317 protein-coding genes (1 of these 317 cut by a window edge) are annotated in these 334,115 nt (G+C 75.3%); 144 read left to right on the forward strand and 173 right to left on the reverse strand.

The window, feature by feature from the left end; genetic code table 11:
* Positions 1-368, forward strand: the final stretch of a protein-coding gene (locus FN207_RS11845; protein ID WP_142458716.1) for a formylglycine-generating enzyme family protein. 577 nt of this gene lie to the left of the window's left edge; 368 of the gene's 945 nt are visible here — the last part of the coding sequence; its start codon lies beyond the left edge, outside the window; its stop codon occupies positions 366-368.
* Between the two features lie 45 nt (positions 369-413).
* Complete coding sequence (locus FN207_RS11850; RefSeq protein WP_185938307.1) at positions 414-1,706, forward strand: DUF2254 family protein; 1,293 nt, start codon at positions 414-416, stop codon at positions 1,704-1,706.
* A gap of 4 nt (positions 1,707-1,710) precedes the next feature.
* On the opposite strand, the gene FN207_RS11855 is transcribed toward FN207_RS11850, so the two are convergent.
* Positions 1,711-3,093, reverse strand: coding sequence for a diacylglycerol/lipid kinase family protein (locus FN207_RS11855; RefSeq protein WP_142458718.1), 1,383 nt, complete (start codon positions 3,091-3,093; stop codon positions 1,711-1,713).
* A gap of 277 nt (positions 3,094-3,370) precedes the next feature.
* Here FN207_RS11855 and FN207_RS11860 point away from each other — a divergent pair, with 277 nt between their 5' ends.
* The 3 genes from FN207_RS11860 (at position 3,371) to FN207_RS11870 (ending at position 4,618) form a co-directional block, all read left to right on the forward strand.
* Positions 3,371-3,934, forward strand: a complete 564-nt coding sequence (locus tag FN207_RS11860) for an HdeD family acid-resistance protein (protein WP_185938308.1) — start codon at positions 3,371-3,373, stop codon at positions 3,932-3,934.
* An 81-nt stretch (positions 3,935-4,015) separates the two neighbouring features.
* Complete coding sequence (locus FN207_RS11865) at positions 4,016-4,288, forward strand: amphi-Trp domain-containing protein (protein ID WP_142458720.1); 273 nt, start codon at positions 4,016-4,018, stop codon at positions 4,286-4,288.
* Positions 4,289-4,402: 114 nt separating this feature from the next.
* On the forward strand, positions 4,403-4,618 hold the full coding sequence (locus FN207_RS11870; RefSeq protein WP_142458721.1) for a hypothetical protein: 216 nt from the start codon (positions 4,403-4,405) through the stop codon (positions 4,616-4,618).
* A 265-nt stretch (positions 4,619-4,883) separates the two neighbouring features.
* Here FN207_RS11870 and FN207_RS11875 read toward each other — a convergent pair whose 3' ends face one another.
* The 8 genes from FN207_RS11875 to FN207_RS26925 form a co-directional block, all read right to left on the reverse strand.
* On the reverse strand, positions 4,884-5,426 hold the full coding sequence (locus FN207_RS11875; RefSeq protein ID WP_142458722.1) for a hypothetical protein: 543 nt from the start codon (positions 5,424-5,426) through the stop codon (positions 4,884-4,886).
* Between the two features lie 148 nt (positions 5,427-5,574).
* The gene (locus tag FN207_RS11880; RefSeq protein ID WP_246065997.1) at positions 5,575-6,516 is read right to left on the reverse strand and encodes an HAD family hydrolase; all 942 of its coding nucleotides are present in this window, start codon (positions 6,514-6,516) and stop codon (positions 5,575-5,577) included.
* 148 nt (positions 6,517-6,664) lie between these two features.
* Positions 6,665-6,856, reverse strand: a complete 192-nt coding sequence (locus FN207_RS11885; RefSeq protein ID WP_142458724.1) for a hypothetical protein — start codon at positions 6,854-6,856, stop codon at positions 6,665-6,667.
* A gap of 67 nt (positions 6,857-6,923) precedes the next feature.
* The gene (locus FN207_RS11890; RefSeq protein ID WP_142458725.1) at positions 6,924-7,166 is read right to left on the reverse strand and encodes a hypothetical protein; all 243 of its coding nucleotides are present in this window, start codon (positions 7,164-7,166) and stop codon (positions 6,924-6,926) included.
* A gap of 232 nt (positions 7,167-7,398) precedes the next feature.
* Entirely contained in the window at positions 7,399-9,567 is a 2,169-nt protein-coding gene (locus FN207_RS11895) for a helix-turn-helix transcriptional regulator (RefSeq protein WP_142458726.1), read from the reverse strand.
* A gap of 74 nt (positions 9,568-9,641) precedes the next feature.
* Positions 9,642-9,848, reverse strand: coding sequence for a hypothetical protein (locus FN207_RS11900; protein ID WP_142458727.1), 207 nt, complete (start codon positions 9,846-9,848; stop codon positions 9,642-9,644).
* 96 nt (positions 9,849-9,944) lie between these two features.
* Positions 9,945-12,593 carry a winged helix-turn-helix domain-containing protein gene (locus FN207_RS11905; RefSeq protein ID WP_142458728.1) on the reverse strand — a complete coding sequence of 883 codons (2,649 nt, stop codon included), beginning with the start codon at positions 12,591-12,593 and terminating at the stop codon, positions 9,945-9,947.
* 61 nt (positions 12,594-12,654) lie between these two features.
* Positions 12,655-15,240, reverse strand: a complete 2,586-nt coding sequence (locus tag FN207_RS26925; RefSeq protein ID WP_142458729.1) for a helix-turn-helix transcriptional regulator — start codon at positions 15,238-15,240, stop codon at positions 12,655-12,657.
* A 472-nt stretch (positions 15,241-15,712) separates the two neighbouring features.
* On the opposite strand from FN207_RS26925, the gene FN207_RS11915 reads away from it, so the two are divergent.
* Positions 15,713-16,210 (forward strand): NUDIX hydrolase, encoded by a 498-nt coding sequence (locus FN207_RS11915; protein WP_142458730.1) that lies wholly within the window; start codon positions 15,713-15,715, stop codon positions 16,208-16,210.
* 12 nt (positions 16,211-16,222) lie between these two features.
* Here FN207_RS11915 and FN207_RS11920 read toward each other — a convergent pair whose 3' ends face one another.
* Genes FN207_RS11920 through FN207_RS11930 form a run of 3 tightly spaced genes read right to left on the reverse strand, consistent with a single transcriptional unit; the run spans position 16,223 to position 18,303 of the window.
* A complete protein-coding gene (locus tag FN207_RS11920) occupies positions 16,223-17,023 on the reverse strand; it encodes a bestrophin-like domain (RefSeq protein WP_142458731.1) in 801 nt (266 codons plus the stop codon).
* Positions 17,024-17,072: 49 nt separating this feature from the next.
* Positions 17,073-17,618 (reverse strand): DUF6328 family protein, encoded by a 546-nt coding sequence (locus tag FN207_RS11925; RefSeq protein ID WP_246065999.1) that lies wholly within the window; start codon positions 17,616-17,618, stop codon positions 17,073-17,075.
* A 49-nt stretch (positions 17,619-17,667) separates the two neighbouring features.
* Complete coding sequence (locus tag FN207_RS11930; protein WP_142458732.1) at positions 17,668-18,303, reverse strand: hypothetical protein; 636 nt, start codon at positions 18,301-18,303, stop codon at positions 17,668-17,670.
* A gap of 327 nt (positions 18,304-18,630) precedes the next feature.
* Between FN207_RS11930 and FN207_RS11935 the strand changes: the two genes are divergently transcribed.
* Positions 18,631-19,770: an inorganic phosphate transporter gene (locus FN207_RS11935; RefSeq protein ID WP_142458733.1), complete on the forward strand. Its 1,140-nt coding sequence runs from the start codon at positions 18,631-18,633 to the stop codon at positions 19,768-19,770.
* A 31-nt stretch (positions 19,771-19,801) separates the two neighbouring features.
* Entirely contained in the window at positions 19,802-20,038 is a 237-nt protein-coding gene (locus tag FN207_RS11940; protein WP_142458734.1) for a hypothetical protein, read from the forward strand.
* 31 nt (positions 20,039-20,069) lie between these two features.
* On the opposite strand, the gene FN207_RS11945 is transcribed toward FN207_RS11940, so the two are convergent.
* On the reverse strand, positions 20,070-20,357 hold the full coding sequence (locus FN207_RS11945; protein ID WP_142458735.1) for a lipopolysaccharide assembly protein LapA domain-containing protein: 288 nt from the start codon (positions 20,355-20,357) through the stop codon (positions 20,070-20,072).
* Positions 20,358-20,486: 129 nt separating this feature from the next.
* Between FN207_RS11945 and FN207_RS11950 the strand changes: the two genes are divergently transcribed.
* The 7 genes from FN207_RS11950 to FN207_RS11985 all read left to right on the forward strand — a co-directional run bounded on the left by FN207_RS11950 (position 20,487) and on the right by FN207_RS11985 (position 27,268).
* The gene (locus tag FN207_RS11950) at positions 20,487-21,440 is read left to right on the forward strand and encodes an MIP/aquaporin family protein (RefSeq protein ID WP_142458736.1); all 954 of its coding nucleotides are present in this window, start codon (positions 20,487-20,489) and stop codon (positions 21,438-21,440) included.
* A gap of 132 nt (positions 21,441-21,572) precedes the next feature.
* A complete protein-coding gene (locus FN207_RS11955; RefSeq protein ID WP_246066000.1) occupies positions 21,573-22,712 on the forward strand; it encodes an AI-2E family transporter in 1,140 nt (379 codons plus the stop codon).
* Positions 22,713-22,737: 25 nt separating this feature from the next.
* The gene (locus FN207_RS11960) at positions 22,738-23,382 is read left to right on the forward strand and encodes a GAP family protein (protein ID WP_185938309.1); all 645 of its coding nucleotides are present in this window, start codon (positions 22,738-22,740) and stop codon (positions 23,380-23,382) included.
* Between the two features lie 138 nt (positions 23,383-23,520).
* The gene (locus FN207_RS11965) at positions 23,521-24,486 is read left to right on the forward strand and encodes an intradiol ring-cleavage dioxygenase (RefSeq protein WP_142458739.1); all 966 of its coding nucleotides are present in this window, start codon (positions 23,521-23,523) and stop codon (positions 24,484-24,486) included.
* Between the two features lie 392 nt (positions 24,487-24,878).
* A complete protein-coding gene (uidA, locus tag FN207_RS11975) occupies positions 24,879-26,669 on the forward strand; it encodes a beta-glucuronidase (protein WP_142458740.1) in 1,791 nt (596 codons plus the stop codon).
* Positions 26,666-27,004, forward strand: coding sequence for a glycoside hydrolase family 3 N-terminal domain-containing protein (locus tag FN207_RS11980; protein ID WP_246066001.1), 339 nt, complete (start codon positions 26,666-26,668; stop codon positions 27,002-27,004). Before uidA ends, FN207_RS11980 begins: the two co-directional genes overlap by 4 nt.
* A 54-nt stretch (positions 27,005-27,058) precedes the next feature.
* Positions 27,059-27,268, forward strand: coding sequence for a dodecin (locus FN207_RS11985; protein WP_142458742.1), 210 nt, complete (start codon positions 27,059-27,061; stop codon positions 27,266-27,268).
* 282 nt (positions 27,269-27,550) lie between these two features.
* Here the strand turns inward: FN207_RS11985 and FN207_RS11990 are convergent, their stop codons facing one another.
* The gene (locus tag FN207_RS11990) at positions 27,551-28,570 is read right to left on the reverse strand and encodes a helix-turn-helix transcriptional regulator (protein ID WP_142458743.1); all 1,020 of its coding nucleotides are present in this window, start codon (positions 28,568-28,570) and stop codon (positions 27,551-27,553) included.
* A gap of 210 nt (positions 28,571-28,780) precedes the next feature.
* On the opposite strand from FN207_RS11990, the gene FN207_RS11995 reads away from it, so the two are divergent.
* Positions 28,781-29,779, forward strand: coding sequence for a LysR family transcriptional regulator (locus FN207_RS11995; RefSeq protein WP_142458744.1), 999 nt, complete (start codon positions 28,781-28,783; stop codon positions 29,777-29,779).
* Here FN207_RS11995 and FN207_RS12000 read toward each other — a convergent pair.
* Entirely contained in the window at positions 29,722-30,897 is a 1,176-nt protein-coding gene (locus tag FN207_RS12000) for a zinc-dependent alcohol dehydrogenase (RefSeq protein WP_142458745.1), read from the reverse strand. The two genes, FN207_RS11995 and FN207_RS12000, sit on opposite strands and share 58 nt — an antisense overlap.
* A complete protein-coding gene (locus FN207_RS12005; RefSeq protein ID WP_142458746.1) occupies positions 30,894-31,448 on the reverse strand; it encodes an SRPBCC family protein in 555 nt (184 codons plus the stop codon). Before FN207_RS12005 ends, FN207_RS12000 begins: the two co-directional genes overlap by 4 nt.
* Positions 31,449-31,657: 209 nt before the next feature.
* Here FN207_RS12005 and FN207_RS12010 point away from each other — a divergent pair, with 209 nt between their 5' ends.
* Positions 31,658-33,817, forward strand: coding sequence for an amylo-alpha-1,6-glucosidase (locus FN207_RS12010; protein WP_142458747.1), 2,160 nt, complete (start codon positions 31,658-31,660; stop codon positions 33,815-33,817).
* Between the two features lie 30 nt (positions 33,818-33,847).
* On the opposite strand, the gene FN207_RS12015 is transcribed toward FN207_RS12010, so the two are convergent.
* Positions 33,848-34,915 (reverse strand): glycosyltransferase family 4 protein, encoded by a 1,068-nt coding sequence (locus FN207_RS12015; protein ID WP_142458748.1) that lies wholly within the window; start codon positions 34,913-34,915, stop codon positions 33,848-33,850.
* Between the two features lie 583 nt (positions 34,916-35,498).
* On the opposite strand from FN207_RS12015, the gene FN207_RS12020 reads away from it, so the two are divergent.
* The 5 genes from FN207_RS12020 (at position 35,499) to FN207_RS12040 (ending at position 39,644) form a co-directional block, all read left to right on the forward strand.
* On the forward strand, positions 35,499-36,653 hold the full coding sequence (locus FN207_RS12020; protein ID WP_142458749.1) for a glutathione-independent formaldehyde dehydrogenase: 1,155 nt from the start codon (positions 35,499-35,501) through the stop codon (positions 36,651-36,653).
* A gap of 1 nt (position 36,654) precedes the next feature.
* A complete protein-coding gene (locus FN207_RS12025; protein ID WP_142458750.1) occupies positions 36,655-37,230 on the forward strand; it encodes a type 1 glutamine amidotransferase domain-containing protein in 576 nt (191 codons plus the stop codon).
* Entirely contained in the window at positions 37,227-37,712 is a 486-nt protein-coding gene (locus FN207_RS12030; RefSeq protein ID WP_142458751.1) for an SRPBCC family protein, read from the forward strand. Before FN207_RS12025 ends, FN207_RS12030 begins: the two co-directional genes overlap by 4 nt.
* Complete coding sequence (locus FN207_RS12035; protein WP_142458752.1) at positions 37,709-38,884, forward strand: zinc-dependent alcohol dehydrogenase; 1,176 nt, start codon at positions 37,709-37,711, stop codon at positions 38,882-38,884. Before FN207_RS12030 ends, FN207_RS12035 begins: the two co-directional genes overlap by 4 nt.
* 112 nt (positions 38,885-38,996) lie before the next feature.
* Positions 38,997-39,644, forward strand: coding sequence for a DUF1345 domain-containing protein (locus FN207_RS12040; protein ID WP_246066002.1), 648 nt, complete (start codon positions 38,997-38,999; stop codon positions 39,642-39,644).
* Positions 39,645-39,692: 48 nt separating this feature from the next.
* Here FN207_RS12040 and FN207_RS12045 read toward each other — a convergent pair whose 3' ends face one another.
* Positions 39,693-40,736, reverse strand: a complete 1,044-nt coding sequence (locus FN207_RS12045; protein WP_142458754.1) for a helix-turn-helix transcriptional regulator — start codon at positions 40,734-40,736, stop codon at positions 39,693-39,695.
* 259 nt (positions 40,737-40,995) lie between these two features.
* Between FN207_RS12045 and FN207_RS12050 the strand changes: the two genes are divergently transcribed.
* Both FN207_RS12050 and FN207_RS12055 read left to right on the forward strand, forming a co-directional pair.
* Positions 40,996-41,892, forward strand: a complete 897-nt coding sequence (locus tag FN207_RS12050) for a LysR family transcriptional regulator (protein WP_142458755.1) — start codon at positions 40,996-40,998, stop codon at positions 41,890-41,892.
* A gap of 276 nt (positions 41,893-42,168) precedes the next feature.
* Complete coding sequence (locus FN207_RS12055) at positions 42,169-44,325, forward strand: putative bifunctional diguanylate cyclase/phosphodiesterase (RefSeq protein WP_142458756.1); 2,157 nt, start codon at positions 42,169-42,171, stop codon at positions 44,323-44,325.
* A gap of 30 nt (positions 44,326-44,355) precedes the next feature.
* Here FN207_RS12055 and FN207_RS12060 read toward each other — a convergent pair whose 3' ends face one another.
* Positions 44,356-45,705 (reverse strand): DUF2254 domain-containing protein, encoded by a 1,350-nt coding sequence (locus FN207_RS12060; RefSeq protein WP_142458757.1) that lies wholly within the window; start codon positions 45,703-45,705, stop codon positions 44,356-44,358.
* A gap of 489 nt (positions 45,706-46,194) precedes the next feature.
* Between FN207_RS12060 and FN207_RS12065 the strand changes: the two genes are divergently transcribed.
* Entirely contained in the window at positions 46,195-48,717 is a 2,523-nt protein-coding gene (locus FN207_RS12065; protein ID WP_142458758.1) for an ATP-dependent Clp protease ATP-binding subunit, read from the forward strand.
* A gap of 99 nt (positions 48,718-48,816) precedes the next feature.
* On the opposite strand, the gene FN207_RS12070 is transcribed toward FN207_RS12065, so the two are convergent.
* Together FN207_RS12070 and FN207_RS12075 are read right to left on the reverse strand one after the other, a co-directional pair.
* Positions 48,817-49,035: a hypothetical protein gene (locus tag FN207_RS12070; RefSeq protein WP_142458759.1), complete on the reverse strand. Its 219-nt coding sequence runs from the start codon at positions 49,033-49,035 to the stop codon at positions 48,817-48,819.
* Between the two features lie 186 nt (positions 49,036-49,221).
* A complete protein-coding gene (locus FN207_RS12075; protein WP_142458760.1) occupies positions 49,222-49,599 on the reverse strand; it encodes a DUF2267 domain-containing protein in 378 nt (125 codons plus the stop codon).
* Between the two features lie 198 nt (positions 49,600-49,797).
* Here FN207_RS12075 and FN207_RS12080 point away from each other — a divergent pair, with 198 nt between their 5' ends.
* Positions 49,798-50,037 (forward strand): hypothetical protein, encoded by a 240-nt coding sequence (locus FN207_RS12080; protein WP_142458761.1) that lies wholly within the window; start codon positions 49,798-49,800, stop codon positions 50,035-50,037.
* Between the two features lie 106 nt (positions 50,038-50,143).
* Here the strand turns inward: FN207_RS12080 and FN207_RS12085 are convergent, their stop codons facing one another.
* Complete coding sequence (locus tag FN207_RS12085) at positions 50,144-50,860, reverse strand: DUF2267 domain-containing protein (RefSeq protein ID WP_142458762.1); 717 nt, start codon at positions 50,858-50,860, stop codon at positions 50,144-50,146.
* Between the two features lie 272 nt (positions 50,861-51,132).
* On the opposite strand from FN207_RS12085, the gene FN207_RS12090 reads away from it, so the two are divergent.
* The 3 genes from FN207_RS12090 to FN207_RS12100 all read left to right on the forward strand — a co-directional run bounded on the left by FN207_RS12090 (position 51,133) and on the right by FN207_RS12100 (position 54,502).
* Positions 51,133-52,575, forward strand: a complete 1,443-nt coding sequence (locus FN207_RS12090; protein WP_142458763.1) for a cytochrome ubiquinol oxidase subunit I — start codon at positions 51,133-51,135, stop codon at positions 52,573-52,575.
* A complete protein-coding gene (locus FN207_RS12095; protein ID WP_142458764.1) occupies positions 52,572-53,570 on the forward strand; it encodes a cytochrome d ubiquinol oxidase subunit II in 999 nt (332 codons plus the stop codon). The genes FN207_RS12090 and FN207_RS12095 overlap by 4 nt, the downstream gene beginning before the upstream one ends.
* Positions 53,571-53,797: 227 nt before the next feature.
* Positions 53,798-54,502, forward strand: a complete 705-nt coding sequence (locus FN207_RS12100) for an HAD family hydrolase (RefSeq protein ID WP_221888161.1) — start codon at positions 53,798-53,800, stop codon at positions 54,500-54,502.
* A 4-nt stretch (positions 54,503-54,506) separates the two neighbouring features.
* Here FN207_RS12100 and FN207_RS12105 read toward each other — a convergent pair whose 3' ends face one another.
* Positions 54,507-55,679 carry an amidohydrolase family protein gene (locus FN207_RS12105; protein WP_142458765.1) on the reverse strand — a complete coding sequence of 391 codons (1,173 nt, stop codon included), beginning with the start codon at positions 55,677-55,679 and terminating at the stop codon, positions 54,507-54,509.
* 85 nt (positions 55,680-55,764) lie between these two features.
* Positions 55,765-56,454, reverse strand: a complete 690-nt coding sequence (locus FN207_RS12110; protein ID WP_142458766.1) for an ArsR/SmtB family transcription factor — start codon at positions 56,452-56,454, stop codon at positions 55,765-55,767.
* Between the two features lie 69 nt (positions 56,455-56,523).
* Here FN207_RS12110 and FN207_RS12115 point away from each other — a divergent pair, with 69 nt between their 5' ends.
* On the forward strand, positions 56,524-57,102 hold the full coding sequence (locus FN207_RS12115) for a hypothetical protein (protein WP_142458767.1): 579 nt from the start codon (positions 56,524-56,526) through the stop codon (positions 57,100-57,102).
* Positions 57,099-57,857 (forward strand): isocitrate lyase/PEP mutase family protein, encoded by a 759-nt coding sequence (locus FN207_RS12120; protein ID WP_142458768.1) that lies wholly within the window; start codon positions 57,099-57,101, stop codon positions 57,855-57,857. Before FN207_RS12115 ends, FN207_RS12120 begins: the two co-directional genes overlap by 4 nt.
* Before the next feature lie 13 nt (positions 57,858-57,870).
* Here FN207_RS12120 and FN207_RS12125 read toward each other — a convergent pair whose 3' ends face one another.
* Positions 57,871-58,806, reverse strand: coding sequence for a RecB family exonuclease (locus FN207_RS12125; protein ID WP_142458769.1), 936 nt, complete (start codon positions 58,804-58,806; stop codon positions 57,871-57,873).
* A gap of 86 nt (positions 58,807-58,892) precedes the next feature.
* Between FN207_RS12125 and FN207_RS12130 the strand changes: the two genes are divergently transcribed.
* The 7 genes from FN207_RS12130 to FN207_RS26930 all read left to right on the forward strand — a co-directional run bounded on the left by FN207_RS12130 (position 58,893) and on the right by FN207_RS26930 (position 66,196).
* Complete coding sequence (locus FN207_RS12130; protein ID WP_281282138.1) at positions 58,893-59,810, forward strand: tRNA (adenine-N1)-methyltransferase; 918 nt, start codon at positions 58,893-58,895, stop codon at positions 59,808-59,810.
* Positions 59,811-59,954: 144 nt separating this feature from the next.
* The gene (arc, locus tag FN207_RS12135; RefSeq protein ID WP_142458770.1) at positions 59,955-61,742 is read left to right on the forward strand and encodes a proteasome ATPase; all 1,788 of its coding nucleotides are present in this window, start codon (positions 59,955-59,957) and stop codon (positions 61,740-61,742) included.
* A gap of 77 nt (positions 61,743-61,819) precedes the next feature.
* On the forward strand, positions 61,820-62,719 hold the full coding sequence (locus tag FN207_RS12140) for a septum formation family protein (protein WP_142458771.1): 900 nt from the start codon (positions 61,820-61,822) through the stop codon (positions 62,717-62,719).
* Between the two features lie 53 nt (positions 62,720-62,772).
* On the forward strand, positions 62,773-64,278 hold the full coding sequence (dop, locus tag FN207_RS12145) for a depupylase/deamidase Dop (protein ID WP_142458772.1): 1,506 nt from the start codon (positions 62,773-62,775) through the stop codon (positions 64,276-64,278).
* Entirely contained in the window at positions 64,278-65,261 is a 984-nt protein-coding gene (locus FN207_RS12150) for an acyl-CoA dehydrogenase family protein (protein ID WP_142458773.1), read from the forward strand. The genes dop and FN207_RS12150 overlap by 1 nt, the downstream gene beginning before the upstream one ends.
* Before the next feature lie 72 nt (positions 65,262-65,333).
* Positions 65,334-65,543 (forward strand): ubiquitin-like protein Pup, encoded by a 210-nt coding sequence (locus FN207_RS12155; protein WP_110907074.1) that lies wholly within the window; start codon positions 65,334-65,336, stop codon positions 65,541-65,543.
* 251 nt (positions 65,544-65,794) lie between these two features.
* On the forward strand, positions 65,795-66,196 hold the full coding sequence (locus FN207_RS26930; RefSeq protein WP_246066003.1) for an endonuclease VII domain-containing protein: 402 nt from the start codon (positions 65,795-65,797) through the stop codon (positions 66,194-66,196).
* Positions 66,197-66,307: 111 nt separating this feature from the next.
* Here FN207_RS26930 and FN207_RS12165 read toward each other — a convergent pair whose 3' ends face one another.
* Positions 66,308-66,943: a hypothetical protein gene (locus tag FN207_RS12165; protein WP_142458775.1), complete on the reverse strand. Its 636-nt coding sequence runs from the start codon at positions 66,941-66,943 to the stop codon at positions 66,308-66,310.
* A gap of 179 nt (positions 66,944-67,122) precedes the next feature.
* Here FN207_RS12165 and prcB point away from each other — a divergent pair, with 179 nt between their 5' ends.
* The 3 genes from prcB to pafA are packed head-to-tail and all read left to right on the forward strand — an operon-like array spanning position 67,123 to position 70,321.
* Positions 67,123-67,998: a proteasome subunit beta gene (prcB, locus tag FN207_RS12170; protein ID WP_142458776.1), complete on the forward strand. Its 876-nt coding sequence runs from the start codon at positions 67,123-67,125 to the stop codon at positions 67,996-67,998.
* Complete coding sequence (gene prcA / locus FN207_RS12175) at positions 67,995-68,903, forward strand: proteasome subunit alpha (protein ID WP_142458777.1); 909 nt, start codon at positions 67,995-67,997, stop codon at positions 68,901-68,903. Before prcB ends, prcA begins: the two co-directional genes overlap by 4 nt.
* Positions 68,904-68,962: 59 nt before the next feature.
* Positions 68,963-70,321 (forward strand): Pup--protein ligase, encoded by a 1,359-nt coding sequence (gene pafA / locus FN207_RS12180; protein WP_142458778.1) that lies wholly within the window; start codon positions 68,963-68,965, stop codon positions 70,319-70,321.
* A 50-nt stretch (positions 70,322-70,371) separates the two neighbouring features.
* Here pafA and FN207_RS12185 read toward each other — a convergent pair whose 3' ends face one another.
* Positions 70,372-71,481 (reverse strand): DUF3866 family protein, encoded by a 1,110-nt coding sequence (locus FN207_RS12185; RefSeq protein WP_246066004.1) that lies wholly within the window; start codon positions 71,479-71,481, stop codon positions 70,372-70,374.
* A 134-nt stretch (positions 71,482-71,615) separates the two neighbouring features.
* On the opposite strand from FN207_RS12185, the gene FN207_RS12190 reads away from it, so the two are divergent.
* From FN207_RS12190 to tatC, 5 genes are all read left to right on the forward strand, one after another.
* The gene (locus FN207_RS12190) at positions 71,616-72,596 is read left to right on the forward strand and encodes a helix-turn-helix transcriptional regulator (RefSeq protein ID WP_142458779.1); all 981 of its coding nucleotides are present in this window, start codon (positions 71,616-71,618) and stop codon (positions 72,594-72,596) included.
* Positions 72,593-73,558 (forward strand): helix-turn-helix transcriptional regulator, encoded by a 966-nt coding sequence (locus tag FN207_RS12195; RefSeq protein ID WP_185938310.1) that lies wholly within the window; start codon positions 72,593-72,595, stop codon positions 73,556-73,558. The genes FN207_RS12190 and FN207_RS12195 overlap by 4 nt, the downstream gene beginning before the upstream one ends.
* Positions 73,559-73,567: 9 nt before the next feature.
* Positions 73,568-73,810 carry a hypothetical protein gene (locus tag FN207_RS12200; protein WP_425459848.1) on the forward strand — a complete coding sequence of 81 codons (243 nt, stop codon included), beginning with the start codon at positions 73,568-73,570 and terminating at the stop codon, positions 73,808-73,810.
* Positions 73,811-73,896: 86 nt separating this feature from the next.
* Positions 73,897-74,202: a Sec-independent protein translocase subunit TatA gene (gene tatA, locus FN207_RS12205; protein ID WP_142458780.1), complete on the forward strand. Its 306-nt coding sequence runs from the start codon at positions 73,897-73,899 to the stop codon at positions 74,200-74,202.
* A gap of 20 nt (positions 74,203-74,222) precedes the next feature.
* A complete protein-coding gene (gene tatC / locus FN207_RS12210) occupies positions 74,223-75,155 on the forward strand; it encodes a twin-arginine translocase subunit TatC (protein WP_246066005.1) in 933 nt (310 codons plus the stop codon).
* A 1-nt stretch (position 75,156) separates the two neighbouring features.
* Here the strand turns inward: tatC and FN207_RS12215 are convergent, their stop codons facing one another.
* A complete protein-coding gene (locus FN207_RS12215) occupies positions 75,157-76,542 on the reverse strand; it encodes an FAD-dependent oxidoreductase (protein ID WP_142458781.1) in 1,386 nt (461 codons plus the stop codon).
* 276 nt (positions 76,543-76,818) lie between these two features.
* Here FN207_RS12215 and FN207_RS12220 point away from each other — a divergent pair, with 276 nt between their 5' ends.
* The 3 genes from FN207_RS12220 to FN207_RS12230 all read left to right on the forward strand — a co-directional run bounded on the left by FN207_RS12220 (position 76,819) and on the right by FN207_RS12230 (position 81,593).
* Positions 76,819-77,715: a diacylglycerol/lipid kinase family protein gene (locus FN207_RS12220; protein ID WP_142458782.1), complete on the forward strand. Its 897-nt coding sequence runs from the start codon at positions 76,819-76,821 to the stop codon at positions 77,713-77,715.
* Positions 77,716-77,952: 237 nt separating this feature from the next.
* On the forward strand, positions 77,953-80,805 hold the full coding sequence (locus tag FN207_RS12225) for a DEAD/DEAH box helicase (RefSeq protein WP_142458783.1): 2,853 nt from the start codon (positions 77,953-77,955) through the stop codon (positions 80,803-80,805).
* 149 nt (positions 80,806-80,954) lie between these two features.
* Complete coding sequence (locus FN207_RS12230) at positions 80,955-81,593, forward strand: DUF4333 domain-containing protein (protein WP_142458784.1); 639 nt, start codon at positions 80,955-80,957, stop codon at positions 81,591-81,593.
* Positions 81,594-81,626: 33 nt separating this feature from the next.
* Here the strand turns inward: FN207_RS12230 and FN207_RS12235 are convergent, their stop codons facing one another.
* The gene (locus FN207_RS12235) at positions 81,627-82,544 is read right to left on the reverse strand and encodes a 5'-3' exonuclease (protein ID WP_142459006.1); all 918 of its coding nucleotides are present in this window, start codon (positions 82,542-82,544) and stop codon (positions 81,627-81,629) included.
* A 77-nt stretch (positions 82,545-82,621) separates the two neighbouring features.
* On the opposite strand from FN207_RS12235, the gene FN207_RS12240 reads away from it, so the two are divergent.
* The 5 genes from FN207_RS12240 (at position 82,622) to FN207_RS12260 (ending at position 87,424) form a co-directional block, all read left to right on the forward strand.
* A complete protein-coding gene (locus FN207_RS12240; protein ID WP_142458785.1) occupies positions 82,622-83,761 on the forward strand; it encodes a M24 family metallopeptidase in 1,140 nt (379 codons plus the stop codon).
* Positions 83,736-84,203 carry an Lrp/AsnC family transcriptional regulator gene (locus FN207_RS12245; protein ID WP_142458786.1) on the forward strand — a complete coding sequence of 156 codons (468 nt, stop codon included), beginning with the start codon at positions 83,736-83,738 and terminating at the stop codon, positions 84,201-84,203. The genes FN207_RS12240 and FN207_RS12245 overlap by 26 nt, the downstream gene beginning before the upstream one ends.
* A 28-nt stretch (positions 84,204-84,231) precedes the next feature.
* Complete coding sequence (locus FN207_RS12250) at positions 84,232-85,152, forward strand: DMT family transporter (RefSeq protein ID WP_142458787.1); 921 nt, start codon at positions 84,232-84,234, stop codon at positions 85,150-85,152.
* Between the two features lie 147 nt (positions 85,153-85,299).
* Positions 85,300-86,883, forward strand: a complete 1,584-nt coding sequence (locus FN207_RS12255; protein WP_142458788.1) for an Rv2578c family radical SAM protein — start codon at positions 85,300-85,302, stop codon at positions 86,881-86,883.
* Positions 86,884-87,127: 244 nt separating this feature from the next.
* Entirely contained in the window at positions 87,128-87,424 is a 297-nt protein-coding gene (locus FN207_RS12260; RefSeq protein ID WP_142458789.1) for a DUF1540 domain-containing protein, read from the forward strand.
* Positions 87,425-87,497: 73 nt separating this feature from the next.
* Here the strand turns inward: FN207_RS12260 and FN207_RS12265 are convergent, their stop codons facing one another.
* The 5 genes from FN207_RS12265 to FN207_RS12285 all read right to left on the reverse strand — a co-directional run bounded on the left by FN207_RS12265 (position 87,498) and on the right by FN207_RS12285 (position 92,345).
* Positions 87,498-88,352, reverse strand: a complete 855-nt coding sequence (locus FN207_RS12265) for a hypothetical protein (protein WP_142458790.1) — start codon at positions 88,350-88,352, stop codon at positions 87,498-87,500.
* Between the two features lie 95 nt (positions 88,353-88,447).
* Positions 88,448-88,771, reverse strand: coding sequence for a hypothetical protein (locus tag FN207_RS12270; protein WP_142458791.1), 324 nt, complete (start codon positions 88,769-88,771; stop codon positions 88,448-88,450).
* Positions 88,772-88,843: 72 nt separating this feature from the next.
* Positions 88,844-90,400, reverse strand: a complete 1,557-nt coding sequence (locus FN207_RS12275) for an AMP-binding protein (protein ID WP_142458792.1) — start codon at positions 90,398-90,400, stop codon at positions 88,844-88,846.
* Positions 90,397-91,515, reverse strand: coding sequence for a DUF5938 domain-containing protein (locus FN207_RS12280; protein WP_142458793.1), 1,119 nt, complete (start codon positions 91,513-91,515; stop codon positions 90,397-90,399). The genes FN207_RS12275 and FN207_RS12280 overlap by 4 nt, the downstream gene beginning before the upstream one ends.
* A 26-nt stretch (positions 91,516-91,541) precedes the next feature.
* A complete protein-coding gene (locus tag FN207_RS12285; RefSeq protein WP_142458794.1) occupies positions 91,542-92,345 on the reverse strand; it encodes an SDR family NAD(P)-dependent oxidoreductase in 804 nt (267 codons plus the stop codon).
* 187 nt (positions 92,346-92,532) lie between these two features.
* Here FN207_RS12285 and FN207_RS12290 point away from each other — a divergent pair, with 187 nt between their 5' ends.
* The 3 genes from FN207_RS12290 to FN207_RS12300 are packed head-to-tail and all read left to right on the forward strand — an operon-like array spanning position 92,533 to position 95,246.
* Positions 92,533-93,141 (forward strand): TetR/AcrR family transcriptional regulator, encoded by a 609-nt coding sequence (locus tag FN207_RS12290; protein WP_246066006.1) that lies wholly within the window; start codon positions 92,533-92,535, stop codon positions 93,139-93,141.
* Between the two features lie 42 nt (positions 93,142-93,183).
* Positions 93,184-94,338: a carboxylate-amine ligase gene (locus FN207_RS12295; protein WP_142458796.1), complete on the forward strand. Its 1,155-nt coding sequence runs from the start codon at positions 93,184-93,186 to the stop codon at positions 94,336-94,338.
* A gap of 41 nt (positions 94,339-94,379) precedes the next feature.
* Positions 94,380-95,246, forward strand: a complete 867-nt coding sequence (locus FN207_RS12300) for a lysophospholipid acyltransferase family protein (protein WP_142458797.1) — start codon at positions 94,380-94,382, stop codon at positions 95,244-95,246.
* Between the two features lie 7 nt (positions 95,247-95,253).
* Here FN207_RS12300 and FN207_RS12305 read toward each other — a convergent pair whose 3' ends face one another.
* A complete protein-coding gene (locus FN207_RS12305) occupies positions 95,254-95,796 on the reverse strand; it encodes a GNAT family N-acetyltransferase (protein ID WP_142458798.1) in 543 nt (180 codons plus the stop codon).
* Between the two features lie 95 nt (positions 95,797-95,891).
* Here FN207_RS12305 and FN207_RS12310 point away from each other — a divergent pair, with 95 nt between their 5' ends.
* The 4 genes from FN207_RS12310 to FN207_RS12325 all read left to right on the forward strand — a co-directional run bounded on the left by FN207_RS12310 (position 95,892) and on the right by FN207_RS12325 (position 100,509).
* Entirely contained in the window at positions 95,892-97,427 is a 1,536-nt protein-coding gene (locus FN207_RS12310; protein WP_246066007.1) for an amidohydrolase, read from the forward strand.
* Between the two features lie 163 nt (positions 97,428-97,590).
* Complete coding sequence (gene lnt, locus FN207_RS12315; RefSeq protein ID WP_246066008.1) at positions 97,591-99,201, forward strand: apolipoprotein N-acyltransferase; 1,611 nt, start codon at positions 97,591-97,593, stop codon at positions 99,199-99,201.
* Positions 99,198-99,989: a polyprenol monophosphomannose synthase gene (locus FN207_RS12320; protein WP_142458801.1), complete on the forward strand. Its 792-nt coding sequence runs from the start codon at positions 99,198-99,200 to the stop codon at positions 99,987-99,989. Before lnt ends, FN207_RS12320 begins: the two co-directional genes overlap by 4 nt.
* Before the next feature lie 40 nt (positions 99,990-100,029).
* A complete protein-coding gene (locus tag FN207_RS12325; protein WP_142458802.1) occupies positions 100,030-100,509 on the forward strand; it encodes an FxsA family protein in 480 nt (159 codons plus the stop codon).
* A 7-nt stretch (positions 100,510-100,516) separates the two neighbouring features.
* On the opposite strand, the gene FN207_RS12330 is transcribed toward FN207_RS12325, so the two are convergent.
* The 6 genes from FN207_RS12330 to FN207_RS12355 all read right to left on the reverse strand — a co-directional run bounded on the left by FN207_RS12330 (position 100,517) and on the right by FN207_RS12355 (position 105,559).
* Complete coding sequence (locus FN207_RS12330; protein WP_142458803.1) at positions 100,517-101,074, reverse strand: dihydrofolate reductase family protein; 558 nt, start codon at positions 101,072-101,074, stop codon at positions 100,517-100,519.
* 151 nt (positions 101,075-101,225) lie between these two features.
* On the reverse strand, positions 101,226-101,570 hold the full coding sequence (locus tag FN207_RS12335) for an RNA polymerase-binding protein RbpA (RefSeq protein WP_142458804.1): 345 nt from the start codon (positions 101,568-101,570) through the stop codon (positions 101,226-101,228).
* A 192-nt stretch (positions 101,571-101,762) separates the two neighbouring features.
* Positions 101,763-102,494 (reverse strand): thymidine kinase, encoded by a 732-nt coding sequence (locus tag FN207_RS12340; RefSeq protein WP_142458805.1) that lies wholly within the window; start codon positions 102,492-102,494, stop codon positions 101,763-101,765.
* Positions 102,491-103,840 (reverse strand): MFS transporter, encoded by a 1,350-nt coding sequence (locus FN207_RS12345; protein ID WP_142458806.1) that lies wholly within the window; start codon positions 103,838-103,840, stop codon positions 102,491-102,493. Before FN207_RS12345 ends, FN207_RS12340 begins: the two co-directional genes overlap by 4 nt.
* A gap of 46 nt (positions 103,841-103,886) precedes the next feature.
* Positions 103,887-104,786: a lysophospholipid acyltransferase family protein gene (locus tag FN207_RS12350; RefSeq protein ID WP_246066009.1), complete on the reverse strand. Its 900-nt coding sequence runs from the start codon at positions 104,784-104,786 to the stop codon at positions 103,887-103,889.
* Positions 104,783-105,559 (reverse strand): glycerophosphodiester phosphodiesterase family protein, encoded by a 777-nt coding sequence (locus tag FN207_RS12355; protein ID WP_142458807.1) that lies wholly within the window; start codon positions 105,557-105,559, stop codon positions 104,783-104,785. Before FN207_RS12355 ends, FN207_RS12350 begins: the two co-directional genes overlap by 4 nt.
* A 105-nt stretch (positions 105,560-105,664) precedes the next feature.
* Here FN207_RS12355 and FN207_RS12360 point away from each other — a divergent pair, with 105 nt between their 5' ends.
* Complete coding sequence (locus FN207_RS12360) at positions 105,665-106,096, forward strand: hypothetical protein (protein ID WP_246066010.1); 432 nt, start codon at positions 105,665-105,667, stop codon at positions 106,094-106,096.
* A gap of 33 nt (positions 106,097-106,129) precedes the next feature.
* Here the strand turns inward: FN207_RS12360 and FN207_RS12365 are convergent, their stop codons facing one another.
* Entirely contained in the window at positions 106,130-106,372 is a 243-nt protein-coding gene (locus tag FN207_RS12365; RefSeq protein ID WP_142458808.1) for a hypothetical protein, read from the reverse strand.
* A 606-nt stretch (positions 106,373-106,978) separates the two neighbouring features.
* A complete protein-coding gene (locus tag FN207_RS12370; RefSeq protein WP_142458809.1) occupies positions 106,979-108,256 on the reverse strand; it encodes a hypothetical protein in 1,278 nt (425 codons plus the stop codon).
* A 616-nt stretch (positions 108,257-108,872) separates the two neighbouring features.
* Between FN207_RS12370 and FN207_RS12375 the strand changes: the two genes are divergently transcribed.
* Entirely contained in the window at positions 108,873-109,235 is a 363-nt protein-coding gene (locus FN207_RS12375) for a VOC family protein (RefSeq protein ID WP_221888162.1), read from the forward strand.
* An 80-nt stretch (positions 109,236-109,315) separates the two neighbouring features.
* Here FN207_RS12375 and FN207_RS12380 read toward each other — a convergent pair whose 3' ends face one another.
* Entirely contained in the window at positions 109,316-110,092 is a 777-nt protein-coding gene (locus FN207_RS12380) for a TetR/AcrR family transcriptional regulator (RefSeq protein WP_142458810.1), read from the reverse strand.
* Between the two features lie 127 nt (positions 110,093-110,219).
* Between FN207_RS12380 and FN207_RS12385 the strand changes: the two genes are divergently transcribed.
* The 3 genes from FN207_RS12385 to FN207_RS12395 all read left to right on the forward strand — a co-directional run bounded on the left by FN207_RS12385 (position 110,220) and on the right by FN207_RS12395 (position 114,243).
* Positions 110,220-111,176 (forward strand): ATP-binding cassette domain-containing protein, encoded by a 957-nt coding sequence (locus FN207_RS12385; protein WP_142458811.1) that lies wholly within the window; start codon positions 110,220-110,222, stop codon positions 111,174-111,176.
* A gap of 18 nt (positions 111,177-111,194) precedes the next feature.
* The gene (locus tag FN207_RS12390) at positions 111,195-111,995 is read left to right on the forward strand and encodes an ABC transporter permease (protein WP_221888163.1); all 801 of its coding nucleotides are present in this window, start codon (positions 111,195-111,197) and stop codon (positions 111,993-111,995) included.
* 298 nt (positions 111,996-112,293) lie between these two features.
* The gene (locus FN207_RS12395) at positions 112,294-114,243 is read left to right on the forward strand and encodes an MFS transporter (protein WP_142458812.1); all 1,950 of its coding nucleotides are present in this window, start codon (positions 112,294-112,296) and stop codon (positions 114,241-114,243) included.
* A 70-nt stretch (positions 114,244-114,313) separates the two neighbouring features.
* Here the strand turns inward: FN207_RS12395 and FN207_RS12400 are convergent, their stop codons facing one another.
* Positions 114,314-114,916 carry an antibiotic biosynthesis monooxygenase gene (locus tag FN207_RS12400; RefSeq protein ID WP_221888164.1) on the reverse strand — a complete coding sequence of 201 codons (603 nt, stop codon included), beginning with the start codon at positions 114,914-114,916 and terminating at the stop codon, positions 114,314-114,316.
* 189 nt (positions 114,917-115,105) lie between these two features.
* Here FN207_RS12400 and FN207_RS12405 point away from each other — a divergent pair, with 189 nt between their 5' ends.
* Positions 115,106-115,810 (forward strand): M50 family metallopeptidase, encoded by a 705-nt coding sequence (locus FN207_RS12405; RefSeq protein WP_142458813.1) that lies wholly within the window; start codon positions 115,106-115,108, stop codon positions 115,808-115,810.
* A 27-nt stretch (positions 115,811-115,837) separates the two neighbouring features.
* On the opposite strand, the gene FN207_RS12410 is transcribed toward FN207_RS12405, so the two are convergent.
* Positions 115,838-118,213: a glycoside hydrolase family 65 protein gene (locus FN207_RS12410; protein WP_142458814.1), complete on the reverse strand. Its 2,376-nt coding sequence runs from the start codon at positions 118,211-118,213 to the stop codon at positions 115,838-115,840.
* Positions 118,210-118,941, reverse strand: coding sequence for a beta-phosphoglucomutase family hydrolase (locus FN207_RS12415; protein ID WP_142458815.1), 732 nt, complete (start codon positions 118,939-118,941; stop codon positions 118,210-118,212). Before FN207_RS12415 ends, FN207_RS12410 begins: the two co-directional genes overlap by 4 nt.
* A 160-nt stretch (positions 118,942-119,101) precedes the next feature.
* On the opposite strand from FN207_RS12415, the gene FN207_RS12420 reads away from it, so the two are divergent.
* Positions 119,102-119,647, forward strand: a complete 546-nt coding sequence (locus FN207_RS12420) for a YbhB/YbcL family Raf kinase inhibitor-like protein (RefSeq protein ID WP_142458816.1) — start codon at positions 119,102-119,104, stop codon at positions 119,645-119,647.
* 105 nt (positions 119,648-119,752) lie between these two features.
* Here the strand turns inward: FN207_RS12420 and FN207_RS12425 are convergent, their stop codons facing one another.
* Entirely contained in the window at positions 119,753-120,547 is a 795-nt protein-coding gene (locus FN207_RS12425) for a GNAT family N-acetyltransferase (RefSeq protein ID WP_142458817.1), read from the reverse strand.
* Positions 120,548-120,661: 114 nt separating this feature from the next.
* On the opposite strand from FN207_RS12425, the gene coaA reads away from it, so the two are divergent.
* The 4 genes from coaA (at position 120,662) to FN207_RS12445 (ending at position 124,991) form a co-directional block, all read left to right on the forward strand.
* The gene (coaA, locus tag FN207_RS12430; RefSeq protein ID WP_142458818.1) at positions 120,662-121,624 is read left to right on the forward strand and encodes a type I pantothenate kinase; all 963 of its coding nucleotides are present in this window, start codon (positions 120,662-120,664) and stop codon (positions 121,622-121,624) included.
* 98 nt (positions 121,625-121,722) lie between these two features.
* The gene (locus FN207_RS12435) at positions 121,723-123,723 is read left to right on the forward strand and encodes a CehA/McbA family metallohydrolase (RefSeq protein WP_142458819.1); all 2,001 of its coding nucleotides are present in this window, start codon (positions 121,723-121,725) and stop codon (positions 123,721-123,723) included.
* Between the two features lie 29 nt (positions 123,724-123,752).
* A complete protein-coding gene (locus tag FN207_RS12440) occupies positions 123,753-124,601 on the forward strand; it encodes a mycofactocin-coupled SDR family oxidoreductase (protein WP_142458820.1) in 849 nt (282 codons plus the stop codon).
* A 186-nt stretch (positions 124,602-124,787) separates the two neighbouring features.
* Positions 124,788-124,991, forward strand: coding sequence for a DUF5999 family protein (locus FN207_RS12445; protein WP_142458821.1), 204 nt, complete (start codon positions 124,788-124,790; stop codon positions 124,989-124,991).
* Positions 124,992-125,090: 99 nt separating this feature from the next.
* Here FN207_RS12445 and FN207_RS12450 read toward each other — a convergent pair whose 3' ends face one another.
* On the reverse strand, positions 125,091-125,975 hold the full coding sequence (locus tag FN207_RS12450; RefSeq protein ID WP_142458822.1) for a hypothetical protein: 885 nt from the start codon (positions 125,973-125,975) through the stop codon (positions 125,091-125,093).
* A 113-nt stretch (positions 125,976-126,088) separates the two neighbouring features.
* Here FN207_RS12450 and FN207_RS12455 point away from each other — a divergent pair, with 113 nt between their 5' ends.
* On the forward strand, positions 126,089-126,727 hold the full coding sequence (locus FN207_RS12455) for a DUF5701 family protein (RefSeq protein WP_246066011.1): 639 nt from the start codon (positions 126,089-126,091) through the stop codon (positions 126,725-126,727).
* A 69-nt stretch (positions 126,728-126,796) separates the two neighbouring features.
* On the opposite strand, the gene gcvP is transcribed toward FN207_RS12455, so the two are convergent.
* The 13 genes from gcvP to FN207_RS12520 form a co-directional block, all read right to left on the reverse strand.
* Entirely contained in the window at positions 126,797-129,784 is a 2,988-nt protein-coding gene (gene gcvP / locus FN207_RS12460) for an aminomethyl-transferring glycine dehydrogenase (protein ID WP_142458823.1), read from the reverse strand.
* A gap of 227 nt (positions 129,785-130,011) precedes the next feature.
* Entirely contained in the window at positions 130,012-130,587 is a 576-nt protein-coding gene (locus FN207_RS12465; RefSeq protein ID WP_142458824.1) for a MerR family transcriptional regulator, read from the reverse strand.
* A 246-nt stretch (positions 130,588-130,833) separates the two neighbouring features.
* Positions 130,834-131,319 carry a bifunctional nuclease family protein gene (locus FN207_RS12470; protein ID WP_142458825.1) on the reverse strand — a complete coding sequence of 162 codons (486 nt, stop codon included), beginning with the start codon at positions 131,317-131,319 and terminating at the stop codon, positions 130,834-130,836.
* An 89-nt stretch (positions 131,320-131,408) separates the two neighbouring features.
* The gene (gene ftsR / locus FN207_RS27305) at positions 131,409-132,173 is read right to left on the reverse strand and encodes a transcriptional regulator FtsR (RefSeq protein ID WP_142458826.1); all 765 of its coding nucleotides are present in this window, start codon (positions 132,171-132,173) and stop codon (positions 131,409-131,411) included.
* A gap of 17 nt (positions 132,174-132,190) precedes the next feature.
* Positions 132,191-132,709, reverse strand: a complete 519-nt coding sequence (gene odhI / locus FN207_RS12480; protein WP_185938311.1) for an oxoglutarate dehydrogenase inhibitor Odhl — start codon at positions 132,707-132,709, stop codon at positions 132,191-132,193.
* 276 nt (positions 132,710-132,985) lie between these two features.
* Entirely contained in the window at positions 132,986-133,390 is a 405-nt protein-coding gene (gene gcvH, locus FN207_RS12485) for a glycine cleavage system protein GcvH (RefSeq protein WP_142458828.1), read from the reverse strand.
* A 57-nt stretch (positions 133,391-133,447) separates the two neighbouring features.
* Positions 133,448-134,335, reverse strand: a complete 888-nt coding sequence (locus FN207_RS12490; RefSeq protein ID WP_142458829.1) for a DUF881 domain-containing protein — start codon at positions 134,333-134,335, stop codon at positions 133,448-133,450.
* Positions 134,332-134,664: a small basic family protein gene (locus FN207_RS12495; RefSeq protein WP_110006551.1), complete on the reverse strand. Its 333-nt coding sequence runs from the start codon at positions 134,662-134,664 to the stop codon at positions 134,332-134,334. Before FN207_RS12495 ends, FN207_RS12490 begins: the two co-directional genes overlap by 4 nt.
* 3 nt (positions 134,665-134,667) lie before the next feature.
* A complete protein-coding gene (locus FN207_RS12500; RefSeq protein WP_246066013.1) occupies positions 134,668-135,594 on the reverse strand; it encodes a DUF881 domain-containing protein in 927 nt (308 codons plus the stop codon).
* On the reverse strand, positions 135,591-136,292 hold the full coding sequence (gene clsA / locus FN207_RS12505; RefSeq protein ID WP_246066014.1) for a cardiolipin synthase ClsA: 702 nt from the start codon (positions 136,290-136,292) through the stop codon (positions 135,591-135,593). Before clsA ends, FN207_RS12500 begins: the two co-directional genes overlap by 4 nt.
* Positions 136,293-136,395: 103 nt before the next feature.
* On the reverse strand, positions 136,396-138,462 hold the full coding sequence (locus FN207_RS12510; protein ID WP_142458830.1) for an elongation factor G-like protein EF-G2: 2,067 nt from the start codon (positions 138,460-138,462) through the stop codon (positions 136,396-136,398).
* A 123-nt stretch (positions 138,463-138,585) separates the two neighbouring features.
* Positions 138,586-139,470, reverse strand: a complete 885-nt coding sequence (locus tag FN207_RS12515) for a PP2C family protein-serine/threonine phosphatase (RefSeq protein WP_185938312.1) — start codon at positions 139,468-139,470, stop codon at positions 138,586-138,588.
* 58 nt (positions 139,471-139,528) lie between these two features.
* Positions 139,529-140,416 (reverse strand): alpha/beta fold hydrolase, encoded by an 888-nt coding sequence (locus FN207_RS12520; RefSeq protein WP_221888165.1) that lies wholly within the window; start codon positions 140,414-140,416, stop codon positions 139,529-139,531.
* Positions 140,417-140,491: 75 nt separating this feature from the next.
* Between FN207_RS12520 and FN207_RS12525 the strand changes: the two genes are divergently transcribed.
* Positions 140,492-140,701: a hypothetical protein gene (locus FN207_RS12525; protein ID WP_142458832.1), complete on the forward strand. Its 210-nt coding sequence runs from the start codon at positions 140,492-140,494 to the stop codon at positions 140,699-140,701.
* 16 nt (positions 140,702-140,717) lie between these two features.
* Here the strand turns inward: FN207_RS12525 and FN207_RS12530 are convergent, their stop codons facing one another.
* Positions 140,718-142,361: a sensor histidine kinase gene (locus FN207_RS12530; RefSeq protein WP_142458833.1), complete on the reverse strand. Its 1,644-nt coding sequence runs from the start codon at positions 142,359-142,361 to the stop codon at positions 140,718-140,720.
* Between the two features lie 112 nt (positions 142,362-142,473).
* Between FN207_RS12530 and FN207_RS12535 the strand changes: the two genes are divergently transcribed.
* On the forward strand, positions 142,474-145,035 hold the full coding sequence (locus tag FN207_RS12535; protein WP_246066015.1) for an HAD-IC family P-type ATPase: 2,562 nt from the start codon (positions 142,474-142,476) through the stop codon (positions 145,033-145,035).
* Here FN207_RS12535 and FN207_RS12540 read toward each other — a convergent pair.
* Positions 144,983-145,567: an AAA family ATPase gene (locus FN207_RS12540; protein ID WP_142458834.1), complete on the reverse strand. Its 585-nt coding sequence runs from the start codon at positions 145,565-145,567 to the stop codon at positions 144,983-144,985. The two genes, FN207_RS12535 and FN207_RS12540, sit on opposite strands and share 53 nt — an antisense overlap.
* A gap of 136 nt (positions 145,568-145,703) precedes the next feature.
* The gene (locus FN207_RS12545) at positions 145,704-146,273 is read right to left on the reverse strand and encodes a hypothetical protein (protein ID WP_142458835.1); all 570 of its coding nucleotides are present in this window, start codon (positions 146,271-146,273) and stop codon (positions 145,704-145,706) included.
* Between the two features lie 158 nt (positions 146,274-146,431).
* Between FN207_RS12545 and FN207_RS12550 the strand changes: the two genes are divergently transcribed.
* The 3 genes from FN207_RS12550 (at position 146,432) to FN207_RS12560 (ending at position 148,783) form a co-directional block, all read left to right on the forward strand.
* On the forward strand, positions 146,432-147,430 hold the full coding sequence (locus FN207_RS12550; protein ID WP_142458836.1) for a serine hydrolase: 999 nt from the start codon (positions 146,432-146,434) through the stop codon (positions 147,428-147,430).
* 78 nt (positions 147,431-147,508) lie between these two features.
* Positions 147,509-147,979, forward strand: a complete 471-nt coding sequence (locus FN207_RS12555) for a hypothetical protein (RefSeq protein ID WP_142458837.1) — start codon at positions 147,509-147,511, stop codon at positions 147,977-147,979.
* Between the two features lie 42 nt (positions 147,980-148,021).
* Positions 148,022-148,783: a PadR family transcriptional regulator gene (locus FN207_RS12560; RefSeq protein WP_142458838.1), complete on the forward strand. Its 762-nt coding sequence runs from the start codon at positions 148,022-148,024 to the stop codon at positions 148,781-148,783.
* Positions 148,784-149,030: 247 nt separating this feature from the next.
* Here FN207_RS12560 and FN207_RS12565 read toward each other — a convergent pair whose 3' ends face one another.
* A complete protein-coding gene (locus FN207_RS12565; RefSeq protein ID WP_142458839.1) occupies positions 149,031-149,228 on the reverse strand; it encodes a DUF1918 domain-containing protein in 198 nt (65 codons plus the stop codon).
* Between the two features lie 75 nt (positions 149,229-149,303).
* A complete protein-coding gene (locus FN207_RS12570) occupies positions 149,304-150,182 on the reverse strand; it encodes an alpha/beta fold hydrolase (protein ID WP_142458840.1) in 879 nt (292 codons plus the stop codon).
* Positions 150,183-150,299: 117 nt separating this feature from the next.
* Here FN207_RS12570 and FN207_RS12575 point away from each other — a divergent pair, with 117 nt between their 5' ends.
* From FN207_RS12575 to FN207_RS12590, 4 genes are all read left to right on the forward strand, one after another.
* Positions 150,300-150,890: a sugar O-acetyltransferase gene (locus FN207_RS12575; protein WP_142458841.1), complete on the forward strand. Its 591-nt coding sequence runs from the start codon at positions 150,300-150,302 to the stop codon at positions 150,888-150,890.
* The gene (locus tag FN207_RS12580) at positions 150,887-151,447 is read left to right on the forward strand and encodes a TetR/AcrR family transcriptional regulator (RefSeq protein ID WP_142458842.1); all 561 of its coding nucleotides are present in this window, start codon (positions 150,887-150,889) and stop codon (positions 151,445-151,447) included. Before FN207_RS12575 ends, FN207_RS12580 begins: the two co-directional genes overlap by 4 nt.
* Positions 151,448-151,492: 45 nt before the next feature.
* A complete protein-coding gene (locus tag FN207_RS12585; protein ID WP_142458843.1) occupies positions 151,493-152,689 on the forward strand; it encodes an MFS transporter in 1,197 nt (398 codons plus the stop codon).
* 200 nt (positions 152,690-152,889) lie between these two features.
* The gene (locus FN207_RS12590; protein WP_142458844.1) at positions 152,890-153,273 is read left to right on the forward strand and encodes a hypothetical protein; all 384 of its coding nucleotides are present in this window, start codon (positions 152,890-152,892) and stop codon (positions 153,271-153,273) included.
* 28 nt (positions 153,274-153,301) lie between these two features.
* On the opposite strand, the gene FN207_RS12595 is transcribed toward FN207_RS12590, so the two are convergent.
* From FN207_RS12595 to FN207_RS12605, 3 genes are read right to left on the reverse strand one after another with little or no spacing between them, the layout of a single operon-like run.
* Positions 153,302-154,249, reverse strand: a complete 948-nt coding sequence (locus FN207_RS12595; protein WP_142458845.1) for an anti-sigma factor RsbA family regulatory protein — start codon at positions 154,247-154,249, stop codon at positions 153,302-153,304.
* Positions 154,246-155,097, reverse strand: a complete 852-nt coding sequence (locus FN207_RS12600) for an MEDS domain-containing protein (protein ID WP_142458846.1) — start codon at positions 155,095-155,097, stop codon at positions 154,246-154,248. The genes FN207_RS12595 and FN207_RS12600 overlap by 4 nt, the downstream gene beginning before the upstream one ends.
* A 51-nt stretch (positions 155,098-155,148) precedes the next feature.
* Complete coding sequence (locus FN207_RS12605) at positions 155,149-155,610, reverse strand: RidA family protein (protein WP_142458847.1); 462 nt, start codon at positions 155,608-155,610, stop codon at positions 155,149-155,151.
* Positions 155,611-155,736: 126 nt separating this feature from the next.
* Between FN207_RS12605 and FN207_RS12610 the strand changes: the two genes are divergently transcribed.
* A complete protein-coding gene (locus FN207_RS12610; protein WP_221888166.1) occupies positions 155,737-157,401 on the forward strand; it encodes a CocE/NonD family hydrolase in 1,665 nt (554 codons plus the stop codon).
* A 59-nt stretch (positions 157,402-157,460) separates the two neighbouring features.
* Here FN207_RS12610 and FN207_RS12615 read toward each other — a convergent pair whose 3' ends face one another.
* The 7 genes from FN207_RS12615 to FN207_RS12645 all read right to left on the reverse strand — a co-directional run bounded on the left by FN207_RS12615 (position 157,461) and on the right by FN207_RS12645 (position 164,062).
* Positions 157,461-158,705, reverse strand: a complete 1,245-nt coding sequence (locus tag FN207_RS12615) for an ABC transporter substrate-binding protein (RefSeq protein WP_142458848.1) — start codon at positions 158,703-158,705, stop codon at positions 157,461-157,463.
* A complete protein-coding gene (locus tag FN207_RS12620) occupies positions 158,702-159,976 on the reverse strand; it encodes a branched-chain amino acid ABC transporter permease (RefSeq protein ID WP_142458849.1) in 1,275 nt (424 codons plus the stop codon). The genes FN207_RS12615 and FN207_RS12620 overlap by 4 nt, the downstream gene beginning before the upstream one ends.
* Entirely contained in the window at positions 159,969-160,859 is an 891-nt protein-coding gene (locus FN207_RS12625; RefSeq protein ID WP_142458850.1) for a branched-chain amino acid ABC transporter permease, read from the reverse strand. The genes FN207_RS12620 and FN207_RS12625 overlap by 8 nt, the downstream gene beginning before the upstream one ends.
* Positions 160,856-161,734 carry an ABC transporter ATP-binding protein gene (locus FN207_RS12630; protein WP_246066016.1) on the reverse strand — a complete coding sequence of 293 codons (879 nt, stop codon included), beginning with the start codon at positions 161,732-161,734 and terminating at the stop codon, positions 160,856-160,858. The genes FN207_RS12625 and FN207_RS12630 overlap by 4 nt, the downstream gene beginning before the upstream one ends.
* A complete protein-coding gene (locus FN207_RS12635; RefSeq protein WP_246066017.1) occupies positions 161,722-162,543 on the reverse strand; it encodes an ABC transporter ATP-binding protein in 822 nt (273 codons plus the stop codon). Before FN207_RS12635 ends, FN207_RS12630 begins: the two co-directional genes overlap by 13 nt.
* Positions 162,544-162,778: 235 nt before the next feature.
* Positions 162,779-163,747: an NADPH:quinone oxidoreductase family protein gene (locus FN207_RS12640; RefSeq protein ID WP_142458851.1), complete on the reverse strand. Its 969-nt coding sequence runs from the start codon at positions 163,745-163,747 to the stop codon at positions 162,779-162,781.
* A 63-nt stretch (positions 163,748-163,810) separates the two neighbouring features.
* The gene (locus FN207_RS12645; protein WP_142458852.1) at positions 163,811-164,062 is read right to left on the reverse strand and encodes a hypothetical protein; all 252 of its coding nucleotides are present in this window, start codon (positions 164,060-164,062) and stop codon (positions 163,811-163,813) included.
* A 103-nt stretch (positions 164,063-164,165) separates the two neighbouring features.
* Here FN207_RS12645 and FN207_RS12650 point away from each other — a divergent pair, with 103 nt between their 5' ends.
* Together FN207_RS12650 and FN207_RS12655 are read left to right on the forward strand one after the other, a co-directional pair.
* The gene (locus FN207_RS12650) at positions 164,166-164,738 is read left to right on the forward strand and encodes a GNAT family N-acetyltransferase (RefSeq protein ID WP_185938313.1); all 573 of its coding nucleotides are present in this window, start codon (positions 164,166-164,168) and stop codon (positions 164,736-164,738) included.
* Between the two features lie 90 nt (positions 164,739-164,828).
* Positions 164,829-166,430 (forward strand): MFS transporter, encoded by a 1,602-nt coding sequence (locus FN207_RS12655; RefSeq protein WP_142458854.1) that lies wholly within the window; start codon positions 164,829-164,831, stop codon positions 166,428-166,430.
* A 37-nt stretch (positions 166,431-166,467) separates the two neighbouring features.
* On the opposite strand, the gene FN207_RS12660 is transcribed toward FN207_RS12655, so the two are convergent.
* Entirely contained in the window at positions 166,468-167,055 is a 588-nt protein-coding gene (locus tag FN207_RS12660) for an HdeD family acid-resistance protein (protein WP_185938314.1), read from the reverse strand.
* A gap of 114 nt (positions 167,056-167,169) precedes the next feature.
* Between FN207_RS12660 and FN207_RS12665 the strand changes: the two genes are divergently transcribed.
* Together FN207_RS12665 and FN207_RS12670 are read left to right on the forward strand one after the other, a co-directional pair.
* Positions 167,170-167,634: a hypothetical protein gene (locus FN207_RS12665; RefSeq protein WP_142458856.1), complete on the forward strand. Its 465-nt coding sequence runs from the start codon at positions 167,170-167,172 to the stop codon at positions 167,632-167,634.
* Between the two features lie 92 nt (positions 167,635-167,726).
* Positions 167,727-168,089 (forward strand): carboxymuconolactone decarboxylase family protein, encoded by a 363-nt coding sequence (locus tag FN207_RS12670; protein WP_142458857.1) that lies wholly within the window; start codon positions 167,727-167,729, stop codon positions 168,087-168,089.
* 107 nt (positions 168,090-168,196) lie between these two features.
* Here the strand turns inward: FN207_RS12670 and FN207_RS12675 are convergent, their stop codons facing one another.
* The 5 genes from FN207_RS12675 to FN207_RS12695 form a co-directional block, all read right to left on the reverse strand.
* Positions 168,197-168,571: a PLDc N-terminal domain-containing protein gene (locus FN207_RS12675; RefSeq protein WP_185938315.1), complete on the reverse strand. Its 375-nt coding sequence runs from the start codon at positions 168,569-168,571 to the stop codon at positions 168,197-168,199.
* 112 nt (positions 168,572-168,683) lie between these two features.
* Entirely contained in the window at positions 168,684-168,914 is a 231-nt protein-coding gene (locus FN207_RS12680; RefSeq protein ID WP_142458859.1) for a hypothetical protein, read from the reverse strand.
* A 186-nt stretch (positions 168,915-169,100) separates the two neighbouring features.
* Entirely contained in the window at positions 169,101-169,544 is a 444-nt protein-coding gene (locus tag FN207_RS12685) for a DUF7144 family membrane protein (protein WP_142458860.1), read from the reverse strand.
* Positions 169,545-169,709: 165 nt separating this feature from the next.
* Complete coding sequence (locus FN207_RS12690; RefSeq protein WP_142458861.1) at positions 169,710-170,087, reverse strand: hypothetical protein; 378 nt, start codon at positions 170,085-170,087, stop codon at positions 169,710-169,712.
* A 119-nt stretch (positions 170,088-170,206) separates the two neighbouring features.
* Positions 170,207-172,879 carry a winged helix-turn-helix domain-containing protein gene (locus tag FN207_RS12695; RefSeq protein WP_142458862.1) on the reverse strand — a complete coding sequence of 891 codons (2,673 nt, stop codon included), beginning with the start codon at positions 172,877-172,879 and terminating at the stop codon, positions 170,207-170,209.
* 382 nt (positions 172,880-173,261) lie between these two features.
* On the opposite strand from FN207_RS12695, the gene FN207_RS12700 reads away from it, so the two are divergent.
* Positions 173,262-173,798, forward strand: a complete 537-nt coding sequence (locus FN207_RS12700; RefSeq protein WP_142458863.1) for a hypothetical protein — start codon at positions 173,262-173,264, stop codon at positions 173,796-173,798.
* A gap of 25 nt (positions 173,799-173,823) precedes the next feature.
* Here the strand turns inward: FN207_RS12700 and FN207_RS26270 are convergent, their stop codons facing one another.
* From FN207_RS26270 to FN207_RS12715, 3 genes are all read right to left on the reverse strand, one after another.
* Entirely contained in the window at positions 173,824-174,174 is a 351-nt protein-coding gene (locus FN207_RS26270) for an STAS domain-containing protein (RefSeq protein WP_185938316.1), read from the reverse strand.
* Positions 174,175-174,474: 300 nt separating this feature from the next.
* Positions 174,475-176,247: a SulP family inorganic anion transporter gene (locus FN207_RS12710; protein ID WP_246066018.1), complete on the reverse strand. Its 1,773-nt coding sequence runs from the start codon at positions 176,245-176,247 to the stop codon at positions 174,475-174,477.
* A 203-nt stretch (positions 176,248-176,450) separates the two neighbouring features.
* The gene (locus FN207_RS12715; RefSeq protein WP_185938317.1) at positions 176,451-178,157 is read right to left on the reverse strand and encodes an alpha/beta hydrolase; all 1,707 of its coding nucleotides are present in this window, start codon (positions 178,155-178,157) and stop codon (positions 176,451-176,453) included.
* A gap of 104 nt (positions 178,158-178,261) precedes the next feature.
* Between FN207_RS12715 and FN207_RS12720 the strand changes: the two genes are divergently transcribed.
* The 3 genes from FN207_RS12720 (at position 178,262) to FN207_RS12730 (ending at position 181,400) form a co-directional block, all read left to right on the forward strand.
* A complete protein-coding gene (locus FN207_RS12720; protein ID WP_142458866.1) occupies positions 178,262-180,247 on the forward strand; it encodes an alpha/beta-hydrolase family protein in 1,986 nt (661 codons plus the stop codon).
* Positions 180,248-180,310: 63 nt separating this feature from the next.
* Entirely contained in the window at positions 180,311-180,802 is a 492-nt protein-coding gene (locus tag FN207_RS12725) for a hypothetical protein (RefSeq protein ID WP_142458867.1), read from the forward strand.
* Positions 180,803-180,935: 133 nt separating this feature from the next.
* Complete coding sequence (locus FN207_RS12730; protein WP_142458868.1) at positions 180,936-181,400, forward strand: SRPBCC domain-containing protein; 465 nt, start codon at positions 180,936-180,938, stop codon at positions 181,398-181,400.
* 34 nt (positions 181,401-181,434) lie between these two features.
* Here FN207_RS12730 and FN207_RS12735 read toward each other — a convergent pair whose 3' ends face one another.
* Complete coding sequence (locus tag FN207_RS12735; protein WP_142458869.1) at positions 181,435-182,964, reverse strand: APC family permease; 1,530 nt, start codon at positions 182,962-182,964, stop codon at positions 181,435-181,437.
* 429 nt (positions 182,965-183,393) lie between these two features.
* Between FN207_RS12735 and speB the strand changes: the two genes are divergently transcribed.
* From speB to FN207_RS12750, 3 genes are read left to right on the forward strand one after another with little or no spacing between them, the layout of a single operon-like run.
* Positions 183,394-184,464: an agmatinase gene (gene speB / locus FN207_RS12740; RefSeq protein ID WP_142458870.1), complete on the forward strand. Its 1,071-nt coding sequence runs from the start codon at positions 183,394-183,396 to the stop codon at positions 184,462-184,464.
* Positions 184,461-186,401: a primary-amine oxidase gene (locus FN207_RS12745; RefSeq protein WP_142458871.1), complete on the forward strand. Its 1,941-nt coding sequence runs from the start codon at positions 184,461-184,463 to the stop codon at positions 186,399-186,401. The genes speB and FN207_RS12745 overlap by 4 nt, the downstream gene beginning before the upstream one ends.
* A complete protein-coding gene (locus FN207_RS12750; RefSeq protein ID WP_142458872.1) occupies positions 186,392-186,907 on the forward strand; it encodes a hypothetical protein in 516 nt (171 codons plus the stop codon). The genes FN207_RS12745 and FN207_RS12750 overlap by 10 nt, the downstream gene beginning before the upstream one ends.
* On the opposite strand, the gene FN207_RS12755 is transcribed toward FN207_RS12750, so the two are convergent.
* Positions 186,850-187,347: an Lrp/AsnC family transcriptional regulator gene (locus FN207_RS12755; protein ID WP_142458873.1), complete on the reverse strand. Its 498-nt coding sequence runs from the start codon at positions 187,345-187,347 to the stop codon at positions 186,850-186,852. The two genes, FN207_RS12750 and FN207_RS12755, sit on opposite strands and share 58 nt — an antisense overlap.
* A 142-nt stretch (positions 187,348-187,489) precedes the next feature.
* On the opposite strand from FN207_RS12755, the gene FN207_RS12760 reads away from it, so the two are divergent.
* On the forward strand, positions 187,490-188,881 hold the full coding sequence (locus FN207_RS12760) for an aspartate aminotransferase family protein (protein WP_142458874.1): 1,392 nt from the start codon (positions 187,490-187,492) through the stop codon (positions 188,879-188,881).
* A 59-nt stretch (positions 188,882-188,940) separates the two neighbouring features.
* Here FN207_RS12760 and FN207_RS12765 read toward each other — a convergent pair whose 3' ends face one another.
* Complete coding sequence (locus tag FN207_RS12765) at positions 188,941-189,366, reverse strand: universal stress protein (protein ID WP_142458875.1); 426 nt, start codon at positions 189,364-189,366, stop codon at positions 188,941-188,943.
* Entirely contained in the window at positions 189,363-190,871 is a 1,509-nt protein-coding gene (locus FN207_RS12770; RefSeq protein ID WP_142458876.1) for an APC family permease, read from the reverse strand. Before FN207_RS12770 ends, FN207_RS12765 begins: the two co-directional genes overlap by 4 nt.
* Before the next feature lie 108 nt (positions 190,872-190,979).
* Between FN207_RS12770 and FN207_RS12775 the strand changes: the two genes are divergently transcribed.
* Positions 190,980-192,188 (forward strand): saccharopine dehydrogenase family protein, encoded by a 1,209-nt coding sequence (locus FN207_RS12775; protein ID WP_142458877.1) that lies wholly within the window; start codon positions 190,980-190,982, stop codon positions 192,186-192,188.
* 23 nt (positions 192,189-192,211) lie between these two features.
* Here the strand turns inward: FN207_RS12775 and gabT are convergent, their stop codons facing one another.
* On the reverse strand, positions 192,212-193,570 hold the full coding sequence (gabT, locus tag FN207_RS12780; RefSeq protein WP_142458878.1) for a 4-aminobutyrate--2-oxoglutarate transaminase: 1,359 nt from the start codon (positions 193,568-193,570) through the stop codon (positions 192,212-192,214).
* 138 nt (positions 193,571-193,708) lie between these two features.
* Between gabT and FN207_RS12785 the strand changes: the two genes are divergently transcribed.
* Positions 193,709-195,217 carry a helix-turn-helix domain-containing protein gene (locus FN207_RS12785; RefSeq protein ID WP_142458879.1) on the forward strand — a complete coding sequence of 503 codons (1,509 nt, stop codon included), beginning with the start codon at positions 193,709-193,711 and terminating at the stop codon, positions 195,215-195,217.
* Between the two features lie 75 nt (positions 195,218-195,292).
* On the opposite strand, the gene FN207_RS12790 is transcribed toward FN207_RS12785, so the two are convergent.
* The 4 genes from FN207_RS12790 to FN207_RS12805 all read right to left on the reverse strand — a co-directional run bounded on the left by FN207_RS12790 (position 195,293) and on the right by FN207_RS12805 (position 199,578).
* Positions 195,293-196,339, reverse strand: a complete 1,047-nt coding sequence (locus FN207_RS12790) for an LLM class flavin-dependent oxidoreductase (RefSeq protein ID WP_142458880.1) — start codon at positions 196,337-196,339, stop codon at positions 195,293-195,295.
* Positions 196,336-197,877, reverse strand: a complete 1,542-nt coding sequence (locus FN207_RS12795; RefSeq protein ID WP_221888167.1) for an APC family permease — start codon at positions 197,875-197,877, stop codon at positions 196,336-196,338. Before FN207_RS12795 ends, FN207_RS12790 begins: the two co-directional genes overlap by 4 nt.
* Positions 197,878-198,043: 166 nt before the next feature.
* Positions 198,044-198,799: a cache domain-containing protein gene (locus FN207_RS12800; RefSeq protein WP_142458881.1), complete on the reverse strand. Its 756-nt coding sequence runs from the start codon at positions 198,797-198,799 to the stop codon at positions 198,044-198,046.
* Positions 198,796-199,578 (reverse strand): FadR/GntR family transcriptional regulator, encoded by a 783-nt coding sequence (locus tag FN207_RS12805; protein WP_221888168.1) that lies wholly within the window; start codon positions 199,576-199,578, stop codon positions 198,796-198,798. Before FN207_RS12805 ends, FN207_RS12800 begins: the two co-directional genes overlap by 4 nt.
* 126 nt (positions 199,579-199,704) lie before the next feature.
* Between FN207_RS12805 and FN207_RS12810 the strand changes: the two genes are divergently transcribed.
* The 4 genes from FN207_RS12810 to FN207_RS12825 are packed head-to-tail and all read left to right on the forward strand — an operon-like array spanning position 199,705 to position 204,616.
* Positions 199,705-201,198 (forward strand): (Fe-S)-binding protein, encoded by a 1,494-nt coding sequence (locus FN207_RS12810; protein WP_142458882.1) that lies wholly within the window; start codon positions 199,705-199,707, stop codon positions 201,196-201,198.
* A gap of 2 nt (positions 201,199-201,200) precedes the next feature.
* Positions 201,201-202,778, forward strand: a complete 1,578-nt coding sequence (locus FN207_RS12815; RefSeq protein ID WP_142458883.1) for an FAD-binding oxidoreductase — start codon at positions 201,201-201,203, stop codon at positions 202,776-202,778.
* Complete coding sequence (locus tag FN207_RS12820; RefSeq protein ID WP_221888169.1) at positions 202,765-203,130, forward strand: hypothetical protein; 366 nt, start codon at positions 202,765-202,767, stop codon at positions 203,128-203,130. The genes FN207_RS12815 and FN207_RS12820 overlap by 14 nt, the downstream gene beginning before the upstream one ends.
* Before the next feature lie 40 nt (positions 203,131-203,170).
* Positions 203,171-204,616 carry a gamma-aminobutyraldehyde dehydrogenase gene (locus FN207_RS12825; RefSeq protein ID WP_142458884.1) on the forward strand — a complete coding sequence of 482 codons (1,446 nt, stop codon included), beginning with the start codon at positions 203,171-203,173 and terminating at the stop codon, positions 204,614-204,616.
* A gap of 75 nt (positions 204,617-204,691) precedes the next feature.
* Here FN207_RS12825 and FN207_RS12830 read toward each other — a convergent pair whose 3' ends face one another.
* On the reverse strand, positions 204,692-206,134 hold the full coding sequence (locus FN207_RS12830; RefSeq protein WP_142458885.1) for an aldehyde dehydrogenase family protein: 1,443 nt from the start codon (positions 206,132-206,134) through the stop codon (positions 204,692-204,694).
* A 195-nt stretch (positions 206,135-206,329) separates the two neighbouring features.
* Here FN207_RS12830 and FN207_RS12835 point away from each other — a divergent pair, with 195 nt between their 5' ends.
* Positions 206,330-206,932: an acyl-CoA-like ligand-binding transcription factor gene (locus FN207_RS12835; protein ID WP_246066019.1), complete on the forward strand. Its 603-nt coding sequence runs from the start codon at positions 206,330-206,332 to the stop codon at positions 206,930-206,932.
* Positions 206,933-206,954: 22 nt separating this feature from the next.
* Here FN207_RS12835 and FN207_RS12840 read toward each other — a convergent pair whose 3' ends face one another.
* The 14 genes from FN207_RS12840 to FN207_RS12910 form a co-directional block, all read right to left on the reverse strand.
* Positions 206,955-207,800: a vWA domain-containing protein gene (locus FN207_RS12840; protein ID WP_246066020.1), complete on the reverse strand. Its 846-nt coding sequence runs from the start codon at positions 207,798-207,800 to the stop codon at positions 206,955-206,957.
* A gap of 141 nt (positions 207,801-207,941) precedes the next feature.
* On the reverse strand, positions 207,942-208,832 hold the full coding sequence (locus FN207_RS12845; protein ID WP_246066021.1) for an AAA family ATPase: 891 nt from the start codon (positions 208,830-208,832) through the stop codon (positions 207,942-207,944).
* A gap of 269 nt (positions 208,833-209,101) precedes the next feature.
* Positions 209,102-210,889 carry an alpha/beta hydrolase fold domain-containing protein gene (locus tag FN207_RS26940; protein WP_246066022.1) on the reverse strand — a complete coding sequence of 596 codons (1,788 nt, stop codon included), beginning with the start codon at positions 210,887-210,889 and terminating at the stop codon, positions 209,102-209,104.
* Positions 210,886-211,770 carry a Gfo/Idh/MocA family protein gene (locus FN207_RS12860; RefSeq protein ID WP_221888170.1) on the reverse strand — a complete coding sequence of 295 codons (885 nt, stop codon included), beginning with the start codon at positions 211,768-211,770 and terminating at the stop codon, positions 210,886-210,888. The genes FN207_RS26940 and FN207_RS12860 overlap by 4 nt, the downstream gene beginning before the upstream one ends.
* Complete coding sequence (locus FN207_RS12865; RefSeq protein WP_142458890.1) at positions 211,767-213,269, reverse strand: glycoside hydrolase family 43 protein; 1,503 nt, start codon at positions 213,267-213,269, stop codon at positions 211,767-211,769. Before FN207_RS12865 ends, FN207_RS12860 begins: the two co-directional genes overlap by 4 nt.
* A complete protein-coding gene (locus FN207_RS12870; protein WP_142458891.1) occupies positions 213,266-214,918 on the reverse strand; it encodes a GH35 family beta-galactosidase in 1,653 nt (550 codons plus the stop codon). The genes FN207_RS12865 and FN207_RS12870 overlap by 4 nt, the downstream gene beginning before the upstream one ends.
* Positions 214,915-216,210: a C-glycoside deglycosidase beta subunit domain-containing protein gene (locus FN207_RS12875; RefSeq protein ID WP_246066023.1), complete on the reverse strand. Its 1,296-nt coding sequence runs from the start codon at positions 216,208-216,210 to the stop codon at positions 214,915-214,917. Before FN207_RS12875 ends, FN207_RS12870 begins: the two co-directional genes overlap by 4 nt.
* A gap of 2 nt (positions 216,211-216,212) precedes the next feature.
* A complete protein-coding gene (locus tag FN207_RS12880; RefSeq protein ID WP_142458892.1) occupies positions 216,213-217,760 on the reverse strand; it encodes a GMC oxidoreductase in 1,548 nt (515 codons plus the stop codon).
* 23 nt (positions 217,761-217,783) lie between these two features.
* Positions 217,784-218,863, reverse strand: a complete 1,080-nt coding sequence (locus FN207_RS12885) for a Gfo/Idh/MocA family protein (RefSeq protein ID WP_142458893.1) — start codon at positions 218,861-218,863, stop codon at positions 217,784-217,786.
* A 125-nt stretch (positions 218,864-218,988) separates the two neighbouring features.
* Positions 218,989-219,867, reverse strand: coding sequence for an ATP-binding cassette domain-containing protein (locus FN207_RS12890; RefSeq protein WP_221888171.1), 879 nt, complete (start codon positions 219,865-219,867; stop codon positions 218,989-218,991).
* Entirely contained in the window at positions 219,864-221,708 is a 1,845-nt protein-coding gene (locus tag FN207_RS12895; protein WP_142458894.1) for a dipeptide/oligopeptide/nickel ABC transporter permease/ATP-binding protein, read from the reverse strand. Before FN207_RS12895 ends, FN207_RS12890 begins: the two co-directional genes overlap by 4 nt.
* On the reverse strand, positions 221,705-222,646 hold the full coding sequence (locus tag FN207_RS12900; RefSeq protein ID WP_142458895.1) for an ABC transporter permease: 942 nt from the start codon (positions 222,644-222,646) through the stop codon (positions 221,705-221,707). Before FN207_RS12900 ends, FN207_RS12895 begins: the two co-directional genes overlap by 4 nt.
* A gap of 78 nt (positions 222,647-222,724) precedes the next feature.
* A complete protein-coding gene (locus tag FN207_RS12905) occupies positions 222,725-224,257 on the reverse strand; it encodes an ABC transporter substrate-binding protein (RefSeq protein ID WP_142458896.1) in 1,533 nt (510 codons plus the stop codon).
* 152 nt (positions 224,258-224,409) lie between these two features.
* Complete coding sequence (locus FN207_RS12910; protein WP_185938318.1) at positions 224,410-225,672, reverse strand: ROK family protein; 1,263 nt, start codon at positions 225,670-225,672, stop codon at positions 224,410-224,412.
* A 171-nt stretch (positions 225,673-225,843) separates the two neighbouring features.
* On the opposite strand from FN207_RS12910, the gene FN207_RS12915 reads away from it, so the two are divergent.
* Positions 225,844-228,699, forward strand: coding sequence for an alpha-L-rhamnosidase (locus tag FN207_RS12915; protein ID WP_221888172.1), 2,856 nt, complete (start codon positions 225,844-225,846; stop codon positions 228,697-228,699).
* Between the two features lie 18 nt (positions 228,700-228,717).
* On the opposite strand, the gene FN207_RS12920 is transcribed toward FN207_RS12915, so the two are convergent.
* The 22 genes from FN207_RS12920 to FN207_RS13025 all read right to left on the reverse strand — a co-directional run bounded on the left by FN207_RS12920 (position 228,718) and on the right by FN207_RS13025 (position 252,141).
* Complete coding sequence (locus tag FN207_RS12920) at positions 228,718-229,830, reverse strand: FAD-dependent monooxygenase (protein WP_142458899.1); 1,113 nt, start codon at positions 229,828-229,830, stop codon at positions 228,718-228,720.
* A gap of 46 nt (positions 229,831-229,876) precedes the next feature.
* A complete protein-coding gene (locus FN207_RS12925; RefSeq protein ID WP_142458900.1) occupies positions 229,877-230,794 on the reverse strand; it encodes a ThuA domain-containing protein in 918 nt (305 codons plus the stop codon).
* Positions 230,791-231,567 carry a TIM barrel protein gene (locus tag FN207_RS12930; RefSeq protein ID WP_142458901.1) on the reverse strand — a complete coding sequence of 259 codons (777 nt, stop codon included), beginning with the start codon at positions 231,565-231,567 and terminating at the stop codon, positions 230,791-230,793. Before FN207_RS12930 ends, FN207_RS12925 begins: the two co-directional genes overlap by 4 nt.
* Before the next feature lie 70 nt (positions 231,568-231,637).
* Positions 231,638-232,618 carry a sugar phosphate isomerase/epimerase family protein gene (locus FN207_RS12935; protein ID WP_142458902.1) on the reverse strand — a complete coding sequence of 327 codons (981 nt, stop codon included), beginning with the start codon at positions 232,616-232,618 and terminating at the stop codon, positions 231,638-231,640.
* Positions 232,615-233,529: a sugar phosphate isomerase/epimerase family protein gene (locus FN207_RS12940; protein WP_142458903.1), complete on the reverse strand. Its 915-nt coding sequence runs from the start codon at positions 233,527-233,529 to the stop codon at positions 232,615-232,617. Before FN207_RS12940 ends, FN207_RS12935 begins: the two co-directional genes overlap by 4 nt.
* Positions 233,530-233,561: 32 nt before the next feature.
* Positions 233,562-234,533 carry a sugar phosphate isomerase/epimerase family protein gene (locus FN207_RS12945; protein ID WP_142458904.1) on the reverse strand — a complete coding sequence of 324 codons (972 nt, stop codon included), beginning with the start codon at positions 234,531-234,533 and terminating at the stop codon, positions 233,562-233,564.
* Positions 234,530-235,498 (reverse strand): sugar phosphate isomerase/epimerase family protein, encoded by a 969-nt coding sequence (locus FN207_RS12950; protein ID WP_221888173.1) that lies wholly within the window; start codon positions 235,496-235,498, stop codon positions 234,530-234,532. Before FN207_RS12950 ends, FN207_RS12945 begins: the two co-directional genes overlap by 4 nt.
* Positions 235,499-235,575: 77 nt before the next feature.
* Positions 235,576-237,042 (reverse strand): MFS transporter, encoded by a 1,467-nt coding sequence (locus FN207_RS12955; protein ID WP_246066024.1) that lies wholly within the window; start codon positions 237,040-237,042, stop codon positions 235,576-235,578.
* The gene (locus FN207_RS12960) at positions 237,042-237,824 is read right to left on the reverse strand and encodes a nuclear transport factor 2 family protein (RefSeq protein WP_142458905.1); all 783 of its coding nucleotides are present in this window, start codon (positions 237,822-237,824) and stop codon (positions 237,042-237,044) included. The genes FN207_RS12955 and FN207_RS12960 overlap by 1 nt, the downstream gene beginning before the upstream one ends.
* Positions 237,825-237,864: 40 nt before the next feature.
* Positions 237,865-239,391 (reverse strand): GMC oxidoreductase, encoded by a 1,527-nt coding sequence (locus FN207_RS12965; RefSeq protein ID WP_142458906.1) that lies wholly within the window; start codon positions 239,389-239,391, stop codon positions 237,865-237,867.
* Positions 239,388-240,893 carry a GMC oxidoreductase gene (locus FN207_RS12970; protein WP_142458907.1) on the reverse strand — a complete coding sequence of 502 codons (1,506 nt, stop codon included), beginning with the start codon at positions 240,891-240,893 and terminating at the stop codon, positions 239,388-239,390. Before FN207_RS12970 ends, FN207_RS12965 begins: the two co-directional genes overlap by 4 nt.
* The gene (locus FN207_RS12975; protein ID WP_142458908.1) at positions 240,890-241,921 is read right to left on the reverse strand and encodes a sugar phosphate isomerase/epimerase family protein; all 1,032 of its coding nucleotides are present in this window, start codon (positions 241,919-241,921) and stop codon (positions 240,890-240,892) included. Before FN207_RS12975 ends, FN207_RS12970 begins: the two co-directional genes overlap by 4 nt.
* Positions 241,918-242,328: a C-glycoside deglycosidase beta subunit domain-containing protein gene (locus tag FN207_RS12980; RefSeq protein WP_142458909.1), complete on the reverse strand. Its 411-nt coding sequence runs from the start codon at positions 242,326-242,328 to the stop codon at positions 241,918-241,920. Before FN207_RS12980 ends, FN207_RS12975 begins: the two co-directional genes overlap by 4 nt.
* Before the next feature lie 11 nt (positions 242,329-242,339).
* Positions 242,340-242,726, reverse strand: coding sequence for a C-glycoside deglycosidase beta subunit domain-containing protein (locus FN207_RS12985; protein WP_142458910.1), 387 nt, complete (start codon positions 242,724-242,726; stop codon positions 242,340-242,342).
* Positions 242,726-243,748 carry a sugar phosphate isomerase/epimerase family protein gene (locus FN207_RS12990; RefSeq protein ID WP_142458911.1) on the reverse strand — a complete coding sequence of 341 codons (1,023 nt, stop codon included), beginning with the start codon at positions 243,746-243,748 and terminating at the stop codon, positions 242,726-242,728. The genes FN207_RS12985 and FN207_RS12990 overlap by 1 nt, the downstream gene beginning before the upstream one ends.
* 13 nt (positions 243,749-243,761) lie before the next feature.
* Positions 243,762-244,988 (reverse strand): ABC transporter ATP-binding protein, encoded by a 1,227-nt coding sequence (locus tag FN207_RS12995; protein ID WP_142458912.1) that lies wholly within the window; start codon positions 244,986-244,988, stop codon positions 243,762-243,764.
* A 27-nt stretch (positions 244,989-245,015) separates the two neighbouring features.
* Positions 245,016-245,939 (reverse strand): thioredoxin family protein, encoded by a 924-nt coding sequence (locus tag FN207_RS13000; protein ID WP_185938319.1) that lies wholly within the window; start codon positions 245,937-245,939, stop codon positions 245,016-245,018.
* Between the two features lie 164 nt (positions 245,940-246,103).
* The gene (locus FN207_RS13005; protein WP_142458914.1) at positions 246,104-246,937 is read right to left on the reverse strand and encodes a carbohydrate ABC transporter permease; all 834 of its coding nucleotides are present in this window, start codon (positions 246,935-246,937) and stop codon (positions 246,104-246,106) included.
* Between the two features lie 12 nt (positions 246,938-246,949).
* Positions 246,950-247,891, reverse strand: a complete 942-nt coding sequence (locus FN207_RS13010) for a carbohydrate ABC transporter permease (RefSeq protein WP_221888174.1) — start codon at positions 247,889-247,891, stop codon at positions 246,950-246,952.
* Positions 247,892-247,969: 78 nt separating this feature from the next.
* On the reverse strand, positions 247,970-249,271 hold the full coding sequence (locus tag FN207_RS13015; protein WP_142458916.1) for an ABC transporter substrate-binding protein: 1,302 nt from the start codon (positions 249,269-249,271) through the stop codon (positions 247,970-247,972).
* A 229-nt stretch (positions 249,272-249,500) separates the two neighbouring features.
* Positions 249,501-250,769, reverse strand: coding sequence for an ROK family transcriptional regulator (locus tag FN207_RS13020; RefSeq protein ID WP_142458917.1), 1,269 nt, complete (start codon positions 250,767-250,769; stop codon positions 249,501-249,503).
* 103 nt (positions 250,770-250,872) lie between these two features.
* Complete coding sequence (locus FN207_RS13025; RefSeq protein WP_142458918.1) at positions 250,873-252,141, reverse strand: ROK family transcriptional regulator; 1,269 nt, start codon at positions 252,139-252,141, stop codon at positions 250,873-250,875.
* 276 nt (positions 252,142-252,417) lie between these two features.
* On the opposite strand from FN207_RS13025, the gene FN207_RS13030 reads away from it, so the two are divergent.
* From FN207_RS13030 to FN207_RS13040, 3 genes are all read left to right on the forward strand, one after another.
* Positions 252,418-254,502, forward strand: coding sequence for a SpoIIE family protein phosphatase (locus FN207_RS13030; protein WP_185938320.1), 2,085 nt, complete (start codon positions 252,418-252,420; stop codon positions 254,500-254,502).
* A 142-nt stretch (positions 254,503-254,644) separates the two neighbouring features.
* Complete coding sequence (locus FN207_RS13035; protein ID WP_142458920.1) at positions 254,645-255,271, forward strand: antibiotic biosynthesis monooxygenase; 627 nt, start codon at positions 254,645-254,647, stop codon at positions 255,269-255,271.
* An 80-nt stretch (positions 255,272-255,351) separates the two neighbouring features.
* Positions 255,352-256,071 carry an alpha/beta fold hydrolase gene (locus tag FN207_RS13040; RefSeq protein WP_142458921.1) on the forward strand — a complete coding sequence of 240 codons (720 nt, stop codon included), beginning with the start codon at positions 255,352-255,354 and terminating at the stop codon, positions 256,069-256,071.
* On the opposite strand, the gene FN207_RS13045 is transcribed toward FN207_RS13040, so the two are convergent.
* Complete coding sequence (locus FN207_RS13045; RefSeq protein ID WP_246066026.1) at positions 256,044-256,700, reverse strand: TetR/AcrR family transcriptional regulator; 657 nt, start codon at positions 256,698-256,700, stop codon at positions 256,044-256,046. The two genes, FN207_RS13040 and FN207_RS13045, sit on opposite strands and share 28 nt — an antisense overlap.
* 125 nt (positions 256,701-256,825) lie before the next feature.
* Here FN207_RS13045 and FN207_RS13050 point away from each other — a divergent pair, with 125 nt between their 5' ends.
* Complete coding sequence (locus tag FN207_RS13050) at positions 256,826-258,034, forward strand: FAD-dependent oxidoreductase (protein ID WP_142458923.1); 1,209 nt, start codon at positions 256,826-256,828, stop codon at positions 258,032-258,034.
* Positions 258,035-258,043: 9 nt separating this feature from the next.
* Here the strand turns inward: FN207_RS13050 and FN207_RS13055 are convergent, their stop codons facing one another.
* The 3 genes from FN207_RS13055 to FN207_RS13065 all read right to left on the reverse strand — a co-directional run bounded on the left by FN207_RS13055 (position 258,044) and on the right by FN207_RS13065 (position 260,470).
* A complete protein-coding gene (locus FN207_RS13055) occupies positions 258,044-258,457 on the reverse strand; it encodes a nuclear transport factor 2 family protein (protein ID WP_142458924.1) in 414 nt (137 codons plus the stop codon).
* Positions 258,454-259,665, reverse strand: a complete 1,212-nt coding sequence (locus tag FN207_RS13060; RefSeq protein ID WP_185938321.1) for an MFS transporter — start codon at positions 259,663-259,665, stop codon at positions 258,454-258,456. The genes FN207_RS13055 and FN207_RS13060 overlap by 4 nt, the downstream gene beginning before the upstream one ends.
* 343 nt (positions 259,666-260,008) lie before the next feature.
* Positions 260,009-260,470 carry a MarR family winged helix-turn-helix transcriptional regulator gene (locus tag FN207_RS13065; RefSeq protein WP_185938322.1) on the reverse strand — a complete coding sequence of 154 codons (462 nt, stop codon included), beginning with the start codon at positions 260,468-260,470 and terminating at the stop codon, positions 260,009-260,011.
* Positions 260,471-260,514: 44 nt separating this feature from the next.
* Here FN207_RS13065 and FN207_RS13070 point away from each other — a divergent pair, with 44 nt between their 5' ends.
* Positions 260,515-261,093 (forward strand): hypothetical protein, encoded by a 579-nt coding sequence (locus FN207_RS13070; protein ID WP_142458927.1) that lies wholly within the window; start codon positions 260,515-260,517, stop codon positions 261,091-261,093.
* Positions 261,094-261,162: 69 nt separating this feature from the next.
* Here the strand turns inward: FN207_RS13070 and FN207_RS13075 are convergent, their stop codons facing one another.
* Positions 261,163-262,557, reverse strand: a complete 1,395-nt coding sequence (locus FN207_RS13075; RefSeq protein ID WP_185938323.1) for an MFS transporter — start codon at positions 262,555-262,557, stop codon at positions 261,163-261,165.
* Between the two features lie 345 nt (positions 262,558-262,902).
* Between FN207_RS13075 and ygiD the strand changes: the two genes are divergently transcribed.
* Together ygiD and FN207_RS13085 are read left to right on the forward strand one after the other, a co-directional pair.
* Entirely contained in the window at positions 262,903-263,781 is an 879-nt protein-coding gene (gene ygiD, locus FN207_RS13080) for a 4,5-DOPA-extradiol-dioxygenase (RefSeq protein ID WP_221888175.1), read from the forward strand.
* Positions 263,782-263,924: 143 nt separating this feature from the next.
* The gene (locus FN207_RS13085; RefSeq protein WP_142458929.1) at positions 263,925-264,290 is read left to right on the forward strand and encodes a hypothetical protein; all 366 of its coding nucleotides are present in this window, start codon (positions 263,925-263,927) and stop codon (positions 264,288-264,290) included.
* A gap of 82 nt (positions 264,291-264,372) precedes the next feature.
* Here the strand turns inward: FN207_RS13085 and FN207_RS13090 are convergent, their stop codons facing one another.
* From FN207_RS13090 to FN207_RS13105, 5 genes are all read right to left on the reverse strand, one after another.
* Positions 264,373-264,846 carry an STAS domain-containing protein gene (locus FN207_RS13090; RefSeq protein ID WP_142458930.1) on the reverse strand — a complete coding sequence of 158 codons (474 nt, stop codon included), beginning with the start codon at positions 264,844-264,846 and terminating at the stop codon, positions 264,373-264,375.
* A 53-nt stretch (positions 264,847-264,899) separates the two neighbouring features.
* Entirely contained in the window at positions 264,900-266,183 is a 1,284-nt protein-coding gene (locus FN207_RS13095; protein ID WP_142458931.1) for an NAD(P)/FAD-dependent oxidoreductase, read from the reverse strand.
* A 46-nt stretch (positions 266,184-266,229) separates the two neighbouring features.
* A complete protein-coding gene (locus FN207_RS13100; protein WP_142458932.1) occupies positions 266,230-266,565 on the reverse strand; it encodes a TraR/DksA family transcriptional regulator in 336 nt (111 codons plus the stop codon).
* Between the two features lie 298 nt (positions 266,566-266,863).
* Positions 266,864-266,989 carry an RGCVC family protein gene (locus FN207_RS26680; protein ID WP_221888176.1) on the reverse strand — a complete coding sequence of 42 codons (126 nt, stop codon included), beginning with the start codon at positions 266,987-266,989 and terminating at the stop codon, positions 266,864-266,866.
* A gap of 135 nt (positions 266,990-267,124) precedes the next feature.
* Positions 267,125-267,307, reverse strand: coding sequence for a hypothetical protein (locus FN207_RS13105; RefSeq protein WP_142458933.1), 183 nt, complete (start codon positions 267,305-267,307; stop codon positions 267,125-267,127).
* Positions 267,308-267,669: 362 nt separating this feature from the next.
* Here FN207_RS13105 and FN207_RS13110 point away from each other — a divergent pair, with 362 nt between their 5' ends.
* A complete protein-coding gene (locus FN207_RS13110; protein ID WP_185938324.1) occupies positions 267,670-268,086 on the forward strand; it encodes a CBS domain-containing protein in 417 nt (138 codons plus the stop codon).
* Between the two features lie 163 nt (positions 268,087-268,249).
* Here the strand turns inward: FN207_RS13110 and FN207_RS13115 are convergent, their stop codons facing one another.
* The 3 genes from FN207_RS13115 to FN207_RS13125 form a co-directional block, all read right to left on the reverse strand.
* A complete protein-coding gene (locus FN207_RS13115; protein ID WP_142458935.1) occupies positions 268,250-269,476 on the reverse strand; it encodes a PucR family transcriptional regulator in 1,227 nt (408 codons plus the stop codon).
* Between the two features lie 165 nt (positions 269,477-269,641).
* Entirely contained in the window at positions 269,642-270,067 is a 426-nt protein-coding gene (locus tag FN207_RS13120; RefSeq protein ID WP_142458936.1) for an SRPBCC family protein, read from the reverse strand.
* A 33-nt stretch (positions 270,068-270,100) separates the two neighbouring features.
* Positions 270,101-270,982, reverse strand: a complete 882-nt coding sequence (locus tag FN207_RS13125; protein WP_142458937.1) for a helix-turn-helix domain-containing protein — start codon at positions 270,980-270,982, stop codon at positions 270,101-270,103.
* Between the two features lie 132 nt (positions 270,983-271,114).
* Here FN207_RS13125 and FN207_RS13130 point away from each other — a divergent pair, with 132 nt between their 5' ends.
* From FN207_RS13130 to FN207_RS13140, 3 genes are all read left to right on the forward strand, one after another.
* Positions 271,115-271,948, forward strand: coding sequence for an SDR family oxidoreductase (locus FN207_RS13130; protein WP_142458938.1), 834 nt, complete (start codon positions 271,115-271,117; stop codon positions 271,946-271,948).
* Between the two features lie 58 nt (positions 271,949-272,006).
* Complete coding sequence (locus tag FN207_RS13135; RefSeq protein ID WP_221888177.1) at positions 272,007-272,864, forward strand: aldo/keto reductase; 858 nt, start codon at positions 272,007-272,009, stop codon at positions 272,862-272,864.
* 135 nt (positions 272,865-272,999) lie between these two features.
* On the forward strand, positions 273,000-273,431 hold the full coding sequence (locus FN207_RS13140; protein WP_142458939.1) for a hypothetical protein: 432 nt from the start codon (positions 273,000-273,002) through the stop codon (positions 273,429-273,431).
* Positions 273,432-273,510: 79 nt separating this feature from the next.
* Here FN207_RS13140 and FN207_RS13145 read toward each other — a convergent pair whose 3' ends face one another.
* Positions 273,511-274,968, reverse strand: a complete 1,458-nt coding sequence (locus tag FN207_RS13145; RefSeq protein ID WP_142458940.1) for a sugar porter family MFS transporter — start codon at positions 274,966-274,968, stop codon at positions 273,511-273,513.
* A gap of 380 nt (positions 274,969-275,348) precedes the next feature.
* On the opposite strand from FN207_RS13145, the gene FN207_RS13150 reads away from it, so the two are divergent.
* The gene (locus FN207_RS13150) at positions 275,349-276,527 is read left to right on the forward strand and encodes an FUSC family protein (RefSeq protein ID WP_142458941.1); all 1,179 of its coding nucleotides are present in this window, start codon (positions 275,349-275,351) and stop codon (positions 276,525-276,527) included.
* A gap of 94 nt (positions 276,528-276,621) precedes the next feature.
* Here the strand turns inward: FN207_RS13150 and FN207_RS13155 are convergent, their stop codons facing one another.
* Both FN207_RS13155 and FN207_RS13160 read right to left on the reverse strand, forming a co-directional pair.
* On the reverse strand, positions 276,622-277,014 hold the full coding sequence (locus FN207_RS13155; RefSeq protein WP_110907244.1) for a tautomerase family protein: 393 nt from the start codon (positions 277,012-277,014) through the stop codon (positions 276,622-276,624).
* 191 nt (positions 277,015-277,205) lie between these two features.
* Positions 277,206-277,994 (reverse strand): GntR family transcriptional regulator, encoded by a 789-nt coding sequence (locus FN207_RS13160; RefSeq protein ID WP_281282139.1) that lies wholly within the window; start codon positions 277,992-277,994, stop codon positions 277,206-277,208.
* Positions 277,995-278,159: 165 nt separating this feature from the next.
* On the opposite strand from FN207_RS13160, the gene iolC reads away from it, so the two are divergent.
* The 9 genes from iolC to FN207_RS13205 all read left to right on the forward strand — a co-directional run bounded on the left by iolC (position 278,160) and on the right by FN207_RS13205 (position 288,321).
* The gene (iolC, locus tag FN207_RS13165; RefSeq protein WP_221888178.1) at positions 278,160-279,134 is read left to right on the forward strand and encodes a 5-dehydro-2-deoxygluconokinase; all 975 of its coding nucleotides are present in this window, start codon (positions 278,160-278,162) and stop codon (positions 279,132-279,134) included.
* Complete coding sequence (locus tag FN207_RS13170) at positions 279,127-280,050, forward strand: class I fructose-bisphosphate aldolase (protein ID WP_221888179.1); 924 nt, start codon at positions 279,127-279,129, stop codon at positions 280,048-280,050. Before iolC ends, FN207_RS13170 begins: the two co-directional genes overlap by 8 nt.
* A gap of 25 nt (positions 280,051-280,075) precedes the next feature.
* Positions 280,076-280,987, forward strand: a complete 912-nt coding sequence (iolB, locus tag FN207_RS13175) for a 5-deoxy-glucuronate isomerase (protein WP_142458943.1) — start codon at positions 280,076-280,078, stop codon at positions 280,985-280,987.
* On the forward strand, positions 280,984-282,933 hold the full coding sequence (gene iolD / locus FN207_RS13180) for a 3D-(3,5/4)-trihydroxycyclohexane-1,2-dione acylhydrolase (decyclizing) (RefSeq protein WP_142458944.1): 1,950 nt from the start codon (positions 280,984-280,986) through the stop codon (positions 282,931-282,933). The genes iolB and iolD overlap by 4 nt, the downstream gene beginning before the upstream one ends.
* Positions 282,934-282,958: 25 nt before the next feature.
* Positions 282,959-283,936: a sugar phosphate isomerase/epimerase family protein gene (locus FN207_RS13185; RefSeq protein ID WP_142458945.1), complete on the forward strand. Its 978-nt coding sequence runs from the start codon at positions 282,959-282,961 to the stop codon at positions 283,934-283,936.
* Positions 283,933-285,000 carry a Gfo/Idh/MocA family protein gene (locus FN207_RS13190; RefSeq protein ID WP_142458946.1) on the forward strand — a complete coding sequence of 356 codons (1,068 nt, stop codon included), beginning with the start codon at positions 283,933-283,935 and terminating at the stop codon, positions 284,998-285,000. Before FN207_RS13185 ends, FN207_RS13190 begins: the two co-directional genes overlap by 4 nt.
* Positions 284,997-285,872, forward strand: coding sequence for a sugar phosphate isomerase/epimerase family protein (locus tag FN207_RS13195; RefSeq protein WP_142458947.1), 876 nt, complete (start codon positions 284,997-284,999; stop codon positions 285,870-285,872). The genes FN207_RS13190 and FN207_RS13195 overlap by 4 nt, the downstream gene beginning before the upstream one ends.
* 12 nt (positions 285,873-285,884) lie before the next feature.
* A complete protein-coding gene (locus FN207_RS13200; protein WP_142458948.1) occupies positions 285,885-287,378 on the forward strand; it encodes a CoA-acylating methylmalonate-semialdehyde dehydrogenase in 1,494 nt (497 codons plus the stop codon).
* Between the two features lie 88 nt (positions 287,379-287,466).
* Positions 287,467-288,321, forward strand: a complete 855-nt coding sequence (locus tag FN207_RS13205) for a mycofactocin-coupled SDR family oxidoreductase (protein ID WP_142458949.1) — start codon at positions 287,467-287,469, stop codon at positions 288,319-288,321.
* Between the two features lie 194 nt (positions 288,322-288,515).
* Here FN207_RS13205 and FN207_RS13210 read toward each other — a convergent pair whose 3' ends face one another.
* The 8 genes from FN207_RS13210 to FN207_RS13245 all read right to left on the reverse strand — a co-directional run bounded on the left by FN207_RS13210 (position 288,516) and on the right by FN207_RS13245 (position 295,516).
* Positions 288,516-288,695: a hypothetical protein gene (locus FN207_RS13210; RefSeq protein ID WP_142458950.1), complete on the reverse strand. Its 180-nt coding sequence runs from the start codon at positions 288,693-288,695 to the stop codon at positions 288,516-288,518.
* 689 nt (positions 288,696-289,384) lie between these two features.
* The gene (locus tag FN207_RS13215; protein ID WP_142458951.1) at positions 289,385-289,627 is read right to left on the reverse strand and encodes a hypothetical protein; all 243 of its coding nucleotides are present in this window, start codon (positions 289,625-289,627) and stop codon (positions 289,385-289,387) included.
* 535 nt (positions 289,628-290,162) lie between these two features.
* Positions 290,163-291,566: a DJ-1/PfpI family protein gene (locus tag FN207_RS13220; protein WP_142458952.1), complete on the reverse strand. Its 1,404-nt coding sequence runs from the start codon at positions 291,564-291,566 to the stop codon at positions 290,163-290,165.
* A gap of 26 nt (positions 291,567-291,592) precedes the next feature.
* Positions 291,593-292,720, reverse strand: coding sequence for a flavin-containing monooxygenase (locus FN207_RS13225; RefSeq protein WP_142458953.1), 1,128 nt, complete (start codon positions 292,718-292,720; stop codon positions 291,593-291,595).
* Positions 292,717-294,012, reverse strand: a complete 1,296-nt coding sequence (locus FN207_RS13230) for a heavy metal-binding domain-containing protein (protein ID WP_142458954.1) — start codon at positions 294,010-294,012, stop codon at positions 292,717-292,719. Before FN207_RS13230 ends, FN207_RS13225 begins: the two co-directional genes overlap by 4 nt.
* Positions 293,991-294,566 carry a multicopper oxidase domain-containing protein gene (locus FN207_RS13235; protein WP_142458955.1) on the reverse strand — a complete coding sequence of 192 codons (576 nt, stop codon included), beginning with the start codon at positions 294,564-294,566 and terminating at the stop codon, positions 293,991-293,993. The genes FN207_RS13230 and FN207_RS13235 overlap by 22 nt, the downstream gene beginning before the upstream one ends.
* 147 nt (positions 294,567-294,713) lie before the next feature.
* Positions 294,714-295,160, reverse strand: coding sequence for a hypothetical protein (locus FN207_RS13240; protein WP_142458956.1), 447 nt, complete (start codon positions 295,158-295,160; stop codon positions 294,714-294,716).
* Complete coding sequence (locus tag FN207_RS13245; RefSeq protein ID WP_142458957.1) at positions 295,160-295,516, reverse strand: heavy-metal-associated domain-containing protein; 357 nt, start codon at positions 295,514-295,516, stop codon at positions 295,160-295,162. Before FN207_RS13245 ends, FN207_RS13240 begins: the two co-directional genes overlap by 1 nt.
* Before the next feature lie 174 nt (positions 295,517-295,690).
* Between FN207_RS13245 and FN207_RS13250 the strand changes: the two genes are divergently transcribed.
* On the forward strand, positions 295,691-298,927 hold the full coding sequence (locus FN207_RS13250) for an AfsR/SARP family transcriptional regulator (protein ID WP_142458958.1): 3,237 nt from the start codon (positions 295,691-295,693) through the stop codon (positions 298,925-298,927).
* A 78-nt stretch (positions 298,928-299,005) separates the two neighbouring features.
* Here the strand turns inward: FN207_RS13250 and FN207_RS13255 are convergent, their stop codons facing one another.
* From FN207_RS13255 to FN207_RS13270, 4 genes are all read right to left on the reverse strand, one after another.
* On the reverse strand, positions 299,006-299,941 hold the full coding sequence (locus tag FN207_RS13255; RefSeq protein ID WP_142458959.1) for a CPBP family intramembrane glutamic endopeptidase: 936 nt from the start codon (positions 299,939-299,941) through the stop codon (positions 299,006-299,008).
* A gap of 201 nt (positions 299,942-300,142) precedes the next feature.
* Positions 300,143-301,522 (reverse strand): alpha/beta fold hydrolase, encoded by a 1,380-nt coding sequence (locus FN207_RS13260; protein WP_142458960.1) that lies wholly within the window; start codon positions 301,520-301,522, stop codon positions 300,143-300,145.
* Positions 301,523-301,682: 160 nt separating this feature from the next.
* Positions 301,683-302,504, reverse strand: coding sequence for an HD domain-containing protein (locus tag FN207_RS13265; protein WP_185938325.1), 822 nt, complete (start codon positions 302,502-302,504; stop codon positions 301,683-301,685).
* Positions 302,505-303,211: 707 nt separating this feature from the next.
* Positions 303,212-303,445 carry a heavy-metal-associated domain-containing protein gene (locus FN207_RS13270; RefSeq protein WP_142458962.1) on the reverse strand — a complete coding sequence of 78 codons (234 nt, stop codon included), beginning with the start codon at positions 303,443-303,445 and terminating at the stop codon, positions 303,212-303,214.
* A gap of 156 nt (positions 303,446-303,601) precedes the next feature.
* Between FN207_RS13270 and FN207_RS13275 the strand changes: the two genes are divergently transcribed.
* Complete coding sequence (locus tag FN207_RS13275) at positions 303,602-306,328, forward strand: helix-turn-helix transcriptional regulator (RefSeq protein ID WP_142458963.1); 2,727 nt, start codon at positions 303,602-303,604, stop codon at positions 306,326-306,328.
* 1,037 nt (positions 306,329-307,365) lie between these two features.
* On the opposite strand, the gene FN207_RS13280 is transcribed toward FN207_RS13275, so the two are convergent.
* The gene (locus tag FN207_RS13280; RefSeq protein WP_221888180.1) at positions 307,366-308,142 is read right to left on the reverse strand and encodes a hypothetical protein; all 777 of its coding nucleotides are present in this window, start codon (positions 308,140-308,142) and stop codon (positions 307,366-307,368) included.
* Positions 308,139-309,116, reverse strand: a complete 978-nt coding sequence (locus tag FN207_RS13285; protein WP_142458964.1) for a hypothetical protein — start codon at positions 309,114-309,116, stop codon at positions 308,139-308,141. Before FN207_RS13285 ends, FN207_RS13280 begins: the two co-directional genes overlap by 4 nt.
* A gap of 294 nt (positions 309,117-309,410) precedes the next feature.
* On the opposite strand from FN207_RS13285, the gene FN207_RS13290 reads away from it, so the two are divergent.
* The 3 genes from FN207_RS13290 (at position 309,411) to FN207_RS26275 (ending at position 312,354) form a co-directional block, all read left to right on the forward strand.
* Positions 309,411-310,721 carry a nitroreductase/quinone reductase family protein gene (locus tag FN207_RS13290; RefSeq protein WP_142458965.1) on the forward strand — a complete coding sequence of 437 codons (1,311 nt, stop codon included), beginning with the start codon at positions 309,411-309,413 and terminating at the stop codon, positions 310,719-310,721.
* Between the two features lie 233 nt (positions 310,722-310,954).
* Positions 310,955-311,491: a flavodoxin family protein gene (locus FN207_RS13295; RefSeq protein WP_221888181.1), complete on the forward strand. Its 537-nt coding sequence runs from the start codon at positions 310,955-310,957 to the stop codon at positions 311,489-311,491.
* Between the two features lie 158 nt (positions 311,492-311,649).
* On the forward strand, positions 311,650-312,354 hold the full coding sequence (locus FN207_RS26275) for a CPBP family glutamic-type intramembrane protease (RefSeq protein WP_185938326.1): 705 nt from the start codon (positions 311,650-311,652) through the stop codon (positions 312,352-312,354).
* 86 nt (positions 312,355-312,440) lie between these two features.
* Here FN207_RS26275 and FN207_RS13305 read toward each other — a convergent pair whose 3' ends face one another.
* Positions 312,441-313,175, reverse strand: coding sequence for a GAF and ANTAR domain-containing protein (locus tag FN207_RS13305; protein WP_142458967.1), 735 nt, complete (start codon positions 313,173-313,175; stop codon positions 312,441-312,443).
* Between the two features lie 457 nt (positions 313,176-313,632).
* Here FN207_RS13305 and FN207_RS13310 point away from each other — a divergent pair, with 457 nt between their 5' ends.
* Positions 313,633-313,917, forward strand: a complete 285-nt coding sequence (locus tag FN207_RS13310; RefSeq protein WP_142458968.1) for a hypothetical protein — start codon at positions 313,633-313,635, stop codon at positions 313,915-313,917.
* Between the two features lie 88 nt (positions 313,918-314,005).
* Here FN207_RS13310 and FN207_RS13315 read toward each other — a convergent pair whose 3' ends face one another.
* Positions 314,006-314,263 (reverse strand): hypothetical protein, encoded by a 258-nt coding sequence (locus FN207_RS13315; RefSeq protein WP_142458969.1) that lies wholly within the window; start codon positions 314,261-314,263, stop codon positions 314,006-314,008.
* Between the two features lie 30 nt (positions 314,264-314,293).
* On the opposite strand from FN207_RS13315, the gene FN207_RS13320 reads away from it, so the two are divergent.
* Both FN207_RS13320 and FN207_RS13325 read left to right on the forward strand, forming a co-directional pair.
* The gene (locus tag FN207_RS13320; RefSeq protein WP_135142113.1) at positions 314,294-314,494 is read left to right on the forward strand and encodes a hypothetical protein; all 201 of its coding nucleotides are present in this window, start codon (positions 314,294-314,296) and stop codon (positions 314,492-314,494) included.
* Positions 314,491-314,808 (forward strand): type II toxin-antitoxin system PemK/MazF family toxin, encoded by a 318-nt coding sequence (locus tag FN207_RS13325; RefSeq protein WP_142458970.1) that lies wholly within the window; start codon positions 314,491-314,493, stop codon positions 314,806-314,808. The genes FN207_RS13320 and FN207_RS13325 overlap by 4 nt, the downstream gene beginning before the upstream one ends.
* Positions 314,809-315,478: 670 nt before the next feature.
* On the opposite strand, the gene FN207_RS13330 is transcribed toward FN207_RS13325, so the two are convergent.
* Both FN207_RS13330 and FN207_RS13335 read right to left on the reverse strand, forming a co-directional pair.
* Positions 315,479-316,399 carry a nitroreductase/quinone reductase family protein gene (locus FN207_RS13330; RefSeq protein ID WP_142458971.1) on the reverse strand — a complete coding sequence of 307 codons (921 nt, stop codon included), beginning with the start codon at positions 316,397-316,399 and terminating at the stop codon, positions 315,479-315,481.
* Between the two features lie 64 nt (positions 316,400-316,463).
* Entirely contained in the window at positions 316,464-317,498 is a 1,035-nt protein-coding gene (locus FN207_RS13335) for an alcohol dehydrogenase catalytic domain-containing protein (RefSeq protein ID WP_142458972.1), read from the reverse strand.
* Positions 317,499-317,757: 259 nt separating this feature from the next.
* Between FN207_RS13335 and FN207_RS13340 the strand changes: the two genes are divergently transcribed.
* The 4 genes from FN207_RS13340 to FN207_RS13355 all read left to right on the forward strand — a co-directional run bounded on the left by FN207_RS13340 (position 317,758) and on the right by FN207_RS13355 (position 319,773).
* Complete coding sequence (locus FN207_RS13340; protein ID WP_142458973.1) at positions 317,758-318,132, forward strand: hypothetical protein; 375 nt, start codon at positions 317,758-317,760, stop codon at positions 318,130-318,132.
* Complete coding sequence (locus FN207_RS27520; RefSeq protein WP_142458974.1) at positions 318,132-318,389, forward strand: PLDc N-terminal domain-containing protein; 258 nt, start codon at positions 318,132-318,134, stop codon at positions 318,387-318,389. Before FN207_RS13340 ends, FN207_RS27520 begins: the two co-directional genes overlap by 1 nt.
* 118 nt (positions 318,390-318,507) lie before the next feature.
* A complete protein-coding gene (locus FN207_RS13350; RefSeq protein ID WP_142458975.1) occupies positions 318,508-319,044 on the forward strand; it encodes a flavodoxin in 537 nt (178 codons plus the stop codon).
* A 132-nt stretch (positions 319,045-319,176) separates the two neighbouring features.
* Complete coding sequence (locus FN207_RS13355) at positions 319,177-319,773, forward strand: hypothetical protein (RefSeq protein WP_142458976.1); 597 nt, start codon at positions 319,177-319,179, stop codon at positions 319,771-319,773.
* Positions 319,774-319,847: 74 nt separating this feature from the next.
* Here the strand turns inward: FN207_RS13355 and FN207_RS13360 are convergent, their stop codons facing one another.
* Positions 319,848-321,410, reverse strand: a complete 1,563-nt coding sequence (locus FN207_RS13360; protein ID WP_246066027.1) for a DUF4389 domain-containing protein — start codon at positions 321,408-321,410, stop codon at positions 319,848-319,850.
* A gap of 211 nt (positions 321,411-321,621) precedes the next feature.
* Between FN207_RS13360 and FN207_RS26280 the strand changes: the two genes are divergently transcribed.
* The 3 genes from FN207_RS26280 to FN207_RS13370 are packed head-to-tail and all read left to right on the forward strand — an operon-like array spanning position 321,622 to position 324,217.
* Positions 321,622-322,746 carry an Acg family FMN-binding oxidoreductase gene (locus tag FN207_RS26280; protein WP_185938327.1) on the forward strand — a complete coding sequence of 375 codons (1,125 nt, stop codon included), beginning with the start codon at positions 321,622-321,624 and terminating at the stop codon, positions 322,744-322,746.
* Positions 322,743-323,615 (forward strand): universal stress protein, encoded by an 873-nt coding sequence (locus FN207_RS13365; RefSeq protein ID WP_185938328.1) that lies wholly within the window; start codon positions 322,743-322,745, stop codon positions 323,613-323,615. Before FN207_RS26280 ends, FN207_RS13365 begins: the two co-directional genes overlap by 4 nt.
* Positions 323,616-323,617: 2 nt before the next feature.
* A complete protein-coding gene (locus FN207_RS13370) occupies positions 323,618-324,217 on the forward strand; it encodes an Rv1733c family protein (RefSeq protein ID WP_142458979.1) in 600 nt (199 codons plus the stop codon).
* 55 nt (positions 324,218-324,272) lie between these two features.
* On the opposite strand, the gene FN207_RS13375 is transcribed toward FN207_RS13370, so the two are convergent.
* The 6 genes from FN207_RS13375 to FN207_RS13400 all read right to left on the reverse strand — a co-directional run bounded on the left by FN207_RS13375 (position 324,273) and on the right by FN207_RS13400 (position 329,397).
* The gene (locus tag FN207_RS13375) at positions 324,273-324,566 is read right to left on the reverse strand and encodes a hypothetical protein (protein ID WP_142458980.1); all 294 of its coding nucleotides are present in this window, start codon (positions 324,564-324,566) and stop codon (positions 324,273-324,275) included.
* A gap of 105 nt (positions 324,567-324,671) precedes the next feature.
* Positions 324,672-325,670: a zinc-dependent alcohol dehydrogenase family protein gene (locus FN207_RS13380; protein ID WP_142458981.1), complete on the reverse strand. Its 999-nt coding sequence runs from the start codon at positions 325,668-325,670 to the stop codon at positions 324,672-324,674.
* Positions 325,671-325,680: 10 nt separating this feature from the next.
* Positions 325,681-326,604, reverse strand: a complete 924-nt coding sequence (locus FN207_RS13385; protein WP_142458982.1) for a universal stress protein — start codon at positions 326,602-326,604, stop codon at positions 325,681-325,683.
* 111 nt (positions 326,605-326,715) lie between these two features.
* The gene (locus FN207_RS13390) at positions 326,716-327,510 is read right to left on the reverse strand and encodes an ABC transporter permease subunit (protein WP_142458983.1); all 795 of its coding nucleotides are present in this window, start codon (positions 327,508-327,510) and stop codon (positions 326,716-326,718) included.
* The gene (locus FN207_RS13395) at positions 327,500-328,393 is read right to left on the reverse strand and encodes an ABC transporter ATP-binding protein (protein WP_221888183.1); all 894 of its coding nucleotides are present in this window, start codon (positions 328,391-328,393) and stop codon (positions 327,500-327,502) included. The genes FN207_RS13390 and FN207_RS13395 overlap by 11 nt, the downstream gene beginning before the upstream one ends.
* 32 nt (positions 328,394-328,425) lie before the next feature.
* Positions 328,426-329,397, reverse strand: coding sequence for a universal stress protein (locus FN207_RS13400; RefSeq protein WP_142458985.1), 972 nt, complete (start codon positions 329,395-329,397; stop codon positions 328,426-328,428).
* A 208-nt stretch (positions 329,398-329,605) separates the two neighbouring features.
* Here FN207_RS13400 and FN207_RS13405 point away from each other — a divergent pair, with 208 nt between their 5' ends.
* The 5 genes from FN207_RS13405 (at position 329,606) to FN207_RS13425 (ending at position 334,041) form a co-directional block, all read left to right on the forward strand.
* Positions 329,606-330,271 carry a CBS domain-containing protein gene (locus tag FN207_RS13405; protein WP_185938329.1) on the forward strand — a complete coding sequence of 222 codons (666 nt, stop codon included), beginning with the start codon at positions 329,606-329,608 and terminating at the stop codon, positions 330,269-330,271.
* On the forward strand, positions 330,268-331,185 hold the full coding sequence (locus tag FN207_RS13410) for a universal stress protein (protein ID WP_142458987.1): 918 nt from the start codon (positions 330,268-330,270) through the stop codon (positions 331,183-331,185). The genes FN207_RS13405 and FN207_RS13410 overlap by 4 nt, the downstream gene beginning before the upstream one ends.
* Positions 331,182-331,745, forward strand: coding sequence for a flavodoxin domain-containing protein (locus tag FN207_RS13415; protein ID WP_142458988.1), 564 nt, complete (start codon positions 331,182-331,184; stop codon positions 331,743-331,745). The genes FN207_RS13410 and FN207_RS13415 overlap by 4 nt, the downstream gene beginning before the upstream one ends.
* Before the next feature lie 44 nt (positions 331,746-331,789).
* Positions 331,790-332,224: a pyridoxamine 5'-phosphate oxidase family protein gene (locus tag FN207_RS26285; RefSeq protein WP_281282140.1), complete on the forward strand. Its 435-nt coding sequence runs from the start codon at positions 331,790-331,792 to the stop codon at positions 332,222-332,224.
* Positions 332,225-332,331: 107 nt separating this feature from the next.
* Positions 332,332-334,041, forward strand: a complete 1,710-nt coding sequence (locus FN207_RS13425; protein ID WP_142458990.1) for a GAF domain-containing sensor histidine kinase — start codon at positions 332,332-332,334, stop codon at positions 334,039-334,041.
* Positions 334,042-334,115 lie beyond the last annotated feature (74 nt).

The following is a 334,115-nucleotide window of genomic DNA, read 5'->3' on the forward strand; positions in this document are numbered from 1 at the left end:
CCTGGGAGGCCCTGCGCCCGCACGGCTTCGCGCGCACCTCAGCGGTCGGGCGGTTCCCGCCCAACGGGTACGGCCTCTCCGACGTCACCGGCAACGTGTGGGAGTGGACGGCGACCGCCTGGCCGGAGGGCGGCGACGCACCGGCTCCCGACGACCCGGCGGGGGCCGGCCACGGCTGCTGCGGCCCCACCGCGCCGGCGCTGACCGAGCACGCCCGCCGGGTGATCAAGGGCGGCTCGCACCTCTGCGCGCCGTCGTACTGCCTGCGCTACCGGCCGGCCGCCCGCCAGGGCCAGGAGGTGCGCAGCACCACGGGACACGTCGGCTTCCGCTGCGTCAGCGACGTCCCGCCTCCCGGGAGGCCGTGAACCCGCGGTCGATCCGAACCGATGGTCCCGGAGGAGGTGCCGCGCGTGTCCCCGCTCCTGCACCGGGCCGCGACGGCCGGCTCCCCCTCCGCGGCCGGGCGACCGCGGCCGCGGCGCCTGCTGCGCAGCCGGCGCCGGCTCCGCGCCGGACTCCTGCAGCTTCTGTGCGCGGCGGCCGGGCTGGGGCTCGGGCTGACCCTGCCTCGCCTCCGGAGGGGACCCACGGTCGACAGCGGCCGGCTCGCCGAGCTCCTGTTCACGCTGGGCATCGGGGTGACCGGCCTGGTGAGCGTCGTCTTCGCGCTGCTGTTCGGTGTGGTGCAGTGGTCGGCCACCAGTTTCAGCCCCCGGCTGGGCCTGTTCCGAGGCGATCCCCTGGTGTGGCGGACCTACGCGTTCTCCGTGGGACTGTTCGTCTTCTGCACGACCGCCGGACTGGTGAGCGGCAACGGGGACCGGGTCTCGCTGGCGGTGCCCGTCACCGCGGTCCTGGGGTTGCTCGCCGCGCTCGCGCTGATCCGCGCGCTGCAGAACCGCGCCTTCCTGTCCCTGCAGCTGGCCGAGGTGCTGGAGGTGGTGTCCGCCCGCGGTCGCGTGGTGATCGGTGACCTCTACCGGCCCGGGCCGGCAGCCGGGGAGGCGGTCCCCGTGGCACCGCCCGTCCCGCCGATCCGCCGTACCGTCCGCTGGGGCGGCGGGCCGGGAGTGGTCCAGCAGCTGGCGCTGCGGCACCTGGTGGAGGCAGCGAGCCGCACCGACGCCCTGGTGGTCTTCCGCATCGGGGTCGGCGACCGGTTGGACGAGGCCGTCGCACTGGCGGACGTCCACGGCGGCGACGTCCCCGACCGGGTCGTACAGGCGGCGGTGTTCCGTGGCAGGGAGCGGTCCTCCGACCAGGACCCGATGCTGGCGGTGAGGCTGCTGGCCGACATCGGACTGCGGGCGCTGTCCCCGGCTGTCAACGACCCTGCCACCGCCGTGGACGCCATCGACGCGGCCGAGGGCCTGCTCCGCGCGCTGGCCGGCCGGAGCCTGCAGGTCGCCGACGTCACCGACGCCGCCGGGGAGTCCCGGGTCCGCCTCGTCCTGCCGTCGTGGGAGGACTACCTGCGCACCGCGATCGAGGACCTGCTCCCTCCAGCGGCACCCGTCCCGATGGTCCTGCGGCGACTGGACCGACTCCTGGGCGATCTGCTGGAGGCGTCCCCGGCATCCCGTCACCCGCCGCTCCTCCTGCTCCGCGGGCGGGTGACGGCCCTGCTCGCCGCGGGAAGGCAGGCAGCGGCGCCGGACGGGCGGCCGGTGCCGCTCCCGGCGGCCGGCGGCCCGCGTCCGTGACGGCTCAGGGGCGGTCGCCGGACGGCGGGACGGACGCGCCGGCCGACAGCGGCGCCCGCTGTTCCGGACCGCCGCGGGCGGGCGTGGAGGCCGGCGGCCGGCCGAGCGCCAGCCGCCACAGCGACGCCCAGTCCAGCCGGCCCCGCGGCGGCCGGATCCCGGGCCGGTCCCGGGGCAGCCGCACCCGCAGCGCCAGGGGGCGGACGGTGCAGTGCACGGGGGTGGACAGGTGCACCGACTCGCCGTCGATGCCGACCGGGACGGCGGGCTCCGGAGAGCTCACGACCACCTCGCGCGCCTCGAGCCGGAGCAGTCCCCGCCGGTGGGCGCCCTGCAGCAGCCCCACGGCCTGCCGCGCCGAGCCCACCCGGACGGCGACCACGCCCAGCACCCCGCGGTCGAGCCGGGACCGGCGCCCCATCCCGGCGAGGTCGGAGGCCTCGTAGGGGTCGTTGCTGACCAGGAGGGCCTGCGGCCCGTCGACGACGACCCCGTCCGCGTCGGCGACCAGGTGCGCGCCCCGCCGGCCGCCCAGCAGGTCCGGCAGCGTGGCCAGCGTGGTGCCGCGCTTGTCGTCGCGGTAGGCCGGGTCGTCGACGATCTCGGCGTAGGCCCCGAACGAGGCGTTGTTGACGAACGGCCGCCCGTTGATCTCGCCGAGGTCGATCCGGGCCTCCACGCCGTCGCGCAGCGCGTCGAGACAGCGGGCCGGGTCCTCGCGGTCCAGGCCGAGGTCGAGGGCGAAGTGGTTCCGGGTGCCGGCGCTGATGACCAGGAACGGCACGTCGGCGTCGGCGGCCACCTGCGCCACCAGCGCCTGGGTGCCGTCCCCGCCGGCCACGCCGAGCAGGTCGGCGCCCCGGGCGAGAGCGTCGCGGGCCAGCTGCTGCACGTCGACGTGCGGACGGTCGAGCAGCGCCACCTCCGCACCCATCGCCTCCGCCTTCTCCTGCAGGCCGAACCGGGTCACCTTGCCGCCACCCGAGCGCGGGTTCATGACGACGAAGGGCCGCAGCGGCGCGGCCGCGTCCACGACCGGCAGCTCCCACGCGGAGCGGTCCGGACGCAGCGCGGTGCGCGCGGCCAGCACCGCGGCGGCCAGCAGCGCGGCGGCCAGCAATGCGACCCACAGCAGGCCCTCCACGACGAAGAGCACGAGCACGGCCACCGGGACGGCGACCACCAGGGCCAGCGCCAGCCAGCGCAGCACCCCCCGCTGCTGCAGGAACCAGAACCCGGCAGCCAGCACGACGACGACGGCCGTGGCGGTCAGCACCACCAGCCACCCGCCGCCCTCGCCGGCGAAGGACAGCAGCAGGGCCGCCGCCAGCACCGCCAGTGCCAGGGAGGCCCGCGCCTCCCAGATCCGCGCGCGCAACGCGTCCATCTCGCACCTCCCGGCGCCGACGCCCGGTGCCACGAGCGATCGTCGCGGCCCGGAACGGCCGCGACGTCACCCCGTCCGGACGGTTCCGGGGCCTCCGGGCGGGCCGGCGTCCCCGCTCCGGCCGGCCGGCCGACGGTGTCCGGGGGGCCGCCGGGGGACGGGTGAGCGGCGCGGTCACACGTCGCAGATGAGGTCCTCCGGCCGCGCGGGGACGAGGCTCGGCCCGTCCGGCGCCGAAGACCCCGGACGCGCCGTCGACGGTGGAGGAGGGACGACCATGAGCACCGACGTGACCGGTCCGCACCCGGGGGTCACCCCCGTCCGCTCCGGCCCGGTGCGGACGGGGATGGTCGTGCTCGGGATCGCCGCCGTCGTCGTCGGCGTCGTGCTGGTGGCCAACCCCTTCGCCGCGGCCCGGACGCTGGCCCTGATCGCCGGGCTCGGGCTCGTCGTCGCGGGGCTCCTCGAGATCGCCGTGGGCTGGGAGACCGGCCGCCGCGGCCCGGCGCTCCTGCTGGGGGCGGTCCTGGTCGTGGGCGGCGTGCTCGCCGCCGTCTGGCCCGACGTCACGCTGTGGACCATCGCGCTGGTCACCGGCCTCTCGCTGGTCCTCCACGGGATCGCCCGGACGGCGCTCGCGGTGGCCGCGCGGGCGCAGGTCCCGGGCTGGGGCTGGCTCGCGCTGGCCGGCGTCCTCAACGTCGTCGTCGGCGTCCTGGCGCTGGCCTGGCCCGAGGCGACGGTCGTGGTCCTGGCGGTGGTCCTGGGCGTCGAGGTCCTGCTGTTCGGCGTCCTCCTGCTGGTCGCCGCCGCCGTCGGGCCGTCCCGGTCCCGCGTCTGATCGGCCGGGGATCCGGCCGCCGTCACCGAGAACACGCCAACCGAGAGCACGAGAACCGAGAGCACGAGAACGGAGCCCGTCGTGTCCGACGTCAAGATCGAGCAGAAGGTCGTCAGGAGCCGCGCCGAGGTGGCGCAGTTGCTGGCCGAGTTGGCGAAGTCCATGGAGGGGGAGGGGAGCGTCTCCCTGCGCCTGGCCGACAGCACGGTGGAGCTCGAGGTCCCCGACCGCATCCGGTGCGAGGTCGAGGTGGAGGTCGACGGGGACGAGGTCGAGCTGGAGCTCGAGTTCACCTGGTCCACCGCCCGGACGGCGGCGAAGGGCGCCTCCGCCAAGGGCTCTGCCGGCACCTGACCGGACCGCGGCCGCGCCCTCCCCGGCGCGGGCCGTGCCGCCGGGGGACACCCGTCCGCCGGTACCGCAGACAGCCGGTGCCGGGCGGTCGGGACCGAGGAGAGGAGGCTCGCCATGAGGACGAACCTGTACGAGATCCGCGTGGACGGGCTGCTCACCGACCAGGCCCGCGAGGCCTTCTGCGACATGCGCATCGTGGAGACGCCCACCGGGGCCAGGCTCTACGGCGAGGTCATCGACGAGGCGCACCTGCTGGGCATCATGGCCCAGTGCCGGACGCTGGGCCTGGTGATCGTGTCCGCCAACCGGGTCTCCTCCGAGGCGTCCTGAACCCGGGGCCGCCCGGATCCGGCCTCCCGAGAGGGCCCCCCGACGCGCGGCGGCGGCCCGGACGTGCGCCGTCCCGCCGACCGGGCCCGGGGGCCGATCGGCGGGACGGGTCCTGCGGTCGGGATCAGTCCCTGCGGTCATGACGGTGGCTGACCCGCCGGGCGGTGCGCCGGGCGGTGCGCCGGGCGACCCTGCGTGAAGCGAACATCGTGTCCTCCTCTCCGGTGCCGGTGTGCAGCGGTCCGTGTCGGGCGACCCAGCCCGCTCAGGTGGGCACGGACGACGTCTCGACGCGGTGCAGGTCGGCCGCCTCCTCGGCGGTCAGCAGCCCGATCCCGATCAGGTCGAGCGGACTGATGAACCCGTCGCTCACCCGGAAGCCGCCGGCGCGGGCGATCGCGTCGCGCAGCCCGACCGCCCAGTGGTGCTCGAGCAGGATCAGTGCGGCGGCCGAGCCGTTCGGGATGTCCTCGAGCACGTCCCAGGCGTCCTCGTCGGAGAAGGCGGAGATCCCGTCGGCCGCCGCCTCGGCGCCGGCCTGTGCGCCCGGCTCCACGCCCGCCTCCCCGTCGAAGCCCAGGCCGACGAGGGCGCCGACCATGCTGCCGACCTCGATCGCCTCGTCGTCGGAGAGGTTGCTCAGGTGCATCGCCTCGAGCCCGCCGTCGGGGTCCTTGTAGACCGCCAGGGCGTCGATCACGCGCACGGTGTCGCTCTGCCGCAGGCGCTCGAGCTCGTCGATGATCTCGCCGTGGAAGTCGGGCTGCGGGAACCCGAGCACGATGAGCTGTACAGGTCCGATGGCCATTCTCGTCTCCACTTCCTCGGGGACCGGGCCCGCGCACCTCGCGCGCGGGGACCGGCACCCGGAGCGTCGTGTCTCCCGTGGGGGACCACCTCGCCCGCGGCGGGTGACCGCCGGTGCGGGACGGGGTCGCCGGTCAGGAGGTCGCCGGTCAGAAGACGGTGGCCCAGTCGTCCCGCATGCTCACGACGGTCCAGCCCCGGTCCCCGGCGCCGGCCAGCGCCTCCTCGGCGCCGCCGGTGTAGGCGAACTCGCGGTCGGCGTCGTCGTGGCGGAGGAGCAGGCGCAGGGAGGGCAGGCCGTCGTGCCGGGCGAAGTCCAGCATCGGGCCGTCGCCGTTGCTGTTGCCGGCGGCGAGCAGCGGCCGGCGGCCCACGCGGCTCCAGATCCGGACCGGCTTCTCGGGGCCGTCGTCGAGGTACTCGGGCACGGGCGTGTGCGTGACCGTGCCGCCGTCCGGGCCGCCGGTCCAGGCCAGGGCGGCGGTGCTGCCGATGACCCGCTCCCGCGGGATGCCGTAGAGCTCGTCGCTGACCGGGCGCACGAAGTCGCGGCCGCCGCCGGAGGCGATGTAGCTGGTGAACCCGTGGGCCGCGAGGTGGTCGAGCAGCTCGACCATCGGCCGGTAGGTGCACTCGAGGTAGCTCCGGTGCAGGACCGGGTTCGACGTCGTCCGCAGGAAGGTCCCGGCGAGCTGCTCGAAGTCCTCGACGTCGACGCCGTCGTGGGCCGCCAGGACCCCGGCCATGAGGACGTGCGCCTTGCGGTCGTCGCCGGCGTAGTGGTCGGTGATGACGCTCTCCAGCCACGCCGCGTCCCGCTCGACGGCGGCCTTCCACGGCTGCCGGCCGGCCAGGGAGGGATCGGCCTGCGCCATCTCGACCAGGCGCCGCAGGACGAAGTCGAGCTGGACCGGCATCGGCTTCTCGCACCACAGCGTGCCGTCGTTGTCGAACACGGCGACCCGCTGCTCCACCGGGACCGGTGCCGCGTCGCCGGCTCCCCGGACCCGGTCGACGAAGGCGAGGACCGCGTCGCGGGCGGGTCCGGGGCGCCAGCTCGGCAGCACCCCGTCGGAGGCCGTGAGACGCACGGCGTCCCGGGAGGAGGCTCCCGCGGGAGGCGCGGGCACCGCGCGCGGGGACGGCACGGCACGCTGGGGCACGGCACGGGGCGAGGGCATGGCGGCGAGCCTCCGTGCCGGACCGCGACGGCGGATCACCCGCGCCGGGCGAACCGGGTCAGTGCTGGGGGCCCCGCACGGCGGCGACCGCGGCGCCCAGCACGGCTCCGGTGCCGATGCACCCGGCGAGGAACCACGCGCCGTCGCGGTGCCATCGGGCGCTCGCGAGGTCGCCGTGGTGGGCGGCCGGCCGGCCGGTGCGGACTCCCGACCGGGGGACCGACGTCGTCTGCTCCGCTGCGTCGTCCATGGACGGCACCGTCCTCCGGGAGCGTCGTCGCGTCCCCACCCCGGAGGGGTGGGGACGCCGCGCCGGGTCAGTCGGCCTCGCCGTGGTCGTGCGTGGCCAGGAACCGGACGGCGGCGCGGACGTCGGCCAGAGCCTCACCTCCAGGCGCGAGGAGGCCCGCGCGCACGCAGATGGCGCAGGTGCCGGTGAACCGGGCGCCGGAGTACCCGGGTGGCGCGGGCGCGCGCCGGATCGTCACCTGCCCGTCGTCGGACACGTGGGTCCGGGAGAACGCGAGGCTGCGCTCGAGGCGCTCGTCGTCAGTGGGCACCGTTCCCCCCGGGAGGAGGTCCGCCCGGAGCGGAGGGACTCCGGGCGACCGGGTTCCCAGGACGTCCGTCGACAGGTCCTCCACGGCGATCGCCTCCGGCGCGTCCGGGGTGCCCCGTGGTGGCGTCGTACGCCTGCACTCCCGGAGGGCACCGCCGACCCAGCCTGGGGGACGCCCGCCGCCACCACATCGGACGATGTGGCCCATCCGCGGGCGGTGTCGGGCAGGTGGGTCAGGTCTCGAGGAGGCCGAGCTCCTGGGCCCGGGCGACGGCGTCGCCGCGGGTGTGGACGCCGAGCTTCCGGTAGGCCGACCAGACCTGGGCCTTCACGGTGTGCCGGGACAGGGAGAGCCGGTCGGCGATGCCCTCCAGCGTGAGGTGCGTCAGCAGGAGGGGGAGGACCCGCAGCTCCGCCGTCGTCAGGGTCGCCGTGCCCGCCTGCAGCGAGCCCAGCCGTCCGCGCACCTCGTCGGTCCGCTTGCCGAGCACCCCGAGGTCGGGGCGGCGCCGGAGCACGGCCTCGGCGTCGCGGACGAAGACCCGGGACCCGCCCGCATCGCCCAGGCCGAGGGCGACCTCGGCCATCTCGAGCAGCGCCTCGACCGCCACCCAGGGCAGCGCGTGCGACAGCAGCGGGCGCAGCCGCTGGGCCTCGCCGAGACAGGCGCGGGCCCCGGCGGGGTCCCCCCGGTGCCGCGCCACACGGGCGGCGAGGGTGAAGACCAGGACGCTGGTGACGTGCGACTCGGTGTGCGCGCGGCGGACGACCGACCGCGCCCGCTCGACCAGCGCCTCCGCGGCGCGCCAGTCGCCCTGCCGCAGCTGCAGCAGGGCCCGGTAGGAGAGGACCGCCGTGAGCAGGGGCGGCCGCTGGGTCCCGTCGACGATCTCGGCCGCGTCGTCGAACCACGCGGCCGCGCCGTCGTCGTCCCCGAGGAGCAGGGCGGCCACGCCGTGCAGGAAGAGGCGCATCGGGTAGTCCACGTCGGCGGCCGAACCGGCACCGGGGCGGCGGCCGGCCTCCTCGAGGTCGCGCCGCATCTGCTCGGGACCACCGCGGCACATGACCACCCGCGCCGCGGTGAGCCACATGGCGGTGCGCTCCGGGTCGTCGGCCGCCGGCCGCCGGTCCGCCCAGCGCTCGGCCAGGTCCGCCCAGCGGTCGGCCGCGGCCGGCCGGCCGGTGAGCGCGCACAGGTAGGCCGCCAGCGCCGCCATCGCCGGGTGCCGTTCCACCGCGCCCCGCTCGTCGACCCAGGTGAACCAGTCCAGGAGGGTGGCCGACCGGCCCGCCGCGTACATCGGCTGGCCGAGGGCGACGGCGATCCGCGCGACGCGGTCGACGTCCCCGGCCTCCTGGGCGTAGCGGAGGGCCGCCTCCGGCCGGCCGTCGGCCTCGCACCATGCGGCGGCCCGCCGCAGCAGGCCGCCGGCCGCGTCGCCTCCGGTGCGGTCCAGCCGCGCCCGCAGCAGGTCGCGGAGGATCGGGTGGTAGCGGTACCAGGTCCCCTGGCCGTCGAGCGGCACCAGGAAGAGGTTGTCCCCCTGCAGGCGCTCCAGCTCCGCGGCCGATCCCGACCGGTCGAGCACCGCGTCGCAGAGGGCGCCGCAGAGACGGTCGAGGACCGACGTGCGGGTCAGGAGGTCGAGGTCCTGCGGCGCGAGGCCGGTGAGCAGCTCCGCCTGCAGGTACTCGCCGGCCAGCCGCTCCCCACCGTCCGCGCCGGGCCGCCGGGAGGCCGTGCGCGCGCGTGCGGCGAGGTAGAGCCCGGCTGCCCATCCCTCGGTGCGGCGGGCCAGCGCGGCCACCTCGTCGTCGGGGAGGTCGGCTCCGGCGGCCCGCAGCAGGGAACGGGCCGCTCCGTCCGAGAAGGCCAGGTCGTGCGTCCCGACGTCGACCACACGGCCCTGGGCGCGGAGGCGGGCGAGCGGCACCGGCATCCCGCGCCCGGCGAGGGCGATCTGCGTCGTCCCGCGGGCGTGGCCGGCGAGCGTCACCAGCGCGTCGAGGGACGGCCCCTCCCGGAGGTGGTGCACGTCGTCGACGACCAGGACGAGCGGCCGGGGCGGGCGCGCGAGGGCCGCCCCGAGGCGGGGGACCACGGTGGCCTGGACGGAGGTCCCCGGCGACCGCAGCGCCTCGAACGTCCCGGCAGGCAGCGTGCTGACGCGGTCGAGGGCCACGGCGAGGTGGGTCAGCAGGACGACGGGGTCGTCGTCCTGGGGGTCCAGCGACACCCAGGCGACGGGGCGGTCGTCGGCCTCCGACCACTGGACCAGCAGCGTGGTCTTCCCGTACCCGGCGGGGGCGACCACGGCGACGACCGGCGTACCGCGGGCGCGCTGGAGACGGGCGAGCAGCCCCGGCCGGGGGACGACCCCGCGCCGGGTGGCCGGCACGAACAGCTTCGACTCGAGGACCTCGACCGGGAGGTCGCGCGGGGTGGGCCGCGCCCGGTACCCCGGCGGCCGGCTCAGGGCGCCACCTGCTGGACGGACACGACGTGCAGGCCCAGTGACTGGATCCTCGCGAGCAGCTGGTGCAGGTCCTCGTCCTGGTGCACCAGGCCGGAGATGACCGTCTCGGCCGTCACCTCGGCGACGTCCATGCCGGCGAAGGCGTCACGTGCGCGCCGGGACAGGCGTCCCGTCACCCGGACCTCGTACGTCCGATCCGGCATGTCGGGCCTCCGTCGCGTCGTCCCTGGGCGGACCCATGACTGCCCCACCGTCGCGCCGGTGGCCGGGAGGCGCCTCACCCGGCCCAGGTGAACGCCTCACGGCAGCAGCCCGCTGTCCTGGGCCCGCCGCACGGCCGCCCGCCGGGACGAGACGCCCAGCTTCGCGTAGATGGAGCGGATGTGGGTCTTCACCGTGTTCACCGAGACGGTGAACTCCTCGGCGATCTCCCGGGCGTTGAGCAGCGAGGGCAGCAGCGCGAGCACCGCGAGCTCGCGCTCGCTGAGCCGAACGGCCGGGCGGGAGACGAGCGCCGCGCGGGCGGCGGCCACCTCGGCGTCGAACCGCGCCCGTCCCCGGCGGGCCGGCCCGGCGTCGAGGAGCTCCTGCGTGAGCGGTCCCGCGAGGGCGAGGGGCCGCGCCACGCCGACGGACTCCGCCCGCACGAGCGCTGCCTCCAGCGACGCGCGCCCGGCCGGCAGGTCGCCGGCCTGCAGCGCGCACTCGGCGTCCACCAGGTGCGCCTCCACCGCGGTCTGCGGCAGGAGCAGCGGCGTCGCCGGGTCGTGCACCGGGGTCACGGATGCCTGCGCGGCTGCGAACCGCCCGGCGGCCATCTCCTCCCGGGCCCGCAGGAGCAGCGTCTCCCCGGTCCGGGAGACCCGTGCGGCCAGCCAGGCCGCCACCTCGGCCGCGGCGGAGGGGTTCCCGCTCAGCAGCGCCACCCCGTGCTCGAGGAGCGCCAGGGCCGCCGCCATCGACGGCGGTGCGGGGGTCGCCCCGAAGGCCTCGCGTGCCGCCTGCACCTCCGCGAGGCCGGCCGCCCGGTGCCCGCGGTCGGCGAGGGCGGCGCCGTGCACGGCGTGCAGGGTGTACGCGGCCTCCGGCGGGAGCTGGTCCCCGAGCCCGAGCACCTCCTGCGCGTGGGCGGACGCGGCCTCCGGGTCCCCGCGGAGGAGGCAGCCGTAGGCGAGCATCCCCACGGGTGCCGCCGACCACTCCGAGGGGTGCCGGCCCCGGGTCGCCGCCGCGGTCACGGCCCGCTGCGCCGTCTCCGTCATCTCCCGCAGGTCGCCGCGCATCGCGGCGAGCGTCGCCAGCATGGACAGCGACTGGACCTCGAGGTAGCCGAGGTCGAGCGCACGGGCCAGGTCGAGGGCCTGCTTGAGCTCGGCGCGGGCGTGGTCGACGTCGGTGCCTCCCGGGTTGCCGAACTCGGCGGCCCCGCGGCTGGCGTGCAGCAGCGCCGCCAGGTCGGACCGGTCCTGGTCCGCGGCGTCGGGGGACGGGCGGGACTGTCCGACGTCGAGGCCCAGGCCCGAGGCCAGCAGCTCGGCGCTGGCCCGCAGCGCCACCAGCCCGGCGTCCGGGGTGTCGGGCCACGCCCGCCGGGCGTTCTCCAGCTCCGCCGCCGCGGCGGCCGGCGCGCGGGCGTCGAGGTGGGTGATCGCCGCGGTGAGCGCCAGCCAGGGATCGGCCGTGCGCGCACCCGGACCCACGGCCGCGAGCGCACGACGCAGCGGTCCCAGGTCCCCGCCCAGCAGCAGGGGCACGCCCGCCCCCCGGACCAGGGAGCCGGTCAGGTCCCCGTCGCCGGACCGCTCGGCGTGCCGCAGGGCGTGCACGTGCTGCCCGTTCGCCGACCACCACCGCGCGGCGGTCGCCTGCGCCTGGCGGTGGGCCCGGGGCCGCTGCCGCGCCAGGTCGGCGACGAGGTAGGAGCGCAGGAGGGGCTGGATGCGGTAGCTGCCGCGCGGCGTCCGCTCCACGAGGGCCGTCTCCTGGCGGAGGTCGTCGAGCACCCGCTCGGCGTCGCCGCGCTGCGACAGAGCGACGGCGAGGGCGGCCGGCAGGGGCGAGCACACGCTGACCAGCCCGAGGAAGTCCTGGGTGTCCGGGTCGAGGCCGTCGAGGATCTCGCCGGTCAGGTACTCGGCGACCGAGCGCTCGTCGCCGGAGAAGCTCGTGAGGAAGCCCGCCGCGTCCTCGGTGCGGCGCAGCGCGAGCACGGCGAGCCGGAGTCCGGCGGCCCAGCCCTCGGTGCGCGCCTGCAGCGTGGCCACCTGCGGTGGGGTCAGCGCGAGCCCCGTCGTCTCCAGCAGTGCGGTGGTCTCGGGGAGGGTGAAGGCGAGGGCGTCGGCCCGCAGCTCGTGCACCCGGCCCTCCAGCCGGAGCCGGGGGATGGAGACGGGCGGGTCCGCCCGGCTGGCGAGCACGAGCCGCACGCCCGCGGGCCGCTGGCGGACCACCCGGGTGAGGTCGTGGAGCACCTCGCGCCCGGTCAGCTCGTGCACGTCGTCGAGGACGAGGCGGACCGGCGTGCCGAGGGTGTCCAGCACGTCGGCGAGCTCCTCGGCGACGTCCACCCCGTCGGACCGTGTCACCCCGGCCAGGCGCCGGAGGCGGTCGTCCCGGCCCGCCGAGGGGACGGCGAGCAGCGAGGCCACCACCGCCGACCACAGGCGGCGGGGGTCGTTGTCGTCGGAGTCCAGCCGCACCCACGCCGTCTCGAGCTGCTCCCGGTCGCGGACCCACTCGGCCAGCAGCAGGGTCTTGCCCGATCCGGCGGGAGCGCTGACCACCACCACCTGGTCGGGACCGGCCTCGTCCAGCCGCTCGAGGAGCCGGGGGCGGGGCACGAACCCGGCGGGCAGCGAGGGGACGACGCCCTTGCGTGCGGGGAACCGCAGTGGTGCGTCGCGGGGGAGGGCCATGGCGGGCTCCTCGTCGTCGTCGGCGGAGGTCACCGGGTGCGGATCCGGGTCCCGCTCCGACGCGGGACGGGACGGGCCCGGAGCGCTCCGGGGGTCATGTCAGCAGCCCCCGCTCGACCGCCGTGAGGACCGCGGTCCGCCGGTTGGTCACGCCCAGCTTGCCGTAGATGGCACGGACGTGGCTCTTGACCGTGTTGACCGACACGTCGAGGTCCTCGGCGATCTCCCCGAGGTTGCTCAGCGAGAGGAGCTCGACGAGGACGTCCTGCTCCCGCGCGCTCAGCCGCGGGTCCGACGGCCGGCGCACCCGCTGCCGGGCCGACAGGCAGCGGAAGGCGAACGCGGACGGGTCGCGGACCCCGCCGAGCTGGTCCACCAGCAGGACCCGCAGGCCCTGACCGGCGAGCGCGAAGGGGCGCAGCGCGTCGAGCGGCTCGGCCGTGTCGAGGGCCGCCTGCAGCCCCTGCCGCGCGCCCGGACGGTCGTCGAGGCGCAGGGCGGCCCAGACCTCGACGAGCCACGCCTCCACCAGGGTCGACGGCAGGAGCGGCGCCAGGTTGCCGTCGAGCAGCGGCACCACCGACGCCCGGGCCGCCCGGGGGGACCCCGCGGCCGCCTCGGACCAGGCCCGCAGCAGGGTCCGCTCGCCGTCGGCGCACCCGCCCCGGAGGAGTCGGCCGGCCGACGTGGCGGCGGCGGTCGACGAGCCCATCAGCAGGGCCGCGCGGTGCTCGAGCAGCACCGCCGAGGCCGCCAGCGCCGCGGGGACGGGCAGCCCGCCGAGCTGGGCGTGGGCCTCCTGGAGCTCGAGCAGGCCGCCGATCCGGTCGCCGACGTCGAACAGCGCGCCGCCCCGCGCGCTGCGCAGCGCGAACCGGACGGCCGGGTCCTGGTCGTCCGATGCAATCCGCAGTCCCTCGGCGGCGGCGTCGAGCGCTCCCTGCGGCGAGGCGCGCCCCAGGGAGGCGTGTGCCAGCACGGCGCAGGCAGCCGACGTCCACGCCGTCTCGTGCCACCCGTGGGCGGTCGCCGTCGCGACGGCCGCGCCGGCGGCAGCCGCGGCCCGCGCGTTCTCCCCGGACACCGCGGCGGCCCCCCCGATGAGGCAGAGGCACTGCAGCTCGAGGAGCTCCAGCCGCCGGTCCCGCGCGATCGCGAGGGCGGCCTCGAGGTCGTCGAGGAGGCCGGCCGCGGCGGCCGGTCCGTCGTCGGACCCGGAGAGGATGCCGGCGGCGGCCCGGCCGGCCAGCAGGAGGGCCGCCAGGGCCGGGTCGCCGGGCGTGGGCGCGGCCGTGCGGGGAGCCGGCAGGCCCGCCATGCCGGCGGTGGCGTCCCGGAACGCGGTGAGGTCCCCGTCGCCGGGGTGCGGAGTCCGGGCCGCGGCTGCCCGGACCCGGGTCCGCGCCGCCCGCAGGCCGCCCGTCCCGAGGTCGATCTGCGCCGCCACGAGGGGGAGCCAGGCGTCGGTCGCGTCGTCCCCGGCCGCTACCAGCGCACGGCCGAGCTCGGCCAGCTCCCCGCGCGCCACGAGCTCCGGCGCCCAGTGGTGCAGCAGCGCGGTCACCAGGGAGGCGTCGGCCGCCTCGGCCGCGTGCCGCAGGGCCTCCACGGGCCGGTCGGAGGCCGCCCACCACAGGGCCGCCTGCCGGTGCAGCTGCGCGGTCAGGGCGGGTCCGTGGCGGTGGAGGTCGGCGGCCAGGTACGACCGCATCAGCCCGTGGACGCGGAACTCGGTGCGGTGCGGACCGGAGGCGACGACCAGTCCCGTGGTGCGCGTCAGGGCGGTGAGCGCGTCGGCGGCGTCGGCGCGGCCGGTCAGCTCGACGGCGAGGGCGGCCGGCACGGGGTCGGCGATGCTGGTCCGCCGGAGCAGGTCGCGCTGCTCGTCCGGGATGTTCGCGAGCACCTCGCCGGCCAGGTAGTCGGCCACGGGGCGGTCGTCCCCGGAGAAGGCGGCGAGGAAGGCGTCGGGTTCGGGGTGCTCCCGCAGCCGGAGGGCGGCGAGCCGGATGCCGGCGACCCACCCGCCGGTCCGGGACCGGAGCGCGTCGGCCTGCCCGCGGGTGAGCTGCAGCCCGCAGCGCCGGGCCAGGGCCGCCGTCTCGGCGGGGGAGAAGGCGAGCTGGCCGGTCCGCAGTTCCCACAGCTGCTCCTCCAGGCGCAGCCGCGCCACCGGCAGCGCCGGGTCGGACCGGCTGGCGAGCACCACCTGGACGTTCCCGGGACAGTGGCGGAGCACGAGGTGCAGGCCGTGCAGCACCTCCCGGCTGCGCAGGAGGTGGGCGTCGTCGAGGACGAGCCGGATCGGCGTCGGCACGGCCGCGAGGGCCCACAGCAGGTCGGCGAGGAAGTCCGCGCCCACCGTCGTCCGGGGGACCACGAGCCGGTGCAGCCGGCTCGTCGCCGGCACCGCGGGACAGGTGACCAGGGCGGCGAGGACCGACGCCCAGAGCCGCGGCGGCGCGTCGTCGTCCTCGTCGAGGGCCACCCACGCGCAGGGGACGTCCCGGCTCCGGGCCCAGTCGGCCAGCAGGAGGGTCTTCCCGTACCCCGGGGGTGCGCAGACGAGGGTGAGCGTCCGGTCCGCGCCCTGGTCCAGAACGGTCACCAGGTCGGGACGGCGGACGAACTCCGGGGGGAGGTGGGGGACGGTCGTCTTGGACCGGGCCACGCGGCTCATGTCCCCTCCTCTCCTCGGAGCGGTGGCCCGTGGCCGGAGCCCGGGCGTGGCGGCGCCTGCCCACCGGCCGTCCGGACGTCGGACGGCGCTGCGTCGGTCCCCTTCCTCGCGGCCCCGTCCCTGCCTGGTGCCACCCGGACCCGTTCCGCGGTCACGGGCCGGTGCCGGACGGGTCGCTCGCCCGTCCGGTCCGCCTCGACCCGGGGGAGGAGGGGCGCGTCGTGACCCCGGGACGGGGCCCCGGGTGCAGGTCCACCCTCCCGCGCCCGGACGGGGCGGCCAGGGTCGGACGACCCGACCGCGCTGGGTCCTCCGACCCTGCCGCCCGCGTCCGGTGGCCGCGCGGGACCCGGCGGACCGGGCGACACGCGCAGTGGCGCGCACGGTTCACCCCGTCCGGACGATGGTCGCCAGGCCCGGGACGCGGGAGGCTCGGGCGAGGGACTCCCGGAGCACCCAGGGGGCTACGGCCATGACGACGATCGACCGCGCGGTCCTCACCCGGCAGGTGTACTTCCACGACCCCCTGGCGCCGCCCGCGAGCCTGGTCGCCCCCTCGGTCTTCGTCGCGGTGCGCTGGCACCACGGGACCCTGCTGCTCGTCCGCCGGTGCGACAGCGGCACCTGGGAGCTTCCGGGCGGCCGCGTCGACGTCGGCGAGACCGCCGTCGAGGCCGCCGTCCGGGAGACCGCCGAGGAGACGGGGGTGCGGATCGAGGTCACCGGGCTCGCCGGCCTGTTCACCGACCCCGGGCACGTGGTCCGCGCCGTCGACGGCGAGGTCCGCCAGCAGTTCGCGCTGCTCTTCCGGGCCCGCGCGCTGGGTGGCCTGCCGCACGGAGACCAGCACGAGACCAGCGAGGCCGCGTGGGTGCCCGAGGCCGAGATCGCGGGTCTGCCCATGTCGCCCCCGGTGCGGCTCTGGGTGGCCCAGGCCCTGGCGATCGGGGAACCGCCGCTGCTCACCTGACGCGGGCACCCGTCAGGGCGGTCCGGGTGCGGTCGCGGCGGGTGGCCCGGTCATCGAGGTGCCCACGTCGACGAGCGGTGTGGGCGGCACGCGGATCAGGCCGCGGGTGGAGCGGTCGAGGTCGAAGGTGACGACGAGCAGGACGGTGACCAGCGCGGACGCGATCAGCACCGTCGGGACCCCCTGGCCGAGGGTGGCCAGGTGCAGGGCCAGGACCGCCATGGCGACGGCGGCGCCGGCCACCTCCAGGACCAGGATGGCGGTCGGTACGCGGTTGGTGAGCCCGTACACCCGGTCGGCCTGCGCGTCGAACATCTCGTTGAGCGTCTCGACGTAGAGCCGCGGTGCGCTGTCGGCCGGAGCCGCCTCCAGGGCCTGCCCGGCCAGGGCCCACAGGCGGTCCTGGTACGCCGCGCTGGCGGCGACGGTGCGCTCGTGGGCCGGGGTGCCGGGGACCACGCCGGAGATCGCGACGCTGGTCCGCGTGTACTCCCGGAGCAGCGCCAGCGACTCGCTGCGCACCGGCTCGGCCAGCGTCTGCGCGCGCAGGTACGTCGTCCCGATGGCGTTGGCCTCGGCGACGACGTCGGCCCGGCGGGACTCGTAGCGCCCGACCGCGAGGCTCAGCCCGAAGGCCAGCACCAGGCCCATGAAGCCGACCAGTGCGGCCTGCAGGACCCCGACCGGCTCACGCAGGCGGTCGGAGCGGGCCGACAGCGAGCGGCCGACGAGCAGGCCGGCGACGGTCGCGCCCAGCACGATCCCGCCCAGGACGGCGACCAGGACCCAGGTGCTCAGTCCGAAGAAGGACACGCTGCGCTCCCTGGGCCGCGCCGGGTCAGGTCCCGGGCCACCGGGCGGCTCATGCGTCCTCCCGGGCGCCGTGGTGCCGGTGCGGGATGACGCCGTGGCCGGTGCGGCGCACGACCAGCGGGAGGACGTACCAGGTGAGGACCGCCACCACGACCGTGAGGGAGCTGCCCACGATCGCCTGCCAGCGGCCGAGCGCGATGTCGAGGATCAGCAGGACGGAGCTGCTGATCGCCGGGATGAGCAGGGCCAGGCCGACCATGAGCAGCCGGTCGGCGACGGCGACGAGGGCGGCCTTCTGGCGTCGGCGGAACACCAGCCGGTGGAAGGAGACCGGGGCGATGAGGACCAGGGTCGCCAGCGCGGCGGTCATCAGCGCCGTCGTGTAGGCGGCCAGGCCGACGCCGTCGACCTCCGTGAAGCGCTGGGTGAAGGCCAGGCCGAGCAGGAACGCGAAGAGGATCTGCACGCCGGTGAAGGCGACCCGGAGCTCCTGCAGCAGCTCGACGAGGTTGCGGTCGAGCACCTGGTCGACGGTCTCGCCCCGCGACTCGGCCGCGCGGACCGCCGGGGTGGCGTCCAGGAGGCCGCCCGCCACCGCCCCGCCGGGTCCGGGGGGCGGGACCTCCTGGACGGGCACCCGGTCCTCAGCCCCGGCGGGCGAGCGGCCCGGGGTCCCCACCCCCGGCGCCGGCATCGACACCGGGAGGCGCCTGCCGCTGCGGGACGAGCGGGGTGGCGGCGGCGACCGCCGCGGCCAGGGTGCCGCGCAGCGCGGCGTCCCGCCGCGGCCCGGGGAGCGCCGTCAGCGCGGTGACCGCGGTGTCCAGCCGGTGGCGGCCCGGTCCCTGCCGGTGCAGCGGCTCCAGCCACCGGGCGAGGCCGGCGAGGAAGCCGGTGCCGGTGACGCGGGTGCACCGCCGCTCGGCGCGCGCGAGGTGCCGGTCGAGGCCGGCGGGGTCGTCCAGTGCCGCGGCGGCCGTCCGCACCGTGGCGCGGACGACGGCCGCCGTCCGGGACGGGTCGCCGAGGGGGCCGGTGGCGACGAGGGCGGGGGCGAAGGCGGCCAGCAGCGGCCGGCCCTCGTCGGTGGAGGCGTCGTTCACGAGCCGGGCCAGCTCGGCCAGGGTGGGGTCGGTGCAGCGGGGGTGGTCGGAGAACGTCGTCCCGGCGAGGACGGAGACGTACTCCATCAGGCAGGCCCCCTGCTCCGGGTCCGGGTGGAACCCCGCCTGGAGCCGGGGGAGCCCGTCGGGGACGACGGGGCGGTCCGTCCTGTTCACGAGCCTGTCCTGTCCATGAGCGGGCTCCCGGGTCCGGTCGGCTGGAGGCGGCGGCCGGCGCCCGCCGTGCGGGGGTGCCGGCCCTCCGGAGCCTCGCCGGGTGCGCCGGGTTCCGGGTCCCCCGGGAGGGATGAGCCGCGCCGGCCGGCCCGGGCGCGGTCCGGATCCGGCCCGGGGACGGGGCTCCGGCGGCGCGGGCGCCGGGAGCGGCCCCTCGTCCTCGGGGGGTGATGCGGCCCCGGTCCGGCGGCCCGCACGCTGCCCCCTCGCCGCCGCAGCACCCTCCGGTGCGGCGCGGGCGGCGCGGCCGGGGGAGGGGCGCGGTCCATGGACGTGTCGCTGATCGTGGTCCTGGTCGTGGTGACCGCGCTGGCCTTCGACTTCACGAACGGCTTCCACGACACCGCCAACGCCATGGCCACCTCGATCGCCACCGGCGCGTTCACGCCCCGGACCGCCGTCACGATCGCCGCCTGCCTGAACGTGGCCGGGGCCTTCCTGTCGGTCGAGGTGGCGCGGACGGTCTCCGGCGGGCTGGTCGACGAGACGCTCATCGACCCGGTCGTGGTCTTCGCCGGGCTGACCGGGGCGATCCTGTGGAACCTGCTCACCTGGCTGCTCGGGCTGCCCTCCAGCTCCTCGCACGCGCTGTTCGGCGGCCTGATCGGCGCCACCTGGGTGGCGGGCGGGGTCGGCGCGATCGACTTCGAGGCGGTGCTGAACAAGATCGTGCTGCCCGCCCTGCTGGCGCCCGTGGTGGCCGCGCTGATCGCCGTCGTCGCGACCTACCTGGCCTACCGGACCACCGCGCGGGCCCGGCCGGAGGTCGTCGCGCGGGGCTTCACCGCCGGCCAGCGGGTCTCGGCGTCGATGGTCGCCCTGGCCCACGGCACCAACGACGCGCAGAAGACCATGGGCGTGATCACGCTGACCCTCATCACCGCGGGGCTGCTGGCACCGGGGTCGCCGCCGCCCTTCTGGGTCGTCCTCGCGGCCGGGCTGGCGATCGGGCTGGGCACCTACATGGGCGGCTGGCGGATCATCCGCACCCTCGGCCGGCGGGTGAGCGACATCGAGTCGGCCCAGGGCTTCACCGCCGAGACCACCAGCACCGCGGTCATCCTGTCCTCGACCCACCTCGGGCTGCCGCTGTCGACCACGCAGGTGTGCACGGGCTCGATCTTCGGAGCGGGAGCGGGCCGCCGGCTGGCGTCCGTGCACTGGGGGGTGGCCGGGCGGATCGTGCTCGCCTGGAGCTTCACCCTCCCGTCGGCGGCGCTGGTCGGCGCGGCGGCCTCGTGGCTCGCGGCGACCGGCACCGCCGGGGTGGTCGTCGTCGCGGTGGGCGCGGCCGCCCTGGCCGCGGGGATCTACGCCGTGTCCCGCCGCAACCCGGTGACGGCGGCCAACGTCAACGACGTCCCGCGGCCGGCCGCCGCCGACGTGCCCGTCGGCACGGCCGCCTGAGCCCGCGAGAGCCCCCGGGGAGGAACCTGCCGTGCACGTGGACTGGGCGACGCTCGCCGCCATCGCGGTCGTCGCGGCCGCCGCCTCCGTGACCGTCGTCCTGCTGGTCGCGTTCGCCGTCCTCGGGCTGTCCGGCTCCCCGGCACGGGGGTCCGGCGGCGACGGCGCCCCGGGCACGCGCTCGGCCGCGGGCACGGCGCTGGCCGCGCTCTGCCTGCTCGCCGCCGGGCTGCTCGTCTGCTACGGGCTGTACCTGATCGTCGCCTGAGCCGGGACGTCGCGGGTCGGTCGTCGCGGGGTCAGTCGTCGCGTGCGGCCCGCCGGGCGACCCGGCGCCGGTGCCGGCGCAGCACGCCCAGCCCGATCCACAGGACCGCCCCGAGGACCGCGACGACGACGGTGAACAGCCACAGCGGCCAGGTGAAGCTCCAGAAGAGGAACTGCAGCGTGACGTCCTGGGTGTTCTGGGCGATGAACGCGCCGAGCAGCCCACCGCCGGCGAGCGTGGCGACCAGCCCGCCGCTGAGACGTCCACCGGCGGGCGCCTCCGCCGGGCCGGTCGTGCTAGCGGAACCCTGCTGGACCATGACCGCCTCCTCCGCAGGCCCCGGACGCTAGGGACCGCCGGCGGGCGCGCGCCTCACCCGGGAGGGGTGGGGCGCGCCCGGCGCGGGCGCTGAAACGGTCGCCGCGGGAACCGATGCCCGGAGGTGGCGATGACCGACGACGGATCCGCGGCCGCGCGGGCCCGCGCGAGCAGGCAGCAGCTGCTGCGCTCGCAGGGCACGCCCAACTCGATGCTGCACGAGTTCGACTTCTGGGACCGCCGCTACGAGGGACGGCGGCTGTTCTCCGAGCTGCTCGGGACGTTCTTCCTGGTCCTCGTCGCCGTCGGCGGGGGGATGGTCAGCGCCCGCTTCGGCGGGTCGGCCGTGCCCTACGGGGCCCTGGTCGTCGCACCGGCCCTCATGGTCGCGGCGATCATCCTGTTCATGGGCGCCGTCTCCGGTGCCCACCTCAACCCGGCCGTGAGCATCGCGTTCGCGCTGCGGGGCGACTTCCCCTGGCGGCGGGTGCCCGCCTACGTCGTGGCGCAGCTCCTCGGTGCCGTCCTCGCGACCCTGCTGCTGTGGGCGCTCCTCGGTCAGCAGGGCAGCGCCGGGCTCACCCTGCCCGGCGCGGGGATCTCGACCACGACGGCGATGCTGTGGGAGGTCGTCCTGACGGCGGGGCTGGTCAGCACCATCCTCGGCGTGTCCTCCGGGGCGCAGCAGCTGGGACCGATCGCCGCGATCGGCGTCGGCAGCTACATCGCCCTGGCCGGGCTGTGGGGGTCGCCGGTGAGCGGCGCCTCCATGAACCCCGCCCGGTCGCTGGGCCCGGCGTTCGTCCTCGGGGACTGGACCGCGTGGTGGGCCTACCTGCTCGGTCCCGTCCTCGGCGCGATGGTCGCCGTGGGCTTCGCCTTCGTGCTGCGGGGTGCCGGTGGCGGTCACAGCGGCCGTGACGCCGCCCAGGGGACGCTGGGCGAGGACTGGCAGACCGGTCCCGTCGACGGCACCCCGACCGCGGCCCCCGCCCCGGCCGCGCCCGCCCGGGGCGAGGACGGGCAGACCGGTGCCGTCGTCCCACCTCAACGGGGTGAGCCCGGCGGCGTGTCGCGCTCCTAGCGTCGGCCCATGAGGACACCCGCGCCGGACGGTCCGCCCGCTGCGCCCGTCGACGGATCCGCGGCCGGGGCTCCGGCGGCGCCCCGGCCGCGGGACGGGATCACCCCGGACGGGCCGCCGCCCGGGGGACCCGTGCCCGCCGGGCACCCGGCGGAGCGGCCGGTCCTGCCGCGGTCGCTGGTCATGCTGCTGGGCGCCGGCTCGGCCGTCCTCGTGCTGGCCGGCGTCCACGCCGTGGCCTGGCTCGTCGGGCCCGTCTTCCTCGCGCTGATGATCGTCATCGCGATCAGCCCCGTGCAGGGAGCGCTGCTCCGGCACGGGTGGCCCGCGTGGCTGGCCACCCTCGTGCTGGTCCTGCTGGTCGTCGGGGTGCTGGCCGTCTTCGCCCTCGTCTTCGTGGTGTCGATCGCCCGGCTCGCCGCCCTCCTGCCGCAGTACGCCGACCAGGCGGACCAGACGCTGGCGTCCGTGGCGAGCAGCCTGCAGGGCCTCGGCGTGCAACCCGGTCAGCTGGACGATGCGGTCAAGGCCATCGACCCGGCGAAGCTGGTGGCGCTGATCGGCACCGTCCTCGCCGGGCTGTCGGGCCTGGCGTCGTTCCTGGTGTTCCTGCTCTGCCTCATGCTCTTCCTGAGCGTCGAGGCCGGCGGCATCGACCAGCGGCTCGCGGCCACCGCCGCCGACCGGCCCCAGCTGGAGACGGCGCTGCGCTCCTTCGCGGCGGGCACCCGCAACTACCTCGTGGTGACGGCGGTCTTCGGGTTGATCGTCGGCGTCCTGGACGGCGTCGCGCTGTGGATCATCGGCGTGCCGCTCCCGTTGCTGTGGGCGCTGCTGAGCTTCCTCACCAACTTCGTCCCCAACATCGGGTTCGTCATCGGCCTCGTCCCGCCGGCGCTGCTGGCCCTGCTCACCGGCGGGGTGCAGGAGATGCTCCTGGTCATCGGCGTGTACAGCGTCCTGAACTTCGTGATCCAGTCGCTGATCCAGCCCCGCTTCGTGGGGGACTCGGTCGGGCTGGCGATGACGACGACGTTCGTGGCGCTGGTCTTCTGGACGTGGCTGATCGGCCCGATCGGTGCCCTGCTGGCCATCCCCCTGACCCTGCTGGCCAAGGCCCTGCTCGTCGACGTCGACCCGACCGCGCGGTGGGCCATCGCCCTGGCCGGCAGCCTGGAACGACCGCCACGCCCGGCGCGCGACCGCCGGCGCCGGGGGCACGAGCCGTCCCCCGACGTCGCCGCGGCCGGTGCCGCGACCCCGGTGCCGTGACCCCTCCGCACGCGACGGCCCGGCGGTGAGCAGCGAGGCGCTGGTCCTCGCGGTGGTCAGCATCGTCCGGCCGACGGCCGCCGCCGTCGTCTGGGCGATGCTGGTGGGCACCCGGCCCCGGCGGCTGCTCGCCGTCTACCTCCTCGCGGGCCTGGCCGTCAGCCTCACGATCGGCGTCGCGGTGGTCCTCGCGGTGGGCGACACGCTGTCGGCGCGGACGGCCTTCGAGCTGCGCGCGCGGGTCCTCGTCCTCCTGGGGGTGGTCGCCCTGCTCGCGGCGGTCGCGGCCCGGCTCGGGTGGCTGCGCCGGTCCCGGCCGGACGCACCGGCCGCGAGCTCCCGCCCGCGCCGGCTGTCACCGGCCGGCGCGGCGGCCGCCGGCGTCCTCACCCACCTGCCCGGCGTCTTCTACCTCGCCGCGCTGAGCGCCATCAGCGCGAGCGCCGCCGCCAGGACCGGGGCCGTCGTGCAGGTGGTCGTCTACAACCTGGTGTGGTTCGCCCCGGCGATCGTCGCCCTCGCGATGGCGGTGTCCGGGTCGATCCCCTCCGGGGACCGGCCGGCCCGCGCCGTGGCCTGGGGGCGGGCGCACCAGGACACGATCCTCACGGTCTGCTTCGCCGGCGTCGGGGTGTGGCTGATCGCCAAGGGCCTCGCCGAGGCCCGCTGAGCACTCCCCGGCGGTCGGGACCGCCGCGCGCTCCTGACGGGTGGCGCGCCCCAGCCTCCTCACAGCCGAGCAACAGCGGTGGACCAACTCCGCGGCCGACGGTGGTCGAGCACGAGCCACCGAGTCCGAGGAGCACGCGTGTCCCAGCACCTCCCGTCCGGCCCGACCTTCGAGGGCCGCCGTCTGCCCCGGCCCGGGGAGGAGGTCGTCGACCAGGGGCTCGGCTTCGACCTCGACACACTGGTGAGCCGGCGGCGGTTGCTGGGCCTGTTCGGCCTGGGCGCCGCCGGCCTCGGCCTGGCGGCGTGCGGCGGCGGGTCGGGCACCTCCACGGTGGCCTCGAGCTCGTCGTCTGCGGCTCTCGCGGTGGCGGGGGAGATCCCCGATGAGACCGCCGGCCCCTATCCCGGGGACGGCTCCAACGGCCCCGACGTCCTCGAGCAGTCCGGGATCGTGCGCAGCGACATCCGCTCGAGCTTCGGGGACCTCAGCGGCACCGCCGAGGGCGTGCCGATGACGCTGCAGTTGACGATCAGCGACCTGGCGAACGGGGGCGCACCGTTCGAGGGGGTCGCGGTGTACGTGTGGCACTGCACCCGCGAGGGCGGCTACTCGCTGTACTCCGAGGGGATCACCGACCAGAACTACCTGCGCGGCGTCCAGGTGGCGGACGCCGCCGGCACGGTCACCTTCACCAGCGTCTTCCCGGCCTGCTACTCCGGGCGGTGGCCGCACGTCCATGTCGAGGTCCATCCCGACCAGGCGTCCATCACCGACTCGGCGAACGCGATCGCCACCTCCCAGGTCGCGCTGCCGCAGGAGGTCTGCGACACCGTGTACGCCACTCCCGGCTACGAGGCGTCGGTGTCCAACCTCGCCCGGGTGAGCCTCGACGGCGACAACGTCTTCGGCGACGACTCCGGCGCGAGCCAGCTGGCCACCGTCACCGGCGACGTCCGCGGCGGCTACATCGTCACCCTCGCCGTCGGCGTGGACACCACCACGACCCCGACCGGCGGCGGCACGGCCCCCGGCGGCGACGGCGCTCCCTCGGGTGCGCCCGGCGGAGGCCCCGGTGGCGCCCCGCCCGCCCCGCCGGCCTGACCCGTGACCTCCGCGGAGGGAGCCCCGTGAACCTGGGATCACGCCGTAGCGACCCGGCAACAAGAGGCAATCGGTTGCCGGACCGCTGCCGCTGGGATGGGATGAGGGGAGGCCGTCGTGTACCGGGGGCGCACCGTAGAGCAGGGCCCTGCCGCCCAGGTGACGCAGAACCCGACACCTCTACACGCCGCGGCTGCTGCTGGCCTCGCCCGTGCCCGACCCGGACCGCCAGGCCGCGCGGCGGGAGGCCCGCCAGGGGCTGCCCGACGACCCGTCCCCGGTGTCCTCCGCCGCCTGACCGCTCCCCGGACCGGCGGCGCCACCCGCCGTCCGCCCCCGGACCACCCGTCACCCACGCCGATCGACCGTGCCCGGTCGGAGGAGGAACCACTGTGCTGCGTCCCCAGGACGGTCCCACCCGCGAGCGGAGGCGCCTCGACGGACTGTGGCGCTTCCGCACCGACCCCACCGGGGAGGGGCGCGACGCCGGCTGGTGGCGGGCCCCGCTGGCGCAGTCGGTGGAGATGCCCGTACCGGCCAGCTACAACGACGTCCTCGTCGACGCGGCGGTCCGCGACCACGTCGGTGACGTCTGGTACCAGACCACCGTCCGGGTGCCCCGGGGCTGGGCCGGCCAGCGGGTGGTCCTGCGCTTCGACGCCGCCACCCACCGCGCGGTCGTGTGGGTCGGCGACGAGGAGGTCGTCCGGCACGAGGGCGGGTACACGCCGTTCGAGGCCGACGTCACCGCGCACGTCCGGCCCGGCGAGGAGGTCCGCGTCACGGCGGTCGTCGACAACCGGCTCACGTGGGAGTCGGTGCCCCCGGGCATCGTGAGCGACGGGCCGGGCGGGCCGAGGCAGGACTACTTCCACGACTTCTTCAACTACGCGGGACTGCACCGGCCGGTCTGGCTGTACAGCACCCCGGCGGCGCACGTCAGCGACGTCACCGTCGTCACCGGCCTGTCCGGGAGCACCGGCACCGTCGACTACCGCGTGGAGGCCGAGGGCGCGGACGGACTGGAGTGCCGCGTCGTGCTGAGCGACGCGACCGGGGAGGAGGTGGCGTCCGGCCGGGGTGCGACGGGGACCCTGGAGGTGCCCGACGTCCACCCGTGGCGTCCCGGTGAGGGCCACCTCCACGACCTGCGCGTGGAGCTGGTGGACGGGGCGGACGTCGTCGACGCCTACGTGCTCCCCGTCGGCATCCGCACCGTCGAGGTCCGCGGCACGGAGTTCCTGATCAACGGCGAGCCCTTCTACTTCACCGGGTTCGGCAAGCACGAGGACCTGCCGGTGCGCGGCAAGGGCCACGACGACGTCCACCTCGTCCACGACTTCGCGCTCCTGGACTGGATCGGCGCCAACTCGTTCCGCACCTCGCACTACCCGTACGCCGAGGAGGTCCTCGAGTACGCCGACCGGCACGGCATCGTGGTCATCGACGAGACGGCCGCGGTGGGGCAGAACCTCGGGATGATCGGCGGGATCACCGGCCGGTCCTACCCGCCGACCTTCTCGGCGGAGGCCATCGGCGACGCCGGCCGCGAGGTCCACGCCCAGGCGATCCGGGAGCTGGTGGCGCGCGACAAGAACCACCCCTGCGTCGTCCTGTGGAGCATCGCGAACGAGCCGGAGGCCCACACCGACTCCGCGCGGGCCTACTTCGAGCCGCTGTTCACCCTCACCCGCGACCTCGACCCCACCCGGCCGGTGGGGTACGTCAACCAGATCCTGGCCTCGGCCGACGGCGACCAGCTCAGCCAGTTCGCCGACGTGCTGATGGTCAACCGCTACTACGGCTGGTACACGCAGACCGGCGACCTCGCCGCCGCCGGCCCGGCGCTGCTCGCGGAGCTGCAGGCGTGGGCGCGGCACGGCAAGCCGATCATCGTCACCGAGTACGGCGCCGACACCGTCGCCGGTCTGCACTCCGCGCTGCCGCAGCCCTGGAGCGAGGAGTACCAGGTCGAGTTCCTCGACACGTACCACCGCGCCTTCGACCAGGTCGACGCCGTGATCGGGGAGCACGTCTGGAACTTCGCCGACTTCGCGACCAAGGCCGGGATCATCCGGGTCGACGGCAACAAGAAGGGCGTCTTCACCCGCGACCGCAGGCCGAAGGCGGCCGCGTCGGCCCTCCGCCGCCGCTGGCGCGGCCCCGGGCCGTGGCGCCGGTGACCTTGGAGCAGGAGGCCGCGCTGCCCATCGGCCGGGACTCCTGGTCCACCACCCCGGTGCCGGAGGCCGGTGTGCCGTCGCTGGTGCTCACCGACGGCCCGCACGGTGTGCGCCTGCAGGCCGGGGCGAGCGATCACCTGGGCCTCCACGACAGCGTGCCGGCGACCTGCTTCCCGCCGGCCGTGGCCGTGGGGGCGAGCTGGGACCCGACGGTGGCCGAGCGGGTCGGCGCCGCGGTCGGCCGGGAGGCCCGGGCGCTGGGCGTGCACGTCGTCCTCGGCCCCGGCGTGGACATCGAGCGGACGCCGCTGTGCGGGCGCAACCCACGTCGCTGACGTGCCAGGGTGGGTCGGGTCGCCACCGGGCGACGCCGACCCGGGAGGTCAGTCGTGAGCAACCACGTGTACCGGCTCAGCGAGATCGTCGGCAGCAGCCCGGACAGCGTCGACGACGCGATCCGCACGGCGATCGCCAAGGCCGCCCGGACGGTGCACAACATCGAGTGGTTCCAGACCGAGGAGATCCGTGGTCAGGTCGTCGACGGCGGCGTGGCCCACTTCCAGGTCCGCCTGAAGATCGGCTTCCGCGTCGACGACTGAGCCGCGCTGCGCCGACCGGTTCCGGTCGGAGCCGGTGCTCGCGTCGGAAGAGACCCCACAGACCCGACGTGACCGTCGCGCGCTTCACGTCCGGACCCTGAGGTGCCGTCCGGGGTCGGTCGTGGGGACCCCGTGGGCCGGACGCCGGGACTCTCACAACGCGTGGACACCGGTCGATCAACCGGGATCGCCCTCGGTGCCCTCTGCCACGACCCCACGCCGGTCGGCTTCCGCTCGCGACCCGCGAGAGGTCGATGCATCCTGCTGGCCGTGGGCTCCGGGTCACGCGCGGCCGCAGCCGCGGAGGGGCGGCACGTAGAGACCGTCCCGCTCGGCGCGGACCGCGGCGAGTGTCCTCGTCGGGGCGCCGAGCTTCGCGAGGACGTGCTCGAGGTGTGCGGCCACGGTCCGCGGCGCCACCACCAGCGCGCGGGCGATCTCGTGGTTGGAGCACCCCTCGACCAGGAAGCCCAGCACCTCCAGTTCCCTCGGGGTCAGTCCGCGCAGGTCGTTCGCCGCTGAGAGCAGGGCCACGGCGGTCAGCCCCGGCGGCGCGTCCTCGGGCGCCGCCAGGACGGTCACGCGCACGTGCCCGCCGGGGGCGTGCGAGCCGCCCACCGGCCAGAGGAAGGAGGAGTAGACCTGCCCGTCGCCGATCCGCTCCCGTGCGGCGGCCAGGACGGGTGAGCGGAGGACCAGCAGGGCATCCGCCGGCAGGCCCGGCAGCGCCTGGCAGCCGCCGTCGGCGCGGAGCACCACGCCGGCCGTGGCGCCCCGGACCAGGCGGGCGGCAGCGAGCAGGGAACGCATCGGGTCGATGCCGTGCGCGAGCACCGGCGCGAGCCGCCCGAGCCGACGGCGGATGGCCGGGGACGGTGGCTGCCGGCTGCCGGACAGCACCGCGAGATGGCCGACGTGCCGCCCCCCGGGGGCGAACAGGCCGACGCCCAGCCCCTCGTGGAGACCGGACGGGATCAGGCACTCGGCCCAGGTCGGGAGCTCCTCGGCCGGGTAGGGCAGGTCCGACGGGCCCACCGGCGGACGATCCCGGTCGGTGCCGGTCGCCTCGATGTCGCGCGCCACCTGCGGGCCGGAGAGGAACTCCACGGTCGCGCCGTCCAGGTCGAGGCTCACCAGGGAGTGGTAGCGGTGACCCAGCGGGTCGGCGAGAGCCAGGAACGCGCAGTCGAACGGGACGACCCGGCGGAGGACCTCGAGCATGGCGTGCGCGCGCTCGGACGTGGTGCCGGCCGCGGCGGCGGTCTCGGCCAGCAGCAGTTCACCGGCCTGGTGCGAGCGCATGTGTCCCCCTGGGAGCTCAGCTGGAGCGGGCCGATCCCAGCCACGACCGCACCGGCTGCTCGACCGGTCGGGGGGGGGGGGCACGGTTCAGGTACTCATACCGCGGTACGCGGCGGTCCACCGCGTGGACCGTGACGTAGAACCACAGGGGTAGAAGTCCTGACCTAACACCCGACCGCTCCGTCCCTGCCTCCGGCGGTAGCCTGACCTGTGGACCTGCGCCAGCTCAGGTACTTCCTGACCGTGGCCGAGGAGCGGCGCTTCTCCTCCGCCGCGCGCCGGTTGCACGTCGCCGCCCCGTCGCTCTCGCAGCAGATCCGTGCGCTGGAGCGGGACCTGCGCGTCACGCTCTTCGACCGCACGCCCCGCGGAGCCGAGCTGACGCCTGCCGGGCGCGTGCTCGCGGAGCGGGCGCGGGTGATCCTGGCCGAGGTCGACCGGGCACGCGAGGACGTGCGGTCCGCAGGGGTCTCGAGCCGGGAGCAGGTGACCCTGCGCGTCTGCACGATGGCCGACCGGGTCCTCGACGGCCCGCTGCGGACGGTGGGCCTCGCCATCCCCGGCCTCGAGGTCTTCGTGACGTCCAGCCCGGGGGACGACGCCGTCGAGGCGGTCCGGCAGGCGCGGGCCGATGCAGCGGTCGTCTGGAGCCGGCCGCAGGCGCACCGTGACCTCGACGGGATCGTCCTCGGCTCGGTGCTGTTCGGGATCGTCCTGCCGCTGGGGCACCCGCTCGCCGACCGGGCGGAGATCCCGGTCGCCGGTCTCGGTTCCGAGTCCACGGTGATGTTCCCGTTGTCCCCCTTCGCCGGCATCTGGCAGCGCACCGTGGACCACCTGCTGCCGGGGGGAGCGCGGCTGGGGCAGGTCGTCGTCGAGCCGGACCTCATCAACAGCCCCGAGGCGATGCTGCGGGCGGTCGCGGCGGGGTCCGGCGTCGCTCCGGGGATCCTCGGCGTCGTCGAGCACATGGGCGTGGGCGGGATCGTCGTGCTGCCGCTCGATCCCCCCTTGTCCCTCGACCTGGAGGTCGTCTGGCGCCGGCCGGCCCGCCCCGCCGTCCGCCGGCTCGTCGACTTCCTCGTCGCGGCGGTCGACGACCCGGAGGTCCTCGTCTCGGCTCCCCGTCGTCCCCCTTCGGGAGGGGGCGGTCAGGGCTTCAGGACGACCTTCTCGCAACCGTCCGCCTTGTTCTTGAAGATGTCGTAGCCGTGCGGGGCCTCGGCCAGGGGCAGCCGGTGGGTGATGACCCGGGTCGGGTCGAGCTCGCCGCGCTCGATGCGCTCGAGCAGCGGGCGCATGTACCGCTGCACGTGGCACTGGCCGGTGCGCAGGGTGAGTGACCGGTTCATCCAGGCGCCGGCCGGGAACTTGTCGACCAGCCCGCCGTAGACCCCGATCACCGAGACGATCCCGCCGCTGCGGCAGGACAGGATCGCCTGGCGCAGGGCGTGCGGCCGGTCGGTCTCCGATCGGACGGCCTGCTTGACCCGGTCGTAGAGGTGCACGTGCGCAGCCCCGTGAGTGGCCTCCATGCCGACGGCGTCGATGCACTTGTCCGGGCCGCGTCCACCGGTCTGCTCCAGCAGGGCGGAGCGGACGTCGGTGGCCGAGTGGTCGATCGTCTGGTAGCCCTGGGAGGCGGCCATCTCCAGCCGGTACGGGACGTCGTCGATGGCGATCACCTTCTCCGCGCCGAGCACGCGGGCGCTGTCCATCGCGAACTGCCCCACGGGGCCCGCACCCCAGACCGCGACGACGTCGCCGTCCTGGATGTCGCACATCTCCGCGCCCATGTAGCCGGTGGGCAGGATGTCGGAGAGGAAGAGCACCTGCTCGTCGGAGAGGTCGGACTCGATCCTCAGCGGGTTGACGTCGGCGAGCGCCACGCGGGCGTACTCGGCCTGGCCGCCGGCGAAGCCGCCGGTGAGGTGCGAGTAGCCGTAGATGCCGGCCACCGGGTGGCCGAACATCTTCTCGGCCACGCCGGCGTTGGGGTTGGTGTTCTCGCAGCAGGAGTACAGCTCGGCGCGGCAGGCCAGGCAGGCCCCGCAGGCGATCGGGAAGGGGACGACGACGCGGTCACCGACCCGCAGCCTCGACCCGTCGACGCCGGGACCGACCTCGACCACCTCACCCATGAACTCGTGGCCCAGCACGTCGCCCGACTCCATCGTCGGCACGTAGCCGTCGAGCAGGTGCAGGTCGGAGCCGCAGATCGCCGTCGACGTGATCCGCACGACGGCGTCACGGCTGTTGAGGATCGCCGGATCGGGGACGTCCTGCACCTCGACCCGGTTCGGGCCGGTCCAGCAGTTCGCCTTCACGCCAGCACCTCCCTGCGGCCCCGGAGCTCCTGCAGTTCCCCGTCGCTCAACGGCCGGGCCGGGCGCTGCGGGAACTCCCTGCGGGCCCGCTTGCCCCACGGGGCGCCCTCGGAGCGCACCACCTCACCGGTCTCCACCACCTGCTTGAAGCGCCGCAGGTCGTCGTCGAGCGCCTGGGACGGGTCGTCGCCGAAGTACCTGGCGGCCGCCCTGCCCAGCGCGCCGGCGGGCACGTCGTAGCGCAGCCGGACGCGTACCTCGGTGCCCCGCCCGCCCGGTGCCGGCACGAACAGGACCTCGCCGGAGGTGTCGACGTCGGCGCCCTCGACGGAGGCCCAGGCGATGCGTTCCGGGGCGTCGCCGGTGGTCACGGCGTCCCACTCGACGACGGTGTCGAACGGTGCGCTGGCCACCCAGTGGCTGGAGCTCGGTCCGGTCACCCGCACGTCGTCCAGGTGCGCCATGAACGTGGCCAGGTTCTCCAGTCGGTGCCAGAAGCCGTACACCTCCTGGGGAGGCGCGAGGACGGTCGTCGTCGAGGTCAGCTCCATCGGCGTGCTCCTGGGGGAAGGCGGTCGGGTCCCTCCAGCGAAGCCCGGCGGCGGGGCGACCTCCATCGGCAGGACGACCGATTGCGTCGCGGGCCGCGCGCCCAGGAGCGTGGGGCGGCCGCACGCCCGGGAGGCGGGTCCACGCGCACCGGCGGGCAGCAGGCCGGAGGCCCCCGGAGGCCGCAGCGACGACCAGGAGGACGGCGGACATGGGTGCCTGGACCCCGGAGGCCGAACCGGCCGGCGCCGGCGGCGGTGCGGTGACCCTGGTCGAGGGGTCGTCGTTCTGCATCTGCACGCCGGGCGGGGACCTCACCGGCGCCGGGCCGCACGGGGTGTTCTTCCGCGACACCCGCATCCTGTCGCGGTGGGACCTGCAGGTCGACGGCGAGACCCCCGAACCGCTCGCGGCCATGACGCCGGAGCCCTACCGCGGGACCTTCCTGGGCCGGTTGTCCCGCCGGTCCGGCCGGACCGACACGAACCTGCTGGTGCAGCGCGACCGGCGGGTGGGCAACGGCCTGCGGGAGGACGTCGTCATCCGCAACTCCGCCGGGGAGCCGGCGGCGGTCACGGTCACGGTCGCCGTCGAGGCCGACTTCGCCGACCTCTTCGAGGTGAAGGAGGGCCGGGTCCAGGTGCGCGGCGAGCGGCGCGTCCAGGGGCAGGGTGAGCGGCTGGTGTTCGACCAGCGCTGGCGCGACACCCGCCGGGGTGCCGTCGTCCTGGCCCCCGGCGCGTCCCTCGACGTCGTCCCGAGCGTCGCCCACAGCGCCGGCAGCATCCGGTACGAGGTCGTCGTCCCCGCCCGGGGCGAGTGGACGGCCTCGCTGCTGGTGCAGCCGGTGGTCGACGGCGAGGACGTCGAGCCGTCGTTCCCGCTGGACCGTCCGCTGCGCGAGTCGCTGCCCGCCCGGCGCCTGCAGCGGTGGCAGGAGACCACGCCGATCGCGACGACCGGGCACGAGGGGCTGCAACGTGTCCTGCGGCGCAGCCAGCAGGACCTGGGGGCACTGCGCGTCTTCGACCCCGTGGACCCCTCCCTCGCCGCGGTCGCCGCCGGCGCGCCGTGGTTCATGGCCCTGTTCGGCCGCGACTCGCTGCTCACCGCCTACATGGCGCTGCCCGTGGACCGCAGCCTGGCGCTGGGCACCCTGCGGACCCTGGCGCGGCACCAGGGCCGCACCACCGATCCGCTGACGGAGGAGGAGCCGGGCCGGATCCTGCACGAGGTCCGGCTCGGCGTGGAGTCGGGGCTGTCCCTGGGCGGTGGCAGCACCTACTACGGGACGGTCGACGCCACGCCGCTGTTCGTCGTGCTCCTCGGGGAGCTGGCCCGCTGGGGTGCCGAGCCGCAGCAGGTCGCGGAGCTCCTGCCGCACGCGGACCGGGCGCTGGAGTGGATCCGCAGGCACGGCGACCGCGACGGCGACGGGTTCGTGGAGTACCAGCGGGCCACCGACCGGGGGCTGGTGAACCAGGGGTGGAAGGACTCCTGGGACGGGATCACCTCCGCCGACGGCCGGCCGGCCGACGCGCCGATCGCGCTGTGCGAGGTCCAGGGTTACGTCTACGACGCCTACCGCACGCGTGCCGAACTCGCCCGGACGGTGGGGGAGGAGGACGTGGCGCGGGAGTGGGACGACCGCGCCGCGGCGCTCAAGGAGGCGTTCAACGAGCGGTTCTGGCTGCCCGACCGCGGCTGGTTCGCCCTCGCGCTGGACCGCGACGAGCGCCCGGTCGACGCCTGCGCGTCGAACATGGGGCACTGCCTGTGGAGCGGCATCGTCGACGAGGACAAGGCGCCGCTGGTCGCCGCGCACCTCCTGTCACCGGCGATGTTCAGCGGCTGGGGCGTGCGCACGCTCAGCAGCGCCATGGGCGCCTACGACCCGGTCAGCTACCACAACGGCTCGGTCTGGCCGCACGACAACGCCTTCGTCGTCGCGGGCCTCGTGCGCTACGGCTTCGTGCACGAGGCCCAGCGCGTCGCCGAGGCGCTGCTCGAGGCGGCCCAGCACTTCGGCGGCCGGCTGCCGGAGCTGTTCTGCGGCTTCGACCGGGACGAGTACCCCGAGCCGGTGCCGTACCCGACCTCGTGCTCGCCGCAGGCATGGGCGGCCGCCGCACCCGTCCACCTGATCCGCACGCTGCTGCGGTTCGATCCCCAGCTGCCCCGCGGTGAGCTGTTCGTCGACCCCGTGCTCCCTCCCGCCTTCACCCCGCTGCGCGTGGAGGGCGTCGCGCTCGGGGACGCCCGGATCGACCTCGCGGTCTCGGCGGACGGGGCGGTGGTGGAAGGCGCACCCTCCGGCGTGGACGTGCGGCACGAGCGGTACCGGGACCGCGGGGGCGCCACCCGGGCCTGACCGGGTGGCGCGCCCCCGGGTCGCCGGACGTCAGGAGGCGGGCACGGGCGGTCGGCTGAGCACCCGGCGGCGCGGCGTCGGATCGGCGAGGAGCTCCTCGTAGAGCCGGACGTGCTCGGCGACCATCCGCTCCGTGCTGAAGCGGCGCACGACGGCCGCCCGGCAGGCCCCGCGGTCGAGTCGTGCGGCGTCGAGGAGGGCCGCGGCGAGCGGGAGGCGGCCCGGGCGCAGGTGGCCGGTGACGCCGTCGTCCACGATCTCCGGGGCGGAACCGACCGGCGTGGCCACGACGGGGGTGCCGGTGGCCAGTGCCTCGATCATCACCAGACCGAACGGTTCCGCCCACTGGATGGGGTTGAGGAGGGCGAAGGAGCCCCCGACGAGCTCCAGCTTCTCCGCCCAGCCCAGCTCCCCGACGAACTCGACGTCCGAGCACAGCAGCGGCTCGACCTCCGCGCGGAAGTACTCGCGCTCGGCCGGCTCCCGGAGCTTGGCGGCCATGCGCAGCGGAACGCCCGCCGCCCGGGCCACGAGAGCGGCCTCGCGAGGTCCCTTCTCCGGACACATGCGTCCCAGGAAGCTCGCGTACCCGCCGTCCCCGCGTCCCACCGGGACCGACTCCACGTCCAGGCCGTGGTGGACCACACCGGCCAGCCGGACCCCGTCGGCGGTGGCCGCCTGGTGGTGGGAGATGGCGAGGACCGCGACCCCCCGCATCGCGCGGTAGACCGGGCCCAGCGTCGCGTCGAAGGGGCCGTGGGCGGTGGTCACCACGGGCGGACCGGACGGGGTGTGCCGGTACAGCGGACCGGTCAGCGTGTGGTCGTGGACGACGTCCACGTCGCTCATGGCGGCGTAGCTCGTGATGACGTGGCGCAGCTCGGTGGCCGAGTCGGCGCAGACGGACCCGGCCTCGGCGGCCTCGTCGGTGCCGGCCACCCGCGGCACCGGGCAGGCGCTGTTGGCCGCGGCGGCGAGCAGCACGTCGTGACCTGCGCGGACCAGCCCGCGGGCCAGCCGGTCGATGACCGACTCCGTGCCGCCGTAGGCGGGAGGGGGCACGGGAACGGCCGGAGGGGCGATGAGACCGATCTGCATGGGGACGTCCTCGGGAGGTGGGGCGGGCCGCGGCTCACGGCGGAACGGATGCGGCCCCCATGGCAGCCGCCCGGCGACCGTTCCGGCCATCGGCAGAGCGACCCATTCCCGCGCCCCGGCCGGCCGCTCCCCTCACCGCCCCGGGTGGTGGCTCCCTCCGTGTCCCGGCCCGAAGGCGGCGCGCAGCCCACCTGCCGGGACCGGGCACTCCCGGGGGCAGTCGAACTCCACGGGGTCGCCGTCCAGCCAGCCGACGGCGGCCGGCCTCCGGCACCCCGGGCAGGTCTCCCAGGTCACCCGTTCGCTCACGATCCGCACTCCTCCACCGCCGCCGGTCGGGCGGCCGGTCCGCCCGCGTGCTGCACGACCCGCGTGCGCCGGGGTCCCCGACCCGTCCCCGCCAGCCTCGGACGACCCGCCCCCGAGGTCCAGCACGCGTCGTCGAGGGGGGCCATCGACGGAGCCGATGACCCCGGGGCCGGTATCGGCATGTCTGCCGATACCGGTCAGTCCTCCCTCCCGCGTGCAATGGAGACCCCGCCCGGGCCCGGTGCGGTGGACGCACCGCGACGAGGGAGGCAGCGTGAAGGCAGTGGTCTACGAGGGGCCGCGGCAGGTCAGCGTCAAGGACGTACCGGACGCGCGGATCGAGCGGCCCACCGACGTCCTGGTGCGGATCACCTCGGCGAACATCTGCGGCTCGGACCTGCACATGTACGAGGGGCGGACCGACTTCGAGCCCGGCCGCTGGTTCGGGCACGAGAACCTGGGCCAGGTGGTCGAGGTCGGCGACGGGGTCGACAAGGTGCAGGTGGGGGAGTACGTCGTCCTGCCGTTCAACATCTCGTGCGGACACTGCAAGAACTGCGAGCGCCAGCTCACGAACTACTGCCTGACCGCGCAACCCAAGAAGGAGTGGGCCGGCGCCGCGTACGGCTTCGCCGACATGGGCCCCTACGGCGGGGGCCAGGCCGAGCTGCTGCGCGTGCCCTGGGGTGACTTCAACTGCCTGCGGCTCGGGGAGGACGCCGAGCAGCGGCAGACCGACTACGTGATGCTCGCCGACATCTTCCCGACCGGGTACCACGCCACGGAGATGGCCGGTGTGCAGCCCGGTGACCAGACGGTCATCTACGGCGCCGGACCGGTCGGGCTGATGGCCGCCCTCTCGGCCACCATCCGCGGGGCCAGCAAGGTGATGGTCGTCGACCGGCACCCCGACCGGCTCCGGCTGGCCGAGTCGATCGGCGCGATCGCCATCGACGACTCGAAGGTCGACCCGGTGCAGGCCGTCCTCGACGAGACGATGGGGCTCGGCGCGGACAACGGCTGCGAGTGCGTCGGCTACCAGGCGCACGAGCCCGACGGGCAGGAGCAGGCCAACCTGACGATGAACCGGCTGGTCGCCTCGGTGCGCTTCACCGGGAAGATCGGCAACGTCGGCGTCTTCGTGCCCCAGGACCCCGGGGCCAGCGACGAGCTGGCGAAGCAGGGCAAGCTCGCCTTCGACTACGGCATGTTCTGGTTCAAGGGCCAGCACATCGGCAGCGGCCAGGCGCCGGTCAAGAAGTACAACCGGCAGCTGCGCGACCTCATCGCCGCGGGCAAGGCCGAGCCGTCGTTCATCGTGAGCCACGAGCTGCCGCTGGACCGCGCACCAGAGGCCTACGAGCACTTCGACAAGCGCGACGAGGGCTGGACGAAGGTCGTCCTCCACCCGGCGATGGCAGGAGCGTGACATGGCAGGCGAACTGAACGGACGGCGAGTCGCGATCCTGGCGGCCGACGGGGTCGAACGCGTGGAGCTCGAGCGGCCCCGTCAGGCCCTGGAGGACTCAGGGGCGCGGACGGACCTGCTGTCGATCCACGACGGGGAGATCGCGGCACGCGACCACGACCTCGAGGACGCCGGCACCTTCGGCGTGGACAGGCTGGTCGGGGCGGCGTCGGTCGACGACTACGACGCGCTGCTGCTCCCGGGCGGCACGGTCAACCCCGACCAGCTGCGCATGAACCCGGCCGCCGTGGGCTTCGTGCGCGACTTCGTGGACTCCGGCAAACCGGTGGCCTCCATCTGCCACGGGCCGTGGAACCTCGTGGAGGCCGACCGCGCACGCGGCCGCCGGCTGACCTCCTGGCCCAGCGTGCGCACCGACCTGCGCAACGCCGGGGCCGAGGTGGTCGACGAGGAGGTCGTCACCGACGGCAACATCACGACGAGCCGGTCACCGGACGACCTACCGGCCTTCTGCGAACGCATCGTCCAGGAGTTCGCCCGGGCCCCACAGCCCGCCACCGCCGGAGGCCGGGCATGACCACCTCGATCGGGAACGTGGCGTCCGTCGCCGCCCGCGCCGGCGGGAGCGTCGTCCGCCAGGTGCGGTCGGCCATCGACCCGTCCGCCGCCCGGCCGGCCGGCGCGGGTCAGCCGGCGTCCGGGTGGCTCTCGGTGACCGTGTTCCGGGAGCCGTCCGACGTCGACACCGCGGCGCTGCCCGCCCCGCTGGCCGAGTTCGGCGACCGGATCGAGGTCCGCGTCCGCCCGGCCCCCGGCGGCAAGGGCACCGAGCTGGCGGTCCGGCTGCGCGACCGGCCGTCGGGCACCGCCGCGAGCCGGCTCACCGGCAGTGACCCGCAGGCCGACCTGCGGTCCGCGCTGCGCCGCGCCAAGCAGCTCATCGAGGTGGGCGAGGTCCTCGCGGTCGACCCCGCACCGCACGGCAGACGGACGGCGACCCCCGGCGGCGCGCTGCTGGAGGCCTGGACCAAGGTGGCTCCCAAGGCAGGTGTGCGATGAAGGCGGTGACCTGGCGGGGCGTCAACGAGGTCGGGGTGGAGGACGTCCCGGAGCCGAAGATCCTCAACGACCACGACATCATCCTCGAGGTCGGCCTGTCGGTGACCTGCGGCTCGGACCTGCACCTGCTGGGCGGCTACATCCCCGCGATGCGCGCGGGTGACGTGCTCGGCCACGAGTTCATGGGCACGGTGGCCGAGGTCGGCAGGAACGTCACGAAGCACAAGGTCGGCGACCGGGTCGTGGTGGTCTCCTTCACCAGCTGCGGGCAGTGCTGGTACTGCAAGCAGGAGCTGTGGTCCCTGTGCGACAACGGCAATCCCAACCCGGGGATCACCGAGGCGCTGTGGGGTCAGGGGATCGGCGGCTGCTACGGGTACTCCCACGCGCTGGGCGGCTACGCGGGCAGCCACGCCCGCTACATGCGGGTGCCCTACGCCGACCAGGGGGCCTTTCCGATCCCGGACGGCGTCTCCGACGAGCGTGCCCTGTTCGCCTCCGACGCGGCTCCGACCGGCTGGACCGGAGCGCACCAGGCGGAGGTGAAGCCCGGTGACGTCGTCGCGGTGTGGGGCGCCGGCGGCGTCGGGCAGATGGCCGCGCGCAAGGCGATGCTCATGGGCGCCGAGCGGGTCGTCGTCATCGACCGGTTCGACAACCGGCTCGCCCAGGTCCGTACCCACATCGGGGCGGAGACCCTGGACTACGAGGAGGTCGACGTCCCCGCCGAGCTGCGGGAGATGTCCGGCGGGCGCGGACCGGACGTGTGCATCGAGGCGGTGGGCATGGAGGCGCACGGCAACGGCCCGCAGTACCTCTACGACCAGGTCAAGCAGCAGTTGCGGCTGCAGTCGGACCGGCCGACCGCCCTCCGGGAGGCCATCTACGCCTGCCGCAAGGGCGGCACGGTCTTCGCCCTCGGCGTGTTCGGCGGCCTGGTGGACAAGTTCCCGATGGGGGCGGTGATGAACAAGGCGCTGACCCTGCGCGGCGCCCAGCAGCACGGGCACCGCTACATCCCGGAGATCCTCGACCTGATGGCCCGGGACGAGGTGAGGACCGAGCACCTCGCCACCCACGTGATGTCGCTCGACGACGGGCCGAGGGGCTACCGGATGTTCAAGAACAAGGAGGACGGGTGCGTCCGGGCCGTGTTCCGCCCGGGTGCATGAGGGGCCTGCGGGCCCACCGGTCCCGGCCCCGGCGCCGCCCCGGCGCCGGGGCCGGGCCCCGGCCGTTCCGGTGCCGGGCCGGCAGGTGACGGCGGCAGGCGACAGGACGGCGGTGGCGGCGGCGCCGCGGACGACGATCCTGTCGTGGCGCCGCCTGCTGGTCTGTCTCGGCGCAGGCCTCCTCGCGGCCGGGGTGGTCGTGTTCGCCGGCGTCCCCGAGCTGGCGGTCCTCGTCGGCTGGGCCGTCGCCGCCGCCAGCCTGCTGTTCTGGGTCTGGCGGATCAGCTGGCCGCGCGACCCGAGGGGGACCAAGCAGCTGGCCGAGGAGGAGGGCCGGACCCACGTCACCGACACGGTCGTCCTCGTCGCCGCGGTGGCCAGCCTGGCCGCCGTGGCGGAGGCGCTCGTCCGGTCCGGCACGCAGGACGCCGTCGGTGTCGCCACCGTGGTGCTCGGCGTCCTGGTGGTGATCCTGTCGTGGGCGCTGGTCAACACGGTCTTCGCCCTCAAGTACGCGCGCGGGTACTACTCCGGCGGGGACGGCGGCATCGACTTCGGGCAGCGGGAACCGCCTGCCTACAGCGACTTCGCCTACGTCGCGTTCACCGTGGGGATGAGCTTCGCGGTCCCGGACACGCAGATCGCGGACACGTCCATCCGCAAGGTCGCCCTCGGGCAGGCCCTGCTGTCCTACCTGTTCGGGACCGTCGTCATCGCCGTGGCGGTCAACCTCGTCACCAACCTGGGGCAGTCGGGATAGGTGCCGCGGCCGGCCCGCGCAGCCGGGGACCGGAGGCGCCCTGCGCGCTCACCGGAGCCCGGTCCCTGCCGGACGGCCCAACGCCGGCGGGATGCGCAGCCCGGTGCGCAGGGCGCGCGTGGCAGCGGCGGGGAGATCCGGGGCGTCCAGGGCGACCCGGGCCCGGCGGAGGGCCTCGACCGCGGTGCCCGGGTCGACGTGGAGAGCCGCGGCGAGCGCGGGGACCTGCGTCGTGCCGACCACCAGGTGTCCCAGGACCCGGAGGTCGAGGGGGGTCAGGCCGCGCAGGTCCCCGGGGGAGGACAGCAGCACCGCGGCCGACAGGTGGTCGAGGTCGGGGAGCGCGCACTCGAGGGCGGTGACCCGGGCCAGCCGTTCGCCGTCCGGGCCCGCCACCGGGGCGAGGAAGGCGGTGTGGGAGCCACCGGCGGACAGCTCGTCCGCGGCCGCGGTGAGGACCGGCGAGTGGCGGGCCAGCAGGCGGTCGTCGGGCAGCCCGGGCAGGGGCAGGACGTCCCCGCCGCGGGTGAGCACCACGCCGGCCGCGGCGGCCCGCACGATCCTGGCGGTCGCGGCGATCTCCTGCGCCCGGTCCAGGTCGTCCGCGATCACCTTGGTGACGCCGGCGAGGACCCGCCGGCCGGCCGGGCCGGGGCACGCCGGGTCCTCGGCGAGGAGGCTGAGGAAACCCACGTGCCGCCCGGTGGAGGCGAACAGCGCCCCGGCCACGCCGCCACGGAACCCGGCCGGGAGCAGGTACTCACCCCACGCGGAGATCTCGGGCAGGGGCGCGGGCAGCTCGCTGGCCAGCACCGGGTCCTGCAGGCGGTTGAGCCCGAGGTGCTCGAGCTCGGCGTCGGCCCCGGGGGACCGGAAGTAGCGGTGCAGGGGTTCGGCCGGGCCCGTGGTGGCCAGAGGGACGTGCCGACGGCGTTCGGGATCGCGGACGGCGAGCCAGCCGGCGTCGAAGGACAGGATCCGGCCCAGGGCCCCGAGGACCTCCTCGGCGCGCCGGGTCAGGCCCGCCGCCATCGTGCCGACGTCGGCCAGCTCCTCCTGCAGGCGCACCAGGGCCGGGTCGCAGTCGGTCACCGTTCCTCCCCCGGGGCGAGCGACGACGCGTCGATCCCCGCCACGTCCGGACGCGCGACCGCGTTCTCCGGCATGAGCGACCTCCGGCACGGCGACGTGCCCGCCCGGGCACCGGCTCCACCCGGGCGATGGGCCTCCCAGTCTGGCAGGCGCCGGCGTGCCGACCCATCGGCAACTCGGCCGATTTTCGCTCGCGGCCGGGTCGGGCACCCCCGGGGGGTGCTGGACGTTCCGAGCCGGTGGACGGAGGTGGTCGCGAGTGGAGCTCAGGCAGCTGGAGTACTTCCTGGCGGTGGTCGAGGAGGGCTCGTTCACCCGCGCCGCGGCGCGGTTGTTCATGGTCCAGTCGAGCCTGTCGGCGTCCCTGCTGGGACTGGAGAGGGAGCTCGGTACCGACCTGTTCATCCGCGGTCGCAAGGGGGCCGAGCTGACCGACGCGGGCCGGGCCCTCCTCGAACCCGCCCGCGCGGCGCTGCACGACGCCGAGCGGGCCCGTGACGCCGTCGCCGAGGTCGCCGGCCTGCTCCGCGGGTCCGTCCGCGTCGCGACGGTGGCCGTGCCCAGGGACGTCGACGTGTTCGAGACGATCGGGCCCTTCCACGAGCGGCATCCCGGGGTGGCGATCACCGTGCTCCACGACGGCGCGCGCGACCTCCTCGGCCTGGTCGCCGACGGCGACGCGGACTTCGCCATCACGCCGCTGACACACCGGACGACGCCCGCCCTGCGCTTCGACCCCCTGCTCAGCACGCCGCTGGTCCTGCTCTGTCCACCGACGCACCGGCTCGCGGGAGCCCGGGACGTGGACCTCGGTGACGTGGTCGACGAGAAGCTGATCGACCTGCCGCGCGGGTGGTGGGTCCGCGAGCTGTTCGACCGGATGTTCGCCGAGCGCGGCCTGCCCCGCCGCGTCCGGCTCGAGGTGGACGAGTGGTTCGGCGTCCTGACGCTGGTGCGCCGCGGGATGGGCATCGCCTGCGGCCCGCTGGCCTGTGTCGACGAGACCCTGTCCGGGGACGTCGCCGTCGCCACCCTCGGCGGTGCGCCGACGTGGCAGGTCGGCATCGCGACCAGGGAGGAGGCGCTCCGGGGGGCTGCCGGTCGCGCGTTCCTCAACGCCTACCGGGATCAGTGCCGGGTGCGCGTCGGGGACTGATCCGCCGCCCGGGCCCGCTGCCGGCCACCGGCGGCCATCGCCCGGGCCGATCGGCCCCATCGACGCCGCGTGCCGTCGTCGGGTGGGACACCCCCCTGCGGCGACCGATACTCGAGAGGTCGCCGCACGACGCGCCGGCCGCTCCCGTCCGGCCACCGCACGACGATCCTGGAGGCCGTGATCGCCGCTCCGAGCCACGGCGCTCCCGTCCACGGCCGCGTCACCCGGATTGCGGAACAGGGTCAACCGGAGAGGTCGATCCGCCGATACGCCGACGTGGTCCTCGGGTCGGCTCCCTCGTCGTTGCACAGCAGCGTCTACGACGCGCTGTTCGTCCACGGTCTGGACGGGGTGCTGATCACCTCGGCCTACGGGTGCGTCCTCGGCGCGAACGGGCGGGCCTGCGAGCTGCTCGGCCGGACGGAGGTCGAGCTGGTCGGGCTCGGCCCGGACGGGGTCGTCGACCGGCGCGATCCCCGGTGGAGGGAGGCGCTCGGGATCCGGGCCCGGGACGGGGCGTTCCGCGGTGTGCTCCGGCTGCGCCGCGGCGACGGGTCCACGTTCCCCGCCGAGGTCACCACCGCTCCCTTCGCCGACGGGGGCTCGCCACGGGCGTACGTGTCCTTCCGGGACGTGAGCACGGCGGAGGCCGAGGCCGCGCGGGCGGAGGCGACCACGCGGACGGCGGCCGAGGTGATCGACAGCCTCGAGGCCATCAGCGACATGTACATCGGCGTCGACGCCGACTGGCGGATGACCTACATCAACGCGCAGGCCGAGGCCCGGCTGGGCCTCGCCCGCGACGAGGTCGTGGGCGAGGACATCTGGGCCCGCTTCCCCGCACTGGTCGGCACTCCGTTCGAGCAGACCTACCGCCAGGTCGCGCGCACCGGACGGTCCGCCACCCTGGAGGCGCGCTACGACGAGGCGGACCTGTGGTGCGAGGCCCGCGTGTACCCGCTGCGCCGCGGCGGGATCGCCGTCTACTTCCGGGACATCTCCGAGCGGCGGGCCAGCGAGCAGGAGCGGGAACGCCTGTTGACCGCCGAGCGGGCGGCCCGCGCGGCAGCGGAACGGGCGCAGCGCGACCTGGCCCACCGGGCCACGCACGACGAGCTGACCGGTCTGCTCAGCCGCGCCGGGCTGCTGCAGGAGGTGGACCGGGTCCTCGCCGGACGTCCGGAGGCGCGGCTCACCGTCGCCTTCCTCGACCTGGACCGGTTCAAGCTGGTCAACGACAGCCTGGGGCACGGCGCGGGGGACCGGCTGCTGAGCGAGTTCGCGCGACGTCTCGCCGCTCTGGCCGGCCCCGCCGATCCGGTGGCCCGCTTCGGGGGCGACGAGTTCGTGGTCGTCCTGGTGGACCGCTCCGCCGAGGAGGCCGGCCGGTTCGCCCAGGAGGTCATCGAGGCGAGCCGGGAGCCGGTCGAGGTGGGTGCGCGCCTGCTCGTTCCCGTCAGCGTCGGCCTGGCCACGGCGCCCGGGCCGGCCGACCTCGACGTCCTGCTCCGGGAGGCCGACGCGGCGCTCTACCGCGCCAAGGACACCGGACGGGAGCGGGCCGTCTGGTTCGACGAGCAGATGCACGTGGACTCGGTGAACCGGGTCGCGATCGAGAACGACCTGCGCCATGCCCTCGACCGCGACGAGTTGCTGGTCGAGTACCAGCCTGCCTTCGACCTCCGGGTCGAGCGGATCTGCCACGTGGAGGCGCTGGTCCGCTGGCGGCACCCCGTCCGTGGACTCGTCGGCCCGCAGGAGTTCATCCCGGTCGCCGAGGAGACGGGGCTCATCCACCGGATCGGCGAGCTGGTCCTGGCCCGGGCCGTCGAGCAGGCCGGCCGGTGGGCCCACGTGCCGGACCTCCGGGTGTGGGTCAACGTGGCACCCCAGCAGCTGGTCGACCGTGAGTTCCCCGCCCGGCTCGCTGCCCGGCTGGACCGTGCCGGGCTGCCCGCGCACCGCCTCGGGATCGAGGTGACCGAGTCGGCGCTGGTCGCCTGTTCCCCGGCGGGCGAGGTGCTGGAGGGCATCCGCGCCCTGGGGGTGGCGATCGCCATCGACGACTTCGGGACCGGCTACAGCTCGCTGGCCCGCCTGGGGGAGTTCCCGGTCGACGTCATCAAGGTGGACAGGTCCTTCGTGCACGACCTCGGGACGCCTCGCGGCGAGGCGTTGGTGGCCGGCATCGTGACGCTGGCGCGGGCCATCGGCGCGCACGTCATCGCGGAGGGCGTCGAGACCCTGCCGCAGCTCACCGCGCTCAGCGCCCTCGGGGTGGACTCCGCCAGCGGGTACCTGCTCGCCCGGCCGTCCGCGCCCGGGCACCTGCCGCTGACGATCCCCACCGAGGCGTCCTTCCGCTGGCGGACCGGCCTGCACCCCGCCGTGGCGCGGGTCCCGGGCACGACCGCGTCGTCGACGAGGCGGTGAGCGCGCCGGCACGAGGTCGGGGTCGGTCCGCTACCCCCGGAGACGCGCGCCGGGCCGGACGCCGGCGTCCGACGTGATGCTGTCCAGTCGCACGGCGGTGGTGACGTCGGCTCCGGACCCGATGCCCTCCGCGTCGGGTGTGAGCGCGGCGGCGACGTCCTCCTCGTCCTCGTAGGCCCGGTGGACGGCGGCGGTCAGCAGCCGCAACTGGCGGTCGAGCGGGGCCTGCCGGTCCGGCGGGGCGACGCTCTTGAGGTCCTGCAGCGCCGCGCACAGCCGGCGGGTCACCTGCGGCGTGGACGCGCCGGCCAGCCGGATCTCGTCGAAGGCGAGCCGCACGTAGCCGTCCCAGGACAGCCTGCGCTCGACCAGCCGGACCACGCCGTCCTCGTCCCGGTGCTCGCCCGGGGGGAGCGGGCGCGCGGCGAGCTGGCGCAGCAGGTCGTGCAGCCGGTGCAGCGCCTGCAAGGTCGTCGTCGGGTCGTCGAACGGTTGGGCGATCGACCGCTCCGCGACGTCGACCAGCTTGCGCAGCCCGTAGGGAGGGTCCTCCGCGTGCACGCGCTCGGCGCCCACGAGGACCAGCCGCGCGACCTCCTCGGGCCGAACCCGCGCGGCCGGCCCGGCGCCGTCCCCCGCCCGCCCGGGACCGGGGTGCACCCGGAACAGCGGTGCCCCGCCCGGCACGAAGTCGCCGACGACGGGCACCAGTTCGAGGACGCAGTCGGCGCGGCGCGCGGCGGCGACCAGTCCGGCGCGGTCGACGCGGACGACGCTGCCCGGCTCCCGCGCGAGGACCACGGCGGGGTCGGCCGCCGCATGGGGTGCCGCCGGGAAGGACGACGCGATGAGGTCGCGGGTGCGGTCGCCGACCAGGTCGATCAGGCCGGTCGCCCGCATGGTCTGCCCGGAGTGGTGCACGAAGAGGACCAGCGTCACGAGGCTGGCGACCATCAGCAGGTGGGCCAGCACCACCGACAGCCCGGGCACGGTGCCGGTGTCCGAACCGCGGACCTCCCGGAGGGTGAGCACGGCGACGACGAACGTCGCCCCGAACAGGCCGATCGCCAGCTGGCTGGACCGGTCGGACAGCAGCGCGCCCACGATCCGCGGGGAGAACTGGCCCATCGCCAGCTGCACCACCACCAGCGTCACGGTGAGCACCAGGCTGGTCAGCGAGGCCGTCGCGGTGGCGAACACCGACAGGGTCGTCTGCGCGTCGCTGGGCGTTCCCGTCACGCTCTGCGGGACCAGGGTGTAGCCCGACCGGCGGTCGAGCCAGAGCGTGCCGAGGGCGATCAGCACGCCGGCCAGGACGCACAGCAGGGGAACGAGCCACAGGCTGGTCCGTACGGCGTACAGGAAGCGGGTGAGGCGCATCGGGCCCCCCGGGGGCGGCGACCGGCGGGCCGGCCGGTGTGGTCGCGCGGGCGTGTTCTCCGCCGTGGCCGGCCGCCCACGGGGGCCGGCGTCCCCTCCATCTCACCCTCCGCCCGGGACCGTGTCGAACCGGCGACGGGTGCGGGAGCCCGTGCCGCCTCCGAAATCGGTCGTCCTGCCGATACGGAGACGGATGCGGCGTGGGTACCCAGGCGGCGAGCCGGTGGGACGCCGCCCGGCGTTCTCCGGCGCCAGATCGCTCGTCGGGCCCCGGCGGTCCTGAGCCGCCGCGGACCGACGTCCAGTCCCCCGGTCGGGCCGGCCCGGCTCCGTGCCGCCGGCCCGGCCGGTGACCAGGGGCGCGTGCACCCGGTGCGTGCGTGCTCCGCCGGAGACCGGGAGGCCGCCTCGGCAGGATGACCGATGGAGATCCCGGCCGGGGACGAGTAGGGCAGTAGGGGACCAGGCCACTCCCGGGACGGACGAGCGATGACCAGCGGATACTTCCCAGGCCCCCAGGGCAGCCCCTTCGACGACTTCTTCGCCCGCTACACGGGCGGCGCCCGCCAGCCCCGCCAGCGCGTCGACATCACCCAGTTCCTCAGCGAGCAGGCCCGGGAACTGGTGAACGCGGCCGCGCGCCGGGCCGCCGAGGTGGGCAGCCCGGACCTCGACACCGACCACCTGCTCTGGGCGATGACCGAGGAGGAGTCCACCCGGCACCTGATCGGCCGTGCGGGCGCCGACCCGGCGCACCTGCGCGAGGAGCTCGACGGCCTCCCTCGTCGCGGCGAGCCGCGCGCGCAGACGCCGGCGCTGACCCCCGCGGCCAAGCGGGCGCTGCTCGACGCCCACCAGATCTCGCGCGCGCTGGGCTCGACCTACATCGGTCCCGAGCACCTGCTGTTCGCGCTGGCGATCAACCCCGACTCGCCCGGCGGGCGGCTCCTGCGCCAGCGGGGTGTCACGCCGGAGGCGCTGCAGCAGGCGGCGGCCGGCGGCGGCGCCGGCGGCGGGCAGGGCGGGGCCGGCCGGCCCGCGTCGAGCACCCCGACGCTGGACGAGTTCGGCCGCGACCTCACGGCGATGGCCCGCAACGGGGAGATCGACCCGGTGATCGGCCGGGAGTCCGAGATCGAGCAGACCGTGGAGGTGCTCTCCCGGCGCCGCAAGAACAACCCGGTGCTGATCGGTGAGGCCGGCGTCGGCAAGACCGCGATCGTGGAGGGCATCGCCGCGCAGATCGTGGAGGGCGACGTCCCGGAGACGCTGCGCGGGCGGCGCCTCATCGAGCTCGACCTCACCGGCCTGGTCGCCGGGACGCGCTACCGCGGCGACTTCGAGGAGCGGCTGAAGAAGGTCATCGACGAGATCCGCGAGCACAGCGATGAGGTGATCGTCTTCATCGACGAGCTGCACACCGTCGTCGGCGCGGGCGCCTCGGAGGGCTCCGGCGGGGCGGGCAACATGCTCAAGCCGGCGCTGGCCCGCGGCGAGCTGCACGTCATCGGCGCCACCACCCTGGAGGAGTACCGGCGCAACATCGAGAAGGACGCCGCGCTGGAGCGCCGGTTCCAGCCGATCCTGGTGGCCGAGCCCAGCGTGGAGGACACCGTGCAGATCCTGTGCGGGCTGCGTGACCGCTACGAGGCCCACCACCAGGTGCGCTTCACCGACGACGCCGTCCGGGCCGCCGTCGAGCTGTCGGATCGCTACATCACCGACCGGCACCTGCCGGACAAGGCGATCGACCTGATCGACCAGGCCGGGGCGCGGGTGCGCCGGCGGGTGAAGACCCCGCCCACGGACCTGCGCGGCCTGGAGCAGGAGGTCGAGCGGCTGCAGCGGGAGAAGGACCAGGCCGTCGCGGCCGAGCAGTACGAGCGGGCCTCGGAGCTGCGCGACCAGCTCACCGGCGCGCAGCAGCGGCTGGAGGAGGCCCGCGGCGGCGGTGCCCAGCCGGGCGTGCCGGAGGTGGGCGTGGAGGACATCGCCGAGGTGGTGTCCCGGGCCACCGGCATCCCGGTCAGCCAGCTCACCCAGGAGGAGATGGCTCGGCTGCTGCAGCTGGAGGAGCGGCTGCACGAGCGGGTGGTCGGGCAGGAGGAGGCGGTCGAGGTCGTCGCGGAGGCGGTGCGCCGCTCCCGCGTGGGCCTGGGTGACCCGGATCGGCCGATCGGCAGCTTCCTGTTCCTCGGTCCCACCGGGGTGGGCAAGACCGAGCTGGCCCGCGCGCTGGCCGAGGCGCTGTTCGGCGACTCCGACCGGATGATCCGGCTGGACATGAGCGAGTTCCAGGAGCGGCACACCGTCAGCCGGCTGGTCGGGTCTCCGCCCGGCTACGTCGGCTACGAGGACGCCGGGCAGCTGACCGAGGCGGTGCGCCGCCGGCCGTACTCGGTGGTGCTGCTCGACGAGATCGAGAAGGCCCACCCCGACGTGTTCAACACGCTGCTGCAGGTGCTCGACGACGGCCGGCTCACCGACTCCCAGGGCCGGACCGTGGACTTCCGCAACACCGTGATCATCATGACCAGCAACCTGGGGTCGGAGCTGATCGTCGGGCGGCGCGGCCCGCTCGGGTTCACCGCCGGGGACGGGTCCGGCGCCGATCTGCGCGACCAGGTGATGCGGCGGCTGCGGGAGTCGTTCCGGCCCGAGTTCCTCAACCGGATCGACGAGATCGTGGTGTTCCAGCAGCTCGACGACACCCAGCTGGAGCGGATCACCGACCTGCTCCTCGACGAGACCCGCCGGCGGCTCCGGGCCCAGGGCATCGAGGTCGAGTTCACCCCCGAGGCGGTGAGGTGGCTCGCCGAGCGCGGGTTCGAGCCCCAGTTCGGTGCCCGCCCGCTGCGCCGGGCGATCCAGCGGGAGGTCGACAACCGGCTCTCCCGGTTGATGCTCGACGGCCGGGTGCGCAGCGGCCACCGGGTGCGTGTCGTGGTCCGGGACGGCGACCTCGACCTCGAGGTGCAGGACGTGCGGGAGGCCGCGTCGGCGTCGGCGTGAGCGGTCGTCCCCGGCGTGCGCGGCGGCCTCGCCGGGGTGCTCCGTCCCCCGCTGGTCAGGGCGACGGCCCCGCAGCCGGTGGCTGCGGGGCCGTCGCGGTCAGACGAGCCCCTCGTTGTGGGGCTCGATGCTCGCCGTGGGATCCACCCCCTCGTCGGCATCCGGCCGGACGGGGCCCTCGCCCGGCTCGGAACCGGAGCCGGCGGCGGTGTTCCGGGACGACCGCTCCGGATCGGTCACGTCAGTGGTCGTCGGCGCCTGACCGATGCGCTTGGCGGCCTCTCCGGTCCCGGTCTCCTCGAGTCCTGACTCGCTCACGACTCCTCCATCCTGTTCGTTCGGTGCCGGTGGTCACGCAGTGGGCTGCAGGGCTCCGGAGGCTCGCGGGACGGCGGACCGACCGGTGACCGCCGGCGAGCCGGCACGGTCGGGGTCCGCGCGAAAGGGGTGCCGGCGGGCGACCAGGGGGCCACGACCACGGGGTGGCCGGTGCCACCGCCGGACCTAGCTCGTCCCGGACACGAGCCGGGCGAACTCCTCGCCCAGTTGGGACAGCACGTCGTCGAACTCGCCCGGCTCGACCGCGTCGCGGGTCGTGGCGAGCACGGCGACCATCCCCTCCCGGGCCTCCGCCTCGGGCAGGCGCGCCATCCGCGCGACCCGTCGGGCGAACTCGTCGGGCCCGAAGGGCTGTGCCTCCGGCTCCGGCGGGATGAGGTCGGCCTTCAGGTCCTCGGGCAGCTGGGCGCGCAGGTCGTTGGCCTCCCCGGCGGGAAGCCGCTCGGCCAGCACGCGCAACGTCGCGTGGACGAGCGTCTCGGTCTCGTCGCGGGGGCGCCCGCCGCGGGCCTGCACGGACGAGACGAAGTCCTCGTACTGCACTGCTCCTCCTCGCGGTCCCTCCGGAGACCGGACGCGTCGGACCGCGCCCGGTGTCCCCAACCTGGGGGATGCCGCCGGGGGAGGCCATCGGCAGACCTGCCGATGTGCGCCCGCCGTCCGGGTGGTGGACGCGGGAGCCGGGTACGGCTCCCGCGACGCCGGACGCGGTGTCGGGCTGCCGTCCTGGGGAGGGCCACCATGCGAGTCGAGGACCTGTCGGGGGAGGACGCCGCGGTCTACCGGGCCGTGGCCGAGGCGGAGACCGGTGCCGGGGCTCCGCACCTGCAGGACATCGCCCGCGGGGCGGGCCTGGACCTCGAGCGGGCGCGGGCCGCCGTCCACCGTCTGCTGCACAGCGAGCCCAAGATCCTGCACGAGGTGCCCGACTCCGGGCCCACCGACCTGGGGCCGACCTACGAACTGGCGCCGCGGACCTGAGCCCGCCGTTCCGGCGGGACCGCAGGACCCCGGCGGGGGCGTGCGCACCGGGCACGGGCCCGCCTCCCCGGCCGCGGCCGCCGGTGTCCGGCGCGCCGTGCGCGGGTCAGCCGTGGGACCCGACCGCGGCGACCGCCGCGTCGATCCGGCGGGCGAGCTCGACGTCCATGTCGGTCACGCGGTCGAGCGACCGCGTCCACACCTCGAAGGTGATCGCGTCCGGCCACCGCTCGACGCGCGCGTGGTGGGTCATGTCCTGCTCGGCGCGGGCGACGGCGTCCCGCAGGGGTCGCTGGCGCTCGGCCGGGAGCACGACGGTGCGCCGCAGCCGGCGTTCGTCGCCCTCCCAGCCCTGCAGGGCGGCCAGAGCACGGTCGATCTCCCGCCGCTCGAGCAGTCGCGGGGTCAGCCCGATCGGCACCCCGGAACCGCGCGGCGGCACGCCCTCGTCGATCGGTGCGAACAGTTCCTCTCCGTCCGGCAGCTGCTGGGCGAGGACCCTGGCCACGTCCGGTTCGGAGTCGGCCAGGGTCGACAGGACCGCCTGGGTGTAGAAGCGGGCCCGCTCGGCCGGGCAGTCGGCCCCGGCGCTCACCGCGGAGACCAGGGCGGCGCCGCTGTCGGGGTGCATCCCCTGGCCCCGGATCTCGGCGGCACCCCGGAGGGAGCCGGGCAGGACCGCGGCCAGCCGGTCGCGGTCGGACTCGTCCAGCGCCGCGGCCACGGCGGCGATGACCGCCTCCACCGCCCGCCGGGCCTCTTGGGTGTCGGCCGCGCCGGCCTGCGCTCCCGCGGCCTGGACGAACGTCGCGTACTGGATCACCGGACTCCTCCTGACTGGTGACGTCCCGTCACCCGTCCCGCCGTCCCCTCGGGCACGCCGGCCCGCTCCGCCGTCGTCCGCGTGTTCGGTGCGTGATCGGTGTCCGCTCCCGGAGACGCCGTCCGGCGCCGGTCGTGGGGATCCCCAGGTCCGCCCGCCGCCTCGGACGCTAGGGCCGGTCCCGGCGCGTGGGCATCGGTCGATCGACCGATCTCTGCCCCGGTCCCGGCCCCGGCATGGCCGCGGGCGTGAGGGGAGGGGGAAGCTGGGGCATGGCCGACCTGACCGGGGTCGCCGGCGTGCTGGCGGCCGATCCGGAGCAGCTCCTCCCGGCGCGGCAGATGATGGCGTTCACCCTCGGCTTCCACATCATCCTGGTGCCCTTCGGCGTGGCTTTCACCGCGATGATGCTGATCGCGAACTGGCGCGGTCTCCGGCGGGACGACGAGGCGGCCCTCGTGCTGGCGCGACGGTGGTCGCAGGTGGCCGGCGTGCTGTTCGCCGTGGGCGCGGTCTCCGGCACGGTGCTCTCCTTCGAGCTCGGGCTGCTCTGGCCGGGGCTCATGGGCCGGTTCGGGGCGGCCTTCGGGATCCCGTTCGCCGTCGAGGGCCTGTTCTTCTTCCTCGAGGCCGTCTTCGTGGCGATCTACATCTACGGGTGGCGGCGCATGCGGCCCTGGCCGCACTTCTGGACCGGCGTCCCCGTGGTCCTGTCCGGGATCGGCGGCACGTCGGCGGTGGTCGCCGCCAACGCGTGGATGAACCAGCCGGACGGGTTCACGCTGGACGACGAGGGGCAGGTGGTGGACGTCCGGCCGCTGGACGTCGTCTTCAACGACGCGTTCGGCTACGAGGCCGTCCACATGCTGCTCGCCGCCTACATGGTCGCCGGCTTCACCATCGCCGGGGTCTACGCGGTGGGCATGCTCCGCGGACGGCGCGACCGGCTGCACCGTCTGGGCCTGGTCATCCCGCTCACCGTCGCGGCGATCGCCACCCCGGTCCAGGTTCTGGTCGGGGACATCGCGGCCCGGGAGGTGTTCGAGAACGAGCCGGCCAAGTTCGCCATGATCGAGGCGCTGCCCGAGACCGGCACCCGGGTGCCCGAGGTGCTCGGCGGGGTGCTCGTCGACGGGGAGGTCCGCTACGGCATCGGGATCCCGCTCGGCGCGTCCCTGCTGGCCGGGCTGGATCCCGACACCGAGATCCAGGGACTGGACGCCATCCCCGAGGAGTACCGGCCGGCGGACCGGCTGGTGAACACCGTGCACATCGCCTTCCAGGTGATGGTCGGCATCGGGATGGTGCTGCTGGCCCTGTCGGCCTGGTACGCCTGGCTCTGGTGGCGCCGGCGCCGGCAACCGGACCGGGTGCCGGACAACCGCTGGTTCCTGCGCTGCGTGGCCCTGAGCGGCGTGCTGGCGATCATCGCCCTGGAGGCCGGCTGGGTCGTGACCGAGGTGGGCCGGCAGCCGTGGATCGTCGTCGGGTACCTGCGCACCGCCGAGGCCGTGACGACCACCGGCAACGTCTGGCTCTTCTGCGGGGCCACCGTCGCGCTGTACGCAGCCCTGGCGCTGGGCACCTTCTTCGTCCTCCGGCTCCTCCGGCACCGCTGGCGCGAGGCCGGCGAGCTCGCCGAGGACGACGATCCGGGTGGGGAGGGCGACGTGCCCTACGGGCCGTCCCGGGCACGGTCGGGCACCCCGGCGTGAGCACCGTCGCCGCCGTCGTCCTGTTCACCGGGGTGATCGCCTACGCCGTCCTGGGGGGAGCCGACTATGGCGCGGGCTTCTGGGACCTCACCGCCGGGGGAGCGCAGCGGGGCCGTCGTCCGCGCCACCTGGTCGACGAGTCGCTGGCGCCGGTGTGGGAGGCCAACCACGTCTGGCTCGTCTTCTGCCTCGTGATGCTGTGGACCGGCTTCCCCGCGGCCTTCGCCGCGATCATGACCACGCTCTACGTCCCGCTCGGGCTGGCGGCGCTGGGCATCGTCCTGCGCGGTGCGGGCTTCGCCTTCCGCAAGGTCATGGTGCGCACCGACCAGCAGCGGGTCACGGGCGCGGCCTTCGCGCTGTCCTCGGTGGTGGTCCCGTACTTCCTGGGGGCGGTCGCCGGGGGGATCGCGTCCGGGCGGGTCCCGCCCGGCGGGCAGGGCGACCCCCTCACCAGCTGGGTGAACCCGACCTCGGTGCTCGGCGGCGTGCTCGCCGTCCTCGTGTGCGCCTACACCGCGGCCGTGTTCCTCACGGCGGAGGCCCGGCGGCACGAAGACGCCGACCTCGAGGCCTGGTTCCGCCGGCGGTCGCTGGCCACGGCGGTCGTCACGGGGGCGGTCGCGCTGGCCGGCCTGTTCGTCCTGCGGGCCGACGCGCCCAGGCTGCTGGACGGGCTGCTGTCCCGTGCCCTGCCGCTGGTCGTGCTCTCCGGCGTCTGCGGCCTGACCGCGCTCCTGCTGCTGCGCCGGGCCGCCCCCCGGGTCGTCCAGATCCTGGCGGTGGGGGCCGTCGCGGCCGTGGTCGGTGGCTGGGGCGTCGCCCAGTACCCGGACCTGCTCGGCACGCACACCACCATCGCCGAGGCCGCCGCACCCGCGCCGACCCTCTGGGCGCTCACGATCGTCGCGGCGGCCGCCCTGGCCATCGTGGTGCCCGCCATGGCGCTGCTGTTCGTGCTGGCCCAGCGCGGCAGCCTGGACACCTCCCACTGAACCGGCCGCGCGGGCCGGCGGCACCCCCGGGAGGACGGCCTCGTGTCCCGGCGACGCCGTCTCCCGGGGGCTGGGACACTCGGGACCGGAGACCACCCATCGCGTGTACGCCGGCCCGGGCCCGACGACGAGCTCGCGGCGATGGCCGAGATCCTGTCCGAGATCAATCCCGGCGTGTGCCCGTGGGGCACCCGGGAGCCGAGTCCGTAGGGAAGACCGCAGCTCAGATGCCGAACCACCTCGCCGCAGTCCTCTTCGACATGGACGGCACCCTCGTCGAGTCCGAGCAGCACTGGGGCGAGGCGCTCTTCGGCCTGGCCCGCCGGCTGGGCGGCGAGCTCAGCGAGGCCGCGCGCGAGGCCACCGTCGGCACCAGCATGGCCACCTCCATGCGCATCCTGCAGGCCGACCTCGGCATCGCGCGCACGCCCGAGGAGACCGCAGCCGACATCGCCTGGGTGGAGGACGCGGTGGCCGGCCTGCTCGCCACCGAGCTGCACTGGCGGCCCGGCGCGCGGGAGCTGCTGGCCGGGGTCCGCGCCGCGGTGCTGCCCACGGCCCTGGTGACGACGACGCCGCGCCGGCTGGCCGAGCTGGTCATCGCGCAGGTCGAGGCGGCCTTCCCCGACGTGCCGCCGTTCGACCTCACCGTCTGCGGCGACGAGGTGCCCGCGCGCAAGCCCGACCCCGCGCCCTACCTGCAGGCCACCGCGGCGCTGGGCGTCGACCCGGCGGACTGCGTCGTGGTCGAGGACTCCGCGGCCGGGGTGGCGGCGGGGCTGGCCGCGGGCTGCGCCGTCCTGGGCGTGCCGTCGCTGCAGCCGCTCGCCCCGGCGCCGGGCCTGGTCCTGCGCGACACGCTCACCGGGATCGGCGTCGCCGACCTCGAGCGGCTGGTCCTCGACCGGCAGGCCGCCGCGCCGCGCGCCTGAGGGCTCAGGCCCCGACCTCCCGGCCGCGGGACACCACCAGCCGCACCCGCGGCAGCGCCGCGACGTCGGCCGTGGGGTCGCCGTCGACGAGCAGCAGGTCGGCGTCGCGGCCCGGTGCCAGCCGGCCGGTGCGGCCGGCGAGGCCGCACGCGTCCGCCGCGCCGCCGGTCGCCGTCCGCAGGGCGTCGACCACGGGCACCCCGCCGGCCACGAGCGACCGCACGGCCTCCGGCAGCAGCCCGTGCGGCTTGCCCGGGGCGATGCCGGCGTCGACGCCGCTGACCAGCCGCACGCCGGCGCGGTGCAGCCGGGCGGCCTCCTCGGCGCGCGCCTGCTCGGTCATGCCCAGCCGGTCGATGACCGCCCGGACCCGCGGTGGTGGCTCGATCCCCGGCGCCAGGCCCAGGGTCGGGCAGACGACGGTGCCCGCGCGGGCGAGCTGCCCGGCCAGCGCCGGCGGGACGCCCCAGCCGGTGGCGGTCATGCCGCTGCAGTGCTCGATGCCGTCCACCCCCGCCGTCAGCACCTGCCGGACGGCGCCGAGGGCGTGCGCGTGCGCGGTGACCGGCAGGCCGAGCCGGTGCGCCTCGTCGACCACGGCGCGCACCTCGGCCGAGGTGAACTGGCAGGCGGCCATGTCCGTGCCTGCCGTCATCGCCCCGCCGCTGGCCATCAGCTTGACCACCCCGGCGCCGCGCTCGGCGCGCTCGCGCACGGCGGCCCGCAGGGCGTCGGCGCCGGTGGCCGCCCCGCCCATCGCGGCGCAGTGGCCGCCGGGCGAGGTGATCGGCGGCCCGGAGGCGACCACGGTCGGGCCGGGGCCCGGCGCGCGCCGGACGACCGCCCAGCCGACGTCCCCGAGGTCCCGCACCGCCGTGACCCCGGCGGCCAGGTGCCGGGCGAGCGACGCGCTCACGACGGCGTCGACCTGCTCCCGGGACAGCTCGGCGAGCTGGTCGAGCGCCCGCGGCCCGGCGTCCCCGCACAGGTGCACGTGCGCGTCGACCAGCCCGGGGAGCAGCGTGGTGCCGCGCAGGTGCGTGACCGGCACGTCCGCGGGCGGCGCGGCCGAGGCCGGCTCCACCGCGAGGATGCGGCCGCCGTCGACGAGGACGAGCGCGCCGTCGCGCAGGACGCGGTCCCCGTCGAAGGCGCGGTCGGCCCGGTAGGCGCGCACGTCGGCCTCCTCGGTGCCGGGGGAGGAGCCCGATGCTGGGGCGCGGGCGCCGCCCGGTCGAGGGGACCCGGCGCGTACCGGTGGGTCAGCCGGCTCCGGTGAGCACCCGCGCGCCGGCCGCGGACACGGTGAGCGCGCGGGGGAGGGCCGCCACGCGCGCCACCCAGCCCTCGGCCAGGGCCGCCCGGAGCAGCGCCGCGCCCAGGGCCCCGCCGAGGTGGCTGCGCCGCTCGGTCCAGTCCAGGCAGGTCCTGACCAGGGGACGGCGGCCCGGGGGCTCCTCGCCGCCGCACACCTCGCCGCCGCACACCTCCGCGAACCAGCGCCGCCCGGCGGGGGTCACGATGAGCCCGTCGCGGGTGGCGAGCAGGCCGCGCCCGACCAGGCTGTCGAAGACGGTGACGCCGAGGCGCCCGGCCAGGTGGTCGTAGCAGGTGCGCGCCTCGGCCAGCCGGGCCTCGGCCCGCACCGAGCGCAGCGACGCCGGCCGCGCCCGCTCGCCGGCGAGCGCGCCGAGGTCCTCCAGCGCCGCGGCCACCTCCGGCCCGGCCAACTGCACGTACCGCGACCGGCCCTGCCGCCGCTCGGCCAGCACCCCGGCGGCCACCAGGGACGTCAGGTGCTCGCTCGCGGTGGACCGTGCGACGCCGGCGTGCCGGGCCAGCTCCGCCGCCGTCCACGCCCGGCCGTCGAGCAGCGCCAGGCACATCGACGCGCGGGTGCGGTCGGCCACCAGCCCGGCGACGCGGGCGATCGAGTCGGGGGACAGGGGCACCCGGGCATCCTGGCGCAGCCCGCCGACGGTTCGGTCCCCGCCGAACACCGCCCCGGCCAGGCTGGGCGCATGCCACCGCTGCCCTCCGCCGTCCTCGAGGACCCGCGATACCGGGTTCCCGCCGCGTCGCCCGCCGACACCGGCCTGGCCTGGCTGCGGTCGCAGGTGCCGCGCTTCTGCGACGGTCCGGAGCACACCCGGCGCCGCGGGGCGGTCGACGCGCTGCTCACCGCCGTGACCGTTATCCCCAACTTAGCCGCCGACCCGACGGTCGCCCTGCTGGAGGCCTGCGGCCTCCCGGCCGGTTGCCGGGACGACGTCGCGCTCGTGGCGGCGGCGTACCAGCCGCACGCGCCGCAGTCGCCGGACGCCGACGCCGCGCTCGAACGGCTGGTAGCCGCCTGCGGCGGGCGCGGGAGGACGACGGCGGCGCGGCTGTGCCTGCTGGTGCAGGCGCACGCGGCGATGGAGGCGCTGGTCGCGCAGCTGCGCACCGGCGCGGCCGGGCCGCCGGTGCCGGTGACGCGGCGGGTGGCGCCGGACGGGACGACGGTGGAGGTGGACCTCGCCGATGCGCCGTTCGGCCGCGGGCCGCACGCCTGCCCGGGCCGGGCGCTCGCCGAGGCGTGGGCGGAGGTGCTCGCGTGAGCTTCGCCGACCTGCACCGGGGCCCGCGGCCGCTGCTGCTGCCCAACGCCTGGGACGTCGCCTCGGCGCTGGCCCTGGTCGCCGACGGCCACCCCGCCGTCGGGACGACCAGCCTCGGCGTGGCGGCGGCCGCGGGGATCCCGGACACCTCCCGGGCGGGGCGGGCCGCCACCGTCGGCCTGGCCCGGGCGCTGGCGCGGCTGCCGGTGCCGGTCACGGTCGACCTCGCCGACGGCTTCTCCGACAATCCTGCCGAGGTCGCCGCGCTGGTGGCCGGGCTGCCGGCGGCCGGGGTGAACCTGGAGGACAGCACCGGCGGGCGCCTGGTCGACCCGGAGCGGCACGCGGCGAAGGTGGCCGCCGTCGCCGCGGCGGCGCCCGGCGTCTTCCTCAACGCGCGGGTGGACACGTACTGGCTGGAGGAGGAGGCCGACCTCGACACCACCCTCGACCGGGCACGCCGCTACGTGGCCGCCGGCGCCGACGGCGTCTTCGTGCCCGGCCCGCTGGGCGAGGCGGAGGTCGCCGCCCTGGTCGCCGAGCTGCCGGTCCCGCTCAACGTCCTGGCCGGGACCCTCCCGCTGCCGCGGCTGGCCGGGCTCGGCGTGCGCCGGGTGAGCACCGGCTCACTGCTGTTCCGGGCCGCCCTGGACGCCGCGGTCGCCGTCGCCGCCCGCCTGCGCGACGGCGAGCCCGCGCCGGCGGCCACGCCCTACGCGGAGGTGGACGCCCGCACCGCGACGCTCGGCGCGTGACCCGGCGGGATCGTCAGTCCCGCTCGACGATCGGCAGCGTCGCCCAGCCCGCCGCGGCCGCGGCCTCGGCCGGGAACGGCGGAGGAGTGCCGCCGAAGGAGGGGCACAGCGCCTGGTGGTCGCACCAGTCGCACAGCCGGGTGCGGTTGGGCCGGAAGTCGCCGGTGGCCACGGCCCGCTCGATCGCCGCCCAGATGGCCAGCAGCGTCCGCTCGAACCGGACCAGCTCGCCCTCCTCCGGGGCGTAGGTCAGCGCGTCGCCGTCGCCGAGGTAGATGAGCTTGAGCTGGCTGGCCACCACGCCGCGGGTGCGCCACAGCACCAGCGCGTAGAACTTCATCTGGAACAGCGCCTTGGACTCGAACGCCTCGCGCGGCATCGACCCGGTCTTGTAGTCGACCACCCGCAGCGCGCCGTTGCGGGCGACGTCGAGCCGGTCGACGTACCCGCGCAGCAGCAGCCCGTCGGGCAGGGTCACCTCGACGAGCTGCTCGCGGCCCTCCGGCTGGATGCGGGTCGGGTCCTCCAGGCGGAAGTAGGTCTCCACCAGCTTCCCGGCCGAGGCCAGCCACGACTCCAGCGACGGCGGCTCCTGCCCCTCCTCGGCCGCGGTGAACAGCGCCTCGACCTCCGGGTCGGCGCGCAGCTCGTCCCACGCCGGGGTCACCAGCTCGCGGGCCGCCTCGACCGTCCGCTCCGCCGGCGGCAGGTCGTAGAGCCGCTCCAGGACCGAGTGCACCAGCGTGCCCCGCACCGCCGCGGCGCTCTTCTTCTCCGGCAGCCGGTCGATGGTGCGGAAGCGGTAGAGCAGCGGGCAGGTCTTGAAGTCGGCCGCCCGGCTCGGGGACAGCGAGGGCCGGCGCGGCGCGTTCGGCGCGGGTGCGTCGACGGGGGAGGCCGGGGAAGCGGCAGCCGCGTGCACGGGCTGCCCGGTGGTCGCCGTCGTCATGCCCTCGAGGCTAGGTCGCGGTACCGACGGTTCCGAGTGCCCGCGCCGCGCGGGACCGCCCGGGCCCTCGCCTAGGGTGGCCGCCCGTGGACCCGCAGCCCGAGCCCAGCCAGACCGCCGACAGCGCCGCACCCGCGCCCGCCGTCGACCCGGTCCCCGCCGACGGCCCTCCCGCCGCCCCTGTGCCGGGCGCCTTCACCGTCGGCGACCGGGTGCAGCTCACCGACCCCAAGGGCCGGCTGCACACCGTCGTGCTCGAGCCCGGCAAGCAGTTCCACACCCACCGCGGCGCCATCGCCCACGACGACCTCATCGGCGCCCCCGAGGGCTCGGTCGTCCACTCCACCGCCAACACCGGATACCTGGCCTTCCGCCCGCTGCTGGCCGACTTCGTGCTCTCCATGCCCCGCGGCGCGCAGGTCATCTACCCCAAGGACGCCGCCCAGATCGTCGGCAGCGGCGACGTCGGGCCCGGCATGCGGGTGCTGGAGGCCGGCGCCGGCTCCGGCGCGCTCACCTGCTCGCTGCTGCGCGCCGTCGGGGAGTCCGGCAGCGTCACCAGCTACGAGCGGCGCGAGGACTTCGCCGACGTCGCCCGCGCCAACGTGGGCGCCTTCTTCGGCGGCGTGCCCGCCAACTGGGACCTGCGCCTCGGCGACCTCGCCGACCACCCCGCCGAGGAGGTGGTCGACCGCGTCGTCCTCGACATGCTCGAGCCGTGGGCGGTGCTCCCCACGGTGGCCGCGGCGCTGCGCCCGGGCGGCGTGCTCGTCGGGTACGTGGCGACCGTCACACAGCTGTCCACCTACGTCGAGGCGCTGCGGGCGCAGGGCGTGTGGACCGAGCCCTACGCCTGGGAGTCGCTGGTCCGGCCGTGGCACGCCGTGGGCCTGGCCGTGCGCCCCGAGCACCGGATGGTCGCCCACACCGCGTTCCTGGTGACGGCCCGGCGGCTGGCCGAGGGGACCGTCGCCCCCATGCGCCAGCGCCGTCCCCAGAAGTAGCGCAGCGGGCCCTCTACCGCACCGCGGACGGTCCCGCGAGGCGGCGGCAACGGGGGTGTCACGGTCCACGCGAGCCCCCGGCACGCTGTCGGTCGGCGTGTATAGATTTGCCTCCTGGCTCCCCCCGAAGTGCGGAGGTGCGCGATGGGCCCCGGTCCTGTCAGTGGTCCCGACGAGTTCCGAGCGCGGCGCGAGCGTGACGTCTCGGCCCTGCTCTCCCAGATCTCCTACCTCGAGGAGGAGATCGGTCTGCTGCGCCGCAAGGTGGCCGACAGCCCCCGGCACGTGCGCGCGCTGGAGGAGCGGATCGCCGAGGCGGAGGGCCGCGCGGCCTTCCTCTCCGAGCGCAACGACAAGCTGGCCGGCACGCTGCGCGACGCGCGCGAGCAGCTGGTCACGCTCAAGGAGGAGATCGACCGGCTCGGCCAGCCGCCGTCGGGCTACGGCGTCTTCCTCGGCCGCCACGACGACGGCACGGTCGACGTCTTCACCGGCGGGCGCAAGCTGCGCGTCTCGGTGTCCCCGGCGGTTGAGTCCGAGACCCTGCGCCCCGGCCAGGAGGTCATGCTCAACGAGGCCATGAACGTCGTCGAGGCGCTCGGCTTCGAGAAGCAGGGCGACGTCGTCATGCTCAAGGAGCTGCTCGAGCCGGTCGACGGCGTCACCCAGCGCGCGCTGGTCATCGGCCACACCGACGAGGAGCGGGTCGTCTACCTGGCCGACTCGCTGACCGACCAGCCGCTGCGGGTCGGCGACTCGCTGCTGCTGGAGTCGCGGTCGGGCTACGTCTACGAGCGGATCCCCAAGAGCGAGGTCGAGGAGCTCGTCCTCGAGGAGGTCCCCGACATCGACTACACCGACATCGGTGGGCTGGCCCGGCAGATCGAGCAGATCCGCGACGCCGTCGAGCTGCCGTTCCTGCACGCGGACCTCTTCCGCGAGTACGAGCTGCGCCCGCCCAAGGGGATCCTGCTCTACGGCCCGCCCGGGTGCGGGAAGACGCTGATCGCCAAGGCGGTCGCCAACTCGCTGGCCAAGAAGGTCGCCGCGGTCAAGGGCGAGGGCGTCAACCAGGCCAAGAGCTACTTCCTGAACATCAAGGGCCCGGAGCTGCTCAACAAGTACGTCGGCGAGACCGAGCGGCACATCCGGCTGGTGTTCCAGCGCGCCCGCGAGAAGGCCAGCGAGGGCACGCCGGTCATCGTGTTCTTCGACGAGATGGACTCGATCTTCCGCACCCGCGGGTCGGGGGTGTCCAGCGACGTCGAGTCCACGATCGTCCCGCAGCTGCTCAGCGAGATCGACGGCGTCGAGGGCCTCGAGAACGTCATCGTCATCGGCGCCTCCAACCGCGAGGACATGATCGACCCGGCGATCCTGCGGCCCGGCCGGCTCGACGTGAAGATCAAGATCGAGCGGCCCGACGCCGAGGCCGCCCGCGACATCTTCAGCAAGTACCTGCGGCCCTCGCTGCCGATCAGCGCCGACGACCTCGCCGAGAACGGCGGCAACCGCGAGGCCACCATCGCGGCGATGATCCAGCGCACCGTCGAGCGGATGTACACCGAGAGCGAGGAGAACCGCTTCCTCGAGGTGACCTACGCCAACGGTGACAAGGAGGTCCTGTACTTCAAGGACTTCAACTCCGGGGCGATGCTGCAGAACATCGTCGACCGGGCCAAGAAGATGGCGATCAAGGAGCGCCTGGAGACCGGCGTCAGCGGTCTGCGGGTCAGCCACCTCATGCAGGCCTGCGTCGACGAGTTCAAGGAGAACGAGGACCTGCCCAACACCACCAACCCCGACGACTGGGCGCGCATCTCGGGGAAGAAGGGCGAGCGGATCGTCTACATCCGCACGCTCATCAGCGGCAAGGGCAGCGAGTCCGGCCGCGCGATCGACACGGCCACCAACACCGGCCAGTACCTCTGACCCCCACCCCGGCCGCCCCGCACGCGCGGGGCGGCCGGGTGCCGGGGCGCGCGGCGCAGGTCCGGAGGAGCCACGGCATGCCGACAGCACGGGGACGCGGGCCCCGGCGTTCCCGGGCGCTCGCGGCCGTCTCCGTCGCCGTCGTCCTGTCCGGGTGCAGCACCACCGTCGGCGGCGAGGCCTACTACGCCGGTCTCGAGCAGGCCAAGCCCACCGTGCCGCCGGCCCCACTGGGCAGCACCGACCCGGCCGCCCCGCCGCTGACCGGCACCTGCTGGCTGCTCGCGGACGGTCAGGAGGAGACGCCGCTGCAGTCGCCGCAGCAGGTGGAGTGCTCCGGGGACCACGACGCCGAGACCGCCGTCGTGGGCGACAGCGGCCTGGCCGAGGGCGACCCGCGGCCCACCGAGGCCGACCTCGACGACCCCGACAGCCCGGTGAGCCGGGCGCTGGACGACCTGTGCGGCCTCGACGTCGTCCGCGAGTACCTCGGCGGCGACGACCTCGACGACCCCTACGCCTACGTCGCCGGCTACCTGCCCGACGAGGAGCAGTGGGCCGCCGGCGCCCGCTGGGCCCGGTGCGACGTCTACTACGGCTACGACGCCCCCGAGACCGCACCCCGCGTCCTGCAGGGCGCCCTCGGTGCCGGCGACGACGCGTTCCGCGCCTGCTTCGCCGGGACCGTCACCGACTACGCGGTGGTGCCGTGCTCGCAGCCGCACGAGGCCGAGCCGGTGGGCACCGAGGTCGCCCCGCTGCCCGAGGACCCGCCCTACCCCGACGAGCCGGCCCGCCGGTCCCTCGTCGACAGCTGCACCGCGCCGGCGCAGGACTACGGCGGCGGGGAGGTCCCCAACGGCTACGTCGTCGACGTGTGGGTCGACACCCCCGGCGAGTGGGCCGACGCCGCGTTCGCCCGCTGCGCGCTCGTCCCCGCCGGGGGCGGCCGGACGACGACGTCGGTGCGTCCCTGAGGCCCGGCCCGGCGCCCCGGGACCTCGGGCGCGGGACGCCTAGGCTCGGTCCCATGAGCGCGCGCCGGGTCATGGGGACCGAGGTCGAGTACGGCATATCGGTGCCCGGGCAGCCCACCGCCAACCCGACGACCCTGTCCAGCCAGGTGGTCAACGCCTGGGCGGTGGCCGACGCACCCACCCGCCGGCGGCCGCGCTGGGACTTCGAGGAGGAGTCGCCGCTGCGCGACGCCCGCGGCTTCGACCTCTCCCCGGCCAACGCCCTGGACCACACCGACCTCGACGAGGACTCGGGGATGGCCAACGTCATCCTCACCAACGGCGCGCGGCTCTACGTCGACCACGCGCACCCGGAGTACTCGACGCCGGAGGTCACCAACCCGCGCGACGTCGTCCTGTGGGACAAGGCCGGCGAGCGGGTGATGGCCGAGGCCGCCCGCCGGGCCGCCCGCATCCCCGGCACCCAGCCGATCCAGCTGTACAAGAACAACACCGACGGCAAGGGCGCCAGCTACGGCGCCCACGAGAACTACCTGATGGACCGGCGCACGCCGTTCATCGACATCATCCGCGGGCTGATCCCGTTCTTCGTCACCCGCCAGGTCTTCGCCGGCGCCGGGCGCGTGGGCATCGGCCCCGAGGGCCGCACCCAGGGCTTCCAGCTCTCCTCGCGCGCGGACTTCTTCGAGGTCGAGGTCGGCCTGGAGACGACGCTCAAGCGGCCGATCATCAACACCCGCGACGAGCCGCACGCCAATCCCGACGAGTACCGCCGGCTGCACGTGATCATCGGCGACGCCAACCTCGCCGAGCTGTCGACCTACCTCAAGGTCGGGACGACGTCGCTGGTGCTGGCGATGATCGAGGCGCGGGCGCTGACCCAGGACCTGGCGATCGAGGAGCCGGTGGCCACGCTGCAGGCGGTCAGCCACGACCCGTCGCTGACCACGCTGGTGCGGCTGCGCGACGGGCGGCGGATGACCGCGATCGACGTCCAGCGGGCCTACCTCGACCAGGCCGAGCGCTTCGTCGACCGCGGCGGCGAGGCCGACGAGCAGACCGCCGACGTGCTGCGCCGCTGGGCCGAGGTGCTCGACGACCTCGCCGCCGACCCGATGCGGCTGGCCGACCGGCTGGACTGGCCGGCCAAGCTGCGCCTGCTCGAGGGCTACCGCTCGCGCGACGGCCTGTCGTGGGGCGACTCGCGGCTGCAGCTGGTGGACCTGCAGTACTCCGACGTGCGGCCGGACAAGGGGCTCTACCACCGGCTGGTGGCGCGCGGCTCCATGCAGCGGCTGCTCACCGACGACGAGGTGACCCGCGCGATGGTCACCCCGCCGGCCGACACCCGGGCCTTCTTCCGCGGCGAGTGCCTGCGGCGCTTCCCGGCCCAGGTGGCCGCGGCGTCGTGGGACTCGGTGGTCTTCGACCTCGGCCGGGAGAACCTGGTGCGGATCCCGACGATGGAGCCGCTGCGCGGCACCCGCGACCACGTGGGGCTGCTGTTCGAGTCGACGTCGAGCGCGCAGGAGCTCGTCGACACCATCACCGGCGGCTGATGACCCCGCCGGCCGAGGTCGCCCGGGGGCTGGCCGCCTCCGTGCTCGCGCCCGCGGCCGCCGAGGTGGACCGCAGCGGGGTCCTCCCGCGGGGCCACCTCGACGCGCTGGCCGACGCCGGGCTCTACGGCGTCATAGGCCCGGCCGACGCCGGCGGCCTGGACGCCGACCTCGGCACCTTCGCCGCCGTCGTCGAGGAGCTGGCCGCCGGCGACCTCGCCACCGCGTTCGTCTGGCTGCAGCACCACGGCGTGGTCGGCCGCGCGGCGGCCACCGGCTCGGACCCCGGCCTGCTGGCCGGGCTCTGCCGCGGCCGGGTGCGGGCCGGGATCGCGCTGCAGGCGGCCACCCGTCCCGACGCCGCACCGGTGACCGTCCGGCAGGAGAGCGGGGACCTCGTGCTCGACGGCGCGGTGCCGTGGGTGACCGGCTGGGGACTGGTCGACGTGCTGCTGGTGGCCGCCCGCGACGGCGACGACGTCGTGTTCGTCCTGGTGGACGCCGTCGAGGGGCCGACGCTGGCGGTGGTCCCGCAGACGCTGGTGGCCGTGCAGGCCAGCGCCACGGTGGAGCTGCGGCTGACCGGCCACCGCGTGCCGGCCGCGCGACTGCTGGGGCGGACGCCGCTGGACGAGGTCCGCGCCGGGGACGCCGCCGGGCTGCGGCTCAACGGGTCGCTGGCGCTGGGCCTGGTCCTGCGCTGCACCCGGCTGCTCGGTCCCTCGCCCCTGGACGACGACCTGGGCGCGGCACGGGCCCGGCTCGACGCCGCAGGTCCCGGGGAGCTGCCGGACGCGCGGGCGGAGGCCGCGGCGCTCGCGCACCGGGCGGCCGGGGCGCTGGTGGTCGCCACCGGCAGCGCCGCCGTGCACGCGGGCAGCGTGGCGGAGCGGACGGCGCGCGAGGCGCTGTTCCTGCTGGTCTTCGGTTCCCGGCCGGCGATCCGGACGTCGCTCATGACGCGGCTCGGCGCGGTCGGCTGAGCCCGCCGGGTGTCGGTACCTGCGGGTAGTTTCGGCACCAGCACGCACTCGGCGCGCACCAGGGGAGGGCACATGGCCACCAGGGACACCGGCGGGCAGCAGCGGGCGACGCGGACCAAGGAGGAGACCGAGGAGGTCGAGGCCTCGGTCGACACCGAGGTCGCCGAGCGCCACAAGGAGATGTCCGAGGACGTCGACGCCATTCTGGATGAGATCGACGACGTGCTCGAGGAAAACGCCGAGGAATTTGTGCGCAGCTATGTGCAGAAGGGCGGCCAATAGACCATTCTCCCGACAGCACTTCTCGTGCATCAAACAATACCAAGTATTGTCGGGATTGTGGTGAGGAGCGACCGGTCGGGGAGTTCACCTCCGACCGGTCGCGACGGGACGGCCTGAGCTTCTACTGCCGTGTGCACGCCCGTCGCCGGCTCCTGCGCGCCAAGGACGCACGTCAAGGGCCGCCCAAGAGCAGGCACCGCCGCGAGGTTGTCGTCCCGGACGGTCACAAGTGGTGCCCGGACTGCGCCACCGTGAAGCCGATCGACGACTTCGTGCGCAACAGGAGCCAGCCGTCCGGGCGGCAGCCGTACTGCAAGCCGTGCCACAACGCCCGCGGCAAGGCGTCGAAGGACAAGATGGGTGGGTCGCGGACCTACCACCTCAAGCGGCGCTACGGGATCACGGCCGCGGAGGCCGACGCCATGCTCGCGGAGCAGGCTGGCCTCTGCGCGATCTGCGGCAAGGCGCCCGCGGAGCACGTGGATCACTGCCACACGACCGGCAGGGTCCGGGCGTTGCTGTGCTTCAACTGCAACGGCGGTCTCGGTCAGTTCAAGGACGATCCCGAGGTGCTGCGGGCGGCCGCCGAGTACGTGCTCCACCACCGTGGCCTGCAGCCCGCTGCGCCTGCCCCGTCGTCGACGGAGGACTGAGCTCTCGGATGCCACCTCAGGGCGGCGAGCATGGCCACCGCGCCGGCGAGCAGCCCTCCCGATCCTCGCCGTTGTCGTCCTCCGGCCGGCTCCGCATCCGAGCCCGCGGTGTCACACGAGCAGGACGCCGGCTGCTCCGGCCGCGACCGAGCCGACGACGGTCAGCGCGGTGATGGCGCGCGCCACCCCGTCGCGCGGCGGGCCCGCGGCGGGAGGGTCCTCGAGCGGCGCGGGGAGGTCCCAGGCCTCGCACAGGGCCCGCGGCAGCACCAGCGCACGCCGCCGGTGCCGCTCGGCGAGCAGCGCGCACACCTCCGGCAGGCCGCGCAGACCCGACCAGGGGACCACCAGGTGCCCGTCGTCGGTGACCAGCCGTACCGCCACGATCCGGCCGAGCTCCGGGTCGGAGCCGGCGGACACCGCCGTGACCCGGGCGAGGTCCACCCCGTGCTCCCCGAGCGGGGTCCGCCCGACGAGCACCGTCCCGTCCAGGCGCAGCCGCCGGGGCAGGTCGTGCCGGATGCCGGAGAACAGGCTCCATGCGGCCGGGAGCGCCACCGCGGGGCCCAGGGCCGCCGGCCACATGGCGGCGCTGTCCAGGGCCGCCCGGCCCCAGGCCGCGAACAGCCCGCACAGCACGGCCAGCAGCAGGCCCGCTCCGGCCAGGACCGCGTGGCGCCGGCCGGCCGGTACCCGTGGCACGAGCGGTGCCGTCCCCGTGCCGGTCGTGCGTCCCCCGTCGGCCATGCCAGCCCCCTCCGGTCGGTGTGCGACGGCGCACCGTAGGGCCGACGGGTCCGCCGGACCAGGCCTGCCCGCGTCCCGGGTGGGCCGACAGCCGCGCCGGTAGGGTCGACTGCGAGCGCCGCGGAGCACCCGCGGCACGTCGAGGAGCACCCCGGTGGGGCGCGGAGAGGGTGGACGGGTTGACCCAGTCGCACACCGGCCGGAGCGGCTTCCCGCCCGCCTACCTGGACCGGGTGGGCTCCTCGTTCACCGACTTCCTCGCGCAGGCGGCGCCGGACCTGCTGCCCAGCCGGCGGCCGGTGCCGAGCGTGCAGGCCGGCGACCTCACGCCGCACGGCACCACGATCGTGGCCGTCACCTACGCCGGCGGCGTCCTCATGGGTGGTGACCGGCGGGCCACCATGGGCAACCTCATCTCCAGCCGCGACATCGAGAAGGTCTACCCGGCCGACTCGTGGTCGGTGATCGGCATCGCCGGCGCCGCGGGCATCGCCATCGAGATGGTCCGGCTCTACCAGGTCGAGCTGGAGCACTACGAGAAGATCGAGGGCCTGACCCTCAGCCTCGACGGCAAGGCCAACCGCCTGGCCCAGATGATCCGCGGCAACCTCGGCGCCGCCCTGCAGGGCCTGGCGGTCGTCCCGATGTTCGCCGGCTTCGACCTCGACGCCGCCGAGGGCGCCACCCCGGGCCGGATCTTCAGCTACGACGTCACCGGTGGGAACTACGAGGAGCGCGGATACGCCGCCGTCGGCTCCGGCTCGCTGTTCGCCAAGAACTCGCTGAAGAAGACCTGGCGGTCGGGCCTGGACGCCGGCGCCGCCACGCGCACCGTCGTCGAGGCGCTCTACGACGCCGCCGACGACGACTCGGCCACCGGCGGCCCCGACCCGGTGCGGCGGCTGTACCCGATCGTGTACCGCGTCGACGCCGAGGGCGCGGTGCGCCTGACCGACGCCGAGGTGGCCGAGGTCGCCGACACGATCATCGGCGAGCGGGCCGCGGCCGAGCGCCAGGACCTCACGGAGGCCACGCAGCGGGGGAGCCGGTCATGACGATGCCGTACTACGCCTCGGCCGAGCAGGTCATGCGTGACCGCTCGGAGTACGCCCGCAAGGGCATCTCCCGCGGCCGCAGCGTCGCCGTCCTCACCTACGCCGACGGCGTGCTGTTCATCGCCGAGAACCCCAGCTCCACGCTGCACAAGGTCGGCGAGATCTACGACCGGATCGGCTTCGCCGCCGTGGGCCGCTACAGCGAGTTCGAGAGCCTGCGGGTGGCCGGCGTGCGCCTGGCCGACGTCCGCGGCTACTCCTACAACCGCCGCGACGTCACCGGCCGGGTCATCGCCAACGCCTACGCGCAGACCCTCGGCGCGATCTTCACCGAGCAGATGAAGCCCTATGAGGTCGAGCTGTGCGTGGCCGAGGTGGGGGAGACCCCGGAGCAGGACCAGCTGTACCGGCTGACCTTCGACGGGTCGGTCGTCGACGAGCCGGACTTCGTCGTCATGGGCGGGCAGGCCGACGCCGTCACCGGGCAGCTGCGGGAGAACTTCCGCACCGGCCTGTCGCTGTCGGACGCGCTGATGGTCGGCGTGCGCGCGCTGTCGGCGTCCAGCCCGGCGCTGTCGGGCAACGGCGACCGCGGCCTGCTGCCGGCCGGGCAGCTCGAGGTGGCCGTCCTGGACCGCCGGCGGCCCAAGCGGGCCTTCCGCCGGGTCGTGGGCGCGGCGCTGGGGACGCTGCTGGGCGACCGGTCGGCGGGCGGGCAGGCCCCGGAGGGGACCACGCACGCGCACACGCCGAGCGCGCCGCAGCCGGGCACCCCGGCGGGCCTGGGCGACCCGGCCGCGCCCGACACCGCCGGGGGCACCGGCGGGTCGGGGGAGGGCAGCGGCCCCCAGCCGGTCCCGGCGGACGGCGTGGGCGGCGGCACCGACGGGGGCACCGCGTCCTGATCAGCGGCGGGCCGCGGCGGGAACCGGCCTGAGTCGCATCCGGCGCCTAGGCTCGGTCCGTGGACCGACGGATCTTCGGGATCGAGACCGAGTACGGCGTCACGTGCACCTTCCGGGGGCAGCGGCGGCTGTCCCCGGACGAGGTGGCCCGCTACCTGTTCCGGCGGGTGGTCTCGTGGGGTCGCAGCTCCAACGTGTTCCTGCGCAACGGCTCCCGGCTCTACCTCGACGTCGGCAGCCACCCCGAGTACGCCACCGCCGAGTGCGACGACCTCACCGAACTCGTCGTCCACGACAAGGCCGGTGAGCGGATCCTCGAGGGCCTGCTGGTCGACGCCGAGCAGCGGCTGGCCGAGGAGGGTGTCACCGGCGACATCTACCTGTTCAAGAACAACACCGACTCGGCCGGCAACAGCTACGGCTGCCACGAGAACTACTGCGTCGGCCGGCACGGGGAGTTCAGCCGGCTGGCCGACGTCCTCATCCCGTTCCTGGTCAGCCGGCAGCTGGTCGTGGGCGCGGGCAAGGTGCTGCAGACCCCGCGCGGGGCGATCTACTGCGTCAGCCAGCGCGCCGAGCACATCTGGGAGGGCGTCTCCAGCGCCACCACCCGCTCGCGGCCGATCATCAACACCCGCGACGAGCCGCACGCCGACGCCGAGCGCTACCGGCGGCTGCACGTCATCGTCGGGGACTCGAACATGAACGAGACGACGACGCTGCTCAAGGTCGCGATCACCGACCTCGTGCTGCGGATGATCGAGGCCGGCGTCCCGATCAAGGACATGACGCTGGAGAACCCGATCCGGGCCATCCGCGAGATCAGCCACGACATCACCGGCCGCCGCAAGGTCCGCCTGGCCAACGGCCGGGAGATGAGCGCGCTGGAGATCCAGGCGGAGTACCACTCGCGCGCGGCGGAGTTCGTCGACCGCGAGGGCTTCGGCCCGGTGCACCGGCAGATGCTCGAGCTGTGGGGGCGGGTGCTCAAGGCCGTCGACAGCGGCGACCTCTCCCTGATCGACCGCGAGATCGACTGGGCCACCAAGCTCTCGCTCATCGAGCGCTACCGCGCCAAGCACGACCTGTCGCTGTCCTCGCCGCGGATCGCGCAGATGGACCTCGCCTACCACGACATCAGCCGCAAGCGCGGGCTGTACTACCTGCTCGAGCGCCGCGGCCAGGTGGAGCGGGTGGCGCACGAGCCGCAGGTCTTCGAGGCCAAGAACGTGCCCCCGCAGACCACCCGGGCCAAGCTGCGCGGCGAGTTCATCCGCAAGGCCCAGGAGAAGCGCCGCGACTTCACCGTCGACTGGGTGCACCTCAAGCTCAACGACCAGGCGCAGCGCACCGTGCTGTGCAAGGACCCGTTCAAGAGCGTCGACGAGCGCGTGGAGAAGCTCATCGCGTCCATGTAGTCCGTGCACCTCCGCGGATCTGCACGGTGCAGATCCGCGGAAGTGCCCGGTCAGGCCTCGTCGGGGAGGGGCACGCGGACGGCGGCGTAGCGGCCGGCGGCCGCGGCGGCGAGGAAGTAGGCGCGCTCCTCCGGCCAGCCGCGGCCCATCGTCGACAGGGTGACCGGCGAGAGCTGCAGCGCCTCGTCGAGGCCGTCGACGTCGACCCACACCACCCGGTTGCGCTCGGGCTGCCCGGCCAGGTCCTCCTCGACCTGCTGGCCGAGCTCCGAGCCCAGCCCGCGCGGGGCCACCAGCGTCACGCCGGCCATCGCCACCCGCCCGAACGCGGTGAGCGAGTGGTGGGAGACGCCGCGGTGCCGGGGGCGGGGGTCGGCGTCGGAGATCCGCAGCGCGCCGATCGGCTCGCCGCCGAGCACGCTGACGGCGTTGCACGCCTCGCCGGCGGCCACGCCGGAGAAGCCCCACGGCGTGCCGGTGCCCAGGTTGCCCGGTCCCTGGGTGACCACGGTGACGTCGGCGCCGAGCACGTGCCGGGCGGCCAGCAGGCCGGTGTGCAGGGTGACGGCCTCCAGGTCGCCGCCGAAGGCCTGCCCGACGGTGACGACGCCGGCCAGCGACGGCGCCAGCGTGTGCAGCGTGCGGGAGAACCCGGCGACCAGCGCGCCGCCGTCGGTCATGACGTAGGCGACCTTCAGGTCGGGGTCGGTGGCGAACAGGCCGATGAGCACGGCCGGCAGCGCCGAGTGCAGGTCGGCGACGACGACCGGCATCCCGCCGAGGTCCTCGGCCGCGGCGATGGTGTCGTGGTGCTCGGTGTCCTGCTCGTCGACGCCCTGCACGCTCACCTGCAGCGGCGTGTAGCGCGCCTTGACCAGGTGGCCGGGGCCGGTGGGGTCGGGGGGCAGCCGGTCGGGGACGGCGACGACGAGGGCGTACCCGCCGGTGCCCAGCCGCTGCGCCCACGCGGTGGTGTTGAGCAGCACCGCGTCGCCGACCTCGGGGACGCCCACCAGCGACGGGTGCGCCAGCGAGCGCACCTCGCCGTCGCCGGGCACCTCCACGGTCAGCTCCAGGGCGTCGCGCCAGCTCCTGCCGATCGCGGTCACCGTCCCGCGTCGCCAGCGGATCCGTCGCACGGTCGTTCCGTTCTCCCCCACGGGGGGAGAGTAAGGACCCCGGTGCCCCCCGCGCCTCGCCAGCTCGGTGCGGGCCCCTGCACCGGGGCCGCTCCGAGCGGCGGTCCGCGGCCCGGGACGGGTGCTCCGGCCCCGGGCTGACTAGCCTGGGGCGCGTGTCGGCGAAGCGGGCGGAGCGGCTGGTCAACCTGGTCATCGCCCTGCTCGGGACGCGCCAGTACGTGACGGCCGCCCGGATCCGCGCGATCGTCCCCGGGTACGAGCCCGACGACGGCTCCGCCCGCGCCGACGAGGCGTTCAAGCGGATGTTCGAGCGGGACAAGGCCGAGCTGCGGGAGATGGGCGTCCCGCTGGAGACCGGCCGCACCAGCGTCTTCGACACCGAGGACGGCTACCGGATCGCCCGCGCCGACTACGAGCTGCCCGAGATCACGCTGACCGGCGAGGAGGCCGCCGCCGTCGGCCTGGCGCTGCGGCTGTGGGAGTCCGCCCAGCTCGCCGGGGCCGCGCAGAGCGCGCTGGTGAAGCTGCGCGCCGCCGGGGTCGACGTCGACCCGGCCCGGGCGCCGATCTCGCCGCGGCTGGACTCCGACGAGCCGGCCTTCGAGCCCTGCTACGCCGCCGCGCGTGACCGGCGGGTGCTGCAGTTCGACTACCGCCGTCCCGACGAGGACGCCCCGGCCCGCCGCCGGGTGCAGCCCTGGGGCGTCGTCGCGTGGCACGGCCGCTGGTACCTGGTGGGCCTGGACCTCGACCGGCAGGCGCCGCGGGTGTTCCGGCTCTCCCGCGTCGTGGGCACGCCGCGGGCCAGCGGGCCCGAGCACGCCTTCGAGCCGCCGGCCGACGTCGACCTCGCCGGGCTGGTCGCCGGGGCCTTCGGCGGCCGGGGAGAGGAGCAGCTGGTGGTGGTGCGTGCCCGCCCGGGCGCCGCGGTGGGGCTGCGCCGGTGGGCGACGCCGCTGGGCGCCGGTCCCGACGGCGACGACCGGCTGCAGCTGCGCACCACCGAGCCCTGGCGGCTGGCCGACCAGCTGGCCGCCTACGGTCCCGACGTGCTCGTGGAGTCCCCGGCGTCCGTGCGCGACGCCGTCGTGGAGCGGCTCACCCGGCTCGCGGCGACGGGGGCGAACCCGTGACCAGCCCGGCCACCAACGAGCGGATGACGCGGCTGCTGTCCCTCGTCCCGTACCTCACTGCCCGGCCCGAGGGCGTGCCGCTGCCGGAGGTGGCGCGCGACTTCGGCGTCCCCGAGCGGCAGCTGCGCCGCGACCTCGAGCTGCTGTGGATGTGCGGGCTGCCCGGCTACGGCCCCGGCGACCTCATCGACCTGTCCTTCGAGGGCGACCGGGTGCGGGTCACCTTCACCGCCGGGATGGTCCGCCCGCTGCGGCTGACCACCGACGAGGCGGTCGCCCTGGTCGTCGCGCTGCGGACGCTGCTGGACCTGCCCGGCCTGGCCGAGCAGGAGGCGGTCAGCCGGGCGCTGGCCAAGGTCTCGGCCGCCGCCGGGCACGCCGCCGAGGGCGTCACCCCGGTGGCGCTGAGCGTCGACGCCCGCGAGCAGGCCCTCGCCGTCGTCCGGCAGGGGCTGGAGCGGGGACGGGCGCTGCACCTGCACTACTACGTCCCCACCCGCGACGAGCGCACCGAGCGCACCGTCGACCCGATGCGGCTGCACCTGGTCGACGGCCGCTGGTACCTGGAGGCGTGGTCCCGGGAGGTCGCCGGGGTGCGGCTGTTCCGCCTCGACCGCATCGACGACGTCCGGGTGCTCGACGAGCCGGCCGCCCCGCCGCCGCAGGCCGCCCCGCGCGACATCGAGGCCGGCGTCTACCAGCCCGCTCCGGACGCGCCCGTGGTGCGGCTGCGGCTGGCCCGCACCGCCCGCTGGGTGGCCGAGTACTACCCGGTCGAGGACGCCCGCGAGGTCGACGACCCGCCGGGCGGCCTCGCCGTGGCGCTGCGCACGCACGACCTGGCCTGGGCCCGCCGGCTGGTGGCCTCCCTGGGCGGCGCGGCGACCGTCGACGAGCCGGCGGAGCTGGCCGAGGCCGTGACCGCCGACGCGCGCGCCGCCCTCGCCCGGTACGGCGCCTAGGGTCTCCCCGTGCTGATGCTCGTCGTCTGGATCGCCGTCCCCGTCCTGTGCCTGGTCGTCCTGGGCGCCCTGGCGTACGGGCTGCTGGGGGCGTTCCAGCGGCTGGGCCGGGAGCTGGCGGCCGCCGAGCGGGACGTGCGGCCGGTCCTCGAGCAGGCGCAGGCGACCGCCGCCCGGGCGGCGGCTGTGCAGGCGGGGGCTGTGCAGGCGGGGGAGGGGCGGGCCGGCGAACGGCGGGCGGACGCGGGCTGAACGCCGCCCGCACGACCGCTCGAGGCCCCGGGGACGAACACTCCTCGGCGTAGCATCAGCCCCGCCCCCCGCGACCTGGAGGACGCATGAACCTCGGCCCGCTCGAGATCGGCCTGATCATCCTGGCCGTCCTGCTGCTGTTCGGCTACAAGAAGCTGCCCGACGCCTCGCGCTCGCTGGGCCGCTCGATGCGCATCTTCAAGGGCGAGATGAAGGGCATGAAGGACGACGACGCGCGCGCCGTGCCGCCGTCCCCGGCCTCGCCCGCCGCGCTGCAGGCCGCCGACGCCGACCGGCGCGCGCAGCTCGAGGCCGAGGCGGCCGCCGCCGAGGCGCGCGCCGCGGAGCTGCGGGCCCGCGCCGCGCAGCCCGGCGCCGCCGACGCACGCTGACACCGCCGCAGGAGCGCACCGTGAGCGGTCCGTCGCTGCGGCGCCGCCGGCGCCGGCCGCCGCGCGACCCCGAGGCGACGATGAGCCTCATCGCGCACCTCACCGAGCTGCGCAACCGGGTCGCCAAGGCCCTGCTGGCGCTGGCGCTGGGCACCGTCGCCGGCTTCCTCTGGTACGACCACGGGCTGCTGACCTTCCTGTCCGAGCCCTACTGCTCGGTGCCGCCGGAGCTGCGCTACCAGGGCGCCGAGGACTGCCAGCTCGTCGTCCTCGACGTCTTCGGCGGGGTGCTGCTGCGGCTGAAGATCGGCCTCATCGCCGGCGCGGTGCTGTCCTCGCCGTTCTGGCTGTGGCAGCTGTGGGCGTTCATCACCCCGGGGCTCAAGCGCAACGAGAAGCGCTACGCGGTCTCCTTCGTCGCCGTCTCCACGTCGCTGTTCGCCCTGGGCGCGGTCCTGGCCTACGTCACCCTCTACAAGGGCCTGGAGCTGCTGCTCTCCCTCGCCGGTGACGAGGTCGCCTTCCAGCTGACCGCGGCGGACTACCTCGGCTTCGTCGTCAGTCTGCTGGTGGCCTTCGGGCTGAGCTTCGAGCTGCCGCTGGTGGCCGTCGCGCTCAACCTCGTCGGCGTCCTGTCCCACGCGGCGCTGGCCCGCAGCCGGCGGTGGATCTTCTTCCTCACCATCGTCTTCGCCGCGTTCGTCACGCCCACCCAGGACCCGTTCACGATGCTCGCGATGGCGCTGCCGATGGTGGTGCTCTTCGAGCTGGCCATCCAGGTCGCCCGCGTCGTCGACAAGCGGCGGGCCCGCCGGGAGGCGATCGAGTCCTTCCACGACGTCCCCGACGGAGAGGCGTCCCCGCTCGACGCCCGGCCCTCCCCGCTGGACCGGGAGCCGACCGGCCCCGAGGACCTCGTGGCCGGCCCGCCGGCGGAGCGCTCCCGCCGCTGACTCAGGCCGCCGCCAGCGCCGCCAGCAGCACCTGCCGCGGCGGGGCCTGCGGCGGGCCGGCCGGCCGGCCCTCGCCGGCCTGGTCGGCGGGCGGGCGCCCGGGCCGCCACCCCTCGGCCAGCATCGCGGCCACCCGGGGGTGCACCGCGGTCAGCGCCGACGGCGGGTCGACCAGGTGCGCGTGGCGCAGCACGGCCCGGCCCACCACCGGGTCGGCGCCCGCGGCGGCCATCACCAGCCAGCCCGGCAGCGGCGTCCCGGGGCCGAACGCCGGGGGCCCGCCGCCCCACCCGGCGCCGTCGCGGGCCGCCCGCCAGGCCGCCGCGCGGGCGGCGTCGGTGCGGCAGCCGTCCTCGAACCAGTCGTGCAGCTCGCCGCGGACCCAGTCGTCGACCTGCGCGCGCCAGGACCGGGCGTCGCCGGGTGCGTCGGCCACCGCGCCGGCCAGCCGCAGCGCGTGCGCGACCGCCAGCGCCGAGCCGCGGCCGAAGTGCGGGTTGCTGGTGCTCACCGCGTCGGCGAGGGGGTGCAGGCCCAGCGGCGCGGCGTCGTCCAGTAGCCGGAAGGTGCTGCGCAGGCCGCCCATGACCATGACCGGCGAGATCGGCACGGCGCGCGCCGGATCGGTCCACAGGGCGGCCAGCGGCACCGCCCGGGTGGCCGCCTCGAAGCTGGACAGCTCCCGCAGGCAGGCGAGGTCCTCGTCGTCGGGAAGCCGGGTGAGGCAGACCGAGAACGTGCCGGCGTCGTGGGGGAAGACGAGCACCGCGTACCCGTCGCCCTCGGCCACCGAGACCACGCCGCGCTCCACGGGCCCGAACTCCGCCCCGGGCAGCAGCCGGTAGCGGCGGGAGACGTACACCTCGTCGGTGGGGACGTCGACGGTGTCGCCGGACCAGCGGCGCGACAGCCGGCCGCGCCGGCCGGTCGCGTCGACGACGAGGTCGGCGGGCAGCACCGCGCCGTCGACCAGCCGCACCCCGGCGACCGCGCCGCCGGCGGTCTCGACGTCGGCCACGGCGGCGTGCCGCAGCTCCACGCCGGGCTCGGCCTCCGCCGCGGCCTGCAGCACCCACTCCAGCGTGCTGCGCCGGCACCACAGCGCGCGCAGCCCGTCGGGGAGGTCGACCGGGGCGGCGCCGTGCGCGACCAGCGAGGCCAGCACGTCGGGCAGGCCGGCGTCGAGCTCGGCGTGCAGCCGGGCGAGGAAGGCGTGCGGCTGGTGGAACTGCGCCACGCCCCGGCGCTCCCAGGCCGCCGCCGCGTCCACCCCGGCGGGCCGTGCCGTGCCGTCGCGGTCCACGACCCGCACCCGGTGCCCCTGCCGGGCGAGGGCCAGGGCGGCGGTGAGGCCCGAGATCCCGGCACCAGCGACGACGACCTGCACGACGACCTCCCGAGGACCCGGACCTGACCAGCGCGGACGCCCGGTGGTTGCGCTGGGCACCGACTGGGTGAGCCGGCTCATGGACCCACCGGGCGACGGCGGGTGTCAACACCGTGACGGTGTGGCGACGAAGAGTGCGGCCTGAGGCGTGGCGGGCGGGCTCCGGGGCTCCGACCTGGGGCGATGGGCTCCCGCGTCGGAGGTAGGAGGCCCACCGGAGATCGTTGCCGAGCCGTAACGTGGGCCGGCCGCAGCCGCGCAGGGGAGGAGGACCGGATGGGCGTCGACGTCGCCGTCCTGGTCAGCGCCGCCGCCGGCCGCGGCCGGGCGCGCACCGTGTCGGCGACCGTCCTGGAGGCGCTGCGCCGCGGCGGGCTCACCCCCACCGTGCTGACCGCCACCACCCGCGCGGAGGCCGAGCAGGCGGCGGCCGCCGCCGTCGCCGCCGGCACCGCCGCCGTGGTCGCCGTCGGCGGGGACGGCACCGCGCACGCCGCGCTGCAGGCGGTCGCCGGGACCGGCACGCCGCTGGCCGTCGTCCCGGCCGGCACCGGCAACGACCTCGCGCTGGCCCTCCACGTGCCGCCCGAGCCGGTGGCCGCGGCGACGGCGGCGGCCACCGACCTGCGCGAGGGCGCCGTCCGCACCCTCGACGCCGGGCGCACCGGCGACCGCTGGTGGGCCACCGTGCTGTGCTGCGGCTTCGACTCCGCGGTCACCGACCGGGCCAACCGGCTGCGCTGGCCGCGCGGGCCGCGCCGCTACGACGTCGCGATCCTCGCCGAGCTGGCCCGGCTGCGGCCCCGGGAGGTCACGCTCACCCTCGACGGCGCGGCGCGGACCCTGCCGGTCACGCTGGTCGCCGTCGGCAACACCGCCTGGTACGGCGGCGGCATGCGGGTGTGCCCCGACGCCGACCCCGCCGACGGGCGCCTCGACGTCACCGTGGTCGGGCCGGTGACCCGCCGCGAGCTGGTGCGCACCCGGCCGCGGCTCACCGACGGCACGCACGTGGCGCACCCCGCCGTCACCGTGCACCGCGCCGCGCGGGTGGAGCTGGCCGGGGCGGGGCTGACCACCTACGCCGACGGCGAGCCGGTGGCCGCCCTGCCGGTGGTCGCCGAGGCGGTGCCCGGCGCGCTGCGGGTGGTGGGCTCGGCGCGTCCCGCGTGATCAGGTGACCTGATCGTGCCGCGTCCTGGCTCTACGTCGGCGGTGAGCCAGGACGCGCGGCGGTGAGCCAGGACGTGCCGAAGCGGACTCGTCACACCCCCGTGTGGACCGTTATCCCCAACTCAGGCGCCGAACGACGCGAGGGAAGGCCCGGCGACGACGAGGGGAGCGGCTCGCGCGATCGGCGGCGTCCCGCCCGCGCTGAGGACATCCCGGCGAGCGCCTAACGTGGAGCGCATGTCCAGCCCCGCCGAGCGGTACGCGGCTGCCCGGCGGCGCAGCGCGCACCCGACCCTGGCCGACTTCACGTCCGACCTCGGGTTCTCCCTCGACCCGTTCCAGGTGGAGGCCTGCGAGGCGCTCGACGAGGGCGCCGGGGTGCTGGTGTGCGCGCCCACCGGGGCCGGCAAGACCGTCGTCGGCGAGTTCGCGGTGCACAAGGCGCTGGCCGAGGGCCGCAAGGCGTTCTACACGACGCCGATCAAGGCGCTGTCCAACCAGAAGTACAACGACCTCGTCGACCGCTACGGCGCCGACCGGGTCGGCCTGCTGACCGGCGACAACGCCGTCAACGGCGACGCCCCGGTGGTGGTGATGACCACCGAGGTGCTGCGCAACATGCTCTACGCGGAGTCCCCGGCCATCGACGGTCTCGGTTACGTGGTCATGGACGAGGTGCACTACCTCGCCGACCGATTCCGCGGCGCCGTGTGGGAGGAGGTGATCATCCACCTGCCGGCGTCGGTGACCCTGGTGTCGCTGTCGGCCACGGTGAGCAACGCCGAGGAGTTCGCCGACTGGCTGGTCACCGTGCGCGGGCACACGCGGGTCGTCGTCAGCGAGGTGCGGCCGATCCCGCTGTGGCAGCACATGCTCGTCGGCAACCGGGTGTTCGACCTGTTCAGCCTGCGCCCCGCGGCGCACGCCGCCGAGCAGGGGGAGACGCCGCGGACGCTGTCCACCCGCGACCGCGGCGCCAGCGTCGTCGACCCCGAGCTGGTGCGGTTCGTGCGCGAGTACGAGCGCCGGCTGGACACCTGGGGCGGAGGCGGCGGCGGGTCGCGGCGTGACCGGGACCGCGACTGGCACAAGCCCCGCTACCGCCCGCCGGCCCGCCCGGAGGTGGTCGAGCGGCTCGACCGCGCCGGGTTGCTGCCGGCGATCACCTTCATCTTCAGCCGCAACGGCTGCGACGCCGCCGTCGCCCAGTGCCTGCAGTCGGGCCTGCGGCTGACCGACGAGTCCGAGCGCGCCGAGATCGCCCGGATCGTCGACGAGCGCACCGGCGGCCTGCCCGACGAGGACCTGCACGTCCTCGGCTTCTGGGAGTGGCGCGAGGGGCTGCTCGCCGGGATCGCCGCCCACCACGCCGGCCTGGTCCCGGCGTTCAAGGAGACCGTCGAGGAGTGCTTCGTCCGCGGCCTGGTCAAGGCCGTGTTCGCCACCGAGACCCTCGCGCTGGGCATCAACATGCCGGCGCGCACCGTGGTGCTCGAGCGGCTGGTCAAGTGGAACGGCGAGGCGCACGTCGACGTCACGCCGGGGGAGTACACGCAGCTCACCGGGCGCGCCGGGCGCCGCGGCATCGACGTCGAGGGGCACGCCGTCGTCGTCTGGGCGCCGGGCATGGACCCCTCCGTCGTCGCCGGGCTGGCCAGCACCCGCACCTATCCGCTGCGCTCGTCGTTCCGGCCCAGCTACAACATGGCCGTCAACCTGGTCGGCTCCTTCGGCCGCGCCCGCGCCCGGGAGCTGCTGGCCTCCTCCTTCGCCCAGTTCCAGGCCGACCGCTCGGTGGTGGGCCTGGCCCGGCAGGCGGCCCGCTCCGAGCGCGACGCGGAGAAGTTCGCCGCCGAGATGAGCAGCGAGGGCGGCGACGTGCTGGCCTACGCCCGGCTGCGGCGGGAGATCGCCGACCGGGAGAAGGAGCTGTCCCGCGACTCGCAGGCCAAGCGCCGCATCGAGGCCGCCGACGCGCTGGCCGCGCTGCGCCCCGGCGACGTCATCCGGGTGCCCTCGGGCCGCCGGCAGGGCCTGGCCGTCGTCCTCGACCCCGGCGTCACCGACCTGTCCGACCCGCGGCCGCTGGTGCTCACCGAGGACAAGTGGGCCGGGCGGCTGGGCAGCGTCGACTTCCCGACGCCGGTCACCGCGCTGGCCCGGGTCCGGGTGCCGAAGAACTTCAACCACCGCAGCCCGCACGCCCGCCGCGACCTCGCCTCCACGCTGCGCTCGGCACGGCTGGAGAACGACCTCGGCGCGCGGCGGGTGAAGAACCGCTCCGCGGCCGCCGACGACCCCGTGCTGCACGACCTGCGCCGCGCGGTGCGTCACCACCCGGTGCACGCGCTGCCCGACCGCGAGGAGCGGGTGCGCTTCGCCGAGCGGTACCTGCGCGCGGTCGCCGACGCCGAGGCCACCCACCGGAGGATGGCCGAGCGGACCGGTTCGCTGACCCGGCAGTTCGACCGCATCTGCGACGTCCTGGAGGAGCTGGGCTACCTGGTGCCCGAGGTGGTGCCGCTGGTCCCGGCCGACACCGAGGAGCCCACCCCCGTCGACGACATCCCGCGGGTGACCGAGGAGGGACGGCGCCTGGCGCGGATCTGGTCGGAGGCCGACCTCCTGGTCGCCGAGTGCTTGCGCGCCGGGACGTGGCGCGGGCTGGGCCCGGCGGAGCTGGCCGCGGCGGTGTCGACGCTGGTGTTCGAGGCCCGCCGGGAGATGCCCGGCCAGCCCGCGGTCCCGGCCGGGAAGGTGGCCGGCGCGATCGCCGAGATGCGTGGCATCCGGGCCCGGCTGCAGGACGTCGAGCTCGACCGCGGCCTGCCGGCCACCCGTGACCTCGACCTCGGCTTCGCCTGGGCGGCCTACCGGTGGGCCGACGGGCAGAGCCTCGACCGGGTGCTCGCCGGCGCCGAGCAGGCCGGCACCGAGCTCTCCGGCGGCGACTTCGTCCGCTGGGCGCGGCAGCTGGTCGACCTGCTCGACCAGCTGGCCAAGGTGGCCGACGAGACGGTGGCCGGGGTGGCCCGCGCCGCGGTCGGCCGGGTCCGGCGCGGCGTGGTCGCGGTCGCGGTCAGCGGCTGACCCGGCCGGGGGAACGGCTCCCGACGCGGAGGGCGACCACGGCGCGCACGGGCTGCCGGAGGCCTCCGGTGGTGCACAATCCCCCCGCTCCCGGGACGCGGTGTCCCGGGAGGACCCGTCCGGGTCGAACGGAACGAGCAGGAGCGACGATGACCAACCCACCGCAGGGTGGCCAGCCGGGGCAGTACGGGCAGCCGGGCCAGTTCGGCCAGCAGCCCGGCCAGTACGGGCAGCCGGGGCAGTACGGCCAGCCGGGTGGTGGGCAGTACGGGCAGCCGGGCCAGTTCGGCCAGCAGCCCGGCGGGTACGGCCAGCCGGGCCAGCAGCCGGGCCAGTACGGCCAGCCCGGCTACGGCCAGCAGCCGGGCCAGTTCGGGCAGCCGGGGCAGTACGGGCAGCAGCCCGGCCAGTACGGCCAGCCCGGGTACGGCCAGCAGCCGGGGCCCTACGGCCAGCCCTACGGCCAGCAGCCGCCCAAGAAGTCGCGCACGGGGCTGGTCATCGGCCTGGTGGCGCTGGCCGTCGTCGTGATCGCCGCGGCGATCATCCTGCCGATCGTGCTGGGCAAGGACGTCCTGGACCAGGCGCGGGCCGAGGACGACATCGCCACCCAGTTCGAGGAGACCTTCGGCGTGTCCGTCGACGTGACCTGCGACGACGAGATGGTCGTGGAGAACGGCGCCACCTACGAGTGCACCGGCACGACCGGCGACGGCGAGGACGTGACCCTGCAGGTCGCGATCACCGACGCCGACGCGGCGGCCTACACCTGGGAGGTCGCCTCCTAGCGGGGCGTCCCCGAGGACGGGGCCGGCCGGCGCTCACCCCAGCGCGTCGGCCGGCCACCCGAGGGCCGCGCCCAGCCGGCCCAGCGACGACCGCAGCCCGTGCGCGTCGGCCAGCGCGGCCAGCGCGTCGGCGTCGGCCGGGCGGCGGGGCAGCGCCCCCTCGACCGCCGGCATGTCGATGTCGCGCGCCACGGCGACGACCACGGGCGCGGCGTCGAGGTACTCCCCGCCGGCGTGCAGCCGCTTGAGCACCGCCGCGGTCAGCGGCGCCTTCGGCACCACGGTGCGGGCCGCGGCCGCGCGGATGCCGGCCAGGTCGCCGAACTCCGTGATCAGCGCCGCCGCCGTCTTCGCGCCGATGCCGGCGACGCCGGGCAGGCCGTCGCTGGGGTCGCCGCGCAGCACCGCGAAGTCGGCGTAGGACCGCCCGGGGATCCCGTACTTCGCCGCCACCGCCGCCTCGTCGACCACCTCGATGTCGGCGATGCCCCGGTTGGTGTAGAGCACCCGCACGCCGCGGGCGTCGTCGACGAGCTGGAAGAGGTCCCGGTCCCCGGTGACGACGTCGACCGGCCCGCGCGCCCGGGTGGCCAGCGTGCCGATGACGTCGTCGGCCTCGAAGCCCGGCGCCCCGACCCGCGTGATCCCGGCCGCGGCCAGCACGTCGACGAGCACCGGCACCTGCGGCCCCAGCTCGTCGGGCGTCTCCTCCCCGCCATCGGGGGAGAGCCGGTGCGCCTTGTACGACGGCAGCGCCTCGACGCGGAAGGCCGGGCGCCAGTCGTCGTCCCAGCAGGCCACCAGCCGGTCGGGGGAGTGGGCGGTGAGCAGCCGGGCGGTCATGTCGAGGAACCCGCGGACGGCGTTCACCGGCCGGCCGTCGGGCGAGGTCACGCTGGTCGGGACGCCGTAGAAGGCCCGGAAGTAGAGGCTCGCGGCGTCGAGCAGCATCGTCGTCACGGGCGGGGACGGTAACGGTCCGGGAAACCCCGGCGGGAGCGGTCGGTCCCCGGGGTTAGTGTCCCGGGGTGGCAAGCAGCACGGGGGCCCTCGTCAGCATCGACCGCGTGCACGCCGCGCGCAGCGTCGCCGCCGAGCTCGGCGTCGACGTCCTGGTCCTCACACCGGGTTCGGACCTGCGCTACCTGTGCGGCTACGACGCCCACGCGATGGAGCGGCTGACCGCACTCGTGGTGCCCCGGGCCGGGGAGCCGCTGCTCGTCGTCCCGCGGCTCGAGGCGCCGATGGTCGACGCGAGCCCGGCCGGCTCGCTCGGGCTGGAGTTGCTCGCCTGGGACGAGACCGACGACGCCTTCGCCGTCCTGGCGCGGGAGGTGACCGCCCGGCTGGGCGGCGCGCCGACGCGGGTCGCGGTGGGGGCGCGCACCTGGGCCGAGCACGCGCTCGGCGTGCACCGGGCGCTGCCGGGGTCGGCGCTGGAGCTGGCCACCCCGGTGCTCGACCGGCTGCGGATGGTCAAGACGCCGGCCGAGGTGGAGGAGCTCGCCCTCGCCGGTGCCGCCATCGACCGGGTGCACGCCCGGATGGGGGAGTGGCTGCGCGTGGGCCGCACCGAGGCGGAGGTGGGCGCCGACATCGCCGCGGCCATCCTCGCCGAGGGGCACGTGGGCGTGGACTTCACCATCGTCGGGTCCGGCCCCAACGGCGCCAGCCCGCACCACGAGCTCTCCGGCCGGGTGGTGGAGGCCGGCGACCTCGTCGTCGTCGACATCGGCGGGGAGACGGCCACCGGCTACCGCTCCGACTGCACCCGCACCTACGTCGTCGGCGGCGAGCCCGACGCCGAGGTGGCCGAGTGGTACGCGGTCCTGCAGGACGCGCAGGAGGCCGCCGTCGCCGCCGTCCGCCCCGGGGTGAGCGCCGAGGAGGTCGACGCCGTCGCCCGCGACCGGATCACCGCCGCCGGGTGGGGCGGGCACTTCATCCACCGCACCGGCCACGGCATCGGCCTCGACACCCACGAGGCGCCCTACATCGTCGCGGGCAACACCCTGCCCCTGGAGCCGGGCATGGCCTTCTCCGTGGAGCCGGGCATCTACCTCGCCGGGCGCTGCGGCGCGCGCATCGAGGACATCGTGGTCTGCACCGACGACGGCGTCCGCACGCTGAACGAGGGTCCCCGTGAGCTCGTCGTCCTCCCCGGCTGAGCACACCGCCGACGTCGACCGGGCGCTGCTGGCCGCCCTGGCGCGGGACGGGCGGGCCAGCTACACCGAGCTCGCCGAGCGGGTGGGCCTGTCGGTGTCGGCGGTGCACCAGCGGGTGCGCCGACTCGAGCAGCGCGGCCTGATCACCGGCTACCGGGCGACGATCGACGCCCGCCAGGTGGGCGCGGGGCTGACGGCGTTCGTGTCGATCACCCCGCTGGACCAGGCACAGGCCGACGACGCCCCCGCCAAGCTCACGCACCTCGACGCCATCGAGGCCTGCTACTCGGTGGCCGGGGTGGAGAGCTACCTGCTCAAGGTGCGGGTGGCCTCGCCGGAGGCGCTCGAGGCGCTGCTGCGCGAGATCCGCACCACCGCCAACGTGGCCACCCGCACCACCGTCGTCCTCTCGACCTTCTACGAGGACCGTCCACCCGTGTGAGCCGCGCCCGGCCCGGCAGAGTGGTGCGGTGACCGCCTGGGCCGCCGCAGCGTCCGCGTCCGCCCAGGACCTGCCCCGCGGGGCGGGCGAGCACCTGCCCGGCACGGTGCTGGCCCTGGTGGCGGCGCTGCTCTTCGGTCTCGGCTCGGTCCTCCAGCACGAGGCGGCCGCCCGCGCGGCCGCCGGCGGGCGGCTGCGGATGCGGACGCTGGTGCGCCAGCGCACCTGGCTGCTGGGGCAGGTGGCCACCACGACCGGCACCGGGGCGCAGGTGGCCGCGCTCGCGCTGGCGCCGGTGGCCCTCGTGCAGCCGCTGCTCGCCGGCGCGCTGGTCGCCGCGCTCGGGGTGCGCGCCGTCCGTGCGCGGCAGCTGCCGAGCCGAACGGAGTGGGCCGGGGCCGTGCTGACGGTGGGCGGGCTCGTCGTCTTCGTGGTGGCCGCCCGCCCGGGCCGGGGGATGCCCGACGGGCCGCCGTCCGGCTGGGCTCCCGTGGTCGCCGTCGCGCTGGTCGTGCTCGCGGTGGCGGCCACGGCGCGGCTCGGCACGGGCCCCGGTCCCGCCCTGGCCTGCGGCGTCACCGGGGGCCTGGCCGCCGGCGTGGCCGCGGTGCTGGTCTCGGCGGCACTCACCGGGCTGGAGACCGCGGGCGTGACCGGCACGCTGGTCCGTCCCGCGCTCTGGGGCGCGGTGGTGGCCTCCGTGGCGTCCCAGGTGGGCGCCCAGCAGGCCTACGGGCGCGGCTCGCTCAACTGGTCGCTGCCCGCGCTCGTGGTGTTCGACCCGCTCACCGCCGTGCCGGCAGCCCGGCTGCTGCTCGACGAGCACCTGGAGCCCGGGCGGGCGGGGGTGTGGGGCTGCGCCGCGCTCGTCGCCGTGGTCGGCGTCGTCCTGCTCACCCGCAGCGGCGGGCAGGCGCCGGAGCCGGCGGGGACCGCGGTCCGCGGCTGACCTGCGCCCGGTCCTCGTCCCGCGGACCACATGACCGTTATCCCCAACTACGCGCCGAACGCACTCGGTGGGCACGTCAGAAGTGGGGAAGAGCAGCAACGGCGGTGCGACTGGACACGGCGTCGAACACGTGTTCGCATCAGCAGCATGAGGTGGGACGCCCAGCGGCTCGACGCCGACGACGAGTCGCTGCTGCCGGGCATGCCGAGCCTGCGCGGGCTGCTGCGCAGCGTCGAGGTGCCCGAGTTCCCCGGTGTGACGATGCACGAGGTGCTGTGCCGGTCGGCGCTCAACCCGGTGCCCGAGGGCTCCCGGATGCCGTTCTCGCACACGATCAACCCCTATCGGGGTTGCCTCCACCAGTGCGTGTACTGCGTAGCCGGTGACACACGGATCCTCATGGCCGACGGCAGCCAGCGGCCGATCTCGGACCTCCGGGTGGGGGACCGCATCGTCGGCACGGAGCGCCGTGGCACCTACCGGCACTACGTGCCGACCGAGGTCCTGGCCCACTGGGGCACCGTCAAGCCCGCCCACCGCGTCACCCTGGCCGACGGCACGGAGCTCGTCGCCAGTGGCGACCACCGGTTCCTCGCCACGGGCGGATGGGCGTACGTCACGCCGTCCCCGGCCGGCCCCTCCCTGACGACCGGTGACCGATTGCTCGGATGCGGACAGTCGGGGGCGGTCCCGGTCGTGGGCGCCGCCGTCACGGGCGATGCGGCTCTCGAGGTCGCCGACCTGCAGGCGCTCGGTCTCGAGATGCCGATGTTCGACATCACCACCGGGACCGGTGACTTCGTGGCCAACGGGGTCATCAGCCACAACTGCTTCGCTCGCTCGACGCACGAGTGGCTCGACCTGGACGCCGGTCGGGACTTCGACACGCAGATCGTCGTGAAGACCAATCTCGTCGAGGTGCTGCGCCGCGAGCTGGCCAGGCCGTCGGCGAAGCGCCGGCACGTGGCGCTGGGCACGAACACCGATCCCTACCAGCGCGCCGAGGGGCGCTACCGGCTGATGCCCGGGGTCATCCGGGCGTTGGCCGACTCCGGGACGCCGTTCTCCATCCTCACCAAGGGCACGCTGGCCCGCCGCGACCTCCCGCTGCTCGCCGACGCCGCGCGGGACGTCCCGGTCGGCTTCGGCGTCTCCCTGGCCATCTGGGACGACGACCTGCACGCGAGCCTCGAGCCGGGCGTGCCCTCGCCTCGCGCCCGGCTGGACCTGGTGCGCGCGGTCACCGACGCCGGCCTGCCCTGCGGTGTCTTCCTCGCCCCGGTGCTGCCGGGCCTCACCGACCGGCAGTCCGACCTCGACGCGGCGCTCGGGGCGATCGCCGAGGCCGGCGCCACCGGCGTCACCGTGGTGCCGCTGCACCTGCGCCCCGGCGCCCGGGAGTGGTTCTCCGCCTGGCTGGCCCGCGAGCACCCCTCCCTCGTCGGGCGCTACCGGCAGCTCTACCGCGGGGGTGCCTACGTGCCGGCGGAGTACCGGGCGTGGCTCGCCGAGCGGGTCACGCCGCTGCTGCGCCGGCACGGGCTCGACGGCCGCTCCGGGGGAGCGGCACGGGGTGCCGAGGCGCCCTCGGGCGTCCCCGGCGACGACGAGGCGGCCTTCCCGGCCGGCAGCCTGCCGCCGGCCCGCGACGCCGCCACCGACCGCCCGCGGGGAGCCCGGTCGCGGAGGGCCCGGGCCGACGACGTCCCCGGCCAGCTCGCCCTCGTCTGAGGCCCCGGAAATGGTCAGGGAAGGCTGTCCTGACCATTGCGGACCGCAACCGAAATGGCCGCCCAGGCGAGGGTAGCCTTCCCTGAAACGAGACGCCATCGGGCCGCTGACCTGTTGTTGCGCAGGCAAGGCTACCCTCAGGAATGGCGGGGATTCGACACGCGGAATGGTCCTCGGCTCGTTCTCTGAGCCATTCTGCGGCACACTCTGGTCAGCCGATCCATCCGACTCCGGAGGACCAGAGATGACCACCGTCATGCCCCCCGTCAGTGAGTGCACCGTCAGCGGCTGCTCCTACAACGACCACGACCACGGCTGTCACGCTTTCGCGATCACCGTGAGCGGTCACGACGGCAGCGCGGACTGCGGCACCTTCATCCCCCTGACCGTCCGCGGCGGGCTGCCGCGGGCCGAGGCCCAGGTCGGTGCCTGCCAGCGCACCGACTGCCGGCACAACGACGCCCTCGAGTGCCGTGCCGACGGCATCCGGGTGGGCCTCGACCACGACACCGCCCACTGCCTGACCTTCTCTCCCGCCTGACGCTCCACCGCACCTCTACGCACGGCCCGGGCACCCGCCCGGGCCGTCGTGCTGTGCGGGGGAGGGGAGGGGCTCAGGCCGGCGGTGCGGCCGCGGCCCTGTTCGCCCGGGTCGCCCGCTCGGCGCGGACGGCGCCGCGGGCGGCCACCGGCTCGGCGCCGGCGGCGAGGGCCAGCCGGCGGTAGGAGTCGTAGGACAACGTCTCGTAGACGGCGGCCAGCGCCTCGGCCCGCGCGCGGCGTGCGCCCGCCGTCGTGGCCCGCAGGTACAGCGCCGTCCGCACCGCGTGCTTGGTGAACGTCACCTGCAGCGCCTGGCTGGACAGCCGCCCGCCCACGTGTGAGGTGTAGCCCGGACCGCGACGCAGCGCGGGCAGCACCCACGGGCTGTCGGCCAGGGCGGGGAAGCGGTTGCGCACCGCCTCCCAGGCGTGCCACGCGGTCAGCGCCCCGGGCACCGACCACTCGCCGTCGTCGGTGGTGACGACCAGGCGCCTGGCCGTGGCGTGCACCTGCTCGCGGCGCAGGTCCCGGAAGCTGCCCACGGGCGCCGGCCAGCGCAGCGCGATCGCGCACCAGACGACCGTGCGCAGGTGCTCGGGGTCCTCGCTGCGGACCTCGGTGAGCGGCCGCAGGTCCAGCGTCCGCGGGTCGGGCTCGGGCGTCGGGGGCGTGGGCAGGGGGACGCCGCCGTAGCGGGCGACCTTGCTGTAGAGGGTGACGGTGGCCGGCTTCCAGCCCCGGGCCGCGGCGACGTCGTCCATCCCGCCCTCGGCGAGCTCCTCGGGACCGAGGCCGAGCTCCAGGGCGGCGTCGACGAGCCGGCGCCACTGCACGGCGTAGCCCTCGGGTGCCGCGAGCCTGGCCCATGCGCGCGCCGCGGGCAGTGCCGGCATCGCCGGCAGCGGTCCCTGCCACCCCTTCGCCATGACGGTACCTTACCCGTTATCCCCAACTAACCGTCAATTTTTCACGACCAAGAACAACACCCGACAACGACGCCACGGGGGGCTCCCTCCGTGGGTCAGAGGAGGTCGAGGGCGTCGAGCAGCCCGGATCCGCCGTCCGCGGAGGCGCCGAGGTCGGGGAGCCCGGCCAGGGCCGTCCCGATGCCGGCCGCGGACGCGGCGGCGCCCGCAGCCGGCCGGCCGCCGGGGGAGACCGGCACCCGCGGCCGGCCGGTGACCGCCATGCCCGCCGTCACCAGCACCAGGAGGACGCCGATCCCCGCGACCACCCAGCCGCCCGCGGCCTGGTCGGGCCGCTGGTCGGCCAGGTACCAGCCCAGGAACACGGCGAGACCGCCGACGGGCAGGAGGGCGATGCCGAGGATGCGGCCGAGCGTCACGGGGTCCTCCTGGGGGTGCGGGCGCGGATGGGTACCACGCCCGCGGGCCCGCGGGGGAGGGGTCGCGGCCTGCTAGGTCCCGTCGGCGAGTACCAGGCGTGCGCGGATGTCGGGCTTGAGCACCTTGCCGACCTTCGAGCGGGGGAGGTCGGGCCAGACGAGCACCTCCTTGGGCGCCTTGACGCCGCCGACGCGCGCGCGGGCGAAGGCCCGGACGTCGGCGGGATCGAGCGCCGCGCCGACACGGGCCTGCACGACGGCGACCACCCGCTCGCCCCACTTCTCGTCGGGCAGCCCGACGACGGCGCAGTCCTGGACGCCGGGATGGGCCATCAGCGCCTGCTCGACCTCGGCGGAGTACACGTTGAAGCCGCCGCTGATGATCATGTCCTTCGCGCGGTCGACGAGGTACAGCCAGCCCTCCTCGTCGAGGTAGCCGACGTCGCCGGTGTGGTGCCAGCCGAAGCGGCTCGACTCGGCGGTGGCCGCGGGGGCGCGGTGGTAGCCGTCCATCACCAGCGACCCGCGGACGACGATCTCCCCGCGCTCGCCGGCCGGGAGCAGCCGCCCCTCGTCGTCCATGACGGCCACGGTGGTCAGCGGGGTCGGCCGGCCGGCGGAGGAGAACCGCTCGCGCGCCGGGGTGCCGTCGGGGTGCAGGTGCTCGGCCGGCGACATCGTCGAGATCATCATCGGCGCCTCCGACTGCCCGAACAGCTGCCCGAGCACGGGGCCGATGCGCCGGATGGCCTCCTCGAGGCGGTGCGGGGACATGGGCGCGGCGCCGTACCAGAGGCACTGCAGCGAGGACAGGTCCGTGCCCTCGAGGTCGGGGTGGTCCAGGAGCATGTAGACCAGCGTCGGCGGCAGGAAGGCGTGGGTGACCCGGTGGCGTTGCGTCAGCGCCAGGAACTCCCCGAGGTCGGGCGCGGGCATGACGACGATCTCGCCGCCGAGGGCCATCACCGGGAAGCACAGGACGCCGGCGGCGTGGGTGAGCGGGGCGAGCGCCAGGTAGGTGGGCCGCCCGTCGAACGGGTAGCTCATCAGCGTCAGCGCCGACATGGTCTCGACGTTGCGGTCGGTGAGCCGGACGCCCTTGGGCCGGCCGGTGGTGCCGCCGGTGCCGACCAGCATCACCAGGCCGCCGGGCGGTTCGGCGTCCGCGGCCCAGGTGTCGTCGCCGTCGGGGGCGCCCTCGAGCCAGTCGGCCAGGGACGGGTCGTCGCGGTCGCCCTCGCCGTCGAGGCAGACCAGCGTGGCCAGCCGCGGCAGGGAGTCGCGGATCGCGGCCACGAGCGGCGCGTAGGAGCGCTGGTAGAGCAGCGCGGTGCACCCGAACAGGTCGAGCAGCTCGCGGTTCTCCCCGGCCTCGTTGCGCGGGTTGACCGGGCACCACACCGCGCCGGCCCGGGCGATGCCGAACACGGAGGCGAAGGCGGTGGGGTCGTTGCCCGACAGCACCGCCACCGGGTCGCCCGGCAGGACGCCGGAGCGCGCGAGCGCCCCGGCGACCCGCCGGCTGTGCCGCTGTACCTCGGCGTAGGTCATCGTGCGGTCCCCGCAGGTCAGGCACGCGGCGTCCGGGCCGATCGAGGCCCCCTTGTCGAGGTACGCGGTGAGGCTCATCGGTGCTCGGTCACCACCGGGTCGAGCACGAGGCCGAACTGGCGCAGCACCCCGAGCAGTTGCCGGTGCCCGAAGGCCTGGCAGCCGGAGGCCAGCCCGGTGCGCAGCGGCGGCTGCTGCAGCAGCGACATGGCCGCCCACGCCTGCAGCAGCCCGGTCTGCTTGTAGTTCGAGTTGCCGTGGATGACGACGTGCTTGCGGCCCAGCGGGCCCGAGGCGTGCACCGAGTCCACCGAGGTGTTCAGTCGCGGGTTCTCCCGGGGCGGCATGCCCGAGGACCACGCCGCGGCGATCTCGGCCAGCTTGTCGTCCCACTGCTCGCGCGGCAGCGTCTTGATGTCGCTCTCCACCATCGCGGTGGTCGCCACGACGGCCTCCATCACCGGGCGGTTCATCACCCCGCCGGCCACCTTGACGCTGGACACCCGCGGATCGTCCTTGAACCACACCGGGTGCGCGGTGCCGCCCCACGGCACGGCCAGGCCGAGCTCGTGCTGCCCGGGGACGACGACGTCCCACTTCGCCAGGGGGTCGACCTTCACGTACTGGTTCTCGGCCAGGTGGAACCACTCCGCCTTGAGGATGGTGAAGATCGTCTCGGTGGAGGCGGCGGTCGGGAACCCCTTCCACAGGACCAGGACGTCGAGGGTGTCCAGGCCGGGGGTCTCCAGCGCGATGTTGGCCGCGATCTCCCCGGTCGTGTACATCTGCGCGATGCCGGGGGCCAGCAGCAGCCCCTTCTCGGCGAACGCCGTCCCGAAGCGCTGCTGGGCGTCGAGGACCCAGTCCTGCTCGCCGGTGGTGTCCAGGTAGTGGGCGCCGGTGGCCAGGCACGCCTCGGCCACCTCGGGCCCGTACTTGATGAAGGGCCCGACGGTGTTGCACACGACGCTCGCGCCGGTGAACAGGTCGGTGAGCGCCTCGACGGTGTGCTCGACCTCGACGACGTCGTGGTCGGCGGTCTCGATGCCGGGGATCCTCCCGACGACGTCCTGCACGCGGTCCTTGTCCCGGCCGGCGGCGACGAAGGGGACGTTGAGCTCGCGCAGGTACTCGCAGATCAGCCGGCCGGTGTAGCCGGAGGCGCCGTAGACGACGACGGGCTTGGTGCTCATGGCGGGTCTCCTCGTGGGGATGGGGGTCAGGAGCCCATGCCGCCGTCGACGGCGAGCCCGGTGCCGTTGACGAAGCGGGCGGCGTCGGAGGCGAGGAAGACGACGGCGTCGGCCATGTCGGCCACCTCGCCGAGCCGTCCGGAGGGGGTCTGGGCCACGACGGCCTCGACGGCGGCCTGGGGGTCGTCGAACAGGCCGATCTCGGCGCAGTCGACGGCGAGCTGCATGCCCATCGCGGTGGGCACCAGGCCGGGGTAGACGCAGTTGACGCGGACGCCGTAGCCGAGCTTCCCGGCCTCGGCGGCCGCGATGCGGGTCATCCGGTCGACGGCGGACTTGGTGGCGGAGTAGCCGGCGATCCCCGGGAAGGCGATGGTCGCCGCCACCGAGGAGACGTTGACGATCGAGCCGCCGGTGCCCGCCGCGCCGCCGGGGCGCATCGCGCGCAGCCCGTGCTTGAGGCCCAGGGCGGTGCCGACGACGTTGACGTCGAGCATGCGGCGCAGGTCGGCCGGGTCGATCTCGGTGACCAGGGCGGTGATCTCCACCCCGGCGTTGTTGACCAGGACGTCGAGCCCGCCGAGCTGCTCCACCGTGGCGGCGACCGCAGCCTCCCAGCCGGCCTCGTCGGTGACGTCGAGGTGCACCGCGCCGGCGGTCACGCCCTCCTTGGCGAGGACCCGGGCGGTCTCGGCGGCCTCCTCGTCGAGGACGTCGGCGACGACCACCGAGGCGCCGGCGCGGGCCAGGGCCTGGGCCATGCCCTGGCCGAGGCCGCGGGCACCTCCGGTGACCAGCGCCTTGCGGCCGTGCAGTGCGGGGACCGTCATGGGTCTCTCCTCGTCGTCGAGGCGTCCGGGGGCGCAGGGCTGGGCCGCCGGTGTGACGCGGGTCATGCTCGACCCGTCTCTGGACGACCGTCAAGACTTTCCTGGACACTCGTCAAGACAGCGGTCGCGCGGCTACGCTCCGTCCGGGCGCAGGACCGCTGCCCGCCCCCTGCACCGGAGGAGAGCCGTGGGTCCCGCAGTCGAGGGGCGCGCCGTGGACAAGGTGGCCCAGCGCCGCAGCGAGCTCGCCGCGGCCGCGCTGGAGACGCTCGCCGAGCTCGGCTACGCCCGCACCGGCCTGCGCGACATCGCCGCCCGCTCGGAGTTCTCCCACGGGGTCCTGCACTACTACTTCCGCGACAAGGTGGAGCTGATCACCCACTGCGTGCGCGAGTACAAGGCGCGCTGCGCGACCCGCTACGACGAGGCGGTGGCCACGGCGCGCACCGCCGAGGAGCTGGTCGCGGGATTCCTGCGGGAGCAGACCGCGACCCTCACCGGCGAGCCGCAGATGCACCGGCTCTGGTACGACCTGCGCAACCAGTCGATGTTCGAGCCCGCCTTCCGCGCCGACGTCGCCGAGATCGACCTGCTGCTCGAGCGGATGGTGTGGCGGGTGGTCAGCCGCTACGCCGAGCTGTCCGGCACCCGCCCGCGGGCGTCCTCGGCGGCCTTCTACGCCGTCCTCGACGGGCTCTTCCAGCAGGCCCTGCTGCGCCAGCTCGCCGGGGACCCGCAGGCGGCGCCGTCGCTGCGGGCGGCCGTGCAGGAGGTCCTGCCGCAGCTCGTGCACTGACCCGTCCTGCGGTCCCCGGGAACGGCGGTGAACGATGTGCCGGTGCGCACGGTCGGGGTCGAGGAGGAGCTGCTCGTCGTCGACCCGTCGGGGACGCCGGTGCCACGGGGCCCGGAGGCCCTGGCGGTAGCCGCCCGGCGCGGGGAGGGCGAGACCCCGGAGCAGCACGAGCGGGCCGGCGACGGGGGAGGGGAGTCCCCCGGGCACCTGGTGCCCGAGCTCAAGCAGGAGCAGCTCGAGCTCGGCACGCGGGTGTGCACCGACCTGGCCGAGGTGACCGGCGAGCTGCGGTACTGGCGCGGGCGGGCCGACGCCGCCGCCCGCGCCGTGGGGGCCCGGGTGGCGGCGCTGGCCACCTCGCCGGTCGCGGTGCAGCCGGAGACGACGCCCGGTGAGCGCTACGGCGACATGACCGACACCTTCGGGCTCATCGCCCGCGACCAGCTGACCTGCGGGTGTCACGTGCACGTCTCGGTGGCCGACGACGAGGAGGGCGTGGCCGTCCTCGACCGGATCCGCGTGTGGCTGCCGGTGCTCACCGCGCTGACCGCGAACTCGCCGTTCTGGCTGGGCGCGGACTCCGGGTACGCCAGCTTCCGGTCGCAGGCGTGGAACCGCTGGCCCTCCTCGGGCGCCACCGAGACCTTCGGCGACGCCGCCACCTACCACCGCGTGGTCGCCGACCTCGTCGCCACGGGCACGATCGTCGACGCCGGGATGGTCTACTTCGACGCCCGGCTCTCGCGGACCTGGCCGACGGTCGAAGTGCGCATCGCCGACGTCGCGCTGCGGGTGGAGGACGCCGTCACCCACGCCGGGCTGGCCCGCGGCCTGGTGGAGACCGCCGCCCGCGAGTGGCGCGAGGGCGTCCCGGCGCCGCAGGTGCGCAGCGAGCTGCTGCGGGTGGCCGCCTGGCGGGCCGGCCGCTCGGGGACCACCGGCGACCTGGTGCACCCGCGGACGGGCCGCCCCGCCCCGGCCGCCGACGTCGTCGCGGCGCTGCTGGAGCACGTGGGACCGGCCCTGGAGGCCACCGGCGACCGGCGGCGGGTTGCCGACGGCGTGGCGGCGGTCCTGGACCGCGGGACCGGCGCGGACCTGCAGCGGCGGGTGCACCGCGAGACCGGGGACCTGACCGCGGTGGTGCGCGCGGCCGTGCACCTCACGGCCGGGGATCTCACGACGATCGGGGAGTGACCACACAGGACGTCCCCAGGAGAGCCGGATATCGTCCCGTCATGTACACCGCCAGCTGGCACGACGTGGTGCGGCGCGACCTGTTCGGACGGCGGCCGGGCCGCGGGGACGGGCCCTACCGGCTGGTCATCCGGGTCGCGCTGGTGGTCTTCCGGCTGCTGCGCCTGCGGTTCGACGTCCGCGGCTCCGAGCACGTGCCGACCTCCGGCGGCGCGGTGATCTGCAGCAACCACGTCAGCTACCTGGACTTCACCTTCCTGGGCCTGGGCGCGCTGCCCCGGCACCGCCTGGTGCGGTTCATGGCCAAGGCCTCCGTGTTCGGCCACTGGTTCGCCGGGCCGTTCATGCGGGCCATGAAGCACATCCCGGTCGACCGCAAGGCCGGCGCGGCCGCCTTCGACGCCGCCGTCCGGGCCCTGAAGGACGGCGAGCTGGTCGGCGTCTTCCCCGAGGCGACGATCAGCCAGTCCTTCACCGTCAAGGACCTCAAGGCCGGCGCGGCCCGCATGGCCTTCAATGCCGGCGTGCCGATCATCCCGGCCGCGGTGTGGGGCGGGCACCGGGTGGCCACCAAGAAGCACCCCGTGGACCTCACCCGCGGCCGCGCGGTGACCGTGCTCCTCGGCGAGCCCATCACCCCCGCGCCCGGCGAGACGCCCGCGGAGCTGCTGGCCCGCACCCGTGAGGCCATGGTGGCGCTCCTCGACGAGGCCCAGCGCAGCTATCCGCAGCAGCCCGAGGGCCCCGACGACCTGTGGTGGGTCCCCCGGCACCTCGGCGGCACCGCACCCACGCTGGAGGAGGCCGCCCGGCGCGACCGCGACGACGCCAACGGCACCCGGGTCAAGCCGCGGACCTCCCGCCGCGCCCGCCTGCGCGCCCTGACCCGCCGCCGCGATGCCGCCTGACGCTCGGCTACTCCACCACAACCGGCGCCATCAGCCGGAAGACCTCCAGCTCGACGTCGTACCAGCGGCGCAGCCGCCCCAGCGACGCCATGCCCAGGCGCCGGCAGACCGCCAGGGACGCCTCGTTGCCGGGCCGCACGACGGCGTAGACCTCCGGCAGCCCGGCGCCGAAGGCGTGCGCGACCACCGCGCGCGCCGCCTCGGTGGCGTAGCCGCGGCCCCAGCAGTCCGGGTGCAGGTGCCAGCCCACCTCGACCTCCCCGACGCCGCCGGGCAGCGGCTTGAGCAGCACCGTGCCGGCGACCACCGGCGCGGACCCCGCGGGGCTCTCGTCGCGGACCTCGATCGCCCAGGTGCCGTGCAGGGGGTCGGCGCGGCGGATCTGCGCCCAGCGGCAGACCAGCTCGACCGGGCCCACCGAGGGGGTGCCGCCCAGCCAGCGGGTGACCTCCTCGCGGCAGTAGATGTCGGTCAGCCGGGCGAGGTCGTCGCGGCGGGTGGTCCACGGGCGCAGCCGCAGCCGGTCGGTGAGCAGTTCCCCGTCCGGCACCGCGGCTGCCTACCCGGCACGCCCCGCGCTATCCCCGGCACCCGTCCCCGGACCCGCCGCCGGAGCGGTCCGGGCGCGCCGTCATGCTCGGCGCCGTGACCCCGCCCCCCGACGCGCCGCCCGACCTGCTGCTCACCGACGTGACCGTCGGCGACCGTCCCGGCCGGGCCGTGCACGTCGCCGGCGGGCGGATCGCCTGGGTGGGCGCCGCCGCCGACGCGCCCCCGGCCGGGCAGGTGCTCGCGGGGGAGGGCGCGCTGCTCACGCCGGCGTTCGTGGACGCGCACGTGCACGCCACGGCGACCGGCCTGGCGCTCACCGGTCTCGACCTCCACTCGAGGTCGAGCCTCGGGGAGGCCGTGGCGGCGGTCGCGCAGGCGGTGCGCACCGCACCGCCGGGCATCGTGCTCGGCACCGGGTGGGACGAGACCGGCTGGCCCGAGGGCCGCGGGCTGACCCGCGCCGACCTCGACGCCGTCGTCGGGGACCGCCCGGCCTACCTCGCCCGGGTCGACGTCCACTCCGCCACCGTCTCCACGGCGCTGCTCGACCTCGTGCCCGGCATCCGCGACCTGCCCGGCTTCCTCCCCGACGGGCAGCTGCGCCTCGACGCCCACCACGCCGCCCGCCAGGCCGCCTACGGAGCCGTGACGGCCCAGCAGCGCGCCGCCGCGCAGGCCGCCACGCTCGCCGAGGCGGCCCGGCTGGGCATCGGCAGCCTGCACGAGATGGCCGGCCCCGAGGTGTCCAGCGCCGAGGACCTGCGCGCGCTGCTGGCCCTCGCCGGGGAGCGTCCCGGACCGCGGGTCACCGGCTACTGGGGGGAGCTGGCCGAGCGCGGCGGGCTGGACCTGGTGCGCGAGCTCGGCCTGGCCGGCGCCGGGGGCGACCTGTTCTGCGACGGCGCGTTCGGCTCGCACACCGCGGCGCTGAGCGCTCCCTACCGCGACCGCCCCGGGACCGCGGGCGCGCTGCGCTTCGCGACCGGGCAGCTGGTCGAGCACGTGCGCGCGTGCACCGTCGCCGGGGTGCAGGCCGGCTTCCACTGCATCGGCGACGCCGCCGTCGGCCAGGTCCTCGACGCCGTCGGCGCGGTGGTCGAGGAGCTGGGCCCGGCGGCGGTGCGCGCCTGCCGGCACCGGCTCGAGCACGTGGAGATGGCCGCGCCGGAGGCGGTGGAGCGCATGCGGGCGTGGGGGATGGTCGCCAGCGTGCAGCCGGCCTTCGACGCCGCATGGGGCGGACCGTCGGGGATGTACGCCGAGCGCCTGGGCGCCGACCGGGCCGCGGCGTGCAACCCCTTCGCCGACCTCGCCGACGCCGGCGTCGCCCTCGCGCTGGGCAGCGACGCCCCGGTGACGCCCATGGACCCCTGGGGCGGCGTGCACGCGGCGGTCGACCACCGCACCCCGGGCGCCGGCCTGCGCCCGTTCGACGCCTTCGACGCGGCCACCCACGGCGGCTGGCACGCCGTCCGCGCCGAGACCGCGGCCGGCCCGCTCGCGCCCGGCGCGCCCGCCGACCTGGCGCTGTGGGGCACCGACGCCACCCTCTCGGCCGTCCTCGACCACCGCCTGCGGCCCGCCTGCCGCCGGCTCGTCGTCGCCGGGGCCCCGCTGCAGCCGCTGTAACCACCCGGTCCGGTGACCGCACACCCGGGGGCACCGCGCAGGTCGCGCCGGAGGACGCGCACCGCGGGGTGGGATGCTGGTCGACGGGCCACGACCGTGGCCGTGCCGCGGGCGCCGCCCGCGGACAGTCCTCGCGGGGAGGTCGGGAGTGCCGCCAGCAGCCGTGACCGAGGCGGTCGCCACCGGCTCCGGCGGTTCCGCGCGCGGCGGACGCCGCCGCCTCCCGTGGCGCACCCTGCTGGCCGCCGCCGGTGGCCTCGCGCTGCTGCTCGCCTTCCCGGGGTACTCCCTCCCGCCGCTGGCCGTGCTGGGCCCCGCGGCGCTCGCGCTGGCCGTCCACGGCCGCCGCGCCCGCTCCGGGGCGTGGCTGGGCCTGGTCCTCGGCCTGGCGTTCTTCGTGCCGCTGCTGTCGTGGAGCGGCATCTACGTCGGCTCCTTCCCGTGGCTGGCGCTCGCGGTCTCCCAGGCGCTGTTCGTGGCGCTGCTGGGGGCGGCGACGGCGGCGGTCTCCCGCTCCCGGCTGTGGCCGCTGTGGACCGCGGCGCTGTGGGTGGCCCAGGAGGCCCTGCGCGGCCGCGTCCCCTTCGGCGGGTTCCCCTGGGGCCGGCTGGGGCTGAGCCAGACCGACGGGCCCTTCCTCTCCCTCGCCGCCTACGGCGGGGTGCCGCTGGTCTCCTTCGCCGTCGCGCTCACCGGCACCCTGCTGGCCGCCGCCGTCCTGGCGCTGGTCCGGGCCCGGCGCGCCGCCGGGCGGGCGACGGCGACCCGCGGGCCGGCGCTGCGGACGGCGGCCGCCGCGCTGGCCGCCGCCCTCGCCGTCCCCCTGCTCGGCGCGCTCGCCTGGCTGCCCCTGCCCGGTCCCTCCCTCACCGAGGGCGGCCCCACCCGGACCGTCGCGGTCGTCCAGGGCGACGTCCCCGAGCCCGGCCTGGACTTCAACGCCCGCCGCCGCGCTGTCCTGGACAACCACGTGCAGCAGACGCTCGACCTCGCCGCGGCCGTGCAGGCCGGTGACGAGGCGCAGCCCGACCTCGTGGTGTGGCCGGAGAACAGCTCCGACATCGACCCCTACCTCAACGCCGACGCCGCCCGGCAGATCAGCCGGGCCGCCGAGGCCGTCGGCGCGCCGATCCTGGTCGGCGCGGTCGTCGAGGGACCGGGCCGGTTCATCAGCAACACCGGCATCGTCTGGGACCCCGACACCGGGCCCGGCGACACCTACGTCAAGCGGCACCCGGTCCCGCTCGCCGAGTACGTGCCCGCGCGGGACTTCTTCCGCCTCTTCAGCGACAAGGTCGACCTGGTCCGCCGCGACTTCGTGCACGGCACCGAGGTCGGCGTCCTGGAGATGGGCGGCGCGCGGGTCGGGGACGTCATCTGCTTCGAGGTGGTCTACGACTCCCTGGTGGCCGACACCGTGGAGGCCGGCGCGGGCATGCTCGTCGTCCAGACCAACAACGCCACCTTCGGCTACACCGACGAGAGCGAGCAGCAGCTGGCGGCCAGCCGGCTGCGCGCGGTCGAGTTCGGCCGCACCGTCCTCGTCGCGGCCACCAGCGGCATCTCCGCCGTGGTCGCCCCCGACGGGTCGCTGGCCCGCCGCTCGGAGCTGTTCACCCCCGCGGTCTTCGTCGAGGACGTCGCCCAGCGCGACTCCACCACCGTCGCCGAGCGGCTGGGCGCCGCGCCGGAGTGGGTGCTGACGGCGCTGGGCGCGGGCGCCGTGCTCGCCGTCGCCGTCCCCGCCGCGCGCCGCCGCCGGGCCGCCGCGTGAGCGCGCCGCGGGTCCTCGTCGTCATCCCCACCTACGACGAGGTGGACAACCTCGAGCCGGTCCTCGGCCGGCTGCACGCCGCCGTCCCCGGCGCGCACGCCCTCGTCGTCGACGACGGCTCGCCCGACGGCACCGGGGAGCTGGCCGAGGAGCTCGCCGCGCGGGACGCGCGGGTGCACGTGCTGCGGCGCACCGAGAAGGCCGGACTGGGGCCGGCCTACGTCGCGGGCTTCCGGTGGGGCCGCGAGCGCGGCTACGACGTGCTGGTCGAGATGGACGCCGACGGCTCCCACCACCCCGAGCAGCTGCCGGCGCTGCTGGCCGCCCTCGACGACGCCGACCTGGCGCTGGGCTCGCGCTACGTCCCGGGCGGGAGCGTGGAGGACTGGCCGCGCCGGCGGCTACTGCTGTCGCGGCTGGGCAACGTCTACACCCGTCGCGTCCTGCGGCTGCCGCTGGCCGACGCCACCGGCGGCTTCCGCGCCGTCCGCGGCGAGCTGGTGGACCGGCTGCCCTTCGACCGGGTGGCCAGCCAGGGCTACTGCTTCCAGGTCGACTGGGCCTGGCGGGCCTGGCGGGAGGGCGCCCGCGTGGTGGAGGTGCCGATCACCTTCAGCGAACGGAAGTCCGGCAGGAGCAAGATGACGTCCTCGATCGTTGTAGAGGCGTTGGCACGGGTCACCGGATGGGGCCTGCAGGACCGGCTGGCCGATCGCCTGCCGGGCCGGGTCCCTCCGCCCGTGCCGGGACGGGTCCGCGACGGCGGGCGGTCCAGCGAGGTCCGGTAGGCGGACCCGGACCGCCCGCGTGGCCGGACCGAGGAGTGCCGTGGCATCCCGGGTACGCGTGCTGGCAGGGCTGTGGGCCCTCGCCGAGATCGTCGTCTTCGCGCTCGTCGCCGCCTGGATCGGCGTGGGCTGGACGCTGCTGGCCGCGCTGGCCACCACCGTCCTGGGCTGGACGCTCGTGGCCCGCCAGATGAGGGACGTCACCGCCCCCCTCCGCGCGCAGGCCCGCGGCGGGACCCTGCAGCGGAGCCGGGCGGCGACCGACGCCGGGCTGGTCGCCGCCGGCGGCGTGCTCATGGTGCTGCCGGGGTTCCTCGGCGACGTCGTCGGGCTGCTGTGCCTGCTGCCGCCCACCCGGCCCCTGGTGCGCGCCGCCGTCGGCCGCGGGCTGGCCGCCAAGCTGGGCGTCGCCGGGCCGGTGCGGGTGCGCAGCACCCGGGTGGAGACGTTCCCGCGCCCCGAGGGCCCGGTACGGGTCATCGAGGGAGAGGTGGCGGGAGAGAGCCACCTGATCCGCTAGAGCTCCTCTAAGCCTGTTCGCGGGGGAGGACCCGGAACCGCAGGCCGGTCCGCTGCCCGACGTCGTCGACGGCGAACTTCTCCAGCCGCGCCGGGCCGACCGCGTCGAACAGCGGCATCCCACCGCCCAGCAGCACCGGCACGACGTCGACCCGCAGCTCGTCGGCCAGGCCGGCGTCGATCAGCTGCCGGTTGAGCTGCGCTCCGCCGACGACGGTGACCGCCCGCTCGCCGGCCAGCTCGCGGGCGGTGGCCGCCGCCTCGCCGACGTCGCCGGCGAAGGTGACCCACAGCCGGTCGTTGCGCCGCGGCGCGACCTCCGGCGGGCGCGAGGTCAGGACGACGATCGGCACCTGGTACTCGTAGTCGACGGCGTAGCTGTCGGGGTCGGCCAGGTCGAAGGTGCGCCGGCCCATCAGCACCGCGCCGGTCTCGGCCTGCGACGCCGCCAGGTACCGCTCGCCGGCCGGGCTGCCGAGGTCGGCGTAGAGCATGCCGAACTCCCCGCGCTCGTCGGCGAGGTAGCCGTCCAGGGACATGGTCATGCCGGCGATCAGGTGCGCCACGGAGGTCCTCCTCGGTCCGGTTCCTGGGAGGAGGACCGGCGGGGGAGCGGGAACTCAGCGGTCCCCTCCACCGTGCCCTTCCACCGTGTTCCGGACGCGGAACGGCCCCGGTGGGGAGTCCCACCGGGGCCGTTCCTACGAAGAGCCGAGCTCAGCTGGCGCGGGTCCGCCGGCCGCGCAGCACCTCGAGCCGCTCGGCGAGGACCTCCTCGAGGTCCTCCACGGAGCGACGCTCGAGCAGCATGTCCCAGTGCGTCCGCGGCGGCTTGACCTTCTTGGGCGCCGGCTCGGAGCCGCCGACCAGCTTGGCCGATCCGCCGTCGAACTTGCACTCCCAGGTGTCGGGCACCTCGGCGTCGTCGGCGAGGGGAACCGTGAACTGGTGACCCGAGGGGCACTTGTACTCGACGTACTGCCGCTCGATCGGGGCGGTGTTCCGCTCGGTCTCGTAGCTCACGCTGCCCAGTCGGCTGCCCCGCAGGGAACGCTCGCCCATGGCACACCGTCCTCTCGTGCTGGTGGTGTCGGTCAGGACTCTCCGGCGCAGCAGGGGATACCCACTGCGGGAGGGTGTCATGGAGACCAACGGCGGATTTCGCGGAGAGATTCCGCTGAGTCGGTTCCCCATCATCGCATGGGGTGGTATTGGCGCCCACACCGCCCCTCGGACGGGGGAGGACGCCCCTCCTCACGGGAGGGCGAGCTGCCCCGGCCCGGCCGCGGTGGGGCCGAGCTGGCCGAGGACGTGGTGGCGCCGGCACAGCACCTGGTAGTGCACGTCGGTGCCGGTGGCCGGGTCGTCGGTCTCCTCCGGCGCCGGGGTGGGCGCGGTGTCGGCCACGACCACGGTGGCGCCGGAGCGCACCATCGCGCCGTCGACGACGCGGGCGTTGAGCAGCCCCGGCAGGCCGCACCAGCACAGCACCTCGACCTGGATGCGCTGCACGTCGTCGGCGACCTCGAGCAGCCGCTGCGTGCCGGGGAACAGCCGGGTGCGGAAGTCGGTGGTCAGCCCGAAGGCGTAGACGTCGACGTGCGAGGCGTCGACGAGCTCGGCGAGCTGGTCGACCTGCTCGGGGGTGAGGAACTGCGCCTCGTCGACGATCAGGTAGTCCACCCGCCGCCCGTCGGCCCAGTGGCTGCGCACCAGCAGCGTCAGGTCGGTGCCGGGGTCGACCTCGACGGCGTCGCGCGAGAGCCCCACCCGGGAGCTGATCCGCGGCTGCGCCGAGCGGTCGCCCTGGGTCACCAGCAGCCCCGAGCGGCCCTGCCGGCTCTGGTTGTGGTCGACCTGCAGGGCCAGGGTGGACTTGCCGCAGTCCATCGGCCCGTGGAAGAACCGCAGGTGCGCCGGGGCGAGGGCGCGCCGCCGGTCACCCGCGGCCGGGACCGCCGTGAGCGGCACGGACGGATCGCTCACAGCCGCTCCGGTGGAGTGTTGCCGGCGGCCAGCACGGCCCGGCGCATCGGCAGCCGCAGCAGCAGCAGGAACCCGGCGACGAAGAACACGACCAGGCTGATGATGGCGTACCGGTAGGAGCCGGTCAGCTGGTAGGTCAGGCCGAAGGCCAGCGGCCCCAGCCAGCTGGTCCCGCGGTCGCTGATCTCGTAGAAGCTGTAGTACTCCGCCTCCCGGCCGGCCGGGATCAGGTGGCTGAACAGCGACCGCGACAGCGCCTGGGTGCCGCCCTGCACCAGCCCGATGACGGCGGCCAGCGCGTAGAACTGCGCGACCGCGCCCTCCTGCAGCGTGTACGCGGCCACCAGCACCGCCGTCCAGGCCACCAGGCAGCCGAGCACCGTGCGCTTGGCGCCGTAGCGGGCGGCCACCCGGCCCAGGCCCAGCGCCCCGAACACCGCCACCACCTGGACCATGAGGATCGCGCCGGTGAGCACCGACTGCGACAGCCCCAGCTCCTCGCTGGCGTACGTGGCCGACAGCGAGATCACCGTCTGCACGCCGTCGTTGAACAGCAGGTAGGCGCCGAGGAACCACAGCGTCAGCGGGAACGCCCGCATGCCCTTCAGCGTCGCGGCCAGCTGCCGGAAGCCGTTGGTGGCCGCGCCGTGCGCGGCGGCCACGGGCGGCCGGTCGCGCAGCAGCGAGACGGTGACCAGCGTGAACAGGCCCCACCACAGTCCCGCCGTCGCCAGGCAGATCCGCACCGCCTCACCCTCGGTTAGCCCGAGGGAGTCCGCGCCGAGGAACAGCCCCAGGTGCACGGCGAGCAGCAGCGCGCCGCCGACGTAGCCGAACGCCCACCCGCGGCTGGACACCGCGTCGCGCTCGTCGGGGCCGGCCAGATCGGGCAGCCAGGAGTAGTAGACGACCGTCGCCGCGCCGAAGGCGACGTTGGCGACGACGAACAGCGCCGCGCCGAGCAGGTAGCGCCCGTCGGCGACGAAGAACAGGCAGGTCGCGGCCAGCGCACCCACCGCCGCCAGACCCCCGAGCAGCCGCCGCTTGCGCCCCGACCGGTCGGCGACGGCACCGGTGAGCGGCAGGACGAGCACCTGCAGCACCACGGAGAAGGACAGGACGTAGGAGAACCAGCTGCCGGGCGGGATGGACAGCCCGAGGAAGGGCAGCCGGCCGTCGGCGCCGACGGCGTCCTCGGCCACGGTGGTCAGGTACGGGCCCAGGAAGACCGTGGTGACGCTGGTGTTGAACACCGACATCGCCCAGTCGTAGGAGTACCAGCCGAAGCGTTCACGGCGCAGGGCGCGGTCGACGGGTTGCACGGCGTCGACGTCGGGGACGGTCACCGGCGCAGGGTGCCAGCCGCGTGGCGCCGATTCCAGCACCGCCCGGTCACGGGATGTCCTCGGGCACCACGCCACCGGGGAACGCCGCCGCGCCCGTCGTCGGCCGGGTGGGGTCGGGGTGCAACGGCCGGCCGGCCGCGCGCAGCGGCACGAGGCCGCGGGTGATCGCGGCGGCGATCCGCATCCGCGCGCGGTTGGCGTCGCCCACCCGGCCCACCTCGAGGTCCTCCATGAACACCGGCGGCCCGACGTGCACCCGCAGCACCGGCCGCTGCACCAGCGAGCGCGCCAGGGTGCGCAGCTTCCCCCAGTCGTTGCCGTACTGCAGGACCTCCTGGGCGCCCCACTGGCTGACCGGGATCACCGGCACGCGGACGCCGAGGGCCAGCCGCGCCATGCCGGTGCGGCCGCGCTCGGGCCACCCGTCCGGTGCCAGGCCGACCCGGCCCTCGGGATAGGCGACGACGTGCCCGCCGTGCACCAGCGCCACCTCGGTGACCCTGGCCGCGTGCCGGGCGTCCTCGGTGCCGCGCTGCACCCGGATGCCGCCGGCGCGTTCGAGCAGCGGCCCGGCGACCGGCGCGGAGATGATCCCGCCGGTGGCCATGATCCGCGGCACGACGCCCAGGCGGTGCAGCGCGACGGCGACGAGGAAGGGATCGAAGTCGCCGACGTGGTTGGCGGCCAGCAGCAGCGGCCCGCGGCGCAGCTCCTCGGGGATGGTGCCGGTGATCTCCACCCGGCCGAACAGGTCGACCAGCCAGGAGAAGTTGCGCAGCACGAACCGCCAGAACCACCACGGCGGCGCCGCGGCGATCGCCAGCTCGCGGACGAACCACTCGGGGTCGCCGTCGCGCAGGATGGCCTCGAGGTGGTCGGGCAGCGGCGGCGGCGTCGGCCGCCACTCCCGCAACCCCGTGCGCAGCCGCTCGGACAGGGCGCTCACCGGCCGCTCCACTGGCCGCGCTTCTCCAGCAGCTCCTTCAGCATGGCCGGGCGGTCGGTCATGATCCCGTCGACGCCGAGGTCGAGCATCGTCGTCGCCTCCTCCTCGGTGTCGACGGTCCACACGTGGACCTGCAGGCCGCGGGCGTGCGCGGCGGCGACGAACCGCTCGTCGACCAGCGCTCGGCCGCCGAGCTGCAGCGGCACCTGGGCGCAGCCGGCCTGCATCCGCACCAGCCCCGCCGCGCGGGGGGAGTAGGACGACAGCCGCAGCGCCGCCACGCCCCGCGGGCCCAGCGACGTGCACACCGTGGGCCCCAGCAGCCGGCGGGCGGCCGCGACGCGGGCGTCGGAGAACGACGCGAGGCACACGCGGTCGAGCACGTCCATCCGCCGCAGCACGCGGACCAGCGGCGCGAGCACGCCGGCGGCCTTGATGTCGAGGTTGAACCGGACGTCGGGCCAGGCGCCCAGCAGCTCCTCCAGCCGCAGGATCGGCTCCCGGCCGCCGATGCGCGCGCCGGCGACCTCGGCCCACGGCAGCTGCTCGATCCGGCCGGTGCGGTCGGTGACCCGGTCCAGGCTCGGGTCGTGGAAGACGACGACGACGCCGTCGGCGGTCACCCGGACGTCGGTCTCCAGGTACCGGTAGCCCAGGTCCACGCAGGCCTGGAAGGCCGGCATGGTGTTCTCCAGGTGCTCGATCGCGCCACCGCGGTGGGCCACGGCCAACGGGACCGGCCCGTCGAGGAAGGCGAACCGGGCGGGGGGCACGGCCGACACGCTAACCGGACGCTCCGACGCGCTCACCAGCCCCTTCTTCCGGGCCGTCGGGCGTGTCCGTCGGGACTGTCGGTGGGGCCGTCTAGCGTGCCCGCCGTGGGCAAGCAGCAGGTCGACCGGGTGATCGACGCAGCGGTCGGGACGACGGACGGGAAGGCGACGGGGACGACGGCACGGCAGGGGAGTGGCGCCGAACGGCGGTGCGGGTGGTGCCGGCGGGTGCTGCCCCAGGCCGGCTCGGTCGGCCGGCCACGGATGTACTGCGGCCAGGCCTGCCGGCAACGGGCGTACGAGCAGCGCACGGCGACGGCCAAGGCCGGCCTGTCCGAGGACGTCGTCCTCGTGCGGCGCGCCGAGCTCGACGGCCTGCAGGACCGGCTGTACCAGCTGCGCTGCGCCCTCGAGGACGTGCAGACGCTGCTCGGTGAGCGGCACACCAAGGCCGAGCTCGAGCGCATGCTCGCCGACCTGGTGCACTCGACCGGCCGGCTCGACAAGCTCTGGGTCTCCGAGCGCGCCGCCGGCTGAGTCCTGCGGCTGCGCCGGCCGGTCAGCGACCGGTCAGTCCGGGTCCTGCGTGTCGTCGTCCTGGTCCTCGGGCGCGCCCGGGTCCTCGTTGCTGTTGTCCGGCAGGTTGTCCTGCGAGTCCTCGGACGGGTCGTCGCCGCTGGTGTTCTCGCTGTCGTCGGTGGTCCCGTCGTTGCGGTCCAGCCCCGCCGGGTCGCCGCAGGCAGTGAGCGTGGCGCCGCCGCCGAAGAGCGCCAGCGCGGTCATCAGAGCAGCGATCGGACGTCGGAGTTGCATGTTCTCGACCCTACGTAGGCACCCGGCGGGCCGCCCGTCGAAGCCACGGACACCTCCGTCAATACGTCACTGTGACGTATCGACGGAGGTGTCCGTGCATGGGGGCGAGGGGGCACCGGCGTGGTCGAGGCGGCCGGACCGGGTGTCGGGACGGAGGTCACCGACGGGTTCGGAGGGCCATAGGACGGACCCGGAGAGCCGGGTGGCCGGAGAGCCAGGTGGCCGAGGGCTCGGGCGGAGCGGCGACGGGCGTCGGCCGGGGATCGGTCGGTCCGACGGAGATCCGCGGGCGCCACGGGCGCGGCGGCGACCGGCGCTGCGCGGCCACGCGATCCGCCGGCGACCTGGAGGCGCGTGCAGCCGGACGTCGACGGCACATCGTCGGGGACACGTCGTCGGGCGTCGGGACGGTCGGGTGCTCGAGGTGGACCCGGATGGCGTACCGGCGGCGCCCCGAGCCCCTTCCGGCGCCCGTCAGCGGTCCGCCGATAATGCGCATTATGTCAACTCGACTGGAGCGGATCGGCTCCCCACACCGGCCGCGGCGGCAGCTGCAGGACGTCGACCCGCTGGAACACCGCTCGACGAGCAACGGTCCACACGGGTTCATGCAGAGCCGCGGAGCACGACGCGAGTGGGTCCGCCCGGCAGGTTCTGGTTGATGAGGAGTTCGGTCTCGGCGCTCCCCTGCGGGCCGGCTCTTTCGTAGGTCACCTCGAAGGAGCACTCCGCTGCCGGTGCGCTCGTCGCTGCCGGTGCAAGCGTCTGATTCGCACAACGGTCATCGAACGAGAAGCGCTCTTCGCCGGGATCGGCGAACTCGATGGCATCCACTCTCAGCGCCTCGAAGCCCGTGCTGCGAATGGTCACCGACCCGCAACTGCCGAGACCGGCGCAGACGACCGGGTTGGGAGTGACCACGATGCCAGGCCCTGCAGGGACCTCGCCGCGGAGCGTGACGGAAGTGGGTCCGCCCGGCAGGTTCTGGTTGATGAGGAGTTCGGTCTCGGCGCTCCCCTGCGGGCCGGCTCTTTCGTAGGTCACCTCGAAGGAGCACTCCGCTGCCGGTGCGCTCGTCGCTGCCGGTGCAAGCGTCTGATTCGCACAACGGTCATCGAACGAGAAGCGCTCTTCGCCGGGATCGGCGAACTCGATGGCATCCACTCTCAGCGCCTCGAAGCCCGTGCTGCGAATGGTCACCGACCCGCAACTGCCGAGACCGGCGCAGACGACCGGGTTGGGAGTGACCACGATGCCAGGCCCTGCAGGGACCTCGCCGCGGAGCGTGACGGAAGTGGGTCCGCCCGGCAGGTTCTGGTTGATGAGGAGTTCGGCCACTCCGGCCCCCTCTGGGTCGGCGGCTGTGAGCATCACCTCGAAGGAGCACTCCGCTGCCGGTACCAACGTCTGATCCGCACAACGGTCATCGAACGAGAAACGCTCTTCGCCGGGATCGGCGAACTCGATGGCATCCACTCTCAGCGCCTCAGACCCCGTACTGCGAATGATCACCAACCCGCAACTGCCGACACCGGCGCAGACGACCGGATCGGGAGTGACCTCGATGCCCGGTGCCCCAGCATCCGGGGCCGACACGCCGGGCGGTATCGGAAACGTCGCTGCACTGCTTTCCGCGAAGTTCGCCGTGGTCACGGTCGTGTAAGTCACGAGCACTGCCACGACAACGACGACCACCACGATGAGAGGGCGCGATCTGCCCTTGGGCAGCACCTGCGGGAGCATCGCCGGAACGAGGGCACCGAGAATGGCGGCGAGCAGGTTGAGTTCCGGACTGCCGTAGACGGACTTCCCCACCCAGGTGCCGAGTAGCGAGCCTGCCACCGAGAGCAGTAGACCCACCACGACCTGCTCACGAGCCTCCATCTGTGGTCCCGCCCGAGGTGGACCCGTCCCTCGGTTCGGAGAGGGCTCGGCCATGAGGAGCTCCGCTCAGCCGACCTGCACTCCGTACGAGCATCGTGGGGCCTCATCATCTTCGCGTCACCAAGTCGTCACCAACGGCGCCCGGACACCTCAGCCGCCGTCAGCCCGGCTGAGGGGAGGGGCGCCCCGCCCTGCTCCTCCCCCGGCGAGGAATGGAGACAGTCAGCGGAGGCCCACCCGGTCAGCGCTCAGTCGCGAGATCCCAGAATGGTTCCAGGACGGACATGGGGGCTCACCTCAACCTGGAGGGACCCTCCGGGCACCCGTTCCCGGCGTCCTGGTGGTCTCCCGCAGCTGGAGATCAGGTCGCCGCGTTGGCGACCATCACCGTCGCGATGACCACCGTGGTGAGCCCGATGAGCAGCGCCTTGTCGTGCGCCCGGATCGCGCCCAGGACGGCCGCACGCGCTGGTCGCGCCGAGCCTCGTGCTGGTCGTCGCGGTGGCCGCCCTCGTGCTCCTCGGCGAGGGGCTGCGCAGCGCCGGCCGGACCACGGCCCACCGATGAGTCCGGCCCCTCCCGGCCGTCCTCCCCGTGACGACCCCGAGGAGGTCCCGTGCCCAGCAGCGTCCAGGCGATCCTGGTGACCCCTGACGTGGAGCGCCTCGTGCGCTTCTACACCGGCGTGGCCGGCGCCGCGCCGACCCAGCGCGTCCCCGACGACGGCCCGGTGTTCTTCCAGGGCCTGCGCATCGGGGACTCCGACCTCGGCGTCGTCGCCGACGCCGACGGAACGCCCGGCTCCCCCGGTCGCGTGCTGGTCAGCATCGAGGTCGCCGACGTCGACGCCGCACTCCCCCGCGTCGCCGAGCTCGGCGGCGAGATCCAGGGCCCGCCCACCGACATGCCCTGGGGCCAGCGCGTCGCCCACGTCCGGGATCCCGACGGCAACCCGGTGAACCTGACGACCACCCGGTAACTGCTCCTTCCCCACCGCGGAACGGGACCACGGGTCTGCATCGACTCTCGTTAGGGATAACGGAGGAGGGAGGGGCTCCGTCAGCGCTGCGAGGTGGTCCGCGCGATGAACGCCGCCACACCGTCGAGGTAGCAGCTCAGCGCGAAGGCGAACTCGGGCCCGAAGTCGTCGTACCCCTCGGGCGGGGTGTCCTCACCGCCCGGGCCGCCCGGACCGAAGACGCCCGAGGCGATCACCCTGCTCAACGCCGGGTAGCGGGCCGGGTCGACCACCGTGGCCAGGGCGTGCGCGAAGCCGGCGCCGAAGGCCTCCGGATCGGCCTCGTAGCCCGCGGCGAGGTCGATCGACAGCCGGGCCTGGCCGTGCACGACGGGCATGAGGCCGGTGACGACGAGGACCTTCTCGCCCTCGGGCAGGCCGGTGTCGGCCAGGGCGGCCAGGGCGCGGTCGAACCACTCGAGGTTGCGCGGCCCCACCGGCGGCCCGCTGATGGGGATCTCCCGGTACCACGGGTGCCGCCGGAAGCAGGCCAGCACCGCGTACGCCCAGGAGGTCAGCCGCTCGCGCCAGTCGGCGCCGGCCAACTCGGGTGCGCCCTCGAGGGCGGCGTCGGACATGAGCAGCAGCAGCTCGTCCTTGCTGTCCACGTGGCGGTACAGGGACATCGGCGCGCTGTGCAGCTCGGCCGCGACCCGGGCCATCGAGACGGCGCCCAGCCCCTCGGCGTCGGCGATGCGGATGGCCGCCTGGGTGATGGCCTCGACGCTCAGGCCGGAGGTGCGCCCGCGGCGGGCCGGGCCGCGCCGTCCCCAGAGCAGCGCGACCTGCGGCGGCAGCTCGGGCCGTTCGGCGTCCATGCGCACGGCCTCCCCTCCCCCGCGGACCCGGCGAGCGTAGCCGGGGGCTTGTGCCGCGTTCAGCGTACGTCATACGCTGTTTCGCGTACGGCGTACGCACCAGCGATCCCACCGTAGAGGAGGAGCCGTGCTCGTCGAGGCGACCGGCCTGTGCAAGTCGTTCGGGGCCACCCGCGTGCTCGACGGTGTCGACCTGTCCGCGGCCGAGGGCGAGGTCCTCGCCCTGCTCGGACCCAACGGCGCCGGCAAGACCACCATCGTCCGCATCCTCAGCACGCTCACCCGGCCCGACGCCGGGACCGTGCGCATCGCCGGCGTCGACGCCGTCCGGGAGCCCGCCCGGGCCCGGGCGCTGTTCAGCCTCACCGGCCAGGCCTCCGCCGTCGACGACCGGCAGACCGGGCGGGAGAACCTCGTCATGATGGGCCATCTGGCCCACCTCGGGCGCCGCGAGTCCCGCCGGCGGGCCGACGACCTGCTCGAGCGCTTCGACCTCACGCACGCCGCCGACCGGCGGGTGCAGACGTGGTCGGGCGGGATGCGCCGGCGCATCGACCTGGCGATGAGCCTCGTCGGCGGGCCGCGCGTCCTGTTCCTCGACGAGCCGACCACCGGCCTGGACCCGGCCGGCCGGGCCACGATGTGGGACACCATCGGCGACCTGGTCCGCGGCGGGACGACGCTCGTCCTCACCACCCAGCACCTCGAGGAGGCCGACCGCCTCGCCGACCGGGTGGTCCTGGTGGACGGCGGCCGGGTGACGGCCTCGGGCACGCCGGAGGCGCTCAAGACGCTGGTCGGCGGGGACCGGCTCGAGATCCGGGTGGCCGACGCCGCCGGGCTGCGGCGCGTCGCCGACCTCCACCCGGCCGCGGTGGTCGACCGTGAGGGCCGCACGGTCACCCTGCCCTCGGACGGCGGTGCGGCGCACCTGCACGCCGTCCTCGACGAGCTGCGGGCCGCGGGCGTCGCCGTCGACGGGGTGCGCTCGGCCCGCCCGACCCTCGACGACGTCTTCCTCGCCCTGACCCGACCCGCGTCTCCCTCCGCGCCGCAGCCGGTCGCCGCCGGCACGGCCGCCTGACCCGCCCGGAGGCCCTCCGTGACCACCGCCCTCGCCGCTCCGGCCGTCCGGCACACCGGAGCCCGCGCCGCCCTCTCCGACCGGCTCACCATGAGCGCGCGCAGCCTCCGGCTGACCAGCCGCGACGCCGACACCCTGGTCATGTCGATCGTGCTGCCCGTGCTGCTCATGGCGCTGTTCGTCTACGTCTTCGGCGGGGCCATCAGCGGCCGGGCCGAGTACGTCGACTACGTCGTCCCCGGCATCGTGCTGCTCTGCGCCGGCTACGGCGCCGCCTCCACCGCGATGGTCGTCGCTGCCGACACCACCAGCGGCATGGTCGACCGGCTGCGCTCCCTGCCGGTGCGCAGCTCGGCCGTCCTCACCGGCCACGTCGTGGCCAGCGTCGCCCGCAACGCCCTGTCGACGGCGGTGGTCGTCGGCGCCGCCCTGCTCATGGGCTTCCGGCCCGACGCCGGCCCGCTCGAGTGGCTGGCCACCGCGGGCGTGCTCCTGCTCTACGTCCTCGCGCTGTCGTGGCTGGCCGCCCTGCTCGGCGTCCTCGCCTCCGGCGTCGAGTCGGCCAGCGCGCTGAGCTTCCTCATGCTCTTCCTGCCCTACCTGAGCAGCGCGTTCGTCCCGCCGGAGACCCTCCCGACGGCGCTGCGCGCGGTGGCCGAGCACCAGCCGATCACCCCCGTCATCGAGACGGTCCGCGGCCTGCTGACCGGCACCCCGATCGGGTCCTCCGGGTGGCTCGCGGTCCTCTGGTGCGGCGGCATCCTCGCCGTCGCGGTCACCGCGGCGGGTTGGGCGTACCGGCGGCGCGGCCGCACCTGACCCGCCGCCCCGAGGGGCACCCGCGTCATGGTGGGTGCCTTCTCGAGGCTGTTGTTCTGTCTTTCTCAAATGGCGATGGTTAGTTGGGGATAACGGGCGAGGGAGGAATGGTCACGGTCCGGCGTCGGAACGAGCCGGTGCCGTTGACCGCTGCAACAATGCGTCGCTACGTTGCGCGCCGGTGTGGTCCGCGCCACACCGGTGGACCGGTCGTGAGGCCGGGCCGCCCTCCCACCCGTGCTCGGCGCTGCGCCGGGAAGGGACCACCGTGGCCGCAACCGCTGTACGTCCGAACGAGATGCCGGCACCCCCCGACAGCGGGGGCCTCCGCCGGCTCTGGGACCGCACGCTGCACCGCTACCCCGAGACCGGCCCCCGGTCGCTGTACCTCGGCATCACCGTGCTCGCGACGGTGGTCCTCTACTACGAGCTCTACGTGGGCGGCGCCGTCGCGACGCAGATCATCGCCGAGCTCGGCTACACCTTCACCGGCTACGTGTTCGTCTCCGTGATCGGCAACCTGGTCGGCGCCTTCGCCTCGCTCTTCGCCGGCCTGGCCGACCGCTGGGGCCGGGCCAACCTGGTGGTCGGCGGGCTGCTCATCACCGGCCTGATCCTCCTGGTGGGCCTGCCGCAGGCGCCGAACAAGACGGTCTTCACCGTGCTGTTCGCCGTCCTGAGCTTCGTCGAGGGCGTCGTGCTGGTGGCCACACCGGCGCTGATCCGCGACTTCTCGCCGCAGGTCGGCCGCGGCGTCGCCATGGGCTTCTGGACCCTCGGCCCGGTGCTCGGCAGCCTCGTGGTGACGACGGTGTCGAGCAACACCCTCGACGACCACCCCGACTGGCGCTGGCAGTTCTACGTCTGCGGCATCGCCGGCCTGGTCGTGTTCGTGATCGCGCTGGTCGGGCTGCGCGAGCTCTCCCCCGCCCTGCGCGACCAGCTCATGGTCAGCATGCGCGACCGCGCGCTGGTCGAGGCCCGCGCCCGCGGTCTGGACACCGAGCAGGCGCTGCAGGGCCACTGGCGGCAGATGCTGCGCTTCGACGTCGTCGGGTCGGCCTTCGCCATCAGCATCTTCCTGCTGCTCTACTACATCCTCGTCGGCTTCGCCGTCGTCTACTTCGCCACCGTGTTCGGCTACTCCGAGCAGCGCGCCAACGCCCTGGCCAACTGGTACTGGGTGACCAACGCGATCGCCCTGGTGGTCACCGGCGTCCTCACCGACCGGTTCCGGGTGCGCAAGCCGTTCATGATCGCCGGCACGCTCATCGGCCTGGTGGGCTCGGTGCTGTTCACCCTGTCGGCGACGCGGCCGGAGACCGGCTACTACACCCTCGCGGTGTACTTCATCCTCTCCGCGGCCGGCGGCGGCATGGCCTACGTGGCGTGGATGGCCTCCTTCACCGAGACCGTCGAGCGGCACAACCCCGCGGCCACGGCCACCGGCCTGGCCATCTGGGGCTGGCTGCTGCGGCTCGTCGTGACGGTCTCGCTGGCGGTCTTCACCCTGGTCGTCCCGGCGACCTCGGTGCTGGTCGACCAGGGCTCGCGGGTCACCGAGATCGTCGAGGCGCACCCGGAGGAGGTCGCCGTCCTCTCGGCGATCGACCCGGCCACCTCGGCGGCGCTCGCCGAGGACCCGGCCGACGTCGACGCCCTGGCCACCGCCCTGGGCTCGGTGGCCGCCCAGCAGGGCGCCGGTGCCGACGAGGCGGCCGCGGTGTCCGACGCGGTGCGCACCCGGGCGCCGCAGCTGGCCGCCGCGCAGGCGGTCGACCCGGCCACCCTGGCGGCGCTGCAGGCCGACCCCGCCGACGCCGCGGCCGGTGCCGCCGCCGTCGGGCAGATCGCGCAGGCCCTCGGCGTCGACGCCGGCACCGCCACCCAGCTGCTGGTCAGCCTCGGCGACCCGGCGGTGCAGGCCGACCTCGCGCTCGTGCAGCGCTACGGGGCGGTGCTCGAGGAGGCCAACGCGGCGATCCCGGCCGAGGACCTGGCCTTCCTGTCCGCCAACGGCGCCGAGGTGGCCCAGGCCGCCGAGGGCAACCCCGGCCAGTGGCAGCGCTGGTGGTGGGTCTGCGTCGCCGGGCAGGTGCTCTTCCTGCCGTTCGTCTTCGTGATGGCCGGCCGGTGGAGCCCGCGCCGCGCCCGCCAGGACGAACGGGAGCACGAGGAGAGGGTGGCCCGGGAGCTCGCCGCGCTGGAGCGGACGACCGAGCCCGCCGGCGAGCACGCCCACGCCTGAGCACCACCGACCGACGACACGGGGCCGGGGAGCGAGCGCTCCCCGGCCCCGTGCCCCGTCCGGGAACCGGTCAGCGGGCGCGCCGCTCCCGCCACGGCCGGCCGTGCAGCCACCACGAGAGCCGGCGGGTGATCCACGGCAGCAGCAGGTACGTCATCAGCGGGGTGAGCGTCAGGGTCACGACCAGCACCCGCAGGGCCACGGGCACGTCGGCGAGCGCCGCGCCCAGGGTCACCGTGGCCAGCAGGTTGAGCGGGTAGAACACCAGCCAGATCGTCGTCGCCTGCTTCCACCGCGGCGGAGCCGGCGGGGCCGCGGGGGTGACCACCTCGGTGCTCACCGGGGAGTCGAACCAGCCCTCGATGCCGGTGCGCCGCTCGGTGCGGGTGACCTCGGCCAGTCCCTCGGCCGAGCGCAGCCACCAGGCCCGCTCCGTCGACGCCTCCCACGCCTCGAGCGCCTCCTGGTCGGCGAAGCGGCACAGCATGTGCCACTCGTCGGAGCCGTCGTGCGAGCGCACCCAGCCGGCGCCGAGGAAGCCCGGGAAGGACTCGGCCATCGTCAGACCGGCCCGGATCCAGGCGGTCATCTCGCGCGTGTGCGCGGGATCGGCGCGGCGGGTGAAGGAGACGGTGACCGGCAGGTGCCGGGCGGCGACCGGGAGCGACGTCACCGTTCCAGGATGGGCGAGCCGCGGCCCCCGGCGCAGGTCGGAGGAGCGTGATCTCCCCCGCTCTCGCTGCTCCTCCCCCTCGCTGACGTGACCACCGTCTCCTGTGTCCAGGAGTTGGGGATAACGGACGACACGGCAGGCGGACGCGCCTCCGGGGAGCTCCCAGGCCGGTGCGGTTGACTCGCCGCGATGGACGCCGTCGACCGCCTCTGGACCCGCGTGAGCGCCGCGGCCCCGCTTCCCCTCGAGGTCCTGGCCGCGGCCGCCGCCGTGGCGCTGCTCGTCGTCGCCACCCCCGCGCTGTGGCGGCCGGCGCGGACGGTGGTGACCATCGCCCACGAGGGCGCCCACGGGCTCGCCGCGCTGGCCACCGGCCGGAGCCTGGCCGGGATCCGGCTGCACTCGGACACCTCCGGGCTCACCGTCTCGCGGGGCCGCCCCAGCGGGATCGGCATGGTGCTCACCTGCGCGGCGGGCTACGTGGGCCCGGCCCTGTTCGGCCTGGGCGCGGCGGCGCTGCTCGCGGCCGGGCACGCCGTCGGGGTGCTGTGGGCGCTGCTGGCCCTGCTCGCGCTCCTGCTGGTGCAGATCCGCAACCTCTACGGGCTGTGGGCGGTGCTGGTCACCGCCGCGGGCCTGGCCGCCGTCACCGCGTGGCTGCCGCCGGCCGGCCAGGCCGCCGTCGCCGCGGCCGTGACCTGGTTCCTGCTGCTGGCCGCGCCGCGCACCGTGCTGGAGCTGCAGGCGGCGCGCCGGCGGCGGGCGGCCCCGGACTCCGACGCCGACCAGCTGGCCCGCCTCACCCGGGTGCCCGCGCTGCTGTGGGTGGGCGTGTTCCTGCTGGTCGACGTCGCCGCGCTGGCGCTCGCGGTCAGGTGGCTGCTGGTGCCCTGAGGACGACCCGGAGCGTCACCCTGAGCGTCACTCCGCCCCGTAGCGGCTGCGCCGGCGCGGCTCGGCCCCGTGCGGCTGGGTGACCTTGCCGGTGTCGGGCGCCGGGGGGATGTCGACCACCAGGTCGTCGTGGTCGACGGTCAGCCGGCGGCCGTGGTGGTGCACGTCGAGCGCCTCGCCGTCGAGCAGCCGGTAGGTGGCCTGCTCCTTGGTGACCGTCACCTGCAGGGCGCGGCCCTGGTAGGCTAGCCGGAAGCGCAGCCGGCTGATGCGCTCGGGCAGCCGCGGCGCGAACAGCAGGTGCCCGTCGTGGTCGCGCATGCCGCCGAACCCCGCGACGGCGACCGTCCAGCCGCCGGCCATCGAGGCGATGTGCAGGCCGTGGCCGGAGTTGCCGTGCAGGTTCTGCAGGTCGGTGAGCGTGGCCTCGGCCCAGTAGTCGTAGGCCAGCTCCAGGTGCCCGGTCTCGGCGGCCACCACCGCCTGCTGGGCCGCCGACAGCGACGAGTCGCGCACCGTGCGGGCCTCGTAGTAGGCGAAGTCGGCGACCTTCTCCTCGAAGGTGAACGCGTCCCCGCGCAGGTGCAGCGCCATGACCAGGTCGGCCTGCTTGACCACCTGCTTGCGGTAGATGTCGAAGTACGGGAAGTGCAGCAGCAGCGGGTAGCACTCCCGCGGCGTGTTCGCGAAGTCCCACTCCTCGTGGTGGGTGAACGCGTCGGACTGCATGTGCACGCCCAGCCGCGTGTCGTAGGGCACGGCCATGAGGCGGGCGGCCCGCTGCCAGGTCGCGGCCTCGTCCTCGGTGACCTGCAGCCGGCCGGCGACGTCGGGCTGCCGCTCGACCGCGGCGGCCGCCTCGCGCAGGTTCCGCTGCGCCATCAGGTTCGTGTAGACGTTGTTGTCCACCACGGCCGTGTACTCGTCGGGCCCGGTGACGCCGTCGATGCGGAAGCCGTGCTCCTCGTCGAAGTGGCCGAGCGAGGCCCACAGCCGGGCGGTCTCGACGAGCAGCTCCGTGCCGAAGTCGCGGTCGAACTCCTCGTCCTCGGTGGCGTGCAGGTAGCGGACGACGGCGTCGGCGATGTCGGCGTTGATGTGGAAGGCCGCCGTCCCCGCCGGCCAGTACCCCGACGTCTCCTCGCCCCGGATGGTCCGCCACGGGAAGGCCGCGCCGTGCAGGCCGAGCTCGCGCGCCCGGGAGCGGGCGAGGTCCAGCGTCGAGTGCCGCCACCGCAGCGCGTCGCGGGCGGCCTCCGGCGCGATGTAGGTGAGCACGGGCAGCACGTAGGTCTCGGTGTCCCAGAAGGTGTGCCCGTCGTAGCCGGGGCCGGTGAGCCCCTTGGCCGGGATCGGCTGCCGCTCGGCGCGCAGGCCGGCCTGCAGCACGTGGAAGACGCCGACCCGCACGGCCTGCTGCAGCTCGTCGTCGCCCTCGATCTCGACGTCGGCCCGCGCCCAGAACTCGTCGAGGACGGACCGCTGCTCCTCGGCCAGCCGGGCGAAGCCGGCCAGCTTGGCCGTGGCCAGCGCCCCCTCCACCTGGTCGCGCAGCGCCGCCGCCGACCGCCGCGACGACCAGCCGTAGGCCAGGTACTTGACCAGCTTCACGCCCGAGCCCCTGCCGGGCAGCCGCGCGGCCAGCGTGTAGCGGGCGAGGTCCTCGCCGGCCTCCATGTCCTCGGTGACCTGGTCGGGGACGTCGATGACGTGCTCCATCCCGGCGGCCATGCGCAGGTGGCTGCGCTTGGTCCGGTGCACCAGGACGGCGCGGTGGCCGCGGCCGACGGCGAGCTCGCTGACCAGCGGCCGGCGCAGCGCCGCCGCGGCGCGGGGATCGTCGCCCTCGCTGCCGCTGTCGACCGGCTCGTTGGCCAGCAGGTCCGACTGCAGCGCGATGTAGAGGTCACCGCGGTCGTCGGTGCACTCGACCTGGTACTCGATGGCGGCGATCGACCGCCGGCGCAGCGACACCAGCCGGGTGCTGGTCACCCGCACGGTGCGGCCGTTGGGCGAGCGCCACTCGGTGACCCGGCGCAGCACGCCCCGGCGCAGGTCGAGGGTGCGGCGGTGCTCGATCACCTCGCCGTAGTCGAGGTCCAGCGGGGTGTCGCCGACCAGCAGCCGGATCAGCTTGCCGTCGGTGACGTTGACGACCGTCTGCCCCTGCTCGGGGAAGCCGTAGCCGGCCTCGGCGTAGGGCAGCGGCCGCTCCTCGAAGAAGCCGTTGAGGTAGGTGCCGGGGACGACGATCGGCTCGCCCTCCTCGAACGACCCGCGCATGCCCACGTGGCCGTTGGCGAGGGCGAACACCGACTCGTGCACCCCGAGCGAGTGGTGGTCCAGGCCGATCTCGGTCAGCGCCCACGGCTCGACCGGGAAGGTGGCGCGCCCCTCCGTCACCGACCCGCCTCCAGCAGCTGGTCGAGGTCGGTGACGACGACGTCGGCCCCGTTCTCCTTGAGCGCGTCGGCCTGCCCCACCCGGTCCACGCCGACGACGAACCCGAAGTCCCCCGCCCGGCCGGCCGCGACGCCGGCGAGGGCGTCCTCGAACACCGCCGCGGCCGAGGGCTCCACGCCCAGCGCGCGGGCGCCGGCGAGGAAGGTGTCGGGGGCGGGCTTGCCGCGCAGGCCCTCGCGGGCGGTCACCACGCCGTCGACGCGGGCGTCGATGAGGTCGGCGAAGCCGCCGGCGGTGATGACCTGCTCGCCGTTGGCCGAGGCGGTGACCACCGCGGTGCCCAGCCCGGCCTCCTTGGCCGCGCGCAGGTAGCTCATCGACCCGGGGTAGACCTCGACGCCGTTCTCCTCGAGCTCGGTGAGCAGCAGCTCGTTCTTGCGGCGGCCGACGCCGTGCACCGTCTGCGCGCCCGGCGGGTCGTCGGGCGTGCCCTCGGGCAGCCTGATGCCGCGGCTGGCGAGGAAGTCGCGGACGCCGTCGGCGCGCGGCTTGCCGTCGACGAAGCGGTTGTAGTCGAGCTGGGTGAACTCCGGCGCCTGCGGGTCCCGGGCGCGGAGGAACTCGTCGAAGGTCCGTTTCCACGCCGCCATGTGCACGGTGGCGGTGCGGGTGAGCACGCCGTCCATGTCGAAGAGGCAGACGCGGATGCCGTCGGGGAGTCCGAGCACGATCCCCCACGCTACGGCGCGCGGCGCGCGGCCACCTCCCGAGAGCCGGAGACCCCCGCCCGGGGCTCCTCCCCGCCGCCGGGGCGCGCGGCGCAGGCCGGCTGCCTAGGGTCGGCCCGGGCGGCAGCGGCCGCCCCGCCGATCCGAGGAGAGGACCGCCATGGCCGACCGGCCTGTCCCGCCGAGCCCGTACGACTTCCTGCCGCCCGTCCCGTCGTTCACGGTGACCAGCACCGACGTCCGCGACGGCGAGGTGCTGCCGATGCCGCACGTCAGCGGTGTCATGGGCGCCGGCGGCGACGACCGCTCTCCCCAGCTGTCCTGGTCGGGCTTCCCCGAGGGCACGAGGGGCTTCGCCGTCACCGTGTTCGACCCCGACGCCCCCACGGTGTCCGGGTTCTGGCACTGGGTGGTCACCGGCATCCCCGGCGACGTCATCGAGCTGCCGTCGGGCGCCGGGTCGCAGGACGGCGCCGCCCTGCCCGCCGGCGCGCGGCAGCTGCGCAACGACGCCGGCTTCGCCGGTTACGTCGGGGCCGCTCCGCCGGCCGGGCACGGCCCGCACCGGTACTTCACGGTGGTGCACGCCCTCGACGTCGAGGACATGGGCGTGCCCGCCGACGCCAGCCCCGCCTTCCACGGCTTCAACCTCTTCGGCCACACGCTGGCCCGGGCCGTCCTCGTGCCGGTGTACGTCCAGGACTGAACGGAGCCGCTCCGTCCTCCCCGCGGCGGGAGGCGGGGCCGGCACGGGGTACCCGGGGACCATGACGCCCCGGGTGCCCCGCCGCCCCGGTGCCCGACGCCGGGCTCAGCCCGCCGGGCGGGCGGCGACCCCGGTCGAGCCCAGCCAGGCGAAGCCGACCCGCTCGTAGACCCGTGCGACGTCGTCGTCCCCGGCGGTGAGGAAGACCAGGTCGGCGGTCTCGCGGGCCTGGGCGACCAGCGCCGAGGCCAGCGCGGCGCCGACCCCCCGGCCGCGCCGGCGCGGCGAGCTGGCCACCCCGACGACCTCGCTGATCTCGGTGCCGTCGACGTCGACCGGCTGGTGCGCGCCGACGGCGACCGGCGTGCCGTCCTCGACGGCGACCATCACCACCGTGCGGCCGCTGGCGACCCGCTCGCGCAGGACGGCGGTGCGCGCCTCGTCGGGCGGGCCGGGGTCGTCGGTGTCGTCCTCCGCGTGCGGGGCGAACCCGCTCTCCAGCAGGTGCTGGTAGTGCGGCAGCGCCGGGTCGTCGCCGCCGACGAGGTACAGCCGCACGCCGTGCGGGAGCAGCAGCTCGACCGGCTCGTCGGCGACCAGCAGCGGGAACTCGGTGACCACCAGCCCGGCCGCGCGGGCGGCGGCGGCGAGGGTCGGCGTCCGGTCGACCACCCACTCCACGGCGGCCGGCAGCTCCGCCTCCTCCTGCAGCGCCACCGCGGCCCGGACGTCGTCGGCGGGGACCGTGCGGGTGCCGGGCAGCGGCCGGGCGGGGAACGGCCAGGCGGGCGGCCCGATGGGGACGGCCAGGGTGCCGGCGGTGACCGGCGGCGCGTCGGGCAGCGACGCGGCGACGGCGTACTGCTCGACGCGGTCGAGCAGCCCGGGGCGGGTCGGCACACCGGCACCCTAGACGCGCCCGGGCGCGGGAGCGCCGGGGAAGCCCGGTCCGCGGCGGCGCCCCACCCCCGCGGGTGACCCCGGCGACGTGGCCGTGCGGGCCCGGGCGGCACGATGGACACCGTGACGGCCGGGACCCGCCCCTCCATCTCGCCCTACGCGGCCTTCGACCGCGACGCGTGGCGGGCGCTGGCCGCCGTGCGCACGCTGCCGCTGGACGAGGCCGACCTGCGCGCGCTGCGCAGCCTCGGCGACCGCATCGACCTCGACGAGGTCGCCACCGTCTACCTGCCCCTGGCCGAGCTGCTCAACCTGCACGTCACCGCCAGCCAGCGGCTGTGGGCCGCGCAGAACCGCTTCCTCGGCGACACCACCGCCAAGGTGCCCTACGTCATCGCCGTCGCCGGCAGCGTCGCCGTCGGCAAGAGCACCACCGCCCGTCTGCTGCAGACGCTGCTGGCCGCCGCCCCCGGCTCCCCGCGGGTCGACCTGGTCACCACCGACGGGTTCCTGTGGCCCAACGCCGTCCTCGAGGCCCGCGGGCTCATGGCCCGCAAGGGCTTCCCCGAGAGCTACGACCGGCGGGCGCTCATCCGCTTCCTCGCCGACGTGAAGTCCGGCCGCGGCGAGGTGCGCGCGCCGGTGTACTCCCACCAGTCCTACGACGTGCTCGGCGGGCAGCGGCAGGTGGTGGACCGCCCCGACGTCCTCGTCGTCGAGGGGCTCAACGTGCTGCAGGCCGGCCGCCGCGACGACGGCCGCGTGCCCGAGGTCTTCCTCTCGGACTTCTTCGACTTCTCCGTCTACGTCGACGCCGCCGAGAGCGACATCCAGCAGTGGTACGTCGAGCGCTTCCTCGCGCTGCGCCGCACGGCCTTCGCCGACACCTCGGCCTACTTCCACCGCTACGCCGACCTCAGCGACGACGACGCCCGGGCCACCGCGCTCTCGATCTGGGCCGCGGTCAACGGGCCCAACCTGCGGCAGAACATCGCCCCGACCCGCTCGCGCGCCCGCCTGGTGCTGCAGAAGTCGGCCGACCACTCGGTGCGCCGGGTGCTGCTGCGCAAGCTCTGACCCCTCCCCTCACCGTGTCTTCCCGTCCGCGCCGGCATCGGCAGCTAAGTTGGGGATAACGGACGCAGCGGCAGGACGGCCGTGCCAGGGTCGCCGGCATGTGCTGTGGCGAGGACGCGGTGCTCGGGCTGCCGGCGCCAGTGCTGGAGGCGATGGCCGGGTACCGCCGGATGCGCGACGCGCACGGCTGGGGCTGGGGCGAGGCGGCGCTGCCCGACCTGTTCCGCTGGGCCCGCTTCTCCCTGCTCGGCCCGGCCTTCGACGCCGTCGCCGCCACCGGCGACTGGCCCGCGGCCGTCCGCGCCGCGCTCGGGGACGGCGACCCGCCCGCCGGGGTCGCCGTCGTCACCCTCGGCCCGGGCGGGGACCTGGCCGTGCGCACCGGCCCGCCGCGGCCGGGCCCGGCGGGCGCGTCCCTGCCGGTCGACGTCGTCGTGCTCTCCGACGCCCCGGACGACCGGACGGTGACGGTCGGCGGGACCCCGGTCCCCGTGGCGGCCGGCGGGGCGGGGCTGGCGGTGGTCGACGTCGACCCCGCCTCCCCCGAGGTGCCCGTCGCCTGCGGCGCGGCGCGGGCCGGCGTCGTAGCGGTGCGCGAGGTGCCGGCGGCCCGGCTGCGCGTGTCGGCGCCGGTGTGCGCCCGCTGGTCGGTCACCGACGCCACCGGCGGCGGGTGGGGTCCGCCCGGCCTGCCCGCCAAGTGGGACGCCACGCACCGGCCCTACTGGCACGCCCGCGAGGCGGAGTTCGACGTCCCCGCCGGCCCGCTGGAGGTGGTGGTCGCCCGCGGGCTGGAGTACCGGCGCACGACGCTGACGGTGCAGCCCGGCCCCGGGGAGACCGCCGAGGTCACCTGGGAGCCGCGGCGGCGCTTCGACCCCGCGGCCGCCGGCTGGTACGGCGGGGACCTGCACGTGCACCTCAACTACTCCGGCGACACCGTCCTCGAGCCCGCCGACGCCGCCCGCATGCAGGCCGGCGAGGGCCTGCACCTGGTGCAGCTGGTGGCCGGCAACCTCGGCGGGGCGCTGGTCTACGACCGCGAGCTGCTCGAGACCACCGCCGGCACCGAGCTGTGGTCCGGCGACCGGGTCGGGGTGGCCGGCCTGGAGCACCGCAACGACCTGCTCGGCCACGTGCACGCCCTGGGCCTGGCCGGCGTGCCGGAGGTCCTGCACACCGGCCACGAAGGCACCGCGGCGCCCTGGGACTGGCCGCCCAACGCCGCCGCCTGCGCGGCCCTGCGCGACCGCGGCGGGCTGGCCACCTACGCCCACCCCGTCTACTCCGCGCTCACCGACGTCGCCCAGCTCTACGCCCCGGCGCGCACCGTCGAGGCCCGCGAACTGGTCGCCGACGCCGCGCTCGGCCTGGTCGACGCCGTCGAGGTGGTGTCCTGCTTCGACGACCGCGGCGCCGTGGTGCTCTGGCACCGGCTGCTCGACTGCGGGCTGCGGCCGGCCGCGGTCGCCGGCACCGACGTCTTCCTCTCCTTCGCCCACGGTCCCGGCGTCGCGTCCAACCCGCCGGGCTGGGGCCGGGTCTACGCGCACCTCGGCGACGAGCCGCTCACCGCCGCCGCGTTCCGGTCGGCGGTGGCCGCCGGGCGCACCGTGGTCACCAACGGCCCCTGGCTCACCCTCGACGTCGACGGCGCGGGGCCCGGCGCTGTGCTCGACCGCTCCCCCGGCGACCGGCTCGCCGTCCGCGCCACCGTCACCGGCGGCGGGGTGGACCGGCTGGTGCTGCACGGGGCCGGCGGCGCGGTGCTCGCCGAGACTCCCGGGACCGAGCTGCGGGCGCAGGTGCCCGTGGCGGCCGGCACCTGGCTGGCCGCGGCGGCCTACGGCGGGGACGACGAGCACACCCTCGGAGCGCCGGTGTTCGCGCACACCGGGCCGGTGTTCGTCGACGTCGGCGGCCGGCGGGTGGCGGTGCCGGCGTCGGCCCGCTGGTGCCTGGCCGCCCTCGACGCGCTGGAGGCGCTCGGAACCGCCGAGGGCCGCTTCGACCCGGCCCGCCGCGAGGCGCAGCTCGGCGCGCTGGTCGACGTCGTCGAACGCGCCCGGGCGGTCTACCGGGAGGTGGCCGACCGGTGAGTCCCGCGGCCGGTGCCGGTCACCCCTCCATGCGCAGGTTCGAGGGCAGGACCGTGTTCGTCACCGGGGCCGCCCGCGGCCAGGGCCGGTCGCACGCCGTCCGGCTGGCCCGCGAGGGCGCCGACGTGCTGGCGGTCGACGTCTGCGCGCCCCTCGGCACCGTCGCCTATCCGCTCGCCACCCCGGCCGACCTCGCCGAGACCGCCCGCCTGGTCGAGGCCGAGGGCCGCCGGGTGGTTCCCGCGCAGGCCGACGTCCGCGACGCCGACGCCCTGGGAGCCGCGGTGGCCGACGGCGTCGCGCGCCTGGGTGGTCTCGACGTCGTGCTCGCCAACGCCGGCATCGGGCTCATGGACCCGGCCGCCGACCCCCGGCAGGCCTTCCGCGACCAGCTCGACGTCAACCTCGTCGGCGTCTGGAACACCGTGCACGCCGCCGTGCCGGTCCTGGTCGAGCAGGGCCGCGGCGGCGCCGTCGTGCTCACCAGCTCCGCCTTCGGCCTGACCGGCCGCGGCGGCGACGGCAGCGGCGGGGGTGACGGGTACGTGGCGAGCAAGCACGGCGTCGTCGGGCTGATGCGCACCTTCGCCACCTGGCTGGCGCCGCACGGCATCCGGGTCAACTGCGTGAACCCCTCGGGTGTGGCCACGCCGATGGTGCTCAACCCCGCCGTCGAGGCGCTGTTCGGCGGCCCCCTGACCGAGGACGGAGACGGCGGCGGCGGCGGCAAGGACCCCGACGACGTCGCCAACCTGCTCGACGTGACGCTGGTCGACCCCGGGGACGTGAGCGCGGCGGTGGCCTTCCTCGCCTCCGACGAGGCGCGCTACGTCACCGGGGTGGCCCTGCCGGTGGACGCCGGCATGCTCGTGCGCTGAGCCCGGCGCGGCCCTCCCCGGCGGAGGGATATGGCGAGGTGTGACGACCCGAAGGGGTCAGCTGGTGAGTTTCGTCACCTGACAGGTGCGGAGTCGTGCGCGCACACTCGGAGACGTCCGGTAACCGGACGTTCACCGCCAGTGACATCTCGGCCTTCCCCGCCGACCCGATCGGGAGTCCTCCTGATGTGCGTACACACCACCCCGTGCCCCGACTCCACCAGCGACGCGCGTGACCTCGCGGCCGTCGTGAGCAGTCACCCCGAGCAGGGCTGGAGCCTGCTGTGCAACGGCGTCGTCCTCTTCGACGACGACGGCGAGCTGCTCCCCGACGGCAGCGCCGTCGCCGACCACCACGAGTGGCGCGCCCCCGGCCTCGTCCCCGCCTGAGACGAGGAGCCCCCCACCACTCGCGGTGGGACCCCGCGGGCAGGCCACGGCACGGCGCCCGTCCCCTGCCCCGGGACGGGCGCCGCGGTGTGCCGGGGCTCAGGCGAAGGCCGCGGCCCCCGCCTGCTCGAGCAGGCCGGCGAAGGCCGCGGCGTCGGGCGCCGCGTCGCCGGGCCCCGCGGTCTGGCTCAGCACCACCGCGCGCGGGCCCTCGACGGCGATGCCGACCAGCGCGGTCATCTCCATGCCCCCGCCCGAGACCGTCACCTGCACCGCGCCGCTGTCGGCCCCGACGGCCGGCACCTGCACCTGCGTGAGCGCGACGGTGGCGTCCCACCCGCCCGGGCCGTCCACGGTGACCGAGGAGCAGGCGGCGACGAGCTCCTCGACCGGCAGCGCCAGCCCCTCGAGCTCGGGGGCCTCGGCGATGACCTGGTAGGTGTGCACCGCATCGGTGTGCGCGGCCTGCGCGGCGACCGCCGGGTCGGCGGCGTCCTCGGCCGGCATCGGCAGCGACTCCACGAAGTCCGCGCACGAGGAGGGCGTCACGGCGACGTCGTCGAGCCAGGCGTCGTGGTCGCCGTCGCCATCCCCGTCACCGTCGTGGTGCCAGCCGCCCCAGCCCCAGCCCCAGCCGCCGTGCCAGCCGTCGTGCCAGCCGTCGTGGTCGCCGTCGTGATCGTGGTCGCCGTCGAGGCGGACGACCTCGGCGTCGGGGCCGAACGCCTCGGCGGGCAGCAGCCGGCCGGCCAGGTCGGCGGCCGCGCCGTCGTCGGGAGCGGGGTCCTCGGTCGGGGTGGGCGCCGGGGTCGGCTCGGGGGCCTCCTCGGTGGCGGCCGCGGGGCTGACCGCGCCCGGCCCGGCCGCCTGGTCGTCCGCGCCCCCGTCGGAGCCGCCGCACGCGGCGAGCAGCACCGCGCCGCTCGCCAGCAGCGCCGCGCACGCGCCCTGCCGCACCCGATCCCGCGTTCTCCTCAGCGCCATGCGGCGATGCTCCTCCCCCGGCCGTGACGGCGTCGACGGGCCAGAGGTCGGAACCGGACCACGACCCCGGGCGTTGGTCGGCGGTCCGCCGTCGCCGTCGCCGGAGGTGCCCCGTGCCCACCGCCCTGCTGACCCTCCCGTCCCCCGCCGCCCAGGCCGAGCGGCTCGTCGCCGCCGGCGCCCACGAGCGCGCGGGGTTCTCCGCCGCCGAGCTGCGCGGTCTCGCGGCCAGCGCACCCGACGACGGCCTGCTGGTCCTGGCGCCGTCGCTGCTGCCGGCCTCGGCGCTCGCCGGCCTGCTGACCTGGCGGGACCGGCCGGTGTTCGTGGTCGTGGACATGACCGACCTCGACGACTTCGCGCCGCTCGCCGACGCCGTCCCGCCCGCGCCGGCCTACGCCCTGTCCGCCCCCGACCGCGGCGACGCGTACCGCAACTGCACGCCCGACGAGTCGCTGCCGCGGATCCGCGCGGCCGGGCGGACGCCGCTGACGGTGACCGAGGGCCTGACCTGGCTGCTGCAGTGCCCGGACCTGCTCGAGCGCAACGCCTGCACGATGACCGTCGGCTCCCGGCTGCGGCGGGCCAACGGCTCCCTGGACGCGCGGACGCCGGCGCTGTGGATCAGCAACGGCACCGGCCGCGACGGCCGCGAGCGACGCGGCGCGGCGAAGGTCGGCTGGTGCTGGGCGGGCAACCGGCACACCTGGCTGGGCATCGCCTCCGCCGCCGGCCGCACGCCGCTCTCCTGACGCGCGGGATCTGCACACCCGGGCCTCTCGTGGCGCCGAACACCTCGGGTGTGCAGATCCCGCGGGCGGCTACGCGGGGGCGCCGACCACGTCCGCGGCGGTGCCCAGGTCGTCGGGGGCGCCCTCGCCGCGGTCGGGCACGTGCGTCCGCGGCTCGTGCGCGGGCTCCGGATCGGCGAAGGCCTCCGGCGGCGGGCACGAGCAGACCAGGTTGCGGTCGCCGAAGGCCTGGTCGATGCGGCGCACCGGCGACAGGTAGCCCCGGGTGGTCAGCCGGGAGACCGGGAAGACCGCCGTCGACCGCGGATAGGGCCGCTCCCACTCGCCGGCCAGCATCTTCAGCGTGTGGGGGGCGTTGCGCAGCGGGTTGTCCTCGCGGTCGTACTCGCCGCTCGCCACCTTCGCGATCTCGCCGCGGATGGTGACCATCGCCTCGACGAACCGGTCGAGCTCGGCCCGGTCCTCGCTCTCGGTGGGCTCGACCATCAGCGTGCCGGCCACCGGGAAGCTCATCGTCGGGGCGTGGAAGCCGAAGTCGACCAGCCGCTTGGCGACGTCGTCGTTGGTGATGCCGGTGGCCTTGGTCAGCGGCCGGAGGTCGAGGATGCACTCGTGGGCGACCAGGCCGCCCGCGCCGGTGTAGAGCACCGGGAAGTGCTCGCGCAGCCGGGCGGCGAGGTAGTTGGCGCCCAGCACCGCGTGCTCGGTGGCGCGGGTGAGCCCGTCGGGGCCCATCAGCCGCAGGTAGGCCCAGGAGATCGGCAGGATGCCGGCCGAGCCGAACGGCGCCCCCGACACCGCCGGCCCCTGCCCGCCGGTCTCGACCAGCGGGTGGCCGGGCAGGAAGGGCACCAGGTGCTCGCGGACGCCGATCGGGCCGACGCCGGGGCCGCCGCCGCCGTGCGGGATGCAGAACGTCTTGTGCAGGTTGAGGTGGCTGACGTCGGAACCGAACCGCCCCGGGCGGGCCAGCCCGACCATCGCGTTGAGGTTGGCGCCGTCGACGTAGACCTGCCCGCCGGCGTCGTGCACCGCGGCGCAGATGTCGCGGATGTCGGTCTCGAACACCCCGTGCGTCGACGGGTAGGTGATCATGATCGCGGCCAGCCGGTCGGCGTGCTTCTCCACCTTCGCGCGCAGGTCGGCGAGGTCGACGTTGCCGGCCTCGTCGCAGGCCACCACGACCACCCGCATGCCGGCCATGACCGCGCTGGCGGCGTTGGTGCCGTGCGCCGAGCTCGGGATGAGGCAGACGTCGCGGTGCGTCTCGCCGCGGGAGGCGTGGTACCCGCGGATGGCCAGCAGCCCGGCGAACTCGCCCTGCGAGCCGGCGTTGGGCTGCACGCTCACCGCCGCGTACCCGGTGATCTCGGCCAGCCAGGTGCACAGCTCGTCGATGAGCTGCCGGTAGCCGCGGGCCCGGTCGGCGGGAGCGAAGGGGTGCAGCCCGGCGAACTCCGGCCAGGTGATCGCGGCCATCTCGACGGCGGAGTTGAGCTTCATCGTGCACGAGCCCAGCGGGATCATCGTGCGGTCCAGTGCCAGGTCCTTGTCCGACAGCGCGCGCAGGTAGCGCATCATCGCCGTCTCCGAGCGGTGCGCGGAGAAGACCGGGTGGGTCAGGTAGGGCGTGCGGCGGCGCAGCCCGTCCGGCAGCGCGTCGGGGCCGTCGTCGTCGAGGAGGGCCTCGTCGGCGGCCACGCCGAACGCCTCGGCCACCTGCCGCAGGATCTCCGGCGTCGTCGTCTCGTCGCAGGCCGCCGCGACGGTGTCGGCGTCGACCCGCCGCAGGTCGATGCGCCGCTGCGCGGCGGCGGCGACCACCTCGTCGGCCCGGCCGGGCACCCGCGCCTGCACCGTGTCGAAGAACGACCCGTGGACGACGTCGACCCCGCCGGCGCGCAGCCACCCGGCCAGCGCCAGGGCGCTGCGGTGCACGCGGGCGGCGATGGCGGCCAGGCCCTCGGGCCCGTGGTAGACGGCGTAGGCGCCGGCCATGACGGCGAGCAGCACCTGCGCGGTGCAGATGTTGCTGGTCGCCTTCTCGCGGCGGATGTGCTGCTCGCGGGTCTGCAGCGCCAGCCGGTAGGCGACGTCGCCGTCGGCGTCGACCGACACCCCGACCAGCCGGCCGGGCAGCTGCCGGGCCAGGCCCTCGCGCACCGACAGGTAGCCGGCGTGCGGCCCGCCGTAGCCCAGGGGGACGCCGAAGCGCTGGGTGCTGCCGCAGGCGACGTCGGCGCCCCACTCCCCGGGCGCCTCGAGCAGCGTGAGGGCGAGGACGTCGGCGGCGACGACGACCGACGCCCCGGCGGCGTGTGCGGCCTCGGCCAGCGCCCGGTGGTCGCGCACCGCACCGCTTGCCCCCGGGTAGGACACCAGGACGCCGAACGCGCCGGCCTCGGGCAGGTCGGTGGGCCACCCGCCGGACAGGTCGGTGACGTGCAGCCGGATGCCCAGCGGCTCGGCGCGGGTCCGCAGCACCGCGAGGGTCTGCGGCAGCGTGTCGGCGTCGACGACGAAGACGGCGTCGGGCTTGGCCCGGCCGGCGCGGCGTACCAGCGTCATCGCCTCGGCGGCGGCGGTGGCCTCGTCGAGCATCGACGCGCCGGCGACCGGCAGGCCGGTGAGGTCGGCGACCATCGTCTGGAAGTTGATCAGCGCCTCGAGCCGGCCCTGGCTGATCTCGGGCTGGTAGGGCGTGTAGGCGGTGTACCAGGCCGGGTTCTCGAGGATGGTGCGCTGGATGACCGCCGGGGTGACCGTGCCGGAGTAGCCCAGCCCGATCATCGGGACGCTCACCTCGTTGGCGGCGGCCCGCTCGCGCAGCTCGGCGAGCACGGTGGCCTCGTCGGCGGCCGGGGGCAGCGAGAGCTCGTCGCGGTCGCGCACCGCCTCGGGCACGGTCGCGTCGACCAGTGACTGCAGCGAGTCGTACCCGACGACCTCGAGCATCGCGGTGACCTCGTCGCCGCGCGGGCCGATGTGCCGGCCGGCGAAGGAGCCCGCGGGGCTCAGCGAGCGCAGTGACGGGAGGGGGCCAGCAGCATCCGGCATTGCCGCGACGCTACCAGCGGCGCGGCGGCCATCCCGCACGGTGGGACGGCCTCGGGAGCGGAGATCGGCGTCTGTGGCGTCCGCTGGGGTCTTCCACGTACTCCTGGGGTGCTGCAGGACCCCAGGAGCGCGAGGACGACCCCAGGAGGCACCGGCGGTGGGCCCGCACGCACCGAGGGGGCGCCCCGCGGATGCGGGACGCCCCCTCGGGACGGATCAGCTCGAACTCAGGCGGGCTGGGCGCGGCGCCGTCGGCGCATCGCCAGCTCGTCGTCGGCGGTGTGCAGCGGCGCGCCGTCGAGCCGCTCGGCGGGCAGCTCGGCCAGCTCGCCGGACAGCTCGCGCAGCGCGCCGGACACCGCGATGCCGAAGACCCCCTGGCCGCCGGCCAGCAGGTCGACGACCTCCTCGGCCGAGGTGCACTCGTAGACCGTCGCCCCGTCACTGAACAGCGTGACGTTGGCGAGGTCCTTGATGCCCCGGTTGCGCAGGTGGTCGACGGCCTTGCGGATGTTCTGCAGCGACACCCCGGTGTCCAGCAGTCGCTTGACCACCTTGAGCACGAGGATGTCGCGGAACGAGTACAGCCGCTGTGTCCCCGAGCCGGTGGCACTGCGCACGGACGGCGCCACCAGTCCGGTACGGGCCCAGTAGTCCAACTGCCGGTAGGTGATCCCGGCGGCGGCACACGCCGTAGGGCCGCGGTACCCGACGAGGTCGCTGTCGACCTCGTCGAAGTCCGTCGCCCCCACGGCGGCGTCGCTGAAGAGCTGACCCTGGGAGCCCTCGCTCTGGTCGCTCACGTCAGCGTCCTCCTTCGAGTCCCGCCACGGGCGCGGCGGAGCGTCCCGGAGTGCTCCCGCTTCCCCACGGGTCACACCGGTGTTGTCCGCGACCGTAAGCCGGGCCCCCAGGGCGGTCAACTGACGAGGGCGGCGTGTCGCCCCATCCACCCCGAGAGGGTGGTATCGGCAGGTCCGCGCCGGACTCCAGCGATCCGGGACGCGTGTGACGACCGGGACGGGAGTGGTCACACGCGTCCCGCGCGTTCAGGCGCCGCCGGAGCCCGAGCCGGCGCCGAAGTCCTCGGGCGAGATCTGGTCGAGGAACTCGCGGAACTTCTCGACCTCGTCCTCCTGCTCGTCGGGGATCTCGATCCCGACCTCGTCGAGCAGGTCCTCCGCGCCGTAGATCGGCGCGCCGGTGCGCACGGCCAGGGCGACGGCGTCCGACGGCCGGGCGCTGACGACGCGGTCGTCGCCGAACACGAGCTCGGCGATGTAGATGCCGTCGCGCATCTCGGTGATGTTGACCGCCTCGAGGGTGGCCCCCAGGGTGCGCACGACCTCGCGCAGCAGGTCGTGGGTCATCGGCCGCGCCGGGCGCACGCCCTGCTGCTCGAAGGCGATGGCCGCGGCCTCGACCGCCCCGATCCAGATCGGCAGGTACCGCTCCCCCTGCGTCTCCTTGAGCAGCAGGATCGGCTGGTTGCCGGGCAGTTCGACCCGGACCCCGACGACTCTGAGTTCCTGCACGGTGTTGCTCCCTCAGCTGCGGCGGTACGGGTGGGCGCCGGTGCGCGGCGGGCGACCGGTCCGGCGGCTGGGTCCACCGTACGCCGGAGTCACGGGCGCAACAGGTCCCGGAGGCGTGCCTCCAGCAGCGCCCGGTGCAGTTGCGCCGACAGCGCGGCGAGCTCGGCCAGCTGCTCCCCGGCCCGCGTGCGGGCGTCCTCCGAGCGCGACCGCAGGACCGGCGCCAGCAGGGACTCCACCAGCGCCGCCTCGCGCTCGGCGCCGTTGCGGAACACCCGCAGGTGCCGCGGCTCGATGCCGTGGCGGGCCAGCCCGGCGGCCGCCTGGGCGATCGGCAGGTCGGCGGCGGGGTGCCGCCCGTCGGCGTCGGGGGCGAGCACGCCGAACTGGACGCAGTCGGCCAGCTGGGCCGGCGTCAGCCCCGCCGCGCGGGCGAACTCACCGGCCTCCATGGGCCCCGCGACGGCGGCCGGGACGTCCTCCGGGGCCTCCGTGGGGGCCTCCGTGGGGGCCTCTGTGGGGGCCTCTGTGGGGGCCGCCGGCCCGCCGGGCACCGGCTGCCCCCGGTCGAGGGCGTCGAGGTGCTCCTTGATGACCCGCAGCGGCAGGTAGTGGTCCCGCTGGGCGGTGAGCACGTACCGCAGCCGGTCGACGTCGGCCCGGGAGAACTTCCGGTACCCCGACGGCGTCCGCTGCGGAGCGACCAGCCCCTCCCCCTCGAGGAACCGGATCTTGCTGATGGTCACGTCCGGGAAGTCGCCGCGCAGCGCCGCCAGCACCGCCCCGATGGTCAGTCGGGGGGTGCGGGCGTCGGCGGCGCCGTCCCCGGACGCGCCGGCGGGCGCACCAGGCAAGGGACCAGCGCCCCCGGTCAGCGGGTGGCGGGCTCGCCGGTGCGCGGGCCGGTGAGGTAGACGAGGCGGAACTTGCCGATCTGCACCTCGTCACCCCCGGCGAGGGTCGCGACGTCGACCGGCTCGCGGTTGACGTAGGTGCCGTTGAGGCTGCCGACGTCGTGCACCGAGAAGCCGCCGCCCTCGCGGTGGAACTCGACGTGCCGGCGGCTGACGGTCACGTCGTCGAGGAAGATGTCGCTGTCGGGGTGCCGGCCGGCGGTGGTGACGTCCTGGTCGAGCAGGAAGCGGCTGCCGGCGTTGGGGCCGCGCTTCACCACGAGCAGGGCCGACCCGGCGGGCAGGGACTCGACCGCGCCGGCGTGGGCGTCGGCGGACGGCTCGGCCGCCTCGGGGACGTCACCGGTGTCCTCGCCGCCGACCTTGGGGATCACGCTGGTCGACTCACCCACGCGCTCCTGGGAGAGGGCGGCGCCGCACTGCGCGCAGAAGCGACTGCCCTCGGGGTTGTCGTGGCCACAACGAGTGCAGTGCACGTCTGTCTCCTCCGGTGCAGGGGGCACCGCCGCGGGCGAGGGGGTCTGCCGCGGGCGGCCGGCGGACGACGGAACCGGACGGTGCCGTCGCGGGTCGGCCGCCGTGCGGGGCACGGCGGGCCGTTGGTCATGGAACCAGCGGTGGTCCCGAGGGTCAACCGGACGCCGGGGTGGCGTCACAGCAGTCCCACGAGGCCGCTCGGGGGCCGGTCGGCGCCGGTCCCGAGGCGAGCATAGTGATCGGCCCGGGGTCCCCGACCGGCCCGGGGGGTGCGGTCAGGACGCGTCGACCAGTGCCTCGTACGCGGCGGCGTCGAGCAGGTCGGCGGTGGGGTCCCCGCCGTCGCCGGCCACGGTGACCTCCACCAGCCAGCCGTCGCCGTAGGGATCGGCGTTGATGGTCTCCGGGGCGTCGGAGAGCGCCTCGTTCACCGCCGAGACCGTGCCGGCCACCGGCGAGTAGACGTCGGACACCGACTTGGTCGACTCGACCTCGCCGATCGCGTTGCCGGGGCCGACCTCCTCGCCGACCGCCGGCAGCTGCACGAACACGATGTCGCCGAGCGCGTCCTGCGCGTGGTCGGTGATGCCGATCCGCACGACCGTGCCCGACCCCCCGCTCCCCTGCACGAGCGCCCACTCGTGCTGGTCGGTGTAGCGGCGGTCGTCCGGGGTGCTCATGCGGCGTCGTCTCCAGGGTCTCGGGGGGATGTCTCGGGCCGGCGCCGCGTCGGGCGGTCAGTCGCCGGAGTCGGGCCGAGCGTATTGAGGCTCGTCGAGCGGCCGCAACGCGTCCACCACGACGCGGTCGCGCTGCTCGATCTCGACGCTGCCGCCCTGGCGTCCCACCCGGTCGACCACGCCGCCCGGGATGCTCATGGCCGTCTGCAGGTCCTGCGGGGAGCCGATGACGACGACCTCGTAGGGCGCCGTCACCGCCCGGCCGTCGATCTGCAGGTCGCCCGGGGTGCCGGTGACGGCGGTGGAGACGCCGATGCGCACGCCGTCGATCTGCATCGTCTCCGCGCCCGCGCCGCGCAGCTCCTGGATCGCGTCGAGCAGGTCGGCCACCCGCACCTGCCCGTCGGGGTCGCGGATGGTCATCACCAGGCCGGGGCCCTCGGCGGCGACGGTGCCGTTGAGGATGGCCAGGGCGTCGGCGCGCTCCCGGGCGTCCTCGAGCGCGGCGTCCGCGCGGCTGTCGGTGTCGGACAGCTCGCGCAGCGCGCCGCGCTGGTCGGCGATCTGGGCGCGCAGCCGCTCCTCCTCGAGGTCGAGGTCGTCGAGGATGGCGACGAGCTCCTCCTCGCGGGCGCCCTCGAGCGCCTGGCCGGTGTCGGTGCTGCGCACCTGCACGGCGATGGCGAAGCCGAGCAGGACGGTGAGGACGGCGATCAGCGAGGCCGCCACGAGCCCCTGACGCCCCCGCGAGGCGGGCGCCGGGACGGGCGCGGGAGCGGGCTCCTCCGGCGGCGCCTCGGCGACCTCCTCGGCGGGCGGGTCCGGCGGCGCCACGTCGTCCCGGCGCGGCGGCTCGTCGTCCCGGCGCGGCGGCTCGTCGTCCCGGCGCGGCGGCTCGTCGTCCCGGCGCGGCGGCTCGTCGTCGGGACGCGGGGTGTCGCTCATGCCCGGAACAGGTGCCGGCGGATGGCCGCGGCGTTGCCGAAGATGCGGATGCCGAGGACGACGACGACCGCCGTGGACAGCTGCGCGCCGACGCCGAGCTGGTCGCCGAGGAACACGATCAGCGCGGCGACGACGACGTTCGACACGAACGAGATGACGAACACCTTGGCGTCGAAGATCCCGTCGAGGCGCGCGCGGGCACCCCCGAACACCGCGTCGAGGGCGGCCACCACGGCGATCGGCAGGTAGGGCTGCAGCCACAGCGGGACGGTGGGGTCGAGGAACAGGCCGAGGGCGATGCCCACGGCCAGGCCGATGACGGGGATCACCGCTCAGTCCCCCGCCCCGCCGGCGGCGGCCTCGGCCGGCTGGCCGGTGAAGGGGACGGCGGATCGCAGCTCGGGGACTCCCCCGGCGGGAACGGACAGCTCGTCCTCCTGGGCGAACTCGAAACGCAGGCCGTAGGACTCCGAGATGACGGCCAGGGCGTTGACCTCGGGGCTGGCCAGGAACCGCGACCGGAGCTCGTCCGGGTCGCCGATGGCGCTGATCAGGTACGGGTTGGTGACCGGGCGGAAGTCCACGAGGACCGCCTCCCCGGCGAAGCGGATCGCGGTGGTGGGGCCCAGCCGCTGGTCGTTGATCGAGACCGCCTCCGCGCCGGCGGCCCACAGCGCGTTGACCACCAGCTGCAGGTCGCCGTCGCGGACGTCGCCGCTGCCGTCGTCGCCGGTGCCGCCCACCGGGTCGGCGTCGGCGTCGGGCTCGGCGTCGGCCAGGGTGACCAGCAGGCCGGGGCCGGTGACGGTGTCCAGGCCGGCGGCGAGCTCCGCGGCCTCGAGGTCCTCGATCGCCCGCTGGCCGACGGCGCTGGCGGCCAGGGCGCCGTCGCGGGCCTCGGCGACCTGCCCGCGCAGGTCCTCGAGCTCGGCGGAGAGGTCGTCGGTGGTGGCCGACTGGGCGCCGATGTCCTCGACCAGCGCGCCGCGCACCGCCTCGCGCCCGGCCTCGCCGGAGGCGGCCTGCGCGTAGGTGACGGCGAACAGCAGCCCGGCGAGGGCCATCGTCAGCGCGACCGCCAGCGCGCCCGGGCGGCGCCGGCCGGCCGCGGGCGGGTCGCCGGCGGCGCGGGCCTTCTCCTCGGCGGCGCGGGCGTAGGCGGGGTCGAGGGTCTCGGCGAGCACCTGGTCGAGCAGGGACGCGCCCATGGAGCGCACCCCGCCGCCGCGCGGGGGTGCGGCCGGCCCGGTGGCCGTCACGGCGCCGGGCGGGCCTCCGCACCCGCCCCGGGCCGGGTCCCTCCCGGCGTCCCGGTCCGCTCGGCGCGCACGATCCCGGCGACCTGGACGACGTAGAACAGGCCCGACAGCACGTAGAGCGCGCCGCCCCAGATGGTGAACGCCCAGGCCGCCGGCTGGACCCACGCCAGCCAGGCGCCGGTCGCGTCGTCGGCCAGGAGCAGCAGCGGGAAGGCGTAGAGCAGGTTGAACGTGGCCGCCTTGCCCAGGTAGTGCACCTGCAGGGGCTCGTAGCGGTAGTGGCGCAGGACGAGCAGCATCACCCCGAGCACGACCTCGCGGCCCACGAGCACGACCACCACCCACAGCGGGACGACGTCGCGCAGCACGAAGGCGATCAGCGTCGCGATGATGTAGAGGCGGTCGGCGGCGGGGTCGAGCAGCGCGCCGAGCCGGCTGGACTGGCCGAGGACCCGGGCGAGCTTGCCGTCGGCCCAGTCGGTGACGCCGGAGACCATGAGCACGGCGACGGCCCAGCCGTCCTCGTGCGGCCCCAGCAGCAGCCACAGGAACAGCGGCACGCCGAGCAGCCGCAGCACCGACAGCGCGTTGGGCACCGTCCACACCCGGTCGGGCAGCTCGTTGCGGTCGGTGACCCGGGGCTCCCCCACCACCGGGGACACCGGAACCGCGGCCGACGGCCCCTGCGACGACGTCACTGCTCCTCCACCCCGCTGCACACCGTGCCCGAGGCTAGTCGACGGACCCCGTCGCTCCCCGCCACTCGGAGGCCCGTGGCGGGCCCCTCACCGGGGGCCGCCGTCAGGCGGGGACGAGCAGTGACGGCGGGGCCGGCTCGTGGCCGAGCGGGCGCCGGCTGAACGACCCGGTGCCGTGGCTGACCGAGCGCAGCGCGCCGGCGTAGCCGAGCAGCTCCATCTCGGGGACCTCGGCGCGCACGGTGGTGCGGTCCCGGTCGGGGTCGGCGTCGCTGCCGGTGACCCGGGCACGGCGGGAGGACAGGTCGCTCATGACCGCGCCCACGTGCTCGGCGGGCACGACCACCTCCACCTCGCACCACGGCTCGAGCACGCGGGTGCCCGCGGCCGCGGCCAGCTCGCGGACGGCCAGCGCCCCGGCGGACTGGAAGGCGGCGTCGGAGGAGTCCACCGAGTGCGCCTTGCCGTCGACGAGGACGAAGGCGACGTCGACCAGCGGCCGGTCGTCGTGGACGCCCTTGGCGCACTGGGCGCGGACGCCCTTCTCCACGCTGCCGTGGTAGTTCGTGGGCACCGCCCCGCCGACGACGCGCTGGGCGAAGGTGACGCCGGACCCGGGCGGCCCGGGCTCGGCCTCGACCACGACGACGGCGTACTGCCCGTGGCCGCCGGACTGCTTGACCAGCCGGCCGGTGGCGCGCGCGGGCCCGGCGAGCGTCTCCACCATGGGCACCCGCACCGGCACCGTCGTCACCGCGACGCCGTGGCGGGTGCGCAGCCGCTCGAGCAGCACCTCGCCGTGGGCCTCCCCGACGCACCACAGCAGCAGCTGCCCGGTGTCGCGGGAGCGCTCGACGCGGACGGTGGGGTCCTCGGCGGCCAGCCGGGTCAGCGCCGGGCCGAGCCGGTCCTCGTCGGCGCGGGAGGCGGCCTCCACCGCCACCGGGTGCTGGGGCACCGGCAGGTCCCAGGGCGGCACCAGCCGCGGGTCGCCGGGCGAGGAGAGGGTGTCGCCGGTCTCGGCGGAGGTCAGCCGGGCGACCGCGCAGACGTCCCCGGCCGGGCAGGCCGCGACCGGCCGCAGCGCCGACCCCAGCGGGGAGGAGACCGCGCCGATGCGCTCGTCGGCGTCGTGGTCGGGGTGGCCGCGCTCGGCGCCGCCGTGCCCGGAGACGTGCACCGGGGTGTCCGGGCGCAGGGTGCCGGAGAACACCCGCAGCAGGGAGACCCGGCCGAGGTAGGGGTCGGTCGTCGTCTTGACCACCTCGGCGACCAGCGGGCCGTCGGGGTCGCAGGCCAGCGGCGGCGCCGGGGCGCCGTCGGGGCGGGTGACCGGCGGGCAGCCGTGCTCCTGCGGGGACGGGAAGCCGTTGACCAGCAGGTAGAGCAGCGAGTCCAGGCCGACGCCCAGCAGCGGGGCGGCGCACAGGACGGGGTGGAAGTGCCCGCGGGCGACGGCGGTCCCGAGGTCGCTCATGAGGTCGCCCTGCACGAGCTCGTCGCCGGCGAGGTAGCGCTCCATCAGCGCCTCGTCCTCGCTCTCGCCGATGATCCCCTCGATCAGCTCGCTGCGGAGCCGGTCGGCGTCCTCGGCCGCCGCACCCGGCTCGAGCAGGTTGACCACCCCGCGCACGGTGCCGTCGGGGGCGCGGTCGACCAGGTGCACGGGGTAGACGCCCGCGCCCAGCGCCGTCCGGCACAGCCGGACGGTCTCCTCGACGTCGGCCCGGGCGCGGTCGAGCTGGGTGACGACGACGGCGCGCGGCATGCCGACCGCGGCGCACTCCTCCCACAGCTGCACGGTGGAGGCGTCGACGCCGCTGACGGCGGAGACGACGAACAGCGCGGCGTCGGCGGCGCGCAGCCCGGCGCGCAGCTCGCCGACGAAGTCGGGGCTGCCGGGGGTGTCGAGCAGCGTGATCCGGGTGCCCTCGTGCTCGACGGTGGCCACGCCGAGGGTCACCGACCGCTGCTGGCGCGCCTCGACGTCGTCGCTGTCGAGGCAGGTGGTGCCGTCCTCGACGCGGCCGGCGCGCGGGAGGGCGCCGGTGGCCACGAGCAGCGCCTCGGCGAGGGTCGTCTTGCCGGCGCCGGCGTGGCCGACCAGCGCCACGTTGCGCACCCGGGCCGGCTCCCGCGGCTCCGGTGCCGGGACGACGTCCCTACCCACGGCGGCCGCCGGGCCGGTCGCTGGCCTGGCTGGGGATGCGCACGGGGACCTCCCGGGCCGAACGGGATGTGGTGTGCCTCACACCCTGCCCCTGGACGCGCGGGCTGGGCAAGCCCCCGGGACTCAGTCGTCCGGGATGTCGGCGGCCGAGCCCACGAGGACCTCCCCCGGGCTGCCCGACCACCCCGCCGGGGCGACGTCGGCGACCACCACGGTGACGTCGTCGCGGGTGCCGGCGGCCAGGGCGGCCATGACCAGCCGGGCGGCCGCGGCCGCGGGACGGCGCTCGGCGCCCAGGACCCGCTGCAGCGTCCCGGCCGGCACCACGCCGGACAGGCCGTCGGAGCACAGCAGCAGGCGGTCGCCGGGCTCGGCGGCCACGGCGATCAGGTCGGCCGGGCCGGGGTCGGCCGAGCCGCCGAGGGCGCGCAGCAGCACCGAGCGCATGGGCGAGACGGCGGCCTCCTCGGGGGTGAGGTCCCCGGAGGCGACGAGGGCCTGCACCAGCGAGTGGTCGGTGGTCAGCCGGGTGAGGACGCCGGCGCGCAGCAGCAGGGCGCGGCTGTCGCCGACGTGGGCGACGACGACCCGTCCGTCGCGGGCGAGCACGGCGGCGGTGCAGGTGGTGGCCATGCCGGCCAGCGCGGGGTCTGCGGCTGCCGCGCGGACGGCGGCGTCGGCGGCGGCCAGTGCCCCGGCGAGGCCGGCGTCGGGGCCGGCCTCGGTGCCGTCGGCGCGGGCGGCGGCCGCGCGGCGGGTGACCTCGGCGACGGCGAGGCGGGCCGCGGTGGCCCCGCCCCGGTTGCCGCCCACGCCGTCGGCGACCACGAGCAGCCCGGGGCCGGCGTACCCGGCGTCCTGGTCCTGCCCGCGGGGGCCGGCGAGGGAGACCGCAGCGGGGTCGAGGACCAGCCGGTCGAGCCCGCCCCCGGCACGGGCGCGGGCCGGCCGGCCGCCGGGTGCCTCGGCCGCGGGGAACCACGGCAGCGGCGTCGACGGGGCGGTCACGGGCGACATCCTGGCCCGCGCCGGGCCGGGCGGGAACGCACCGGGGCGCGGGCCGGACTCAGCCGACCGTCGTCCCGGCGTCGGCGGCGGCGGTGTGCGCGGTGACCGCCGCGGCGAGCTGTCCGTGCACCACCGGCGGCAGCGCGTGCCCCATGCCCGGCACGGTCACCAGGCGGGCGCCGCCGATGGTCGCCGCGAGGTGCTCGGCGTGCGGCGGCGGGTTGACCGGGTCCTCGGGCGCCTCGACGACCAGGGTGGGCACCCGCACCCCGGCCAGCTCGGCGCCCCGGTCGAGGCCCGACTGGTCGGCGAGGGCGTGCGCGACCGGGCTCGCGACGGTGCCGGCGTGCGCCATCGCCCGTTCCTCCTGGGCGCGGTACCAGGCGGCGTCGAAGGGCAGCGCGCTCCCCGACAGCAGCCGCCAGTGCTCGACGCGCCAGTCCAGCTCCGCCTCGCGGTCGCGGTCGGCCCCCATCGTCTGCCAGTAGGCCAGCAGCTCGGGCGCGGGGCCGGGCAGCGCGCCGGTGCCCGCGACGTCGGCCAGGCCGGCGCCGAGCGCGGAGGTGGCCAGGACCGTGGCGCTGCGCAGCCGGTACGGCGCGTCGAGGAGCAGCAGCTGCACCAGCGTGCCGCCCATCGACATCCCGACGACGTGCGCGCGGTCGATCCCCAGGCCGTCGAGCACCGCGACGGCGTCGGCGGCGAGGTCGCGGATCGCGTAGGGCGCCCGGTCGTACGCCGCCGTGCTGCGCCCGGTGTCGCGGTGGTCGTAGCGGATCACCCGGTGCCGGGCGGCGAGCAGGTCGACGAGCTCCTCCGGCCAGCCCAGCGCGCCGGCGTTGGCGCCCATCACCAGCAGCAGCGGGGGCGCGGCGGGGTTCCCGCGCTCCTCCACCCACAGGTCGATCCCCTCGGCCACGCTCACCCGGTGCTCCGTCGTCCTCACGCGGCGCAGCCTGCCGGTCTCCGCCGCGGGCCGTCGAGCCGGGTGCGGGGAGACTGGCGCGGGGAGACTGGTGCGGTGACGAGCACAGGGAACGGGCACGCGGCCGGCCGCGACCAGGAGACCAGCCGGGCGCACGCCGTCCCCCGCGAGGCCGCCGACGGGCCGCCGCCGTGGGTGGCCGCGTGCGGCACGCCGGTCGCCGTCGTCCAGGGGGCGTGGAACGGCCGCCGCGGACTGGGCGCCGACGACGTCTGCCCGGAGTGCCGCCGCCTGGTGCCGGCGTAGCCGCGCCCGTCCTGGCTCACCGTGGAGCGTCCTGGCTTCCCGTCGACGCCGAGCCAGGACGCAGCACGATCAGGTCACCTGATCGTGCGCGGGGCACCGCGGGGGCCTCGGCGTCGTCGTCCTCGGTGTCGTCCTCGGTGTCGTCCTCGGTGTCGTCCTCGGTGTCGTCGTCGAGTTCGGCGACCGTGGCGCCGGGCAGCCGCACCGTGACCACCGTCCGCCCGGGCCGGCTGTCCACGCCCACCGTGCCGCCGTGGCCGGTGACGACGGCGGCCACGATCGCCAGGCCCAGGCCGGTGCTGCCGCTGGCCCGCGAGCGGGAGGCGTCGCCGCGGGCGAACCGCTCGAACACGCCGGGCTGCAGGTCGGCGGGGATGCCGGGGCCGTCGTCGGCGACCTCGAGGACCGCGGTGCCGTGCTCGGCGCGCAGCCGGGTGGTCGCGGTGGTGCCCGGCGGGGTGTGCGTGCGGACGTTGGCCAGCAGGTTGGCCAGCACCTGGTGCAGCCGGGCGGCGTCGCCGGGGACCACGACGGCGGCGGCGGGCAGGTCCACCCGCCAGCCGTGCTCCGGCCCGGCGGCGTGGGCGTCGCTGACGGCGTCCATGACCAGGCCGGTGAGGTCCACGGTGTCCACCGCCAGCTCGCGGCCGGCGTCGAGGCGGGCGAGCAGCAGCAGGTCGTCGACCAGGCCGGACATCCGCACCGCCTCGGCCTCCACCCGGCGCAGCGAGGCATCGGCGTCCTCGGGCAGCCCGCCGCGCCGGCGCACCAGCTCGGTGTAGCCGCGGATGGAGGTCACCGGGGTGCGCAGCTCGTGGCTGGCGTCGGCGACGAAGCGGCGCAGCCGGGTCTCCGAGGCCTGGCGGGCGGCGATGCCGGACTCCACGGAGTCCAGCAGCCGGTTGAGCGCGGCGCCGACCCGGCCGACCTCGGTCCGCGGGTCGGTGTCGGCGGCCGGCACCCGCTCGGCCAGCCGCACCTCGCCGCTGGACAGCGGCAGCTCGGCGACCCGCCCGGCGGTGGCCGCCACCCGGTGCAGCGGGCGCAGCGTGCGGCCCACGACCAGCGACCCGACGGCGCCGGCCGCCAGCAGCCCGAGCAGGCCGGCGACCGCCTCGACGGCGACCAGCCGCGCCAGCGCCGACTCGGCCGAGGCCAGCGGGAGGCCGGTCACGATCCGCCCGCCGTCGCCGGCCGCCGTCGCGACCACCCGGTAGTCGCCGAGCGGCCCGAGGTCGACGGTCCGGGCACCGCCGTCGGCGGGGACGTCGGCCAGCGCGGCGGCCTGCTGCCCGCTGAGCGCCTCGCCGTCGCCCCCGGTCCCGATGACGGCGGCCTCCACGACGGCGCCGTCGACCACCCGGGCGCCCAGCGTCCCGTCGCCCTGGCCCGGGACCAGCAGGAAGTCCGGGCCATCGCCGAGATCGTCGCCGAGATCGCTGCCGGGATCGCCCTCGGGCCCGCCGTCGGCGTGCGCCGACCGGTCCACGGCGCCGGCCAGCCGCTCGTCGACCTGGCCGAGCAGCTCCCCGCGGACCGCGGCGGTGGCGGCGGTCCCCACGACGGCGAGGACGACGGCCAGCGGCACCAGGAAGACCCACAGCAGCCGTCCCCGCAGCGAGCGGGGTCCGCCTCGCCCCGCCCGGGCCCGCGTGCTCATGCCGTCACGGTGGGCGGCGAGGCTGGCCGTTGCCTGGACGCCGGGCGGGAGTCGGCTGGGGAACGCGCGGCGCGCGCTGCTGGACGCCGCCGCGCCTGTCATCGTCGTGCCGGTGAAGACGCAGTCCCCTCCTCCCGCGCCCCGCACGGCGGACGCCGGCGGCCTGACCGCGGCCGAGGCGCGGGCGCGGCACCGCCGCGGGGAGGGCAACGTCGCGGTCAGCGCCGGCTCGCGCAGCTACGGCGTCATCCTGCGCACCAACGTCTTCTCCTTCTTCAACGTCATCCTGTTCACCATCGGCGCCGCGCTGCTGGCGCTGGGCCGCTACAGCGACGCGTTCACCAGCGTGGGGCTGGGCCTGGTGAACGCCGCCATCAGCGCGGTGCAGGAGATCCGCGCGAAACGCAAGCTCGACCGGCTGCAGCTGCTGGCGCGCGGCACGGTGACGGTGGTGCGCGACGGCGCCGACACCGAGGTGCCGCCGGAGGAGGTGGTGCGCGGCGACGTGCTGCGGCTGGCCCCCGGAGCGCAGGTCGTCGTCGACGGGCCGGTGCTCGACGGGCGGGTCGAGGTCGACGAGTCCCTGCTCACCGGCGAGTCCGAGGCGCTGCCGAAGGCGCCCGGCGACGACCTGCTGTCGGGCTCGTTCGTCGTCGGCGGCCGGGGCACCCAGCTGGCCCGCGACGTGGGCGCGGCGTCCTACGCGGGGCGGCTGACCGCCGAGGCGCGGCGGGTCACCACCGACAGGACGCCGCTGCAGCGGCGGATCGACTTCGTCGTCCGGCTGGTCATGCTGCTGGTCCTGCTGATGAGCGTGACGATCCTGGCGCAGGCCGCGCTCGAGGGGTTCACGCTCGTGCGGACGGTGCAGACCACCGCGGTGCTCTCGGGTCTGGTGCCCTACGGGCTGTTCTTCCTCGTCGCTGTCGCCTACACGGTGGGCGCGGCCAAGAGCGCCGGGCGCGGGGCGCTGGTGCAGCAGGTGAACGCGGTGGAGTCGGTGATCAACGTCGACGCCGTCTGCACCGACAAGACCGGCACGCTGACCACCGGGCGGCTGTCGCTGGCCGAGGTGCGCCCGGCCGGGGACCTCCCGGCCGGGGTGGTGGAGCGGCTGCTCGGGTCGATGGCCCGCAGCACCGCCGCGGGCAACCTGACGACGGCGGCGCTGGCGCAGGCGCTGCCCGGGGAGGCGGTGCCGGTGGCCGAGGAGGTGCCGTTCTCCTCCGCGCTGCGCTGGAGCGCGCTGCGCACCCCCGACGCCGTGCTGGTCCTCGGCGCCCCCGACACGCTCGCGCCGCGCCTGGCCGGCCCGCCGCTGGGCGCCCCGGTCCGCGAGCTGACCGCGCGGGGGCTGCGGGTGCTCGTCCTCGCCCGCGCCGACCGCGACGCGCCGCTGCGCGACGGCGCCGGCCGCGCCCGGCTGCCCGCGCTGGAGCCGCTCGCCGTCGTGGCGCTGGCCGACGAGCTGCGCCCCGACGTCGTGGAGACCCTCGCCCGGCTCACCGCCGACGGGATCGCGGTCAAGGTCGTCTCCGGCGACGACCCGGCCACCGTGGCCGCGCTGGCCCGCCAGGCCGGGCTCGAGCCCGGCGATCCGGTGGCCGGCCCGGCGCTGGAGGGGCTGCCGGAGCCGGAGCTCGACGCCCTGGTGGACCGGACGACGGTCTTCGGGCGCATCGCCCCGGAGCAGAAGGAGCGCCTGGTCGACGCGCTGCGCCGGCAGGGCCGCTACGTCGCCATGGTCGGCGACGGCGTCAACGACGCCCGGGCGCTCAAGCGGGCGCACGTCGGCGTGGCGATGGCCAGCGGCAGCGCGGTCACCCGCGACGTCGCCGACATCGTGCTGACCGGCGACTCCCTGGGCGCGCTGCTGCCCGCCGCGCACGAGGGCCGCCGGATCATCACCGGCATCAGCACCTCGATGCAGGTGTTCCTGGCGCGGGTGGGCACGCAGGGGCTGGTCATCCTCGCCGTCACCATGCTGGGGCTGGGCTTCCCCTACTCGCCGGCGCAGGTCGGGCTCACGCTGCTCACCGTCGGCGTCCCGACGCTGTTCCTCACCGCCTGGGCCCGCCCGCAGGCACCCGACCCGCACCTGCTCACCACGCTGTGGCGGTTCGTCGTCCCGGCGATGCTGGTCACCGCGGCCGCCGGCGTCGCGGTCTACACCCGGCTCTACACCGGCCTGCTGGAGGGCCTGAGCGACGCGGACCTCCCCCCGTTCGTGCGCACCGAGTTCGAGGACTACACCGGCCTGTCCTCCGACGACGTCGGGTTCGCCGAGGCGGCGGCCACCATCGGCGCGCAGACCGGCCTGTCGACGTTCGTGTCCTACGCGGCGTTCCTGCTGATCCTCTTCCTCAAGCCGCCCAACCGGTGGTTCGCGGCGTGGACCCGGCCCGACGGCGACCGCCGCCCCGCGCTCCTGGTGGTCGCGCTCGTCGTGGTGTTCTCCGCCGGGCTGATGTGGCCGACGTTCACCGACTACTTCGGCCTCACCGAGGCCGCCGAGCCGGTGTTCGCCACCGTGCTGCCGGCGCTCGTGCTGTGGTTCGCCGTGCTGACGGCGGTCTACCGGCTGCGGCTGCTGGAGCGGGCGCTCGGCCTGACCGGCGCCCTCAGCCCGCCGCCGACCCCGGCGGAGCGGACCCCAGCAGCTCCGCGAGGGTGAGCCGGGCGGCGGCCGGGCGGTCCAGGACGAGCGCGGCGTCCGGCGGCGGCCCGGCGGCCAGGTAGCGGTCCCAGCGGCCGGCGTGGCGGCGCATGCGGTTCTCGGGGATGCGGCGGCCGCGGATCCGCTGGCCCTCGGCGGCGTCGCCGGCGCTCACGTCGATGAGCACGACGCGGACGGCGCGGCCGGCCAGGCGGGCGGTGCCGAGCACCACGGGGCGCCACCAGCGGCTGGTCCACGGGTCGGCGAGCACGACCACCGGCGCCGTGCCGGCGGTCGCCCGCAGCACCCGGAACCGGTGCCGGGCGTGCACGAACGGGCGCACGAACCGGTAGGGCACGGAGGCGGAGGTGCGCCAGCGGGCGGCGACGTCCTCGGAGTCGACGGCGGTCACGCCCGGGACGCCGTCGCCGAGCAGCCGGCGCACCATCGTGGTCTTGCCGCTGCCCGGGAGCCCGCCGACGACGACCAGCGAGCGCGCCGGGACGGCACCCCGCCCGTCGGGCGCGGTCGTCGGCAGCGTGCTGGTCACGGGGTCCTCCTGTCGGGGCGGGGCGGCGGACGCTACCCGCACGGTTCCCCGCCTGGCCGGTCCGCGGGCGCGGGCCGGGATGCACTGCGGCGCCGCCCTCCCCAACGGAGGACGGCGCCGCGGAGTGCCGGGACGGTCAGTCCCCGTCGGGACCGCCGCGGCCGCCGCGGGGGCCGTCGAGGTCGACGTCGGTGCTCTCGACCAGGTCGGTCAGCCGGGTCTCAAGGTCGGCGGCGCGCTCGTCGGCCTCCTCCTGGGTGAGCCGGCCGTCGGCGACGGCGTCGTCGAGGCGCTCCTGGGCGGCCTGCAGCAGCGCGGCGACGAGGTCGTCGACGGCCACCCCCCGGTCCCCGGCCACCGTGGCGAGGCTGGCGTCGTCGGCCTCGAGCGCGGTGCGCAGGTCGTCCTCGGACAGACCGAGGGTGTCGGCGGCGACGGAGAGGTCCAGGCCCCGGCCGGGGCCGCCGTGCCCGTGGCCGCCGCCGAGGCCGGCGTCGCCGAGCGTGGTGGCCACCTCGTCGGCCTGCTCGGAGGTGAGCGAGCCGTCGTCGACCAGGCCGGCGAGGGCGTCGCGGATGCGCTCCTCGGCCGAGGGGGCCGAGGTCGCGGTGGTCGTGTCGTCGTCGGCCACGGCCGGGACGGCGAACGCCAGGCCGCCGACGGCCAGGACGCCGGCCGTGGTGGCGAGCACGATCTTCTTGCGCACGGGAGTTCTCCTCGTTCGGGCGGCCGGCAGGTCCGGCCGTCGTCTGCGACCCTCGGACCGCTTCCTGTGGCGGGCCTGGCAGGCGGCCGTGGCGGGACTGTGGACTGCGGAAACACGCTGTTCACCGCCTCGGCCGGAAAGTGGTCCACGCTGGGGGCGTGAGCGTCGTCCGACCGCCGTCCCCGCGTCCGCGCCGGGGTCCGCTGCGCCGCCTCGTGGCCGCCGCGCTCACCGTCGTGCTCGCCTCGGTGCTGGTGGTGACCACGACCGGCCTGGTGGTCGTGCTCCTGGTCCGGGGAGGGTCGGAGGGGTCCGTGCCGGGGGGATCGATGGGCGGGACCGTCGACACCGTGCCGGTCCCCGGCCTGCAGCCGTTGGGCCGGTCCGAGGCGCCTCCGCCCCCGGTCCGCCCGTCCCCGACCGCGCCCCCGCCCCCGCCGGTGGACGCCGCCGCGGTGCTCGCCGCCGTGGACGCAGCGGCCGCCGGGGCGCGCGGCACGGTGGACGTCGTCGTCCTGGACGCCGCCGGGCGGCCGCTGGTGACCGGCGCCTCCGCCGGCGAGGTCCGCTACACCGCCTCGCTGGTGAAGCTGCTCGTGGTCGGCCGGCTGCTCGCCCTCGAGGCTGCCGGCGCGCTCGACCTGGGCGAGGGCGACCTCGCGCTCATGGAGCGCGCGATCGTGCGGTCCGACGACGGCGCGATGAGCACCCTCTGGGACCGGTGGGGCGGCGCCGCGCTGGTCACCGCCGCCGCGGCCGAGGCGGGGCTGACCGCGACCGCACCGCCGGACGTGGCCGGCCAGTGGGGCGAGGCGACGACGAGCGCGTCCGACGTCGCCGTGGTGCTGGCCGGGCTGGCCGCCGCTCCCGGGCGGCAGCCGGCCGCGACGCTGCTCGGCTGGCTGCGGGCCACCTCGGCGAGCGCGGCCGACGGCTTCGACCAGACCTTCGGCCTGCTCCAGGGGACGGCGGGCGTGGCGGCCAAGCAGGGCTGGATGTGCTGCGTGGACGGCCGCCGGCAGGTGCACTCGGCCGGCGTGCTCCCCGACGGGCGGGTGGTCGTGCTGCTCGGGGACTTCCCCGCCGCGACGTCGTGGGGACGCGCGCGCGGCGCCCTCGACGCGGCCGCCGCGGCGGTGCTCGGCGCCCTGGGCTGAGTCCGCCCTTCCGAGGCTGCCAGCTCCCTGCCAGGTCGCGCTCAGGTCGCGCCGAGGCGGGGCGACGAGCGTGCCGCCATGGACGCCGATCCTGGCCCGTGGTTGTTCGACCCCTCCACCACCCGCGCCCTCGTGCTCGCGCAGCGCCCCCCCGGCGGCCGGCCGGTCGAGGACGTCGTCTCCGACGTCGTCTGGGGCGACGTGGTCCGGCTGCTGCGCTGGGCGGCCGCGGGTGCCTCCGGGCCGCCGGGCCTGCGCGCGGGCACCTGGTGGCGGCTCGCCGCCGGCTGCGCCGCCCTCCTGCGGCGGCTGCCGGCCCTCAGTGCCGAGATCGCCCAGCCCTGGTCGGTCCTGCCGCCGGAACCCGCGGCGGCCGACGTCCCTCCGGCGCAGCGGATCGACCGGGTCGCCGCCCGCCTCACCGTCCTGCTCCGCTCGGGGCGGCCGGTCGCGCTCCGCGTCCTGGCGCGGGAGGTGGACGCGCTCGGCGAGGCGGCGGTCCTGGCGATCGCCGCGTCCTCCCTCGACTCCTTGCGCTCCGACATGTAGCGACATATCGTTACTGTCATCCGATACGTCAGGAGGACGGTCATGGAGTTCTATCCACGCTCCGAGGGCTGGCGGCCCGGCCGCCGTCCCCACCACGGCCCCTGGGGCCAGCAGGGCGGGCACGGTCAGCACGGCGGGCACGGCCACGGCCGGCGTCCGCACGGCTTCGGCTTCGGCGGCCCCGGTGGGCCCGCCGAGGCCGGGGGTCCCGGGGGCTTCGGCTTCGGCGGCCCCGGCTTCGGTCCGGGCTTCGGGCCGGGGTTCGGCCCCGGGTTCGACCCCGCGGCGGGCTTCCGTCGCCGGGGCCGCGGGCGGGCGCCACGCGGTGACGTGCGCGCCGCGGTCCTGCTGCTGCTCGCCGAGCAGCCCATGCACGGCTACCAGCTCATGCAGGCGATCGCCGAGCGCAGCGGCGGTCGCTGGACGCCCAGCCCGGGGGCCATCTACCCGACGCTGAGCCAGCTCGAGGACGAGGGCCTGGTCACGGTCACCGCCGAGGCCGGCCGCAAGCTCGCCACGCTCACCGACACCGGCCGCAGCGCCGCCGACGGCCTGCGCGGCACCGGGAACGACCCGTTCGCTGGCGCCGCCGACGGCGCTCCCCCCGCCGACCTCCGCGGCCTGCTCGAGCAGCTGCACGGCGCGGTGCGCCAGGTGGCGCGCACCGGCACCGAGGCACAGTTCGCCGCCGCGGTCGGGGTCCTCGCCGAGGCCCGCCGCGCGCTGTACCTGCTCCTCGCCGACGGCCCCGAGGGCACCGCGGGCCCGGCCGGCCAGGATCCGCCGGAGGACCCGCAGGCCTGAGCCGACGACGACGCCCCCGCCGCATCCGACGCGGCGGGGGCGTTGTCGTCCCCGGCTCCCGGACCGGGCGACAGAGATGGCCATTTCTGCCGTTCAGCGGGCGGGTCGGCCGGCCAGGCTGGCGGTTAAGTTGGGGATAACGGTTCGAGGCGCGCCGTCGTTCGGGACGTCGCGGTGTGCACGCAGCGCGGTGGGGAGGCGCTCCCCGGCGCGCTGCGGGCACACCGCGCCCTCAGGATCGGGTGCGTCAGGCCCCGGCGGGCTCGTGTTCGACGGTGCAGGAGCCGGCCGGGAAGAAGACGCCGGTGTGCCCGTCGGCGTCCCAGCGGACGACGTAGGGCGGGCCGCCGGCCTCCCCCCGGACCTCCGTCACCCGCCCCGTGCGGTCCGGCTCCCCCTGGTGGGTCGAGCGGACGACGATCCTGTCCCCCACGCGTGCTTCCACGGCGACCTCCCGGCGTTGACGGCGCTGTCCTGCCGGGACCAGCCTCCCGCCGCGGCGCGCGGCCGGGCAAGGGCCTCAGGCCGTGCCGTCGAGGACCGAGCGCAGCCGGGCGGCGAAGGCCTCCGGCTCCCCCGCCTGGCCGAACTCGCCGCCCATGAACCCGCCGTGGTCACCGGGGAAGAGCACCGGCGTCGTTCCGAGCGCGGCGGCCACGCCCTCACCGCCGCGGCGGGCCAGCTGCCCCTCCGAGGCCTCCCCCACGGCGATGACGACCCGGGTGGGCGCCGCCCGCAGCGCCGCGACGTCGAACTCCGCGTGCGTGCTGGAGAGCATGTTCTGGGCGAGCAGCGCGTCGTCGCGCGCGCCGTCGTCCTCGGTGGGGAGGCCGAACACCGCCGGGTCGGGCGCCGGGCCGGCGAGCTCGGCGGTCACCGGGCCGCGGTGGCCGACCAGCCGGATGAAGGCGGCCATCCCGGGGCCCCGGCCGCCCTGCCGGTAGGCCTCGGCGACGGCGTGCGTGGCGGCCGAGGCCTCCTCGGCGTCGGGCAGGTACCGCAGCGACGGCGGCTCGTGCGCCACCAGCGTGCGCACCTGCCCGGGCCGGCGCACCACGAGCGTCAGGGCGTTGATGGCCCCGCCGCTGGTGGCGAACAGGTCCACCGGCCCGCCGCCGACCGCGTCGATGACGGCGGACAGGTCGCCGGCGTGCTCCTCGGGCGTGTTCGTGGGCGCGCCGTCGGTGCGGCGGCTGCGCCCGGCGCCGCGCACGTCGTAGGTGACCACCGTGCGGTCGGGGAAGTACCCGGCCAGCGTGCCGAAGCCCTCGGCGCCCATGGGCGAGCCGACCAGCAGCAGGACCGGCGCGCCGTCCGGGCCGGGGCGGACGTCGTAGGTGAGGACGGCGCCGGCCACCTCGAGGGTGCGGGTGTCGAGCTCGGTCGGCGTGCTGGTCATCGGGGCCTCCGGGGATGGGTGGTCTGCGGAGTAGACACCCGGGTGCCGACGGACTCATCGGTCCCCGCACCGCGCCGTTGCGTACGGACGTCCGCATCGTTGTGTACGGTCGTCCGCATGACCGCGCTGCCCGCCGCCGACGACGACCGGACCATGCGCGAGCGGATGCTCGCCGGTGACCCCTACATCGCCGACGACCCGGAGATCGGCGAGGCGAGCGCCGCGGCGCTCGACCTGGTGGCGGCCTACAACGCCACCTCGGTGCGCCAGCGCCCGCTGCGCCGGCACCTGCTCGAGCAGCTGCTGGGCGCCGTCGGCGAGGACACCGAGATCCGCCCGCCGCTGTACGTCGACTACGGCAGCAACCTGCGCATCGGCGCCCGCTCCTTCGCCAACTTCGGCCTGGTCGCCCTCGACGTCGCGGCCATCACCATCGGCGACGACGTCCAGATCGGGCCGAACGTTCAACTGCTGACCCCGACGCACCCGGTGGAGCCGGAGCCACGGCGGCAGAAGTGGGAGGCCGCCCAGCCGATCACCATCGGCGACAACGTGTGGCTCGGCGGCGGCGTGATCGTGCTGCCCGGCGTGACCATCGGCGCGGACACCGTCGTCGGCGCGGGGTCGGTGGTCACCCGGGACCTGCCGGCCGGCGTGGTCGCCGTCGGCAACCCGGCCCGGGTGGTCCGGACGCTGGAGCGGGGATGACCGCCGCACCGGCCCACAGGCGCCCGCGGCGGCACGACCCCGGACGGCGCGACCGGCTGGTGGTCACCGCGCTCGACGTCATCGCCGACGTCGGGGTCGGCGGCGCCACGCACCGGGCGATCGCCCGCGCCGCCGACGTCCCCCTGGGGTCGACGACGTACCACTTCGCCTCCCTCGACGAGCTGCACGCCGCGGCGTTCACCCTGCTGGTCGAGGACGTCGCCGGCCGCTTCGACGAGCGCATGCGCACCGCACCGGACCGCGCGTCGGCGTTGGCCGCCCTGGTCGAGCACCTCACCGGCGACCTGCTCGTCTCCGGCCGCGACCTGGTGCTCACCGTCGAGCTCTACGCGGCCGCCGCCCGCCGGCCGGCGCTGCGCGCGGTCACCCAGGACTGGATGCAGCGCAGCCGGCGCAGCCTGGAACGCCACCTCGACCCGGTCACCGCCGCCGAGCTCGACGCCCTGGTCACCGGCCTGGTGCTGCACAGCGCGCTGTCGACCGACCCGATGGACCCCGACCGGATCCGCACGGCCCTGCTCCGCCTCGCCGGCTGACCCGCCGGCCGACCCCCCGCACACCCCACACAGGACAGGACCTCCGTGTCGGACACCCTCCCGGCTGCCGCACCGCCCCGGCTGCGCGCCGCCCGCACCGCCGTCGCCGCGTGCTTCTTCATCAACGCCGTCCTCTACGCCGACCTGGTGCCGCGGCTGCCGGAGATCAAGGACCGCCTCGACCTCACCAACGCCTCCCTCGGCGCGGCGCTGGCCGCCCTGCCGCTCGGCGCGCTGGTCTCCGCGCTGGCCTCGGCCGCGCTCATGCGCCGGTTCGGCTCGGCGCGGGTGGCCTCCTTCGGCCTGGTGGCGCTCGCCGCGGCCGTCTGGGGCGCGGCGGTCGCGCCGTCGTGGTGGCTGCTGGCGGGGGCGCTGTTCGTGGCCGGGGCGCTCGACGCCGTCGTCGACGTCGCGCAGAACGCCCACGGCCTGCGCGTGCAGCGGGCCTACGACCGGTCGATCCTCAACGGCTTCCACGGCATCTGGAGCATCGGCGCGGTCACCGGCGGGCTGATCGGCTCCGCCGCGGCCGGGCTGGGCGTCCCGCTGGGCCTGCACCTCGGCGTGGTCGCGGGCGTGTTCGCCGTCCTCGCCCTGGTCACGTACCGCTCGATGCTGCCGGGGCCCGACCAGGACGAGCCCGCCGCCGACGCGGTGCCCCTCGGGGGCAGCGGCGCGCTGCGGGCCGTCCTCCCCGCGCTGGCCGCCCTCGGCGTGCTCGCCGTCTGCGGGGCGTTCGTCGAGGACGCCGGGTCCTCGTGGAGCGCGCTGTACCTGCGCGGCGAGATCGGCACCGGCGCCGCGACCGCCGGGCTGGGCTTCGTGGCGCTGTCGGTGGCCATGACCGTCGGGCGGCTGACCGGCGACCGCGTCGTCGACCGCTTCGGCCAGCGCCGGGTGGCCCGCGTGGGGGGTGCCGTCGTCGCCGCCGGCATGGGGCTGGCCCTCGCCGTCCCCTCGCTGCCGACGACGCTGGTCGGGTTCGGGCTCGCCGGGCTCGGCGTGGCCACCCTCGTCCCCGCCGTCTACGCCGCGGCCGACGACCTGCCCGGGCTGCGGCACGGCGTCGGGCTGACGCTGGTCAACTGGCTGCTGCGGATCGGCTTCCTCGCCTCCCCGCCGCTGGTCGGCGCGATCGCCGACGCCTCGAGCCTGCGGGTCGGCCTGCTCCTCGTCGTCGCCGCCGGGCTGGCCACCGTGGTGTTCGGGCGGGTGCTGCGGGCGACGGTGAGCCGGAACTGACCGGACCCGAGGCGCGGCACCCCGTCGTGCACGACCGGCCTCGGCGGAGCCGGGCCAGGGAGCGGGAGCTCGGAACCTGGCCCGGTGCGCCGGCGAGGAGTTCCCCCTCTACTCGCCGGAGCGGAGCACATCCCCAGGGTGCACGCCCGCGGCCCGGTCCGCATCCCGAGGACGTCGGTGGCCGAGGGGAGGATCGGCGCGTGGCTGCCTTCTTCCTCCCGCGCGCGAGCGACGACGACCAGGCCGAGCGGCTCTACGAGGCCCTCGCCGAGTTCGCCGGCTGCGAGCCCGCTCCCCCGGGCCGGCGGGTGCAGGCCATCGTCTTCCGCCAGGACGGCGCGGAGTGGGTGGCCGAGGTGGGCCGCGAGCTGCACGGGCAGCGGACGACGACCACGCTGCGCCGCGGCGAGCTGCTCGAGCACACCGAGGAGCTCACCTCGACCGCCCGGGTGCTCGCCGTCTACCCGGGCACGCCCTACCTCGTGGTCACCGACGCCCAGCCGATCACCGGCACGCCCTCGGAGTGGGCCAACCCGTTCACCGTGGCCGGGCCCGACCGGGTCACCCTCTTCGACGCGCCCTGACGTCGACGCGCGCTGACCCGGCCTCCGGTCAGGGCCGGAACGGGGCGCCGAAGTACAGCCGCACGGCCGTGCCCGCCGGGCCGCTGCGGACGGCGGCGTCGTCGGCCAGGCTCCACGCCAGCCACATCCCGCCGGACCCGCGCTCGGGGTCGGGCGGCACGTAGCCGAGCGTCTCGTCCGGCAGGCCGGGCCCGCCGTCGGACACCTCGACGACGAAGGTGTCCCCGTCCATCCAGGTCGCGAGCTCGGCGAAGGCCGCGACGCGCAGCGCGTTGGCCAGCAGCTCGTGCGTGGCCAGGACGACGTCGCCGAGCCGGGCCCGCCGGTCGGCGGGCACCGCGGCACTGATGGCGCGCCGTCCCTGCACCGGTGCGGTCACGGTGGCGACGCCGGCGTGCGCGGGACGCGCGGTCCAGGCCGGCTGCACCGAGCGCAGGAAGGCGGCCGGGTCCTCGTAGGCCGGGCCGGGCGCCGGCGCGGTGCCGCTCCAGGTGAGCGGGTGCGACCGGTCCACGGCCGCGAGGACGTCGGCCGGGAGCCGGCGGGCGTCGTGCAGGCACAGGCTGTAGTAGGGCATCGCGTCGTAGCAGCGGTTGGCGACCGCCTCGAACCGGCTCCACTCCCGGCCGTCCTCGCGCGCCAGCCAGGTCGGCTCGGCGGCCAGCCGCCAGCTGGGGGTGGTGGCCCGCAGGGCGCGCAGGTCGCGGTCGTAGGCCTGCAGGGTGCCGTGCCCACCGCGCCACCAGGTCTCCGCGGCGGCGAAGACGGTCAGCCGCCCGAGGTCGGTCCCCAGGTGCTCGGCCAGCAGCCACCGCACGCGCTCCCCGGCGACGACGAGCACCGGCTCGTCCCGGCGGAACCCCTCGAGCACGAAGGGCACCACCCGCTCGACGACCTGGGCGTCGGCGGAGAAGACGAAGCCCTCGTGCGCGAGGCGGGTGCCGTCCCAGTCGCCGGTCGGGCGCATCCGGGTCATGCCCGCTCCCCACCCGGGCCGGAGGGGTCGAGTCCGAAGAGGTCCAGGCACCGGCGCACGCCGTGGGACGCGCCCGTCAGCCGCAGGGACGTCCCCCGGCCGGCCAGCTCGCGTGCCGCACCGGCGAGGGCACGGGCGCCCGCGACGTCGAGGAAGGCGAGGTCGGACAGGTCGAGGACGACCTCGCCGGGCACCTCTCCGGCGACGTCGACGAGGGCGGTGGCCACGTACGCGGCCTCGGTGAGGTCCACCTCCCCGTGCAGCGACAGCACCGGTCCCCGCCCGGACAGGTGGGCCAGCGCCGGCCGGTCCCCGAGGGACTGCAGCGGGTGGAGGACGGCCACCGGCCCGAGGGCGTCCGGGCCCACCGAGGCGTCGTAGAGGCACAGCGCGGTCAGGGGGAGGGTTCCCATCAGCTCGTCGGCGAGCTGCTCGTAGGCGTGCAGCAGGCGGCGGCCGGATCGGCCGCCGCGGAGCAGCTCGGTGACGTCCGCGGCGACCCGCAGGCCGGTGCGGCCGCCGTCGAGCGCCGCCTGCGTGGCGCGGCGGTAGCGCTCCACCTGCTCGTGGGGGGCGAGCACGCCGCCGGCCGAGTAGCTGTCCCCGGTCACCTGCAGGTCCAGCCGGCCGTCGGCGAGCAGCTCGTCGCGGTGCGGCAGGGCCGCCAGGGCGGTGAGCAGGGCCGACCGCGCGGGCCCGACGAGCAGCAGCTGCTCGTCGCGGCGGCGCCCCTGGTCGAGGAAGGGCACGACCGCGGCGGCGAGGTCGGCGGCGCCGGTGAAGGACCGGCACGCGTGGTCGCCCGGCCCGAGCTGGTCGACCGCGTCCAGACCCTGCGGGACGGTCACACCCGCGAACCTACTCGCCCGGGACCCCGGCGTCAGGAGCCCGCCGGAGGCTCAGGCGACCTGCACGACCGCCTCGATCTCCACGGCGATGTCGAAGGGCAGCTCGGCCATGCCGACCGCAGAGCGGGCGGCGCGGCCGCGCTCGCCGAGGACCTCGACGAACAGGTCCGAGCACCCGTCGACGACGGCGGGGGTGCGGGTGAACCCGGGGGCGCAGTTGACCATCCCGAACAGCTTGACCACGGCGCGGACCCGGTCGAGGTCGCCGAGCTCCTGCCGCAGGGTCCCCAGCAGCTGCAGCCCGGTCAGCCGCGCCGCCTCCCGGGCGGTCCCGAGGTCCAGCCCGCCGTCCCCGACCTTGCCGGTGACCAGGCTCCCGTCGGGCCGGACCGGCCCCGCCCCGGAGAGGTACAGCACGTCCCCCGCCCGGCGGGCGGCCACGTAGTTCCCGGCGGGGCTCCTCGGCACCGGCAGCTCGATGCCCAGGTCGGTCAGTCGCGCGTCGAGGTCCATCCGCCGATGGTGGCCCTCCCCCGGCGGCCGCGGGAACCCCGCGCACGCCTGGCGGCGCGCCGCCGGCGGCACCACGATGACCCGGACCGCGGGCAGGGTGCCGCAGCGGAGTCGGGAGGACCAGACGTGCCGGTGCTGACCAGGCTGGGCGGGCTGCTCGCGGACGCGGCGCTGGGGCTGCCGCTGCGCGCGCGGCCCTACACCGTGGAGCGGGACGTCGCCGTCCCCATGCCCGACGGCGTCACACTGCTCGGCGACCACTACCGCCCGTCCGGCGCCGGCGGCCCGCAGCCGGTCGTGCTCATCCGCCTGCCCTACGGCCGGGCCGGGCTGTTCGCGCACGCCTTCGCCGCCCCCTATGCCCGCCGGGGCCTGCAGGTGTTCGTCCAGTCCACCCGCGGCACCTTCGGCTCCGGGGGGCACTTCCGGCCGTTCACCACCGAGCACGAGGACGGCCTGGCCACCCTCGCCTGGGTGCGGGCGCAGCCGTGGTGCGACGGCCGGGTGGCGATGACCGGCGGCAGCTACTTCGGGCACACCCAGTGGGCCGTCGCCCCCTACGCCGACCCGCCGCTGGTCGCCGTCTCGCCGCACATCACCGGCGCCCGGATCACCACCGCCTTCTACGACCACGGCACCCCGGGGCTGGAGAACGCGCTGCGCTGGTCGGTGGCCATCGGCCGCCAGGAGGCCGGCGGGCTGCCGGCACCCCTGTCGCCCCCGGGCCTGCGGGCGCGGGTCCACCGGGCGCTGCGGATGCTGCCGCTGCAGGCCGCCGACACCGCCGCCGTCGGCGCACCGGTGCCCTTCTGGCGCGACTTCACCGGCCACGCCGGGCCCGGCGACCCGTTCTGGAACGCCACCGACCACGACGACGCCGACCTGGCCCGCTTCCCGCCGGCCAGCATGGTCACCGGCTGGTGGGACCTGTTCGCCGCCGCCCAGCTCACCGACTACGCGCGCCTGCGCGCCGCCGGGGTCCCCGCCCGGATCACCGTCGGCCCGTGGCTGCACGGCGACCCCGGGGAGCTCCGGGAGATCGTCCGCAGCGACGTGCGCTGGCTGCGCCACCACCTGCAGGGCGGCCCAGCGCCCACCGGCGCGCCGGTGCGGCTGTACCTGCAGCAGGCCGGCACGTGGCTGGAGTCGCCGGCCTGGCCGCCGCCGGGCAGCTCCCCCGTCGCCCACCACCTGCGCGCCGACGGCACGCTCACCGAGCAGGCGGAGGACGGCGACGCCGCGCCCAGCCGGTTCACCTACGACCCCGCCGACCCCACGCCCACCGTCGGCGGCCCGCTGCTCGAGCGCCCCGGCAAGCAGGCCGACAACGCCGCGGTGGAGGCCCGCGACGACGTCCTCGTCTTCACCGGCCCGGCGCTCCCCCGCGACCTCGACGTCGTGGGGCACGTCCGCGCCCGCGTGCACGTGCGCACCGAGCGGGACCACGCCGACCTGTTCGTCCGGCTCTGCGACGTCGACGCCGCGGGGGTGTCGCGCAACGTCGTCGACGGCATCCGGCGGCTGGACCCGCGCACCGTGCCGGCCGACGACGTCACCGTGGGTCCCGACGGCGTCCTCGCCGTCGACGTCGAGCTGTTCCCCACCGCCTACCGCTTCCGAGCCGGGCACCGGCTGCGCGTGCAGGTGTCCGGCGGGGCCTTCCCGCGCTTCGCCCGCAACCTGGGCACCGGCGAGCCGTTCGCCTCGGCGGCCACCGGCCGGCCGTGCCGGTTCGAGGTCCACCACGACGCGGCGCACCCGTCCCGTCTGGAGCTGCCGGTCCTGCGCTGAGCACGCCACCGGCGCCCCCTCCCGCGGGAGAGGGCGCCGGTGATGGGTGCTGGTGTGCGCTACCCCGCGAGGTCGGCGGCCAGCTCGCCCTCGAAGGCCTCCTGGACGACCTCGGCACCGCCGGGCACGTCGGCCGGGCGGACGATGAAGCTCTGCGTGCTCGGCGACACGCCGGTCTCGAACGCGTCGATCGGCACGATCAGCCCGCCGGTGTCGACGTCGGTCAGCTCGTTGAACGCGGTGATGACGCCCTCACGGGTCAGGTCACCGCTCTCGCACGCCGCGTCGAGCACCTGGTTCATCACCTCACCCATCGCGTACCCGAAGATGCCGCCGGGGCTGGGCGTGGTGCCCGGGTAGGCCGCCTGGTACTGCTCGAGCAGCTCGGGCTGGGCGGCCCAGCTGCTGAACGGGGCGGCCACGTACAGGTGGTCCTTGAGCCACTGCGCCGAGGGGCCGTCGAGCAGGCCGGGCGCGAACACGGGGTTGCTGCCCAGGATCGGCACGTCCAGGCCGGCCGACTGCGCCACCGCGGCCACCGAGGCGGTCTGCCCCGGCGCGACGGTCAGCACGATCGCCTCCACGCCCTCCGCGGCGAACTGGGTGACCTGCGCGGACATGTCCTGGTCGGTGGACTTGATCTGCGCCTCGACGAGGTTCAGGCCCCGGGCCTCGGCGACGGCGCGGGAGCCGGCCAGGCCGTTCTCGCCGTACTCGCCCTCGAAGTAGATGTGCCCGACGGTCGCGCCGTCCTGCAGCAGGCCCTGGTCGAACAGGTACTGGTAGCCGTTGGCGATCTCGACGTCGTAGGTGGCGCCGAGGACGCCGGTGCCCGGGATCTCGGTGAGGGTCCGCGCCCAGGCCGACGGGAAGTTGACGATCGAGTCGCTCTCGTAGTCGCCGGCCAGGGCGGTGTTGATCGGCGAGCCGATCGTCTGCTGCATCGCCAGGACGTTGGGCTCCATCGCGCTGTAGAGCTGCACGCCCGTCTGCGGCACGTAGCCGGTGTCCTGGACCTCCAGCTCGACGTCGTAGGTGTCGCAGACCTGGTTGTCCTCCCAGTACAGCGTGTTGCCGTTGGTGATGTCGGTGCCCAGGGCGGCGAAGACGCCGGTGAAGTCGGTGAGCACGCCGAGCCGGATCGTGGTGCCCTCGACGCCGACGTCGGTGGTGACGTCGCCGCCCTCGCTCCCGCCGCCGCCACCGCCGCTGCTCTCCGGCGCCTTCGTGCTGCAGCCGCTCACCGCCACGACGGCGGCGGCGGCCAGGACGGTGGCCCCCCGTAGACGCGTTCCAGCTCTCATCTGCTGCTGCTCCCTCGTGACGGTGGATCGGATGGTGGATCGGACGGTGCACCGGGCGGTGCGGGGTCGGTGGTGCCGGACGCCGGGTCCGCGGGGGCGCCCGGGGCTCCACGGGCGGGACTGCGGGCGGACCTGCGGCCCCGATGGCGGAAGCGGTTGGCGATCCCGGCCAGGCCTCCGGGCTCGAAGAGGACGACGAGGATGATCGCCAGGCCGAACAGGTAGCGGGCGGCGATGCCGGCCGCGACGCCGCCCTCGCCGGGCGCGCTGACCAGCGGCAGCACGTCGGCGAACTGCTGGAACACCAGCGGCAGCGCGGTGACGAACGCCGCGCCCCACGCCGCGCCGGCCACCGACCCGAGGCCGCCCAGCACGATCATCGCCAGGAAGAGGATCGACACGGTCAGGCCGAAGGACTCCGGCGCGATGCTGCCGATCGACAGCGCGTACATCACCCCGGACAGCCCGGCGTACATCGAGCTGACCAGGAAGACCCGCGCCTTGTAGGCCTGCACGTTGACGCCCATGACCGAGGCGGCGACCTCGCTGTCGCGCAGCGTCTGCAGCGCCCGGCCGGGGCGGCTGCGCAGCAGGTTGCGGGCGAACAGGTAGGCGGCCAGCGCCAGGACGATGCCCAGGTACCAGAGCCGCTCGGCCTCCCGGAAGGGGACGCCGAGGACGAACAGCTGCGGGTCGTCGTTGCCGAAGGAGAACCCGAACAAGGAGAACTCCGGCACCGAGCGGCCGTTGAACCCGCCGGTCACCGGCGTCCAGGTGTTGAGCACGTGGACGCCGATGAACACTAGCCCGAGCGAGGCGACGCCGAGGTAGATCCCGCGCAGCCGGGCGGCGATCGGGCTGAAGACCAACCCGGCCAGGCCGGCGAGCAGGACGCCGACGACCAGACCCACGATCGGCGGGAGTTCCAGGCCGCGCAGCGCCGCCCGGGTGCCCAGGCCCCCGGACTCGCCGGAGACGAACGTGTAGCTGACCGCGCCGACCGCGAGGAAGAACGCGTGCGCCAGCGACAGCTGCCCGGTGGTGCCGACCAGCAGGTTCAGGCCGATGGCGCCCACGATCGCGCCGGCGACGGCGAAGCCCGTGCGCAGCCAGAACTCCTCCACGTACAGCGGGAGGACCAGCAGCACGACGAGCAGGGCGAGCAGCACCAGCGGCTTGAGGAAGCGGGCCGGGGACCGCCGGGCAGCCGTCCCGTTCGCCGCCGGGGTGCGGCGGGTGGCGCCGGCCGGCGCGGACAGGGTGTCAGACACGTGTCAGCTCCTTGGTCCCGAACAGGCCGGAGGGCCGGACCAGCAGCACGATGATCATCACGACGTAGGGCGCGACCTCGCCGAAGCCACGGCCCAGGAACGACAGCTGGTCCTGGTAGCCGGCGGCGAGCGCCTCGGTGATGCCGATGAGCAGCCCGCCGACCAGCGCGCCGCCGGTGGAGTCCAGCCCGCCGAGGATCGCCGCCGGGAACGCCCGCAGCGCGACGGTGTAGGCGGCCGCGCTGACCCCCGGCGTGGGGGCGCCGACGAGGAACAACGCCGCGACCGCGGCCAGCACGCCGGCGACGATCCAGGCCAGCGCCGACACCCGGCCCTGCCGGATGCCCATGAGCGCCGCGGCCTCGCCGTCCTCGGCCGAGGCGCGCATCGCCACGCCCCAGCTGGAGTACTTGAAGGCCGCGAAGAACGCGATGATCAGCACGCCGGCGACGCCCATGGCGATCAGCCGGTTCTCGCTGATGCCGACGCTGCCGATGCGGACGGAGTCGCCGCCCCACGGGTGCGGGACGTTGAGGATGTCCGGGCCGATCTGCCGGATCAGCTCGGTGAGGATGATGATGTCGACGCCGATCGTGACGATCGCCAGGCTGATCACCGGGGCCCCGCGCAGCTGGTTGATGATCAGCCGCTCGACGAGGAACGCCGCCAGGGCGGTGAACGCGAGGCCGATGAGCACCGCGGGCAGGAAGCCGAGCGGGTCCGACAGCCGGGCGACGGTGTAGGCGCCGAGCAGCAGCAGCGAGCCGTGGGTGAAGCTGACGACCTCGCTGGCCTTGAAGATGATCACGAAGCCCAGGGCGATGAGCGCGTAGATCGCGCCCAGCGAGATCCCGTTGAGCAGCAGGGACAGGAACTGGGTCACGACCGGCTCCCCGGGGTCTCGGTGTGGTGAGCGGCGGCGACGGCGTCGGCGGGGTTGTCCTCGGTGCCCGAGCCCAGGTAGGCGCGGATGACCTCGGGGTCGGACTGCACCTCGGCCGGGGTGCCGTCGGCGATCCGGCGGCCGAAGTCCAGGACGGTCACCCGGTCGGCCAGCGACATGACCATCCCCATGTCGTGCTCGACGAGGATCACGGTGATCCCCAGGGCCGAGCGGATCTCCCGGATGGCGTCGGCCATGCGGGCGGTCTCCTGGGCGTTCATGCCGGCCACCGGCTCGTCGAGCAGCAGCAGCCGCGGCTCGATGCACAGCGCCCGGGCCACCTCGACCCGCTTCTGGTCGCCGTAGGACAGCACGCCCACCGGGGTGTGCAGCTTGTCCCCGAGGTCGAGGAACTCGGCGATCTCCCGGATCCGCTCGCCGTGCCGCTTCCCCTCGCGGGTGGCCCGCGGCAGGCGCAGCCCGGAGGAGAGGAACCCGGCCTTCGTCAGGTGGTGGCGGCCGAGCATGAGGTTCTCGGCGACGGTCTGCGTGCCCGACAGCGCGATGTTCTGGAAGGCACGGGCCACGCCGACGCCGGCGATCTGGAACGGCCGCATGGCGCTGAGCACGGCGTCGCCGAAGCGGACCCGGCCCTCGGTGGCCTGGTAGACGCCGGAGAGGACGTTGAACAGCGTCGACTTGCCGGCGCCGTTGGGCCCGATGACGGCGTGGATCGAGCCCGGCGCGACGGTGAAGGAGACGTCGTTGAGCGCCTTGATCGCACCGAAGGCGACGCTCACAGACTCGACCTCGACCGGCGGGACGTCGTCGCGGATGGCCGCCGCGGCGGCCGGCGCGGCGCTCACGCCGTCCACCGCGACAGGGTGCGGCGGGGCGCGCGCTCGGTGCGCTGCTCCGGCGAGGCGCCGGTGTGGCCGAGGTAGAGCCGCTGCACCTCGTCGGACTGCGCCAGCTCGCGGGCGTCACCGGACAGGGACACCCGGCCGACGTCGAGGACGTAGGCGGCGCTGGCCACCCCCAGCGCCATGGTCGCGTTCTGCTCGACCAGCAGCACCGAGGTGCCCTGCCGGTTGATCTCGGCGATCACCTCGCCGATCTGGCCGATGACCCGCGGTGCCAGGCCCAGGGACGGCTCGTCGAGCAGCAGCAGCCTCGGGCTGGCCATGAGGGCGCGGCCGATGGCCAGCATCTGCTGCTCACCGCCCGACAGCAGGCCCGCCCGCTGGCCGCTGCGCTCCTGCAGCACGGGGAACAGGTCGTGCACCCGGGTGAGGGCGGTGGCCTTGGCGGCGCGGTCGCGGTTGCCCATGCCGCCGGCGCGCAGGTTCTCCTCCACGGTGAGCCGGCCGAAGATCCGCCGTCCCTCCGGCACCTGGACCACGCCGGCGCGGACGATCTGGCCGGGGTCGCGGCGGGTCAGGTCGAGGTCGCCGAAGCGGACCGTGCCGGCGTCGACCCGGCCGCGGTGCAGCCGCAGGGTGCCCGAGATGGTGCGCAGCAGCGTGCTCTTGCCCGCCCCGTTGCTGCCGAGGACCGCCACCACGGCGCCGTCGGGCACCTCCATCGAGACGCCGCGGACGGCCTCGACGGCGCCGCCGTAGGTCACCTGCAGCGAGTCGACGCTCAGCACGGCGCCGTCGCGGTCGGTGGTGATGTTGCCCACATGCGGCGGAACGATAGGGGCGCCGTCAAGGAAAGCCCTGCAGGCCGGGCAAGCCGTGACCTCGCGGTGATACGGCTCCGGCCGGTCTCGCCACAGGGTCGTCGGCGGGCTGTGGGATGCGCGCACCTGGCGCGCCACGGCGCTCTCTGCTAGGCCGCGCGCCGCTCCCCGGCCTCCCGGGCCGCCGCCACACCCCGCCGGCCTGCGGGGTGTGGCGGGGACCCGTGCCCGCCGGTCAGCCGCGCACGCGCAGGAGCACCTTGCCGGTGGCCCGGCGCTCGTCGAGCTCGGTCACCGCGGCGGCGGCGTCGGCCAGGTCGTGCACCGTGCCGAGCACCGGCTGCAGGCGGCCCTGCTCGAGCAGCGGCAGCAGGTCGGTCCACTGCTCCTGGACGAAGGTGGGCTCCCCCGACCAGAACGCGCCCCAGCCGACGCCGACCACCGAGACGTTGTTGAGCAGCAGCCGGTTGACCTTCACGGTCGGGATCTCGCCGCCGGTGAAGCCGAGGACGAGCAGCCGGCCCTCGCGGCCGAGGCTGCGCAGGGAGTCGGTGAAGCGGTCCCCGCCGACGGGGTCGGCGACGACGTCGACGCCGCGGCCGCCGGTGAGCTCCGTGACCCGCTCGCGGAACCCGTCGGCGAGGACGACCTCGTCGGCGCCGGCGGCGCGTGCCGCCTCGCCCTTGGCCTCGCTGGAGACGACGGCGAACACCCGCGCGCCGTAGGCCTTGGCCAGCTGCACGCCCGCCGTCCCGAGACCGCCGGCGGCGCCGTGCACGAGCACCGTCTCGCCCTCGCGCAGCTGCCCGCGCCGGCGCAGCGCGAAGTGCATCGTCAGGTAGTTCATGGGCAACGCGGCGCCCTGCTCGAAGGAGACGGAGTCGGGCAGCGGGAAGACGAAGCCCGGGTCGGCCACGGCGACCTCCGCGAACCCGCCGAAGCCGGGGAAGGCGGCCACCCGCTGGCCGGCGGTGAGGCCGCTGCGCTCGGGGGCGCTGCGGACCACGCCGGCCACCTCGCTGCCGGGCACGAACGGCGGCTGCGGCTTGAGCTGGTACTCGCCGCGGCTGAGCAGCACCTCGGGGAAGGTGACGCCGGCGACGTGCACGTCGACGACCACCTTGCCGGCGCCGTCGGGCTCGGGGACGTCGACGACGGAGATGGCCGAGGGGCCGTCGAGGCGGGTGATCTGGGCGGCGCGCACGGGTCCTCCTGGAAACGGGGAGACGACACTGGGAGACGGTGCGGCGAGTCTCGCAGGGCCGGCTCAGGCGCCCGGCGTCGCCTGCAGGTCCTGCCGCCGCCGCACCCGCACCGCCCGGAACGGCCGGCCGTGCTCCTGCGTCTCGGTCCACTCGACGGAGACCACCTGCCCGGCGCGCAGCGTGCCCTCGGCGGTGTCGACGGCGGTGGCGTCGGCCCAGACGTCGCCGGACAGGTCCGGCACCTCGATCACCGCGCCGTGCGCCTGCTCGTCCCAGCGCACGACCGTGCCCACCGACGTCCCGCTACGGCTCATGCGACCAGGCTGCGCGCCGCCGGGCCCGGGGGCAACGAGGGCGCGCACCGTGCGATCGGGCACATCCCGGAGGCATCCGCCGCGCGCGGGCGTTGCACCGATCGTGGAGACCATCGGCACGACCGCCCGGCGCGCGCCCGCCCCGGCCGGGCCGCTCACGGAGGCCGTCCTCGCCGACGGGACGCCGGCCATGATCTGGCCGCTGCTCGACACCGACGGCGAGGCCCTGCGGCTGGCCTACGCCGAGCTGTCCCCGGAGTCGCGGCGCCTGCGCTTCCTCACCGAACTGCCGGAGCTGTCGGACTCGATGCTGCGGCTGCTCGTCGACGGGGTGGACGGCGTCGACCACGTCGCCGTCCTCCTCACCGTGTTCCCCGACGAGGGGGGTGCCCGGCAGGTCGGCGTCGCCCGCCTGGTGCGCTACCCGGACGACCCGGAGGCGGCCGACGTCGCGGTCACCGTCGCGGACGCCTGGCAGGGCCGCGGGGTGGGCCGGGCGCTGATGGACGCGCTGCTCGCCCGCCGTCCCCGCGGCGTCGTCCGGCTGCGCACCGTCGTCGCGGCGGAGAACCGCGCCTCGCTGCGGATGCTGGGCCGGGTGGGCCGGATGACCGCCCGCCACGAGGGCGGTGGCGAGCTCACCGTCGAGGTCACCGACCTCCCGCCCGCCGGCTGAGCCCGGCGACCCGCCGCACCCTCCTCCCGGCGGCGGCCTCACCTCGGGCGGATGAGGCCCCCGGACGCCCGTCCGGCCGACGATGGCCGGATGGCGACCGACCGCGCGGACCCGCCGACTCCCCCGGCCGCGACGGGGAACACCCTGCTCGCCCTGCTGCTGGCGATGGCGATGTTCGTGCTCGTCGTCGACACCTCGCTGATGAACGTGTCGATCTCGGCGGTCGTGGAGGACCTCGGCACGACGGTCTCCGGCGTGCAGTCCGCGATCGCGCTCGAGGCGCTGGTGTCCGCGGCGTTCATCCTCATCGGCGGCAAGGTCGGCGACCTGTTCGGCCGCAGGCGGGCCTACGTGCTGGGCCTGCTGGGCTACGCCGTCGGCGCGGTGGCCATGACGATGGCCCAGAGCCTGGTCGCGATCATCGTGTTCTGGGCGGTGGTCGGCGGTCTGGGCGCGTCCCTGCTGCTCCCGGCCATGCAGTCCCTCGTGCACGGCAACTTCGAGGGGCCGGCCCGGACGCGGGTCTACGCCCTCGTGGGTGCCGCGGCGGCCATCGCCGCGGCGGTCGGCCCGCTGCTCGGCGGCGTCATCACCACGTTCCTGTCCTGGCGGGTCGGCTTCGCGCTCGAGGCCGTCGTCATCGCCGTCGTGCTCTCGGGCATCCGGCTGGTCCACGACGTGCCCTACACCGGGCCGCGGCAGGTCGACGCCGTCGGTGCCGTGCTGTCGGTCCTCGCCATGGGCGGCACCGTGCTGAGCATCCTGGTCTGGCAGGAGGGCGGGGAGTCCGTCGCGGCGCTGATGGCGATCGGCCTGGTGGCGATGGGCGCCCTGGTCTGGTGGCTGCGGCGCCGCAAGCGCTCCGGAGCGTCGACGCTGCTCGACCCCGGGCTGTTCGCGTCCCGGTACTTCCGGCTGGGCGTCTCCTCCCAGCTGCTCCAGCAGATCGCCCTGGGCGGCACCATGATCGTGCTGCCGCTCTACCTGCAGATGGTGCTGGAGTACGACGCGCTGCAGGCCGGCCTGTCCATCGCCCCGCTGTCGCTGAGCATGTTCGCCGTCGCGCTGCTGGCCGGCCGGCGAGCGGGCCGGCACCGCCCGTCGACGATCGTCCGCTGGGGGTTCGGGCTGTTCACCGCCGGGCTGGTGGTCCTGGTCCCGCTCGTGCCGCGGGCCGACTCCGGCTGGTGGCTCCTGCCGCCCCTGCTCGTCGCGGGCTCGGGACTCGGGCTGCTGGTGTCGCAGCTGAACAACTACACGCTCAGCCCGGTCTCCGACGAGCGGGTCAGCGAGGCCGCCGGGGTGAACTCCGCGGCCGGGTCCTTCGGGCTGTCCTTCGGGCTGGCCTTCGCCGGCGCGATCATGCTCGCCGCGCTCGCCGTCACCTTCACCACCCGCGCCGACGACAGCGACGTCCTGTCGCCCGCCGAGCAGCAGCAGGTGGCCGACGTCCTGGAGGACGACGCCCAGCTGCTGAGCACCACCGGACTCGAGGAGCTGCTCGCCGACCAGCCTGCGGCCACCCGCGAGGAGATCGTCCGCATCAACACCGAGAGCCGGCCGGTGGCGCTGCAGGTGGCCCTGGTGATCCCGATCCTCGCGGGCCTCCTCGGCCTGGCCACCTCCTCCCGGATGGCGCGGCTGCCCGATCCCGTCCCGGCGAACACGGCCGAGGGCCTGGCAGCCGGCTGAACCGCGGCCGGGCCGGAGCGGCTCCGGCGGGCGCGGATCAGCCGGCGCCCGGTCCGGCCGGGCGGGCGCCGGCGGGGTGCCAGAACGCGGCGACCAGCAGCAGCACGCCGAAGGCGGCGATCTGCGCGCCGAGCACGAGGGAGAGGACGAGCACGGTGGCCTGGGGCCAGACGATCGCGATCACGCCGATGAGCACGTTCACCGCGCCGGCGAGCGCCAGCCACCCCCAGCCGGGGACCTCGTCGCGGGCGACCACGGCGACGCCGACCCGGGTGGCGCCGTGGGTGATCAGCGTCAGGCCGGTGATCACGGCCAGCGCCACCAGGGTGATGCCGGGCCACGCGATGGCGAGGACGCCCCCGACGGCCAGGACGGCACCGAGGAGCACCGAGGCCCAGCGCCGGTGCCCGGCGCCGGCCCACCCGAGGGAGAGCTCCAGCAGCCCGCCGACGACGAAGGAGAGCCCGACCAGCAGGGCCAGGGTGCGCGCCGCGGCGACCGGCGAGAAGAGCAGGACGACGCCCAGCACGACGGCGGACAGGCCGAGCAGACCGACGACGACGCGCACGCCGGTGTGCCGGTCCGGGGTGGCCCGCACGTGCTGGCCCGAGACGTTCGCGGTCATGCCGGCTCCTCCCCGGTCGGGTCCGTGCCGAACGACCCTGTCGCCGTCGGTGCCGGCCGACCTCATCCCCCGGGGATGACGCCCCGACCCGCCGGCGCGCGGCACCGTTCGGGCATGTCGAAGCGCGTGGCCGCGGTGCTGACCCTCGCCGTCGGGGTGGGACTCGCCGCCTGCTCCTCGGGATCGGACTCCGGGACCCCCGCGGCGAGCACCGCGGCATCGTCCGCCGCATCGTCCGCGGCATCGTCCGGCGGCGCCGAGGTGTGCGACGCCGCCGGCGACCTCCGCACGTCGCTGGCGGCACTGGGGGACGTCCCGGTGGTCCAGGAGGGCACCGCCGCGCTCGGGACGGCGTGGACGACGGTCCAGGACGACTGGGGACAGTTCGCCGACGCCGCCCGCGCCGAGTACGGCGACCAGGTCGAGGGCGTCCAGGCCCAGGCCGACGCCGTCGGGCAGGCCCTCGACGCCGCCCAGGCCGACCCGTCCGCCGGCACGCTGGCGACCACGGCCACCGCCGTCAGCGCCTTCGTGCAGTCGGCCGGCGGCCTCGTCGACGAGGCCGGCTCCGGCTGCTGAGGAACGCGCGCGTTCTTCGTCCGCATCGGATGAGGACCGCAGGCGCTCCCTTCCCGAGGGTGGACGCGCAGTCCCCGTCCTCAGGAGGAGCCATGACCCAGACCGCCCCGGACAACGCCCTCGGCCGCATCGCCCAGGGAGACGCCCCGGTCCTCGAGACCCTGCTGTCGATGAACCTCGACGCGCTGGAGCGTTCGGGCCTCGACGACGAGACCTACCTGCTCGTCCGGCTGGCCGCCCTGGTGGCGATGGACGCGCCACCGATGTCCTACCTGATCACCCTCGGGGCCGCCGCGGAGACCGGCATGACCGTCGAGCAGGCGCAGGCGGTCCTGGTCGCGATCGCCCCCGTCGTCGGCAGCGCCCGGGTGACCGCGGCGGCCGGCAACATCCTGCGCGGGGTGATGGGTGCGGCTGCGATCGCCGACTCGATCCCCGAGCAGCGCTCGCGGTAGGCCCGGCCGCACGGCACCGGTCCTGCTCCGGGGAGTCCCGGGGCAGGACCGGTGCCGTGCGCTGACGATCACGGGGACGACTCCCCCCGGGGACGGAGGGGCCGGGGTCAGCTGCGCGCGGACGGGACCAGCTGCTCGTACTCGGCGGGCGTGATGGTCCCCTTCTGCAGCAGCTCGCGGGCCTTGGCGCCCTGCTGGGCGTCCGCGGCGGCCGCCACCGACCGGATGTGGTCGTCGGTCGCCAGCCGCCGCCGCTCGAGCGCGGCGGCGGACCGCTCGGCCATCCCGTGGCCCTGCCCCACGAGGTAGGCGAACACCCCGAGCATGGGCAGCACCAGGGTGACGACGACCCAGGCCGTCTTCGCCCAGCCGCCGATGTCGCGCCGCGAGAACAGGTCCCCGTACACGCGGAACAGCAGCAGGAACCACAGGATCCAGCCGAAGAGGATCAGCGTGGTCCAGAACAGGTCGAGCAGGGGCATGGGTCCTCCTCGGGAGCGGTGGGCTGGCCCGATCGTGGGCGGGACGCCGCCGGGGAGGCTCATCCCGGCGGGATGAGGTCGGCGCGAGCGTGTCCCCCGGGGACCCCGCCGCTCAGGGGGCGCCGGGGTCGAGCGGGTCGGGCCCGGCCACGCGGACCTCCAGCAGGTCCAGGCCCAGGCTGCGCAGTCGTTGCAGCACGCCGTGCAGCCCCGACTGGTCGGTCGCCGCCGTCCGCAGGACGGTCAGGGCCGGTTCCTCGCCGAGGTCCTCGGCGCCGATCTCCTCGAGCAGGTCGGCCGGGACCGGGCCGCGCACCCGGAGCTCGTACACCTGACGTCCCATCGTGCGCCCTCCTGGTGATCGGTCCGGACCGGCGTTCCGCGGGCACCCTCCCCCGGGTCGGCTCCGGCCGGAGCCGACCCGGCCGGCCAGCGGTCCGCCGACCCTCGCGGGACGACAGGCGTGCTCCGGAGGGTGACCACGAGCCCCGATGCCGGGGCCGCCGACGGCGGCACCCGGGGGTGGCGCTCAGCGGTAGCTCTTGACCTCCCGGCCGTGGACGATGATCGCGAAGATCACGATGACGTCGATGGTGATCATGATGACCGACCACAGCGGGTAGGCGGAGATGAACACCAGGTTCGCCAGCGCGCTGACCAGGGCGATCCCGACGCCGACGACGCGGGCGACCATGTTGCCGGCGAGCAGTCCCAGGCCGGCGAGGACGCCGATGACGCCGATCGCGAGGTGGATCCAGCCCCAGGTGTTGTAGTCCACGTCCACCACGAGACCGCCCGAGGTGACCGCGTAGAAGCCGTCGTCGAAGAGGGCCACCAGCCCCTCGACGATCTGGAAGGCGCCCAGCGTGATGAGCATGACGCCGGCGAAGACGACCCAGCCCGCCCAGCCCGACATGGGCTCGCGGTTCGGGACGCCGGTCTCCGTGGGATCGCGGTGCGAGGTGTCCGTCATCTGGCTGTCCTCCGAGGTCCGCCCCCGGCTCCGGCCGTCCCGGGAGGGCGGTCGGGCGGGGGTTCCGATGGCGTGCGACGACAGCGTGGGACCCGGGCCGCGGCGGGGCATCGTCCGCCCTGCATGAGACGCGGCAGCGGGAGACCGCCGGTGTCGTGCCCGGGCTCACCGGGTCCAGGGGCGGGCCGCGCGGGGTCCCCGCGGTGCCGCCCGGAACGGAACGACGACGCCGTCCCCGCCCGGCGGCGGGTCCCCGGACGTCCCGGGGGACGCGTCCGGTCCCGCGGGCGGGGAGCCGCCGTCCCGGTGCCGTCCGTCCGGGCACCGGCGGATCTCCAGCACCTGCACGTCGCGCTCGGTCAGCCGGACGAGCACCTCGGCGAGGTCGCGGTCGGCGGGGACCCGCAACCGGTACACCGCCCGGCGCGGCACGACGGTGGGCCTGACGGGAACGCGGAAGGTGGACAGCGCCGCGGCGCCCACGTGGGTCCCCACGCGGAGCTCGTACCGGATGCGCGCCGCTGCCACGTCCTCCGATGCCACGTCCTCGGACCTCCCTGCCCACGGGCCGGCGGGCGGGGTCCTCCCCGCCAGCTGCGCCCCGAGCCTGGAGGGGAGGACGGGGAGCGCGCCTCCTCCTGCGGGGAGGAGAGCCCGCGGACTCAGAGCAGCCCGCGCTCGCGTGCCCTCCGGACCGCCTGGTGGCGGCGGCTCACGGCGAGCTTGCGCAGGATGCTCCGGATGTGCGTGCGCACCGTGTTCACCGAGATGGACATGGCCGCCGCGATCTCGCCGGTGGAGAGCACCTCCGCCAGGTGGCTCAGCACCTCCGTCTCGCGGTCGCTCAGCTGCTGCACCACCTCGGCCGCCGACGCCGCGGTCCGCTCACCCGGGACCGCCGGCACGGCACCGCTCGACGGGTCGACCCACGCCCCGGGGCCCCGCAGCCGGGGGTGGGTGCGCAGGAGCCGCCGCACCTCCGGCGGGGTGTCGACGAACGGCCAGCGCAGCAGCTCCGGGCGCGCGCGGTCCAGCGCTCCGGCGAGCTGCTCCGCCGCCGCGGGCACGTCACCGCGCCCCAGGAGCTGCCAGGCCCGCACGACCGCCGACTCGACCACCTCCGACAGCGACCCCGCTGACCGCCCGCCGACCTCCACCGGCCCGCCGGGCGGACCGAGGAACGCCTGCAGGCTCCGGCTCCAGGGCTCGTCGCGGCCCCGGTCCCGGAGGATCGCGAGTCCGTCCTCCACGTGCCCGCGGGCGACTGCCAGCCGCACCACCTCGGTGACGACCTGCTCGGCCGTCCACCGCGGCAGGAGGTCGCCCTCCAGGTGGGGGCGCAGGGCCTGCTCGGCGCGCTCGAACTCGTGTCGCAGACGGTGGTGCTGGGCCTGCAGCACGGCCTGCAGCGGGTCCGGGCCCGCCGCTCCCGGTGCGGCCGCGCGCGTCCGCGCCCGGGCCCGGCCCAGCCAGTCCCGCGACTCGGCCGGCGCGTAGCGGCGGAGGTGGACCCAGGCCTGCGCGGTCGCGGCGTCGGGGTCGCGCGCCGTCTCCTCGGCGCCGTCCTCGGTGGCCAGCGCCTCGGCGGTCCGGACGAGCTGGGTGGCCCGGGTCAGGTGTCCCTCGAGCGCCTCGAGCAGGGCGAGGGTGCCGAGTGCGCGCCTCCGCAGGCGGCGGGAGCCCGCGGTGTGCGCCGTCGCGGCCGCCGCCCGCAGCACGGGGAGCAGCTGCCGCGTGGGCGCGTCGGTCCGGAGGACGGCGGCCGAGCGCACGTGGGCCAGCACCGCGGTGCTCTCGCTGCGCGCCCGGTGCTCCTCCTCGGGCAGCCCGGCGACCAGGGCGGTGGCGTCCTCGGCCCGGTCGCGCAGCGTGGCCGGCGGGACCCCGGTCCGCGCGTCGGCGACCAGGCAGGCGAGGCCGGCCGACAGGCGCAGGGGCAGCCGGCCGCCCTCTGCGGCGGCCCTCCCCGCCGCCGCGAGGTCGGCCGGGTCCGGGCCGTCGCCCGCGGCGAGGGCCACGACCGTCCGGACCACCGCGGCCTCGGGACCGTGCACGCCGGGCGGCAGGGACCGCAGCCCGTGCAGCGCGGCGTCGGTCCCGTGCACGAGCAGGCGCGGGACGAGCAGGTCGTCGACGAGCAGCCGGCTGACGGACCCCCAGTCCTCCGCGGCGACCGCGTGCGCCACCGCCGTCCGGGGCCGCCCCTCCGCGGCGTACCAGGCGGCGCACGTCCGGTGCAGGGCGGCCAGGTCCGCCGGGTGCTCGTAGGCGAGCTGCGCCTGCAGCATCTCGCGGAAGAGCGGGTGGACGCGCAGACCGCCGGGCGCGCCCGGCGACAGCTCGACGAACGCGTTGGCGTGCGCCAGGCCCGTCAGGACGCGCCGGGTGTTGCGGCGGCCGCTCAGCCGGTCCACGAGGTCGGGCCACAGCTCTGGGGTCACGCTCGTGCGCAGCAGGACCCGCCGGACACCGGCCGGCTGACCCTCGAGGACCTCCGCGAACAGGTACTGGGCGACGCTGCCGTCGTCGTGCGCCAGCGACGTGACCAGCCGCTCGGGCGGCGTGCCCTGCTTCAGGCGCGCGGCGGCGAGCCGCAGGCCGACCGCCCAGCCCTCGGCCTCCGCGCACAGGGCCCGCGCGGCCTCGTCGGTCACCGGGACGCCCGTCGCGGCGAACAGGTCCCGGGTCTCCTCGGCGGTGAAGGCCAGCTGGTCGCCGCGGATCTCGGACATCGTGCCGTCGAGCCGGTAGCGGTGCAGGGGCAGCGGCGGGTCGGCCCGGCCGCACACCACCAGCCGCAGCCGGCTGCCCGCGTGCCGGAGGAGCAGGTCGAGGCCCGCCGCGATGGACCGGTCGGTGAGGTGGTCGGCGTCGTCGAGGACCAGGACGACGGGGCGGGCGCACGCGGCGACGTCGGCCACCAGGCGCGGCACCAGCGAGGCGCCCGGCGGCTCGCCCGGGACCGGGGCGGGGACGTCCGACACGGGCACGCCGACGCGGGCCAGTGCCTCGACGACGTAGCTCCAGAACACGGCGGGGTCGTCGTCGTAGCCGTCCAGGGTCAGCCAGGCGACCGGCCGTCCCGGGCCCTGGTCCTGCCGCCAGGAGGAGGCCAGCACGGTCTTGCCCGAACCCGCGGGACCACTGAGCAGGGTGAGCGGGGAACGCTGCACCTCCGCCGTCAGCAGGTCCGTCGGGCGCCGCCGCAGGACGGTGGCCGCCGCCCGCACGGGTGGCGCGAGCTTGGTCTCCAGCAGGGGCGGTCCCCCGCGCCCGGCCGTCCCCGCCGGCCGGACCGGCGCGGGAGGCCGTCCTGGCGCCGGGGACCTCATCATCGGTCACTCCCTGCTGTCGACGGCGCGGACCGGTACCGCTCCCGCCGGCCGCCGGCCGCCGGGACACGCTCCCGCCCGGAGGCCGCTGACGAGCGTCCTCCCGGGAGGACGGCGGCACCCCACCCGTACCGGGTGAGGGAGGTCCGCAGCCGGCTCCCGCTCGTCCGCCCGGGACGATCCCGCAGCCGCCGGTGGGCGTCACCCTCGTGGGTCCGGTGCCCCCGGCCGCGGTCCTCGCGGACGGGCTGGAACCGTCCGTCCCCGAGGAGCAGAGACCATGTCCCGGTCCATCCGCGATGACATCCCGGCGACGCCGGTGCCCGATGAGATGCCCGTCCTGGCTCGCGGCAGGCACCGGACCCCGGCTCAGGGTGCCTGCTTCATGGAGTACACGGCCCTCCTGGCCGGTGAGCGGTTCACCGACGCGCCGCGCTGCGTCGACGAGGAGCTGGCCGCCGTCCTCCGCGGCGCCAACGACCGGCTGTCCGACGCCGACCGTCCCCTCCTGGTGCCGCTGCTCGGGCGCGCGATCGGCCTCGGGATCGGGCGGCCGCCGCCGGGCCCGAGGGGCCTGGGACGCGCCGCGGCCCGCTACCGCCGCGAGGTGGCCGCCCCCTACCAGCGCGCCGCGGCCCGCCTGTGCCGGGACGTGACGCACCGCTTCGTGGCGTCGCTGGGCGGCCCGCCCCCACGGGCCCCGCGGGCCTGGTCCGGGCGGCGCGGGGAACTCGCGCAGGTGTTCTGGGACTCGATGGGCGAGCCCGCCGCACCGGCGACGTCCCGGGAGTTCGTCCTGCGGCTGCTCGAGCGGCTGTCGGTCCTGCACGAGTGCTACGAACGGGCCGTGGACGACCTCCGGGCCACCCGCACGGAGGCGGCCGGTCCCGTGCCGGCCGCCGGGGGCGGGCACGGGACCTGACGCCGGGCACGGGAGGGGGCACCGCTCAGCCGGGGTCGGGCGGCGCGCTCCCCTCCTGCAGCAGGTGGCGGTCCAGGCGCAGCCGGACGAGCACGCGCCGGAGCGGGGGCGAGGCCCCGTGCAGGGTGATCCGGCGGCCGTGGCGCAGCGTCCGGTGGTAGGCGGCGAGCAGGCCGCGCAGCCCCGCCTCGTCGATGCCGGTCAGCCCGCTGACGTCGACGGTCCAGCTCGGGTGGGGGGCGCGCAGGATCGCCGAGACGGCGTCGTGGAGCGCGGAGGTGGCGCGGGCGTCCAGCGGCCCGGTCAGGGTCAGCCGGCCGGTGACCAGGTCGAGGTGCACCACGGACTCCACCGCCCCGGCGGCGGCTCCGGTCACCGGACGAGGGCGGCCCCGGGACGGGCGCGCGCTCTCCCCCGCTCCCCTGCGGCGGGCCGCCGGGAGGCGGCGCGGTCGGTCCGGTCCCGGGACGGGGCCCGGCCCGGGACGGACGACGGACGGCCCGGCGGACGTCGTCTCCGCGGGATCGGCTGCCACGGTCGTCCCTCCTGCGCTCCGGCGAGGACGGCCCGGCAGGGCGGGCGCTCGGGGCAGCATGGCGCCGACCGCGGCCTGCGCACCTCACCCGTGGTGGGCGAGCGGGCGCAGGGTGCCGCCGGCGGACCCGGGCGCCGCGGCTCACCCGGGGGGCCGGGGCGGCGGGACCCCCGGAGGAGCGGGACCCTGCGGCGCCGTGGCGGGGACCCGCTCGGTCCACTCCGCGCCGGTCCGCGCGCGGAAGGTCTCGACGGCGGCCTCGACGGTCGGGAAGAAGTGCCGCGGCTCGATCACGCGGGTCAGCCCGTAGCGCTCGAGCTTGCGCCGCACCGGGTCCTTGAGCTCGGCGAACACCAGCGCCTGCCCGTGCTCGTCGAGCAGCCGGTCGAGGTCGAGGAGCATGTCGGCCGCCGTGGTGTCGACGTCGGTGACGGGCTCGGCGGCGACCACGATCCAGTGCGGAGCCGGCTCGCTGCGGGCCAGCGTCCTGATCTCGTCCCGGAACGTCTTGGCGTTGGCGAACAGCAGCGGCGCGTCGAAGCGGTAGATGACCAGCCCCGGCAGCCGGCGCGCCGCGGGGTAGGAGCGGACGTCGTGGTACCCGGCCACGCCGTCGACCAGCCCGAGCGTCGTCTGGTACGGCAACCACGCGTGGCGGAAGACGTTGAGGATCGACAGGCCGACCGCGATCGCGATCCCGGGCAGCACGCCGAGCAGCGCGACCCCGGCCAGCGCGGCGACCGACAGCGCGAACTCGACCTTGCGCTGGCGCCACAGGCGGGCCATCGCCGGCAGGTCGGCCAGTGAGAGCGCGGCGGTGACGACCACCGCGGCCAGCGCCGCGTCGGGCAGGTTCCGGAACAGCCCGGGCAGCAGCAGGATCATCAGCAGGATGAGCACCGCACCGGTGACCCCGGTGAGCTGCGAGCGGGCCCCGGCGCGTTCGGCCACCGCCGTCCGGGACGCGCTGGTGCTGACCGGGAACCCCTGGAAGAGGCCCGCGGCGATGTTGGCCGCACCGATCCCCGACATCTCCTGGTTGCCCCTGACCTCCTGCCCGGTGCGCTCGGCGAAGGCCGACGCGGTCGAGATGGTGTCCGCCAGGGCGACCAGCGCGATCGCCAGTGCCCCGCCCACCAGCAGGCCGAGGTCGGACCAGGCGACGCCCGGGAAGGTCAGCGGCGGGAAGCCCTGCGGCAGCTCCCCCACCAGGCCCACCCCGCGGGAGCCGAGGTCGAACAGCGTCGTGGCGGCGATCGCGAGCACCACCATGACCAGGACGGCGGGCACCTTGGGCAGCCAGCGCTGCAGCACGAGGACCAGCACGACGCCGCCGATCCCGACCGTCGCCGCGGCGGGCACGACCTCCCCGTCGGCGACGCCCCGCACGAAGCCGGCGACCTCCTGCAGCAGGCCGTCGGCGTCGACGGAGAAGCCGAGGAGCTTGGGCAGCTGGCCGATCAGGATGGTGAGCGCGAGCCCGTTGATGTAGCCGACCATCGTGGGCTTGGACAGCAGGTCCGCCACGAAGCCGAGCCCGGCCCACGCGGCCACCACCATCACCACGCCCACCAGCAGCGCGAGCATGGAGGCGAGCGCGACCGCCCGCTCGGGGTCGCCGCCGGCCGCCACCAGGGGCAGCACGGTCGCGGCGATCATCGGCCCGAGCGAGGAGTCCGGCCCCAGCACGAGGATCCTCGAGGGGCCGAACACCGCGTAGGCGAGCAGGCAGGTGATCGAGGTGTACAGGCCGGTGATCGCCGGCAGGCCGGCCAGCTCCGCGTAGGCCATCCCCTGCGGCACCAGCAGCGCGGTCAGCACCGCACCGGCCGCCAGGTCCCTGCCGAGCCAGGACCGGCGGTAGCCGCGCAGCTCCCGGACCCCGGGCGGCAGCACGCGCACGGACCCGCTCACCGGGGACGGCGCCGGGCGGGGACCACCGTGGCGGTCGCGGTCATCTCGCGTCTCCTCCCGCCGTCGCCCTCCGGCGCCCTCCGGGCCGCCGAGTGTGGCGGCATCCCGGGCGGGGGTCCTCATCCGCGCCGGATGACGGTCCCGGGCGGCCCCGCCGGGGACGCCGTCGGCGGGACCGGCCCGGCCGTCGGGCCGCCGCCGGGTCAGCCCGCGCCGATCAGCTCCCGCAGCCGGACGGTGTCGGCGCCGGTCCAGCCCGGCGGCTGCGCGACCTCCGCCCAGCCGTCCACGTAGTCGGCCCGGTACCGGTGCCCGTGCCCGTCGGGGACGCCGGTCGAGAACACCATGTCCGCGGTCACCTGCCAGAAGGTGACGAACGGCAGCCACACCGTGCTGCCGGAGACGTCGGGTCCCCGGTCGCCCTCCAGCCAGTCCGGGCGGCCCAGGAGCAGCCGCGGCGACCACCACACGATCGGGTCGGAGGCGTTCTGCAGGTAGACGACCCGCGGATCGTCCCAGGGACCCGGCGGGGCGCCGAGGTCCGGGGCCTCGTCGGCGAAGCGCACCGTCCGGCCGTCCTCGTACACCGGCAGCCACTCCGGCGAGCCGGGCTCCCGGTCGGCGACCAGCCCCCTCCACAGCTCGTTGACGTTGGGCGGCCCCGCCCAGAGCACGCCGTCCGTGCGGTTCTCCACGTCCGCCAGCCCGCTGAAGGCGGCCTCCCCGCCGAAGGTGCCGAGGCTCTCGCCGAAGACGTGGAGCTGTGGCCGACTGCGCTCGGGCAGCTGCGCCCAGGCGCCGTAGACCGCGTCGAAGAGGGCGCGGCCGGCATCGCGCGCCTTCACCTGGTCGACCAGGAAGGACAGCCAGCTCGGCAGGTAGGAGTACTGCATCGCCACCATCGCGGTGTCGCCGCCGAACTCGTACTCCAGGGAGTCGCTGGCCGCCGGGTCGACCCAGCCGGTGCCGGTCGTCGTCACCACCACGAGGACGGCGCGGTCGAAGCCGCCGGCCCGCTGCAGCTCGAGGACGGCGAGGGCGGCGCGGTCCCGCACGTCGTCGGCCGAAGCCAGCCCGACGTAGGCGCGGACGGGCTCCCGGGCCGGCCGGCCCGAGAAGGCGGCGAGCTCCCGCGGCGTCGGCCCGGTGCCGGTGAAGTTGCGGCCCTGCAGGCCGAGGTCCGCCCAGGGCACGAGGGAGTCCGGGCTCCCCGACCGCTCGGGTGCGGTGGGCTGCGTCGCCCCCTCCTCGGTTCCGTCGTCCTTGACGCTGAACGCGGAGTTCATCGCCTCGACCAGGCCCTGGAACAGCACGCCGTTGAGCAGGAAGACCACGAGCACGGTCACGGCGGCGACCCCGAGCGGGCGGGCGACGCGCCGCGGCAGGAGCCGGCCCAGGGCCCGCACGAGCCAGCGTGCGAGCACCCGGATCCCGCGGCCGACGGCGACCAGCGCCACGAGGACCGGGACCGCCACGACGACGACGCCGATCGACGACCAGCCCTCCGGCGGGTCCAGGCCCATGAGCTCGTGGACCTCCCGCTGCCAGCCCGCGCCCAGCCACAGCGCGGCCAGGCAGAGCAGGGGGCCCGCCACGGCGAGCACCTGCCAGGCCCGTCGGCGGACCCCGGCCCGGACACGGCCCTCGGTGGCCTCGGCGACGAACCAGGCGACGGTGACGCCGAGGCCGTAGCCGATGGCCGCGGTGATGCCGGTGATCAGGCCCTGCAGCACCCAGCCCCGCGGCAGCAGGGAGGGGGTGAGCGCGCTGCAGCCCAGCAGCAGGGCACCCACCGTGCCGCTCCAGGTGTAGCGGGGCAGCCACCGGCGCCACCGGCCGGAGCGCGCCGGTCGCGTCCGCTCCGGCTCCGGCGCGGCCGGTGCGGGCCTCGCCGTCGGTTCCGCCGTCATGTCGTGCTCCGCTCGTCGGGGCCGGACGCTAGGAGCCGTCCGGGGCACCCGACTCGTACCGGGAGGATGAACCGCGGCCGCCGGGAGCGGCCCACCATGCGGGCATGCGACGCACAGGACCCCGTCCGGGACGGTCGAGCGAGCGACGGCCGCACGGCGCCGGTACCGCGCCCGACGTCGGGCTGGTCGTGGCCGCCGCGATGGCACCCGGCACGTTCGCCCCGTCGCTGTCCCCCCGCAGCGCGGTGGACCAGGGCGTGGTGACCGGCCTGGCCACGGGCCTGCACTACCTGCTCTCCGCCGGGACGCAGGACGTGCTGGAGTCCACCGCGCGGTTGCTCGCGGGGAGGACGTCGACGGCGTCGACGCGGCGCACCGCCACGATCGCGGTCGACTGCGCGGCCGTCCCGATCGGGCTGGCGCTGCTCCGGGCCTTCCCGCCCCGGGCCGAGGACCCGCTCCGCGGAGCCGTGCGGCAGGCGGCCTGGCGGCTCGGCGGCACGGGCCTCGGCAGCGCGCTGCTCGGCGGGGCCGGCACCGGTGCGCGGCTGCTCGACGACCGGCTGGGGCTGCAGGGGCGCCTCGCCGCCGTCCCGCTGGCGGTGCCCGTCGGCCTGGGGACCGCCTACGTCCTGGACCGGCTGCGCGCCGGGGAGCAGGCGGAGGACACCGGCGGGGCCGGGGCTCCGCCGCCGCTGACGTCGATGGGCGTCGCGGCCGGCGTCGTCGGCTGCCTGAGCGGCGTCGCCTACGGGGAGCACGCCCTGACCGGGCTCGCCGCCCGCCGGCTGGCCGCCGCGCTGCCCGGGCCGGCCGGCCTCTGGCGACTGGCCGGGCACGCGGGTGTCCTCGCGGCGCTGGGGGCCGGCGTGTCGGCGGTCTGGCACCGGGCGATGCGGCGGATCGAGGCGCGGACGTCGGCCGACGTCCCCGTGATCGAGCCCGACGAGGCCGAGCGGTGGGTGCCGGCGACGGTGAGTGGCGGCCCCGGCAGCCTCGTGTCCTGGGCGGGGATGGGCCGGGACGGGCGGCTGCACGCCCTGGCCACGGTCCGCCCGCGCCCGCTCCCGTCCCTCCCGGCCGGCGTGCCGGACCTGTCGGTCGAGACCGTGATGGGCACGCCCGCGCGCGCCACGCCCGTGCAGGTGTACGTCGGGCTGGACAACGCGCCCACCGCCCGCGCGCGGGTGGACCTGGCGATGGCCGAGCTGGAGCGGACCGGTGCCCTCGACCGGTCGCTGCTGGTCCTGGTCTCGCCCACCGGGACCGGCTACGTCAACTACGTCGCCGTCGCCGCGCTGCAGTACCTCGCGCTCGGCGACGTCGCCACGGTGACCCTGCAGTACTCGCGGCGCCCCTCGCCCCTGTCGCTCGGCATGGTCGCCGGGGCCCGCGAGCAGAACCGGCTGCTGTGGCTGCGGATCCTGCAGCGCCTCCGCGACCGCTCGGGCCCCCGGCCGCGCGTCGTGCTCTTCGGAGAGAGCCTCGGGGCGCACACCAGCCAGGACGTGTTCCTGCACTGGGGGACGCTCGGTCCCGACGCGATGGGCATCGACCGCGCGCTGTGGATCGGGACGCCCTACGGCAGCGGGTGGATGCGCCAGGTCACCCGCGGGGAGCGGCCCGACGTCGACCCCGACGCCGTCGCCCTGGTGAACGACCACGCCCAGTACGCCGCCCTCGCCGCGGAGCGCGCCCGTCCGCCGCGCTTCGTCCTGGTCAGCCACGACAACGACGGCGTGACCAAGTTCGGCCAGGACCTGCTGTGGTACCGCCCCGACTGGCTGGGCCCGTCCCGGCCCCGCCACGAGCCGGACCCCGCCGGGAGCCCGCGCGGCATCCCCCCGGCGATGCGGTGGCGCCCGCTGACGACGTTCTTCCAGAGCCTCGTCGACATGAAGAACGCCCAGACGTCCGGACCGTTCGGCGCCTACCAGCACGACTACCGCGCGGACCTGCCCCGCTTCCTCTCCGACGTCTTCGAGCTGCCCGCGTCCGAGGAACAGCTCGTCCGGATCGAGGAGGTCCTGCAGGTCCGCGAGAGCGTGCGCGAGCGGCTGTTCGCCGTCGTCCCGGGGGCGGTCGCCTGACCGGTCGCACCTCCTCCTCCCCGGAGGGTGTCCCGCGGGGCCCGCCCGGGGAGGCTCGCGCGCATGCGGACGGGTCTGGAAGCGCACCTCGGGTCGCGGCAGGTCGGCAGGGTGGTCTACGGCTCGATCATCGGGCTGGCGCTGGTCGTGGCGATCGAGAGCCATCCTCCGCGGCCGGGCGTCATGGCCGTGTGGCTGGCCGGGACGGCGCTGGCGGTGGCCCTGGCCGAGGTGTACAGCGAGGTCGTGGGGGTCGAGACGAGGACGCGGCACCAGGTCACCCGTGCCCAGGTCGGGCACATGGCGGAGGACGCCGTGGCGGTGGGGGTCGGCGTCGCCTTCCCCGCCGTGTTCTTCCTGCTCTCCGCGCTCGGGGTGCTCGAGGTGGACACCGCGTTCACCGTCGCGAAGTGGTCGGGGTTGGGCCTGATCGGCTTCTACGGGTACTGGGCGGCCCGCTTCTCCGGCGCGACGCCCCTCGGCTCGCTGGTCAAGGGCGCGCTCGTCGCGCTCATCGGCGCCGGGCTCATCCTCCTGAAGTCGCTCGTGCACTGACCACGTGGGGCGCACCGAGAGCGGGTGCTCCGCGCACCGCCCCGGGACGCCCGCGCGCCGACCGGCCCCTGCCCGACGGAGGCGGTCCTACGGTGGCCGTGCCCGGAGCGCTCGCCACCCGGAGGTGGTCCCGATGACCGGCCAGATGAGGACGTCCGTCGACATCGACGCCGACCCGGAGCTCGTGTGGGAGGTGTTGACCGACGTGCCCGCCTTCCCGGAGTGGAGCCCGCTCCTCACCCGTGCGGAGGGCACGTTCGCCCCGGGGGGTCGGGTGGTGCTCGGCTTCCGGCCCCTGAACGCCCTGCTCCGGACGACGGTGCCGGTGCGGGTGCTCGAGGTGACACCCCGCCGGCGGCTGCGGTACCAGTTGCGGTTCGGGAGGCTGGGCGTGCCCGGCCTCCTCGACACCGAGCACGGCATGACGATCACCGACCACGACGGCGGGGTGCGGCTGTGGCTGGAGATGCGGTTCCGGGGCCTGCTGTTCCGGCCGCTGATGCGCTCCCTGAACCGCGACCGGGCCCCGGCCCTGACCCCCATGCCCCGAGCACTCAAGGACCGCATCGAGGGCATGCGGGCGACGCGCGCCGAGTGACGTCGCTCGCCCCGCGGCCGGCGCCGTCAGCCGGTCACTCGTCGAAGACCAGCGCCGGGGTGTCCTGGCGCAGCGTCTCGCCGCGGAAGAACGCCGGGTGGCGGGCCCGCCAGGCGAGCATGAGCACCGCGCCGAGCAGCAGCAGGCCGATGCCGATGACGAACACGCTGCCCACCCCGAACACCGACGAGCCGCTGCCGTAGGCGGGGTCGAGGGTGTCGACGGCCGTCTGGAGGAACACCGCGGTCAGCATCAGTGCGCCCAGCAGGGGCATGACGCCCTTGACCAGGAGGTCCTTGGCGCTGCGGCGAAGCTCGTGGCGGAAGTACCAGACGCAGGCGTAGGCGGTCAGCCCGTAGTAGAAGCAGATCATCAGGCCGAGCGCGTAGATGGTGTCGATCAGCACGTTCTCGCTGATCAGCGTCATCCCCACGTAGAACACCGCGGTGGCCCCGCCGGAGACCAGGGTGGCCGTCGACGGGCCCCGGAACCGCGGGTGCACGTCGGCCAGCCGCTGGGGCAGGGCGCCGTAGGTCGCCATGGCGAGCAGCGTGCGCGTCGGCGGGAGGAACGTCGTCTGCAGGGACGACGCCGAGCTCGCGACGACCGCGAGGAAGAGCAGGAAGGCCAGTCCCGGGCCCATCACCGGCCCGGCGAGGGCGGCGAACACGTTGTCCTCGGTCTCCGGGTTCCCCAGGCCCGTGCCCTCGGTGCCGACGCCGGCGTACATCTGCACCGCGATGGCCGCCGCCAGGTACGTCAGCACGATGACGGCGATCGTCAGCAGCGCCGCCCGGCCGGGGGTTCGCGCGGAGCCGGTCGTCTCCTCGTTGACCGTCAGGCAGGTGTCCCAGCCCCAGTAGATGAACAGCGACAGGGACAGCCCCGCGGTGAAGGCGCTGAACGAGGTGATCGCCGTCGGGTCCAGCCAGGTGAGCTCGAAGGGGATGCCGCCGGGCGCCGATCCGGACTTGACCAGCGCGAGGACGACGAAGACCGCCAGCACGAGCATCTGGAAGCCCACGAGGGTGTACTGCAGCCGCTTGGTCGTCTCGACGCCGCGGTAGGTGACCCAGGTGGCCAGGGCGACGAAGACCACGCAGGTCAGCACGTTCACGACCCGGTCGTCCCCGAGCGCACCGACGTCCTCCGACCCGGTGATCTCGCCGAGCAGGAGGTAGAAGAAGGAGACGGCGACGCCGGCCAGGTTGGACAGCACGATGATCGTCGCCAGCAGCGCACCCCAGCCGCACAGCCAGCCGACGTAGGGGTTGAAGGCCTTGGTCGCCCAGGTGAACGAGGTGCCGCAGTCCGGCGCGACGCGGTTGAGCTCCCGGTAGCCGTAGGCCACCAGCAGCATCGGCACGAAGCCCACGAGGAAGACGGCCGGCATCTGCAGCCCGACCTCGGTCACCGTCGGGCCGAGCGTCGCGGTCAGCGCGTAGACCGGCGCGATGCTGGAGATCCCGAGGACCACGCTGGCGAGCAGGCCCACCGAGTTGCTCGACAGGCCCTTCGCCCGCAGGTCGGCGCTCCCGACCGCCGATCGCTCGTCCAGGGTCATGCACGTCCTCCTCGTCGCGCCGCGTGGCGCAGCCGGGCCCGGCGAGTGCGCCGGGTCACAACGGAGACCATCGAGTGGCCGTTCGACCGGGGGAAGAGTCCGCCGCGTACACCCACGGCGTGCCGGGACGACGGTCCGGCACGGGCTGGTCGACGGATCCCGGCGCGCAGAGGATGCACGACGACTGTTTCGCGCACGTGACGGTCGGCACCACCCGCTTTCCGTGGCGGGCGGGGCGCGACGCCTGGCGGAGCGGCCGCGGACCGGAGGCGACGTCGGCAACCGGCTCCGCGCGCCGATCACGCGGGACAATCCCGGTTGACACGCGAAACCGTTGTCGACGCGCCGTGACACCACGGATCCCGTCGTGACGATGGGGCCGTACCCTGCGGCCACCTGCACCGCACGACTGATCGGACCTCCGACGCGATGACGCGCTATGGCGCCCAGTACGGGCCCGACATCACCTTCCTCGGCATCGACCGCTGCGACCTCGGCGACCCGGCGTCCTTCGCCGGCGCGGACGTCGTGGTCCTCGGCGCCCCCTTCGACGGCGGCACCTCGCACCGCCCGGGCACCCGCTTCGGCCCGCAGGCCATCCGGATGACCGACTACCTCGCGCACGACGGGTCGCGGCCGAGCCTGGCGCTGCGGACCGACGGGCTGCGCGACCTGCGGGTGCTCGACGCCGGTGACGTCGAGATGTACTCCGGCGACATCGAGACGGCCCTCCCGGCGCTCGAGGCCGCCGTCGAGACGGTGACCCGGTCCGGCGCCATCCCGGTCGTCCTCGGCGGTGACCACTCCATCGCCTTCGCCGACGCGAAGGGCGTGGCGAACGTGCTCGGCCACGGCCGGGTGTCGATGCTGCACTTCGACGCCCACGCCGACACCGGTGACATCGAGTTCGGCTCCCTGTGGGGCCACGGCCAGCCGATGCGCCGGCTGATCGAGTCCGGCGCGCTCCGCGGCGACCGGTTCCTGCAGATCGGCCTGCGTGGCTACTGGCCGCCGCCGGAGACGCTGGACTGGATGGCGGCGCAGCGGATGCGCTCCTACGAGATGACCGAGATCGGCTCCCGCGGGCTCGAGGCGTGCCTCACCGAGGCCTTCGGCATCGCCACCGACGAGTGCGAGGGCGTCTTCCTCTCCGTCGACATCGACGTCTGCGACCCCGGGCACGCCCCCGGCACCGGCACCCCCGAGCCGGGCGGGCTGACCGCGCGGCAGCTGCTGGACGCGGTGCGCCGCATCTGCCTGGAGCTCCCGGTCGTGGGGATCGACGTCGTCGAGGTAAGCCCGCCCTACGACCACGCCGACATCACCGCCGCACTGGCCAACCGGGTCGTGCTCGAGGCGCTGTCGGCCATCGCCCGGCGGCGCCGCGACGCCCGCGACGGCACCCGCTGGGACCCCGCGCTCCCCCTGCTCGCCCACCGTCCCGACACCACCCCGCCCGACACCACCCCGCCCGACACCACCCCGGAGGACCCGTCATGACCGAGCCCGCGTCGTCGTGCCACAGCACCGGCACGGCTCCCCGGCCCGCGGCCGCCGGCGCCCCGCACCCCCTCGACCCGCTGACCGCCGACGAGTTCCGCGCCGCCGCGGCGATCCTGCGCCGGGACCGGGGCGTCGACGAGCGCTGGCGGTTCGCCTCCATCGAGCTGCGCGAGCCGGCCAAGGACGTCGTCCGCGCCTTCCGGCCCGGCGACCCGATCCGCCGCGAGGCCCGGGTCACCGCCTGGAGCCGGGACGAGGGGACGCCGTACAAGGCGGTCGTCTCGCTCACCGACGACGCCGTCCTCTCCTGGGAGGCGGTGCCCGGCCAGCAGGCGAACATGACCCTCGACGAGTGGCACGAGGCCCACGAGGTGCTCATCCGGCACCCCGACGTCGTCGCGGCGCTCGCGGGGCGCGGCATCACCGACCTCGACCTCGTGCTCATCGACACCTGGGCCTACGGCCACTCGCTGATCCCGCAGGGACTGCAGGACCGCCGGGTCGGCTGGACCGACGTCTGGCGCCGCTCGGCGCCGAACGGCAACCCCTACGCCAACCCGGTCATGGGCCTGCACTTCGTCGTCGACCTCAACACGATGGAGCTGCTGCGGATCGAGGACACCCCGCCGCCGGCGCAGCCCGACGTCATGGGCGAGTACGTGCCGGCCCTGGTCCCCGGCCTGCAGCAGCGCACCGACGTGCGGGCGCTGGAGATCATCCAGCCCGAGGGCGTCTCCTTCGCCCTCGACGGCTCCGAGCTGCGCTGGCAGAAGTGGACGATGCGGCTGGGCTTCAACCACCGCGAGGGCCTGGTGATCCACCGGGTCGCCTACGACGGGCGGCCGGTCGCGCACCGGATGTCCTTCGCCGAGATGGTCGTCCCCTACCGCGACCCGAGCCCCGACCACCACCGCCGCACCGCCTTCGACATCGGCGAGTGGGGCCTGGGCTTCATGACGACGTCGCTGGAGCTGGGCTGCGACTGCCTGGGCGACATCACCTACGTCGACGCCGTCCTGCACGACACCCGCGGCGAGCCCTACACGATCCCCAACGCCATCTGCCTGCACGAGGAGGACGACGGCGTGCTGTGGAAGCACGTCGACGAGAAGGCCGGCGCCGAGGTCCGGCGGTCACGGCGGATGGTCGTCTCGTTCCACGCCACGGTGGCCAACTACGAGTACCTCGTCTACTGGCGCTTCTACCAGGACGGCACCATCCAGTGCGAGGTGCGGGCCACCGGGATCATGGTGACCAGCGCCTACGAGGACACCCCGCCGCCGTACGGCACCGTCGTCGACGAGCGCACCTACGCGCCGATCCACCAGCACTTCATCGTCGCGCGCCTCGACATGGAGGTCGACGGCCCGGAGAACACCGTCGTCGTCACCGAGAGCGAGGCCCTGCCGGTGTCGGACGACAACCCGTACGGCCTGGCCGTGGTGACGCGCAGCCGGCCGGTGGAGAGCGAGTCCGGGGGGCGCCTGGACGTCGACTTCGCCACCCAGCGCTCCGTCAAGGTGGTCAACCGGACGAAGCCCACCCGGCTGGGGACCGCACCCGGCTACAAGCTCTACGTCAACGCGGCGCTGCCCTCCCTCGCGCACGCGGACGCGCCGTTCCGGCAGCGGGCCCAGGTCATCGACCACCCGGTGTGGGTCAGCCGGTTCGACGAGGAGGAGCGCTGGCCGTCGGGCGAGTTCTGCAACCAGAGCCGCCGCGACGCCGGGCTGCCGGTCTGGCAGGAGGCCGACCGGCCGCTCCTGGACACCGACCTCGTGCTGTGGCACGTCTTCGGCATCCACCACGTGCCGCGGCCCGAGGACTGGCCGGTCATGCCGGTCGACGTCGTGTCCTTCGAGCTCAAGCCGGCCGGCTTCTTCGACCGCAATCCGGGGCTCGACGTCCCGCCGGCCCCCGGGAGGTGCCACTGAGCCCGGCGGACGGCGGTCCGCGGCCGCTCGGCACGGCGGCCCTGCCGCGGTTCCTCGCGCACAGCGCGGCGGGGGCCGCGGCGGGGTGCGCCCTGGTCCACGGGCTCGCGCCGGCCGCCGTCCCGTCCGCCGGCACCGCGGCCCTCCTCGCGGCCTGCCTGCTGTGCTCGGCGCACCTGTGGCGCCGGCCCGGGCGGGCGGCCTGGGGCGCGCACGTCGTCCTGACCGCGGCGATGCTCACCGCCCACCTGCCGGCGCCCGGCGACCATGCCCACCACGTCCTGGCCCACCACGTGCCGGTGGGCCCGGCCGCGGGCGGCCTGGCCGCCTGGGCCGGGCCGGTCGCGGGACTGCTGGCGGTGGTGGCGCTGCTGCTGGCCGCGGTCCGGGGCATCGTGGCGGTCCGGGGCATCGTCGCGGTCCGGTCGGCCGCGACGGCGCCCGCGCCTCAGAGCCCGGCGTCGCCGGTCGACGGGCTCCGGGGGCCGCGGGTCCCCCACGCGTAGGTCTGCTTGGCCAGGCCCAGGTAGAGGTGGGTCTCGGTGGACTCCACGCCCTCGACGGCGCGGATGCGGGCGACCACGTCGAGCAGCTGGTCGTCGTCCTCGCAGACCACCTCGACGAGCAGGTCCACCGACCCGGCCGTGATGACGACGTAGTCGACCTCGGCGAAGGCGGCGATGCGGTCGGCCGTGGTGCGGGGGTCGCCGCCGGTGCGCACGCCGACCATCGCCTGCCGCGAGAAGCCGACCTGCAGCGGGTCGGTGACGCCGACGATCTGCATGACGCCGGCGTCGAGCAGCCGCTGCACCCGCTGCCGGACGGCGGCCTCGGAGAGCCCCACCGCCGTGGCGATCCGGGCGTAGGGACGGCGGCCGTCCTCCTGCAGCTGCTCGATGATCGCCCGCGAGACGTCGTCGAGCACGAACTGCCGACGGATGGTCATACCGGCCCTCCCCCACGTCGTCCCGGCGGACCCGGGCCCCCGGATGGTAGCCAGCGCCGGCGTTGTCGGCCTGGCCCGTCGGGGTGACCCGCAACTACGATTCGGGTCGCCAGACACTCTGCTGACGACGGGATCCGAAGCGATGACCACAACCGAGCAGGACGTCACAGCGACCGGCCGGCCCGTCGGCGCGGACGCCACCGCCAACCTCTGGCTGCACTTCTCCCGCATGGGCGCCTACCGCGACACCCCGCCGCCGGTCATCGTCCGCGGCGAGGGCGCGTCCATCTACGACGACCGCGGCCGCCGCTACCTCGACGGGCTGGCCGGCCTGTTCGTCGTCCAGGCCGGGCACGGGCGCCGCGCGCTGGCCGAGGCCGCCGCGCGGCAGGCCGAGGAGCTCGCGTTCTTCCCCCTGTGGTCCTACGCCCACCCGGCCGCGATCGAGCTGTCCCAGCGGCTGGCGGCCGCCGCCCCCGGCGACCTCGACCGGGTGTTCTTCACGACCGGCGGCAGCGAGGCGGTCGAGACGGCGTGGAAGGTGGCCAAGCAGTACTTCAAGCTGACCGGCAGGCCGCAGAAGACCAAGGTGATCAGCCGGGCGGTCGCCTACCACGGGACGACGCACGGGGCCCTGTCCATCACCGGCATCCCCGCGCTCAAGGAGGCCTTCGAGCCGCTGGTCCCGGGCAGCATCCGCGTGCCCAACACCAACCTCTACCGGGCGCCGCTGTTCGGCGACGACCCCGAGGCGTTCGGCCGGTGGGCCGCCGACCAGATCGAGCAGGCGATCCTCTTCGAGGGCCCGGACACCGTCGCCGCGGTGTTCCTCGAGCCGGTGCAGAACGCCGGCGGCTGCTTCCCGCCACCGCCGGGCTACTTCGCGCGGGTCCGCGAGATCTGCGACCGGCACGACGTGCTGCTGGTCAGCGACGAGGTGATCTGCGCCTTCGGCCGGCTCGGCACGACCTTCGCCTGCGAGAAGTTCGGGTACGTCCCCGACATGATCACCTGCGCGAAGGGGATGACCTCGGGCTACTCCCCCATCGGCGCGATGATCGCCTCCGCGCGCGTCGTCGAGCCCTTCCTCCGCGGGACGGCGTCCTTCGCGCACGGCTACACGTTCGGCGGGCACCCGGTCAGCTGTGCGGTGGCCCTGGCCAACCTCGACGTCATCGACGAGGAGGGCCTGAACCGGCGGGTGCTCGAGAACGAGGGCGCCTTCCGCGCCACCCTGGAGCGGCTGCTGGACCTGCCGATCGTCGGTGACGTGCGCGGCGACGGGTACTTCTACGGCATCGAGCTGGTCAAGGACCGGGCCACCCGGGAGACCTTCGACGCCGCCGAGTCCGAGCGGCTGCTGCGCGGGTTCCTCTCCGGCGCGCTCTTCGAGGCCGGCCTCTACTGCCGGGCCGACGACCGCGGGGACCCGGTCATCCAGCTCGCTCCCCCGCTGATCTGCGGCCAGGCGGAGTTCGACGAGATGGAGCAGATCCTCCGCAGCGTGCTGACGGAGGCCTGGGCCCGGCTGTGACCCCGCAGGCATAGCAGGCGATCCCCACGTCCCGGACCCCAGGACGGGGGGAGAGCTTCCTATGCCTCGTCCTCCCCGGCCGGCACGCAGAGCACCGGGCGGTCGGACAGGTGCAGCAGCTTGTGCGACACCGAGCCGAGGACGGCGCCCCGCAGCGGGCTCTCCCCGCGGGTGCCGACGACGATCACCCGGCCGTCGTGCCGGTGCGCGGCCTCGATGAGCGCTTGGGCCGGCTTCTGCGACAGCACCTCGACCACCGTCGCGACGCCCGCCGCCTCGGCCGCGGCGACCGCGTGCGACACCGCCGTGCGGCCCATCTCGGTGAGCGCCCGCTGGTGGGCCTGGAACTCCTCCCCCAGCCCCCCGGGCGGCTCGACGCCGTACACGAGGACGAGCGGCTCGTCGAACCGCGCGGCCAGCGAGATCGCCATGGCCAGCGCCGGGCGCGACCCCGGCGACTCGTCGTAGCCCAGCACGATGCTCATCGCAGGTCCTCGTCGACGTCGATGCGGTCGCCGGCGACCCCCGGCCGTTCCTGCCAGTACCTGCTGTCCCGGGCGCGCCACACGAACATCAGCACCAGCCCGAGCGCGAAGATCCCGACGCCGATCACCAGCGGCGGGCCGACCCCCAGCCACGCCTGGCCGGTGTAGGAGTTCTCGGGGTCGGCGAGGTCGCGGATCGAGAGCGCCAGCAGCCAGATGAGCAGCCCCGCCCCCACCAGCGGCCCGACCCCGATGAGCAGGAACGCCGACACGCTGTGGGTCAGCCGCCGCCGGTGGTAGACGGCGCAGGCGATGCCGGTCAGCGCGTAGTAGAAGGCGATGAGCAGCGACAGCGCGGTGATCGAGTCGAACAGCGCGTTCTCGCTGACCAGGCTCACCAGGACGAACCAGATGCTGGCGATGACGCCGACCCACCAGGTGGAGACGTCGGGGGTGCGGTGGCGCGGGGAGACGTGCCCGAACCGGCGGGGCAGCGCGTGCCGCCGGGCCATCGACAGGCCCGTCCGCGACGCGGGGAGGATCGTGGTCTGGGTCGACGCGATGGCCGCCGTCGCGACCGCCAGCAGGACCACCCAGTCCCAGCCGCCCATCACCTCGGTCGACAGCAGCGCGAAGATCGCCTCCTCCTCGTCGGCGTTGTCGGCGAGGTAGTCGGTGCCGGCGAAGGCCAGGACGGCGACCGCCACCCCGACGTAGGTGACCAGCAGGACGATGGTCGAGACGATCGCGGCGCGGCCCGGCGTCTTCGTGGAGTCGCGGGTCTCCTCGGTGAGGTTGACCGCCGACTCCCAGCCCCAGTACGCGAACACGCCGAGCAGCAGCCCGCCGGAGAGCGCCGCCCCGCCGGCGCCGAACGGGTTGAGCCAGCTCCAGCTCGGGTCCAGGCCGCCGAGCGGGCTGTCCCCGGTGACCCCTCGGACGATCGCCACCGCGGCGAAGACCAACAGGGCGACGGTCTGGGCGATGATCAGCCCGTTCTGCAGGTGGGCCGACAGTTCCGTGCCGAGCACGCAGATCCAGGTCATCAGCAGGATCAGCCCGACGGTCAGCACGAGCACGAGCACGGTGTTCTCGGCCAGCGAGTCCAGGTTGAGCGTCCGCAGCGTGAAGACGACGCCGACGTTGGCCAGCGACCCGATGATGAGGACGCCGGTCATCGTGATCGCCCAGCCGCCGATCCAGCCGGCCCACGGCCCCATCGCCCGGGTGACCCACGAGAACGTCGTCCCGCAGTCGGGGTCGACCCGGTTGAGCGCGGCGAACGCCGAGGCGATGAGCAGCATCGGCACGAACGAGGCGAGCAGCACGCCGGGCGCGTTGACCCCGGTGAGCGCCACCAGTGCGCCGAGGATCGCGGCGAGCGAGTAGGCCGGCGAGGTGGAGGCCAGGCCGATCACGAGGGCGTCGAGGAACCCGATCGCCCCCGGACGCAGGGTGGCCTCGTCCCCGGGACGGACCGCGGCGTCGGGTGGGTCGGGCGTCATGCGACGGTTATGGCAGTAGATCGGCCGTTGGACAAGGGTTCTGTGTTCGCAGACCTGCCCTGACCACGGAAGTCGTCGCTAGGGTGGCCGCCTCCCGTGGAGGTGGACATGCGCATCCTGCTGGTGGGCGCCGGCGGTGTCGGCAGTGCCGTGACGGCCATCGCGGCGCGCCGCGACTTCGTCGAGCGACTCGTCGTCGCCGACTTCGACCCCGCCCGCGCCGAGAAGGCGGTCGCCGCGGCGGGCGACCCCCGGTTCCTCGCCGCGCAGGTCGACGCCTCCGACGAGGCCGGCGTCCGGGCCCTGCTCGGCGAGCACGGCTGCGACGTGCTGCTCAACGCGACCGACCCGCGCTTCGTCATGCCGCTGTTCCGGGCGTCCCTCGCGGCCGGCGTCGACTACCTGGACATGGCGATGTCGCTGTCGCGCCCGCATCCGGAACGCCCGTACGAGCAGACCGGGGTCAAGCTCGGTGACGAGCAGTTCGCGCTGGCCGCCGCGTGGGAGGCGGCGGGGCGGCTGGCCCTGGTCGGCATGGGCGTGGAGCCGGGCCTGTCCGACGTGTTCGCCCGCTACGCCGCCGACCACCTGTTCTCCTCGATCGACGAGCTCGGCGTCCGGGACGGGGCCGACCTGACCGTGCGGGGCCACGCGTTCGCGCCGTCGTTCAACATCTGGACCACGATCGAGGAGTGCCTGAACCCGCCGGTCGTGTGGGAGCGGGACCGGGGCTGGTACACGACGGAGCCGTTCAGCGACCCCGAGGTCTTCGACTTCCCCGAGGGCATCGGCCCGGTGGAGTGCGTCAACGTGGAGCACGAGGAGGTGCTCCTCATGCCGCGCTGGATCGACGCCCGCCGGGTCACCTTCAAGTACGGCCTCGGCTCGCACGTCATCGAGGTGCTCCGGGTGCTGCACGAGACGGGGCTGGACTCCACCGCACCCGTCCGGGTCGGCGAGATCGAGGTCGCGCCGCGGGACCTGGTCGCCGCGGCCCTCCCCGACCCCGCCTCGCTCGGTGAGCTGATGACCGGGAGGACCTGCGCGGGCCTGTGGGTGAGCGGCACGGGCACCGACGGCCGGCCGCGGCAGGTCTACCTGTACCACGTGGTGGACAACGCCTGGTCGATGGCCGAGTACGGGTCCCAGGCGGTGGTCTGGCAGACCGCGGTCAACCCGGTGGTGGCCCTGGAGCTCCTGGCCACCGGACGGTGGCAGGGCAGCGGGGTGCTCGGCCCCGAGGCCTTCGACGCCGTTCCGTTCCTCGACCTGCTGACCGACTACGGCACGCCGTGGGGGATGCGCGAGGGGGGCTGAGGGAGGACCTCCTCAGCCGCCGCTCACCGGGCCGGCGCGTGGGCGTCGAAGGCGGCGTCGAGGACGTCGAGGGCCTCGGTGAGCAGGTCCTGCCCGATGACCAGCGGGGGCAGGAAGCGCAGGACGTTGCCGAACGTGCCGGCGGTGAGGGTGATGACCCCCTCGGCGTGACAGGCCTTCGAGATGGCGTTGGTCAGCGCGGCGTCCGGCTCGTTCGTGCCCGGCCGGACCAGCTCGACGGCGAGCATCGCGCCGCGGCCGCGGACGTCGCCGACGACACCGGAGCGCTCCTGCAGCGCGCGCAGCCGCGGCAGCATGGTCGCCTCGATGCCGCGGGCCGCGCCGGCGAGGTCCATCTCCCGCATGGTGCGGATGCTGGCGATCGCGGCCGCGCAGGCCACCGGGTTGCCGCCGTAGGTGCCGCCCAGGCCGCCGGTGTGGACGGCGTCCATCAGCTCGGCGCGGCCGGTGAGCCCGGCCAGCGGCATCCCCCCGGCGATGCCCTTGGCGGTGGCGACCAGGTCGGGGACGACGCCCTCGTGCTCCGAGGCGAACCAGGCGCCGGTGCGGCAGAAGCCGGTCTGCACCTCGTCGGCGACGAACACCGCACCCGAGCGGCGGCACCAGTCGGCCAGGGCCGGGAGGAAGCCCGGCGCCGGGACGACGAAGCCGCCCTCGCCCTGGATCGGCTCGATGAGGACCGCGGCGACGTTGTCCGCGCCGATCTGGGACTCGACGAGCGCGAGCGCCCGCGCGGCGGCCTGCTCGCCGGTCATCCCCGGCTCGTCGCGGAACGGATAGGACATCGGCACCCGGTACACCTCGCCGGCGAAGGGCCCGAAGCCGTTCTTGTAGGGCATGTTCTTCGCCGTCAGCGCCATCGTGAGGTTGGTGCGGCCGTGGTAGGCGTGGTCGAACACGACGACGGCCGAGCGGCCGGTGGCCACCCGGGCCACCTTGACGGCGTTCTCCACGGCCTCGGCACCGGAGGTGAACAGCGCCGAGCGCTTCTCGTGGTTCCCCGGGGTGAGCCGGTCGAGCTCCTCGGCGACGGCGACGTAGCCCTCGTAGGGCCCGACCATGAAGCAGGTGTGGGTGAAGGCGGCGGCCTGCGCCGAGACGGCGGCCACGACCTCGGGCGCGGCGTGGCCGACGCTGGTCACCGCGATGCCCGAGCCCAGGTCGATGAACGAGTTGCCGTCGACGTCGACCACCACGGAGCCCGCGGCGCGCTCGACGTAGACCGGCAGGACGCTGCCGACGGCGGAGGTGACCGCGGCGGCCCGGCGGGCGGCCAGCTCGCGGGAGCGGGGACCGGGCACCTCGGTGACCAGGCGCCGCTCCTGGGCGACGGCGACGGGGCCGGGCAGCAGATCGGTCATCACTGTCTCCTCGCAGGGCCGGCCTCCCCCGACGGAGGAGGTCCTCCCGCCCAGGGTCCGTGACGTGCGTCTCCGCCGGTACCGTCCGGATCGGCACCACCGTGACGTCGGGGTGTCCACTTCGTCGAGAGGTCAGCCGTGCCGGTCACCGTGGCGACCCTGCTGGGCACCACGTCGCTCGGGCTCACGCTGCACACCCGCAGCGCGCCGGTGGACCGTGCCGTCTCCTGGGTGCACGTCAGCGAGCTGGCCGACCCCACGCCGTTCCTCGAGGGCGGCGAGCTGCTGCTCACCACCGGCCTGGCCCTGGCGCCCGGGGGGACCGCCGGGTACGTCCGCCGGCTGGCCGAGGCCGGCGTGGTCGGCCTCGGCCTGGGCACCGGCCTGAGCCACGCGGAGGTCCCCCCGGAGCTGGTGGCCGCCGCCGACGAGCACGGCCTGGCGGTCCTCGAGGTGCCGCGGCGGACGCCGTTCATCGCCCTGTCGCGGACGGTCTCCAGCGCGCTGGCGGCCGAGGAGTACGCGGCGGTCACCCGGACGTCGACGGTGCAGCGGGAGCTGACCCGTGCCGCGGTCGCGCCCGGCGCCCCGGGGACCGTCGTCGACCGCCTGGCCCGGCACCTCGACGGCTGGGCGCTGCTGGCCGACGCCGCGGGGACGGCGCTGGAGGTCGCGCCGGCGTCCGCGCGGGACCGCGCCGGTGACCTGACGGCGGCGGTCGACCGGCTGCGGACGACCCGCCCGCCGGCCGCGGCCTCGCTCACCCGGCCCGGCGAGACGGTGCTGCTGCAGTCGCTGGGCACCGGCTCGCGGGTCCGCGGCTTCCTCGCCGTCGGGCGGCCGGGGCCCTTCCCGGCGGGCGACCGGCACGTGGTCAACGCGGCCGCGCTGCTGCTCACGCTGCGGCTCGAGCAGTCCCGGGCGTTGACCAGCGGCACCGCGGCGCTGCGGGCGGCGATCCTGCGGCTGCTGCTCGCCGGGCAGACCGCCGCGGCCGGACCGGTGGTGGAGGCGCTGGGTGAGCGGTTGCCGGCCGAGCCGGTGCTGGCACTGGCCGTGCTCGGCAGCGCGGAGCAGCGGGCCGCCGCCGTCGACGTGGTCGCCGACGCGGCCGCCTCCGCCTCCGAGCCGGTGCTGTCGGCCGAGCTCGACGACGCCCTCGTCGTCCTGGTCACCGCCGGCGGTCCGCTGGCCCGGCGGCTGGACGTGCTCCCCGAGCGGGTGCCCGGCGCCGTGCTCGGGACCGCGTCGCCGGTGCCGTGGGACCGGCTCGCCGACGGTGTCCGGCAGGCGCGGCAGGCGGCCGGTTCCGGCCGGGCCGCCGGACGGCCGGTCACCGCCTTCCCCGACCTCGCGGGCCGGGGCCTGTCGGGCCTGCTCGACCCGGCGGCCACCGCCGCCTTCGCCGAGGCCGCGCTCGCCCCGCTCGTCGCCGCCGACCGGGCCGGCCCCGGGGACCTCGTCGAGTCGCTGCGCGTCTGGCTGGCCGCCCACGGGCAGTGGGAGCCGGCCGCGGCCCGCCTGGGCGTCCACCGGCACACGCTGCGCAAGCGGATCCGGCGGGCCGAGGAGCTGCTCGGCCGCGACCTCGACTCCCCCGGCGTCCGGGCCGAGCTCTGGCTGGCGCTGCACCCGCCTCCCGGGTGACGGCCCTCTGACGGCCCAGGTGCACTTCCGCGGACGTGCACGGAGCACGTCCGCGGAAGTGCACGGGAGGTGCCGTCAGGAGAAGGCGGGCATCACCTCGTCGTGCAGCAGCCGCAGCTGCTCCTCCACCGTGGCGACGCCCGAGAGCTCGCGGCCGGTGAACGCCTTGACCATCGACGCGTCGGTGATGGCGGCGATGAGGTGGTTGACCCCGGCCGGCTCGATCTCCTTGATCTTCGCCGTGACCTCCTCGGGTGTGCCCGCGAAGGAGAGCTTCTCCGCGATCTCCGGGGTCGTCAGCTCGATCCCCCTGGCCAGGTCCCCGCCGCCGATGGCGTCGATGATCGGCTTGAGCTGGTCGGGGTCGACCCCGTTGCGCTCGAGCTGCTCGGCCGGCATCGAGGAGGCGTAGATGCCCACCATGCTGCGCGCGGCGTCCTTGGCGGCCGCGGAGTCCCGGCCGACGGCCACGACGACCCAGGCCCCGAAGTCCAGCGTCGTCCAGTCCTTCCCGGCCTTCTCGGCGCCCACCCGGAGGTGCTCGGCCGCGTACTCGTAGGCCTCCCGGGTGTAGCTCAGCGCGTGGTGGCAGCCGTCGGAGTGCTCGGCCGCGGCCTCGAACGAGCGGGGACCGCGCATCGCCCCCATCTTCACCGGCACCCGCTCCTGCACCGGCCGCGCGAAGGTGAACAGCCCGTCGTAGCGGAAGAACTCGCCGTCGAAGGTGATCGCGCCCTCGTCGAGGAGCGTCCGGACGACGTGCACCCCCTCGATGACGCGGGACAGCGGCTTGGTCTTGCTCCAGTCGATCTTGTACTCGGCGAGCAGGCCGAAGTTGCCGCTGGAGAGCACGACCTCGGCCCGGCCGCCGGTGAGCTCGTCGAGCGTGGCGGCGGCCTGCGCGATGAGCGTGGGCTCGCGCAGGGTCACCGACGACACGCTCGGCCCCATGCGCACCCGCGACGTCCGCGCCGCGGCCGCGGCGAAGAGCAGCCAGAGGTCCTTGTGCCAGGTCTCGTCGGCGGCGTAGACGGCGTGGAAGCCGAGCTCGTCGGCGAGCTCGATGGCCCGCAGCGACTCCTCCAGGGAGTAGTCGGGCAGCATCGCGTAGCTGAACTTCATCGGATCTCCTCACTCACCGGGACAGCGGCGTCCCGCCGGATCTGCTGGAGCTGTGCGGCCACCTCGCGGGCGTCGCCCTCGGGGATGTGGGCAGAGTGCCGGTCCGGCCGGGCCAGGAACAGGTAGAGCAGCCCGGTGCCCGCGACGATCGCCAGGCCGATGGCGACGATCCAGCGGTCGAGGAAGGTCTCGGTGCCCGGCGCCGGCTTGATCAGCAGGACGATCGCGAAGACGCCGTAGGCCAGGGCGAGGACGTTGACCACCAGCCCGGCCGAGCCGAGGTTCCACAGGCCCGCGGGCCGCCAGCCCCGCACCCGCTGCCGCAGCGCCGCCAGCACGACCGCCTGGAAGGCGATGTAGATGCCGAGCACCGCGAACGCGGTGACCCGGGCGAGGGAGTCGGGCTGCCAGAACACGAACAGGCAGATCAGGGCCGGGACGACGCAGACGACGAGCAGCGCGTTGGTGGGGACGGCGTGCCGCTCGGACACGTGCGCCAGCCAGCCGCTGGCCGGGAGCATGCGGTCCCGGGCGAAGGCGTAGAGCAGCCGGCTGCCCGCCGCCTGCAGCGAGAGCACGCACGAGATGAAGGCGACGACGGTGACGACGAGGAACACCTTCGACCCGACGGTGCCCAGCGCGTTCTCGAGGATGGTGGGGATCGGGTCGGTGTCCTCCCCGGCCATGATCGCCTGCAGCTGCGCGTCCGGGGCGGCCAGCACGTAGCCGGCGTAGGACAGCAGGCCGGAGACGCCGCCGACGAGGATGGTCAGCATCATCGCCCGCGGGATCCGCCGGGTCGGGTCGGCGACCTCCTCGGCGACGTCGCCGCAGGCCTCGAAGCCGTAGAAGAGGAACAGGCCCGAGAGGGCCGCGGCGAGGAAGGTGCCGACGTAGGCGGCGTCGCCGCCGGCGCCGAGGGTGTCGAAGAAGATGGAGAACGGCTGCTCGCGGCGGAACAGGAGCAGGAACAGGCCGAGGGCGATGACGCCGACCAGCTCCGCGGCCAGGCCGATCTTGGCGATGCGGGCCAGCGTCCGGGTGCCGCTGTAGTTGACGAGGAACGCGAGGACCAGCAGCCCCACCGCGGTCGCCAGGGCCACGCCCGGGGTCGCCTCGATGCCGAGGAGCGCGGCGACGAAGCCACCGCCGAACTCGGCCACCGACGTGACGGTGACGATGATCGCCCAGATGTAGACCCAGGAGACGATCCAGGCGTAGCGCCGGTTCCACAGCCGCCGAGTCCACGGGTAGATGCCGCCGGCCAGCGGGTACTGCGAGACGACCTCGCCGAAGACCAGCGAGACGAGGAACTGGCCGACGCCGACGATGACGATCCACCAGATCGCCGGCGGGCCGCCGATGGACAGGCTGTAGGCGAACAGCGAGTACACGCCCACCAGCGGCGACAGGTACGTGAAGCCCAGGGCCATGTTGGCCCACAGGCCCATGCTGCGCTCGAACTGGCCGGTGTAGCCGAGTGCGGCGAGCTGGGCGTCGTCGGTGGTGCCGGCGGTGCGGTCTCCGGGTGGTGTCACCGGGTCTCCTCGGCTCGATGGGGGGCCGCGTGAAAGGGCACGGGACGGACGTCGGTGTGCCCCGGGCCACAGAGGTCGGCGAAAACCTATAGAGGCAGAGTTCACAGGACAAGACGGGCCGTGTTGTCTTCTCGTTGCGTTCGCGTTGCGCGCCCGCCGGTGCCGGTCAGCCGGCGAGGCGGTGCCCGTCGCGCACGAGGAGCAGGCGCCACGGGGTGCCCGCGACCGGCGTCCCCTCCTCCGGCGGGCCGGCGTCCGGCGGCAGCAGGCTGCCGACGAGGAGGCGGGGCGCGGTCGAGAGGACCACCCGCCCCTCGTCGTTGAGCAGCACGAACGGCGCCGGCAGCGGCCCGAGGACGCGCAGCAGGTGGGTCTCGAACCGGCGCACCGGGACGTCCGCGCCCGCGACCCCGACGAACCGCGTCCCGGCCAGGACCGGCTCGGTCAACGTGAGCAGGTAGCGGCCGGTGCCGTGGACGTCGACGTAGGGCCCGACGACGTGCCGCCGCCCGGTCCGCCGCGGGACGTCGAACCACTCGGCGGCGGTGTAGTCGTAGTAGCCGAGGCTGGTCGGCCGCAGGTCCGGCTCCAGGGTGCGCAGGGAGCCGTCGCCGGGGTCGACCTGCCACCACTCCAGCCGCAGCGGCAGCCCCTCCTCCGGCCGCGGCGCCACGACCAGCCCCAAGCCGACGGCCAGCTGCCCGGGCTCGTGCAGGAGGTCCTGCGTCCCGGGCGGCAGCACCGCGCGGGAGGCCCGCCGCCCCTCGCGCTCCAGGGCGCGCAGCGCCGTGTCGTGCACCCGCGCGACGGTGGCGAACACCTGCTCGACGACGGCGGACACCGCCGCGCCGACGCGCGCCGCCTCGCCGACGTGCACCGCCTCGCCGACGTGCACCGCCTCGCCCTCGGGCCCGCGGTTCACGAGACCGCCCGCTGGTCGTCGCCGGTCCCGGCGGCTCCCCCGAGGCGCTGCAGCCGCAGCTCGATCGCCCACAGCGTCCGGGTCTCCACGTGCGACTCGGCCAGCGCCCGGGCCCGTGCCGCGTCACGGTCCTCGATCGCGTCCACGACGGCGCGGTGGCCGGCCACGATGACGTCCAGCAGCCCGGGGGCGTGCTCGGGCGGCCACGGCAGCTGGCCGAGCTCCAGGTGGAGGTCCATCTCCTGCATCGTCAGCCGCACGGACTGGGCGCAGGCGGCGAGCTCGATGTAGTACCGCCCGTCGCTGCGCCGCTGGCCGGTCACTGTCTCCGCCGAGGCCAGCCGGTCGACGATGTCGCGGAGACGGGCGATCTCGGTGCGCGAGGCCCGGGACGCGGCGAGGCGGGCCGCGGCCGCGGCGATCGCGCTGTGCACGTCGCCGAGCTCGCGCAGGTCCGTGGTCCCGAGCTCCGCCAGGCGGGCGTCGGCGAGCTCGGCGAGCACGTCGTCCCGGGACCGGACGAAGCTGCCGCCGCCGCGACCGCGGCGGGTCTCCACCAGCCCGAGCTTGCGCAGCTCGGCCAGCGCCTCGCGCAGGGTCACCGTCGAGACGTTGAGCATGGTGGCGAGGTCGGCCTCGGTCGGCAGCTGCTCGCCGTCCCCCAGGAGACCCAGCCCGATCGCGCTGCCCACCCGGCGGACGACGGCCTCGCTGCGCAGGGCGCCGTCGTCGAGCGGGGCGAAGACGGCGCGCCGGGCGTCACCGCTGAGCAGTTGCACGCTCGCCTCCTGGAATCGGGGTGCCCAGGAGTGTTACACCGAGGAAGCCCCCACTTAACCGTTGATTCCATAGGTTTTCCTCGTTAGCGTGACCTCCACCCCAGCCCCCTGTGACGAGGAGCACCAGTGACACAGGTCGAGCCGGAGCGCACCCGCGACGCGGACGCGCTCTCCCAGCCCTTCACCCCGGGGGCGCCCTCCAACCCCCCGGAGCTCGCGGCCTACCCGGAGACGCTCGCCGGCCCGGTCCCCCCGCCGCGCAGCGACCCGAAGACGGCGGCGTTCGTCGAGCAGTGGCGCAACACCTCGTACAACTGCTACTCGTCGGGCCACAAGTTCTGCCGCGAGGTCTGCCCGGTCACCCAGGTCGAGCGCAACGAGTCGTGGACGCCGACGGCCTTCCACGCCAACGTCGTGGCGATGGAGCGCGGCGAGCTCGACATCGCCGACATCGCCGCCGACTACGTCAACTGCACCCAGTGCGGGGCCTGCGAGCTGCGCTGTCCCAACACGCTGTTCACCGGCGACTTCTACCGGTTCCGCACGCGCACGGTCGACGTCGTCAAGGCGGTGCGCTCCCTGGCCGTCGAGAGCGGCGTGCACCAGCCGAGCTGGCAGATCTGGAACGAGCGCACCGACCTGCGCACCCACGAGCCCGTGCTCGGCGAGACGCCGGTCAGCCAGGAGAGGGTGCGGGACTGGGCCGAGGGCCTCGACATCCCCATCGGCGGCGAGACGGTGCTGTTCGTCGACTGCGAGGCCGCCTTCTACCGGACGTCGGTGCCCCGCGCGGTCGCGCAGATGCTGCAGATGGCCGGCTACGAGTTCGGCCTCATGGGCGAGCAGTGGTGCTGCGGCGGCCCGGCCGCGGAGATGGGCTACGCCGAGCAGGCGCAGCGCTTCGCGCGCCACAACCTCGACAACTGGCGGGCCACCGGGACCAAGCGGGTGCTCGTGCTCGACCCGCACGACTACATCAGCTTCACCGAGGACTACCCGAAGTACTTCGGTGAGGAGTTCGACGTCGAGGTCGTCCTCGTCATCGAGGTGCTCGCCCAGCTGCTGCGTGAGGGACGCCTGACCCCGTCGGTGCCGGTGGACCGGGCGATCACCTACCACGACCCGTGCCGGCTGAACAAGCGCAAGGGGATCTGGCAGGAGCCGCGCGAGCTGCTGCGCGCCATCCCCGGCCTGCGCTTCGAGGACGTCGACCGGGTGACCCAGTGGTCCTACTGCTCCGGCGGGGGCGGCGGGCTGCCGATCGAGAAGCCGGAGCTCACCGCGAAGATCAGCGCGATGCGGCTGGAGCGGGCCGCCGAGCTCGACGTCGACACCCTCGTCAGCGCCTGCCCGTGGTCCGAGCGCCCGCTGTCGGAGGCCGGCGACGCGGAGGACATCGACGTCGTCGACCTGCACGAGCTGTTCGCGCAGTCGCTCGGCATCACCGTGGGCGGCTCCCGCGGCGACGTCGGTGACCGGCGACTGGCGCAGGAGCGCACCGGCGTCCCGGGCCGGGCCCGGCGGGCGCACGGGAGCTCGCGCGGCGGCTGCGGGGGCGGCGGCTGCGGCGGCGGCGGGTGCGGGAACGGTTCCGGCGGCTGCGGGTGCGGGGGGCACTGACCATGACGATCACCGAACCGACAGGGACCGACCCCATCGGCACCGCCGCGTTCACCACCGAGCCGCTCAGCGACGACCGGCTCGCCCAGCTGGTGGCCGCGCTGCGGCCGGTCCTGGCCGACGACCAGATCCTGCTGGCCAAGACCGACCGCTACAACCGCGCCCGCGTGCCGGCGCCGTTCCCGGTGCACCGCTGGTCCGAGCGGGTGCCCGACGTGGTCGTCATGCCCACCTCCACCGAGCAGGTGGCCGCGGTGGTGCGGGTGGCCAACGAGCTGCGGATCCCCGTCGTCCCCCGCGACGGCGGCACCGGGCTCACCGACGGCGCCGTCCCGCACCGCCGCGGGATCGTCGTCGACGTCAAGAAGATGAACCAGATCCACGAGCTGGACCTGGTCAACCGCACCGTCACGGTCGGGACCGGCATCAGCATGCTCAAGCTCAACGAGCGGCTCGCCCAGCACGGGCTGTTCTACCCGGACGACCCGGCGTCCTACCCGTGCTCGCTGGTGGGCGGCCGGATCGGCACCAGCGGCTGGTCGCTCATCGGCTCCCGCTACGGGCACACCCGCGACCTGGTGCTGAGCTTCGACCATGTGCTGCCCACCGGCGAGGTGTTGCACGTCGGCGACGGCATCGGGCAGAAGATCAGCAAGAGCTCCAGCGGCTACCAGCTCAAGCACCTGTTCATGGGGCACCAGGGCACGCTCGGCATCGCGACGAGGGCGACGCTCAAGTTGTTCCCCAAGCCGGAGGCCGAGCTCTCGCCGTTCTGGGCGTTCGACAACTACGACGACGCGCACGCCTGCACCGGCGCGCTCGCCCGCGCGGGGGTGGCCACCTTCGCCGGCGCCGTCCTCTTCGACGAGCACAAGGTCGCCTACCTGCGCCGCGACGACGAGGCCTACATCCCGCAGCCCACCGACGTCCGGGCCCTGGTCTGCGCCGTCATGTACGGCTACGAGGACGAGGTCCGGGCCGGCGGCCGGCGGCTGTTCCGGATCGCCAGGGAGCACGGCGCCCGCTACCTGGGCGACGAGATCTCCGAGGGCGACTGGGCGGCGCGGCACGACCGGTACGCCACTCCCCTGCACGGCCGCACCAAGGACGGCCAGGTGATCCCGATGTCCTGGCACTGCGAGGACGCCGCGGTCAACTTCTCCAACGTCCCGGCGGTCAGCCGGGCGTGGCACGAGATCCTGGCCGACCTGCGCCGCAAGACCGACGTCTTCGACGACTGGGGCATGTTCGCCTACACCTCGGCCGCCACCGGCGTCGACTACCTCACCGAGATCGACGTCGGCATCTGGGAGCAGCGCCTCGACGACGCCGCCTGGGCCGCGTGGGTGCAGGCCAAGCGGGACATCGCCGCCGTGGCGCTCGCGCACGGCGGGTCGATGAGCGCCTGCCACGGCTCCTGCCGCGAGGGCGAGGTCGACCTGCTGCCGCAGGAACTGGGCAAGGGCTTCGACGTGATGCTCGAGGTCAAGCGGGCGCTGGACCCGAACAACGTCATGAACCCGGGCAAGTACCTGCTGGACCGGGCGTACGGGAGGGACACCACCGATGAGAACCGATGACCAGCCCACCGGCCCGGCGGCCACCGCGCCCTACCGCTTCGCTGAGCAGCACACCCCGCCGGCGGCGCAGCGCGTCAGCGAGGTGGCCCAGACGACCTTCGAGCACGTCTACGAGGTCGACCCCCGCCTCATGCAGACCCACGTCCTCCAGCAGGTGTTCCCCAACTGGGACACGCTGCGGATCATGCGCAGCCGGCACGACCACCTGGCGTGGATGCACCGGCACTTCGCCGAGAAGGTGGTGACCGGGTCCGAGCTGCTCGCGGAGATCGAGGCCGAGGCGACCGACGTGCGGGATCCGCAGCAGTCGACCGCCGACACTGGATCGATCAGCGGCCCCGGTGCACGATGACCACCGGATCAGCAGTGGAGTCGAACGGGAGGGACTGGCAGTGAGCGAGAAGCTCGAGCTGCGCAACGTCGTCGGCGGCGAGCACGCCGACACCGCGGACGGCCACCGGATGGACCTGGTCGACCCGTCCACCGGCGAGGTGTTCGCCTCCGCGCCCGTGTCGGGTCCCGAGGACGTCGACCGCGCCTACCGGGTGGCCGCCGACGCGTTCGAGACGTGGCGGGACACCACGCCGTCGGAGCGGCAGCAGGCGCTGCTGCGGCTGGCCGACGCGGTGGAGGAGCACGCCGAGGAGCTGGTGGCGCTGGAGAGCCGCAACACCGGCAAGCCGATCGGGCTGACCGCCTCGGAGGAGATCCCCCCGATGGTCGACCAGATCCGGTTCTTCGCCGGCGCCGCCCGGACCCTCGAGGGCCGGGCCGCCACGGAGTACATGAAGGGGCACACCAGCTTCGTCCGGCGGGAGCCGATCGGCGTCGTCGGGCAGGTCACGCCCTGGAACTACCCGATGATGATGGCGGTCTGGAAGATCGCCCCGGCCCTGGCCGCGGGCAACACCGTCGTCCTCAAGCCCTCCGACACCACCCCGGTGAGCACGCTGCGGCTGGCCGAGCTGGCCGCGGACATCCTGCCCCCGGGCGTGCTCAACGTCGTCTGCGGCGACCGGGACACCGGCCGCGCCCTGGTGGAGCACCGGATCCCGCAGCTGGTGGCGATCACCGGGTCGGTGCGGGCCGGCATGGAGGTCGCCGGGGCGGCGGCCAAGGACGTCAAGCGCGTCCACCTGGAGCTCGGCGGCAAGGCGCCGGTGGTCGTCTTCGACGACGCCGACCTCGAGGCCGCGGCCGAGGCGATCGCCGTCGCCGGGTACTTCAACGCCGGGCAGGACTGCACCGCGGCCTCCCGCGTGCTGGCCGGCCCCGGCATCCACGACGACTTCGTCGCCGCGCTCACGGAGCAGGCCCGCAACACCGCCACCACGTACGAGAAGGGCGCCGAGGACGAGGACGCCCTCGTCCCGCCGGTGAACAACGTCAACCAGCTGGCGCACGTCACCGGCTTCCTCGACCGGGCGCCCGACCACGCCGAGGTCACCGTCGGCGGGCACCGGCAGGGCGACCGCGGCTTCTTCGTCGAGCCGACCGTGGTGGCCGGCCTCCGGCAGGACGACGAGATGGTGCAGCGGGAGATCTTCGGCCCGGTCATCACCGTCCAGCGCTTCACCGACGAGGACGAGGCGGTGCGCTGGGCCAACGGCGTGGAGCTGGGGCTGGCCTCCAGCGTGTGGACGCGGGACTTCGGCCGCGCGATGCGGATGAGCAAGCGGCTGGACTTCGGCTGCGTGTGGATCAACACCCACATCCCGCTCGTCGCCGAGATGCCGCACGGCGGGTTCAAGCACTCCGGCTACGGCAAGGACCTCTCGCTGTACGGCCTGGAGGACTACACCCGCATCAAGCACGTCATGGCCAACATCGAGTCCTGAGGCGCATCGAGTCCTGACGGCACGCGACGAGGCCCCGGTCCGATCGGACCGGGGCCTCGCTGCATCCCGGCCGCGTCAGACGTCGATGCCGGTGAGGACGAGGACCCGCTCCTCGGTGAGGTCCTCCATGGCCGCGTGCACACCCTCGCGGCCGGTGCCGGAGTCCTTCACCCCGCCGTAGGGCATCTGGTCGGCGCGGAAGCTCGGGACGTCACCGACCACCACTCCCCCGACCTCGAGCACCCGGGCCGCGCGGAAGGCCACCTGCAGGTCGCGGGTGAAGACGCCGGCCTGCAGCCCGAACCGGCTGTCGTTGACCCGCGCGAAGGCCTCGTCCACGGAGTCCACCGTGTCGAGGACGACGACCGGCCCGAAGACCTCCTCGCACGAGACCCGCGCGTCCGCCGGCACGCCGGTGAGCACGGTGGGCGCGTACGAGGCGCCGTTCCGGGTGCCGCCGGTGAGGACGCGCGCGCCCGCGGCCACCGCGTCGGCCACCCAGCTCTCCACCCGGCGGGCGGCCTGCTCGTCGATCAGCGGGCCGACGTCGGTGGCGTCGTCCGTGGGGTCGCCGGTGACCAGCTTGCCGACCGCCTCGACCACCCGGTCGGTGAGCGCGGCGGCGACGTCGCGGTGGGCGAAGACCCGCTGCACCGAGATGCAGGACTGCCCGGCCTGGTACATCGCGAAGGTGGCGATGCGGGAGGCCGCCCAGTCCAGCGCCGCCTCGTCCTGGTCGGGCGCGACGACGGCCGCGGCGTTGCCGCCGAGCTCGAGGGTCACGTGCTTGCGCGGCACCGACTCGCGGATCGACCAGCCGACCGGCACCGATCCGGTGAAGGAGACGACCGGCAGCCGCGGGTCCTGCACCAGCCGTGCGGCGACCTCGTTGGGCACCGGGAGCACCGACCACGCCCCGGCGGGCAGGTCCGTCTCGGCCAGGATCTCGCCCAGGAGCAGCGCGGTCAGCGGCGTGGCAGGCGCGGGCTTGAGCACGATCGGCGCCCCGACCGCAATCGCCGGCGCGACCTTGTGGGCCACGAGGTTGAGCGGGAAGTTGAACGGGGCGATGCCGAGGACGGGGCCGCGGGGGACGCGCCGCACGAGCGCCATCCGCCCGGTCGCGGCGGGGTCGGTGTCCAGCCGCTGCAGGCTGCCCGACCAGCGGCGGGCCTCCTCGGCGCCCCAGCGGAACGTCGAGACGGCGCGGGTCACCTCCAGGCGCGACCACTTCAGCGGCTTGCCCGACTCGGCGGTGATCAGCGCGGCCACCTCCTCGCTGCGCTCGGCGAGCCGCCGGGAGACGTGGTCGAGGGCGGCCGCCCGCACGTGGGCGGGCAGCGCGGCGCACACGGTCCGGGCCCCCGCGGCGGCCGACACCGCGGCCTCGACGTCGTCGGCGGTGGCGTTCGTCGTCCGCCCGGCCTCGGCACCGTCGAACGGCGAGCGCACCGCGACGACGTCGGTGCCGGTACGGGGCCGGCCGGCGACCCAGTAGGGCGCAGGGGACGGGGCCATGGGGTCCTCCTCGGGACGTGCGGGCAGGTCCCGAATCTGCTGGACACCGCACCCCCGGGGCGAGGGCCGATCTGTCCATGCCGCGGCCCGACGGGCTCCGGGATGGCGCCCCCGCCGCCTGGCCGGACCGGTGGCCGGCACCGGCACCCGGGCCGGAGCCGGACCGGGCGGAGCCGATGGGGCACCATCGCCGGCGTGGGGACCGAACCGGCGCGGCTGCGCGGGGACCGTGGCGGCCGGCCGGCGGCGACCACGCCCCACCAGCTCGCGGCGGTGGCCCAACGGCTGTTCCTCGAGCGCGGGTTCGACGCCACCAGCGTCGACGACATCGCGCTGGCGGCCGGCATCGGCCGCCGCACGTTCTTCCGGTACTTCCCGACCAAGGCCGACGTCCTGTTCGTCGAGTCCGACGCCGAGCTGCGCCGGCTCGAGGAGCACCTCGCCGGGGGCGGCCGCACCGAGCGCTACCAGGACGTCCTGGCCCGTTCGGTGGTCGCCGCCCTGCGGTTCCCGGAGGAGGAGCGCGAGTGGGCCCGGCAGCGCGCCCAGCTGCTGCTCACGGTGCCCGCGGTCCAGGCACACGCCATGTCGCGGTACACCGCCTGGCGCGCCGCCGCCGCGAGGTTCGCCGCCGACCACTCCGGGCAGGCGCCCGACGCGCTCTTCCCGCTCGCGGTGGGGCAGGCCGTGCTCGCCGCGACCCTGACCGCCCACGAGCACTGGCTGGCCCGTCCGGAGGCCGACCTCTTCGAGGTGCTCACCCGCTGCCTCGACCTCCTGCTGCCGCCCGGTCCCTGAGGCCCGCCCGGTCCCCGCGGGCTCAGCCCGCGAACGCCCGGCCCAGCGCCGGGGCGACGTCGCGGTGGGTGCGGATCCGCGCGAGCCGGCCGCGCCCGGCCTGCGCCAGCTCCCGGGCCAGGTGCACGTCCTGCTCACCGGAGACGTCGAGCAGGACGTCGAGCCGGGGCAGGCGGGCCGCCGACGGCCGCGGGTCGGGTCCGGCGTTGTGCACGCAGTCGGACAGCAGCACCACGCGGGCGTCGCGGGCCGGCACCCGCGCGAGCTCGCGCGCCGCCTGCTGCAGCGGGAAGGCGACGTTGGTGAGACCCCGCGCCGGGATCGCCAGCAGCTGGTCGAGCAGCACCAGCGGCGCGACCGGCTGCCCGAGGCGCAGGAGGAAGGCGGCGTCGGACCAGAAGGCGAGCACGGCCAGGTCGTCGCGGGACAGCTCGCCGGCCAGGGCCGCCACGGTGGCCGCCGCCGTGCGGATCCGTTCGCCGCGCATCGACCCCGAGACGTCGACGGCCAGGACGACCGACCGCCGGGTGCGCACCCGCTCGCGGACGACGACGTCCTCGTCCTCGGGCAGCGGGCGCTCGGCCAGCACCTCGATCGTCCGGTCGAGGTCGATGTCGTCCCCGCCCCCGCGGTACGGGACGCTGGCCAGGTCGCCGGCGCCGCGCCGCGACAGCGTGTCGTGGCGCGGGCGGGGCACCGACAGCCGGGTGGCGATCTGCCGCGCCCGGGCACGCACCGCCGGGTCGGGGCCCGGTCCCTCGGCGGGCAGGGTCACCAGCTCGGCGGGCTCGTCGGTGGTCCCCGGGGCGCTGCCGCCGGCCGGTGGCGGACCCCCGCGCCGCCGTCCGCCGGGCAGCGCGGTGAGCACGCTGCCACCCCCGCCCGCCGGGGTCCGGTCGAACAGGGTCGGCTCCTCCGACAGCTCCTTGGGCCTGCGCCGCAGCGGCGGCCGGGCCGACGGGCGGGGCGGGCCCGGCCGGCGGAGCGGCGAGTCGGCCTCGACGGCTCTTCAACCGGGCGCGGCTGCCGCCGGCGTCAGGACGAAGCGGTCCTCCCAGATCTCGCGCAGCACCCGCTCGGGCGTGGTCTCGGCCGCCTCGTCGAGGTGGATCCGCCCGGACAGGGCCACGACCATCGCGTCGTGGACGGTCGGCGCGTAGCGGTCGTCGCCCGGGCCGGCGATCCCGCGCAGCTCGGCCAGTTGCAGAGCCACCAGCACCGTGTCGATCGCGCCGCGGACGCTGCTGCCCTGCCGGACGTCGGGGTGTGCCCGCGTCGCCCGGGTCACCGCGACGCCGTCGGCCACCAGCGCCGTCCGCAGCTCCCCCTCCGCCCCGCCGGCCCGCAGCGCGACGATGTCCCGCTCGGCCGGCTCGTCCTGGTAGCCGATCGCCAGGCGGCACAGCCGGTCGTGGACGCTGGTCGACAGCCGCGTCGTCCCGACGTTGTCGTAGGGGTTCATCGAGGCGATCACCCGGAACGTCGGCGCGGCGGTGACCGTACCGACCCGGGGAACGGCGATGGTCCGGTCGGCGATCGCCGTCAGCAGGGTGTTGAGGGTGTCCTCGGGCGCCCGGTTGAACTCCTCGATGTAGAGGAAGCCGCCCCGTTCCATCGCCTCGACCAGCGGACCCGGCACGAAGTTGTCGGCGCTGTAGTCCTCGCGCAGCACGCGCGCCGGGTTGTGGTGGCCGACGATCTTCGCGGGGGTCAGGTCGGCGTTGCCCTCGACGAACAGCAGCGGGATGCCCCACTCCGCGGTGATCGCCTTGAGGATCGTCGTCTTGCTGGTGCCCGGCGGCCCCTCGAGCACGAGGTCGCGCCCGGCGGCGACGGCCGCGAGGACGAGGTCCAGCTCGTCCTCGCGGCCGACGATCCGCGCGGCGACCCGCGCCCGCACGTCCGCGATGGCGGCCGGCGCGCTCAGCGTGCTCCCCTCACTTCTGGGTCGAGCCGGCGTCGACCGGCAGGGTCACGCCGGTGTGGCTGCGCCCCTGACCGCGGGCGGCGCCCGTGACGAACGCGACCTTGCCCTCCACACGACCCATGACCGGCCCCTCCCGTCTCGCGGTGTGATGTCGGCCACACGTTATGGCACCCGATGCCAGAAGTGGAAGGGGCAGGTCGGAGTCCCGCGTCGGTTCGACCCCGGCCACCTGCTCCGAGGAGTCAGTCCGCGGTGGTCCGCGACGTGCGGCCGTGCCGGCGGAAGCGGGCCAGCATGTCCCCGAACAGCAGCCGGGTGTCGACGTCGGTGTAGACCCGCCGCTCGCCCTGTCCCTGTCCCGGGGTCACGGTGGCCCGGCTGGACTCGACCGACAGCGCGGTGACGAGGACCGGCGGGCTGTCGCCCAGCGGCCACACCCCCTCGACGTCGAGCCACTCCGGCGGGTCCACGAAGTGCGACCACAGCCACTCGCCCAGCGCACCGGAGCCGGCGAGGTCCTCCTCCAGCTCGGCGACGGAGTACGCGCACTGCCGGTAGGCCTCCACGGGGAACTGGTGCACGGTCAGCCCCGGGTGCCCGAGGACGTACCGTGCCGCCTCCGCGTCGGCCTCCCGGTTGTACTCGAACCGCCCCTCCTCCACCGCCCCGCCGACCCACACCAGGGTCGTGCGGGCGGCGACGTCGGGCGCCTGCCGCAGCGCGTCGGCGACGTTGGTGAGCGGACCGCCGCAGACGACGTACAGCGGGAGCGGGTCCGCCCGCCTCGCCGCCTCGACGACGACCTCCGCGGCGGCCGACGTCCCCGGCCGCGACGGGTCGAAGGTGCCCTCCCGGCCGGCGGCGACCGGGGGCCGGGTGTGCCCGCCGACGACGTCGAGCAGCTCCTCGGCCAGCGCAGCCCCGTCGGCGGCCCGCGGCCTCGCGACGGGGAAGCGGGGGTCGAGCGGCGTGCTGGTGACGGCCTCGACCCGGTTGGTGGGTGAGAGCAGGTGGTGGGCGAGCGCGACGAGCCCGTCGGGGTCGCCGGACCAGTCGTTGTCGACGACCACGCGGGTCCTCGGCCGCAGGGGCAGGCGCGGCCGGCTCACCGGGCGGGCGTCCCGCGCAGCGCGTCGGCCAGGTACCGGACGGTGAGGCCGACGACCGCGTCGGCGTCGTCGTACCCGTCCCAGCCGGTGGCCGGCGCCGGGGACGCTCTCCAGCCGCACGTCGGCGCCGGCGTCCCGGAGCGCGCGGGCCAGCAGCTCGCTCTGCGCGTGCGGGACGACGCGGTCGGCGGTGCCGTGCACGAGCAGGAACGGCGGCGCGCCGGCGTGCGCGTGCACGACCGGGCTGGCCAGCTCCCGGGTGGCGTCGTCGACCCCGTCGAGGAGCACCTCCAGCGGCGGGACGAGGTCCTCGGGCGGCAGCGCGGCCGCGACCTCGGGGGGCAGCTCCGTCTCCGGCATCGTGGCCGCGTCGGCCACGCCGTACCAGTCGACGACCGCGTCGACGGCGCTGGAGGGTCCCCGCACCCCGACGGCGCCCTCGAGGTCGGGGCGGTCGGCGGTCAGGGCGACCAGCGCGGCCAGGTGGCCGCCGGCCGACTCACCGGCGATCCCGACCCGCCCGCCGTCGATCCCGAGCCCGGCGGCGTGGTGGCGCAGCCAGCGGACCGCGGCCTTGACGTCGTGCAGCTGGGCGGGGAAGGGAGCCTCCCGGGCGTGCCGGTACTCGACGGTCGCCACGGCCAGCCCGGCCGCCAGCAGCTCCTCGAACAGCAGGCCAGGCCGCAGGGACCCCGGCAGCAGGTGGCGGTTGCCGACCATCCACGCACCGCCGTGGACCCACACGACCACCGCGGGGAGCGCCGGGACGGCCGGCACCCAGAGGTCCAGCTCCAGGGCGCGGTACCCGGACACGGCCGCGTAGACGGCTCCGGGGTGGTGGCGCGTGCCGTCGTCGCGGACCCACGGCGCGGGCGGGGGCAGCGACGGGGCGAGGAAGGGGTCGGCGGGCAGCTCGGTCATCGGGGGTCCTCTCGGGTGCGCCGCTCGACGGCGGCGAGCAGGCGCTGCAGGCGGAGGCCGTGCCGCACGTCGATCGCCGGGGAGCGACCGGCGGCCACGGCCGCGGCGAGGTCGCCGGTGACCCGGCGCCGCACCGCCGTGCGGTCCTCCGCGCCGGGGTCGGCGAGGACCACCCGGCCGTCGTCGGTGACCGCCTCGCACCGCAGCGGCCCGCGTGCCCCGGGGGTCGCCACCGACAGCGTCGCGGTGCTGACCGCGCCGCCCTCGTGCTCGAGCGTCACCGCCGTCACCGCACCGGACGTGCGGGCGTGCACGACGGTCGCCGGGCCGGCCGCGGCCTCGAGCAGGTCGAGGACGTGCGGCCCGACGTCGTACAGCGCCCGGTCCGGACGCCGCCAGGGCGTGGCGAACGGTGACCCCGGGAGGGCCGCGCTGCCGACGAAGTCCGCCGTCAGCACCCGCGGCCGGCTCCCGCGGACGTCGGCGAGGAAGCGGTCCACGGCCGCCGTCCAGCGGTTGGTCAGCTGCAGCTGGGTGACGACGCCGGCGGCGTCTGCCGCGGCGGCGATGCGCTCGGCGTCCTCGACGGTGGACGCCAGCGGCTTCTCCAGGAGCAGGTGCCGGCCGGCCGCCGCCGCGACCGGGGCGAGCTGGGCCTGCACGTCGGGCGGCACGGCGAAGGCGACGGCGTCGCAGGCGTCCAGCAGCGCCTCGAACCGGTCGACGGCGGGCACGCCCAGCCGGCCGGCCAGCTCCCGGACCGCCTCCGGCCGGCGGGCCCAGATCCCGGCGAGCGTGGTGTCCGGGCCGGCGGCGAGCATCGGGCCGGTCGACATCGAGGCCCACGGCCCCGCGCCGACCAGCCCCACCCGCAGCGTCACCGGGCCCAGGGCTCGGGTCCCGCGGGTCCGCCGCCGACCACGGCCGGGTCGTCGGAGCCCTCGTACTCGAAGGACCGCAGCACCACGCTGCCGTCGGTGCACCAGGCCCCGACCAGGCGGCCGGTCATGCCACCGGCCACCTCCGTGGACAGGTAGCGGCCGTCGACCTCCCCGAGCACCTCGAACCCGTCGGGCCCCTCCACGCCGGCGAGGACCCGGTCCGGTCCGCGGGCGGTGGAGAACTCGTGCCCCTGGGTGGGGGCCATGCGGAAGCCCAGGCCGGCCTCGCCGTGGAGGGCACGCTCGCCGAGCACGGTCCGGACGTCGCCCACCGCCCACACCGCCCGCACGACCCCGTCGGCCACCTCGAGGTCGAGCGCGTGCCGCGGGTCGACGCGGACCGACAGCCCTCCGGTCCCCTCGGCAACCATGCGCGCCCGCACCCGGGCGTAGAGGTGCTCCTGGCGCCGCCCGACGAAGGCGGGACGGTCCCCGGCGGGCCGGACGAGCCAGCCGCCCTCGGTGCGGGAGACGACCTCCCCCGGGAACGCCGACGCCGCCACCCATGACGGCGGGAGCGCGGTCCCGGCCAGCTCCTCGCGCGCCACCGCGTCCGCGGGCGCGGCCGGCTCCAGGTGCCCGGTCACCACCGGCCACCCGTCGCGCCACTCGACGTCGTCGGCGAAGGTCTCGCGGCCGAGGACGTGCCACTCGGGGCTCGACCCCCGGGGACGCACCCCGTGGTAGACGAGCGCCCAGCTGCCGTCCGGGCGCTGCACCAGGTCGGCGTGGCCGGTGTTCTGCACCGGCAGGTCGGTGCCGCGGTGCGTGACCAGCGGGTTGGACGGGGAGCCCTCGAACGGCCCCTGCGGCGAGGGCCCGCGGGCGATGGTGACGGCGTGGCCGCGCTCGGTGCCGCCCTCCGCGATGAGCAGGTACCACTCCTCGCCGATGCGGTACAGGTGCGGGCCCTCGGGGAACTTGCCGCCCGTGCCCGACCAGATCCAGCGGCGCTCGGTGAGGAGCTCGCCGGTGAGCGGGTCGATCGCCGACTGCACGATGCCCTCGCCGCCGTTCGGGCCGAAGCCGGCGTAGGTCATCAGGCAGGTGCCGTCGTCGTCCCAGGCGAGGTCCGGGTCGATGCCGATGGCGCCCGGGATGCGCACGGGGTCCGACCAGGGGCCGGCCGGGTCGTCGGCCCACGCCAGGAGCTGCCCGCCCCCGTCGGACCAGTTGGTCGTGACCATCCAGAACCGGCCGTCGTGGTACCGCAGGGTCGGCGCGAAGATCCCCCCGGACGGGCCGGCCGGCGAGACGTCCAGCTGGGACGGGCGGTCCAGCACGTGCCCGACCTGGTCCCAGGACCGCAGGTCGGTCGAGCGGAACAGCGGGACGCCGGGGGCGTACTCGAAGCTGGAGGTCACCAGCCAGTAGGTGTCCCCCACCCGGCAGACCGACGGGTCGGGGTGGAAGCCGGGCACGACCGGTCGCTGCGTCATCGGGGGTCTCCGGGAGGGATGCGCAGGAGGGTGATCCGGGCGACGCCGAGGTCGTCGAGGGGGACGACGTGCAGCCGCTCGTCGCCGTTGAGCAGGCGGCCCCGGGTCCAGCGGCCGCCCTCGAGGAGGAGCTCCTCGACCCGGTCGACCTCGACCGTCTCCCCGGGCGCGCTGAAGTCGACGGTCACGCCCTGGCCGACCAGCAGGAAGGTGTCGTCGCCCTCGGCCATGAGGAGGCCGAACGGCCGGGTGTCCCGCGGCGCCGGTGGCCCCGCCGACCCCTCCGTCTCGCTGGGTGGCGGAGGCGGCGGGGGCGGGGGCTGGACCCCGGCGTCGAGCAGCATGCGGCCGAGGAGGGCGCGCGAGTCCCGTGCGGTCACGTCGAGGCCGCCGAGCCGGAAGGAGGAGTCCGGCGCGCCGTCGTCGAGCAGGATGCCGGCGATCCGGTCCTCGCCCTGCGCCGCGGTGATGGCCGTCGCCAGCGGGCGCAGGAGGGCGTAGGCGCGGGCGAGCTGGCTGTCCGTGCGGCCGTCCTCGATGCCGAAGACGGAGAAGCCGATGGCCCGGTGGTGCCCGAGCGCCCAGAACAGGCTGCCCGTGCGGAACCGCGTCTCCGGGACGAACAGCGGGTTGTCCGGGCGGTCGTAGTCGGCCATCGCGGCCGCCGCGTCGTCGACGTAGACGTCGGGTGCGAGCAGGTCGAGCGACGGCGCGCCCGCCTTCCACACGTCGAGCACCCGGGACGTCGGCCCGCCGCTGGGGTACTCCCCCGCCCGGGCCTGGCCCGGCTGCGGTCCCAGCCAGGCGTTGACGTACATCGGGAGCGGCTTCACGGCCCTGCCCGCCGCGGCCAGCTCCTCGACGTGGCCGGCGAACGCCCAGGCCATGAAGACCTCCTCGGCCTCCTCGCCGGTGCCGAACACCTCCTCCCACGTGCCGGCGGTGCGCCGGCCGTGGCGCTCCCACAGCTCCGCGAGCTCGGGGCGCAGCCGGTCGGGGTGCTCCTCGAGGTGGGCCACGAGCTCCTTGGGCACCTCGCCGTGCCAGGCCTCGTCGGCCGCGGGCGAGCGGTCCCGGCTGTCGCCGAGGAGGCCGACCTCGTTCTCGACCTGGACCATCACGACGACGTGCCCGGGGTCGGTCTCCGCCAGGTGACGCATGAGCGCGACGAAGGCGGCGCGGTCGGCGGCGAGCAGCTCCGGGGAGAAGACCGACAGGACCGGCTTCGGCATGGCCCCCGGGTAGCTGAACGCCACCGGGCGGCCCCGGGTGACGACGGCGCGGGGGAACCGGCCGGGATCCGACCGCACCCACCGGGGGGCGTACGTCGAGGCGGCGTTCTTGAACGCACCGAACCAGAGGAGCACCAGGCGCAGCCCGCGCTCCCGCGCCGCCTCGACCTGGGCGTCGACGTGCGCGAAGTCGAACGTGCCCTCGACGGGCTCCAGGAGCGCCCAGCTGACGCCGCCGATCACGGTGTCCGCGTGCGCGGCCGCCACGCGGTCGAGCACCCGGCGCAGGTGCCCCCCGTCGGAGGTCGCCGAGTTGTGCAGCTGGCCGCCGAGCAGGAGCGTCGGTGCGCCGTCGACGACCAGCTGGGTCGCGCGGCCGGTGGTGCGCAGGAACGGCAGCGGCCGGGCCCCGGTCACCGTGCGCCTGCGAGGCTGCGCAGCAGGGCGTGCTGGCGGCGGACCTGGTCGGCACCGCGGTAGGGCTCGCGCCGGCCCTCGTACTCGCTCGACAGCCAGCCCGACCAGCCGTGCTCGAGCAGCGTCGGCACGATCTCCCCCCACGGCACGTGCAGGTCGTGCAGGTCGTCGTCGACCTCGGCGAACTTCGCCTGGATGAAGTGCACGTGCGGCAGCACCTCGACCAGGTCGGCCATCGGCACGGCCAGCGGCCGCAGGTGCTCCGGCACCTCCCCGTCGTCGCCGACCTCGATCTCCTCCGAGAGCTCGAGCACCGGCGCGGTGTTGAAGATGCCGGTGTCGATGAGCAGCTTGAAGTGCTTGCTGCCGGTGCGCTCGATCAGGTCCACGTAGCCCTGGGTCACCGGGTGCCGGATCGGCGTCGGAGCGTGGATCTCCGGGCAGATGACGACGTCGAGGTCCGCGGCCAGGTCGAGGGAGCGCAGCACCGCCTCCTCCCACACCGGGTGCGGGTCGAGCTGCCAGGAGGTGACGCCGAACTTCGGCCGGACGGACGTGAAGCCGAGGCGGTGCGCCAGCCGCAGGTCCAGCTGCAGCTGCGCGGCGGCCTCCTCGCCGGTCAGCGCCCGGTCGCGCCACATCTCGGTGTCCACCCACGACCCGTAGTTGGTGGCGGTCAGCCCGTAGCGCTGCAGCAGCCCGTGCCAGGTGTCGATCCACGCCGGGTCGGGCGAGGGGTAGCCGGGCACGTTGCCCTCGCCGAGGATCTCGATCCCGGTGGCGCCGAGGTCGGCGACGTCGGCCAGCACGTCCTCGAGCGTCATCAGCGTGTAGACGTCGGCGGTGTAGCTGTAGGTGGAGACGCCGTAGCGCAGGCCGCCCTCCGGCGCCGGCGGCACCAGGACGGCCTTCGCCGAGGCGGTGAACGTCGTCCGCGACACCATCGGCGGGAAGTAGGGCCGGCGCAGGTACACGAGGACCTCGACGTCGTGCACGCCGGTGGCCAGCCCGCCCGGCCGCGGGACGGTGATCGTCGCCGGCTCGTCGAGCTGCCAGCGGACGTCGGTGGTGGCGCGCAGCTCGTCGAGGGTGAACGTGCGGCCCTGCAGCGTCCACAGCGGGACGGAGTCAGGCACCCGCTCGCCGTCGACGACGACCTCGACGCCGTCGAGCAGGCTGGCGGCGACGCCACGGTAGTTGGGGTTGCGCAGCACGAGCTGGAAGCCGGTGACGCGGCCGTCCTCGACGACGTTGCGGAAGCCGCGGCCCTGGATGACGTTGCGGTCGAGCACGGTCAGTTCTCCTCTGGGGTGAGCGCGGCGGCGATGTCCCGGGCCCCGCCGACGGCGAGGGCGACCGCGGTGAGGGTCGGGTTGCAGGCGATGGGGGTCGGGATGACGCCGTTGCCGGCGACGTAGAGGCCCGCGACGTCCCACACCCGCGAGGTCGGCGAGCACACCGAGGTGCCGTCGTCGGTCTCCCCCATCCGGACGGTGCCCTGGTAGTGCAGCGAGGCGCCGGGCGGGAAGGTCAGCGGGTCGCGGTCGTCGAGCGGCTCGCCGAGCGCGGCGGCGGCGCGCCGGACGGCGTCGCGGGCGGCCGCGATCGAGGCGGAGTCGGCCTCGGTGAGCCGGTAGTGGATCCGCATCGCCGGCATCCCGTAGGGGTCGGTCTCGGTGTCGGAGAACTCGACCCGGTCGGACTCCTGCAGGTCCTTGGCGCAGAACCAGCCCAGCCCGACGATCGTGCCCGGCTCCGGCTCGTCGGCGTCGGCCAGCGGCACCGGCGAGGCGTCGAGCTGCATGACCTGCCCGTGGAAGGGGTCCTCGTCGGTGTAGGGCACCCAGCTCACGCCGCTCTGCGCGACGATGCGCGGCTGCTCGCGGGGGTCGACGTCGGCCTCGGGGCCGGTGTCGACGTCGCGGAGCCGGACGGCGTAGACCGTCTGCGGCTGGTCGTTGAGCCAGCGGCCCAGCGCCCGCGGGCGCACGCCTGAGGCCCACAGCAGCTGGGGGGTGCGCAGGGCGTCGGCGGCCACGACGACGAACCGCGCGGCGACCACGTGCTCGCCGCCGTCCTGCAGGTCGCGCACCCGCACGCCGCGCGCCCGGCCGTCGGCGACGACGACCTCGGTCACCAGCGCCTCGGGCACCAGGGTGAACCGGGGGTTGGCGCGGGTGGGCTCGCCGAAGACGACGTCGGAGCCGGACCAGGTGACCCGCCCGTCGTCGTGCCGGACGACGGCCAGCGGCATCGGCGCCACCCGGCGGTCCTCGGCCCGCTCGTCGTCGAGGGCGCCGGACAGGCGCTTGCGGACCTCGCCGGCGAAGGGGGCGTCGTCGAAGGCGTGGGCGTCCACGCTGAGCAGCCGCTCGCCCTCGGCGAGCAGGTCGTCGAGCTCGGGCAGGAAGCCGATCCGCTCGCGGCCGCCCGGGCGCGGGCACGCGCCGGTCCAGTGCGCGCCCATCCCGCCGACGTTGCTCGACATGGCCGCACCGGGCAGCCCGTCCTGGCCCGGCTGCCGGTAGCCCGAGGCGAGGAGGAACGTGCCGGGGCGCACCAGCCGGGGCGCCTCGGTGGCGTAGCCCTCGTTGGTGTCGGTGGGGGTGCCGGCCGGCAGCGGCGCCGGACCCTCGCTGCGGCGCTGCGCGCGGGCCCGCTCGTCGGGGTCGACGATGTTCTTGACGTGCGTGCCGGGCGGGTCGGCCAGCAGCGGCCCGACCTCGAAGACGGCGATCGTCGCGTCCGGGCACTGCTCGCTGAGCACCCGCGCGTACGCCGCCCCGCAGGGGCCGCTGCCGACGATGGCCACGTCGACGCGCGCGGGGAGGGTCCTGGTCATGGCTGCTCTCTCTCGTGGTGCGGTCAGGCGGGGACGTCGACCCACCGCGCGGACGCGGCGGACTCGAGGACGGCGGCGGTGACGCGGGCGGCGCGGACGCCGTCGGCGAAGGTGGGCAGGCCGTCGGGCGCGGAGCCGGCGACGGCGGCATGGGTGTCGGCGACGAAGGCGTCGAAGCAGTCCTGGTAGCCCTGCGGGTGGCCGGCGGGGACGACGGAGTAGCGGGCGCCGGCCGGGCCACCGGACGCGCCGCGCAGCAGCTGCCGGTTGACCTCGCGGCCGCCGATCCACAGCGAGTCGGGGTTCTCCTGGTCGAAGCAGAGGCTCTCGGCCGCGCCGTCGACGGAGAACCACAGCCGGTTCTTGCGGCCCGGCGTCACCTGGCTGACCGTCAGGTTGCCCACCGCGCCGCGGTCGGTCTCGAACAGCACGACGGCGGCGTCCTCGGTGGTGACCGGCCGGCCGCCGCGCTCCGGGTGGACGGTGAGGGTGCGCGCGGCCAGGCGGGTGATCCGGTGGCCGGAGACGAACTCGACGAGGTCGCACCAGTGCACGCCGATGTCGGCGAAGGCCCGCGAGGCACCGCCGGTGGCGGCGTCGACCCGCCAGTCGTCGTCGGTGTCGGCGGCCAGCCAGTCCTGCAGGTAGGAGCCGTGCAGCAGCCGCACCGGGCCGGCGCTGCCGTCGGCGACCCGCGCCCGCGCCTCGCGCACCGTCGGGTAGAAGCGGTAGACGAACGGCACGGTCGCGGTCACCCCGGCCGCGGTGGCCAGGTCGTGCAGCTCCTGCGCCTCGGCGGCGTCGACGGCCAGCGGCTTCTCGCACACGACGGACTTGCCGGCCGCGACCGCCGCGCGCACCAGCGGCGCGTGCGTGGCGTTCGGCGTGCACACGTGGACGACGTCGACGTCGTCGGCGGCCAGCAGCTCCTCGACGGTGTCGGTGGCCGACTCCGCGCCGATCCGCTCGCGGCCGGCGCGCGAGGACTCCGGCGTCGAGCCGGCCACGCGGGCGACCACTCCCCCGCTGCGGCGGACCGCGCGGGCGTGCACGGTGCCCATGAAGCCGGTCCCGACGATGCCGGCCCGGATGCGATCGGTCACGTGGCGGTCCTCCTGTGTGCGGTGCGCCCGGGAAGAGGGCGCGAGGGGTCGTGCGGGCGGCCTCCGGCCGCTCGCCTGGTCCGTGGGGGTGGCGCCGCGCTGCGCCGGGGGTGGGTCGGGCGGGGTCAGCCGGCCGCCTGCGCGGCGGCGAAGCGGTGCCGTTCCGCGCGGCGCTCGGCCTGCCGCCGCGGGTCGGGCACCGGCGCCGCCAGGAGCAGGCGCCGGGTGTAGGGGTGGTCGGGGGCGGTGGTCACCGCGGCGGCGTCGCCGGTCTCGACGAGCTCGCCGCGGTACATGACCGCGACCCGGTGGCTGATGTGCCGCACGACCGACAGGTCGTGGGTGACGAAGAGGTAGGCGACGCCGGTCCGCTCCTGGATCTCGATGAACAGGTCGAGGACGCGGGCCTGGGTGGACAGGTCCAGGGCGCTCACCGGCTCGTCGCAGACGACGAGCTTCGGGTCACGGGTCAGCGCGCGGGCGATGGCGATGCGCTGCCGCTGGCCGCCGGAGAACTCCCGCGGCAGCCGGCTCACGGCGTCGGCCGGCAGGTGCACCTGGTCGAGCAGCTCACGCACCCGCCGCTGCGCGTCGGACCGCGACGAGCCGGTCACCAGCAGCGGCTCGGTGAGGATGTCGCCGACGGTCATCGCGGGGTTCAGCGACGTGTACGGGTCCTGGAAGACCACCTGGACGTCGCGGCTGAGCGCCCGGCGCTCGCGCCTGCCCAGGTTCGACACGACGCGGCCGCCGAGCCGGATCTCGCCCCCGGTGACCGGCGCGAGCCCGAGGATCGCCCGGCCGAGCGTGGTCTTGCCCGAGCCGGACTCCCCGACCAGGCCGAGGGTCTCCCCGGCGCCGATCTCCAGCGAGATGCCCTTGAGGACCCGCACCGGCGGGCGGCGCCAGCCCGTGACCGGGTAGTCGACGACCAGCCGGTCGACGGTCAGGAGGGGGGCGGACACGGTGCTCGTCGACTCGGCACTCATCGGCTGGGCGCTCATCGGGGACCTCCGGAGGTCAGCGGGGCGGGCGCGATCTCCTCGGGGTGCAGGCCGGCCCCGGCGAGGGCGCCCCGGGCCGGGGTGTCCTCGAGCGTGGAGCCGAGCAGCATCCGCGTGTACTCGTGCTGCGGGTCGGCGAACAGCCGCTCCGCCGGGGCGGACTCGACGATCCGCCCGTCGCGCATGACGGCGACGGTGTCGCAGACGTCGGCGACGACGCCGAAGTCGTGGGTCACCAGGACCACGCCCATCTGCCGCTCGGCCTGCAGCTCGCGGACGAGGTCGAGCACCTCGGCCTGCACGGTGACGTCGAGGGCCGTCGTCGGCTCGTCGGCGATGAGCAGGTCGGGGTCGCAGGAGACGGCGCCGGCGATGAGGACCCGCTGGGCCATCCCGCCGGAGACCTGGTGGGGGTAGGAGGCGAAGACGCGGGCCGGGTCGGGGATGCCCACCCGGTCGAGCAGCTGCAGGGCCCGGGTGCGCGCCTCGTCCTTCGACAGCCCGAGGTGGTGGCGCATCGGCTCGGTGAGCTGGGAGCCGATCGTGAACGAGGGGTCGAGGTTGCTCATCGGCTCCTGCGGGATGTAGCCGATCCGGCGGCCGCGCAGCCGGTTCATCGCCGCCGGGGACAGCCCCCGCAGGTCGGTGCCGTCGAAGGTCATCCGCGCCGCGGAGGTGCGCGCCTGCGGCGGCAGCAGGCCGAGGACGGCGAAGGCGGTCTGGGACTTGCCCGAGCCGGACTCGCCGACCAGGCCGAGCACCTCGCCGCGCCGGACGGTCAGCGACACCCCGTGGACGACCTCGCGCTCGGTGCCCTCCGGCGTCGGGTAGGCCACCCGCAGGCCGTCGAGGACCAGCAGCGCGTCCGGGACGTCGGGGGCCGCCGGGACCTCCCCGCCGGCCGCGACGACCGGCGGTGCGTCCGTCCGCTGCCGGCGGCGGACCCGCGGGACCCGGCCGGAGACGCCGAGCGCGTCGCGCAGCGCGTTGCCCAGCAGGCTGAACGCGGTGACGGTGAGGACGATCGCCAGCGCCGGCCACAGCAGCAGCCGCGGTTGGGCGTAGATGTTCTGGAAGGCGTCGCTGAGCATCCCGCCCCAGCTGGCCTGGTTGGCCGAGCCCAGGCCGAGGAACTCCAGCCCGGCCTGGATGACGATCGCGATGCCGAGCAGCTGCGAGACCTGGATGACCGTCGGCGGGACGACGACCGGGAGCACGTGGCGGCGCATGATCCGCGCGTCGGACAGCCCGGCCACCCGGGCGGCGTCGACGTAGAGCTCCTCGCGGACGGCGATCACCGACGAGCGGACCAGCCGGAAGACGCCCGGGGCGATGATCACGCCGAAGACTGCCATCGCCAGCGCGGTGCTGCGGCCGAACTGGGCCAGCACCACCAGCAGCACGATGATCGCCGGCAGCGCCATGAGCAGGTTCGCCACCCAGCTGGCGACGGCGTCGAACCGGCCGCGGCGGTAGCCGGCGAGCACGCCGGCCGGCAGGCCGAGCAGCAGCGAGACCGCGACGACGATCAGCGACCCGATCAGGCTGGTCCGCGCGCCGTAGAGCAGCTGCGCCCAGACGTCGCGGCCGACGCCGTCGGTGCCGAGCGGGTGGTCCCCGCCCATCGGCGCGAGCGCCTCGGTGATCTTCGACGCCGTCGGGCTCTGCGAGGTGAGCAGCGGGGCCAGGAGGGCCAGCACGGCGACGGCGACCAGCCAGACCAGCGCGACGACGGCGACGGGGTTGCGCAGCAGCCGGCGCACCGCCCCGGCACGGGCGGGCGCGGCGACGGCGTCGACGGGCGCGGGGCCGGCCGGGCCGGCGTCGGACAGGATGCTCATGCGATCCGCACCTTCGGGTTGAGCCAGCCCAGCACGACGTCGACCAGCAGGTTGACCAGGACGACGACGACCACGGCGACCACGACGATCCCGAGGACCAGCGGCACGTCGCCCTGGCCCGCCGCGGACGTGGCGCGCTCGCCGAGGCCGTTGAGGCCGAACACCTTCTCGATGACGACCGCGCCGCTGATGAGCGCGATGAACTGGAGGGACAGGACGGTGAGCGACGCGGGGGCGGCGTTCCGCAGCGCGTGCTTGAGCAGCACGCTGCGCGTGGGCAGGCCCCGGCTGCGCAGCGTCCGGACGTAGTCCTGCTGCAGCACGTCGATCATCGAGCCGCGGGTCTGGGTGGCCACGGTGGCGATGGCGCCGATGGCCAGGGCGATCGCCGGGAGGGTGATCGAGGCCAGCCAGGCGCCCGGGTCGTCGGTGAACGCGGTGTAGCCGAGGGCCGGGAAGAGCCCCAGCTCGACGGCGAAGACGAGGGAGAGCACCAGCCCGACGAGGAAGTTCGGCACGGCGAAGGCCACCGTCGAGATCCCCTGCAGCAGGCCGTCGAGCCAGCCGCCGCGCACCGCGGCGACCACGCCCAGCACGATGCTCACCGCGGCGGTGAGCACGGTGGCCGCGACCACCAGCGACAGGGACACCGGGAGGGCGTCTCCGATGAGCCCGCCGATCTGCTCGTTGGTGAACCACGACGTGCCGAGGTCACCGCGCAGCGCGCCGGTCAGCCAGTCCCAGTAGCGCTCGAGGACGGGCCGGTCCAGACCGAGCTCGGCGGACTTGGCGGCCACCTGGTCGAGGCCGGCCGTGGGGCCGAGGATGCGGCGGGCCGGGTCGGAGCCGGTGAGGCTGGTCAGGAAGAAGGTCAGCGTCGCGATGACCCAGACCAGCGCCACACCGGCGCCGAGGCGGCGGAGCAGGAAGAGGAGCACGGTCGGCCTCCGGGGCGGGATCGGTGCCGGGCGGCCCGTGCCGGCGGGGTGGTCTCCCCCGCCGGCACGGGCTCTCGGTCAGCTGCCGGCGGGCTCGAAGCCGGTCAGCGGGGGGACGCTCACGCCGGGCACCGCGGTGACCGCGACGTCGGTCGTGGTGATGAAGGTGCCCTCCGCGGCATCCCAGGGGGCGAACCACGCCTGGTCGACGAGGTAGCGGTTGAGCTCCTGCAGCGCCGCCGTCTGCTCGTCGCCGCTGGTCGTCTGGGCCTGCTGCACGAGGCGGTCGACCTCGGGGTCGGCGTTCTTGAAGGGGTTGAACGGCGACTGCTGGGTCAGCGTCAGGCCGATCATCTCGAACGGCGACCCGGCGGTGAGGTTGAAGAAGTTGGCCGGCCACTGGCCGCCGATGATGCTGCCGACGACCTGGTCACCGGTGATCGGCGAGTAGGTCACCTCGATGCCGAGGGAGGCGAACGCCTCGGTCATCGCCGCCTGCTCGTCGGGGTAGACCGGCGAGAAGTCCGGCAGCGTCATCGAGAAGCCGTCGGCGTAGCCGGCCTCGGCCATGAGCTCCTTCGCCCGGTCGACGTCGAACTCGTAGGTGTCCTCGAGCGACTCGTCGTAGGCCGGCGAGTTCGGGCCGAAGACCTGCACGGTGGGCTCGCCGAGCCCGCCCTTGACGGTCTCGACGATCGTCTCGCGGTCCATGGCGAAGTTGATGGCCTGCCGCACGCGCACGTCGGCCAGCGCCGGGACCAGCGCGCCGGCGCGGTCCCAGAGGTACACGCCCTCGATGCCGCCGTTGGTGTAGGTGGTCACGGTCAGCCCGGCGTTCTCGGCGCCGGTGGTGACGTCGCTGGTCCCGCCGGCGACGCCGTTGATCTCGCCGGAGCGCAGGCCGTTGAGGATCGCGGTGGTGTCGTCGAGGTAGCGGATCTCGAGGGAGTCGTAGGGGAAGTCCTCGGCGTTCCAGTAGTCCTCGTTGCGCGTGTAGACGTAGGTGCTGCCCGCCGTCGAGGCGTCGGCGTCGAGCACGTAGGGCCCGGAGCCGACCGGGGCGGTGGCCAGGTCGGGGCTCGCGAGCGCCGCGGGGCTGGCCACGTAGCCGGAGCTGCGGGACAGGCTCTGCAGCAGGGCGGGGTCGGGCCGGCTGAGCACCACGTCGGCGTGGGTGGCGTCGACCACCTCGACCGAGGAGATCGCGCCCAGCGCCGACCCGGCCTCGCCGGACCTGCCCTTCGCGGCCTCGAGGTTGGCCTTGACCGCCTCGGCGTCGAAGGCCGTGCCGTCGCTGAAGGTGACGTCGTCGCGCAGGGTCAGGCTCAGCCGGGTGTTGGTCTCGTCGTAGGACCACTCGGTGACGAGGTTGGCGACCGGCTGGCCGTCCTCGTCCAGCTCGAGCAGCGTGTCGTAGACCGCCTGGTAGTAGTGGTCCTCCGGCCCGCTCTGCGCCATCTCGCCGACCGCGAAGGAGCTCGGCGGCGTCACGGCCGCGAGGGTGAGCTCCGTGCTGTCGCCGGAGCCGGAGCTCTCGCCGGAGGACCCGCCGCAGGCGGCGGTGAGGAGCAGGACGGACGCGGCCGTGGCCGCGACGAGGGACCTACGCATGTGGACTCCTGGGAGGGCGGGACCGGGGGTCCCGGGCGGCCGGAGGGCCGGAGCGGCAGGGAGGACGGCGGTCCGGTGAGGCGCCGGGACAGGCTGTGGGGCGGGTCACGCCCTACCGCAGACTTTAGTGCCGTTGGCACATATGTCAACCCTCACATGGCCGCGGTGCGCTGCAGCGGTGCGGCGTGGCCCACGGGCGACCCGTTCTCGATCCAGAGCCCGACCGACGACGGGTCGAAGAGGTGCTCGATGGCGAGGATCGCCGCGCCCGTGACGCCCTCGCGGAAGTCCAGCGACGCCGGCCGCACGGTGAGGCGCTGCCGGGCCAGCCGCGTGGTGCGCCCGCGGACGGTCTCCTCCAGCGTGCGCACCACCGTGTCGCCCACCCGGAGCACGCCCCCGCCCACGACGACCGTGCCCGGGTTCACGAAGTTGACGAGGTTGGCGACCGTGGTGCCGATGACCCGGGCGCCGTGCTGCACGAGCCCGGAGGCGAGCGGGTCGCCGTCGCGGGCCGCCAGGCCGACGTCCTGGGCGGTCAGGCTGCCCCGCTCGGCCAGCCGCGCGGCGAGCCGCGGGCTCTCCGCGGCCCGCGCGGTGGCCTGCCGCACCAGGCCCCACCCGCCGGTCACCGCCTCCAGGCAGCCGGTCTGCCCGCACCGGCACAGCACCGACGGGTCGTCGGTGACCTGGACGTGCCCGATGTCGCCGGCCGCGCCGGTGTCCCCGCGGAAGACCGCGCCCCTCGACACCAGCCCGGCACCCACGCCCTCGTCGGCCAGGATGTAGAGCAGGTCCCGGCCGTCCCGGGGCTCGCCGCGGTGCCACTCGCCCAGGGCCATGAGGTTGACGTCGTTGTCGACCCAGACCGGCGCGTCGTAGCGCTCGCGGAACCACGAGCGGACGCTGAACCCGTCCCAGCCGGGCATGATCGGCGGGTCGACCAGCCGGCCGGTGCCGAAGTCGACCGGCCCGGCCACGCCGATGCCGAAGGCCCAGGGCTCGGTGCGGGTGCGCCGGGCCAGGCGGGCGAACAGGCCGTCGAGGACCTCGAGCGTCTCCTCCGGGCGGTGCGCGGCATCCCAGTCCTCGTGCAGCGAGCCGAGCAGCGTGCCGTCGAGCGTGGCGACCGCCGCGGTCATCTCGGTGGCGCCGACCATGCCGGCGTACACGTGCCCGGCGTCCGAGCGGAACCGCAGCAGCCGGGACGGGCGCCCGCCGCCGGAGGGCGCGAGGTCGCCGTCCTCGAGGAGGCCGACGTCGATGGCCTGCTGCACGCGCTGGGTCACGACCTTGCGGCCGAGGCCGGTCTCCTGCTCCAGCGCGGGACGGGTCAGCGCACGGCCGGTCCGGACGAGGTTGACCAGCCGCCCGTGGACGTAGGCGTCCTGGGGCGACGGCGACGAGCTGCTCATGGGCGACCTCCTGGAGACCTGCGCGCCGGGAGGCATATGCTCCGGCGGAACAAAACTACGTCGTGCCGGCACGTCAGGGAACCGCGTCGCCGGACGACATCCTCCCGGCCGTTCCCCCCGCACCGGCGCACCGGTCCGGCCCGTGTCCGGCCCCTCCTCCGGGGAGCCCCCGTGCCCGAGCCCGCCGTGACCCCCGCCGTGCCCCCTGCCGAGGTCCCGCCCGCCGTCACCGACCTGCGCGCCGGCCGCCGCCGCGACGGCGCGCCCTGGGCCGACTCGGCGACCCCCGTCCTGTCCTGGCGGACGGCGACGACGGCACCCGGCTGGGACCAGGCCTCGGCGACGCTCACCGTGACCCGGCCCGACCGCGACGGCGCCCCGGAGTCCGTCGAGCTGTCCGGGCCGGACTGCGTCTGCGTGCCCTGGCCCTTCGCGCCGCTGCGCTCCCGCGAGCGCGTGCTGCTCGAGGTGGCCACCACCGGCACCGACGGGGTCCCCGCCGCGCCGGCCCGGGTCGAGGTGGAGGCGCCGCTGCTCGACGGCGCGGACTGGTCGGCCCGGTCGATCTCCCTGCCCGCCGCGGCCGACGACACCCCCGGGCAGCTGCGCACGCACCTCACGGTCGAGGAGGTGCCCGTCCGCGCGCGGTTGTACGTCACCGCCCTCGGCTCCTACGAGGTGGAGGTCAACGGCGTCCGCGTCGGCGACGAGGTGCTGGCGCCGGGCTGGACGAGCTACCGCGACCGCGTGCTGGTGCAGACCCACGACGTCACCGGCCTGCTCCGCCCGGGCGCCAACACGGTCGGTGCCTGGCTGGCCGGCGCCTGGTTCACCGAGCGCTACGGCTTCTTCGGCCGGGCCACCCGCGCCTACGAGGGCCCGGCCGCGTTCCTGGCCCAGCTCGAGCTGACGTACGCCGACGGCAGGCGCCAGGTGGTCGCCACCGGACCGGGCTGGGAGGGCAGCACCGCCGGCCCGCTGCGGTCCAGCGGCATCTACGCCGGGGAGGAGTTCGACGCCACGCGGCACGACCCCGCCTGGTCGACGCCGTCCGGCCGGGCCGGCGGATGGGCCCCGGCCGTCGTCACCGATCTCGACCCCGCGGTCCTCTCCCCCGCCGCCGCCGAGCCGGTCCGCCGGGTGCAGGAGGTCGCCCCGGTCGCGGTCACCTCCTCGCCGTCCGGGGCGACCGTCGTCGACTTCGGGCAGAACCTGGTCGGCCGGGTGCGCATCCGGGTCCGCGGCCCGCGGGGGCACACGGTGACGCTGCGGCACGCCGAGGTGCTCGAGGACGGCGAGCTCGCCATCCGGCAGCTGCGGTACGCGTGGTCGGTCGACCGGTACACGCTGGCCGGCGACGGCGAGGAGACGTGGGAGCCGCGGTTCACCTTCCACGGCTTCCGCTACGTGCAGGTCGACGACTGGCCGGGCGCGCTCGACCCGGCCGACGTCACCGCCGTCGTCTGTTCCTCGGACACGCGGCGCACCGGCCGGTTCACCAGCTCCTCGCCGCTGCTCGACCGGCTGCACGAGAACGTCGTGTGGAGCACCCGCGGCAACTTCCTGTCCCTGCCCACCGACTGCCCGCAGCGCGACGAGCGGCTGGGCTGGACCGGCGACCTGCAGGTCTTCGCGGGCGCGGCGGCCACGCTGGTCGACTGCGACGCGTTCCTCGCGTCCTGGCTCGCCGACCTGGCGCTCGAGCAGCGCCGCAACGGCGGCGTCGTCCCGATCATCGTGCCGACGGCGATGGCCGAGGACACCGACGGCGTCGTGGCGGCGTGGGGCGACGCGGCGACCGTCGTCCCGTGGACGCTGTACGAGCGCTTCGGCGACCGCGACCTGCTGGCGCGGCAGTACCCGTCCATGCGTTCCTGGGCCGACGTCGAGCTGGCGCAGGCCGACGACGACGGCCTCTGGACCCGCGGCTACCAGCTCGGCGACTGGCTCGACCCGCGGGCGCCGGCCGACCGCCCGCGCGAGGGCCGCACGCACCCCTCGCTGGTGGCCTCGGCCTACCTGTTCCGCTCCCTCGACCTCGTGGCCCGCACCGCCGCCGTGCTCGGCCGCGACGAGGACGCGCGGCGGTACGCCGGCCTGGCCGAGCGGACGCGCACCGCCTTCCTCGGCACCTATGTCACCCCGCGCGGGCGGATGGTGTCGGAGGGGCCGACGACCTACGCCCTGGCGCTGGTGTTCGGCCTGGCTCCCGACCCGGACCTGCGGGCGGCGCTCGGGCGGCGGCTGGCGGAGATCGTCCGCGAGGACGGCTACCGCATCGGCACCGGCTTCGTCGGGACGCCGCTGGTCATGGACGCCCTGTGCGCCACGGGGCAGACCTCCGCCGCCGGGCGGCTGCTGCAGCAGACGGAGTCGCCGTCGTGGCTGTACCCGGTGACGGTCGGGGCGACGACGGTGTGGGAGCGGTGGGACGCGCTGCTGCCCGACGGCACGGTGAACCCGCACGAGATGACGTCGTTCAACCACTACGCCTTCGGCGCCGTCGTCGACTGGCTGCACCGCGGGCTGGCCGGCCTGGCGCCGGCCGAGCCGGGCTACCGGCGGATCGCGGTCGCTCCCACGGTCCTCGACGGGCTGACGGCGGCGCGCAGCGAGCTGCTCACCCCGTACGGCCCGGCCGCGGCCGGCTGGGTCCTCGACGGCGACGAGGTGACCGTCCGCGCCGTCGTCCCCCCGGGGACCACCGCCGACGTCGTCCTCCCCGACGGCTCGACGGACTCCGTGGGCTCCGGTGAGCACGTGTGGACGTCGCGCTGGTCCCCGCCGCGGCCGCGGACCGTGCTCGCCGGGCTGGACACCGACCTCGCCCACCTGGTGGACGACCCCGCGGCGCTGGCGCGGGTGCGGGAGGTGCTCGCCGTGCACGACCCCGGCCGCGCCCGCGCCTTCGACGGCGGCCTCCGCTACGAGGCCGGCTCGACGCTGCGCACCGCGCTGCTGTTCGCCGACCCCGCCGCGCTGGCCGCCGTCGAGGAGGCGCTCACCGGCCTGACCGCGCGCCGCTGACGTGCGCCTCACCCCTGGTCACGCGGGCCGGGCGAGCTCGGCCAGGACCTCGCCGGTGAGCCGTCCCGGCAGCGAGGGGTCCCCGGGTGGGTACTGCTCCCACTCCCCCAGCCGCACCGAGGTCTCGACCACCAGCCGGCAGCGGTCGAACCGCCGCTCGCCGAAGCGCCGCAGCGCGGCCGGGACGTCGTCGTCCTCCGCGAGCACCTCGGCGAGGACGACGGCGTCCTCGATGGCCATGCCCACGCCGTAGGCCATCTGCGGGGTGGTGGTGTGCACGGCGTCCCCGACCAGGACCGTCCGGCCACGCGACCACGGCAGCGGGACCAGCAGCGACTGCAGGGAGCGCACGTCCACCTCGCCGAGCGGCGACCCCGCGACGAGCGGCACGGGGCCCCCGAAGGAGCGCAGCCGGTCGCGGAACGCCTCCGCGAGCCGCTCCGGCGCCGGCCTCGGGGCACCGCGGTCGGGCTCGAGCAGCCAGACGTAGAGGGCGTCGTCGGACACGGGGACGACGCCGACCTTGCCCAGCTCCGGGCCGCCGTCGAGCATCGAGTACCGCGACACCCCGGCGGGGCGGGGCGCCGGCGCCCGCCAGACCAGCTGCCCGGTCGCCCGGGGCGCAGGAGCGTCAGGGAGGACCGACCGCCGGGTCTGCGAGTGCAGCCCGTCGGCCCCGACGACGACGTCCACCGTCCGGGTCGTCCCGCCGGACAGCCCCACCTCGACCCGGTCGCCGTGGTCGGCCAGGGCGGTCACGGTCGTCCCCAGCCGCAGCTCGCTCCCCGAGGCGGTCACCGCGCCGAGGAGGACCTCGGCCAGCGCCACGCGCGAGACCGCGATCGACGCCGGGCGGCCCGGGAGCAGGGACGGCGGCCGGAGCGTCGTCCGGACGGCGCCGCGGGCGTCGCACAGGTCGATCTCGTCGTGGGCGTATCCGCGCTCGAGGCAGGCCCCGAGGAGGCCGAGGGAGTCCAGTGCCCGCATCGGCGCGCTCTGCAGGACCAGCCCCGGGCCGGACGGGCGGATTCTCGCCCCGACCTCCACGACCGTCACCTCGTGCCCCCGGGCGCCGAGGGCCACCGCGGCGGTGCACCCGGCGGGACCGGCGCCGACGACCAGGACCCTCACGTCGCCACCTGCGGGTGCGGGGTCACGGGTCCTCCTGGTGACGTGGTCAGTGGCGTGCCGCGGCCGCGGCCGCGGGCGTCGCGCGGTCGAACCGCGACGGGTCGCCGTCGTAGTACGGCCAGACCCGCCACCGCGCGGCGCCGCTGCGCTCGGGCGGCCCGAGCGTGACGTGCCCGGTGGCCGCCCACTCGACGCCGCGCACGAGCAGGGTCATGAACGGGACCTTGCGGAAGGTGTCCCAGTCGTGCCCGAGGACGACGCAGACGCTGCGCCCCGCTCCCCACTCGTTCGCCCAGGCCAGCGGCTGGTCGGTGTCCATCCCGGGCAACTCCCCGATCCCGCCGGGAGGGACGTCCACCGGGGTGTGGGCGTTGGGCCACCCGGCCCGCCGGTAGGTCTCGACATCGTCGAACACGGTGAGCAGGACCGTCGCCGACGGGTCCATCCGGGCGCCGGTCAGCACGTCGTCGTTCACCACGGCCCACTCGGCGGGCAGCCCCTCGGTGATCGGGTGGCGCGGCTCGGGGAACCGCACCGTCACCTCCGCCTGAGGCCGGGGGCGCAGGCCCGTGGTCCGGCTGAGGGTGGCGCCGCGCATCCGGTCGAACTCCTCGGGGAAGCCCCACTCCGGCTCCTGCACCGACGAGCCGTGGAACCACAGCACCCCCCGGCCCTTCTCGCGCACGAACCGGATGAGCGCCTGCTCGGTCGTCTCGCCCAGGCGCTCGGCGACCGAGTGGTAGTCGTCGCGCCCCTCGTACATGACGAGGACCGCGTCGAACCGGTCGAGCAGCTCGTCGCCGATCCCCCGGAACTCCTCGAGCACCCGCACCCGGAACCGGCCGGTCGACTCCAGGAGCGTCGTGAGCATCGAGGTGTGCAGGCGGAAGCTGCGGTGCTCGTTGTCGTGCTCGACGCTGACGCGCCCGGTCGCGATCAGGACGTCGAGCTTGCCGGCCGTCACGCGTCGGCCGCGACCGACCGGATGTACTCCACCGACGTCGTCGTCTCGACGGCCGGGAAGTACTCCAGGCCGATGGGGCCGTCGTAGCCGGAGGCGCGCACCACGGCCAGCTGCGCGGGCCAGTCGACGTCGCCACTCCCGGGCTCGTGCCGGCCGGGGGCGTCGGCGAGCTGCACGTACTTGACGAAGCCGGCCGCGTTGGCCAGCTCGGTCGCCGGGTCCTCCCCCTGGACGATCGAGTGGTAGAGGTCGTAGAGGATGCCGAACCGCTCCGAGCCGATGGCACGGGCCACGTACACGGCGTCCTCGGTGCGGTCGGTGAGCGCGCCGGGGTGGTCCACCCGCGAGTTCACCGGCTCGAGGCAGAAGTCGACACCGGAGTCGCGGTGCCGCGCCACCGCCTCCCCGTACAGGTCGATGACCACCTGGTGGTTCCGCTGCCGGTTCATGCCCGGGAAGCCGACGCCCGAGGCGAGCACGATCCGCGGGCACCCGAGCCGGCGGGCGTGCTCGACGGCGACGTCCAGTCCCTCGTGGGCCGGGGTGAGGTCGGTGCCCGGGAAGGTGAAGCCCATCCGCGGCCCCGCGAGCAGGGAGGTCAACTGCACACCGGTGTCGGCGAGCGCCTTCTCCAGCGAGTCGAGGTCCTTGTCGGTGGAGAACCACATCTCGACCGCGTCGAAGCCGGCGGCCGCGGCGGCGCGGACCCGGTCGCCGGCGTCGGTGCCGGCCTCGGTGAAGAGCAGTTCGATGTTGGCGGACAGCTGGTACACGGGGACCTCTTCCTGAGGGTGTCGGTGACTGGGTGGCGGAGCGGCTCAGCGGCCGCGTCGACGGGCGGGGTCAGGCACGGACGGCCTCCGCCACGAGCGGCGCGAGCTCGCGCTGGACGAGGTAGCCGGCGAGCAGGGCGCTGGCGGCCGGGTGCGGGCTCTGATCGCTCTCGACGACGATCCAGCCGGAGTAGCCGGCGTCGAGCAGGGCGCGGGTGACCGCCGGGAAGTCCACGAGCCCGCCGTCGGCACCGGGCTCGGCGAACCAGCGCGGGACCTCCCGGGCGCCGCCGCGCACGCGGACGGTCCAGTGGGCGTGCGGCTGCAGGTACTCCTCGGCGTCGTCGACGGCGAGGGCGTCCTTGAACTGCACGTGCGCGATCCGGTCGCCGTATGCGGCGATCACCCCGAGCGGGTCGATGCCCCCGGCGGTCAGCTCGCCGGTGTCGAGGGCGAGGCCGACGAGCGCCGGGTCGGTGCGGTCGACCAGCCGGGGTACGTGGTCCCGGCGCAGCGCCGAGAGGAAGTCCACGTGCAGCGCCAGGCGGACGCCGTGCTCCGCTGTGGCACGGCCGGCGGCGTCCCAGCAGGCGGCGACCCGGTCGAGGGCGTCGTCGTCCAGCGGCTCGACGTCCCCGGCGCCCGGTACGGGGCGCACGAGCAGCACGGACCCACCGAGCTCGGCCAGCGCCCCTGCGAGCACGCCGGCCCGCTGTGCGATGGCGGGGGCGTCGGCCTCCGCCAGCGGGGACAGCGGCCCGGTGAGGTCCTCCATCGAGCGCTCCGCCGGGTCCCAGTACCAGCTGCTGACCGCGTCGACGGCGCAGCTGCGCAGGAAGTCCCCGAAGCCCGCGACCGAGCCGAAGTTGGCAGCGAGCTGCTGCGGGTTGCCCAGCGGCTCCCACCGCCCGGTGCCGTAGGTCAGCTCGACGCCCTCGAAGCCGGCGATCGACAGGGTCTTCAGCGCCCGCTCGTGCTGCTCCCGGCGGACGAAGTCGTCGAACTGCGGCTTCCACTGGTTGATGGCGTACGACCAACGGATGGCGCTCACCGGTAGATCTCCTCGAGGACGTTCTTCGCGTACCAGCGGGAGATCGCGGTGCTCTCGGAGTAGTCGCCGCCCTCCTTGTTGGCCTTGTCGTGCTCGACGGAGATCCAGCCGCGGTACCCGTTGTCGCGGACCGCGGTCATCATGGCCTCGAAGTCGACGAGCCCGTGCGGGGTACCCATCTCGTGGAACCACTTCCCGGTGGTCGGCGCCATGATCTCGGAGTCGGGCCGGTGCCGGTGGTCGTCGCCGGTCGCGACGTCGCGGGTGTCCTTGAAGTGGAAGCCGCTGACCCGGTGGGCGTGCCGCCGGTAGAACGCCACCGGGTCGACCGATGCGATGCAGTGCTGGGCGGTGTCCACGAACAGCGACACGTACCGGTCGTCGGTGTGGCTGTAGAAGGTCTCCAGGTCCGGCTCGCTCTGGATGCCGCAGAAGAACTCGTGGTGGCAGGTGAGCCGCACGCCGAAGCCGGCGGTGATCTCCCCGACCTTGTTCCAGCACTCCGCGGTGTACTTGATCTTGTCCTCGGTGATCGGCTCCATGTCGTAGTAGAGCGTCGCCGGCATCACGATGATGTTGTCCAGCTCGATCTCCGACCAGCGGCCCATCGTGACCCGGAAGTCCTCGAGGATGTTCTCGTGCGTCTCCGGCAGGTGCGGCGCGTAGTTGCGGACGTCGTAGTCGGCGGCGTGGAAGGTGTTCACGATCCGCTCCAGCCCGTGGTCTCGGACCATCTCCTGGTACTTCGCCGGGCCGCCGTAGTCGCCGTACATCTGCCAGATGCGGAAGTCGAAGGTGTCGATCGCGTCGAACCCGGTCGCCTTGATCTGCTTGAGGAAAGCCGACATGGTCCTGTGCGAGTGCCACTGGTCGACCGGCCCGGCCGGCCCGTTGCTCCGCCAGTGGTCCATGTAGGACCACCTGATGGCGCGCTCCGCCGAGGTCACTTGGCCACCCCCAGCTCGTGCTGCAGGTACCAGCTGTTGAGCATGGCCAGCTCGGCCGGGTTGCCGCCGTGGTCGCTCTCGATGACGACCCAGCCGGGGAAGTCCCGCTCGCGCAGGGCCGCGACGAAGCCCGGGACGTCGACCAGCCCGTCCTCGGTACCGAGCTCGTAGAACCAGCGCTCGATCCGCCGTCCGGCGCCGCCCTTGAGCATCGTCGACTCCGCGCCGGGCATGCGGTACTCCTCGCCGGTGTCGGCGTACCGGGTGTCCTTGAGGTGCACGTGGGTGACCCGGTCGGCGTGCTCCCGGTAGTAGGCGACCGGGTCGATGCCGCCGATCGTGAACTCGGCGGTGTCCAGGGCCAGCCCGACGGTGGCCGGGTCGGTCGCCTCGAGCAGGCCGGTGAGCTCCTCGGTCGTGTGCACGGCGCCCAGGCAGTCGTAGTGCAGCGCCAGCCCGAGACCGGCCGCTGACGTCAGCTCACCGATCCGGTTCCAGACGTCGCCGATCACCTTGATGCCATCGGCGCCGAGCGGCGGGCTCATCCAGGCGGAGCCGACCGGCCGGACCACCAACTGCTCCGCACCGACGCCGGCGAGGAAGTCCACGAACGGCTTGGCCCACTCGACGATCGCGTCGTGGTCGTCGGGGTTCGCCGTGGAGCGGAAGGCGTACCCCTCCTCCTCCTCCGCGGGAGCCTGCGGGTCCCAGAACATGCTGGAGACGCCCTGCACCCTCGCCCGGCGCAGGAAGTCCAGGAAGCCGGAGTGGCTGCCGTGGTTGAGCAGGATGACCTCGGGGCGGCTGATGTTGTCCCAGCGACCGGTCCCCGACGCCAGCTCGATGGTGTCGAAACCGCAGGCGGAGACGGTCTTCAGCGCACGCTGCTGGTCCTCGTGCCGGACGAAGACGTCCAGCCGGACGTTCCACTGGTTGAGGGCGTAGGCCCAGCGCAGGGTGTCCTTCATCGCACGCTCTCCAGTCCGCGGCGCGCCTCGGCCTCGGCCTCGGCGAGCACGTTGTCGATGTACCACTTGGCCACGGCGGTGGCCTCGGCGTAGCTGCCGCCGCCGAGCTCGGCCTTGTCGTGCTCGACGGTCAGCCAGCCGTCGTAGCCGCTGGCGACGATCTCCTTCATGAGCGCCGGGAAGTCGACGAGGCCGCCCTCGCCCATCTCGTAGAACCAGCGCGTCACGTGCGGCGCCATGAGCTCCGGGTCCGGCGGCGTGCGGTAGGCCTCGTGCTCGTCGACGTTCTTGGTGTCCTTGAAGTGGAACCCGGTGCAACGGTCCCGGTAGTCGCGGAACATCTGGATCGGGTCGACGCCGGCGATCGTGTGCTGCGCGGTGTCGCAGAAGAAGTAGACGTACTCCGGGTCGGTGTACTCGAAGAACAGCTCGAGTTGCGGGCGGGTGCGGATCGCGCCCCAGAACTCGAAGTGACAGGTCGTCGTCATCCCGTGCTCGAGGGTCAGCTTGCCGACCCGGTTCCACAGGTCGGCCACGACCTTGATGGTGTCGTCGGTGACCGGTTCGGTCTGCCAGTAGGTCGACGTCGGCATGACGATGAAGTTCTCGACGCCGGTCAGGCCCTCGCAGGTGCGCAGGGTGTTCGTGCAGTCGGCGACGATCCGGTCGTGCGTCTCCCGGACGTGGGGCGCCGTGTACCTCGTCGCCGAGGGGTACGCGGAGAAGATCCCGGTGATCTTCTCGAACCCGTTGTCCTGCAGGAAGCGCTCGAAGCCCGGCACCGAGCCGTACATCCCGCCGAGCATGTGCAGGTAGAAGAAGAAGGTGTCGAAGCCCGTGAAGCCCAGAGCCGACAGCTGCTTGACGTACCGGTCCATGTAGGCGCGGTTGAACGACGGGGGCTGCGGCCCCTGCGGTGTCTCCGTCACCCAGTGGTCCATGTAGGACCACTTGGTCCAAGTCACGATCGGTTCCCCTCTGCCGTTGTCCGGCGGGTCGTGTGTGCGTGTTCCGTGCAGAGATGGAGATCGGCGCGCCGCGGTCAGCCGGGCTGGTGCCGTCCCCGGCGCCGGCCCGGCAGCGCTGAACCCAGGACGGCGGCGACCAGGAGGAGGACCACGCCACCGGTCAGGCCGACGGCGAAACCCCGGGTCAGTGCCTCCTCCGCCGGCCCGGGTGCGCTGGCCGTCCACGAGCTGGCCACGGCGACCAGTGCGGCCAGGCCCACCGCGCTGCCCACCTGCCTGGCGGTGCTGAGCAGGCCCGAGGCGAGTCCGGCCCGCTCCACACCCAGCCCCGAGGTGGCCGTGATGGTCAGGGGCAGGCCGGCGACGCCGAACCCCGTCATCGCCAGCACCATCGGGAGCAGGACGTCGGACGCGTATGAGCCCTCGACGTCGATGCGGGACAGCCAGGCGAGAGCGACCGCCGACAGCAGGGTGCCCGCCACGAAGACCCCTCGGGGACCGAGCCGGTCCATGAGGCGCGGGGCCAGTTGCGCGCCGACGGCGATGCCGAGCCCGGTCGGCGCGAGGGCGAGCCCGGCGGTGAGTGGGTCGAGGCCCTGCACCTGCTGCAGGTAGAGGACGAGGAAGAACATCATCGCGGGGAGGACGCCGCCGACGAGTGCCGCGAGCCCGTTGGCCACCGTCACCGGCCGGACGCGCAGGACCGCCAGGGGGACGACCGGTTCCGGGACCCGCCGCTCCACCACGACGAAGACGACGAGCGCCGCACCGGCCCCACCGAGGCAGGCCAGGGCCGGCACCGAGAGCCAGCCCCGCTCCTCCCCCAGGATCACCGCCGAGACGAGCAGCGCCGTCGCGGCGGTCACCGACACCGAACCCGGCAGGTCCAGTCGGCCGCGGACGTGCCCCGCCGGGCGGGCGGCCAGTGCACCGGCCGCCGCGACCACGAGGACCGCACCCAGGGGGATGTTGACGAACAGCACCCACCGCCAGCTCAGCAGACCGGTCAGGACACCGCCGATGACGCCACCCAGGGCCCCGCCTGTGGCGGCTGCCGCGGTCAGCAGCCCGAGGGCGCGGGCCTTCGCCCGCGGATCAGGGAAGCCCGTGGTGACCAGGCTCAGCGTCGTCGGCACGAGCACCGCTCCCCCGACGCCCTGCACGAAGCGGGCCGCGACCAGCTGCCAGCCCTCCTGGGCCAGGCCGCCGGCCAGGCTGGCCACGGAGAAGAGCACCAGCCCGGCGAGGAACGCCCGCCGACGGCCCCAGAGGTCCCCGACCCGGCCGCCGAGCAGCAGGAACCCGGCGAAGGTGAGGGTGTAGCTGCTCACCACCCACTGCAGGCCGGTCGCGGAGAGCCCGAGACTCGTCTGCATCGACGGGAGCGCGACGTTGACGATCGAGGTGTCGAGGACGCAGATGAACTGCGCCGCGCACGCCACCGCGAGGACCAGCGCCGGACGCCGCACCTCGCCGGTGCGCGTGCCGCCGGGAGCGGGGGACTCGGCGAGGTCCTCCTGCTGCGGGATGGCCGCGCTCACTACTTGAACGTGTCCTCGAAGTCGGTGTACGGCAGCGGCGGCACCGGGTCGAGCGTCTGTGCCCTGTCGTTGGCGTACGGGTGGTACTCGGTCTCCACCGGCTCGTCGACCTGCGGCAGGAAGACCGGGACCCCGTCGTCGCCGAACCAGGCCAGCTGCGAGTCGTGGCTCTCCTGGTTGTCCGCGGCGAAGGAGATCCAGTCGCGGTTGAACGGCGCCCGGGCGACCTCGTAGCAGCGGAAGTGCCAGATCCGCCACTCGCCGTCCTGCTTGACGAAGTCGACGCCGTACTTGCACCAGACCCAGTGCGCCCAGACCGGCTTGCCGTCGACGTCCCCGCCGGAGAGGACCCACGGGGGGACGTTCCGCGCGACCTCGGGGTCCATGAGGCCGGACTCGAGGCCGGCCATGATCCAGATGCCCTTCGCGGTCTGCCCGTCCGCGCCGACCTCGATGACCGGAGTGCTCGCGTAGTGGAAGAGCAGCTTGCCGATCGGGCGGGGACGGCCCCGGTGGTAGGCGGTCACCGACTCGTAGGTCGTGTAGCGGCCGACGTTGTTGTAGCGCGACCACATGCCCGGCGTGCCCGGCTGCGCCCAGAGCTCGGCGATGATCCGCTCGTCCTCGTAGGCGTTGTGGTAGTGCATGTAGCGGTTGAAGACGTTGTCCACCGCGCCGCGGTCGGCCGCGCGGGTGGCCTCCCGGCGCGTCTGCTCCAGCTGCTGCTGCAGCTCCTCGACGCGGCGCGCGAGGGCCTCGACGGAGATCTCCGTGGTGGTCATGTCAGCTCCTGTCTGCTCAGGTGGGTCGATCCGGAGGTCGTCACTGGCTCGCCACGCCGGCCACCGCCGGGGTCCCGGCGAGGTCGGCCGCCAGCGCCCGGGCCGCCCGGATCGCCAGCGCGACGCTGGTGAGCGTCGGGTTGCACGAGTTGGCCGTGGGGATGAGCCCGTTGCCGGCCAGCACGAGGCCGGGGACGCCCCAGACCCGGGAGAACGGGTCGCAGACGCTCGTGCCGTCGTCGACCGGGCCCATGCGGACCGTGCCCATGTAGTGCAGCGAACTGCCGGCCGGCATCACCTTCGGCATCCCGTCGAGGAACTCGCCGAGCGCGGCGGCCACCCGGGCCTGGTGCACGCGGGCGCGGGCGAACTCGGCATCCTCGCGCTCGGTGAGCGCGTAGGCGATGCGGATGCCCGGCAGCCCGTGCTCGTCGGGCCGGTCGTCCTCGAAGGTCAACCGGTCCTCGGGACGGGGCCACTTGCGGATTCCCCAGCCCATGCCCACGTAGCCGGCCGGGTTGTCCCGGAACCGGCTGCCCTCGCGCAGGGGCGCCGGCGAGACCGGGTTCCACATCAGCTGGGCGTGGTAGGGGTGCCGCTCCTCGTCGAAGCCGACGGACACGATGGCCCGGATCGGGTCGACCGGCGCCGTCGGGTCCTCCCGCTCAGGCACCAGGTCGGGCCGCACGGCGACCACGCCGAACAGCAGCGGGTGCTCGGTGAGATAGCGGCCGAGCGCGGCGGGCCGGATGCCGGAGGCCCAGAGCAGCTGCGGCGTGCGGAGGGCGTCGGCGGCGACCACCACCGCGTCGGCGCGCACCTCCTCCTCGTCCCCGGTGCGCAGGTCGCGGAGCACGGCACCCACGACCCGGTCACCCTCGCGCACCAGCCGGACGCACAGGGTCTGCGACCGGAGGGTGAACCGCTCGTCGTCGGGGACGCCGTCGAGGACGACGTCGGTGCCGCTCCAGCGCAGTGAGCCGTCCGGTCGCGGATCGGCCGCCACCGGCAGCGGTCGCACGGTGATGCCGTCGGGGGCGAGCTCGGCGCGGACCGCCTCCAGGATGGCCGAGGCCTGCGGCGCTCCCTCGAAGCTCGGCCGGTGGACGTGCAGCACCCCCTCGGCCTCGGTGACCAGTTCCTCCCACTCGGCCTCGTCGAGGAACGGGATCCGCTCGCTGCCGACCGGCCGCGGGGTGGCGCAGGTCCAGTGCACCCCCTGGCCGCCGACGCACGTGGCGCCCGCGGCCGCGGGCATACCCGGGGAGCCCTCGGCGGCCGTGCCGATCAGGTGGGTGCCCTGCCGCGCGGTGATGGTGCCCTCGACGACGACGCCGCCGGGGATGCCCGACACCCCGCTCTCGGTGGAGGGTCCCTGGGACGCCAGCCGGGCGGCCGCCTGCTCCGCGGGGTCGGGGATGTTCTTCACGTTCATGCCGGCCGGGCGGCTGACCACGGGCCCGGCCTCGACCATGAGGACCGAGACGTCGGCCAGGTGCTCGAGCAGGACCCGGGCATGGGTGGCGCCGGTGGGTCCGCTGCCGATCACGAGGATCCGGGGGGTCATGCGTGCGCCTCCTCGGCGACGGGGGCCATCTGGGCGACCAGGGCCCGGGCGGTGAGCACGCCGAACGCGACGGCGGTGAGGGTGGGGTTGCAGGCGGTCGCGGTCGGGATGACGTTGTTGCCCCCGACGTGCAGGTTCGCCGTCCCCCACACCCGTCCGGTGGGGTCGCAGACGCTGCTGCCGTCGTCGGACGTGCCCATCCGGGTGGTGCCGAGGTAGTGCAGGGAGCTGCCGGCCGGCATGAGGAACGGCTCGCCCAGCGGCCGGCCCAGCGCCTCGGCGGCGCCGCGGATCTCGGCCGTGGCCTGCGCGATGGTCGCGCGGTCGGCGTCCGAGAGGCGGTAGTCGATCCGGATCGCCGGGAGGCCGTGCTCGTCGGTCGCGGTGTCGTCGAACCACACGCGGTTGTCGGGTGAGAGCTCCTTGCGGCAGAACCAGCCCAGCCCGACGACCTGCCCGGGCCGCACCGTCACGCCCGGGTCGAGCGGCACCGGGGAGGCGTCCATCTGCATGACCTGGCCGTGGAAGGGACGGTCGGCCGCGTAGGGCACCCAGGAGACCCCGGAGACCGGCACGATCGCACCGCCGCCCGGCGCCGCGGCGGACGAGCGCGGCAGGTCCACGTCGACGGGCGCGCCGGCGGCCACGTACCGCTCGTCGAGCACGGACGCGGCCATGACCTGTGGGTGCTCGGTGAGATAGCGGCCGAGCGCCGTCGGCCGGATGCCGGAGGCCCACAGCAGCTGCGGCGTGCGGAAGGCGTCGGCGGCGACGACGACGGCGCGGGCGGCGACCGTGTCCCGGGCACCGGTGGCCAGGGCGACGACCTCCACGCCGGTGGCCCGGTCGCCGTCGAGCAGGACGCGGCGCACCAGCGTGCGCGTGCGGAGGGTGACCTGCGGCCGGTCCCACAGGTCACCGGCGACGACCGCCGGGCCGGTCCAGTGCAGCGCGCCGTCCTCCCCCACGCTCACCGCGACCGGCATGGCGCCGACGGGGCGGCGCCCGGGCCGGTCGAACAGCTCGCCGAGCACCCGCTGGACCGCGCCGGTCAATGGCGCCCGGTCGAAGGCGTGCGTGGTGACGGCGAGCAGCTCCTCGGCCCGGGTGAGCGCGGCGTCGAGCACCGCCGGGTCGACGCAGTCGGGGACCTCGTCGTCGGCGGGCCGCGGGCAGGCCGCCGTCCAGTGGGCGCCCATCCCGCCGACGTTGGTGGAGATCGCGGCGTTGGGCATGTCCGCGGACCCCACCAGGACGGTGCCCGGCCGCGCCGCCGTGCCGCCGGGCAGCGCTGCCGGGCCCCCGGCCAGCGCTGCCAGGGCGGCGTCGCGGGCCGCGACGTCGGCGATGTTCTTGACGTGGCCGCCGGGCACCTCGCCGACGACCGCGCCGGCCTCCACGACGAGGACCTGCAGGGAGGGATCGAGGTCGGTGAGCTCCCGGGCGACGGCGGTGCCGACGGGTCCCGAGCCCACCACGACGACGTCGTACGAGGCGCTCATCGGGCGGCCACCGCTGGTTCGGCCTCGAGCAGCCGCTTGAGCATGTCGTGCTGCGACCGGATCTGGTCGAAGGCGCTGTACCGGTCGCTGTAGGCGTGCGCCTCGTACTCGCTGGAGACGAACCCGGTGTAGCCCTGCTCGCGCAGGACGCGCGCGACGGCCGGCCAGTCGATCGACGGGTCGGTGAGGCCGTCCGGGCCGTCGACGATCCCGTAGAACTTGCCGTGCACGTGCACGACGTGGGGGAAGAACTCGGCCCACCGCTCGGGCGCCATCCGCCCGTGCATCGTGAACAGCATCCGGAGGTTGCCCAGCTGCGCCGGGGTCGCGCCGGCCTCGGCGGCGCGCCGCTCGAGCTCGGGGAACTTCGCCATCGTCGGCCCGGGCTCGGCCCACAGCTCCTTGGTCAGCGCGGTGAGCTCCGGGGAGATGCCGGCGACGCGGTGGGCGTCGTCGACGGCGTCGGGGACCGCCCGCATGCTCGCGCTCATGTCGGGGATGAAGCCCAGCCACGGGGTGTCCAGCCGGGTGAACAGCTCCTTGAGCGCGGCGACCGGCGGCGCCTCGATGGTCAGCGGGGCGTGGATCTCCACGCCGACCTTGACGCCGAGCTGCTCGGCGAGCGGCAGCAGCCGGGTCATGATCTCCGGGCCGCACTCGATGCCCACCCGGACGGCGGGGAAGCCGAGCGCCGCGGCGCCGCGCACCTGGACGGCGACGTACTCGTACGCCTCGTCGTCGGACAGCAGCCGGCCGGGGTAGAGCCCCAGGTCGAGGTTGATCGCCAGGCAGGACGGGGTGAGCCCGGAGGCGTCGATCACGCCGCGGACCTCGCGGACGGCGTCGTCGTCGAGGCGCGGCCAGCCGCGCAGGCTCTGGAAGGCGACCATCTCCAGCCCGGGACCGAGGTCGCGGGCGGCGACCTCGGCGACCAGGCTGGCGAGGTCCCGGCCGGGCCTGCGCTGCTCGAGGGTGAGGCTGAACAGGGTGGTGCCGAGGCGGGGCAGCCCCGGCGCGGTGTCCGTCACGTGCGTGCTCCCGCCGCGGTCAGGGTCTTGTCGGTGGCACTGGGCGCCACCAGGGGCACCCGGTCCGGGCCGGTGAGGATGTAGGGGATCGACAGGCCCAGCAGCAACTGGACCCGGTGCTCGCGGCCGGGCGCCGTCTCGACGGGGACGTGCAGCACGAGCGGGTCGGTGGTGAACCAGTACTCGTCGCCGGCCTCTGCCAGCCCGGAGAAGGGGTGGCGGGTGCCGTTGACCGTGACCGACAGCTCCGCCGGGTCGATCCGGCGTCCGTCGACGGTGAGGTCGACGCGGGCCAGCGAGGGCAGCGGCAGCGCGCGGTACCAGTGCGAGTAGACGGCGATGTCGAGGCCGTCGGCCGTGGCGGTGAGCGAGTCGGCGCGGACGACCTGGTCGTCGAGGGGTCCCATGGCGTGTCCTCTCAGGCGGCGAGCGTCAGGCGCTTGGTGTCGCGGCCGCCGCCGGGCACCGGCATGTAGGAGATCCGCAGCCGCACGGCGACGGCGACCTCGTGCTCGCCGGGCGTGAGCGGCTCGTCGGTCTCGAACGCGAGCTGCGCCCGCTCCCCCATCTCCCAGCGGTCGTCGGTGGTGTGCGGCAGCTGGTCGAAGCGGTAGGTGCGGCCGTGCACCGTGAACGTGGTGCGTGCCGGCGGCACGGGCCGGCCGTCGAGGACGAGGTCGACGGCCTCGACCATCGACAGCGTCAGGCCGCGGTAGTAGGGCATCCGTACCTCCACGACGCCGCCGGTGCGGCCGTCGTCGAGGGCGCGGAAGCCCTCCTCGCAGACGATGTAGCGGTCGAACATCAGGCGTCCTCTCCGGTGGTCTCGCCGAGCAGGCGGGCGAACATGGCGTGCTGGCGGCGGACCTGCTCGACGCTGTCCACGGGGAAGGCGTCCTGGATGTGACGGTTGCCCTCGTACTCGCTGGACAGGTAGCCGTCGAAGCCGCCCTCGACGAACACCGGGACGATCCGGTCGTAGGGGATCGAGTACTCGACCTCGGCCCCCGTCGCCTCGTCCAGGGTCATCTCGTAGAACTTCGCCTGGACGTGCCCGATGAGGGGCATGTGCTCGAGCATCGCCTTGGGCTCGGACCAGATGTAGTGCGTCGCCTGGCGGGCCAGGCCGAAGTCCACCGGGCCGCCGCCGCGGTAGTTGACGACGTCCGTGAGCGCGTGCGTGTCGCCGTGGTCGTCGTAGGTCTTGACGATGTAGTCGACGAGCTCGGGCTTGGCGCCGTCGCGCAGCGCCCGCTCGCTGACCACCCGCGGGAAGCGCTCGACGTAGGTGCCCATGTCGGGCATGAGGCCCAGCGCCGGCGACCCGGTGCGGTACATGACCTCGAGGTGCTCGAGGATCCACGGGTGCCCGTAGTGGAAGGGCGCGTGCACCTCGAGCAGGAGCCGGACGCCCTGCTCCTCCGCGTAGGGGGCCGCCTCCTCCATGACCTCCGGCGGGGTGTTGATGATCGCCCGGACCACGGTCGCCCCCAGCCGGACGGCGATGTCGACGTCGCGGCAGACCGAGGCGACCTGCTCCTCCTGGCTGAGCCAGCGGTCGGGGTGCAGCTTGGTGTCGAGGAACAGGTCGGTGGCGACCGGCGTCGTGCCGTACTTCTCCATCCAGGCCGACCAGTCCGCGAGGAACTCGTCGCTGACGTGCGGGAAGCCCGGGATCATCTGCTCGGGGATGAGCTCGATCCCCGTGGCGCCGATCTCGCCGGCCACGCGGATGCAGTCCTCGACGGACATGGTGCGGAGGAAGTACTCCTCCTGGAACGAGTAGAGGCTCACGCCCCGCTTGATCTGGTGTGCCGGTGCGCTCACGGGGTCCTCCCGGTCAGGCGGTCGCCGCGACCAGGCGCGGCGACTGCGGGGCGATGGCCTGTCCGGTGGACAGGTCGAAGAAGTGCAGGGCCGACGGCGGGATCGCGAACTCCGCGCGGCCGCCCTCGCGCACGGCCGTGCTGCCGGGCAGCCGCGCGTGCAGCACCGAGCCGCGGCCCAGCGTGCGCAGCTCCTCGGCGGCCGCCTGGTCGATGTCGGCGGCGATCTCCAGCGTCGCCTCGGTGACCACGGGGTCGGCGTCGACGCGGAGGTGGACGAGCTTCTCCGGCGGCAGGTTCTCCACGAGGTCGACGTCGGCGATCAGGCGCGGCCAGGACGGGTCGGCGGTGGCGACGTCGCGCAGTGCCTCCGGCCGGAGGCCGAGGGCCACCGGCGTCGCGTCGGCGCCGGCCAGGGCCGGGTAGGTGTCGAGAGCGCCGGCCGGGAGCGCCAGCCGCTGGGAGCCGAGGACGAGCGTGTGACCGGCCGGAGTCCGGGTGACCGTGGCGCTCAGGACGTTCATCGGCGGGGCGCCGATGAACTCGGCGACGAAGAGGTTGGCCGGGGCCTCGTACAGCTCGTCCGGGGTCCCGAGCTGCTGCAGCACGCCCTTGCGCAGGATGGCGATGCGGTCGCCCATCGTCATGGCCTCGACCTGGTCGTGGGTGACGTAGAGGGTGGTGGTGCGGTACTCGCGCTGCAGGCTGCGGATCTCCGCGCGCATCTGACCGCGCAGCTTGGCGTCGAGGTTGGACAGCGGCTCGTCCATGAGGAAGGCCTGCGGCTGGCGCACGATGGCCCGCCCCATCGCCACCCGCTGCCGCTGGCCGCCCGAGAGCGCCTTCGGCTTGCGGTGCAGCAGCTCCGTGAGGCCGAGCGACTCGGCCGCCCGGTCCACCCGCTCCTTGACCTCGCTCTTCGCGACGTTGGCGCACAGCAGCGGGAAGGCGATGTTCTCCCGCACCGACATGTGCGGGTAGAGCGCGTAGTTCTGGAAGACCATGGCGATGTCGCGCTGCGAGGGGTGCACCTCGTTGACCACCCGGTCGCCGATCAGGAGCCGTCCGTCGGAGATCTCCTCCAGGCCGGCGGCCATGCGCAGCGCCGTCGTCTTGCCGCACCCCGAGGGGCCGACGAGGACGAGGAACTCCCCGTCCTGGATGGACAGGTCGAGCTCGGAGACGGCCTGCGTCCCGTCCGGGTACCGCTTGGTGATGCGGTCGTACGTGATCGATGCCATGACTGCTCCTGCTGCGGGGTCGGGGGGTCAGGACGGGCTGTCGGCGGGGGCGGGCTTCCGTGGGTCCACCCAGTGCGGGAGGTCCCAGGGCCGGGCGAGGGCCGCGCGGAGCCGGCCGGCGAGCTCGGCGCCGTCCGGCAGGGGTGAGCTGCGCCCGTCCTCGCGGGCGTAGACGCGGCAGGTGAGGGCCGGCGGGGTGGCGACGGGGAACAGGTCGCGCCGGCCGACCTGGAACGTCGGCGACCCGGGGAAGGCGAGCTGGGTGGCCTCCTCGCGGGTGCGGACCTCCCGCTCCACGACGCGCACCTCGTCCCGGCCGAGGCCGGCGAGGGTCTGGCGGAGCAGGTCGGCCGCCCGGTCGTGGGTCGGGCAGCCCGCCCACCAGAGCAGCTCCACGCGCCACGTGACCGAGCAGCCGGCAGGAGAGGTCAGCGGCCGGGCCACGTCCCGTCCGGCGAGGACGTCCTCCAGGGCTTCCCGCAGCCACGCGGCGTCCTGGGCGGGGTCGTCGTGGTCGGCGTCGGGGGCGCCGTGGTAGCGGACGAGCCCGGCCCGGTCGACGACGAAGACCTCCGGGGTGGCCGTCGCCCCGTAGGCCTGCCCGACGGCCTGGTCGGCGTCGCGCAGGAAGGGACCGGCGAGCTCGCCGGCGGCGACGCGCCGGCGCATGCCCTCGAGCGAGTCCTCGGGGTGGTCGGCGTCGTCGTTGCTGACGACCTGCAGGAAGGCGACGTCGCGGGAGGCGTGGTCCCGGGCCACGGCCTGGAGGCGATCGTGCCACGCCAGGGCGAAGGGGCAGCCGCTCGACGTGAACACGACGACGGTGGCCTCGTGCGCCGCGGGCTGCAGGCCGATCGGCGACCCGTCGGTGTCCGGGAGGGTGAACCGCGGTGCCGGGTTCCCCACCGTCAGCCGCCCGGTGCCGACGCGGGTGTGGTCCTGCTCGAGCACGGGATCCTCCTCTGCCGAGTGGTTGGTGGCTTGCACCACATACTTCTTCCGAAGAGCGGAGGAAGTCAATCGTGCGGTGCCTGTTCCGGCTGATGCCACGCATCAGCCGCGCGGATGGGTGGGGCCGGCCTCCTCCGCCGTTTCCGGCAGGGAGAGCTCGCCGGCTACTTGATGCCGCCGGCGAAGCCCTGGATGAATCGCTTCTGCGCGAAGAGGTAGAAGGCCAGGATCGGGATCATCGAGATGATCACGATGGCGAAGATCTTGTTCCAGGCGGAGACCAGCGACCCGACGTAGTAGTACATCGAGACCGTCAGCGTCTGACTGTCCGAGCCGCCGAGGAAGATCAGTGCGGAGAAGAAGTCGTTCCAGACGATCAGGCCGGTGAGGATCGCGACGGTCCCTGTAGCCGGGGCCATGAGCGGCAGGACGACGCGGAAGAACACCCGGGCCGGGCTCGCGCCGTCCAGCGCCGCCGCCTCCTCGTAGTCCCGGGGCAGGTTGCGGAAGAAGCCCGCGTAGAGGAAGACCGCCAGCGGCATGAGGGTCCCGACGTAGAGGACGATCATCCCCCAGACCGAGCCGACCAGGCCGAGCTGGCGGGCGCCGATGTAGAGCGGGATGAGCCCGAGCTGGGTCGGCAGGACGATCGCGACGAGGAACAGGTAGAACGCGACGCTCCCCCAGCGCGCCGTCGTACGGGCCAGCACGTAGGCGGCCAGCGAGCCGAAGGCGACCAGGCCGGCGATGCTGCCCACGGTGATGACCACGCTGTGGAACAGGCCCATCAGGATGTTCGAGTCACCGCCGGCGGTCAGCACCTCGGTGAAGTTCTCGATCGTCGGCCGGCTCGGCGGGGTCGAGGATCCGGTGGTGAGCAGTTCCTCGTCCGGCTTGAGCGCGTTGATGACGAGGAAGTAGAACGGCAGCAGGGTCAGCAGCGCGACGGCCCAGACCAGCGCCTCGCGCAGCGCGGTCGCCTTGGTGTATCGGAACATGGCACGGATCCCTTACGACCGGTCCTTGGTGGCAGCCTGCTGCAGCACCGAGAAGACGAGCATGATGAGGGTCAGGAGCAGCGCGAGCGCGGCACCGAAGCCGAAGTTGCTCAGCGCGAAGGTCTCCTTGTAGACCTGTGTGGCGAGGGTCTCGGTGGCTCCGGCCGGACCGCCGCCGGTGAGGGCCATGACCTGGTCGAACACCCGCAGTCCCTGGATGAGCATGAGCGTCGACGCGATCGCCACCGACGGGCGGATCGAGGGCAGCGTGATGTGGCGGAAGCGCCGCCACGTGCTGGCGCCGTCGAGGGCCGCGGCCTCCTCGATCTCCATGGGCACGGTGGCCAGCCCGGCCAGGTAGATCACCATGACCATCCCGGTCGTCTGCCAGGACATGACGACGAGCACCGCCCACAGCGCCAGCGTCGGGTCGGCCAGCCACGTCCTCGGCTCCGCGCCGAACCAGGCGAGCACGCCGTTGAGCGGGCCGTTGAAGTCGAAGATGAACTTCCAGATGTAGGAGACCGCCAGCGGACTCAGCACCACCGGCATGAAGAACAGCACCCGGAGCACGTAGCGCGTCTTCAGCGACCGGTTGAGCGCCAGGGCCAGGAGGAGGCCGAAGACGTTCGTGGCGATCAGGAAGCCGAAGGCGAGGAACAGGGTGTTCTTCAGGGACCCGATCAGCGCCGGGTCCTCGAGGATGCGGCGGAAGTTGTCGAGGCCGACGAAGTCGAAGTCGCCGATCCCCGTCCAGTTCGTGAAGGCGTAGAACGCCCCGCCGGCCGTCGCGACGTAGTGGATGAGGAGCACGGCCAGGACGGCCGGCAGCGCCCACCACCAGCGCCCGTAGGAGATCAGGGGCCGGCTGCGCCGGGGGCGGGCGGGCTGCCCGCCCCCGGCGGCCGGGGCCGTCCCCCGGACCAGCGCACCGGTGTCCTGCGGAGTGCCCATGGTTGCGGTCATCGTCAGTCCCTCGGTGCGGTCCGGAGGTGCGGTGGGGAGATCGTGTCCGGGCTCAGCCGGCCCGGGTCACTGGTCCCAGGCCTGATCGATGCCCTCGAGCACCGACTGGACGTCGCCCTGGCCGGCGAGCAGGCCCTGGACGCCGGTCGACAGCGCGTCGTAGACGCCCGGGTTGGGCCACGCCAGGTTCGGCAGCGGCGCGTAGTCGCCGTTCTCGAGCAGGTCGGCGACCGGCTCGTAGACCGGCGAGAGGTTCTCGTCCGGGCCGGTGATGGCGACCCCGCCCTGCAGCTCGGTGAAGCGGGCGGCGTTCTCCGGCTCGGCCATCCAGGCGAGGAAGTCCTGCGCGGCCTCCTTGGCGCCCTCGTCGGACGAGGCGTTGATCGACAGCGCGTAGTTCGGGCTGGCGAGCAGGTACGACTCACCGCCGTCGGCCGGGGGGAACGGCTGCACCTGCAGCTCGAGGCCCGGGGTGGCCTTGGCCAGCTCGGTGGCCGCGGCACCGGGGACGAAGGCGCCCAGCGAGGTGCCCTGGGTGAGGCCCTGGGTGATGGCGTCGAACCCGCCGCCGGCCGCGCCCTGCTGGAAGCAGCCGGCCTCGTTCATGTCGACGATGGTCTGCAGCGTGGCCTGCCAGCCCTCGCTGTCGGCGAAGCTGACGTCACCGGCCGTCCGCTGCTCGTTCCAGTCCGGCGTCTCGGCGTAGACCCGGGTGGCCGAGATGGCCATCGCCATGAGGCCCATGTTCGGCGGCGCGGACCCCGCGACGGCCAGGAAGGACTTCCCGTCCTCGGCGAGGGTGCCGCAGGCGTCGAGCATGGCGGACTCGTCGGCGGGGACGTCCACGCCGGTGTCGGACGCGGCACCGGTGTTCCAGACCACGCCGACGGGGATGATGTCGGTCGGCTGGGCGTAGGTCTTGCCGTCGATCTGGAACAGCGACTCGTTGCCCTCGGGGATGAGGGACGCCGACTCGTCGCCGAGCTCCTCGATGTAGCCGGCCTCGGCCAGCGGTAGCACGGCGTTGGCGTTGCCGGCACCGGGCGAGAACATCATGACGTCGGGGGCGTTGCCGCCCTGCAGCTGCGTGCGCATCGTCAGGCCGTAGCTGTCCGGGGGCAGGCCCTGCGTCTCGATCTGGACGCCGGACTCCTCGGCGTACTCGTCGGCCAGGAGCTGCCAGGGGTTCTGCTGTCCGCCGGAGGCGTTCTCGAAGGCGAACGTGAAGCTGTCCGCGGATCCGCTGGAGCCGTCCGAGCCGCTGGCCTCGTCCCCACCGCCACAGGCGGCGAGCGTCAGCGCGCTCAGTGCCGGAACGGCGGCGAGGACGCCGATGCGGCGGAGCCCCCGGTGGCGGTGCTGGGTCATGTGGATGCCTTTCGGAGCGGGTCCGGCGACCGGACGACGACTGCGACGGTGGGTCCGAGCACCACGTCCGGCCTGTGATCCGTTCACGTGATGGCAACCACATACTTCTGCCAGTCTGCGGAAGAAGTCAATGCAACCGGGACGCAACCTCGCTGATGCGCGGCATCAGCCCTGCTGATGACCTGGACCACACTGCGGCCGGCCGAATTCCGGGGCGACGGGGTCCGGGTCAGGCGGGGAGACGCACCTCGGCGGACGCGACCTCGGGGAGCCCCGAGGGGGACCCGTGCGCCAGCCACAGCGGCAGCCGGGCGGGTGAGAAGACGTTGTCGAGCACCAGGTGGACCGCGCCGGCGAGACCGGCGGCCTCCCCCAGCGTCGACGGCTCGATGCGCAGCGTGCGGGTGGCCAGCGGCAGAGAGCGCCGGTAGACCGACTCCCGGATCGCCGCGAGGACGTGGTCCCCGGCGTGGACGACACCGCCCCCGAGGACGACGAGTCCGGGGTTGTAGAAGCTCACGAGGGTGGCCAGCGTGGCGCCCACCAGACGTCCTGCCCGGGCCAGCACGGCCCGTGCCGCCGGGTCGCCGCGCTCCGCCGCGGCCGTCACGTCGGCTGCCGTCAGACTCCCGCGGGCGGCGAGCAACTCGGCCAGGACCGGGCTGCTCCCGCCCTCGGCCAGCCGACGCCCCTCCCGGGCGAGTGCGTCACCGCCGGCCACGGCCTCCAGGCAGCCGACGTTGCCGCACCGGCAGACGACCGTGTCGGCCTCGGCGACCGCGACGTGTCCGACGTCGCCGGCGCACCCGTTCACCCCGCGGTGGACCCGCCCCCCGGAGACCAGGCCCGCGCCGATGCCGGTGCCGATCTTGACGTAGAGCAGGTCACCCACCGCGGCGGCGGCCGGGTTGGCGCGCAGCTCCCCGAGGGCCAGCACGTTGACGTCGTTGTCCACCCACACCGGCGCACCGAAACGGGCGGACAGCCGCTCACGGATCGGGTGGCCGTCCCAGCCGGGCATGATCGGCGGGGCGACGGGGCGGGAGGTGGCGAACTCCACGGGACCGGGGACGCCGATCCCGACGCCCCACACCGGAGGCGGGTCGTCCAGAGCGTCGAGGAGCACGGTGAGCAGGTGCTCGGCCCGCCCGAGCACGACATCGGGCCCGTCGGAGACGTCGATCGGCTCGCGGACCTCCGTCAGCACCGCGCCGGTGAGATCGGCCAGGCCCACCGCCATGCCGGTCGCCCCGATGTCGACTCCGGCGACGAGCCCCGCGGCGGCCCGCAGACGCAGCAGGCGTGGGGCCCGCCCGCCGTTGGACGGCGCGCGCCCGTCCTGGACGACGAGCCCGGCCCCTTCCAGCCGGGCCACCCGCTGGGCGACCACCGTCCTGCCGAGTCCCAGCCGCCGCGCGATCTGCGTCTGGGTCACGCCGGCGCCGGCGCGGATGGCCTCCAGGACCGCGACCAGTCCGTCCGTCCGCTCACCGGCCATGGCCCGCCGCACCTCCATCGCGCCGTGCGCGCTCCGGTACGGAGAGTAGACCGACTTTGGTCGGTTCGCGGAAGAAGTCGCCGGAGTGCAGGACGGCGCCGGCTCAGGCCGGCAGGCCCTGCTCCTCGACCAATGACTGCGCCGCCCCGACCGCCCGGGCGTCGAGCACCCTCGGCAGGTGCTCGGGACTGAAGAGCTCGCCGAGTGCGAACTCCACGGCTCCGGTGATCCCGGCGATCTCCTGGTCGAACGCCGACGGCTCGACGCGCAGGTCCCGGGTCACCGCCGGCAGCGCCGACCGGTAGATCTCCTCGCGGATCGCCGCCAGCACGTGGGCGCGCGCCCGGGCGATGCCGCCGCCGACGACCACCAGATCAGGGTCGAACACGTTGACCAGCGTCGCCAGGCTGCGCCCCAGCAGCACCGCCGCCCGGTGCAGCAGGGCCCGGGCGGCCGCGTCGCCGAAACCGGCTGCCTCGGTGACGTCGCTCGGACGGATCCGACCCGTTCGTTCGAGGACGTCGGCGAGTGCCGGGCTCTGCCCGGTCTCGGCGAGCAGCCGCCCGTCCCGCGCCAGCGCCGCGCCACCGGCAACCGCATCGAGGCAGCCGGTCTTGCCGCAGCGGCAGACGACGTCACCCGCGCCCGGTACGGGGACGTGGTCGATGGCGCCCGCGAGACCGTGCGCCCCCCGGTGGATGCGGCCGCCCACGACCACCGCCGCGCCGATGCCGTAGCCCCCGCCCAGGTAGACCATGTGCTGGGACCGCGCGGCAACCGGGTTCACCCTCCGCTCCCCCAGGGCCGAGAGGTTCGTGCGGTTGTCCATCCACACGGGGACCCCGAAGCGGTCGGTCAGCCGCTGGCGGGTCGGATGACGACTCCACTCGGGCATGGTCGGCAGGGCGGCGGGACCGCCGTCGGCGTAGGCCACCGGTCCCGGCATGCCGATCCCGAACGACCACAGGCTCCGGTGGGCGCCGACCCCCTCGACGAGCTCGCCGGCCAGCTCCTCGACCGCGCCCACCACGGCGTCCGGCCCGTCGACGACGTCGATCTCCCGGTGGCGGGTGTCCAACAGGTTCCCCGCGAGGTCCGCCACCCCGACCACGAGCTCGTTGGTGGCGATGTCGGCCCCCAGCACGTACCCGGCCTCGGCGTGGAGCCGCAGCCGGCGCGGCGCCCGGCCCCCGGTGGAGGGCCCGAACCCGTCCGAGACGACCAGGCCGGCCGCCTCCAGCTCAGCCACGCGCTGCGCCACCACACTCCGGCCGAGGCCCACCCGCTCGACGATCATCGGCTGGGTGGTGTCCGCCGAGCCGCGGATGGCGCCGAGCACAGCCGCGAGCCCCGCATAGCGATCGATCGGCACGTCTGGGTCTCCTTCAGGCCGGTGTCGACCACCATCATCCTGCGGCGGCGGCAGCGCGCGACCCCCACGCCACCGGATCGTCCCGACGGGTCACCCCGCCGGGCGGGATCGCCGGTCCCCGCGCCCCCGTGCTGCCACAGGCGGCACGGATCCCCCGCACCGTCGCCCCGGCGCGCTGCCGTCGGCCACTGTCCCGGCAGGGAGGCGCCTGGCATGGTTGGGCAGAGGTGCTCCCGTCGAGCAGGCGCGGGACCCTCGTCCGTGGCGGAGGCCCCGATGACACGCCTGCCCGTGCCCTGGCGGCTGGTCCTCGTGGTGGCCGCCTGCTACGCCGCGGGGTCGCTGTCCTCCTTCCTACTCTTCGCCTCCTCGAGCACGGGCGCGGTCCTGTTCCTGCCGGCCGGGGTCACCCTCTCCGCGCTGGTCCTCACCGACCGGCGCAGGTGGCCGTGGATCCTGGCCACCGCCGCGCTCGTCGAGCTGGTCGTCGACCGCAGCCAGGGCATCGGCCCCGTCGCGGTGTGGGGGTTCGTCCTGGCCAACACGGCCGAGCCCCTGGTCGGCGCGAGCCTGCTGCGCCGGTTCGCCCCCTCCCCCGACCTCAGCCGCCGCCGGGACCTGGGCGCCTTCCTGCTCTGCGGCGTGCTGGCCGGCCCGCTCGTGGGCGCGCTCGTCGGCTCGGTGACCATCCACGTGTCGCAGGGCCCGGACGTCCTCGACGGTCTCCTGCCGTTCTGGGCGGGTGACGGTCTCGGCGCGCTCACCGTGGGCGGCGCCGTGCTGACCTGGCGGCTCGACCGCGGCCGGTCCGGCGCCCCCGGCCCGCTCCTGCGGGCGGTGCTCCTGCTGCTGACCGCCGTGGTGACCGCGGCCGTCTTCTGGCCGGACGCCGTCCCCCTGGCCTACCTGACGCTGCCGTGGCTGTTCTGGCTGGCCGTCCGGTACGGGGTCGCCGTCGTCACCGAGGCCGGGCTGGTGGTCGCGGTCACCGCCAACGTGATGACCGTGCTGGGGCGCGGCCCGTGGGCCCGGCTCAGCGACTCGCCGCGCATGGAGGCCGCCGTCCTGCAGGTGTTCATCGCCGTGGCGGTCCTCGGCGCCTGGCTGCTGGCCGTGGAGATCGCCGAGCGCGAGCGCGCCCGGGGGGCGTCCCGGCGGGAGACCGCCGCCCGGCGCCGGGTGGAGGCACTGCAGGAGGTGACCGCCGGCCTGGCCACCGCGGCGACCACCGACGCGATCGCCGAGGTGCTGGTCCGCTCCGGCATCGGCCTGCTCGCCGACGCCGGCGCCGTCGGGATCACCACCGCCGACGGCACCCGGCTGCGCGTCTGGACGACGTCCGGGCAGGTGGGCGACCTGCCGCTGGACGACCTCTCGGCACTGGCGACCGCCGCGCGACGCCACGCCCCGGTGCGGTCCTGGTCGCCCTCCGCGCTGGCGGTGCCGGCCCGGGCCGCCGGCCGGACGTTCGGGGCCCTGGAGTTCCGGTTCGCCGACGAGGCCGCGGTCGACGACGACGGAGCCGCGATGGCCCGCACGCTGGCCGAGCTCATGGCGCCGGCGCTGCACCGGGCGCGGCTGTACGAGGAGGAGCGGGAGGCGGCCCACCAGCTGCAGCGGGCGTTCCTGCCGGCCGTGCCCGACGAGCTGCCCGGGGTGGGGTTCGCCGGCTGCTACCTCCCGGCCGACCAGCAGCACGACATCGGCGGTGACTGGTACGACGCCTTCCCGCTGCCCGGCGGCCGGGTCGGGTTCGCCGTCGGCGACGTCGTCGGGCACGACCTGCGGGCCGCGGCCGCGATGGGGCGGCTGCACGCGGCGCTGCGCGTCCTGGCCTGCGAGCTGCACGAGGGGCCGGCCGCGGTCCTCGAGGCGCTGGACCGGGCGTCGTCGGCGATCCCCGGCGCGGCGCTGGCCACCATCGGCTACGGCGAGTACGACCCGGTCACCGGCCGGCTCTGCTACGCCTGCGCCGGCCACCCGCCGCCGCTGCTGGTCACCGGCTCCTCCGCCGGGTACCTCGCCGGCGGCCGGTCCCGGCCGCTCGCCACCGCCACGGGACCCCGCCCGCAGGCCACGGTCGACGTCCCGCCCGGGTCGATGCTGGTCTGGTACTCCGACGGGCTCGTCGAGCGCCGCGACGACGACCTCGACGCCGGGCTCGACCGGCTGGCGGCGGTCGCCTCCGGGCTCGACGGTGCCGACCCCCGGGTCTGGTGCGACACCGTGCTGCACGAGCTGACCGCCGGACAACGGCTGCGCGACGACGTCGTGGTCGTCTGCCTGCGGATGCAGTCCCCCGCATCCGCCGCCGTCCTGCTCCCGGTGCGGGCGGCCGTGGTCCCGTCCCTGCCCGGCTGACCGCGGCGTGCGGTTCCGGCGCCGCGTCAGGGAGCCTGCGGCCCCGCGCGGAGGGCCGTTGTCCGGCGTCCCGCCAGGGAGGAGGCTCGACCGGTGCGGCGGTGCCGCAGGGGCGTCGCCGCCGGTCCGAGAGGAGGGCGTCATGTACGCCCGATCCACCACCATCGCCGGGACCCCCGGCTCCCTCGACGACGCCATCGCCTACGTGCGGGACGAGGTCTGGCCGGCCGTGCGGGACATGGACGGCTGCGTCGGCCTGTCGATGATGTGCGACCGCGAGAGCGGCCGGTGCATCGCGACGTCGGCCTGGGAGGACCAGCAGTCGATGCGGGCCAGCGCCGATCGCGTCGCGCCGATGCGCCAGCGCCTGATGGACACCTTCGGGGCCGGCGAGGACCTCGAGGTGCAGGAGTGGGAGATCGCCGTCCTGCACCGCGAGCACGCGGCTGGGGACGGCGCCTGCGCCCGGATCACCTGGACCCGCGCCGACCCGACGACGGTCGACCAGGTGCTCGACATGTACCGCACCAGCCTGATGCCGCGGATCCAGGAGATGCCCGGGTTCTGCAGCCTCAGCCTGCTGATCGACCGCGAGAACGGGCGCGCCGTCGGCACCGTCGTCCTCGACGGCCGCACGCACCTGGAGGAGACGCGCGAACAGGCGCGCACCCTGCGCGAGGAGGCAGTCAGGATCATGGGCATCGACGTCCTCGACGTCGCCGAGATGGAGGTCGTCCTCGCCCACCTGCGGGTACCCGAGACCGTCTGACCCCCGCTGGGGACCGGCGCCGTTCCCGAGCCCGTCGGAGCGGCCCGGCCCGTCGGGCGGACGGTGCCATCCTGGACGCGATGACCCCTCCCCTCGCCGTCCTCGTGCACGGCCTCTGGCACGGCGCCTGGTGCTGGGACGACGTCCGGGCCGCGCTGTCGGCCCGCGGCGTCGACAGCGTCGCCGTCGACCTGCCCCTCACCGACCTCGCCGCCGACACCGCGGCCGTGCGCGCCGCGCTGGACGCCGCCGGCCGGCCCGCCGTGCTGGTCGGGCACTCCTACGGCGGCGCGGTGGTCACCGCGGCCGGCGCGCACCCGCTGGTCCGCGAGCTGGTCTACGTCGCCGCCTTCCAGCTCGACGACGGCGAGTCGGTGAGCCGCACCCGGTTCGCCGACCTGCCCGACACCCGCCTGGCCGAGGCGATGGTGGTCGACGGCGACGAGGTCGGGCTGGACCCGGTGCTCGGCGCGCGGCTGCTCTACGGCGACGCCCCGGCCGACGTCACCGCGGCGGCCGTGGCACGCCTGCGCCCGGTCGGCCGGCGGGTGTTCCGCGGCGTCCCGGAGGCGATCGCCTGGCGCAGCGTGCCCTCGACCTCCGTCGTCTGCACCGCCGACGAGGTCGTGCACCCGGAGCGTCAGCGGGCGATGGCCGCGCGCGCCACGCGCACCGTGGAGTGGGTGTGCGGCCACAGTCCGCTGGCCACCCGCCCCGACGCGGTCGCCGGCGTGGTCGCGGGGCGTGTCGCCGCCGTGGCCGCGGAGCCCGGTCAGCCGGGGGCGGCGCCCAGCAGGTAGCGCACCGCCGTCTCGCCCAGGTCGGCGACGAACCGCTCGTCGTCCACCGGGACCGGCGTGGCGAAGGCGGGGCCGTAGGCGACCCGGATGACCGACGTGGCGAACACCGTGCCGAAGACCGAGCGGACGGCGGCCTCCGGGTCCTCGTGCCCGATCTCGGCACGCGCCCGCAGCACCACCCGCGCGAAGCCCTCCCCGAGCTCCTCGCCGTACCGCGACCCCCGGCGCCGGACCTCCTCGTGGGCCGCCGACACCAGCACGACCGCCTGCAGGAAGCGCGCGTGGCGCAGGGAGACGCCCACCATCTCCGCGACCGCGCCGCGCACCAGGTCCGCCGCGGCGAGCCCGTCCCAGCGCGCGTCGTCGGCGAAGACCTCCTGGCCGGCCCGCAGCCGGGCGATGCCGTGCTCGTACACGGCCAGGAACAGCGCGTCCTTGGTGTCGACCCGCGCGTACAGGGCGCGCGGCGCCACGCCGGCGCGCTCGCAGACCGCCGCGATGGTGAACGCGTCGTAGCCGCCGTCCTCGAGCAGCGCGACCCCGGCGTCGAGCACCCGGTTCCAGGCCTCCCGGCTGCGCCGCTGCAGCGGCGGCCGGACCTCCAGCGACGTCTCCGCGGCGGCACTCACGGACCCATGCTCCCGCCCTCCCCGGCCGGCCGGCGGACGCGGTCCTTGACACGGCGGTGAGCCGGACCACATCCTCTCCCACAGAGCGTAGTGCTCACTACGGTTCGGACACCAGGAGATCTGCGATGACCACTCCCCCGCGCGGCCGTGTCGCCGGTCGTGTCGCCGTGCTCGGCGCCGGCCCGGCCGGCATGGCCGCCGCCCTCGGCGCGATCGGTGCCGGCCACGACGTCGTCGTGTACGAGCGCTACCGCGAGGCCCGGCCGGCCGGGAACATCCTCAACCTGTGGCCACCGCCGCTGAAGGCGCTGCGCGCGCTCGGCGTCGACACCGAGGATCTCGGCGCCCCCACCGACTCGGAGTTCCGCAACCTCCGCGGGCGGGTGCGGGTCCGGGTGAAGCTCGACGAGGACGTCAAGCGCGAGTACGGCGGCGGCTTCATCGGACTGCTGCGGCCCGAGCTCTACGAGCGGATGCTCGCCGCCATCCCGCCGGGCACCATCCGCTTCGGCGTACAGGTCGAGCGGATCGAGCAGGACGACCGCGCGGTCACGCTGCACTTCGCCGACGGCAGCACCGCCGAGCACGACGTCCTCGTCGGCGCCGACGGCATCGACTCCCTGGTGCGCCGGACCCTCTGGGGCGACGCGCCCAAGCGCGAGCACCGGCTGCACATCTTCGGCGGGTTCACCTTCGCCGACGTCCCCGGGACAGAGCCCAACCGGTGCGTCCTCACCCACAGCGCGACGGTCCAGGGTTCCTGGACGTCGATCCGCAACCGGGGGCGCGACGGCCACCAGTGGTGGGTGCTCACCGCCACCGACCCCGACGCCCCCGCGCCGGCCGACCTGAAGGCCGCCGCCACCGCGCTCGCCGCGGGGTTCCCGGCGCCGCTGCCGGGCCTGATCGCGGCCACCGACCCCGGGGACGTGCAGCGCTGGGTGCTGCGCGACCGCCCCGCGCTGCGGCAGTGGTCGAGGGGGCGCGCCACCCTCGTCGGCGACGCCGCGCACCCGACGTCGCCGTACGCGGCCTACGGGGCCGGCATGTCGATCGAGGACGGCTACTTCCTCGGCCGGGCGCTCACCGGCGTCGACCTTCCCGACGCCGCCGCCGTCTCCCGGGCCCTGCAGTCCTACGAGGACCCGCGCAAGCCGCACACCGCCCGCCAGGTCCAGCAGGCCTACCTGCTGGGCAAGGTCTTCCACCACGCGCCGGCACCGCTGCGGCCGCTGCGCGACCTGGTCTTCGACCACACGCCGTTCCTGCAGAAGGTCGCCGGCGACAGCAACCCGCGCGAGATCAACCGGCAGCTCGCGCTGATGACCGACTGAGCGCGCCGGTCAGGCGCCCGCGGCCAGCCGCCGGCCCATCTGCTCGTGGACGGTCTGGATCGCCTGCAGGGGACGCACCATCACCCGGAACTCCACGATCCGCCCGGCCTCGTCGCAGCGGACGATGTCGACGCCGTTGACGTACTTGCCCTCGACGCTCGTCTCGAACTCCAGGACCGCGGTGTCCCCGGCGAGGACCTCCTTCGTGTACCGGAACGCCCCGCCCGGGCCGTCGGCGGTGGCGTCGCCGGCCAGGGCGACGGCCGCGGCGGCGAGGTACCGCGCGGTGACCTCCCTGCCGCGCTGCGGGGTGAAGACGACCGGTGAGTAGAAGACGACGTCGTCGGCGAGCAGGTCGTCGAGGGCGGCCGGGTCCCCGCCCTCCATGTACCGGTGCCAGCGGGCGATGACGTCGTCGATCACGGGGTTCCTCCTCGTCGGCTGCGCAGGCCCCGATCGTGCACCCCCGCGGCCGTCGCGCGGAGGACGTCGACGCTGAGCGCGGCGCCGACCGCCGCGACGAGCCCGGCGAGGAGGAAGGGCACGAGGAACGAGCCCGACGTCTCGGCGAGCAGTCCGCCCAGCGGCGGCCCGCACAGCTGCGCCAGGCCGAAGGCCAGCGTGCAGCGCCCGAAGGCCCCGGCGAACTCGCGCGGGGTCAGGGAGTCCGAGAGGTGGGCGGCGATGACGGCCGGCAGGCCGGACATCATCAGGCCGAAGCCCAGCGCCGACACCGTCGCCAGGGGCTCGACGCCCAGCGGCACGAGCAGGATGGCCGCCGCCATGGCCAGGTAGCCGCCGACCAGCGTGGGCCCGCGCCCCCACCGGTCCGACAGCGGCCCGAGCACGACCCCGCCCGCGACCAGGCCGATGCCGACCAGCGTGTAGACCGCCGAGGCGTGACCGGGCGAGAAGCCCGCGTCGTCCTCCAGCGCGGTCACCAGGTAGCTGGTGTAGACGGAGTAGGCCAGGCCGTAGGCGGCGTAGCCGCCGGTCAGGCCGATCCAGCCGGGCACCCGCCGCAGGGCGCCGGCGCGCACCGGGACGTCGTCGTCGCGGTGCCGCGCCGGCCGCAGCAGGACCACGCACAGCACGAGCACGAGGACGGCGGCTCCCGTCTCCACGAGGTAGACCGTGCGCCAGGAGGCGTCGCCTCCCCAGGACCGCAGGGTCCAGGTCAGGGCGCTGGCGAGCACGATCCCCACGCCGATGCCCGACCCCGCGACGCCGATCGCCGCGCCGCGGCGCGAGGGGCGCACGACGGAGCCGGCCAGCCCGGGCGCCGGCACCCAGATGAACGCGCCGCCCACGCCGGTCAGCGTCAGCCCGACGGCCAGGCCCGCGGCGCCCTGCGCGCGGGTGAGCAGCCCCAGGCCGACCGCGCTGCAGGCCAGGCCCGCCTGGATGAGCAGCGCCGGGCGGGCACGGCGCGACAGCGCGCTGACCGCGACGGTCCCGGCGAGGTAGGCGAGCACGTTGGCCGTGGCGACCAGCCCCGCGACGGCGTAGGAGCCCAGCAGGTCGCGGTCGATCGCCGGCAGCAGCAGCGCGTAGGTGAAGCGGCCGAAGGCCTGGGCGACGGCGGAGGCGAGCGCCACCAGCAGGACCAGCACCCGCGGCCGCACCTGCACGATCCCAACCTCCGCCCGCGGGTGGCACCGCGCCGGAGCCGCCCGTCGCGCCGAGTCCACCACCTCGGCGTCCGCGGCGCCCCGTGTGCGACACCGACGGGTCGTCCGGCCAGCGGTCCCACCAGGTGGGTGGTGCCCGCGTCCACGCACGAGAACCGCACCACCGAACTGGTGCCGGAGCAGCTGGCCGGCCAGGGCGTGAGTCGCTTGCACCGCGACCACCTTTCGGCACCTGTCCGCCGTCGCCGACGTACCCCGGCCGGCCCTCACCGCAGCGTGGACGCCACCACCGCGTGCTCAGCGGCAGACCGGGGTGCTCTGTCGACCTGCTCTCCGTGGGCGATCATGCCTGCTGGGCGGCCGCGCCGATCGCGGCGTGCAGGTCCCGTAGCGCCTGCTGCACGTCTCTGGCGGGCCGTGGGAGGGCGGCCTCGACAGTGGCCAGCGCGGACAGGAAGTCCCGGCCTGCCGTGGTGTGAGCGCGCCGGCCTGCGTCGGTGAGCGTGATGCGGTAGGACCGGCGGTCCTCCGGGTGTGGAACCTGCCGGACGTGCCCGCGCGCGACCAGCCGCTTGACGTGGCTGGAGACCGTGGTTGCCGGGGCGGACATCCACCGGGCGAGTTCGCCTGGGCTGATCTCGCCGGCCTGGCGCAGTACGGAGTAGACGGCGAAGTCCTCGGCGTCCAGATCGGTGCCTGCCAGCGCGCCGTCCAGCAGCGCGATGGCGGCGCGGGCCGTGAGCCAGGTGTCGAAGAGCACGTTCGACAGATCGTCGTCCTTGACAGAGCTGCTGCGACTTCGCACTATCTCCTCCAGAGAAGTATTGCGAGATCGTAGCATCGGAGGTCGTGGTGGAGGCGTGGCGCGCGATGGGTCGGGGCCGGGTGGTCCTGGCTGTCTGGGTCCTCTACGGGATCAGCGCACTGGCCATGTTCGGCTGGCCCGGCCTGACCGGCGCGGTCTCCCGGGCCTGCCACGGGCGGAGTGCCCTGGATGTACGCAGCCACTGGACCGCCGCGGATGCACGCGACCTGGTCGCCGCCTGCGGTACCGAGGGACGGGCGGCCTATCTCCGACTGGAACTGCTCGACCTCGTGTACCCGCTGCTCTGCGGCCTGGCCCTGCTGCTCGTGTCGTCCCTGGTGATCCGGCGCCTGCCGGGCCGGAGGTGGCGCCTCCTGCTGATCCCCGCGATCGCGATGACCGTGCTCGACTACGGCGAGAACGCGGTCGTCTGGAACATCCTGTCGACGTGGCCCGCCGTCGCGGACCTGCCCGCACACCTCGGAGGCGCCGCCACCGTGGCGAAGCGCGCCGCGGGTCTCGTGGCCTACCTCGCCGTTCCGCTCCTCCTCCTCGCCGTCGGCCTCGACCGGCTCCGGATCCCGGCCCGGACTCGGGCTGGGACTGCGGACTCCTCCCGGTGAGGGCTCCGACAGAGCCGATCGAGGTCTCGTCCGTCTCCGGCCGGTCGCGACGGGAGAGCAGACACCCGGTCAGGCCGCTCCCGCGGCCGGCGGTGCCGGGAGGGGCGCGGCGACCGCGGCCGCCGGTGGGCTGCGCCGGGCCAGGACGGCGACGCAGACGACGCCGGCCGCGACGAAGAAGGCGATGGTCAGGGCGATGCCGTGCCGGAACACGGTGAGCGGATCGGGGCCGGGGACCGCCAGCGCCGCGACGAGCGCGGCCACGCCCAGCACCGTGCCGACCTGCCGGGCCGTGTTCAGGATCCCGCTGCCGGTGCCCAGGCTCGCCATCGGCAGGCCGGCGCTCCCGGCTCCCAACAGCGAGGGGATGGCCAGCCCCACCCCGGCCCCGCCGAGCAGCTGCGCCGGGAGCAGGTGCGTGGCGTAGGCCGGCTCGGTCTGGAGGAGCACCAGCCACAGCACCTGGGCGAGGGCCCCGACCCCGCAGCCCAGGGCGGCGACCCGCCCGACCCCGCCCAGCAGCGGGATCAGCCGGGGCGCGACGAGCCGCGCGAACGGCAGCACCATCAGCGGCCCCGGCGCGATGGCCAGCCCCGCCTCCAGCGGCGTGAAGCGCCAGACCCCGGTGAGGAACTCGACGGTGTTGAGGAGGAAGGCGCCGAAGGCCGCGTAGTACAGCACCGACGCCGCGCCGGCCCCGGAGAACGCCCGCGACCGGAACAGGGCCGGCTCCAGGACCGGCGCCGGGTGACGGCGCGAGCGCACCACGACCGCTGCCGCGCACAGGACCGACGCCAGCAGCAGGCCCAGGACCGCACCCGAGGCCCAGCCCCGGTCCGCCGCCTCGACCAGCGCCCCGGCCACCAGGCCGACGGCCAGCGCGAGGAACAGCGCGCCGAGCAGGTCGGGGCGGCTCCCCCGCGCCTCGTCGCGGCTCTCGGGCACCAGGCGCACGGTGAGCAGGATCGCCACGACCCCCACCGGCAGGTTCACCCAGAAGACCCAGCGCCAGCCGATCTCGACCAGGGCACCGCCGATCACCGGCCCCAGGGCCGCACCCAGCGCGCCGAGCGCCGACCAGGACCCGAGCGCGCGGGCGCGCCGGTCCTGCGGGACCACGGCCAGCAGGAGCGACAGCGACGCGGGGACCATGACGCCGGCCCCGACCGCCTGCACCGTCCTGGCCGCGACCAGCCAGCCCACCCCCGGCGCCAGGCCGCAGAGCAGCGACCCGGCCGTGAAGACGGCCAGCCCCGCGACGAGGGCGCGCCGGCGCCCGACCCGGTCGGCCCACCGGCCGGCGGGGACCAGCACCGCCGCGAAGACGATCGTGTACGCGTTGAGCACCCACGACAGCGAGCTCAGGTCCGCCTCGGGGTACTCCTCCCCGATCGAGGGGAACGCGAGGTTGACGATGAACAGGTCGAGGCTCGACATGAACACCGCGATGGCCAGGACCGCCACGACGGCCGCCGTCCTCCCGCCCGGCTCGGGCCCGGTGACGGCGGACGCGGACGACCTCGTGCCTGGTGCCATGGACGGGCCTCCGCAGTCGGTTTGGAATCCGGACGCACAGTAGCCCGGCCGCGGTGGGTCCGTCCAGATGTCGAACTCACTGCCGCCGGCTCGCGGAGGCCAGGCGCGCCGGCGCTCCTCCCGGTGTCGATCGGCTTCGCCCAGGTCGGCGTCCCGGGGCGGGACTGCTGTCCCTGGGACGGTGCCGGCGGCACGATGGCGGCGTCCCTGGCTCGTCGGACCCCGACGGCTGGAGGAGGAGCGACCCGCCACGACCGGGCGCCAGGAGGCGACATGACGCAGGCTCCGACCCCACCGGGTGACGTGATGCCGGCCGCGTTCTTCGGACACGGCAACCCGATGAACGCCCTCGAGGTCAACCGCTACACCTCGGCGTGGCGGGCGTTCGGCCAGGCGGTGCCCCGGCCGCGCGCCATCCTCGTGATCAGCGCGCACTGGTACACCAACGCCACCGCCGTGACCGCGATGCCGCGGCCCCGGACCATCCACGACTTCTACGGCTTCCCCCGGCCCCTGTTCGACGTGCAGTACCCCGCCCCCGGTCTGCCCGCGCTCGCCGACGAGGTCAGCGACGTGGTGCACCCGACCTGGGTCGGCGCCGACGTCGACAGCTGGGGGATCGACCACGGCACCTGGTCGGTGCTCGTGCACGCCTTCCCCGACGCCTCCATCCCCGTCGTGCAGCTGTCGATCAACGCCTTCAAGGACTTCGACCACCACCTGGAGCTGGGCCGCAGGCTGGCGCCGCTGCGCGAGCGCGGGGTGCTGATCGTGGCCAGCGGCAACGTCGTGCACAACCTGCGCGGGATGGACTGGGAGCTCACCGACCACGGCTACGACTGGGCGCACCGTTTCGACCAGGACGCCAAGGAGCGGATGCTCACCGACCCCACCGAGTTCGCCACGCTCGACGCGCACGCCGACTACCGCAACGCCGTCCCCACCCCCGACCACTTCATCCCCGCCCTGTACCTGGCCGGTCTGGCCGGTGCCGCCGAGAACGACTCCACCGACGTGCTCGTCGACGGCTACGCCTACGGGTCGCTGTCGATGACGGCGTACACCCTCGGTCTCACGTGCCCGGTCGGCACCGCCGGCGGCGGCGCTCCGCAGCCACCGGCCGGCACCCCGCCGGACGGCTCGAACATCTGACGGGTGCGGACGGTGGGCCGCGGACCCTCTCGGAGCTCGTTGCCGGCGGTCGGCAACTCCGGTGCGCCGCACTCGGCCGATCGGCCCCGTGGCGGGATGCCGCCGGCAAGCGGGATGGTCGAGGCGACCACAGGAGGTGCAGGGTGCGGAACGACCAGGAACAGCGGGTCTGGGACGACGTCCAGCGGTTCTGGGCGGAGACCGCCGAGGAGACCGCCGCCGAGCGACGGGCCGCGGCCTACGTGCGGGCACGCGCCCGGCGTGCGCAGGGGGACGCGCCCGGCTGGGTGGCCGCGAGTGCCTGGATCGCGATCTTCCTGGTGCTGTTCGGCGCGACGGTCGCCGGGCTGGCCCTCGGCGCCGCCACCGTCCTCGGCTGGGCGCTGTGGCGCTACTGGCCGGAGCTCACCGGTCAGGCTCCCCCCGCCGAGCGCCCGTCGTCGACGGGGAGCGTGCAGTGGGCGACGTCCCGGCAGCGGAGCGTGCCGCTCCGGGACGGCGAGTGGTGAGCATCGGCCTCCGGTGCCCGTCCCCGGCAACCGGGCGCTCCTGAGCCCTCCCGCACGGCGGCCCGACGGCGGCCGGCCGGGCTCAGCGGCACACCCGACGGGAGCGCCACGCCGGCGAGTGGCGCGTCCGCGTCCCCCGGCGCGCTCCGGTCCGCGGGCCGCGCGGCCGCGCCGGCTCGCCTCCGGCCGGATCGACGGCGACCCGGCCGGCCAGCCCCGTCAGCTGCAGCGGACGCAGCACGGCGCGGCGTCCACCGGTGCGGACGACCAGCCGGGCGCCCCGTGTCCGGCAGCGGCGGTCGGCCTCGGCCAGCGCCGCGACGCCGGCGCCGGCGCCGCCGAGGAACGTCACCTGCCCGAGGAACACGACGAGCTCTCGGACACCGGTCCGGCCCGCCTGCGACTGCAGGCAGGCGTCCAGCACCGGGGCGGTGCAGGCGTCCACCTCGCCGACGACCTCGACGACCACGCGGCCGGGGCGGGGGTCGGGAACGGCGGTGACCGACAGCAGGTGCTCCGGCCCGGGATCGGACCGGAGACGGGAGGTGTGCGGCACGGGGAGCTCCAGGGGAGGGAGGAACCCGTCCGTCGACGGACGGGAGCACGGGTTCAGCGCAGCGGGTCGAAGGGGGCCAGCTCGGGCGGGACCTCCCGCTCGAGCACGGCCCGGGCGATCAGCTGCCCGCTGACCGGGCCGAGCGCGATGCCCCACATGCCGTGGCCGCCGGCGACGAACACCCGGGGGGAGGCGGTGGGCCCCAGCAGCGGCAGCCCGTCGGGGGTGCAGGGGCGGGAGCCGACCCACTCGTCGTGGCGGTCGTCGAGGTCCACCCCGTCCAGGAACGGCCGGACGGCCTCGACGATCGCGGTGACGCGGCGGGGGTCGAGCGGGTCGCCGGGGCGGCGGAACTCCATCATCCCGGCCACCCGCAGGCGCTCGCCCAGCGGCGTGAGCGCCACCCGCTGGGTGGGGAGGTAGAGCGGGCCCCGGGGCATGCGCCGCACCGGCACGCTGAAGCTGTAGCCGCGGCCGGCCTGCACCGGGCGTCGCACCCCGAACCGCTTCGCCAGCCGGCCGAGCTCGGCGCCGGTCGCCAGCACGGCGGCGTCGTGGTGCGACCGCTCGCCGTCGGCGGTCACGACGGTGACCCCGCCGGCGCGCAGCCGCAGGTCGACCACGTCGGCGGCCTGCGCGACCCGGCCGCCGCGGGCCTGCACCGCGGCGGCGAGGCCGGCGAGGAACGCCGGCGGGTGCAGGTACCTCTGGCCGGAGATGTGCACCGCGGCGCCCACCCGGTCGGTCACCGTCGGCTCCATCGCGCGCACCTGCTGACCGGTCAGCAGGTGGGAGCCCGCTGTCTGCCCGGCGTCGCGGACGTGCCCGAGCTCGGCGCACATCCGCTCGGCCTCGCGTGCGGTCCGGAAGCAGGCCAGGAACGGCTCCGCCCGCTGGGTGGGGACCGGCACCCCGCCGGCGGCGAGGGCGTCGAACGCCTCCAGCGCCCGCGCGTTGAGCGGCACGAGGGCGGCCATGCCGCGCCGCCACGCCCGCGCGGTGCTGTGCGCGACGAACCCGGCGAGGAACCGGGCCAGCGTCGGATCGGCACGCAGGGGCAGGTACACCGGCGAGCGGGGGCTGAGCACCGCCCGCAGCCCGTAGCGCAGCACCGCCGGCTCGGGCAGCGGCGCGGTCAGCGCCGGCGTCAGCCAGCCGGCGTTGCCCCACGAGGCACCCGCGGCCACGCCGTCGCGGTCGTAGACGGTGACCTGGACGCCGGCCTCCTGGAGGAACCAGGCGCACGACAGCCCGACCATGCCGGCGCCGACGACGGCCACCTGCCGCGGTGCACCGGCGACGGACGCCGGCCCGGATCCGGAGCCCTCGACGGCCATGCCCCCTCCTCCCCCCACGGCCGCAGCCGCGGAACGGATCGGCCGCTCAGCGCGCCGACGCCTGACAGGTGACGCAGCCGGCCGCGAACGGCCGCAACTCCAGCCGCTCGGCGGGGATGTCGACGCCGCAGTGCACGCACACCCCGTAGGTGCCCTCGGCGATCCGGTCCAGCGCCGCGTCGATCTCGTCGACGACCAGGAGCAGGGCGGCCGCACGCCGCATCGCCACCGGGTCCGGCACCGACGTGGCCGCCTCGGCGAGGGCGAGCTCCCGCTGGCGGACGCAGTCGGCGCGCTGCTGCTCGAGCAGGGCCCGGAACGCGTCCCACGTCGTCGCGGGACCCGCAGGGGTCGCGGCCGGCGAGGGGATGGTGACGGACATGGTGCACTCCTCCGGGAACGCAGGGACCCTGCTCACCGGTCGGTGAGACGTCCCCGCAGGTCGGTCGGCTCGGTCGTGGGTCAGCGCCTCCGCGGCAGCACCCCGCCGGTCATCGGCGAGGGCGCGGACGTGCCGCGACCGGCACGGGGAGGCGCATCCCGCTCACCGCCACCCTGTCCGTCCCGCCAGGGCCCGGACAGGTCGGCCACCGGCGAACCGGGACCGGGTTCCCCTGCCGACGACCGGCAAGAGCGGGGACGGGGGCCCGGGAGGGCGAGCGGCGTTCCCCCGTCAGTGCTCACCCGGCGCGGCAGACGCAGCCCCGGTCGAGCGCCCCGGCCAGGGTGGCCCGGCAGAAGCGCAGCGCGATCGCGTCGTGGTCGTCGACTCGGTGCGGGCACACGCCGCACGCCGGGTCGTCCACGGACGGAGCGGTGGCCCCCGCCGGCCGTTCCGGTCGGCCGGGGCGGGCAGCGGTCGTCGTCGGGACGGGCACGGGCCCTCCTCGGGCTGGTCGGGGCAGGAGTCGCGGGTGGTCCGGACGGGTGGGGTGAGTGCGTCACCAGTTGGCCGGCGGATCGCTGGCGGGGAAGGACTGCAGCCCCCACTCCTCGACGACGTCGACCGACCGGCGGTCCGGTGCGGCCGCGCGGGGCGCGGGCCCGTCGCCGGGGACGGCCGGGAGGTCCACCACCACGAGGGGCGGCGCCGGTACGGGTCTCTGGAGGAGCGTGATCTGCACGTCGGTCTCCCTCTCACTGGTCGGGCATCCACTCCGGATGCACCTCCCAGGGTGCTCGGGGTCGTCGACGCCGCCCACGGCTCCGCCCGGCCGATCCGGAGGCGTGGTGGCTGCCGGTGCCCGGCAACCGGCCGCCGCACGACTCGTCCTGCGGAGGGCGTCGAGAAGCCGGCGTCCCCGGCGCACCGTCAGGGCTCGAGGAACCCGACAGCGGAGAGGACGACGCGATGACCACCCTGGCCCACCGTGCCCCGACGGCCATCCCCCGAGCAGGCGCAGCGCCCGGGGAGCGGGAGGCTGCACGCGGCGGCCCGGCTCCTGCCCGGGCACCCGAGCGCCGCGCCAGGACCGCCGCCGACCTGATGACCCGCTCCCCCGCGACGGTGCAGCAGAACGCCTCCCTGTGGACCGCCTGGGACCTGCTGCAGGCCACGGGCACCCGGCACCTGGTCGTGGTCGACGACCGCCGCCGCCCGGTCGGGGTGCTCGACGACCGCACGATCGCCCTCGAGTGGCCGCCGGGACCACTGGGCGCGCACCGCACGCCGGTGCACGCCCTGGTGCGCGGACGTACCCGGCCCCGGGTGCGCGGGGCCGACGACGCGGCGACGGTGGCCCGGACGATGCTCGGTGCGGGGGCCGACGCGGTGCCCGTGGTCGACCACGACGGGCGGCTGGCCGGCCTCGTCACCCTCTGGCACCTGGCGGGACTGGCCACGTCGGACGGGTGGGGAGGACCGCCGATGCGGTCCCCGGCCCGGTCGGGGGCCGAGCGGTGAGTGCGGTGGGCGCCACCGCGGTGGGCGTGGGCCTGGCCGCCCTGGTCGTCGGCGTGGCGCTGGGACTGGCCGTCCGGCGCCGTCCGGACCTCCGCGGACCCCGGCCCGCAGGACCCCGGCCCGCAGGACCCCGTCCCGTCCCGTCCCGGACTCCCCGGACCGCTCAGGGTTCGGGGGGCAGCGGCGTGGCGGGCCAGTCGAGCAGCCGGGCGCCCAGCACCGCCGCGTGCAGCGCGAATCGCTGGTCGGGCCGGGAGACGCGGTGTCCGGTCAGCTGGGCGACCCGTGCCAGGCGGTAGGTGACCGTGCGGACCGAGACGTGCAGCCCGCGGGCGGCCTCGGTGGCCACCTCCCCGGCGTCGAAGTACGCCTGCAGGGTCTCCAGCAGCACCTCCGCGCCGCCGCGCACCTGGTCCAGCGGCGTGAGCACGTCGCGCACCAGGTCGACGATGGCCGCCTGGTCACGGCCCAGCACCCGGTGGACGAGCAGGTCGCGGGAGTGGACGACGTCGGCGTCGAGGCCGAGCCGGTCGGCGACGGTGAGCGCCTCGAGGGCCTCCTCGTAGGAGCGGGCGACGCCGTAGGCGCCGGGGAAGGCGCGTCCGGCCGCCACACGCCAGCGGCCGGCGAGCCGGCGCCGCTCCAGTGCCTGCTGGAGCGCCGTGCCCACGTCGACGCCGTCGCGCGGGGCACCCGGGGCGGATCCGCCCGGGACGACGACGACCACGCGGCCGTCCTTGGTGGCCACCAGCACCTCCCGGTCGCCGAAGCGCTCGACCACCGCACGCTCCAGGGCGATCGCCACACGATCGACCGCGCCGCCGCCGTCGCGCGGTGCGACCAGCGCGACGTGGTGGGGCTTGCCCAGGTCGACGCCGAACGGCTCGGCGCGCTCCACCAGCGACGCGACGTCGGCGTCACCGCGCAGCAGGTCGTCGACGAACTCGGCCCGCTGCGCCTCCTCGCGGCGGATCATGTCCCGCCGCTCGGACTGGTGCCCGTCGACGAGCACGCCGACGGCGTCGTCGAGCACCCGCAGCACCGCCTCGGCGGCACGGCGGACCTTCTCCGGGTCCGAGGAGCGCGCCACCACCGGCAGCTGCCGCCACAGCCGCCAGGCCGCGGACAGGTAGAGGTCCACCGCCCGGCGGGCGCCGATCCCCTGCGCGGCCGCGCGGCGGCCCATCTCGTGGACGGCGTCGAGTTCCCAGGCGTCCGGGCGCCGACCGTTGATCGCGGCGTCGGCCAGCAGCGGCAGGTACTCGCCGAGCAGGTCCGCCGGCGCGTGGCAGGCCTTCGCCGCGGAGGCCGCGACCGGGGCCAGCCAGTCGTCGGAGGCCGACGGCGTCCCCGGCCGGCCGGGACGCGACCCGGGCCGGCTGGCGGTCATGTCCCCTCCTCACGTCGTTGCCGACGATCGGCAGGCCCAGTCTGCCCCAGCCGGCCGCGGCAGCCGGTGCGCGCCGTCGCCCTCGACGACCCCGGTGCCCGATCCGGCGGAGAAGTCCTGCCGGCCCGATGAGGCGGCCGGCCGTGGACGACGCGCGGCCGGACGTCAGACCCGCCCCTCGCTCCTCGCCCTGATCCCCTCGGCCTCCGCCGTCAGGTAGCGGTCGGTGAGGCCGCGGTAGAACCGCCCCATCACCCGGCCCACGGGCCCGGCCTGCTCCACCGCCAGCGTCACGCGCGTGCCGCCGGCGCCGAGCTCCTCGAGCAGGTGCCGGGCGGTGGTGCGGACGCCCGGGCCGGTGGCCACCCAGGTGAAGGAGCGGCCCGGCTCGAACTCGGTCACCACGTACTCGGTCGGGGGGATCCGGGGCTGCTCCACCCGGACCCGGGACCCGACGGCGAGCGGCCCGTCGTCGAGGCGGCGCACCGAGGTCACCGTCGGCGCCCACTCCGGCCACCGCTCGACCTCGCGCAGCACCTCCCAGACCCGCCCGACCGGGGCCGCGACGTCGATCCTCGTGCTCTGCTCCACCGGGTCATCCTGCTCCGGGCGGACCCGATGCGGTCAGCGCACGCCGTCGGGAGCGGGGGCCGAGCGGTCCCGGGTGTCCGCCCAGCTGGCGAGGAAGGTCAGCGCCTGCTCGGAGGCCGAGCCGGGCTCGGCGGTGTAGAGCAGCAGTGCCAGACCCGGGTCGGCGGGCAACTCCATCGTCTCGAACCGCAGGTCCAGGTCGCCGACGACGGGGTGGCGCAGCCGCTTGGTCCCGGTCAGGTGCAGGCGGACGTCGTGCCGCGCCCAGCGCGCCCGGAACGTCTCGCTGCGCGTGGACAGCTCGCCGATGAGGTCGGTGAGCACCTTGTCGAACGGGCTGCGGCCGACCTCGGTGCGCATGAGCGCGACGACGTCGTCGACCGCCCGGTCCCAGTCCGGGTAGAAGTCGGCGCCGCGCGGGTCCAGCAGCAGGAAGCGGGCGGCGTTGGTGCCGACCGGCGAGTCGAACAGCGGCGCGTACAGCGCGCGGCCGAGCCGGTTGGCCGCCAGGTAGTCCATGCGGGCGTTGCTGACCAGCGCGGGGGCGGTCATCGAGTCGAGGATGCGCTGCACCCCGGGGCGGATCTGCTGCGGCACCACCGGCCGACGGCCGCCGGCGCTCGCGTTGGCGGCCCGCGCCAGGTCGTAGAGGTGGGCGCGCTCGGCCTCGCTCAGCCGCAGCGCCCGTGCCAGCGACTCGAGCACGGCCTCGGACACCCCGCGCAGACCGCCCCGCTCGAGCCGGGAGTAGTACTCGACGCTGAGGCCGGCGAGCATCGCCAGCTCCTCGCGGCGCAGGCCGGGGACCCGCCGCAGCCCGCCGTGGACGGGCAGGCCCGCCTCGGCCGGCGTGATCCGGCCGCGGCGCGTGACGAGGAAGTCGCGCACCTCGGCGCGCAGCTGGTCGGCGTCCACGGATCCGACGGTAGGCCGGGCGCGACCCGGGTGGGGTGCCCTGTCAGTACACCCGACGACAGGTCCTGCCACGCCCGCGGGCGCAGGGGTTGTCTCGACGTCGTCCGCCTCCCCGCACACGACGGAGACCCCATGAACACCGCCGTCCAGGTCGTCATCGGCGCCGGCAGCATCGGGCAGGCCATCGCCCGCCGCACCGGCGCCGGCAAGCACGTGCTGCTCGCCGACTCCAACGAGACCAACCTGCAGAACGCCAAGACCGCGCTGGAGGACGCCGGCCACACCGTGACCACCCAGGTGGTCGACGTGTCCGACGCCGCGTCGGTGCGGGCCCTGGCGCGGACCGCCGCCGGTCTCGGCGACGTCGTCCAGGTGATCAGTACCGCCGGCGTCTCCCCGGTGCAGGCCCCGGCCGAGGCGGTGCTGGCCGTCGACCTCTACGGCACCGCCGTCGTCCTGGAGGAGTTCGGCGAGGTCATCGCCCCCGGCGGCGCCGGCGTGCACGTCTCCAGCATGGCCGGCCACATGCCCCCGCCGCTGGACCCCGAGACCGCGCACGCCCTCGCCTCCACCCCGGTCGAGGAGCTGCTCGCGCTGCCGGTCCTCGCACCCGACGCGGTGCCGGACTCCGGCGCCGCCTACGCCATCTCCAAGCAGGCGAACCACCTGCGCGTGCAGGCCGCCGCCGTGACCTGGGGCGACCGCGGCGCCCGGGTCAACTGCCTCAGCCCCGGGATCATCCTCACCCCGCTCGCCCGCGACGAGATGTCCGGCCCGGGCGCCGAGGGCTACCGCAGGATGATCGAGGTATCCGCCGCCGGCCGGGTGGGCACCGCCGACGAGGTCGCCACCGCCGCCGCGTTCCTGCTGAGCCCCGACGCCGGGTTCATCACCGGCACCGACCTGCTCATCGACGGCGGCGTCATCGCCGCCCTGCGCGCCGGCCGCTGGCAGTTCGGCGTCTGATCCCCGGCCGACCCTGCCCACCCCCCCGCCGCCGCCACTCCAGGAGAAGGCTCCGCCCATGTCCCCGCAGATCCCCCAGGTCACCCTGGACAACGGCGTGCCGATGCCGATCATCGGCTTCGGCGTCTACCAGATCCCGCCCGAGCAGACCGAGCAGGCCGTCACCGACGCCCTCGCCGCCGGCTACCGCCACATCGACACCGCCGCCGCCTACGGCAACGAGGAGGCCGTCGGCCGCGCCCTCGCCGCCGGCGGCATCCCGCGCGACGAACTGTTCGTCACCACCAAGCTGTGGGTCTCCGACGCAGGCGAGAACGCCGCCCGCCGCGCGTTCGAGACGTCGCTGCAGCGCCTCGGCCTCGACCACCTCGACCTCTACCTGATCCACCAGCCGTTCGGCGACTACTACGGCTCCTGGCGCGCGATGGAGCGGCTCCAGCGCGAGGGCCTCGTCCGGGCCATCGGGGTGTCGAACTTCCACCCCGACCGGCTGGTGGACCTCATCGACCACAACGAGGTTCCCCCGGCCGTCAACCAGATCGAGACCCATCCCTTCTTCCAGCGCGCGGACTACCAGGAGCTCATGCGCGAACGGGGCGTGCAGATCGAGTCCTGGGGCCCCTTCGCCGAGGGCCGCAACGGCCTGTTCACCGACCCGACGCTCAGCGGGATCGGCGCCGCACACGGCCGGTCCGTCGCCCAGGTCGTCCTGCGCTGGCTGGTCCAGCGCGGCGTCGTCGTCATCCCCAAGTCCGTCCGGCCCGAGCGGATGCGCGAGAACATCGACGTCTTCGACTTCGCGCTGACCGACGACGAGATGGCCCGCATCGCGACCCTGGACACCGGCGCCTCGCTGTTCTTCGACCACCGCGACCCCGCCGTCGTCAGCCGGCTCGGCACCCACCGGCTCGGCTGACCGGCGCGGGGAAGGGCACGCTCGTCCCAGGACCGTCGACAACCCGACGGCGGCCGCCGGGGTGGCCGGGAAGCGGAGTCGGCCGTCTCCGCGTGACCCCGGCCGGGCGCCGGCCGGGAGCCTACGATCGGCGCGATGCCTCACCGCTCGCACGCCCAGGCCGCTCTCGGCCAGCAGCTGTACGCCGTGCTCGAGCAGTGCCGGAAGCCCGAGGTGCTGTGGGCCAAGCTCGCCACGGGCCACTACGACTGGCTCGGCGTGCGGCGCAACGGCAAGTACGTGCTGGGCCGGCCGCGGCTGTCCGCCGTCGTCCCGGAGGAGCCCGCTTCCCCACCGGACGACGCCCGGCAGCCGCATCGCATCGAGGCCCTGGGGCCGCTGCAGCGGGTCCCGCGGTGGGAGGCCTACGCCACGGCCGAGGAGGCCCGGGACACCTTCCGCCGTCTCGCGCAGGGGGATCCGATCACCCCGCTGCGGACCTCCGGTGTCTGGCGGGCGCGCCTGGTCCTCGACGGCCGGCCGGTCGAGGAGCGGCTGGTCGTCCGGCCGCTCCCCCGGCTGCTCTGAGCCGGCCGACGACGGTGCCCGCCACCCCGGCGGACAGGGTGGCGGGCACCGTCGTTGCTGAGGCCGTTGCTGAGGCGGTTCAGCCGCCGCGGACGCTGACGGGGGCCTCCCGGGCGACCTCGGTCAGGTCGTGCGTCCGGAAGTCGTCCTCGAGCTCCTCGAGCGAACGACCCCGGGTCTCCGGCGCGAACCTCGTGACGAAGACCAGGGAGCCGACGTTGATCAGGGCGAAGAGCCCGAAGGTCAGGCTGGCACCCAGCGCGGCCACCAGCGGCGGGAACGCGAAGGAGATGGCCGCGTTCACCGTCCACAGCACGAAGACCGCGATGCCCATGGCGAACCCGCGGATCGTCATCGGGAAGATCTCCGACAGCAGCAGCCAGACCAGCGTGCCGATGAAGGTCTGCACGAAGAAGACGACGAGCAGCATCGCGGCCAGGATCAGGTAGCTCCGGAACGACGACTCCGGGAGCAGGAAGGACAGGCCGAGCACGGCGTGCCCGGCCGCGACCCCGGTGAACCCGGTGATCAGGAGCGGCCGGCGGTTGTGCCGGCCGATGAGGACGATCCCCAGGATCGTGCCGATGATGGCGACGACGCCGACGGTGATCGTGAGGATGAGCGACGCGCTCGCCCCCAGGCCGGTCGACTCGAGGATGGTCGGTGCGTAGTAGTTGACCGTGTTGATGCCGGTCGCCTGCTGCACCGTCGCCAGCCCGCACCCCAGCCACAGGATCCGCCGCATCCAGGGGAAGGCCCGCAGGTCGCGCAGGGCCGCTCCCTTGTCCTCGGAGGTGTCCCGCTTGGCGTGCTCGGCGATGACGTTGTACTCCTCGGCCGCCTCGGCCGGGTCCCTGCTCAGGTTGAGCACGCGCCGGGTCTCCTCGTACCGCCCGCGCACGGCGTACCAGCGCGGCGAGTCCGGCAGGAAGAACATCCCGACGAACAGGGCGATCGCGGGGATCGTGGCGATGCCCAGCATCCACCGCCAGACGTTGGCGTCCTCGATGACGGCGTCCAGCGCCGCGTTCATCGCGAAGGCGAGGAACTGGCCGGTCACGATCATCAGCTCGTTGATGGTGACCATGCGGCCGCGGCGGTCGGCCGGTGCCATCTCGGCGAGGTAGAGCGGGCACGTCACCGCCGCGGCACCGACGCCGAAGCCCAGCAGGATCCGCCCCGTGGTCATGACCGCCACGTTCGGCGCCAGCGCGCAGATGAGGGCGCCGAAGAGGAACAGGCCGGCGCAGACGAGCAGGCTGCCCTTGCGGCCGAGCTTGTCGGCCAGCTTGCCGCCGAGCAGGGCGCCGAACGCCGCGCCGGGGAACAGCAGCGAGCTGACGACCACGGCCTCGGTGAAGGTGGTGAGGGCGAGGTCGTCCTTCATGTACAGCAGCGCACCGGAGATGACCCCGGTGTCGTACCCGAACAGCAGACCTCCGAGCGTGGAGATCACCGTCAGCTTGACCAGGAACCGGTTGTGGGCGGGTGATCGCTGCACCGTGCTGGGCGTCCCGGAGGACGAGTGGATCGACATGTGCCGCTCTTTCGGGGAGGAGGCCGTCAGGGCCCCGGGTGGAGGTGGCATGTGGGTGGTCGCGGCTCCCCCTCGGGACGGGGGTGCCGGTCCTGCGGACGCCGGGTCCGCGCGCACGGGTCGGGAGGTCGGGGCGGCACGGGAGCGGGATCCCGGCCGCGCGGCCGACCGCACGGGGCGCGTCGGCGGACCTGGGTCCACGGCCGGGAGGCCGGGGCACCGGCGGGTGCGGAGCGGACCCGTGGGACGCGCGGGGTCAGGGCGCGGGGCGGTGGTCGGCGAGCCGGACGACGCCCTGGGCCGGCGTCCCGGAGGATCGGTACGTGGCTGCCTGGCGCCGGAGCGGACCGACGTCCGTCCGCGGACTCGTGGCGGGTTCGGTGCGCCTGGTCCGCCGGCGCGGCCGCACCGCGGCGTTCCGCGCGCTGCGGATGACCGGGGCGACCGTGGCCGCCTTCCTCGTCGCACAGCTGGCCGGGCTCCACGAGCCCCCGCCGCTGATCGCGGCGCTCACCGCTCTGCTGGTCGTGCAGGCGACGCTCACCAGCACCCTGGTCAACGGTGTCCAGCGGGTGCTCAGCGTGGTGGCGGGTGTGGCCCTGGCGGTGGCCTTCGTCGCCGTCGTCGGCCTCACCTGGTGGAGCCTGGGGGCGCTGGTCGCCGCCGCCATCCTCGTGGGCCAGGTCCTCCGGCTGGGGCCGCACCTGGTGGAGGTGCCGATCAGCGCCATGCTGGTGCTCGGGGTGGGCGCCGTGGGCGCGGGGTCCGTCGGCGGCGACCGGGTCCTCGAGACGCTCATCGGCGCGGCCGTCGGGATGCTCGTCAACGTGCTGTTCCCGCCGGCCGTGCAGACCCGGCACGCGGTCCGGTCGGTCGAGCGGTTCGCCGGCGAGATCGCCGCGCTGCTCGACGACGCCGCGGCCACCCTCGTGGCCGGGCCGGTCACCCCGGAGCAGTCCACACGGTGGCTGCAGGACGCGCGGCGACTCAACCGGCACGTCCCGCGGCTGGACCGGGCGCTCGCCCACGCCGAGGAGAGCCGCCGCCTCAACGTCCGGGCGCTGCGGTCCCCCTGGGGCACCGCCGGGGTGCGCACCGGCCTCGACGCCCTGGAGTACACGTCGGTGTCCGTGCGCACGCTGTTCCGCGCGATCGACGACGCCACCCGTGAGCGGACCGGGGTCCAGGAGGACGCCGACTACGCCGACACCGTCCGGCGCACCACGGCCAGCCTGCTCGCGCGGATGGGGAGCGTGGTCCGAGAGTTCGGCGGGGTCCTGACTGCCGAGCCCGGAGAGGCCCGGCGCACCGGGCAGGCGCGGCTGGCCGCGTCGCTCACGGCCATGGCCAGCGGTAGGGCGCTCGTGGCGGACCTCCTCATCGGCGACCCGCGCAGCAGGACGGGGCTGTGGGAGCTGAACTCCGCACTGCTCACCACCGTCGACCGCATGGTCGACGAGCTCGGTCCCGGGCCGTCGGTGGAGGCCCCGGCAGTCCTCGTCGAGGACCGGGCGCCGAGGTCGGCGCACCGGATGCGCCTGGGCCGCCGTCCGTCCTGACGCCGCGGGGTCGCGGTCGGCGAGGACCGGGGTCCGTGGGTGCACGTCTTCCCTCCTATCGGACGCGAGCGGTACGGGTCCCGGGGGACCCGGGTCAGAGGTCGCCGTCGAGGAACTGGGCCCGGCCGAGTCCGAAGGACCAGTCCGCCCGGGTGTTGCCGACGACGGAGACGACGAGGTCGCCGGGCGCCAGGGCCGTGACCTCGCCCAGCCGCCGGCACAGTCCCGCGTAGAGGGCGCGCTTCTGCTCGTCGGAGCGCCCCTGCTGGACGACCTGGAGCACGACCAGGTCGTCGCTGCGCTCGATGCCCAGCCCGGTGTCCTCGCAGATCAGGTGCCCGGGCCGGTGCTCGGTGATCACCTGGTAGCGGTCCCGGGGTGGAGCGGCGAAGACGTCGAGCAGGACCTCCTGGACCGTGTCGGCCAGCAGTCGGAGCTCCTCGGGACTGCGCCGTCCCTCGACGACGTCGATGCGGACCAAAGGCACGGGGGCCTCCCTCGGCGTGGTGTCGCCGGCGTGACGCCGACCACATGGCCGAGGACTATGTCAGGACATTAGGACTTTGTGAAGAGCCGTGACGGAACGCCCAGGCAGCAGCGGTCCCGGCCACCCGGGCGCCCCGGACAGGGGGGTTGGCGGGCCTGGAGGGGCAGGACGGCGACGAGGGGCTCGGCGCGTCAGCGACCGACGAGCGTCGTCTCGAAGTCGTAGCGGGAGGCGCGGTAGACGTGCCGGCCGTGCTCCACGGGGGCGCCCTTGTCGTCGAACGCCGTGCGCTGCATCGTCAGGAGCGCCGAGCGCGGGCTCTCGTCGAGCAGGCGCGCCTCGTCGGCGCGGGCCAGCCGCGCCCCGATCCGCTGGTGCGCCACACGCAGGTGGACGCCCTGGCTGCGCAGGTACTGGTAGAGCCCGCGCTCGGTGAGCTGGTCGAGCGTCGGCTCGAACCGCCCGGGCAGGTAGTTGGTCAGGATGGCCAGCGGCTCGCCCCGGGTGCGGCGCAGTCGCCGGAGGGCGACGACCTCCTCCCCCGCGGGGACGTCCAGCTCCAGCGCGACGTCGGCGGCCGCCGGGATCCGCTCGAGGGAGAGGACCTCCGTCGACGGCGCCTCGCCGCCGCGCGCGAGGTCGTCGTAGAGGCTGGTCAGCTCGACCGACCGTCGGACGTGGGGCTGGATGACCTGGGTCCCCACACCGCGCTTGCGCACGAGCAGGCCCTTGTCGACGAGCTCCTGGACGGCGCGGCGGACCGTGGGGCGGGACAGACCGTAGTGCTGGGCGAGGAGCAGCTCGTTCTCGAGCTTCGACCCGGCGGGCAGGGTGCCGTCGGCGATGGCCCGCTCCATGGCCTGCGAGAGCTGGAAGTACAGCGGGGTCGGGCTGGAGCGGTCGATGTCGAAGGCCGGCGTGACGGCCACCTGGTCCTCCTCGTCCGGGCCCGGCGCGACGCCGCCCAGCGGCGGCGCCACCGGCATCCTCGCACCCGGCGGCCCGGTCCGGCCTCACCACGTCGGGGCATCAACACGTCCCGACGTGCTGCTGTCCTTATGTCCTGACAAAGTCTTGACGCCGCCGTGTGCCGTGGCGCACAGTCTGCAGGCACCGCAGGACGACGCACAGGGACGGAGCGCACCGTGCAGAACGCACCTGACGTGGTGGCCATGGGCCGCAGCGGGGTCGACCTCTACCCGCTGCAGGTCGGCGTCGGTCTCGAGGACGTCACCACCTTCGGCAAGTTCCTCGGTGGCAGCGCGGCCAACGTCGCCGTGGCCGCCGCGCGGATGGGCCACTCCCCCGCCCTGGTCACCGGGGTGGGCGACGACCCCTTCGGCCGCTTCGTCCGCCGGGCGCTGCGCGACCTGGGGGTCGACGACCGCTTCGTCGTCGTGGACCGCGAGCACCTGACGCCGGTGACGTTCTGCGAGATCTTCCCGCCCGACGACTTCCCCATCTGGTTCTACCGCCGGCCCAGCGCGCCGGACCTGCAGGTCCGGCCCGAGGACCTCGACCTCGACGCCATCCGCGGCGCGCAGCTGTTCTGGGCCACGGTCACCGGGCTGTCCGAGGAGCCCAGCCGCTCGGCGCACCACGCCGCCTGGCAGGCACGCGGCCGGCGCCGGCACACGGTGCTCGACCTCGACTACCGGCCGGTGTTCTGGTCCTCGCCGCAGGAGGCCTCGGCCCAGGTCCGGGCCGCCCTCCCGCACGTCACGGTCGCCGTCGGCAACCGGGAGGAGTGCGAGATCGCCGTCGGGGAGACCGAACCCGACCGGGCCGCCGACGCCCTGCTCGAGGCCGGCGTGGAGCTGGCCGTCGTCAAGCAGGGCCCGCGGGGCGTCCTGGGCAAGACACGCAGCGAACGCGTCGTCGTCCCCCCGACGCCGGTCGACGTGGTCAACGGCCTGGGCGCCGGCGACGCGTTCGGCGGCTCGCTGGTCCACGGCCTGCTCACCGGCCTGCCGCTGGAGCAGGTGCTCCGCAACGCCAACGCGGCCGGGGCGATCGTCGCCTCCCGTCTCGAGTGCTCCACCGCGATGCCGACGGCCGACGAGGTCGAGGCCCACGTCGCCGTCCACCCCGCCCCTCGCCTGGAGGACACCCGTGTCTGACACCGCTCTCGACCTGCCCGACATCGCGACGGGCACGCCGGTGTGCGCCACCTACGCCGAGGTCACCGAGCTGCGCAGCCGGCACCCCGAGGCCATCGCGCAGGCACTGGCCACCCGGCGGCGACGTCCGTCGTTCCTCCCCGAGGACGGCCGCCTGATGCTGGTCGCCGCCGACCACCCGGCGCGCGGCGCGCTGGCCGCGCAGGGCCGGGCGACGGCGATGAACAGTCGCACCGACATGCTCGACCGGCTGCGCACCGCGCTGGCCCGGCCCGGGGTCGACGGCCTGCTGGCCACCGCCGACATCGCCGAGGACCTGCTGCTGCTCGGCGCGCTGGAGGACAAGGTCGTCGTCGCCTCGATGAACCGCGGCGGCCTGGCCGGCTCGGTCTTCGAGATGGACGACCGGATGACCGCCTACGACGTGCAGGGCGTCGTGGAGGCCCGCTTCGACGCCGCCAAGATGCTCAACCGCTTCGACCTCGACGATCCCGGCACCGTGGTGTCGATGGAGGCGGCCGGCCGGGCCGTGACGGACCTCGCCCGCGCCGGGGTGATCGCCATGCTCGAGCCCTTCCTGTCCCGCCGCGCGGACGGCCGGGTGGTCAACGACCTGTCCCCCGACGCGGTCGTCAAGAGCGTGCACATCGCCCAGGGCCTGGGCGCCACCTCGGCCTACACCTGGCTCAAGCTCCCGGTGGTCGACGAGATGGAGCGCGTCATGGACGCGACCACGCTGCCCACCCTGCTGCTCGGCGGCGACCCGTCGCGGCGGCCGGAGGAGACCTACGCGCAGTGGCGCGACGCCCTGACGCTGCCGTCCGTGCGCGGCCTGGTGGTCGGCCGGACGCTGCTCTACCCCCCCGACGACGACGTCACCGCCGCGGTGGACACCGCGGTCTCCCTCGTCCACTAGAGGACCGACCTGCCCGGGAGCAGTCATGACCGCGACCACCCACGCGCTGCACCTGCCCGCCGGCAGCGCCGCCACCGGGGACTACGCCCTCGAGGTCACCCCCGAGTCGGCCGGCTGGGGCTCCTCCGGCCTGCGCGTCCTCGACCTGGCTCCCGGCGGCACGCACGTCCTCGGCACCGGGGAGGACGAGGTCGTCGTCGTCCCGCTGTCCGGCGCCCTGTCGGTCGCCTGCGACGGGGAGGTCCTCGAGCTCACCGGCAGGCCGCACGTCTTCGCGGGCCCCACCGACTTCGCCTACCTGCCGCGGGAGGCCACCGCGGAGCTCTCCAGCGACGCCGGCGGCCGGTTCGCCCTCTGCAGCGCCCGGGCCGGCCGGCGGCTGCCGGTCCGGTACGGCCCCGCAGCCGACGTGCCCGTCGAGCTGCGCGGGACCGGCTCCTGCAGCCGGCAGGTCAACAACTTCGCCACCGCCGGCGTCTTCGAGGCCGACTCGATCATCGCCTGCGAGGTGATCACCCCCGGTGGCAACTGGTCGAGCTATCCGCCGCACAAGCACGACGCGACCTCCGAGGTGGAGAGCGAGCTCGAGGAGATCTACTACTTCGAGGTCGCGCCGGGCCCGCAGGGCCAGCCCGGCCTGGCCTACCACCGGGTCTACGGCACCCCCGAGCGGCCGATCGACGTGCTCGCCGAGGTGCGCGACCGCGACGTCGTCCTGGTCCCCCACGGCTGGCACGGCCCGTCGATCGCCACCCCCGGGCACGACCTCTACTACCTCAACGTCATGGCCGGCCCCGGCCCGGAGCGCGCCTGGCGCATCGTCGACGACCCTGCGCACGCCTGGGTCCGCGACTCCTGGGCGCACGAGGACGTCGACCCGCGCCTGCCCCTGCACGCCCCCGCCCGACTCCCCCAGAACGGAGCGACCCGACCGTGAGCGCGCCGACCCACCCCCCGGTCCGGACCGACACCGTCCGGCTGACCGTCTCCCAGGCCGTCGTCCGCTTCCTGGCCCGGCAGCACACCGAGCGCGACGGCGTCCGGCAGCGGCTGTTCGCCGGCTGCCTGGGCATCTTCGGTCACGGCAACGTGGCCGGCCTCGGCCAGGCACTGCTGCAGGCCGAGATCGACGAGCCCGGCGCACTGCCCTACGTGCTCGGCCGCAACGAGCAGGCCATGGTGCACACCGCCGTGGCCTACGCCCGGGCGAAGGACCGGCTGCAGACCTGGGCGCTGTCCACCAGCGTCGGGCCCGGCTCGACCAACATGCTGACCGGTGCCGCGCTCGCGACGATCAACCGGCTGCCGGTGCTGCTGCTGCCGGCGGACACCTTCGCCACCCGGGCGGCCGGGTCGCTGCTGCAGGAGCTGGAACTGCCCGCGTCCGGCGACGTGACCGTCAACGACGCCTTCCGCCCGGTGTCGCGGTACTTCGACCGCATCTGGCGGCCTGAGCAGCTGCCCGGTGCCCTGCTGTCCGCGATGCGGGTGCTCACCGACCCGGCCGAGACCGGCGCGGTCACGCTGTGCTTCCCGCAGGACGTGCAGGCCGAGGCCTTCGACTGGCCGGTCGAGCTGTTCGCCGAGCGCACCTGGCACGTGGGCCGCCCGCTGCCCGAACCGGCCGCGCTGGCCCGCGCGGTGGAGGTCATCCGCTCGGCCCGCCGGCCGCTCGTCGTCGCCGGCGGGGGCGTCATCTACGCGCACGCCACCGAGGCCCTCGACGCGTTCGCCACCGCCACCGGCATCCCGGTCGCGCAGACCCAGGCCGGCAAGGGCGCGCTGCCCTTCGACCACCCGCGGTCGGTGGGCGCCATCGGCTCCACCGGGACGACGGCGGCCAACGCCCTGGCCCGCGACGCCGACGTCGTCATCGGCATCGGCACCCGCTACCAGGACTTCACCACCGCCTCCCGCACCGCGTTCAGCGACCCGGCCGTGCGCTTCGTCAACGTCAACGTGGCCTCGCCCGACGTGGTGAAGCACGCCGGCGTCGCGGTGCAGGCCGACGCCCGCGAGGCGCTCACCGCGCTCACCGCGGCGCTGGCCGGCTGGTCGGCCGACGACGCACACCTGTCGCGCACCGCCGAGCTCGCCGCGGCGTGGGAGGCGACCGTCGAGGCCGCCTACCACCCGGAGGTGCCCAGCGCGGGCGAGGGCGGCCGGCTCACCCAGAACGAGGTCATCGGCCTGGTCAACGAGGTCTCGGCACCCCGGGACGTCGTCGTCTGCGCGGCCGGGTCGATGCCCGGGGACCTGCACAAGATGTGGCGGGTCCGCGATCCGAAGGGCTACCACGTCGAGTACGGCTACTCGTGCATGGGCTACGAGATCCCCGGCGGCCTGGGCATCGCGATGGCCGATCCCGACCGCGACGTCTTCGTCATGATCGGCGACGGCTCCTACCTGATGATGCCGACCGAGCTGGTCACCGCCGTCCAGGAGAACGTCAAGATCATCGTCGTCCTGGTGCAGAACCACGGCTTCGCCTCGATCGGTGCGCTGTCGGAGCAGCTGGGCTCCCAGCGGTTCGGCACCCGCTACCGGTCCCGCGCGGGCAACGGCCGCCTCGAGGGGGACGTGCTCCCGGTCGACCTCGCCGCCAACGCCGCCAGCCTCGGCGTCGACGTCCTCACCGCCCAGGACGGCCCGGGCCTGGAGGCGGCGCTGCGCAAGGCCAAGGCCAGTGACCGCACCACCGTCGTCCACGTCGAGACCGATCCGCTCGTCGACGCCCCCTCCAGCGAGTCCTGGTGGGACGTGCCGGTCAGCGAGGTGTCCACCCTCCCGAGCACCCAGGACGCCCGCGTGGTCTACGAGCAGTGGAAGGCGCGCCAGCACCCCTACCTGACCCCGTCCGAGCGCGGCAGCGCGCGGTCCTGAGCACCGTCCCCGAGGAGAGGAAGACATGAGCGTGCAGCAGTCGACCGGCCCGCAGTCGACCGGTACGGCCCGCATCCGGGTCGGGTCGGCCCCCGACTCGTGGGGCGTGTGGTTCCCCGACGACCCCGAGCAGGTCCCCTGGCAGCGCTTCCTCGACGAGGTCAGCGCCGCCGGCTACGAGTGGATCGAGCTGGGTCCCCACGGCTACCTGCCCACCGACCCCGCCCGGCTGGGCGACGAGCTGGCCGCCCGCGGGCTGCGCGTCTCGGCGGGGACGGTGTTCGAGCACCTGCACCGCCCCGACTCGTGGGACGACGTGTGGCGGCAGGTCGGGGACGTCGCCACGCTCACCGCCGCGATGGGCGGCACCCACGTGGTGGTCATCCCCGACGTCTGGCGCGACCACAAGACCGGCGAGGCCATCGAGCCCCGCGACCTGCCGGAGGAGGGGTGGACGCGCCTGGCCTCCGGGATGGACCGGCTCGGCCGGGCCGTGCAGGAGGAGTACGGCCTCGACATCGCCTTCCACCCGCACGCCGACAGCCACGTCGGCCGCCAGCACGAGATCGAGCGCTTCCTCGCCGAGACCGACCCGCGCTACGTCCCGCTGTGCCTCGACACCGGGCACGTCAGCTACTACGGCGGCGACAACCTCGACCTCATCCGCCGCTTCCCCGAGCGGATCGGCTACCTGCACCTCAAGCAGGTCGACCCGGCCGTGATCGAGCGGGTGCACGCCGAGGACATCCCCTTCCCGCAGGCCGTGCAGCTCGGCGCCATGATCGAGCCGCCCGCCGGCGTGCCGGACCTGCCGCCGCTGCTGGCGGAGGTCGAGCGGCTCGGACTCGACGTGTTCGCCATCGTCGAGCACGACCTCTACCCCTGCCCGCCCGACGTGCCCCTCCCCATCGCCCAGCGCACCCACCGGCTCATCGGCTCCTGCGGGCTGCGCTCCCTCGAGATCGGCCGTCCCCGCACGACCGTCGCGGAGGGACGGGCATGACCGCCACCGATGCACCGCCCCTCGTCCCGGCGGCCGAGCCGGGCACCGCGGACCTGCGCGTCGCCGTCCTCGGCGTCGGGCTGATGGGCGCCGACCACGTCGCCCGGCTGCACCGCCGGGTCTCCGGCGCCCGCGTGGCCGCCGTCAGCGACGCGGCCACCGACCGGGCCGACCAGGTCGCCGCCGAGGTCCCCGGGTGCCGCGTGGTCCCCGACCCGCTGGCCGCCGTCGCCGACCCCGAGATCGACGCGGTCGTCGTCGCCAGCCCGGGCCGGTTCCACGAGGAGCAGGTGCTCGCCTGCATCGATCGCGGCATCCCGGTGCTCTGCGAGAAGCCGCTGACCCTGGAGGCCGCGAGCTCGCTGGCCGTCGTCCGCGCCGAGGACGCGTATGCCGCCCGTACCGGGGGGCGGCTGGTCCAGGTGGGGTTCATGCGCCGCTTCGACCCCGAGTACGCCCAGCTGCGGGAGTTGATCGCCTCCGGCGGGATCGGCGAGCCGCTGGTCGTGCACTGCGCGCACCGCAACCCCGCGGTGCCGCCGGGCGTCACGACCGAGTCGGTGGTCAACGACTCCGTGGTCCACGAGGTCGACGTCGCGCGGTTCCTCCTCGGCGAGGAGATCGCGGCGGTCACCGTCCTGCGGCCCCGGTCGACGCGCCACGCGGCCGAGGAGCTGTCGGACCCGCTGCTGGTCCTCCTCGAGACGACCGGCGGCCGGGTGGTCGACGTCGAGGTCTTCGTGAGCACCGGCCTGGCCTACGAGGTGCGCACCGAGGTCGTCGGCGAGGACGGCAGCGCGATGATCGGGATCCCCCAGGGGCTGGTCCGGCAGTCCGCCGGCCCGGGCGGCGCCGTCCGCGGCACCACCGTTCCCGCGGGCTTCCGCGAGCGCTTCGCCACGGCCTACGACCTGGAGCTGCAGCGCTGGGTGGACGCGGCCCGCCGCGGCACCGTCGACGGCCCCGGCGCCTGGGACGGCTACGCCGCCCAGGCCGTGTGCGCCGCCGGCGTGGAGGCCCTGCTGTGCGGCCGTCGCACCGAGGTCCGGATGGAGCAGCGGTGAGGATCGCCCTGGACCCGCAGATGCTGCGGACGACCCCGCTGCTGGAACTGCCCGACGTCGTCGCCGCGATGGGCTACGAGTGGATCGAGCTCTCCCCGCGGGAGGACTTCATCCCCTTCTTCAAGCACCCCCGGGTCGACACCGCCACCGTCCGCGCGTTCAAGTCCCGGCTGGCCGACGCCGGCGTCGGGGTCACCTCGCTGCTGCCCGTCATGCGCTGGTCGGGGCCCGGCGAGGTGGAGCGGCAGGCGGCGGTCCGGTACTGGCGGCGCGCCATCGAGATCTGCGCCGAACTGGGCGTGGACACGATGAACAGCGAGTTCAACGGCCGCCCGGAGGCACCCGAGCTGGCCGAGGCCATGTTCTGGCGGTCCATGGACGAGCTGCTGCCGGTCTTCGAGCGCGAGGGCATCAGGCTGGCCCTCGAGCCGCACCCGGACGACTTCATCGAGCTCGGCTCCCCCGCGGTCGACATGGTCCGCGGCATCGACTCCCCGAACGTGTCGTTCCTGTACTGCCTGCCGCACACGTTCCACCAGGGCGACGACGCGCCGGGCATCATCGCCCACGCCGGCGACCTGCTCACCCACGTGCACGTCGCCGACTCGATGGACCACACCGCCTCCGACGGCCTGCGCTACATCACCAACCCGCCCGGCAACCCCGTCCGCGTCCACCAGCACGCGGAGATCGGCCGCGGGGACGTCGACTTCGACGAGGCGTTCACCGCCCTGGCCGGGATCGGCTTCGACGGCGTCCTGACCACCTGCGTCTTCGGCTGGGACGACGAGGCCCGCGAGTCGGGCACCCGGATGCTCGCCGCCATCCGCGAGCTGGTCACCAAGCACTTCCCCCACGGCACCCCGACCTGAGAGGCACCTCCCATGGCCCAGCACATCCCGCACTGGATCGACGGCGACCGCCGCGACGGCACCAGCGGCCGCACCGCCGAGGTCACCGACTCCGCGACCGGGGAGGTCGTCGGCGAGGTCGCACTCGCGTCGGTCGAGGAGGTCGACGCCGCCGTCGCCGCCGCCACCGCCGCCTTCCCGCGCTGGCGGGACACCTCGCTGGCCAAGCGCACCGCCGTGCTGTTCCGCTTCCGCGAGCTGCTCAACGCCCGCAAGCCCGAGCTCGCCGCGATCATCACCGCCGAGCACGGCAAGGTCCTCGACGACGCGCTCGGCGAGGTGTCCCGCGGCCAGGAGGTCGTCGAGTACGCGTGCGGCGTGCCCTCGCTGGTCCGCGGCGGGTTCACCGAGAACGCCTCGACCAACGTCGACGTGTTCTCCATCCGCCAGCCGCTGGGCCCGGTGGCCGTGATCAGCCCGTTCAACTTCCCGGCCATGGTCCCGATGTGGTTCTTCCCCATCGCGATCGCCACCGGCAACACCGTCGTCCTCAAGCCCAGCGAGCAGGACCCCTCCGCCGCGCTCTGGATGGCCGAGCTGTGGAAGGAGGCCGGTCTGCCCGACGGCGTCTTCAACGTCGCCCAGGGCGACAAGGTCGCCGTCGACCGGCTGCTCGAGCACCCCGACGTCAAGGCCGTCTCCTTCGTGGGGTCCACGGCCATCGCCCGCTACGTCTACGAGACCGGCACCCGCCACGGTAAGCGCGTGCAGGCCCTCGGCGGCGCCAAGAACCACATGGTCGTGCTCCCCGACGCCGACCTCGACCTCGCCGCGGACCAGGCGGTCAACTCCGGCTTCGGCTCGGCCGGCGAGCGGTGCATGGCCATCAGCGCGGTGCTCGCGGTGGGCGGCGTCGGCGACGACCTGGTCGCCCGCATCGCCGAGCGCACCCGGACGCTGCGCACCGGCGACGGCCGCAAGGGCTGCGACATGGGCCCGCTCATCAGCCGGAAGCACCGCGACCGGGTCGAGTCCTACGTCGAGGCCGGCGAGCAGGAGGGCGCGAAGGTCGTCGTCGACGGCCGGCAGGTGCAGCCCGACGGCGCCGAGGACGGCTTCTGGCTCGGCCCGACGCTCGTCGACCACGTCGAGCCGCACATGAGCGTCTACACCGACGAGATCTTCGGTCCGGTCCTGTCGGTGCTCCGGGTGGACACCTACGACGACGCCGTCGGGCTGATCAACCGCAACGAGTACGGCAACGGGACCGCCATCTTCACCAACGACGGCGGCGCCGCGCGGCGCTTCCAGCACGAGGTGGAGGTCGGGATGATCGGCATCAACGTGCCGATCCCGGTCCCGATGGCCTACTACTCCTTCGGCGGCTGGAAGAACAGCCTCTTCGGCGACTCCCACGCCCACGGCGCCGAGGGCGTGCACTTCTACACCCGCGGCAAGGTGGTCACCTCCCGCTGGCTGGACCCCAGCCACGGCGGCCTGAACCTCGGCTTCCCGCAGAACGCCTGACACCGACCGGCGCCGGCGGGACCCGTCTCCGCCGGCGCCGGTCGTCCTCCCGCACTCCGACTCGCACACCAGGGACAGGGACACGGACATGACCGGACCGTCGTTCGACCCCAGCCGCTTCGCGGGCAGGGTCGCCTTCATCAGCGGGGTCGCCCGCGGGCAGGGCCGGCAGTTCGCCGTCGACCTGGCCAAGGAGGGCGCCGACGTCATCGGCTTCGACATCTGCGAGGACATCCCGGGCGCCAGCACGGCGATGGCCACCGAGGCCGACCTCGAGGAGACCCGGGCCCTGGTCGAGGCCACCGGACGGCGGATGGTGGCCGAACGGGCCGACGTGCGGGACTACGCCGCGGTCGAGGCCGTGCTGGCCAAGGGTCTGGCGGAGTTCGGCCGGGTCGACGTCGTGGTGGCCAACGCCGGCATCTGCTGCGGCGCCGGGCCGTTCTGGGAGATCAGCCTCCAGCAGTGGAAGGACACCGTCGAGACCGACCTCACCGGGGTGTGGCACACGGTCCGCGCGGCCACCCCGGCCCTGATCGAGGGTGGTCGCGGCGGGGCGATCATCATGATCACCTCGGCGGGTGCCACGAAGGGCTTCCAGAACATCACCCACTACGTGGCGGCCAAGACCGCGCTGGTCGGCATGCTCAAGCCGATGGCCGCCGAGCTCGGCCCGCACTTCATCCGCGTCAACGCCTTGTCCCCGACCAACGTCAACACGGCGATCTACATGACCGAGACCAACAAGCGGCTGTTCCTGCCGGACAACCCCGCCCCGACCGACGAGGAGTACGAGATGGCCTCCCGGCCGCAGCACGTGATCCCCATCGGCTGGATGGAGACGAGGGACACGTCGGCCGCGCTGCGCTTCCTCGCCTCGGACGACGCGCGCTACGTCACCGGTCTGGAGATGCGCGTCGACGCCGGCGTCGTGCTGCGCTGACGACCTGGTCGGGACAGACCTCGACGTGGACGTGCGGCCACCGGCCGCAGTAGCAGGTGGGGATGGCTCCGACCCTGAGCCGCGGCTCCCCGCGTCGCGGCCGGAGGCCCGTCACGTCCACTCGCATCCGGGGAGTTGCAGGACGACGTCGGGATCCCCGGGCCAGCCACGGCGACGCACTCGCCGAGGGCCGGTCAGACGATGCGCAGATCGACGTGCACGTCCTCGCGGGCGGCGTGGGTCATGGCGACGACCAGCTCGATGGTCATCTCTTCGATGTCCTCGACGCTGCCGGCCGCAGTCGCACCGACACCCGGCACGTCGATCACCCAGTGGTCACCCTCGCTGATGGCGGTCGCGGTGAAGTCGGCCATCCGTCCTCCCGGTCACCGTCAGCGGCGGGTGCTGCCGAGCTGTCGTGTCAGCCGACTGTCGACCCCCCACGTCCGTCTTGGCAAGCAGGCACCACACTGCGGGCGAGCGGGCCCACCCCGGCGGCACAGTCGTCAGGCCCGGGTGCGGGCCGCCGATGGTGGTCACAGCGGTGGTCGGGAAACAGTCAGGGGCCGTTCCGGATCTCTCCGGAACGGCCCCTTCCGTGCTCTGTCGGGCTGACAGGATGTGAACCTGCGACCCCTTGACCCCCAGTCACGTTCGAGGGGTTCGGTGTGGTTCGCCCGCATCCCGTTCGTGCAGGTGAGCGCGCTGCACTAGTCGTCCGCGTCCGCCCTGGTTCGCCACGGCTCGGCCCGCGTTGCTGTACCGGTCGCTGTAAAGCTCTCCCGCGCTCGGGCGCGTCACATGGTCGCCAGGTCGTGCACTCGGAGGCTCGGAACAAGTGGGCTCCACCAGGGACAGCGACGATCCCGAGCCCTCGCCGTCCCCCGATCCCCCCACAAGAACCACATGCACACGACAGGCACCTCCCATCCGCGGGGCGGAGAGACGGTCACCTGATCCGATGGCACCGGCCACCCCGTCACGTGGGTCGCCACCTGCTGCGGTGCCCTACCGGCCGTCGTGGTGACACGGCGCCCGTCGAGATCCGGACGGTCGCTGCCGCTCAGCCGCTCCCCTCCCCCGGCACCCCAGGTGCGACGTCGATGGTGGCCCGGTAGCCGAACCACGCCCGTCCCCGGCCGTCGGCCACCGGATGTGGCCCAGTCACCTGCAGGGTCGACCAGGCCGGCAGCACCGCCGGCCCCTCGGCCGCGAGCACCTCCTGGCGCAACTGTGCGCGCAGCCCGGCGGTGGCCCGCATGAGGTGCTCGAAGGGCAGCGCGCTCGACGCCGAGTGCAGGGCCACGCCCCATGCTGGCCTGCTGACCACGCCTCTGGCACGGGCCGGTCACGTCTCGCCACTCCGGCGGGTCGTCGGCGTGGCGGTGCGGGTCGGTCGGTTACACCGACGCCGCGACCGTCTCCATCCGCCTGCTCGACGAACGCCGCTTCGACCCCCTGCGCAGCGTCCTCGTCGAGAACGACGGACGGTGGTGGCCCGGTGAGCAGAGCGCTTGGCGGCTGTGCGACGACGGCTTCGGCTGGCGGGCCGCGGTGACGTGGCGGCAGTTGCACGACTACGGCTGGGGCCGGCACCTCACCAGCGTCCCGCCGGGGAAGGTCCGCCTCCCGGGCGAGTCACTCCGCCGGGACTGAGCCGCAGCGATTGCGCCGCACGCGCCTCCCGAGCCGCCGGTGACTGCTGGTGTCCTGCCCACCTGCCGCGGTCGCCCAGGCGTCCGTGACCGTGCCGACTCAGGACACCGCCCCCCGACCCGTCGTTCGACGGCGCGGCGGAGGTGTCGACGGTGTCCGGCTCCGTTCTCGGCGATTGCCGGGGCTCAGGGACGGACCACCGACTGGGTGTCCGCAGCCTTGCTGCGCTCGGCTCGGGTGAGCCGCTTGGCCCTCGCCGCGACCGCGGGTGCAGCCAAGCTGATCGCTCCCCGGATGGCGCGCGGCAGCCGCGGGATCCGGTCGTAGTCGATGCCGCCCCAGGGCGGTTGCGGGTCGTAGTCGATGGCCCGTTGCACCCGGCGGGCGGTGGCCTCGTCGGTCAGCCGGGCGGCGAGGTGCAGGGCCATGTCGATGCCGGCGGAGACTCCGGCGGACATGAGCAGGTTGCCGTCCTCGACCCATCGGCGTTGGTGGTACGTGGCCCCCAGGTCCTCGAGGATCCCGGAGTAGAACCAGTTGGTCGTCGCGTCCCGCCCCTCCAAGAGGCCAACGGCGCCGAGGATCAGCGAACCGGTGCACACCGACGTGACCAAGTCCGCGGACGCAGCTGTGGCCCGCACGTAGTCGCGGACCCGCGGGTCGCTCATCGCTCGGATGGTGGGCAACGCACCACCGGGCACGAGCACGATCGCCGGGTGCGGGACCTCCTCGAACGTCCGGTCCGGGACCACCGCCACGCCGACGTCGGTGGGCACCGGCTCGCGGCGGGCCCACACGGTCACGCAGCGGTAGCCCGGCGCGAACCGCTGCAGCATGGTCAGCACCTGCAGTGGGCCGACCACGTCCAGCACGGTCAGCCCCGGGTAGAGCACGAGGGCGATGAGCCGCTCGTCGCTTGCCGCAGGAGCGGCGATTGGCGCGCTGCCGGGATCCCGCAGCGTGCGGGCGAGGGCGGCGTCGGCGGGGTCCGGGTCCACCCGGCCGAACGGCGGCTGAGGGTCGTACTCCGCGGACAGCTGCCCGAACCGGGCGATGGCCTTGCTGCGTAGCCGGGCCAGCAGGGGCAGCGCCATGTCGATGCCGGCCGTGCCACCGGCGGCGGTGTGCAGCCGGCCGTCGGCTCGCCACCGCTGGTCGGCGGGAATCACGCCGAGCTCCTCCAGCGGCTCGCGGAAGGCCCAGTGGATCGCCGACCGCTGGCCCCGCAGCAGGTCGGCGGCGGCCAGTACCAGCGCTCCATTGCCGGTGGCGCCGACGACCTGCGCCTCGGCGGTGGCCGAGCGGACGTAGGACAGCAGCGCTCCGTCCTCCGCCGCGGCCAGGGTGGCCGCGCCGCCGCCGGGCACGATCACCGCCCACGGGTTCGGCATCTCGGCGAATGTGGCGGCCGGCTGCAGCCCGAGCGGCGTGTCGGTGGCCAACGGCTCGGCGCGCTCGCCGACCACGACGGTGCGGTACCGCGTGCCCCCGATGCCGGGGGTCTTCAGCACGGTGAGCGGGCCGATCAGGTCCAGCGGGGTCACGCCGGGGTAGACCGGGAAGGCGAGGACCTTCTCGCTGGCGGGCATGGCGGTCTCCTTCCGGTGCTGCGTGGTCACTTCCGGACCTGGTGCGGGGCCACCTGCGCGTCGGGCGCACCGCGCGGCCCGGGCACTCGGCCGCTGTTGATCACGGCGGCCGTTCGGCCCACCTGCGCAGCGACGTGGGCGGCGTCGTCGGCGACGAAGCCCAGCAGCGCCGAGCCGCGGGTGTGCTGCCACGGCAGGCCGAGGAAGTACAGCCCCGGGACGTCGCTGATCCCGCGGGCGTGGACGACACGGCCGTCGCGCAGCACACCGGGGACGTCGATCCAGGAGTGGTCGGGCCGGTAGCCGGTCGCCCAGACCACGACGCCCACCTCGCGGCTGGTGCCGTCGGCGAACCGCACGGTGCGGCCGGCGGCCTCGACCAGCCGCGGCCGGAACCGGACGCCGGTCCGCTGCAGGCCGCGGCGGCTGCTGCCGATGAGAGTCTCCTGGCTCCGCATCCGGCGGCCGAGCCGGGAGTTCGCGGTGACCCGCATCAGGCCCAGCCGGGTCAGCCACCAGAACAGGTCGCGGCCGAGCAGCCGCTGCGGCAGCGCCGGGTAGGCCGCACCGACCGACAGCTCCACCGGCCGGGCCGCGGCCAGCTCCGCGGCGATCTGGAAGCCGGAGTTGCCGCCGCCGACGACCAGCGCAGGCCCCGCGGGCAGGGCATCGGGGCTGCGGTAGGCGGCGCTGTGCAGCTGGGTGACCGAGTCGTCCAGCCCGGCGGCCAGCGGCGGCACGAACGGCGTCTGGAACGGCCCGGTGGCCACGATGACCTGCCGGGCGGTGTACGTCCGGTCGGCGGTGCTGAGCCGGAACCCGCCGTCGGTGCGCTGCAGCCCGGTGACCCGTGCGCCCAGCTCCACCGGCAGATCGAGGGCGGCGGCGTAGCCGCGCAGGTACTCAGCGACCGCCTCCTTGCCCGGGTAGGTGCCGGCCGGGGCCGGGAACGGCAGGCCGGGCAGCGCGTCGTGCTCGGCCGGGGTGAACAGCCGCAACGACTCCCACCGCGTGCGCCAGGTGTGCCCGAGTTCTGCTGCCGCCTCCAGGACCAGGAACCGCAGCCCCTGCCGGCGCAGGTGCCAGGCGGCGGCCAGGCCGGCCTGCCCGCCGCCCACCACGACGACGTCGAACGGCTCGACCGGGGCGCTCACGACGTCGCCGCCCGGTCCACGGTGAAGCTGAACATCATCCCGGAGTGCATGTGCTCGGCGATGTGACAGTGCGCCATCCACAGGCCCGGGTTCGTGACGTCGAGCAGGATGTCGACGGTTTGCCCGGTCCGGATGAGCACGGTGTCCTTCCACACCAAGTTGGGCTCGGGCATCCCGTCGCGGGCCAGCACAAGGAAGCGGCCGGCGCCGTGGATGTGGAACGGGTGGTGCATCGGGTGGTCGGAGTCCATCTCGTTGACCAGCCGGATCTTGACGCGCTGCCCGACGGTGAACCGCCAGTCGACGGGCAGCCCGTCGCGGCCGGTGGTGCGGTCGAGCAGCTTCCACCGCATCGTCTCGGTGGTCGTGGTCCGGTTCATCTCGGCCATCTCGTCCTCCCACTCGATCCCGTCGGCGGTGGCGGGACCGTGGTGGTGGGCGTGCCCGTGCGCGGCGTCGCGGTCGCTCGCTGACACCTCCTGGGCGGCGGAACCGTGGCCCATGTCGTGGCTCATGTCGTGGCCCATGCCGGGGTCCATGCCGTCGCCGTCGTGGGCCATGTCGTGGCCCATGCCGTGGCCGTCGTGGGTCATGTCATGGTTGGCGGCGCCGGCCGGGCCGGTGGCCATCAGCTTCATGCCGCACGTCGGGCAGCGCCCGGGCTGATCACTGACCACCTCCGGGTGCATCGGGCAGGCGTACGTCACCGCAGGTGCTGTGGCCATGAGCTTCATGCCGCACGTCGGGCAGCGCCCGGGCTGATCACTGACCACCTCCGGGTGCATCGGGCAGGCGTAGGTCACCGGTCCGGCCGCCGCGGTCGCGTTCGGGTCGTCCATCTCCGCGACGATGCCGAGGACCTTGTCCGGCGGCGCGGCCAGCCACGTCTCCATCTGTTCCCGCTCGGCGGCCAGCTCCGGTGCGGTGCGCAGCGTCTCGAACTGCTCGGCGAGCGGCGGCTCTGCAACGTCTGCGGTGACGGTGATCGCCGCCAACCGGTAGGTCCGGTTCGGGGTGCGGTGCTCGAGGGCGTACTCACCCGCCCGGTCGAACAGCACGTCGACGACCGCCCGCTCCGACGGGGCCTGCACCACGTCGTCGACGAACTGCTCGTGCTCCACCCGGCCGCTGTCCCCGCCGATGAGCTTCATCCGGGCGCCGGGCACGCTAGCCCGGAAGACGCGGCTGTTGGCGGTGTTGGTCAGCCACAGCCGGACGACCTCGCCGGTCCTCGCGGTGAACGCCGGGTCGGTCTCGCCGCCGGTGAGCATCAGGTTGCCGTAGCGGCCCATCGCCGCGTAGTTGGTCTCGGTGCGGCTGAACGGGGCGATGACGCCGTCCTCGAGAGCAGGTCGTCGAGGGTCAGCACCAGGTCGCGGTGCGCCGGTGGCCAGTAGTCCGGCTCGGCCGGCTCGACCAGGATGCTGCCGTAGAGGCCCAGCTCCTGGGTGACGTCCTCGCGGATGTGCGGGTGGTACCAGTACAGGCCCGGGTCTGGGAACTGGATGCGGTAGGTGAACTCCCCGCCCGGCGGGATCGGCGCCTGGGTCTCGTGCGGCACCCCGTCGTAGCGGTTCTCCAGGCGCAGCCCGTGCCAGTGCACGGTGGTGTCCAGGTCGGTGTCGTTGCTGACGTGCACGACGACCTCCGAGCCCTGCCGCACCTTCAGCGTGGGGCCGGGGATGGAGCCGTTGTAGCCGAGCATCCGCACCGTGGTGTCGCCCAGCCGCTTGGCGACCGGGCCGGGCTCCACGTGCAGCTCCTCGCCGTCGGCGAGCTCGAGCACCTCGGGCCTGGTGGCCTCGGGCAGGTCAGTGATGTCGTTGGAGAAGAACGTGGTGTCCACGGTGACCTCCTGGTCAGGTTGCTGAGACAGCTGTCGGTCCTGTGGGGGCGTCGTCCATCCGCAGTCGACTCCCTCCCCCGCCACCGGGCGGTTTGGATCTCGCGTGGGCGTGGCCGCGTTGCTCGACCCGGTGGTCTCACCGGGTGCTCACGACAGGAACGGGACGCCGGCCACGATCGCGACGGCGATGAGCGCGGCGGCGACGAAGTCGACGGCGGCACAGAACGGCGGCCACCAGCGGGTGCCGGACACGAAGCCGGTGCGGTGCTGCCACATGTCCTTGACGCCGTGGCCGGCCAGGCCGGCGACGATCAGCCACGCCGGACCGCTGACCGCGGCCGCGGCGACGACCACGAAGGTCGCCGCGACGACCATCTCCACGGCGAGGACGTGCCGGCGCCCATCGGCGACGGCGAAGCCGATGTAGACCGCGGCGATCACGGCGAGCCCGAGGGCGTAGACGGTCGCGGAGTCCACCCAGAAGAAGGCCAACGGCGAGGCGGCCTGCAACACGCCGACGACGACGCCCCACGCCACCGGTGAGCGCAGGCTGCCGCGCTCGGAACTGGCCGGGACGGCGGTGGTGCTGATCATCAGGACCTCCGGCTGGGGCGGTAGTGGGTCTCGGGGCTGTGGCCGAGGGTCGGGGTGGACCGGACCTCCTCGGACCGGTGATGTCGCCGGGTTTGCGCACCAGATGGCCCTGTTCGGGTGGTGCCGGGAGGCGGGGGGAAGTCGGTGGCCGGGGCGGCGGTGTAGTCGGCGGCGGTGTAGCCGGCGGCGGTGATGGCCGTGGTGATCGCGCCGGGATCGGCTGAGCCGGTCACCTGCACGGTGCCGGTGGCCAGGTCGGCCCGGAGGGTCTCCACGCCCGGGACGTCGCTGATGACGGCGCTGATCGCCCGGACGTCCGCCCGCGCGGTCATCGCGGGCACCTGGACCGTGATCATGGCGTCTCCCTCGGCGGGTGGGCTGCCCTCACCGTGGCCGGGGGCGCTGTCCGGGCGCTGTCGATCCGCTGACCGGGAGGTCGATCCGCAGGCCTGGGCTCGTTGTGTGCGTGCCCGGTGCGGTCGACAATCGGCGCCGCGACCAGACGGACTCGTTCCGGGGAGGGACGCCGCATGGAGATCCGCGTCCTCGGGCCGGTCGGGCTGGCCGTCGACGGTCGGGTCCGATCCATGCCCGGCGGTGGCGAGCGGGAGCTGCTCGCGCTGCTGGCGCTGTCGGCCGGTCGGGTGGTCCCCGTCACCACTCTGGTCGACGCGCTGTGGGGCGAGGCGCTGCCGGCGAATCCGGGCAACGCACTGCAGGTGCGTGTCTCCAAGCTGCGCCGCGCGCTGACCACGGCCGGCGCGCCGAGCGAGCTCGTGGTGACCCGCCCGCCCGGCTACCTGCTCGACGTCGACCGCGACCGCGTCGACGCGCTGCGGTTCACCGACCTGGTGACCGCCGCCCGCGCAGAGGCCGCCGCCGACCCCGGGGTCGCGGCCCGGCGATACCGGGAGGCACTGGCGGCCTGGCGCGGCCCGGCGCTCGCCGAGTTCGCCGGCGCGACGTGGGCTGGGCCGGAGGCCGTCCGGTTGAGCGAGCTGCAGTTGGCCGCCCGGGAAGAGCTGATCGACCTGGAGCTGGCCGCCGGCCGGCACACCGAGGTGCTCGGCGAGCTCGAGCAACTCACCGCCGCGCACCCGCTGCGCGAGCGGCTGCACGGCCGGCTGATGCTCGCCCTCTACCGGGCCGGCCGGCAGGCCGACGCGCTTGCGGCCTACCAGCGTGCCCGCGCCGTGCTCGACGCCGAACTCGGCCTGGAACCGAGCGCGGAGCTGCGTGGCCTGCAGGAGGCGATCCTGCAGCAGCGGCCGGACCTCGCGGCGCCCGCGCGGGCCGCGATCGCGCCCGCCCCGGACGCGAGCGCGGCGCCGGCCCGGCCCCGGCTGCCGGCGCGGCTGACCTCGTTCCTCGGCCGCGGGGCCGACCTGCAGCGGGTGGACGAGCTGCTGCGGACCGCCCGGCTGGTCACCGTCACCGGACCCGGTGGCGTGGGCAAGACCAGTCTCGCCCTGGAGGCCGCCCGGGCCGCCACCGCGCGCTTCGGCGACGGTGTCGCCTTCGTCCGGCTGGCCGGCGTCACCGACCCGGCACAGGTGTCCTCGGCCGTGCTGGCTGGGCTGGGGATCCGGGACGTGGCCACGGCGACTGCGGAGGACCAGCTGCTCGGCCACCTGCGGGCCCGCAGCGTGCTGCTGGTGCTGGACAACTGCGAGCACCTGGCCGACGTCTGCGCGCTGCTCGCCGAGACCCTGCTGGAGTGCTGCCCCGACGTGCGGCTGCTGGCCACCAGCCGCGAGCCGCTGGCCGCCCGCGGCGAGGTGCAGTACGCCATCGACCCGCTGCCCGTGCCGCCGGAGGCCGCCGACGCGGCCGCGCTGGCCGGCAGCGCCGCCGCCGCACTCTTCCTCGACCGGGCCCGCGCCGCCCGGCCCGACTTCGCCGTGCGCGACCAGGCGGACGCCGCGGCCGTCACCGACGTCTGCCGTCATCTGGACGGGATGCCCCTGGCCCTCGAGCTGGCCGCCGCCCGGGTGGCGGCGCTGCCGGTGGGCGAGCTCGCCGCCCGGATGGGTGACCGCTTCACGCTGCTCACCACCGGTCCCCGTACCGCGGAGGCCCGGCAGCGCACGCTGCGGGCCACCGTCGACTGGAGCTTTCAGCTGCTCACCGACTCAGAACGCGTCCTGCTGCGGCGGCTGTCGGTGTTCCGCGGCAGCTGGACCCTGCAGGCGATGCAGGCCGTCGCCGCGGAGGAGCCGCTGGACCCGCCGGCGGCCGTGGACCTGCTCGGCCGGCTGGTCGACCGGTCGCTGGTCGTGCTCGACCGCGCCCGGGATGACCGGGCCGGTGGGCCGCGCTACCAGCTGCTGGAGACGATCCGGCAGTACGCCGCCGAGCGGCTGGCCGAGGCCGGCGAGACCGACGCGGTCGCCCGGGCGCACGTCGGCTACCTCACCGCCCTGGCCGAGCGGGCAGAGGTGGAGCTGCGCGGCGACGGGCAAGCACGCTGGCTGCCGCGGCTGGCCGCCGAGCGCGACGACATCGACGCCGCACTCGCCTGGTGCACCGCGCACACGGACACCGAACCGGACGCCGGGCTGCGACTGGTCGCGCCGTTGGGCTGGTACTGGTACTTCGCGACCCATCCCGACGGCGGCCGGCGGGTCGCCGCCGTGCTCGACGCCGCGCTCGGCGGCTCACCGGAGGCGCGGGCGCGGGCGCTGCAGGCGCTGGCCGTCGCCGCCCGCCCCGGCGCGTGCATCGTGCACCCCGACCCCGCGTGCGCCGCCGCCGCCAGGCAGAGCCGGGTCCTGTTCGCCGAGCTCGGCGACGCGTCTCGCGCCGCGCTGTCGGACACCCTGCTCGCCGTCGAGGCCATCGGCAGCGACGACCCGGCCGCGGCCTTCACCGTCCTGGCCGCGGCCGAGCGGGAGTTCACCCGGGACGGCGACGCCTGGTGCGCGGCGCTGGCCGACTTCGTCCGGCTGGAGCTGCACGCCGGCACCGGTGACCTGGACGCGGCCACCGCGGTCGGTCACCGGGCGCTGCTGGCTTTCCGGGCGCTGGGCGACCAGTGGGGCGTGTCGGCCATCCAGTTCCACCTCGGCATGGCGCTGCACCGCGCCGGCCGGCTGGCGGAGGCCCTGGAGATGTACGAGGGGGCGCTGGCCAGCGTGCGCGGCGTCGGCCCGGCGAACACCGTCCAGTACGCCCTGGCCGGCGCCGGGCACGTCACCCTGCTGCTCGGCGACGCCGAGCGGGCCGCCGCACTGTTCGCCGAGTCCCACGCGGTCGCCCGCCAACTCGGCGCCCACGGCAACCCGCGGGCCGCGGTCGGCGAGGGACTGCTGGCCCGCGAGCGCGGCGACCCTGCCGCTGCCCGGGAGCGCCTCGCCTTCGCGCAGCTGCTGCTGACCGGCCTGACCGAACCGGAGTGGACCGCCACGGCCCTGGTCGCCCTCGCTCACGTCGCCGAGGCCGACGGCGACCTGGACAGCGCCGAGTTCTCCCACCGCCGGGCGTGGCAGACCGCGCCCGGGCACGCCGCCGCGCTGGAGGGGCTGGCCTGCGTGGCCGCCGCGCGCGACGACGCCGAGGCCGGGGCCCGGCTGCTCGGCGCGGCCGCGGCCTGGCGGCGGCGTCGGCACCGGCCCGCCGGTCGGCTCGAGCGGGCCGATGCCGGCCGGGCCGAGCAGAGGGCCCGCGCGGCCCTGGGCGACGAGGGGTTCGACGCGGCGTACCGGGCGGGCCACGCCGAGCCCGATGCCGTCCTCGACGACGCCGACCGCGTGCCCGCGCGGCGCTGACCAGCGCTCCGACGACGGGCGGTGAACAGGCCCGGGTCGCAGATCTCGATCACCACTGCTCCAGGACGTCGGGTGCGGTCAGGCCGCGGAGCCGGGCATCGAGACGGTGGCCTGCGTGGGCCGGCGGTGGGACGCACCGAGCCGGGCGCGGGTTCCCGTGATGGCGACCAGGCCGATCACGGCGAGGGCCAGCAGGTGCATGAGCGAAGCGAACGGCTGGTCGGGGTAGAGCCGGGCGAAGAACCCGGCGCCGAAGCCGCTGCCCCCGGCGACGCCGTTGCCGGCCGCGTGCAGCAGGCCGACGAGGAGCAGGCTGCCGGTGCGGTTGTAGGCGAACCCCATCAGCGCCCGGATCGGGATGTTGACCACGATCAGGAACGCCATCAACGCCACCGCCATCGGCAGGGGGCTGCCGACCACCAGGGCCACGTGCTGCAGCGCGAACAGCGGGGCGGTCAGCGCCGCGGCGCGCATCGGGGTGGTGCGGACCTGCAGCCGGGCCTGGACGAAGCCCATCCAGGCCACCTCCTCGGCCCAGTTGTTCGGCACCAGGGACACCACCGTCTGCATCAGCAGCCCGAACACCAGCGCCGACACCAGCGCCCCGGTGCTCAGGGCTGCGGTCGGTGCGCCGAAGAACGCGAGCGCCAGACCGGTGGCCAGGGCGGGCATCCCGGCCAGGGCGAGGGCGTACCAGCGCGCCGAGACCCACACCTCGACCGCCCGGCGCCACAACTGACGCAACCCGGCCGGCCCGTCGACGACCCGGGTGATCACGACGGCCGGCAGCAGCAGCCCGATCAGGGTGCTGGCGACGACGAACACCTGCGCCGGCAGCTCGACGCCGTGGCCGCGCGCGACGAGCGGGGCGAACACCAGCGCCTGACCGACGGTGAAGAACCACACCAGGAACGCGGTCAGCGGCCGGCGGCGGACGAAGCGGGCCACGGCGTTGCCACCAAGCCCGGCCGGCGCCGGACTCGGGTGGGACCGGTCGTACGTGGTCGTGTTCATGACGGCTCCTTCACGGCGAGGACTCCGGCTCCCGACGCTGTCCGGAACCGGTGGTGCGGCGCCGGGAACGCTGCTGGAGCCCGCTGTCGCGGCGCTGTCGATGCGCTGACCACGGCAGACAGCCGTGGCCGGTAGCCGTGGAAGGGATTCCACGGCTACCGGCCACCCACGGGGCGACCTCGGCCGGCGACTGCGGCCCCGTCAGTCCGGCGGGAGGTCCGTGCCCGTGCGCACGGCCCGGACGACGTCGTCGACGGCGTGCGCCGACTGCTGCGCGCCGGAGGCCTCGTCGAGCAGGCCGACATGGGTGGCGGCCGCCTGGCGGTGGCTGCTGTTCGTGGACAGCGCGGCCATCCGGTTCTGTGCCTCCGCCCAGGCGGCATCGGCGTGCGGCCCGGCGGCGGTGAGGACCACCAGCGGCATGCCGCCGAGGGTGGACAGCTCCTGCGCCTGGCTGAGCAGCGCCGGCATGGTGGCGGTCTCGTCCACGGTGTTGCGCCAGCCGCGGGGGCTGGCGGCGAACGCCTCGTACTGGCTCGCCGCCGGCTCGGGCAGGGCCGACCAGAAGGACGTCGGGAGCAGGCGCCCGACGCCGAGGCGGGCGAGGCTGGGCACCAGGGCGACCGGGCCGGGCGGGCCCGCGTGGGACGTGCCGGCGGCGGTCCGGTAGGGGCTGGTGGTGTCGAGCAGGACCATCCCGGCGACCTGCTCCGGATAGCGGTCGGCGTAGACCATCGCGTGGTCGCCTCCGATGGAGTGCCCGACCAGCACGTACGGACCCCGCTCGCCGGCGGCGTCCAGCAGGGCGTGCAGATCGGTGGCGGCAGCCACCCCGTCCTGCGGGCCGGGCGCGTCCTCGCTCCAGCCCTGCCCGGCGCGGTCGTAGGCACAGACGCGGGCGGTATCGGCGACGGCCGGGGCAATCCGCGCCCAACTGGCGGAGAAACCACCCAATCCGCTCAACAACACGACGGTCGGGCCGCCGGAGCCGGTGCAGTCCAGGTGCAGCCGGTGGCCGCCGACGTCGTAGAGCCGGCCGGGCATCGCGGAGCTGTGCTGATCGGAGGCCAGGCCGATGGTCTCGACCGCACCGCCGACGGCCGCGGCGGCCGTCACCGCCACGACGGGGTACAGCAGCCAGCGGCCGCGGCCGGCGGCCAGGCAGCGGCGCACCCGGATCCCCATCCACACGGCGAGCGCCAGCAGCAGCGGCGGCCACACCCAACCCGCGGCGGTCAGAGCTGGGTCGTCCGGAGCCGTCACCAGCAGCCCCACACCGGTGACTCCCAGCGCGGCGGCCGGAACCCAGGCCCACCGCTGCGGCTGCGTGGTCATCCGGGTCGACAGGAGAGCCAGCATCGCCCAGCCGGCCGCGAAACCGACCAGCGCCGACCCGGTGATCACGGCCTCGGATCCGCTGCCGAACACCAGCAGAGGAAGGACGACGGCGAGCACCGTCCCGATGAGCAGCGATCCGACGATGACCCGGCGGATGGGGCCGGTGCGTGGCCGCGGGTCGGTGGCGGACGGCCCGCCAGCGGCGGTCGGGGGTCGGGGGGTGGGATGCGTGGCGGTGGCCATGACGGTGCCTCTTCCGGGAGGAGTGTGGTGGGAGCAGGTGTTCAGCCTGTTGGCGACGCCGGGTCATCACCCCGGTGGACCCACCGGGATCGCACGCTCGGTGGGATCGACGGCAGTCCTCGGCCGCGCGCGGCCGGCGCAATCGCGGCGCAGCGGCGGGTCAGCCGCGGAACGGTGCGAGCCTGATGGCGAGATCGAAGGCGCCGTAGCGGCGCAGGAACCGCACTCGCCCGCGGGGCACACGGGCGGCCTCGGTGCGGCAGGCGGCGCTGAACTCGCCCTTGAACCCCAGCCGGGGATGCTGTTCCACCACCGCGGCGAGCAGGTCCGGGGGCAGCCGCCAGGAGCGCACGCCGACGACGTCGACACCCGCGCCGGCGGCCAGCAGGTAGGCCACGGGGCCACGCGCCAGCGGGACGTTCGGGCTGATGTGCAGCGTGATCGCGGTGCGCATCGTCTCGGTGGCGACCGAGGACAGGCCGACGTCCTCGGCGACATCCCGCGCGATGCGTGCACTGCTGCGGGTGAAGTCGACGTCCTGATCGCTGGTGGGCAGGCCGGTGTCGTGCAGCAGCGCCGCAGCGAACAGCAGCCCCGCGTCGACGGTGAGCCCCTCCAGCGCGCCGAGGGCGGCACCGAAGGCGTAGGTCCGGTAAGAGTGGTTGAGCAGCGCGGGACTGAGTCGGCGCTCCGCCTGCTCGACGGCGGCCCGGGTCAGCGCCGACGTCGGCGGAACCAGCATTGAGGGTGCGACCCGGGCGCGGCGGCCGGAGTTCAGCCCGACCAGCATCGACAGGCGACCGGCCGCGTTGACCGCGTGGGTCCGGGCCACGGGACCCAGCAGCGAACGGCGTTCGGCACCCGACAGCTGACCACCGGTGCGGTCTACCCAGCCGCGGGTCCCGAGGTCTGCGACAGCGGGGTCGCCGCGCCGGGCCGGCGTCGGACCCGGGTGGGACCGGTCGTACGTGGTGGCGTCCATGACGGCTCCGTCGCGGCGAGGGCCCCGGCTCAGACGGCTGTCGGACCCGGTGGTGCGGCACCGGGAACGCTGCTGCACTCCGCTGTCGCGGCGCTGTCGAAGCGCTGACCAGGGCAGCACGCGCCGGCCGGTAGCCGCGAGACGGATCTCGCCGTCACCGGCCACCGCAGGGCGATCTCGGCAGGGGCCGGGGCGGCACCAGTGGCCGGCGGTGGACACGGCCGTTGCGGCACTTGATGCGGTGGTGACCATCGTGCGGCTCTCCTGGTCGGGTGAGGTGGACGTGTGCGGATGAGCGTCGGCGGCCGCCGAGCGGCTCGACCCGGTCATCTCGCCAGGTCTGCTCGGAGCGAGAAGGGCGAGCCAGCCATGATCGCGACGGCGAGGAGGCCGACGGCGCCGCAGAACGGCGGCCACCGGCGGGTGCCGGTCACGAGATCGGTGCGGTGCTGCCCCAGGTCCTTGATGCCGTGGCCGGCCAGCCCGGCGACGATCAGCCCGTGGAGACGGCCGTCGCGGCCGCCTTGGTGGTCGTCGCCGGGGCCGCGGTGGTCGTGGCACTCCTGAGGGGCAGTGGAGCTCGGCTGAGCACGGATCAGAGGTCGCCGCGCAGGCCTCGGACCGATGGCCGTCGCCGGGTTCTGGCAGCCCCGTAGCGGCCGCTGAGCGCTGCGGCCGCGCCCTCGACGGCGCAGGTTGCAGCGGGCTCAGGGGCGGAGGGTGAAGCCGGCCTTCTCGACGGCAGCGGCGATGTCCGCGCGGTCGACCGGCCGGGAAGCGGTGACCGTGACGGTGCCGCTGGCCGGGTCGACGGTGATCGACGCGACGCCGGCGAGGTCGGCGATCGCCGCTGTGAGCGCGCGCCGGCGCTGAGCACCGGTCATACCGGGGACGGAGAAGGTGGTCGAGCCGATGAAGGTGCGCGGCGTGCCGGAGAACATGAGCACTCCCGGGACAGCTGGGTGGTGCACCCGTCGATGAGCAGACTCGTCACACCGGGAACCGCTCCCACCACGCGAACCGCCGGGTTCACCGCCAGGTTCGCCGCGGGATCGAATCCCCGGAGCCTCGCCCGCGAGATCGGTACCGTCCGCGTCGTGCTGGTCGGGCGGGACGCCGAGCGCGCCGAGATCGCCGCGCTGCTCGATGCCGCCCGCGCGGGAACCGGGGGCGCCCTCCTGGTGCGCGGCGTGGCCGGGTCGGGCAAGTCGGCCCTGCTCGCCGACGCCGTCGTCGCGGCGGCGGGGTCCGCACAGTCAGGGTTTCGGGTGCTGCGGACGTCCGGCGTCGAGTCGGAGTCGCCGCTGGCCTTTGCCGCGCTGCAGCGGCTGCTGTGGCCGCTGCGTGGCAAGATCGGCGCCCTGCCGGTGCCGCAACGGGCGGCGCTGCGGGCGGCGCTCGGTGAGGCCGAGGGCGATGGCGACCGGTTCCTGACCTTCCTCGGCACGCTGAGCCTGTTCGCCGACGCCGCCGAGGAGGCTCCCGTGCTCGCCGTCGTCGACGACGCGCACTGGCTCGACGACGCCTCCGCAGCGGCGCTGCTGTTCTGCGCCCGCCGGCTGCAGGCCGAACGGGTGGTCCTGCTGTTCGCCGCTCGCGACGGCGAGGCGCACGCCTTCGACGCGCCCGACCTGCCCGGCCTCGTCCTCACCGGCGTGACCGGGGAGGCGGCCGCCGCGCTGCTGGCCGCCCGCGCTGGCCGCGCGGTCGACCCGGCGGTCCGCGACCAGCTGGTCGCCGCCACCGCAGGCAATCCGCTCGCGCTCGGCGAGCTCGCCGACGCCCTCACCGGCGACCAGCTGGTCGGCCGGCTGCCGCTGCCGGCGCAGCTGCCCCTTACCGGCGGGGTCGAGCGCGGGTTCCTCGACCGTTACCGGCGACTCGGCGGGCCGGCGCAGCGGCTGCTGCTGCTCGCCGCGGCCGACGACACCGGCAGGTTGACCGTCGTCCGAGACGCCGCCGACCGCCTCGAGGCTGGCGACGACGCGCTGGACGAGGTCGAGCGGGCCGGGCTGCTCCGAGCCGACGGGGACGCGGTCACCCTGTTCCACCCGTTGGTGCGCTCCGCGGTCTACCAGGCGGCGAGCAGCACGCAACGGCGGGCCGTGCACCGCGCGCTGGCCGACGCGCTGGCCACCGACCCGGACCGCCGAGCGTGGCACCTGGCCGCGGCCGCCGACCGCCCCGACGAGCAGGTCGTGGCCGCGCTCGACGACGTCGCCGCGCGCGCCTCGGGTCGCGGTGGCCACGAGGCCGCCGGCGCCGCCTGGGCCCGCGCCGCGGAACTGACCGCCGCCGGGCCGGCCCGCGCCCGCCGGCTGTACCTGGCCGCAGCCTCGGCCTGGCAGGGCGCACACCCGTCCCGAGCGGCGGCGCTCGCGGCCGCCGCCGCGGCCGAGGCGACCGAGCCGCTGCTGCGCGCCCAGCTGCTGGCACTGCAGGGCCAGATCGCCTGGAACACCGGGTCGCTGAACGACGGCTACGACCTCGTCGTACAGGCCGCGCAGGCCGCCGGCGACATCGACCCGGCGCTGACGCAGCAGCTCGCGGTGATCGCCGCGGCCCTGGCCGTGTACGGCGCCCGCTCACCCCACGCGGTGGACCCGGCCGAGCTGGTGGCCGCCCCCGCACCGGACGCCCCGCCCCGGGTGCGGGCCGCGGCGGCCCTGCTGCGCGGATTCACGGCCGCGGCCCGCCGGGACTGGGCATCCGCGGCGGACTCCTTCCGCGACGCGTTCGCGCTGACCGACACCGACGTCCGGGATGACCACGTGCAGCGCAACCTCGTCATCGCCGCCCTGGTCATCGGCGACGACGAGCGCGGGCTGCGGCTGCAGGAGCAGCTGCTGACCGCCGCCCGCCGCGCCGGAGCGCTCGCCACCGTCGAGTACGCACTGACCCGCGGCGTGCAGATCCTGATCGCCGTCGGTGCCTGGGCGCACGCGGCCGGCGCGGCGACCGAGGCGGTGCCGCTGGCGGCCAGCACCGGCCACCCCGGGATGGTCGCGCTCCCGACCGCGCAGCTCGCCCTGCTGGCGGCCCGGCGCGGCGACGACGATGCCGAGCGTCTCATCGACGAGGCAGCCGGCATCCGGGCAGGGCACGCCGGCGGGGTCACCGACGTCGTCGTGGTCGACCTGCTGCACTGGGCGCGGGGCCTGCGCGCTGCCCGCCAGCCGGCGACGGCCCTGCACTACCTGACGCAGATCACCGAGTCCGGGGTGAGCCGGCTGGCGGCGATCGACCGTCTGGAGACGGCCGTCCAGGTCGGCCGGGACGACCTCGCCCGCGCGTGGCTGGCGGAGCTGGCGGAGTTCGCCTCCGGCACCGGCGCTCCCGCCGAAGTGGCCGTCGTCGAGCACGGCCGCGCCCTGCTGGCCGACGGTCCCGCGACCGGGGAGCACTTCCGGCGTGCCCTCGCCGCACACGTCGACTCGCCGCGCCGGCCCGATCGGGCGCGCACCGAGCTGGCCTACGGCCAGTACCTGCGCCGCGCTCGCCGCCGCGTCGACGCCCGCGAGCACCTGCGCGCGGCCCTGGCGTTGTTCGAGGAGCTCGGCGCCACGACGTGGGCCGACCGCGCCGCCGCCGAGCTGCGCGCCTCCGGAGAGACCGCCCGCCGCCGCGACGTGTCCACCGCCACCGATCTGACCCCACAGGAACGCCAGGTCGCCACCCTGGTCCGGCAGGGGCTGTCGAACCGGGACGTCGCCGCGCAGCTGTTCATCAGCCCCCGCACCGTCGACTTCCACCTGCGCGGCTGCTTCGCAAAGCTCGGCATCACCTCTCGGGTCGAACTCGCCGCTCATCCGATCGACACCTAGCCAAGCGGTCCCGGCGATGCGGTGGTCCGCCTGCAGGTGATGGCTCCCCGTTGCACCGTGGCCCACCAGCACGGCACCGGATCGGTACCCGCTCATCGGCGTAGGACCTCCGCCGTCCAAGGCCCTGGAGCACCCCGCCGTCGAGCGGGCCACGCAGGGCGCTCACATGTTGCTCGAGGACGCCGCGTTCGACCCGTCTCTCCGGCAGGTTTGACGGAGCCCCATGCCGTCGTGGGCGGCCTGGAGGGAGTCCCGTCCGGCAAGCGGCCCCGGCGACCCGCTGCACAGCACAAGTAGTGGCCGCACCTGCCGACGAAGGAGATGCGCAAGATCAAGAGGGACACGCACCTGTGAAAGGGTGACGTTGAAGGAGCGCGTCGGGGCGTCGGGGCGTCGCCCGGGATTCGCGCTGGTCAGGTGGGTAAAGCACGCGGCCCTAGCGATGGAGTGCCTGTAGCAGAACCGCTGACGAGTTCAGGCGAAGGACGCATTACCGCCATCTCGGTCGACAGCTGACGATGAGGTCGAAAGGGCTCGGATCTCGGCGTGGTTTCCGAAAGGGCCTCTGCCGAGGAACGGACCCACGCGCTCACAGCAGCAACCAAGTGGCACCCGAAGACCCCCAGTCACACGAGGCGTGTTCGAGTGAGTACACCGAAGTTCGTCATCGCAGCTTTGACGGCATATTCATCTGCGCCGCCTGGGGCCGCAGACCGACTGGTACCGCAACCTGCTGGCAAGCCCCCGCGACGAGGGTGCAGCTGGGCGGGACGACGTTCACGCCACAGCAACGGTTCCCACCCACAAGGAGGCGATCGACGTCGCACCCGGCTTCCGGCGTGACCACCCGCACCGGCTCCGCCCGTTCAGCCGCGTCCTCCACCGGGGCGACCTGCGCGACGACGGCACAGTGCGCGAGTTCGTCCGCACCCATCCCTTCGTCGCTTCCGGCCAGCGGAGCGGGCGGCGGCCCCACAGGCGGGGGACGCGTCACAGCAGCAGCGAGGTCGGTGACGGCCGGCCTCCGACGCACGGCACTAATCGTGACCCGGTGTGTCCCCAGTGCCGGTGGGCCCCGGCGGCCCGGTATCGGCACGCAAGGCCGACACGACCTGTTCGATCCGGGTGTGGGTGACCCGCCAGCGGCGCTCGTTGTCGTGCACCAGTTGCGCGGACTCGCAGCAGAGATCGGCCGCCCGGGAGACGACCTCCGCGGCGGAGTACAGCCGCTGTGGCGCCACACGCGCGCCGCCCAGGTCGGCACGCAGCCCAGCCGGAGTGAAGTCGACCCGGTCGAGCATGTCGGCGGCGCGACCCAGGACGGTCGCGATCAGCGACTGGAGGTGAGCGGCGAGCCAGTCGTTGGCGATGATCCGGTGCCGCTCCCCCATCACGTCGGCCAGACCGTCGACCTCCAGCAGCGTGGCGGCCACGTTCCACGACGCCTGCATCGCCGTCGCCAGCCAGTCGCCACCGCCGGCGAAGCCCTCGGCATCGGCCTTCAGCTCAGCGATCATCGCGGTGAGCTCGATCGGGCGCCCCTCACCCTCGAGGAAGAGCACGCCATCGAGCGCCGTCGCCGCCTCGCTGTTGAGGTCCTCGGCACCGGCGTAGGGGCTCGGCGCGGGGTGCATGGACGGCTCGGCGGTGGGACACCGGTCGGCCAGTGCGAGCAGGGCGCGGGCGTGCCGTTGGAGCCGCACCGCCGTCTCCAGCGGAGACGCGGCGTAGAACCGCTCGTGCTCCCTGTGGAACCGGGACAGGTTCAGGGCCGCTTCCAGCAGCGCGTCCGGTCCCGCCGGGCCGGCACTCACCGGCGTCCTCCTGTCGGCGTACGGGCCGGTCGGTGCGCCGGCCCGCCCCTGACCGCCGGCCCCCGCCGCAGCCCGGCCAACAGCACGGCGGCGGCCCCGGTGATCACGGCGGCGATGTAGGGCTCCTGCGGATCGAACGCCGTCGCACCGGGGATGCGGGCCGCCGACTGGAAGGCGAGAGCCAGCACGTAGTCCACCTGGACGACGGCGCTGGCGACGAGCAGCACGGCCCCGAGCACGTACCCCCACGGCCGCCGCCGCCAGAGCAGCACGGATGCGGTGGCGTAGCCCGGCACGAGCGTGCTCAGGTCCATGGCGTAGCCCAGGTGACCGATCGGGGCGGGCTGGAGCAGCAGCCCCTCCTCCGGTGCGGCACCGGTGACCGCGAACCGCAGCGAGAACCAGGTCCACATCCCGCCCAGTGACGCGGCGAGCAGCCCCAGGACGGCGCTCACCGCGCGCACCGGCGTCCGCGGCCGGATCCGCTCGGCGATGGACGCCACGTCGAGGGACCGCAGCAGCAGCGCCAGCGCCACGGCCGCCAGCACGAACAGCGCCACGTGGGCGAGGAACAGCGCGTTGAACGCCGCACCGAAGACGTAGTACGCATACATGTAGACGACGTAGGCGAGCATCCCCGCCCACAGCAGCTCGGCCCGGAGCGACCCCTGCCGGGCGCGCACCAGCGCGCCGGCCAACAGGGGCGTGGCGACTGTCAGGGATCCCAGGTCGTAGGCGCGGAAGGTCGCCGCGTTGGCGGGTGCATCGCGGTACAGCCCCCGCCAGGCCAGCCCGACCGCCGAGGCTGCCGGCATCAGCCCGGCGACCGCGACGGAGAGGCGCCGCGCGGCCACCTGCGTCGTCCCCGTGCCGAGCGTCGTCGTCCTGCCACCGTCCGTCAGGTCCGGGTGCGGTCCGGTCCCCGCGACGGGGTCGTCCGGGCGGCGGCGGATCCGTCGGACTGCGTCGGCCACGCGGGCCACGGAGGTGCGCACCGCACGACGCATCGACGCGGCGCCTTCCACCGCCGCGGACCGCAGTCGTGCGAGCCGGACGCTCGGCAGGAAACGTGGCCGGAAGGAGACCGTCGACGAGGTCATGGGAACACCGCCTCTCCCCGAGCAGCCTGGAGTGCGGGGCCGGGGCGGCCCAGGGCTGGTGGTCATCCGCGGCAGGGTCGGACGACTCCTCGTCCGGGACCCACGGCCCTGCAGCGCGACCAGTGGCTCGATCGAGGCTGAAGGCGACGGCGGCCGACAGGAGGCGACATGAGGGTGCCCGTTGCGCGGGAGATCGCCCCGGGCGTCCACCTGCTGCGCATGGGCCGGGGCGCCCTCGCCTCGAATGCCTACCTGGTCCGCTCCGAACCGGGCTGGGTGCTGATCGACTGCGCATGGGCCGGCAGCGCCACGGCGATCAGGAGCGCTGCGGAGTCGCTGTTCGGGCCGGACACCCGCCCGGCGGCGATCCTGCTCACCCACATTCACCCCGACCACTCGGGCTCGGCCGGCGACCTCGGCCGCTCGTGGCAGGTGCCGGTGTACGTGCACGCCGCCGAGCTGCCGATGGCGCGGGGCGAGTACCTGCCCGGGTACGGCATGCCGCTGGACCGGTGGCTCGTCGTCCCGCTCATGCGCCTGCTCCCCCGGTCGACGCGACGGCGGATCACCGCAGCCGGCGACATCACCGACGTCGCCCGCGCCCTGGACCCGACGGCCGGCGTGCCGGGACTGCCGGGTTGGCAGGTCGTGCCCATGCCCGGGCACACCCCCGGCTCGGTCGCGTACCTGCGCGCCGACGACGGCGTCCTCGTCTCCGGAGACGCCGTCCTGACCGTGGACCTCAACTCGCTCTCGGGCGTGCTGCTCGGCCGGCAGGGACTCGCCGGCCCGCCGTGGTACACCACCTGGAACCGGCAGGCGGCCCAGCGCTCCATCTCCGCCCTGGCCGAGCTGGAAACCCGGGTCATCGCCCCCGGGCACGGCGATCCGCTCGCCCACGGGACAGCCGAGGCACTGCACGCCCTCGCGCGCGCCGGCACTGGCCGCGGCGGACGGCGGACTGTCGACCGTCTCCTGGTGCCCCTGGGCGACCCCGGCGCCGCCCGGTACAGGCCGCCGCCCCGGCTGTACGCACGTCTGCAGTGGCTGGGGTTCGCCCTCACGCGACTGGGGCTCAGCCCTCGCTACGTGGTCACTCTCGAGGTGCCGGGACGCCGAAGCGGTGTGATCAGGCGGACCAGCGTCGTGCTGGCCGAACACGACGGCGCCGGCTACCTGGTCTCCCTCACCGGGGAGTCCGAGTGGGTCCGCAACGTACGAGCCGCCGGAGGCCGGGTCGTGCTGGGCCGCCGTGGGCAGCGACGGGCGGCCACGCTGGTCGAGGTGGCGCCCCAGGACCGGGCACCGGTGATCCGGTCCTGGCTGCTGCGGGCGCGGCGGCGCCCCGGCACCGCCGCCGTCAGTCGTGAGGCACGAGCGAACTTCGGCGTCGGCTCGGACCTCGACCTCGCCGAGATCGCCGCGACGGCTGACCGGTTCCCCGTCTTCCGCGTCGTGCCGGCAGGGACGCCGAGCTGACCAGCCGGCCTCCCCGTGCAGTTCCCGCGCGTACGCTCGGCCGCCAAGAACACCGCCACTCCGCATGGGACCGCGATCCTGCGGTAGCCGCCCGGCCGTCTGCGCCGGCGACGCTGGTTCGGGCGGTCCCTGACCTTCGCCCCCTCTGTGCGGGTACTTCGCCGGTGGGGTCCCGCGCCACGGCTCCGTAGCGTCGCCGGTGTCAGAGCCCCTGCATGCGAGGTGGTGAGCTCGTGATCCGCGCCCTGGTCGTCTACGAGTCCGTGTTCGGCGACGGCCGCGCGATCGCTCACGCGATCGCCGAGGGACTGTCGTCCTCGATCTCCGCTGACGTCGTCGCCGCGGCCGAGGCCCCGTCCGAGATCGGTCCGGACGTGGGGTTGCTCGTGGTCGGCGGCCCCAACCACGCGTTCGGCATGCCCCGGCCGTCCACCCGTGAAGGCGCGGCGAAGCAGTACGGCGCCGACATCCCCGACACCGGCGCCGGACTGCACGAGTGGCTGGGGACCGTGCGGATGCCGGCCGACGGGCTCGTGGCGGCCGCGTTCGACACCCGCGGCAGTGGCCACAGAATGCTGGCCAAGATGGACCACGCCTCCCGGACCGAGGAGAAGCTCCTCACCCGTCTCGGGGCACGCGTCGTCGCGCCGGCCGAGCACTTCTTCGTCGTCGACACGAAGGGTCCGCTCGTCGACGGCGAGGAGGACCGGGCGCGCGCCTGGGGTCGGACCCTCGCCGAGCTCGTCGCCTCCCGACCGCTGACACCCTGAGCGAGAACGCCCATCGGTGGCCTCCACACCCGCAAGGTGCCCGACCACCGAGAGCTCGCTGAGGGCCCCGTGACCGCGAGCCCGGACGATCCCCGATGAGGTCCTCCGCCGCGCGACGACGGGCAACGCTCGCCGCGCCGGCTGCCGTTCCGCTGACCATGACGGCGGTCTTCGCGCGGCTGGGCCGACGGCTGTCACCGCGGGTCGCCTACGCAGCCGGCTTCGCCGTCTACTGGGCCTGCTGGTGCGCCGCCTTCCCGCTGTGGGTGCTCGGACCGCAGGGGGTGCGCCGGGCACTCCGCAGCGGCCGCCTGCCGGGTCCGGTCGACGTCGCGCTGTTGGCGTTCCCGGTGGCCGGCGCGGTCGGCGCGGAGCTGCTGCCGCACCGCCGCCTGGTCGACCTACGAGTCGCTGCGGTCATGCTCGGCACCGCCGCGGTCAACGCCGTCGGCGAGGAACTGCTGTGGCGCGGCACCTTCCTCGACCAGTTCCGCGGCGACCTGCTCCGTGGGGCGCTGTGGCCGCTGACCGGCTTCACCGTCTGGCACCTGGCCCCGCAGCTCGTCCTGCCGTCTTCCCGCGGGCGCGCCGGGTTCCTGCTCGGCGCGGCCGTCGTGGGGGGAGCCAGCCGCGGGCCGGCGAAGGCCCGCTCCATCGGGAACTGCTGGTCGAACAGCATGCCCAGCAGCAGTGCGAGCGGGTCGCGGCCGAGCAGCTCGTCAGCCGCCGGGCTCCTGGACGATGCGGAGCTGCGGCATCCGGGCAGTGTGCCCGCACGTGGGCGGCCTGGGTGTGATCCGAAGGCCGCCGGTCGCGAGGCCATCCAGACCCGTGTTCTGCTGGTCAGCAGCGGTCATGCCTGAATGCGGGCGCGTCGCGGATCGACGTGACCCCCTCCGCGGCGGCCATGTCGCCGTCGACGGGATCGTCAGGCCGGAGATCGTCGGGTTCAGGCCGAGTCCGTGTGCTGAACCTCGTCGACGAGGTCCCCGGCGATCTCGCGCAGCTTCCGGTTGGTGTCCTGGGACTGCGCGGACAGCATGTCGAAGGCGGCGTCGGCCGTGATCCGGTGCCGGCCCATCAGGATGCCCTTCGCCTGGTCGATGACGGCCCGGGACTGCAGCGCGCGCTGCAGGTTGGCCGCCAGGGTGGCGGTGCTGGCGTAGACGCCGGCGTTCGCGACGGCGACCGCCGCGTAGCTGGCGAAGGCCGTGGCGAGTTCCTGCGTCGCGGCGTCGAAAGAGCCGTCGGCGGTGCCGTAGATGTTCAGCGCGCCGATCGTCTGGCGGGCCACCGGCAGCCCGATCGACATGGTGTGGGTGATCCCGCGCCGGGCGGCGACCCGGCTGAAATCGGGATAGGTCGGATCCGCGGCGGTGTCCTCGATGGTGACGGTGGCGCCGGAGAGCGCGGCGTCCATGCACGGGCCGAACCCGGCCTCGTACTGGCGCTCGTCCAGCTGAGCGGACAGTGCCCCTGTGAAGGCCACGCTGGTGACGTGCCCGTCGTCCATCAGGGTGACCGAGACATCGGCGGCGCCGGTGATCGTCTGTTTGGCCAGCTCGGCCACCCGGCCGAGGGTCTCGGACAGCTGCTGCTCACTGAGCATGATCTTGCTCAGCTCGGCGAAGGCGACCCGTGGGTCCAGCGGTGGATCGGATCCGCCGGTGTGGGCGGTGGACATGGTGGGCTCCCGCTGCGGGGAGGGCTGCGGGGTCCGACCTCGCGACAGTCCTGGAAGACGGCGCCGTCGGCCGATCACGAGCGAAGGGCCGCGACGAGAACCGGGAAGGGGCTGCTGCGCCCGCCCGGAGCCGGTCGTCGGGAACGGCGCCAACTCACCGAATGCGTGGGACCGACTGGTCGGCTTCGACGCTACTCGCCGATGCGGTGCCCGGGGCGGACCGCGACGTCCACGCCCGCCGCCCGCAGCAGCCGGTCGAGGGCGGCCGCAGCCCCGATGCGGCCGCGGGCCGCCAGGACGGGGATAGTGGACTCTGCCGCTTCGCCTCTGGCAGCGGAGGCGCGGTCGAGGGCCGGGGCCGAGCAGAAGCCAGGGACGGCCCTCCCGCCGGCGGGCTCAGTGCCGGATGGACCGCACCGACAGCCCTCGACGCAGGCACCGTTCCGAAGGAGCCACGGTGCCCGCCTCAGCCGCACCCGCCTGCGGGCTCACCCTCGTGGCCTGGCGGATGGCGGACCTGACATCACCCGAGCTGTGGTGGCGATACATCGGTCTGGGCGGGAACCTCGTCCCCGACGCGCTCGCCGACTACCTGGCCGGGACCGCACGATGGCCGGCCGTCGAGCACAACGTCCTCGCTCAGGTGCTCAACGAGCGCCTGTGGGACCTGGGATGTCCCACCCTCGTTCCGTACCGCCCTCCGAAGAGCCGCATGCACGGAACCCGCCGGGCGCCAGGCTGATACATCGGCCAGGACCGTCAGACTCGCGATCCAGACGTGCGGACGCCTGGCGCCGACGGCGACCGAACCGGTCGAGTGCGACGACCGATCACGCACACGCAGGTGACGTGACAGTCCCCTCCGCGACGTTCCCCACTGCTTCGGTGACCCATGTGCTGATCCAGCAGCATCCCGAGCAGTAGGCGAGCGGGTGGCGGCCGAGCATCTCGTCGGTGGCGGCATCCTGGCTGAGGGTCAGGATCGGCACACCGGAGATGCTGCCGTCCAGCACGTCCTTGGCGCTCGCCGGGCCGCGGCACCCAGCGGCCGCTGCGTCGGTCGATCTGCCCGCCACCACCTGTTGCACAGTCGTCAAGCAGTTGTATAGCGTCGGAGCGTGACCAGGACCATCGGGTTCCGTCCGACCGATGAGGACGAGCGGATCATCCGCGAGGCGATGCGGGACGACGAGCGAACGGCCGACGTCATCCGCCGCGCGCTCCGCCTCCTGGACCGTGAGGCGTGGCTGGCGCGAGCGCGGGCCGACGCCGAGCGGCTGGCGGACGAAGACTTGTCCGGCGAGGCCGACGCCTGGTGATCCGCGGGGCCGTCTACCGGGTCGACCTCGGCGAGGCACGTCGTGGGTCCGAACAACGCGGCCGGCGCTACGGCCTGGTCCTGAGCCCGACCGAGATGGCCTGGAGCGTCGCCACCATCGTTCCGACGTCGACGCAGGCACAGCCGACGGTCTTCCGGCCCGAGATCGAGTTGGGCGGAGTGCCCACCCGGTTTCTCGTCGATCAGCTACGCAGCATCGACGTGCGGTTCATCCACGGAGAGCCCGCCTACTTCCTCCATCGCGACGAACTGGAGGAGGTAGAGCTCACTGTCACCCGGTACCTCGGCCTCTGATCCCCGCGGCTGCACCCCCGGGGACAGGGAGAGCCTGCTACGCGTCGGGCTGCTCCTCGATCGCCGCGAGCCGGGCCGTCAGCCGCTCGGGCCGGTCCTGTCACAACCGCTCGGTCTCCGGCGCGTCGCCGGCTCGCCGTCGAGAGCAAGCCCGCGGCGGCCGCCCCGCTGGACCGGCGCAGCGGTTCGGGCGCCCCGTGACGTCGCCACTGCCGGCACTCCCGACGGTCCATGCGGTGCTGCACGTTGCGCAGGGAGGGGTCCGTCCACGCGCCGGTCCTCCTCCGGCCCGCAGCCCGGGGACGCACCTCAGCGGACGAGGTCTCTGCGGAGGTCGTCGGCCCAGGCGCGGTAGATCCCGAGCATCGTCGCGAGTACGTGGTCACAGAGATCGTCGAGCCGGTCTGGGGCGCGCGCGAGCTCCATGCACAGCCGCTGGAGGCTTCCGTCGAGAGTGGTACCGCGTCGTTCGACGAGGCCGTCCCTCGACGCGGCGGTCAACTGGCTGCACGCCATCAGTGCCGCGGTCGGCCTGGCCGTTGCCCTCGGCCCCGTCCGGGCCGGCGTCGGCCACCGGACGACACGGGTCTGACCCCCACGCCGGCCGTCACCGGTCCCGCCCTCGGGACCGGTGACCGCCGGCGCCCCCGGGACCTGCTCCCCATCGGGCTCAGCCACCCGGCGTCCCGTCCGCGACCTCGCCGAGCGCGCTCGCGAGCCGGTCCCGCGCCTCGGCGGCGACGGGACGCAGCGCGGCCTGCCGGGTCAGCGTGACCATCACGTCGGGATCCATCGCGGAGATCCGGGTGACGCCGTCCGCGTCGACCCGGACGACGACGTTGCAGGGCAGCAGCAGGCCGATGTCGGGCTCGGCCTGCAGCGCCCGGTGCGCCAGCGGCGGGTTGCAGGCGCCCAGGATGACCTGCGGGGGCACCTCCACCCCGATCTTCGCCCGTAGGGTGGCCGCGACGTCGATCTCGGTCAGCACGCCGAAGCCCTGCGCCGCCAACGCGGCACGGGTCCGCGTCAGCGCCTCCTCGAAGGGGAGGCCGACCTCCACCGACATCCCGTACGAACGTCCGTCCCCGCCCGCGGCCGTGGCATCCGGCGGCCGGCGCGCGCCGATCCGGAAGACGGGGTAGGACGCCGCGATCCGCTCGAACTCCACGAGCGGGGCCCGCCGGTCGACCGGGAGGTGCGCCCGGGCGCCCGGGGCGAGCTCGAGGTAGCGGCGCAGGACCGGCGCCCGGTGGGCCGGCTCGACCTCCTCGAGGACGACCTCCTCCCGACCCCGGTGCCGGAGCGCGGCCCGGCCCCCGGCGGCCCGGACGTTGCGCACCCAGTTGGTGTCCTCCCCGAGCATCGAGACCAGGTAGCGCTCGCCGTCGAGGTCGGCGACCACCACGGGGAGGGTCACCGTGCGGCCGGTCCGCCGGCCGGCGACCTCCAGGACGACGACCCGAGACGGGCCGATGCCGCGTGCGGCCAGGGCCGCCTGCGCGCGGTTGAGTGCCCTGGCCGTCCCGTGCGGCCGTCTCCCCTCGTACAGCCGGCGCCGCCAGTGCCCACCCGTGCTCCGTGTGTCGGTCATGTCCGCTCCTCCCTCGTCCGGCCGTGCGGGACCCGTCCGGACGAGCGGGTCCCGCGCGGGGTTGTCAGCGCAGGACGGCGACCTTGAGCGCGCCGGAGGCCACCGGGTCCGCGAACAGGTCGTAGGCCGCGGGCACCTCGTCGAAGCCGAACCGGTGGGTGACGATCCGGCCGGCGTCGAGCTTCCCGGCCTGCAGCATCCGCAGCAGCATCGGCGTGGTCCACGTGTCGACCAGGCCGGTGGTGATGGTGAGGTCGCGGATCCACAGGTCCTCGAGGTGCAGCGTCGTCGGCTTGCCGTGCACGCCGATGTTGGCCACCCGGCCGCCCGGCCGGACCACGTCCACGGCGAGGTCGAACGTCGCCGGGATGCCGACCGCCTCGATGCCGACGTCGGCCCCCAGTCCGTCGGTCAGCTGCCGCACGGTGCCGACGACGTCGTCGTCGGACGACAGCACGAGGTCGGCACCCAGCGCGGTCGCCGCGGCCCGCCGCGCCTCCACCGGGTCGACGACGACGATCCGCTCCGGGGTGTAGAGGCCGGCGGTCATCACCGCGGCCAGACCGATCGGGCCCGCGCCGACGATCACCACGGTGTCGCCCGGCCGCACCCCGCCGTTGAGCGCGCCGACCTCGTAGGAGGTGGGCAGGATGTCGGCGAGCATCAGCGCCGCCTCGTCGGACACGCCCTCCGGCAGGCGGTGGACCGAGCCGTCGGCGAACGGCACGCGCACCGCCTCGGCCTGCACGCCGTGCGTGGTGTGCCCGAGGATCCAGCCGGCAGCCTGGCACTGCCCGTACCGGGCCTCTCGGCAGTACCGGCAGCGGCCGCACGCGGTGATGCACGAGATCAGCACCCGGTCGCCGGGTCGGACGGTCCGTACGCCGGGACCCACCTCCGTCACGGTGCCGACAGCCTCGTGCCCGAGGACCGTGCCCGGGGACACCTCCGGCACGTCCCCCTTGAGGATGTGCAGATCGGTGCCGCAGATGGTGAAGCCGTCGACCCGCACGACGGCGTCCTCGGGGTCCTCGATGCGCGGATCAGGGACGACCTCCCACGACCGCTTGCCGGGACCGTGGTAGACGAGCGCCTCCATGACCTCTCCTCCCGCTGTCGGAGGACCCAGTCCAACGGTGGGCACGCGAACGGCCGGAGTGCCGAACGTCCCGCGCGGCAGGGACCGCCGCCCCGGTCCGCCTGCGCACGTGCCCGCACGGGCCCTCCGGCACCAACGTGTCGGGGTCCCCGGTCCCCGTCCGCAGAGGTCTCCCGCCCCCTCCCACGAACAACGGACCGGACGACGCTCGACGGCACCGAGCCGCACGAGCCCGGGTCCAGGCGCTGAGGAGCTCGCCATGTCGTCCACGGTCCGCAACGCGATCGCCACCGTCCTGGTCGCGGCGATCGTCGTCCCCTACATCGGCTACCTGATCTGGGGCGAGATGCCCTTCCTTAAGGATCCCCGGGGGATGGGTGCCACCGGCTTGATCCTGGGGCTGGCAGCGGCGGCCGTCGTCGGCCGCGCGGCCTTCGACTCAGGTCCGGCCCACCGGGCGGCTCTCACCTCCGGCGTCGCCGCCCTGGCCCTCGGGATCGCGACCGTCTGGGTGGAGACGAGCGAGACCCTGCTCGCCGTCTTCATCGCGGCCATCGCCTTGACCTGGGTGCTCGGCGAGATCGCGGCCACCCGCACCGCCGAGCACGCCGGCCGGCCGCTGGCCATGCGCTGATGCCGACCCTCTGGCGGTCCCCCGGCGACCTCCCGCCCCGCGGGAGGCTGCTCCGGTGGGCGGACCTGAGCCGTCGGCAGCGGAGACTGCTGACGGTGCTCGGGGCGGCCCAACTGTCGCTGGCGGTCGCCGCCTGGACCGACCTGGCGCGGCGTCGCCCCGACCAGATGCGGGGGCGCAGGGCGGTCTGGGCTGCAGTCATCGCCGTGAACTGGGTCGGTCCCCTGGCCTGGTTCCGGTGGGGCCGGCGCCCCTGATCCGCCCCGCCCGCATCGACCTCCGCCCTCCCCGCGGGGGTCCTCCGCCCGTGATCTCGAGTCCTCGGCGGCTCCCATGGTGGACACGTCGAGCACCCGAAACCGGAGAGGAAGCCTGATGACCCGTGCACTGGTGGTCTACGAGTCCCTGTTCGGCGACGCCGCGGCCATCGCCCACGCGATCGCCGCCGGCCTGTCCGAGATCGTCCCGGCAGACGTCGTGGCCGCGTCCGACGCCCCTGCCGAGATCGGTCCCGAGATCGCACTGCTCGTGGCCGGCGGTCCCAACCACGCCTTCGGCATGCCTCGCCCGACGACACGCGGCAGTGCGGTGGAGGACCACGGCGCGGACGTCCCCGACCTCCGTGCCGGTCTCCGCGAGTGGCTGAGGTCGGTGCGGGCCGCCTCTCCGGGCCTCCGCGCCGCCGCGTTCGACACCCGCGACACCCGGCACCCGACGCTCACGCGGATGGACCACGCCTCCCGTACCGAGGAGAAGCTCCTGGGCCGCCTGGGCGCCGAGATCGTCGCGCCCGCCGAGCACTTCGCCGTCACCGGCACGAGAGGGCCCCTGGCCGCGGGCGAGGAGGAGCGCGCCCGGGCCTGGGGCCGCGCCCTCGGTGAGCGGCTCTTCTCCGGCGCCGTCAGGCGCTAGGCGACTCGCTGCGCCCGCCCGGCCCTCCGGGCGAGCGCAGCCCTGAACGGGGGCCTCGATGCCCCTCCCGGTGCCCGTCCCCGACACCGTCCGGCGGCCACGCCCGGGGACCAGCCGCGGCTGACGTCGCTCATGACCGCGCTCGAGGACGCGGCGACCAGCGTCGTCCGCTGCCGATCGGGCCGGCCGGGACCGTCCGCGAGCGTCGTCCTGCACCCCGATCGGCTGGAGGTCCACCTGCCCTGCGGCGAGGCCGCGCCCGCGTCCCTGCTGGCCGCCGGTGGGCTCGTGCTCGACCTCGGAGCTGCGCTGGCGCGTGCAGGCTGGCGGTCGGTCGTCGAGCGGCCCGTCGAGTCCGGCGGCCCCCTGGCGGTCCTGCGACCCGTGCCCGGCCTCCCCGACCTGTTCCTGGCCGCGCTCCCACCCGCCCTGCCCGACGAGGGAGCGGACGACCGCACCCTTGATGTCTCCGCCGACGACGTCCGGCAGCTCGCCGTCACGGCCGCCGGGGACGGGATCCAGACGACATGCACCGCCGGACGCCCCACGTCCCTCGTCCTGTCCGCCGACAAGGACGACCCCCACGCCTGGGTGCGGATCGGTGAGGCCCTGCAACGCCTGACGCGCACCGCAGCGGGCCGCGGCACCACCGTGCACCCCTCGCTCCCACGCGAGGGCCGCCCGCCCATTCGCCTGCCGGTGCGGCTCTGCCGCCGGGTCTGCCACTGACCACACCCACGACTGACCCCACCCCGTGACGACGCCCCCGCCGGGGTCCCAGCGGGGGCGTCGTCGTGAGCGGGTCAGGTCCGCGGACCCGTGGAGGGCGCCAGCTCCGGCTCCGCGCTGCGCGGGCCCGGCGGGACCGGAGGGAGAGTCGCCGGCAGCGGGCCGGACGGCGGCTGTCCTTGCGCACGGCGCGCTCCGAGCGCCACCAGGAGCACGCCGACAGTCAGCAGCACCACGCCGGCCGCGAGGAGCGCGACGGAGAACCAGGTCAGGCCGGGGAGCGTGGCGCCGACCCGGACGTCACTCTCGATGCCGGCGCCGCCGTCGACTCGCATGAGCACGACCGTCCAGTCGCCCTCGTCCGGTCGCCAGTCCAGCGTGACGGTGCCCCGGCCGGTCGCAGACGCCGCCCAGATGTCGGCCTCCTCCGGCACCACCGGTGGCCGCCCCCCAGCCTCGGATTCCACGATCCACGACCACTCCTCCGTGGACCACCAGGTCGGCTCCGCCGGCTCGACCTCGGCGCGTGCGACACCGCGCAGGTACCGGTCGGCGTCGGCGGTGCGGGCCACGCCGACGAACAGGTCGTCGTCGGGGCCGGTCGCGGTGACCTCCACCCGCGCGGTCCCCAGCAGCTCGTCGACCACCCAGTCGACACCCTCGCCCTCGAGCAGGACCCCCTGTCCGACGACGGCGTGGCCCGCGGCGTCGACCGCACGCGACGGCGAGGTCACGAAGCCCTCGTCGCGCTGGGTGGCGTCGGCCCACAGCAGGCTGCCACCCCCCGTCAGCAGACCGGTGGCAGCGAACACGAGCAGCGCGCCCACCACCACGGCCGTGACGGGACCGGCCGTCCAGCGGCTGGTCCCCCACGTGCCGGCGCGGACCGGCGCCCCGGCGGCAGGCTGCACAGCAGCGTGAGTCTGACCCGTCGCCAGGGGCTCGACACCTCCCATGTCCATCCGGAAGGGCGGATAGGCGTCGGTCAGGAGCAGCACGTACGCCGACACCCGCAGCGCCCAGCGGTCCATGCCGAGAACGAAGTCGTACAGGGGCAGCGGGTAGCGCCCGCGGAACAGCAGGACGACGCCGGCCACGAACACCAGCAGCGCCACCAGCCCGCCGGCGGCCCAGCCGTCATCCCAGACCCCGTCGTCCCCGGTGCCGGTGCCGAGCCAGAGGCCCCCGCCCACGAAGACCGCGAGCACGAGGTAGTGCGGCAAGGCCAGCAGCCACTTCACCAGGACCAGGCCGCGGGACAGCCGCTCGGGGTAGGGCACCTGCAGCCGCGCGGGATGACCCGGCACGTCGGCCAGCGTGAACGGCGGGTACCGGTCGGTGCCCAGCGCGGCGTAGCCGTAGTGCTGCACGCGCCACGTCCACCGCAGCACCCCGACGGTGAAGTCGAACAGCGACCGCGGGTAGCGACCGGTCACCAGGATCGCGACGAAGGCGACGACGGTGACGACGGTGACCGCGGCCCACAGGAGCGCCAGGACCAGGTAGTGCGGGACGAGCAGCAACCACTTGACCAGCCAGAGCCCGCGGGAGAGGGGTTCGTCCAGCACCCCGTCGACCCGGAGCGGATACGACGGTCGGTCCTCCGGTGGGGCCGTCGACGACGCGTGCTCGCTCACGGCACACCTCCTCCTGCCGCCGCAGGAGACCCGGGGCGTCTCCCCGGCCCGGCGGCCCACCCGAGCCTCGCGACCTCGGCCGTGTCGGAGACACGGTCGAAGGCGGGTCCTGCCGGGGACGTTGGTCGCTGCCACCGGTGACCGCAGGCCCCGGACGAGGACGCCTCCGCGGACGAGGCTCGGGGCACGCACCAGCCCGAGGAGTCGCGCCATGACCCGACCCACCGTGCCGCCCGTCCCGCCGCCCGAGTGGCAGCCCACGCGGATCCCACCCCAGTCACCGCTGGAGGCGGCAGCCGACGCCGCCGTGCGGGCGCCCTCGGTGCACAACACCCAGCCGTGGCGGATCGTGCTGCACCCCGACCGGATGGACCTGTTCGCCGACCGCACCCGGCAGCTGACCGTCCTGGACCCCGTCGGCCGGGCCCTCGCGCAGAGCGTCGGCGCGGCGCTGTTCAACGCCCGGGTCGCGGTAGCCGCCACGGGACGCGCCGCGCGCGTCGACCGCCTGCCCGACCCCGACGATCCGGGCCTGATGGCCGTCCTCCGGCTCGTCGAGGGCCCGCCGGACCCGGCGCTGGCCGCGCTCGCCCCCGCCGTGCGCAGGCGCCGGACCAACCGGCGGCGCTACACGGCCGAACGCCTGCCCGAGGACCTCCTCCAACTCATGGTCGCGGCGGCCGCCGCCGAGGACACCACGCTCGTCCCGGTCAGCCGGGACGAGCACCTGCGGCTCCTCGCCCGGCTCACCCAGCAGGCCGACGCCGTCCAGAACGCCGATGCCGCCTACCGGGCCGAGCTGCGCCGCTGGACCAACCGGGACCCCGCCACCGGCGACGGCATCCCGGTGTCCGTGGTCCCCCACGTCGACGGACGCCAGCACGACGCGCTGCCCGTCCGCGACTTCGACACCGCCGGCGCCGGCCGGCTCCCCCCGGACACCGACTCGGGCACCGAGCAGACCATCGTCGTGCTGGCGACCGCCTCCGACGACCCGCTGGCGTGGCTGCGGTGCGGCGAGGCCCTCGAGCGGGTGCTGCTGGAGCTCACCGCTCGCGGCTGGGTCGTCGGGCCGCTCACCCAGGCCGTCGAGGTCCCGGTCACCCGCACGCAGCTGCGCTCGGCCCTCACGTGGGACTCCCACCCGCAGTCGGTGCTCCGCGTCGGCCGGGCGCCGGCCACGTCCCCGACACCGCGTCGCCCCCGGGCCACGGTCGTCGAGAACGGCGTCACCGCCGCCGAGCGCCAGGTGCACGGTCGACCGCAGCCCACCGGCTGGCCCCGGCCGCCCGCCCGTCCCGTCTCCGACGGCCGCGGGGGGACGACGTGGGTGTGACCGCCACCCTGGCGCCGATCGTCACCGGGATCGACGGCAGTCCCTCCGTGCCGGAGGTGGTAGAGGTCGCCGCCGACCGGGCGCACCGCGAGCTCCGTCCCCTGCTGCTGGTGGCCGCGGTGGAGGACGCGCGCGACGCCGGGCGCGCACACGACGGGCCGTGGCACCGGGCACTGTCCCGGCTCGACACGCTGCGCCAGGACCTGCTCCTCCGTCTGCCCGCCCTCCCGGTGCGGACCCTCGTGCGTGCCGGAGCGGCGGCCCAGGTGCTGCGCGAGGAGTCCTCCCGCGCGGCCGTGCTGGTGATCGGCACCGGTGCCGCCCGGGGCGGGCTCGGACCCGTCGCCCGGGACCTGCTCCGCGCCGCGGGCTGCCCGGTGCTGCTCGTCCCGCGGGGCGGCGACGGTGCTGACGTGGTCGCCGGCGTGGACGGATCCGCGGGCACGACGGCGGTGCTGGCCGCGGCAGCCCGGGAGGCCGGGACGCGCGGCAGTCCGCTGCGCGTCCTCCACACGTGGCACCGCCGCCCGGGCGCGTCCGGTCCCGACCCGCGCTGGTCGGGAGCCGTTCCCTCCGCGGTCGCCGAGGCCGAGCGCCGACTGGCCGAGGCGCACGCCGCCCGCGTGCGGGAGGGATGGCCCGCCGTCCCCGTCACCGTCGACGTCCGGGAGGGCGACCCCGCCCGGGCCCTCCTCGACCTCTCGAGGGACGCCGCGCTGCTCATCCTCGGGAGCGCGCAGGCGGCGGGCGGCCCGGACCTCGTCGAGCGGGTGGCGGCAGGAGCGCACTGCCCCGTGCTGGTCGTGCCGCCGCCCTCCCCCGCTCCCACCGGGACCGGCCGACGCACCGCCGTCGCCCTGGGGAGGTGACCGTGACCGCAGCGACCGACCCGGCCCCGCAGCAGGCACGCGGGAGGCTGCGGCGCGGACTCGCCGCGGGGGCCCGGACGAGCGACCGGGTGGAGCTGCTGTCCTGGCTGACCTGCGTCCTGCTCGCCGTCGCGGTCGTGCCGCTGGCCCTCGCGGTCGCGAGCGTGGTCGCCGCCGACGGCCGCGCGCAGGCCGCCCGCGAGGCCGCCGAGCGCCAGGAGGTCCCGGCCGTCGTCCTGGCCGACGCCGAGGTCCTGTCCGGGACGTCGTCACTGCGCGCCACCGCACCCGTGGGCTGGACGGCGACCGACGGCGCCGGGCACGGGGACACCGTCCCGGTACCGGTGGGGACGGACGCCGGGGACACGGTGCCGGTGTGGATCGGCGCCGACGGGGAGTACGCGGGCCGGCCGCTGGAGCACGGCGACGTCGTCGTCGTGACCGTCACCGCCGGCGTCCTGACCCTGCTGCTGGGCCTGGCCACGGTCGCCCTGGCACACACCGCGGTCTGCGCCCTGCTGGAGCGGGGGCGGCAGCGGGCGTGGACCCGGGAGTGGGCGGAGGTCGAACCGCTCTGGGCGGCTCGGTACCGGCTGCGCTGAGCCGCGGACGCGACGAGGGCCGGGACGCCGTCGCGTCCCGGCCCCTCGTCGTCCGTCAGGAGCGGCGGAACAGCCGCCGCCACCACGGACGCTTCGCCTCCCCCTGCGCCACCTCCTGGTGCGGCGCCGGCCGGGCGGCCTCGGGTGCGGCAGGCGCCACCGGCCGGCCGGCGTGGGCGCGCTCGTCGGCGTGGGCGTGGCTGAGGTAGTGCTGGACGGCCATCGGGTCGGGCCGGTGCCCCCGGGCTGCCGCGTCGTGACGGGCCTCCCACTGGGCGATCAGCTTCTCGTCGGGGGACATCTCCCGGCGGGGCTGTTCGTCGGGGACCGGGGCGTCGGACGCGGGCATGGGGGCCTCCTGGAGGACGTGGTCGGTGCTCCTCCACCGTCGCGGCGGGGCGGCCTCCCCAGGAGGGGGCGAGGGTCCCGGACCCCGGGACCTACGGCCCGTTCGTCACACGTGCAGCACGGCTGCGCCGGAGAACCGGCCGTGGGCCAGGTCGGAGAGTGCCCGCGGGGCGTCGTCCAGGGGGTAGGCGGTCGTCGTGGCCCGCACGCCCAGCCGCCCGGCGAGCGCGAGGAACTCCTCGGCGTCGCGGCGGGTGTTGGCGGTGACGCTGCGCAGCCGCCGCTCCTGGAACAGCTCGGCGGCGTAGGAGAGCACGGGCACGTCGGACAGCCAGATACCGGCGACGGCGAGGGTGCCGCTGCGGTCGAGGGCCCGGAGCGCGACCGGGACGAGCGCGCCGGCCGGCGCGAACAGCACCGCGCCGTCCAGGAGCTCCGGTGGGACGTCGGTGGTCCCGCCGACGGAGTCCACGCCGAGCTCCGCGGCCAGCCGGCGGTTGGCGGCGCCACGGGTGAGCACGTGCACGCGCAGCCCCTGGGCGAGTGCGACCTGCGCGGTGAGGTGGGCGCTGCCGCCGAAGCCGTAGATGCCCAGTCGGCCGCCGGGCGGGACCTCCGCGAGACGCAGCGCGCGGTAGCCGATGATCCCGGCGCACAGCAGCGGTGCGGCCTGCTCGTCGTCGACTCCCTCGGGGAGCCGGTGGGCGAAGCGCTCGTCGACCAGGCATGCCTCGGCGTAGCCGCCGTCGACATCCCATCCGGTGAAGCGGGGGGCGGTGCACAGGTTCTCGTCGCCACGGCGGCAGAACCGGCAGCTGCCGTCGGTGCCGCCAAGCCAGGGGACGCCGACCCGGTCCCCGAGGGCGAAGCGGGTCGTCCCGGGACCGAGGGCGTCGACGCGGCCGACCACCTCGTGCCCGGGGACGACACCCGGCCGCCGCGGCGGGAGGTCTCCCTCGGCCAGGTGCAGGTCGGTGCGGCACACCCCGCAGCAGGTGACCGCCACCCGCACCTGCCCCGGGCCGGGCTCGGGCACCTCGCGCTCCACCCGCAGCAGCGGCCCCTCGTCGGCCGGTGCCGGCGTCCCGACCGCCCACGCCCGCACGCGCGCCGCCTCAGACCGTCGGGACGTCGGCAGGCACCGGCTCCGGGTGCAGCACCAGGACGGGGCAGGGTGCCGCCACCACGCAGTGCAGCGCCGTGGAACCGAGGAGCATCCCGCTCAGGCGTCCGCGGCTGTGACTGCCCACGACGAGGAGCGCCGCGCCCTGCGCGTGCCGGACCAGGACCTCGGCGGGCGGGCCCGGTTCCACCGCCACCCACACGTCGGGCCGGGCACCGAGCTCCTCGCGCACGAGCGCCTCGGCGCGGCTGGTGGCGTCCGCGATCGTCCGCCTGCCGAACGTCGGGGCCGCCGTCGAGAGGTCGCTCCAGGGCTCGGGAGCCCGGACGGCGACGACGACGTCGAGGCCGGCCTCCATCCGGTGGGCCTCGGCCGCGGCGCGCCACAGCACCTCGCGGGCCTCGTCGGTGTCATCGAGCCCGACGACCACCCGTGGGCGACCCGGATTCGGGACCGACGGGTGCACGACGACCACCGGACAGGGAGCACGGGGAACGCAGCTCAGCGCGACCGAGCCGAGCAGCACGCTGCGTGTGGTTCCGCGGCCCCTGCTGCCGACGACGAGCAGGCCCGCGTCGGCCGAGCGCCGCACCAGCTCGTCGGCCGGACGGCCCGGGACCACGGTGGTGGTGACGCGGACCCGTGCCGCGTCCGGTCCGTCCCCGCGGTACTCGTCGAGCAGTTCCCGGACGTGCACGGCGACGTCGGAGCGCACGAGGTCCACCCGGCCGGGGTCGAGCAGTTCGGCATCACCCCAGGAGTCCTCGACCGGGAGGACGACGACCACCTCGAGACCGGTCCCGGCGCGCGCCGCCGCCGCCAGGGCCCACACCACGGCTGCCCGGCCGCCCGGCGACCCGTCGAAGGCGGCGACCACCCGGCCACCGGGCTCCCTCGGTGGCGTCCGCTCGGTCATCGCTGCGCTCCCGTCGACCGCCCGGCCGGTCGCCGGGGTCTCGCGTCACCCTCCGGCAGGCCCCGGACCGGGTGCCGCCGCCGGACGTCCCGCCCCCGGGGGACCTTGGGCTCACGCCATCACGTCCCGCCGGCCGAAGGCCGGGACGGCCGTCGCGGCGAGGACGGCGACTGCGGCGACGCAGACCACGACGCCACGCACCGACACCCCCGTGAGCAGCGGCTGGTGCCCGAGCGACTGCCAGAACGGCGACAGCGGCCGCAGCGGCTCCAGCCACCCGACCAGCGGCGCCAGCCCGTTGAGCAGGTAGGCGAGGACCGCGAGGACCGCCGGGACGGCGCGGGCGAGAACCCGGCTACCCGTGGCCGCACCGACCCCGACCGCGAGCACGCCGAACACCGCACCGAGCAGGCCGAGGTGCAGTCCTGCCGCGACCACGTGCCCCACGGCCAGGTCGAGCCCGAACAGCACGCTGGAGGTCAGCAGCGCGAGGGTGAGCGAGGCCGCGACGACGAGCGACCCGAGGACCACCGCGCCGGACTGCTCGAGCACCACCCGGGCCCGGCCCACCGGCGCGGCCAGCAGCAGACCGAGCCGGTGCCGGCCCTCCTCACCGGCGATCGACGCGGAGCCGGACACGATGGCGTACAGGACCACCAGCAGCGGCCCGGTCAGTCCGAGCACCTCCGCCTGGACGTACCCGACTGGCGTGGACAGGTCGGTCGTCGCCAGCAGGGAGCGGAGGACCTCGGGCATCGCGTCGAGGAGGTCGGTCAGGGAGGGCTGGTCGCGGATGCTCGGCCACAGGGCGCCGTAGAGCAGCACCAGCGCGGCCAGGCCGACGGCCCAGGTCACCGTGCCGCGCCACCGCAGCGTGACCGTCTGCCGGAGCACCTCAGCGGCCACCGGGTTCTCCTCCGTAGTAGGCGAGGAAGGTCTCCTCGAGGTCCGCCTCGGTGCACTCGAGATCGGTGAGCCGGTGCCGCGCCAGCCGGCCGACCAGCGCGTCCAGCGCCGCTGCCGGGGCCGCGCAGCGCAGCGTCGAGGCGGTGACCTGCACGTCGCGCAGACCGGGGACCCCGGCGAAGTCGGCCGCCCTCACCGGGGCGTCGAAACGAGCCTGCACCCGGTGCAGGGACCGGCCACGCAGGACGGACATCTCCTCGACGGCGACCAGCCGTCCGGCGCGCAGCACGCCGATGCGGTCGGCGGTCCGCTGTACCTCACCCAGCACGTGGGAGGACAGGAGCACGGTGCCTCCCGCGGCGGCGTGCTCCCGGACCAGTGCCTGGAACTCCTGCTGCACCAGCGGGTCGAAGCCGCTGGTCGGCTCGTCGAGCACCAGGAGCTGCGGTCCGCCCAGGAGAGCGAGGACGACGGCGAGCTTCTGCCGGTTGCCCCTCGACAGGGTCCCCACCGGGCGGTCGAGGTCCAGGCCGAGGCGCTCGGTGACCGCATCGGCGGTCTTGTCGTCGTCAGGAGACCGACGCAGCCGGGCAGCCATGCGCACGTGGGCCCGGCCGGTCAGCCGGTCGTGGAAGGCGGGGTCGCCGGGGAGCCACCCGACCTCCCGGTGCACGGCCGCCGGCTGCCGCCACGGGTCACGGCCGTGCACCCGGATCGCGCCCGCTGTCGGGCGGGCGAAGCCCATGAGCAGGCGCAGCGTCGTCGTCTTCCCGGCCCCGTTGGGGCCCAGCCATCCGAAGACCTCACCTCGCCGCACCTCCAGGTCGACGTCCGAGAGGGCGACCGTGGAGCCGAACCGCTTGGTCAGCCCGGTCGTGTTCACGACGACGTCCGGTGCGGAGGGGGTGCCCACGATCAGGCCTGCGCGGAGGCTGCCACCCCCGCGGAGGTCCGGGCGTGCCGTCCCACCGGGTGGACCACCAGGACGGGGCAGGGCGCGTGCATGGCGCAGTGCAGCGCGACCGAGCCCATGACCAGGCCACGAAAGGAGCCGCGGCCCGAGCTCCCGACGACCAGCAGGTCGGCGTCCCGGGCACGGTCGACCAGGACGTCGGACGCCGCACCCTCCACCACGTGCACCTCCACCGGCGGGACCGGCGCCTCCGGGGGACGGCCGGTGAGGACCCCCTCGACGACGGCCGTCGTGTGCTCGCGCAGCTGCTCGCGGATGGCTTCCCGCGACGGCAGGATCATGGTGGCCAGGTCGGTCCAGTAGTCGGTGAGCGCGTAGACGGCGAGCACGTCGAGGGCCGCTCCGGCCCGGACGGCCTCCTCGACCGCGGTGGCCAGGGCTGCGCGAGCCGTCTCGGACCCGTCCACGCCCACGACCACGCGAGGACGGTTGCCCTCGGGCCGGCCGGCGGACGGGTGCACCACCAGGACCGGGCAGTGGGCGTGTGTGACGGTGTGCAGAGCGACCGAACCCAGCAGGGCGCTGCGCACCGCTCCGCGGCCGCGGTTGCCCACCACCACCAGTTGCGCCCCGGCCGACCGTGCCACCAGCCCGGACGCAGGCCCTTCCGACGTGACCTCCACGGACACCGGCACGTCGCCGGCGCCCCTCACCTCGGCGCGGACTGAGGCCACCAGCTCCTCGGTCAGCCGCCGGGTGGACTCGCGGACGCCGTCGACGACGGACGCCAGGACGCCGTCGCCGCCCAGCCAGTACAGGTCGGCGGAGTAGCTGCTCAGCGCGACGAGGCCGGTCGACCGCCCGGCCGCCGCCGCCAGGGCCGCACGCAGAGCGGCACGTGCCTGGGGCGAGCCGTCGACGCCGACGACGACGGGCTCGTCGCTGACGGACTGCTGTGCCGAGAGGGTGTCCATCTGCGGTCCTCACGTCGGGCCCGGGTCCGTCCCGGGCGGCGCCCCGACGATGCGCGCCGGGCGGTGCCGCCTGCGCGGGGCGAGGGACCCGCCGTCCCGGGACCTCCGTCCCTGCCTCTCACGGCGGCCGACCCTGGGGCGGCAACCACCGGTCTCCCTAGCGTCCAGGGCATCGACCGGAGGAGGAGCCGTGCAGGTGAGAGACGTCATGACACGCGACGTGGTCACCGTGGGACCGCACACCGCGGCCCGCTACGCGGCGGAGGTGATGGCCGCGCGGGGCTTCGCCGCCCTACCGGTGGTGGACGACGACGACCGGCTCGTCGGCATCGTCGCCGAGGCCGACCTGCTCCGCGACCGCATCCCCGCGGACCCCCGGCTGCACCTGCGCCGGGGCGGTGACCCGGGGGTCGAGCTGCCACCGGTCCTGGTGCACGACGTCATGACCCGCGAGGTGCGGGCCGTCGACGTCACTGCCGACGCGGCCGAGGTCGCCCACATCTTCGTCGAGGCGGGCCTGCGCAGCATGCCGGTGACCGACGGGGGACGGCTGGTCGGGATCGTCAGCCGCCGCGACCTCCTGCAGCTGCTCGTGCGGTCCGACGACGACGTCCGGCGCGACGTGCTGCGCCTGGTGGAGGAGTACACCGGCGATCTCGATGCCTGGGAGGTGAGCGTCGACGACGGCCGGGCGACCATCCGGCGTCTGCGAGGCGCCCCGCAGGTCTCGGTGTCGACGGAGGAGCGCGCGCTCGGCGCCCTCGCCCGGACCGTCGGCGGGGTCGAGAGGGTCCGGGTACTCCCCCCGGCCCACCAGAGGACGCCGCGTCCGGACCAGCCGGCGACGGCCGGGGTGCCGGGGAGCCGGCCGTGACCGGGCCGCAGCACCAGCGGACCGTCGTCGTGGGTGTCGACGGCTCCGAGTCCGCACAGGAGGCCGCGGCCACCGCCGTCGAGGAGGCGGCCCGGCGCGGTGCAGCGCTCTTGCTGGTGCACGCGCTGTCCTGGCCCGCCGCTGCCACGTCGTCGCACGGGACCGGTGCGTCGGCCCTCCCGGAACTGGGCGGCCTGCTGCACGCAGCAGCGGAGACCGTGCTGCGGACGGCCTCCGGCGATGCTGCCGACGTGCTCGGTCCCGACCGGGTCAGCTGGTCGGTGGTCCCGGGGGATCCGGCGGACGCCCTCGCCGACGCGGCGAGAGGTGCCGACCTCCTGGTGCTGGGCAGCCGCGGCGTCGGCGGGGTCGTCGGCCTGGTGATCGGCTCGACCGTCACCGCGGTGCTCACCGCGCCCCCGTGTCCGGTGCTGGTCCTGCCCGACCCCACGACGGCGGTGGTCCGGCCGCGCGCCACGGTCGTGGCGGCGGTCGAGGGCCGCCCCGGTGACGACGCCGTCCTCGCCGTCGCCTTCACCGAGGCCGCGATGCGCGGGACCGACCTGCTCGCCGTGCACGCCTGGCAGGACGTGGCCCTCGAGACCGCTCTCCTGTCGGCGGGACCGCTCGTGGACTGGGCCGGCGTGCTCGCCGACGAGCAGCGGGTGCTCGCCGAGGCGCTGGCGGGCTGGCGGGAGAAGGAGCCGGACGTGACGGTCCGCGAGGCCGTCGTCCGCGAGCGACCTGCCCGTGCGCTCCTGGCCGCCGGCCTCACCGCGGAGCTCCTGGTCGTCGGTGGTCGCCGACACCGGGGGCTCGGCCGGCTCGGCTCGACGACCCACGCCGTGGCGCACCGGGCTCCCTGCCCGATCGTCGTGGTCCCGGTCGACGACTCCCGAGGAGGCCACCGATGAGCGGGCCACGTGTCCTCGTCACCTACGCCAGCAGGCACGGAGCCACCCGGGAGCTCGCCGAGGCCCTGGCACGGGACCTGGTGGCGTCCGACGCCGGCCGCGAGGTCGGCCTGTACGCAGCGGCCGTCGCTGCCGAGTCCCGCCCCGACCCGAGCAGCTGGGACGCGGTGGTGCTCGGCAGTGCGGTCTACGCCGGCCGGTGGCTGCCCGCCGCCCGCGACCTCGCCACCCAGCGGGCCGGAGCCCTCCGCCGGCGACCGGTCTGGCTGTTCTCCAGCGGCCCGATCGGGGACCCGCCGTACCCGACGGACGAGGCCCAGGACGCTCCGGCGATCGCGGCGCTGGTCGCTCCTCGCGGTCACCGTGTCTTCCCGGGCCGGCTGGACAAGGCCCTGCTCGGCTTCGCCGAGCGGGCGGTGGTGACCGCGATGCGGGCACCCCTCGGGGACTTCCGGGACTGGGACGCCGTCCGGGCGTGGGCCGGCGAGATCGCCGGTGCCGTGGCCGTGAGTTCCGCGGCCGCTGCAGCCGAGCCACTCGTGACGCCCGACGTGTCCTGAGCCTCGACGCCGACGACCGAGACGCAAAGGAAGAGGAGCCGGATGTGACCGAGGCGGGGACCACTCGCAGACACCTGAGCGAGGAGGAGTGCCGTGCGTTGCTGGGCAGTACGTCACGGGGGCACCTCGCCTTCACCCGAGACGCCCTGCCGGCGATCTCCCCCGTGCACTACGCGCTCGACGGCGACCGCGTCGTCATCCCGGCGCGTCCCGACAGCGACCACCTGCCGCCCGCCGGCGGTGCCGTCGTCGTCCTCGGCGCGGACGGCTGCTCCGGCGACGACGAGTGGGCCGTGACCATCGTCGGGCCCGCCAGGACCGTCGCCGACGTCGCGAGCGTGGGTGCGTTGCAGGCACTGGACTGGACGGGGCGGTCGATCACCGCGGACGGCCGCCGGTTCGTCGTCCTGACCATCGGGGTCCTCCGCGGCTGGCGGACGACGCGGGTACCGGGTCCGTCGTCGCGGCGTCCGGCGTGACGCAGCCCGAGGGTCACGGGGACGGCGCTCCCGGCGCCTACTACTCGGAGGGCTTCCGTGCCAGGCTCGGGAGGCGGACCCGTCCCGTCCCCGGAGGGAGCAGGGCGATGAGCGTTCCGGAGCCCCGGCCCGCACCCGAGCCGCCCGGCGTTCCCTCGCTGGCCGGGATGCGGCTGACCGAGCTGATCGGCGAGGTGCAGGAGCGCCTCACCGCGGTGGCCCGCAGTCAGGCCCGCGTGCAACAGCTGCTCGACGCCTTCCTCGCCGTCTCCTCCGGACTGGACCTGGAGACGACGCTCCGGCGGATCGTGGAGAGCGCCTGCGACCTGGTCGACGCCCGCTACGGAGCCCTCGGCGTCCTGGCACCGCAGGGCGGCCTGGCGGCGTTCATCCACGTCGGCATCGGAGCCGAGCAGGCCGCCGCCATGGGACACCTGCCGGAGGGCAAGGGCGTGCTCGGCCAGCTGATCACCGAGCCGTACCCGCTGCGGATCCCGGACCTGGGCCGGCACCCCGCCTCGGTCGGCTTCCCTCCGGGACACCCGGAGATGCACAGCTTCCTCGGGGTGCCCGTCCTCGTCCGCGGCACGGTCTTCGGCAACCTCTACATGACCGAGAAGCGGCACGGGATGTTCACCGCCGAGGACGAGGCGGTGCTGACCGCGCTCGCCGGCGCCGCGGGCGTCGCGGTGGACAACGCCCGGCTGTACGAGGAGGGCGAGGAGCGACGCCGGTGGGCCACCGCGCTGTCCGACGTCCGGGCCAGCCTCCTCGATCCCGACTCGTCCGAACGGGCGCTCACGCTGATCGCCGACCGGGTGGCCGCCCGCACCGGTGCCGCGGCCGCGTGGATCATGGTCGGCCCGGACGACTCGGGCTGCTTCGAGGTCCGGGTGCAGGTCGGCGACGGGCTCGACGACCTCACCGGGACGAGGCTGGCCACCGCCCAGAGCCCGGTGCTGCAGGCCGTCGCTGCGGCAGCCGGGCAGGTCGTCACCCTGGACATGACCGGCATGGCCTACGACGGGCCCAACGCGCACGTCGACTGGGGGCACTGCCTCGCCGTCCCCCTCCACGGCGCGCAGGCGGAGTCCGCGGTCGTCGTCGCCGCCCGCCGGGCCGGCAGTGCGCCGTTCGACCCCTCGCTGAGCCCGCTGGTCGCCTCGTTCGCCGACCAGGTCGCGGTCGCCCTGGACCTGGCCGCCCAGCAGCGCCTCGCCCGCCAGCTCGACGTCTACGAGGACCGCGACCGCATCGCCCGCGACCTGCACGACCACGTCATCCAGCGGGTCTTCGCCGCCGGGCTCACGCTGCAGTCGGTCGCTCCGCGGATCGCCGACCCGCAGGTGCGGAGCCGGATCCGCGACGTCGTCCGTCACCTCGACGACACCGTCCGCGACATCCGCACGAGCATCTTCGACCTGCACACCTCCGAACAGTCCGACGACGGGCTGCGCCGGCGCGTCCTGGACACGGTCGCGGGCACCGCTGGCGACCTGCAGTCCACCGTCCGCACGTCCGGCGCCGTCGACACCCTGATCACCGGTGAGCTGGCCACCGACGTGGTGGCCGTCGTCAGGGAAGCGGTGAGCAACGCCGTCCGCCACTCCGGGGCCCGGCACGTGACCGTCACCCTCGACGCCGGGGACGAGTTGGTCCTCGAGGTGGTCGACGACGGGTGTGGCATCGACGCCCGGGCCGCGCGCAGCGGCCTGCGCAACCTCGAGGAGCGCGCCACCGGCCGTGGTGGGGGGATCGGCGTCGAGGCCCTCGCCGATGGGGGGACGAGGCTGCGCTGGTGGGCGCCCCTGCCCTGACCGGGCCGGTCAGCCCTGGCGGGAGCCGCCGGAACGCAGCTCGGTGGCCAGCACCGCCGCCTGCGTCCGCCGTT

It is taken from the genome of Geodermatophilus aquaeductus (genome assembly GCF_900182545.1).
GTDB classification, from domain to species: Bacteria; Actinomycetota; Actinomycetes; order Mycobacteriales; family Geodermatophilaceae; genus Geodermatophilus; species Geodermatophilus aquaeductus.

Coding starts and splice junctions, on each gene's coding strand:
- FN207_RS13330 (WP_142458971.1), bottom strand. CDS start 316,399: ATGACCGACACACGGAGCACGGGTGGGCACTGGCGGCGCCGGCTGTAC.
- FN207_RS13030 (WP_185938320.1), top strand. CDS start 252,418: ATGACACGCCTGCCCGTGCCCTGGCGGCTGGTCCTCGTGGTGGCCGCC.
- FN207_RS12115 (WP_142458767.1), top strand. CDS start 56,524: ATGCCACCGCTGCCCTCCGCCGTCCTCGAGGACCCGCGATACCGGGTT.
- FN207_RS12080 (WP_142458761.1), top strand. CDS start 49,798: ATGCGAGTCGAGGACCTGTCGGGGGAGGACGCCGCGGTCTACCGGGCC.
- FN207_RS11935 (WP_142458733.1), top strand. CDS start 18,631: ATGGACGTGTCGCTGATCGTGGTCCTGGTCGTGGTGACCGCGCTGGCC.
- dop (WP_142458772.1), top strand. CDS start 62,773: ATGAGCGCGCGCCGGGTCATGGGGACCGAGGTCGAGTACGGCATATCG.
- FN207_RS13185 (WP_142458945.1), top strand. CDS start 282,959: ATGAGCGTGCAGCAGTCGACCGGCCCGCAGTCGACCGGTACGGCCCGC.
- speB (WP_142458870.1), top strand. CDS start 183,394: ATGACGCGCTATGGCGCCCAGTACGGGCCCGACATCACCTTCCTCGGC.
- FN207_RS12275 (WP_142458792.1), bottom strand. CDS start 90,400: ATGAGCCTCACCGCGTACCTCGACAAGGGGGCCTCGATCGGCCCGGAC.
- FN207_RS26925 (WP_142458729.1), bottom strand. CDS start 15,240: ATGAGCCGCGTGGCCCGGTCCAAGACGACCGTCCCCCACCTCCCCCCG.
- FN207_RS13355 (WP_142458976.1), top strand. CDS start 319,177: ATGACCGCGCTCGAGGACGCGGCGACCAGCGTCGTCCGCTGCCGATCG.
- arc (WP_142458770.1), top strand. CDS start 59,955: ATGGGCCCCGGTCCTGTCAGTGGTCCCGACGAGTTCCGAGCGCGGCGC.
- FN207_RS13385 (WP_142458982.1), bottom strand. CDS start 326,604: ATGACCGAGCGGACGCCACCGAGGGAGCCCGGTGGCCGGGTGGTCGCC.
- FN207_RS12890 (WP_221888171.1), bottom strand. CDS start 219,867: ATGAGCGCCCAGCCGATGAGTGCCGAGTCGACGAGCACCGTGTCCGCC.
- FN207_RS12235 (WP_142459006.1), bottom strand. CDS start 82,544: ATGCTGCTCGACGCCGCGAGCCTCTACTTCCGGGCCTTCTACGGCGTC.
- FN207_RS13115 (WP_142458935.1), bottom strand. CDS start 269,476: ATGACCGCCAGCCGGCCCGGGTCGCGTCCCGGCCGGCCGGGGACGCCG.
- FN207_RS12790 (WP_142458880.1), bottom strand. CDS start 196,339: ATGAAGTTCAGCTACGCGATGCTGCCCGACTACTCCCTGGAGGAGTCG.
- FN207_RS12395 (WP_142458812.1), top strand. CDS start 112,294: ATGCCGGCACCCCCCGACAGCGGGGGCCTCCGCCGGCTCTGGGACCGC.
- FN207_RS12940 (WP_142458903.1), bottom strand. CDS start 233,529: ATGGACCACTGGCGGAGCAACGGGCCGGCCGGGCCGGTCGACCAGTGG.
- FN207_RS13290 (WP_142458965.1), top strand. CDS start 309,411: ATGAGGGTGCCCGTTGCGCGGGAGATCGCCCCGGGCGTCCACCTGCTG.
- FN207_RS11875 (WP_142458722.1), bottom strand. CDS start 5,426: ATGGCCATCGGACCTGTACAGCTCATCGTGCTCGGGTTCCCGCAGCCC.
- FN207_RS13260 (WP_142458960.1), bottom strand. CDS start 301,522: ATGGCCACCGCCACGCATCCCACCCCCCGACCCCCGACCGCCGCTGGC.
- FN207_RS12025 (WP_142458750.1), top strand. CDS start 36,655: ATGGCAGGCGAACTGAACGGACGGCGAGTCGCGATCCTGGCGGCCGAC.
- FN207_RS12255 (WP_142458788.1), top strand. CDS start 85,300: ATGAGGTGGGACGCCCAGCGGCTCGACGCCGACGACGAGTCGCTGCTG.
- FN207_RS13190 (WP_142458946.1), top strand. CDS start 283,933: ATGACCGCCACCGATGCACCGCCCCTCGTCCCGGCGGCCGAGCCGGGC.
- FN207_RS13135 (WP_221888177.1), top strand. CDS start 272,007: ATGTCCCCGCAGATCCCCCAGGTCACCCTGGACAACGGCGTGCCGATG.
- FN207_RS12680 (WP_142458859.1), bottom strand. CDS start 168,914: ATGGGACGTCAGGTGTACGAGCTCCGGGTGCGCGGCCCGGTCCCGGCC.
- FN207_RS12615 (WP_142458848.1), bottom strand. CDS start 158,705: ATGAGAGCTGGAACGCGTCTACGGGGGGCCACCGTCCTGGCCGCCGCC.
- FN207_RS13220 (WP_142458952.1), bottom strand. CDS start 291,566: ATGCCCGCCAGCGAGAAGGTCCTCGCCTTCCCGGTCTACCCCGGCGTG.
- FN207_RS12420 (WP_142458816.1), top strand. CDS start 119,102: ATGGCCGACCGGCCTGTCCCGCCGAGCCCGTACGACTTCCTGCCGCCC.
- FN207_RS12225 (WP_142458783.1), top strand. CDS start 77,953: ATGTCCAGCCCCGCCGAGCGGTACGCGGCTGCCCGGCGGCGCAGCGCG.
- FN207_RS13250 (WP_142458958.1), top strand. CDS start 295,691: ATGGAGATCCGCGTCCTCGGGCCGGTCGGGCTGGCCGTCGACGGTCGG.
- FN207_RS11870 (WP_142458721.1), top strand. CDS start 4,403: ATGAGGACGAACCTGTACGAGATCCGCGTGGACGGGCTGCTCACCGAC.
- FN207_RS13400 (WP_142458985.1), bottom strand. CDS start 329,397: ATGGACACCCTCTCGGCACAGCAGTCCGTCAGCGACGAGCCCGTCGTC.
- FN207_RS12370 (WP_142458809.1), bottom strand. CDS start 108,256: ATGGAGGCTCGTGAGCAGGTCGTGGTGGGTCTACTGCTCTCGGTGGCA.
- gcvP (WP_142458823.1), bottom strand. CDS start 129,784: ATGCCGGATGCTGCTGGCCCCCTCCCGTCACTGCGCTCGCTGAGCCCC.
- FN207_RS11860 (WP_185938308.1), top strand. CDS start 3,371: ATGAGCACCGACGTGACCGGTCCGCACCCGGGGGTCACCCCCGTCCGC.
- FN207_RS12155 (WP_110907074.1), top strand. CDS start 65,334: ATGGCCACCAGGGACACCGGCGGGCAGCAGCGGGCGACGCGGACCAAG.
- FN207_RS13415 (WP_142458988.1), top strand. CDS start 331,182: ATGAGCGGGCCACGTGTCCTCGTCACCTACGCCAGCAGGCACGGAGCC.
- FN207_RS12220 (WP_142458782.1), top strand. CDS start 76,819: ATGGGCGTCGACGTCGCCGTCCTGGTCAGCGCCGCCGCCGGCCGCGGC.
- FN207_RS12665 (WP_142458856.1), top strand. CDS start 167,170: ATGTCGAAGCGCGTGGCCGCGGTGCTGACCCTCGCCGTCGGGGTGGGA.
- FN207_RS12595 (WP_142458845.1), bottom strand. CDS start 154,249: ATGACCCGGATGCGCCCGACCGGCGACTGGGACGGCACCCGCCTCGCG.
- FN207_RS13200 (WP_142458948.1), top strand. CDS start 285,885: ATGGCCCAGCACATCCCGCACTGGATCGACGGCGACCGCCGCGACGGC.
- FN207_RS12700 (WP_142458863.1), top strand. CDS start 173,262: ATGGAGTACACGGCCCTCCTGGCCGGTGAGCGGTTCACCGACGCGCCG.
- FN207_RS12015 (WP_142458748.1), bottom strand. CDS start 34,915: ATGCAGATCGGTCTCATCGCCCCTCCGGCCGTTCCCGTGCCCCCTCCC.
- FN207_RS12435 (WP_142458819.1), top strand. CDS start 121,723: ATGTGCTGTGGCGAGGACGCGGTGCTCGGGCTGCCGGCGCCAGTGCTG.
- FN207_RS12865 (WP_142458890.1), bottom strand. CDS start 213,269: ATGACGCAGCGACCGGTCGTGCCCGGCTTCCACCCCGACCCGTCGGTC.
- FN207_RS13265 (WP_185938325.1), bottom strand. CDS start 302,504: ATGGACGCCACCACGTACGACCGGTCCCACCCGGGTCCGACGCCGGCC.
- FN207_RS12100 (WP_221888161.1), top strand. CDS start 53,798: ATGCCGAACCACCTCGCCGCAGTCCTCTTCGACATGGACGGCACCCTC.
- FN207_RS12450 (WP_142458822.1), bottom strand. CDS start 125,975: ATGGCGCTGAGGAGAACGCGGGATCGGGTGCGGCAGGGCGCGTGCGCG.
- FN207_RS11915 (WP_142458730.1), top strand. CDS start 15,713: ATGACGACGATCGACCGCGCGGTCCTCACCCGGCAGGTGTACTTCCAC.
- FN207_RS12280 (WP_142458793.1), bottom strand. CDS start 91,515: ATGAGCACCAAGCCCGTCGTCGTCTACGGCGCCTCCGGCTACACCGGC.
- FN207_RS12960 (WP_142458905.1), bottom strand. CDS start 237,824: ATGACCACCACGGAGATCTCCGTCGAGGCCCTCGCGCGCCGCGTCGAG.
- FN207_RS12685 (WP_142458860.1), bottom strand. CDS start 169,544: ATGACGGACACCTCGCACCGCGATCCCACGGAGACCGGCGTCCCGAAC.
- FN207_RS12660 (WP_185938314.1), bottom strand. CDS start 167,055: ATGACCGCGAACGTCTCGGGCCAGCACGTGCGGGCCACCCCGGACCGG.
- FN207_RS12570 (WP_142458840.1), bottom strand. CDS start 150,182: ATGACCAGCACGCCGACCGAGCTCGACACCCGCACCCTCGAGGTGGCC.
- FN207_RS13035 (WP_142458920.1), top strand. CDS start 254,645: ATGTACGCCCGATCCACCACCATCGCCGGGACCCCCGGCTCCCTCGAC.
- FN207_RS12125 (WP_142458769.1), bottom strand. CDS start 58,806: ATGACGACGGCGACCACCGGGCAGCCCGTGCACGCGGCTGCCGCTTCC.
- FN207_RS12090 (WP_142458763.1), top strand. CDS start 51,133: ATGGCCGACCTGACCGGGGTCGCCGGCGTGCTGGCGGCCGATCCGGAG.
- FN207_RS13270 (WP_142458962.1), bottom strand. CDS start 303,445: ATGTTCTCCGGCACGCCGCGCACCTTCATCGGCTCGACCACCTTCTCC.
- FN207_RS12745 (WP_142458871.1), top strand. CDS start 184,461: ATGACCGAGCCCGCGTCGTCGTGCCACAGCACCGGCACGGCTCCCCGG.
- FN207_RS12815 (WP_142458883.1), top strand. CDS start 201,201: ATGACGATCACCGAACCGACAGGGACCGACCCCATCGGCACCGCCGCG.
- FN207_RS26940 (WP_246066022.1), bottom strand. CDS start 210,889: ATGACCGAGCTGCCCGCCGACCCCTTCCTCGCCCCGTCGCTGCCCCCG.
- FN207_RS13140 (WP_142458939.1), top strand. CDS start 273,000: ATGCCTCACCGCTCGCACGCCCAGGCCGCTCTCGGCCAGCAGCTGTAC.
- tatA (WP_142458780.1), top strand. CDS start 73,897: ATGAACCTCGGCCCGCTCGAGATCGGCCTGATCATCCTGGCCGTCCTG.
- FN207_RS13040 (WP_142458921.1), top strand. CDS start 255,352: ATGACCCCTCCCCTCGCCGTCCTCGTGCACGGCCTCTGGCACGGCGCC.
- FN207_RS13145 (WP_142458940.1), bottom strand. CDS start 274,968: ATGTCGATCCACTCGTCCTCCGGGACGCCCAGCACGGTGCAGCGATCA.
- FN207_RS13205 (WP_142458949.1), top strand. CDS start 287,467: ATGACCGGACCGTCGTTCGACCCCAGCCGCTTCGCGGGCAGGGTCGCC.
- FN207_RS12065 (WP_142458758.1), top strand. CDS start 46,195: ATGACCAGCGGATACTTCCCAGGCCCCCAGGGCAGCCCCTTCGACGAC.
- FN207_RS13010 (WP_221888174.1), bottom strand. CDS start 247,891: ATGGGCACTCCGCAGGACACCGGTGCGCTGGTCCGGGGGACGGCCCCG.
- FN207_RS12265 (WP_142458790.1), bottom strand. CDS start 88,352: ATGGCGAAGGGGTGGCAGGGACCGCTGCCGGCGATGCCGGCACTGCCC.
- FN207_RS12150 (WP_142458773.1), top strand. CDS start 64,278: ATGACCCCGCCGGCCGAGGTCGCCCGGGGGCTGGCCGCCTCCGTGCTC.
- FN207_RS12985 (WP_142458910.1), bottom strand. CDS start 242,726: ATGTTCGACCGCTACATCGTCTGCGAGGAGGGCTTCCGCGCCCTCGAC.
- FN207_RS12830 (WP_142458885.1), bottom strand. CDS start 206,134: ATGGCCCCGTCCCCTGCGCCCTACTGGGTCGCCGGCCGGCCCCGTACC.
- FN207_RS13005 (WP_142458914.1), bottom strand. CDS start 246,937: ATGTTCCGATACACCAAGGCGACCGCGCTGCGCGAGGCGCTGGTCTGG.
- FN207_RS13255 (WP_142458959.1), bottom strand. CDS start 299,941: ATGAACACGACCACGTACGACCGGTCCCACCCGAGTCCGGCGCCGGCC.
- FN207_RS13350 (WP_142458975.1), top strand. CDS start 318,508: ATGACCCGTGCACTGGTGGTCTACGAGTCCCTGTTCGGCGACGCCGCG.
- FN207_RS12820 (WP_221888169.1), top strand. CDS start 202,765: ATGAGAACCGATGACCAGCCCACCGGCCCGGCGGCCACCGCGCCCTAC.
- FN207_RS12230 (WP_142458784.1), top strand. CDS start 80,955: ATGACCAACCCACCGCAGGGTGGCCAGCCGGGGCAGTACGGGCAGCCG.
- FN207_RS12760 (WP_142458874.1), top strand. CDS start 187,490: ATGACCACAACCGAGCAGGACGTCACAGCGACCGGCCGGCCCGTCGGC.
- FN207_RS12675 (WP_185938315.1), bottom strand. CDS start 168,571: ATGCCCCTGCTCGACCTGTTCTGGACCACGCTGATCCTCTTCGGCTGG.
- FN207_RS12010 (WP_142458747.1), top strand. CDS start 31,658: ATGGGTGCCTGGACCCCGGAGGCCGAACCGGCCGGCGCCGGCGGCGGT.
- FN207_RS13340 (WP_142458973.1), top strand. CDS start 317,758: ATGTCGTCCACGGTCCGCAACGCGATCGCCACCGTCCTGGTCGCGGCG.
- FN207_RS13100 (WP_142458932.1), bottom strand. CDS start 266,565: ATGTCCGTCACCATCCCCTCGCCGGCCGCGACCCCTGCGGGTCCCGCG.
- FN207_RS12765 (WP_142458875.1), bottom strand. CDS start 189,366: ATGAGCATCGTGCTGGGCTACGACGAGTCGCCGGGGTCGCGCCCGGCG.
- FN207_RS13305 (WP_142458967.1), bottom strand. CDS start 313,175: ATGTCCACCGCCCACACCGGCGGATCCGATCCACCGCTGGACCCACGG.
- FN207_RS12720 (WP_142458866.1), top strand. CDS start 178,262: ATGCGACGCACAGGACCCCGTCCGGGACGGTCGAGCGAGCGACGGCCG.
- FN207_RS12405 (WP_142458813.1), top strand. CDS start 115,106: ATGGACGCCGTCGACCGCCTCTGGACCCGCGTGAGCGCCGCGGCCCCG.
- FN207_RS12060 (WP_142458757.1), bottom strand. CDS start 45,705: ATGCGCCTCACCCGCTTCCTGTACGCCGTACGGACCAGCCTGTGGCTC.
- FN207_RS13095 (WP_142458931.1), bottom strand. CDS start 266,183: ATGGCCGTCGAGGGCTCCGGATCCGGGCCGGCGTCCGTCGCCGGTGCA.
- FN207_RS11990 (WP_142458743.1), bottom strand. CDS start 28,570: ATGCGCTCGCACCAGGCCGGTGAACTGCTGCTGGCCGAGACCGCCGCC.
- FN207_RS12725 (WP_142458867.1), top strand. CDS start 180,311: ATGCGGACGGGTCTGGAAGCGCACCTCGGGTCGCGGCAGGTCGGCAGG.
- FN207_RS11945 (WP_142458735.1), bottom strand. CDS start 20,357: ATGGTCCAGCAGGGTTCCGCTAGCACGACCGGCCCGGCGGAGGCGCCC.
- FN207_RS27520 (WP_142458974.1), top strand. CDS start 318,132: ATGCCGACCCTCTGGCGGTCCCCCGGCGACCTCCCGCCCCGCGGGAGG.
- FN207_RS13425 (WP_142458990.1), top strand. CDS start 332,332: ATGAGCGTTCCGGAGCCCCGGCCCGCACCCGAGCCGCCCGGCGTTCCC.
- FN207_RS12335 (WP_142458804.1), bottom strand. CDS start 101,570: ATGGGCGAGCGTTCCCTGCGGGGCAGCCGACTGGGCAGCGTGAGCTAC.
- FN207_RS12300 (WP_142458797.1), top strand. CDS start 94,380: ATGTACACCGCCAGCTGGCACGACGTGGTGCGGCGCGACCTGTTCGGA.
- FN207_RS12910 (WP_185938318.1), bottom strand. CDS start 225,672: ATGAGCAGCTCGTCGCCGTCGCCCCAGGACGCCTACGTCCACGGGCGG.
- FN207_RS12445 (WP_142458821.1), top strand. CDS start 124,788: ATGTGCGTACACACCACCCCGTGCCCCGACTCCACCAGCGACGCGCGT.
- FN207_RS13230 (WP_142458954.1), bottom strand. CDS start 294,012: ATGGGCCGCTACGGCAACCTGATGCTCACCGGCGGCGAGACCGACCCG.
- FN207_RS12755 (WP_142458873.1), bottom strand. CDS start 187,347: ATGACCATCCGTCGGCAGTTCGTGCTCGACGACGTCTCGCGGGCGATC.
- FN207_RS11885 (WP_142458724.1), bottom strand. CDS start 6,856: ATGGACGACGCAGCGGAGCAGACGACGTCGGTCCCCCGGTCGGGAGTC.
- FN207_RS13245 (WP_142458957.1), bottom strand. CDS start 295,516: ATGATCACGGTCCAGGTGCCCGCGATGACCGCGCGGGCGGACGTCCGG.
- FN207_RS12005 (WP_142458746.1), bottom strand. CDS start 31,448: ATGGAGCTGACCTCGACGACGACCGTCCTCGCGCCTCCCCAGGAGGTG.
- FN207_RS11950 (WP_142458736.1), top strand. CDS start 20,487: ATGACCGACGACGGATCCGCGGCCGCGCGGGCCCGCGCGAGCAGGCAG.
- FN207_RS12965 (WP_142458906.1), bottom strand. CDS start 239,391: ATGACCCCCCGGATCCTCGTGATCGGCAGCGGACCCACCGGCGCCACC.
- FN207_RS12880 (WP_142458892.1), bottom strand. CDS start 217,760: ATGACCAGGACCCTCCCCGCGCGCGTCGACGTGGCCATCGTCGGCAGC.
- FN207_RS12670 (WP_142458857.1), top strand. CDS start 167,727: ATGACCCAGACCGCCCCGGACAACGCCCTCGGCCGCATCGCCCAGGGA.
- FN207_RS13050 (WP_142458923.1), top strand. CDS start 256,826: ATGACCACTCCCCCGCGCGGCCGTGTCGCCGGTCGTGTCGCCGTGCTC.
- FN207_RS26275 (WP_185938326.1), top strand. CDS start 311,650: ATGACGGCGGTCTTCGCGCGGCTGGGCCGACGGCTGTCACCGCGGGTC.
- FN207_RS12440 (WP_142458820.1), top strand. CDS start 123,753: ATGCGCAGGTTCGAGGGCAGGACCGTGTTCGTCACCGGGGCCGCCCGC.
- FN207_RS13240 (WP_142458956.1), bottom strand. CDS start 295,160: ATGATCAGCACCACCGCCGTCCCGGCCAGTTCCGAGCGCGGCAGCCTG.
- FN207_RS12770 (WP_142458876.1), bottom strand. CDS start 190,871: ATGACGCCCGACCCACCCGACGCCGCGGTCCGTCCCGGGGACGAGGCC.
- FN207_RS13015 (WP_142458916.1), bottom strand. CDS start 249,271: ATGACCCAGCACCGCCACCGGGGGCTCCGCCGCATCGGCGTCCTCGCC.
- FN207_RS12970 (WP_142458907.1), bottom strand. CDS start 240,893: ATGAGCGCCTCGTACGACGTCGTCGTGGTGGGCTCGGGACCCGTCGGC.
- FN207_RS12730 (WP_142458868.1), top strand. CDS start 180,936: ATGACCGGCCAGATGAGGACGTCCGTCGACATCGACGCCGACCCGGAG.
- FN207_RS12980 (WP_142458909.1), bottom strand. CDS start 242,328: ATGGGACCCCTCGACGACCAGGTCGTCCGCGCCGACTCGCTCACCGCC.
- FN207_RS11900 (WP_142458727.1), bottom strand. CDS start 9,848: ATGCCGGATCGGACGTACGAGGTCCGGGTGACGGGACGCCTGTCCCGG.
- FN207_RS12035 (WP_142458752.1), top strand. CDS start 37,709: ATGAAGGCGGTGACCTGGCGGGGCGTCAACGAGGTCGGGGTGGAGGAC.
- ygiD (WP_221888175.1), top strand. CDS start 262,903: ATGACGCAGGCTCCGACCCCACCGGGTGACGTGATGCCGGCCGCGTTC.
- prcA (WP_142458777.1), top strand. CDS start 67,995: ATGACGATGCCGTACTACGCCTCGGCCGAGCAGGTCATGCGTGACCGC.
- gabT (WP_142458878.1), bottom strand. CDS start 193,570: ATGACCGATCTGCTGCCCGGCCCCGTCGCCGTCGCCCAGGAGCGGCGC.
- FN207_RS13335 (WP_142458972.1), bottom strand. CDS start 317,498: ATGGAGGCGCTCGTCTACCACGGTCCCGGCAAGCGGTCGTGGGAGGTC.
- FN207_RS12905 (WP_142458896.1), bottom strand. CDS start 224,257: ATGCGTAGGTCCCTCGTCGCGGCCACGGCCGCGTCCGTCCTGCTCCTC.
- FN207_RS11855 (WP_142458718.1), bottom strand. CDS start 3,093: ATGGACGCGTTGCGCGCGCGGATCTGGGAGGCGCGGGCCTCCCTGGCA.
- FN207_RS12580 (WP_142458842.1), top strand. CDS start 150,887: ATGACCGCCGCACCGGCCCACAGGCGCCCGCGGCGGCACGACCCCGGA.
- FN207_RS13130 (WP_142458938.1), top strand. CDS start 271,115: ATGAACACCGCCGTCCAGGTCGTCATCGGCGCCGGCAGCATCGGGCAG.
- FN207_RS12530 (WP_142458833.1), bottom strand. CDS start 142,361: ATGAGCACGCGGGCCCGGGCGGGGCGAGGCGGACCCCGCTCGCTGCGG.
- FN207_RS12645 (WP_142458852.1), bottom strand. CDS start 164,062: ATGAGCCGTAGCGGGACGTCGGTGGGCACGGTCGTGCGCTGGGACGAG.
- gcvH (WP_142458828.1), bottom strand. CDS start 133,390: ATGAGCACCCCGGACGACCGCCGCTACACCGACCAGCACGAGTGGGCG.
- FN207_RS13210 (WP_142458950.1), bottom strand. CDS start 288,695: ATGGCCGACTTCACCGCGACCGCCATCAGCGAGGGTGACCACTGGGTG.
- FN207_RS12560 (WP_142458838.1), top strand. CDS start 148,022: ATGGAGTTCTATCCACGCTCCGAGGGCTGGCGGCCCGGCCGCCGTCCC.
- FN207_RS26280 (WP_185938327.1), top strand. CDS start 321,622: ATGACCCGACCCACCGTGCCGCCCGTCCCGCCGCCCGAGTGGCAGCCC.
- FN207_RS12285 (WP_142458794.1), bottom strand. CDS start 92,345: ATGACGGTCCCCGCACTGCACGGCCGCAAGGCGCTGGTCACCGGAGGT.
- FN207_RS12260 (WP_142458789.1), top strand. CDS start 87,128: ATGACCACCGTCATGCCCCCCGTCAGTGAGTGCACCGTCAGCGGCTGC.
- iolB (WP_142458943.1), top strand. CDS start 280,076: ATGACCGCGACCACCCACGCGCTGCACCTGCCCGCCGGCAGCGCCGCC.
- FN207_RS12655 (WP_142458854.1), top strand. CDS start 164,829: ATGGCGACCGACCGCGCGGACCCGCCGACTCCCCCGGCCGCGACGGGG.
- FN207_RS12715 (WP_185938317.1), bottom strand. CDS start 178,157: ATGACGGCGGAACCGACGGCGAGGCCCGCACCGGCCGCGCCGGAGCCG.
- FN207_RS12775 (WP_142458877.1), top strand. CDS start 190,980: ATGCGCATCCTGCTGGTGGGCGCCGGCGGTGTCGGCAGTGCCGTGACG.
- FN207_RS12895 (WP_142458894.1), bottom strand. CDS start 221,708: ATGAGCATCCTGTCCGACGCCGGCCCGGCCGGCCCCGCGCCCGTCGAC.
- FN207_RS12945 (WP_142458904.1), bottom strand. CDS start 234,533: ATGAAGGACACCCTGCGCTGGGCCTACGCCCTCAACCAGTGGAACGTC.
- FN207_RS12695 (WP_142458862.1), bottom strand. CDS start 172,879: ATGATGAGGTCCCCGGCGCCAGGACGGCCTCCCGCGCCGGTCCGGCCG.
- FN207_RS12735 (WP_142458869.1), bottom strand. CDS start 182,964: ATGACCCTGGACGAGCGATCGGCGGTCGGGAGCGCCGACCTGCGGGCG.
- FN207_RS13020 (WP_142458917.1), bottom strand. CDS start 250,769: ATGGCCGGTGAGCGGACGGACGGACTGGTCGCGGTCCTGGAGGCCATC.
- FN207_RS12575 (WP_142458841.1), top strand. CDS start 150,300: ATGACCGCGCTGCCCGCCGCCGACGACGACCGGACCATGCGCGAGCGG.
- FN207_RS12555 (WP_142458837.1), top strand. CDS start 147,509: ATGGACGCCGATCCTGGCCCGTGGTTGTTCGACCCCTCCACCACCCGC.
- FN207_RS12995 (WP_142458912.1), bottom strand. CDS start 244,988: ATGGCATCGATCACGTACGACCGCATCACCAAGCGGTACCCGGACGGG.
- FN207_RS13405 (WP_185938329.1), top strand. CDS start 329,606: ATGACACGCGACGTGGTCACCGTGGGACCGCACACCGCGGCCCGCTAC.
- FN207_RS12030 (WP_142458751.1), top strand. CDS start 37,227: ATGACCACCTCGATCGGGAACGTGGCGTCCGTCGCCGCCCGCGCCGGC.
- FN207_RS13110 (WP_185938324.1), top strand. CDS start 267,670: ATGACCCGCTCCCCCGCGACGGTGCAGCAGAACGCCTCCCTGTGGACC.
- coaA (WP_142458818.1), top strand. CDS start 120,662: ATGGACACCGTGACGGCCGGGACCCGCCCCTCCATCTCGCCCTACGCG.
- FN207_RS12605 (WP_142458847.1), bottom strand. CDS start 155,610: ATGGACCTCGACGCGCGACTGACCGACCTGGGCATCGAGCTGCCGGTG.
- FN207_RS12490 (WP_142458829.1), bottom strand. CDS start 134,335: ATGAGCGACACCCCGCGTCCCGACGACGAGCCGCCGCGCCGGGACGAC.
- FN207_RS12380 (WP_142458810.1), bottom strand. CDS start 110,092: ATGGACGCCGAACGGCCCGAGCTGCCGCCGCAGGTCGCGCTGCTCTGG.
- FN207_RS12365 (WP_142458808.1), bottom strand. CDS start 106,372: ATGCAACTCCGACGTCCGATCGCTGCTCTGATGACCGCGCTGGCGCTC.
- FN207_RS12165 (WP_142458775.1), bottom strand. CDS start 66,943: ATGGCCGACGGGGGACGCACGACCGGCACGGGGACGGCACCGCTCGTG.
- FN207_RS13375 (WP_142458980.1), bottom strand. CDS start 324,566: ATGCCCGCGTCCGACGCCCCGGTCCCCGACGAACAGCCCCGCCGGGAG.
- FN207_RS12140 (WP_142458771.1), top strand. CDS start 61,820: ATGCCGACAGCACGGGGACGCGGGCCCCGGCGTTCCCGGGCGCTCGCG.